We start from the raw sequence: 461,373 nt of genomic DNA on the forward strand, positions 1-461,373 counted from the left end.
AACGCTCTGCACGGGAGAGGCGGAAGTCTCATGCTGCGGCAAAAAATTAGCAGCCCAGACGTTGAAAAAAGCTGAAGAAGGCGAAAGGCTGACCGTACACCTGGTAGAAGATGACTGGTATATCACCAGTGAGCACCCAATGGATAAAGAGCATTACATTTCCTTTGTGGCTTTGGCTTCAGGCGACCGTCTCCGGATCATCAAGCAATATCCAGAATGGAATTTAAATGTTCGCATTTCCAAAAGAGAACATGGAATGCTGATATGGTACAGTACGGATTATGGATTACGGTACCAATTGTTAAAGTAAGTAGTCATAGCGGACAGCGGCAGCTCCGAAAGCGTGCCGTTTAAACCGTATATCGTTACCAGCAGATGCAAAAGAAAAGCACAGGGAGGCTCAATGCCCCCTGTGCTTTTCTTTGCGTTTTTCCTGCCGCAGTTCAAATTGGCGTTCTTTCTCAGCTTCCCGCTGTTCACGGGAATGGGATTTGCGTTCCAATTTTAACTGCTCCTGTTGAAGCTTCAACGCCTGCTGGGCCTTTGTTCCAACCCCGTTGTTTTGCAGATGCTTTTCAATGTCTCTCTGCATTCTCTTGGGATTGATATGCCGTACAGTCATTGGTGATGCTTCCAGAGATGGACTAAACCGCAGCCTGTTATAGTTTTTGAGTATGAAATCGTAGATTTCGTAGTCCTTTGGTTCTGCTCCAAAGGTGATTTTGCAAGCTTCATATCTGCCTTCAAATTCACGCTCACAGATGCCTACCCAAAAGGGCTCCTCAAAGAATACAGTCAGCCTGGAACCAGTCTTTCTCATAATTATATCCTCCTTTTAAATGCCTTACAAAGAACGGACAACCAAGGAGGCAGGTTACTGACAGCTTTCACTGCGTCCGGACTACCAACCGGAACTGTGTTTTTATCTTTGCATTGTATATTTTAACACTTATGGTTTTATGTTACATCATATTTTTGCATCTTTTTTATCAGCTTTACTGCTTCATACCAGAATACAGCAAATGCAGCTATACCAATAGCTGCGAAAAGCATGGCAGCAGACAGCGGGGCCAGCTTTAAAAACGTATTTAATGGAGAATACAAAATGATCCCCAGCATTGTAAATGTACCAAAGATCGCGGCCCACATCACCTTGTCTTTTGCAAGACGTTTTAAGGACTGCACTGCAAAATCGTGATCTGAGCTGTTTACCTGTACCAGGAACAGATTGGAGAGCATGATGATGGTAAGCCCCATGGCTCGGGCTGTGGGTGCGTTTGCTTCATTTCCGTCAAGTAAGGTATAATAGGTGCCGAATGAAACGGCAAATATAATCAGGCCCTGCAGGACGCTTTTAAAGAGAAGGGCCGGAGTGAGCATCTTTTCTTTCGGATCACGTGGTTTTCGGTTCATGATATCCATTTCGGCAGGCTGCCGTTCCAGTACAATGGAGCAGGTTGGGTCTATTAACAGTTCCATCAGCACAACATGCAGCGGCATCAGTAAAAGCGCAGTGGGCCCGATGCCAAGCATAGGGGCAAGGAGGGAAGCAAATGCTATCGGGATGTGGATGGTAAATACATAGCCTACCGCCTTGCGGATGTTATCATAAATCCGTCTGCCGTCCTTTACGGTCTCTACAATCGTGGTAAAGTTGTCATCCATCAGGATCAGGCCGGCGGCTTCCCGTGAGACTTCGCTGCCTCTCTTTCCCATAGCAATCCCAATATCGGCGTATTTCATTGCAGGAGCATCATTCACTCCATCACCTGTCATGGCTACGATCTCGCCGTTTTCCTTAAATGCCTTAACAATCCGCATTTTGTGTTCCGGTACAACACGGGAGAAGATCGAAACATCTTTTACCTTAACACGAAGTTCTTCATCACTCATTTCGTTAAGCATATCGCCTGTAATAATATGATCGCTGTCAGGCATATTGATTTTCTTGGCGATGGAAGAAGCGGTAATGCCATTGTCACCTGTAATCATCACTACACGAATACCGGCCTTGCTGCAGACCGCAATGTCTGCTTTCACACTTTCCCGGGGAGGATCGGCAAGCCCGATCAAGCCCCGAAGCGTCAAGGAGCAGCCGGTGATCTCGGCTGGTATATCTGCCTCACTTTGGAGTTTGGCAGCAGCGACTGCAATGACACGAAGACCTTCCGTGGACATTTCCCTGATTTTATTGTCAACGGTTTCTCTTTCTTCATCCCTGAGGCTACAAATGGTCAGAATCCGTTCAGGGGAACCTTTCGCTGCAATGACCAACTCACCGTTTCTGCACCAGATATGACCCATCATTTTCAGCTCATTGGTAAACGTGTACTCGCTGACCAGTTCTCCGTTAAAAAGATGTTCCCTGGTGATGCCAAGATTGCCGCAGTGGAATAGCATGGCTTTTTCCATGGGATCATAAACGTCTGTTTCACAGCCAAGTCCCATGGTTTCACATAATGCATAATCATTTCCATCCAGTGCCCACACATCCTGCACTGTCATTTGATTCATGGTAATGGTACCGGTTTTATCTACGCAAAGGACTGATACCGCACCCAAGGTTTCTACGGAAGGCAGCTTACGCACCAAAGACTGCTTTTTTGCAAGCCTCCATGCGCCCATAGAAAGAAAAACGGTAAGAATAACCGGAAATTCCTCTGGTATCATTGCCATGGCAAGGGTAATGCCGGATAGAATGCTTTGAATCAACCGGTCGTGAAACGTATGGTCCGGAATATTAAACCATGTAAATATCGTTACAAGGGCAAACAAGACTGCAGCGATTCCCGCGCATAGCTTAACAAGACTGCGGGTTTGCTTTTGCAAAGGAGTATCTTCATTAGGAGCAGCAGCCACATTTGCACCGATTTTACCGTATTCCGTAGCAGCACCGATTTTATCGACACAAACAGTAGCCGTGCCCTGGGTGACCAGGGTACCTGCATAACAATAGTCCCGGCGCCAGTAGTCATCAGCGGAATCAGCCTGATCTGCTGAAAACTTCCAAACACCCTCAGCTTCGCAGATAAAGGAAGATTCATCCGCACATAATTTCCAAACACCCTCAGCTTCCCCGGTGAGGGAGGATTCATCTACGCATAAGTCGTTGCACTTAACTATTATACCGTCTGCTGGGATTTTGACGCCCTCACAGATCATCATTAAGTCGCCGGGAACAAGATCAACACTGGCAATGATCTGTTCACTGCCATCGCGGATTACTGTCACATGAGGAGCTGATAAATCCTTCAGCGCATGAAGCGTTTTGTCTGTTTTCCATTCCTGTATAACATCAATGCTGATGACACCCACTACAAAAACAAGCATGATGGCACCGTCTCTGGGCTCACCCAGAATAAAATAGATGATTGCAGCAACAATCAGCAGCAAAAACATCGGCTCACAGATGATGTGAAAGACCTTCTTAAAAAAGTTCTCCATTTTCTGCGGTGTCAATTCGTTTTTGCCATATTGCTCCTGCAATCGCTTTGCTTCGGCAGATGTCAAACCTGCCATGTGACCTTTGTTGTTTGTCATAAAAGTTACCTCCGTTTTAGCCTTTCGGCGTTCGTTTGATAGCTCTATGGCACTCCATTTTCGGGGTCTCTGTTCCATTTTTGTGTAAAAAAATACACCTATGGAACATATTATGAAAACAAAAAGATGTTCTCATAACCGGATGGACGACGCAAAAGCTGCGTCTTTTTATAAGGAGTTAAAAAGAAACTTCTCATAAACCATACTACTGTCCCACAGATGTGCAATTATTGCAATCTGTTGCCACTTATTAAGGCGGCCCGGCCCCATGACCTTTGCAAAAAGGTTCATCGCCTGCTCAGTTTGTACCGTTGATCTCGCATCCACAATCGGATGTAATGCAGTGCAAAGAGATTACAGAACATTATATGCACGGGTCTTTGGTTTGTCAACCAAAAAGAGAATTTCTTTAAGAGTGCCTTAACTTGTATCAGTATTGCAAAAGACAATTAGCATGAAAAAAACTCTGAAAGGACAATTTTAATAGTTAAAATGATGGTGATATTTCGTAAAATGATAAAAAAGACTGATATAATGAACAAGAAAAATGTGAAAAAATGTTGACTTAAAAAATATGACATGTTAATATTTATTCAATAGTTAAGGGGTTGGAAACAGATAGAAAGTAAACCCATATCAAAAAGTGAATAGGTGAAAACCAGTTAATATCATATCAGGAAGCACAGTTGGATCGTGAATATGGCTTGAACATATACGAAACCTGCTTGGTTCCGGGGATTTTTATCCCTGGAATCAGGTGGGTTTTCTTTTTTGGGGGGATCAGGAAGATGAGGATTGTAAAATTTTTAAACAATAATGCCGCACTGGTCTTAGACGAGAAGGGGCGTGAACTGGTTGTTATGGGAAAGGGAATTGCTCATTTATCCCATAAAAATGAGGAGATATCACGTGAATTGATTGATAAAACATTCATTTTAGAGGATCGTTCACAGCTTGCTCAGTATACACAACTATTTTCGGAAATACCGGGGCCGATTTTTGAATTGGCCGGCCGTTTTGTTACGAAAGCCAAAGAGGACTTGAACCGTACGTTGCAGAATTCTCTTGTCATATCCCTGGCAGACCATTTAAACAGCATGGTAGCGCGTGGGAAGATGAGGGCTTATCTGGAAAACAGAATGCTTTGGGATATCAGGAAGATGTATCAGGATGAATTCCGGCTAAGCAGGGAGTTGGTGGCGGAATTTAATAAGCTTTATGATACCTTGTATGATGATCATGAAGCTGCTACCCTTGCCATGCATTTTGTCAATGCAGAATTGGAATCCGGCATGGAAAATGCTGGGAAGATAACAAAGCTCATTGGTGAGATTTTAAATATCGTGAAATATCATTTTTTAATTGATTATGACGAAGAAAGTTATGCCTATTACCGCTTTGTAACGCACTTGCGTGTTCTGGCCCAACGGATTTTCCAGGGGTCTCAATTAAATGATGCCGATATGAGTGAGATATTAAAAGACCACTTAAGCGAACGGTATGAAGATACTTTTCAGTGTGTAAAAAAAATCAGGGATTTTTTTTGGATCCATTATCAATATTGCTTTACAGAGCAGGAAGGGTTATACCTGGCGATCCATATCATTAAGATCCTTGATGACAATATAAAAATAGACTAGAAAGGGGAGATTTGCCATGGGAAAATATGAGGAACTGGCAAAGAAAATTGTCAAAGAAGTAGGAGGGAAAGATAATATTGCGTCTTTGACCCATTGTATTACCCGCCTTCGGTTTCGGTTAAAGGATGAGACCAAGGCCCAAGATGAAGTTTTAAAGAAAATGGATGGGGTCGTTACGGTAATGAAAAGCGGTGGACAATACCAGGTGGTTATCGGCAATCATGTGCCTTATGTGTACGAGGAGGTTTGTCAGGCGGCGGGAATCAGCAGCGAAGGAGAGGCAGCAGCGGATGCAGGTAATAAAAAGCTGTTTGATAAACTGATTGATACGATCAGCGGCTGTTTCCAGCCATTCTTAGGGATTCTTTCAGCAGGAGGTATCATAAAGGGTATATGCGCACTTTTGGTATTTCTCGGCGTTTTTACCACGACGTCAGGCACCTATGCGATGCTTAATGCCATTGGTGATTCCGTATTCCAGTTTATGCCCATCATTATTGGATTTACTGCAGCAGGAAAATTTAATGTTAACAGAATGACAGGCATGGCCCTTGGTGCGGCTCTGTGTTATCCGGGCATCCAGTTATCTGCCCTGTCGGGAGGAGACGTCCTTGGCGTGCTGTTTGAAGGAAGTGTTTTCCGCAGCGCTTATTACTTAAAGGCGTTTGGGGTGCCCTGGGTAGCGAATAACTATTTAAGCAGTGTAATACCGGTTATAATTGTGGTCTGGTTTGCAAGTTATGTGCAGAAGTTTGCAAAAAAAGTAATTCCGGAGATGCTCCAGAACTTTTTCGTTCCATTTGTTGTTATGCTTGTATCCATGGTTACTGGATTTTTGGTTATAGGGCCGGTAATATCTATCCTGACAAGTTTTTTAAACTCAGGATTTTCAGCCCTCTTTACAGCGTCTCCTATCCTGTTTGGTATTCTGACGGGATTTTTCTGGCAGGTATTGGTTATTTTTGGGCTTCATTGGGCTTTGATACCTTTGGCATTCATTCAGCTTGCTGAACTGGGATATATCAACGTATTAAGCGGAATGTATGGTGCAAGCTTTGCACAGACTGCCTGTGTGCTTGCCATGTACTTTAAGCTCAAGGATAAGAAAATAAAATCACTTTGTATTCCCGCCGTTGTTTCCGGTATCTGCGGTGTGACGGAGCCTGCGATTTATGGTATTACCCTTCCGAAAAAACTGCCCTTTATTTACTCCATGATCGGTGGTGCGGTAGGCGGAGCCATTATGACTACCATGAATGCAGCTTCATATACGATGGGCGGCCTTGGAATCTTTGGTGTGGTAAACTACATTAATACTGCAACAGGAGATGCCAGCGGAATGGTTACTTCCTTTATCTGTATCGCTGTTTCTTCCCTGGTTGGATTTTTACTTACTTTCTTCTTCTGGAGTGATAAGGAAACGCCGGAAGAGGATAATGGGGGATCTGACGCATCGGCAGGGACAAAAGAGAGTCCTGCAAAGCTTCTTCCCATAGAGGTTCTTTCTCCGGTAGAAGGTGATATTGTTCCACTGGAAAATCTGGAAGATGCTGCATTTTCCAGCGGTACCCTGGGAAAAGGGATTGCGGTAAAGCCATCAAAAGGTGTTGTTGTTTCTCCGGCTGACGGTGTGATCAGTGCCTTTTTCCATACAAAACATGCTTTAGGCATTAAGGCTGACAATGGTCTGGAGATTCTGATTCACGTTGGAATGGATACCACAAGATTAGAGGGTGAAGGTTTCATCGCTAAGGCAGAGCAGGGACAGAGAGTAAAAAAAGGCCAGGTCTTATTGGAGTTTGATATGAATTTTATAAATTCTAAAGGATATTCATTAGTTACACCGGTGTTGATTACAAATTTAAGGGAACAAGACGGTATGATCTTGTGGAAAGAAAAGAAGGTCACTACAGAGGATTGTCTGATTGGAATCGAGAGAGCAGCTGCCAATGGGGAGGATCTGACCTATTAAAACCGGTTGTAATGCTGCCATGCCCGTCAAGAGAAGGCGGGCCGGCAGCTATCCGAGGGAAATGGTCATGAGGAGTAAATAATAATGAGGATGAGGAAAAAAGAATGAAAAAATTTATCGGATATATGTCGGCATTTTTACTAGGAACCATGCTTTTAACAGGCTGCCAGACGGCATCTGTAAAACAGCTGGAGACGGCAGTAACAAAGGCTGAAGCAGAGAAAGCATCTGTAGAAGAGTCTGCGGCAGCGATTCAAGCAGTGACACTTTATATTACACGTCACGGTAAGACCATGTTAAATACTTCGGATCGTTCGCAGGGCTGGATTGATGCACCGCTTACACCCGCCGGTATTGAGGTGGCAAGCGCTTTGGGACGGGGGTTAAAATCAGAGGGAGTAGAATTTGATGCTGTTTATACAAGCGATAGCGGGCGAGCCATTGAAACGGCAGAAATTGTTCTGAACGAAAATGGCCAGAATCTTGAGATTCATAAAGACAAAAGGCTTAGGGAGTTTAACTTTGGTACTTATGAAGGTATGCCAAATGATGAAATGTGGGGAGCAATTGCAGCCGCACAGGGCATGACACTGGAGGATATGATGGCCTCCATGCAGACAGGAAGTTTCCTGGACACGGTTGCATCATTTGCAGATACGCTGGCACAGCTGGATAAGGAAAAGGCAGCGGAAGAGGAAGAGGGCAATTGGCCTGCGGAAGATATTGCCGCTATCCAAACCCGTTTACAGGAGGCATTTGGCGATATCGTAAAGGAATCCATGGACAAAGGCCATGCTGACGTTCTTGTGGTTTCTCACGGATTAAGCATCGGAACCTATCTTTCTACAATCGATGCAAATGCTAAAGTACCGGCAGCAGGGCTTAAAAATGCCAGTGTATCGAAAGTGGTTTTCAAAGATGGCATATATACAGTCGAAACGGTGAATGATATGTCTTATGCAGAAAAAGGAAAATGATCATAAAAGGAAAGTAGGGATGGAAATAACCCCAACTTGCTTTGTATCACGTTTTAGGCTATACTGGTGTTGTTTTATACTATATTAGGCAAAGGAAACGTGATTTACATGGACATAGAGATTAAGCATAAAACAGCAATTCCCCGCTATCAGCAAATTGCCGTTGAGGTGGCGGCCCGGATCGCCAATGGGGAATATGAGGTAGGTGAGAAGATTTACGCCCGTTCATCCCTGGCCAGCCAGTACAGCGTATCTCCAGAGACGGCACGGCGGGCGATCTGCATACTCAGTGATCTGGGGATCGTGACCTCGGAAAAGGGTAATGGGATCATCATTAAGTCCCAGAAAAAAGCAGCAGAGTACATCCAGCAAAACAGTAAGCGGCAGACCATCGATACAATCAAAGAGAATCTTTTAAAGAGTGTCAGCCGCCAAAAACAGGAAATGGAGAATTTAAATGACTGCCTGAAAGATCTGATTGAGGCTTCCGTCCATTTCCGGTCAATGAATCCGTTTATGCCGTTTGAGATACGGATCACCAGCAATTGTGTCCATTTAAATAAGACGGTAACGGAAATCCAATTTTGGCAGCGGACCGGGGCGACGGTGATCGCAGTCAGCAGGAATGACACTGTCATGAAATCGCCCGGACCATACGTTGCTCTTTCGGAAAATGATACCATATATTTCATAACACAGGATGACACCCCTGATCGTGTAAGAGAGTTTTTATATCCGTCCAAATAAGAGTTTCATCATAGCGCTTGAAGCCAATTCGCTTCAGGCGTTTTTTTTGAAATTTGACAAAGTGACAACTTTATAATATAATTAAGTTGTTACTTTGCTAAAAAGGAGGGAGATATATGATACAATTTGAACGTATTTCCAAGCGTTATAAGACAAAGCAGGTCCTGAATCAAATTACATTTACGATAAATAGCGGTAGTCTGGTTGCTATTATTGGTGAGAGTGGTTGCGGAAAGACCACGCTCTTAAAAATGATCAACCGGCTGATCAAGCCCACATCGGGTACGATCTCCATTGACGGAAAAAGTATCGGCAGCATGGATGAAGTAGCCCTGCGGCGGAAAATCGGATATGTGATCCAGCAGACGGGACTGTTTCCCCATATGACAGTTAAGGAAAATATTGAGCTGATACCAAAGCTTGAAAAGATACTGCCAAAGGATGTTGAAGACAATACAAAGAAGCTGATGCAGATGGTAGGACTTGACTGTGATGAGTTTTTGAATCGTTATCCGACAGAGCTTAGCGGTGGACAGCAGCAGCGTGTAGGCGTTGCCAGGGCCTTTGCCACGGATCCGGATATTATCCTGATGGATGAGCCTTTTTCGGCCCTGGATCCCATGACACGGTCAGATCTTCAGGATGAGCTGGTGCAGCTGCATGCAAAATTAAAGAAGACGATTGTTTTTGTAACCCATGACATGGATGAAGCCATTAAGATCGCGGATATGATCTGCATCATGAAGGATGGCGATATTCTGCAATATGACACGCCGGAGAATATCCTAAACAACCCTGTGGATGAGTTTGTTTCAAACTTCGTAGGAAAAAACAGGATCTGGTCTTCACCGGAATTCATCAAGGTATCTGACATTATGATCGAACAGCCGGTCACTGCCACCAAAGACTTATCTGTCTTAAAATGCATTGAAAAGATGCGCAGGAACAAGGTTGACAGCCTGCTTGTGGTGGATCGGGACAGCAAACGCCTGGTCGGGATTGTCAAGGCCAGCAAATTAAGAGGCATTGAGGACAGAACCCAGTTGGCAGAACAATTTATGTATGAGGACTTTCCAACACTTTTACCGGAACAATGCATACTGGATGCACTGAAAATAGTGACCGAAAACCAGGTGTCAACGGTTCCGGTGGTGGATGATCAAAGGCGTCTTAAGGGGCTCATTACACGGAGCAGTCTGGTGACGACCCTGAGTCAGCAATACTTTGACTATGAAGGAGGAGAGTCAGAATGAACTTTTGGAATTATATAATCAGTAATTATCCCCAGATTCTTTCATTATTGATCGAACATCTGAAGCTGACGGCCATATCAGTGGGTCTGGCTATCCTGATCGGGGTACCCCTTGGTATTTTTATATCCTTTGCTGCGAAAGCCAGTAAACCCATATTAGCGGTTGCAAATGTGATTCAGGCAATTCCCAGTATGGCTCTGCTTGGTTTTATGATCCCACTATTGGGAATCGGTGTCATTCCTGCAATTGTTGCAGTCGTTCTTTATTCTCTTCTTCCCATAATTAAGAATACCTATACTGGAATTGATAATATTAATCCCCAGACGCTGGAGGCGGCCAAAGGAATCGGTTTAACGCCCTTTCAGGTGCTGACAAAGGTGCAGATACCCCTCGCTCTTCCGGTTATTATGGCAGGAGTGCGGATCGCTTCTGTAACAGCAGTTGGGCTGATGACCATGGCTGCGTTTATTGGTGCAGGAGGCCTGGGATATCTGGTGTTTTCCGGCATACGGACGGTGAATAACAATCAAATCCTGGCGGGCGCCATTCCTGCCTGTTTATTGGCATTGATGGTAGACTTTCTGATTGGCCTTACGGAAAAGCTGGTAACACCGGTCAGTCTTCAGAAGGGAGATGCCTCAGTTAAGAAAAAAAGCAGGAATATCCAAAAGGCAATGCTGGGGACGGCTGCAATGCTGATTGCGGCTATATTTCTTTTCACATCTGTAGGCAGTGTATCAGGGGATGCCCGTACACTTTCCGTTGGCTCAAAGGATTTTACGGAGCAGGAGATTCTTGGGAATATGGTGGCAGAGTTAATAGAAGACAGAACTGATATCACAGTTAACAGAAAGCTGAGTCTGGGAGGGTCACAGGTGTGCTTTTCCGCAATGAAGACTGGAGATATTGATCTTTATATTGACTATAGCGGTACCTCATACAGTGATATCCTCAAGCATCCGCCGATCAGTGATATGGAGCAGGTGTATCAGACGGTAAAGGAAGAGTATAAGGAGCAGCTTAATCTGGAAGTGCTTAAGCAGATGAGCTTTAATAATACTTATACATTGGCTGTAACGAAAGAAATGGCTGAGAAATATCATTTGGATAAAATAAGTGATCTTGCCAAAATAAGCGATACCCTGACATCCGGTACTACGTTTGAATTCTCCAACCGGGAGGATGGATTGTCCGGACTCCAGAAAACATATGGTTTCCAAATAGGAAAACGCCTTACCTTAGATTCTGCTCCCCGTTATACAGCTTTGGGAAGCGGTGAGGTGGATGTCATTGATGCCTTCTCCACTGACGGATTATTAAAAAAATTCGACTTAAAAACGCTGGAAGATGATAAAAACTTTTTCCCGCCCTATTATGCCATTCCGGTTATTCGGGAGGAAGCACTGGAGAAATGTCCGGAAATTGCAGGAATCATGGAAGAATTAGCCCCATTTTTAACCAATGAGGTTATGATTGAACTGAACTACAAGGTGGATGAATTACAGCAGACACCTGCTGCAGTCGCCCAGGAATTTCTGAAAGAGAATGGATTGATATCATGATTTATGGGATTCTGCTTTTTGCTTTTCTATCCTTTATTTTCACTTCTCCCAAGTGTCGCTGGCTGATGAGCGCTGACCAGCCCCTGTCCCTAAGGGAAGAGAGAATCGGTTTCATGTTTGGACGGTATATGCGGGATGCGGCAGTTGTAATGCTGCTTTTATGGTTGCTTGGAACTTTGCGTATTCCCTGGGTATATGTGATTGCAGGGTGTGTGTTTATCCTGCGTACATTGAGTTTTCTCATTCATATGGCTCAGGTTTTCATAAATGAATAAATGCTGTCCGGAAAGAAAGTAGTTAAGATTACAGCGAACAAGAGCCGTTGCATCGGTAAGAAGATGCAGCGGCTCCTGTTCGTTTGTACCTTATACATTTCGATCCATTACGGCTAAGCTATACTGAATTAAAGGATCCTTGAACTGTTGGATGCTTTCAACCTATGTTTTAGCCTGTTACTCTGATAAGTATATGCAGTAGTCTAAAATAACATTTCCTTGTTCATCCATCTCGGAAAATCTCGGACAGTTATACCTTTCGAAAAAATAAATCCTTTTCTCATTATCATCCTTAAAATTTCCCATACCATGTTCCTGGAATTTAACAATACACTCATCGTGCATGCCATAGATGCTGCCGTCATCCTCTTTGCCTTTAATCCAGCATACACCGATGCTGCTCTCAGCCAAATCTATAAAATCGTAGCCATCGGGGACAGATGTATCTGATGGAAGGAACATGCCAATCCAGTATTCAAAAGTGTTTTCCAAATCGCTGCTGTTGCAGCGCATAAAACCCAGATAACTGTTTTCAATATTCGGGTCACCGCCAAGCTTTTCAAGCTCCCCAAACCAGCCGATTCGGAACCATTCCATCCATTTGTGACCAAATCCGCCAGATCTGTCAGCGTTGGTATAGCATTTCCCAATAAAACGCAATGAGGGTAAATGCTCTTTATAGACTTTAATAATCTCTGCCATTTTTAATCCCCCTATTTTACGACTTTTATAACCTTATTTTAACAGAAATCTGCCAGAATACAATATAACAGTATGGAAAAAAATGGAAAAAGATACTCTGATCAGACAGGAAGGCGAAACTACGGTATTTATTTGACATGAACTCAAATCATCAATATAATGAGAGCAAGAAAAAGGATGGTGATATTAAGTGCGAAGCTTTCTACTAAATACAAAGATGATTTCTCCGCCTCAGACAAGGAAAAGGTAGATGAAACAATGTTTGAGGCTTTCGTATATATCAGTTTCATCGACAACTGAAATGGAAGGCGTATAATGCATTATATTGTTTGCTTCATGAAAGAACAGGAGGTAATGAAATGTCAAATATTCATACTGTTATTAATAGGAATGATAATGAAATAAATGATTTGCTGAATATCTGGGAATCTGCTGTTGCAGCAACTCATTTGTTTTTATCAGAAGATGACATCCAGGCGATAAAACCAGATGTTATAGAGGGGTTAAAAGAAATAGAGCATTTGTATTGTTATTATGATGATAATGATACTGCTCATGGTTTCATAGGTGTGGCCAACAATAAAATTGAAATGCTGTTTATAAATGATAAAGCCAGAGGGAAAGGAATTGGAAAGAAGCTTATCCATTATGCTGTTGATCATTTAAATGCAAATTTTGTTGATGTAAATGAACAGAATGATCAGGGCATAGGATTTTATAAACACATGGGTTTTCATGTCATTAGCAGGTCAGAGCTTGATGAACAAGGCAGGCCATTTCCAATACTGCATCTCAAATTGAGTGACGGTTAAATAGTAACAGGTTGATTAGAAAAAGGCGAAGAACCATGCAGGGGATCGCCTTTTCGCCTAATATCTGCTTTATAATTCAACAGCATTATGTACCAAGTTTCCATAAAGATCTATTCTTTATCATTGCGAAGAAGTAAAAATGGTGATAATATATAGTTGATACACTCATATATTGACTGTGTCATATAAATAATGGAAAGGTAAAATTATGTCTGATAATTATATACGGGTATCAGGCGCAAGGGAGCGAAATCTAAAAAATATAGATGTCCTGATACCCAAAAAAGAAATTACGGTTTTTACCGGAGTATCCGGTTCTGGTAAATCATCACTCGTGTTTGATACAATAGCAGAAGAGTCGCAGAGGCAATTAAATGAAACCTATACCAGTTTTATTCGCCATCGTATGCCTCATTACGGAAAACCCGATGTGGACGCTATCGAAAATTTATCAGTAGCTTTTATAATCAACCAAAAACGGCTGGGCGGTAATGCACGGTCAACGGTGGGCACGGTTACAGATATTTATTCTTTATTACGTCTGTTGTTTTCGCGAATTGGAACCCCCTTTGCCGGCTATTCCGATGTTTTTTCATTCAATAATCCGGCTGGTATGTGCGGCAGCTGTCAGGGCTTAGGAAAGATGGAAGCGGTTGATATTGAACGGCTGTTAGATAAAAATAAATCCTTAAATGAGGGAGCAATCCGTTTTCCTACTTTTGAACCCGGCGGATGGCGGCTGACCCGTTATATTTATTCTGGCTTTTTTGATAATGATAAAAAAATTAAAGACTATTCCGCCGAAGAACTGGAGCTGCTTCTTTACGCTGACGGCATTAAGGTGAAAGATCCTCTTCCTGAATGGCCTAAAACTTCATTGTATGAGGGGGTGATTCCACGGATCGAGCGAAGCTTTCTCAAAAAAGAGGATGGGGAAAAAGTCAGATACAGCAAAGAAATTGAGGGCTTTGTCATGAAACAGGATTGTCCCCACTGCCATGGGACACGCTTGAATGACAGAGTATTATCCTGTAAAGTGAACGGTAAAAATATAGCGGAATGCGCAGATATGCAGATAAACGAACTGTTAGAATTTATCCAGTTCATCCATGCACCAGTGGCGGTAACAATCGTTTCAGAATTGGTGAATCGCCTTCAGCAAATGGTATCTATTGGATTAGATTATTTAAGTTTAAACAGACAAACATCCACTCTTTCGGGAGGGGAATCTCAAAGAATCAAAATGGTTTGCCAGCTGGGCAGCAGCCTGACAGACCTTACTTATATTTTTGACGAGCCCAGTATAGGGCTTCACCCTCACGATATAAGCAAAATCAATGACCTTATGAAACTTTTGCGTAACAAAGGTAATACCGTACTTATCGTGGAGCATGATCCTGATATCATAAAGATTGCAGACCAAGTGATTGACATGGGACCCGGCGCGGGAATTCATGGTGGCGAAATCGTATATCAAGGGAGCTTACAAGGGTTAAAAGCATCGGGTACATTGACAGGGAAGTATCTGTCTTATCAGCCAGAGTTAAAATCCAGCACACGTACCCCGAACGGCTGGCTTTCCATTCACAATGCAGCGCTGCACAATTTGAAGAACCTTTCAGTTGAAATACCCAAAGGAGTAATGACTGTTGTGACAGGGGTTGCCGGTTCAGGAAAAAGTACACTTATCAATCAGGTGCTGCCCCGGTTTTATCCTGATACTGTTTTTATCGACCAAAAGGGAATACAGGCATCAAAGCGTTCCAACATAGCAACCTTTACAGGTATCTTTGATATGATCAGAAAACTATTTGCAAAAAGCAATGGTGTCAGCGCCTCCCTGTTCAGTTTCAATTCCCAAGGAGCATGTCCTGTTTGTAAAGGCTTAGGTGTTACCTATACTGATTTAGCATTTATGGACACCATTGTCACAGTATGTGAAGAGTGTCACGGGAACCGTTATACCGACGAAGTGCTTGGGTATAAGTTAAGAGGTAAAAATATTGGTGAAATACTTAAGATGACCGTATCGGAGGCCTTGGAATTTTTTCAGGAAGAAGATATAAGAACAGTACTTAAAAGACTTTCAGATGTTGGAATTACCTATATTTCTTTGGGGCAGCCTTTGAACACACTTTCAGGAGGGGAATTGCAGCGGATCAAACTGGCTTCCGAGCTAGAAAACGGAGGGAAAGTTTATGTTCTGGACGAACCCTCAACAGGCTTGCATATGGCTGACATAAAACAGCTGATTGGTATAATGAGTCGCCTTGTAGAGCAAAATTCCACCCTTATTGTAATAGAGCATAATTTGGATATTATTTGCCAGGCAGACTGGATTATTGACTTAGGCCCATATGCCGGACAGCATGGCGGTAAAATCATGTTTACAGGGTTGCCGGAAGAATTAATGAATAGTAAAGATTCCCTGACAGGAAAATGCCTGAAAAAATATATGAATAAAATATAGGAGATCAGCTTTATGGCAGAAAAAGAATTAGAAGAAAGTTATGTCCCTTTTCAGTGTATGATTGTATCTGATTCAAACAAATTTAACGTTGAAGGCGTTTCAACAGCACAGTACTATATTCTTGATACGTTGAGTAATCAAGGCCCAAAGACAACAAAAGAGCTTGCCGAAATGAAAGGAATCTCGCAGTCCGGCATTTCAAAATTGACGAAACGGCTGTTGCAAAAAAAGTATATCGTACAGGAAAGGCAGCTTAATGACCGCCGTTCCTATAATATTATACTGACCAGTGAAGGAAAAGCCTTTTTAAACCGTGTCGATGATTTTGGAAATGAAATCATGAACTTAATTGAAGAAGCATTGACGGCAGAGGAAGTAAAGGCCTTTTCCATGATGTGCAAGAAAATCACCAGCTTGTACGCTGAAAAAACCTGATCGCTTATGAGGGAAGAGAAGGAGGGCTCTTATTTGAATTATATCTTTACTAACAGCATTAAAGAGGATGATGCATTACGGCACAGTTATAATAGTCTGGCTGAAAAAACTTTTGGATTGTCTTTTGAAGATTTTTATCAGAATGGATATTGGACAGATAAATATATTCCATATTCCTTGATCGATGATGGAAAGGTAATCGCTAATGCATCTGTGAATATTTTTAAATCCCGTTATAATGGGAAGGAAAAACGATGCATCCAGATCGGAACGGTTATGACGGACCTCGATTATAGAAATCAGGGGTTATCTAGATATTTAATTGAACGAATTTTAAGTGAATGGAAAGAAACATGCGATATCATGTATCTGTTTGCCAATGATCGTGTTCTTAATTTCTATCCTAAATTTGGTTTTGTAAAAGCCGTTGAATACCAATGCAGCCGTCCAATCACTCCAACAAAAGGACGCGTAAGGAAACTTGACATGAGCCATGCAGGTGATCGTGCTCTCTTGAAGCGGTATTACACGAAATCCAACCCATACTCCGCGCTTACTATGGAGGATAACTATGAATTGCTCATGTTTTATTGTACATCACCGATGAAAGACTGTGTGTATTTTCTGGAAGATTTTGATGCTGTAATAATTGCTTCAAATAAAAATGAGGTTTTAACCTGTTATGATATTTTTAGTAAAGGTGACTACTCTTTGACTGACATGGTATCCAGAGTGGCAGAGCCTCAAATTCACACTGTGGTTTTTGGCTTTACTCCTGCAGAACATGAAGCTTTTCATTCACAAATTCTTGAAGAAGAGGATACGACTCTTTTTATTCTTAAAGGAAAGGATCATTGGTTTGTGAATCATCAGGTGAGGTTTCCTGTTTTGTCACATGCATAATAAAATCAAGTCGGGAGCAGCCAAGGTTGAGCCGACACCTAGGAGGGCGAATGTTAGATTATAGGACTTTAAATAACACAGGTATAGAAATACTTCACGAAGCATTTCGGAATGCATTTTCTGATTATCAGGTTGAAATGAATTTATCCATTGAAACATTCAATCAAATGCTTCAAAGGAGAGGGTATGCTCCGGAGATATCCATAGGTGCGTTTAAAAATGATCGATTGGTTGGTTTCGTTCTAAATGGATTTAGAAATCTAAACGGAAAAACAACAGTGTATGATATTGGAACAGGCGTTATCATTGATTACAGAAGACAAGGTGTCACAAGTAATATGCTTTTGAATGTTAAAGAATTACTTAAACAAAAACAAATAGAACAGTATTTACTTGAGGTTATTCAGTCCAATACGTCTGCACTTCAACTGTACCAAAATGAGGGATTTAAGATTCAAAGGAATTTTTCCTGCTTTAAAATAGACAAAAAGAGTTATGTACCTCTGAATAACCATAAAGTTGAGCACACGGATCAGATGGCGTGGGAACAATTAAAAGAATTTTGGGATTTTGAACCTTCGTGGCAAAACTCAATTGATTCGGTTAATGCCGCATCAAAGGAATTTCTATATTCTGTTGTACGTTATGATAATACAATTGCTGGATATGGTATCATTAACAAAAAGACAGGAGATATCCCTCAAATTGCAGTAAACAAAGTTTATAGAGGGAAAGGAATTGGCAGAAGCATTGTTACTGATTTGATCGAAAATACGGAATCTCCCAAAATAAGTACCCTTAATGTAGATGACAAATCAAAATGTACGAAAGATTTTCTGATTGAATGTGGGTTTGAACCTATTGTGAGTCAGTATGAGATGCTTTTGATCATAGGATAAGAGTTGATGTGTCAAACGTGGAGGAGGCCATAAATGAGATATAAGCATATTGTTTTTGATATTGACGGAACATTGATAGACACTGAATATGCAGTTCTGCACTCTTTGCAAGACACCTTAATTACCGCAGCTGGAATTAACAAAGAAATCAACGAGCTGACATTTGCATTGGGTATTCCCGGAAAGAACGCATTGAAAATACTTAACATCCCAGAACGTTCATTTTCGCTCATTCTAGGAAATTGGGAAAAATGTATGTCCAATTATAGCAATACCATATGTGTTTTTCAGGGCATAAGTGAGTTACTGGACACCCTTGTACAATACGGCTATGAATTGGGAATTGTTACCTCAAAAACTAGAGAAGAATTTAAGCAGGATTTTGAACCATTTGATATTAGCAAATATTTCACAACGATTATTTGTGCTGATGATACGACGGAGCACAAGCCAGATCCAGACCCTCTTTTTAAATATATGGAAGTCTCAAATGCGAACAATAACGAATTGATTTATATTGGGGACAGTATATATGACTGGGAATGTGCCAAAAGTGCCAGGGTTGATTTTGCTTTGGCGGGCTGGGGCAGTCTTTCCAGAGAAATACAGGCAGATTATTACTTAGAAAAACCTGACGATCTTCTATCAATCATGAGGGATTAAATATATGACGTAACAGAAGCATTCCATTGTCTGCCGAAGCTCAAATAACTTCGAGTGAACTTGACAGATCCGGTATTTATAAGGTAAAATGAGAAAAGCAATATAAGGAGATAAACTACAATGCGGCAAGGTATTCTTAAATAACAATCAATTGAATGATGGTAGGTATGAATTATTTGGCCTTATTACAGTTGTAATGGGCTTGGCTTTTTGTACCTTAATTTAAGAATACTTTCATATTTTTTGATGCCGTTTTGCTGTAGAATCTTATTTCTTACAGTTTTTAATGTCGTGCTCATAATTGTTATGATAGCAGTCCCCTGTGATGAAAGTATTTCAATCACAGGGGACTTTTGTATAATAACGATTGTATGAGGTGTGACTTATGAAAATAATGAATATAGGCATTCTGGCTCACGTAGATGCAGGAAAAACAACATTAACAGAGAGCATGCTCTATACCAGCGGTACAATTGCTGAATCTGGGCGTGTTGATCGCGGTTCGACTATTACAGATTCTATGACACTTGAAAAACAGAGAGGAATTACGATACAAGCGTCTATAGCATCTTATCAATGGAATCATGTGAAAATCAATTTAATTGATACCCCGGGGCACATAGATTTTTATTCTGAAGTAGAGCGTTCCTTAAATATATTGGATGGTATCGTTTTACTAATCTCAGCGAAGGACGGTATTCAGGCACAAACACGTATTCTTTTTGATGCAATAAGAAAAAGGAAGCTTCCAGCTTTAATTTTTATTAATAAAATTGATCAGCCAGATATTGATCTTGATTTGATATATAAAGATATCAAAGAGAAATTAACTTCTCATATTCTTGTAATGCAGAGATTCACAAATGATAATACTCTTTTACCCATGGAAATTGATAAATTATCAGAAGAGTTTAGAGACACGATTATTGAGATGGATGATGCTTTACTGAAGAAATATATGATTAATCAGCCTATTACAACTGAGGAGCTGTTAAATAGCAGAAGAAAAAATATAAGCTGCGGAAATCTTTTACCTATTTATCATGGCAGTGCTCTGAAACATATCGGAACAAAAGAACTACTGGATGCTATTCTTATAGAATTCAATCCGCTTATATTACCGACAGACTCCAAGCTTGCCGCTTTGGTATATAAAATTGAAAGAGATGATAATCGGAATAAGCGCACCTTTATGCGAATTTTTGGAGGCTCCATTAAAACCCGTGATGTGCTGACCCTCGAAGGTCATTCTGACAGTATAAAAATTAAAAAGCTGGAAATCTCAAACAATGGAAAAATTGTAGAAGCCGAAAAAATTGAATGCGGTGATATTGCAATTTTCCCAAATGAAGCCCGGCTAAAAATCGGAGATACCATAGGAACAATACCACAAAACAATTTGGTCTTGCATGATGATAGCCTGATCATGCAGGCGAATATTTCCCCCATGGTTTCTTCCGATAGAGCAATTCTACTGGAAGCATTATCGGAATTGTCCGAAACAGATCCTCTTTTACAATATAAACTGGATTCCAGAAGCAGTGATATCACAATGGAGTTTCTTGGAAAGGTTCAGATGGAGATCATTGTTGCTCTATTGCAGAGCAGATACCATCTTCAGGCTAAAATAGAAAATGTAACGACTATTTATAAAGAACGTCCTTTGAAAAAAGCAACTTTTACCGCTCATATTGGAGTTTCACCGAATCCTTTTTGGGCTTCCATCGGCTTACTAATAGAGCCTCTTCCTATTGGAGCAGGAGTGCAATATGAAAGTAAAGTGTCGTATGGGTATTTAAATAAGTCATTCCAGAATGCCGTTGAAGAAGGCATTCGATCCGGCTGTGAGCAAGGGCTGTATGGATGGGAATTAACGGATCTTAAAATTTGTTTTGAATATGGTATATATTATAGCCCAGTTAGTACACCAGCTGATTTCCGGCATCTGGCTCCTATCGTGCTTGAACAAGCTTTGAAACAGTCAGGCACAGAATTATTGGAACCATGTTTGTCATTCGAACTTTATGTCCCCCAAGATTGCAATGCTCGTGTTTACAATGACTTAAAAAAATATCAAGCAATGATTGAGTCAATAAAAACACAGCATAATGAAATTATAGTGGCTGGAAAAATCCCGGCCCGCACATCACAAATTTACAAAGAGCAGCTTTCAGAGTTAACAAGGGGCTGTGGAGTTTTTTTAACAGAACCCGCAGGGTACCAGAAAAATACCGGAGAAATTTTTATTCAGGCAAGAAAGCCGGATGATCGGTTGGATAAAACCCGACACTTATTTGATAAGGCTAATGAAGAAGTACGAGGAGGTAGTGTTTGATTGAAGCGTTAAGTAAAACAGATCGTTAGCCAAGAGCCGGCCCCCTCTTCCTTTAAAAGATGGGACCGGCTTGCACCACTCTGTTCTGCCTGATGTTCTTATATTTCAGTATTTAGGCGGCATGGCCTACTAATTCTTCAGGAGAAGCTGCTGTATTGTGGCATACGATCTCTACCTGTTTTCCAATGCCGATGAGCATAACTCCCATCAGCGATTTTCCGTCAATGACCAGCTGGTTGTAAATGACATCAATATCAAAACTGCACCTTTCCGCTCTTACTACAAATGCAACCAGATCTTCCACCGTAGAAAATGTATGTTTCAGATTCCTCATCTCTGGCACCTCCTTTTCTTGATACTTTTTGTGTATCTTTTTAACAAAAGCAAATGGGTTTTTTGCAAAAAAAATATGCACTATTTCATATGTGTTCCTATTATTTCCATAGCACTGGTGATTATACGGGAAAAAATGAAAATTTTACTAAAAGTACTACCCAAAATCTTATTTCTCGTGTATAATTGTATCGTTCGTCTTTTTCATAAGGCAAATAATATTCGATGCGGACTATACGGACCTGATTTGAAATCGCATAATCTCCGCATAAAAACAACATATTTACTATATGGAAGCGTATCGAAGTGGTCATAACGAGCCGCACTCGAAATGCGGTTGTCCGCAAGGGCACGTGGGTTCGAATCCCACCGCTTCCGCTAATAAAAAACCAGCGTAAATTAAGGGTTTACGCTGGTTTTCTTAAGCTTTTTTCTTCCCTTGTTATACTGCGTGGTAACCGCTTTATGGTTGACCGAGATACCAAATGACAAACCGATACCCTTAAAGGTATGCCCCAATATCTCGCCTACTGTATAAAAGCAGCCTGTCAGTTGGTGCATTGGTTTCCCTGGTTATTGCTCTAACAGTGGTCTGCGGTCCGTCAGGCAAGAACCGGTTTGATAATATTTAATATAATTAGATATTAAATTTGCAGTTTTAGCCTGTTTCTGATTGACTTTATCCTAAGGAAAGACGTAAACTTAGTAAAAGGGAAAATCAGGAGTTTGAGATATGACGAATCAGACAAAAGAAAGCTATGACGAACTGGAACGCCGCCGCCATGCCAGAATAAGGCGGCAGAAGCAAAAGAAGCAGAAAAAAAGAAGGCGGATCATCTACATAGTGGTCAGAGTATTCATTCTGACCATAGCCCTGGCTGGGATCGCATGGGGGATCAGTCTGCTGTTTTTTCAAAATTATGTGGATCTAAAGAGGGTTACCATGCCTGACTGGGTGGAGGAGGACTATATTGAGCCAAATCCTTATTCAAGACCTGGGAGAGAAATGAAAAGAGCGGATGGAATTGTGGTTCATTATGTGGCCAATCCAGGTACTACGGCCAAACAGAACTTGAATTATTTTGACAGTCTGAAGAACCAGACAGGAGACAAGAAGATTTCGGCCAGCAGCCATTTTATGATAGGACTCGAAGGCGAAATACTTCAGGGAATTCCTATTTATGAAGTAGCTTATGCCACATCCAAGGAAAAAAATATGGATACGGTATCCATTGAATGCTGCCATCCTGATGAGACAGGGAAATTTAATGATGAAACCTATGATTCCCTGGTAAAACTAACGGCCTGGCTTTGCAGGAATCTGGGATTAACGGAAAAAGACGTGATAAGGCATTACGATGCCACAGGTAAAGACTGTCCAAGGTACTTTGTAGCTCATGAGGATGCGTGGAAGAAGTTCCTTTCAGATGTGAAAGCGGCCAGAAAGCTGCCGGATGAAGGAAAGAATCTCCAATAGGCCCTGCCAGGCTTATGGGAGATTCTCCCAATGTACGTTATTCTTCTCCAAATAATTCATGGTCTATGATTCTTACGGCATCTGCGATGCAGTCATTGCAGGAACGGAGGACCTTTCCGGTTTCCACACCTTTTAAATCCTTGCAGATCACGCTTTTGTTTTGTTCCTTAAATTCTGACAAGCATTTTTTTGACGCTTCGTGAGAAGTCCTCTTGGAATCCGGCCGGTCTAAGTGGGCGGAACTGTTCTTTAGTCCGGAAAGTACGGCAGCAGCGCTGATGGCTCCGCAGGTACCTTCCATACCGCCCATACCAAGGCCCATGCCTTCCGTAACGCGAAACATAGTTTCCTCGTCAATGCCTGTTTTATCACAGAAGGCACAGGAGACGGACTGTGCGCAATTATACCCCTTAGAATGCTTGTTCAAAGCTTCTTCCACTCTTTTTGATGTTGTGTCTGACATGTAATGTTTCCTCCTACGTTATGATATCCACTCTATTGCCCGGTTAAGCTTCGGTCTGGGCTGAAAACAAGTGAAATTTATAAAATATAACATGAAACAGAAAGCCGCCCAGGCAGGTGGCAAGCAGATAAACAGCATTCCCTATGGATATGCCGTATTTTAAAGCAATTTCATGAAAAACGATTTGAGCCGACGGGTAATAGGGAGAAATGTAGAACATATCTGCCTGACCCAAAGGTTTTGCCGTCCGATTGATAATAGAAGCTATGATGCAGCAGATAAAAAACAGAGGAAGCGTCCGCACGAATCCCAAAAGCGAAGTATCGGAAAGACGGGAAAATGCGATGACCAGCCCTATATAAATCAAAAGCAGGTGCCAGATCAAACCGTGAAGGGTTAAAAACCAGTAGGGATGAAAAAGTCCGGAAGGTTCTGCCAGTGCCATGATGCCTCCTAAAAGGTTGAAATCCTGCATAAAGGTGCATAGCACCCTTTGCACGTTTTTAAAAGGGACCAGCGGAAGAATGAGGCAGAGGTACATGGGAAGGCTGCAAAGCTGAAATGGAAAATACCACCAGTTGTAGGTCTGTTCATTTACCACATAATATAAAAAAAGCTGTTTCCAGCACTCGGTGGCAGCCAGAAGAAGGCCGCAGAAAAAAAGCAGCCGCGGAAGTCTGGAACTGTTTATTTTTCTGGTGGTGTAATAAGCCAGAAAAACTACAGAGGAAAGCCCTACGGCAATAAATATGATGTGGAACAGAGAATAAGGAGCTGGCGGATTCATAGGCCATGCTGTTTTTTCAAGGAGTTCCTTCATAGCAATTACCGACCTTCCTTTCTTACTACTGATTAAGCTGCATTATCGTATAAAGCATTTGCGATAATCGGATTTACGGGCTAAAAAGCAGCCCTTTCATGGAAGCTTGCTTTGCAAGTTCCGATAAACCATATTATATAGGATTGCCTTAAATCATGCAAGATAAATGGAAATTCTTCGGAAAAATAAGAATCTTCTTCTTATTAAGTACTTGATTAATTCCGAAAATGCTATATAATGTATAACTAGCACTTTATTTAATAATTATGCATATTTGTGTATATAAGAGGAGGAATCATTATGAAAAAGAATGTAATTGCTATGGTGGGTGTTGCATGTGTGGCAGCTTTATTAACTGCTTGTGCAGGTTCCGGAACTAAGACAGAGACAGAGACAACTGCTGCAGGGCAGAAAGAAGCTGCAGGAAAGCTGGTTATGGTAACCAATGCAGAATTTCCACCCTATGAATATTATGATAAAAATGAAATCGTTGGAATTGACGCAGACATTGCAAGGGCAATCGCTGATAAGCTGGGTATGGAGCTGGATATTCAGGATATGGCCTTTGATTCCCTGATTCCGGCTGTCCAGTCCGGAAAGGCAGACTTTACTGCTGCAGGTATGACCGTTAATGAAGACCGTAAGAAAAATGTTGATTTTACCGATACTTATGCAGAAGCAGCCCAGGTAATCATTGTTAAAGAAGGCAGCGAGATCAAAACACCGGATGATTTAACAGGTAAGAAGATTGGCGTACAGACCGGAACCACCGGTGATATTTATGCAGATGATATTGAGAATGCGGAAGTTAAGCGTTATAATAAGGGAATGGAAGCAGTTATGGCACTTACTCAGGACAAAATTGATGCTGTCATCATTGACCGTGAGCCTGCTAAGGTATTTGTAAAGGAAAATGCCGGACTGGTGATCCTTGACGAAGCATTTACCGAGGAAGAGTATGCAATCGCTGTTAAAAAAGACAACAAAGAACTGTTAGATAAGATAAACGGTGCCATTAAGGAATTAAAGGAATCCGGTGAATTAAAGAAGATCGTGGATAAATACATTACCGCGGAATAATAAAAAAGGAAGAGTGCTATGTGGGAAAAGCTAAGAGATGATTTTTATCAGAATTTTATCGTAGATGACCGTTGGAAATACATTACCGGCGGCCTGCAAAACACGTTAAAGATCACGTTTTTTGCAGTTTTAATCGGTATTGTGCTGGGATTTCTGGTTGCGATTATTCGTTCAACTTATGAAAATACCCATAAGCTGAAACTATTAAATGCAGTTTGCAGCGTTTATCTGACGGTGATCCGCGGGACGCCGGTGGTTGTACAGCTGATGATCATGTATTTTGTCATCTTTGCATCCAATGATCCGGGCCAGGTGCCAACAGCGATTCTGGCATTTGGAATCAACTCTGGCGCCTATGTGGCTGAAATCTTCCGGAGCGGTATCAGTTCCATTGAAAAAGGACAGTTTGAGGCCGGCCGAAGCCTGGGCTTTAATTACGCCCAGACCATGTGGTTCATCGTTATGCCCCAGGCCTTTAAAAATGTGGTTCCTACCCTTGCTAACGAATTTATCGTCCTTTTAAAGGAGACTTCTGTGGCAGGTTACATAGGGCTGCAGGATTTGACCAAGGGCGGCGATATCATCAAGAGCCGTACTTATTCTGCGTTTATGCCTCTGATTGCAGTGGCCATTATTTATCTGATTATGGTAATGGTATTTTCATATCTCGTAAAATTACTGGAGAGGAGGCTGCACAGAAGTGAGCATTAATAGAATGGAAAACCCCCTGATTCAGGTACAGAATCTGGGGAAAAAGTTTGGCGACGTAGAAGTGCTTAAGGATATTACCGTTGATATTTATAAAGGGGACGTAGTATGCGTGATCGGGCCTTCCGGTTCAGGAAAAAGCACATTTCTCCGCTGCTTAAACCGTCTGGAGGAACCCACCGGAGGACATATCCTGTTTGAAGGCGTGGACATTGTAGATAAGAAAACCGACATTGATAAGCACCGTCAGAAGATGGGAATGGTGTTCCAGCAGTTTAACCTGTTTCCTCATATGACGATTCTAAAGAATCTGACCATTGCGCCTATGAAGCTTCAGGGACGCAGTAAGAAGGAGGCAGAAGAGCAGGCCTTAGGACTTCTTCGTAAGGTGGGCCTTGCCGACAGGGCGGACTCTTATCCCAATCAGTTATCCGGCGGGCAGAAGCAGCGTATCGCCATTGTCCGTGCGCTGTGCATGAATCCGGATGTCATGCTGTTTGACGAACCAACCTCCGCTCTTGATCCCGAGATGGTAGGCGAGGTGTTAAATGTAATGCGGGAACTGGCTGACGAGAAGATGACCATGGTCGTGGTCACTCACGAAATGGGGTTTGCCAGAGAAGTGGCGACCCGGGTCATGTTCATGGACGGCGGCTATTTCCTGGAAGAAAATGAACCAAATGTGTTCTTTTCCAATCCTCAAAATGACAGATTGAAGCTGTTTTTGAGTAAGGTACTTTAAATAACAGAACGCCTTATCCCACAATTCTGATATAAGGTTTTTACGTTCTTTGATTTAAAGAAATAGACAAATGAGTGTCTGCCCCTGATTCTACCGGGTAGATGGATAGGAAATACTGGTTCGGTCTAAAACCGTCACGAAAGTGGCGGTTTTTTATTGTGCTTTTTCATTCGAAAATCCTATCATAAGCAATCAATTATTGGTATTTTTCAACAAAGGTTAAATATGTTAAAATAAAAACAAGAATGTTAAAAAAATAACTAGAAGGGAGTAACAAAGGATGGGTTCGTATGTTCATACATTGGTGGAGCGGTCCAGAAAGGCGCAGGAGATACTGGCTACCTATGACCAGGCTAAAACAGATGAGATTGTAAAGATGTTCGCAAAGGTGGTTTTCGACCATGCAGAGCCACTGGCAAAGCTGGCTGTGGAGGAAAGCCGCATGGGAGTTTATGAAGACAAGATTTTGAAAAACAAAGGGAAGTCCAGAATTATCTGGAATGCAATGAAAGGTCGGATATCGGTTGGAATCATCGGAAGGGATGAAGAGTCAGGAATTATAGAGGTGGCAAAGCCAATGGGCATCATTGCGGCAGCAACGCCCTGTACGAATCCGGTGGTCACGCCCATGTGCAATGCCATGTTCGCAGTCAAGTGCCAAAATACCATTATCATCGCTCCTCACCCCAGAGGCAGGAAATGCGCGGCTGCATTAGCAGATCTGTATGATAAGGAATTAGACCGGATGGGAGTGCCAAGGGATATCTTTCTTGTTATGGAGGAACCAAGCGTAGAACTGACCACAGAACTCATGGCAGCCTGTGATGCAGTGATTGCGACCGGCGGTATGGCAATGGTGAAGTCCGCATACTCCAGCGGAAAGCCCAGCTATGGTGTTGGCCCGGGTAATGTCCAGGGATTGATAGACGAAGGGATCAATTACAAAGAGGCGGCAGGCCGAATGATTGCCAGCCGTATTTTTGACAATGGCATCATTTGTTCCGGTACCCAGAGCATTATCGCCCCGGAGAAGGATTATGAAGAGATTATGAAGGAATTTGAGGGCCAGGGGGCATATGTGATTGACGATCCAAACGTAATGTCTAAGCTGGCGGAAGTGGTGTTCCCGGGTGGAACCATCAGTAAGCATGTGGTAGGCCAGCCCGTGCAGGCCATAGCAGGGATGGCAGGGATTTCTATTCCTGAGGACAGGAAGGTAATTGTTGTAAAACCAAAAAGGTATGGAGCAGGGATTGTATGGAGCAAGGAGAAAATGTGTCCCATAATGGCTGCTTACAGCTACAAAACCTGGGAGGAAGCCGTAGAGATTGCTTACCAGAACTTATTGGTGGAAGGGGAAGGCCATTCTGCAGATATTCAGTCGGACAATCGGGTGCACATCGAATATGCGGGAGTAAAGCTTCCCGTAAGCCGGGTAATGGTCAACCAGACCAGTTCCAGCATGGCAGGCGGGGCGTTTGCCAATTCCTTAAATCCCACAACGACTCTGGGCTGCGGAAGCTGGGGCAATAACGCCATCAGTGAAAATCTGTTTTATACCCATCTGATGAATAAGAGCAGGATCGTTCTGGTTAAAAAGAACTGGAAGCAGCCGTCGGATGAAGAGATATTTTCATAGGGAGAGCAGTCATGACAGAATTAATATTAAAAACGCAAATCTCTTACTACGATACCTGCGCCGAATTTGCAAAGGAATTTAAACTTGGAAGAGGCGATCTGGTATTGACCAATGAATACATATATAATCCTTGTTTTGGAAACCTGGGCCTGGAAGTGCAGACGATCTTCCAGGAAGAGTATGGAGGCGGGGAACCTACGGACGTTATGGTGGACCAGATCCTTGAGGCAGCGGAGAGAAGGGAGTGCCAAAGGATTATTGCTATAGGAGGCGGAACGGTGATCGATATAGCCAAAGTGCTGGCTGTTTCGTCAGGTAATTCCTTAGATTCCCTGTACGAGGACCCGGCTTCTGCGAAAAAGAGAAGGAAGCTGGTAATCCTTCCGACTACCTGCGGGACTGGCAGCGAGGTGACCAATATTTCCATTATCAACAGGACCAGGCTGGGAACGAAAATGGGCCTTGTATCCCCCGCTATGTATGCGGACGATGCGGTGCTGGTCCCTGAGCTTTTAAACGGACTTCCCTTTGGCGTATTTGCAGCCAGTTCCATTGACGCCCTGGTCCACGCCGTGGAATCCGGTTTATCTCCTAAGGCAACGCCATATACAAAGCTGTTCGGATACAAAGCCATTGAAATGATCATTAAGGGGTATCAGAAAATAGCGGATAACGGAAGAGAAGCATTGAAGCCTCTGATGAAAGATTTCCTGATCGCCAGCAATTATGCTGGAATTGCTTTTGGGACCGCTGGATGTGCAGCAGTTCATGCCACCAGCTACCCCCTGGGAGGCAGTTATCATGTGGCTCATGGGGAAAGCAATTATGCCATGTTTACCGGAGTGCTGAAAAACTATATGGAAATACGCAGAGACGGGGAAATCGCAGTCTTAAACCAGTGCCTTTCAGGACTTTTGGGCTGCGGGGAGGATGAGGTCTATGAAAAGCTGGATGAACTGCTGGGAACGGTCCTTCCTAAGAAGTCCCTGCATGAATACGGGGTAAAGCCGGAGGAGCTTCCGGTGTTTGCAAAGAGCGTTATGGAGCGTCAGGGGAGGCTTATGGCCAACAATTTTATACCCCTGGATGAAGCACGGGTTTTGAAAATTTACAGGGAACTATATTGAATTCGTATCAAAATGGAGGGAAAAAGCAATGGCATTGATGACAGGGGAAGAGTATGTGGAGAGCATGCGCAAAATGAAACTGAATGTTTATATGTTCGGAGAGAAAATTGACAACCCGGTTGACAACCCGGTTTTACGTCCATCTCTTAACTCGGTAAAAGCGACCTATGATTTGGCACAGATGCCGGAATATGAGGATCTGATGACCGTGACCTTGGAGGATGGCCGGAAGATCAACCGTTTTGCCAACATTCACAGGAATACGGATGATTTAATAAAAAAAGTAAAGATGCAAAGACTCTGCGGCCAGAAGACCGCATCCTGTTTCCAGCGGTGTGTGGGAATGGACGCATTTAATGCTGTATGGTCCACCACCTATGAGATTGATAAGAAGTACTCCACGAATTACCATGAGAATTTTAAAAGTTACCTCCGCATGGTCCAGGACCTTGATTTTACGGTGGATGGCGCAATGACTGACCCAAAGGGCGACAGAAGCCTGGCTCCTCACGCTCAGCCGGATTTAGATTTGTATCTTCGGGTAGTGGAGCAGCGTGAAGATGGGATCGTAGTCAGAGGGGCAAAGGCCCATCAGACGGGCATCATCAATTCCCAGGAGGTAATTGTCATGCCTACCGTAGCCATGGGGCCGGAAGATAAGGATTTTGCCGTATCGTTTGCCGTGCCCACGGATGCAGAAGGAATTACCATGATAATCGGCAGGCAGTCCTGCGATACCAGAAAGCTGGAAGGCTCTTCCATGGATGTTGGTAACAGTGAATTCGGAGGCGTGGAGGCCCTGGTTGTGTTTGACGATGTATTTGTGCCCAATGACAGGATTTTCTTAAATGGGGAACATGAGTTTGCAGGCATGCTGGTGGAACGATTTGCAGGCTACCACAGACAGTCCTATGGCGGATGCAAGGTGGGAGTGGGAGATGTTCTAATCGGTGCCGCCGCACTGGCTGCAGATTATAACGGAGTGCCGAAAGCTTCCCATATTAAGGATAAACTCATCGAAATGATCCATTTAAATGAAACTCTTTATTGCTGCGGAATAGCCTGTTCCGCGGAAGGAAAGCCAACGGAATCCGGAAATTATCTGATCGATCTTTTGCTTGCCAACGTCTGTAAGCAGAATGTTACCAGGTACCCTTATGAGATTGCACGGCTGGCGGAAGACATTGCTGGGGGCTTTATGGTGACAGCACCTTCTGAAAAGGATTTAAGAAGCCCGGTCGTCGGCCCAATGGTGGAGAAATACTTAAAAGGAACGGCTGGAGTTTCTACGGAAAACCGCCTTAAGATTCTGCGCCTGATCGAGAACCTGACCCTTGGAACCGCAGCAGTGGGTTACCGGACCGAATCCATGCATGGAGCCGGTTCTCCCCAGGCCCAGAGGATCATGATTTCCCGCCAGGGCAGCATTGGAAAGAAGAAAGAGCTTGCAAAAGAAATTGCAAAGATCCGGGATTAAGGAAGGCTAAAATAGATTTAAACAGGGAGGTTTGGGAGTGTGAACTGGAAAGAACTATATGCGTCAAAGCTTAAAACGATAGAAGAGGCAGTAAAAATCATCAAATCCGGCGACCGGGTGGTCATCAGCCATGCGGTGGGAGAACCGGTGAAACTGGTGGATGCCATGGTGGACTATGTTGTAAAAATGGATTTGAGAGACATCGAGATCAATCAGCAGATCGATATGGGGCACTCTCTTTATGCACGGCCGGGAATGGAAAAACATTTCAGGCAGAACAGTTTTTTTGTGGGGACCAATACCAGGGATTGTGTCAACAGCGGCCGGGGAGATTTTACCCCCTGTTTCTTCTACCAAATACCGGATTTGTTCCGTTCTTTCTTAAAGCCGGATGTGCTTTTGGCAACCTTTTCCCTTCCGGATGAGCATGGTTACTGCAGCTTTGGTGTGGCCTGTGATTATACCAAACCGGCTGCGGAGATCGAGGGAGTTAAGGTAATTGGGGTACTAAATCCCACCATGCCAAGGACTCATGGAGACTGCTTTATCCATATCAGGGACATAGATGCGATCGTGGAAGATAATACGCCGGTGACGGAGCTGTTAATACCTGAGAGCGGAGACGTGGAACTTGCCATTGGAGAGCATATTGCTTCTTTGATAAAGGATGGGGACTGCTTACAGCTTGGAATCGGGGGGATTCCTGATGCTGTTTTAAAATTCCTGGGAGGTAAGAAAAATCTGGGGATCCATTCAGAAATGCTGTCCGACGGCATCGTGGATTTATATGAGAAAGGCGTTGTTAATTGCAGTGCCAAGAATTTTAATCCGGATAAGATGGTGGTGTCTTTCCTTATGGGAACCAGGCGGTTGTACGATTTTGCAGATAACAATCCCTGTATTTACATGGCTCCGGTGGATTATGTCAATAACCCCGGGATCATTGGGCGCAATGATAACATGGTATCCATCAATTCATCTTTGCAGGTGAATTTAATGGGAGAGGCCTGTTCGGAGGCTATGGGCTTAAAGCAGTTTTCAGGAATCGGAGGGCAAGTGGACTTTATCCGGGGAGCCGCATTCTCAAAAGGCGGGCGTTCCATCCTTGCATTTTCCTCCACTGCCAAAAAAGGTACCATTTCCAGGATTGTCCCCTATTTGACCTATGGGGCGACTGTGACCACGTGCAGAAATGACGTGGACTATGTTGTGACGGAATATGGGATTGCCAGGATGAAGGGGCATACCTTAAGAGACAGGGCCCGTCAGTTGATCCGGATCGCTGCTCCTCAGTTCAGGGAGGAGCTTGCGGTGGAGTTTGAAAAACGTTTTGCTGAAAAATACCTGGAGGTGTAGGAATATGGACTGGAGAAAAATATATGCCTCAAAGTTAAAAACGCCGGAGGAGGCTGTGAAGGAGATCCATTCCGGAGATACAGTGCTGATCGCCCATGCGGCTTCAGAACCCGGAATTCTTGTGAATGCTATGGTGGATTATGCGGTTGGGCAGGACTTGAGGAACATACGCATTGTCCAGCAGCACGATCTAGGGCCCTGTAAGTATCTAGGGCCTGGAATGGAGCGGCACTTCAGCTTTAACAACCTATTTGTAGGCCCTGCCAGCAGAAACCACATTGCAGCGGGAAAAGGGGATTATACGCCCTGCTTCTTTTATCAGATTCCGGATTATGTGGTAAATGTGGAGCCTGCGGATGTATTTTTAGTCACCTTATCTCCGCCGGATGAGCATGGATTTTGCAGCTATGGCATTTCCTGTGATTTTGCAAAGGAGGCGGGACAAAACCCAAAGACCAGGGTGATTGGTTCTGTGAATCCTAATATGCCAAGGGTAATGGGGGATAATTTTATCCATGTCAGCAGACTGGCGGCCATAGTGGAAAGCAACGAGCCGGTCCTTGAACATGGAAATTCCGTGATAGGCGAAACAGAGTCTTCCATCGGAAAGCACATTGCTTCTCTTGTACGGGATGGAGACTGCCTCCAGCTTGGAATCGGCGCCATACCAGATGCGGTTTTAAGGTGTCTGGACGATAAAAAGGATCTGGGAATCCATTCCGAGATGGTATCTGACGGAGTGGTGGATTTGTATGAAAAAGGAGTCATTACAGGAAAAAGAAAGAACATTGACAAAGGGAAAATGGTCGTTACCTTTATGCTTGGCACAAGAAGGCTGTATGACTTTGTTAATGACAATCCGGCCGTGTCTTTAATGCCTGTGAGTTATGTAAACGATCCCTTTGTCATAAGCCAAAATGACAACGTGGTATCTATCAATTCTGCACTGCAGATCGACTTGATGGGGCAGGTATGTGCAGAGGCCATTGGATTAAAGCAATATTCCGCAGTGGGAGGACAGGTGGATTTTGTGAGAGGTGCAGCTGCGTCTAAGGGCGGACGTTCCATTATTGCATTCCCTTCTGTCACAAAGGGGGGAAGCGTATCGAAAATCGTTCCTTTCCTTTCGGAAGGAGCAGCCGTGACTACCAGCAGAAATGATGTGGATTATATTGTGACGGAACAGGGCATTGCACGAATGAAGGGAAAGACGTTAAGGGAACGGGCCAGAGCGCTGGTTAAGATTGCCCATCCAAACTTTCAGGAAGGGCTTAAAGAGGAATTTGAAAGACGTTTTTCGGAGCCGTACTAATGCGGAAAAGCCTTGTATTATCATGGGATATATGGTATGTAAGAAATACCGGGTCCTGCAGAGATGCCCGGTTCCCGGTCCGGATAGATATCATCCGGACCGGGAAGGTATCACTTGTCTTTAAGAAGATAGCCCCAGCAGTTTCCTTGCCTCATCCAGTAATTCCTGGCTGGTTTCCTCTACCAGGACAACATCTGCGACAGAAGGGATTGCGGCTTTGATTTCAGCCGCAATCAGTTCTTCGCTGGTGCGGCTGGCAGCGGGACATCCGGAACATTTGCCGGTTAACCGGACTTTCAAAATGTTATGTTCCAGGCTCAGTACCGTGACGTTGCCTTCGTGTTTGGCCAAAGCCGGGCGTACCTTCTTATTAAGGATCATTTCAATCTGCTCTCTTGTTCCTATCATGGCGAACCCTCCTTTTGAAACAGTGTAACAGCAGGAAGGAGCCTTTGTCAATCCGGATACCGATACGAATATCTGATGGATACAGATAGGAAAAAACAATAAAAGAAAAGAGGGAATCGGTATGTCGGCCAATTTTGAACATTACAAAGTTTTTTACTATGTTGCTAAGTATAAGAATTTCACAAGGGCTGCCAATGCTCTTTTAACTAGTCAGCCTTCTGTGACCTGCTATATACAGAACCTTGAAAACGTGCTGGGCTGTAAGTTGTTTATACGGTCGAAAAAGGGCGTTGTTTTGACCAGTGAAGGAGAACTGCTTTACAGCTATGTGGCGCCCGCCTGTATGCAGTTTATGCAGGGGGAGGACGCCTTAAAGGAGAGGCTGGGCAAACAGAGTGAGCAGATCAACGTGGGAGCCACCCAGATGGCTATGCATTCCTATCTGCTGACTGGGCTTCATCAGTTTAAAGAACAATTTCCCCAGGTCAGGTTAAACATCTTCACCTATAACACGCCCCAGACCTTAAGTGAGCTGAAGGCAGGAAAAATTGATTTGGGAATTATTACAACCCCGTTTTATTGTGATGAGAACATAAAGTCAGTCAAGGTAAAGACCTTCCGCAGCCTGCTGGCGGGTGGAAAGAAGTATGGGGAATACAGCGGAAAAACCAGTTACCTTTCGGAACTTTCTACACTTCCGCTGATAACCATGTCAAACGTCACAACGACCTTTGCCTTTTTCCAGGAATTTTACCATTCCTGCGGCCTGGTCATGCAGCCGGCCATTGAAGTGGCAGGAATTGACTTGATTCTCCCGGTAATCGTGCAGAACTTAGGCATTGGGTTTGTTCCCGAAGAGCTGGCCCGGCCGGCCCTTGAAAAGGAAGAGATCGTAGAAATAAAGCTGCATGAACAGATACCGGAACGAAGCATCTGCATTGTCAGCGACAGCCGCCGTCCCTTAAGCTCGGCTGCAAAGCAGCTTCAGCAGATGTTAGAAGGCGACTGCCCGTGAGCTTTCTAAAACGCAGGTCCTGTGAGCTGCACTGTTGACTTATGGTATAAAAAATGAAGGAGCACAAGCATGGATTTTAATTTATCGAATAAACACCTTCTCGCAAGAACCCTGTTCCGGCAGTTTGCCGAAAAAGAAGCAAAGCCCCTGGCGCAGGAGACTGACGAGACGGAAAAGTTTCCGAAATCAACCGTTGAACAGATGGCAAAATACGGATTCCTGGGAATACCGGTTCCCAGGGAATACGGCGGCCAGGGCTGTGATCCCCTTACATACGTTATGTGCGTGGAGGAACTTGCCAAGGTATGCGCGGCAACTGCCGTCATTGTATCCGCCCACACTTCTCTTTGCATTGATCCCATACTTACCTATGGGAGCGAAGTCCAGAAGCAAAAGTACATCCCTGACCTTGCATCTGGAAAGAAGCTTGGCGCCTTTGGACTGACGGAGGCCGGGGCTGGCACCGATGCCCAGGGACAGCAGACAAAGGCAGCACTGGATGGAGACCACTGGGTATTAAATGGTTCCAAGTGCTTTATCACCAATGGAAAAGAAGCTGATGTCTACGTCATTATCGCTGTGACCGGCACGGTGGAAAAGCGTGGGAAAAAGTTAAAGGAAATATCCGCCTTTTTAGTGGAAAAGGGGACTCCGGGCTTTTCCTTCGGTACAAAGGAGAAGAAAATGGGGATCAGAGGTTCTTCTACCTATGAATTGATTTTCACGGATTGCCGCATCCCTAAGGAAAACTTACTTGGAAGCCAGGGAAAGGGATTTCAGATTGCCATGCATACCTTAGACGGCGGAAGGATCGGAATTGCTGCCCAGGCCCTGGGCATTGCGGAAGGAGCATTTGATTCCACTGTTAAATACGTTAAGGAAAGAAAGCAGTTTGGCCGCAGCATCGGCCAGTTCCAGAATACCCAGTTTCAGTTAGCTGATATGGCAGCCAGGATCGAAGCAGCCAGACTGCTGGTATATAAGGCTGCTGTGGCAAAAGCCACGCAAAAGATCTACAGCGTGGAAGCGGCCATGGCAAAACTATATGCGGCGGAGGCAGCCATGGATGTGACCACAAAAGCGGTACAGCTCCATGGTGGTTACGGATATATCAGGGAATACGAGGTGGAACGCATGATGCGGGATGCCAAAATCACGGAGATATACGAGGGGACCTCGGAGGTGCAGCGCATGGTCATATCCGGGAATATTTTAAAATAAGGAGGGCTTGTTGTGAAAATAGTAGTCTGTATCAAACAGGTACCTGATACAAAAAACGGGGTAAAATTTAAGCCTGACGGCACTTTGGACCGGGGAGCTATGGCAAGTGTCATGAACCCGGACGACAAAGCCGGACTGGAAGCAGCCCTTCGCCTAAAGGACCGGCATGGCGGAGAAGTGACTGTTATCACCATGGGACTTCCAAAAGCGGAAGAGGTATTGAGGGAGGCCCTGGCCATGGGGGCGGATCAGGCAATCCTAATAACAGACCGGGTGTTGGGAGGAGCCGATACGTGGGCAACTTCCTCTACATTGGCCGGAGCAGTCAGAAAACTGGAATACGATCTGATTATTACAGGACGTCAGGCCATTGACGGGGATACCGCTCAGGTTGGGCCCCAGCTTTCCGAACATTTAGGCATTCCGGTGATTTCCTATGCCCAGAAGATCCGGGTAGAGGGAGACTGTGTGATTGCAGAGCGTCAGTTTGAGGACCGGTATCACGTTTTAAAGGCAAAGCTACCCTGCCTGATTACAGCACTTTCTGAGCTTAACGAGCCCCGTTACATGACACCGGGCGGTATCTTTGATGCGTATGAAGCGGATATTACGGTATGGGGAAGAGGGGATTTAAAAGACGTAGCGGATACGGACATTGGACTAAAAGGTTCTCCCACCCAGATCGCAAAGGCTTCCGACAAGGTGAAAAAGGGAACGGGAGAGATAATAAATGGAACCCCTGGGGAAACCGCAGCATTTATTGTGGAAAAGTTAAAGGAAAGACATGTTATTTAGCGGAAGAGAGGGGAGACAGGCAACATGAATTTGGAAGAAAACAAAGGGATCTGGGTTTTTGCACAGCAGACAGATCACCGGTTAAACAGCATTGCATTTGAATTGCTTGGAAAAGGAAAGGAGCTTGCGAAGGATTTAAATACAGATGTGACAGCAGTGCTCATTGGTTATGAAATTATGGGATTGGCGGACGAACTTGCCGCATATGGTGCCGACAGGGTGATCGCCGTGGACGGACCGGAGTTTAAGGAATACCGTGCAGAGCCCTATACCCATGCACTTGCTTCTGCAATCAGGAAATACAAGCCGGAAATCGTTCTCATAGGCGCAACTGCTGTGGGAAGAGAGTTAGGGCCAAAAGTGTCGGCCAGAATTGCAACAGGGCTTACTGCAGATTGTACAAAGCTGGAAATCGGTGATTTTCCGTTACATCAGGTTTCGGATAAGAAGCAGAAGCATAATCAGCTTCTGATGACCCGTCCAGCTTTCGGCGGCAATACCATAGCAACCATCGCCTGCCCCAATCATCGCCCCCAGATGGCCACAGTCCGTCCTGGAGTAATGCGTGCCGCCGGGAAGATTGAGGGCAGAAAGGCTGTGATTGAGGAATTCAATCCTGGCTATCATAGCGGGAAGGATACAGAGATCCTGGAGATTGTGAAAGCCGTAAATGAATCAGCAGACATTATGGACGCTAAAATACTGGTGTCAGGGGGACGTGGCATAGGCGGTCCGGAAAACTTCCACCTTCTGAAGGAGCTCGCAGATGCATTGGGCGGAGAGGTAAGCTGCTCAAGGGCCGTTGTGGACGCAGGCTGGAAGCCCAAGGACCTGCAGGTGGGCCAGACCGGAAAGACCGTTCGTCCGAGTGTGTACTTTGCTGTTGGAATTTCCGGGGCAATCCAGCATGTGGCAGGTATGGAGGAGTCTGATTTGATCATTGCAATCAATAAGGATGAAAGCGCCCCCATTTTTGAGGTCGCAGATTACGGGATCACCGGTGACTGGAAGAAAATCGTTCCGGAACTGACCAGGCAGCTTCAGGCAGTCAGGGACGGAATATAGGGATTTCAGCCGGATTCGTTATTGAAATTGAGATTATGGTATGTTATAATAATTTATATCGGTCCAGAGAGAAAGAGAGCGCAGCAGGACAACTGAAAGGTTGTCTTTTGTGTGCGCTTTTTTTGTTGGATGAAAAAAGGGATCTTATTTGAAGCCATTATTTACAGGAGGGGTTGAAAAATATGTATCAGACAATCATCATTGAAGATGACCCTATCGTTGCTTCTATTAACCGTCATTTTGTCGAATTAAATAAAGATATGGAAGTATGCGGTTGTTTTAACAATGGACAGGATGCTCTGAACTATCTGGAGGAGCATTCCGTAGATTTGGCCATCACGGAGCTGTATATGCCGAAAATGGATGGAATGGAGCTTCTGCGGGAGATCCGGAGACAGGAGAAGGATCTGGATGTCATAGTAGTAAGTTCCGCCAACGATGTAAAGCATGTTAAGAAGTTTCTTTCGCTTGGAATTATCGACTATCTGATAAAGCCATTTGAATATAACAGGTTTAACCATGCTTTGGAGAAGTTTACGAAAAGTCAGGAACTGCTGAAACCCCGTAATTTCTCCCAGTCCCAATTAGATAAGCTTTTTTACATTTCTTCTCTGCCCCAGGCAGAAGAAAACAGCAAGGGAATCCAGGAAGCTACCTTAAGCAGTATATTGGATTATATGAAAGTGCACCAGCTGGATCCAATGACAAGCGATATGATCGCCAAGGAGGTACGGTTGTCCAGTGTGACGGTCAGAAGGTACATGAATTATCTGTTGGAAAAACAGAGGGTTATCAGTGATATTGATTATAACACCGGAGGAAGGCCCAGTGTTGTTTACCGTTACATAATCGAAGAGGAGTGCCTGGCAGAGTAAGAAAAGTGCCGGAAACACCGGGCAGGTGTTCCGGCCTTTTTCTTTTCTTATTGGTCACATTAACAGGATATTAGAGGTATATTTATGCCCAGGGGATCGCGCTGTAGAGAAGTACTGCAGCTAAGGCACCGATCAGGGGCCCAAATAACACGATGGGAGCATATTTCCAATTGGAACTGCCTTTATCCTTAATGGGAAGAACGGCGTGAGCAAGCCGGGGGCCTAAATCCCTGGCAGGATTGATGGCGTATCCGGTTAAACCTCCAAGGGACATACCGATGGAAACGATGATTCCAAGCACAAAAAAGTTACCTAATCCCGGAACCGCTCCTGTCTGTCCGATGCCTTTAATGGCAAATACAAGAACGAATGTTCCGATAATTTCACTTAACAGGTTGCGGCCGGTGTTGGGAATCGCAGGTGAAGTACAGAAAACACCTCGTTTCGTGGCCTGGCTCTCCGTTGCGTCAAGCTGATCCTTAAACAATAAGTAAACCAGGACGGCACCGGTAAATGCTCCTGCAAATTGTGCGATCACATATCCCGGAACAAGATCCCATGGAAGACTTCCGTCTGCCGCCAGGGCAATGGTAAGAGCCGGATTAAAATGGGCTCCGGAAGCTGCGCCGAAGATGAAAGCAGGTATCATAACCGCTAACCCCCATGCAAAGGAGACCTGGATGGAACCTCCACCCTTCATACCGGACTTATCCAGGTTAACATTGGCGACCACGCCATCTCCAAGCAAAATCAAAATCATAGTTCCTAAAAATTCTGCTATATACATTAACATACGTTTCCTCCCTGAAACTTTTATTTAGTTTTCTAATCTTCTTTTGCCCAATCAAAGGAATATTTCACAGCTCTGTTCCATCCATTGATCCTCTTGGTTCTTTCTTCCCCGCTGATAACAGGTTCAAAGGTCCTGTCGATGGCCCAGTTCTTTATAACATCTTCCTTGTTTTCCCAATATCCCACTGCCAGGCCTGCCAGATAGGCGGCACCCATAGCAGTAGTTTCCACACATTGAGGGCGGTTTACGGGTGCGTTTATGATATCTGCCTGCGTCTGCATGAGGTAGTTGTTGGCACTGGCTCCTCCGTCAACCTTTAAGGAGGCCAGTTCGATTCCAGAATCCGATCTCATTGCCTGAAGCACGTCATTGACCTGATAGGCCAGGGAATCCAGGGTGGCGCGGATGATGTGGCACTTGTTCACGCCCCGTGTAATTCCTACCACAGTGCCTCTGGCGTACTGATCCCAGTGGGGAGCCCCCAGTCCTGTAAATGCAGGAACGACGTAGCAGCCATTGGTGTCTTTTACCTTGCGGGCCATATATTCAGAATCCTGAGCGGAATCGATGAATTTCAGTTCGTCCCGAAGCCACTGGACGGCGGCTCCTGCTACGAAGATGGAGCCCTCCAGGGCATAATTCACTTTTCCATCCAGTCCCCAGGCAATGGTAGTTACCAGGCCGTTGCTGGAGAACACAGGCTTTTCACCGGTGTTCATCAGTAAGAAGCACCCGGTTCCATATGTATTTTTAGCTTCACCGGCGGTAAAACAGGTCTGCCCGAAAAGTGCTGCCTGCTGATCCCCTGCAGCGCCGCTGACCGGAATAGGACCGCCAAAGAACTGAGAGTCCGATTCTCCGTATATGCAGCTTGAGGGCTTTGCCTGAGGAAGCAGGGACTTTGGAATGTTAAGTTCTGCAAGAATTTCATCGTCCCATTCTAAGGTATTGATATTAAACATCATGGTCCGGGAGGCGTTGGAGTAATCCGTTACGTGAACCCGTCCCTTTGTCAGTTTCCAAATCAGCCATGTTTCTACGGTTCCGAATAAAAGTTCTCCTCTTTCAGCCCTTTCTCTTGCGCCCTCTACGTTGTCTAAGATCCATTTTAATTTGGTTCCTGAAAAATAGGCGTCAATGACCAGTCCGGTTTTGGAGCGGAAGGTGTCGACCAGTCCTTTTTCCTTTAAGGAATCACAGTATTCAGAAGTTCTGCGGCATTGCCACACGATTGCGTGATAGACGGGATCGCCTGTTGCCTTATCCCATACGATAGTAGTTTCTCTCTGGTTGGTGATTCCGATTGCAGAAATGTCTTCTGCAGAAGCACCTATTTTGGACATAGCCTCCACTGCAACCCCCAATTGCGTGGACCAAATCTCATTTGCATCGTGCTCCACCCAGCCGGGTTTTGGAAAATACTGTGTAAATTCCTTTTGAGCAACGCTGCAGATTTCCCCTTTTTCATTGAATAGGATACACCGGTTACTTGTTGTGCCCGCATCCAATGCCATTACATACTTTGCCATAAAAATTCTCCTTTTCCTTTTGTTTTTAATCATTATAGGAAAACCCTGGCGAAAAAAGAAGAATAGGAAAGTAAAGAATGAATTATGTAAGTAAGAAACGCAAGTCCATTTATTTTACTTACAAAATGTATTCAATACTTTCCAATGATTCCGCTCACTTCTGATATATGATAAATTATTATCAATGTAAGAGGTTGGGAGGTTTTATACAATGGTTTACAGCTATTATCCGGGCTGCACATTGAAGGCAAAGGCGAAGAAGCTGGACCGCTATGCCAGGGATTGTGCCCAAATATTTGAGATTGAGCTGGAAGAGATAGAAGACTGGCAATGCTGCGGAGGCGTCTACCCTGGGATGGCAGACGAACTGGCTACACGCCTTTCTCCTGTGCGCGCATTAAGAGAGGCCGGGGATAAAAAGCAGGATCTTGTGACTGTATGCTCTGCATGCCACCATGTGATAAAAAGAGTCAATGAGGATGTAAAGACCTCTGGAGAAATCAGGAGGAAGATCAACGCTTATCTGGAACCTGAGAATGGTTATGAAGGTGAGACAAAGGTGATCCACTACTTGGAACTGCTTCGCGACCGGATAGGCTTTGACCGGATCAGGGAAAAAGTAAAACAACCTCTTAATGGAAAGAAGATAGCTCCTTATTATGGCTGCCTGCTTTTAAGGCCTTATGTAGTAATGAATTTTGACGATCCGGAAAACCCGTCGGTTATGGAAGATTTTCTCCTTGCAATCGGTGCCGAACCGGTCCACTACGCTTTAAAAAACGAATGCTGCGGTGGATATGTGACCATGGAAGATGAGGAATTTGCTTCTGAAAAAAGTTCCTCTATTATGGAAGCAGCTATGGACCAGGGAGCACAAGGCATGATTACGGCCTGTCCCCTATGTAAATACAATCTGGAAAACGGCGGTCTGAAAAATGGCATTCCGGTCTACTATTTTACGGAACTTTTTGCAGAGGCTCTGGGAGTGAAAGAACAGGAGGAAGGAACGTGAGGGAAGAAATTTTAAGAATCAGCGGTGTGAATCCCTTAAAATGTATGAAATGCGGAAAATGTACAGCTTCCTGCCCTGCATTTGAAAAGATGGAATATCACCCTCATCAATTTGTGGAAATGGTTCAAAACAATCATATCACCCCTCTTTTGGAATCGGAATCCCAGTATTACTGTATGTCCTGTCTGGTCTGTGAGGAGCGGTGCCCCAGAGGGGTAAAGCCCCAGAAACTCATAGAAGCCGTCCAGGTTTTAAAGTTAAGGGCTTCGGAGGGCAACCGGCTGAAACCACAGGATGTGGCAAACCGGCTGGATCCTTCGCTTCCTCAGCAGGCCCTTATGGCGGCTTTCAGAAAGTACAGCAGGTGACAAAAGAAAGGAAGGGATGAATTTGCAGAAAATAGGAGTTTTTGTCTGTTGGTGCGGAAGCAACATTGCGGCTACTGTGGATGTAAGTAAGGTTTCAGGAGCCGTTAAAGAAGAACCAGACGTTGTTTTTGGATCTGATTATTCCTACATGTGCTCGGAAGCCGGCCAGTTAATGATCCAAAACGTCATAAAGGAAAAAGGACTGACTGGAATTGTGGTGTGCTCCTGCTCCCCGCGCATGCATGAAGCCACGTTCCGCAAAGCTGCACAGGCTGCGGGTCTGAATCCTTACATGGTGGAAATCGCCAATATCAGGGAGCAATGCTCCTGGATCCATAAAGATAAAGAAGAAGGAACGAAAAAAGCAATTCTCTTAGCAAAGGCGGCAATTGCCAAGGTCCGGTTTAACGAACCGCTGACATCGGGAGAGACCCCGGTGACAAAGCGGGCTCTGGTGATCGGAGGAGGAATTGCAGGAATCCAGACGGCTCTTGATATTGCGGATGCAGGATTTGAAGTTGACATTGTAGAGAAATCACCGACCATAGGCGGAAAAATGGCTCAGCTTGATAAGACGTTTCCCACATTGGACTGTGCGGCCTGTATCCTCACGCCTAAGATGGTGGACGCAGCAGCTCACGAGAAGATCCGTTTGTTTACCTACAGTGAAGTGGAGAAAGTAAAAGGATTTGTGGGAAATTTCACCGTTGATATCCGAAAAAAAGCCAGAAGCATACTGGAAGAGAAATGCACGGGCTGCGGAGCGTGTACGGAAAAGTGCCCTTCCAGAAAAACAGGAAACGAATTTAATGAAAGGCTGGATAACCGGACTGCCATTTATATTCCTTTTGCCCAGGCAATCCCCAATATACCGTCCATTGACAGGGAAGCCTGCATTCATTTTAAAACCGGCAAATGCGGCATATGCCAAAAGACCTGTGGCGTGGGAGCCATTGACTTTGAGCAGCAGGATGAGGTGATCACCAGGAAGTACGGAGCCATTGTAGCTGCCACAGGGTTTCAGCCCATCTCCCTGGAACGGTTTGACGAATTCCAGTATTCCAAAAGTCCCGACGTCATCACTTCCTTAGAACTGGAACGGCTGATGAATGCCGCCGGCCCAACAAATGGAGAACTGGTAAAGCCATCCAACCGTAAACATCCAAGCGATATGGTATTTGTCCAGTGCGTCGGATCCCGGGGGGAATCCTGCAGGGAGAAGAGTTACTGCTCCAAGATCTGCTGCATGTATACGGCCAAACACGCCATGATGATCCGTGATAAATATCCGGATATCAATGTTCATGTATTTTACATTGACGTACGCACACCGGGAAAGAATTTTGACGAATTTTACCGTAGGGCAGTGGAAGATTACGGCGTTGATTACCGGAAGGGAATGGTGGGAAAGGTCATGGAGCAAAAGGACGGTAAGCTGTTAGTACAGGCATCCGACTTACTGACCGGAGAACAGCTTCTGTTACATACGGATATGGTGGTATTGGCAACGGCCATAGAGCCGGATAAATCAGCCAGGGCTCTGGCTACGATGCTCACAGCCAGCATGGACACCAATGACTTTTTTGCGGAGGCCCATCCAAAGCTGCGGCCCGTGGAAAGTCCCACTGCAGGAATATTCTTATCAGGAACCTGTCAGGGTCCCAAAGATATTCCGGAGACAGTGGCCCAGGCAGGAGCTGCCGCAGCTAAGGTCATCGGACTATTAAGCAAGAAGAAGCTCTTAAATAACCCTCAGGTAGCCAAGGCAGAGGAACGTTTGTGCAGCGGGTGTTCGGGCTGTTTAAAAGTCTGTCCTTACGGAGCGATTGACTACGAAGTGAGAGAAGTCTGGGATCATGGAGTTAAGCAAATGCGGAGGGTAGCTGTGGTAAACGAGGCGGTATGCCAAGGCTGCGGAGCATGTACGGTGACCTGCCCATCCGGAGCCATGGACTTAAAGGGATTTTCTGCAAAACAGATTATGGCGGAGGTAGATGCGATATGCAGATAGAAGATAACAGCAACAAGGAGTTCCGGCCTCTCATCCTGGCTTTTTGCTGCAACTGGTGCAGCTATGCAGGGGCCGATCTGGCGGGATCCAGCCGCTCTTCCTATCCGGCAGAAGTAAAGATTATCCGGGTTCCCTGTTCCTGCAGGGTAAATCCCTTATTCCTTTTAAGAGCCTTTGAAAAGGGGGCAGATGGTGTGATCTTAGCCGGCTGCCATCCAGGTGACTGCCATTATTCCACAGGCAATTACTATACCAGAAGAAGGATGGCCCTTTTGTTTGACATGTTGGACTACCTGGGTATCGAAAGGGAAAGAACCAGGGTGGAATGGATTTCCGCAGCAGAGGGTGCCAAGTTCTCTGCGACCATGAATGCCTTCACCCAGACGATAAAAGAACTGGGTCCAAACAGAAAGCTGAGGGATTTACGATGCATGCCATAGAAAAGACCATAAAAGAAACGTGTAAAAAGCTCTGGGATAATGGAGAGGTAAACCGGATTCTGGCATGGGAAAAAGGACTCTTTGACTATGACGCGGCTCCCGCCCTGTTCCGGAGCCGGGAACGTATTTCCCGTCTTGTTTACAATGAGCACTGCGGTGTAAATTTAAGCAAATTCCTGATAAAAGAAATGGAAAAGGAAGGAAAGGTACTGGTCCTTTTAAAGCCCTGCGATACCTATGGATTTAACCAGCTTTTATCGGAGAATCGCATAAACCGGGAAAAGGTTTACATTCTGGGCGTTCCCTGCGGAGGAATGAGGGATGAAAAGGGCCTTCTCTTTAAATGCCTTTCCTGTAAGGGCAATGATTTCAAAGCCTCCGACCAGATCATAGAATCGGATCTTTCCGTTCCGTCCCCGGTCCCTTCCGGGGAAGAAGAGAAATTAAACAAGATGACTGCAGAAGAACGTTTTGCTTTTTGGCGCGGACAGCTTTCCAAATGCATCCGCTGCAATGCCTGCCGCAACGTATGTCCTGCCTGCAGCTGTATCAAATGTGTGTTTGACAACCGGGATTCCGGGATAGAGACCAAGGCCAATTCTGATGCTTTTGAGGAAAATCTGTTTCATATCATAAGAGCCTTCCACGTGGCGGGAAGGTGCACGGACTGCGGGGAATGCAGCCGGGTCTGTCCCCAGAACATTCCTCTCTATTTGCTTAACCGGAAAATGATTGAGGAGATGAATGAACGGTACGGAACCTATCAGGCAGGAGAAAATCCCGAAGCTAAGTCTCCCTTAACGGAGTTTAAGGAGTCTGATCCGGAAGTTTCGGCCGAACACGGGAAAGGCGGTGTATCTTCATGTTAAAAATGCCATTAAAATGTCTTGATGCGCTTTTTTTGGAACTTTCAAAGGAGCACCAGGTTTATGCTCCCATGGAAAAGGCGGGGAGTGTCTCCTTCTATCCATGGAAAGAGGGAGATACCGTATGTTTTGATACTCTTTTAACAGATCATTCACCTAAATCCTTTTTCTTTCCACAGTCGGAAACGTTATACCGTGCCCGGAGAGAAGAGGGAAGTCTTTCCATTGTTCCCGAAGAGGCGGAGGAAATCAGCTCTGTTTATTTTGGTGTAAGAGCCTGCGACCGGAGAAGCTTTGAGATCCTGGACCGGGTATTTCTAAGCACGCCCTGTGATTCCTGCTATGAGTCCAAAAGAAGGAATGGATATGTGGTAACACTGGCCTGTGAGAATCCGGAAGATACCTGTTTTTGCCAAATCTTTGGCATCGATCCTGCCTGGCCGGGAGGAGATGTGTCCGTCTGGATCGCAGACGGAGACCTTTACTGGAAAAGCCTGACCGAAAAGGGAGAAGCATTAACGGAATTAGTCGAAGGGTTGTTTGAGGCGGGAGACCGCGAAAAGGCAGAGGAGGAGAAAGCAAAGATCCGAAAGAAGCTGGAAGCTCTGCCTCTTAAGGATTTAAGTCTTGGCCGGTTTGAACATCCGGATTCCGCTATGGATTTATTTGAGTCAGAACAATGGGAAACCTTATCCGACACCTGCCTCGGCTGCGGGATCTGCACGTTTCTATGCCCCACCTGCCAGTGCTATGATATATGCGACTATGACACAGGCCATGAAATCAGGAAGTTCCGCTGCTGGGATTCCTGCATGTATCCAGGTTTTACGGAGATGTCCCATGGGAATAACAGAAACAGCCAAATGCAGCGGTTCCGTCAGAGATTCATGCATAAGCTGGTATATTTTCCGGAAAACAACGGCGGAGTATATTCCTGTGTGGGTTGCGGAAGGTGTCTGCGCAAATGTCCGTCTTCCTTAAATATTGTCAGGGTGATAAAAGCGATAGGAGAGTCAGATGCCGAAGGAGGAAACGATGAGTAACAGAACCAATGTATTGATTCCGGGGATCGGCGTGATTACAGATGTAAGAAGGGATACACCGGACGTGAAAACCTTCCGTGTAAATGGGGTGGAGGGCAGAAAACCCTTTGAACATATGCCAGGTCAATGTGCCATGCTATCGATTCCTGGAGTTGGGGAAGCCATGTTTTCCATCACTTCTTCACCCACCAACCGGGATTACATGGAGTTTTCCATTAAAAAATGCGGCTGCCTCACCGACTGGCTTCACCAGATGGAAAAGGGTCAGGAAATAGCCTTGCGTGGACCTTATGGCAATTATTTTCCCGTTGATACGGAGTTAAAAGGTAAGAACCTGCTCTTTATCGCCGGAGGGATCGGAATCGCACCTTTGCGGTCTGTGATTCATTACGTCATTGATAACCGGGGGGATTACGGCCTGGTGGATATTGTTTATGGAGCCCGTTCGGCAGAGGACCTGGTGGATTTGGAAGAAATGAGGAAAGAATGGTCAAACGTGGAAGGCTTCTGTGTACATCTGACCATCGACCGGGCGGAGGAAGGCTGGGATGGGAATGTGGCCTTTGTGCCTGATTATGTCAGGGAACTGAAATTCTCAAATGACAGAACCGCTCTGGTCTGCGGCCCGCCTGTAATGATAAAATATGTGCTTCAGGCACTGGAAGAAATGGGATTTGCCGGTACAGAAATCTATACGACCATGGAACTTAAGATGAAATGCGGAGTGGGTAAATGCGGACGCTGCAACATAGGCTCTAAGTACGTCTGCAAGGATGGACCGGTGTTCCGTTATGATGAATTGGGCGTCCTGCCCTCTGAATATTAGGAGGTTGACCAATGAATGACATGATTACTGTTTATCTGTTCGGTAAAAAATACACAGTTCCGTCCAATTTAACCATAATGGGAGCAATGGAGTACGCAGGGTACCAGCTTGTGCGGGGCTGCGGCTGCAGATGCGGCTTCTGCGGAGCCTGTGCCACGATTTACCGAATCAAGGGAGACAGGGAATTAAAGACCTGTCTGGCCTGCCAGACCCAGGTCCGGGAAAATATGTATGTAGCCACTCTTCCCTTTTTTCCTCTGGTAAAAGAGGTTTATGACATAAATAAGGTTCCGGTCAATGAACAGGTCATGATGGAGCTGTATCCGGAAATCTACAAGTGCATCGGGTGTGCGGCCTGTACCAAGAGCTGCCCCCAGGGCCTGGACACCATGCAGTACATTGCATATGCGCAGAGAGGAGAATTAGAAAAATGTGCCGAGGAGTCCTTTGACTGTGTGATGTGCGGAATCTGTTCTTCCAGATGCCCGGCCGGGATTTCCCATCCCCAGGTAGGTCTTTTAGCCAGACGGATCACCGGAAAATATCTGGCTCCGGAAGCAAGGCACTTAACCAACCGGGTAAGAGAGGTAGAGGCCGGTGATTTTACGGAGCTGATTGAAGCGATCATGGCAAAACCCCTGGAAGAACTGAAGAACCTTTATAATACCAGGGAAATCGAAAAGTAGGAGGAATAGACATGTTTACAGCCAAGATGATGGATTCCGTAAAAAAGGTCGAGGCCACCAGAAAAGAGCGGATGGAGACAGAGCCCAGGAGAATGACGGCTGAGGAAAAGGAAAAGCTGTTAAAAGCCTATCATCCGGATTATAAAGAGGAAGAGTTTGTCATACTGAAGGCAGGCCCCAATAAGGGAGAAAAGGTGCCCAGGGAATTGGGAGTCCTTTTGCAGGCCAGGAGCCGGATCAAAGACACTGACGTGGATTTATCATCTCCGGATTTCGATACGGACGTTCTGATCATCGGAGGAGGGGGAGCAGGCTGTGCAGCTGCCATTGAGGCTTCCAAGGCAGGGGCAGAGGTATTGATCGTCACGAAGCTCCGTCTGGGGGATGCCAACACCATGATGGCGGAAGGCGGGATTCAGGCTGCAGACAAAGAGAATGATTCCCCCCAGATCCATTACTTAGACGCCTTGGGCGGGGGACATTTTGCCAACCGGCCCCAGCTTTTGAAAAAACTGGTTATGGAAGCTCCGGGGGCCCTTAAATGGTTAAATGATCTGGGGGTGATGTTTGACAAGGACAAAGACGGGAACATGATAACCACCCACGGCGGCGGCACTTCCAGAAAGCGGATGCACGCTGCGGCTGACTATACGGGTGCGGAAATCATGAGGGTGCTTCGGGATGAAGTGCTAAACCTCCCGATTTCCGTGACGGATTATACCTCCGCCATTGAACTCATTTTAGATGAGGAGGGAAAAGCGGCAGGAGCAGTCCTTATGAATATGGAAACTGGAGAGCTTCTGACAGCCTGGGCTAAAACTGTAATCCTGGCCACAGGGGGAGCCGGACGGCTACACTATCAGGGATTTCCTACCTCCAACCACTACGGAGCCACGGCTGACGGCCTGGTTTTGGCTTACCGGGCAGGGGCAAAGCTTCTCTATCAGGACACCCTTCAGTACCATCCTACGGGGGTTGCCTTTCCGGAACAGATTTATGGGGCTCTGGTCACGGAAAAGGTCCGTTCATTAGGCGCCATGCTGGTTAATGCCGGAGGAGAGGCTTTCATGCACCCATTGGAGACCAGAGATGTGTCCGCCGCCTCCATTATCAGAGAGTGTGCAAACGGGAAAGGGGTTGTCACTCCTCTTGGGAAGGGGATCTGGCTGGATACTCCCATGATCGACTTGATTCATGGGAAAGGAACCCTGGAAAAGCGTCTTCCCGGAATGCTGCGAATGTATTTAAAATACGAAATAGATATGAGAAAAACACCTATATTGATCTATCCTACCCTCCACTACCAAAACGGCGGAATCGAGATCGGAGCGGATTGCCAGAGCACCATAGAGAACTTATATGTGGCAGGAGAAGCGGTGGGAGGGATTCACGGCAGGAACCGTCTGATGGGGAATTCTCTTCTGGATATTATTGTTTTTGGCCGCAATGCCGGAATATCTGCGGCCAGTCGCGTGAAAGACGTACATACAGGGAAGCTGACTTTGTCACATATAAGAGAGATGGAAAAGGAGTGCCAAAGGGCCGGCATTGTTACGGATAAAATTTCCCCGCTGCTTTTGCCAAAGTATGCCAGAACAGCGGGGCAGCTATAAGGAGGAGGAAGCCCCCTGCGGGTATACCTGTATGCCCTCGGGATTCGCGCTTTAGAGGGGCGCTTACCCTGGGGCAGGCTCTGCCCGAAGAGCGTGGGCAAGAAGGAGGAAAATATGAGAGAAATATCAGTAAAGACATTGATCGACGTAGTAGAAAAGCTGTGCATTGATGCAAATCAGTACTTACCGGAAGACGTGAAGAAGGCGATCAAAACCTGCCGCGCCTGTGAGGACTGGGACATTGCCGCCGGGGTTCTTGATAATATTATCGAGAACTTTGAAATCGCAGAAAGGGAAGATGTTCCCATCTGTCAGGATACGGGCATGGCCTGCGTGTTTCTGGAGATCGGCCAGGATGTCCACTTTGTTGACGGGGACTTGAACGAAGCAATCAATGAAGGCGTGCGCAGAGGCTACGAAAAGGGATTTTTAAGAAAATCCGTCGTAAAAGACCCGGTAAGACGAGGAAATACGGGGGATAACACTCCGGCTTTAATCTATACGGAAATCGTTCCGGGAGACCAGGTGAAAATTACGGTAGGTCCCAAGGGCTTTGGAAGCGAGAACATGAGTGCACTCCGCATGTTCAAGCCTTCTGCAGGACTCCAGGGAATTAAGGATTTTATTCTGGAAACCGTATCCGCCGCAGGTCCCAATCCCTGTCCTCCCATCGTAGTGGGGGTAGGGATAGGAGGCAGCTTTGACAAGGCAGCTCTCTTGGCGAAAAAGGCTTTGATGAGAGATTTGGATTCCTCCCATCCGGATCCTTACTATGCAGATCTGGAAAAGGAGATGCTGGAAAAGATCAACCTTCTGGGAATCGGCCCTCAGGGCTTTGGCGGTAAGACCACTGCCATTGGGGTAAACATTGAAACCATGCCTACCCATATCGCGGGCATGCCCTGTGCCATCAATATCAACTGTCATGTGACACGCCATAAAACGGAAGTAGTCTGAATGTCTTAGAAAGACTCAAACGGTGAAAGACGCACGCCGCTTTTCCTTACTTTTTCGTGCCGCAGGCGTCAGCGGCGGATTGGAGATAAAAATGATAAAGCATATTACACTGCCTTTGACAAGAGAATTGTCTAAAACCCTTCACGCAGGAGATACGGTTTATCTGACCGGTGATATCTACACTTCCAGGGATGCTGGGCATAAGCGTATGTGTGAGACTCTGGCAAAAGGGGAAAAACTGCCCTTTGATCCCATGGATGCCACGATTTACTACGTAGGCCCCACGCCTGCAAAGCCGGGCCAGGTAATCGGGTCTGCAGGACCTACTACCAGCGGCCGTATGGACGCCTATGCTCCCACAATGATGTCTGTAGGAGCCAGGGGAATGATCGGAAAAGGAGCCAGGCAGCCGGATGTGGTGGAAGCCATAAAGAAGTATGACGGTGTTTACTTTGGCGCCATCGGGGGAGCAGGAGCACTGCTTGCCAAATGCATCAAAAAGCTGGAACCCATCGCTTATGAGGATTTGGGAGCAGAAGCTTTGTGCAGACTTTATGTAGAAGAAATGCCTTTGGTGGTCGTTATCGACTGTGAAGGAAATAATCTCTACGAAGAGGGGAAGAATGCTTATTTAAAGTCAAGAAAGTAATAGAAGTGACATGCAGCAACCGTAGATGAAAAAGCAGAGGTTTCCGTCATATTGAAACCAATGTTTTTAATAAATTTAAAAATTACAGGAGGTAATTATGGGAACCAAAACAAACATTGTGGATTGGAAGACAATTACGGATTTTGTAGTGGATGCATTTAAGGGGTATGGGATTCCGGAAGAAGATGCGAAAGTCTGTGCGGATGTATTGCTGGAGTCTGACAAGAGGGGAATTGAATCTCATGGGGTAAACCGCTTTAAACCCATTTATCTGGACCGTATCAAAGCAGGTATCCAGAACCCGGTGACAAATTTTGAGATAGTAAAGGAAACAAAAACCACGGCAGTAGTGGACGGCCATGACGGCATGGGCCAGGTAATCGGCGTAAAATCCATGAATATGGCCATCGAGAAAGCCAAAGAATATGGCATGGGCATGGTGGTTGCCCGCAATTCCACCCACTACGGCATTGCAGGCTATTATGCGACAATGGCTTCACAGGCAGGCTGTATCGGAATTACAGGAACCAACGCAAGGCCGTCCATTGCTCCTACCTTTGGCGTGGAAAATATGCTGGGAACGAATCCTCTTACCTTTGGTATGCCTACGGATGAGGAATTCCCCTTTGTGCTGGACTGTGCGACTTCCATTACCCAGAGAGGCAGGATCGAATACTATTCCCGCATCGGCAAGTCCACTCCTTCCGGTATGGTAATCGGACGGGACGGTCAGCCCCAGACGGATTCAGACCAGATTCTTTCTGACTTAAATACGGGAAAAGCGGCCCTTGCACCTTTAGGCGGAATCGGTGAAGAACTGGCAGGCTACAAGGGATATGGCTATGCCACTGTAGTTGAAATTCTTTCCGCAGCTTTGCAGCAGGGAAATTTCTTAAGAGCCTTAACCGGCATCGGGGAACAGGGAGAAAAGATTCCCTTCCACTTAGGCCACTTCTTCATTGCCATTGATACGGAAGCCTTTATGGGCCTGGATTCCTTTAAAAAGACATGCGGCGATATTCTACGGGATCTTAGAGGTTCTGTCAAAGCTCCTGGGGAAGACCACATTTATACGGCAGGTGAGAAGGAGTATCTGGTATGGCAGGAACGCAAAAACAGCGGTGTACCGATCAATGATGCAGTTCAGAAAGAGCTTATTAAGATCAGGGATGAATTGGGACTAAGCCAGTACCGGTTCCCATTTGAATAAAGTATTGCCATTAGATTATTTGTCCTCTTCCAGACAGACGAGTGTAATAATAACCCCGTTTGTCTGAAAGGGGGCATTTTTGCTTGGATCTATGGGCCCTTTTAATGTCTGGTTGCTCTTTTCTGTCTTCCTATGATAGAATAGGTAAGAGTTTTTATGAAATGATTTTAACAATAAGAAGGCTGGAAAAATGATGTATTGTATGAGTGTAAGCCATAAAAAGGCTTCTGTGAATATCCGGGAGCGGTTCGCCTTTCATGAAAATGAGAAGACGGAGTTTATAGAACGGCTTATGAAGAAGGAAGCGGTGACCGGTGTAGTTGTACTATGTACCTGTAACCGCAGTGAGATTTATGTTTCAGGAACAAAGCAGGCAATTGGGGAACTGCAGCGGGAGGCTGCTGATTTTAAAGGAATCCGTCTGGAAGAACTGCTGAAATATCTAAATATCTATAGCGGGGAAAGCGCCATCGGGCACCTGTTTAAGGTAGCCTGCGGATTTGATTCCATGGTTTTGGGAGAAGATGAAATTTTAGGTCAGGTAAAGAATGCCTATGAGATTTCCAGGGACCAGGGTGCGGTGGATTACGAAATGAATGTGCTGTTCCAGAGGGCGTTTGCCTGTGCCAAACGGATCAAGACGGATACCAATTTATCCAGAACGCCCCTCTCCGTTGCAACACTTGTGGCAAATGAGGTGTTCCGCTTTGAAAAAGAGGGCGGTGATAAGAATGTGATGGTGATCGGCATGACCGGTAAGATGGGGAATACTATAACAAAAAACATTTTAAGCAAGCCTGGAATCCATGTCACCGGCACGGTCAGAAGCCATAAATCCGATCTGTCTGTGGAGGTAAAGGGGGACAGGGTGAAGGTGGTGGATTACAGGGACCGCTATCAGTACATGGACGAGATGGACATTGTTATCAGTGCGACTTCGGGCCCTCATTACACCGTAACCTGTGAAGAACTGTCAGAGCAAGTGACACCGGGGAAAAAACGGCTGTTCATGGATGTGGCCGTTCCTGTGGACATGGACCCTGAGATTGAGGAAATGGTTGGGCTGACTCTTTATAACATCGACTATTTTGAAACACTTTCAAAAAACAACACAGAAATAAAATTAAAGGAATTGGACCGGGCAAACGTGATCATGGAAGAGGACTTAGATGGGGCCATCAAGGAGGTGGTATTCCATCCATACATACGGAGAATGGAAGAACTTAAGGAAGCATTTGCGGGAAAACGTCTGGATACCCTTCTCTTTGAGGTCAGGGACCATGTTTCCAGTGAAGAATTAAAGGTGGTACTTAAAACCCTGGATGGCCTGGAGCGCTGGATTAAGGAGGGATGACCGTGGCTTATTTCCCATTTTTTGTTGATATTGAGGGGAAAAGATGCCTGATCGCAGGCGGAGGAAGGGTTGCCTGCCGCAAGGCTCTGACACTCATGGATTACGGCCCGGATATAATCGTTGTGGCCCAGCAAGTAAATCCCGAGATGGAACGGCTGATAAAATTTTCCGGCTCTTATTAACGATGGAGAGATCACGGTGGGGATCTCCACAGGAGGAAGCTCTCCGGCCCTTGCCCGATATTTAAAAGAAACGCTTAAAGAAGCCATTCCTGGGGGGCTTGGCGGCCTGGCAAGGCAGCTTGGTTCATTAATCCGACAGGGAGATTACACCAGAGAACAGGCAGATGAACTGATAGAAAGGAAACTGGCGGAGCATGAAAAGTAATACCATTCGCATTGGAACAAGAAGAAGCGCTTTGGCCGTAGCCCAGGCAAATCTGGTAGCAGATGCTCTTAAAAAGGCAGGTAACGGCTTATCGGCAGAACTGGTGTTAAAGCAGACGGAAGGGGACCGGATTCTTGATAAACCGCTTTTGGAATTTGGAGGAAAGGGCGTATTTGTGACGGAATTTGAGCAGGCTCTTTTGCGGGGGGAGATTGATTTCGCAGTCCACAGCGCCAAGGATTTGCCCATGGAGCTGGAAGAAGGGCTGGGAATTGTGGCAGTTTTGGAGCGGGGAGATCCCAGGGATGTTCTGGTGACCCCTGCTTTAAGTGACCTTTCCGGAAAAAAGGAAATCATAATCGGAACCTCCAGCTTAAGAAGGAAGATCCAGATAGAGGAGATTGGAGCGGCCATATGGCCGGGGGCTTTGGTTCGCTGTGAGAATTTAAGGGGAAATGTACAGACCAGACTTTCAAAACTCATGGAAGGCTCTTATGATGGTATCCTATTGGCGGCTGCCGGATTAAAGCGGCTGGGACTTTGGGAAGACAGCCGGTATCATTACCATTGTTTTGATTGTGAGACCTTTATTCCGGCTGGAGGCCAGGGAATACTGGCGGTGGAAGGGCGGCTGGATTCCGGGCTTGAGGCGGTGGTTAAGTCTATTGAGGATGAAGAAGCCAGAATGTGCCTGTCCTTAGAACGGAAAATTTTAAGGCATTTAAATGCCGGCTGTCATGAACCCATAGGCGTGTATTCCAGACTGGGAGACGGGGATATGGAGGTTCTTGGAATCAGCAGAAGAGGGGAAGAAATCAAGCGGATCCATCTTTGGGGAGGAATCTGGGAGCTTGACAGGCTGGCGCAGCTGGCCGCTGATGGTCTTGCGTAATAAGGAGGATGCTATGAAGGAAACAGGAGTCGTCTATCTGGTAGGAGCCGGTCCAGGAGATCCGGGGCTTATTACGGAAAAAGGGTTGTCAAGGCTGCGGATATGTGACGCGGTGGTTTATGATTCCCTTCTTTCACCCCGCCTTCTTGAAGAGGTACCTGACCAAAGCCGGAAGATTTATGTAGGAAAGCGCGCCGGGCATCATTCCATGAAGCAGGAGGAAATTAATCAGCTTCTGGTAGAACTGGCAAGGGAAGGTCTTACAGTTGTAAGGCTAAAGGGCGGTGATCCCTTTGTATTTGGACGGGGTGGAGAAGAGATCATGGCTCTTTCTGAAGCAGGGATCCCTTATGAGGTGGTTTCGGGAGTTACCTCCGCGGTCGCCGCACTTGCAAGTGCCGGGATCCCGGTGACCCACCGGGCGCTCAGCAGAAGCTTTCATGTCATGACCGGGCACACACTCTCATCAGAAGGAACGCTTCCTCCTGATTTTGATGAATTTGCCAGACTTTCCGGCACATTGGTCTTTCTTATGGGACTTGGAAACTTATCCCTCATCGTAAAGGGCCTTTTAAACCATGGTAAACCAGGAAAGACACCTGCTGCAGTCATTCAAAACGGAACTCTTCCCGGAGAGAGAACCATCCGCGGAACCATAGAGAATATTGAGGAGAAGGTGCTGGCGGCTGGAATAGAAAGTCCTGCTATCATTGTGGTGGGAGAGGTGGCTTCCCTTGATTTTTCTTCTACGTTAAAACAGCCCCTTGAGGGGTGCCGGATTGGAGTAACAGGAACAGACTCTTTTACGGGAAGACTGAGAAAACAGCTGGAATCTCTTGGAGGAGCTTCGGAATGCATCCTGAGTCTTTTGGTAGAGTCCTGCCGAAAGGGAGCAGAAATGAAGAAAGCATATGAAAAGCTGCCGTCCTACACCTGGATCATATTTACCAGCGCCAATGGAGTAAGAGAATTTTTCCATGGACTTTTGGAATGGGGGTATGATTTCCGGTCGGTGGGTCATGTAAAATTTGCCGCTGTCGGAAGGGGGACGGCCGATGAACTGCTGCGGTACGGCTTTTTATCGGATTACATACCAGAGAAATATCAGGTACAGGATCTGGCGGCAGGCTTAAAGGGCTTGATTACCGGGGAGGACAGGCTTTTGATCCCCAGATCCTCAGGCGGTTCTAAGGAACTGAATGAGATTCTTGATGAAACCGGTGTCCCTTATGATGACATCGTGCTCTATGATGTGGCCCTGGCATGCCTGGAGACGGAAAAAAGAGCGGAAGCCTTAAAGAATTTGGACTATCTGACCTTTTCAAGTGCTTCCGGTGTAGAGGCTTTTTTCCGGGAGGCAGATAAGGAAATAAAGGAAGCCCTGGCAGGCCTTAAAGTGGTCAGCATAGGGGACATAACAGCAAAAGCCCTTATTGGGCATGGGAGAAAGGCAGATATCATTGCCGGGGTTTACAGCATCCAGGGGTTAACGGAAGCCATTTGCCGGGATTGGAAATAGGAATAGGAGATGATTCATTGGATCAATCAATAAAGAATGTGGAAATGAAGAATAGGGATCGTTTTTTAGGATTTGTGGATGTCTATGATCAGGCAAGGCCGGAAATGCCAGAATATCCGATCAGGATCATAACAAGATACTTAAATAAAAAAGCAGATCTGGTAGTTGACCTAGGCTGCGGTTCGGGCTTATAAGCCAAAGCGGACTCCAAAGCATCTTCAAACATAAACCAGATTTAATTAAGAGTGCTCTGGATGAATACATTGAGACGATACAGTGTTTATTCGCCGGTGAGACGATGGAAGCGGACTTCTGTTATCGTATGCGTCTGGGTATTAAATGATCAATTTAGCAATAAACGGAAGCTATCTTAGGATTGAAAAGGAGTCAGTTAGAATGAAAATAGAAGAATCAAAGACATTATTTGAAAAATCAAGGGAGTATTTTCCGGGTGGGGTCAACAGCCCCGTCCGTGCTTTTGGCTCCGTGGGAGGAGTACCGGTCTTTGTAACACATGCGTCAGGCTCTCATATTTACGATGAGGATGGAAATGAATACATTGATTACGTGAATTCATGGGGCCCATCCATTCTTGGGCATGCCTGCGGGCCAGTGGTGGAAGCGGTGAGAGAGGCATGTCTTGACGGCCTGTCATTTGGCGCGCCTACCAGAAAGGAACTGGTTCTGGGAACACTTATCAGGGAGTGTATGCCTTCCATGGAGATGATGCGTATGGTAAGCTCCGGAACAGAAGCGGTCATGAGTGCGATCCGCGCAGCGAGAGGCTATACAGGAAGGGATAAGATCGTTAAGTTTATTGGCTGCTATCATGGACATTCCGACGGACTTTTGGTTAAGGCTGGTTCCTGAGCTCTGACAGAATCTGCACCGGACAGTGCAGGTGTACCGGCCTCCTATACCCAGCACACGTTGTTAGCCAGATATAATGATGAGGATTCTGTCAAAAAGCTGTTTTCGGAATTTCCCGATGAGATCGGGGCACTAGTGGTGGAGCCAGTGGCAGCCAATATGGGGCTTGTTCCGCCAAAACCCGGTTTTCTGGAATTTTTAAGGGAAATCACGGCAAAGTATGGAGCGGTTCTCATCTTTGATGAGGTCATTACCGGATTCCGCATGGGAATTGGAGGTGCACAGGGCTATTACGGTGTTGTTCCTGATATGACAGCCCTTGGAAAGATCGCAGGCGGAGGTATGCCGATGGGAGTGTATGGGGGAAGAAAGGAGATCATGGAGGTGGTCTCTCCTTTGGGGAAGGTTTACCAGGCAGGAACCCTTTCCGGCAATCCCATTGCAACGACAGCTGGAATTGCGACCATCAGGACCCTGATGGAGCAGCCTGGAATTTATCCATCTATGGAAGAAAAGGCAGGAAAGCTTGTAAAAACTTTGAGGGAAACGCTTCCGGAAACCTGGGTAAATCAGGCAGGCTCTCTTTTTAGCGTATTTTTTACAAAAGATCAGGTAATGGATTTTGATACAGCTCTGGCTTCGGATACGGTCAAGTATGGAACCTATTTTCATTATCTTTTGGAGCATGGCATTTACACAGCTCCATCCCAGTTTGAAATTTTGTTTCTTTCTGCGGCACATACGGATGAGGATATTGAAAAAACCTGCAGCATCATAAAGGAAGCAGCAGGAATTATTTCTTAAGAACGGTAAATAAGCTTTGGAATCGCTGGGTAACAGCAGTTCCAAAGCTTTTTCAAATTTTTAGGGAATAACCGTGCATTTTGCCATATAGATTCTAAAAGTTACATAAATTGTATTAACATTTTCCGCAATCTCTTGATAAATAGCTTGATTTGGTATATTTTAATCTCATAGGAGGCTGAATGTATGGACTATTTAGTTGTATATACAAGTAATACTGGAAATACCCAGAAGGTAGCCATGAAAATTTTTAAAACCCTTCCTGGAAAATCCAAGGATATTGTCAGTCTGGAGGAACTTCATGGAGAAGAAGCGGATACGTATTTTGTAGGTTTCTGGAATAACCGGGGAACCTGTAAAACAGAAGTGCTTGACTTTCTTTCGGATCTCCATGGCAAACGGGTTGCCTTGTTTGGAACCTGCGGGCTTTCCGGTAATAAAGAATATTTTAAACAGGTAGAAAAGCAGGTGGCTGTATTCCTGCCTGATGATAATGAATATCTTGGCTGTTTTATGTGCGGAGGAAAGATGGCTCCCCAGATTTTAGAAAAATACAGGCAAATGCAGGCGATTCACGACACTCCTCAGATCAGGGCCATGATATCCGCATATGAGGATGGGATGCTGCATCCCAACGAACAGGATTTTAAGGATGCGGAAGAATTTGTAAAATCGCTCCTTAAGGAGTAACAAAAGAGAAGGAGGAGTATTATGGGTTTGAAAGATGATAATACACAAAAAAATCAGAAAAAACCGTTTATTTTTTATTATATCATTGTTTTATTAGTCATGATATTGTTTAATGCACTGACGGTTCCATGGATCCAGTCCAAATCCGTGACTGAGGTTCCATACAGCACCTTTCTGGAGATGGTGGACCAGGGGAAAGTCCAGGCAGTTGCAAAAACAGAAACAGAGATCCAGTTTAAATCCGATACCGGAAAGAAGGACTGGGAAGGCAAGCCGGTGTACGATGTATATAAGACCGGACTGTGGCCGGATGATACCCTTACCGAAAGGCTGTTAGCCCATGACGTTTCCTTTGAAAAGGCGATTGTAGAGCAGATGTCCCCCTTACTTTCCATTTTGCTCACCTGGATCATTCCCATTCTGATCTTTGTGTTCCTGGGGAATTTTTTATCCGGGCAGATACAAAAGAAGATGGGCGGCGGCAATGCCATGACCTTTGGAAAATCTAATCCGAAAATCTATGCGGAATCCGAGACCGGAAAGACCTTCCGGGATGTGGCGGGCCAGGAGGAGGCAAAGGAAGCTTTAAAGGAGATTGTGGATTTTCTTCATAATCCCCAGAAGTATGCGGATATCGGCGCCTCCCTTCCAAAAGGCGCCCTGTTAGTAGGCCCTCCCGGAACCGGTAAGACACTCCTCGCCAGGGCAGTAGCAGGTGAAGCACATGTACCGTTTTTCTCCATATCCGGTTCTGAATTCGTGGAAATGTTTGTAGGTATGGGTGCGGCAAAGGTCAGGGACTTATTTAAACAGGCCAATGAAAAAGCCCCCTGTATCGTATTCATCGATGAAATTGATACCATAGGCAAGAAACGTGACGGAGGCGGTTTTACAGGAAATGACGAACGGGAACAGACCTTAAACCAGCTCCTGGCTGAGATGGATGGATTTGACGGAAAAAAAGGTGTTGTCATATTGGCAGCCACCAACCGTCCGGATTCCCTTGATAAAGCCCTTTTAAGGCCGGGCCGGTTTGACCGCAGGATTCCTGTGGAGCTTCCTGATCTTAATGGCCGGGAGGCAATATTAAAGGTTCACGGCAAAAATGTCAAGCTTTCCGATGATGTGGATTTTCATGGAATAGCGCTTGCCACGGCCGGGTCCAGCGGTGCAGAGCTTGCCAATATTGTGAATGAGGCGGCGCTTAGGGCAGTCCGTTTGGGCAGAAAGACCGTAACTCAAAGAGACCTAGAGGAAAGCGTAGAGGTAGTGATCGCCGGATACCAGAAAAAGGACGCTTCTGTCAATTCCAGGGAAAGGAAAATCATTGCTTATCATGAAGTAGGGCATGCGCTGGTCGCTGCCTGCCAGAATCATTCGGCACCTGTTCATAAGATCACCATTATTCCAAGAACTTCCGGCGCACTCGGCTATACCATGCAGGTGGATGAAGAAGAACGCCACCTGCTGACAAAGGAGGCTGCCTTAAGCAAGATCGCCACCTTTACCGGAGGAAGGGCAGCAGAAGAGCTGATATTTGATACAGTCACCAGCGGTGCTTCCAATGATATCGAGCAGGCTACCAGAATTGCCAGGGCCATGGTGACCCGTTACGGCATGAGCGATGAGTTTGATATGGTTGCCCTTGAGACTGTGACCAACCAGTATCTGGGCGGAGACACCACTCTTGCCTGTTCCCCTGAAACTGCAAAGCAGATCGATGATACCGTAATCAGAATCGTAAAGGAACAGCATCAGAAGGCCTTTCATATTCTTAAGGAAAATGAGACAAAGCTGCATGAGATCGCAGAATATCTCCTGGAACGGGAAACCATAACAGGGGAAGAGTTTATGAGGATCGCAGGATTTGATACCGCCGGAACCCAGGAGAGCTAATCTTAAGTATGTGGCAGAGTGTCTGACATGACAGTCGGCTATGAATGAATTAATTGTAAAAATGTTACAAAAAAAATGAAAATACGTTTTACATTTTGGTAAAATATGGTATAATTCCCGTAAAGGTTGTAACTTACAGAGGGGGATTATGCAATGAAGGTACAGTTTTTGAGAAAATGGAAAAATCGTGATTTAAGTAGCAAAGGGTTGTCCTGGTTAAAGAAGAAAGGGGCAGGGAAATATCAGCTTTCAACCAGGATTGCACTCATCGCAGGATTTATGCTGGTGGTCGTTTTTACGGCTTTGATCGGAGTTACCTCAAGAATGACAAAAAATGCCATGAAACAGTCCGCTTTCAGGGAATTAAAGACCCTGGCATCTGAAAACGGAAAGGTGATCCAGCAGACGCTTGATGAGGCAAGGCAGGTATCAGACAATATTACGTATTATCTTGAGAATTCAGCGGCTAACCGAAAGGTTCTCCAGGGGCTGAGGATTAAGTCAGGCCCTTCGGCTGAACCGCTTTATAAGAGCCAGGTATTTGATAATATGACCCTGGACAGCTATGGTATGAGAATGGAGGATTATATGATGACGACCATCAAGTCCTCAGTTCTCTACTCCGAAGATATCGTAGGAGTCGGTATTCTGTTTGAGCAGTATGCCATGAGTTCTGCATCCAGAAGCTATGGCCTGTATGCCGGCAAGGATGGGACGGTTAAGGACTGCGGGCTGTACGAGGATTATTCAGCCGCGGATTATTTTGTAAAGGTGATGGAAGAAAAGGCTCAGGTCATTACACTTCCATATCAATCCAATGGAATGATGATCATCACCATGGCGGTGCCTGTAATCGTCAATGACAGAGTGCTGTGCGTGGTTTCCATCGATGTAGATCTGGACCGTTTCAGCCAGATGAAAACGGCAGGTTCCTCCTATCCAAGCATGCAAACCTTCATATTAAATGAAACAGGAACTATTATTTCAGAAAGTACAGGCAGCGGTCTCGTGGGAACCAGTGTTTCTGATTTCGTGAACAGCGGGACGTGCAGAGAGAAGATAAATACTGGAATTGCCTCTGGCTCCGACTTTTATACCGTAGATCCAGGAAAAAAAGGAGATACTTATTATTTCTTTGAACCAATCCAGTTAAATGGTTCCAGCTGGTATTCCGTCACAGCGGTGGAAGCGGGGGATATGAACCGGGAAGCAGACCGGATGTCTTCCATGATGATCATTATTTCCATAATGGCCATGATCGTTATTCTCTTTATCATTGCATTTATCATAAGAAGGCAGTTAAAACCGATCCATAAGATTGTCGCGGCTGCCGGGCAGATCGCGGAAGGGGATTTAAGCGTTATTATAGATGTGGATTCCAACGATGAGATCGGCCTTGTTGCAGCTTCCTTTGAACGAATGACCGTGAATTTAAAAGAGGTAATAGACCGCATCTCCTTTATGTTAAATGAAGTTGCGGATAATCATTTGGACTTAGACGTGGAACTGGGCCTTAAGGGGGACTTTTCCCAGCTTGAAAAAGCGGTAAAGCAGATCGTCTTGAATTTAAATTCGGTAATGAATGAAGTCAACCAGGCAGCTGCCCAGGTAGCAGTAAGCTCCGGACAGGTTGCAAGTGGTTCCCAGCTTTTAGCAAACGGTGCGGAGGAGCAGGAGAGAACCGTCGAAATGCTATCCGGTTCCATCAGCCAGGTTGCAGATAAAGTCAGACGTCTGGCAGAAAAAGCCGGAGATGTATCCTTACAGGTTCAGATGACCGGTACGGAGGTGGTAAACTGTGACATGTCCATGCAGAACCTTTCCAGTGCCATGAATGAGATTCATGTCTCCTCCGGTGAGATCGGAAAGATCATTAAGGTGATTGAAGATATTGCATTCCAGACCAATATCCTGGCATTAAATGCTGCAATAGAGGCTGCAAGGGCAGGAGAGTCCGGAAGAGGTTTCGCTGTGGTTGCCGGTGAGGTCCGGAATCTGGCTGCGAAGAGCTCTGAAGCAGCGAAGAATACCACTGCATTAATCAGGGATTCCATAAATGCTGTGGAAAAGGGCAACGAGATATTGGATGAAACGGTTCAGTCCATGATGAAAGTCCTGGAGGATTCCGCTATGGCAGTGGATTCCGTGGATACCATTTCAACCATAGCCTCCCAGGAAGCAAGGGCAGTAGAGGATGTGACCAAGGAGCTTGGAAGGATCTCTTCTGTAGTTCAGAACAATGCCGCGGCTGCGGAAGAAAGTGCGGCTTCCAGTGAGGAACTATCCCAGCAGGCGCAGCTTTTGCGTGAACTGGTAAAGAGCTTCCGCTTAAGAGAAGAATAAAAGATACATAATGAATTTCATAAAGGATCGTGGAAACAGAGTTAAATCGATAGATATTTAACTCTGTTTCTTTTTGTGCAGACATACAAAAATTATATAATATTCGAATTAAGGCAAAAAAATATTTTATGATAATATTATAAAAATGAATATAAATTCTAAATAATTATATACAATTTGAAAATTAACAATTAATATATAAAAATATGTTAAAAAGCATTGACAAAATAAGGCTTGTATATTATAATAAAGCCATAACAAAAAGAATTTAAATAAAGAAAGTCAAATCTAAAAGAAGGAGGTACAGTCCACCAGAAAGAGCAGACACGCTTCATTTATATAATATATGAGGCAAAAGAAAAACCAATCTGCCGATGTTAAAAGCCAATCTTTGAAGCAATGATTAATCATTCATAAAAAAGAGAGAATTCATGAGAAGGAAAGACTGTATTAGATTCAAATGGTCCAACTTAAGAAATTTTAGGACACATAAGGAGAGAAACAGTTAGTAAAAGAGTGAAGCCCATGAATCTGGTGTATAACAACGGGGAGCGGAAAAATTAACATAGATCATGCTGAAGATCGTGTACTATGTACAAAGAAACAGACATGAGAGAGAAACGAGGTATCAAGACCAATGGATTTAGTAATATAGAAACGGATATCGATGGTATGAAACTTAAATCGGTATCCGTTTCTATCTGTTTTTTATTAAGGCTATGTTTGAGAAACATGCTTCGCCTTTATTAATAGACCCCTTCCAAATCAAAAGGCGGCGTGTATTCTTCTTTAGCACTGCTTTTTTCCTGCATAAATCCCTGATCCAATCCAAGTCTGATAGCTTCATCAACCACTTTTCCATATTCATAAGAAGTAATTCTCCGGTTGATCTCCGGAAAACTTTCGCTCCGGTAGAATGGGGTATACTGGCTCAAAAGACTGATGTAATACATTCCTTCCGGAAGTTCATCCTTCATCCAGTGAAGCAGGCGGATGGAATCTTCCTTCGCGCCCGGAAGTACCATATGGCGTATGATGACCCCCTTTTTCATAAGGACCCCATCGGAATCAAACTGGGGAGCCCCGGTCTGGCGGATCATCTGTTTTATGGCCTTTGAGGCTGCATCAAAATAATCAGAAGCTTTGCTGTAGCGTGAGGAACGTTCAGAACTGAAATATTTTAAATCAGGAAGCCACACATCGATGTATGAAGCCAGCTCCTTTATGATATCTTCTGATTCATATCCACCGCAATTATAAACCACAGGAATTAAAAGCTTTGGTTTTATTAGATCCAGGGCCTTTAAAACAGAGGGGAGATACTGGGTGGCTGTGACCAGATTAATGTTGTGGGCGCCTTCCTCCTGAAGCCTTATGAAAATCCGGGCAAGCTCACTGCTTGTAATTTCCTTTCCGAAATTCTCCTGGCTGATGGTATAATTCTGACAAAAGCAGCAGCCCAGGGTACAGCCGGAAAAAAATACGGTACCGCTTCCCCGGCTTCCGCTGATGCAGGGCTCTTCCCAGTGGTGGAGTGCAGCCCGGGCTGCTTTTATGGTATCGCCGCAACCGCAAAACCCGGTACTCTCGTGGCGGTTTACCCCGCAGTTTCTGGGGCAGAGGCTGCAGGATTCATAGATATGGTCAAGGTTCATTTGAGAAACTCCTAATATTGACAAAGTCACTTTTGTGCATTAATATATTAAACAATATACGGAAAAATTGCAAGACAAAGATGAGATACAAAGGAACGGTGCCAATGAATAAAAAGAAAAAGCTTGCTGCTCTTTGCTATGCATTTCCCAGGACAATGCCGGTGATGGCCGGTTATCTGGTTTTAGGAGCAGCATATGGGATACTTATGAATGTCAATGGGTATGGGATCTGGTGGGCCTTGCTCATCAGTGTATTTGTCTATGCCGGAAGCCTGCAGTACCTTGGGATCACATTTTTTGTGGCGGCAGTGAATCCATGGTACGCCTTTTTTATGTCCTTAATGCTCAATGCCAGACATTTGTTTTACGGACTTTCCATGCTGGACAAATATAAGGATGCAGGAAGGCTAAAGCCCTATCTGATATTTTCACTGACAGATGAAACATTTTCCGTTCTGTGTAATGAGGAGCCGCCCGAAGGACTTCCAAAATACTGGGTGTATTTTTTTGTGTCCATCCTGGATCAGCTTTACTGGGTGACAGGAGCTGTGATCGGTGCATTAGCCGGAACCATGATAACCTTTAGCACGGCTGGAATGGACTTTGCACTGACAGCTCTCTTTGTGGTGATCTTTATCGACCAATGGAAATCAGGAAAAGGACACCAGGCCGCCTGTGTAGGCGTGTGTTCCTCTGCACTCTGCGTGGCGGCCTTTGGCCAGAGTGTTTTCATTGTTCCGGCCATGATCCTCATTCTTATCATTATTACAGCAGGTTATTTTATGGAAAAGAAAAAGGAGGAACAGTCTTGAACGAGAATATAGCAGTTTACAGCCTGATCGCAGGAGCCATGGTGCTTGCTACCGTGATCACCCGTTTTCTTCCCTTCCTTTTGTTTCCGGCAGGGAAAGAGACTCCCAAATACATTCTCTATCTTGGGCGGACTCTTCCATATGCCACCATTGGGCTTTTGGTGGTCTACTGTTTAAGAGGACTTCAATTCCTTTCTTATCCTCATGGACTTCCAGAGCTTATCTCCATTGGCGCCATTACAGGGCTTCATTTGTGGAAGGGAAATTCCCTGTTAAGCATTGGTGCAGGAACGATTCTATATATGGTACTCATTCAGGGTGTATTCCGCTAATGTAACATGAGGCGGTATCAATACCCTTTTGGCAGAACGGCCTGCTCCCGGAATTCTTTGGGGGAAAGGCCGAATTCTTTTTTAAAGGCCCTGTAAAAGCTGGTATAGTCCGAAAATCCGTACTGATGGTACAGCTCTCCAAATGGAATGCCGGAAAGGATACCGTTTTTACTGGCCTGCAGCCGTTTTTTCAGGATGTACTGGTGAAGGGAAATCCCCATGTTATCTTTAAATACATGGGAAATGTGATATTTGCTGGTATAAAAAAAGGATGCCAGATGGTCCAGGGACAGATTTTCTCCCAGATGGTTGTTAATATAATCACAAAGGTTTAGATAAAGCACGTTTTCATACGCAGCAGGTACCTGATGGAGCATATCATAAGTGATCCGGTTCAACAGGAGCATAAAGGAATGGATCTGCAGCTCTGAATTTAACTTATGGAATGCCTTATTTCCGTGGATTTCTTCCAAAAGGTCCAGGAGACGACCCTGAATATTCTGAAATGTGACAAAATCCCTGCGGAAATGGTAATGTTTGTTCTCTGATACATAACGAAAACTGTATGAAAAGTCTTCGGACCAGGAACACATAGTCTCATAATAGTTCCGGCTGATCCAGAGAACAATCCGCTGATAGGTATTTCCGGTGGAATGGAATATGGGGTGGTGCTTTACCTCGGGAGGAATGAGTAAGTAATCCCCGTACTGCAAAGAATACTGTTTCCCTTCCACATCATATGTCACATCTCCGTTCAGGAAAAAATACACTTCATAATAGGAATGGCTGTGGTCCACTACATGATTCAAGTCCAGATCTTTATAAAAAAATACTTCAAACTCCCCTGAATTCATATACTGCCGCTCATTAAAGCCGGTGGACAATTCTTTTCTCATTTGATAATCCTCTTTCCTGTCTTTCTCATGCCTTTATCATCGTATCGAAAGTAAAGAGCAATTTCGATAATCAGATGGACGGTTTCAATTGTATTATAGGCCATGACCGCAAGTTTTGCAATGTGAACGGCAAATAAATCCATGGTAATAATTCGGCATTTTGTTTATACTGAGTCCACAAGGTAGGAAAAGAAACTTATTATAGGATTGCTAAGGAGGTATTTTATGAAATTATCATTCAGATGGTACGGAGACGACGACAAAGTAACCTTACAGAACATCCGCCAGATTCCAGGCATGTATTCCATTGTAACGGCAGTTTATGATGTACCCGTTGGGGAAGTGTGGGGCAGAGAAAGCATTGCCCACTTAAAAGAGGAAACAGAAAAAGCAGGACTTGCCTTTGAAGTGATTGAGAGCATTCCGGTTCATGAGGATATTAAATTAGGAAAGCCAACCAGAGACAAGTATATTGCAAATTATTGCGAGAACATCAGGCGGGTAGCGGAAGCAGGGATCAAGTGCATCTGCTATAACTTCATGCCGGTGTTTGACTGGACCAGGACCCAGCTGGATCATGTGCTGGAGGATGGCTCTACCTCTCTGGTTTATTATCAGGATCAGGTGGACAAGGTAAATCCTCTGGAGAGCGAAAGCGACTTAACCCTTCCTGGATGGGATTCCAGCTACACAAGAGATGAGCTTAAGCAGATTGTAAGCGAGTACAATTCCATGTCAGAGGATGACCTTTGGGATAATTTAAAATATTTCTTAGAGGCGATCATTCCTGTTGCAGCGGAATGCGGCGTGAATATGGCGATCCATGAGGATGACCCATGCTGGAGCATCTTTGGACTTCCAAGAATCATTACCTGCGAGGAGAACTTAGACCGTTTCTTAAAGCTTGTGGATGATAAGCACAATGGCATCACCCTCTGTACCGGCTCCTTAGGCTGCTCCAATAAAAATGACGTAGTGAAGATGGCAGCCAAATATGCAGCTATGGGACGAATTCACTTTGTTCATGCAAGAAATGTGGCTATTCTGGAAGATAACCAGGGCTTTGAAGAGCGTGCTCATTTATCAACCTGCGGTTCCCTGGACATGTTTGCCATCTTAAAAGCTCTTCATGACAATGGTTTTGACGGCTATATGCGTCCGGACCACGGCCGTATGATCTGGGGTGAAACAGGCAGAGCCGGTTACGGACTTTATGACCGGGCACTTGGCGCAACCTATTTAAACGGTCTTTGGGAAGCGATTGAAAAAACGAGCAAATAGGAAAGAGGAAAATCATATGGCTTTAACATTTGGCACAGATTTAAGCGGTAAGGTAGCAGTTGTAACAGGAGCAGGCGGAGTATTATGCGGCATGTTCGCAAAGACACTTGCAGAAGCAGGCGCAAAGGTTGCGGTTCTGGATTTAAACGAAAGTGCTGCAGAAGGAATTGCAGCTTCTATTAATGAGGCAGGCTATAAGGCAAAGGCTTACAAAGCAAACGTTCTGGAACGGGCAAGCCTTGAGGAAGTTCATGCAAAGGTTTTAGCAGAGCTTGGTCCCTGCGACATCCTGATTAACGGCGCAGGCGGTAATAACGCAAGAGCCAATACGGATAAGGAATATTTTGAGATGGGAGACATTGAGGCGGATACAAAGACCTTCTTTGATTTAGACCAGTCAGGTGTTGAATTTGTTTTCAACTTAAACTTCCTTGGAACTCTGCTTCCATGCCAGATTTTTGCAAAGGATATGATTGGCAGGGAAGGCTGCAGCATTTTGAATATTTCCTCCATGAATGCCTTTACTCCGCTTACGAAGATTCCGGCATACAGCGGTGCAAAAGCTGCAATCAGCAACTTTACCCAGTGGCTTGCCGTTCATTTTTCAAAGGTGGGTGTCCGCGTGAATGCAATTGCGCCGGGCTTTTTCGTTACAGCACAGAATGAAAAACTACTGTTTAACGAAGATGGTACTCCCACACCGAGAACCAACAAGATTCTGTCTGCAACTCCCATGGGACGTTTTGGAGAAGCGGAGGAATTAAACGGAGCTCTGTTATTTCTTTTGAATCAAGCGGCAGCAGGTTTCATCACCGGCGTGGTTCTGCCTATTGACGGCGGATTCTCGGCTTATTCCGGCGTATAAAAATAATTAAATAATATCAGCCTCTTCCATGGGATTGCAGTGAGCAGCACTCAGGCCGGGAAGAGGCTGTTTTTTAATGAATTTTTCACAGAAGAAAATAGAAAATATACCTAGTTGTAATTTCTTTTTAGAGAAAATTCGACAAAATTCGTTTCCATTTTCTGGAAGCGTTGACAAATGGTTACAAAATATTGTATAATGGATAAAACCATGATTAAAGTGTTATGGTTTACAATTACCAAAGACGAGACGAGGAGCATAAGGCAATGAAGACATCGGGGGAAAAGAAACGAAACCTGAAAGCATTACTAGGGACGAAGAAAGTGAAGCCGGAAAAAAACGGAACTAAGAGTACATTCCTGAAATCATTGAAGATGAAGATGCTGGCATTCATTATCGCAATTATTCTGGGACTGGCTGTGACCAACATGGTGATCAGTATTACAGTCAGTTACAAAGGGATTACAGATGTTGTGAAAAATGATTTGGAATCAACAGGTAAACTTGTGAACAGTCTGGTAGTACAAAACTTAAATCAGATGAAATTAAGCATTGAGGCCAGTTCACAGGGTGGAAGCTTGAAATCCATAAATTCCAGGGTTGTGACAGAATACCTTTCCAACCAGTGCAAGCTTTACGGATACAAAGAACTTGAAGTAATCAGTATGGATGGTACCATTACCCGCAGTGCAAGCGGGCAGAATATCGGTGAGAAATACGAAGTCACAGGTTATCTGGAAAAAGCCTTAAATGGTGAGACCACCATCTCCACCACGGAATATGATAACAACAACGAACTTGTGATCCGCGTTGCGGCTCCTTATGAATATGGAGTTCTTTTGGGAACTTATAATGGCTCCGTTTTAAGTGATCTGATCAGTGACCTCCGGATTGGTGAGAGCGGCAATGCCTTTATTATCGACAATACAGGGACCATGATCGCCAATATATCACCAGATCTGGTTAATAACCGCCAGAACTTTATCGAGCTTTCAAAGTCCGATAAATCCTATGTATCTGTAGGCCGTATGTTCCAGACCATGCTGGGCGGAAAATCGGGAACTGGTAATTACGAATACAATGGAGACAACCGTTTTTGCTTTTACAGCCCGGTAACAGGCAGTGACGGCTGGGCTTTGGGTGTGGCAGCATCGGTTAAGGAAACCACAGTTTCCATCTATTTGGTAGTTTTTGCAATGAGCGTGTTTGCCATTGTATCAATCGTTATCGGCTGTTTCCTGGCATTCTGGTTTGCAGGATCCATTGCAGGTCCGGTATCAGCCATTGCAGCAAGAATGAAGCTCTTTACAGAAGGAGATTTATCCAGCGAAGTTCCGGTTGTAAAGCGCAAGGATGAGATCGGACAGCTTGCCGATGAAATCACCAGTTCCGTACATAGTGTTAAATCCTATATCACTGAAATCGCAGCTGTATTGGAAAATATCGCTTCCGGAGATTTCAGCCGGTCCGTTGGAATGGAATTCCAGGGAGATTTCAAGGTAATACAGCAATCCATTGACATTGCAGAAGACTTACTTTCAAAGACCATGGATACCATCAGTATTTCTGCAGATGAAGTAGCAAAGGGCAGTTCTCAGGTGTCTCAGGGAGCACAGAATTTAAGCCAGGGTGCTGTGGAACAGGCAGCTTCAGTAGAAGAGTTATCTTCCTCAGTAAATGAGATTTCAAACAGCCTTATGAGCACGGCTAAGGCAGTGGAAGATGTAAATAAGCAGGCAGGACGGGTAGGAGAAGCCATGGAAAGCGGCAATGCCCAGATGCATGAAATGATGCAGTCCATGGATCAGATCAATAAGAAATCCAAGGAAATTGAGAAGGTCAATAAGCTTATCGAAGACATTGCCTTCCAGACAAACATTCTTGCGCTTAATGCCGCTGTAGAGGCAGCCAGGGCAGGCGAAGCCGGAAAAGGCTTTGCAGTTGTTGCAGATGAGGTCCGCAATCTGGCAGGCAAGAGTGCCAACGCAGCAAAGGATACCTCCAGTCTGGTTGCTGATACCATTGCAGCCGTTAATACGGGAACAGGCATTGCAGCATCTACAGGAGAAACATTAAACGGTGTTCTTTCAGAAACCAAGAACATGGTTTCCGCCATTCGCAGATCCGCAGAGGAGCTGAAAGAGCAAAGTGAAAAGGTTACCCAGGTGACTTATGGAATTGAACAGATTTCTTCCGTCGTTCAGAATAACTCTGCGACTGCAGAGGAAAGTGCTGCGGCCAGTGAGGAACTTTCTGGCCAGGCGGAAGGCTTACGGGAATTGATGAGTAGATTTCGGCTTCGATAAAATTGCCGATGATATAAGAAAATAAAGAAGGCCTCTTAGGCAGATGGCGTAGCGTAAAAAGCTGCGCCATTTCTTTATGTATCGGGTTATTTAGTTCCGGCAGAATTTCCACCAAATCATAGCTGATCTGTTATGTGTGGAAGCAGCACAAGGGCAAAGAATTATTCCCTAAAACACTTTATCTGTTTCTGCTTTTTCAGGCTTTTATGAAGCACGAAAACAGACATGTCTTTACATTTGCGGATTAGTGCAGTCTACATACTTTTCATACATTATGGTGTCTGAAAGTGGTTTCCTATCTGCTGTATGGCGTTCAGGACTCAGAAATCCTTTTTCAGGATATCCCAAGATTAGTAATGCAGTGGGTACTATGTATTCAGGGATATTAAATTCCTTTCGGATTATATTCGGGTCAAACAAGCCAACCATGACACTTCCAATGTTTAACTCCCTGGCTGCCAACATCATGTGATCACAAATAATACCGATATCTAAATCTCCTGAACATTTCTGGTCAAATGGGCGTATCAATTCATTTCTTGTATCCCGGCATACAATTAGAACACAACGTGAGCCAAATGTTTTATATGCTTTCTGCACCTTACATAGATGATCTGGGGTTTGAACAACTATGATTCGTTGTGGCTGTTGATTGCAGGCAGTGGGCGCAACATGCCCAACAGACAGAATTCTCTCCAAATCATTTTTTAAAATACCTTGGTCGGTAAATCCGCGCGTGGTACAACGTGCTTTTGCTAATTCTAAAAAATCCATTATATTCCCTCCATATGAAACACGAATAAAAATTCGTGTTTTAATGATAGCACCAATATGGAGCTTCGTCAATAGAACACGAATAAAACTTCATATTCTATTGACCTTGTACCTGTGTGCATATATAATTAGTCCTGAGGTGAAGTGAATGAAGGAAATACGAAAGCCAATTCAAAAGCGATCAATTGAGAAAATGAACAAAATCTCGGAAGCTGGTTTTGAGCTATTTTGCGAAAAGGGTTATCATGGAACAAATACAATCGAAATCGCAAAACGTGCTAATGTCTCGACCGGTGCGCTATACAGCTATTTTAGGGATAAGCGAGACATATATATTGCGGCCTTTGAACAATATCTTAATTCTTTTTCAAATGCTTTATTTGAAAGATTAAAGGATATTCAAGCACCATTTAGTCTTTCGATTTTTATTGAGAGATGGATTTCAATATATATTGAAGTGTATGCTACGTCAAATCAGGCTTTAGCTCAATTGAGAATGGTAATGATAGAAGATGAAAAAATTAATCACCACTTTTGTGATTTTGAAAACAAGTATGTGTCTGGAATTGTTGAAATATTGAATAAAAACGATATTCTCTCTAATGACCTGCACGAAAAAGTTTATGCTGCTTGTATATTGGTGGACGCATTATGCCGGGAAAAATCCTCTTTTCCGCATGACAAGCTAAATTATACGGTTCTGGATACCCAAATAAAAAAGGCCATATTGCATATGCTCTCCTCATGAGTTTTCCTTATATACACTCATTTGCTGACTGTTTATCTAACCGCCATTAGGAAATAAAAACAAGCGTATCGTCTATTTTGAACGATACGCTTGTTTTTTAGCTCATTTCCTCATTCTTTATCTACATTTTTTGCGTGGGGCATGTAGGGATAAAGATCTTCATATGCTTCCAGTTCAGCTTCCGACTGCGGAGCCGCAGGAATAAGTCCCGTACAGTCCATGGTAGAACAAGTCTGAATATCGATATCATAATTATTCTTAGAGGTTGTCGATTCCGTCTTTCCTTTTTTTGTTTCTTTTTTTTCTGATTTCATATCATTTTCTCCTTCCGGCAGTCTGTTAGGTACCGTTTCTTTTAGTTTGAGGAAAAACAGCGTAATTATTCGTTGCCTGTGTGATCTCTTTTTTGCGTTATATATTTTATTTAAAATCGTTATATAAGATGCTGGACAGCATTGTCCGAGAGATATGATTGATTACAGGGGGGAACTGGAAATGAGGATTGCCATTTTTACAAATGAAGAACAGACGCCGGGATTAAAAAAGGCCTGTCCCTGCAGGCAGAACAACCGCTTACAGATTGATTATTTTTCCATAAAGGAAGGATACCTTTCCACGTTGGAACGTGCCTTGTATGATATGATCGTAATTAGTCCAAAAGGGAATATTACCTTATACCAGGCAAAATATTCTGTATTCTTTAACGGTCAGTACTGCGTTCTGGATATTACGGACATTCTTTATCTGGAATCTTATTACAGAAAAACCAGCGTGGTGGCAGGCAGCGGCAGGATGCGGATCCGGGCAAGGCTTGATGAAGAGGAAGAAAAGCTTCCGAAAGACTGGTTTGTCAGAATCAACAGACATAACATCATCAATATGCAATATATAAGGAGTGTAAAAGGAGAAGCAGTTGAGATGCTAAACGGAGAAATTCTGTATGTAAATGGCGGGAGAAGGAAGAAATTTGAAAAGAGTTACAGGGATTTTCTGAAGGATCATAGTATGATATTTTAGAGAAATTTAAAAAGCGCAATAATTAGGTTAAAAAGTGCAAACTGGCTTGCCTTGGATAAAAGACCATGGTATTGTATGTTACATTAATCGGCAGTTCACATCTAAACACATTTCTATCATCTGTAAATTCAGGGCAGGCAGCGAAAATCAGCCGATATTGCTGCCTGCCTTCATATGGTTAAAGAATCCCTATGGAAAGGCCATAGCTTTTTGTATTTCCGGGACTTAAGGTCTGCACATGGTTCTTATGGATGAATTCGTCATCTTCCGTTGCATAGATAGCAGAACCATTCCATGGCTCCACGCAGACGAAGGGCGCTTTCGTAAGATATGGCGTCCAGAAAGCTATGGTTTCAAAGCCTGGATAGGAAACTTCTACACCCCGGCCGGTATTTCTGTTTACAATTGAAACTTTTCTGGACTGTAAATCATCAAAATAGATGGCATCATCTTTAAATAATTCATGGGTTAAAGAAAGGGAACGGCTGTCATTCAGCTGAACGATCCTGTTTCCAGGATTAAATTCCAGATGTTCTGAATCATATACCATGCTGGATATGGTTTCCTCCTTTTCAAACACCAGATCATAATCTTCAAATACGGCGTTATCCTCCATAGGGCAGTTAAAGCCAGGATGAGCACCCAGACAGTAGTGTATAGTCCGGTCATCGGTGTTAGTCACCCGGTATTCCATAAATAAGGTACCGTCTGAGAGAGTATAAACAAGACTCAGACGGAAGGAATAGGGATAAATCTTCTTTGTTTCTTCTGTATCCCGGATCTCAAATATCACGGAAGTGCCTGTCTGTTCAGTGACGGAAAAGTCCATTTCCCGGCAGAAACCATGCTTTGGGATTTCCCATGTCTGGCCTTCCAGAATGGTCCGGTCGTTGCGGCAGTTTCCCACAATGGGAAAAAGAAGAGGAGAGCATTTACTCCAGAACTGGGGATCTCTCTGCCATATGTATTCTGTACCGGCAGAATCCTTGAATGAAATGAGCTGGGCACCGATAGAATCGATGATAGCTGTAGCTTTGGTATCGTGAAGTGTAACCAGCATTTTAATTTACCTCGTTTCTTTTTTCAGTTGTTTTTATCCCTTAAATAGCCAAGCTTGCTTTACGATAAGTATACTAAATAAAAAAGGAAACTTCCATGGGTTTGTGAAAAAAATATAAGAAAAAAGGAGGTTATTAACTGAAACGTTTAATATTTTCCTCTGTCCTATTGACAATTGCATAAAAATCTGAGTTAATTAAACCAAAAGGTTCTGGAGGCAGGCGATGGCAACCATAAAGGAATTAGCAAAATGCTGCGGAGTATCAGTGGCCACAGTTTCAAATATATTAAACAACAAACCTGGTGCAAGTGATAAAACCAGAAAACTGGTTTTAGAAATGGCTGATAAGCTGGAGTATACCCCTAACGTTGTTGCAAAGAACTTAAAGCTGCAAAAGACGAGAAGCATTGGGGTCATCGCGGAGGATATGACCATATTCAGCATCCCTGACGTCATAGACGGCATTACAGACTACTGCCAGGAGCTGGATTACCAGATACTTCTTACAAATCTAAGGCTGTTTAAAAAATACGATGATACTTATTATAACCGGGACGATTATTATGGACAGGTAGGGCTTGAGATAAAAAAGCTGATGGAAAAACAGGTGGAAGGGATTATATATGTGGCTGCCCATGAGCGGGTCATCCGTTGCATCCCTGATACGCTGCCGATCCCTGCCGTTATGGCTTACGGATATTCCAAAAGTATGAAGGTACCTTCTGTTGTGGTGGATGATGTCCATGGCGCTGCTGAAATCATGCAGTATCTGCTGAACCACGGCCATAAGAGAGTCGGGGTGATTACAGGAAAGCCAGACAGCCTACATGCACAAGCCAGGCTGGTGGGATATCAGCAAGCTCTTTTTCAAAACAGGATTTTATACGACCCAAGCCTTGTGATAGAAGGAGACTGGACTAGAGAATCCGGGTACCGGTGTGCCTGCCAGCTTCTTGAAAAGGGAGTGACTGCCATCTTCTGCATGAATGACTTAATGGCAGGAGGGGTGTATGACCGCCTGGAGGAGCTGGGCAGGAACGTGGGCTCTGACCTATCGGTGGCAGGATACGATGACCGGGAATTATCTGGATATTACCGGCCCCCACTTACCACCGTAAGGCTTCCTCTTCATGATATCGGTCACAAAGCCAGTGAACTGGTTATCGGCCTTATAAACGGGCAGGAGCTGGAAACTGATGCGGAAAACGTCTGCTCCGTTGGATGTAAGCTTCTGATCCGTAAATCGATAAAGAGTATTGAATAGAAGCAGTTCATAAATCAATTTACAAAAAGGAACATTATACAGGAAAAGCTTGTGTAAATGTTCCTTTTTTGTATAGAAACAATGGAGTATAAGCTGCCTGATACCGGCCGTATTCAGATGATTGTAGGGGAAAACCAGGTAATATGATATTGTTCTACATTTTACAACAAAAAAATAAGTAAAATTTACATAGTTAAACGATTTAAATATTTATAAAATTGTGCAAAAGTACTTTACAGAATAAAACCCATGTGCTAGTATGAAATTACATGAATTAATGGTGATTATGTACAGATAAATCACCTTTTATCTTATTTTTCAAATTAAACGTTTAATATAAAGTTTAGAAATTGAAGCAACCATGATGGATAAAAAAGTTAATGAGTATTCCGATGAAAATGGTTCCTGTCAATGATAAAACATGGAATAGGCAGATAATGCCTTTGAAGGAAGTGATGACAACATATCAATGGATAGATTAAACGATTTAACCACATCAAGCAGTGAAGCGGATTGCGAATGTCCAATGGAACAGCAGATGGAGATAGCAGTTCCATACAGTAAATGGGGGATCCGGAAAGCAGGAAAGATGACAGTATGGATAAAAAAGCTCATCCGGTGGGAGTCATACAGATGGTATCATCTGATTTGATAAAGCAGGATAATAAAAAGGAGGATTTATCATGAAAAAGCGGGTATTAGCCGGGCTGCTGTGTGTAGCGATGGCAGCATCCATGATCACTGGATGCAACAGTGCCAAGGGAGTTTCAGGGGAAACCACCAAAGGCGCATCTTCGGCAGGGAAAAAGGAGATGGAGGTAGGCGGTAATGATGTGACCACCCTGAATGTATGGACCTTTATTGAACTGCATCAGAACTTCTATGTATCTATGGCGGAGAAGTGGAACGAAGCCCATCCGGATAAAAGGGTAAAGCTGGTGCTGAGCAATATGCCCTATGATGACATGCATAATAAGCTGTCCCTCGCGCTGGAATCAGGGGAAGGGGCTCCGGATATTGTGGATATCGAGCTTGGCAAGTTCCCTGCATTTATGACAGGAAAGATCGGCCTCATGGAGCTTAATGATGCGATTGAACCTTACAGGAAGAATATCGTAAAATCTAGGCTGGATATTTATACAAAAGACGGAAAGGAGTACGGATTTCCGACCCACGTGGGGACAACGGTGGCATTTTACAATGAAAAGCTGTTAAGTGATGCAGGAATAAAATATGAAGATATTAAGACCTGGGATCAGTTTAAGGAAGCAGGTGTAAAGTACCATGACACTACCGGAAAATATTTTGCATGCGTGGAAACCTCTGCCCAGTGGATGGTCAATCTGATGCTGGCTCAGAAGGGCGGGGACTATATTGATGAAAACGGGAAACTCAATCTGGCAAGCAAGGAAATGGCGGAAGTGTTGGAATACATAAAGGGAATGCAGGGAACCGGAGCGTTTGCAACGATTCCAGGCGGACAGCCGGATAATGAAGAAGCGTACCCGTTCTACAATTCAGGAGATTATGCCGTGCAGATAATGCCGTTCTGGCAGACTTCCAGATACGTAAATTATATGAAGGATTTAAAGAAGCAGGTAGCCATTGCCACAGTACCGGTATGGAATGAAGGCGATAAAGAGGTAGCCACCATAGGCGGAGGGGGTACAGGTACTGCCATTGTAAAATCAGGGAAACATGCACAGCTTGCGGCGGAAGTGATGGCTTATATCAAGCTTTCTGAAGATGCCAACAAGGAAGTATGGAATGTGCTGGGCTTTGATCCGGTCAATACTGCGGTATGGTCTGATACCTCCCTGACACAGAACCCGGATAACCAGTTTGTCCAGTATTTTACCAATTACCCCTTTGATACCCTGCTTAAAACAAAGGACGGAATTGGATCCTTACGGGCTTATACGGATGAAAAATATCCCTCCATCAACAATGAATTCTGCAATGTGACTCTGAACAGTATCTTTGAAGATGGGGTGGATGTGACTGAGGCTCTTCAATCCTCCCAGGAAACCCTGAATAATGAATTTAAAGAATAGGAAATGCTGCGGGCTGCAGGAGGTTGTCATATCTCCTGCAGCCGGTGAATGAATTCCTATGAGAAAAGGGGTGTGCGAAATGAAGAAATTCTTTTACTCGAAAAAGATAGCTCCTTATGTATTCATCTGCCCGTTTGTGATCACGGTATTGTTGTTCTGGCTGGTGCCCATCTGCAATGGGGTGCTTTTAAGCTTTCAGGATGTATTAAAAGAGCAATGGGTTGGATTTGACAATTATTCACGGCTGCTGTCTGATAAAATATTTATGAAAGCTTTGTGGAACAGCTTTAAGTATATGGCGGGAACGCTGATCCTTCTGATTCCTTTTCCAATGATGTTTGCGACCCTGTTAAACAGCAGATTAATGAAAAAGGCAGACTTTTTTAAATCTGTTTATTTCATACCGGCGCTTACTTCTGTTGTGGTGGCAGGTACTATTTTCCGTCTTATGTTCGGGGAGTCCTCCACCTCACTTTTTAACCAGGTGCTGGGCTTTTTCGGAGCAGCCCCAATAAAATGGCTGAAGGGTGCAGGAACCAGCTATTTTGCCCTTCTTCTTTTAGCCTGCTGGAGATGGACCGGAGTCAATATCCTGTACTTTCTTTCAGGTCTTCAGAGCATTCCTTCTGACCTATATGAGGCGGCTGCCATTGACGGAGCCTCCAAATGGCAGCAATTTTCTAAAATATCCGTGCCGTTAGTCAAGCCTACTACGGTTTATGTCCTGACAATCAGTATCTATGCGGGCCTTTCCATGTTTCTTGAAAGCAATATGCTGTTTAAGGGGAATAACTCCCCCAATAACATCGGTCTTACCATCGTCGGGTACCTTTACAGGCAGGGAGTTGAAAAAAGAGCCCTGGGTTATGCATGTGCGGTAGGCCTTATTCTTTTGCTGGTTGTTATGCTGGTAAATATCATTCAGCTGAAGATCACAGGTACATTTGAAGAAGGGAGGGAATGATATGAAGGAAAGAAACACGGCTAACATGCAGGGCAGAAGAAAGGCGGCCACCGCCGCACTGATCCTTTTGTTTGCCATCCTTGCCGTATTGATCATTCTTCCCATCTGGGTGCTGTTTGTAGCCAGCTTTAAACCGGGCAGTGATCTGCTGCAATACGGCCTTAACCTGGATATCCGCTTTTCAAGAATGAGTTTGGATAACTATATCCTTTTGTTTGCAGGGCAGCATGAATACTGGAAATGGTTCTTTAACAGTATCTGCCTTACCGTTGTCACGGTGGTTAGCACGTTGCTTGTAAGCTCCTTTGTGGGATATGGATTTGCCGCTTATGAATTCAAAGGAAAGAAGGCTCTGTTCGTCATCGTTCTTCTGATCCTCTCCATTCCCTTGGAGGTTGTCATGCTTCCCCTGTATAAACAGATGTCCGGCTGGAAGATGATGGACAGCTATGCCGCCATCATTCTTCCCTTTGTTGCCCATGCCTCCACGATCTTTTTCTTCCGCCAGTATCTGATGAGTATTCCAGGGTCCCTTTTAGAGGCGGGAAGGATCGACGGCGCCACCGAGTACGGGATATTTTACAGACTGATTGTTCCTCTGATGAAGCCGGCATTTTCCGCCATGGCCATTCTCAATGGAATGAATGCATGGAACAATTACCTGTGGCCTCTTCTGGTGATCCGGTCTTCTGAAAAGTATCCCCTGACCCTGGGCCTGAACACGCTCATCAATCCTTATGGAGATAATTACAGCCTTTTGATCGTGGGTTCTGTTTTCTCGGTGGTACCCATATTCCTCCTGTTTGTGGCATTCCAGAAATACTTTATTGAAGGTATGATGGCAGGGGCTGTGAAAGGGTAGAGGTGGCAGGAGATGGACAGCTGTAATTTTAGTAAGACCCCTTATAATGAACCTTTCATTGCGCAGAGAGCAGATCCTTATATTTACCGTCATGGAGACGGAAGCTATTATTTTACCGCATCAGTGCCGGAATATGACCGGATCATCCTTCGCCGTTCGGATACGATCCTGGGATTAAGGGCTGAAAAGGAAGTGACTATCTGGGAAAAGCATGAGAAAGGGATCATGAGTGCCCATATCTGGGCCCCGGAGCTTCATTTTATAAATGGCAGGTGGTACGTTTATTTTGCAGCAGGGAGTTCGGAGGATGTTTGGGCGATCCGTCCTTATGTACTGGAATGCAGGGAACAAGACCCAATGACAGGGATCTGGAGAGAATTTGGCATGATGCAGCCCTTTGATGATTTTTCATTTCAGGATTTTTCCCTGGATATGACGGTTTTTAATCATAATGGGAACTGGTACTGCATCTGGGCGGAAAAGGTCAGCGTAGGAAAGAAGATTTCAAACCTGTACATAGCCAGAATGGAGACGCCGTGGAAGCTATCTTCGGAACAGGTGACTCTTTCCACTCCTGACTATGATTGGGAAAGGGTGGGGTTCTGGGTCAATGAAGGACCGGCGGTTATAAAGCATGGAGACAGGATCTATGTCACTTATTCCGCCAGTGCTACAGGGGCTTGCTACTGCATGGGGCTTTTAAGTATAGATGCAGGTGCAGATTTACTGGACCGGAATGCATGGAAAAAGGACCGGGAACCTGTGTTTAAGTCCGTGCGGGAAGCCGGAATTTTTGGCCCGGGACATAATTGTTTTGTAAAAGATGAAAACGGACTTCAGGATATCATGGTATATCATGCAAGGCAGTACGATGAAATCACCGGAGACCCCCTCTATGATCCCAATCGGCATACTTATATGATGAAGGTTGGCTGGGGAGTTCATGGTCCGGTATTTGACTGGAAGAATTATATGAGATAGTAAAAGGAAAAATCAGCATTTTACAGGCGTTTTGTCAGCCTGGGGAGTGCTGGTTTTTTCCATCCTTTCATTAATTTGTAAGAACTGGTAAGGGTTTTGTCAGAACTTGTCCGAAAGCTTTAGGGAAATATAAGGAATTATTCCTATTTTTAGTGGAACTCTATGATACAATTTAATCAGAATTATAACATATCATATAACGTAACCCCTTCGAGGTACGTATATGCCCAAAGAGCATGGGCGAAACAGAGGAAACACCCTGCGGGTATACCTGTATGCCCAAAGAGCATGGGCGAATCAGAGGAAACACCCTGCGGGTATACCTGTATGCCCAAAGAGCATGGGCGAAACAGAGGAAACACCCTGCGGGTATACCTGTATGCCCAAAGAGCATGGGCGAAACAGAGGAAAGGAGACAGTGAATCTATGAGAATTGGAACAATTATGAGAAGGATTTTGTTTTTGCTGATGACGGTATGCCTTTTAGCCGGATTCACTGTGGCATATAAAGGATATGAGATGTACCGGGAGGCTCTTTTGGAAACCGGGCTTCAGGAACGGGTGGAGGCGATTCGGGATAAGGAAGGGTATACGGAATACGAAAACCTGCCCCAGATTTATGTGAATGCGGTCATATCCGTTGAGGATCACCGTTTTTACCGCCATAACGGGATCGACTTTATTGCCATAGCCAGGGCTGCTGTAAACGATATCAGAGCCGGGCGGTTTGTGGAAGGCGGAAGCACCATAACCCAGCAGCTTGCTAAGAACCTATATTTTGACCAGGACAAAGAGATTGCCAGAAAGGCGGCTGAAGTGTTCATGGCCTATGATATTGAGAGAAATTATACCAAGGATGAAATTTTTGAATTGTATGTAAACTGCATTTATTTTGGAGACGGATATTACAGCGTGGGCGCTGCCAGCGAGGGCTACTTTAAAAAAGGGCCGGAGGAAATGACGGAGTATGAGAGTACTCTCTTAGCCGGTGTTCCCAATGCCCCTTCCAAATACGCTCCATCAAAAAATCCTGTTCTGGCGGAGAAAAGGCAGATGAAGGTACTTCAAAGAATGGAGAAGTGCGGATATTTTTCAGCGCAGGAGGCGGAGACCGTGGCGGAGCAGATGGTGGCCGTTCGATGATTTTTGCTTGATGAATAAAAGGGCAGAGAGTATAATGGAGGTGTTACATATACTTTTTATACTTACAAAAGAATGGAGGAATCTATGTCCATCAGACAGTTCACAGGCAGACGTTTAAACGAATATGCAGAGAATTACGTGGTATTTGATCTGGAAACAACAGGCATCAGTGCCGAAGAAGATTCTATTATAGAGATTTCCGCGATCAAGGTGAAGGGACATGAGCCTGTTGCCGAGTTTAGTACACTGGTTAATCCTGGGACCCATATTCCGGCCGGTGCTACCAATGTTAATGGAATTACAGATGATATGGTAAGAGAGGCGCCTGGACTAAAGGAGGTTCTGCCGGAATTTCTTTCCTTTATTGAAGGGGAAATTCTGGTAGGGCATAATATTCAGTCCTTTGACCTGCTTTTCCTGTATAGGGCTGCAGAGGAGCTTTTGGGAAGAGAGGTGGCAAATGATTATGTTGACACCCTTTTTATGGCAAAAGCCTGCTTGCCCCAGCTAAACCGCTACCGCCTGACGGATATTTCGGCGTATTTCCATATTGATACAGATGGAGCCCACCGGGCACTTAATGATTGTGTCATGAACCAGAGATGCTATGAGCATATGGGGAAACTGCATCATAAAGAAGAGGCTGAGATCTGCCCCCAATGCGGCGGAGTGCTTAAGCGCCGCAGCGGAAAATTCGGGGAATTTTATGGCTGTACAAATTTTCCGCAGTGCCGTTTTACAAGGAATGTTTAAACAGATGGTTACTATGGTTATTTCTGCAAACAATGAGCCGGGCGCAGGAATGCAGGCATCCGAAGGATGCATAGACTTATTACATAATGGAAGAAAGGGGAAACGGTATGGAAGATAAAAATCTATATAATAAGATCATGCTGATTGTACTTTGTCTGATCATGGTTTTGCTTTGTGCCGGTATGTACAGCTGGTTCCATGAAGGGAGTGCTGCACCGGAAATAGAAGTGCCACGGGAAAAGGTCCAGGTTCTTCAATTTGAATTCCGGGAGCAGGTAAGGCTTCCGGAGTCTGTCATTTTGGAGGAAGACGGAATATGCAGTTTATAATCGAAAGAGCGGTCCCTGCGGATTATCAGACCGTTGCTGACCTGATACAATCGGTGTGGCAGCAAATCCAGCAGAAGGACTGGTTTGTTGCCGATGATTCGGATTACACCTGCCATACACTTAAAGAAGGAAATGGAATCGGTTTTAAGGCTTATGAAACAGATTCCGGGGCCTTGGCAGGTGTTTTTCTTGCTGCTTTGCCGGGAAGTGGGGCAGAAAACCTTGGCCGGGACATCGGTCTTCCTGAAATGGAATTGGGAAAAGTCGCCCATATGGAGTCGATCGCTATTCTTCCGCAATACAGGGGGAACGGCCTTCAGTATTCCATGATGAAGACCGCAGAGGAGGAGCTTAGGAAACAGGGCTATCGGTATCTGATGTGTACGGTTCATCCGGAAAACAGATACAGCAAAAATAACATAATCAAACAGGGTTATGAGGTTGTCCTGACCAAAGAAAAGTATGGCGGATATGTAAGAGATATCTTATTAAAGAAGCTTTCCTTAAATGCCGGGGTTTTGCAAACGTTTGCTTAAAAAATCGTTGACGTTTGGGTGTATTTTACGTATACTTTTTCCTAAGGGCTGACAGAAGTCACCAACGGATAGAATAGTTAAAAGAAATAATATTAAAAACAGATACCAGGAAGGTATGGGTATTCCCAAGGAATACGTATGGCTGTTTCTGGTATCTGTTTTTTTGCAGAAATACCGGACATGATGAGAACATTTATGGAGGGGGAAAACGATGAGAAAGTATAAATGGGGGATCGCTGCGGCGTTGGTGCTGTCTGCCATAGTTATGAACGGCTGCGGAAAGGCCGGGGGGACACAGACACAGGCGGTTTCAGCCGATGCAGATAATAGCAGGAAAAATGACAGAGTCGTTGTGGTAATGGGCGTCAGTTCAGAGCCTGAATCAGGATTCGATCCGGCTTATGGCTGGGGAGCCGGGGAGCACGTCCATGAACCTTTGATACAAAGTACACTTACGGTCACGGATAAGGATTTAAACATTGGTTATGACCTGGCAACGGACTTAAAGGTCAGCAGCGACGGCATGACCTGGACCGTAAAGATCAGGGATGACGTGTTCTTTACGGATGGGAAAAAATTGACCGGGAAGGATGTGGCATTTACATATAATACTTTGAGAGATACCAGTTCTGTGAATGATTTCACAATGCTTGACCGGGCAGAGGCATTGGATGATGCGACCATAGAGTTCCATATGAAGCATCCCTATTCCATCTGGCCATACACCATGGCTGTGACAGGAATCGTGCCGGAACATGCCTACGGACCGGATTATGGGGAACATCCCATCGGATCCGGAAGGTACATATTAAAGCAATGGGACAGAGGGCAGCAGGTGATCCTGGAAGCCAATCCGGACTATTATGGAGAAGCACCAAAGATGAAACGGGTAACGGTACTCTTCATGGAAGAGGATGGGGCTTTGGCGGCGGTCCAGTCCGGTCAGGCAGATATTGCATATACGGCTGCCTCCTATTCGGACCTTACGGTACCCGGGTATGGCCTTTTAGACTGCAAAACCGTGGATAACCGTGGATTTAACCTTCCGGCCATTCCCTCCGGAAGCGTATCGGAAGAGGGAATTCCTCTGGGAAATGACTTTACCAGTGATGGTAAGGTCAGAAGAGCGATCAACATTGGAATCGACCGGGAAGAAATGATAAATAACGTGCTGAACGGATACGGCAGTCCCGCTTACAGCGTCTGTGATAAAATGCCATGGTATGAGCCTTCCGCAAAGACAGAATATGATCCAGAGGGGGCAATGGCGTTGCTTGATGAGGCAGGCTGGAATATGGGCAGTGACGGAATCAGAGTGAAGGACGGGAAACGGGCGGAACTCCAATTCCTTTATCCGGCAGGAGATTCTGTAAGGCAGGCCCTTGCGGCAGACACCATCAATCAGCTTAAAAAGCTGGGAATTGACGGACAGATGGAAGGTGCAAGCTGGGATACTGCCTATGACAGGGCTCAATCACAGCCTTTGATCTGGGGCTGGGGGGCTCATACTCCCATGGAGCTTTATAATATTTACCATACCATGGAGGAAACCGGGCTTGCAGCCTATTCCCCTTATGCCAATCCAAAGCTGGACCAGTACATGGATGAAGCTCTGGCAGAAAGTGATCTGGAAAAATCCTATGAGCTGTGGAAAAAAGCCCAGTGGGATGGAGAAACAGGCATTACCCAAAACGGAGATATTCCATGGATCTGGCTTGTAAATATTGATCATTTATATTGGGTAAGGGATGGATTAAAGGTTGCTGACCAGAAGCTTCACCCCCACGGCCACGGCTGGTCAATTGTAAATAATGTGGATCAGTGGAGCTGGGAACAATGAAAAGCGGCCGGCTGGGAAGGAATGTCTTTTGGTTTTTATTGAAACAGCTCACACGGATGGCTGTCCTCCTTTTTTTAGTAAGCGCAGCAGCCTTCTTTCTGGTATCGGTTTCCCCGATTGATCCGTTAAAGGTCAATATTGGCCAAGCAGCCCTTGGCTCTATGAGCCAGGAGCAGATCGCAAAGCTTTCGGAATACTGGGGAACCGGCTTACCGCCGGCAGAACGGTTCCTGTCCTGGGCCGGCGATTTTCTAAAGGGGGATATGGGAACTTCTCTTTTATACCGCCAGCCGGTTTCCCATGTGATAGGAATGAAGCTGTCAAATTCTCTGTGGCTGATGGCAGCTTCCTGGCTGGTTTCCGGAGGGGCTGGCTTTGCCCTGGGAACACTGGCTGGTGCTAACAGGGGAAAAGCGGTGGATAAGGTGATCTCCGCTTATGCTCTTATGACAGCAAGCACCCCGGCTTTCTGGCTGGCGCTGGTGCTTTTGATGGTGTTTGCTGTCTGGCTTAAGATGCTTCCTATTGGACTAAGCGTTCCCATAGGCATGGAAGCGGCAGAGGTCACTGTAAAGGACCGGGTAGTGCATGGGATCTTGCCCTGCCTGACTCTTTCCATTACCGGAATGTCCAATATCCTTCTCCATACAAGAGGGAAAATGATCCAGGTTATGGAAAGTGATTATGTTCTCTTTGCAAGAGCAAGGGGAGAGTCCAAAAGCCAGATTGTCTTTCGCCACGGAATCAGGAACATTCTCCTGCCTGCCCTGACCCTTCAGTTTGCTTCGGTCAGCGAAATCTTTGGAGGTTCGGTTTTGGTGGAACAGGTATTTTCCTATCCGGGACTGGGCCAGGCGGCTGTGACAGCCGGACTTGGCGGTGATATTCCTTTGCTTCTGGGGATCACGGTCATCAGTGCGGCTATTGTATTTACAGGAAACTTTATTGCAAACGTACTTTATGGCGTGGTGGACCCCAAAATGAGGAAAGGGAGGAAGGTCGCATGAAACAATGGAATGGCCGGAAGTCCATGGTATGCCTCCTGGTACTTTTCATCACCCTTTTGGCAGCTGTGACCATTGCCGGGCAGCTTTACAGGACAGAGGCCCTTGTCACTGATTTTTCCAGAAAAAATATGCCGCCCTGTTTTTCTCACCCCTTTGGAACGGACTGGATGGGCCGGGATATGTTTGCCAGGACCATGACCGGTCTTTCCATGAGCATCCGCATTGGCCTTCTCACGGCAGCGGTCAGCACAGTGATTGCATTTTTCCTGGGACTTTTTGCAGCGTCCATGGGAAAGGCGGCGGATGGGTTTGTGGTCGGACTCATTGATCTTGTCATGGGGATCCCTCATATCCTCCTGCTGGTTTTGATCTCCTTTGCCTTGGGGAAGGGTTTTAAGGGCGTTGTGGTGGGAATTTCATTGACCCACTGGACTTCCCTTGCCAGGCTGATCAGGGGAGAGGTTCTTCAGCTTAAGGAGAGCCAGTACATAAAAATCGCCCGTAAGCTTGGTCACGGCGGGTTTGAAACCGCCCTTAAGCATATGACGCCTCATTTGATTCCTCAGCTTCTTGTTGGGCTTGTGCTGTTATTTCCCCATGCCATCCTTCATGAGGCCAGCATCACGTTCCTGGGCTTCGGGCTTTCCTCAGAGCAGCCTGCCATCGGTGTGATCCTGTCAGAGAGTATGAAATATCTGTCAATGGGGAAATGGTGGCTGGCGCTGTTTCCAGGAATATTTCTGGTTGCTGTTGTTTTACTGTTTCATCTAACTGGAGAGATGGTGGGCAGGCTTATAGACCCCGGTGCCCTGCATCAGTAGGAGGGATTGGATTGGAAGAGAAGAAAACGGTTCTGTCGGTAAAAAGCCTGTCAGTATCATTTACCCAATATGAACAATGGATCAAAAGGACCACTCTTTTGGCTGTCAAGGACGTAAGCCTGACCGTGAGAGAAGGAGAACTGGTGGCTGTGGTGGGTTCCAGCGGTTCAGGAAAAAGCCTTCTGGCTCATGGTGTGCTGGGAATCCTGCCTTATAATGCGGCATGGTCCGGGGAGATCTCTTATTATGGGGAGCAGCTTACGGAAAACCGGATGGGACAGCTTCGGGGGAAGGAGATCGTTCTGGTTCCTCAGAGCGTGTCTTATCTGGATCCTCTGATGAAGGCGGGGCCTCAGATCAGGAAAGGGAAACGGGATCAGGGGAGCATGGGCGAAAGCCTTAAAACCCTTAAGCGGTATGGGCTTGATGAGACTGTGGAAAAGCTTTATCCCTTTGAACTGTCAGGGGGAATGACCAGAAGGATCTTAATTTCCACTGCTGTCATGGAAAACCCCAAGCTGGTGATAGCGGATGAGCCTACCCCGGGCCTGCATCTGGAGGCGGCAAAACGGGTGCTGTCCCATTTTCGGGAAATGGCCGATGAAGGGACCGGTGTACTTCTCATCACCCATGATCTGGAGCTGGCTCTGGAGGTCGCTGACCGGATTGTGGTATTCTATGCAGGTACCTGCGTTGAGGAAGCTTCTGCCGCTGATTTCAGAGACGAAGGACTCCTTCGCCATCCATATTCAAAGGCCCTTTACAGGGCTATGCCGGATCATGGTTTCCGGGCAGCACCGGGAGCCCAGCCCTATTTAAAGGACCGCCCCTCAGGCTGCCCCTATGCCCCCAGGTGCGAGTACCGGGAGGTAAGGTGTTTAAAGGAAGTGAATTATGTCGGCCTGGCTGGAGGTATGGTCCGGTGCGTAAAAGCAGAGGAGGGATAAGTTGAGACTGGAAGCGAAAAACATATCATTCCGGTATGATAATGGGAATAAACAGATATTAAATAATCTGACCATGTACCTGGACAGCGGCGAACGTCTGGGGCTGATTGCTCCCAGTGGTTTTGGGAAGACCACATGCTGTAAAATTCTTGCCGGATATGAAAAGCCGGATCAGGGAGAGGTTCTTTTAGACAGGAAGCCTCTTTCTTCCTGCAAGGGATATTGTCCGGTCCAGATGATCTGGCAGCATCCGGAAAACTCTGTGAACCCAAGGTTAAAGCTAAAGGAGGTTTTAAAGGAGGGGGATGGAGTGGAAGACCGGGTGATCGAAGGTCTTGGCATCGAACCGGCATGGTTAAACCGGTACCCGGCTGAGGTTTCGGGAGGCGAGCTTCAGCGTTTCTGCATTGCCCGGGCACTTGGCGGTGGAACCAGGTTTCTCCTTGCAGATGAGATCAGCACCATGCTGGATTTGATCACCCAGAGCCAGATCTGGAATTTCCTCATATCAGAAGTGGAGAGGCGTAACATCGGCCTTTTGGTAGTCAGTCATTCCCAGGGCCTTATAGAACACGTATGCACAAGAAAACTTGATTTGCGCGGGCAATGAGCTAAGAAAAAACGCACAGAGTGTGTTTTCCTTAGCATAAACGGAACATCGTAAGAGGAGGGAGTCGGGATCATGGATATTAGAGATATGCTTAACTTGGTAAAATCAGGAGAAATGGAAATTCAGGAGGCAGAACAGCTGTTAAAGGATCTTCCTTATGAAGACCTGGGTTATGCAAAGCTGGACCATCACAGGGCGCTTCGTTCCGGCTTTGGAGAGACGGTCTTTTGCCAGGGCAAGCCGGACCCATACCTGGTGGAGATTTATAGGAAATTCTATGAAAGAGACGGTGAGGTGCTGGGAACCAGGGCCTCAGAGGAGCAATTTGAACTGGTAAAATCCGTTGTGCCGGAGGTTCGGTATGATTCCATATCCAGGATCTTAAAGGTAGAGCAGCCGGAAAAAGAAAGGAAGGGTTGCGTAGCGGTCTGTACAGGCGGTACAGCTGACATCCCGGTGGCGGAGGAGGCGGCGCAGACAGCAGAATATTTCGGCTGCCACGTGGACCGGATATACGATGTGGGAGTAGCCGGAATCCACCGTCTTCTGTCCCAGAGGGATAGGATCCGGAATGCCAACTGCATTATTGCAGTGGCAGGAATGGAAGGGGCTTTGGGAACGGTGATCGCGGGGCTGGCGGACTGCCCGGTCATCGCGGTTCCCACCTCGGTAGGCTATGGAGCCAGCTTTCATGGGCTCTCAGCTCTTCTTACAATGCTTAATTCCTGTGCCAATGGAATTTCCGTTGTCAATATTGATAATGGATATGGGGCGGGGTATCTTGCGACACAAATCAATCGACTGGCGGTGAAATAAGATGGGAAAAATACTGTATTTGGAATGTAACTCAGGAATCAGTGGTGATATGACGGTAGGCGCTCTTTTAGACCTGGGAGCAGATAAGCAGGCTCTTACAAAGGCCCTGCAAAGCCTGGGAGTGGACGGTTATCATCTTCATTTTGGCAGGACCAGGAAATGCGGACTGGATGCTTATGATTTTGATGTTCATCTGGAAAATGAAGGGCATGACCATAAGTGGGATCACAACCATGATCATACTCATGACCAAGACCATGAGTATGACCATAACCACGACCATGACCATGACCACGACAATGACCACAGCCACAGCCAAGGCCACGACCATAGCCATAAACATGATCAGTCCCAAATTCACCGGAATCTTCAGGATATATACACAATCATTGACCGGCTGGATACCAATGGCAGGGTAAAGGCAATGGCAAAGCGGATGTTTGATATTGTAGCAGAGGCGGAGTCAAAGGCTCATGGGATCCCTATGGAAAAGGTCCATTTTCATGAGGTTGGAGCCATTGATTCCATTGTAGACATCATTGGTGTGGCGGTTTGTGTGGACAGCCTTGGTGTGGATGAGATCGTGGTATCTCCTTTGGCGGAAGGATATGGCAGCATCCGCTGCCAGCATGGCGTTATCCCGGTTCCTGTTCCGGCAACAGCTAACATTGTTTCGGCCCATGGTCTGAAGCTTCGTCTTACGGACAATGAAGGGGAGATGGTGACTCCTACCGGTGCTGCCATAGCTGCCGCCCTTGGGACAAGAAAGAATCTTCCTTCCTCCTTTCAGATTTTAAAGACAGGGCTTGGTGCAGGGAAAAAGGATTTTAAACAGGCAAACGTTCTGCGGGCCATGCTGCTTCTGGAAGAGGAAGAAGGGGCAGGAGAAAATATGTGGGTATTAGAGGCCAATATTGACGATTGCAGCGGGGAGTCCTTTGGCTTTGCCATGGAGTCCTTATTGGAAGCCGGAGCAGCTGATGTCTGGTATACGCCTGTATTCATGAAAAAGAACCGTCCAGCCTATATGCTTAGCCTGATCTGCCGGGAAGAGGAGATAAGCAGAATGGAAGACATTCTGTTCATTCAGACCACAACCATCGGAGTCAGAAGATACCCGGTAGCCAGAACCATTTTAGACCGGAAAAAAAAGAAGGTCATGACGGAATTCGGGGAGGCGGATGTAAAAATCTGCACCTACAAAGACAGGACATTCTGCTACCCGGAATTTGAAAGTGTAAGAAGTATTTGCAGACAAAATGGGCTGGATTATCAGACCGTATACAGCATCATACGCAGGGAGGCGGAGAAATAATGGAACAGAACATGTTGGAAATAAAAAAAAGACTGGAACAGATGATGGCAGAGTACGCCAAAGAGGATATCTGCCTGGCTTTTTCCGGAGGAGTGGATTCCAGTTTGTTGTTAAAAGTAGCAGCAGATGCCGCAGGAAAGACGGGAAAAACCGTTTATGCGGTGACTTTTGACAGCCGTCTTCACCCTTCCTGTGATCTGGAAATCGCAGCCAGGGTTGCAAAGGAACTGGGAGGAATCCATAAGGTGGTCTCCGTAAATGAGCTGGAACAGGAGGAGATACGTTTTAATCCTGTAAACCGATGCTATTTGTGTAAAAATAAGCTGTTCCAGTCTTTAAAGGATTATGCGGGTGAAATGAACATCCCTTATATCATGGATGGAACCAATGAAGATGACCTGCATGTTTACCGTCCGGGAATCAAAGCCTTAAGAGAACTGGGAATCATCAGCCCCCTGGCAGAGCTTCACATCACCAAGGCCCAGGTAAAAGAGCTGGCCTCATGGTATGGGATCTCTGTGGCATCCAGGCCTTCTGCCCCATGTATGGCGACCCGTCTTCCCTATGGTACGGAAATTGATTATGATATCCTGAATCTTATTGGAAAAGGAGAGGAATTTGTAAGTTCTCTAGTGAAAGGAAATGTGCGTCTGAGGCTTCATAAAGACATTGTCCGCATCGAGGTGGACAAGGAAGCGATGGGAAATCTGATGGAGAAGAGCAGAGAGATCATCACTTATTTAAAAGAATTGGGCTTTATCTATATCACCATGGATCTGGAAGGATTCCGGTCCGGAAGCATGGATGTGGGGATCAAACCTATCGAATAAAAGTTCATACTGATACGTAAAATGTGCGTTTTCCTGACAGAAAACGCACTTTTTCTGCATATTTCGATGTCCGTATTAACAAATCACCAATAGAGGTCGGACGGGATAACGGCAGTATCGTCAGGATTCGACAGCACGACAAATGTGGATTTATTAACAATAACCTAAAATGTGAATAATAACTTTTAAATAATATAATTATTGAATATAGATTTAACATTTATCACAGAAAACTTACGTTAAAATGTACAATAAATCCTATTGTATTTTGGATTTGTTTGTGCTAATATAAAAACACACATTTGGTTTTTTTGTCCGTAATCCAGAAATTAAACATGAAGGACAAATAATTTAGTAAAGGAGAAAATATACCGTGGGTAACAGTGCAATGGAAAACATGGAACCGGTGGAAGTGTTTCACTATTTTGAGGAAATTAACAGTATTCCGAGAGGTTCAGGAAATGAAAAAAGAATCAGCGATTATCTAGTTTCTTTTGCAAAGGAACACAATCTGGAGGTCATACAGGATAAAGCGCTGAATGTCATCATCAGGAAGCCTGGTACCAAAGGCTATGAAGATAGCCCAGGTGTCGTAATTCAGGGACATATGGATATGGTCTGTGAGAAAAGGCCTGATGTAATGCATGATTTCTTGACAGATCCCATCCAAATGAAAATCGTTGGAGATATGCTTTACGCAAACGGAACAACTCTAGGGGGAGACGACGGCATTGCGGTCGCCATGGGGTTAGCGGTTTTGGCATCGGATACATTGGAACACCCTCCTGTCGAATTGTTGGTTACCACCTCTGAAGAGACCGGAATGGATGGCGCCCATGCGCTGGATCCAAAAAACATATTAGGCAAAACCCTTATTAATATCGATTCAGAGGAAGAGGGAATCCTGACGGTAAGCTGTGCAGGCGGATGCTCCTCCAAGATCAATATTCCTATCACATGGGAAGATGCGGACAGCAGCAGGGCTGCTTATATCATTGATATTTCAGGCTTAAAGGGCGGCCACTCTGGAGTGGAAATACATACGGGCAGGGCAAATGCCAATAAATTAATGGCCCGGTTTTTGAAAAGTGTAAGCTTAGAGACAGATTTAAATTTATGTTCCATTAAAGGAGGTTCCAAGCACAACGCCATCGCCCGTGATGCACGAGCTGTTGTGTGTGTAAATTTAGAAGCTGTCCCAATGCTGAAAGAGAAGATCTCCAGTTTGGAACAAATATTCAGGGATGAATTCAAAGTTGCAGATCCGGATATAAAAGTCGAACTAAATCCTGTAGAAAATATGCCGAAGCGAATCATGTCGAAAGATACAAGGGATAACATCATTAATTTTATGTACCTGATTCCAAACGGAGTCCAGAGCGTTAGCATGGATATTGAGGGCCTTGTAGAGAGCTCCCTTAATCTGGGAGTAGTTGAGACCGGGGAAGAAAGCATTGAAATCATCAGTTCGATCAGAAGCTCTGTGGGAACGATAAAGGATAATATTTTCCATACCGTAGCTGCCATTGCCGAACTTACAAACGGAAAGGTGACTGCTGAATCGGATTACCCGGAATGGAAATATAATCCTGATTCAAAGGTTAGAGTGCTGTTTATAGAATTATACGAGAAATTATTTGGCGAAAAACCGCTGATAAGCGCAATTCATGCCGGATTAGAATGCGCAATTTTTGATAAAAAGTTTGAAGGAAAGATGGATATGATATCTGTTGGACCGACAATCGTTGGGGTACATACAGCAGAAGAGCATTTAAGCATCCCATCCACCCAGAGGACATGGAAATACTTGACAGAAGTGTTGAAAGCCCTCAAATAGCAGCAGGAATACCGCTGATAATTTATATTTTAATTTGTGTCAATGATTGATCAAACTATAATGAATATAAGGGAGTACTATGTATGAATCAGAAATTATCTAAAGGCGCATATGGCGGTATAGCCGGCAAAGACTACGTACCATATGTCCCTAAAAACTCCGGATCGGGTGGAAATGCTGCGGTATTAATCATTGGTATTGCTTTGTCTGCGTTGTTTGCGGCATCAACTGCTTACTCAGGCATGAAAGCAGGTCTTACAGTTGCAGCCGGTATACCGGGCTCCATTTTAGGTTCTGTATTTATTGCCATGTTTGCAAGGGAAAAAGGAATTCTTGGAAAGACACTCCTTCAGGGAATGGCCAGCGGCGGTGAATCCATTGCCAGCGGTATGATATTTGTTTTTCCGGCAATTCTTTTGATCGGTTCCCAGGTAACATTTCTGGAAGGCCTTGTGATCGGAGTCGGCGGTGCCTTGTTTGGTATCGGTGCAGCTTCTCTGGTCTACAATTATCTGATCGTGGAAGAACATGGAAAATTAATGTATCCTGAGTCAATGGCTATTTCGGAAACCTTAGTTGCTTCGGAAGGAGCCAAAGATTCTCTGAAGTTTATGGGAATCGGATTTGGAATAGGCGGTTTAATAACCACGGTAACAAGCTCATTCTTAAATATCACCAACAACGTGATCAGCTTCGTGAATGAACCCTTCTACAAATGGAAATTTCAGCTGGAAGTGAACCCCTTGCTGCTGGGAATTGGATTCATCGTGGGGATGGAAGTATCCTTGACCATGTTTGCCGGTTCTATATTATCTAACTTTGCGATTACGCCTCTCATTGGTTATTTTGCTTCTTTAGGCAGTGGCGGCCCGGCCGTATGGAATAATCCTGCTGTCAGCGTAAACGGTATGGGAGTCGGAGATATCGCAGGCAGCTACGTAAAATATATCGGTGCAGGCATGATGCTTTCCGGCGGTCTGATCGGCGCGATAAAACTGATCCCTACGGTTATCGCTTCCATAAAGGAAACCATGAATGCCAGAGGAAAAGGCTCCGGCGGCGCTGGATCTTCTGTTGAAACTGTTATATTACTCTCAGGCATCATCGTAGGCTTTATCGGCGGTTTCCTCATATCCGGCGGTAACATTGCCATGGCTGTACTGGGTGCTGTTTTATCCATGGTGCTGTCTTTGATGTTTGTTATTGTTTCCGGCCGTTTAACCGGCACCATCGGAACTTCAAACCTTCCTGTATCCGGTATGACAATTGCTTCCATCGTTATCGTCACATTACTGTTTGTGGGATTAGGCTGGAAGAGCGTAGATGATAACAAGGCTCTGCTGTTATTCGGTTCCTTTATTGTTACTGCAATCGCTGCAGCAGGCGGTTACTGCCAATCACAAAAAGTTTCTTTTATCATTGGCGGAAGCAAGAATGAAATGCAGAAATATTTTGCAATATCTTCGATTGTAGGTGTTGTGGTAGTTACCTGCGTCATATTATTGCTTTCCAGTCAGCTTTCAATGACTGGGGACAATGTTCCATTTGCATTGCCTCAGGCGAATTTAATGGCAACATTGACAGCTGGAATCATGTCGGGTCAGTTGCCCTGGGTTATGATCATCTGCGGCATTATGATGGGAATCGTTTTATTCTTGCTGGGACTCCCTGTAATGACAGTTGCAATCGGGTTTTATTTGCCGATATCCACTACCTCCATTATTTTAATAGGAGCCCTGGTTCGTTTCTTAGTTGAGAAATATTCCAAAAATGAAAGAGAAAAGGAAACGAAAGTTTCTAACGGTGTAAGCCTGTCGTCAGGACTTGTTGCCGGCGGATCAATCATTGGACTTATCGGAATCGTTTTACAGGTAACTGGCATCATCAGCGGTGCAGGCCCAAGCGGATTTGCAAATTCAAATGGAATGGCATTTATCTTATTGATCATTCTTGTAGTAGCGACCGCAATACCGCTTTTTAAGAGTGAAGTGAAGAATGCTAAATGACAAGGATGAGGTTTTAAATTTAATATTTAAGATTTCCGATAAACTGGAATACGAGGTTGATAAAAACGGCATTGTGACCATGCTTATGAAACAGGATCACAAGATTCAACGGGTTTTTAGAAAACTCGGTTTCAAAATTCCGGAATATAAAAGAATTACAATGGATGAGTATGGAAGCTGCGTCTTTCTTCAGATTGACGGCAGTAAGACCATTAGGGAAATTGGAAAAAGCCTTGAGGAAACGTATGGTGACAAGGTAGAGCCGCTGTATGAAAGACTGCTGTTATTCGTCAGTCACTTAGAACAGCAATTTCACTATATTGAAAATACCGGCAGGGTGAAAGAAAGAGTTTAAAAAGCAGACTGATCGGTGTCGGGAGTTAAGTCCTGGCACCGATCTTTTTTTGTGCAGCTCTTGACCGCTGCTGGCATGAACGATATAATTATCAATAAATTCTTTTACCGACCGGTCAGAAAGGACTTTGATGAAACCAAATAAATATATGTTTTTCTTTGTGCTCTTACTCCTGCCGCTTCTTTTATCAGGCTGCGGGAGACGTTACGCGGATGATAGCAGTCTATCCGGCAGTCTGAGCACTGAGGAATCAAACACGGCTGCAAACGGAACAGATGATCACACTTTAAATCCTACAGAATCCACAATCCATATCTCAACCACAGAGTCTTCGGCGATAGAAGATACGGCTGGACAGACAGATTCTTCCTCTGGCAGTGATCCCTATGAGGTAAGAGCAGGTGAGCTGCTCTTAAGCATGTCCCTTGAGGAAAAGGTGGGGCAGATGTTTTTTGTCCGCCTGCGCAAAGCCAGTGCCGTTCAGGATATTGAGAAGTATCATCTGGGCGGTTATATCCTGTTTGGAGACGATTTTAAGGATGAGACGCAAACCGGCATTCAGGATTTTATTAAGAACTGTCAGAATGCATCTTCCATCCCCTTGCTCATGGGAGTGGATGAGGAAGGAGGGACCGTGTGCCGTGTCAGCAAATACGCGGCATTCCGTTCGGAACCGTTTAAGTCTCCTCAGGATTTGTATAAACAGGGCGGGTTAGAAGCCATTCAGGCGGATACCAGGGAAAAGGCCGCCTTTCTTCTTGGACTTGGGATAAATGTTAATCTGGCTCCTGTCTGTGATGTTTCTGTAAATCCGGATGATTTTATTTACCGCAGGTCCTTTGGCCGGGAAGCCAGGGAGACGTCTGATTATGTCAGGACAGTTGTCCGGGAAATGGAAAAGGCGGGGATCGGAAGCACTCTGAAACATTTTCCCGGCTATGGAAACAATGCAGACACCCATACGGGATCCGCGGTAGATACCAGAGAGTATCAACAATTTGTCCAGAATGACTTCCTGCCATTTGAGGCCGGGATTAAAGCCGGGGCTGACAGTGTTCTGGTTTCCCATAATATCGTAACCTCCATGGATGAGAAACATCCTGCCTCCCTCTCCCGTACGGTTCATGATAAATTAAGGGAATCCTTAAACTTCAAGGGTGTGATTATGACGGATGACCTCAGTATGGATGCCATTAAGAACAGTACATCAGAGGCGGCTGTTCTGGCCATTGCTGCCGGGAATGATGTACTGGTTGCGACTGACTTTGACGTAGAGATTCCGGCCGTTTTAGATGCTATAAATAAGGGAACACTGAAAGAAGAACAGATTGACACTTCCGTAATCAGGGTACTGGTCTGGAAGCTTAAATTGGGCATATTGCAGTGATCCATTCTGCCATTATATTTTTACAGCTTAGCGAAACAAAAAAAGTACGGTTCCATGTCTGAACTGCCCACCGATTGTTAGATTTTGGGGTCTAACTTTTAGGGGGCATCTCAGTTCGGGAAACGCACTTTTTTTATAATCAAAATGTTAAGGTTACGCACCATTAACTACTTTTAAAAAATTATTGATTTCCACCTGGCCATAACCCCATATGTTATTCGGATATGTATAGGCGCTGTCACGGGTTGCATACAAAATCAGCTGCCGGTTAACAATACCGCCAGTCATCTGGATATAATTCTCTTTGACAATCCCCCATTCAAAAAGCATTGCCATGATTCCTGCCGTATGGGCCGCTGCGGCTCCCGTTCCTGTGGCAGAGCCGTATTTATCTCCCGGAACCGCACATGGGATAAGATAGCCCGGGGCTGCAATGTCAGGCTTAATCACTCCAATTCTTGTGTAGCCTCTGCTGGATTCTTCCAGGATACTGTTATCCAGCTGATTATAGGCAGTAACGGTCAGCGGGCTTGCTGCGTTTCCCGGAGAAGTAATAGTTATGTTTGGATCCGCGTTTATGAAGTATGTTTCGTCAGTTATCAGATTTCCTGATGGGAGCCATGCATGAAAGGAGAATGAATCAATATTATTATTTTCTAAATGAAATTGCCAGGTTCCAGGAAATGTGTTTGTGAAACGCAGCAGGATAAGCTGGTCCCCGGTATTCTGCTCGTAAATAATATTGTTTATCCAGACGTTTGTCAGGCTTATATTGAAATTATAATTGATGCAGCCATTGATTGATGGAGGAATTAATCTTGTAACCTCCCGGGTAGGGGAGGTTATGCTGATGGACAGCTGAGCGGGGGAAGTGCCCCAAATTTCTATGAAGAACATGCTGTCATCGTTTCCTGCATTTATACTAAAATCACTATAATAAACATCGGGTGAAGTGGCATAATAATAGTGTCTTTTTTTGTTACCTTCATTACCTGCAGAGATCGAAACCCCTATTCCAGGAAGCTGTGCCAGATAATCCAGATAGCTGCTTAAAGGGCCGTTTCCGTCATGTCCTCCCATACTTGTACCAAGGGCAATGCATATAACTATTGGCTTATTTAATTTTTGGGAGACAGTAACCAGGTAACGTGCGGCAAGCATAATATCGGATTCCTGAAAACACAGAAGTTCATCCGGTACAAAAAAGAGATCCTTTAAATTCTTTTTGGCATTTTTCAATTTTACGACTACCAGGTCAGCTTCCGGGGCAACTCCGCGGAAACTTTGGTCATTGATTGGGGTACCGGCCGCAATACTGGAAATTGCCGTACCATGGCCATTGGTATCAACCGAGGGAACAATCGATAAAGGATTATTCGACTGTAACGCTTCGTTTATCTGCTCTCTGCCGTATTCGGAACCAAATGTAAAGCTATCCGGCTGTTCGCCGGATTGGTCGGTCTGATCCCAGATTGACTGAATGCGGGTGGTTCCGTCAGTGTTTTTAAAAGCCTGATGCCGGTAGTCAATACCGGTATCTATAATTCCTATTAATACATCTTTTCCAAACAGACTTAAATCAGGATTGTTCTGAACCGCTGTAATCCCGGATATGTCTAAACTTACTAATGAATTTAGTGTGTAAAGTGACGGAAAACTGTTGTAAGAATACAGCCCTAAGTTACAGGGGTTCATAGATTCTGCCGGGACATGTTCCAAAGAAAGTCTTTCATTGAGGTAGGTAATACCACTGTCTTTTTGATGTAGTGGAATAAGGACGTTATTTACGAACAGATCGTAATAATTATTGTCAAGTATTCGTTCCAAAATCAAGCCCCCTCCCTATGCATTCTGGTGCTATATATATTTATGCAAAGAGAATCTGATTATGAACATTATTCATCATGAGGCAAGGAAGGATAAGCTGCTTCTATTCCTTTGATCTTATCGTAAAGCATATCATTGACCGGAACCGTTAATCCGTGTTTTGCCGCCAGACGGCGGACAACTCCGGAAAACATTTCCACCTCAGAATACCGGCGGGCTAATCCATCCTGGCGCATGGAGGGAACACTTTCCGGAGAAAGGGTTTTGATCAGATTTATGTAGAAATCCATATCTTTTTCCGATAAGTGAACCCCTTCTTTTATGGAAAGTTCAATTACTTCCTTCATGGCCCCGATCAGGGAGTCATGAGCTTCTCCAGGAGTCAGTACTCCGCCATAATTGGTTTCAAAGGCCATGCAGGTCTGGTTAATTCCCACATTCAGCATGAATTTTCCCCAAAGACGTTTTACAATGTCGGCTTCAACCGTATAGGATACGCCGGCCCTGTCAAAGTAACGGGTTAAGTCCATTAGCCTGGATTCCTGTCCTTTAGTCCTGGTTCCAAGGCAGAGCGTTCCCGGGCGGGTGTATGTAAGACTGGAACCAAATCTCATGGCATCCATTCCCTGTGCAATGCAATAAAGTACTTTTTCCCTGCCGAACCGTTTTGCAATGATCTCCTCGCTGTCGATTCCGTTCATAACCGACAGGATCGTGGTATCAGGACCAACGCTGGTCTCCATGGTATCCAGGGCAGAAGAAAGGGCGCCGTATTTGACTGCCACAATCATAAAATCCACGGGCCGGGCGTTTGTGCAGTCCTCGATCCGGAAGGAAAAGGGTTTGCCGTTTATGGTGAAGGGCATTTGCTGGTAACGCTCTATTCTTTCGCGGTCTCCAAGGAAAAATAGGTTATCCGGGCCAAGGGAGGCAGTAATCTGGCTGGCGTAAAGCATTCCCAAAGCGCCCAGCCCTACAATTGCAGTTGTTTTAGATTGATCGTTCATAAAATCTCCTTTCAACTAAGACTTGTCTACGGAATGAGGCACTGGTTCTTATCAAAGCCTCCTGCATTCATGCTTTCCTGATATATTTTTTCCAATTCTTCCAGATGAAAAACCCCTTCAGATACTTTATAAAATTTTTTCGTATCCGCCAGATAGAACATGCTGTTTTCGTCCACATTAATCGCTGCAGTCTGACCGTCGGTGTTAGAAAAATAAATCTGGTAGGTGGTGGCGCTGTCAAGAACTCCGTCAGGAACTTCTTCTAAAGAGAAGCCGTGAAAGAGATCAGCGGCCTTTTCTATGGTTTCCTTGCTCTCGTCAAAGAAGGAATAACAGATGGAACCATAGTAAATAGAAACGGATTCGGTTTTTTCTGTGTCAATAGGAATGCCGGTAAGGTTCTTTGCCTCTTTTTTCTGGTTTTGGCATGCGGTAAGAGATAATATAAGAATGATAAAAAGGAAAAAGATTCTTTGTATTTTACTAATCATAGGAAACCTCTTTTTTAATCTATATTACCATAAGTTCCTAAAAAAGCAAAGAATAGGAAGGGGTCCGGTAATTATGTTTGCTTTGTCTGGTAATAATCTGTCAGGATATCAAGATAAGCCTTTGCGTATTTCGGCAGGTAGCGGTTTTTCTGATAGGCAGCGATAAGGGTGTTTTCAATCTTTTCTTTTCCAATGGACAGGCAGACTGAAGATTTAGGTTCTCGGTCTTTTAGATAATGATAGTAGCTTTCTGGTGCAAAGGCGGCCCCCAGGCCTTCCATGGCAAGGCGGATGGACATTTCGCTGTTTCTGGTATGAAGGAGAATCTTTGGTTCCAGCCCGTAATCCTTAAAGAGCTTTAAAGCAAGGCCGCCTGTATTCTGGTCAGGATAGAGAAGAATAAAGGGCTCGTCTGCAAGGAGGCCAAGATCGATCCAGGGATATTGAAAGCCCTCTTTTTTTTCTGCCATTTTTACCAATGGATTTGATTCGGATAGGACGAGAACCATTTCTTCCTTTCCGATTACCTGATAATCCAGGCCGGTGGGAAATTCATGGACGTTGTAAATGGTCACGTCTACGGTATGGTCGGTTAAGGTATGTTCTGCTACAAAGTTGACTTCCTCCATCATGTTGACTGTGACATGAGGATATAGCTTGTGGAAGTTTGAAAGGGTGGGACCGATCAGGCTGTTTCCAAGCATGATGGGAATGGCAATATTTAAACGTCCGTGGTTTTGGTGCATAATATCATCAAATTCCATGTCCCATTCAATTCCGAATTCCACGATTCGTTCGGCATAGTGGATGTAACGTTCTCCGATATAGGTTGGAGAATAGCAGCTTCCGACACGGTCAAAAAGACGGGCCCCAAGCTGATGCTCCAAGTTTTTTAAATATTTGCTTAAGGATGGCTGGGAGATGAAAAGAGTTTCTGCAGCTTTGCTGATATTTTTCTGTCTGGCGATGGCCAGAATATATCTAGCTTCCTTTAATTCCATAAATATTCCCCCTTTGTGTAGGTGATGGCGTTATCTTATAGCTTTACTGCATAGAAAATATAGATTATATGTATTTGACGTACAGTATATCATAAATTATAATAAAAGTATAGATATAAATTAACAGAACTTATAAGTGATAATAAGTTCCTAATAATTGATGTAAATAGCATGGGGAGGTCCAGATGAAGAAAAGTAGTGCATTTATCATGGTGGTGCCAGGGCTTGTAATACTGGCAGTGTGTCTGTTTTTACCGCTTTTAAGGGTACTGATTCCGTCTTTTCATACCGGAGACTATCCGTTCAGCGCTTATGTGGAATTTTTCCAGGATGAGTATTATCTTAAGATTTTTATGAGGACAGTAAAGGTTGCGTTCATTACTACGGCTGTCTGTATGGCAGCAGGAGTTCCGACCGCATATTTTATCAGCCGGTGCCAGAAGAAGTGGAGAGGGATTTTACTGTCTGTTTCCATTTTTCCCCTGATGACCAATTCTGTAATAAGAAGCTTTGCCTGGATCAATATTTTAGGGAGCAATGGTATCATTAACCGGTTCCTCATGGCGGCCGGCCTTGTGGAAAAGCCTGCGAAGCTGTTGTACACGGATTTTGCCATTATTATTGGTTCCGTTTACTTATTTCTTCCCCTGATGATCGTTACAGTGGCCGGTGTCATGGAAAATATTGAGGATGACATGATGGAGGCAGCGCTCAGCCTGGGGGCAGACCGGTTCAAGGCTTTTATGAAGGTGATTTTTCCCATTAGTCTTCCCGGAATTATTGTTGGAGGCATTCTGGTGTTTACCGGAACCTTGACGGCCTATACAACGCCTCAGCTGCTTGGCGGTAACAAACATATGGTCCTTGCCACATTTATCTACCAGAGGGCCATGAGTGTGGGAGACTGGAACGGGGCCGCAGTCATTTCCCTGATCATGATCGCCACGACCCTGGCTGTGATTAAAGGTTTAAATGCCCTGTCTGCCAGACTGGACAGAAGAGGAGGAAATCATGCGTAAGAATAAAATGCTGACTGCTTTTGCTGTGGTGGTGTTCCTGTTTTTGGTTCTGCCGCTTGTCATCATCACTGTGACCGCCTTTGGGGAGGGCAGTGCTATCACCTTTCCCATTGACTCTTTCTCTTTTCGGTGGTTTGTTAATGTATTTGCATTAAAGTCCTTCCGGGTTTCCTTCTTAACCAGCCTGGAAATCGCCCTGCTTGCGACCGTAGCCGCCCTGATTGCAGGGATTCCGGCTGCCTATGCTCTGGCTAGGTCCGGCATAAAGGGGAAGGGAATTTTAAAATCCGTGTTCCTTTCTCCGACCATTGTGCCTGGAATCGTAATTGGCTTCGTACTCTATCAGTTTCTGGTTTTGACTTTAAGAGTTCCAGTGTTTGCCGGACTTTTGGCCGGGCACTTTATGGTGACTCTGCCCTATGTGATCCGGGTGGTCGGCTCCAGTCTGGACCAGTTTGATTTTTCGGTAGAAGAGGCGGCCTGGAGTCTGGGGTGCACAAAGACGGGGGCATTTTTCCGTGTGGTACTGCCTAATATCACATCGGGAATCTCCGCTGCCTTTATGCTGGCTTTTATAAACTCCTTTAATAACATTCCGGTTTCCATGTTTCTCTCTGGTCCCGGTGTGTCCACCTTCCCGGCGACTCTCATGGGTTACATCGAATATAATTATGATCCCACTGTATCGGCGGTATCCGTGCTTTTAATGGCCGTAACGGTCCTTATTATGGTAATTGTTGATAAGACACTGGGAATTGCAGCTTTGGCAAAATAGGAGGAGAAACCATGGCGTATATGACACTGCAGGATATTGATGTCTGTTATGATAAGAAGAAACAGATTTTAAAGGGATTGAATTTAGAAGTACAGGAAGGGGAGCTGGTTTCCCTTTTGGGGCCAAGCGGCTGTGGAAAAACCACGACCCTTCGTGTGGTAGCTGGGTTTATTGAGCCCCAGAATGGAGTTTTCGCTCTGGATGGTGCGGACCTTACCAAGGTTCCGGTCCACAAGAGGAATTTTGGAATCGTATTTCAAAGCTATGCCCTGTTTCCTCATTTAAGCGTATATGACAATGTGGCATTTGGGCTTAAGATGAGAAAGCTTGATAAGGCTGAAATTGATAAAAAGGTGGATCAGATCCTGGAGATCTGCGGTCTTACGGAATTACGCGGACGGTTTCCCCAGCAGATGTCCGGAGGGCAGAGGCAGAGAGTGGCCCTTGCCAGGGCGTTAGTAATTGAGCCGAAGCTTCTTCTCCTTGATGAGCCGTTAAGCAACTTAGATGCAAAGCTGCGCATCAATATGCGTATGGAGATTAAGAGGATTCAGAAAAAGCTTGGCATTACCACCCTGTTTGTCACCCATGACCAGGAGGAGTGCTTCTCCATCTCGGATAAGGTGGCAGTTATGAATCAGGGAGTGATCGAACAGTTTGACACGCCGGAAAATATTTATCAGAGGCCAAATACGGAATTTGTTGCAAGATTTATTGGTTTTGAGAACTTTCTTCCTTTAAAGAGACAGGGAGATGTATATAAAACGGAGACCGGCGCAGTATTTAACGTAGAAAACACACACAGGGAAGGCGCCTGTACCGGCACCATTCGTCCGGAGGATATCCGGGTTGCAGAAGAAGGGCAGGCGGGCAATATCCTGGAAGGTACGGTAGGTGTCCGGACATTTCTTGGAAAGGGCTATCAGTATGAGGTACTTACAGCTGCCGGAAAGTTCCTGGTAAACAGACCGGCAGAAGAAGCTTATGAAGAGGGCAGCCAGATACGTCTTTATCTGCCGGAATCAAAGTTAATTCTTGTAAATTAAAGGTAATTTGCCCGGAGGACAAGGGCAGTCATAAGGTAACTGCGGCTGATACAGCCGGTCAATTATAAAAAAGAGAGGATTATGATTATGAAGAAAGTATTGGCATTATCCCTGTGTGCAGCCATTGTACTGACGGGCTGCAGCGGTGCCGGAACTGCGGGAACGGCAGAAGAGAAAAAGAGCGGCACAGAAGAGAAGAAACTGGTGTTATCCACTTATGGCTTAAGCGAGGATATTTCTGAGGAAGAGGTGTACAAGCCCTTTGAAGACCAGTACAACTGCAAGATCGTTACAGAGACAGGAAGTACCAATGAGCGTTACACAAAGCTTTCTGCTGACTCACAGACCACCATTGACGTAATCGAGCTGTCCCAGGCCATGACGGCTAAGGGAATCGAAGAGGATTTATTTGAGCCTCTGGATTTAAGTAAGATCGAGAACAGCCAGTATCTGATCAAAGCGGCAAAGACCATGGCGGACGCCGGACAGGGAATTGCCTATACCATCAACAGCATCGGCATTATGTATGATCCGGAAGCAGTAGGCTTTGAGATTAAGAGCTTTGATGATTTATGGAAGGCAGAGCTTAAAGGAAGCGTTGCCATTCCGGATATCACGACTACCTTTGGTCCGGCCATGGTATATATGGCAAGCGATTACAAGGGCGTTGATGTGACCAGTGACAAAGGAGCAGCCGCTTTTGAGGCATTGGAGGAATTAAAGCCGAACCTTGTAAAGACCTATGCAAAGTCTTCGGATTTAATCAATATGTTTACTTCCGGAGAAATCAAGGCCGCCATTGTAGGCGACTTCGGTGTACCAACCATTCAAGAAGCAAACCCGGATCTGGTGTATGTGACTCCTGACGTGACTTATGCAAATTTCAATACCATCAGCATTACAAAGAACTGCAAGGACAAGGAACTGGCTTACGCATACATCAATTACCGTTTAAGCAAAGAGCTTCAGGACAAAACCACCAAGGCTTTAAACGAAGCACCTACCAACAGCCAGGTGGAGGTTTCCAAGGAAGATTCAGAAAATATGACTTATGGTCCTGCGGCAGAGAGCGCAAAGGTGTTAGACTATTCCTTTGTCAATCCGGTCTTAAGCGATTGGATTGATCAGTGGAACCGAACAATCAATAATTAAGGACAGAGGGAAAATGAAGGTTGACTTACTTGTTCAAAATGGATGGGTCTACCGGACATACAGGCAATGCTTTGAAAAAATGGACATTGCGGTTGTGGGGGAAAGGTTTTATGACATTTCCCCTTCCTCCTATTATGGGAACAAAATTCCTTATGAGGCTGAATGTGTGGTGGATGGTACAGGAAAATATTTTATACCGGGACTGATCGATATTCACATGCATATCGAAAGCTCCATGACATATCCGGGAGAGTTTTCCAGGGCGGTCCTGCCCTGGGGAGTCACCTGCGTGGTGGCTGACCCTCACGAGATCGCCAATGTGTTCGGGTTAGAAGGAATAAAAAGCTTTATGGAACAGGAAACGGAGCTGGATATTTACTACGGAATTCCATCAAGTGTTCCTTCCACCGGAAGCAGCTTTGAAACCTCAGGCGGACAAATCAGGGAAGAGGAGGTCCGGGAGCTACTAAAAGAGGATAAAGTCATCTGCCTTGGAGAGGTGATGAACGATTCGGAATTAGTCGCTGTGGAAGATACCCTGATCAAACGCATTATCAGGCTGTGTCAAAACGGGGACCGCAGGCTGAAGATCGAGGGGCATTGCCCTGCCCTGTCAGGAGATTCGCTGGCAGGCTTTATCCGGGGCGGCGTTGATGCGGACCATACCCAGCAGACCCCGGAGTCCGTTCTGGAAAAGACGGACATGGGCATGTTTCTGGAACTTCAGGCGAAATCCCTGACATCTGATGTGGTAGAAACGGTGGTATCCCATGGTCTTTATGAAAATGTGGCTCTTGTAACAGATGATACCATGCCGGATCATCTGGCAATAGGCCATCTAAACCAGATCCTTAAACTGGCTGTGGAGCAGGGAATGCCGCCGGAGAAGGCTATTTACTGTGCGACCCTTACACCTGCGCGGAGAATGGGTCTTGATGACAGGGGAATGATTGCGCCTGGAAAGCTGGCGGATTTTGTTGTATTTGATGATCTGGTAAGCTTTTGCCCTTCTGCGGTTTATAAAAGCGGAAAACAGCATATAAAAAGCCCGGATTCTCCAAATGCGGTTTTTCCGGACCATTTTTACCAGTCTGTAAAATGCCGCTTGGCTTTGGCTTCCGATTTTAAATTAAACCGGTGTGAGATAAAGAATGGAACAGCAACCGTAAATGTCATGGAGATTCAGGATTTTGGAACAAGGGTCAGGCATGTGAAAAGGGAAATTCCCGTCCGGAACCGCTGCATATGCTGGCAGGAGGCAGGACTTTCCCTGGCAGTAGTATTTGAGCGCTACGGAAAGACAGGAGATGTTGCCTATGGACTTGTGGAGCATGCCTTAAAGTCTCCCGGTGCAGTGGCAACCACCTGGAGCCATGACAGCCATAATCTGCTGGTGCTTGGAAATTCGGTGGAGGATATGGTGCTTGCACAGAACCGGGTGGTTCATATGCAGGGCGGTTATGTAACGGCCCGGGGAGGCAAAATCACAGCTTCTGCAGCCCTTCCCGTAGGCGGAATCCTCTCTGATGGAGGTATTCCAAAGCTTTCTAAAGAATTGGCTGAGGTGAGGGAAGAAATCGAGGCTATGGGGTATGTGAACAGCAATGTTATCATGTCCATTTCCACCCTGACCCTACTGGTTTCCCCGGAATTAAAGATAAGCGATAAGGGTCTGTTTGATGTAAAGACGAAGCAGAGGGTTCCTTTGGTGGAAAAATACGAGTCTTAAAAGGAAGTAATTATTAGACATCCTTCGGGTGTACCTTTATGTCCCCTCCAATATGGGCAGTAATAAGGAAAAGGTTGATAAATGTGAGAACGATAATCATAAATGTAACTGTGGTAACAATGAATAAACAGAGGGAAATTCACGATCCCGGTTTTGTGATGTTTGAAAATGATATCATCACAGCAGTGGGAGGTATGAACGATTTACCGGAAGAAGCCTGGCATTTGGATACGGTGAAAGTGGACGGAAAGAACGGCATCCTGATGCCGGGGATGGTGAATCTCCACACGCATATGGGGATGATCCCTTTCCGTGGACTTGGAGATGACTGCAAAGACCGGCTCCGTGTATTTTTGCTTCCAATGGAACAAAAGGCCATGGATGAGGAACTTGTATACCTGTCTTCCCGCTACGCGGCAGGGGAAATGCTCCTTGGCGGCGTGACCACAGCCCTAGATATGTATTACTTTGAGGAAGAAGCTGCAAAGGCAATGGATGAAATGGGAATGAGAGGGATTACAGGGCAGACAGTGATGGAAGAAGGAGCCTGCGATTTCAGTGACCCTTATCAGGCATTGGCTTATGGGGAAAAATTGATAAAAAAATATCAGTCCCATCCCAGAATATCAGCCTGTATTGCTCCTCATGGAACCAATACCTGCGGGAAAACGCTGCTTTCGGAAGCCTATCGTATGGACTCGTCCTTAAAGGTTCCGTTTACTTTACATACGGCGGAAATGGATTATGAAATGGATTATTTCCGGAAGGAATACGGCATGTCCCCGGTTCAGTATTTAGACAGCATCGGTGTATTGGGAAAGGAGACTCTGGCAGCCCACTGCATTCATATGGAGGAAGAGGATCTTATGCTTTTAAAGGAACGGGATGCAAGGGTGGCTCACTGCATCGGTTCCAATACAAAGGCAGCAAAGGGAGTGGCACCGGTAAGCGCCATGCTTCGGATGGGAATACCGGTAGGCCTTGGAACGGATGGCCCTGCCAGCGGAAATACTCTTGATATATTTACGCAAATGAAGCTTTGTGCCGATTTTCATAAAAATGAAACCAGAGACCGGAGCGCATTTCCGGCGGAAACCATCGTGTCAATGGCTACAGATCTGGGAACAAAGGCCCTTGGCCTTTATGATCTTACTGGGTCCCTGGAACCGGGAAAACAGGCGGATCTGGTTCTGGTTGAAACCCGCTCCGCCAACATGTTTCCGGTTTACAATCCCTATTCTGCCCTTGTATACAGCGCTAATCCTTCCAATGTTGAGGCTGTATACGTTGCAGGGGAATGTGTGGTAAAGGATAAAAAGCTTGTAAAGGCAGACATGGCAGAAATCAGGAAAATGCTCATAAATAAAATGAAAAAAACTGATTTTGGAATTTATATGGAAAAAATGGGAAATATTTATTAAAGAAAGGGTTTGCAGGGTGATTATAATAAATCCATCAGAGGTATATTATAAACAGAGGTTTTAATTATAAATTCGCTGGTTGTTATTTATTAGAAATAATTGACAACCATATTGCCCTGTGGTAAACTGTATCAGTACAAATACGCGCCGATACTTGGTATTTCGGATACTCCAACCAATACTTGGTATGAGGTGAGACTTTAAGACTAAAGGAGGAAATCAACATGATTTCAAAGGAAAAGAAAGCAGCTATCATCGCTGAGTTTGGCAGAAAAGCCGGCGACACAGGTTCACCAGAAGTACAGATCGCAATTCTGACAGAAAGAATCACAGAATTAACCGATCATCTTCAGAAGAACCCAAAAGATCATCATTCCAGAAGAGGACTTCTGATGATGGTTGGACAGAGAAGGGGTCTTCTTGATTACTTAAAGAAGACGGACCTGGAAGGCTATCGTTCATTGATCGAGAAGTTAGGAATCAGAAAATAATAAACCATTTAGGGTGGAGTACATCTCCACCCTATCTGTCTATTAGGAAAAGAATATTAAAAGTAGAAGCATTCCCCGAGACCGCTGATGTGCGCGTAATAAGCAGAGCAAAGAGGCGGGAAGGGGGCACGGATATGCATACATATCCGTGCCCCCTTCCAGTCTCTTGGCGAGCAGCCGCGAATGAGGGACTGAAAGTCCCGAATTTGCGGCTTCGGATTCTGCCCAAAGCAGAATCTGCTTATGCCCCCCCCAGCGGACTGCACAAGCAAACTCATTTTTTGCGCGCAGATCAGTAGTTTCGGCGTCTTCTACTGTTAATATAAATATTAATCCAGTAAAAGGAGATACCAGTATGTACAAGAGTTTTAGTATGGAACTGGCCGGCAGAACATTAACCGTTGATGTCGGCAGAGTAGCAAAGCAGGCAAGCGGCGCGGTACTTATGCACTATGGCGATACCGTAGTATTAGCTACCGCAACTGCGTCTGACAAACCAAGAGACGGAATCGATTTCTTCCCGCTGAGCGTAGAATACGAAGAAAAATTATACGCCGTAGGAAAGATCCCAGGCGGCTTCAACAAAAGAGAGGGAAAAGCGTCTGAGAATGCAATTTTGACCTCCCGTGTCATTGACCGTCCAATGAGACCTCTTTTTCCAAAAGATTACCGTAACGATGTGACTTTAGATAACATCGTTATGTCCGTAGACCAGGATTGCAGTCCGGAGCTGACAGCGATGTTAGGCTCAGCCATTTCAACCTGTATTTCCGATATTCCTTTTGACGGACCCTGTGCTTCCACCCAGGTGGGACTTGTAGACGGAGAACTCGTCATCAACCCGACCCAGTCTCAGAAGCAGGTTTCCGACATGGCGCTTACGGTTGCATCTACAAGAGAGAAAGTCATTATGATCGAGGCCGGAGCCAATGAGGTGCCGGAAGATAAGATGATCGAGGCAATTTTTAAGGCTCATGAAGTAAACCAGGAAATCATCAAATTCATTGACACCATCGTAGCAGAGTGCGGAAAGCCGAAGCACCAGTACACCAGCTGCGCAGTGCCGGAAGAGTTATTTGCTGCCATCAGGGAAATCGTTACCCCTGAGGAGATGGAAGTTGCTGTATTCACCGATGAAAAGCAGGTAAGAGAAGAAAACATCCGCAACATCACCGCAAAGCTGGAAGAAGCCTTTGCAGAAAAGGAAGAATGGCTGTCAGTGCTTGGAGAAGCCATTTACCAGTATCAGAAAAAGACTGTCCGCAAGATGATCTTAAAAGACCATAAGCGTCCTGATGGCCGTGCCATGGATCAGATCCGTCATCTGGCAGCAGAAATTGATATGCTTCCAAGAGTTCATGGCTCCGCCATGTTCACCCGCGGCCAGACTCAGATTTTAAATATTTGTACCTTGGCTCCATTATCAGAAAGCCAGAGATTAGACGGCATTGACGATATGGAAACCTCCAAGAGATATATGCACCATTACAATTTCCCATCCTTCTCCGTAGGAGAGACAAGGCCTTCCAGAGGACCGGGACGACGGGAGATCGGCCATGGTGCCCTGGCAGAGAGAGCATTGATTCCGGTTCTTCCGTCTGAGGAAGAATTCCCATATGCGATCCGTACCGTTTCCGAGACCATGGAATCCAATGGATCTACCTCCCAGGCAAGCATCTGTTCCTCCTCCATGTCCTTAATGGCTGCCGGTGTTCCCATTAAATCGGCGGTTGCAGGTATTTCCTGCGGACTTGTTACCGGAGATTCCGATGATGATTACATCGTCTTAACCGATATACAGGGTCTGGAAGATTTCTTCGGCGATATGGACTTTAAGGTAGGCGGCACCCACAAGGGTATCACTGCGATCCAGATGGATATTAAGATCCACGGCCTTACAAGACCGATCATTGAGGAAGCCATCCGCACCACCAGAGAGGCAAGGCTTTACATTCTTGATGAGGTTATGGCAAAAGCCATTGCAGAGCCACGTAAGGAAGTAGGCAAGTATGCTCCGAAGATCGACCAGATTTCCATTGATCCTCAGAAGATCGGCGATGTGGTAGGTAAGCAGGGGAAGGTGATCAATAAGATCATTGAAGAAACCGGCGTAAAGATTGATATTAACGATGATGGAAATGTATCCGTATGCGGAACCGATCAGGCCATGATCGACCGTGCGATCCAGATCATTAAGAGCATTGTTACAGAAATCCAGGCAGGACAGATTTTCACAGGCAAGGTTGTCAGAATCATGAACTTTGGTGCTTTCGTTGAACTGGCTCCCAACAAGGATGGTATGGTTCACATTTCCAAGCTGTCTGATAAGAGGGTGGCAAAGGTTGAAGATGTCGTCAACATCGGTGACGAAGTGACTGTAAAGGTAATGGAAGTCGACAAGATGGGCAGAATCAACTTAAGCATGAAGCCGGGAGATCTGGCTGCAAAGACAGAAGAGAAAAAAGATGAAAAAGAAACAGAATCAAAAGAAACAGTATAAAACAGCATAAAACAGCTATGCCCTGTGGCAGACAGCAGATAGGCCAATATCCGTCTGCTGTCTGTTTTATTATGTAAATGCAGTTTAGGAACGGGGAAGGAGTATATCATGGAAAAACAGACACTGGCAGAAATAGCCGCCCAAAAATTATTGCAGATCATACAGGAAGAAGGATACACTGCAGGAGACAAAATGCCTACCGAGGCAGAATTGTCTGAAGTTCTGGGGGTAGGGCGCAATACGGTCCGTGAGGCCTTAAGAATCCTGATGTCCCGGAATATTGTCACCATTCGCCAGGGATCGGGGACCTTTCTGTCGGATAAAAATGGTGTGGCCGATGATCCTCTGGGATTTACCATGATAGAAGACAGAAGAAAACTGACTGTAGATTTAATCCAGATCCGGGTTATGCTGGAGCCGCCGATTGCAGCCCTGGCAGCCCAGAACGCGGACCAGGAAGACATCCTTTGCCTGGAACAGATTCTTCTGGAATTGGAAAAGAAGATGGAGGACCGGGAGGATTATTCGGAAAAGGATTCCCAGTTCCATGCCCAGATTGCCAACTGCAGCCATAATCTGGTTATAGCAAACCTGGTACCTGTCATTACCGACGGGGTCCGGGTCTTTGCCGGTTCGGTCCGGGAGACCGAATATGCCCAGACGTTACTGTCTCATCGCAGGATTTATGAGGCGATCAGGGATAGGAAGCCTGTAGAGGCACAGCAGGCAATGTATTTCCACTTAATGTACAACGACAACCGCTATAAGGAAGAAGACCGGGAAGGAAACTGATTGAACCATGGTCTGAAAATCTGTATAAAGAGATAAGGCATATATTCATGGGATGAGTATATGCCTTATTTTTTACTTTTTCTTGACTTATACCAGCAAATGTGATAAAAATAGAATATATTTGTAGGATGAATATTCGCCCTATAGTGTTCATTTATTTCTGGAGGTCAAAAATATTGAAACAATTATATGATGTACTTATTATCGGAGGCGGGGTCATTGGAAGCGCAATTGCTAGAGAAATGTCCAGATATCGCTTAAAAATAGGCGTATTGGAAAAAAATCTGGATGTCTGCTGTGAGACCAGCGGACGAAATTCTGGGGTGGTTCACGGAGGTTTCGCGTATGACACCGGTTCTCTGAAAGCAAAACTGTGTGTAGAAGGCAACCAAATCATGGGACAACTTTCCGAAGAACTTGATTTTCCTTTTCAGCGCTGCGGAAAGGTTCTGGTAGGAAACACACCGGAGGATCAGGAAGCGCTGGAACGGACCATGGAGCAGGGCAGAGCCAATGGGGTAAACGGGATGGAGCTGATCGGTAAAGAACGGCTTCATGAACTGGTTCCTTCCGTCATAGGGGAATTTGCCATGTATTCTGCTGAAAGCGGAATCGTAGATCCCTTCGGATATACCATTGCCCTGGCTGAGAATGCCGCAGAAAATGGTGTGGATTATTTCTTTGACCGCGAGGTGACGGCCATTGAAAGAGATGCGGATTCCAATTATGTGATCACTACATCAAACGGAACCTTTTACAGCCGCTGGATAGTGAACAGCGCCGGCCTTGGCTGCGGGAAAATATCGGAGCTGCTTGGTATGGGCGGATATAAGATCATAGGTTCCAAGGGAGATTACATCATCCTGGATAAAAGGACCGGTCCTTTGCTTCCCATGCCGGTATACCCGGTTCCAAGCAATACCTATATGGGGATTCATGTGACGAATACGACAGACGGCAATGTGATCGTCGGGCCCAATGCGGATCGGACAGATAATTTTACATATTATGGCGTATCCCAGGAAAATATGGACTATTTAGCAAGGAGCGCCTCCGACTTATGGCCCTGTATCCATAAGAAGGATTATATCCGTAATTATTCCGGGATCCTTCCTAAATGGGTAGATGAGAATGGAGCTATACAGGACTTTAAAATCGAGGTGCAGGATTTGGCAGCGCCGCGGGCCATCAATCTGATAGGAATAGAATCTCCAGGACTGACTGCGGCTATTCCGATTGCCCGCTATGCGGTCGGGCTCATGGCAGAGAGGGAAACGCTTACCCTTAACTCATCCTTTAATCCTGTACGCAAAGGTGTGGTTCGTTTTGCGGAGCTTTCAAAAGAAGAGCAGAATCTTAAAATTGAGGAAAATCCTGAATACGGAGAGGTGATCTGCCGCTGTGAAAAAGTGACTAAGGCGGAGATCCTCCAGGCGATCCATAATCCTCTGGGAGTTGACACCTTAACTGGGATTAAGTATAGAACACGCTCGATGATGGGGCGCTGCCAGGGCGGTTACTGCCAGATGCGCATTGCACAGCTGCTGGAGCAGGAGCTGGGGAAAAAAGAAGATCAAGTCCAATATGCCAGAAAAGGTTCTAATATGTTTTTTGGCAAAGTACGGCAGGAGGTGGAGTCATGAATGCAGAACAAAAAGAGATCCAGATAGAACAGGTGGATGTTGTAATTGCAGGCGGAGGACCTGCCGGTCTTGCAGCAGCAGCCGAACTTTACCGACGTGGAATTCGCAACCTGCTGATCATAGAGCGGGAAAAGCAGCTGGGTGGCATCTTGCGTCAATGCATTCACGACGGATTCGGACTGACCCGCTTTCAGACTGCTTTAAGCGGTCCTGAATATGCACAGCGTTTCATTGATACAATAGAAGAACTGAATATTCCTTACATAACGGATGCAACGGTACTGGAGGTGACCCGTGAAAGACAGGTAACGGCAGTTTCCAGAGAAGGCATGAGAACATGGCAGGCAAAGGCGGTGATCCTGACTATGGGCTGCCGCGAGCGGACAAGGGGAGCCATTGGGATTCCGGGTGAGCGGCCTGCGGGCGTATTTACAGCAGGCGTTGCCCAGGCTTATATGAATCTGTTTAATACCATGCCGGCTAAGGAAGTGGTAATACTGGGCTCTGGTGATATCGGTATGATTATGGCCCGCCGGCTTACCCTGGAAGGGGCTCATGTAAAGGCTGTATTTGAAATTCAGCCTTATCCCAGCGGATTGCCCCGCAATATTGAACAGTGTCTTAATGATTATGACATACCATTGTATTTAAACCATGGAATAACCGCAATTCATGGAAATACCAGGCTTACCGGAGTCACTGTCTCTCAGGTGGATGAGAATTTTATGCCCATCCCTGGAACAGAAAAAGAGTACCAGTGTGATACGCTCATCCTTTCCGTAGGCCTGATTCCGGAGAATGAATTATCCCTGGACGCGGGAGTTATATTGGATGAACGGACCAGGGGAGCCCTTGTAGACGAATATTTTCAGACTGACGCAGAAGGGATCTTTGCAGCAGGAAACGTCCTTCATGTACATGACCTGGTTGATTTTGTTTCGATAGAGGCGGAGAGTCTGGCTGATTCAGTGGCGCAATACATAAAAGAGGGGAGTCTTAAACCGGCTGCCATTGCGATTAAACCGGATTGCAGCATCGGGTATACGGTACCTCAAAGAGTCAGCGGAACGAAAGAATTCACGTTGTCCTTAAGAGTAAAAAGACCGATGAAGGACTGCCGCATTGTTGTGCGCCAGGCCGGGAAGGAAGTGGCTGTTAAAAAGATGAAAAAAGCCATACCCGCAGAAATGATCCGCTTTGTCATTTCTCATGAAAAGCTGGTATCCGGTTCAGATTTGGAGGTGTGTATAGAATGATGAAGGAATTTACCTGTATTATCTGTCCGAACGGGTGCGAAATTAGCGCTGATATAGAAATAAAAGATGGCAGCGACAGCCTGATACGGTCCATAGATGGTGCCCTCTGCCCCAGAGGAGAGATTTATGTGAAGCAGGAACTGATTGATCCCCGTCGTAATATTGCTACTTCTGTTCTGGTAAAAGGAGGAATTCTGCCATTAGCCAGCGTACGTCTGACGAAACCGATCCCAAAAGCCAGAATCTTTGATGCAATGGAAGAGATAAAGAAGTGCAGTCTGACAGCACCTGTGAAAGCCGGAACGGTTATCGTGGAAAATATTCTTGGATATGATGCAGATGTGATTGTGACAAAATCTGTGCCGGCCGGCGAACTGAAATAATAAAGACCCGGCAATCTATAGCAGCCGTAAAACAGTCTTGTTTTACGGCTCCTTATCGTATCAAAATATGGTGCCAAACCATTAAATGAAATAATCGGGAAATTCTTTTTTAAGTATGGTCTGATCTGCCAATGCGGTGGATATGTGCCGGATCATGGCTTCAGAAGCCTTTTTCTTATCCTTTTCCATGATGGCTTTGCAGATGGCGGAGTGATCGCTGATGACACGGTCTGATACATTGATCTGATAACTCAGCTTTCGCTGTCTGTCAAAGTGAGGCATGATGGTCTGCATGGTGTCGTAGATAAAGGTCATTCCGCATATATCATAAAATTCTTTGTGGAAAGCAATATCCAGAGTCAGAAATTTCTCGAAGTTCTCCCTCGGTCCGTTGGATGCGTAATCTTTTTGGAGCGTTATATAGTCATATAAGTTATCCAGGTGCTCCTGGGTGATAAAATCACAGCTCATTTCTGCCAGCGGCCCCTCAATCATTTTCCTCATCGTACATACCTGTTCCACGATATTACTATCGATCAAAGAAATAAAAATCCCCTTTTGAGGATAGCTTTCGATCAAATGGCCATTGGTCAGAGAAAGAATGGCTTCCCTGACCGGAGTCCGGCTGATGTTTAATTCTTTTGAAATTTCTATATCAGAGATTTTTTGTCCCGGCGTGAATTCCAGGTTAATAATCTGGTCCAGAAGAAACCGAAGGGCATATTCACGTGCAGACTCTCCCGGGTTTTGGGTAAACTTTTTCGTCATTTCAGCGCTCCTTTGCGTTTTAGCTATGTCACGGAAAGATTCGGACATGGATATTTTAAATTGAAATCAATATATTACTTTTATGATAAATTAGCACAATAGATACAGTATACGGTACAAGTAATGTTTTTACCATGGATGAAAATAATAAATATAAATAAAAAATTATACTATTATCACATGAAAAATGATTATTATCGTTAAAATGCACAAAAAGCAGAGGTTTTAAATAGATAAAAGAAACAAAATCCTTGTTAAAAAATTATTTATTATTGCTTTTCAAACTCTGCTATAGTATACTAACGCCATGTAAATATATTACTGTTGAATTAATATATTTCTGATCAATTTAATTGAACTCATAATTCGTAAGAGGAGGATTACAACATGAGAAGGATGAAAAAAGTTTTATGCATGGCAATGGCGGTTGGTATGACTGTCTCAACCCTGGCTGGCTGCGGCAGCAGTACATCAGGTGCAGCGAAAGCACCGGCTTCAGGAGAAACACAGGCGGGAGCCCAGTCAACGGCTACCGGTGCTCCGATCAAGGTGGGAGTATCCAACATGGTAACTGGCCCTATGGCAGCCGGCGGGCTTCGTATGAAGCAGGCCGTAACCATGGCGTTTGAAGAAATCAATGCCAAAGGCGGAGTGCTGGGGGGAAGACCTTTGGAGATGGTTCTTGTTGATGATACAGGGACTCCCACAGGTGCGGTAAATGCAGTCAATAAGATCCTTGGTGAGAATGTTTCGGTAGCGATCGGACCCCATACTTCTCCCATGGCATCTGCAACTCAGGAGTTATATCGGAAGGCTGGAGTTCCTTTTATCAGCGCTGCTACCTCACCAAAGCTTTTAGAGGCACAGAATCCATACTTTTTCCGTATATCCGTTTCTGATGGAGCCGTAGGACCGGCTATGGTGGAGTTTGCCAAGGACCAGTTTGGTGCTGCAAAGGTTGGAGCACTCTATGATACAGACGATTACGGTGTAGCGGCTGACAATGCCACAAAACTGTATTGCGAAAAGAATGGGATTGAGTATTACTCAGAAGGCTTTACATCAGGCGATAAGGACTTAACATCACAGCTTTCCAAAATAAAAGGCTGGGGACCTGATGTTATCTTTGACTTTTCCCATGACGCAGAGGCGGCTTTGATTGTCCGCCAGTTGGACGAGCTTGGTATGGGAGAACTTCCTCATGTTGGACCTAATGCTCTGGCACAGTCCCAGACCTATGATTTATGCGATGCGAAACAGCTGGAAGGTACTTATGCATCTACAGATTTCTATGCTGACCAGACCAATGAGACCATGAAGAAATTTTTAGATGATTTTAAGGCACGCTGGGGGGCTGACGTGGAACGTTATGCAGCGATGTATTATACTGCTGCTTACTTAACAGCCGATGCCATTGAACGGGCCGGCTCTGATAAACCGGAAGATATTCGCAAAGCTCTTTCTGAAACAAAAGATTTTAATGCAGTATTTGGAAAGCTAAACTGCTCTGAGCAGGGAGAGATGAATACGAACCTTTATATTCTGGAGTTTAACGGAGAAAAGAATATGACTGTATCCAAACAGGTATCCTTAGACTGATTATAAAAGGGAATGAACAGCACCCGGCGGCTTAAAACAGCTGCCGGGTGCAAATAACGAGGAGGTACTACATATGCAGGTATTTGTACAGCTGCTCATTACCGGTATTGCCATGGGTTTTATCTATGCTTTGGTTGGTATTGAGTACACTCTTATCTGGAACGCAACAGGATTACTTAATTTCAGCCATGATAAGTTTATCTTATTTGGAGCTTATATGTTTGCCGGTACCTATGTGCTGGGTCTTGGGCTTCCGCCGATACTAGCAATTCTTTTCACGATTCTTACCATGTTTTTATTAGGGGTTGTCAGCGCGTTTGTAATTTTTAATCCGCTTAGCAAGCTTTCCACCAATTTATTCGCAGTAATTGGAACCGTTATCCTTGGCAGGATCATGATAGAGTCGGTTCGCCTGATCTGGGGACCTCTTCCCTTTACACTGGATAATTTCATGAGAGGATCCTTGCACTTCGGTTCTGTGGTAGTCTCAAAGTCTCATTTGGTGATTATTGTGGTATGTTCCCTGATTACCGCTGGCCTTCAGGTTTTCTTTAAAGCAACCAAGACCGGAAAAGCCATGCGTTGTGTATCAGAAAATAAAACGGCAGCCTCCTTAATGGGAATCAATGTTCCTATGAACATTGCTTTTACCATTGGTTTATCAGCAATTGTCTGTGCCACCATCGGAATCCTGGTAATTCCTATCTTCAATGTGGAACTTCAAATGTCGTCCATGATCGGTTTAAAAGGATTTGCCTCCGGTGTCATCGGCGGTTTTGGCTACCTTCCCGGAGCAATTGTAGGCGGTATCCTTCTGGGAGTAGTTGAAATTTTTGGAAGTATGCTGATTCCATCTGTTTATAAAGATTGTCTGTCATTTGTACTGTTAATCATTTTCTTGTTGGTTAGGCCGTCAGGAATTCTGGGAAATAAAAGATAAGCGAGGAGGAAAGCAATGAAAATTAACAAAACATCGGCATTAATTGCAGCAGCAGCCATTGCTCTTGCAGCGATCCTACCCATGTTTATTTCCAATAACTATCATCTGAATCTGATGATACAGGTGTTAATAAATATCATTATAGTCGTAGGGCTTAATTTCATAACCGGCCTTACCGGTCAGATGAATCTGGGAACTGCCGGTATATTCTCTATGGGAGCATATACGTCTTCCCTGCTGGCCACTAGACTTGGGATCAATCCATGGATTTGCTTGATCGCAGCCGTTGGCATGGGATTTTTAATAGGAATGGGACTTGGCTATCCTTCCTTAAGGGTATCCGGAGTATATCTGGCCCTTACTACCATTGGTTTTTCTGAAATCGTCCGTATTCTGATGACGAATTTGACAGGCCTGACGGGAGGAGCTTTGGGCGTGACGGGAATTCCCCCATTTTCTATCCTGGGCCATAAATTCCAGACGAATAAAGAGATTTACTATCTCTATCTGGTCATAGCGGTCATTCTTATCTTTAACGCATACCGGATTGTTAATTCCAAATGGGGACGGGCTTTCCTGGCAGTTAAGGATAATCCGGATGCTGTGGAAGCAGGAGGGATCAACATTGCGTCCATTAAGATTTTAGCGTTTACCCTTGCAGCCGTTTATGCAACAGTGGCAGGAAGCCTTTATGCCCATTACGTTGGTTTCATCAATCCAAGTGCATATAACCTGGAGTATTCCATAAACTACGTTGTCATGCTGGTTATTGGAGGAATCGGCTCTGTGCCAGGCAATGTGCTCGGGGCGATTCTGGTTACTTTAGTGCCGGAATTTTTAAGATTTATGGAAAATTACTACTGGCTGGTATTTTCAATCATCACTCTGCTGTTTGTTATCTTTATGCCAAATGGAATCGTTTCTCTATTTAAGGGAAAGAAGAGGGCAGCAAATGCAGGGAAAGGAGTGCAGGCAAATGGCAGATAACAGAGAAGGAAAGTCTATTTTAACCCTGGAACACGTAACAAAACGCTTTTCCGGGCTGGTTGCGGTAAATGATCTGTCTCTGGATATGAAGGAACGTACCATTCATGCTTTGATCGGACCAAACGGAGCAGGCAAGTCAACTGCTATCAATATGATCACTGGTCTTCTGCCATTAACAGAGGGTGAAATCTACCATGAGGATACGAAAATAAGCGGTATGAGCGCTCATCAGATCGCCCAAACCAGCTGCAGCCGGACTTTCCAGAATTTAAAGTTATACCGTTCCATGACAGTAAAGGAAAACTTAATGATGGGAAATATGTCAGACCGGAAGCAGGGCTTTGTGCCTTTTCTGTTTGATATTAAGAACGCATACAGGGAAGAGAAGCTGATGAATGAAAAGGCAGATCAGATTTTAGAGTTCATGGGATTAAAGGATCTGTCAGAAGAGTATCCGTCCAATATGCCTTACGGGAAACAGAAACTTACGGAGCTTGCCAGGTCTCTCATGTCAGATCCAAGACTTCTGTTCTTAGATGAACCTGCCGCAGGACTCAATCCCTCCGAGCGTGTGGAATTTGTAAATATCATGCTGAAGGTATTTGATTCCGGCATCGATATTTTCCTTATTGAGCACAATATGGATGTTATCATGAATATCAGCAATTATATTACCGTTATTAACTTCGGAGCGAAAATTGCCGAAGGCACACCGGAAGAAATACAGCAGGATCCGTTGGTAATTAAGGCGTATTTAGGCGACCGGTATAAACAGAATATGGCAAGGGGGGCTTCAAATGCTTAAGGTAAATGGCATTGACGTATATTATGGCAAGGTTCAGGCTCTGTTTGACGTATCCATTGAAGTGGGAGACCGGGAGATCGTATCCATCATCGGAGCCAACGGGGCAGGAAAGACTACCCTGATGAAATCCATCATGGGAATCAATAAACCGAAAAACGGCACGATCGAATACAACGGTCAGGTCATAAGCGGTCTCCCTCCCCATAAGGTGGTAAGTAAAAAGATTGTTTATATCCCTGAAGGCCGTGAAATTTTCCCCAATATGACGGTTCAGGAAAATCTGGAAATGGGTGCCTATTCTGTAAAGTTATCAAAGGCGGAAATGGAGCGTCATCTGGAAGAACAGTACGATATTTTTCCAAGGTTAAAGGAACGGGCAAAACAAAAAGCCGGTTCCATGTCAGGAGGCGAGCAGCAGATGTTAGCCATAGCAAGAGGGCTTATGTCAGATCCGGAACTTTTGATGCTTGATGAACCAAGCCTTGGTCTTGCACCGGTCATTGTTGATGACATGTTTGATGTAATTGTCCGCGTGAATAAGGTGAGAAATATACCGATTGCGATTGTGGAGCAGAATGCATTTATGGCCATGTCCATATCTGACAGGACCTATGTATTGGAAGTGGGCAATCTTGTTACCCATGGAGAAAGCAAAGCACTGATGGATTCTGATGAAATTAAAAAAGCTTATCTGGGAGGCTGACGGCCTCCCACTGTTTACATAATGAATGGAGGTAAAAGAAATTGCGCGCTATTTATTTAGAAGAACCGTGGAAGGTTGCATGTATTGACACTGAAAAACCAGAGCCAAAGGAAGGTCAGGCCCTTATCAAAGTGCGGGCAGCAGGTATCTGCGGAAGTGATATAGGTGCATACCGGGGAACCAATCCTCTGGTATCCTATCCAAGGATTATCGGCCATGAGGTAGTGGGAGAGGTAATATTCATTCCGGAGGACAACAGGAAAGGAATTAAGGCAGGAGACCATGTGATCGTAGATCCCTACCTCTTTTGCGGAGAGTGCTACCCCTGTTCCATTGGACGAACCAATTGCTGTACCGCTCTAAAGGTACTTGGGGTCCATGTGGAGGGAGGAATGTCCGACTATATGGTACATCCGGCAGATATGCTGTGGAAGCTTCCTGAAGATATGCCATGGGATATTGCACCGATGGCAGAGCCCCTTACCATTGCCTTGCATGGCATTCACAGAGGAGGTTTAAAGAAAGGGGAGCGTGTGGCAATCATAGGGGCAGGCCCCATCGGTCTTCTGGCAGCCATGTCAGCTCTGGCTTATGAGGCAGAGCCAATTGTCATTGACGTTGTTGCTGAGCGCCTTTCTTTTGCAAAAGAGCTGGGAGTAAAATATACCATTCATTCAGCAGAAGAAAACCTGGCTGAAAAGGTATTAGAATATACCAATGGCCGCTTGGCAGAGCTTGTTATGGAGTGCTCCGGTGCAAACCCGGCAGTCCGTTCTGCCCTGGACATTACAGCGAACGCAGGCCGGATCACGTTAACCGGCTGGCCGAAAAAAGAAACTCCGCTCCCTACCGATATGATCACCAGAAAGGAAATTGATATCCGCGGTGCCCGTACCAGTGCCAATGAATTTGAAGAAGCCATTGAGCTGATCCATTCAGGCAGGGTAGATGTGAGAAAAATACTGACCAAAACCGTCACGATGGAAGAAACCCCTGCAGTGATCGCTGATATTGAACAAAATTCCGGTAACTATATGAAAGTAAACGTAATTCTGTGACGGATGGCAGGAGAAAAGTCATACAGAGGAAAATGATGATTGACAAATAAAGAATTAGAACGTATAATTGTCTGGATCGAAGACATAAGTATCTGATTTACAATTAAATAGGCTTCATTAAGAGGGAGTAGTTTTAATGCATCGTCAACATCCTGACTGCCAAAGGGCAGCCTGGTGGTGCATGCCAGACAATGGTTACCAGACTTTTAATGTATTTATTCTGAACATTTCATATTTTTCAGAATAAGTGCATTAAAAGTCTTTTTCTTTTTCTTTTTGGGGCAATAATAAGTCAGAGAGATCAAACAGTACATGTTGATGTAAGCTGTCCGTATGGGCAGCAGAATGGAGGAAAGTTTGAAAGACTGGTATCAGAAAACAGAAGAAGAAGTTTTAGAAGCGCTTCATACGTCAAAGGAAGGCTTAAGTGCAACAGAAGCAGCCGGACTTCTTGCCAGCAAGGGAGAAAATATTCTGGAGGAGGGAAAGAAAAAAAGCACCCTTCAAGTATTTGCCGAGCAGTTCCGTGATCTGCTGGTGGTCATTCTGATTGCAGCGGCTGTCATTTCCATGCTTTCAGGAAATGCAGAAAGTACTATCGTTATCGTAGCGGTCATTGTGCTGAATGCGGTTCTTGGAACCGTGCAGCATGAAAAGGCCCAGAAGTCCCTGGCAAGCTTAAAATCCCTGTCGTCACCAACTGCCAAGGTGATCCGGGATGGACAAAAGGTTGAGATCGCTTCAAAAGGCGTGGTCCCCGGAGATATCCTGCTTCTGGAAGCCGGAGATATGGTAGTAGCTGATGGGCGGATCCTTAATAATTATTCCCTTCAGGTAAACGAAAGCTCCTTAACCGGCGAATCTACCAATGTGGATAAGGAAGAAGGGACTCTTGATACAGAAGCACCTCTGGCAGACCGGACCAATATGGTTTATTCCGGAAGCCTGGTTACTTACGGCAGAGCGGTTGTAGCTGTCACCGGAACCGGAATGGATACGGAGATCGGAAAGATCGCCAGCCTGATGAATGCGACTAAGGAGAAAAAAACACCTTTGCAGGTCAGTCTGGATCAGTTTTCCAGCCGTCTTGCCATGGTCATCATGGTAATTTGTGCCCTGGTGTTCCTGTTGAGCATTTATCGTAGAATGCCCCTTCTGGATTCCCTGATGTTTGCTGTGGCTCTTGCGGTTGCTGCTATTCCGGAGGCATTAAGCTCCATTGTAACCATTGTACAGGCAATGGGGACACAGCGGATGGCAAGGGAAAATGCCATTATAAAAGAATTAAAGGCGGTGGAAAGCCTTGGCTGCGTTTCCGTCATCTGTTCTGATAAGACCGGAACCCTGACTCAAAATAAGATGACTGTAAAGGATATTTATGTGGATGGAAAAGTCTGTCAGCCAGATGAGTTAGACCTTCGCAACCAGCTCCACCGGTATCTGCTTTACGATGCGCTGCTGACCAACGATTCCTCTATTGTAGAAGGAAAGGGGATCGGAGATCCTACGGAGTATGCCCTTCTTGAAATGGCAGGAAAAGTCAGCTTAAGCCATGATCTCATCAGGGAAATGATGCACCGTCTGGAAGAGATTCCATTTGATTCCGACCGGAAGCTGATGAGCACAAAATACCAGCTGCATGGAGTTCCTACCATACTGACAAAGGGTGCGGTGGATGTATTGCTGTACCGGACCACCCATATCCGTACTTCTGAAGGAGTCAGGGAACTGACAGAAAAAGACCGGGAGAATATCCTGGAACAGAATATGAAATTTTCAGAGAATGGACTTCGGGTGCTTGCTTTTGCCTATAAGGAAGTGGAGGAAGACCATGTGCTTTCCTTAAAATCAGAAAACGACTTTATCTTTATTGGGCTTATCTCCATGGTTGATCCGCCGAGAGAAGAGTCTAAGGATGCGGTAGCCGATGCCAAACGGGCAGGAATCCGGCCGGTAATGATCACCGGGGATCATAAGATCACGGCAACTGCCATAGCAAAGCAGATCGGTATTTTCGAAAAGGGTGATATGGCTGTTACCGGCGCAGAATTAGATGCTATGACCGATGAAGAGCTTGATTTGAATATTACTAAGACTTCCGTATATGCCAGAGTATCGCCGGAAAATAAGATCCGCATTGTGGATGCATGGCAGAGGCGGGGAAATGTTGTTTCAATGACAGGAGACGGAGTCAATGATGCGCCTGCCTTAAAGAAGGCCGACATTGGAGTGGCTATGGGAATCACCGGTACGGAGGTTTCCAAGGATGCTGCATCTATGATTCTGGCAGATGATAATTTCGCAACCATTATAAAGGCAGTTGCCAACGGCCGTAATGTTTACCGGAACATTAAAAACGCCATTCAGTTTTTGCTGTCCGGCAACATGGCTGGAATCCTTTCTGTCCTGTATACATCTATTATGGCACTTCCTGTCCCCTTTGCACCGGTTCATCTGCTTTTCATCAACCTGCTTACAGACTCTCTTCCGGCAATCGCTATTGGCATGGAGCCTGCGGAGCATGGCCTGCTTAACAGGAAGCCAAGAGATCCCAAAGAGGGAATCCTGTCCAAAGAATTTATGCTTAAGATCCTGGTACAGGGCGCGCTGATTGCCGCGTGTACCATGACGGCTTTCCATATCGGATTAAAGCAGGGCAGTGCAGCAACAGCCAGCACCATGGCCTTTTGTACCCTGACCCTTTCCCGGTTGTTCCACGGATTTAACTGCAGAAGCCGCCATTCTATTTTCCGGCTGGGTTTTGCAAGCAACTGGTACAGTCTTGGAGCATTCCTGGCAGGTGTTATCCTGTTAAGCCTTGTTATGTTTGTGCCTATCCTTGAAAAGCTGTTTTCAGTAGCTCCCCTTACAGCCAGCCAGATCGGCATCATATATGGCCTTGCAGTCATTCCTACGATTATCATACAGCTTGCAAAAATCATAAAGGAAAACAGGAAATAATTACTTCTAAAAAAAGAGGTTCAACCGTAAAAAAAGTGTTGAACCTCTTTTTCAAAAATGTTAAAATGTTTCCGTACATAAAAATTTAATATAGGAGAAAGGGACGACACATGACAGGACAACTTTCACTAAAAGTGAGAAATAGCGGACCGCTGTCCAGGCGGACGAAATTCCAAATTCTTGCCCTGGTGCCGATTTATTTTATTGTTGCAGGTCTCTTACTGCAGCCGTTTGATGAAATCTGGAGGGGTATCATTACAATTGTCAGAGAGCCAGATTTCCTGATAACGGATTATTTTGCTATTGGCGGCGTAGGAGCTGCTTTTGTTAATGCGGGTGTATTAACCTTATTAAGTATTGCAATTGTATATTTTCTTGGTATGGAGATGAGCGGCCATACTATAACCTCATGCTTTCTCATGTTTGGTTTTTCTTTGTTTGGGAAAAATATCATGAACATATGGGCTATCATGATGGGTATCTGCCTGTATTCTTATTATCACAAAACTTCCATTACACGTTATATTTATGTTGGCTTTTACGGGACCTCATTGTCCCCGATCATCACTCAGATCATGCAGATCGGCAATTTACATTTGGCGTCCAGGCTGATTTTGAGCATTATTGTCGGATTGGGAATTGGATTTGTACTTCCGCCCCTGTCCACTCATACGCACTACGCCCACAAGGGATATTCTCTCTATAATGTGGGATTTTCTGCCGGCATCATTGCCACGGTGATTGTATCACTGATGAAGTCCTTTGGAATCACCATAGAGACAAGACTGATCTGGTTTGAGGGAAACAACGAGCTGTTTGCAAGGTTGCTTCTGTTTTTATTTTTTGGTATGATAATATTTGCATTCCTGCTATCAGAGAATGTTGGAAAACGTTATCTGGAAATACTAAAAACCTATGGTCTCAGCGGAACCGATTATGTAAAGAGTGAGGGATTTGGGCCTACACTCCTTAATATGGGGATTAACGGAATTGTAGCAACATTGTTCCTTGTTATGTCAGGAGGAGCGTTAAACGGACCTACGATTGGAGGGATATTCACCATTGTAGGCTTCAGTGCAACAGGAAAGCACCTGCGAAACATTCTTCCTATCATGATGGGAGTGATACTTGGAGGAGCGGTCCAGAACTGGAGCATTACAGATCCCAACGCTCTTCTTGCCCTTTTATTGTCTACAACCCTTGCGCCGATTGCCGGTGAGTTCGGCATTTTAGCGGGTATTATAGCCGGATTTTTACACTCTGCCGCTGCCCTTAATGTAGGCATTGTTTACGGCGGAATGAACCTTTATAACAATGGCTTTGCTGGAGGTCTCATAGCCACCTTCCTGGTACCGGTGTACCAGTCTGTCCGGGACAGAAGCGCGCGGGCCAAGGTCCATGATTCCTTATAGCTTCTTGAGAAACGAAAGCCGGAAAAAAATTAATTCGAGAACAGGAAAATTTGAAAATGTTGTATCAGATAAAGGATGGGACAGTCATTGCCGGAGGCAGTCTGATCCTGTCGCATATTGACTTTGAAATACACGGCATGGAAAAAGTTGCGGTGGTAGGAAACAATGGAGCCGGAAAAACCACACTTTTAAAACTGATAGCCGGGGAATTGGATCTGGACCGGGATGATAAACGGGAAGGCCCTGGAATCACCAGTTCCAGAAAGCTGACGGTCGGATATTTAAAACAGCAGACATTTGATGATAAGGACAGGACAGTAGAGGAAGAACTGCTGTCCTCCTGTCCTATTGGGGATCCCTTTGCAAGGGAGCGGTTTGAATATGAGCGGGAATATGATACGCTGTTTACCGGGTTTGGGTTTACTATGGAAGATAAGAAAAAAAGAATCTCCCAGTTCTCCGGCGGAGAGCAGACGAAGATTGCCCTTATCCGTTACCTGCTGTTAAAACCAGATATCCTGCTTCTGGACGAACCTACCAATCATCTGGATATTCAGGCTACGGAATGGCTGGAGCAGTATATGAAGCAGTATGAAAAAGCAGTGGTGATGGTATCCCATGACCGCTTTTTTCTGGATCAGACGGTATCTGTGGTATATGAATTGTCGGGAAAGAGGCTTACCCGGTACCCTGGAAACTATACCCATTACCGGGAAGAAAAGAGGAAAGCGGTCAGGATTCAGACAAAGGCTTATGAACGGCAGCAGGAAGAGATCAAACGCTTAAATGATCTGGTGGAACGGTTTAAGAATAAGCCACGGAAAGCTTCATTTGCCAGGGCAAAAAGAAAGGCGATGGAACGGATGGGTCAGGCAGTGAAACCGGTGGAAGATGATATCCACATGTTCACAGGGCCTTTGGAACCTGCCTTTTTAGGAAGCAAATGGGTCTTGGAAGCGGAACACTTGAAAATCGGTTATGATCATCCTCTCATGGAACTGACCATGAGAATCCGAAGGGGCCAGAAGATAGGAATCCTGGGCCCAAACGGGGCCGGAAAAAGTACCTTTTTAAAAACAGTGGCAGGTCTTATTCCTCCGGTCACCGGGGAGTATTCCCTGGGAAATCAGATTACCATCGGCTATTTTGACCAGCATTCTTCAGAGATAGACTCTGATAAATCCGTTGCCCAGCATTTCCATGATTTGTTCCCTGCCCTGACAGAAAAAGAGGTCAGGAGCATTTTGGGGGCATATCTGTTTGGAGGAAAAGAGGCCGGAAAACGGGTGGGCCTCCTGTCGGGCGGAGAAAAGGCAAGGCTTGTCCTGGCAGAGCTTCTGCAGAGCAGGCCGAATTTTCTGATCCTGGATGAACCGACCAACCACATGGATATCAGGGCGAAGGAAACCCTGGAATCTGCATTGCGGGCTTATACGGGCACCATTTTGTTTGTATCCCATGACCGCTATTTTATAAGCCGGGTGGCAGAATCAGTTCTCATCTTTGAGAAACAGTCCGCCTTCTACTATCCCTTCGGTTATGAGCATTATCTGGAAGGCCGCAGAAGGGCAGAGAAGGGGGAAGGTCTTGCGGCACAGATCAGGGCGGAGGAGCAGGCTCTGATCGCCGGAATGCGTGCAGTCCCCAAGGCAGAAAAACACAGGTTAAGAGAGATACCGGTGGAAGAAGCCTACCTGGACTGGAAGCTTGGCCTGGTTTTGGAACGTCTTTTGCCCGCAGAAGACAGGGTGATGGTATTGACGGCTGCCATGGAGGAGATGAAAGAAAGATGGCTGGGATCGGAAGAATTCTGGAAGGAAGAAACGTGGGATGAGTCCGGTCGCTACGAGGAACTGAAGGAAGAGCAGCAAAAAGCATGGGAGAACTGGAATGAGCTGTGCCTGGAATGGTTTGATACAGCTTATGAAGAAGGCATGTAAACGTCTGTTTAAAAATAAATTGATAGAAAGTTAATAAAAAAATGAGCTTTGAAAGTGGCTGTCAGGCCGATCAAAGCTCATTTTTTAATACTATATTGTGATTAGGCTATGTTGAGGCAGCCCTATGGAACTGGAATTGTTTCCTTTATCAATACTTACCGGAATAATCATAGAGTGCTGAAGTGCCTGTATAAAATTCCGGTTCTGAGCGAAAGGAAGGAACGTATTCCTTATGAAAATCCGTTTGTTCTCCGTTTAATTTGAATTTCCCAACTTCCTGCTGCAGTGTCTCGGACTGTGCTGCCAGCTCCTCACTGGAAGCGGAGCTTTCTTCTGCGGTTGCTGCATTTGTCTGTATGACCGCAGATACCTGTGACAAGCCCTGATTGATCTGGTCGATTGCCACTACCTGTTGGGAAGAAGCAGATTCGATTTCCCGGATCGCCTGTTCCAAAAACCTTGATTTTTCTTCAACTTCCTGAAGGATTTTAGCAGCATCAACTGACATCTGTCTGCCTTCGGTAACTGCTTCGACAGAATGAACGATGAGGTTTGCCGTTTCCTTTGCCGCTTCCGCAGATTTGGTCGCAAGGTTCCGAACCTCATCCGCTACCACTGCAAACCCCTTTCCGGCGCTGCCTGCACGGGCGGCCTCAATAGCGGCATTTAATGCAAGAATGTTTGTCTGGAAGGCAATGTCCTCAATCACTTTCGTGATGCTGGAGATTTCTTCGGAAGTCGCGTTGATCTTATTCATAGATGCATTCAGGCTTTGCATGCGTATATTGCTTTCGTTGACTCCGGCTGCATTCTGTTCTACGTACTCGGAAGCCAAACGGACATTATCCGCATTCTGGCTGGCCTGTTTTGCTACTGTGGCAATGGCAGCGTTAAGCTCTTCCACGGTTGCGGCTTGTTCCGTAGAACCGGAAGCCAAGGCCTGTGCTGCGGAGGATACCTGTCCTGCGCCGGAGTTTACCTGATCGGCTGCTGTGTTTATAAGAAGCAGAGTCCGGTTGAGATCCTTCTCAATTTTTCGAAGGGCAAGTCCGAGCACGTCTTCCTCAGAACGAAGGGGAACTTCCTGTGTAAAATCTCCGTTGCTGATTTTTTCGGCAATGAGCACCTGATCCCGGATGCCAGCCAGCATAGTGGTAAAAGAGGCGGCAAGCTGACCGGTCTCATCTTTGGAGTTAACATCCTTTAAGTCAACTTCCACATGCCCTAGAGCGATTTTATCGGCAGCCTTTACAATCTGCCCGATCGGCAGGCTGATCATGCGGGAAATTCTTAAACCCAGGTATATGGCAATGGCTGTTCCTGCTAAAAGGATGGCGCAAAGGACAAACGTCAGGATGATTGCGGTAGAATCGTTGGTTTCACTGGTCTCTTTAGCCACCCTCATCCGGACATCCACCAGCTTGTCAAAATTATCAAACATCTTTTGGATGTTGTCTTTTTCATCATCGAAAGCGTGTAATGCTGTGTCCTTAGACCCCTGTTTGGCTACGTTTAAGCATTTTTGGATAGAGGGATCAAAGGAATCCGTAAATAATTGAGTGGCCTCGTCTATTAAAGCCAGAGCTTCTGAATTCTTGATACTTGTCCGGTACTCGGCGGAACTACTAAGAAAGTTGTTCTTTGCTTCCGTATAGCTTTTCTCCAGAGATTCCAGTTCCATGGTATTACCGGCATGGCTGGCCATTGCGTTGGCATCTGCACGAAGCTGATACAGATTTTTGGTGGCAATGATTAAGTCCTTCATGGGAACCGTCTGCTCTTTGTACAAAAAGGTGTCCAGCTTGTTGATTTGGGACATGCCCAAAACCCCTGTGATGCCGATCACAAGCATAATAAATGCCATGCTGAGAAAGGCTGTAAGTAATTTTCTGGTGATGCTGTAGTCTTTGAATTTCTTCATACTGATACCTCCTAGTTTTTCATCTGTTTTTCATCTGTTTTTTTATGTATAATCGTTTCCATTTGGTTTGTCATGTTCCTCAAAACACGAACTGATGTATACATACAACGTCTGAAGCCCCGTTTTCGGTATACAATATGAATCAATATTTTGCGAACATCTCCAGGCGGCAGTTTTACCAGAATTCTGCCATCCATTTTTAGACAAATATCGACAAGATTCATTATATAATACAAGATTATTGTTTGTCAATCTAAAGAAAAAGAGTGTTAATGATTGAATATAAAATTATTTTAATAAAAAATAAAAGGTATTTTACATGAATTTTTTGAACATTTCCTTCAAAAACTTCGACGAGGGACAAAAGTAATTGGAAACATGAATGTATTGTGCAATATACACATGACAAATGTCATATAACTAATTACATTAGTAATAAATGCATAAAAAATATTGACTTTTCCATTGGAGTTGTTATGATGATTACAGAGAAAGGGGGTAAAACATGAAATATCAGAAAGGGAATAAAAAGGTTATAGTGGCCGGACACATTTCCCTGGACATTACGCCGGTCTTTCATAACAGCGGTGATCAGAAGTTTTCTGCGCTTTTGCGTCCGGGAAAGCTTTTGCGTGTGGGTAAGGCACAGATATCCACAGGCGGGGCTGTTTCCAATACGGGTCTGGGCCTTCATGCCCTGGGAGCTGACGTTCTTTTGATGGCAAAGGTCGGTAATGATGACTTCGGCCTGATATTAAAGGAAAAGATCAGGCAAAGCGGATGTGAAAGCAGTATTCCGGCAGTGGAGGGGGAATCCACATCTTACACGGTGGTGATAGCTCCAAAGGGCTTTGACCGGTTTTTTATCCATGATCCCGGGTGCAATGATACGTTTTGCTGCAGGGACGTGGATTTTGGACAGGTGTCAGAGGCTTCCCATTTTCATTTTGGATATCCTACGCTGATGCGAAGATTTTATGAGAACAACGGGGAAGAGCTGGTCAGCCTTTTTCGGAAGATCAAAGAGCTTTCCCTTACCACATCCCTTGATTTAACGGCAGTTGATCCTGATTCTGAGGCGGCTGGCTGTAACTGGGAGGGGATCCTGGCATCTGTGCTTCCTTATGTGGATTTCTTTGTTCCAAGCATTGAAGAACTGGGATACATGCTTGACAAAAAGTTGTATGACAAATGGCAGGAAAGGGCAGGCGGAGAAGACGTCACATCCATACTTTCCTTAAGCGAGGATGTGGAGATTCTTGCGGACCGGGCGCTGAGTCTGGGAGCAAAAACCGTATTGTTAAAATGTGGGGCGGCCGGTATGTACTTAAAGACCGCACCGGAACATTTTTTGGAAGGCTGGGGCGCAATTGCCTGCTTCCAGAACAGCTTTGTCCCTGACCGGATCCTTTCAGCTACCGGGGCAGGGGATACGAGCATTGCTGCGTTTATAAAGGCTATGCTGGATGGATTAAGGCCTGAGGAATGTCTGGAGCTTGCGGCGGCAACAGGAGCTTCCTGCGTGACAGCTTATGATGCCATCAGCGGACTTCTGCCTTTTGAAGCTCTTAGGGAAAAGATTGAAAACGGGTGGGAACAACAGAACATCATACGCCCATAATAAAAATTATTAAATAGGAGGAAAAAGATATGCTGATCACAATGAAGGCAATTTTAGAGCTGGCGGAAGTAAAAAACATAGCAATAGGGGCATTTAACATTACTTCCCTGGAAGGGATCCAGGCGGTGCTCGAGGCCTCGGAAGAATTAAACCAGCCGGTAATCCTGCAATTTGCCCCGGTACATGAGGCAATCATCCCCATGAAGGTCATAGGTCCTATTATGCTCATGATGGCAGAAAGGGCTTCGGTACCGGTAGCTGTGCATCTGGATCATGGCGATGATTTAAGCATACTGAAGAAGGCCTTGGATATGGGATTTACTTCAGTCATGTATGACGGTTCTGCCCTGACCTTTGAGGAGAATGCAGCCAACACAAGGATCGCAGTTGAGATGGCAGGGACATACGCTGCATCTGTGGAAGCGGAAATCGGGGCCATGGGAAGACAGGAATTCTCCAGTATAGGAGAGGGAGAAGAGGGCGAAGCCATGGAAGGCTGCTATACGGACCCGGAGCAGGCGGAGAGATTTGTAAAAACCACGGGAATCGATGCCCTTGCATGCTCCTTTGGAACGGTTCACGGACTTTACATTACGGAACCAAAGCTGGATTTTGACCGGATCAGTCAGATAAAAAACAGGATCGGACTTCCCATAGTTATGCATGGAGGCTCTGGTGTCAGTGACCAGGACTTCCGTAAGTGCATCAATAATGGCGTCCGTAAGATCAATTATTATACATACTTAGCGAAGGCTGGCGGAATGCATGTAAAAGAAAAGGCCATGAAGTCGGAAGGATATGTATATTATCATGATGTGACCTTATGGGGGATCGAAGCCATGAAAAAGGATGTGCTTCATACCATAAGAGTATTTTCCAATCTGGAATAAGGAGGTTTCCGATGAAACGTTCAGAAATAAACAAGGCTTTAAGGGAAATGGAAGAGATGGCAAAGGCATGTGGCTTTGTCCTTCCTCCGTTTTGCCATTTTACGCCGGATGAGTGGAAGGAAACAGGCCATGATTATGATGAGATCCGTGACAACATGCTGGGCTGGGATATTACGGATTTTGGAATGGGCGACTTTGATAAGGTGGGATTTTCTCTGATCACACTGCGAAACGGAAATGTGAACATGGAGAAATATACAAAGCCATATGCGGAAAAGCTGCTTTATATTAAGGTAGGCCAATCCGCAGCCATGCATTTTCATTGGACGAAAATGGAGGACATTATCAACAGGGGCGGAGGAAATGTGCTCATCCGGGTCTATGAGTCCATGGCAGATGGGGAATTTGCGGATACGGATGTGACTGTTCACAGTGATGGTCGGGAATATAAGGTGGCTGCAGGGACCCAGGTAAAGCTGTGTCCGGGAGAAAGCATTACCATCTATCCGGGACTGTACCATGATTTTGAACTGGAGCCGGGAACCGGTCCTGTACTTTTGGGAGAAGTTTCCATGTGCAACGATGACAAAGGGGATAACCGGTTTTATCTTCCTGCCGGTCGTTTCCCTGAGATTGAAGAGGATGAGCCTCCCTACCGTCTTCTTTGCAACGAATATCCAGCGGCGGAATAAGGCGTTGCAAAACCTGGATCCTCAAGAGAGCAGCATAAAAATGTTACATTTGTCATATAAAACTCATTACATTGTGCACATGTTTTAAAAATAAACTCATGATATGATAAAAATGTAGCAAATATAACAATCATATTGTGTGTAAGGAGGAAGTAACATGAAAAAAAGCACAAAAAAATTAACTATAATGTTAATTTGTGCAGCTCTTGCAGGAATCTCTCTGGCAGGGTGCAGCAATGGGGAGCCAGAGACGAAAGCGCCTGAGACAACGGCAGCCGCCACTACGGCAGCAGAGACAAAAGCAGCCGCGGAGACAAAAGCAGCCGCAGAGACAAAGGCAGCGGTAAAATCCGAATCCGGTGTCAACATGGCTGATGCCAATGTGAAGAAAAAAGATCCAAGCAAACACTATAAATTCGGATATACCTGCATGGATGGTACAAACCCATTCTTCGTTACCATTGAGAAGACCATGCGGGAAATGGTTGAGGCCCAGGGCGATGAGCTTATTTCTGTGGATCCGGCCAATGATGTAACCCTTCAGATCACTCAGGTGGAAGATTTGATTTCCCAGAGTATTGATGCCATGTTCATGAACCCGGCGGAAGCGGAAGGCATTCTGCCGGCTCTGGATCAGCTAAAGGCGGCTAATGTTCCCATCGTAGGCTTTGATACGGAAGTGGCTGATTTGTCTTACCTGATTTCCTACACAGGATCCGATAACTATAATGCCGGTTTTGTATGCGGCGAGGACCTGGTTAAGAAGTGTCCGGAGGGCGGAGATATCATTGTACTTGATTCCCCTACCATGAATTCCGTAACCGACAGAACCAACGGCTTCCTGGATGCGATCAAAGGACATAACTTTAACATCGTAGCCCAGCAGGATGCAAAGGGCAACTTACAGGTTGCCATGGGCATTGCAGAAGACCTTCTCCAGGCACACGGCGATGTGGTTGCCATCTTCGGCGGCAACGATCCGACAGCACTTGGAGCCCTGGCAGCCGCCAATGCAGCAGGAATCAAGGACTGCAAGATCTACGGCGTAGACGGTTCTCCTGATATCAAGGCTGAGATGGCTTCCGGTGAGTCCCTTATTGAAGGAAGCGGCGCACAGTCACCGGTTAAGATCGCACAGTCTGCAGTCAATATTATGTACTCTTATTTAAATGGTGATAAAGTAGATGACCGTTATCCGGTAGAAACCTTCCTGATTACATCTGATAATGTAAAGGATTTCGGAACAGACGGCTGGCAGTAAAAGAAATTCAGAAAGTGCTGTGGGAGGGTGTCTCAAAACAGGAGAAACATTGGGTTTGGGACGCCCTCCAGGCGCTTTAAATCGGTAAATCCCAGAAGACAATGCAATCGTTAGAACAGGCAGGTGAGTTTATGAGCGAAAAGATTCTGCTTCAGATGAAAAATATCCATAAATCCTTCCCGGGAGTAAAGGCGCTTACAGGAGTGGATCTAGAACTCCGTACCGGTGAGGTCCATGCGCTTCTTGGGGAGAACGGAGCCGGAAAGTCAACGTTAATAAAGGTTTTAGGCGGCATTTATATAGCGGAAGAGGGAGAGATTTTCATTGATGGCCATAAGGTGATCATTGACGGGGTAAATACCTCCCATGCAAACGGTATCTCTATCATTCATCAGGAGCTGGTGCTGGTACCTCATATGACCGTAGCGGAAAATATCTTTCTGGGACGGGAGCCGGGAAAGGGCGGCTGGATCAATCATGAAGCAATGGAGAAGGAAGCCCAGAAATTACTTGATGATTATCATATGAACATTCATGCAGATACACTCGTTAAGAATTTGACGATCGCCCAGCAACAGATGGTGGAGATTGTAAAGGCAATTTCCTATCATTCAAAGATCCTTGTTATGGATGAGCCGACTTCTTCTATTTCAGATAAAGAAGTGGAATTCCTGTTTAAGACCATGCGGGTGCTGACAAAGAAAGGTGTAGGTATCATTTACATTTCCCACAAAATGGATGAACTGGAACAGATCTGTGACAGGGTGACCGTATTGCGGGATGGTGCCTTTGTAGGAACGGAAGTTGTAAAAGATACGACGAGAGATAAGCTGATCGCCATGATGGTCGGCCGGGAGCTGACCAAGTACTATACCCGGGATTATCTGGAACCAGGCGAAGTGGTATTAAAATGTGAAAATATAGCAGACGGAAACATGGTAAAGGGAGCCAGCTTTGAGCTGTGCAAAGGAGAAATCATAGGATTTGCAGGACTTGTGGGGGCAGGTCGCAGTGAAGCCATAAAATGCATCTTCGGCCTTACCCCGGGTTCTACCGGAAAGATTTTCGTGGAGGGCAGGGAAGTGAAGATCAAATCTCCCGTTGATGCCATGAAATACGGAATCGCTCTGGTCCCGGAGGACAGGAAGCAGGAGGGAATTTACAAGGTGCAGACCGTCCGCTTTAACTCTACCATTGAAGTGCTTAAATCCTTTATAAAAGGAATCTGGGTGGATTCGAAAAAAGAAGAAAGGATCACTCAGGAATATATTGATATGATGGATACCAGAACTCCATCTCAGGAGCAGTTGATAGGAAACTTGTCCGGCGGAAACCAACAGAAGGTCATGATCGGAAGATGGCTTGCCACTTCTCCTAAGATCCTGATTCTTGATGAGCCTACCAGAGGCGTGGACGTTGGCGCAAAATCAGAGATCTACGGGATTATGAATGAGCTGGTTAAAGACGGCATGTCGATCATCATGATTTCCTCCGAGCTGCCAGAGATCTTAAACATGAGCGACCGGGTTTATGTCATGTGCGACGGCAGGGTCACAGGCTGTTTCAGCCATGAGGAAAGCGTCACGCAGGAAGAGATCATGAAGCTGGCAGCAAAGTAGGAAAGAGGGGAAAATCAAATGGCAACAAGACTTCAAAAAAACATAAAACAATACTTAAAAGACAATATCGGTATTATCGGGGCATTGCTGATCCTGTGTATTTTCTTATCCGTTTTTCCAAAGACCAGCGGCGCCTTCCTGACACATAAGAACATGTTCAATGTGTTAAGGCAGATTTCATCAAACTTATTCCTGGCATGCGGCATGACTATGGTCATCATTTTGGGAGGCATCGACCTTTCCGTCGGTTCTATCATTGCCTTGTCCGGCTGTGTGGCCGCCGGTTGTGTGGCCCGCTATAACCTTCCCATATTTGCAGCTATCATCATTGGCATCCTCATTGGCATGGCAGTGGGCATGATGAATGGTGTGGTCATTTCCAAAACAACCATTCCACCGTTTATTGTGACCCTTGCTACCATGAATGTGGCGAAGGGTCTGGCATATGTCTATACCGGTGGTTCACCGGTGCGTGTGGTTACGAAGGCATGGCAGTTTCTCGGCGCCGGTTACATCGGTGGTGTTCCAACACCGGTCATACTTTTGGTATTTGTCCTCATGATAACTGCGGTTATTATGAATAAGACAAAGCTGGGGCGCCATATCTACGCAGTGGGCGGCAATGCCCAGGCGGCGAAATTTTCCGGCATCAGCACAGCCAGGGTAAAGCTTCTGGTTCATACATATTCCGGTATTATGGCCGGCCTTGCCGGCGTGGTATTGGCCTCCCGCATGTACTCCGGGCAGCCAACCGCAGGTGACGGGGCGGAAATGGATGCCATTGCAGCAGTAGTGGTAGGAGGTACTTCCATGGCAGGCGGTTCCGGAAAGATCGGCGGAACCATTATCGGCGGCCTTATTATCGGTGTGTTAAACAACGGGCTCAATCTGATGAATGTCAATTCCTTCTGGCAATATGTAGTAAAGGGCATCGTCATACTCCTGGCTGTATTCATCGACTATTTAAGAAATAAAAAGAAGGATTGAAATCACATCCTTACAAAAAGCGTTTCCTTAACGGAGAGACGCTTTTTGTGATATACTGTCCATGAAAGAAGCACTGCGGATTTATTGACAATAAATAAACAACCATGGAGACTGAAGCACATGAAGATGAGGACAGGACGATTTATTCTGATTTTAGCAATATTGGCTGTTTTGCCCGGATGCAGAAGAAATGAGAAAGGCCCCAGACAACACGAGGCCCTCCTTTTTGGGGCGACCTATATGACAAGGAACAACCCTTATTTTGACATTCTGAACCAGGGAATCGAAGAAGTGGTGGTAGCCAACGGGGATATTCTTCTCACCAGGGATCCCCTTCAGGACCAGGAGAAACAGAATGAGCAGATTTTGGAATTGATCCATGAGGGAATCTGCATGCTGTTTCTAAATCCTGTGGACTGGGAGGCTGTTACCCCTGCCCTTGACGCATGCAAAGAGGCAGGAGTTGCTGTCATCAATGTGGATACCGCGGTAAAGGACCGGGATTCTGTCATATCCATCATAGAAACGGACAATTATCAGGCAGGGCAGATTTGTGCCCTGGATATGATGAAGAGGAAGAAATCCGCCAATATTATAATTCTGGACAACCCCATACAAATGTCCATCACCTACCGTTCCCAGGGATTTACCGATGCAATTGCGGGCAATGACAATTACCGGGTGGTATACCGTCATGCAGCAGCCGGGGAAATTGAGGTGTCTTCCAAAGTGATGGAGGAAATTTTGCGTAAAAATATTGACTTTGATGTCATCCTGGGCGGCAACGATCCGACGGCGCTGGGAGCCCTTGCGGCTTTGCAGCAGGCCAGGAGGGAGGAAGGAATCCTGATCTACGGGATCGACGGTTCCCCTGATTTTAAATCGATCCTGGATATGGGCTATGTAACCGGAACCAGCGCCCAAAGCCCCAAGTCCATCGGCAGGGTGGCGGCGGAAACGGCTTACCGTTATCTGGCAGGAGAACCGGTGGATAAATACATAAGCCTGCCCAGTACATTGATTACAAAGGACAATCTTGAAAATTACGAAATTGACGGTTGGCAGTAGGTAAAAGAGATGGAAGCAGAAAAAATTAACAGCCGGATCGGCCTCCTTCAGGTGGGGATTCTGGCCTTAAACATGATCTCGGTCATGGGGATCAGCATATTTATTTACTGGACAATTGAAAAAATCCGCAGGGCGTATGCAGCAAGGGAGTTCTTAAACGGGATCCAGGCGGTCGTATGGTATCCTTATGCAAAAATCTGGCTCTGTGCCCTTCTTTTAGGAATGCTGACCTTAAGCATGGTAATTCGTGACCGTTTGTTTCCCAATAACAGCAAGGTCATCCTCACCAGCCTGGTTGCAGATTTTATCATTTGCTTTATGATCATTATTCTTTTAAATTTTAACTATAACGGAATCCTGCTTCTGGTGTTCTCCAATGTCATCATGTATGTGAAGAACGGGAAATCCAGATATATCCTGGCTGCCGTTGCCATCGGAAGCTTTATATTGGCTGACTATGAGCTATTGTCCATTTCTTACCGACTGTACTCCATCCAGGATTATATCTCTTATTACAGCGCATCGGTGCAGCAGTACCTTTTAAGTGCATACAACATTTTAATATCCTTAAATGTTATTGTGTTTGTTGTATACTGTGTTAACATCATCAACGAGCAGCAGGGTAATTTAGATGAGATTCACGGACTCAATGAAAAGCTTCAGGAGGTCAATGAGCAGCTTCAAAAGTATTCCCTCATGGCTGAAAAAATGGCTGAAACAAGGGAGAGGAACCGTCTGGCCAGGGAGATACATGACACCCTGGGCCATACCCTGACCGGGATTGCAGCAGGGATCGATGCCTGTCTTGCCATCATTGGTACTTCCCCGGAGCAAACCAAAAAGCAGCTGGAGCTAATCTCCAAGGTCACAAGAGATGGGATAAAGGACATCCGCCGTTCGGTAAGCGAATTAAGGCCGGATGCCTTGGAGCGTTTCAGCCTGGAATATGCGATTAACAAAATGGTCACGGATATTAATGCGGTTTCAGAAACCAGGATCTATTTTGATTGCAGGGTCCAGAACTTAAAGTTTGATGAAGATGAGGAGAATGCCATTTACCGTGTGGTTCAGGAAGGGATCACCAATGCCATGCGCCACGGACATGCAAAGGAGATCTGGATCACCATGAAAAGGGAAAATCAGGACATCCTGATTCAGATTAAGGACAATGGAATCGGGTGTAAGGAAATGAAAAACGGCTTCGGAACAAAGCACATGAAAGAGCGGATCAGGATGTTAAGCGGAGTTGTGACGTTTGACGGAAGCAATGGGTTCATCGTCAATGCAAGAATACCGATTCGGAGGGGGGAGACTTATGATTAAAGTATTGATTGCGGATGATCAGGAATTGATCCGTCAGAGCCTGCAAATCGTATTAAACAGCAGGCAGGACATGATGGTGACTGATGTGGCCTCAGACGGCCAGGAGGTGATCCGGTGCGTGAGGAAGAACGTGCCGGATGTGATTTTAATGGATGTGCGGATGCCAAAGATGGACGGAGTGCAGTGCACAAAGATCATTAAGGAAAGCTATCCCCAGATTAAGATCATTATACTGACCACCTTTGATGATGATGAATACGTTTATAATGCGTTGAAATACGGGGCAAGCGGGTACATGCTTAAAGGTGTTTCCATGGATGAGCTGGTAGGAGCCATTACAACGGTTTACAATGGCTGGGCAATGATCAATCCGGATATTGCAACAAAGGTTCTGCGTTTCTTTTCTCAGATGGCCCAGGCGGATGAAACCATTTCTGTCCGGGAGAAAAACATGGACGAACTGACCAGAACGGAATGGAAGATCATCGCCCAGGTGGAGAAGGGGGCCAGCAACAAGGAAATCGCAAAGGCCTTGAACCTTTCTGAGGGAACGGTCCGCAATTACTTGAGCACGATTTTAAACAAGCTGGATTTAAGGGACCGCACCCAGCTGGCGATCTGGGCTGTCCAGACCAATGTAAGAAAGCGGATAGATACTTAGTATGCAAATAGAAGAACAAAGGGGTAACAGGAATGGGGAAGTGGAGAAAGCGCCTTTGCATGAGTGTCTTCATAGGGGCACTGACTGCAGCAGCCTTGATTTACCGCGATCAGCATAAGGAAACAGTTCTGGAATTCGGCATGTTCACGGGGAGCAACTGGGATGTGGCCAGTGCCAACAGCTTTAAGATCATAGACAAAGCGGTGAAACGCTTTGAGGAATCTCACCCCAATGTGAAGATCCATTATTACAGCGGAATCGCAAAAGAAGATTATTCGGAATGGTGCGCCCGTAAGCTTTTGGAAGGGGAGATGCCGGATGTGTTCATGGTTCTGGATTCGGATTTTGACAAGTTCACTTCCCTGGGAGTCATGAAGGATTTAGATGAGCTGATGACAGGGGATGACACCTTTCATAGAGAGGATTTTTTTACCACGGCATTGAATACGGGGCGCCGAAATGGACGCCAGTATGCTCTTCCCTATGAAACAGTTCCCACTCTCATGTTTGTAAATAAATCTCTGCTGGCAAAAGAGATGATCCAGATGCCGAGGGAGGACTGGACTTGGGAGGATATGTACGAGATATGCAGGAAGGTGACAAAAGATACGGATAAGGACGGACTTTTGGATCAATTCGGTACTTATAATTACAGCTGGCGGGATGCATTTTACACCAGCGGAGGAAAACTGTATGACGAAAACCAGGAACAGATTGCCTTTACTGACAGCCGGGTTCTGGATGCAATCAAATATATCAAACGGCTGAATGACCTAAACCAGGGACAGAGTGTTACTCAGGAAGCTTTTAATGAGGGAAGGGTTGCATTCATGCCACTGACCTTTGCGGAATACCGTACCTATAAGACCTATCCTTACCGGATTAAAAAGTACACCAGGTTTCAGTGGGACTGCATCACCTTCCCGGCGGGAAGGGAAGGGGAAAACATATCAAAGGTAGATGCTTTATTGATGGGGATCAACAGCAAGACAAAGCATGAAAAATTGGCATGGGAATTTTTGAAACAGCTGACCTACAGTCAGGAAATGCAGATGGATGTATTTCTCTACTCCCAGGGCGTTCCTGCCTTAAAGAGCGTAGCTTCCTCTAAAGAAGGGGCAAATATCATACAGGAGGACATGGATGAGGGAGAGCAGGTAATCAGCAGCACCCTGCTGTATAATGTTATTGAGGATGGCATCATTGAGTCTAAGCTATTGCAATACCAGCAGATCATGAATCTGGCCGACGGGGAGGTATCAAAGATTCTGCAGGAAAATAAAAATGTTGACAGCAGCATGAAAATATTTCAGAGGACGGTCAGTAAATATTTGCAGCAGCAGAAATAAGTTGGCGTGATGCGCCCCAATTAAAATTAACATATCACATTCACTTACAAAACACAAATTCGGGCATGAAAAACCATGCTCAAGGCATTGATGCCCTATACATATTTTCCAAAATAAGAAAAGAAAGATAAAAGGTTACACTGAAATAGACAAAAGAGAAAAATCATGTTACAATCTTTCCAGAATATGGAATAGTGGGGGAGCAAGAGATGAAAACCGGTAAATTGCTGGAAGCGCTGATTGATATTGCACAGACGCCGAAAACAGACTTTGCAATCAGCATGAATATGACTCCTAGTGGTTTAAGTAAGATTCTAAAAGGAGGAAGGCTGCCTTTTTTAAAGGAAAAGAGAGCATTCAGCAGGCAGGCTGCTGCCTATTTTGCCGAGATTCTGTATGGCCATGGCTGTTATTTGAAATTTATTCATATTTTTCCGGTCATATATAATTTCAGTTCCAGGTACGAACTGGAAATATTTCTGGCCTATGCCATAGAATACGCTTTTGATAAAGACTTTGACGAGGAGAATAATGGGAATCTGGGCTATCCGGACAGGGAAGCCAGCTTTCTGGGGAAAAAGACCATTCTGAACATGTTTTGTGTGCTTGTTTCCGATCATGTCATGGATAATCATGATATTCCCCTTGAGTTTTACAGTACCCTTTCTTTTTTTGACCAGTCATATACCGATATTTTCCAAAGAATAAAAATATCAGGTTCCCAAAAGAGGGAAAGAGCTGTCTTTAACCACTATTTTGATATGTCCGTGATTGAGGCGTCAGCCATCGATAATAATACCGATATACTATCCGCTATAGTCGGAGCAGAGGAGTATGTAGATTTAAATTTATGGAAAATCACAAAGGAAATGAATTGCACCTTTTTACTTTTAAAGGGGCAATTTCTTTTGATCTTCAGTCTTCAGCTGGATGGGATGCCCCTTATGACCTTTGTCAGTCATAAAGGCTATTTAAACGTCTTCTATAATTCACTTGTAAAGAAGGAGGCTAAGAAAATAAGCTATAGCGGAAGGGAAGCAGTGACTGCTTTAGAGGCAGATTCCTCCATTCTAACCAGGCTTATGGACATGCATGTGGAAGCCGTATATAATTTTATATCCATTGGTTATTTAATCGGAGAAAAGGATTTGGATTCCGTAAACGGGAGGGCAGTCTCAAAAAGAGCTGTTCTGGAACTTTTTCGTAGAATACTGGATAAGGAAACTGCCTTTTTCGTGACTGTGGATGCGATGATAGGTTTTTGCTCTACGGGAAAAGCTATTGTACCTCTTTTGGGCGTCGTTGACTTTCCGCCCGAGGAGCGTATCCCATACCTGCAAAGGTTTAATACCTTTATTAATGATAAAAGTTCTGATAAAGTCAGGATCGTGAACAGTGAACAGCCGAAAGCGGCAGTATTCTGTTTACAGGGGCTAAATCTGATATATACGATTGACCATGATTATAAGACTGAAAAAATCCATTGCTTTGAAACGGAACTTTTTCAGTTGATTTTAAGCAGGGAAACATCGGAAACTACGATGAAATTACTGGATTTCAGCCCTGACTTATGGCTGGCGTATCTCGATGAGATGTCCAGAAACCTTGTCCGATCCGCTTTATAAAAATATTTTGGAGAAAAGGCTAAGGTATATGCCTGAAACTGCATTTTGGAGGCTGCTGAAAATATTAAAAACAGAATATAATTACCTAAGAAATAATGGAGTAAATAAAACCGGTGCCAGGATTTGAGTCCTGACAACGGTTTATTTATTTAAGAAATTAATATTCTGGCTTATCCTTGGTATTCTGGTATTTTTACCTAAAGTACGTGAACCCGAAATTGGATGAAGTATCTGGTGAATATGAAATTTAGTTCTGTATTCTTTAACTTTTTGCAAGAATAAGATAAGAATTTTATATCAGAAAGGGTTGGCGAATCCGACAAGCCAAAGACTACTTAACCAAAACGGGAACAGTGGTGTAGTTTGGAGCAAAAAGACTGTTGTTTATCCGCTAATCAATACAAATTGAGAAAAATGGGATAAAGTAATAAAGAACTAATCGGCCAAGACATGCCGCAGCAACGAATTACTCCAGTCTGTCTGGTAAACGGAGTTAATAATTATACGTGTAACGCGGCTGTCCGGTGTGGCTGTATATGCTTTATCCGGTTTCGATAAAAAAGTTTTTCAGTCACTGACTACGAACAAAAACAGAGAAAAAGTTTGTATACTGCATTCTGACTGACAGAAGAAAATCTGATAAACAAGATACGAAAGAGGAGAAGGATTGTATGGTAAAAATTGAAGAAATACAGGACATCTGCAGCGCTATGACTGTAACGGACCGCATCAGCACAATGCTGATTTGCTTTCATGGAAAAGAAGGGGAAGATTTTTATGGCGAAATCCTTAACTGTTACATAGAAAAGCCTGTCTGCTTTTTTGGTATCGGTGATCTGATTCTTAAATTAGATGAAATATGCAACTGGATCGGTACCCCCCAACCAACTACGGAGCCAAGGTTTCTTAATAAAAAAATGGCTAATCAGTATGAGCTCAGGACCAGAAGAAATAAAAGAATACCAGAAAAGGCCAGCATTCAGCTGCAGAACAGTATGGTTCTGTATTCACAGGCCAGCCGGGCGAAGAACACACTCTTAATCAAAATAGAGTTTCGTCAGAATGCCAGCATGCAGGGAAGAGTGATCGGAAAAATAACATCACAAAAGTATATATGCTTCCGAAGTGCTTTGGAACTGATGCGTATGATAAAAGAAATTGCCATGAAGGCAGAGCGTTCTTATCGATAAGGCAGTTGTAATTCAGTGCTTTTATGGCATGCTGCCTGTATTCTGAAATCCCCTGCATCTGCGGTTAATCCGGATGCAGGGGATTTTGTTTCACATCCCTACACTTTAACATGAAACATAATTCTTTCGCGGTCATCTGTTTTCTACCATAATCCGGGATTTTCCAGGACTTCTTTATCCGGCTTCACGGCCATCCTGTGGTGCGGCCTGTACCAAGGAATTGGCAAAAATACATATGGAAAATGATGCGAAATGTGTTACAATGGCAGAAGCGGAAAAAGGAAATCTACGCAGAGAACGTTTCACCATAGGAGAGGAAAACATGAAAGAAAAAAAGTCAGTGATTAATGTTATGATCGATGGGATTTCAGGAATATTCCTGCCTATTATCAATCTGTTAAGCGCAGCAGGAATATTAAAAGGCATATTGACCATTCTCACCGCATCTAATATTGTGTCAGGAACAAGTGAGACTTATCTGGTGTTAAATGCAATGGCAGACAGCCTGTTTTATTTTCTGCCTATGGTACTGGCATTTACCGCAGCAAAAAAATTTGGCTGCGACCCATTTACTGCAGTGGTCATCGGCGGTGTGCTTTTGTATCCTTCCTTAACTAAAGTATTTGAGGCTGGTACTAACATATTTTTTGCCGGAATTCCCATGAAGGCCGTTATATATCATTCCGGTGTAATCCCCATCATCCTGGCGGTGGGACTTCTAGTATATGTAGAACGGGTGGTGAATAAAATACTGCCGGATCTGATAAAAGGTTTTTTTGCTCCCTTGATCTGCATTGTGGTCGTTGGACTGGTCACATTGTCTGTATTTGGGCCGATCGGGAATGTAATAGGAGACGGTCTGGCTGCGGCTTATGAATTTGTATATCAGATCAGCCCAATGATTGCCGGTGCAATATTAGGAGCGGTGATCCAGCCGATGGTCATATTTGGTTTTCACTGGAGTTTTGTACTGGTTGCGATGAATAATATTTCTGTAAAAGGCTCTGATACCATACTGGCTTTGATCGGGCCGGCAGTATTTGCCCAGGCAGGTGCGGCACTTGCGGTGTGTTTGAGAAGTAAGGATAAAAAGTTCCGGTCCCTCTGTCTGTCCGCTGTAGTGTCCGCATGTTTCGGAGTTACAGAACCGGCCATGTTCGGCGTAAACCTGCCGTTAAAAAAGCCCATGATTGCAGTATGCATCGGCGGTGGGGTGGGAGGAGCCATTGCGGGATTTTCAGGAGCTCAGGCAATGACCTTTGCTTTTCCAAGTATGATTACATTACCTGTTTTTCTGGGAAGGGGATTTGGTCTGTTTGTTTTGAGCTGCTTTGCCGGGTTTTTAACGTCATTTTTGCTGACGCTATTTCAGCCGGGGACAGCTTATGACGGAATCGCTTCAGAAGCCACATGTTAAAGGGAAGTGCTCTTACTTTTTATATCTATATTTACATTTGAATTCATAAAAAAATCACAATTTATCTGATGAAATTTAAGGTGTGTTTCAGCTTTACATGGTAAAAAAGAAGAAGATAAAAAATATGATTAAACATAAAGTGAGGAGGAATTTATATGTATATGTTAAAAAGGTTTGCAGCATTTATCACAGCAGCAATTTTGTCTGTGATTCCAATTACGGCATTAGCGGCAACAGGAACCCAGATCAGCAGTGTTTCGCTTTACATATCATCGGAGATTGAGGCCGGAGAAAGCGGCAGTGATGTAACGGTCACATCCAGTTCCAGCAAATTCAGTATCGATGATGTTGAGGTTACTAATATACCGGATGAAGAATGGAAGGATGGAAATAAGCCTAAATTAAAGGTTACTTTAGAAGCAGAAGACGATTATTACTTTGCCTCTGGTTTTTCCAAAAGCAGTGTAAGCCTTAGCGGTTCTGACGGGACGGTCAGTTCAGTCAGCCGGAGCAGCAGTGAGTTGATTGTTTATATAACGCTGGATGCTTTGGACGATGATGAAAATGATCATGAGCTGGCAGTGAGTAACTTAGAGTGGGATGAAAGCAACGGCACAGGCTTCTGGGATGAAAGTGAGGATGCCAATAAATATGAGGTGCGCCTTTACAGGGGAAGCAATGCAGTAACTTCCGCGCTTACGACCACCTATACCAGCTATGACTTTTCAAGCTATATGACGAATAGCGGGACTTATTCCTTCAAAGTACGGGGAGTATACAACTCATCCAATAAAGGCAGTTGGGAAGAATCAGACAGCTGGTATGTTTCATCTGATGTGGCTGAGGAGATAAGATCTAAAAGCTCAAGCGGCGTTTCAGGCCCGGGAAGCGGCACAGGAGCCGGTGCATGGCTGAAGGACAGAACAGGCTGGTGGTATTGTAATGCGGACAAAAGCTATACCGTCAGCAACTGGCAGTATATTGATGATTGCTGGTATTATTTTAACGGGTCCGGGTATATGGTTACAGGCTGGGTCAATTGGAACTCCATATGGTATTATTGCGGAGAAAGCGGGGCTATGCTTATAAACACTACAACGCCGGACGGGTATGAGGTAGGAAGCGACGGGGCGTGGATTCAATCATAAAACAATAGAATTCCTATGGGAACGGTGGTTGTGACAAGCAGCTCCCGGGCACGGTTTAGACGGTACGTCCGTAAGTAATCTGCCGGCCCCATGCCTGCATACTTTTGAAAAACATAAAATAAACGGTTCTCATTGACTTCGTTTTGCCTGGCCAATGAATTTACGGATAAACCATCCATGTAGTGGGTATGGATGTACTCCGATACCGATTCGAAAAGTTCCTGTGCACCGTATCTTGTTTGGTTCCTGGCACACAAGAACGTCTCTTCCAGTACCCGGCGGAATAAGGTTTCCGTTTGAAAGACCGCAAGACCGCCGGGCCGTTTAGAAGTTGCGTACAAATGATGAAGCATATCGTACAGCTGGGGGCTTTGTCCAATGGTTAAGCTGAAATGGGTATTCCTCAGTTTCATGTGAGGTGATTCGTTGTAAGTTTCGTAAAGAACAGAAACGAATTCCCAGTCTTTGTTTCCAATGACACGCTTGCGCATGGCGGTGTTGGCCGAACCATGGATAACAACTCCTGGTTTGATAAAATATGGCGTATCGTTAAACTGGTATTCAGCGCAGCCGGAAAGCGGAAATATAAACCCCGGATAAGAAGCGGTTCTTTGTATACCCTTACTACCTGCTGGTATTTTATAACGGTATACCCCTTGTACTTGAAAAAGTGTGGGTGCAAAATGCTCCACAATTGTATTTAGTTCCATTGCCATGGCTCCACATCACATTCGTTAGATAATAAAAGTATTGATAGTAACACATAGAAAGGTTCTCAGTCAGATAACCTTACCGCATCATCATACCACAGGTCCGCTGCCATGAAAAAGGAATTCCGGCTGTTGAGAAAAAGACTCATTCATTCTCCCATATCACCATTGACATCTGATAACCTCCCCGATATACTGAGATGGCGGTGGTTAGTTTAGACTAACTAAAAACAGGAGGATGCAATGATTAAGAAAAAGTTGATTCGAAAAACAGTGGTACCAGTATTGACAGCCGCTTGTGTACTCTCCCAGTTCGGCATATCCTGGGCGGGCATAACAGGCAGTTCCCAGGCAAACAGAGATGGGGGCATATACACGCAAGGCGACTGGAAATATGAAAACAATGGCTGGAAACATTATGAGGTCTCAGGTACTTTAAGCGCCGGATGGATTAAAAAGTCGTCGGGCTGGTATTATCTAAACCCGGAAAACGGTGCCATGATGACAGGATGGGTTCAGGATGAAAAAGGAATTAGATACTATCTGAATACTTCCAAAGATGGTACAGAGGGTCAGATGTGTTCCGGCTGGTACCAGGATGAAGGCGGAACTTGGTTCTTTTTTAATACAGCCAATGATGGAACCCTTGGGGCCATGAAGACAGGGTGGCAGTGGATTGACGGTTATTGCTATTATTTTAATACTGCTGACGGAACAGACATGGGAAGGATGTATACAGGCCAGACAACCCCGGATGGATTTTTTGTGAATGCCGACGGCCGCTGGGCTGAATTTGACGGAACAGTTCATTACGAGGCCGGCAGAGGCTTGGCCTCAGCGCCTGCAGCAGAAAACACAAAGAAAACAGCATCTTCCGGGGGCGGAAGCAGTTCTTCTGGAAGAAGCGGTTCCTCAGGCGGAGGCAATTCCTCGGGTGGAGGTAATTCCTCAGGTAATGAAAATAACGGAGGCAGTGCCGGCGGGAATGAGGGCAACCCTGACGAAGAAAACAGCAGCCAGGAAGGTAAGGATGTTTTTGTTCATGCAGAAAAGACAAAGCTGGTAGACTTAGGCTGGATCCAGTATGCCGTTATTGCGTTCCAGGAAGGAAGTATAGACGATTATACCATTGATGTGGATGGGACAGATATTACGGATGTATGCACAAACGTAGATGATGACGGAACTGTGGTTAAGTGGCAGACGACCTTATGGAAGCCTAATACCATCACTGTTACCAGGACTTCTGACGGCAAAGAGCAGGGCGTAAAGGTTGGAAAGGGCTCTGCAGCAGAATTACCGGAGAGAGGCAGCCTTGATTCAGCCCCAAGTGCGATCCTGACCAACGGATCTATATCTGTCTTTGACTATTGGCTAGATAATTACGATAAAGACGGCAATGTACGTGTAAGACCTGAGAAGACTACCTTTCATATAAGCGGAAAGAGTCAGGAGACTTCTCCTGAGATACCTGCCGATTATTACCTGCCGGATACCATGATTGATAAAGACGGAAAGGGCAGGATCCAGCTTAAGCTGTCCTTAAAGACTCTGGCACAGGAAAATTGGTTTGACCAGCTGAAAACCATTAAGGTTCTGGATGCTGAAAACTCTATTTTAAACAAGAGCCTTGTTTTTACAACTGTTATCGAAACGGAATATGGAAAAACAGGAGTAATTACGGTCCAGCTGCCTCAGACCAACCTTTTTGCCCGGGGACGTTATCAGCTGAATCTGTCTTCCGGATACAGCAGGGCAACCATGATCGTGCCCCTTCATCTGGTGGATAACAGGCTTTTTGTGATGAACTTAAATACGTTAAACCCGAGTCCAAAGAAGGGAGAAGACTTTGCCTTTGATATTGTGGGTCCCGATGGAGAAAGCTTTGGAACAGAGATCCTGTCCCCGATTTACAGGGTGGATCTGACGAAGCCGTCAGGAAAAGTAAAGTCTCTTACAAATATAAATCAATGGTATGAGATTGGCCCTATGCTTCATATCTGCGGTACGGATACAGATGACAATGTGATTACCGATGAAAGCGGCATATATACGGTTACGGCATATGCTGATGGTTACCAGACAATGTCTAAGAAAGTGGAAGTGGGCAGCAATTCACAGAGCCGGGAAGATGACCTTAAAATCTTTGCAATAGCAGAACCTCACGGCATTGACGCCATGTCCAGCGCAACTGTTGCTATACCGGATGGCGGCAGTTCCGGCTCCGGTTCTTCCGGAGGTTCAAAAATGAACGGATTCCTGATCTTTGACCATGATCTGCTGGCGAACGCATTGATATTACATGAGATCAACGATGTAAATGAGGACAGCGAGGCAGTTGTGCAGTGGTGGTATGACCAGAAAGCACAAGCTGTTATGGATGAAAACGCTGAAGTTTTTTATGATTTTACCCATTATTTAAATGCAGTTAAAGACGGAAAGCTGGGGAATGGAGAATATCTTTCCTTTGAAAAATATAAGGAGATCCAGACCGGAGGAGAGACTGGAAACCGCCCATACCAGATCAAGCGGGTCTTGGAAGATGGAAAATTAGGAACCGTTGAAAGCCTTCTATCCGTAGTAGGAAAGACGGCGCCTGCCCTTAAGGGTGCAGAAGGAATGCTGGGCGAGGATCTGGTGCTGACCTCTGATAAGGATGAAGAATATATTTCAAAGATAACGGCACTTTATCTGGACAATTCTGCAATCGCTCTAAGAAGTGACGATTATATTACGGCTTATAGGATCAGCGAGGCAAAAGAAAACGTTACCCTTCTGGCAAAAACGGAAGGAACTGGAGGTGGTACGCTGCAGCTAACGGAAGGAGAGCACAAGCTGCGAATTGCGGCAGATGGGTACAAGGAGCAGACGGTTGTTTTACATGTGGTAAAAGAATTGGAAACGTTTAAACTATCTCTTGCTGAGAATTCAGACAAGACAGATGCTGAGGAAGCAGCTTACCACGTAGGACAGATGGTTTACATCAATGCGGCAGCCGATGAAGCCGATGAAAGCCAGAAGAAGCTTCGCGGTGACTTTATGAAAAATTTAACAGGGGTGACCCTGACCGACCCGGATGATAATACAAGGAAAGTGCTTTCCAAAGAACAGGGCGGAATATTCAGCCAGGATAATTATGAAAAAGGAGATTATTCTTTTACGCTGCAGAAAGATCTGTTTCAGAAGGCCGGGCGTTATACGGTTTTGGTGACTGCTGATGGATACACTGCCAAGACCTTGGCATTTGAAATTCTGGAAGCTGCGGAGCAACCGGTAGAGAATGAAAAATCAGCTCCTGGTGTGGAAACGACAAAATATGTGAAAGGAACAAACTGGGATCCGGCATATTATCGTGTAACTTTTGATACAACAGATGAGAAGGCAACAAAAGAGTATTTAAATGCAGATAAAACAGTTATTGTTAACGGAATTCCTTATAAAAAGGCCATATTGTTGTCTGCTTCCAGGCAAAATGAGTTTAAGGTATCTAAGGATGATTCCTATGGAGTTGTAAAATATCTTGACTTTACGGCAGATGGCTTTACAGAAGAAGAAAACGAAGTGGTTATTGAGGTGAATGGATATGAAACATTGACGTTCATGGTCGAGTTGTTTGATCCGGAAGAAGGTATAGAAGGAAAGAGTGCTTCTGCGCCCCTTAAGACAGAGGAAGAGGCTGCAGAAAACAAGGAAGAAAAGACAGAAAGTACTGAGGAAGTACCGGAATCCCCTGGGGCTGGCAAGGCTGAAGAAGCTAAGGAAGAGCCGGAAATTGCCGAGGAAGACAAAACAGAAGAGGCTAAGGAAGACCCGGAAGAGACCGAGGATGACAAAACAGAAGTAGTTAAGGAAGAACCAGGTAAAGCCGGGGAAGACAAAACAGAAGATACTAAGGAAGAACCGGTGGAAACAGCGGAGGGCGAGACAGAAGACACCAAGGAAGTAACGGTTGAAGAAAAGGAGGAAGACACAAAAAAAGCAGCAGACAGCAAGAAAGAAGAAATTCAGAACGATACTGCAGGAACCGATGGGATAACTTCCGGCAGCAAGGGAAAAGTGCCGGAGGAATAGGAGAAAATCGGAAAATCAACTTATGGGATTGTTGGAGAATAAAAATATGAATTGATAACCGTAAAAAGAGGGGTAAACTGTACCCCTCTTTTCTATAAATGAAAATGCATATTTCCGCTTTTCAATAAGTGATACTCTAAAATGAAATTTTTTAACAAGAGATAGCCAATATCGTAATGACGAAACAGTGGATGGCAGCCATACCGTGTATCAGAAACGAATTGACAGAAATCTGCAGTCAAGAGTATAATCGTTTTAATAACAAAAAATAAGTAATATGAATTGAAGGTAAGGAATATGGATTATATGAAAAGTAACAGCCAGCCGGTTTCCGCTGATTATGTTTTCCTTAATATCAGAAAACGTATTTTAAAGCTGGAATTAGAGCCTGGAACCAGGATCAGTGAAAATCAGATGGCGGAAGAGTATGGGGTGTCAAGAACCATCATCCGTAATGCCTTTGCAAGGCTGAATCAGCTTGGGCTTCTTACGGTGTACCCCCAGAGAGGTACTTATGTAAGCTTGATTGATCTGAAACTCATCGGAGACTTATTGATATTAAGGACTGCCGTGGAGAAGGAAGAGCTATATGAACTGTTGTCCCAGAGGGACGAAGAGAAGATTGGAAGACTGGTAAAAGAACTGGAGGATAATTTAGAAAAACAGGAGTCCTACCGGGATGTGGAGGGGTATGACCTGGAGTTTCAAAAGCTGGATTCTGCATTCCACCGGGCCATTGCGGAAAGTGTGGAACGGTATAATCTTATAAAATTGCTGGAGGATTTAATGCTCCACATTTCTAGATGGCGGAATTTCGATGTGGCGCTTGGCAAAAGAATGCCCTGTCTGATCGATGAACACCGGAGGATTGTCGACGAAATCAAAGGCGGCGATTTTGTCAAAGCCCAGCAGGCTATGGCAGATCACCTGGAAACCATATCCGAGATCAGAGCGAAAGCAAAGGAAAAGTATCCACAGTATTTCTTAAACATTTAATCCGGCTGGACAAGAAGAAATGGTCGGAAGTCCTCAGACATTTGGATTTCTAACCGTTTGCAGCAAAAACAGCCGATTATTTGTTTATTATAAAAAAGATTGTCACAAATTAGACGATTGTATAAGGAGAGGAGGAGACTACAGTTCCAATCAGGTTCCATATAATATCTAATGAAAATCCTGATTTTAAAAAAGTTATTGACAAATACGACAAATTTTGATAATCTATGCATGAAAAAGTGTATCTTATTACATTTTATTTTTAATATATAACTTGTATACAAGGATACACTTTTCCATAGAGTAACTTGTATACATGTATACATATATATTTTTTTCTTAATTATTGTTAAAAATTAAACAAAGAAAGGAAAAAGCCATGTTTACATTAGGAGTTGACATAGGCTCTACCACCTCCAAAGCGGTCATTTTGAAAGATGGACAGGAAATTCTGTCGACCTCTCTGATTGGGGCAGGGACAGGAACCAATGGTCCGGGACGGGCAATTGAGGCTGTACTTGCCGCAGGGAACTTAAAGCCGGAAGAGATAACTGCTGTTTATGCTACCGGTTATGGAAGGAAGCTGTTAAAAAATGCCGATGGAGAGATGAGTGAACTCAGCTGCCATGCAAGGGGTGTCCATCATCTTCTTCCGGAAGTGCGGACCATCATTGACATTGGCGGACAGGATGCAAAGGTACTTTCCCTGGGGGCCGACGGGCGAATGACAGAATTTTTGATGAATGACAAATGTGCGGCAGGAACCGGACGGTTTCTGGATGTCATGGCAGGAATCCTTCAGCTGAGGATTGAGGATCTGGAAAAGCAGGCTGCCTTATCAAAGCAGACCGTCAAAATATCCAGTACCTGTACGGTATTTGCTGAATCCGAAGTCATTTCCCAGCTGGCAAACGGGGTTGAGATCCCGGATCTGGTTGCCGGCATCTGCCAGTCTGTAGCCAGCCGGGTAGCGGCTTTGGCAAAACGGGTCGGTGTGAAAGAAACAGTGTGTATGAGCGGCGGCGTTGCAAAAAATGGCGGGGTACGCAAAGCCATGGAGCAGGAGCTGGGTCTTAAAATTACATATTCACCAATGGCTCAGCTCATGGGTGCTTTAGGAGCAGCGCTTTACGCTTATGATAAATCATAAAAGGAGGAATTTTTCATGGGTGAAGGAGAGACAAAACCAAAATTTACCATTGATCCCAATTCAGCCAAGTTTAAGCTGAACGAGATTGTGGCAAAGCACTACAAGGAGGTCCAGGAGGCAAAGGACAGGGGAGAAAAAATCGGCTGGTGCGCCAGCAATTTCCCTCAGGAAATTTTTCAGACATTAGGCATTAAAGTGTGCTATCCCGAGAATCAGGCAGCAGCGATTGCAGCAAGAGGAGCCGGGCAGCGGCTGTGTGAAATTTCAGAGGCGGAAGGTTATTCCAATGACATCTGCGCTTATGCAAGGATCAGTCTGGCACATATGATGGTGGGGGAAACTCCGGAGCAGAACATGCCTCTGCCGGACTTCGTACTTTGCTGCAATAACATCTGCAACTGCATGATCAAATGGTATGAGAACATTGCAAAAGAGCTTAATATTCCGCTGATTCTCATTGACATTCCATTTAATCCTGATTACGAGGTTTCAGATGCCCAGGTAGCATATGTAAAGAGCCAGTTCCTTGCGGCTATTGAACAGCTGGAGGAAATTACCGGTAAGAAATGGAGTGAAGAGAAATTCAAGGAGGTCATGGAGATCTCAAACAGGACTTCCAGAGCATGGCTGGAGGCTACAGCCTACACCAAATATACTCCTTCTCCTCTTAACGGCTTTGACCTGCTTAATCATATGGCGGTTGCCGTATGTGCTAGAGGGACCGTGGAAGCGGCCGAAGCTTTTGAAACCCTGTTAGAGGAATATAAAAAAGCAGTGGAAGAGGGAACCAGTACCTTCCGTGCAGAGGAAAAATACAGAATTATGTTTGAAGGGATCGCCTGCTGGCCACATTTAAGAACAACAGCCACCGGTCTTAAGTCCCGGGGAATCAACATGGTGGCAACCATTTATGCCGATGCTTTTGGATTCATTTACGATGACTTTGATGGCCTGATCCGTGCCTACTGCAACGTGCCCAATGCCATGAACTTAGAGCATGCAAGAGATAAGAGAGAGGCCATTGTAAAGAAGACCAATACAGAGGGGCTTCTGGTTCATACTAACCGTTCCTGCAAGCTTTGGAGCGGCTTCATGTATGAGATGAGCCGCCAGATCGGAGAGGACTGTCAGATACCAGTCACCTCATTTGACGGTGATCAGGCAGACCCGCGGAACTTCTCAGAGGCTCAGTATGAAACAAGGGTACAGGGGCTGACAGAAATCATGGAATCCAATAAAGGGGGGAAAGACTGATGGCAACATTGAGTGAATTATTAGAAAATTTTCATGAGATTGCATGTTCACCGAAAAACCAGCTGAATGCTTATCTGGAGCAGGGAAAAAAGGTTGTTGCTTGTGTTCCTGTCTATACTCCGGAAGAACTGATCCACTCCATGGGGCTTGTTCCTATGGGAGCATGGGGCGCGGATATTGAGTTAAAAGAGTCTAAAAGATATTTTCCTGCGTTTATCTGTTCCATTATGCAGAGCATTCTGGAGCTGGGAATCAGGGGAGAATACAAAGGTATTTCTGCCATCGTGATTCCTTCTCTCTGTGACTCTTTAAAGTGTTTGGGACAGAACTGGAAATATGCGGTGAAAGACATTCCATTTATTCCAATGACTTATCCACAGAATCGGAAACCGGAGTCAGGAAAAGAATTTACCAAAGCTTCCTACGAGCGTGTGATCAGAGACTTGGAGGCAGCAACCGGTGAAAAATTCAGTGAAGCTTCCCTGGCTAAGTCCAATGAGATCTACAATGAACATAATGCGTCAATGAGAGAGCTGGCAGAGATTTTAGAACAGCATCCATCCATCACAGCAGTCCAGAGAAGAGATATTTTTAAAAGTGCTCATTTCATGCGAAAGGAAGAACATACAGCGCTGGTAAGCCAGCTGATAGAGGCTTTGTCACAGGTAGAGGAGAAGGAAAGCAAAATAAAGGTGATCACCACCGGGATCCTGGCCGACAGCGACGGTCTGCTTAAGATCTTTGACGAACATGGACTGCAGATTGCTGCAGATGATGTTGCCCATGAATCCAGACAGTATCGTACAAATGTCAATCTGGAACTGGAACCTTTGGAAGGACTTGCAGATAAATTTTCCCGGATGGATCATTGTTCTGTCCTGTACGACCCGGAAAAGAAGAGAGCCGGTTATATCGTTGACCTGGCAAAGAAATACAAAGCAAAAGGTGTGGTCGTTCTTTTAACGAAATTCTGTGACCCCGAAGAATTTGATTATGTAATGGTGAAAAAAGCCTGTGCTGAGGCGGGGATTCCTATCATTCAGATAGAAGTAGACAGGCAGATGGTAAATTACGAGCAAGCAGGAACGATGATGGAAGCATTTATAGATATGCTTTAACAGGAGGAGAAGGATATGATCGATAAAAATAAAATGCCGGTAGCCGTGGGCGTTGCTTTCGTATGGTTTACAACACAGTTTGGCGGTGGGTTTGCATCTGGTGCCCAGCTGGTCCAGTATTTCGTAGCATTTGGTATTTGGGCGCTTATTACCCCGATTCTGGCTCAGGCGATCGGAGCGGTGTTCCAGTGGTATGGGCTCCGGTTTGCAAAGCTTCATGATGCTTATGATTACAGAACCTTTAACAATAAGTTTTACGGAAAATTCGCTCCAATTTTTTCCAACCTTTATGAGCTTGTATACATATTATTGCTGTGCCTGGCTCCCTCTGTTGCCTTTGCGACCGGAGGTTCCACCATGCAGTCCCTTACTGGAATCCCATATATGGCTTGTACCTTGATCATAGGTTTGTTTATCTTTTTTGTAACCATTTTCGGAACGGATTTTGTAAGAAAAGCGGCATCTACTTTGTCAGTCATTATCATAGCTGGTCTATTGATCGTTTACATACCGAACATTATTGTCAGCTGGGGTGATATCGTAAGAAACATCAAGACTTTAGGAGCTAATCCTGCACCTGCTGGTCCGGCCCTCTGGAGCTGCTTTATTTATGGTTCCTTCCAGCTGGCTTCCATCGGATTATTATACCAGCATGCGGAATCATTTAAGTCAGAAAAGGAAGCCGGAACCAGTATGATTTACGGATTTATCGTAAACTCCGGACTGATTATGCTTTCCACTTTAGGAATTATGGCAGTAGCGACTAATCCGGATTTATCCAAAGATCCTCTTCCGGTAATCACACTGATTAAAGGCGGAGTGGGAGCCGGCTTTATGAATCCTATGATTTCCATACTCATTATTTTAGGAGCGGTATCAACGGCGGTTAATATGATTGCCGGAGCAGTTCAGAGAGTTGTAGTTGCACTTGAAAAGTCGGAGGAAAGAAGAAATGACGGAAAGCCTTCAGCAAAAACCTTAATCTGCGCATTGTTATGTACCATTCTTGCATTTGCCATCGCCCAGTTTGGACTTCTTCCCCTGGTAAAAGTGGGATATGGATACCTGGGTTATGTAACCATTGTGGTGGTACTGGTTCCGTTCCTGATCCGAATGATCGGAGAAGCGATGGGAAAAGTCGAGAAATAATTACAGAAATATGAGGCAGAGGTTAGCAGGAGAATGAATATGACAGGCCTTTTATCAGAAACAATCGGAGAACTGCTTCATAAAAGAGCTGTTCTTACGCCGAATGGAGCAGGAATCTGCTACCAGGATCGATGCTTTTCCTGGAAAGAGGCGGATGAAATTTCGGATTTTTGGGCAGCTGACTTTATAAGAAGAGGAATTTCGCGCGGAAAACATGTCGCGTTGTGGGGGATTAACAGCCCGGAATGGATCATGGCGTATTTTGCTTTTATGAAGTCCGGGGCAATTGTGCTCCCGGTCAATACATGCTATAAGGAACAGGAATTGAACCGGGTATTAAAAGAAGGAAATGCAGACTATCTGTTCTATGGAAAGGGCTGCAACAATGCGGATTATAGACCGGTCATTTCAAAAGCAGGGCTGGATCGTCCGGACACCTTCTTAAAGGGGATTGTTTCCCTGGACCATCTGTCTTGCTGTGAAATGGGGGAAAACAGGGAGGAAGAGAAATGGCTTTTAAAAGAAATAGAACAGAACTTATCCTCAAAGGATACCGCTAATATACTTTTTACCTCTGGTACCTCCGGTGTTCCAAAAGGAGTGATGTTAAGCCACGAAAACATGGTCAACAATTCAGCCGAAATGGTGCGTTCCATGCATTGGAACGAAAGTGACCGCATGTGCTTATCCGTCCCCCTGTTTCACTGTTTTGGCATCACAGCGGGCATTTTGTCCGCTGTCCATGCCGGAGCGGCAATTTATATCAATCAGTATTATAAGTCCATTGGAGTAATGGAAAACATACAGAAAAATTCCTGCACCATTCTAAACGGTGTTCCCAGCATGTTCCTTGCTATGGTAAAGAACAGCAGGAGAAAAGAATACGATCTAAGTTCCCTAAGAAGCGGAATTATTGCGGGTTCCGCCATTCACCCGTCAGATTATCTCCATATCTGTGAAGAGCTGAAGATGGAGCATTTGCAGCCTTCCTATGGGCAGACCGAGTCTTCCCCTGCAATTACCATAACCGGATATTCGGATCCGATCTGCCAAAAGGCCCTTACGGCAGGAAAAAAGATTCCTAATACGGAATTAAGAATCTGGGATGAAGGGAAAAAGAGGGTTGCTAAGACAGGAAGTGTGGGAGAAATCCAGTCCCGGGGATATCACATCATGAAGGGCTATTACAACAAAACGAATGAAGCAGAGGTCGCGCTGGATGAGGAGGGCTGGCTTCATACCGGGGACTGCGGTTATCTGGATGAAAATGGCTATCTTTATATAACCGGACGAAAAAAAGAGATGATTATCCGGGGCGGTGAAAACATAGCGCCGGTGGAAATTGAAAACTGCATTCTGGAGCTTCCTGAAATCAAGGATGTGAAGGTGATAGGGATTGATGCCCAGGTTCTTCAAGAAGAAATCGCTGCCTGTATCATCATGGAGTCTGGGGCAGAGCTTTCAGAAGAAAGGGTTAAGAAACACGTCCGTGAGAACCTGGCGGATTATAAGGTTCCCAAATATGTTTATCGATTTGATTCATTTCCTTTTAACATCAGCGGAAAGGTTATGGTCCATGAGTTACGGCAGGAAGTCGAGAAACGGTTAGCGAAAAGAGGTTAAGGAGGAAACAACATGTATTTTACAAAACAGCATGAGCTTGTCCGGAAACTGGCAAGAGAGTTTGCGGAAAAAGAACTGACCAATGAGATCCTCGATGAGGTTGAGGAAAGCGGGACATTTCCGGAGGAAATCCTTTACAAAATGGGAAAGGCCGGATTTTTCGGCATTAAGACGCCAAAGGAATACGGAGGTTCAGGCGGTGATGCCCGCTGTTACGTGCTGGTGATGGAGGAAATGGCTAGAGTCAGCGGAGTTGCAAGCATTTATGTATCTTCTCCCAATTCTCTTTCCGGAGGTCCTCTGTTATTATCCGGCACAGAGGAGCAAAAACGGAAATACCTTCCCTCATTGATAAACGGCAGCAAAAAGCTTTGCTTTGCTCTGACTGAGCCTGGAGCAGGTTCCGATGCAGGCGGTATGCAGTCGACTGCGGTAAAGGATGGGGATTTCTACATATTGAATGGCAGAAAGACCTTTATCACCATGGCACCTCTGGCAGATTATGCGGTAGTCTACGCAAAGACGGATATGACAAAGGGGACAAAAGGAATCAGCGCATTTATCGTAGATATGAAAAACACTCCTGGAATATCCTGCGGAAAGCCGGAGCATAAAATGGGCGTTATCGGCTGTGCCACCAGCGATATCATTATGGACAATGCAAGAATTCCGGCAGAGAACCTTCTTGGTGAAGAGGGCATGGGATTTATAAATGCCATGAAGACTCTGGATACCGGCCGTATGGGAGTGGCTGCCCAGTCCATCGGAGTTGCTCAGGGAGCTTTGGACGAGGCCATTAAATATGCAAAGGAACGGAAACAGTTCGGAAGACGGATCGGAGATTTCCAGGCAATTGCATTTATGATCGCAGATATGGCGACTAAGCTGGAGGCGGCAAAGCAGCTGGTTTATAAAACTGCTTACTTAATGGATACCCATCAGCCTGCAACCTTGGAAGCTTCTATGGCAAAGTATTATGCTTCTGAAGTCTGTAATGAAATCGCTTCAAAATCCCTTCAGATCCATGGCGGTTACGGATTTATCAAAGATTATAAGATTGAGCGCATGTACAGGGATTGCCGTGTGTTCACCATTTACGAAGGTACTTCACAAATCCAGCAGCTGGTGATTTCCGGAAAACTGCTTAAGAAATAACGACTACACGGAAGGAGTAATGATACGATGAAAATTTTGGTTTGTGTAAAACAGGTGCCGGATACCAATGAAGTAAAGATCGATCCGGTAAAGGGTACATTGATCCGTGACGGAGTTCCCAGCATATTAAATCCTGATGATGCAAATGCCCTGGAAGAGGCATTGAAAATAAAAGATGAAAAGCCTGGAACAACGGTTTCCGTCATTACCATGGGGCCGCCTCAAGCTGATGATATGTTAAGAGAATGCCTGGCGATGGGAGCGGATGAGGCTTATCTGCTCAGCGACAGGGCCTTTGGCGGGGCCGATACCTGTGCTACCTCCACCACCATTGCTGCCGGCATTCAAAAAATCGGAGATTATGACATTATTTTTGCAGGACGCCAGGCCATTGACGGAGATACGGCCCAGGTAGGCCCCCAGGTAGCCTGGAGACTCGGCATACCGGTTGTGACTTACGTTCAGGATGTAAAGCTTTGCGAGGAAAAGGTAATCGTACAAAGGCAGATGGAAAATGGATATGAGATTCTGGAAGTTCAGATGCCCTGTCTGCTTACTGCGGTAAAGGAACTGAATGAGCCCCGTTACATGAGTATAGGCGGCATCATGGACGCATATGCAAAAAAAGTTACCGTATGGAATCATGAGGATGTGGTACTGGATCCCAAAGACTGTGGTTTAAATGCTTCCCCTACCCAGGTTTTCCGTTCCTTTACTCCCGCTCCTAAGGGAAAAGGGGAGATGCTTAACGGAACAGTGACCGAAATGACAGAACTGCTGACAGAGAAACTGAAAGAGAAGCATTATCTTTAAGACCCAGGAAAAGGAGGAAGGTTCATATGGCTGTAAATGTAATAAAAGAAAAATGCAGGGGCTGTACGATCTGCGTAAAGAATTGCCCATTTGAAGCAATTACAATGGAAAATAAAGTGGCCGTCATCGGTACTGCCTGTACCGGCTGTGGTGTTTGTGTTGAAAAGTGTCCGTTTGATGCAATAGAAAAGTCAGAAGAGCCAAAGGATACGGTTGATTTATCGGAATACCGGGATGTATGGGTATTTGCAGAACAAAGAGAAGGAGCACTTATGCCGGTCGTAAAAGAACTTCTGGGTGAAGGGCGGAAACTGGCGGATGAGATTGGATGCAGCCTTTGTTCTGTATTATGCGGTAACCATGTGGAAGGACTTGCGGAGGAACTGTTTGAATATGGAGCAGATAAAGTTTATCTTGCGGATCACAAAGAACTGGAATCCTACCGCACCGACGCTTATACGGCTGTGATTCACGACGCAATCAAATCTTATAAGCCTGAAATCGTCCTTTTGGGAGCTACCCATATCGGCCGTGACTTAGGCCCCTGTCTGGCCGTTCGCTGCAATACGGGACTGACTGCCGACTGCACCAAGTTGGAAATTGATGAGGAAGATAAAAAGATCAAGCAGACCCGCCCGGCCTTTGGCGGAAATTTAATGGCAACCATCGTTTGTCCGAACCACCGGCCTCAGATGTCCACAGTACGTCCGGGAGTTATGGAAAAAGCCGATAGGCAGGAGGGCCGTAAGGGCCAGGTCATTCCTCTTTCGGTAAGTTTTGAAAAAGACGATATAAGAACCCGCATCCTTGAAGTGGTAAAGCAGGCAGGAGAAGCGGTATCCTTAACTGATGCGGAAATCATTGTATCCGGCGGTATGGGTCTTGGCGGGGCCGAAGGCTTTGAACTGTTAAAGAAACTGGCGGATAAGCTGGGCGGTGTGGTTGCAGCGAGCCGTGCAGCCGTAGACGCAGGCTGGATCGACCATTCCTATCAGGTGGGACAGACCGGAACCACAGTACGTCCTAAACTGTATTTTGCCTGCGGCATTTCCGGGGCCATTCAGCATGTGGCAGGTATGCAGAACTCAGAGCAGATCATTGCGATCAATAAAAACCCGGCAGCTCCGATCTTTGAAGTGGCCGATTACGGCATCGTAGGGGATTATAATCAGGTGATCCCTGCGCTTATAGAAGCACTGGACAAATAAAGGAGGGAATTAATATGGGAAAGAAACTGTTAGAAGGAATCAAAGTAGTGGAACTGGCAACCTTTATTGCGGCTGCAGGTGCAGGACGTTTCCTTGCAGACTGCGGAGCAGATGTCATTAAAATCGAATCTGCCAAGGGTGATCCGTTAAGACATACGGCTCCATCAGAGGGAAGGCCTTTGGATATGTATGAAAATACGACCTGGGACTTAGAAAATGGAAACAAGCGCTGCATTTCTCTTAATATGAAGGCGCCTGAGGGCAAAGAGGCATTTTTTAAGCTTCTGGAGGATGCGGATGTGCTGATCACCAACTGGAGGGTCCAGGCTCTTGAACGGGCGGGGCTTGATTATGAAACATTAAAGGTGAAATATCCCAAGCTGGTTTATGCCATGGTAACCGGATATGGAGAATACGGCCCGGATAAAGACCTTCCGGGATTTGATTTCACGGCATTCTTTGCAAGGGGCGGTTATCTCCATTCCCTTCGTCAGAGAGGAACGGTTCCAATGAATGTGGTTCCAGGAGTTGGGGATCATAACGTGGCCATGAACCTTGCAGCAGGGATCCTTGCGGCATTATACCATGCAAAAGAGACCGGACAGGGCGAGAAAGTAGAGACCAGTCTGTTTGAGACGGCTGTCTATAACATGGGAATGATGATCCAGGCAGCCAATTATGACGGCCCGGCAAGGGAATACCCCATTAACATCAGGGAGAGTGCCAACCCCTTTAATGCGGCATGGAGAACTAAGGATGACAGATTCATTCAGACCTGTATGCCTGATTATAACACCTACTATAAGCAGTTCATGAAAGCTTTGGGAAGAGATGATTTAATGGAAAATGAGAATTACTTCCCAATCCAGAACCTTCAGGCCAAAGGCTTGGGCACGGAGGTCTATGATATCTGTATGGAAGCAATGGAAAAGAAAACAGCTAAGGAATGGGTACCTGTTTTAAAGGAACACGACATAGCATTCAGTGTTGCACAGTCCTGGGAAGAGATTCTGGAAGATGAGCAGGCATGGGCCAATGATTGCTTTTATAAAATGCAGTACGACAATGGAAATGTACGCACACTGGTAAGGCCGCCGGTCAAATTCCAGGAGATGGGTGTTCCAGAGTACAATGGCGGTCCTCTGATCGGAGAGCAGGGACCGGAGATTCTGGAGACTCTGGGGTACAGCAAAGAGGAGATCAAGGAGTTTCAGGAGAAAGGAATCCTTTATGTGTGGAAGGATGAAAGGAAAAACTAGAAAAACTAGATTTACCTTCAGAAATTCAATTGTTCTTTCCAGAGTATCAAAAAGGTGACATCAGGCATTTCTAAGTAAAACTATTTATAATGAAGAATGGCGTAGCGTAAAAAGCTACGCCATTCTTTATTTTATCGGTGTATCAGGTCCAGGCAGAAATCCAAACGAATCATAGCTGATGTATCTGTCTGCGTTTCCTTTCGGTCTTACAGTGATTCCACAAATCGGCACATACCCGCAATATACTTAACCGCATTCATAAAGCGGATTGGATTTGCTATCTGGGTCTTCCAATGTGTGTTGCTGGGAGATGTTTTATCAGTAGTTTATGTCGGAAACCCATTTAACCCTGAATATCAGGATGGTAGTAATAATGGCGGCCATGTAATTGGAAAACAGGTTGCCCCAGAATACGGAATAAAAGCTTAGAAATTGCTCCGTTGCCAATATAAATATGTACCGCAGGAGCCATACCCGCAGCAAACTGATAAAGAGAGTGATCCGGGTCTTTCCCAGTCCGATAAAAGCACCCTGCTGGACCATACAGATGCCGAATCCGATGACGGAATAGGTATAAATATGAAGCGCCTGGTTCGCCACGGCTAGAACAGAGGCGTACCTGGTAAATAACACCGTAAGTTTAGAAGATAGGGGAACGACCAGGGCGATCAAAAGGGCAGCAGTAATGGCACTTATGACACAGCCCGCCAAACAGGCTTTTTTTGCCTTTTCCGGCTGGTTTGCTCCCACGTTCATGCTGACCATGGTAGTGACGGCGGAACCGAAGGATGAAGGCAGTATGAAGCATATTGAGGTAATGTTATTGGCAATTCCCTGTCCGTTTAAAACAACGGCCCCGTATTTCTCCACTTCATTGTTGATGAGGAAAAATCCCAGGTTGAGCATCATGCTGGAAAGCATGGCAGGAAAGCCTATGCGCAAAAGGGTATTGATGATGTTCCAGTCAAACCGGAAGCCTTTCAGGATAAAGCGCTCTCCGGTTTTCTTTAAAAATAATTCATAGTACATCCATCCGGTAATTAAAAAGTTAGATGCCAGGGATGCCATGACGGAACCTACAAGACCCCAGTGGAAAACAACAATAAAGAGGGCACTGAAAATAATTTTTAAAATCAACATGATCACCATTCGGACAAAAGTATCTTCTGGTTTTCCGTTGGCATTCTTTATGGAATTATAAATAGATTCCATGAAGGAAAAAGGCGTCACACAGGCGCTTAATGCAAGATAGACAAAGACATCGTGGGAAATCTCTTCATTTACATGGGCGGATATGGGAAAGGCTAGGGCAATCAGCAGTGGTGCCAGGAGAAAACCCAGCAAAAAAGTAAAAACGATGATTTGAGTGGAGATCTTCCGGCTATGTTTAAAGTCGCCGTTTCCATTAGACTGCCCGATGATGGCCATTCCAGCCACACTCACTCCCTGAGCCAGGGCAGAAATCATATTAACAATTGGGGTGCAGTATGTAACAGCGCTTGCCGCCTGGGTTCCTACGAGATTGTTGAGAAACAGACCGTCGATGACCGGTATTGCGGATTGGATGAGACCCATCATGAGGGTGGGGACGGAAAGAAATAATATGGTCGCGGAAACGGAGCCGTTAAGAATTAAATCCCTTCGTTGCTCGTTGCTTTGTTTTAAAAATTTTGATTGCATGGTCGATTCACCTGATTAGTAGATTTGCGGTAGAGTTTTCGGTCAATACCGTACAATTTTTAAATATACACTTGGAGAAAAAGAAAGTCAAGAAAACTTTTGCTATGGTATTTATTTTGTTGTATTTAAGGAAGCAACAGTCCGCGGAGGTTTAAATCAGTGGCTCCTATGAAACAGTGAAATCAAATTAAATATCCAGGAGAATGAATAATGAATAAATTGTAGGGTCGATATCATAACAAACATATTGCTCTATGTGGAAATAGATTATTTGTTTCATAGAATGGTATGTCTTTTTTTTACAAAAGACGGAAAATAAGGTATAATATAGGGCAGATTAATCAGTCCGGTAAATTCAGCGCTGCTTTCATTATAATTGCCCGCTGTATTACGTATTTTGGAAGTAGGGTTTATTAGGAAAGGAAGAAAAAGAATGAAGATCCTTGTTTGCATCAAACAGGTACCTGACAGCAATAAAGTTGAGGTGGATCCTGTTACGGGCGTGTTAAAAAGAGACGGAGCGGCTTCTAAGATGAATCCTTATGACTTATATGCCATTGAAACTGCCCTTCGGATCAAAGAGAAAACGGGAGGCCTTGTTGACGTTATTTCCATGGGACCTCCGCAGGCCATGCAGGTCATTAAAGAAGCATTTTCCATGGGAGCAGACCATGGAACGCTTTTGTCAGACAAACGTTTCGGAGGGGCCGATGTCCTTGCGACCAGCTATACCCTGGCACAGGGAATTAAGGCAATGGGAGAGTATGACTTAATTCTTTGCGGCAAGCAGACTACAGACGGGGATACCGCGCAGGTAGGCCCGGAAATATCGGAATGGTTAAACCTTCCAAGCGTATCCAATGTCGTGAGAATCCGGAAGCTAGAAGAAGATGGAATTACAGTAGATATGGATCTTCCCGATGAGGTAGAGGTGGCCAAAGTAAAATTTCCATGCCTTTTAGCAGTGGATAAAGATATCTTTCAGCCAAGACTCCCGTCATATGTAAAAAAATTAAATACAAAGGATAGAAAGATTCAGGTACTTACCCTTGATGATATGAAGGATAAGGACGAAATGAATTACGGTCTTAACGGATCGCCCACTCAGGTACAGAAGATCTTCCCTCCGGCAACAAACGATAAAAAGGAAGTGTGGGATGAGTCAGGAGATGTGCTTGCGAAAAAGCTGTTTGACAAGATGGTAGAGCTGAAGTTTGTTTAGGAGGGGAAGAAATGGCAAGGTTAATCATACATCAGGAGAGAATTCCTGATCAACAGGAATTGATAAAAATCTGTCCCTTTGGAGCCCTGGAGGAGCAGGATGGAAAAGTTATCGTAAATGCTGCCTGCAAGATGTGCCGCCTTTGTATAAAAAAGGGTCCGGAGGGTGCTGTCGAGTATGTGGAGGACGTAAAAAAAACTGCGGTCAACAAAGACGAATGGAAGGGAATTGCTGTTTATGCAGACCATGTAGATGGCGCCGTTCATCCGGTCACCTATGAACTGATTGGAAAGGCAAAGGAGATGGCGGCAGTTACCGGGCAGGAGGTATATGTTCTGTTCATGGGAAAGGATATCCGTGAAAAAAGTGAAGAAATACTCCATTACGGAGCTGATAAAGTCTTCCTATATGATAAGGAGGAGCTGGCCCGTTTTAAAATTGAGCCCTATACAGCAGTCTTTGAAGATTTTATCAACAAAGTCAAGCCCTCTTCCATTCTGGTAGGAGCGACCACCGTAGGACGTCAGCTTGCTCCAAGAGTGGCTGCCAGAATGAAAACCGGTCTGACTGCAGACTGCACCATTCTTGAAATGAATGAAAATACGGATTTATCCCAGATCCGGCCAGCCTTTGGGGGCAACATTATGGCTCATATCAAGACCCCAAACCATCGTCCTCAGATCGCTACCGTTCGGTATAAAATCATGAATGCTCCTGCCCGCTCGGAAGTAAAATCGGGAGAAATCGTGATTTGTGATATCGATAGGGGAAAGCTTGTCTGTCATGTGGAGGTCATTGATATTCTGCCAAAGGAGAAGGAGACCTTCATTGAGAATTCTGAAATTCTGGTGGTTGCCGGAAGAGGAGTGAAAAAAGAAGAGGATTTAAGCATGCTCCGGGAGCTGGCAGATCTTATGGGAGGCCAGGTAGCATGCACCAGACCGATGGCAGAATCCGGCTGGCTGGATGCAAAATATCAGATTGGTTTAAGTGGCCGTACGGTCAGGCCGAAGTTAATCATTACCTGTGGAGTTTCCGGTGCCATTCAGTTTGTGGCCGGCATGAACCATTCAGATACCATATTTGCAATCAACAATGACCCAAAGGCGCCGATCTTCAAATCAGCTCATTATTGTCTGGTAGGCGATCTCTATGAACTTCTCCCGAAACTGATTGCAAGGATAAAAGAGAAGAAAGGAGTTTAATCATGGGATATAAAAAACTGGATAAAGATGATATTGTTTACATAAAAAGTATCATTCCGGATGAGGAGCGTATTCTGATCGGAGATTCTATTAATGAAGAGTACAGTCATGATGAATTAAGCGGTACCAGCAGCTATCCTGACATTGTAGTGAAAGCTAAATCAGCAGAAGAGATATCCGAAATTATAAAGTATGCCTATGAAAATGTCATCCCCGTGACTCCAAGAGGTGCCGGTACCGGCCTGGTGGGGTCATCCGTAGCCATGGAACATGGAATCATGATAGATACCACGCTGATGAATCATGTACTTGAACTTGATGAGGATAATCTGACAATTACGGTGGAGCCTGGTGTACTGTTGATGGAGCTTTCTGCTTATGTGGAAGATCACGATCTGTTTTACCCGCCTGATCCAGGCGAAAAATCAGCTACCATTGGAGGTAACATCAGCACCAATGCAGGAGGCATGCGCGCCGTGAAATATGGAGTGACACGTGACTATGTAAGAGGTCTGGAAGTTGTCCTTCCAAGTGGTGAGATTACGGAATTCGGAGGTAAAGTCGTAAAAAACAGCTCCGGTTATGCCCTTAAGGATTTAATGGTCGGATCTGAGGGAACTCTTGGCTTTATTACAAAGGCCACGTTAAAGCTGATTCCCCGCCCCAAGATGGTGATCAGCCTGCTGATTCCCTTCCCTACCCTGGATCATGCAATCAATACGGTTCCTTTAATTGTCAAATCAAAGACCATTCCCACAGCCATTGAATTCATGCAGCGGGAAGTTATTATTGATGCAGAGCAGTATTTAGGAAAGGCATTTCCGGATAAGCAGTCAGACGCTTATCTGCTCTTAAAATTTGACGGGAATTCGGCAGAAGAAATTGAACAGGCATATGACAGCGTTGCAAAGCTCTGCCTGGAACAGGGTGCCCTGGATGTTCTGATTTCTGATACGGAGGAGAGAGAAGAATCCATCTGGAAGGCCAGGGGAGCATTCCTGGAAGCCATCAAAGGTTCTACCACCTACATGGATGAGGTTGATATGGTTGTTCCAAGAAGCTCAGTCAATGAAATGGTCACCTATCTGCATGGCCTGCAAAAAGAGTGTGAGTTAAGGATTAAGAGTTTCGGACATGCAGGAGACGGGAACCTCCATGCCTATATGCTGAAAGATAATTTAAGCGACGAGGAATGGGAAAAGCGTATGAGCAAAGCTATGGAGAAGGTTTATGAAAAGGCCAGGAAGCTGGGAGGTCAGGTTTCCGGAGAACATGGCATTGGTTTTGCTAAGAAGCCTTACCTTAGGGAATCTCTCCCGGAGGTGAATCTAATTCTGATGAACGGAATAAAGAAGGTGTTTGACCCTAATAATATTTTAAATCCTCACAAGATTGCCCAAATGTAACGGATTGCAATAAAGGAACTTAAGCCTAATGGATAAATACAAATCCATAGGGCTTAAGACTCCTTTTTAAAATTAAAATTTAATCTTCTTCTCCAGCAAAGCAATCCCCTGATACAAAATTGCCGATACGATACACAGGATCACGATGCTCATCACCACCAGATCCATCTTAAACACCTGGCTTCCATAGATGATCAAATAACCTAGTCCTTTATTCGCCGCCAAAAATTCTCCAATGATAACACCAACCAGACAAAGCCCGATATTGACCTTTGTATTGCTGATGATAAGAGGCACAGAACCAGGAAGAAGTACCTTGAAAAGAACATCCTTTTTCTTACCGCCCAGAGAATAGATCAGCTTGATCATGTCAGGATCTACCTGGGAAAAACCGGTATGGAGCGTCATGATGCATCCAAAAACGGCCACAGAAATGGAAGCAACAATGATGGTCTTAATATTATTGCCCAGCCATACAATTAAGATGGGAGCAAGGGCGGATTTTGGAAGGCTGTTAAGCATGACAAGATAAGGCTCCAACACTTCCGATACACTGCGGCTGGACCATAAAAGAACAGCGATCAGCAGGCCTGAGATGGTGACCAGGGCAAAGCTTATGAGGGTTTCCATCACGGTTACCCCAATGTGCATAAAAATGCTTTTGTCCACTACCATATTAAGAAAGCAGATGGTCACACGGGAAGGTGAGCTGAATATGAAGTCATTGATCATGCCCAGTCTTGCACACAGCTCCCAAAGAGAAAGAAGCAGCACCAGCAGCATGGTTCGCCACACTCTGACATTGCGGCGGTGCAGCTTTTCCTTTTCAATAAACTCCTGTTGGGCTAAGGTGGGATGAGTCTCAATCATGATTTTGCAGCTCCTTCCATACCTGATTAAAGTAAACAGAAAATTCCGGCATGTTCCGCCGTGTCAAAGGCCGTATATCATCACCTCCGAAGGAAACCGGTACGATGGCTTTTATTTTGCCGGGCCTGCTTGTCAGTACGATGACTCTGTCGGCAACACTGATAGCTTCGGAAAGGTCATGTGTGATAAGAATCGCAGTTTTATGAGTGCTTTTTATAATGGAACTGATGTCATCACAGACGGAAAGCCTGGTTTGATAGTCCAATGCAGAAAATGGTTCGTCTAATAAAAGAAGGTCCGGTTCCAGGGCCAGGGTGCGGACCAGTGCGGCACGCTGCCGCATGCCTCCGGACAGTTCAGACGGCTTTGCCTGCTCAAAGCTTCCAAGGCCGTAAGTATGGAGCATCTGATGCAGCTTTTCTTTGGAGCTTTTATTTCGCTTTTTCTGAATTTCCAGCCCCAGTTCGGCATTTCCCATAATCGTACGCCATTCAAAAAGGTGATCCCGCTGCAGCATGTAACCGATATTGACGCCGGATTCTGCCTGGGAGACGCCGTCAATTAAGATTTCACCTTCGTCAGGTTCTAATAATCCGCTAAGAAGAGATAGAAGGGTTGATTTCCCGCAGCCGGATGGGCCGACGATTGCAAGAAATTCTCCGTTATCTGCAGTAAATGATATATTGGAAAGGGCCAGTGTCTCACCCTCAAGGGAATGATAGGAGTAACTGATCCCGCGAACTTCCAGTTTTGGCTTCATGGGTCCTCCTTATATGACAGATTTGATCTGATATAGTGTTATGATATGTACAAAAAAAAGGAGTGTGAAGGACCAGACCTTCTTCTCCTTGATATAAAATGCCGGATTGCTTTTTTTTTCCTTTTTTACAGCCTGATGCTTGGCCCAGCTACAGGAAAAGCCAATAAATGGGGAAATAGATGGCGGAAATGCTGGAAAAATAAGAAAAACCCCTTGCAATGGAGTATAAACGGTGTTATACTGTCTACGATAACATGACAGTTAGCGGATAAAGAGTGGGCGAAAGTCCACTCTTTCAATTTGTTTGGAAAGGTGGGAGAAAGATGGCGAAGAGAGAAGAGTACGAGGCAAAGACAGAAAGCTTTTTGCTGCCCCTTATGGAAGAAAATAATTTCGAACTGGTAGATGTAGAGTACGTAAAAGAAGCAGGAAACTGGTATCTGCGGGCTTATATAGATAAAGAAGGCGGGATTACGGTAGACGATTGCGAAACCATAAGCCGCAGGCTGGGAGACTGGCTGGATGAAAAGGATTTTATTGCGGACAGTTACATTTTAGAGGTCAGCTCTCCGGGGCTTGGAAGACCTCTAAAAAAAGATAAAGACTTTGATAGAAGTATCGGAAAAGATGTGGATATCAAGTTATATAAGCCTTTAAACAAACAGAAGGATTTTACAGGAACGCTTACATCCTATGACAGGGAAACAGTGACCATTACCCAGGAAGACGGAATAGAGCTTGTGTTGAACCGCCCGGAAATCGCTTTGATCCGGCTGGCATTTGATTTCTAAACAGTAAGAGATATTAGGAGGATAAAAAAATGAATAAGGAACTGTTAGAAGCACTGAATATTCTGGAGAAGGAGAATAATATCAGCAAGGATACCCTGTTAGAGGCAATCGAAAATTCTCTCCTTACGGCGTGCAAGAACCATTTCGGAAAAGCGGATAATATCAAGGTCAGCATCAATCGTGAAACCTGTGATTTCAATGTATTTGCAGAAAAAGAAGTGGTGGAAACAGTTGAAGATCCCCTGCTGCAGATCAGCCTGGCAGATGCAAAGATGGCAGATCCGAAGTATGATATCGGCGATGTGATCCATTGTCAGATTGACTCGAAAAAGTTTGGAAGAATCGCTACACAGAATGCAAAGAACGTGATCCTGCAGAAGATCCGGGAGGAAGGAAGAAAATCTCTCTTTAACGACTGGTACTGCCAGGAGAGGGAAGTTGTCACCGGAATTGTGCAGAGATATCTGGGCAGGAATGTAAGTATTAATCTGGGCAAAGTAGATGCCATTTTGAATGAAACAGAAATGGTAAAAGGAGAAGTATTTAAGGCCACAGAGAGAATCAAAGTGTTCGTTCTGGAAGTAAAGGATACTCCCAAAGGCCCAAGGATTTCCGTATCCAGAACTCATCCGGACCTTGTAAAACGCCTGTTTGAATCCGAGGTTGCTGAGGTGAAAGACGGAACCGTGGAAATCAAGGCTATTGCAAGGGAAGCAGGTTCCAGAACAAAAATTGCTGTTAAATCCAATGATGCCAATGTAGATCCGGTAGGTGCTTGCGTAGGTTTAAACGGTGCAAGGGTTAACTCCATAGTGAATGAGTTAAGAGGAGAGAAAATCGATATCATCAATTGGGATGAGAATCCGGCCTATTTGATCGAAAATGCATTAAGCCCGGCAAAGGTTATCTGTGTTGTTGCAGATGAGGAATCAAAGGAAGCTCAGGTTATTGTTCCGGATTATCAGTTATCACTGGCCATCGGCAAGGAAGGACAGAACGCAAGGCTTGCAGCGCGTCTTACCGGATATAAGATTGACATAAAGAGTGAGACACAGGCAAGAGAACTCGGTCTGTTTGAGGAGCTGGGGCTTGATTATCAGGAAGCTGGAGCCGGATTTGAAAGCTTTGGAAATGAAAACCATGACAGTGAAAACAGCGAAACGCAGTACTACCAGGAAGAGTATCAGGACGACTACCAGGAATAAGACCTGGCTGGTGATTACCAGTATAAATAACAGGAAGTGATGGAAACGTGAGTACAAAGAAATTACCGCTCAGACAGTGCATCGGCTGTGGTGAGATGAAAAATAAAAAAGAAATGATTCGTGTTCTGAAAACCTCAGAGGATGAGATTCTTCTTGATACAACCGGACGTAAAAACGGACGGGGAGCTTATCTCTGCCCTTCTATGGAATGTTTTAAGAAGGCAGTAAAAAGCAAGGGGCTTGAGCGTTCCTTCAAGATGGCGATTCCGAAAGAAGTCTACGAAGCATTGGAAAAGGAGATGGAACAGTTTGGATGACAGACAAAAGATCCTTAATCTGATTGGTCTGGCCACAAAAGCAGGAAAGACTGTAAGCGGAGAATTCATGACAGAAAAGACCGTAAAAACCGGGAAAGCATCATTAGTAATCATATCTGAGGAGGCCTCGGAGAATACTAAGAAAATGTTTACCAATATGTGTACTTACTATGAGGTTCCAATCTACTTTTTAGGGGGAAAAGATGAACTGGGCCACGCAATGGGGAAAGAGATGAGAGCATCCCTTGCTATCGTGGATCATGGGTTTGCAAAGGCAGTCGTGAAACTGATGAATACAAATGTCGGTAGTGAATGTGAAGAGGACCTTTCACATCTACCGGTATGTGCTGCAGAGCGCGCACAGAATGGAGGAAAGCATGAGAGTATATGATCTGGCAAAAGAACTGGGAAAAGACAGTAGTAAGGAGATACTGGATATCTTGGAAAAACATAATATAAATTTAAAGAGCTCTTCCAACGTTACGGATGAGCAGGCGGCAATCGTGAAAAAAGAAGTGGGTGGCCACAACCGGGGAACCGCACCGGTACAATCAAATTCATCGGATGGGGATGATTCCGATGCGCCTAAGAAAAAAATTGCGGCGGTATTCAGACCGCAGAATGCGCAGATGAAGCCTCAGGGACAGCATTCCCAGTCTCAGGGCGGAAGATCGTTTCAGTCTGACCGGCAGAACGGAGATTCAAGAAATCGTCAGGTTTCAGAGCAGTCTTTATCAGGAAGTGCTGAATTAACAAGAGAGCAGAATACAGAAAACCGGGAAGGCGGAAGACCTCAGGGAGGCTATCAGGGAAACCGCGATAACCGGGAAGGAAGACCTCAGGGAGGCTATCAGGGAAACCGTGACAACCGGGAAGGAAGACCCCAGGGAGGTTACCAGGGAAACCGTGACGGAAGACCCCAGGGCCAGGGAGGCTACCAGGGAAACCGTGACGGAAGACCCCAGGGCCAGGGAGGCTACCAGGGAAACCGCGACGGAAGACCACAAGGCGGAGGTTACCAGGGGAATCGTGACGGAAGACCCCAGGGCCAGGGAGGCTACCAGGGAAACCGTGACGGAAGACCCCAGGGCCAGGGAGGCTACCAGGGAAACCGTGACGGAAGACCACAGGGCCAGGGAGGCTACCAGGGCAACCGCGACGGAAGACCACAAGGCGGAGGTTACCAGGGAAACCGTGACGGAAGACCACAGGGCCAGGGAGGCTACCAGGGAAACCGTGACGGAAGACCGCAGGGCCAGGGAGGCTACCAGGGAAACCGTGACGGAAGACCGCAGGGCCAGGGAGGCTATCAGGGCAACCGTGATGGAAGACCTCAAGGCGGAGGTTACCAGGGCAACCGAGACGGAAGGCCACAGGGCCAGGGTGGTTATCAGGGAAACCGTGACGGAAGACCGCAGGGCCAGGGAGGCTACCAGGGCAACCGAGACGGAAGACCGCAGGGCCAGGGAGGCTACCAGGGAAACCGTGACGGAAGACCGCAGGGCCAGGGAGGCTATCAGGGCAACCGTGATGGAAGACCACAGGGACAACGTACAGGCAGAGATGCTGGTCCTAAGACAGGTTCCTTTGATACTCCAATCCAGGCAAAGCCTACCAGCAACAGGGCTGCAAAGAACTCTTATAAAAACGACAGATTTGATAAGAGAGACAAAGATGACGAGGCTAAGAAAAGAGCACAGGGCAAAGGCGGAAAGCCGTTAAAAGTTCCGGTTCAGCCTCCGGTGCATGTAGAGCCTAAGGTAGAAGAGATAAAGACCATAACTCTCCCAGATATCATGACGATTAAGGAACTGGCTGAGAAGATGAAGCTTCAGCCGTCTGCCATTGTAAAGAAGCTTTTCTTACAGGGTAAAATCGTTACACTTAATACGGAAATCGATTATGACCAGGCGGAAGAGATCGCTTTGGGATATGATGTTCTCTGCGAGAAAGAAATAAAAATAGATGTTATTGAAGAACTGCTGAAAGAGGCTGATGAAAATGAGGCAGATATGGTTTCCAGACCGCCGGTAGTCTGCGTCATGGGCCATGTTGACCATGGTAAAACATCACTTCTTGATGCGATCCGCCAAAGCCATGTAACCTCCAGAGAGGCAGGCGGAATCACGCAGCATATTGGTGCTTATACCGTTGAAGTAAACGGAGAAAAGATCACATTTTTGGATACTCCGGGACATGAAGCCTTTACCGCAATGCGTATGAGAGGTGCTCAGTCTACTGATATCGCAATTCTTGTAGTAGCAGCTGATGACGGTGTAATGCCTCAGACCGTGGAGGCAATCAACCATGCCAAGGCCGCTGAAGTGGAGATCATTGTCGCCATTAATAAGATTGATAAACCAAGTGCCAATATTGACAAGGTAAAGCAGGAATTATCTGAATATGAACTGATTCCTGAGGACTGGGGCGGAAGCACCATATTTGTTCCGGTTTCTGCCCATACAAAGGACGGCATCAAGGAACTTCTGGAAATGATCCTTCTAACTGCAGAAGTAAAGGAATTAAAAGCTAATCCGAACCGCCGTGCAAGAGGTCTTATTATTGAGGCTGAGCTTGATAAGGGCAAAGGACCGGTAGCTACTGTACTGGTACAGAAGGGAACCCTTCGGGTAGGTGACACGGTTACTGCTGGTTCCTGTTACGGAAAAGTCCGCGCCATGATGGATGACAAGGGCCGAAGAGTAAAAGAAGCAGGTCCATCCACTCCGGTTGAGATTTTAGGACTTAACGACGTTCCAAATGCAGGCGAAGTCCTGGTTGGAACCGAAAATGAAAAAGAAGCAAGAACCTTTGCAGAGACATTTATTTCCGAAGGTAAGAATAAATTACTGGAAGATACAAAGGCTAAGTTATCACTGGATGATTTATTCAGCCAGATCAAAGCCGGCAACATCAAGGAGCTTCCGATTATCGTGAAAGCAGATGTACAGGGTTCCGTGGAAGCGGTAAAGCAGAGCCTTGTGAAGCTGTCTAACGAAGAGGTTATGGTAAAGGTGATCCACGGAGGCGTAGGCGCAATTAATGAGTCTGACGTTTCCCTGGCTTCCGCATCCAATGCGATCATCATCGGCTTTAACGTAAGGCCTGATGTAACTGCAAAATCCATAGCAGACCGGGAAAAAGTGGATATGAGACTTTATAAGGTAATCTATCAGGCTATTGAGGATGTAGAGGCAGCGATGAAGGGCATGCTTGATCCGATATTTGAAGAGAAGATCATCGGCCATGCAATCGTGCGCCAGACCTTTAAGGCATCCGGCGTAGGTACCATTGCAGGCTCCTACGTAATGGATGGTAAGTTCCAGAGAGGCTGCAGCGTCCGCATCACACGTGCCGGAGAGCAGATCTACGATGGTCCTCTGGCTTCCTTAAAGAGATTTAAGGATGATGTGAAAGAAGTTGCAACCGGTTATGAGTGCGGCCTTGTATTTGAGAAATTTAATGATATTCAGGAAGACGATATGATTGAAGCATATGCCATGGTGGAGGTTCCCCGCTAGGAACCTGCATCTTGGAATTTTGAAAAGATGAGCCCGTAATGCGGGCTGGTCTTTTTGAAACTGCGGACAAAAAGCGAAAGGAATAACATGCGTAAAAACAGTATAAAGAATACTAGAATCAACATGGAGGTCCAGAGGGAGTTAAGTGAGATCATCCGTCTGGAAATCAAAGATCCAAGAATTCATCCCATGACTACCGTGGTTGACGTTTCAGTCACCCCGGATTTAAAATACTGTAAGGCATTCATCAGTATTTTGGGAGATGAGGAGGCCGGGAAGGCTACCATTGAAGGATTAAAAAGTGCAGAAGGTTACATCCGCCGGGAATTGGCAAGGAGAGTAAACCTTCGCAACACGCCGGAGATCAAGTTTATTTTGGACCAGTCCATTGAGTATGGGGTAAATATGTCCAAATTAATAGACGAGGTAACAAAAGATATCAGAGATTAGGGAGGTGCCCTTGTGAGTTTTTTTGACACAGTGCTTGAAGATGTGAAAACGGTAGCAATCATGGGTCATGTCCGTCCGGATGGGGACTGCGTTGGTTCCTGTCTGGCGGCTTACAACTATCTGGAACAGCATCATCCGGAAGTGGAGGCGGTGGTTTATCTTGAGACCCCTCCTTCCAAATTTGATTATCTCAGGAATTTTGACCGCATTGTCAGTGACTTTTCAGAGGATAAGGAATATGACCTCTGTGTTTGCCTTGACAGCAGTGATACGCTCCGGTTCGGAGAGGCAGCAAAGTTCTTAAATACCGCAAAAAAAAGTCTCTGTGTGGATCACCACGTTACCAATTTAAGATACGCAAAAGAGAATATTGTACAGGATGATGCCAGTTCGACCTGCGAGGTGCTTTACGGCCTCTTAGATGAAAATAAGATTACCAGGGAAATAGCAGAATGTATTTATACCGGAATTATCCATGATACCGGAGTGTTTAAATACGACTGCACTTCAAAAAGGACGATGGAGATTGCAGGGAAGCTGATGGAAAAGGGAATCGACTTTTCAAAGATCATCGATGACAGTTTTTACCGGAAGACCTATATCCAGAATCAGATTCTGGGAAGAGCCTTATTGGAGAGCATAACCTTTCATGACAACCGTTGCATTTTCAGTGCCATCAGCAAAAAGGAAATGGATTTCTACGGTGTTACCGGTGCTGATATGGATGGAGTCATTGATCAGCTTCGAATCACAGAGGGTGTGGAATGTGCCATATTCATGTATGAAGTCTCATGCAGGGAGTATAAGGTGAGTCTGCGCTCTACCACGGATCTTGATGTGAGCAAAATTGCCGTTTATTTCGGCGGCGGCGGTCATAAAAAAGCGGCCGGCTGTACCATGGCAGGAAGCGTTCATGATGTGATCAACAATCTGTCGAATCAGATTGCAAAACAGCTTAACTAGGAGACGGATCTATGGCAGACGGAATCATCAATGTATACAAGGAAAAAGGATTTACCTCTCATGACGTTGTAGCGAAAATGAGAGGTATTTTAAAGCAGAAAAAGATAGGACATACAGGAACCCTGGATCCTATGGCAGAGGGAGTATTACCTGTATGCCTGGGAAAGGCAACGAAGCTTTGCGATATGCTCACAGATAAGACCAAAACCTATGAGGCGGTCCTGCTTCTGGGCAGGGAAACTGATACCCAGGATACTACGGGAGAAATTCTGGCGGAATATCCGGTCAATATAGATGAGGCGCAGGTGAAGGAAGCTGTACTCAGCTTTCTGGGGCATTACGATCAGATACCTCCCATGTATTCTGCTCTAAAGGTAGACGGAAAAAAGCTTTATGAGCTGGCCAGAGCAGGAAAAGAAGTGGAGCGGAAAGCCAGGCCCGTAGAGATTTTGGAGATCACTGTAGACCGGATCCAGCTTCCACGGGTTACCATGACTGTTACCTGTTCCAAGGGAACCTATATCAGGACCCTTTGCTATGACATCGGGAGAAAGCTTGGCTGCGGAGGGTGCATGGAATCCCTTCTCCGCACTCAGGTTTCCGGGTTTTGCTTAAAGGACAGCCTGACCCTGGCACAGATCGAGGAACTTCGGGATGATGGAACCTTGGAGAACCATATCCTTGCTGTGGACAAGGTGTTTTCGGAATATCCGGAACTTAAGATGAAACAGGATTTTGATAAGCTGGTTCACAATGGGAACCCCTTTTACAGGAACCAGGCAGAGGGAGACTCCCGGCTGCCAGACGGGCCTGTAAGGGTATATGACAGCAGAAACCAGTTTATTGGAGTTTATGTACCTGACAGGGAGAAGAAGCTTCTTAAGCCTCAAAAGGTATTTCTGGGAGGAACGCCTTAAGGAATACCATTGTTGCCCGGGAAAGCAGGGCAGGAGAGAGGAAGGCCTTGGGAGGCATACCTTTATGCCCGGAAAGCAGGGCAAAAGAGAGGAAATGAATCATGGAATATATAACCGGAACCAGAGAATTTCAGATTGAAGAGCCTGCAATCGTAACCCTGGGAAAATTCGACGGACGCCACAGAGGCCACCAGAAGCTTTTAAAGCGGATGGGAGAGCTGAAGGTAGATAAAGGGTATAAAACGGCTGTCCTTACCTTTGACATGGCCCCCATTACCCTCATGACAGGAAGCCCCCAAAAGGCCATTACTACCAATCTGGAGAGAAAAAGTAATCTGGAAAAGATCGGTATCGATTATTTAGTGGAATATCCCTTTACAGAGGAAACCTCGCATATGGATCCGGAGGAATTCGTAAAGAGTGTTCTGGCAGGCCAGATGAATGCCAGGATCATCGTAGTTGGTACGGATTGTTCTTTTGGGTACCAGGGAGCGGGAAATGCGGACAGTCTTTACCAGTGGAAAGAACGGTATGGTTATGAACTGATCGTTATACCGAAAGAGCAGGATGACCACCGGGATATCAGCAGTACCTACATCAGAGAGCAGCTGGATGCCGGAAATATGGAAAAGGCCAACGAGCTTTTGGGAGAGCCTTATGCCATACATGGAACCGTGGTCCACGGCAACCATATTGGCGGAGCGGTTCTTGGATTTCCTACGGCCAATATCATGCCTTCGCCGGAGAAGCACCTTCCTTTATTCGGCGTGTATGTGTCCAAAGTGTATGTGGACGGTACTTATTATGGGGGCATTACGAATATCGGAAGAAAGCCCACGGTGGAGGGAAATTCACCTATTGGAGCAGAAACCTTTATTTATGGTATAAATGAGGATATATATGGAAAGACTATAGAAGTACAGCTTTTGCATTTTGTCCGTCCTGAACGGAAATTTGAAGGGCTGGAACAATTAAAAGCTCAGATCGGGAAGGATAGAGAATACGGGATGCGGTATTTAAAAGACCTTTCAGATCGGCAAATCACTCATTTGTAAAGGAAAGGCCATAACTTGCGAAGGAAAGTGCATATGACTGACAAAGCATGGAAGGTACTAGGCTTTGCTATAGCATGCGGCAGTGCCGTATGGATAGGAACAGCAGATGTACAGGCCGCAAAATCAGAACCTAACCTTAAGACCGGTTCGCCAGTAGCAGGCATTTCGGTCTACATGGATCAATATCAGGATTCCATGAAACAGGAAGGAGCGGAAACGCCGGCCGGTCTTACGCAGGAAAAAATGAGGTATGGAACCTTCAACTCTATCTTTCAGAATCTTGGGGTGAGTGTGGTGGAGGATTCCTTGAACATCAGAAAAGAACCAAAGAATGATGCGGAAATCGTGGGGAAATTGAGAAACCATGCCGGCAGCAGTGTGCTGTCAGAAGAAAATGGCTGGTATAAAATAAAGTCAGGGCAGGTTACCGGTTATGTATACGGAAAATATCTGACCACCGGACAGGATGCCAGAGCAATTGCCTACTATAACATGAAGCTGATGCTCCGGGTAGACACCGAAACCCTTCGGGTCCGCAGCAAACCGAATACGGATTCCGAAGTACTGGGCAAGATTCATGAGGGTGAAACATATCCTTTTATTTCCCATAACGGGGGATGGGCAAAATTCCAATATAATGGTCAGATAGCCTATGCCTATGTACCAGAAAATGCCACAATCGCATTTACCATACCTGAAGCGGAAAAATGCAGTGACCTTCGCAATCAGGTTGTAAACTATGCGGTCGGGTTTGTGGGAAACCCATACCGATGGGGCGGCACCAATCCTAATACAGGGGCGGACTGCTCCGGTTTTGTCCAGTATGTGATGGAGCATGCCGCAGGAGTTCATTTAGACCGTACCTCCAGGCAGCAGGCCGAAGAGGGAGAAGTCATACCAGCTTCCAGCATGGAGCCTGGCGACTTGCTGTTCTATGCAAGCGGAAGGCAGATTGACCACGTGGCCATGTATATTGGAAAGGGAAAAATCGTCCATGCGGCAAACCGCAGGAGCGGGATCAAAATCTCCACCTGGAATTACAGGAAGCCAGTCACCATACGGCGGGTGATTCCATGACAATGATATTAAAAAACAAAAATAAAGGTTGCAGATAGGCGCCCCATATGGAAGGGGCTTCCTGTCTGCAGCCTTTATTTTTAATTCTTCTTTTTTCCAAGATAAGCTGCTTTTACCGATTCGTCGGCCAACAGCTTTTTCCCGGACCCTGTCAAGGTGATCCGCCCGGTTTCCAGAACGTAGCCAATATCAGCCGTGTGAAGAGCCATATTGGCATTTTGTTCGATGAGAAGAACGGTTACACCTTTTTTGTTGATCTCCCGGATAATAGTGAAGATATCCTTAACAATCAGCGGAGCAAGACCCAGAGAAGGTTCATCCATCATGAGGATCTTTGGCTGGCTCATAAGAGCCCTGGCAACTGCCAGCATCTGCTGCTCGCCTCCTGAAAGAGTACCGGAAAGCTGCCAGCTCCTTTCTTTTAACCGGGGAAATAAATCATAAATCCAGTCGATATCCTCCTTAAGATCATCATTTCTTAAATAGGCTCCGATCTTGATATTTTCAATAACGGTCATATCCGGAAACACATGGCGCCCTTCCGGTACCAGGGCAATTCCTCTGGATATAATATCCGGAGTATCCTTGCCGATCAGTTCTTCCCCATCCAGGGTGATGCTGCTTCCGACTGATGGTTTTACCAGACCGACAATAGATTTTAAGGTCGTGCTTTTTCCGGCTCCATTGGCCCCGATCAGGGTCACAATGCTCTTATCCGGCACTTCAAAGGAAATTCCCTTAACGGCTTCAATTCCGCCGTAATTCACTCGCAAGTTATCAATCTTCAGCATCGTCGCTCACCCCCAGATATGCTTCAATTACCCGTTCATTGCTCTGGATATTCTCCGGCGTTCCCTGTGCGATCAGCTTACCGAAATCCAGAACATAGATGCGGTCGGAAATCTGCATGACAAGATCCATATGGTGCTCGATCATGAATACGGTAAGATGGTAAGAATCACGGATCTGTTTGATAAAATCCGTTAATTCCTGCGTTTCCTGGGGATTCATGCCTGCAGCCGGCTCGTCGAGCAGCAGAAGTTTTGGCTCCGTTGCAAGGGCTCTGGCGATTTCTAAGCGCCTCTGTAAGCCATAGGGAAGGGAGGTGGCAATTTCATCCTTTAAATGGAGCAGATTCTGTTCTTCCAGAAGGGCAGCGGTTTCCGCCCGCATCCGTTCCTCTTCCCTGTGGTTTAACCGAAGGGTTGCGGAAAATACATTCTGTTTTGCACGCATGTGCTTTGCAATGAGCACGTTGTCAAAAACGGTCAGCTGTCCGAAAAGGCGAATGTTCTGGAAGGTACGGGCAATGCCCCTTTTTGTGATCACATCCGGCGTACTGCTGATTACTGAGATTGGACCTGGCGTTACTTCTCCCAGATAGTTTTTTATCATTTTTCCCTTCGGGGTATTGGATAGAATGGTTTCCCCCATAAAGTCCACCTTCCCGTAGGTGGGCTCATAAATACCGGTAACACAGTTAAATGCGGTTGTTTTTCCTGCGCCATTGGGACCGATTAAGGCCACGATTTCTCCCTGTTTTACGTCAAGGGTCAGACCGTTTACGGCCACAACACCGCCGAACTGCATGGTAATATCCTGCATGTGGAGCACGTTAATTGGAGTTTTTGCCGTGTTTGACATTATGCGTTATCTCCCTTCTGTGCTTTGCTTTTTCTCTTCAGCCTGGTTGGAATACTTCGGATAAGCCGACCAAGCCCATCCCAGGAAAATTCGTTGCTGCCCATGATCCCGCGGCGGTAGAAGAGCACCACCATCATCAATAAAATAGAAAAGATGACCATACGGAAACCGGAACGGAACAGGGGTACTTCAAATCCTCCGATAACCAGCGGGTTATCAAAGAAACGAAGCCATTCCCTTCCTGCGGTGACCAGAAAGGCGCCGATGACGCTTCCCGTAATGCTTCCGATTCCTCCAAGGACTACGATTAAGAGGATATCGTAGGTTAAGTTGATGGAAAAGGTCTTCGAATCAATGGAGCGCATGAATATGGCCAGAAGTCCTCCGCCTACCCCTGTGAAAAAGGAAGAAATGACAAAGGCCAGTTCCTTATAACGGAATAAGTTAAGTCCCATGGCCTGAGCAGCCACTTCATCTTCACGGAGGGCCTTAAATGCGCGTCCGTAAGAGGAATTAATGAGAAGGATCATTAAAAGGATGCAAAGAGCCGGAAGCCCAAAGGCTGTAAAAAGGTTAGGAAACCCGGGAATACTTTTTAATCCGTAGGAACCGTTAGTGATCTTGTCTAACTGAGGAGCCGCAATGACAGCCCGGATGATCTCGGAAAAGCCCAGGGTTGCAATCGCCAGATAATCACTTTTTAACCGGAGAACAGGAATGCCGATAAGGGCGGCCATGGCTGCGGCGAGGAGCCCTGCGATAATTAAGGCCAGCCAGTAAGGGCAGTGTAAGTTTGCGATAGCAGGAGAGATGCCGCTAACATAGTAAACGCTCGCCCTGCTTTCAACCGGAATGGTAAGGATGGCTACGGTATAGGCTCCGATCGCCATAAAACCGGCCTGGCCTAAGGAGAATAATCCCGTAAAGCCGGTAAGCAGGTTCATGGAAACGGCAACCACTGCGTAGATGGCACTTCGCTCCAGGATGGAAATCTGATAGCTGTACTGGGCGCTGTTAGCCTGTAAAAAAGCCAGCAGGCCGATAATGACCAGAAGAGCGGCCAGAGTATAAAGTTTGTTTTTGGAAACTGCATTTTTCTTCATAGGGGGCACCTCACACTTTATCGGTCGTCTTCTCGCCGAATAGTCCCGTAGGCTTGATCAGGAGAATGATGATTAGCAGAACAAAGGTAAATGCGTCGCTGAAGGTGGAATATCCCATAGCTACCAGGGCGGTTTCGCCAAGGCCAAGGATAAAGCCTCCGATCACGGCGCCTGGAATGCTGCCGATACCGCCGAATACTGCTGCAACAAAGCATTTTAAGCCGGGCAGGGAGCCGGAGAACGGGAATACGGTCATTCGGTCCGTAAAATAAAGCACGGAGCCGACGGCGGCTAAAAGGGAGCCAATGGCAAAGGTAATGGTGATGATGCGGTTGATCTTGATTCCCATAAGGGCGGCAGTATCATAATCCTTTGCGACCGCGCGCATGGCCATGCCGATTTTTGTCTTATTGATCAGGGTGATAAGCCCATAAACAATGATAAGGGTCAGGACCGGCGTTAAGAATGTTACAAAGGATGCGGAAAGACCGCCGATCTGGTAGATCTTCTTTAGAAACGGAATCTCCGGATACCCCTTTGGCAGGGCTGTGAACAGATAGGTAGCCAGATTCTGCAAAAGGTAGGAGACACCGATAGCAGAAATCATGACGGACATTCTGGGTGCGGTACGTAAGGGGCGGTAAGCCACCCGTTCGATGGATACGCCTAATAATACGGTGACCAGTAAAACCACTGGAATGGAAATGTACCATGGAAAACTTGCCATGGCAAATATCATAAAATAACCGGCCATCATGAAGATATCGCCGTGGGCGAAGTTGATGAGCCGCAGGATACCGTAAACCAGGGTATAACCAATGGCAATCAGCGCATAGGCGCCGCCTAGGGAGATACCGGTCAGGCACTGCTGTAAAAAGGTTGTAAGACTCATGTGGCGAAATGCCTCCTATCTGTTGAGTATGTAATGAAATATGCACAAATGGAACGAGTGGGGAAGGAAATACGTCCCCACTCATCTGGTATTGACTGCATTGTCACGGTATCTCAGATATTATTTAACCGTAGTAGTCGTTAAGAATTTAAATTTGCCGTTTTCAATGGTTTTTATGAATGCCATGTCTTTCTTGGCATCTCCGTTTTCATCAAAGGATATGCTTCCGGTAACGCCGTCAATGGATACGCCCTTTAATGCATCACGGATAGCGGTACCGTCTGTGGAGCCGGCGGTTTCAATGGCCTTTAATGCGCAGAGGTAAGAATCATAGCCGAGTGCAGATACAGCAGGGATGATTTCGTCCTGCTTATTTTCCTTTAAGTAAGCCTTAAAGCCGGAGATAAAGGCAGCTGCTTCCTCGTTGGCCGGTTCTGCCTCGTCAAAGAAGGTAGAAAGGACAACGCCTTCTGCGGAATTACCTGCGTTTTCGATGATGGTGGAGTTCTCCCAGGTATCACCGGCAGCGATGGTAGCTGTAATTCCAAGTTCACGGGCCTGCTTGATGATAAGAGGAGCCGTAGTAATGGAAGATGGTGCAAAAATGATATCAGGATTCTGGGCTTTGATGTTTGTAAGGATTGCCTTAAAGTCAGTCTGGTTGGTCTGGAACTGTTCTTCGCTGACAATATTGCCGCCTAAGCCTGTGAATGCAGTTTTGAAGAAGGAACCAAGGCCGGAGGAATAATCATCTCCTAACTGGGTGATGACGGCAGCCGTCTTTGCCCCGTTGTCATTGGCATAATTGGCCATGACTGTACCCTGGAACGGATCCAGGAAACATACCCGGAAATAGAAATCATTTCCCTGGGTTACCTGAGGGTTGGTACAGGAGGCGCCTATGGCAGGAATTTTAGCATCTGCAAATATCTGTCCTGCTGCAATGGAAACACCGGAACCATAGCTTCCCAGCACAACGGAAACCTTTTCGCTTACAAGCTTCTGTGCAGCGTTGACTGCTTCCGTTTTATCGGATTTGTTATCCACTTCCACCAATTCCACCTTATACTCCTCTCCTCCGATTGTAACCGTTGGATGAGTCTGCCTTGCGTAGCGCATTCCCAGGACTTCCTGTAACCCGCCCCCTCCGTTTTCTCCGGTGGTAGGCTCGAACACGCCGATCTTAACGACCTTTTCGCCTCCGGAGGCAGAAGATGAGGAACCAGTGCTGCAGCCGGCGACCATGCTGGCGCTCATACATACTGCAAGAGTGATTGCAAATACTTTTTTCAATTTCATAAATGATATCCTCCTTTATGTGTATCTCATGCAAACACAACTGTCTCTCGTGCAGATACACGTTGCATTATATTATATACAGAAGATTGAAAAAGTGCAAGAAAAAAATGAAAGAAAATTATAATTTAAAGAAAAAAACTTTTTTTGCAATAAAACAAGGAGTCCGAACCCTTTTTTAAGAGTCCGAACTCCCTATTATATGTTATAATCTAATTGTTAACGGTTTTTAATGGACGCACCTATGAAATCCCGAAACAGCGGATGAGGTCTGTTAGGTCTTGATTTAAACTCCGGATGTGCCTGTGTGGCGATGAACCAGGGATGAGATGGAATTTCTACCATTTCCACAATCCGTCCATCCGGTGAGATACCGGAAAGCTTCATCCCAGCATTTACCAGATCATCACGGTAATCATTATTTACCTCATAGCGGTGTCTGTGACGCTCATGGATCAGTTCTTCCCCGTATACTTCAAAAGCCTTGGAAGATTTGTCCAGCACACAGGGATAGGAGCCAAGTCTCAGTGTGCCTCCGATGTCCTCGATGCCGTTCTGGTCCGGCATTAAGTGGATGACCGGATGAGTGGTTTCTTCATCAAGTTCTGAGGTATGTGCGTCACCAAAGCCTGCTACGTGGCGTGCAAACTCCACGATGGCCATCTGCATGCCGAGACAGAGGCCAAGGAATGGGATGTTGTTTTCCCGGGCATAACGGATGGATGAGATCTTTCCTTCAATGCCGCGGCTTCCAAAACCGCCGGGGACCAGAATTCCGTTCACATCACTGAAAAGGCTGGCTGCGTTTTCATCGGTAACAAGTTCTGAATCGATCCATTTAATATGAACCTTGGCCCGGTGGAAGACACCTCCGTGTTTTAATGCTTCCACTACGGAGATATAGGCATCGTGAAGCTGGATGTATTTTCCTACCAGGGCGACCGTGACTTCCTTCTCCGGATGCTTCCAGTTATCGATCATTAAGGTCCAGTCCGCTAAGTCTGGCTTGGGGCAGGGAAGGTTTAAGCTTTCACATGCTACTTCAGCTAAATGCTCTTCCTCCATGGAAAGAGGAAGCTCATACAATACTTCCACATCTAAGTTTTGAAGTACATGGGTTTTGGGAACGTTACAGAATTGTGCGATTTTGCTTCGGATTCCGTCATCAAGGGGCAGTTCGGAACGGCATACAATGATGTCGGGCTGGATACCCATTCCCTGTAAGTCTTTTACACTGGACTGGGTGGGTTTGGTCTTTAGTTCGCCGGAAACCTTTAGATATGGAACCAAGGTCACGTGGATGAGAATGACGTTCTCGTGGCCTGCTTCACGTTGGAATTGACGGATCGCTTCAAGGAATGGCTGGCTTTCGATGTCGCCTACCGTTCCGCCTACTTCTATAATGGCGATCTCTGTTTCAGAGGAGTTGCTGTTGCTGCAGTGAAAACGGCTTTTGATTTCGTCTGTAATGTGAGGGATAACCTGTACGGTGCCACCCCCGAAGTCCCCGCGCCGTTCACGGGTCAGTACGGTCCAATAGACCTTACCGGTAGTAACGTTGGAATTTTGAGTCAGATTTTCGTCGATAAATCGTTCGTAATGGCCAAGGTCGAGATCGGTTTCAGCACCGTCCTCTGTGACGAAAACCTCACCATGCTGCACTGGATTCATGGTACCCGGATCAATGTTGATGTACGGATCAAATTTCTGCATAGTGACCTTATAGCCTCTGGCCTTAAGCAGACGTCCAAGAGATGCTGCGGTAATACCTTTGCCAAGCCCGGATACAACTCCTCCGGTGACAAATACGTATTTCACTGACATAACAGTGTAACCTCCTTTTGTAATGGTATGGGAATATTTTTAAAAAAGAAATTATACAGCTATTCTTTGAAAAAATCCAGTGTTCTATGAAAAAACTAAGAATATAAAGTATAAAATATTGTCTGTAAGTTTTCTTATGGTAAAAATTCATGGCTGTTAAATAAAACCAGCCCAGGTGTTTATAAGGATTTAATAATTCTTTTCTTGATTTATGGGGAAACTGACACTATAATGATAGAGGTATAAAATGGGTAGAAACTATCCGGATTGGAGAATTCACACAGATGGATAACAAGAATCAAAATAATAATAATAAGATGCCGAAGAATACCCAGGCCATCGCCATATGGGTCATCGCGTTTCTTATTGCGGTAGCAGGGATTTCTTATCTGCACGGCGCGATTACGACGAGGACCAATAAAGAACTGAGCTACGATACCTTTATGAATATGGTAGATCAAAAGCAGGTTGAGTCGGTTAATGTAGAGGATACGAAGATTACCATAAACCCCAAGAAGACCTGGGAAGGATATAAACCTGGCGTTACCTATTATACAGTAAGGATGGACAACGATTTAAATCTGGCGGAGCGTCTTCGCACTGCCGGAGTGGAAACCCTTAGAACCCGCCGTGACGGCAACTTTTTCATTCAGACCATTGTCAGCTACCTGCTCTTGTTTGCAGCCATGGGATTTCTGTTGAACTTCATGATGCGAAGGGTCGGCGGAGGCGGACTCATGGGTGTCGGAAAGAGCAATGCCAAAGTTTATGTTCAGAAGGAAACAGGTATTACCTTTAAGGATGTGGCGGGGGAAGATGAGGCTAAGGAATCCTTAACTGAAATCGTGGATTTCCTCCATAACCCGGGAAAATATACAAAGATCGGTGCAAAGCTTCCAAAGGGAGCGCTTCTTGTAGGGCCTCCAGGAACGGGAAAGACCCTGCTTGCCAAGGCGGTTGCAGGAGAGGCTCATGTTCCATTTTATTCTCTGTCCGGTTCAGATTTTGTAGAGATGTTTGTAGGTGTGGGAGCTTCCCGTGTCAGGGATTTATTTAAGCAGGCCCAGGAATCTGCTCCCTGTATTATTTTTATTGACGAGGTAGATGCCATCGGTAAGAGCCGCGATTCCAGATTCGGCGGAGGAAACGATGAGAGGGAGCAGACCTTAAACCAGCTGCTTTCTGAAATGGATGGGTTTGATTCTTCCAAGGGACTTTTAGTGCTTGCAGCAACCAACCGGCCAGAAATCCTGGATCCTGCGCTTCTTCGCCCGGGTCGTTTTGACCGGCGGATCATTGTGGATAAACCGGATTTAAAAGGCCGTGTGGATATCTTAAAGGTTCATGCCCGTGATGTGCTTCTTGACGATACCGTTGATTTAGATGCCATTGCTCTGGCAACCTCAGGAGCCGTTGGTTCCGATCTTGCCAATATGATCAATGAATCCGCCATCCTTGCGGTGAAAAACGGCCGTCATGCGGTTGCTCAGAAGGACTTATTTGAGGCTGTGGAAGTGGTGCTGGTAGGAAAAGAGAAAAAGGACCGTGTCCTTAACAAAGAGGAGCGGCGCATTGTTTCATATCACGAAGTGGGACATGCCCTGGTCAGTGCCCTTCAAAAGGATTCGGAGCCTGTGCAGAAGATTACGATTGTTCCAAGAACCATGGGTGCTCTGGGATATGTAATGCATGTGCCGGAAGAAGAAAAATTTTTAAACTCCAGGAAAGAACTTCATGCCATGCTGGTAGGCTATCTGGCCGGCCGTGCGGCAGAGGAGATCGTCTTTGACACTGTTACCACCGGTGCAGCCAATGATATTGAACAGGCCACCAAGGTAGCGAGGGCCATGATCACCCAGTACGGTATGTCGGAGAAATTCGGCCTTATGGGCCTGGCATCAAGGGAAGACCAGTACTTAAGCGGACGTACCGTTATGAACTGTGCGGAAGCCACTGCTTCCCAGGTGGATGATGAAGTCATGAAAATGCTGAAAGAAGCATATGAAGAGGCCAAGAGCCTTCTCTCAGAAAACCGGGATGTGATGGATAAGATCGCAGAATTCCTGATCGAGAGAGAGACCATTACCGGTAAGGAATTCATGAAGATATTCCGGGAGGCAAAGGGAATTCCGGAGCCGAAGGAAGAGAATAAGGATTCTGAAAATGGGGAAGTGTCAAAGGAAGAGGAAGACGGCCTTTCCGATTGGACGGAAGAAAAGAAGGAAATGAAAGAATCCGTTATCGATGTTGGAAATGTTAAAGATTAATGTTTGAGAACCATCAGGCAGCTGATGCATGGACAGAGCCGTGCAGCAGCTGCCTTTTTTTGCCCTTTTTGTATTATACAATAAATGGTAATTTACTCAATTTAATATTATAATATATTCCAGGCTTATTATTTATTAATCCATGGGGCATTGCTTAAGGCAGAGAGGATAAAAAGCATTTAATGGAACAATCATTAGGTGTTTTTTTAGTTCACCTACCCAATGTCTATCCGAAAGTATACTGTTTAAATATGGCAGATGGATGAAGAAAGATAAAAAGATTGTGGAGCATGGGGGTTGAGAGTACCGTTTATATTGTTCGAATGTACAATTTTTATAGAACAACCAATAAAAATTAATGAGTTAAACACATAATAACGAAAGAAATGTAAGCGGAAAACAAAAGAAATGTAAATTTATTATATAAAATATATTGTTTTGTGCTTGATTATATAATAATTGCTTAAACCCATAAAAAATAGAACATTTAAAGTATTAAAATAATCTGCTAAGATAAGGGTGCTTACGAAGCAGTAACAAAAGGAGAACAGTGAATAGGAGAGCGAGCTTATGAAAGCAAAAAAGGTATTGGGTGTTTTATTGGTTACGGCAATGACGGGTGTTTCTCTATTAGGGTGCGGAAAAGGAGCTGATGGAGAAACAAGTGCAGCTGCAAGCAGTGTAAGCAGTGATGCGGACAGCACAAAAGGAGCAGATCAAGGGGAGAAGTCTAATCTTCTGTTATGGATGCCTCCATTTGGAACAGGAGATTCCCTGGATAAGGAATTCTGGACTAAGACATTGGAGCCGTGGGCGGAAGAGAACAATGTAAAGTTATCGATTGAAATTACTCCATGGGGTAATTATGAAGAAAAATATCTCACAGGCTTTTCCTCTGGCGAAGGCCCGGATGTAGGCTATATGTATCTGGAGATGTTCAATGATTTTATTGAGATGGGAACACTGGCAGATGTAGATAGTTATTTCACTCAGGAAGAGAAGGATAATTATCTCTACTTCGATCAGGGGAACATGAAGGGTGGACAGTATGCAATTCCATTTATTGTAGGGAATGCGAGAATTCCATATTTCAACATGGACATTTTGAAGGCAGCAGGAATAACAGAGCTGCCGGAGACATGGGATGAACTGACTCAGGTTCTGGTACAGGTGAAAGAAGCCAATCTGGGAAATGTAATACCTTTTGCACAGGAATGGGCGGATCCGGCAATTGGTGCGTTAAATAATATCTATTATCCATATTTATGGCAGGCTGGTGGGGATATCTATAATAAAGACGGCAGTAAGGTTGCACTGATGGATAATGGAGCAGCTGTGGAGGCGGCGCAGTTCCTTTATGATTTGAAATTCAAATATGGTGTGCTTACAGATGAAAGTCTGGCGTTGTCCGGGGATGATGTGAGAACCCAGTTCTGTGAAGACCGTATAGCAGTAGCTTCTATGGATGCTAAATCAGCAGGTGTATTAACTGATGCTGGCATTAACTGGTCATTTATCCCTAGTTTTGAAAAAGAGACAAAGGCTACATGGGTAGCATCTGATGCACTGATTGTAAGCAATGCATGTAAAAATAAAGAATTAGCAGTGAAACTTATTAAGTACATGACGTCTGCACCGGTGATGTCAAGCTTCCATAAAGAGATTGCAGGATTCCCTCCGATTACCAAGGATGAGGAATACAATGATAACCCAGTGTTTAAGGACATGTATGAGACTCAGAATGAATATTTACATACCCTGCCTGTTGCAAATGGTTCCTTTAAAGTCATGGATACTTTATACAAGAATTTACAGCTGATGATGCTGGGAGATTTAACGCCGGAAGAGGCGATTCAGAAAACAGTAGAATATTCAGAAAGTATTAATTAGCACCATGATCTGCCTGACAGAATCTGATTCGTCAGGCAGAACTTTATCCAGGCAAAAGGAAGGGATGTCTATGAAGAGTAAACAAAAAGAGGCTTTAACCGGTATCGCATATGTGCTGCCCAGCTTTATACTGATAATGGTCTTTTCTTTGGTCCCCATTATCATGAATGTTTATTTCAGCTTTACTAAATATAATGTTTTACAGCCGGCCCAGTTCGTTGGTCTTAAAAATTATGCCAGGATGCTTAAGGATTCTTATATCTGGGCGTCGCTTAAGAATACAGCCATATTTACGCTCATCACAGTACCTGTACAGACGATGCTTTCGTTGATATTTGCGGCAGTTATTGCAGAACGGTTCCAAACCAGATTTGGGAATTTTGTTAAAAGTTCGTTGTTTATTCCCGTTATCGCTTCCGCGATCCTGGTTGGTACTTTATGGACAATTCTGTTAAACCCCACAGGTGTTGTGAATCATGTGCTGGGATTTTTCGGTATAACGAATATCAACTGGCTGGGCGGAAAGTCTACTTCACTGATCAGCATCTGCATTACCAGCATCTGGAAGAATGTTGGATACTTTCTGGTAATTTATTATGCGGGAATCATGAACATTCCCCGGAGTTTGTATGAAGCGGCTGAGGTAGATGGTGCATCAACCGTACAGAACTTTATCTATATTACACTTCCCAGCCTGTCCAGCGTGACATTCCTGGTTGTGACCCTGGGTACGATCTGGTCATTTCAGGTGTTCGACCTTGTGTATACCATGACGGGCGGCGGTCCTGGTATGAGCACGGTTACATTGGTGCTGACAATATATAATACGGCATTTAAGGAATATAACATGGGATATGCAAGTGCCATCGCCCTGCTCATGTTTGTATTTGTACTGTTTATATCGTTTATGCAGAAGTTATTATTAAAGGACAGAGGGGAGGAGGCAGCATGAGGAAAGCGGACAAGAGAGGCTGGTTATTCAAAATCTCCATCGGGGCAGTTCTTTTATTTGCTGCGCTTCTGGCTATGGCTCCTTTTATCTATATGATGCTGGTATCAATGACACAGAAAACAGTGCTGGATTTAAACTTTGAAAATGCTGATTTCAGTTTTATTAACTATAACCGCGTATTCCGAAATTTCAATCTGGCTTCCAATCTGGCCAACAGTATCATCGTAACGGTTTCTGCCTGTGTGCTCAACTGCATCATCTCTTCTATGGCGGCTTATGCTTTTGCCAAGAAGAAGTTTCCGTTTCGCGACCAGTTGTTTAACATCTATCTTGCCACATTGATGATTCCAGGGCAGGTAACTTTGATTCCGGTATTTACCATCATGAAAAAACTGGGCCTCATGAATACTTACCCTGCGCTTTTTTTACCGATTATCAATGCTTTTGGAGTTTTTTTGATCAGGCAGTTTATGGTGACCATACCGGATGAGCTTCTGGAAGCAGCCAGTATTGATGGATGCGGTGAGAACCGGATATTTATTTCTATCGTGATACCGCTGATTAAGTCGGTTATGGTATCTTTGATGATTTTTACCTTCATCACCTGCTGGAATGATTTCCTCTGGCCGCTGGTAATTGTGACAAAACCGGAGAGACAGACGCTGACACTTGCAATTTCTGCGCTGAAGGGAAGCTATTCAACGAACTATGGCCTGGTGATGGCAGGCTCAACATTGACCTTTTTGCCACCATTTCTTCTGTATATCTTCCTTCAGAAACAGTTTGTGGAAGGAATTGCGATGAGTGGAATCAAAGGATAAGAAAAAAAGGAGGATTTTTATCGATGGTACGTTATGAGTTTTTTTTGACACACTCCCTGGAGAAGGTATTTCCGGATTGTATGCCGGAAACATGGAAGCCAGGCTGGAATCTGGAGGGATTCCGGAATGAAATAGTATCGTTTCAGCTGATCTACACTGCCCTGGATGGAGAGCGGGGGATGCCGCAGCAAAAATTTCACATCCAGGTAAACGGCGCAGAGGCGAGAATGAGAAAGGTGGGACTGGTGCCATCGGATTATCCCTGCTATGCAGAATATGATACGAATTATATTACTACCAAAGCGGGCATGTTTCCCGATGTGCTGTTACCTTTTGATGGCACGGTGATTCCTGTTCCGGGTCAGATGAGAAGCGTCTGGATTGATATTGATCTGCGCAACTTGGAAACGGGGAGCCATGAGATAACAATTAAAGCAGAAGCGGAAGAGGTTACGACCTGTGCAAACGGCGTGATGATCCATAATCCACACGCAGTGGAACAGAACTGGAAGCAGACTTTGCAGCTGCAGGTACTTCCGGCTGTCCTGCCGGAGCAGAGGCTTCTGCATACAGAGTGGTTTCATGCGGATTGTCTGGCGGACTATTACAATGTTGATGCTTTTAGTGAGGAGCACTGGCAAATTGTTGAGAACTATATCCGTTTTGCAGGAGAAGAGTGCGGGGTTAACCTGCTGCTAACGCCTGTTTTTACACAGCCGCTGGATACGGCAGTTGGAGGAGCTCGGACAACCGTCCAGCTGGTGGAGGTGATACGGAAAGAAGGGCAGTACCGATTTGGATTTGGTCAGCTGGAGCGGTGGTGTAAATTATGCAGAAAATATGGGATTCAGAATTTGGAAATCGCTCATTTCTTTACTCAGTGGGGAGCATATGCCACACCAAAGATCATTGCTGAAACAGAGAACGGTAAGGAGCAGATCTTTGGCTGGGAGGTGGAAGCTGTTTCCGCAGAGTACCGGTATTTTCTGGAAAGCTTTGTACCAGCGCTTCTTGGGAAGCTGGCAGATCTCGGATATGAGAAGAATCAGTTGTTTTTCCATATTTCGGATGAGCCTGGGGAAGAGCATCTGGAGAGTTACCTGGCTGCCAAAAAACAGGTTACTGATCTGCTAGAAGGTTATACCATTGTGGATGCGCTTAGCAGCTATGAATTTTACAAGCAGGGTATCGTAGAGCACCCCATTCCGGCTGATGACCATATCCAGCCATTTATTGATCATGGTGTGGAGGATCTGTGGGTGTATTATTGCTGCGTACAATGCGTGGATGTGCCAAACCGGTTCTATGCGATGCCAAGTGCGAGAAACCGGATTATGGGAGTGCTGATGTACTTATACCGCATCAGGGGATTCCTGCACTGGGGCTATAATTTTTATAATTCTGCTTTTTCCCTCCGGCATATCGATCCTTATTCGGAAACCCATGCGGGCTTTGCATTTCCTTCCGGAGATCCCTATCTGGTGTATCCGGGAGAGGGAGGCAGTGTAGTATCCTCTATCAGGAACCAGGTGCAGATGGAAGCTTTTTATGACCTGCGGGCCATGGATTTATTGGAAAGCTTGTCAGACCGGGAAACAGTGGAGTCTTTGATTCTGGAAGGTGAGAAGGAAAAAATGACATTTAAGTCATATCCCTTAAGCAGCAATTATCTGTTAGAGCTGCGCCGGAAGATTAACCGGGAAATCATGAAGAGGATATAGTTATCTCTGGTTCTTTCTCAGAGTATTCGGCGTCTGCAGCTCGTAACGTTTGAATACTCTGATGAAGGAAGCATCACTGGAAAATCCTACGGCTAATGCGATCTCACGGATACTTAAATCGGTTTCGCAGATTAATTTTTTGGCCTGTTCAATCCGAAGGGAATTGATATACTGTACCACACCGATGCCAAAGACGGTTTTGAAGGTAGTGGACAGATAAGAGTCACTGATATTCAGTTCCGCAGAAATCCGGTAAAGGCCCAGCATCGGATCAGAAAAATCCCTTAATATGATGGTTTTGGCGCGTTCAGCAATGCTGGACGTGCCATTTTTAGTTGCTTGTGAAGGGGTTGATAGTTCTTTCAAAATACACTGCGTATACTCGCGAAGCTGGGCCGGGGAAGTGCAGGACAGAATCTGAGCGGTATGAATGCTGCAGCCGGGAGTCTGAATCTCCTGTTTGACTTTCTGCTTGGCATTCAGTAAAAGATTCTGTATGGCCCTGAATTTTACTTTGGTGATTTCTGATGAATCCTCTTCCGAAAAATAATTGTCAAAAACAGCAGGTACCAGTACCAGTGCGGCGCTATAATCGTTCTGGATCATATTCTTTGAGAAATTTTCAAAAGTATCAATATAGGATAAACCTGGTGATGTAATATGTTCCATGTAGTTGTTATAACAGATGACAGAGGATTCCGGTTTAATTTGGTAATGCAGGGCCGTGACAGCCTGGGCATAGCTGTATTGTATATTGACAAGACCGTCATAGTCTAAACCAAGGGCCATGACCCATTTGTCTTCTCCGAACACCTCCGCCTTCATTTCTTTTATAAGCTTTGAAATCGTATTCTGTGAAATTGTTTCCTCAATATTAAAAAGAATCACAATATTTCCTTCATGGAAGGAGGATATCACGTCAAAATGATGTGTTTCCCAATATTTGTTGATTGTTAAAAGCAGGTCTTCATCCAGCTGAGGCTTTGCGGAAACGGGTTCGGCTATGGCGATTAGATAGCGTGGATTCTCAAATAAGATATTGCATCTTTTGGCAACACTAAAAATAGCATAGTCGCTATGCATGTCGCCGTAAAGTACTGTTTTCAAGAAGAAATTATTAATCAGGGACTGCTGTTCCTGTACTTTCTCGGAATTTGACCAGTAATCTTTGGTTAACTGGTCGAATCGTTTATGAATGGTTTCATATTCATCATTTTCTTTATCCGGGGTACCTCCGATTTTATCCAGCAGGTTGATGAGAGGCCTGAGATTCTTTCGGCTGATGAGTACAGAAGCGAGGATGCCTGTTATTCCGCAGACGATAATGCCCAAGATGCAGATTCCCAGAGTGATATAAACCGGCTGTAAGTTTTTCTTATGAAAATATACGTTTAAATAACACAGATTCTTCAAAGAGGAGGGTCTGGCATACAGCAGGGAAGCGGGTTCCTCCAGAACAACAGGAGCCTCCAGTGTGTCAGGCAGCAATGCGGCAAGCCGGGTCAGTTCCTCGCTGTTACCGGTGTAGGCAATCAGCTGGCCATCCAGCAGAATACCAAGAGATGAATGAGGATCCCCGGAATTTTCCGTCATGAGGGAAGAATTTAGCAGCTCATCTGTATTCAACTCAAAAACAAGATAACCTGCAAGCTCCTCTGAGTTTTTTATTTTCCGGATATAACAGAACTGGCTTCGGCTGTCTGACTGCAGGTAGGCAAAGTCGCTGTCTGATTCCATGGTGAGAGTGTCCAGCCATTGTTCATAACCATGTAACAGCAGGAGATTATCCAGGGCATAATAAGAGTCTGCATCATAGCAGCCCAAATTGCCCACAATTTTATGTAAGTTCGGGTAATAGATGAATATACTGTCAATTAATTTATTGGAATAATTATAGTTTAACATCTGATCACTGAACTGATAGACCTTCGGTGGGATGGTTTTCGGAGCTGTTTTTAATTTCTTAAGATAGATGTTGGCAGGATGGAGTTCGAGAGAGGAGGAGTATTTATACAGATCAAACAGGCGGGAATCTATATTGGTCTGAATATACTGGGTCAGATTGCTGCTCATCTGGAGGGTATTGTTCCGGAGCAGAACGAGCATGTAGCCGCACAGAATAGAACACAACAATAAAATCGCTGCCACAACCAGCAAGATAGATTTGAACCATTTAAAAAATGTTGGATTGTTAAATTTCATATTCGGGGACTCTCCTAACCAAATATCATTTGTTTTTTCTTTCCATGATACCATATGGAATGTGGGCGGGCAATGTAGTTTTTTGGTTCGTCCGGACTGTTTGGGCAGAAGAGTGAAAGGCCGGCCCCATAATTTTATTGTAAGAAACAGGGATTTTTGCTATAATATAAAGAAAGAGGCCTTGGGTTAAAAGAAAAACCCGTGAAAACGAAGATCAATCGGCTGTCAAAATGGTGATAGCCGTTTCTTTTTGTCTGCTTTTATAAGATAAGGCCTGTACTTCATGGTTTTAGTCAGAGAAAGCAGAAAAAACAGGAGATGAGGCAGAATCAAATGATATTAATGAATGAGATACCGGACCGGTTCTGGGGATTATTCCGTTCCATTAACCGGTCCACCTACATAGAAGCTTTGTTAAAAATCAATGAGGAATATGAATACAGCAACTACTTTTTAAGCCGGGAGGTGTGTATTCAGGTTCTGGAGGAATATTTTACGGCAAAACGGCTGGTCATCTGGCAGGATGAGCTGGAAGATGAGGCGGATGCCTTAGAGCCGACTGCGGTAAGGGTCTTAAACTGGCTGTTAAGGGCAGGCTGGCTTAGGAAAGTGGATGACTATGCCTCCATGACGGTCAATATCGTTATTCCTGATTATGCTGCTGTCATGATCGAAGCGTTTTTCAAGCTTGCAAGTGATGAAGAGGATGAGACCCAGATTTATATCCAGAACGTTTATGCAATCCTTTTCTCTTTGAAAAATGATCCCAGGGCCGGTGTAAGCCTTTTGAATACGGCTTACATTAATACAAAGAGGCTTAACAAGACTTTGCAGGACATGCTTCACAATATGGACAAATTCTTTGCAAGCCTTTTGGAAAAGAGAGCCTATGGGGAGCTGTTAAAGGAACATCTGGAAGGATATGTGGATGAAATTGTAAAAAAGAAGTACCATATGTTGAAAACTTCGGATAATTTCTATCTTTACAAAAATGACATCAAGCGGTGGATCGGCTCCATGCGGGAAGATACTGAATGGATCGAGCAGATGAGCCGCCGCAGCGGCCAGAAGGTAACGGCAGGGGATATAGTGGAAAAGCTGGATCAGATCGAACGGGGATTTGACGATATCGAGCACCGCATAGCCAATATGGACAAGGAACATTCCCGTTATATCCGCGCTACGGTTACAAGGCTTAACTATCTGTTAAATCAGGAGGACAGCATGAAGGGGCTTGTTATCAGGCTTCTAAATCATCTGTCTGAAACAGAGGACCCGGATGAGGCTATAAAGGAAGTGGGAGGCCTCATGAATTTATCACAGGTATCCATTCTCTCTGAAAAATCCCTCTATAAAAAGAGAAGGACCAGGACAGGCTTTAAGGAAAATTTAATGCCGGAGGAAGAGCCTGCAGAGCTTACTATGGAGGAGATCCTGAATTTAAACCGTTTAAAAAGCCGCTACAGCCGGAAGGAGATTGAACGCTATATCGAAGCCCATCTGGAAAATGGCCGTATGGAGGTAACGAAAGATACGGTGGGTTCTCCTGAGGAATTTGAAATGCTGATCCTGGCCTATGATTACTCAACCAGAAGGAAAAGCATGTATCAGGTGGAGGAGCAGGAGGCGGAGCTCATTGACAATGGCAGATACCGCTATCCAAAGCTGGTATTTGTAAGGAGGAAAGAATCATGACCTATGAAGAAAGTGCTGGCATCATCAGCCAGATTCCATATTTTGACGCTTTGGGACAGGGAGAAAAGGAAGAGGTAAGAGCAGGTTTAAGGCTTCTTCTGCAGCAGACCTTTGTTCTGGAGCATAAGTACGACAAGCGCACTAACCGGTTTGCCTATAATCCGGAATTTAAAATCTGCAACAAACATCTGGAATTTATCCGGGCCTATCTGGCAGTCAGCGGAGTATCTGTTCTGGAAAACAGCCAGCTGGGCATTATTTATATCCAGGGAGAGAACACGGTGGGAGACAAGCTTCCCAAACTGGCCACCCTTTATTTACTGATCTTAAAACTGATCTATGATGAGCAGATGGCGGCAGTTTCCACCAGTGTCAACATTTACACCACATTAAGCGAGATCCATGAAAAGCTGGGAAGTTACCGTTTGTTTAAGAAACAGCCTTCACCGACGGAAATCCGCAGGGCAATTACATTGTTAAAAAAGTATCAGATATTGGAGCCACTGGATATTTTGGAGGACCTAGATGGGGACAGCCGTATGATCATCTATCCCAGCATCAATGTGGTATTGTTTGGAGATGACGTGCGGGCCCTGTTAGAAGCACTTGGAGAAGGAGACGATGACGATGACGAATCAGAAATTTGAGGCTCTGTCCCGGATACTCCTTAATAACTGGCATTATATCAGCCGGAAAACCCTATCCTTTCACCAGGGGATCAACTTCTTTACCGGACATTCCGGCAGCGGAAAGTCTACGGTTATTGATGCCATGCAGATTCTTCTTTACGCCAATACTGACGGCCGGGGATTCTTTAATAAAGCAGCGGCCGATGATTCCGACCGCAGTCTTATTGAATATCTGCGCGGTATGGTGAATATCGGTGAGAATAATGAATTTGCCTATTTGCGGAACCAGAACTTTTCCACTACCATTGTGTTGGAACTGAAACGGTCGGATACGGGAGAATGCCAGTGCGTTGGGATTGTCTTTGATGTGGAGACGACCACCAATGAAATATCCAGAAAATTCTTCTGGCACAAAGGCCCTCTTTGGGAAAACGGCTACCGTACCGGATCCAGGACCATGACCATTCAGGAAGTGTCTGCTTATTTACAGACCATTTACCCCAAAGACGATTATTTTGCAACCTCCCATAACGAACGGTTCCGCAGGCAGTTGTATGATGTATACTTAGGCGGTCTTGATTCGGAAAAATTCCCCCTTTTATTCAAACGTGCCATTCCCTTCCGCATGAATATCAAGCTGGAGGATTTTGTAAAGGAATACATCTGCATGGAGCATGACATCCATATCGAGGACATGCAGGAAAGCGTCATGCAGTACGGTCGGATGCGAAAAAAGATCGAAGACACAGTGGTTGAGATCGGATATTTAAATGGGATGAGGGAAAAGTTCTCTGCAGTTCGTGAAAAAGAAGCGGAGATAAGCCAAAATACATATTTCTTCCGCAAGATGGAAATTCTGGATTATCAGGCAAGGATCCAGGCATTAACGGATAAGTCCAGGCTGGCCAGGGTGGATTTGGACCGTCAGGAAGGCCAGCGGGCAGCGTTGGAAGGGCAGATGGAAGATCTGACCAGACAGGGAAATGAGCTTCTAGGACGGATTTCTTCCACAGGCTATGAGGATCTAAAGAATCAGCTGGACTCTGCGAAGGAACTATCAAACCATTTAAATAAGAGCGTTACCAAATGGTCTCAGACAGGGGAGCGGCTAAAGGAATGGATCGACGAAGAAGCTACCTCCAATCAGACCATATGGGACATAGAAGAATTTGAAAAGAATACCATTGATGAGGAGAAGTTAATCCGCCTGAAAAAATCCATTTCCGAGATGAGAAAGGAAACGGAAGAAGCTCAAAAAGAGGCAGAAGTAATTCTTCGGGATATCCGGAAAAAAGAGCGCCAGACAAGTGAAGAACTGGCTCAGTTAAAGGCTGGAAATAAGGCATATCCAAAATATTTGGAACGTGCCCGGTCCATCATCCAGCAGCGGCTTTTGGAGGAAACCGGCAAGGCGGTGGAGGTCCATGTGCTTGCAGACCTTCTGGACATCAGGGATGAGACCTGGAGAAATGCGGTAGAAGGCTATCTGGGCAATAATAAGCTGTCCCTGGTAGTGGCTCCGGCTTATGCAGAAGCAGCCATGGCTGCTTACGGGGAACTGGACAGGGCAGAATATTTTAATGTGGCAGTTCTGGATACGGAAAAAGTAGGGCAGAATTCCTATGAAGTAGTGAAAGATGGTCTTGCCGAAGAGGTTACGGTAAGGGAGACTTATCTACAGCCGTACATTGACCTGCTTTTGGGCAGGGTCGTCAAGTGCAGGAACTTGGAAGAGCTGCGCCGCAGCCGCATTGGAGTGACCCCTGACTGCATGCTGTACCATACGTTCCGCCTGCAGCATATGAATCCCGATAATTATACCAAATTTGCATATATCGGAAAGGACAGCGTCAGGAGAAGGATCCGGCTGCTGGAAAAGAACCTGGTTTCCATGGAAGAGGAGAAAAAGCCTCAGGAACAGGTGTTAAAGGAATGCAAGCGTATCTTATCCATGGAGGGCTTAGGAGAGGATACGGGCGTTTACCTGGAATGGCAGCAGGATATGGAGGCCTTTAAGGATAAGGAAAAAGAGATCAGACGGCTGGAGCAGAAGTTTGAAAAGCTGAAGGCCCAGGATGTAGAAGAATGGGTGAAGGAAAGGGAAGCCATCTTACAGCTCTGCGATAGAAAGAGGGCGGAGCAGAGTGCAGTCGCAGAACTGATTTTTGGCATCAACAGTGAGATCGAACGGTTCCGCAGAGAATCCCTGCAGCTGCAGGAAGAACTGGTTTCAAAGGAACGGGAATTTGAAACCGTTGAGGAGCTGGAAGCTAAGGTGAAAGAAATTTTGGAAAGCAGAGAAAACTGCCGGTATGACCGCCTTAAGAATGAATTCTTCGGAGAATGCAGGAAGTCAGAAGAAGCCCGTGATCAGGCATTCCAGGCTCTTGTAGGCTCCAGAGGTGAGTACGCCAGAAAGTATCCCAATCGGAATTTCTCCCTGACAGCAAAGGATAATGGGGAATATGACCGCCTTCTCGAGACCATGGAGTGCGGAAATCTGGAAGAATATAAAAAGATGGCTGCCGAACAGGCAAAGTCTGCAGTTCTTCATTTTAAGGATGACTTTATGTTCAAGATCCGAAGCGCCATAAGGGATGCGCTTTTACGAAAAGATGAGCTGAACAAAATCATCAGCAGGCTGGATTTCGGTAAGGATAAATATCAGTTTGTCATTGGAAGAAATAAAGGGCCTGATGGGAGATATTATGACATGTTCATGGACAATTCCCTGGAGGTAAATCCCGCCTGTCTTACGGATTCCCTGGATAACCAGATGAACTTATTCACCATGGAGCACGAGAATCAGTACGGAGAAATCATCAATGACTTAATAAACATCTTCATCCCGCCGGAGAACGCTACACCGGAGGAGATGGAAGAGGCCAAGCGGAACATGGATAAGTATGCGGATTACCGGACGTATCTATCCTTTGATATGCAGCAGATCATCCAGAACGAGGATGAGGTTATTAAGATCCGTTTAAGCAAAATGATCAAAAAGAATTCCGGCGGAGAGGGGCAGAACCCTCTCTACGTAGCCCTATTGGCCAGCTTTGCCCAGGCTTACCGGATCAGCATGTCTCCAAAGATACAGAGAAATCCCACCCTCCGCCTGGTGGTACTTGATGAGGCGTTTTCCAAGATGGATGCGGAGAAGGTGGCAAGCTGCATTGAGCTGATCCGGGGACTGGGCTTCCAGGCCATTATCAGCGCAACCAACGATAAGATTCAGAATTATGTGGAGAATGTGGACAAGACCTTTGTATTCGCCAATCCAAATAAGAAGTCCATATCCATTCAGGAATTTGAGCGGGAAAGCTTTCCGGAACTGATGCGGGAGCTTGATGAAGGGGAGCTCGACGAGGAAGAACTTGATGAAAACCTTGAATTTCAGGAATTCTGAGAAATAGCAGGGCAGTGGCTCCGGTGATTTTAGAATAATTATTTTTTTATTTAAAAAGGAGGGTTCCTGAAAGTCATTCTACGACTTTTGGGATCCCTCTTTACCATTTCACCGATCATGGCAATCTAATGGCTTTCGTTCAGATAGTTATAGATGCTGTATCTGGATAGTCCCAAAAAGTCAGCCAGCTTTTCAGCCGCTTTTTTAATCAGGAAGAATCCCTTATCGTCCAAGGTGTGGACAACAGACACCTTTTCTTCTTTTGTCAAATTCCCCACGGATTTTCCGGTCATGTTTATGGCTTCTTTCATCATGATTTCAAGCAGTTCATCAACATTCCCCACAAACAGCTCCGGAGTCTGGGTAAGAGCCTGGGAGCTGGAACAGGTAAAGGTCCGTAAGGTATTTTCACATTTAATCATATCTGTAATATCTAAATTAATGCACAAGCTTCCGTTCACTTTTCCATATTCGTCACGGAAGTACTTGCTGGAAGAACGTAAGATCCGGCCGGTAGGTGTGGCGTTGACATAGCTGTACTGGTCATCCGGTGATGCGGATCCCTTTAAGATCTCTAATCCCGCATTGGTGCCGCCATCTCCGACTTTTCTTCCGGTCACATGCCCATTCCAGATGGCGACGATTGTCTGGTCATATGGCAGGGTAAGGTCATGCAAAACCACTTCACAGTTTTCTCCGAATTGCATCGCAATGCATTTAGCAATGTCAGACAACAGGTTCAGGTTATCAGAAACATATCCCATAGTATTATTTTATCCTTTCAACAAAATGTCTAAATAAATTATAAATGAAATGTGAGATAAAGTCCAGTAATAATCCAGTAATTGTTGAATAAAAAAAGTAATATTATAAAAAACAAACAAAAAAATGAAAAGAACTCCATGATTATTGTTGACAAAATACATGAAGTATAGTATATATTGATTATGAGTTAAACAAACTGTTGAAAGTCAATCAACAAAAAGTTCAAACTATATTTTTCAAGGAGGTATTTTATGAAAAGAGCAATTCGTATTATCATGGCTGCAGGTATGGCTGCATTGGCGGTCACAGGCTGCGGAAGCGGTTCCCAGACACAGACCACCACCGCACAGACGACTGCGGCAGGCGGGGAGACAACCAGCGGGGAAACATCTGCTCCGGCAGAAAACAAGGAAGCACAGGTGATCACTTTCTGGTACAACAACACAGGGGATGAAGCGGCTGTCTATGAAAAAGCCATCAGTGAGTACAACGCTTCCCAGAGCAACTATAAGGTGGAAGGATTAAGCGTTACGGATGCACAGAAAGTAATTGTTGCAATGAGCAGCAACGAATCTCCTGATGTCATCAAAATAAGCAACCAGACCGTGGTGCAGTATCAGAAGAATGGCTTGCTGGAAAACCTACAGCCATATGCAGACAAGGAATCCTTTGATTCCTCCATTTATTCAGAGCAGGCTATGAATGCAAATACCATTGACAGAAACATCTATGCCCTTCCCCTTGATGCATATACCATCCAGATGTATTACAACAAGGAACTGCTGAAGGAAGCCGGATATACCGAACCGCCAAAAACCATGGAAGAGATGTATGAGATGGCAGTAAAGGCTACGAAGGTAGATGGCAGCGGAAATATTGAGGTGCTTGGATATCCCCTATTCCCATATGCTTCTGCCAGACAGGAGCTGATCTATGGTTTTGGTGGAAGATGGTGGGATGAGGATTCTAATGTCACTCCTGATAACGCAGGCATTTTAGACAGTCTTAATATGAACGTAAAATACAGAAATCAGTTTGGCGGAAAAGCTCTTGATGGGTTTATCGGTACGGCAAATACAAACCGCTATACAGAACAGGATATGTTCTTCCAGGGCAAGCAGTTGTTCCGTCTTGACGGTTCCTGGCTGCCGACCATGATGAAAAATTTTAATTCCACCGTTGATTACGGCATTACCCTGATTCCTGGCACACAGGCAAATCCGGAGCTGAGAGGAATCAGCCGCTATGAGACTGACTCTGTAGCAGTACCGGCAATGGCTAAGAATAAAGATGGTGCCTGGGACTTTACAAAATGGCTCTGCAGTCAGGAAGGTGCCAAGATCATTGACCTTGGAACCGGTAATCTTCCGGCTGTAAAAGCATTATACGATGATGCTGATATCAAGGCGGTTCCTGGATTTACAGAATTTATTGACGCTCTGAAGCAGGAAAAGGGTATTCAGTACCCGGTAATGGCAGATTATGATGAATACATATCCATGATCAATGCAGCACTTGATACCGTATACTCAGGGTCAAAGACTCCTGAAGAGGCTCTGAAAGCTCTTGCAGGACAAAGCGCTAATTTAAAATAACAATTCACTTATTAAGGGCGCTGCAGGCAGAAATCTGCATAATGCAGTGCCCTGATCTTCATGTTTGAGAGGGGAAAAGGAATGAAGGGACGAAACGCGACACAGCGGGATTTTATAAATGGGCTGCTGTTTTCATCTCCGTGGATTCTGGGCTTTCTGGCTTTTAGTGTATATCCACTGATAAGCTCTCTGTATTACAGCCTTACAAAGTTTAATGCCGTAACAGCTCCGCAGTGGGTGGGACTTGATAATTTCAAAGACATCTTTAGTGATCCTCTTGTTTGGAAGAGCTTGGGAAATACCTTATTTATGGCCTTTGTATCTACGCCCATCAACCTGTTCGTAGCGCTGCTTCTGGCCAGCATCGTATGCGCCGATTTTAAGGGGCGGGGGTTTGTCAGGACAGCATTTTTCCTGCCTTCCGTAATCCCCATGGTTGCGGCGACTATGGTATGGATCTGGATGTTTGACCCTACCTACGGTTACATCAATAACGTATTGAGCTGGTTTGGAATCAGCGGACCGGCATGGCTTATGGATGCCCATTATACCAAGTGGGCGCTGGTTCTCATGGGAACGTGGAACACCGGTACCATGATGCTGGTCTGTATGTCAGCTTTGCAGTCCGTGCCTAAAAGTTACTATGAATCAGCCGAGATCGACGGAGCCGGAAAGGTTTCCAGGTTTTTCTATATCACAGTACCATGCATTGCTCATGTTCTTGTGTATCAGGCCATTCTAAGCACCATAAATGCATTCCAGTATTTCCAGCAGGTATATATCATTATTACTGCAAATGCCGGAGTAAAAGGCGGAAGTGCCGCAGGCGGCCCTGAGAATTCCATTCTCATGTATCCGCTGTATGTATTCCATAATGCATTTACCTATTTAAAGATGGGTAAGGCTTCGGCAATGGCGTGGCTGCTGTTTGTCGTTGTTGCGATTCTGACGGTAATTATGACAAAGGTAACAAGAAAAGCAACAGAAAATGCCGGAGGTGAATAAGGATGAAGAAATATATAAGCAAAGTTTTATTTTTTGCTATGGTTGCTGTACTGGCTTTGATTTTCATATCACCCTTTATGGTAATGTTGCTCACTTCGTTCAAAACCAACAACGATGCGTTCACCATTCCGGTAAGGCTGTTTCCCCGTGAATGGGTGAAGGAAAACTATCCGGCAGCCTTTGCAGCAATCCCATATTTTAAGTACATGGGAAATACAGTGTTTATCACGGCCATTTCACTCATAGGCCAGCTTCTGGTCACACCTATGGTTGCATATTCACTGGTGAAAATCAGATGGAAAGGTGCTGACATCATCTCAGGCCTGGTCATGGCGACGATGATGATACCCATAACAGTTACCATGGTGCCTTTGTATAAGATTTATTCGAAGCTGGGACTTACCAATACATACATTCCCCTGATCCTGCCTGCATTTTTTGGAAAGGCATATTATATTGTTATTGTCCGGCAGTTTTTTGCAGGCATTCCCAACAGCCTGATTGAGGCGGGGAAGATCGACGGTGCCACAGAATTCCAGCGTTATTATAAAATCGCACTTCCCCTTTGTAAACCGGTTTTGACTACTATTGGGATATATGCTTTTTTAGATGCGTGGAGTGATTATTTGTATCCTTTGATTTTTATAACAAAGCCACGTATGTATACCCTTTCTCTGGGGCTCCAGCAGTATATGAGTGAGTATTCCATAGACTGGTCGAGGCTGATGGCGGCGGCAGTTGTATTTGTTCTTCCGGTCATTGTATGCTTCGCGGTTTTCCAGAAAAACTTTGTGGAAGGAATTGCAACCAGTGGCTTAAAGGCGTAATAAGCAGGTGAAACTATGCGAAAAACACAATCATTAAATGGAATTTGGGAATGGCATTCCCAAGGAGCCTCCCACGATGCCGTATATACGGGTGAAGTGCCGGGAACGGTGATCAGCCATATGCTGGAACATAAGCTGATCGAGGATCCTTATTGGAGATGCAATGAATATGCTGTCCGGGAACTGATGGCAAATGAATATCTTTATAAGAGAAGCTTTACGGTGACAGAAGAGGATCTGGAATTTTCCCGCGCAGAACTAGTCTGCGACGGGCTTGATACCATTGCCACCATCTGCATCAACGGCTGTCTGGTTGCGGAGACCAGGGATATGCACAGAACCTACCGTTTCCCTGTAAGAGAGTACTTACAGAAAGGGAGAAACCGGATAGAGGTCTTATTTCACTCCCCGCTGGACTTTGTAAGAAAAGAGGATGAGGAAAATGATATCTTCTATGCCTCCACCGGATGCATTCACGGAAATGCGGCACTTCGCAAGGCTCATTATATGTTTGGATGGGACTGGGGTCCCCAGCTTCCGGATATGGGAATCTTCCGGGATATAGCCATCGAATATTTCAGCGAAGCAAAAATCCAGGATGTCCATATCCGGCAGGAGCATGAAGGCAGTGGCAGAGTAGGATTGAAATTTGAGATAAAAATCAGTCAACTATCCCATAATGAAGAGAGACTGGAGAACAGGCAAACATGGTTTACCGAGACTGAAATTACAGATCCGGAAGGCAGGCTTGTATCCAGGACAGTCCGTAACAGCGGAGAATGGCAGTATGAAGAGACCATTCCAGAGCCCCGGATATGGTGGCCCAACGGTTTGGGAGAGCATCCCTTATACAGGGTGAACATCCGCCTGCTGGATGAGGCGGGAACCTGCCATGATGCCTATGGGTGCCGGATCGGCCTTCGGACCGTGACCGTTAGTACGGATAAAAATAAAAACGGAAACGAATTTGCCATTACGGTAAACGGAATAAAAATATTTACCATGGGTGCGAATTATATCCCGGAAGATAATATTTTAACAAGGGTGTCAAAGGAAAGGACTGCACGGTTAATCAAAGACTGTGCTGCTGCAAACTTCAATTGTTTAAGAGTATGGGGCGGAGGTTATTACCCTGATAATTATTTTTATGATAAATGCGATGAAGAAGGAATATTAATCTGGCAGGACCTGATGTTTGGATGCAATGTCTATGCATTAAACGACACGTTTGAAGAGGACATTGTGGAAGAAACTAAGGACAATGTCCGCCGTTTAAGACACCATGCTTGTCTGGCCCTGTGGTGCGGAAATAATGAAATGGAATGGGGCTGGGCAGATGAGTGGGCAAGGCTGAAAGGCCATCACCCCAGATATAAAGCGGACTATACAAAAATCTTTGAATATATTCTTCCCAGGGCAATTAGAGCCTGTGATGACACTACCTTTTTCTGGCCATCGTCACCGTCTTCAGGAGGAGCCTTTGACAATCCCAATGCGACCAACCGGGGGGATCAGCATTACTGGGAGGTCTGGCATTCCGGAAAGCCATTTACGGAATATGGGGATTTCAGCTTTTGCTCAGAATACGGATTCCAATCCTTTCCACACAGCAAGACCATAGCCTCCTTCACCCTGCCAGAGGACCGGAATATTTTCAGCAGGGTCATGGAATCCCACCAGAAAAATCCGGCGGCTAATGGGAAGATTTTAAACTACATCGCAGATTACTTCCTTTATCCTAAGGATACGGATTCTCTCGCATATATCTCCCAGATCCTTCAGTTAAAGGCTATTGAGTATGGAGTGGAACACTGGAGAAGAAAACGGGGGCAATGCATGGGCTCTCTTTACTGGCAGCTTAATGACTGCTGGCCGGTGGCCTCCTGGGCGAGCATTGACTATTACGGACGCTGGAAAGCGCTCCACTACGGAGCACGCAGGTTTTATGCGCCTTTTACCATTTCCATCGGTGAGGAGAAGGAACTCTCTCCTCATGTTTCCTACTACGTTCATAATGATACCAGGGAGGAACAGCAGTGCAGAGCGGAAATCCTTCTTATGGACCGTGAGTTCAGGGTATTATGGGAAGAATCATGGGAAGGGGAGCTGCCGGCGTTGTCGGTATTACAGTGCATAGAAACGGATTTTTCCTCATGGACTGATGATGAGGCCCTTTGTTCTTCTGCTTTTTCCGTATTCCGGCTATACAGGGGAGTAGAACTGCTTGCGGAACGGACGGTGCTGTTTGTAAAACCAAAGCATTTTGAATATAATGCCCCGGCTTATGATGTTTTGGTTTCAGAGTCAGAGCATAGCTTTGATATTACGGTAAAGGCTTCCTGTTTCTGTCAGTATGTAGAGCTTTATTTTAAAGACTATGATGCTGTTTTCTCTGATAATTTTTTTGATATCACTTCGCCGGAAGGAGTTACGGTTCACGTAAGCAAAAAAGACTTTAAAGACCAGATGAGCCCAAGCCTGTTGAAAGAAAACCTGGTGGTGCGAAGTGTGGCTGACAGTTATGAAAGCTGAGAAGGGAGGACATGAAAATGGGACTTACGCAGGAGCAGATACAACAATTAGAGACACCCTGCCTGGTTATTGATGTAGATTTGGCGGAAAAAAATATAAGAAGGATGCAGGAAGCGGCGGATCAGGCCGGCTGCCGGCTGCGTCCACATATCAAGACCCACAAAATGCCCATATTTGCTGAAATGCAGATGAAGGCCGGTGCATGCGGGATCACCTGTGCGAAGGTAAGTGAAGCTGAGGTCATGGCTGACGGAGGCATGGGGGATATTTTCATTGCCTATCCTATGGTTGGAAATTTCCGTATCCAGAGGGCGATTGCGTTGGCAAAAAGGATCAAAAGGCTTATTTTGACCATTGACAGCCTGGAAGGTGCTAAGGCGCTGAATCAGGCAGCTTCTGACCAGGATATGATTCTGGAAGTGCGTATGGAGATCGATACGGGAGCCGGACGCACGGGAGTGCCCATGGACCGGGCGGTGGAGCTGGCCCTTGCCCTTAAGCAGATGAAGCATTTAAACCTCACAGGTATATTTACGTTTAAGAGCCTGGTCCTGTCCGGCAAGCCAACGGAAGACAATTTGCTGGCTGCCGAGGAAGAAGGAAACATGATGGCTGAGACTGCCAGGATGTTGAAAGACGCAGGAGTAGATATTCAGGACATCAGCGCTGGTTCTTCCCCAACCGGTGTTCAGGTAGCACAAACAGGAATGGTAAATGAGATCCGCCCTGGTACCTATATTTTTGATGATTTTATGCTGACCAAGGAAAAGGTAGCCCATATCAGTGAGATCGCTGTCCGGTTCTACGCGACGGTAGTCAGCTGCCAGCATTCGGAATATGCCGTGGTGGACGGAGGAACCAAGTGCTTTCCAACGGACGTAGTTCCGGGGCAGCCGCCGTTTTACTATCCCGGATATGCCGTGGTGGAAGGAGATGACAATCTCAGGCTATCACGGATGAATGAAGAGCATGGGATCATCACGGCCATTCATGGGGAGACCGGGCTGCATGTAGGGCAGGTTCTGTCCCTGATCCCTATCCATGTATGTACGGCTGTTAATATGCAGAATTCTGTTTACATTCTTGAAAATGGTTCTCTCAGAAAACAAAAAGTAGATGCAAGAGGGATGCTGATATGAGTTATATTCTGATCAAAAACGGATTGATTTATGACGGAAGCGGAGAACCGCCGTATCAGAGCGACATTCTCATAGAGGGAGAAAAAATTATTGATATCGCCCCGGATATTGAGCATGAAAACGCCCAGGTGATCGATGCTTCCGGCAAGGCGGTAACTCCCGGCTTTATTGACATACACCGTCATTGCGATATTGCGCCTTTTACCAACCCTCATTTTGGGGAAATAGAGCTGACCCAGGGAATAACAACTACCTTTGTGGGAAACTGCGGTCTTGCACCTGTGCCTTCTGTTCCCTCGTGGCGGAAGGAATTATATGATTACCTGGAGCCGGTGATCGGAAGACTTCCTGAGGATCTGGCCTTTGAAACCTATGAAGATTACACGAAAGCCCTGGAAGCAGCAGACCTTCCAGTCAATATGGGCTTCTTTGCGGCTTCGGACAGCATCAAGGTGGCTCTAAAAGGTTTTGGCAGCAAGGCATATACAGAAGAAGAGCTTGAAAAGGCTCAGGAGTATGTGAAAGATGCATTGGCCCAGGGAGCCTTTGGGATTACGCTGGGAATCATGTATCAGCCGGAATGCTATTCAAACAGGGAGGAGCTTACGGCGGTTGTACAGGCAGCTGCAGGAAACGGCGGCGTTCTCTGTACCCATATCCGGGGAGAGGGAGACAGCCTGGTGGAGTCGGTGGAAGAAGTGATCGATGTGGCGGCTAAGGCAGGGGTTCCCCTAAATATCAGCCATTTGAAATCAACTGGAATCAAGAACTGGAACAGCAAGATATTCGAGGCGATTCAGAGGATTGAACAGGCCAGGGAATCAGGTCAGGATATCACTGCAGATTTTTATCCCTATGACGGCGGTTCTACAACCCTCCAGTCCCTGCTTCCGCCAACCATTATGGAAGAGTCCTTTGAGGCTCTGGTAAAAGGCTTATCAGGCCCAGAGGGGAAGAAGAGGCTGCGCTCAGAGTTAAATAAGGTTCACCAGGGATGGGATAATATGTCGGAAAGCATTGGCTGGGACCGGATCATCATCAGCTCCGTCACCCTTGAGAAGAATGCATTTATGCAGGGACAGACAATCGGAGCACTGGCGGAAAAGCTGGGATATGAAGAGCCCTCCGATCTGGTGGCAGACTTACTTGTGGAGGAAAACGGGAAAGTGGGGATTATTGTGTTAAGCATGTCCCAGCAGGATGTGGATGCGGTGGCCCGTCTCCCATTTACCTTGTTAATTTCTGACTCCCTGTACGGCGGTGACGGAAAGAACGCCCATCCCCGCCTCCTTGGGACGACTGCCAGATTTTTAAATGATTTTGTTATAAAGCGAAAGGTGCTGTCCATGGAGCAGGCCATCAGTAAGATGACCTATCAGCCTGCAAAACGGATGGGCCTGGAGGACAGGGGGCTTTTAAGGTCCGGATACCTGGCAGATGTGCTGGTATTTCAGCCGGAGAGTTTCTTAGATCATGCGGATTACACCGGAAAGCATGACCCGTGTTCGGGCATGGACCTGGTGCTGATGGGAGGAAAACGGGTACTGTCAGACGGCAATCTCGTGGACCGCACCAGTGGGAAGCTGTTAAGAAAGGGCTTTAAATAAAAAAGGAACCCCCTTCCAGGCATTTTTATATGCCTTAAGAAGCCGGGCAGAATAAAGAAAGAAGGAAGCAGACATGAACATTTATGAAAAACTGAAGGAACTTAATTTGGAGATCCCGGCAGCTCCGCCTAAAGGAGGAGTATATGCCCCGTGCCAGGAATTTGGAAAAAATCTGGTATACATATCAGGCTGCGGGCCGGTGATCGGAGGAGAAGGGATTAGTGGAAAGCTTGGATATGAATTTACCACAGAAGAAGGAAAAGCCTTTTCCAGAGATGCCATGTTAAATGTTCTTGCAGTGTTACAGGATAAAATCGGGGATTTAAACCGGGTAAAACGTGCAATCAAAATTCTTACCTTTGTGGCAAGTGCAGATACCTTTTATGAGCAGCCGGCTGTGGCGAATGGAGGAAGTGAATTACTGTTACAGCTTTTAGGCCAGGAGAATGTACCGGCCCGTTCGGCCATAGGCGTCAACGTTTTGCCTGGAAATATTCCTGTTGAGACGGAAGCTATATTTGAAATTGAAGAATAATCTTTTGGATGAGGGATAAAAATGGATCGTCAATTTGAAAAAAATTTAATAGAGTCATTATACGTACATTACCCCTTAAAACCGGAGTACGACAAAAGCATGGAGACCTATAATCTGAAAAAGCCGGTTTTGTCTTCCGTGAGTTTATGGGATGGAACCAGCCTGGAGCCATGGAGCTTTGACGGTGAGGGAGAAGTACACGTAAAGGATGGAAACATATTGTGCCTGGAGACAAAGTCAAGGGCAGACCACTGGCCGGATAATGAAGTCAGGGCAAACGATGCGGCAGCAGGACTTTATGCCACCTTTGGAAGCTATATTGCAAAGCTGAATGTGAAGGGGCTGGAACTGGGAAGAGGAAACCGGATATGGTTCAAGATCCGTCCCATTTGCCCCGGCCTTCACAGCCCAATCGTGCGTGTCGGGTTTGTCAATAATGGGGTAACCAAGATACCGGATGTCTATTCAAGAGAAGGCTTTAATGCCATCAATCTGAAAAATAATGAATGGAATACCTGTACCTGGGAGATCGATTCCATTGCCCATGATGCAATCGAGGAAATTTCATTTAACATTCACCGCTATGGCAGGGAAGTGAGCACTGGCGATGACCTGAGATTTGAACTTTGCGATATCCGGCTTCAGGAGGTAAAACCAGGAGTCGTTCATGGATGGCAGTGTGAGGAAGAGGAAGTAGTATATTCTACAACCGGTTACTTTGCAGACGGGAGAAAAACAGCAATTGCCAATACCTCAGCCAGAGAGTTTGAAATCGTGAAAGAAGATGACGGCATAGAGGAAGGAGTGGCATACCGCGGGAAGATTGATAAGGTGGAAAACCACCTGGGAAGCTTTGGGGTATTGAATTTCTCGGACTTAAAAACCGAAGGTACATACAGGATCCGGTTTGGAAATACGGTAAGTGAGCGCTTTATCATTGGGAATGACGTTTTGGAAAGTACCTTGTGGAAGCTGACCAATTTCATGTACTGTGAGCGGTGCGGCTATCCGGTTCCTAATTGCCATGGAACCTGCCATCAGGATGTGATTGCAGAACACAACGGGGTGAAATTGGTGTATGCTGGTGGCTGGCACGACGCGGCAGACGTATCCCAGCAGACCATGCAGACGGCAGAGATCTTAGATGCCATGATCGCTTCCGCAGGGAAGGTGAAGGATTCTGATCCAATGCTGTTTGGCAGAATGATGGAAGAAGCTAACTGGGGACTGGATTTTGTGCTTCGTATGCGCTTTGGGGACGGCTACCGTGCATCCCATGCGGCCATACGCAGGTGGACCGACAATTTCATCGGAAATATGGACGATTGTGAAGCAGATGTTCACAACCGGTCCTTTGAAAACTTTGTTTTTGCTGCGGTAGAAGCCGGTGCCGGAGAAGCCTTTAAGGAACTGGACCGGGAGCTGGCATGGAAATGTGTAGATGCAGCGAAAGAAGATTTCCGTTTTGCCGATGAGCGGTTCCGGGAAGTTGGGGTGGAAGGACCTTATCATTTACTGGAACATACGGCAGGCTCCAGCCTTTCCCAATACTATGCGGTTGCTGCATGGGCAGCGGCCAGGATATACAAAATTACCGGAGACAGTTATTTTTATGATAAGGCTGCTGAGTATGCCGATAAGGTGATATCCTGCCAGGAAACCAGGAATGACCTGCCCATGAGGGGATTCTTCTGCAGGGATGAAAGCAAAACCCATATCGTCCATTTCTCTCATCAGGCGAGGGATCAGGTTTTTGCCATGGCTCTGGCAGAGGTATGTGGTGCACTTGCAGAGCATGAAAACAAGACCGTGTGGGAAGAAGGCTTAAAGCTCCATGGGGAGTATTTAGAAGGTCTTCAGAAATATACGGCTCCCTATGGCATGCTGCCGGCCGGAATCCATCACATCAGCGAGGCAGAGGACCAGGAAGCCTTCCATGTGGTGCACCCAAAGGTTGATTATGAAAGAGAACGGGTCAATTATGTGGAACAGCTGAAGCAGGGGATTGATCTGGGAGACGGATACTATATAAGAACCTTCCCGGTGTGGTTTTCTTACCGTGGAAACTCGGCGATCCAGCTGTCCATGGGAAAAGCGGCTTCCATCATAGGAACATATTTCGGCGATAGGGAGTTAATTGAAATTGCCAGAGAGCAGCTTTACTGGACCCTTGGAAAGAACCCCTTCGGCCAGTCTCTGATCTATGGGGAAGGAAATCATTACGGCCAGGAATATACGGCTCTGCTTGGAGAAACCGTTGGAGAAATGCCGGTAGGCGTACAGACCAGAGGAAATGAAGACCTTCCTTATTGGCCGCCTGCCAATATTGCAACCTACAGAGAAGTATGGACAACGCCGCCGGGACGTTTTATGTGGGTCGCAGCTGATTTGATTTAGGTGTAAGATGACTGCTTACGGCTAGTTATTCGATATGGAGATCAGAATCCCGGAAAAGCGGGTAATTGATGAAGCAGTTGATATGGCGGAAAGCTATATAAAAGAAGTGTAAACGGATAATCTTACAGAGGATGTCTCAAAAGTAATTTTAAAACGGATTACAATATTTACATTATCATTGTATGAAGTTGAAATTCGCTTTTGAGGCCTCCTTTTTCTTTGTACATGGACTTAGAATTAAGCCGGGCTCTCCCTTTCTCCCATCTTTGGTTGACGTATGATGAACGGAGAGGAATAGGGAACGGCAGCCGGAATTCCCTGTCTTACTTTCCCTATCTGTTTTTTCTCAGCATATTAACAAGGGAAAGGCTATAAAACACAACCGCAGTACCAAGTAAGATTACAACGCTGGCAGCCGGCGTCACCTCATACTCTCCAAAGCGGAAAGACACTCCCAGGTATTCCTTAAACTCCTCTAAATAGATGACAGGTATTCCGTCAAAGGAGTTCCGCATGGGCACCTCCATCAACACCTGGCGAAACAGCGATGCGCCATGAGAAACAGGGAAAGCTTTTATAATCGTTTGCACTGATGCAGGCAAAGTTCCTATGGGAAGATATATGCCGGTCAGGAACCCAATCAGAGTGCCCAGAATGGTACTTGCTGTACTGAATGCGCTATGGCTCTTGAAAAATGACACAACAAAGCAAACCAAAGAAGTATTGGTTAATGATGTAAGAAGTATTAACAAAAAGACCTTTATGAAGTCCATGGGAGTAAGCCATTCTCCGCCGCTGTTCACAATATAAATTTCCGCAACCACAGCCATAACAAGGGACATGATTACGCCAATTAAAAAAGAGCTTCCAATATAACCTCCAGTTATGCTGCTTCTTTTAATGGGGGAAGAATCAAAATCCTTATTGATCTTCAGGACTTTATCATCGATCATAATACCGAACGCGCCCATTGTGGTAGTCATGGAAGTCACTGTAAGAAGTCCTGACACAAGCCAGCTGTTCATCAAAGCCTGGGCATTCTTTAGTTCCTTCATGGAATCGTTCATCCATACATTTCCTAAAAACAATGCGTAAAGCCCGATTATAATGAAAACGGACATCAGAGAAAAAAACACTGCGAGTCTGTCACGAAAAAACAACTTCAAATTACGTTCTATAAAAACGTTCATTGCCTCAGCTCCTTTCCTGTAATGCCGATAAAGGCTTCATCCATGGTACCCTGCAGGACCTGAAAGCTGTTGATATAGCTTTGGCATTTTTCCACTATGGGAATAGCCGCCATAGTATCCGGCAGCTTTAGAACAAACTCGCCTGCCGAAACGGTGAAATCCAGCTTTAATTCCTCTAAGGCTTGCCGCAGGGCCGTTTCATCCAGGATGGACATTCTTAAGGTGTCGGCGGTATACCGCGTCTTTAATGCGGCAGGCGTACCCTTGGCTGCGATTTCCCCATGATCGATGACAATCACATAATCCGATTCAGCGGCTTCCTCCATGTAATGGGTCGTCAGAAAAACCGTCATACCTGTTTTTATTTGAAGCTGTCTGATTGTATTCCAAATGCTTTTCCGGGTTTGAGGATCAAGGCCGGTAGTAGGTTCGTCAAGAAACAGAATTTGAGGCGTATGGATCAGCGCGCGGGCAATATCTGCCCTGCGCCGCTGACCGCCTGAAAGTTTCCCGTAAGGCCGGTCCGCTAATTCGCTCAATTCTGTTGCCGCCACGGCTTCAGATACGGCATTTTTGATCCTGGCTTTATCCGAAGTGTATAAGCCTGCCCGGATGGTCAGATTTTCTTTTACAGTGAGTAACGTGTCCAGTACGTTGTCCTGAAATACTACGCCGATCATTTCCCGGATAGCCTGACGGTCGTGCCGAAGGTCAAACCCGTTAATCGTGATTTCCCCTTTATCAAAATCCAATAAGGTACATAAGATATCAATGGTAGTGGATTTTCCTGCACCATTAGGACCAAGAAAGGAAAACAGCTTGCCCTGCTCCACATAAAAACTGATATCCTTTACTGCATTTATTTTGCCGTAATTTTTTCTTAGGCTGGCTACCTCAATAATTTTGTTCATAGTTTGATCCCCCATAGGCAAAGCAAGTTGTAAAATGGACGGCAAGCTTTAATCAGCAAGCCGTCCAGGCATTATAATTATAATTTTAATTGATAATGTCGTTTCAGACTTTCATTTATCTGGCCTGCCAGTGATTTCCGGCACCCCCGATTTTCTTCAAAGAACAAAAATAACTTAAAATTAATTACTTATCATAAACCGTTGCTTTAATGCTAAAGGACATTGGGAACTTATCCGTATTATAATCATAATTGAAAAGTCCATCTCCTGTACTGCGCAAGCCCCCAGCATCAAAAAAGTTTTCCTTAAATTCATTGAAATGCTCGATATGCAGTCCCGCAGAAGCAAGGGAATTGATTAAATCTGAAACCGTATACATCCAAAAATATGCCTTAACACCATGCTTTGGCTCAGAGGCATATCCACCGATAGAATCATCAATGTCGGGATCTTTCCCAAAATAAGGATACTTTACTTCCATCACATTGTTGGCAAGCTTTTGTTCATCCATTGCCAGAAAGAACGGATGACTGTCAAAAACGTAGAAAAATCCATCATCCTTGAGTAAATGCCGTATGGTTTCACCCCATTTTTTAAGGTCAGGAAGCCAACCGACTGCCCCCTCGGATACGAATACGACATCATATTTTTCATTATGACAATCCATAAACTTCATGATGTCGGATTCTATAAAATCAATATTGGTAATATTCAGATCTTCTGACAGCTTTTTTGCATAGTGAATATTATCCGGCACCAGGTCAACGCCTGTTGCACTGGCTCCCATTCTGGCAAGCAATATCGTATCTGCGCCGGTATTACATTGTAAATGTATAATCTTTTTGCCGCTCAAATCTCCAAGTTCATTTTGAATATATTTATTGAATTTATGGCTGCCATCTATAAGCGATTTCTTAAATGCAAAATAGTGGTCTTGTGAAACCTGGCTCCATGCGTGTTTGTTAGAATCAATCTCGTTCATATTCCCGCCTCCCTAATCATAATTGTAAATTCATTCATGGATTTTCAAAGCTGTAAATAACCTGTTACCGGACTATTTAGCTAAAAGTCCATAATTCCATATTATACCATTCCTTGTATGACAGAACAAGCTTTGTATGATTATCTAGTATATAAATCATAGCAGGGACCGGTCGAAGAAAAAAAGGTGGAAATGCAGCAGCCATGGGGAGAGTTGGCAGTTAAACGAACAAGAATCAGTTATTAATGTCGATTGTTGTTTCATTCTATTTGGGAGGAAATCAGGAGTCGGACTGGTCACAATTCATGGATGAAAATAAGGAATCCTCGAACAAATGTTTGCAATAAGAAAAAAGGTATGATATAATAGAAAAAATCAGTTACTAAGTAATTCAGGTGCGGGCTAGATACAGTCCGCATTCTATTGTTCTCATATTCAGAATTATAGTTTATTACAGGAGTATATTATGGCAAAACAGTATATCAAGATAAGAGGTGCCAATGAGCACAACTTAAAGAACATTTCCGTGGATATTCCAAGAAATGAGCTGGTTGTCTTAACCGGTCTCAGCGGTTCGGGAAAGTCTTCCCTGGCTTTTGATACCATCTATGCCGAAGGGCAGAGACGATATATGGAGTCTCTTTCCTCCTATGCCCGGCAGTTCTTAGGGCAGATGGAAAAACCGGATGTGGAAAGCATCGAGGGACTTTCACCGGCCATTTCCATTGACCAGAAGTCTACCAACCGCAACCCCCGTTCCACGGTGGGCACAGTTACAGAGATTTATGATTATATGAGGCTTTTGTACGCCAGAATCGGCATTCCTCACTGTCCCAAGTGCGGGCGGGAGATCCGCAAGCAGACCATTGATCAGATGGTGGATCAGATCATGGAGCTGCCGGAGCGGACGAAGATCCAGCTTCTGGCCCCTGTTGTCCGTGGACGGAAGGGGGAGCATGCCAAGGTTTTGGAGCACTCCCGGAGAAGTGGATACGTAAGAGTTCGAATTGACGGAAGTCTATATGAGCTTTCCGAGGAAATCAAGCTGGATAAGAATATCAAACACACCATTGAAGTGGTAGTGGACCGTCTTGCGATTCGGGAAGGTATCGAAAAGCGTCTGACTGACTCCATAGAGACAGTTCTTGATCTGGCAGGCGGACTGATGACTGTGGATGTAGTGGATGGACAACCTATAAATTTCAGCCAGAGCTTTTCCTGTCCGGACTGCGGTATCAGCATTGATGAGGTGGAGCCAAGAAGCTTTTCCTTTAACAATCCTTTCGGTGCCTGCCCGGATTGTTTTGGACTTGGATATAAGATGGAATTTGACGAGGATCTGATGATTCCGGATAAGAGCCTAAGCATTGACCAGGGAGCCATTGTGGTGCTGGGCTGGCAGTCCTGCACGGATAAGGGAAGCTATACCCGGGCTGTTTTGGAGGCCCTTGCAAAAGAATATAAATTCCGGCTGGATACTCCTTTTGAGGATTATCCAAAGGAAATCCATGATGTTCTCATCAATGGAACCAATGGAAAGGAAGTTAAGGTTCATTATAAGGGACAGCGGGGAGAGGGCATTTATGACGTGGCATTTGAAGGCCTTGTACAAAATGTTGCCCGGAGATACCGGGAGACTTACTCCGAGTCTTCTAAGGCGGAGTATGAATCCTTTATGCGTATCACTCCATGTCCTTCCTGCGGCGGCATGAGACTTAAGAAGGAGTCCCTGGCTGTAACAGTAGGGGATAAGAATATTTATGAAGCTACCAATATGTCCATTGTTAAGTTCCGGAATTTTATGGATGAGATGGAGCTGACCCCTATGCAGCACGCCATTGGAGACCTGATTTTAAAGGAAATACGAGCCAGAATTTCGTTCCTCATTGATGTTGGACTTGACTATCTGACCCTGACCCGTGCTACCGGAACCTTATCCGGCGGTGAAGCTCAGAGAATCCGTCTGGCGACCCAGATCGGATCCGGGCTGGTAGGAGTTGCTTACATTCTGGACGAGCCAAGCATCGGACTTCATCAGCGGGATAATGATAAATTATTAAAGACCCTTCTGCACCTTCGGGATCTGGGAAACAGCGTGATCGTTGTGGAGCATGATGAGGATACCATGATGGCTGCAGATTACATTGTGGATATCGGCCCTGGAGCCGGAGAACACGGCGGAAATGTGGTGGCTACGGGGAATGCCAAGCAGATCATGAAGAATAAGGATTCTATTACAGGCGCGTACTTAAGCGGGCGGATTCAAATCCCGATACCCAGGGAGAGAAGACAGCCTACCGGTTATCTGACCGTGAAGGGAGCTGCGGAGAACAATTTAAAAAATATTGACGTGACATTCCCGCTGGGAGTCATGACCTGCGTGACCGGTGTATCCGGTTCCGGAAAGAGTTCTCTGGTCAACGAGATCCTTTATAAATCACTGGCGAAAAAATTAAACCGTGCCAGGATCATTCCGGGAAAACATAAGGCAATCGAGGGAACGGAGCAGCTGGATAAGATCATTGCTATCGACCAGTCCCCTATTGGACGGACGCCAAGGTCCAATCCGGCAACTTATACGGGTGTATTTGATTTGATCCGCGACTTATTTGCTTCCACCTCAGATGCAAAGGCAAAGGGATATTCCAAGGGACGTTTCAGCTTTAATGTAAAAGGCGGACGATGTGAAGCCTGCAGCGGCGATGGAATTATTAAAATCGAGATGCATTTCCTTCCGGATGTCTATGTTCCCTGCGAGGTCTGCAGCGGAAAGCGGTATAACCGAGAAACATTGGATGTAAAATACAAAGGAAAAAATATTTATGACGTCTTAAACATGACGGTAGAGGAAGCACTGAAATTTTTTGAAAATGTTCCTTCTATTGCAAGAAAGATCGCCACGCTTAATGATGTGGGACTTTCCTATATCAGGCTTGGGCAGCCGTCAACGGAGCTTTCCGGAGGTGAAGCCCAGAGAATCAAACTGGCTACAGAACTTAGCAAGCGAGGTACCGGAAAGACTATTTACATTCTGGACGAGCCTACGACCGGCCTTCATTTTGCGGATGTCCATAAGCTGATCGAGATTTTACGTAAGCTTTCGGAAGGCGGCAATACGGTGGTTGTTATTGAACACAATCTGGATGTAATCAAGACTGCGGATTACCTCATTGACATCGGACCGGAGGGCGGCGAAAAAGGCGGTACGATTATTGCCCAGGGTACGCCGGAAGAGGTTGCAGAATGTCCTTCCTCATACACAGGATATTATGTAAAAAGGTATTTGGAATAGGCTGCTGGCCGAATGAGATAAGTCTTATAAGCGCTTCTTTTAGCTTTAAGTTTGTGAATCAAGCAGATGTGCAGGCATGTCTGCTTGATTCATTCGTTTATAATAATGTTAAAAAGATGGAACAATAGAGCAGGGAAGATTTCAAGAAAATGCTTGTCAAGCAAGTGGAAGTAGAATATAATGTAACCCAAAGCTTTATTTGTTAAAGATGAAATTAGGAGGAATACCGTGGAGAGAGAAATGATTATCGTTCTGGATTTCGGTGGACAATACAACCAGTTGATTGCCAGAAGAGTCAGAGAATGCAATGTTTACTGTGAGGTTCATCCCTACACACTGTCACTGGTTAAGATTAAGGAAATGAATCCAAAAGGAATCATTTTTACAGGCGGTCCAAACAGCGTATATAAGGAGGATTCCCCACTCTGTTCAAAGGAAATCTTTGATATGGGAATACCGATCCTGGGAATCTGCTACGGCACCCAGGTTATGGCATATATGCTGGGCGGCGAAGTTGCCACAGCACCTGTCAGTGAATTCGGAAAGACAGAAGTCGACGTGGAGACTGACAGTAAAATTTTAGAAAATATAAGTTCTAAGACGGTCTGCTGGATGAGTCATACAGATTACGTAGAGAAAGCGCCGGAAGGGTTCCATGTTACAGCACATACACCGGTATGCCCGGTTGCTGGTATGGAATGCGAAGAACGCGGTCTTTATGCAGTACAGTTCCATCCTGAGGTGATGCATACCCAGGAAGGCACTAAGATGCTTTCCAATTTTATTTATAATGTCTGCAAGTGTTCCGGTGACTGGAAGATGGATTCTTTTGTGGAGGCTTCCATTGAGACCATCAGAGAAAAGGTTGGAGACGGCAAGGTACTTTGCGCCTTATCCGGCGGAGTAGACTCTTCCGTAGCTGCAGTTATGCTGGCCAAAGCTGTAGGAAAACAGCTTACCTGCGTATTTGTTGACCACGGTCTTCTTCGTAAGAACGAGGGTGATGAGGTTGAGGCCGTATTTGGACCTGATGGACCTTACGACTTGAATTTTATCCGAGTTAACGCACAGGAACGCTTCTATGGCAAGCTGGCAGGAGTGGAAGATCCTGAGACAAAGCGCAAGATCATTGGCGAGGAATTTATCCGCGTATTTGAAGAAGAAGCTAAGAAGATCGGAACAGTGGATTTCTTTGTGCAGGGAACCATTTATCCTGACGTGATCGAGTCCGGTCTTGGAAAGTCTGCTGTGATCAAATCCCATCACAATGTGGGAGGACTTCCTGAGCATGTGGATTTTAAAGAGATCATTGAACCTTTGAGACTTCTGTTTAAGGATGAAGTGAGAAGAGCAGGTCTGGAGCTTGGGATTCCGGAATACCTGGTTTACCGTCAGCCATTCCCAGGTCCAGGACTCGGTGTCCGTATCATTGGTGCAATTACTCCTGAGAAGGTAAGAATCGTACAGGAGGCTGATGCGATCTATAGAGAAGAGATTGCTAAGGCTGGTGTTGATAAGGGACTGGGACAGTACTTTGCAGCACTTACCAATATGCGTTCTGTTGGCTGCATGGGAGATGAAAGAACCTATGATTATGCCATTGCATTAAGAGCGGTGCTTACCTCTGACTTTATGACGGCTGAATCTGCGGAACTGCCTTGGGAGGTTTTGGGAACAGTGACCAGACGGATCGTGAATGAAGTGAAGGGCGTGAACCGGGTGCTTTATGATTGCACGGGGAAACCGCCGGCTACAATTGAGTTTGAATAATAAACAGTTTCGGGAACCCCTAGTGTTTATGCGGGTTCCCGGACTTTTTTTGTGGCAAGCGGTACCCAAATGGTACCCGAAATGCCAGATAGATGAATTTTTATAAGTATTGGATAGACATGCCGGAGTTATATAGAAATTTTACATCATGAAAGTGGTTCTAACCAGTAAAGATTGCTTCAACAGAAAACGCAGCAAAACAATGATTATGGGGATTTTGTTCGGGTTCTGCTGTCTGAACGCTTTTGAACCCCAAGTCCATTTTGAACTTAGCAAATTGATTGTAATAGTTTAATTAATAAAGCGGGCCCGGAATACCGAGGCCCGCTCTTATCATTAACATCTTTTTGTCTTTCCCCAGTTGTCCTTTAAGTCTTACCAGTAGGCTTCTTTTATTTCTTATATTCACCATTCACGTTCATGTTCGCATTCACATTCACGTTCATTTTCGTATTCATATTCATATTCACGTTCATGCTCACATTCACATTCATGTTCGCGTTCGCATTCACATTCACATTTTGGTTTGCATTCTTGTTTGCATTCGCATTCACATTTTGGCTTGCATTCCCATTTTACTTTGCATTCGCATTTTGATTCGCATTCGCATTTTGGTTTGCATTTACATTTATGCTCACATTCACGTTTTGGTTTGCATTCGCATTCACGTTTTGGTTTGCATTCGCATTCGCGTTTTGGTTTGCATTCGCATTCGCGCTCGCGCTCGCATTCACATTTTGGTTCACAATTCTTACAAATTATTCTACATTTCATAGCTTCGTTTTTCATATACTATGACTCCTTTCATGCTGTTACATTAATAGTATATGGGACAAGCAGGCAAGGTGTGAATTTTGAGAATGGCTTACTTTTATCTCCTGAAGGCAGTCAAATAATGATACGATACTATGAATCGGCGAACCAGTTACCGGTACCCCGCCCATTTATTATTTGCCATAAAGGTATTACCGCGTTTCCATCCAAAACGTCTATTAAAGCAGCACATAAATTGTGTATTGTCCACAGAAATTCGTACTATAATGTATGAACTAAATAGACAAAGTGTGTTAATAGCGGTTTGCCCATGATAATTCAACCAGCCCTGGATAATTTGAGCCCGGGGTGTAGAATTATCCTTAAAAGCCGAGGGGATAAGCCGTGAACCAGTTCGGCTTCAATTGTGTGTACCTTCCGGCGCAGTGTTACAAAATGAGAGCCTTTGTTTGGAGACTTATCCAGGAGCATCGATGATTTTGCGGGAGGGGGATGTGGTTCTTCATCATGAGGGACAGCGAATTAAGATTGGACCAGGATTTGGCCTGCATGCGTTTAAAGGACATTATAGTGGTGAGAAGGTGAATTCCCAGGGGTATACCATTTACTTGAATGAATATGTATCCTTTGTACGTAAGGTGAGGTTGGTGCTGCAGGGAGAATAAGGGGACATTATAGAGCGATTAATGAGTTGTAACGCTGCAGCCAGATTTTTATGCGTGCTGCAGCGCTTTTTGAATGGATGTGATTCCTGTGTTTCTTTATTCTGCTATGATTAAGCGATCTGTTTATTATTTGGGAGTTTAATTGTGAAAATAATATTGCAATGCTTTCATAATATAATCGGAAGCACCGGCTCCATATTTTTTATCAGTGATTTCTCTGACAGTATCATGGGAATAGCTTTCTATTACCATATCCCAGATGCCATCACCCATATCTATCCCTAAATTGTTTTCGCTGGAAAGTTCCACTATTTCGTGAACTGTATCCTGAATTTCTCTGGAAGCAGCATCTTTTGTTAAATCAGAAGTTAAATTCACGTATAAATCATTGCTTTTCTGCAAAATTTCATCTTTATTTTTGGCGAGTTCTTTTGATTGTTCCATTAAATCCGAAAAATGTTCCAGATTGTATTTCATGGCTTCTGTGTATTTTTCAATACTTCCAAATTGTTTAATGGCAAGTTTCGCTACGTTGGATTCATCATCTTTTATTTTTTGTATAAGCTGATCGAAGTTTTCAATGCTGCCCCAATGTTTTATAACATCGTCTGCTTTTTGATTTTTGAATTGCTCCAATGCCTCGATATATTCACTTAGGTCAAATTCTTTAAAGCTCATGCACGGTTCTCCTTTTTCTAATCGTTCCAGAAGCTCAATAAGTTTATTGATCCGATCACGTTTTAAACAAAGTAACTTCTTTTGTTTCCTAAATGCTTCAATTTTATCAAATTCTGGTTTTTGCAGTATTTCATTAATTTCTTTCAGTTTAAAATCCAGTTCTTTAAAAAATAATATTTGCTGAAGCTTTTGCAAGACTTCATCGCTGTACAGGCGATAACCGGATGGTGTTAATTCACTTGGTTTTAAAAGACCAATTTCATCATAGTATTGCAGCGTGCGTGTGCTGATACCTGTTAATTCAGCAACCTGGCTTATAGTTTTCATGTTTATCAGCCCCTTTATCTTGTATAATTGGAGAACAATACAGATATTTGCCGGCAAAAATTCTGTTTCGTTCCATGACTAGATGGTACACTATTACGTTACGTGGTAGTCAAGGCTTTTCTGTATATTTTATTGCATTATTATTTTCGGGATATAGTTTAACTTCATCAATAAAGATTCTTTTAGTAATTTCAGTTAAATCATCACATTTATATTGTAAAAACGGTCATTGGTATAGTAAAGTAGAATTTGCAACCGACAGTTGACAAATGATACAGCGCACTTGGTGGTTGTCAACCGCTAAAAACACTATAATGCAGACAGTCACATATCATCAGGTGAACGCAGATATTTATTACAGGACATTTGGAGATGGAATGACATAAATAAATTTTGAAAGGATGGTGCATTGTGATATTAGCAGAAAAAATTATTGCATTGCGTAAGAAGGCCGGATGGTCGCAGGAGGAGCTGGCTTACCAGATGGGCGTATCGAGGCAGTCAGTTTCTAAGTGGGAGTCCGGAACTTCGATTCCTGATTTAGAACGAATTTTAAAACTTAGTCAGGCATTTGATGTCAGTACGGATTATTTATTAAAGGAAGAGATGGAGGCAGATCCGGTATCTATTGCCATGGAAACTGATCGCGATGAGGTCCAGAAGACAGTTACCCTTGAAATAGCCAATCATTTTATGGATATCAAGATCCGCGGGGCGAAAAAGGCGGCCTTTAGTATTGCGGCTTATGTTCTGTCTCCGGTTATGCTGATTTTTCTGGGAGGATTATCAGAATTAAAAGATGCAAATATCAGTGAAAATATGGCAGGAGGATTGGGAGTGGCCATATTGCTGATGATTGTCGGAATTGTCACAGTATTTTTAGTAATGAATGGAATGAAAATGGAATCCTACCAATATTTGGAGAAAGAAATCTTTCGCCTGGAATATGGAGTAGAGGGGATCGTACGAAAAAGGATGGCAGAATATGAAGGAACCTATAGAATCTTTAATGTGGCAGGTATTTTTCTATGTATTATCTGCGCTTTGCCATTGATGACAGCGGTTGCGTTAAGCAGCTCTGACTTTGTCTATGTTATGTGCGTAGTCTTCCTGTTGATCATAGTAGCCTGTGCTGTATTTTTATTCGTAATAGCAGGAGAGAAAAAAGGCTGTTTCCAGATGCTGCTGCAAGAGGGGGATTATACAGTAGAGAAAAAACTGGAAAAGAAGCGGACAGAATACCTGCATGTGATCTATTGGAGTACCATTACCGCAGTATATCTCGGTATCAGCTTTTATACGGGAAATTGGAGCCGGACATGGATTATCTGGCCTTGCGCAGGAGTTATGTATGCGGCGGTGCAGGCGTCAGCTGCAGCACTGAAAGGTAAGAAAATGCCGCATTAAGCGAGTGATATTTGTTTTACGAAAATCAGCAGCCGACATCTTGCGTGTTAAATATCAAAAACAACAATTATAAACCCAGACCCTTCTTCTTCCAAAGATAGGGTCTGGGTTTTTATAATCATTATTATCGTGAGAAAAGCGTGATATAGTTACGCATTATGGCATACCGTCCTTCAGGGGTCAGTTTCACCAGGCCACCGGATAGCTGAACGCAGTCCTCCCGTTCCAGGGATTTAATGATTTTCGAAGTAAATTCTCCAGTCCAGTGTAAATGCGTCTTTATGGTATCAATACCTGCTTCCGCGTTTTCTTCCGTACTGTTTTCGTGATTGGAAAGGTGAAATAACAGCGTCGCTTTAGCAAATTCCAGTTTCTGATTCCTTCGCCTGAGAAGTGAACGGACCAGTCCCCTGTGAGGCGCAAAAACAAACACAAGGAAGAAGACTAAACCGGTAACCACAGCCATGGTTCCTGCTATGGACACATCCAGCATGGCCGCCGCCTGATACCCCAGGATTCCATTAACTGCTCCAATGATCCCGCTTAAAATCAGCATTCGTTTGAGATCGTCTGTCAGCAGATAAGCCGTCACCGGGGGGCCGATCATAAAGGCTACCACCAGCACAGATCCTACCGCCTGAAATGCTCCGACTGTGGTAAGAGATACCAGCGTCATCAGTCCATAATGCACCAGGGCAGGGGAAAAGCCAAGTACGGCGGCCAGCATAGGATCAAAGGTTGCTATCTTTAGTTCTTTGAAGAAAATGATAATTACAGCCAGATTGATCAGCAGCAGAATCCCTGTTGTGTAAATCGCCTTTGCACCCATATCCACGCCGCCTATGATCATGCGGTCAAAAGGAGCAAAAGCCAGCTCTCCCAATAGTACCGAATCAGTATCCAGGTGAACCGAGCCGGCATAACGGGTAATCAGGATAATGGCTATGGAAAAGAGCAAGGGAAACACCACGCCGATGGCAGCGTCTTCCGCCAGCAGCCGTGTCCGGCTTAGAAGCTCCGTGAGCCAAACGGTCACAACCCCCATCAGTGCGGCTCCCACAATCAGCAAAGGTGTAGAAAGATCGTGGGTGCTGAAAAAAGCGAGTACAATTCCTAATAGAATCGTATGGGTAATGGAATCCGACATCATTGACATTTTCCGAAGTACCAGAAACGTTCCGGGGAGAGCGCAGGCCACAGCAACAATAACGGCTATGATTTGAATTTCAAATTGTGGTGCCATCCGGCACACCTCCTTCCAGCTTATATAAAACCCTGTTTTTTCTGCGTTGATATACCCTGTGCAGAACACCGCGTCCCGGGGCAAACAAAACACTGATGATCACGATGGCACTAACAAAAACCACAATAGCCGGGCCAGTCGGCAGCTTTGGTACGAGAGAGCTTGCAGCCGTTCCTGCAATACCGGACGCCGCTCCGAAAAGCGCTGAAAGGGTTACCATGACCCACAGCTTATTGGTCCACTGGCGTGCGGCAACTGCAGGGGTAATCAGCATGGCGCTCATGAGAATAACACCCACCGTCTGCAAACCGATAATGATTGCCAGTACAATCATAAATGACAGCAGAAGATTCAGTTTCTTTGTGGAAAAGCCAAGGCTCTGGGCAAAGTCGCTGTCAAAAGTGAAAAGCTTAAATTCTTTCCAGAACAGCAGCACCAGTGTCAATAATATAAGGCCGCAAATTACCATCAGAATGATATCCCGCTGTAAAAGCGTGGACGCCTGGCCGAAGATAAATCGTTTCAGCCCGGCCTGATTGGAGTTTGGAATCTTCTGTACGTAAGTGAGCAGCACCAGGCCCAATCCAAAGAATACGGACATCACCAGAGCCAGCGCGCTGTCAAATTTTACGCGGGTATGCCTTACAATACTGACAATTAACAGTGTTGCCAGCAAACCGGAAAAAAGGGCACCCATCAGCAGAACCTCTGTATTTTTACTGCCAGAAAGAACAAAGGCCATCACCACACCGGGGAGGGCGGAATGAGATACCCCGTCACCCAGCAGGCTTTGCCTGCGAAGCACTGCAAAGCTGCCGAGTACCCCGCTGATCAGTCCTAAGAGGGCGGAACCCAGAGCCACAGTCTGGAATGTATAGTCGGAAAGTAACGAAATAATACTGCTTAACATCACATCACACCCCTTAGAAGCGTACCGGAGCTTTGGTAGGTCTTTTTTAAATTGTCTTCATGGAATACTTCCTCCACAGGTCCGCAGGCAACCACCCGCAAATTAATCAGGGTAACCCAGTCGAAGTAATCAGGTACCGTCTGCAGATCGTGATGGACGACCACCACGGTTTTATTCTGCTCCTTCAGTTCTTTTAACAGTGCTACGATCGCCCGTTCCGTCTGAGCGTCTACCCCCTTGAAGGGTTCATCCATAAAGTAGACCTCTGCTTCCTGTGCCAGGGCGCGGGCCAGGAAAACCCGCTGCTGCTGGCCGCCGGAGAGCTGACTGATCTGTCGGGAAGCATACTCCTGCATGCCTACCTTTGCCAGCATTTGTTTTGCCAGCTCCACATCCGGTTTACCGGGACGACGGATCCAGCCTAACTTGCCGTAACAGCCCATCAGCACTACATCCTGCACCGTGGCCGGGAAATCCCAGTCCACACTGCCGCTTTGAGGTACATAGCCGATGCGGTTCTTTAAGGTACGTATATCATCATTTCCGCCAAGAAACCGGACGGCTCCGGTGACTGGCTTTAAGAGTCCGAGCATAGCTTTGATTAAGGTCGTTTTACCGGCTCCGTTTGGACCGACCACCGCCATCAGTTTTCCCTTTGGGATTTTTAAGTCAATATCCCAAAGGACAGGTTTGGCGTCATAGGCTACGGTTAAATCCTCTACCTCCACTGCATAGTCTTGTTGTCTTTCCATATGATTCCCTCCTTTCACTTTAAGGCATCTACAATCGTGTTAATATTAGCTTTTACGGTCAGGATATAAGTGTTGGCTCCTGACTGGGCATCGCCCAGGGAGTCGGAATAAAGCTCCCCTCCGATGGAAACATCAAAGCCCTTCGCTTTTACCGCAGCCTGCAGCGCTTCAATAGTTTTCGGCGGCACGGAAGATTCTACAAAAATTGCCTTTATCTGCCGTTCCACAATGAAATTGGCCAGATCACTTACATCGGCGGTACCTGCTTCCGCATCGGTGCTGATGCCCTGCAGACCCCGCACCTCAAAGTCATAGGCTTTGCCAAAGTATTGAAACGCATCGTGAGCGGTCACCAGAACGCGCTGTTTTTCCGGCAGCTCATCAGCCCGGCCGCGAATGTACGTATCCGTCTCATCAAGCTCTTTTAAGTAAGCGTCCAGATTTGCATCATAGTCCGCCTTTCCAGTGGGATCGGCGTCTGTTAATCCTTTTGCAACGGTTTTAGCCGCATCCTTCCATAGGGAAACATCGAACCAGATATGAGGATCGTGGATGGAGTTGTCATCCTCCCATGCCAGAAGCCTGGATTCGTCTAAGCCCTTTTCAATACAGATGACTGCCGATCCCTGGTTTGACAGGCTTTCAAATATTTCCCCCATTTTTCCTTCTAGATGCAGGCCGTTATACACTACCACATCCGCTTTCTGCATCAGGGAGACATCTCCGGCACTGGCCTGATACAGATGCGGGTCAATTCCTGGCCCCATCAGACCGTTAACCGTAACCCGTTCTCCGCCGATGGATGAAACCAGATCAGCCAGCATGGTGGTGGTAGCAACTATATTTAATTTATCTTTTGATGAGTCTGCGTTTGCTGCCGGAGCAGAACAGCCCGTAAGCAATAAGGTGAAACTCAGGATCGTACTAAGAATGCCCTTCATTTTTTGATTCATGAGAAACCTCCTAAAAATATATTTGATGTTATACCCCCTATGTCTCGTCAACATAGATTTGACAGGCGGCCTTATAACTGATTTGGACACGTCTTCCTTCCAGGTCGAGGGTCAGCGGCCCTTCGTATGCAGCAGCTTCTATAATGCGGACAGAGCATCCAATGGTGATTCCGCTTTCCTGCAGATAGTCTAACAGTTCCTTTTCTTCCTTTACACGCCGGATATGGGAAGCCGCACCCATAGGAAGCAGGTTCAAGGTCAGCAGCGGAGCGTGATCGATTTGACCGTCAGGATGGGGAATTGCGCTGCCGTGGGGGCAATAGGCCGGGTAATTCAGAAATTTATCCAGACGGGCGGTCAGCCGTGACGGGGTGATATGCTCAAGCAGTTCCGCGTCTTCATGCGCCTCACTCCACGAGTAGCCAAGATGGCGCATCAGGAAGACCTCCCAGAGCCGGTGACCCCGCACCAGCGAAATTGCAACCTGAATTCCCTCAGGCGTCAGGCATGAACCTTTGTAAGGCTCATAATGGATTAACCCCTCCCGCTTCAGCTTACCAAGCATCTCCGTCACAGAAGCGGGGGCGATCTGCAAAGTTTCAGCAATCTGCTTATTGCTTACCAGCTCTTCCATACCGCCGAGCTTATAAATAGCTTTTAAATAATCTTCTTTGTTTGGTGTCATTTTATCTTCCTCCGTTTTAGATATATAAGCCCCGCCATCTGCGTGGGTAATGTAATTGTTTTAAGAGTAAAAGGTCTTTTATACCGCTAGTATTTTCACAATTCCCCCAATCAGCAGGATAAGGGCGGTTACTATTAAAGTAGGTATTTTGCTGCGGAAGAGCTGTTTAGTATAAGTATCCATAAATTTCCTCCTGTTGTGTTATCGTGTTTTTAATTTTAGGCACGCCTAAACTTTATTATATTATATGCCTAAACATCTGGAAATGCAAGTGGTTTACACATAAAATCAAGCATTTCATGATTCAGGTCTGTTAGGGGAGGGAAATAACGTTTCCCTTGGCTAATTTATGAGACCTAAGCAGAAAGTGTTACGAATACACTATATAAAGTTAAAAAAACAGAGGATGAATTAATGAGCCAACTTCCGCCTCAGGAGTTCCGTACCGTCCGGGGTTATGAACTGAAAAAACAAAACGAGAGCAGACTCACACCTGCTCTTGAGGATTATCTTGAAATGACGTACCGATTATGCATGGAAGAAAGCTGCACTCGCATTAACAGACTTTCTGGTCTGCTCCACGTCCGCCCATCGTCTGCGTCAAAGATGGTAGCCAAGCTTGTCCAGCTTGGTTATCTGAGATACGATAGCCTTGAAAATATCCTGCTGACTGATGAGGGAAAGTTAACCGGCAATTATCTGCTGGAACGTCATAATGTTTTGGAACGTTTTTTTACCATGCTTAAAAGTCCGCGCCCTTTGGAAGAAGCAGAATTGGTTGAACACATGCTGGGGGATTTGACTATATTGGAGATAAAGGTGCTGATGGAGTTTTTTATCCAAAACCCGGATATAGGAAAACAGTTTGAGAATTTTAGGAATATGGTTAACTGTACTAAAGAATAAATGTTCTGAAGGATTGCAGCAACGCTTGTTAGTTCCTATTATTGCCTATGGTAATCGGAATATCATAACGCTGTTCTTACATAAATTAAGCAGGCTTTCTGCCTGCCCGGAAGGCAGAAAAACCACATGCCCTTTCGAATTCCGGGCATGTGGTTGGGTTGTAAGGTACTCTGATTGACAAATAATGGAGACCACCTCATACAACCGGCACGTTTTCATTACCGTTTGCCGGCCGCATGGGCTTTCGTGTGGCTGTTACTCTTTGCGAGCAGCCTTTTATAAGTTGCATCCACGCCGATTGCCCCAACTGGAGCAGTGATCAAGATCGCTAAAACAGCAACCGTCAAAATCGTATTGCCGGCCGCTACACCTGCCGCCAAAGGAAGCCCCCCGATAGCGGCCTGTACAGTTGCTTTCGGTAAATAGGCAATGGCACAAAACAGGCGCTCTTTTGCACTTATTGGGGTTTTGGCAAGGCAGAAAAACACGCCGCATATTCGGATCAGCAGGGCAATAAAGATAAGGGCGACAGCCGCAAATCCGGCCGTTGCTGCATAGCTGATATCCACTGTTGCGCCAACCAATATAAACAGCATCAATTCCGCAGCCACCCAGATTTTTGAGAATTTGCCTGACAGGCGCTTGGCTAAAATATCATACTTTTTCAGGATGGTACCGCCTAAAGCCATGACAGCAAGCAAGCCCGACATGGGCACATACGCTTTAATGGCTGTTTCAAGAGAAACCAATAGGAACGCAGTGCTTAATATAATCAAAATCTTGACGGTATCCCGCATGTGGATGTTTTGAAACAGCTTCACCAAAACAAGACCCAGTAAAATACCGACCAGCAAGCCTGTCATAATGGAGACAGGTATTTTTATAAGGCTTATGGCATTAAAGCTGCTTCCCTCGTACATACCCATAAATGATGTAAAAAGGACTATGACATAAATGTCGTCAACAGATGCTCCGGCCATGATAAGCTGCGGAATGCTCTTTTCCCTGCCATAGCCATGTTCCATCAGCTTTAACATTTTAGGTACGATAACTGCCGGGGAGACCGCACCGAGCACCGTTCCCATAATAGCTGCTTCCAAATGAGAAATGGGGAAGAACATAGGTGCAAAAATAGTAGTGGCGGCTATTTCAAAACTTGCCGGAATGAAGCACATAAGGATTGCCGGACGGCCGACCTTCTTTAAATCCTTAATATCCAGCGCGAGCCCTGCCCTTGTAAGGATCACGATCAGGGCAATTTGTCTCAAATCTGCAGAAACATTCAACAGTTCCGGCGCGATTAAATTCAGCGCATACGGCCCCAAGACAATGCCGGTGAGAAGCATGCCTAAAAGGCCGGGGAGTTTTAGTTTCTGCATGGTTCCGCTTAATATCATGCCGCAAAGAACCATCATTGCAAGACTGAAAAGCATATATATCCTCCTTTGTGCAGAAATGCAAAAAAGCTGACACTTCTGCAATGAAATTATTGCAGAAGTCATCAGCTTAATAAGCGGTTCGGCTATAATCAGCACGGGGAGAACTTCATTCCCTTGAGCTATTATAACGGAAACGGGTGAAAATTTCAAGGTATAAATCATAATTCTTAAAATCCGTAAAATCCTCTTCCCCATATCTTATTAGAATACAAAGTATCGCATCAGATAATCTTATCAAGATCCAAATCACTAATCCCTGTTTAAAAACTGTTCATTATACATCTTCTGCGCATGATCCAATGCTACTTTTGGGGATTGAACATTGCTGTAAGCATTTTTCACCGCCATACCGATAATACTCAAAAAACGGCGCTCATCGAATGGAAAACCGGACAACTCAGGCACCCGCCGTCCTCTGGCCATTACAAAACAGTCCTTTGCAAAATTTAACCACGGATAAGAATTGACAATTTCATAATTTTCATAAGATTTCTTACAGGGAGATACGCTCCCCAGCAATGTTTCGGCGGAAGCGATTGTTTCACTGCATATCCAGCGGATAAAGGACAATGCCTCATTGGACCGGCGGCTGTATTTTGAAACGCCGAGAGTTCCGCCGCCAATGACTGGGTTGCCGCCAGGAACCAGAGCATAGCCGATGTTTCCCACAACCTTAGAAGTTGAACTGAGCAGATCAGAGGCATAGTTGCTGTACAGCAGGGTCATTGCAATGTTTCCGCCGGCAAAAGAGGTGGCGGTATTGGTCCACCAGGAATTATACTTTGGACTGGAATAATTGCGGATCTCCACAAGCTGTTCCAATGCCCGGACTGCAGCCGGGGAATTCAGGGCCACATTGTAGTGTTCGTCATACAGATTGTCCTGATAACTGAAAAAGCGGGCTAAAAATTCAGAGCCTGCAACTCCGGTGGAACCAAGGGTGAGAGTGGCCCCATAATCCACAGGGGATGCCGGGTTTAAGGATTTTGTAAAAAACGCGGCAATCCGGTTGAACTTATCAAAAGTGTCCGGCGGAAGCAGTTCTTCCCGGTATTTTTCAAAGTACGTGCGGCGGTAAATAGGGTCATTGAACAAATCTTTTCTGTAAAACAGAAGCTGCATACTTGGGGAGGTGGGCAATGCATAAACATGTCCGTTGATCATTGAAAACGGTTCAATGGTGCCGTCTATAAATTCATTGAGACATTGGGCGACCGAAGGATCAATTCCATCAAGTGGCTGTAAAATTTTTTCTGCAAACCAGGATAACCAGGTCACATCCAAACGCAGGATATCGAATACGGAGTCCTTTGACATGTTTGTAAAAGCTTCATAGATTTCATCGTAGGAATAAATGGTAATATTGACCGGTATCCCTGTTTTTTGTGTATATAGGCGGGAAAGGCTGCGAAGGGTGTAAGCGCTGGGGGTGTCAAGGGTCAGGATGTTTAAAGGCGATTTGTTATCGCTGTAGATGATGTTTGAAAACCAATCACGGAAACCTGAATTTTCAAGAATTCTTTTCTCCGGATATTTACCTGAAAGATCATTTTCAATAAGGGTTTCTGCAGCGATTTTTCCCAACTGGCGGTAATTCAGTTCGTATTTATCAAAGTCCTTTTCAGGTAAGGTAAATACAGGAGAAACGGTGTGTATATTTAAGCTGAGCTCCGGATAAAAGGTATTATGTATATCTTTTACAGATTCAGCAAAACCGTAATTGGATATAAAAATGGCCTGGGGCGTGGAATCGTGGAAGATCTGCATAACGTTCTGCAGTTTCCTGTATGAGTCCGTTTGTATGTGGGACACGGAACAGGAGGAGTTCTTCATCGTGTCCATAAAGCCGTCATAAAATGCGAGCTCATTGGACAGACGAAGACTGCCGGTCAAAATACAGATATTTGTATATATCTTTTCCAAAGCCTTCTTTGCTAATTCTTTTCCGGCCTGTCCATAATTGAATCCAATATATTTACAGGATATATCAGGATCCCGCTCAATGAAAATGATATTTTCCCGGATCTTTTTCTTTCCATCCAGGTAAGGAATATAGTCTGACTGGGAGGTAAAGGAAGTAAATGATGCAATTCCGGCAGGCATAAGGGAACGAATGTCCTGTAAGGCATTGATCTCAGCATCCGGCTGATCGTCATTGGTGAGATACTGGCATACGGAATAATTATGATTTTCGGCATACGCCTTAAAACTCATAAAAAAATCAAGGTATTGTTTGGAACGCAGGTTTGGGAGAATAACGGCCAATAAATCGGAGCGTCCCTTGCGCAGTAATTTGGCTCTTTCATTGGGGATATATCCAAGTGAGGCAGCGGCATCCATTACCTGTTTTATTTTCTCGCTGCTGACGTTGCCTTTTTCGTTTAGAACATTTGAAACAGTTCCCTGGGCAACACCGGCGGCCCTGGCAATATCTTTAATAGTAACCATAAAATACCTCCATAATTTACCAAAAACAAATGATTATCTATAGTATAACATATATAACATAAAATAAAACCTCTTTTTAAATGTGAAAAACAAACATTAAAACGTATTAATATTTGAAAATATTGTATGAAGTACATAAAAATAATATTGACACGTTTCAATCACTGTGATAAACTACCCATGTAAACATCAATTGTTGAATTTAAGGAGGGGTTGTTTTGAAAAAAATGAGACATTTATCTGCGATCACATTGGCAATGGTCATGGCTGCAGCAGGAGTATTAACTGGCTGCGGCGGCAATTCAACAGGTGCAACAAAGGCAGAGCAAACGGAAACAAAAGCCGAGTCAGCCTCGGCGGATACAGATTCTGCAAAGGCAGAGACTCAGGGAAATACGGGGGATGCATTGCGCCTGACTTTCTACTATCCGGTCAACGTAGGCGGATCAGCAGCACAGCTTATTGAGAAAATCTGCACGGATTTTAACCTGGAGAATCCAGATATTGTTGTTGAACCGGTTTATACAGGAAACTATGACGACACCGTTACAAAAATCCAGACGGCCGTACAGGGAGGAACTCCGCCGGATGTGTTTGTAAGCCTGGCGACCCAGAGATTTACCATGTCATCTACAGGTATGGCTATGCCGCTGGATGATTTTATTGCAGCTGACGGAGAAGAAGGAAAATCATTCATCGCAGACTTTCTTCCCGGATTTATGGAAGACTCCTATGTAGATGGAAAGATTTATTCCATTCCCTTCCAGAGAAGTACGGAGATCCTCTATTATAACAAAGACTTGTTTAAGGAAGCCGGACTTGATCCGGAGAAGCCGCCCAGAACCTGGGAGGAGCTGGCGGATTATGCGGTGAAGCTGACAAACGGCGACCATTATGGCGTTGGCATCGCTTTGAATTCCGGCTCTGCCCAGTGGACGTTTACAGGATTTGCATTACAGAACAGCAAAGACGGTAAAAACCTCATGAGTGAGGATGGAAAGACCGTTTACTTTAATACCCCTGAGAATGTAGAGGCCCTTCAGTTCTGGCTGGATCTCCAGAATAAATACAAATGCATGGCAGAAGGAATCGTACAATGGACCGACCTGCCCACACAGTTCCTGGCCGGAGAAGTGGCTATGATCTATCATACCACCGGAAATATGGCCAATATCAACAGCAACGCCAAGTTTGAGTTCGGTACGGCATTCCTGCCGGGACATGCACGGGATGCGGCGCCCACAGGCGGCGGAAACTTCTATATCTCAAACGGTATTGCAAAGGAGCGTGCGGATGCAGCTTGGAAATTCATTAAATTTGCTACTTCTACGGAAAGAGCTGCCCAGTGGAGCCTGGATACGGGTTATGTAGCAACCAGACAGTCTTGCTATGATACGGATCTGATGAAAGATTATTACGCAAAGGTTCCTCAGGCTTCCATCGCTTATGAGCAGCTTCCCTATGCAAAACCGGAGCTGACGACTTATAATGCGGCTGAAATATGGAGAATTTTAAACGATAACATCCAGGCGGCGGTAGTGGGAGATATGACATCACAGGAAGCTCTCGATCAGGCCCAGGAGGAAGCAGAGGAAGTTTTAGCAGATTTTCAATAGTATAGGAAACCGAAAGGGGATTGCAGCTTGCAAACCCCTTTCTTTAAAGAAGGGTGACGGATCGATGAATGGTGATTTAAAAAAGAGGAAAGAACGTAGGCATAATTTCACAGCGTGGATGCTTGTTGCCCCGGCACTGGCGTTCATGCTGGTTTTTACAGCGTACCCTGTATTAAAGAGCTTGTATTTAAGCGTCATGAAATACAAAATGGGAATGGGGGCGCCGGAGCTTATTGGGCTGGAAAACTATGCAAAGCTGTTTTCATCAAAGCTGTTTTGGAAGGTAATGGGAAATACAGTCTTTTTTGCGCTGATTACCGTACTGCCCAGCATGGCTGTGGGATTGGGCCTTGCCGTTCTGGTAAATAGAAGAAGCCGGACCATCGGTTTTGTAAGAACGGCTTTTTTCTATCCGGTTGTAATGCCAATGATAGCCATAGCCAGTGTCTGGATGTTCATCTATATGGCGAAAAACGGATTGTTTGACCAGATGCTCATAAGCATGGGCTTTCGTCCGTTGAACGTCCTGTCAAAGAAGAGTACGGTGCTGCCTGCCATGGCGTTCATGTACGTATGGAAGGAGGCAGGATATTTGATGGTATTTTTCCTGTCGGGGATCCAGAGCATATCAACAGAGGTCATGGAGGCTGCAAAGATCGACGGGGCCGGAAGCTTAAAAATCTTTAGAAAGATTACCCTGCCATTGCTGGCCCCAACATTCCTTTTTGTATCAACCATTGCCTTTACGAATAGTTTTAAGCTTGTGGATCACGTTGTGATCATGACAGAGGGGGCTCCTAACAATGCCAGCACCCTCCTTCTTTACTACATTTACCAGCAGGGCTTTACGAATTTTAATTATGGAATGTCTTCTGCACTGACCGTTATCATGCTTGTCTTGCTGTTAATTGTGTCACTGCCGAGATTTATAAGCCAGGACAAGAAGATCCATTATAATTAGAGGGGAGAAGGTTATGAAAAACATGAAAAAACTATTAATATCCATTTGTTCCGTACTGCTGGCAACCGCATGGCTGGCTCCCCTGTTTTGGCTTGTGTGCACCGCTTTAACGGAGCCAACGTTTAAGATGACGTTCTTTCCCAATTCCAGGTTTACTCTGGGCAATATCATGTATGTGTGGAATGCCATACCCTTTGGAAGATATTACTTAAATACCCTTTTCCTTGTTGCTGTAACATTTGGCATTCAGTTCGTTACATCTACCCTGGCTGGATATGCCCTTGGTGTTATGGAGTTTAAGGGACAGTATCTGGTGATGGCAGTTATATTTATGCAGATCATTATACCCAATGATGTACTTATAACGCCTAACTTTATGACCTTATCGGAGATGGGGCTAACAGATACAAAGCTGGGCATCATGCTGCCGTTTTATGGAAGCGCCCTGGCAATCTTCCTGTTAAGGCAGCACTTTAAGACCATACCAAGGGCCTTAGCGGAAGCGGCAAGAATTGACGGCGCAAATATATGGCAGACCATATGGCAGGTATATATGCCATGTGCAAAACCGGCATATATGTCATTTGCAGTCATTTCGGTCAGCTATCACTGGAATAATTATCTGTGGCCGTTAATAGTAACAAATTCCCCTGCAAACCGTACTCTGACGGTAGGCCTTGCAATTTTTGCTAAATCCAAGGAAGCTAATATGCAGTGGGCGAATGTCTGTGCTGCTACGTTAATTATCATACTGCCGTTATTAATAGCCTTTTTCATCCTGCAAAGACAGTTTATGAGCAGTTTCATCAGTGCAGGCATCAAGGAGTAGGGGGAGAGGACGATGGAATTACATTTTTTAGGCAGTGGATCAGCATTTTATCCTCTGTATAAAAACACCAGTGCATATTTTGAATTAAACAACGATCTCTATTTGATCGATTGCGGAGAAACTGTATTTGAAGCATTGCTCTCATTGGTTGAACTTGAACAATACAGGGAAATTTACGTTGTGATCACACATCTGCACGCGGATCATGTGGGGAGCCTGGCTTCTTTGATTTCTTATACTTATTGCATGTTGGATAAGAAGCAGGTTACCGTTATTCATCCCAAATCTGCGATTGTCCAGTTATTAAGCCTTATGGGAATCGGAAGGGAGTTTTACCGTTATATAGATGCTTATGACGGCAGCAATGTAGAATTTGAAGCGATCCAGGTTCAGCATGTGGATAATATGGAGTGTTTTGGCTATGTCATAAAAGTAAATGGAGAAACGATTTATTTCAGCGGAGATTCCTCTCATCTGCCTCAAAGAATACTGGAGGATTTTAAAAAGGGGGAAATCAAGACCATTTATCATGACACAAGCACCCATGATTCTGACTATGCAACCCACTGTTATTATGGTAAACTGGAGGCATGGATTCCCCATGAGATGAGAAAGAGGGTATTTTGTATGCATTTAGATTCTGATTGTAGAGAGTTGTTGGAAGGAAAAGGATTTTCCGTAGTAAACGTGGATGGTGATTCGTATGCTGAACCTAGGTGATTTTCAGGAACTGAACGAAATTACAATTACAGTACGTATATGCCTGGCTCTGATAATAGGCGGCATTCTGGGAATGGAGAGAGAAGTCAGGAAGCAGCCGGCCGGATTCCGGACGTATATGCTGGTATGTATGGGATCGGCAGCAGTGATGATGACCAACCAGTATATTTCGCAAACCTTTGGCGGCTCAGACCCCTCAAGGCTTGGTGCGCAGGTGGTCAGCGGGATCGGCTTTTTAGGGGCAGGTACCATCATAGTGACCAGAAATAATCAGGTAAGGGGTTTAACCACTGCCGCCGGATTGTGGGCGGCTGCCTGTGCAGGGCTGGCTGTTGGCATCGGGTTCTACAAGGGGGCAATACTTGTGGGATTGGCTATCAGTCTGATTATGACGGTTTTCCAAAAGGTTGACAGCCGGCTTATGGCAACTTCAAGAATCTTTAATTTGTATATGAACTTCAATGCTGCGGCAAATTTGAATCTGTTTCTGGAAAGCTGCAAAGAAAGGAATATACAAATTATTGATATCCAGGCATTTAAAGCTAAGGGTAAGGGAGAAGACGGTATCATTGTCATGATCACATTGAAAACTGCAAAAAGAGAGCCCCGGGGGAACGTATTGCAGTTTTTAGGTATGGCAGAGGGGCTTAAGTATATGGAGGAATTGTAGTTTTATGGACAAAGAATTACATATTGACAGGAAAGAAATCGAAGAGCTTGTATTTGATACCAGACGCTTTTTTAATGACCAGCGGCTGGCATCAGATGTCCGGTCCAAGGGTCCGGCGGATTACGTCACTCAGGTAGATATCCAGGTTCAAAAGTGGCTGAAAGAAAAACTGGAGGAAAAATATCCCCAGATCCAATTCATGGGAGAAGAGAAGGACAATTCGGACCTGGATTTTAACAGGCCGATGTGGATTGTGGATCCGGTGGATGGAACCACCAACTTACTTCATGATTACAAACAAAGTGCCGTAAGCATAGGCTTATGGGATGGAAAAAGAATAGGGTTAGGAGCTGTATACCTGCCATTCTTAAATGAATTTTTCTGGGCGGCAGAGGGAGAAGGAGCTTTTTTAAACGGCAGCAGAATCCGTGTCAGCAATAATAAAACCCTGGAAGAATCGTTGATCGCTATAGGCACAAGCCCTTATTATAAGGAAAATGCGGAAAGAATCTTTGATATGAGCAGAAGGATTTTTATGAAATGCCAGGATATCCGCCGAGGCGGTTCGGCAGCCATTGACATGGTGTATGTTGCCTGCGGCAGACTGGATGGATATTTTGAAATGAATTTGAATCCCTGGGATTATAGCGGAGCGTATCTGATTGTGAAAGAGGCTGGAGGGATGGTGGCTGAATTTGACGGTTCACCGGTGCAGTTTCGTAAAAAGAGCCATCTCATAGTCAGCAATGGGCATATATGGCATGAGATGCAAAAGGAAATAAATAAATAAAAATTCAAGTGTATAAGCCCCTTCCTGTGGGAGACAAACTGTTTTGCAGCAGGAAGGGGCTTAAGTTATAAAGGGTTAAATAAACAGAAAATACCGTGGCGTGCGGCTCTTGTACTGCAAATACTCATCCCCAAAGGCACGTGGCAAATATGTTTCTTCCTCTAAAATCTGTAAATGCAGCAGCAGGATGCCAATGACCGCAGCGACCAGAAGGATGACGTTTGGCAGTGCGAGTGCAGAACCAAGGTACAGCATGTCAAAGCCCACAAAGGCGGGATTTCTGCTGACTTTGTAAATTCCACTCGTGACAATGGCAGTCTTTTGGCTTTCGTCCACACCTGCCCTCCAGCTGTCACGCATGGAGGTGATAGCCAGGATAAAAAAAATGACTCCGCTTCCTGTAAGCGCGATACCAACCCACCGAATGCTTGCTGGGAATTTAAGAGTAAGTATGAACCGGGGAACAAAAACACTTGCATACTGAATGACTGCAATGCTGTAGGTAGCCGTTAACAGGGCTGTTTCAATCGCAGCCGTTTTAGGAGGTTTGCGGCCCTTTGCCAACCGGTTTGTATGAATGCCCTTTTTCCGGAGAAGTATCTGTTTCATAAAATATCCAATATAAAAACAGGTTATTAATCCAAATACACTGATCTGAAAGATCACTCTATCACCGCCTTAAACGTAGTACTTCAAAGTATACCATGGAACGGTTGAAATGAATATCATAATGTTTTAAGAATAAACAGTTATAGGGTATCAGAGCCCAGGAACAAGCTCTGATACCCTATTGATCTACAATTTTCTGTTAAAGCCCTGGCGCAGAATGTTTATGCCGGAATAAAATCCTATTATTACAAGAAAGATTTCAAGTCTTCCAAGTACCATGCCAAACATTTCGACAATCAGGGTACCGGCACCGGTTGATGGTCCGGTGAGACCAATTGACAGGCCCACAGTACCCAGCGCGGATGCGAACTCAAACATTCCTTCTGTCAGTCCGCAGCCTGCAGTAACCGTAGTAAGCAGTGATCCTGTTATGAATAATCCCATATAACAGACTGCAAATCCTGTTGTGTCTGCTGCAAGGGAGGAGTCAATAGGTGTTTTGCCCTGTGCTTTTCCATAAACGGGGGCTTCTACATTGCGGGTGGGAGAAAGCCTCTTGCGTATATCCAGGGCAGCCAGCCGCAGCATGATGTAAACCCGGGATAATTTTAATCCTCCTGCCGTGGAACCCATGCCGCCGCCGATGATCATCATCAGAATGAGTATGCCTATAGCTGCAGGCGGCCATGATGTGTAGCTCATGGTGGAATAACCGGTAGTGGAAAGGGCAGAAACGATATCAAATGACGACTTGCGCAAGCCCTGGGCAAAGCTGATGCCAAGACCATGTGAGAGGGATATCGCTGTAAGCGGCACAAATATGAGTAAAAGCAGGAACATAAACCGGACCTCGCTGACACCAATGAACTGCCGCCATTTCCGTTTTGCAAGCAGCAGCAACGCAGCAAAGTTGGTGGTTCCGGTCAGCATCAGGAAAATGGTAATGATCTCTATGGAAAAACTGTTATATTCTCCTATACTGTTGAGCCGTGTTGAAAAACCGCCGGTTGACAGTGCACACATGGTGTGCATGATGGCATCAAACAGTTCCATTCCGGCAATCCGGTATGCAGCCGTCCCTGCAATCAGGAGGCAGCTGTACATGGCAAATACCGTCTGCGCCGTTTTTTTAAGGTTTGGCATGAGCTTATCTGGGTGCCCCTCCGCGGTAAACAAATTCATCGACTGCTTCCCCGATACGAACATGACCATCATCATCACAAACCCTAGACCGCCGCAAAACTGCATGAAACTCCGGTGAAACAAAAATATTTTAGGTGTTACCGTAACGTCCATCACGGAAAGTCCTGTTGTCGTCCAGCCGCTTACAGACTCAAACAAAGCCTGTAAAATGGTTAACTGCCGACTGATGACAAATGGAACGGCACCTACAAAAATACCCCAAAACCATGCAAATAATACGGTAAGACTGCTGCGCTGTATGGAGGATCTCCATTCAAGTCCGCCGTCCCCATCCTGTTTTCCGAACAAACAGAGAATCGCCCCGAGTATCATTGACCCGGCTGCAGGAATAAGGAAAGACAGCATATAGATGATGTCACCGGGATAAAAGGGCAGAACGGTCAGGGGGGCGGCTACCAGCACGCCTACAAGCAGCATAAGTCTCCCGCAGCTTGAACAATCGGAAAATGTTCGATTCATAAGTATCACCTTCCGGTCAATCCTTTGACCGCAGCAATTTCCTGGCCGCTGCTGGATATTAACACCAGCACATCGCCGGCAAGTATCCTCGTATCGCCGCGGGGGATCATGGCCGTGTTGCTTCGCAGGATGCATCCAATGATTACTTCCTTTGGCAGATCGATTTCCCAGATTTTTTTGCCAACTACCGGAGCGCTGCCGGTAATAGGCACTTCTGCGATTTGGATCCGTCCTTCTCCAATGGGGACAATATTTGCCATTTCATCAACAAATGCCTGCTGTTCGATGATGCTTGTCACGGCAGAAATGGCGCATACCACACTGTCAATGCCCATTTTATAGAAGAAGTCAGTTTTCTTCGGATCGGACACCAATGCAACAGTTTTTTTTATGTGGAAACGTTTTTTGCACAGTTCACAAACCACAAGATTGTCTTCATCCTTTGATGTCAGTGCAATTGCAATGTCATAAGCAGCAGCATCTGCGTCTTCTAAAACAAATGGCTTAGTCCCATCGCCGTAGATGACGGATAGTTTTTTAATTTCTGCCAGCTTCAGGCAGTCATCATAGATATCATTAATAGCGGTCACCTGATACCCACGCTTAATCAGTGAAAGAGCGAGAGATTTTGATTTACTTCTGCCGCCCACAAGCAGGACCTTCTTTTTCATTTTGTTTCCTCCTTAAGCTCACAGGCTGTTTTATCCATTTTTTCCGTGCTGCCTGTTTTGAGAAGCATTTTATCTATCTCCTTTGCAGACAAAATGGCCGGACAGATGGTGTCAATGCCGAATTCGCGGTATACACATTCCCGCTCAGGATCATACAGCCGGGCAATAACACGGTTGACCTTAAATATTTCCCGGGCGATCTGGGCAATCATCACATTGACATTATCATTATTCGTGACGACCACAAGAACGTCTGCCTTATCGATCTGCGCTTCCTGCAGAACGTCAAAATCAGTACCGTCACCGGCAACGGACAGCCCCCCGAAAGACGGTGAGAGTTTGCGGAAGGCCTCCTTATTCTTGTCAATGATAAGAACGTTTCCACTCTCCTCTGACAGAGTATTTGCAAGGTTGGCACCTAACCTTCCACATCCAACGATTATGAAATACTCAGATAAATTCTTAGATGAAACCAGTTTCATATTCATTTCCTCCTGTCCACATATCCGATGCTCTGTGCATCGGATCCTTTTGTATAATCAACCTGATGTTCTTCCGGACAATCGCTTTCGTCATAAGCAGTCCGGCCCCTGGAAAAGAATGTTCCGTAGCTGTCCAGATTTTGCCGCGCCGGCAAGTAGGAGGGGGCCAATGCCCAGGCAGCGCGGAAGTGTTTCATGGCCGCTATATGATCCCCCTCTTTTTCAAGAATCACACCAAACAGATTATGCGGCTCTGCGGCATGAGGGTATTTTCCCATTGCGTCAGATATAAGACGCTCACATTCCCTGTATTCCCCTGTGAGTGCAAGCCTTCGGACAGAAGTACAAAGCGCGTTCAGCTCTTTTTTGTTTTCAGATATTTCCAGCTCTTTCATGATCAGGCCTCCTTTGATGCCTCTTTCCTCTTTGCATGATTATCATATCGTGGATCCCGTGACCGTGGTGTGAGAGGCTGGGGCGTCCTGTGAGAAAGCTGTGAGAAAAATTAATAATTACAAAATAAAAAGACCGTCTCGGAAACCGGGACGGTCTTTTTATTCTTTCTTATTCATCTACAAGCCGGTAGCCAACTCCTATCTCAGTAAGAATGTATCTTGGTTTCGCCGGAGTCGGTTCAATCTTTCGACGAAGTCCGGCCATGAGTGCCCGAAGCGCCTGAGTATCAGTTCCGTACCCCACGCCGTAGATTTCTTTTAAAATGTACTGGGTAGTCAGCACCTTGCCTGGATTCTTTAAAAAAAGTGTCAGTAAATGATATTCAAGAGGGGTGACATGGAGTTGGTCACCTTCCAGGGATACAATACGTTTTTCCAGGTCAATGGAAAGACCTCCCACGGATAGAATTGTCTGTGCCTTAGTGACACCGATTTTGTATAAATGGCGTAATGCAACCCGGATCCGGGCCATCAGCTCTGTCGCAGAAAATGGTTTTGTCAGATAATCGTCTGCGCCGCTGTCCAGAGCTGCCGCCTTTTCCTTATCCTGATCCCGGGCTGATACAACGATGATAGGCATTTCTGACCATTCCCGTACCTTTTTAATAACCTCCATGCCGTCAAAATCTGGCAGGCCAAGATCAAGGAGCATTAGGTCGATCTGGTGAGAGACAAGAATGGATAGGGCGTTTTGTGCCGTACTTGCCGTAGTATAGGGAAAGCCTTCCTGCTTTAGGGCATAGCAGATAAAATTTCGAATTTGGGTATCATCCTCAACAACCAGGATAGTTTCATTTTTACTAGTCATTACTCTCAGCCTCCAATGGCAGGGTAAAGGTAAACTCCGCACCGCCATTCTTTCTGTTTTTTGCAGATATAGTCCCGCCGTGAGCCTTAACTATGGATTCGCATATTGCAAGTCCTAGGCCTACGCCCCTCTGTGAATCCGCCTCTTTTCCATGAGTCGTATAAAACATTTGAAAAATATGGGACATATCCACTGAAGCGATTCCTGTGCCCCGGTCGGCGACAGTGAACACAGCTGCTCCTTCTTCTGCATTTTCTCTTACCGTTACAGCGATTTCCCCTGCCGGCGGTGTGTGCTTTATGGCGTTATCCAAAAGATTCACAAGAACCTGGTCTATCAGCTTTGCATCCATAGGAACCAGCATCACGGAATCTGGGATGTGCACCGTGATTTCCCGCTCTGGTGCCCGTTTTCCAATGGCCATCACCGCAACACCGATCACTTCCTCAACCGCTTCCATCTGCTTGTTCAGTACAAGTCTGCTATCCTGCAGACGGGTCAGGCCTAATATATTTTCCACAAGTGAGTGGAGCCAGTCGGCATCTTTGTAAATGCCTTCTGCTAACGCATAACGGCTATCCTCCGGGTCTGTCATACCCATAAGCATTTCACTTGTTCCCATAATACCGGAAAGAGGGGTGCGCAGGTCGTGGGAAATGGCGCGGAGCAGATTGCTGCGATAACGTTCCTGAGCGATTTCTTCCTTGGAATTGATCCGTTCCTGAGCGCTTCTGAAACTGTCCATAGCAAGCGCGGCGCTTTCCAACATGGAACGGAGTAGACGCAGCTGGGCATCGCTCATTTGTTCCGCTGCTTCATTGGGAATCCGTAATATGCCAAGTATCGCCTCCCGGCCGTAAATGGGCCAGTCATAAAATTCTGTTCCTACTTCATAAGCTGTCTTCAGGTTTTCCATGCGGCGGCGGAGGGCTTCCTTGTCATCCACGTTCCGGCGTAGCTGTTCATTTGTATTTTTCTGTTGGATAAAGCTCTGTTCCGGTTGGCCGTTTTCATCAAAACAAAGGCAGGCGGCATGGCAGTTCAAAATATCACTGATGGTTTTAACGGTGATCGCTGCAATGTCGGAAATATCTGCTGCATCGGATAAATGGCTCGTCAGCTGGTACAGGGCACTGGCTTCTGCCTCTTTTTCCCGCGCCTCCAATGCATTTTGCTTTACTTTTGTAGTCAAGGCACTTGTGATAATGGAAGTAACGGTCATGATTCCAAAGGTGATAAAATAGGTGGGGTCATTAACTGAAAGTGTAAAATACGGTTCGGTAAAAAAATAATTGAACATACAAGTCGCTATGACTGTGGCAGCAATGCCATAGGCATATCCTCTTGTAAACCGTGCCGTCAGCAAAACGGACAAAATATAAACAACAACAATATTTGTTTCAGGAAAGCGAAGAAAGCGGAACATCCAGCAGATACCCGTAGCCGCTGCTATAAAAAGAAAGATGGTAAGAACATAACTGCGATGCTCACCCCGATTATTTTCTGCCATTTTTACCGCCTCCTTGCGATGCATGCCTGTAACAGGCCTTTTATTTGCATATGTACCGCTGATCATGGTTTCCGGGCGTACATATGTTTCATCCTTCCCATAACTGATTCATATAATTATAATTGTCTGAATAAATAATTGCAACAGCAAAACCATTCATTGCTGATTCGTCAGGTTGGGAGTATAATGCATATATGAGAAAATCTGTTTTTTACATCACCGGCTGGCTGCAATAGAAGATAGGAACAGGAAAGGAAGTGTCATATGACAGAATATAAAGATAAACAGGAATTGATAGATGAAATCTCAAAACGGGCGGAGCTATTCATTGAAGAATTTTCCCACATCCGGGAAGCTGACAAGGATAAACCATTGGATGGTGTGGACAGGACGCCGGCGCAGATGGTGGCCTATCAATTAGGGTGGCTGAACCTCCTTCTTTTCTGGGAAGAGCTAGAGCAGCAGGGAAGTACAGTTATCACCCCTCATCCTGATTATAAATGGAATAACCTGGGTGGCTTGTATGAGAGCTTTTACAGGCAATACGAATCATGCAGTTTACAGGAATTATGTACCATGTTTAACGAAACGGTTCAAAAAGTTATGAATATGACAGAAAGTTACTCAGATGATGAGCTTTTTCAGCCCGGAGGCAGGAGGTGGGCTGCTTCTACTCCTTCCAATTGGCCGATCTGGAAATGGATCCACATCAATACGGTAGCTCCTTTTCAGTCATTTAGAAGTAAAATCAGAAAATGGAAGAAGCTGTCACCGGTCTCTCTGTATGGGCGGGCTGAGGAAAAACAGCACCAGTCCTAGCAGAATCGTAGCAATCCCCGCTCCCTGCTGAAAGGAGATTGCTTCATTTAAAATAAAATAAGCCAGAATACATGTACCAATGGTTTCGCCTAAAATGCTCATGGATATAACGGTTGCAGGAATCCACTTTAACAGCCAATTAAAAATAAACTGACCAAATACAGTTGATATAAGAGCTAATCCCCCAAAGGCCATCCAGGTGGCTGCAGGATAGCCGGAAAATGAGCTGCGCTCCATTATTGCACAGCATCCCAGGAAAACGGAACTGCTTAAATAACTTATGACGGAGTAAGGAACCGCGGATAATTCCTTTCTAATTGCCTGGCCGATAAAAAAGTAGATGCTGATAAATCCTGCCGCCAGGAATGCCAGCAGATCCCCAAACAGGGCCTGGGAGCTTATTTGAAAATCTCCCCATCCGATCAGAAAGCAGCCGGCAATGGCGATCAGGCAGCCTCCGATGGCCAACTTATGGAAACGCTCTTTTAGAAAAATAAATCCGATGGCAATAGAGAATAGGGGCTGCAGTGTTACAATTACGGTGGAGCTCGCCACTGACGTATGTCTTAATGATTCAAACCACAGCATATAATGGGCGGATAAAAGCAGTCCTGACAAAATCCCCAGTGTCCATTGCTTTTTCGAAAGGGACATCAGTTGACGCTTGTTTTCCTTGCTGGTCAGTAAAAATGGCAAAAGGAGCAAAGCGGCAAAAAATAACCGGAAAAATGCCGTTATGGCGGAGGGGGCATTTGCCAGGCGCACGAAAATAGCGGAAGTGGAAAGGGAAAAGACACCGAAAAGAAGAGCCAGGTACAGTCCAATATTCGTTTTCAAAGTTATTCTCCTATGTTGTAAGATAAAATTTAAATGGAATCAAATGCATTAGTTATTATAGTATGATCATTTGGGAAAAGCCAGCTTTATTTCACAATTCCGGAAGATAGATTAAATCCAAATATGGAGGGCTGCTGAATCGGCAACATTATGAAAGAATACCTGTGGAATATTTGAAGGTTAAATGGTATAATGGAAATAACAAATGATAAGGAGCAGAAACAAAGTTATATGGATAAATTTCAAGCATTAAAGCACTATTTCGGCTACGACAGTTTCCGGGAGGGGCAGGAAATTCTTATCGACAGTATTTTGTCCGGAAAAGACGCCCTGGGAATCATGCCCACCGGTTCCGGAAAATCCCTGTGCTTCCAAATTCCAGCTCTTATGATGGAAGGAATCACACTGGTTATTTCTCCCCTGATCTCCCTCATGAAGGACCAGGTAACAACACTCAATCAAGCAGGTATTCATGCCGCTTATCTTAACAGTTCTTTGACTGCAAGTCAGTATTATAAGGCCCTGGCCTATGCGCGGGAAGGGCGATACCCCATTATTTATGTAGCACCGGAACGTCTTGTGACGGATGAATTTCTGGATTTTGCATTAAGTACAAATATTTCTATGGTAGCGGTGGATGAAGCTCACTGTGTATCCCAGTGGGGACAGGATTTCAGACCCAGCTATTTAAAAATCGTGGATTTTATTGACAGGCTTCCAAAACGTCCGGTCATCAGCGCATTTACGGCCACTGCTACCGAAGAAGTCCGTGAAGATGTCATTGATATTCTCATGCTCAGAGAGCCTGCCGTGGTGTCTACGGGATATGACAGACCCAATCTTTATCTGGGAGTTCAGTCTCCTAAGGATAAGTATGCTACATTAAAGAACTATGTGGAATGCCACCCGGATCAATGCGGGATTATTTACTGTCTGACCAGAAAGCTGGTGGAAGAGGTATGTGACCGGCTGAATCAAGAGGGATTTTCGGCAACCAGGTACCACGCCGGGTTAAGCGATGAGGAGCGGAGGAAGAACCAGGAGGACTTTATCTTTGATAGAAGCCGGATCATGGTGGCAACCAATGCTTTTGGCATGGGAATCGATAAATCCAATGTACGGTTTGTTATCCATTACAACATGCCGAAGAACCTGGAGTCCTACTATCAGGAAGTGGGCCGGTGCTCCAGAGACGGAGAGCCGGGGGAATGCATTCTGTTATACAATGGTCAGGATGTCGTGACTAATCAGATATTTATTGACAATAACCAGGATAATCAGGAGCTGGATTCCCTTACCCGCCAGATGGTCATGGAGCGGGATCGTGAACGGCTTAAGAAGATGACCTTTTACTCCTTTACCAACGAATGCCTCAGGGACTACATCCTGCGGTACTTTGGGGAGTATGGGGAAAATTACTGCGGCAACTGTTCCAACTGCTTAAGCCAGTTTGAAACAGTGGATGTGACGGATATTACAAAAGAACTGGTGGGATGCGTAAAGGCAAGCAGGCAGAGGTATGGAACTGCGGTCATTATCGATACGGTACATGGAGCCAATACGGCAAAGATCAGAAACTACCGGATGAATGAGAATCCTCATTATGGAAATCTGGCAAAGGTTCCTGCCTATAAGCTTCGGCAGGTGATGAACCATTTATTTTTAAACGATTGGTTAGCCATAACCAATGATGAATACGCCATTGTTAAGCTGACAGAGAAATCAAAGGCGGTACTGGAAGATGGTGAATCCGTGATCATGAAGATGGCTAAGGAACAGGAACCTGTGGAGAAGGTTAAGAGCGGAAAGAAGATAAAGAAATCAAGTGCATCTGCACTGGAATTGACAGAAGGGGAGGCTGCTTTGTTTGAAACTCTAAGGGCGCTTCGGATGGTAATTGCCAAAGAGGAAAAAGTACCGCCCTATATTGTATTCTCCGATAAAACCCTGGTACATATGTCCGTGAAGAAACCGAAGACAAAGGAAGAGATGCTGTCAGTTTCCGGGGTAGGAGAATTTAAGTTCGAGAAATATGGTGAGAGGTTTTTAGCGGTTTTTTTGTAATGGCCCCAAGACCACGGGCAGGAAAGAGGAAATATGAAGATTTTTCATTTATCTGATTTGCATATCGGAAAACAGTTAAACGGCTACAGTTTAAAAGAAAACCAGGAAAAAGTCCTAAATCAGATTGTGGATTATGCAGCGGCCCAGCAACCGGATGCTGTACTGATCTGCGGCGATATTTATGATAAAACGGCTCCTTCCGGTGAGGCATATACCATGTTTGGCAATTTCCTGGAAGCCCTTTCCGGAATAAAGCCAGAGATCACGGTCCTGATCATTGCAGGAAACCATGATTCGCCGGAACGTCTGTCCTATGCCTCGGCCTTTCTGGAACGGCATCGCATTCATTTATCCGTGTTCCCGCCCAGGAGCCAGGAGGAGTACTTAAAAAAGGTGATATTACGGGATGAAAATGGTCCGGTGAATTTCTACCTCCTGCCCTTTTTAAAACCTGGGTATGTCAGGCAGCTTTTTCTTGACAATCAGCCGGAGGGATACGAAAGTGCCATAAGAGCTGTACTGGAGAGAGAAACCATCGATGCCGGAGAGCGAAACATCCTTTTATCCCATCAATTTTACGCAGCAGGCAATAAAGACCCGGAAACCTGTGAGTCAGAGCAGGCGGTCATCATGGCGGGCGGTTTGGACCGGGTAGATGCCTCTGTTCTTTCTGACTTTGATTACATAGCTCTGGGACATCTCCACGGTTCCCAAAAGGTGGGCAAGGCTTTTATTCGATACTGCGGGACTCCCTATAAATATTCCGTCAGCGAAGAAAACCATAAAAAATCAGTCACTGTGGTGAATATAGGTAAAAAAGGAGACGAACCGGAGCTTGAATTCCTTCCGCTCAATGGAATCCAGGATGTGAGGCGGGAAATAGGAACCTTGTCTGAAATTCTTAAAAGAGCCTCAGAAGAAAAACGCCATGATTATGTCAGCGTCACGCTCACCGATGAAGAGGAGCCTTACCGGGTCAGAGAACGCTTAGAAGAGGTGTTTGATCATTTACTGGAGCTTCGGGTGGATAATGAGCGCACCAGGCAAAAGCGTCTGGAAGAGGGAGAGACCGTACCGGTTCTTAAACCTTTGGAGGCATTTCGGCAGTTTTTCAAGGCGGTAAGAGGGGAAGAGATGACAATGGAGGAAGAACAGGCCATGGAGCGTATCGTACAGGAAGCAAAGGAGGAAGAGGGATTATGAAGCCATTGCAGTTGACCATGTCCGCTTTTGGTTCCTATGGAGGAAAGGAAACCGTGGATTTTGAAAAAATCGGTCACGGAATTTTCCTTATTACAGGAGATACGGGAGCAGGAAAGACCACCATTTTTGATGCCGTTTCATTTGCCCTGTTCGGGGAAACAAGCGGACAGAAGCGGGAGCCTTCCATGATGCGCAGCCAGTATGCGGCAGAAGACCAGGAAACTTATGTTTCCCTGAAATTCTCTGAAGGGGGTGAGAGGTATGAAATTACAAGAAGCCCCTCCTATACAAGGATCAGTAAAAGAAGAAATAAAAATGGAGAATATTCTGCAGTCCCTGTTCCGGCAAAGGCCTCCCTCCTCTTGCCCGATGGATCAGAGTACCCAGGCAGCCTTCGGGATATCAACCAGAAGATCCAGGAAATTGTAGGTGTGGACTTAAACCAGTTCTCGCAAATCGCCATGATTGCCCAGGGAGATTATTTAAGGCTTCTTCATGCATCTTCCAGAGAACGGAAAGAGATATTCTCCAGGATCTTTAACACCGGGATTTACAGCCGCATCCAGTTGAAATTAAAAGAGCAGAACAATTTTTTTTATGACAGTCTGGAGAACAACCGCAGGTTATGTTTTCATGAACTGGAAAATGTAGTACTTTTGGATGAAAGCACTTATCAGCAATCATGGCGGGAGCTTTTAGATTTTAAGGAGACAAGGACAGAGGAGATTAAGAATCTTTTAGGTTCCATTCTGGCAGAGATAAAGAAAAAAGAACAGGAGCTTTGTGAAGAACGGGACCATAGGGGAAAGCTTCTTTCAGAAGTGGAAGGGCAGTTAAGCCGGGCCCAGGAAGTGAACCGTCTCTTTGACGGCCTTATGCAGGCAAAGGCCAGGCTGGATATTCTGGAAGGCCAGAAGGAACAATGGCTGGAGATAGAAGAGCAATTAAAGGAAGCCATCCGGGCAGAAAAGGCAAAAGGCCCGGAGAACCAGTTCTTAGGTAAAAAAAGAGAATATGAGGCAGCCATAAAGAGGACCCAACAGCTTAAAAAGGAATTGGAGGAGATAACCCTTGCTCTTGCATCTGCAGAAAAGGTGGCTAAGGAAACCAGGGAGGCCTCCCAGGGAGAAGTTCCCAAGCTGTCAGTTTTCATCGAACGGTTAAATGAGTCCATGCCGCTCTATGGCCGCTGGAAAACCATGGAGAGATCTTCCCTTGATAAGAAAAGAGAGGAAGAGGAGGCCGGACAGTACTTCCATAGAATTGAGGCCGGACTGATCCGGTTAAAGGAGCGCCTGGCTGCAAACGAAACAAGGCAGGAAAAGCTGGAAAAAGGGGCAAGGAGTCTGCTGGAAATAAGACAGAGAAAAACTGTGCTCCTGGAGCGGCAGCAGGCCATGGAAAACCTTGAGAAAGCAGCTAAGGCAGGGGAGGCGGCAGATTTAAAACGAGAGGAATACCAGGAAGCGGTTATATGCGCCCAGAAAGATTACGAACAGGCGGAAGCGCACTATAATGACAGGTTTCGTGAGTTTCTGGCGTTGCAGGCTGGAATTATGGCTAAGGAGCTGGCAGATGGAGTCCCCTGTCCTGTCTGCGGTTCTGTCCATCATCCTCTGAAGGCAGAGCTGATAGAGGATGCTGTCACCCAGGAAGAGGTGGAGCAGGCAAAGAAGGCCAGAAATCAGGCAGAGGAACGGCGATCCCAGGCCGTTCAAGCTGCCGTCAGGGCCTTGGAGGTCTGCCGTCACTTAAAGGAGCTGCTGGAGGGAGAGGAAGAAAAATGGTTTGGGACTTCTTTCCCTCAGGATCAGCTTCGTGTCCGTCTGTATGACGAAAGAGAACGGGCCGGCATGCTTTTGCAGGAAGTGGAAAAGGAAGAACAGGAGGCATTGGAGTCTGACCGCCTTCTTAAGAAGCTTCTGGAAGAGAGGAAAGCGGACCGGGGGAAACTTGAGGAACTGGAACATAAAAAAGAAGAGACAATGAACAATTGGCAGCAGAAACAGCTGGACAGGGCAGCTGCTGTTGCAGAGGCGGTTCACATAAAGAAGCTTCTTCCGTACCCAGAGGAAGAGGAAGCCATGGGGAAGCTGGCTGGTTTCAAAAAAAGGAAAGAGGAGCTTTTAAGAGCAGAGGAGCAGGCGGATAAACGATTCCAGTATATCTTAGTGAAAGAAAAGGAAGGGAAAGGCCGCCTGGTTTCGGAAGAGGAAAACAAAGAGACGCGAAGGCTTGCACTTGAGCAGGCAGATGCCGCGTTCCAATCCGCCTTGGTGGAGCTGGGATTTATAAAAGAAGAGGATTACCATAAGGCAAAGCGGGCGCCGGAAATTGTAAGGCAGTGGGAGCAGGAAACAGGGAATTATGAAAAGGAACTGTTAAAGGCCCGCACCGTTTATGGCCAGTTTAAGGAGCAGACAAAGGGGCGCGAAAGGATAGAAACGGAGCAATGGAAAGGACAGGCGGAAGCTCTTAAGGACGAACAGAAACAGTTGCAGACCAGGGTGGCAAGGGTCACGGCCATTGGCAGCAGGGCTCTTCAGGCTGCCCAAAATCTGGAGCGGCTGTGGAAGGAGAGAGAGCAGCTGGAAGAGAAGTACCGTCTGTACCATACCCTGTTTCAGACAGCCAACGGGAAAATGGCAGGCTCCGTCAGCCTGGACTTTCAGACCTATGTCCAGAGGCAGTACTTTAACCAGATGATCCATGCGGCTAACAAACGGCTTGACGTTATGACAGACGGCCAGTTCCTGCTCCAGTGCAGGGATTTGGAAACACTTGGAAAGCAGGGGGAGGTAGGCCTGGATTTGGATGTGTACAGTATGGCAACGGATAAGGTACGTGATGTTAAAACACTTTCCGGCGGAGAATCCTTCATGGCAGCTCTTGCCATGGCTCTTGGTATGACGGATATCATCCAGCGCACGGCAGGGAATGTGAGTATGGATGCTCTTTTCATTGACGAAGGTTTTGGTTCTCTGGATGAGGAATCCAGGCTTAAGGCAGTCCGCATCCTTCAGGAGCTGGCCGGGGGGCACAGACTGATCGGGATTGTTTCCCATGTGACGGAATTAAAGGAACAGATCGGAAAGAAGCTTCTGGTGAAAAAAACAGAAAAAGGAAGCAGGATTTTGTGGGATTTAGATATCCTTCCTGATGGTTTATGACATGGTAATGGAAGCCTTGTTTGGTCTGGTATGTTCCCGGTTTGTTTACGGTCTGGTTTCCATGAAAAATAAGCTTGGGAGAACCTTTGGTGATCCGGTTAAAAAAACAACCATTGTAAGTATCTTTCTGGCAATATTGTTTATTCTATTGGGAATGGGAAGATAATCCGGTCTGGAACGAATTTGATTTCAGCCGGTTTCCATGCCTCTGTTTGCAATCGGTAAAAGCCTTGGCGCGACTGTTGCAGGAATTCTGGGATTACCCTTGACTTTGCTGCCGCAATGGGATATGCCGAGGTTTTGGCTATTCTTATCTGCCATATTTTTTGTGGTCTGCAGCATTGCATATCTATTTAATGGAGACAGATCCATATAGACGTCTTAAATGAAATTATTTAACTTAAGATTTTTTGAAAAATAAATCAATGGATGAATCGGGTATTTTGCTCTATAATAAATAGAGCCACGAAACAAGATTAACATACAGAAAGGAAGATACCATGTTAAACTGCGAAAGAACCAGTGTTATGAACATAGAAAATGCCATTCGGGGTGCAAGAAATCCCATGAATAGCTGGGACCGGATGGACAGCGGATATAATGAGAAGGGTGAATACATCCTTGGACCCAATGATCTCGGCCTTGCAAAGCGGCTGAGAAAAGCAGGAAGCGACCACCGCAAATACATCCGCCAGATCCTGGTATCTGTGGATATTACGGCGCCGATTTACTGGTGGAAAGAATACGATACCTACAAAGTGGCTACTGTGGCCAATTCCACCAGTACCATGCATAAGATTCACAGCAAGCCCTTTGAACTGGAGGATTTCAGCCATGACCATATGTCGGAAGGAACGTTGGTTTTTATGGAAACTGTGGTGTCTGAATTGGAAAAGATCCGTCTGCGCTACATAGAGAATAAAAAGAAAGAGGACTGGTATGATCTGATTCAGCTCCTTCCATCCAGCTATAACCAGATGAGGACATGCACCTTAAATTATGAAACCCTGATCAATATTTACTTTGCAAGGCGCAGCCACAAGCTGGAAGAATGGCATGACTTCTGCCGGTGGATCGAATCACTTCCTTATGCAAAAGAACTGATCATTGGAGAAGAATAAAGGAAAAGGAGGGGTTGACCTATGAATATCATTGTTGCAGTGGATAAAAACTGGTCCATCGGCAATCAGGGCCAGCTTCTTGTTTCCATCCCAGAGGATAAAAAGCTGTTCCGGGAGGAAACCATGGGGAAGGTGATCGTCATGGGACGAAAGACACTTGAGAGCCTTCCTGGAAAGCAGCCGCTCTATGGAAGAATCAACATCGTATTGACCAGGGATCCGGATTATAAAGTAAAGGGAGCAGTTGTCTGCCACAGCCTTCCAGAGGCCCTTAAAGAGCTTGGTAATTATCCGGAGGAGGATTGCTTTATCATAGGCGGGCAAAGTATTTACGAACAGTTTTTCCCATATTGTAAAACGGCCCATGTGACTTATATTGACTATATGTACAGTGCCGATACACATTTCACCAATCTGGACCAGGATCCGACATGGGAAATGGCGGCGGAAAGCGATGAACAGACTTATTTTGATTTATGCTATACGTTCCGCATGTATCAGAGGAAAGGTTAAATTCAGGAGCTTTTCAGCCTTTCGCCTGTGAATTAACTGGATATACAAGCATATCCAGTTGCTTCATCAGGATACAAAATCTGTAAGATTATAGGCAAAATACGACCGAATCTATAAATTTTTATTGATATTTTTTTAATAAATGTTGTCAGTGCCATATAAAAATGGTAATATGATACGAGTACTATTTCACCTGATCGTTGGGGAAGGCATCAGGAAAGGTGTACAGGTATATTCACGAAGACATTAGGAGGATGAAGATGTATAGGATTTTAAAAGCAGAGATGTTAGCTGACAAGATCTATCTGATGGATGTGGAAGCACCTCGGATTGCCAAAGCCTGCCAGCCTGGAGAATTTGTTATTGTCAAGATGGATGACAGAGGGGAGAGAATTCCCCTGACCATTTGTAATTATGATCGTGAGAAGGGAAGCATTACCATTGTATTCCAAACCGTTGGTGCAAGCACGGAAAAGATGGCTGTTTTAAAGGCAGGAGACAGCTTTGCAGATGTGGTGGGTCCTTTGGGCAATGCATCTGAATTCGTACACGAAGATATAGAAGAGCTGAAGAAAAAGAAATATTTATTTGTGGCCGGCGGTGTTGGAACTGCTCCTGTTTATCCCCAGGTAAAATGGATGAAAGAGCACGGCATTGACGTGGATGTCATCGTAGGGGCAAAGACTAAGGACTTATTGATTCTGGAAGATGCCATGAGAGAGCAGGCCGGAAATTTATATATAACCACAGATGACGGCTCTTATGAAAGAAAGGGCCTGGTAACTGAGGTAATCAAAGACCTGGTTCTGAACCAGGGTAAGAAATACGATGTGTGCGTAGCCATCGGACCGATGATCATGATGAAGTTCGCCTGCCTTATGACCAAGGAGCTTGGTATTCCTACGGTTGTAAGCTTAAACCCGGTCATGGTAGACGGAACCGGCATGTGCGGTGCCTGCCGTGTTACGGTCGGCGGTGAAGTGAAATTTGCCTGTGTAGACGGACCGGAGTTTGACGGCCATCTGGTTAATTTTGATGAGGCCATGAAGCGCCAGATGATGTATAAATCAGAAGAAGGGCGCGCGGTTTTAAAAGAGAGTGAGGGCGATACTCATCACGGCGGCTGCGGATTGTGTGGAGGTAACGAGTAATGGATGTATTAAAGAAAGTACCAGTAAGAGAACAAGACCCTAAGGTAAGAGCGACGAACTTTGAAGAGGTTTGTCTTGGATATAATGAGGAAGAAGCAAAAGAAGAAGCCAGCCGCTGCATTAACTGCAAAAACCCCAAATGTGTAGCAGGCTGCCCGGTATCCATTAATATTCCCGGTTTTATTAAAGAAGTGGAAAAAGGAAACCATGAAGAGGCTGCCAGGATTATTGCTGAGTCCTCTGCACTACCAGCTGTCTGTGGCCGGGTATGCCCCCAGGAGAGCCAGTGCGAAGGCCAGTGTATCCGAGGAATCAAGGGAGAACCCATTTCTATCGGAAAGCTGGAGCGTTTTGTGGCGGACTATTCCAGAGAGTACGGTTTCGTACCGGCTGCCCCGGAAAAGACCAATGGCAAGAAGGTAGCCGTCATCGGTTCCGGTCCTTCCGGTTTAACCTGTGCCGGTGACCTGGCTAAAATGGGCTATGAAGTTACTATTTTTGAAGCTCTTCATGAACCGGGCGGCGTATTGACCTATGGCATTCCGGAATTCCGTCTTCCAAAGGAAGGTGTGGTTCAGCCGGAGATTGACAACGTAAGAAAGCTTGGCGTTAAGATTGAAACAAATGTGATCATCGGCAAGTCCGTGACCATTGACGAGCTTTTGGATGAAGAAGGATTCCAGGCCATATTCATCGGTTCTGGAGCAGGTCTTCCTATGTTCATGGGAATTCCGGGAGAGAACGCAAACGGCGTATTCTCTGCCAACGAATATTTAACCAGAAGCAACCTGATGAAAGCGTTCCGCAGTGATTATGATACCCCTATCGTAGCAGGCAAGAGGGTTGCAGTGGTAGGCGGCGGAAACGTTGCCATGGATGCAGCCAGGACGGCCCTTCGTCTTGGCGCAGAGGTACACGTTGTATATAGAAGAAGTGAGGCGGAGCTTCCGGCAAGAGCGGAAGAAGTTCACCACGCAAAGGAAGAGGGAATCATTTTCAACCTTTTATCCAACCCGATAGAAATTCTCACCGATGATAAAGGCTGGGTAAATGGAATGAAATGCATTAAAATGGAGCTTGGAGAGCCGGATGCTTCCGGCAGAAGAAGACCTGTTGAGATAGAGGGATCTGAATTCGTCATTGATGTAGATACCGTTATCATGTCATTAGGAACTTCACCGAATCCGCTTATATCCAATACAACTAAAGGACTGGATATCAATAAGCGTAAATGTATCATTGCTGAGGAATCTACAGGAAAGACCAGCAAGGAAGGCGTTTACGCCGGAGGAGATGCGGTAACAGGAGCTGCAACCGTTATTCTGGCTATGGAGGCCGGACGGGCTGGAGCAAGAGGCATTGATGAATACCTTTCTTCTAAGGAATAATCCAGATAGTAAGAAATGAAAGGGCTGCCAGTTCACTGGCGGCCCTTTTGAAAGGTCGTTACATTATTTATGAATAAAAAAATTGATTTATTAAATGGACATATTTTTACATCATTGACCGGCCTGGCCCTTCCCATCATGGTCACGGCCCTGGTGCAGATGGCTTATAATCTGACGGATATGGCCTGGATCGGGTTCGTCGGTTCCCCGGCTGTCGCCGCGGTCGGCGCAGGGGGCATGTATGTCTGGCTCTCCCAGGGCGTTGTTGCTCTGGCAAAAATGGGCGGCCAGGTAAAGGTAGCTCATGCGCTTGGAAAGGGAGACAGGAAGGATGCGGCAGTCTATGCTTCCGGCTCGGTTCAGATGGGGCTTTTGTTTGCACTGCTGTATGGAGTGGTGACGTTTTTCGGGGCAAAGCCTTTGATCGCCTTTTTTGGGTTAAATAATGTTTTTGTTGCATATAATGCCCAGGTTTATTTAAGGATTACCTGTGGATTGATTGTATTTTCCTTTATGAATTCGATTATTACCGGGATCATGACAGCGATGGGCGACAGCAAAACACCGCTGCTTGCGAATTTTATCGGCCTGGTTTTGAATATGGTACTGGATCCTGTCCTGATTTTTGGGGTGGGTCCGATCAAGGGCTTAGGAGTAGCGGGGGCGGCTATTGCCACGGTCATGGCCCAGGCAGTGGTTACCGCAGTATTCCTCATTGCCATTCGAAAGGACCAGGTGCTGTTTGATAAGGTGAAGGTGTTTCATAAGGTCCCCTGGGATTATATGAAAGCCATGATCCGGATCGGTTTCCCTGCTTCCGTTCAGAACCTTATTTATACCAGCATTTCCATGATTCTGACCCGGTTTGTGACCGGATTTGGAGATATTGCTGTGGCGGTGCTGCGGGTGGGCGGACAGATCGAATCCATATCGTGGATGACGGCAGATGGATTTGCAGCCGCCATTAATTCCTTTGTGGGCCAAAATTATGGAGCAGGTCAGTATGGAAGAGTGAAAAAGGGCTATTTTACGGCAATCGGAGTCATGTTTGTCTGGGGATTGTTCTGCTCAGCTCTTCTGATCGGCCTTCCCGAGCATATATTCGGGTTATTCATCCATGAACCAGAAGTTATTCCAATGGGAGTACGCTATCTTGTGATCCTGGGCTTTTGCCAGATGTTCATGTGCATTGAACTGACAACAGTAGGGGCGCTCTCCGGTCTTGGCAGGACTCTTCTCTGCTCGGTCATCAGCGTTTTATTTACTTCCGCCAGGATACCTCTTGCCATGATTTTAAGCAGCACAGCCCTTGGGCTTGACGGAATCTGGTGGGCTTTTACCATTTCAAGTATCATCAAGGGGATTCTATTCTTCATATCCTTCCTTGTGGTGGCAGGAAAGCTGCCACAGGATAAACACCAGGCCCGGCTGGAAGCGGAACTTGAATAGCTAACCCGAAGTTCATTTGGCAGTATCTTACAATTATCAAAATTTTCCAAAAAAGACTTGAATTTCACCATGGTTATACGTTAACATATAAGGTAGAAAAAAGGGGAAAAGGAACTGACGATGAAACGAAAAATGCAGAATATGTATGAAAGAAACAGGAAAATGATTAAAAAGCTTCTCTGCGGCCTGTTGGTAAGTGCAATGGTCTGCGGCCAGACTGTTCCCGCCTGGGCCACGTCAAAAGCAGAAAAAGAAAAGCAGGAAGCGCAAAAGAAACTGGAAGAGGCAAATAAAAAAGCCCAGGAAGCGGAAGGCAAAAAGAGTGCTGCCCAGAATCAGGTATCGAAGCTGACTTCTGATCTGACTGCTCTTTTGGCAGATATCAAAGTTCTGGAAAGTGATATGGCCAGCAAGGAAGCAGAGATCAAGCAGGCAGAACTGGACTATGCAGCGGCTAAGAAAGAGGAAGAAAAGCAGTACTCTTCCATGAAGAAGCGAATCCAGTACATGTATGAGAAGGGGGATACAGAATATCTGGATATTTTCCTTCAGGTAAAGAACATGTCTGATCTTCTTAATAAGGCGGAATACGTAGAAGGAATTTATACATATGACCGGAACATGCTGATCACTTACCAGGAGACAAAGCAGAAGGTGGCCGATTATAAGTCTGACCTGGAAGAGGACAAGGCTGAGATGGAAGTCATGGAGCTGGAGTACAAGGAACAGCAATCTGCACTTGAGACACTGATCTCCACGAAGAAAAAAGAAGTTTCCAATTTCGACAGCCAGCTTGCACAAGCCAAGCAGGATGCGGCGGTTTATGCTCAGACGGTTGCAAAGAAGAATGAGGAGATCCGCAAGGCGAAAGAAGAGGAGGCCAGAAAGAAGGCAGCCGAAGAAGCCAGGAAAAAGGCGGAGGAAGATGCCAGAAAGAAAGCTGCGGCTAACACCAGCTCAAAACCCAAGTCATCCAATGCCAACAACAAGTACACCGGACCGTCTGCCTCCAAAAGTAGCGGGGGATCAGCGGAGGGGCGTGCGGTTGCGGATTACGGACTTCAGTTTGTGGGGAACCCCTATGTATTTGGAGGTACCAGCCTGACGAATGGTACGGACTGCTCCGGGTTTGTACTGTCTGTGTACAAGAAATTCGGCTACTCCCTGCCAAGAAGCTCTTCGGAGCAGCGCTCTGCAGGGCGTGAGGTATCCTATTCTGAAGCCCAGCCGGGAGACCTGATCTGCTATGCAGGCCATATAGGAATTTATATCGGCAATGGACAAATTGTACATGCCAGCTCCCCGTCGACCGGAATTAAGGTAGGAAATGCCACCTACCGGACGATTCTATCCGTCAGAAGAATTGTATAGGAATCTGTTTTGCAGGGAGGGATCCTCGGATCCCCCCCTGTTTCCTTAAAAAGAGCTTGCGGAAATCGACATTATATGAGAAAATGTAATCAAGTATGATGTGATATATTTAACAAAGTACTGTTCACAATTATTACTTATTCGAAAGGAGTTTTAACATGATTTATTCACAGGAAGTAGAAGAGATGTGCACAGTGGCACAGGGCGTTCATCACGGCGCTGCTCCAATCCCAGAAGAAGCAAAATGGGTAAAATCTAGAGAAGTTAAAGATATCTCCGGTCTGACACATGGCGTTGGCTGGTGTGCTCCTCAGCAGGGTGCATGCAAGCTGACTCTTAACGTTAAAGAGGGTATTATCCAGGAAGCATTAGTAGAGACTATCGGCTGCTCCGGTATGACACATTCCGCTGCTATGGCAGCAGAGATTCTGCCAGGACTGACCGTTTTAGAAGCATTAAATACAGACCTTGTTTGTGACGCAATCAACACCGCTATGAGAGAATTATTCTTACAGATCGCATACGGCAGAACACAGAGTGCATTTTCTGAGGATGGACTTCCGGTAGGTGCGGGACTGGAAGACTTAGGAAAGGGTCTCCGTTCACAGGTTGGTACCATGTACGGAACATTAAAGAAAGGTCCTCGTTACTTAGAGATGGCGGAAGGCTATGTAACCGGTATCGCTCTGGATGAAGAAGATCAGATCATTGGCTATCAGTTCGTAAGCCTTGGAAAGATGACTGACTTTATCAAGAAGGGTGATGACCCGACGACTGCTTGGGAAAAGGCAAAAGGACAGTATGGACGCGTTGCCGAAGCTGCTAAGATCATTGACCCAAGACATGAATAATCAGATTGGCAAAAGCCTGTCGGATAGCGGTTATCAAAGCGAAGATATTTGGCCAATAATAAGGAGGACAAGATAATGGCATTATTTGAATCATATGAGAGAAGAATTGACAAAATCAATTCTGTATTAAACAGCTATGGCATTGCTTCTATTGAAGAAGCTGAAAAGATTACAAAAGATGCAGGTCTGGATGTATACGAGCAGGTAAAGAAGATCCAGCCGATCTGTTTTGAGAATGCCTGTTGGGCTTACATCGTTGGCGCAGCAATTGCAATCAAGAAAGACTGTAAAAAAGCGGCAGACGCAGCAGCAGCTATTGGAGAAGGTCTTCAGGCTTTCTGTATTCCAGGTTCCGTTGCCGACCAGCGTAAAGTAGGTCTGGGACACGGTAACTTAGGAAAGATGCTTCTGGAAGAAGAGACCGAGTGCTTCTGCTTTTTGGCAGGTCATGAGTCCTTTGCAGCAGCTGAAGGCGCAATTGGTATTGCTGAGAAGGCAAACAAGGTTCGTCAGAAACCATTAAGAGTTATTTTAAATGGTTTAGGAAAGGATGCAGCACAGATCATTTCCAGAATCAATGGATTTACATATGTAGAAACAGAGATGGATTATTACTCAGGCGAAGTAAAAGAGCTTTGGAGAAAGTCTTACTCAGAAGGCTTAAGAGCAAAAGTTAACTGCTACGGCGCTAACGATGTAACAGAAGGTGTTGCAGTTATGTGGAAGGAAGGCGTTGACGTTTCTATCACAGGAAACTCTACCAACCCAACCAGATTCCAGCATCCGGTAGCAGGAACCTATAAGAAAGAATGTTCAGAGAAGGGCAAGAAGTACTTTTCCGTAGCATCCGGCGGCGGTACAGGACGTACCCTTCATCCGGATAACATGGCAGCAGGCCCAGCTTCCTACGGTATGACTGATACTATGGGACGTATGCACTCTGATGCTCAGTTCGCAGGTTCTTCTTCCGTTCCAGCTCATGTGGAAATGATGGGTCTGATCGGTATGGGAAATAACCCTATGGTCGGAGCTACCGTTGCTGTAGCTGTAGGAATTGAAGAGAGTGCAAAAGAAGGTAAATTCTAAGGATAAACCTTTATTTTAAAGGTAATATACCATTTGATAGTGAAAAGAGGAGTTCGCTTTGGCGGCTCCTCTTTTTGTATGTCTGGGTAATGGACACTACCGGCACTAAATAAAAGGTTGTAACAAGGGTTTTTAAATGTAATATCTAATATATTATGATTCAGCAGTACTGCAGAGTTTCATATCAGGAACTATGAGGATAAGAAGTAATAATTTGAAGGAGTTAAAAAGTATTATAAAAGCTTCCCTTATGTTTTGATAATCCATTCTGCAATATTAGTATATGTGTTTACATAAAAAGGTGTGAACAAGCTGTTATATTAGGATTGCCCAGAATACCGGGAGGAAGGAGAAGGCATGGGGGTTTGGTGGGAGCAGGTCTATGGGTAGGTATGAAAATTAAATAATTATTTCCGCTTTAATGGCAACATTATTAACGGTTTTAATAATATAATGGCTGGTTTACTTGAACAGGCTAAGATAATAATGATTGATAATAATATTATGCTTAATTGAGGGAGTGGCAAAGTTTGCAAGATGTTTTTATAGGTTAGATAGCGGATAATAAATCCGTGTAATAAAAATATTCCAATGGTATTTTGGCCTATACTCGTGATAATACCCATATTTTTGTTGGGTATAAACATACATAAAAATGTTATGAATATTACAGATATTATAAGAAAAAAAGCACGATTCCATATACTGTATTGTAATTCATGGTAAGGCAAAGAGTGATATGCCCAAGATGCTTGGATTTTGTGCTGAGCCAGATACAATATACAGCTTACTAAAACAACACAAAGCAAAGTGAGAAACTTGGGAAGTATATTAGTTTTCCTTTCACCAGGCTTAAAAATTTGGAAATTTCTTATCTTCAGATAGTACCCGCTTACAAAGAATGGGAACATTACTAATATTCTTGACAAGCTGAGATAATACGAAACTGTGTCAATATATCCCACTAACAAAGCGATTATGCATCCAATTATAAGTATACATTTTAATATTTTTTCTGTATCACTAAATATTGAAATTACTATATTCCATAAAAAAAGGGCTAATAAATACCAAAGAATCCAATATGGAGTGGTATATTGAAATTTTATAGTTTCGTGTAATATGTATTTTGCAAATGCAATATAACAGGTTTGAAAAACTATGTACGGATAGAAATATTTTGAGATTAATATTTCTTTAGTCGTTTTTTTACAACAATATCCTGAAATAAAAGCAAATGCGGGCATATGGAAAGAATAAATTAGTAAATACAGGAATCTGCTGCTTTTAAATGGCATCTGTTCACAAAGATGACCAAAAACAACTAAAAATATTAATATACACTTTATGTTATCAATCTGGAAGATTCTAGATTTTTTATCCATTTTTATCTCCTGTTTAGCTTTGTCTATGTATCTCGAATGATACCATAAAAAATGTAAAAAGTATATTGACGATTATTTTTATCAATCAGCTAGTCCCTTAAGGGACTAATTTTTTATTCATGGACAAAATCAAATAAAAAATGGAACTATAATTGAAATCGAGGAGAGTAGCAACGGAAGAAGCTTCCGGATGCATTTTGCGGATCCTCAGAAGTATCTCACAACGCTGGCAATGCTTACCCAGGACAATTTAAGTGCCTACCAGGTACAAACTAGTCAGGGCCTTGTATGTGCGAATCCGGTGAACAAGGTGTGCAGACGCAGGCGGTTGCTCCAATATGGGCCGATGATGGTATCCGAACCGTATACTTTCATAAATTTCTTTATTTATTATAAACAGGCACTTATCTATTCGGAACAAGCACTTATCTATTCGGATATATATATAAATATATTAGAAATATAAATAAAGGAATCATAAATATGCATTATGATTATCGATATGGCAATTTATATTCAAGAGGAAATATATATTCAGGCATGAACTGGATACCCACACAAGAAGAAAACGGAGCAAAATATAGGCTTTTTGAAAATCAAATTACAGGCCCGACAGGTCCTACAGGCCCGCCAGGTCCTACAGGCCCGACAGGTCCGACAGGTCCGATTGGTCCTACAGGCCCGACAGGTCCTATAGTCCCGCCAGGTCCGACAGGTCCTACAGGCCCGACAGGTCCTATAGTCCCGACAGGTCCGACTGGCCCGACAGCCCCGCCAGGTCCTACAGCACCAACAGGTCCGACAGGTCCTACAGCACCAACAGGCCCGACAGTACCTACAGGCCCCACAAGATTTCCAGGCTTTCCAGGGCTCAAAATACCAACAAGTCCGACAACTCCGACAGGCCCGACGAGACCTATGGGTCCCACTAGTCCAACAGGTCCAACAGGTCCTATGATTCCAACAGGTCCTACCGCTCCGATGGCTTCTTCAATTTCTACAGTGGCCAGACTGTGGGAGTTAGAAGATATTGAGTCACAAGAGTCGCTATCTTCGTTTCCAAGTACAATTGTTTCAATCATTGAAGATTGCATGGATAATATGATTTATGTCTGGATGAAAAATGGAGACAATTTTTGGCTGATTCCCAGAAGTAGTAATCAGAGCGTTGTTTCTGGTTACCGGTGGTATCAAAACTCAGACTGGTATATTGAGGAAATCAGCTACACCGATATTTATAGCGTTACTTGTGTTTCTTAAAATTCTGTATATTATGATCAGGATGGGGCGCTGCGGTGGCCGGGATTGGCAGGGTAAAGAAGTATATGTATGTCTACCATTTGTCTACCCTGTATAAGTTTTTAGGTTGACAAAGTAATGTTGACAAATGTAACCAGATGTATTACCATACAGTAAACTCCTATGTTTTCAAATGCCTGTAAGTGTATAGAAATGAAATCCTTAAAGCCAAGTTACCTTTGGGCAACAACCCTATGGTTGGAGCTACCGTTGCTGTGGCTGTTGGGATTGAAGAGAGTGCAAAAGAAGGTAAATTCTAAGGAAGACCTTGATCTTTAAGATATTTTACTTTTAGAAAAGGAAAGAGGAGTCGCTTTGCCGGTTCCTCTTTTTGATTATTTAATAGGGGGAAGCTGTATGACCTATGAAAGCTTTCCTGTTGGAAAAATGAAAACCTTCAAACAGACAATATAATGATCATCGGTTTGAAGGTTTGATTTTATAATCCGGAGTATTCATATTAAGATTTGGCACTGATGCATGCTTTGTAACGTTCGTCCGCAGCCTCCCAGCTTACCACATGGAACCAGTCTTCTATGTATGCGGCCCTGTCGTTAAACCGCTTCAAAAAATAAGCATGTTCCCAGCAGTCGATGCCTGCAATAACACAAAGGCCATCTGAGATAGGGGAATTCTGGTTTGGTGTTGTTACGAGTTTCAGTACGCCGTTAGAATCCACTACCAGCCAGGCATACCCGGATCCAAATATAGCCAGTGCATACCGTTTGAATTCATCAAAAAACTGTTCCACCGTCCCAAAGTATTGAACGATGGCGGGATACAATACTTCAGCCTGGGTCCGGGTCATGGAATTGGTCATCCCGAAGAAATAGATCGTGTGATTATATACTCCGCCCGCATTATTAATGATGCCCTGTCGGACTTCCGAAGGAAGGCTTTCCGTATCCGAAAGCAGTTCCTCCAAAGACTTGTTTTGCAGCTGCGGATAATTCGTCAGGATCGCGTTAAGATTCGCCACATATCGCTGCTGCAGCCTGTCATGGTGCAGGTACATGGTTTGCGTGTCTATGTAGGGTTCCAGCGCATCGTATGGATACGGCAGCGGCAGGTTTACAAAGGGGTAATGTTCATTCATAGGTTATTGTCCTTTTTATTATTTGTATATATATATTCAGTACTCAGGGATATATGATGGATAAGCAGGAGCTTGTAACAGAAATATATGCTGGCCCTGGCTATAGATTTTTCCTATAGCCAGATCATAAATATATCAATTAACACTTAGCCATGAAACCAGGTATAATACCAATTAAGAAGAAACGAAATAAATAATCAGTTTAACATTTGGGAGGAAATTCATATGGCTAAGAAGACAAGAGCTGAGAGAAATTTAAAATTTGAAACATTGCAATTACATGTTGGGCAGGAACAGGCGGATCCGGTTACCGATGCCAGAGCAGTACCCATTTACCAGACATCTTCCTATGTATTCCATAATAGCGATCATGCTGCGGCCAGATTCAGCCTGTCAGATGCAGGCAATATTTATGGGAGACTGACGAACCCAACCCAGGACGTTTTTGAGCGCAGAATTGCGGCCTTAGAAGGCGGAGTGGCTGCCCTGGCAGTGGCTTCCGGAGCTGCCGCAGTTACCTATTCCATTGAGAATATTGCAAAAAGCGGGGATCATATTGTAGCGGCAAAGAACATCTATGGCGGTACTTATAATCTGCTGGAGCATACCTTACCGGAATACGGAGTTGAAACGACCTTTGTGGATCCCTTTGATTACGAAGCCTTTGACAAGGCGATTCAGGAAAACACAAAGCTGGTATTCATTGAAACTCTGGGCAATCCCAATTCTGACGTAGTTGATATCGAAAAGCTGGCAGCAATTGCCCATGGACATAAAATTCCTCTGATTGTGGACAATACCTTTGCAACTCCTTATCTGGTGAGACCTATTGAATACGGAGCGGATATTGTGGTTCATTCCGCCACAAAATATATTGGGGGCCATGGTTCAGCCATTGGCGGTGTTATTATTGACGGCGGAACATTCGATTGGGAGGCTTCCGGAAAATTCTCTTCCCTTACAGAGCCGAACCCAAGCTATCATGGAATCAGCTTTACCAAGGCGGTAGGAGCGGCCGCATATGTAACAAAGATCCGCGCCATTTTACTCCGTGATACAGGAGCGGCCCTATCTCCCTTCCATGCGTTTTTATTCCTCCAGGGCTTAGAAACCTTATCCCTTCGTGTAGAACGCCATGTAGAAAATGCTCTGAAGGTGGCGCAGTATTTAAAGAACCATCCTCAGGTGGAGAAGGTTCACCATCCTTCCGTTTCAGAGGATCCGGAGCAGCAGGAATTATACGGCAAATATTTCCCAAATGGTGGAGGCTCTATATTTACCTTTGAAATCAAGGGTGATGACAGGAAGGCAAAAGACTTTATTGACCAGTTGGAATTATTCTCCCTGTTAGCCAATGTAGCAGACGTAAAATCTTTAGTCATTCATCCGGCTTCAACGACCCATTCCCAGATGTCGGTGGAGGAATTGGAAGGCTCAGGAATCAAACCGAACACCATCCGGTTATCCATAGGAACGGAACATGCAGCTGATATTATAGAAGATTTAGAGGAAGCATTTAAGGCGGTTCAATAACCGTCAGGATTTACAGGATTAAAAACAGGCTGCCATACTTCTATGGCAGCCCTTTGAGCCCTTCGGGTATACCTTTATGCCCAAAAAGCATGGGCAAGAATAAGGAAACACCCTTCGGGTATACCTTTATGCCCAAAAAGCATGGGCAAGAATAAGGAAACACCCTTCGGGTATACCTTTATGCCCAAAAAGCATGGGCAAGAATAAGGAAACACCCTTCGGGTATACCTTTATGCCCAAAAAGCATGGGCAAGAATAAGGAAAGGAGATACCATGACATTACAGCAGCTTCGTTATGCCATATGCATAGCAACTCAGAAATCCATGAACAAGGCGGCTGCCGAGTTGTTTATCACACAGCCCAGCCTATCAAGCACGATCCGGGATCTGGAAGAAGAGATCGGCCTTAAGCTGTTTCTGCGCTCAAACCGGGGAATTGTGATCACTCCGGAAGGAGAGGAGTTCCTTGGATATGCCAGACAGATGCTGGAGCAGTACCGCCAGATGGAAGAGCGGTTCGTAAAGAAGGAAAAATTTAAAAAGAAATTCAGCGTGTCCATGCAGCATTACACCTTTGCCGTTCAGGCTTTTATCCATATGGCAAAAGAATTCGGTATGGATGATTACGAATTTGCCGTCCATGAAACCAAAACCTATGAAGTCATTGAAAATGTGAGAAACCAGAAAAGCGAATTAGGGATCCTGTACTTAAATGATTTTAACCAGAAAGCCATTGAAAAAATCTTTAATGATAATGAACTGGAGTTTGTGGAATTATTTCAATGCGGAATCTACGTTTTTCTATGGAAGGGCAATCCTCTGGCAGAAAAAGAACTGATCGAATTTGAAGATTTAAAGAAATATCCCTGCCTGTCCTTTGAACAGGGAAATAATAATTCTTTTTATCTGGCGGAAGAAGTGTTCAGCACTTATGAATATAAGCAGATCATAAAGGCGGATGACAGGGCCACGCTCTTAAATCTCATGGTAGGATTAAACGGCTATACCCTGTGCTCCGGGATTATCTGTGAAGATTTAAATGGAGATGAATATAGGGCAATTCCTCTTAATACCGATGATAAGATGAGAATCGGATATATAAAAAAGAAAAAAATGCCTTTAAGTATCCTTGGCGAAAAATATATAGCGGAACTGATCAGATTGAAAGAAAAACATCTTCCTACCTAAGTTTAATAGCATTTTATTTTTTATTTTGCGTCACGGTGTACTGAAAACCCCTAAAAGTTAGACCTGAAATTCTTACTTTTGGGGGTCTGTACACTTGGCAGTAGAGAGGGTGGAATTTTATCTTCTTTGTTGGCCAACCCCTTGTATTGGGGCGGTAGTTCCTTTTATAATTCTAATATAGCATATCTGTTACTCCCCTAAATATAATATTCAGGAGACTCCTGATACCTGTCAAGAATGTCCTGCAGGGTAATTCCGTTTAAATAATTTGCAATAACTTCTGAAAGCCCCTGCCAGATGGGAAGAGTCAGACAGTCTGCCTGCCTGGAGCATATGTTTGGATCGTTGTCCATACAGCTGACAGGATTTAAGCTTCCTTCTGAGCTGAGCAGAATATCTCCGATGGTTATCTGGGAGGGATGTCTTGCCAGCTTATAACCGCCCATGTGACCACGGTAGGTTGTGAGCAGATTGCTGCGGTTTAAAAAAGGTACAATCTGTTCAAGATATTTTTTAGAAATGTTCTGCCTTTCGGAGATGTCCTTTAAGGCAATGAATTCCTCATTATAATGCTCCGCTAAATCAATCATCATGCGAAGGGAATAGCGGCCGCGAGTTGATATTTTCATAGTATACCACCTTACAAAACAATTTTGTGTATCAATACCTATTTTACCATGGGTTGAATAGGTATTCAACCCGTGAAATAAAATTCTTTCGCAATAGAAATTATCTATAGCAGGTGATTGTTTTTAAGTAATACCATTGACGGCCTTCCATTGGTATAATTAAGGAAAGAACAGATGCATGATCCAAATTGAGAAAGAGGGGTATGAATATGGAATACGGGATTTCTACAAAATGTTTATACGGCAATGGGGAAGGGGTTGCAACAGACAAGTCTGGAGCCATCAGCTTTCCTATTTACCAGACAGCGACCTTTGCTCATAGGGGAATCGGGGAAAGCACCGGTTATGATTACAGCCGCCTGCAAAATCCAACCAGAGAGCAGTTGGAAAAGGTGGTGGCTTCCCTTGAGCATGGAGTGGATGCTCTGGCATTTTCAAGTGGTATGGCAGCAATCACGGCTTTAATGGAACTGTTTCAGCCGGGAGACCATATAATAACCGATTGTGATTTATATGGCGGGAGCATCCGTTTGTTTGATAATATCAGCAAGAAGAACGGAATTTTGATTAGTTCCGTAGACTGTTCCCGCGGGGACATTGTAGAATTTGAAAACCTGATCGGTGAGAACACAAAAGCAATATACATAGAAACTCCGACAAACCCCATGATGAATGTCATAGACATTGGTAAGCTGGCAGAGATTGCAAAGAAGAACCATTTGCTTTTAATCGTGGACAATACGTTTTTGTCCCCCTACTTTCAAAATCCATTGAAGCTGGGGGCCGATATTGTTGTCCACAGCGGAACCAAATACCTTGGCGGCCATAATGATACCATCGCAGGCTTTCTAATCACCTCCTCGGCAGAGATTTCCGAAAGACTCAGATTTATTATAAAGACGGTAGGTTCCGGTCTGGCACCCTTTGACAGCTGGCTCATATTAAGAGGGATTAAAACCCTTGGAATCCGGATGGAGCGGGGGGAGGAGAACGCCAGAAAACTTGTGGAATGGCTGTGCCGGGAAAAGAAGGTCATTAAAGTGTATTATCCCGGAATCAAGTCTCACCCCGGTCACGAGGTCTGTAAAAAGCAGACAAGGGGATTTGGCTCCATGGTTACTTTTGAGGTGGAATCAACGGAGCTGGCTCATCAGATTTTAAAAGAGGTGAAACTGATCCGTTTTGCAGAAAGCTTAGGTGGCGTGGAAACGCTGATCACTTACCCGATTACCCAGACTCATGCCGATGTGCCTAAAGAGATTCTGGCCGCCAATGGCGTCACCGACAGGATCTTAAGATTATCAGTAGGGATCGAAGATTCAGAAGATTTGATAAGGGAATTGGAGAGAATATTTTATGAGTAAGGAAACGATTGATTTTGATGAAGTCATAAACCGAAAAAATACGAACAGCCTTAAGTACGATTTTGCAGTAAGAAGGGGAAAACCGGAAAATCTTTTACCCCTGTGGGTAGCGGATATGGATTTTAAAGTATCCTGGAAGATTTTGGAGGCCCTTCATGAGCGGGTCGACCATGGGATTTTCGGGTACAGCGAGGTCCAGGATGAATATTTTGAAGCCATCCGGGGCTGGTTGAAAAAAAAGCATCACTGGAATGTGGAAAGCAGATGGCTGATCAAAACACCTGGTGTTGTATTTGCCTTAGCCATGGCTGTCCAGGCTTTTACAGATCCGGGGGATGGGGTTATAATCCAGCAGCCGGTATATTATCCCTTCAGCGAAGTCATTGAAGATAATGACAGGGTGGTCGTGGATAATTCCCTGTATCTTGGAGAAGATGGCAAGTACCACATGGATTTAAAAGATTTTGAAAGAAAAGCAGAAGATTTCCATGTGAAATTATTCTTATTATGCAGTCCTCATAACCCGGTGGGAAGAGTTTGGAGCCGGGAGGAATTGGAAAAATTAAGTGAAATCTGTATTCGCAGGGATATCCTTGTAGTCAGCGATGAGATTCATCAGGATTTTGTATTTGAGGGAGAACACCTGGTATTTGCTAATCTTAGTGAAGAACTGAAAAACAGGACCATTACCTGTACCTCCCCAAGTAAGACATTTAATCTGGCAGGCTTACAGATTTCCAATATATTTATTGCAAATCAGAATCTGAGGCGGAGATTCCGCAGACAGGTGGCGGCAGCCGGGTACAGCCAGCTGAATACCCTGGGCTTAACTGCATGTGAAGCGGCATACCGCAATGGTGAAGAGTGGCATGATCAGCTCATGGAATATTTAAAGGCAAACGTTTCCTATGTACGTGATTTCTTAAAAGAAAAAATACCCAAGATCAAGCTTATAGAACCGGAAGGAACCTATCTTGTATGGCTGGATTTCCGGGAACTGGACCTTACAGAAGGTGAGAGAGAAGACCTCATCATAAAAAAGGCTGGACTCTGGCTGGACAGCGGAGCCATGTTCGGGCCGGTGGGAGAGGGATTTGAAAGAATTAATATCGCATGCCCCCGGTCTGTTCTGGAGCAGGCCTTGGGGAACTTAGAGCAGGCTATAAAAACGTTATAAAACTTTAAACGTTATGAAAATAATGGATTCTCTTTATCACCAGTCGTGATTTTGAACCAGTTACTGACATGAAAAACGCCGAAGTCTCGCATAAAAAGCATGTTTTTGCGAGGCTTCGGCGTTTATTCTATGCTTTTGTTTATGAAGGATGACAGGCAGTGATGCCCAACGTCAAATTCTTTATTTTCCGAATGGAGAGTCTTCCCTGCGTACAAAATACCCCTGGTTATGGCTGCAAACCGGACAGACCTGCGGCGCTTTGGTACCTTTATGAATATGACCGCAGTTTAAGCAGATATATTCCGTGGTCGTATCGTTTTCAAAGAGTTTATTGTCCTGCACCAGCTGCGCATACTGGGCAAAACGCTGGCTGTGTACTTTTTCAACCTCAGCGATCATATAAAAGGAATTTGCGATACTGGAAAATCCCTCTTCCTTAGCCTTGTCGCCGAAGGATTTATAAATAGTATCGTGCTCGGCAGCTTCATGCTGGGCGGAGAGCTGCAAAAGCTCTAGGATGTTATTGGAGTTGTCAATTGGATAGTTGGCGCTTATGGAGATTTCCTGCCCATGGAACTCCTTTAAGTGATTATAGAATACTTCAGCGTGTTCCTTCTCCTGATTTCCGGTATAATGGAAAAGCCAGTATAAAACGGCAAGGTTTTGATTTTTAGACTGGGACGCGGCAAATTCATAACGACGCCAAGCCTGACATTCTCCTGCAAAAGCTTTTAATAGGTTCTCTTTTGTAACGCTGTCTTTCAGTGCGACCATTTGTTGTTCCTCCTAATTTATTTACCTGTAGTGTTACCAGATTTCTCCTGATTTATAATAAAAAATGGAAGATATGGAAAAATATTTATTGTATCTCCGTTATCCACGACACCAAAAAGATGCAGAGCCGATCCTATGTTTCCTTAACGGGTGACAGGCTCTGTATCTTTGGAATAAATGATTTTTTTTACCCCTCTGTAATCCAAAAGTAGTAATAGAACAAGGAAAGCCGGCATTTGATAGAATACGAAGAAGAAGCCAGATATGTGGTAACCGGTATTAAGCAGATTCATGCCGGCATCCCCCAGCATCCGATGAAAAGTAAATCAGTGCAGGAGGACATGACCGGCAATGGGATCAATAAAATTATTGTAAAAAAGTATTGACACATTTCTCTTCCTGTATTAATATAATTATAACATATAAACCTATTAAACATATAGGTAATGAAAAGAGATGATCAATATGAAGGAATTCAATTTTAAGGAAGCAGGTAATCATGGATTTTATAATAATAGATGTTGTTGTCAGGCTGTATGTATGAATAGAGATATAGCTTTGTTGTAATGCTTGTTATGATGCCTGATATCCTGGAATATGAGAAATATCCATATTTTCAACGGAACAAAGGAGCAGGTGCCGTAATCGGCAGCCGCTCTATTTTCATTTAATGAATCAAACTATTAAATATCATATAAAACGGAGGTAAAGAATATGGGAACAATTAAAGAAAGCGCAGTGGAACTCATTGGAGGAACACCGATACTCAAATTAAACCGGTACAGTGCAAAGGAAGGAATCGAGGGTGTTACGCTTCTGGCAAAGCTGGAATACTTAAATCCTGCCGGTTCCGTAAAAGACAGGATCGCTCTTGCCATGATTGAAGATGCAGAGGAAAAAGGGATCTTAAAGCCTGGAGCAACCATCATTGAGCCGACATCAGGGAATACCGGAATCGGTTTAGCAGCCGTTGCGGCGGCCAAAGGCTACCGGACCATTCTGACGCTCCCGGATACCATGAGCGTGGAACGAAGAAATTTATTAAAGGCCTATGGTGCAGAGTTAGAATTAACCGAAGGCGCAAAGGGTATGAGAGGGGCTATTGAGAAAGCAGAGGAGCTGAAAGACAGCATACCTGGTTCTATTATCCTGGGACAGTTTGTAAATCAGGCTAACCCCAAAGTACACAAGGAAACCACCGGGCCGGAGATCTGGGAACAGACAGCTGGGGAAGTGGACATTTTTGTAGCTGGCGTAGGTACAGGCGGAACCATTACAGGTGTGGGACAATATTTAAAGGAAAAGAAACCGGATGTCAGAATTGTGGCGGTAGAACCGGCAAGCAGTCCGGTACTCTCCGGAGGCAAGCCAGGGCCTCACAAGATTCAGGGTATCGGCGCGGGATTTGTGCCTGAAGTCCTGGATACCGGAATTTACGATGAAATAATTACCGTTGAGAATGAGGATTCATTTAAGGAAGGTAAGGCATTTGCAGTATCAGAGGGAATTCTGGTGGGAATCTCTTCCGGGGCTGCACTAAAAGCCGCAAAGCTGCTGTCGGAAAGACCGGAGAACAAGGGAAAGACCATCGTTATCTTACTTCCTGATTCCGGTGACCGGTATTTGTCAACTCCTTTATTCGGCTAAATTGTTTCATGATTTAAGATGACTGGTGGTTTTGGAAACAGCTGGTTATAAGATTATCTTATTACCAGCTGTATTTTTTTTATATTATACAAATACCTATAGGAATGGTAAGATATGAATATAAGGAAACAGAAGTGATAGGAAAGGAGTTAAAGATGGTTCAGATGAATGAGAAAGTGTGTTGTTGCTGTAAATACGGAAAGAATGTTCATTTTGTTTGTGTCTTGAAACCTGAAACTCCTGTGCATGGCTTTTATGCATAGAAGGCAGGTGTCAGTGGGCATCTGCTTTTTTTGTACTCAAATTTAGGAAAGAAGGAATAAAAAATGGCAATAGAAGAGAGATTCGGAAAGGTAGCGACCACGGAAGATACCCACGAAGTATCTGAAACAGGCGCTTTTGTAAGGCAGGATAATTATTTTGTCACACCTTTTGGTGAAGGGGAGGGAGAGCTTCCTGTAGAGGCAGGGCGGTACCGGCTCATTTGGACGCCCCTCTGCCCATGGGCCACGAGACAGATCATTGCCCTAAAGCTTCTGGGGCTGGAAGATGTGATCAGCGTCGGTAAGGTAAGTCCCGTAAGGACGGAAAAAGGCTGGGAATTTTCCCTTGATGAGGGCGGCGTGGATCCGGTTCTTAATATCCGCTATCTTCCGGAAATCTATGCAGCCACGGATCCGGAATATGAAGGAAGGGCAACGGTTCCCACTGTGGTAGATTTAAAGACCAGAAAGGTAGTTAACAACGATTATCACCGTTTGACAAATTACTGGGAAACTGCATGGAAGTCATTTCATAAGCCGGGAGCACCGGATCTGTATCCTGAGGATTTGAGAAAGGAAATCGATGAGCTCAATGGGATATTATTCCATGAAGTGAACAACGGGGTATACAAAGCAGGTTTTGCCCAGTCCCAAAAAGAATATGAAACTGCGTATGATGTACTGTTTCAAAGGCTTGACTGGCTGGAAGAGCGGCTTTCAAAGGGGAGATATCTGTTTGGAGACCGGCTCACTGATTCTGATATCCGGTTATATGTAACTCTTGCCCGGTTTGATGTGGCTTACTATTTCAGTCATAAGACAAACAGGAACCGCATTGCCGATTTTGAGAATCTGTGGAACTACGCAAAGGACTTATATAGAATTCCGGCATTTAAAGAAGCCACGGATTTTGATTCCATAAAAAAGGGATATCTCCTGGGAAGCCATGGGCACAATCCATACAACATTCTTCCCCTGGGACCGGATGTTTCCATTTGGGATGAACCGAATAACAGGGATGAAAAATTCGGAAAGAGAAAATAGGAAAGGCAGGAGCGTTCATGTCTGATTTTACGTTTTATAGCCAGATTGCAGAAACCTTTCACTGGTTTCACCAAAATCCAGAACTATCCTTTGAAGAATACGAGACAACGGGCCGAATTCGTGAGTTTTTGGAGTATTACAATATCCGTATTCTGGATTTGGATTTAAAAACAGGATTGGCAGCAGAAATACAAGGTGTAAACGACGGTCCTGTGATCGCACTGCGCTGTGATATCGACGCACTGCCCGTGCAGGAAGAAACCGAATTACCCTATGCCTCTGCCGTAACTGGTAAAATGCATGCCTGCGGTCACGATTTTCATACCACAGTTATGCTGTATGTGGCAAAAGAATTACAGGAACTGCGGGAACATTTGCACGGAACGGTGAAAATCCTGTTCCAACCTGCAGAGGAATCCTCTGTCGGTGCCTTGGAAGTAATCAAAACAAAGGTTCTTGATGATGTTGACGGGATCTATGGCCTGCATACCGATATTACACTCCCGGTTGGAACCGTAGGAATTGTTTCTGGAAGTGTTACTGCCGCTGTTGACAGGTTTACCGTCAGGCTTACGGGAAAAGGCACTCATGCGGCTCATCCTCAGGATGGAGTCGATCCTGTACTTACCGCTTCACAGATTGTAACCCTTGCCCAAAGCATCGTCAGCCGTAATATTGATCCGTTCTCTCAGGGCTTGCTCAGCATAACCCGTGTTACGGCGGGAAACACATGGAATGTCATCCCGCAGACAGCAGAGCTTGAAGGAACGGTACGCACCATGGGCAGATACAATCGCCGGTTGATCGAAGAACGTTTCCGCACGCTGGTTCAGCATGTTGCATTGTCTCAAGGGGCAAAAGCAGAAATAGATTGGCTTGCAGGGCCTCCCGCCACAAATAATGCCCCGTGTTTTGAGCCTGTAGCTGCCGCCGTTGCAAAAGAACAGGGACTGAAGTTCAAGACTTCTTCCCCTTCTCTCGGCGGAGAAGACTTTGCCTTTTATCAGGAAAAGATTCCTGGTTTCTTCATTCGCATAGGAACTGGTGAGTCCTATCCCAACCACCACCCGAAATTTCAAGTTAACCCTAATGCATTAAAGCCGGCCATTGATTATTTTGCAGCTTTAGCACTAAAAACTCTTTTTGCCATAAAAAGCGGTGAATTGATCCCTTTGCAGGAGGAGGAATCTGATGATTGAAATTCAAAACGTAAGTAAACGGTTTGATTCTGTTTTTGGTGATGTTCATGCCTTGCGGCAGGTTAGCATTACAGTTGAAAAGGGCGATATTTTTGGAGTGATAGGCTTCAGCGGAGCAGGTAAATCAACCCTGGTACGTCTGGTTAACTTATTGGAACGTCCCTCTAAAGGGCGGGTGCTGGTTGATGGCACGGACATCACCTCTCTGTCAAAACCGGACTTACGAAAGCTGAGAAAGAATATCGGTATGATTTTCCAGCAATTTAATTTGCTCCAGTCCAAATCTGTTTTTCAGAACGTAGCGGCGCCGCTGGTATTGAACAAAGTGCCAAAAAAGGACATAGAAAAGCGGGTAAAAGAGCTCCTGCAGTTTGTAGAGCTTGAGGATAAAATCCACACCAATGTGTCAAAGCTTTCAGGCGGTCAAAAACAAAGGGTCGGCATAGCCCGCGCCCTTGCCACAAATCCAAGCATCTTACTCTGCGATGAGGCTACAAGTGCTTTGGATCCTAAGACCACGGATTCTATTCTGGAGCTATTGAAAAAAGTAAACAGGGAGCTGAATGTTACGATTCTCCTGATCACTCATGAAATGCACGTTATTTGTGATGTATGTAACAAAGTAGCGGTTATGGATAACGGCAGGGTGTTAGAGCAGGGAACTGTGCTTGAAGTATTCGGTAATCCACAGCATAAAATCACCAGGAGTTTTGTAAAGACCGTGATTGGCGACAGCATACCAGGGAGCCTTGCCCGGGAAATTCTTGAATATCAGGGAGAAAACCGGATTTTCCGACTGCGTTTTCAAGGAAATATTGCCGGAAAACCGCTGTTGTACCGCATAAGTGCGGAATACCACATGGAAAACAGCATTTTATTTGCCACTGTTTGTGAACTCCAGGGAGTTGTGTTCAGCGTTATGATTGTGCAGGTGTTTGGTCCCGTACAAAGGCTTGACGAGGTGCAGAAATTTATTGAAGATTCCGGAGTCTATGTGAAAGTCTTACATTTGACAGGGGAAGAGGAGGATCACAATGATTGAGCAATATTTAGGTATTACCAGCGAACAGATGGTAATTGCAGCCGGCCAGACTGTTTATATGCTGTTCTGGGGGCTGGTACTGGGATCACTTCTTGGGATTCCCCTCGGTATATTACTTACCATTACACGTAAGGGTGGTATCCTGCAAAACAAAGTCGTCTATACCCTGATTAATTACACAATTAACATCGTACGCTCCGTGCCTTATATTATTTTGCTGGTGGCAATTATGCCCTTAACAAAAATCATTGTGGGTACCCGGATCGGCACCCAGGCCGCTCTGGTTTCCCTGGTGTTTTATATAACGCCATTTCTTTCGCGCCTGGTAGAAAGCTCGCTGCTGGAGGTTGATAAGGGAATCATCGAAGCTGCGGAAGCGATGGGGGCAACTCCTGTGCAGGTCATTTGGCACTTTTTGCTGCCGGAAGCATTGGGCTCGCTGATCTTATCCCTGACCACAGGTACCATCGGTCTCCTTGGCGCAACCGCCATGGCGGGAGCCATAGGCGGAGGCGGTGTTGGTAACCTGGCATTGACCTATGGGTATCAGCAATTTAATACTCCCTTAATGGTCGCAACTGTAATCGTATTGATCGTGTTTGTACAGCTGATTCAAGGACTTGGAAATTATATATCAAAACGTGTCAGAGCACGTGAATAAAGGAGGAACCTGTTTATGAAAAAAATTGGATTGATTATCATCGCTGCCTTACTTGCCGTCACTGTTGCCGGCTGCTCAGCCAATAATGAAAGCAAGCTGGGACAGGATAAAAAAACATTGAAATACGGCAAGGCTGCAGGGCCCTATACGGTATTATTTGAAGATGCAGTAAAGCCCATCCTAGAGAAGCAGGGATATCAGCTGGAAGTGGTTGATTTTTCAGACCTTTTGCAGAATGATACCGCGTTGAATGAAGGAGAAATTGATTTCAACGTGGAACAGCATACTGCTTATGCCGAAAATTTCAACAATAAGCAAAATGGAAACCTTGTTCCCATCTCCCCCATACCCACCGTTCCCGCCGGACTGTTTTCTGCAAAGCATACCTCTTTGGACGCCATAGCGGATGGCTCGATTGTTGCAGTGCCAAATGACGCATCCAATACGGCACGTGCCTATGCACTTCTTCAAAAGGCTGGCTGGATTAAGCTCAACCCGGATGTTCCCCTTGAAGCGGTAAAGCAATCCGACATCATTGAAAACGCGTACAACATCAATTTTGTGGAAATGGATTCGTTAAATATCCCTCCTGCTCTGGATGATTTTGATTTTGCAGTGATCACAGGAAGCATTGTTTATAATGCAGGCATTGATCCATCTACCGCCATTTTACAAGAAGATATTTTGGATCATCTGATTTTACAGGTGGTTGTAAAAGAAGAGAACAAAGATACAAAATGGGCAAAAGACATTGCAGCTGCTTATCACTCAGACGAATTGAAAGAGTATTTGAAAAAGAACAACTCAGGCTTGTGGTTTGTTCCCCAGGAATTGCAATAGCATAGACTCCGTCCGGTAACAGGAAGGAGACAACTAAAAACAGGAAACCTATTTATAAAAGAGGAGAGAAAATTATGAAGAAAAATATTGCAGGAAAATCAATTCTAGGGGTGCTTACGGCAGTGGCCGTATTAGGAGCCCTGTCCGGATGCAAAAGCAGTACCAATACGGCGGCAACCAAAGCAGCTGAGGAAACAACAAAGACAGAAAGTTCATCAGAGCTGGTGACACAGGAGGAGGGCAGTGAGGCTGCCGGCACAGCAGAACCGGTTGTCATTCATGCGGCAACAGGCGGTTCTCCAAAGCCGTTTACCTTTGTGGACAGCAGCAACCAGCTCACAGGTCACAATATTGAACTGATCAAAGCCGTTTTTGACCGGCTTCCCCAATATAAGCTTGAAATCGAAGTGACAGATTTTACCTCCATTTTTGCAGGCCTGGATTCCGACCGGTACCAGATTGGTGTAAATAATTTCGCGAAGAATGAGAGCAGAAAAGAAAAGTATTTATTTACCGATCCGATCTTTGCCAATGAGTACGTTGCCATCTTTGCAAAGAACAATGAAAAGGCAGCAGGCATAGAGACATGGGATGACCTTGCAGGCTTAAAGACTATTTCATCGGCGGGAATCAATATCACCACAGCCCTGGAAAACTATAACGCCGCCCATACCGGGAATCCCATTATTATTGAATACAGTGATGAAGATCTTGTGCTGCAGATTCAGGATGTGGAAGCTGGGAAATACGATTTCGTGTTAATGGATAAACCAATGTTCGAGTATTATCAGAAAGAATTTAATTTTAATGTGGAAGGAGCTTCCATCAGCAACACCCTTTCAAAGGACTTAATGGCAGAACCTTTCAGCTATCTGATTGTCAGCAAGGGAAATGAGAAACTGGCAGAGGATATTGACAAGGCGTTAAAAGAAGTGATTGAGGATGGAACTTCTAAGGAAATTAACTTAAAATGGTTTGGATCCGATTACTCCCCATCTTATTAATAAAACCGGAGGAACAAGATGAGCAAAATATTTGACTGGCAGCTGGTGTTCACGGAAATTCCTGCATTGCTGAAATACTTGCCTGTAACACTGCAGCTGACTGGAGTTGCCCTGATAATTGGTTGGGTGATAGGGCTTTTGATTGCTGTGGTGAAAATCCACAATGTCCCGATCCTGCGGCAACTATGTACTTTATTTGTTTCGGTCGTACGGGGAACCCCGATTATCGTCCAGCTATATCTTACGTATTTTGGAATTCCTATCGCATTGAAATACTATAACTTTTACAATGGAACTTCATATAACGTAAATGGAATCCCGTCAATTATTTTTGCGATCGTGGCCCTGGGGCTTAATCAATCCGCTTTTGATTCAGAAACCATACGGGCAGCCATACAGTCCGTGGAAAAGGGGCAGGTTGAGGCAGCCAAGGCCCTTGGAATGAACGGGTTCCAGATATTTCGCAGGGTATTGTTTCCCCAGGCAGTGACAGTAGCCCTCCCCTCCCTGGGAAACTCCCTCATAAGCCTGGTAAAAGGGACCTCGCTTGCATTTACCTGCTCGGTCGTCGAGATAACGGCTCAGGGCAAGATTCTTGCTGGAAACAGCTACCGGTATTTTGAAGCATATTGTTCTCTGGCAATCATCTACTGGGTTATGACGATTTTTATTGAACGGCTGTTTGTATATTTAGAAAAAAAGATGAGCGTTCCGGAAACGGTTTCGGCAGAAGTGTCCTGCGGACATATCTTTACACCCGGTAAAACGGGGTGGGCCCTGTCCAAAAAGCATGGACAGGAACAGGGAAAGGAGGAATAAGTGTGAGCGTCATTGAAATTCGTGGATTAAGTAAAAAATTTGGCAAGAATGTGGTGCTGGATAACATTGATCTGGTTATTCACGAAGGTGATGTGGTCGCCATCATCGGACCATCGGGCACCGGTAAGTCCACTCTGCTTCGTTCCATCAATCTGCTTGAAAAACCGGAAAAGGGAACCATCAAGATAAACGATCAGGAAATCGATCTTACTACTAAATCAGCCAGGGAAAAACTGGAGCTGCGGAAGAATACGGAAATGGTATTCCAGCAGTTTAATCTTTTTAAGAACCGGACCGCCCTGGAGAATGTAATGGAAGGGCTGATGGTTGTAAAAAAGTTAAAGAAAAGCGAGGCCAGAAGCATTGCAGAAAAGCACTTGCAGAAGGTGGGGATGGGGGACCGTTTGTCCCATTATCCCAGGCATTTATCCGGAGGGCAGCAGCAAAGAGTGGCCATCGCAAGGGCGCTGGCCATGGACCCGAAACTGCTTCTCATGGATGAACCGACCTCGGCTCTGGACCCGGAGCTGGTGAGTGAAGTTCTGATTACCATAAAAAAGGCGGCCCAGGAGGGCAATACCATACTCCTTGTCACCCATGAGATGAATTTTGTAAAAAACGTGGCCAATCGGATCATTTTCCTGGAAAACGGAAAAATTGTAGCTGACGGAACACCGAAAGAGATCTTTGATAATCCGAAAAACCAGCGGTTAAAGGAGTTTTTAGTAAAGATTCACATGTTGGAAAGCGCTGATTATACGATCTAACCGAAGCAAGCAGCAAAGCGGATCGCAAATATCCGCTTGACAGGGGGAATGATATGGCAGAAGGAATCGAGGTATTTGAGAACACATTTCGTCATCAGATTCAGGCTGACGGAAAAATCAAGGTCCAGGATAATTTTTTCAAAAAGAAATTTGGAAGGGAAGAAGGGGAGTGGCCGGTGGAAGCCGGCCGGTACCGTCTGCTTTGGATGCCGGCCTGCTCTCATGTGCACGGCTGGGTATTTACAGAGGATCCGGATGAGAAGGATCCTGTTTTGGGAATCCACTATTTAAAAGAAATTTATGACAGGGATACTCCTGACGGGGATTACAAGGAGCGTCCCACCGTTCCCATTCTGGCAGATACAACCACAGGAAAAGGTGTGAATAATGACCACTTCTGGATCCCGGTCTATTTTGAAACTTTCTGGAAGCCATATCATAAGGAAGGTGCACCGGAGCTTTATCCGGCTGAACTCCGTAAGTTACAGGAGGACTCCCATGAATGACATTACGTACAAGATAACAACAGAAGGGATTCACTGGCAGGAGGTTGCCGATGTGCTGCGGCGTTCCGGACTGTCAGACCGGTCTGCCAAAGATCAGGAGACCATCTTTAAAAACAGCTATGCCGTGGTGTTTGTCTATGATGAAGAGAGGATCGTGGGTGTTGGAAGAGCCTTATCCGATGGCGTCTGCCAGGCAGCTATCTATAATATTGCTCTTGATGAGGAATATCAGGGATACGGAATCGGCAGAAAACTGATTGAATTGCTGCTTGATCAGGTAAAGGGCCAGAATGTCATCCTTTACACCCATCCCAGGACGGTCGCCTTATACGAAAAAATGGGATTTCGCAGGAATAAAACAGCCATGAGCATATTCCGGGGTTCAGAAGATTCCTTAAACTGGATGAAAAAGGAAGGATTCCTGCTTCCGGAAAAATACCGCTTTGTTGATGAATACGGCAGAGACGATATGAAACAATAGGCAGGTTTAAAAAAAGGATGAGATAATTACAATGTCAAAGAAATTTATAAAGGATGAAATTGAAAAAGACGGGAAATTCAAACGGCAGAAAAACCAGTTTACAACACCATTTGGAACAGAAAAAGGGCAGCTGCCTGTAGAAGCAGGCAGATACCGCCTGTTCTGGTCCCCTGCCTGTCCATGGGCTCACCGCTCCGTCATTGTAAGGAGCCTGCTTGGGCTTCAGGATGCAATCAGCCTGGGCACCCTGGATCCTGTCAGACCTGATGTAGGGCGGACCGATTGGGCATTTACACTGGATGAATATGAGGAAGATCCGGTATTAAAGATCCGTTATTTAAGTGAAGCCTATTTAAAAGCAGATCCCGGATTTAAGGGAAGGTTTACCGTGCCTGCAGTCGTGGATTTGAAAACAGGAAAAGTCGTAAATAACGATTACTTTAACCTGACCAGATACTGGGAGGTAGAGTGGAAGATATACCATAAGGCAGGAGCACCGGATTTATACCCGGTGGAATTAAGAGAAGAGATTGATATATTAAATAATATTCTTTTTCATGAAATTAACAACGGAGTCTACAAAGCAGGTTTTGCCAGAAGTCAGGAAGCTTATGACGAGGCATATCATCTTGTCTTCAACCGTCTTGACTGGCTGGAAGAACGCCTAGGTCACAGCCGTTACCTGTTTGGAGATAAGATTACGGAATCCGATATCCGATTGTATGTAACTCTGGCCCGCTTTGATGTGGCCTACTATAATGGCTTTTTATTAAACCGCAGCCTGATTTCTGATTATCCTAATCTATGGGGATATGCAAGGGATCTATATAAACAGCCGGGATTTGGTGATACGACGGATTTAGAGGCTATCAAAAAACACTATCATTTATGTGCTGTTTCCACGAACCCATATGGTATCGTTCCTAAGGGACCGGACCTTTCCATCTGGAAAACACCTCATGGCAGGGATAAAATCAATTTTGAACTCATCGGGCAAAAGGTACGCCCAAAGGAAATAGAGAAGGAAATTGATGAAAGAGGAGCATTTATCCGTCAGCCTAACCGTTTTACAACTCCCTTTGGAGATGGTGAAAAAGATTTGAAGGCAGAAAGCGGCCGGTACCGGCTGTTTTGGGCAAAAGGCTGCCATTGGTCCAACCGGGCTTCCATTGTACGGGAGCTATTAGGACTTCAGGAGGCAATCGGTATCAATTTGGTTGGCCACAGCAAAGAAAATCGTGCATATGGCTGGGAATTCGTGTATAATGAGGACAGAAAAGACCCGGTCCTCGGCGTTCAGTATTTAAGTGAGCTTTACTATAACGCGGATCCGGATTATGAAGGACGCTGTACCGTACCGGCCCTGGTTGATGTTACTACAGAAAAGGTAGTAAATAATGATTACCACAGGCTTACCAACTATTTCGAAACAGCGTTCCGACCATTTCAAAGCCCGGATGCACCGGATCTGTACCCGGAGGAACTGAGAAGAGAGATCGATGATTACAATGACTGGCTTTTCCCTAATGTAAATAACGGGACTTACCGGATGATGTTCGCGCAGTCCATCACCGCTTATGAAGAGGCATTTGAAGACTTTTATCATGCACTGGACCTTATCGAAGAGCGCCTTTCCAAAACCCGATTTATATTTGGAGATTATGTGACTGACAGCGATGTGCGGCTTTTTGTGACCCTGGCAAGGTTTGATAGCCATTATTACAAGAATTTGGGCCCCATTAAGCACAGAATCGTTGATTTCGAAAACATCTGGGGATATTGCAGGGATTTATATGAAATTCCTGCATTCAGGAACAATACGTATTTTAAGGATATTGCGGCGCCCCAGTCAGAAAACAAGTCATTTTTTCAGGATTTTAATTCCCGTTTTGTAAATCAGATTGATTACGAGGGTATCTGGTCTGCTCCTCATAACCGGAAGGAATTAAGCAAAACGCCGGAAGAAAAGTTTAAAAGATATGATAATTAAAATATGAATTTAAAGAAAAAGAGCAGGTGGCGATATGATTCAAAGAAGCAGGCTGGTCAGCCAATTTATAAAAATGGTGGAATTCGATTCCGAAACCTATCAGGAAAGGGAAATCGCGGACTATTTAACAGGCGAATTAAAACAGCTTGGATTTGAGGTGCGGGAAGATGATGCCGGTCACCGGTTGAAAGAGAAGCTGCCGGAATATGGAAGCGCCGCTCCCACTGGAAATCTTTACGGCTATTTAAAGGGTACCACAGGTTCTGCCCCCATTTTACTGTCGGCCCATATGGATACGGTAAAGCCTGGCAAGGGGAAACGCGCGGTCCAGGATGAAAAGGGGAAAATTACCTCAGAAGGGGATACGGTGCTTGGAGCTGACGACCTTTCCGGAATCGCCGCTATATTGGAGGCAGTCCGTGTGGTTAAGGAAAACAACCTCCCTCATGGAGATATTGAGGTCCTGTTCCCGGTAGCTGAAGAGAACTATGGAAAAGGAAGCCAGCTAATTGATTATTCCCAAATAAAGTCAAAACAGGCTTATGTATTTGATTTAAGCGGGGAGATCGGCCTGGCTGCAACCGCAGCACCCACCCTTCTTTCCTTTGCAATCATGGTGAAGGGCAAAAATGCCCATGCAGGCTTTTGCCCCCAGCTGGGGATCAACGCCATTGAAATCGCAGCCCATGCCATTTCCCAGTTAAAGCAGGGCTGGGTAGACGATGAAACAACCGTAAACATTGGGAAAATAAGCGGTGGAAAGCAGACCAACATTGTTTCCGATGAATGCATTGTATTAGGAGAGATCCGTAGCTTAAAGGATCATAAGGCTCTGGCTGAATGGAACAGGCTGAAGGAGATCTTTGAAGGCAATGCGGCTGGATATGGCGGAGGTCTGGAGATCTCTGTGGAAAAGCAGATTGAAGCCTATGAAATAAGTGACAGTGAAGAAGTGGTAGAACGGTTCAAGCGCGTCTGCCGGTCCCTTGGCTTAAAAGGCTCCACCCAGTATACTCTGGGCGGCAGTGACAATAACCATTTTGTTAAGGGCGGGATCCGGGGGATCGTGGTGGCCTGCGGAATGAATGAAGTCCATACGCCTAATGAATTTACAACGGAAGATGCGCTTGAAAAAAGTGCCCTCCTGGCCCTGGGATTGATTACGGAAGGCAATTGACGGGATTCCTGTTAGAACAGTTTTGACAAGTTTTTGTCAATGAGAAGTAATTCCGCTATTTTTAACTGGAAATCATCATCAATGTCAATAGAGTCAAAGGCGTTCATCAAATAGGGTAGGGTTTTGCCCTCATAAAAGCTTTTATGCTTCATAAAATAACTGGTCAGAGCCAGGTAAATAGCCCCGTTAATTCTGTATTCCGGCGGCATATCCTGTCTTCTGACCTGTTTTTTATCCGAAAATAAGGCTTTCACCCTTCCTTCCTCTGTAAGCTCAACGGTTAAATAGGAGTGGGATTCTGACTTGCAGATACTGACGACAGAATCGGCATCATTTTCTAACAGGATATCAGCGCTTTTCATCATGTGCATTTCGTTTCTAAGAGGAGAGGTGGGCTGTAAAAGCATGAAGCAATCAAACAATTTTCCAAGCTGCCGCAGCTCATTGATGACATGCAGTATGACGTCATTGGAGGAAGCCTGATCCGCAGCCAGCTCCTTTGGGCGCAGAAAGGGCACGCTGGCCCCGAACCGCTCTGCGATTTCCGCATAATTTACAGAGTCAGTAGAAACCACGATATCATCGAATATTCCGGAACGCTTACAGGCTTCCACCGTATAAGCCAAGAGGGGCTTGTGGTTGATTTCCCGGATGTTTTTATCGATGATCCCTTTTGAACCGCTCCGGGCAGGTATGATCGCCAAAAAAGTCTTATTTCTATACATTACAATCTCCATTCCACATCATAAAAATGCTTTTCCAGATGAATTCCCTTTTTAAATATCTGCTTAATGATCGAGACGATCTGTTTGCTGGTCTCTATGCCTTCGTAAGGGTTTGGAGCTCCTTCACTATACCGGTCATAGGTCAGGGCTTTCTGGACTGCAGCCACGATTTCGTTTACAGAAGAGCCGCAGCTTATGACAGAGGCAGGTGCGATCCTTCCATCCTGCCTGCTTCCGATATTCACGGAGGGAACCTTATAAAAAGGCGCTTCCAGGATTCCGCTGGAAGAATTTCCGATCACAGCCTGGCAGCAGTTCATCAGGCTTAAATAATTCTGGGTGCCAAGGGAAGGGAACACTGCCGATTTGTCAGGATTCCTGCTTACGTAAGCAGTGATCATTTCGTTGATCCGGTTCCCGCCGGTGTCGGAATTGCTTTTTGAAAAGACGACAAATAAGTCCGGGAAATACAAAAGCGCATCTGCCAAGGGTTTAAATTGAGCCGAAGGGCTCTCCTGATCCAAAGTGGCAGGATGAAATGTGACAAGAGCAATGGGAGGGGCCAGTGAGATCCTTAGCTTTTCCTCCAATTCCTGCCTGGTTAATAGCTTTATGGTTTTCATGTTCTCAATACCAAGAGCTCCGACCCAATAGACTCTGTCAGGAGCTTCCCCTAACTGAATGACCCTTTTCCGGTATTCCATTGTGCTGGTGAAATGAAGATAGCTCATCTTACTGATGGCATGCCTCATGGAGTCGTCGTATGCACCTCTTGTTATTTCCCCGCCGTGAATGTGGGCAATGGGGATGTTACAGATGACGGCTGCGCTTGCTGCAGCAAAGATTTCATACCGGTCTCCAAGAAGCAGAACCATATCCGGTTTTAACCGCTGGTAAGCTTCGGATAAGCTGATCATTTCCAGCCCCATGGATTTGCAAATTCCAAGGGAGGTGTCTGAAGCCAGGTTCATTTCTATTTTTTCGTCGATCATTATTCCATTATTTTCCATGTATTCGCAGCCATGCCCATATCTGGTATCCAGATGGCTTCCGGTGGCAATAATCTGCAGTTTAAAATCCGGATCCAGCCCGACACGGTCCAGCACTGGCTTTAATAAGCCGTATTCCGCACGGTTTCCGGTCACTACGCATAATTTGATCATTGGTCGATCCTTTCGTCTTTCAGATAATCTCTTTGAGCGGCAATTCCCAACAGGCTGGGTATCTTCATGGGAGATATCCCATATGCGCAGCGTTTTGCGCACAGGTTTTGAAGGGTAAAGGTTTCTCCCTTTTTAATTTCCCTGGAAGCCACCAGGTATTTTCTCACATAATCCCTGTTCTTTTGCTCCGCTTGCGTAGGCTTTTTGACCCCGTCACCCAGGGCGGCTTCAATATTTCTGATACTGCCCACCATTTGTTGGAATTCATCCGGCTCCAGGCTTGCCTTGTGATCCGGTCCGGGCATGGTTTTATCCAGGGTCATATGCTTTTCAATGACACAGGCGCCAAGGGCTGCAGCGGCAATGGCGACTTCGATTCCCGGCGTATGGTCGGAATACCCCACCCGCTTGTGGAACTTTAGCTTTAATGCATTCATGGCATTTAGATTCACATCCTCCATCAGAGTTGGATAGGAGCTGGAGCAGTGGAGCAGTGTGATTTCCTGTCCGCCTTCCTCTAGAATTTCCAGAGCTTCCCCTACCTCTTCCTCTGTGGACATTCCCGTGGATAGAATGACTGGCTTCTTTAACGAAGCTATTTTTTTCAGATAGCTATAATTTGTGATCTCTCCGGAAGGAATCTTTATGAGATCGACCCCAAGCCGGTCAAGAAATAGGAGGCTTTCTTCATCAAAAGGAGAAGACAGGAACCGAATGCGCCGGAAGGAACAGTACTGAAACAGCTCTTCAAATTCCTGCCAGGATAGTTCCAGGCTTTTTAACATTTCGTATTGTGACATGGTCTGACCGGTATTCTCAATCTGATAGTCCGCTTTCCTCGCATCCGGAACCGCAAGATGCTTTGCCCGAAAGGTCTGGAATTTGATGGCATCTGCTCCTATGACGCTTGCGGCATCCACCAGCTGTTTGGCAATGCTTAAGTCGCCGTTATGGTTTACCCCTGCTTCGGCGATGATCATAACGTTACTCATGGTAAGCTACCTCCTTTGCCGGACTTCCAAAAGCCAGCTTATTTGATGAAATATTTTTCAATACAAGACTCCCAGCGCCGATCACGGTGTCATTTCCAATGGTCACGCCTTGTATGATGGTGGAATGGGCTCCAATATGGGAATTGGCCCTGACCAGGACATTTCCGCATAAGACGCTTCCGGGTGCAATATGGACAAAGTCATCAATCCTGCAGCCATGTTCAACGATGGCCCCCGTATTAATAATCGTTCCATTTCCTATGGAAACATTGGAATTGATGAGAACTCCCTTTCCGATAAAGTTTCCTTCCCCGATTTTAAGAGTTTCTGAAAGGACGGAGCTTTTATCCAGGATATTGGGTAATTCATAGCCTATTTTCTTGCACCTCTCGTATAGCCTCCGCCTTGGTCCCGGATTTCCCATGCTTCCTACGGCGATTACCGCATTTCTGATCCCCCTGTTAAAACAGTCGGCTAAATCTTCATCATTACCTATGATCTTTATGCCAAGGACCTCTGTCCCCGCTTTTTTGCTGCAGTCCAGAATGCCGGTGATCCTATATTTTTCCAGTCCTCTGATGGTATCGATGATGCTTTCCGCATGACCGCCTCCGCCGATCAGAATCAGTTCCTCTTTCATAATTTCATTCTCTCGGCCATTTTTTTCATTTCGCTGAATTCCCCCATATCCAGCCAGGCGCTGTCCATGACCGGATAGGCACCTACCTGCTCCCCGTTTTTTAAACATCTGCGGATCAAGTCTGTCATATCAAAATACTGATTCTGAGGGATGTATTTTAAGATTTCCTCCTCTAATACATAAAGTCCGGTGCTCACTAACAGCTCATATCTGGGTTTTTCATTTAAGGCATCAACGGATCCGTTTTCTCCTAAGGTAATTACCCCATAGGGAATCTCATAGCTCTTCATGGCTGTGACAACCGTGATCTTGTTTTTATGGGTATTGTGATACAAAAGAAGCTTTGTATAATTGACATCTACTAAAATGTCGCAGTTGCTTACAAGAAAACTCCCCTTGATCTCCTTTTTAACCAGGTTTAAGGATCCGGCTGTTCCTAAGGGATCAGCCTCTTCAATCAGATGGAGATGATAATGATGGTCATCATTAAAATAAGCTTTTATAAGCTCTTTCTTATAGTTTATGGTAAGATAGAATTCATAAAACCCATACTCCATCATCTGATTCATAATCCGTTCTACAATGGGGGTGTCTCCGATTGGGATCAGAGGCTTTGGAATGATCTTTGTATAGGGATATAGCCGGGAACCTCTGCCTCCTGCCATGATGACTACCGGTGTCTGGGTTTTCTTCTGACGGCCCGGATTATGATCGTTCAGCTCATTCCAAAACAGGATATCGGTGACCTCATTGTTGTCATTTACCAGAGGCAGCCCTTCAATTTGTTTTTCTTTCATGATCTCCAGCGCCAGATGGCTTTTCTCTTTTTTTATAACAACAGGGGCAGTATTCATGATCAGGCGTACGGGCATGGAAATATCCTTATTCTTTAATATCCACCGCCTGATATCCCCGTCTGTGAGAACACCGGCCAGCTTATTATTTTCTTCAACAACAAGGATTTTTCTTGCTGTCTGGTCCAATTGTCTGATTGCCTCCCGAATAGAAACATCCGGTGCAATAATAAATTTACGAACTTCCATGCCTATCCCTCTTTCAGACTGCTAAATGCAGTTCAATGCTTGAATGATATGATCCATATCCTTTTTTAAAAGACTGGTACTGCAGGGAATATTGATGACCCGGTTCCAGTAAAAGGGAGCCTTTTCTATATAATACGCCTGACAGTTCTCATACATCTTCTGGGTATGGGCAAGCTGCCAGATAGGCCTTGTTTCAATATCCTTTTCCTTTAGCTGCTTTATGACTGCATTCCTGTCCAATCCATCGTTTTTAATGAACAGGGAATAGAACCACCGGTTGTTTCTCGCCTTCTGGTTAAACTTAAGCAGTTCAAAGTTTTCCGTTGATGTTATGGCATTGCCGTAGTACTCATAATTGATTTCCTTGATCCGGATAAAATCCTCCAGGCATTCCAGCTGGCCGACTCCAAGGGCGGCCTGTAAGTTGGTCATGCGGTAGTTATAGCCCACTTCATTGTGAGTATAATGGAAGGGATCGTCTTTTGCCTGGGCAGCAAGATACTTAGCTCTTTCTAAGTCCCTGCCATCCTTTGCGGTCAGCAGCCCCCCTCCTCCTGTGGTGATGATCTTATTGCCGTTAAAAGAATAGGCTCCGAAATCGCCTATGGTCCCTGCAAATTGTCCATGGTACGTTCCCTGATTGTAGCAGGTTCCTAATGCTTCTGCAGCATCTTCGATCAGTTTGAGTCCATATTGCCCAGTCAATGCTTTCAGCCGTTCCATATCCGCCATGTTTCCAAAGATATGGACGACAACAACTGCCGTGATGATCCGGTTTGTACTCTTATTAATCAGCCCGGAAGATGTCATGACGCATTCCTTTTTCAAAAAATCCTCAAGCTTGTCACAATCTATATTCAGAGAGTCATCACAATCCATAAAAACTGGAGCAGCACCTATGTATGCAGCTGGATTGACTGAGGCAATAAAGGTAAGGGTTGGGACGATCACTTCCTGTCCCGGTTTCACACCGGATAAGAGCATGGCTAAATGGATCGCGGCAGTTCCGCTTTGAACGGCCGCCGCGCCGGGGACATTTAAATAAGAAGCCATGTCCTGCTCAAATCTTGCCACATAGCAGCCTGCTGTCGATATCCAGCCGCTGTCAAGGGCATCTAAAATATATTTTTTTTCGTTCCCTGCTAGATTGGGAACCGATAAAGGTATCATATTCGTTCCTCCGCTCCTGGTCTGATTCTAAAGGTTATAGATGCCGGCCTTATATTTATCCTGATTTTTCTCCATCCAGTCAATGGTTTTCTTAAGACCAAGGGAAAGAGAGTATTCCTGGTTCCATTCTGTAAGTTCTTTTAACTTTTTATTTGATCCAAGAAGCCTGTTTACCTCGCTTTTTTGAGGACGCATACGTTCTGGCTCGCAGACGATCCTGGCCTGGGGATTGATCTGGCGGATCAGTTCTGCTGCAAGTTCGCCGATGGAGATTTCCGTTTGGCTTGCAATGTTGATTTCCTCGCCTAGGGTTTTTTCTGATTTTTCTATTTCAATAAAACCGTTTACGGTATCTTTTACATAATTAAAATCCCTGGTGGGAGTCAGACTGCCAAGGCGTATCTCTTTGGTCCCAGTCAGCAGCTGGCTGATAATGGATGGTATAACAGCTCTTGCAGACTGCCTGGGGCCATAGGTATTAAATGGCCTGACAATGGATACCGGAAGGGAAAAGCTTCTATAGAAGGCTTCTGCCAGCCGGTCGGCTCCGATCTTCGTAGCGGAATAGGGCGATTGTCCCTGAAAGGGATGGGATTCATCAATCGGAACGTATTTGGCGCTGCCATAAACCTCTGAAGTAGAGGTGATGAGTACCTTATCCGTACCAAGGCTTCTTGCGGCCTGGAGGACATTTAATGTTCCCTTTATATTGGTATCCACGTAGGAATCCGGAGAGTGATAGCTAAAGGGGATGGCAATTAAAGCGGCCAGATGAAAGACCGATTCGATCCCTGTCATGGCGTTCCTTACGCCGTTTGGATCCCGGATATCTCCGGGGTGTACCTCTATTTCCTTCTTTATTTCATCAGGAAGAGAATCCAGCCATCCCCAGGTATTGAAGGAATTATAAAAAGTAAACGCTCTAACATCGTATCCCCGTTCAACAAGTGTTTCCGTTAAATGACTGCCTATAAATCCATCTGCTCCAGTAACCAGAACCTTTTTCATGTTTCCTCCCTTACCTGTGATGGTTATCGAAAACCTTTATTTTATAACTGCTCATTCTATCTGAAATAGAAAAACAGAATTCTCCCTGATTGTTGGTCAGTCCATGTTCAAGATAGGTCCCTTCATATTCTTGTTCTTGTACTCCTTCGTTATATAGTGGTGCAAGCTTTTCTAAGATAACAATAGCACCTTTGACAGGACAGGAATCTTCATAACGGACCCTTCCTTTTATTAATATACCTTCCATATGATATTCATGATTAATCTGTTCCATAATGCAACCCCGCCTAAGTGGTTAAAAGTGGTTCGTAAATATCCAGCTGGTAACAAGCGAATTTGTCTTTTTCCACGGCTATGGCAAACTCTCCGGACTCATTGGTGATCACATAGCCTTTGCTCACCCTCTGGTTATCCCCGGTAATTTTGCTGACCCGGACAACAGCGCCCTCTAAGGCTTCACGGCGTGAATTATATATAGTGCCTGTTAATAAAACCTTATCTGACTTTTCAATGGTAATGGTTGTCTTTAAAATGTTGCGGTTCTTTAAATTCTTAGGTGACAAGATGATCTCTGTATAACCACTCAATGGGTTTCCTCCTTTCTGCATCAGAGAAGGGGAGCATAGACCGCTAATTCATACTTCATATAGGTCTTTGCTTTCATCGAGAATAAATAATACCCATTCTCGTCCGTCAAGGTATAACCCAGCAGGCTTCTGGTATTATCCCTGCAGTCGATCTGGGTGATCCGGACCGCAGCTCCTGCACAAGGCTTCTGGCTCTCGTTGTATACGGTTCCATTGATGATCTGGAATTTCTGTTTTTCTAAGTGGATGTCAAAATGATATTCCGGGTGGGATTGGAGTTTAGCTCCGTTTATTCTTAAAGAGGACTTTTTGAAACAGTTCATATAACTTGTTATGCCTCCCTCCGCTTTCCGGGGGTTCCGTAATGCTGCGGGTATATACGGTCACATTTAATTCCTGTCTATCCTTCGTATCCTCAGCATTAATAATGTTACCCGTCTGTTCCTTCCCATTGATGATCATTTTATTTACTTCCACCTCTTTGTATTTTATATCATTGATTTCTTTGTTCCTGCCTTCCGTTTCCATTGCCTTATCCCCTTTTTTTATTAAACTATATGCGGTTCATAGAATTCTGTTACCGTTTCCAAAATGGTTTCTTTTACTTCTTCAAGCATTACTTTCATTTTTTCAAAATATATCTTAAAAGCTCTTGCCTGATGCTGCAGATCAGAGGTTAGTTTTTCATAATCCGCAGCAGACATGTCAAACGTTCTTTCCTTCATTTCATAAACGAATTCGCTGAAATATCCTCCCAAATATCTGGTGTCAGCAGCATTTTCAAAATCATTTACAATCTTTAGAATATATAAGATACGCTGCAGGTCAATATCCGTTTCTTCCATATCGAGTAGAGATTTTGTCTGGTTTTCAGAGCATATGATTTCACATAACTCCAGACCCTGGCCTGCCATTATCCGGTATTCTTCAATGAAGCAAAGAAGTGTATCTATGGTCTTCCTGCTGTCTATCTGGATCTCCTGGTTTGGGATGCAATTCTTTTTTTTCCTTCCGGAAGTTTCTTCCTTAAATACTTCCGACAGCTCCTTATGGGGTGCGCCTTTTATATCCGCACCATAGGAACAATTAATAAAACGGATTCGTTTTTGGTCTTTATAAATAGTAATATAATGTTCCAGCCTTCGTCTGTAATGATCCAGGGTGATGGTCGTCCCGACCGGATTGCCGTACACATCCTTTACAATGGTTGTGGCCCCATAGGGAATACTCTTATCATAATCAAAGACTGCGCTGTCTGCATGATGTTTATTATAAGTATAAGCGAGATCCTGGCCCAATAATATGATGGGAGAGCAGCCCATCATGTTTGCAATATCAATACAGGCGTGGGCAACCGAACCTCCGCAGTAAACGCTCTGATAATGTTCAAAGCCCTTTACTGTTTGAGAGAGCAGGAGGGAAATAAAGATTTTATCTCCCTTATAATTTCCGACTAGATATCGGTTGCTGTATTCATAGAAAGCAAGGGGAACTTCTAAGTCCAGACAGTTCTTCATCATATCAAAGTTTGCATCAACCGGATCTACGGATACGATCATATCCGGAAGGATCCCATGTTTCGTTAATGCCTCTGCAGTCCTGCTTCCGGTAATAATAAAGTACTGGTCTAACTGATCCTTATGAACGAGCATATCCCTGATGTTTGAATCCAGGGAAGGACCTCCGGATACCACAAGTGCAGGAACATTGAGATTGGCAGACCGGTAGTGGTGAATGGGTGTGCTCTGATTTAAAACCTTCATATTTGCAGTCATATTCTGAATGAAAATTTTCTTGAAACGTTTTGCAAGCTCCACCTGGGAAGCCGCGTTGATGATGGTCCAATCCAGATGTTCAATCAATCGGTCGTATTGTTCCTTATAAACACTGGAATAGTTGCCGAATGCGTGAAAGTAAATATTATTGATATTTTTAAAATGAATGGTATTGTCAAAAATTTGTTTTACCTGATTTTCCTCAAACAGAACAAGGCTTATATTGTCTGCTAATTTGGAATCGAATTTTTTAAAAATCCCAGGGTTTGGTTCAAAAATGATCACTCTGTTTTTGGAACAAAGTAATTTTTTCAGATCTTCAAGGTATTCTCCCGTATCTATTCCGAATAAAAATATCAGGGAATCAAATTTCAAATCCTCTAAAGTATATAATAATTGATTGATTTCTTTTCTGTAATCCAGCTGGTCTGCCAGAAAAGAAAATTTCTTATTTTTCTTTATTCGATATACGTGATATCCATCCATTGTTTTATATTTTTTCATGATAATCTCCGTGTTGACTGGCTTTTTATTCCCGTTTAAACGGGCGAATAAGCAATTAATTTGTATTGCTTTTCCCCAATCCTGGGAAGTGATATTCCATAAGTACCATCTTGAAGTGTAAAGGTTACACCTAAGCTTTTTCCCTCAGAAGGGATATGGGAATCATCTACGAGAAGTATTTCAACCGCAGCGTTTGGCAGTGGCTTTCCTGTTGGACTGTATACGGTTCCCGTGATTAATATAAACGCGTTATTTGATAAGGTAATGTCTGCTGTCACGACTCCGGAACAAATGATCTGACAGCCTGTGAAAATTATTTTTTGCTGCATTCTCCCCCTCCTTTGTTTATCAATTGATGTTTCTTTAAAGAAAGGTGCCTCAAAGGTTCCTTTCCATCCCATACATGCCAGATATTCTAATATTAGCTTGAACTCGTTCGTATTTGGTGAGCGTGATGTTGGATTTTTAACCTTTGAAGCACCCTTTTAAATGTTAGTGAGCATAGAACTTAAATATCAGCTTTACCCCGGCTCTGCAGGTAATGCCATAGATGGCATTTGCATCGGTAAATGTTTCCCGGCTGGGAGCAGCAGTGGTAGGTTTTGTACTTTCCCATACCGCTACAGCACCGCTTCTTAGGATTGTATTACTGAATAATGCAGAACCTCTTACTAAAAGTAACCCCCAGCTTGTTGTAGAAAGATTAGCAGGAACCAGTACTCCTGAAATTGCAGAAGCAGCTGAGATTGTTTTTGCGATTGGTTTATAGTTGGCCATAAGGTTGCCCCCTTTTAACAAGTTGTAGAAATACGTATTTCTTATATATAGTATGTCCGTAGCAACAGAAAGTGACTGTCTGGGGGGAAGCAGGGGAAACGAGAGATCAGGACTTTAGAAAGCAAAAAAACAAGAGGGATACAATTTTCCATTATCACATCTAATTCAAGGACTTTTTATTACTAATGAGATAATTTTTCCCAATTATGGTTTTTATTTCTTCAAAACTATTGTCTTTTATTTAAAATCGGTTATATTACTTTATATGTTATCAATTAATTTTGTAACAATACAAAGGAGGATTTATGAATTTAAAAGGAATTCGGCGGAAGATCATCTTAAATACATTGATTGTTACCATAATTATTTCTGTGGTCACAACCATTGTATTATCCGTATCCGCCATGTCTTTGACCAATCTAACATTGAAGGAAACCCTTATGCCTTTTGCCAAAACTGCCTCAAAAAGCATTGAAAGCAGTCTGCATATCATGGCAGACCGTATATTTATGATTGGGGAAAATCATGAACTGACATCAGAGGAAGCGACTCTTGAGGAGAAGCACCAGGTTCTTGACAAGGCCACATCTGGTATAGAATTTGTATGGCTGGCCCTCTACACCCAGGATGGCAGACTGTATACGGGTAACGGAAACAGTCCTTCCGATATTTCTGGGGGTGATTTGTTCAAAAGGATGCAGGAAACCCAAAATCTTGTGATCGGGGATACCTCTGTCGGGGAAAATGGACTTGAAGTATATGTGGGTATGCCCATAGCCACAGAAAAGAATAACACTTATTATTTGGTAGGAAGTTATAAGTATGACATGCTTGATGATGTGATCAGCAGTATACATATTGGCTACAGCGGCCACGCTTTTGTTATGAACGAAAGCGGCCGGGTGGTCGCTTACCCTGATACAGATTTAATCAGGAGCGGAGAGAATGTATATTCTCTTTATAAGGATAATGGAAAGCTCCTGGAAGTATTTGACGCAATGAAATCAGGAAGGATCGGATCTGCTTCTGTGTCCTTAGATGGGAAGGATACTCTTGTGGTTTATGCTCCTGTACGAGGTGCTAACTGGTATTTGGCCATCATAACGCCAAAATCAGACTTTACGAATATCGTAAACACTGCCGTTATGATCAATATAGGCATTACCATAACCCTTACCCTGCTTGCAATCTTGTTTATCGCCCGGTTTGCAGGAAAAATCTCAAAGTCTTTGAGAAGTGTAACAGAGCGGATCCAGAAGCTGGCTCAGGGAGATTTGACAAGCCCTGTGGAAGTGATGATGACAAATGACGAGGCCCAGACTCTTTCCAATTCACTGAAAGAGACCATTGAACAGGTTAGCGGATACATTTCCCAGCTCCAAAATGCCCTGGAACGGCTTTCTGCCGGCAATTTAGACGTCAGCGTCAGCGATCAGTTTGCAGGAGATTTTGTGGTTATGAAAGATTCCATTCATAATATTACGGATTTCTTAAACCTGTTGATCAATGACCTTCAGCGGTCGGCGGAAACCCTGAACCATGCTGCCCAGGAGGTATCCCAAAGCGCCCGCCTTATGAATGAATCTTCCGGCCATCAGTCCATGTCCATTGACCGGCTCGTGGAGGAGACAGACTCCATCTCAAAAGACATTGTCATTGTGGATGAGCATGCAAGAACCGCCCGTGAACTTATGGAGCAGTCCATGGAAAAGCTGTCAATGGGCGATGAACATATGGAGAATACCCTTCAGGCCATGGAGAATATCAGCCATAATGCGGCCGAAATAACAAAAATCACAAAATTCCTGGAAGAAATAGCATTCCAGACAAACCTTCTTGCCCTGAATGCAAGCGTTGAAGCCGCCCATGCAGGCGAAGCAGGAAAAGGGTTTGCCGTAGTAGCAAATGAAATCCGTGATCTTGCTGAAAAAAGTGCGGAATCTTCAAAGCGTACAGCCGAGATGATTGTACATTCCCAACAGGCGATTGAAGAGGGATCCAGATATGCCGATCTTACCGCTCATTTTTTAAATGAGCTGACGGATATCTCCAAGCAGACTTTTGAGATAACAGAAGACCTGGCAAAACTTGTGGGAAATGAGAAGTTAAGTCTTGAGAATGCGTCTCTTGACATCTCCCAGATATCCCGGCACGCCCGCCAAAACCTTGAATCCAGCAGTGCTGTGGCTTCTTTAAGCGGTGATCTGGCACAACAGGCTCAAAGTCTTGAAGAAATGTCCGGACGCTTCCGTCTTCGTTCCGGTTCCGAAAGGAGGGATGGACAATGAATCAAAGAAAACGCTTTGTCATGATCTTCCTGGTCCTTATGACTATGTTTTCCGTAAGCGGCTGTAAAAAAGAGGAAAGCAGGCTGGAGGATGGCTTTTACTCGGTAGAAATGTCGGATTACATCAATGGCTGGAAGGAATTTGTCACTATCCGTGTCAGCGGCAGCAAAATCGTTACGGTTGAGTACAATGCTAAGAATTCAAGTGGATTCATAAAATCATGGGACATTCCCTATATGCGTAATATGCTCGATAAAAAAGGGACATATCCCAACCGCTATACACGCACATATGCAGCTAGTTTCCTGGCATCCCAAAGCGATAAGGGAATCGACGCTGTAAGCGGTGCCTCTGTTTCTGGAGGCAATTTTCAGAAAATGGCCTCTCTTTTGATGGAAAAGGCAAGAAAGGGAGACGACTCTCTCGGTATCGTAGAAATTGACCAATAGATCAACGGAGAAGCCGGTTTTATTTCCAAATAAAAAGGACTGCCGCCCCATCGATGGGTACTCATCGATGGGGCGGCAGTCCTTTTACTGTATGTGATATAAAAGCATCGGAAAAAGATGGCAGCAATTCCGGCTCTTATTATTAGGTTGAGCCGGCAAAGAGGCCTTTCAGAGCGACTCTGCCGACTTAGTAAAAACATATATGTAAGCGCTCTGACCGCTTTCTTTTGCTTTTATGTTTATAATATTATCATACAGGAAAATTGTGAAGTAAATTTGACCAGGTTCTAAAGAAAGTATGAAAGAAATGAAGAAATTCTGACAAAAATTGGAAATGTATCCAAGCCGATGCTGCTTATACTATTCATAACAGAGAAATCCCTGTTATGGGATGTTACGGAAAGCATGAAAACAGGCGGAGGTACGGATATGCTGCTGGAAAGGAATCTAATCGAATATTGTTCCCCCACACTGGCCTCCATTAAGACGGCAAACTTATTCAGCCATCCCTTTTCGTCGGAAGTGGACTTGGAAAGCCAGCTCTCTCACCTGAACGGCCAGCTGGGAGAGAAGGGAATATCCTTGCTTTTGTTATGCTGGCGAGGGAATAAGGCACTGATCTATGTCTACCGGAAAACCCATTTGCAGGCTGATTTAAACCAGCCGGAAGTGGGTAAGTTTCTGAAGGTCTACGGCTATGAGCATATGGAAGTGGATGCAGCTCTAAAAAAGCTGAAAGAGAGGATGAATCAGGAAGGAGAATTTCCTCATGAGATTGGAGTTTTTCTCGGCTATCCATTGGGAGATGTGGTGGGATTTATCCAAAACGGAGGAAAGAACTGCAAATGCACCGGATGCTGGAAAGTGTATTCCGATGAGTGTGAGGCAGTAAAACTATTTGCAAGATACAAAAAGTGCAGGATCATGTATGAGAATCTGTGGCAGAATGGAAGGACCATCTGGCAGCTCACAGTAGCGTCTACCGGAAAATAAAGAGAAAAGAAACAAAAAACCCTAGTTTTCCTTTTGGAAAAACCAGGGTTTTTGCTTTTTATGACCTATCCGAGAATCGAACTCGGGTTTCCGCCGTGAGAGGGCGGCGTCTTGACCGCTTGACCAATAGGCCGTTTTATGTATGTCATCTCTGACAACTTCATTATGATACCATAGGAATTTTAGTTTGTCTACTCTTTTTTTAATAAAATAAAAAAATTGTCAAAATCGGATTTAATATGCTATACTTTTCTAAACCCAGAGAAAGCAGGGAGGAAGAGATATGGGGCTTAAAAAGCGGGAAGTAAAATACGATTACTTAAGGACTCTTGCGGTCTTCGCCATCATTATGGTTCATGCGGTTCCTGCGGAGACGCTGAATTTCAAGCAGTGGCTGTTTTCGGCAGCTCTTTCGCCGGTGCTTTTGTCATTTGTAGGGATTTATTTTATGCTTAGCGGCCTTTTCCTTTTAAAGTCCGGAACAGAAGATATTCCGGGATTTTACTGGAGCCGGTTTCAGACAATTGTTCTTCCCTTTGTATATTACAGCGGGATTTATTACTGGTATTTTGCTATCTATCTGGGAGTGGAGCCCCTTCGCTGGCAGGAACATCTGACAGCTTTTGGAAAGGGGCTTTTTACAGGAACCATTCCCATGACGCCCCATCTGTGGTTTATGTATGTAATCATGGCGCTGTATCTTTGCGCGCCTTTTTTAGCCCGTATGATGAAAGCCATGAGCGACAGGGATCTTAAGCTTTTTCTGGTACTTATGGTAATTGTCCAGGGAATCAGCACCTACCTTCCGGCTTTGGGCCTGGATGTGGGAGAGGGCTTTCAATATATGATATTTAAAGGCTGGCTCATCTATTTTGTCCTGGGATATGCATTAAAGCGCCTGTACGGTGGCAGCAGCTGTCTTCCCTTTGCGGTACTGGGTATTGCCGGCTTTAGCATCACCATGGTTCAAAAGTGTGTTACGCCAACCTTTACACCGGGAATTCACGACTTAGCCCCCACGATGATTGCAATGGCTGCTGCTATATTTCTGCTTTTCGAACGTTTCGGGGATATCAAGTCACCTGTCCTTGCAAAAGCTGTGGGATGCATAAGCAGGTACAGCTATTCTATTTATTTAATTCATTATTTTGTCCTGGGACAGGCGGCCAGAGGGCTGGTGGAAAAGACGTTCCTAAGACATTATTACGTACCCAAAATCCTTTGTGAGACGATCCTTACGTTTCTGATCTCCCTGGCAGCCGCCTGGATCATTGACGGGACCATAGGAAGGCTGCTGAAGAAAGCAGTGGGTGCGGTTTTTGATAGTAGGAAAAAGGGTAAGAGGAGAGATTAAAATGGACCAGAAAACGGGTTGTGAATATTGTGTACATTATGATTATAATGAAGAATACGAATACTATGAGTGTGAGATCAATCTGGATGAGGATGAGATGATACGGTTCCTAAGCAATTCTTCTCAACGCTGTCCTCATTTTAAATTCGGGGATGAATATTCGGTAGTGAGGAAACAGATGTAAGGAAACCGGTGAAGGAGACATGTAAAAAGAAGCCTTAAAAAGGGAGGAGCCGGTATCCCATGGAGGAATACCGGCAATTATGAAAAAAATTTTTATCTCAAAGTATGTTGGCAACATCTTTTTCTGATGTTTTCAGTATATCGGTTAAATATGAAGAAAATTTGACCAGGCTGTAAAAAGATTATGGCCAGAATGTGAACAATGGACAGGCCGGATCAGATCAGTCCCTGAAATGATAGCTTTCTAACAGCTGATTCTTCATATGCCAAAGCTCATTGGACAAGTCTACATGAACCTCGTGAGGGTTTACCAGACGGCGGGATTCATCCCAAAGGGTATCCAGTTCCTTTTTGCAGTAGGCCTGGATGTCCATAACGGCAGGAGTATCATAAATGCATTTCCCGTCTTTAAATATCTGGACCAGAAGATTCCTGATTGTATAGCTGTTGGGAGCCAGGTGTGTTTTCTTCCATGTTTCAATGGGGTCAAAGAGGAGCAGGGAATGGTTTTCTTTAAAGATTTCCCCTTCCAGACAGATTAAGTCTGCAATGATCTTACCGGTCTCCCGGCTGTAAATACGCTTGATGGCCTTATTTCCGGGATTGGTGATCTTTTCCGCATTTTCGGAAAGCTTAATCTTGGGGATAAACTGGCCGGTCTTTTTATCCATAATCGCCGCCAGCTTGTACACGCCGCCAAAGGAAGGACTGTCCTTGGAGGTGATCAAATTGGTACCAACGCCCCAGGAATTTATGGTAGCTCCCTGGATCTTTAAGCTGTTGATCAGAGTCTCGTCAAGATCATTGGAGGCGGAGATTACTGCGTCTGTGAATCCGGCCTCATCAAGCATCTTCTTCGCCTTTTTGGAAAGATATGCCAGGTCTCCGCTGTCTAAACGGATTCCATAGGTGGTAAGAGGAATTCCGGCTTCCCGCATTTCCTTAAATACCTTGATGGCATTGGGAACACCGGATTTTAATGTATCATAGGTGTCCACCAGAAGGATACATGCAGTGGGGTAAAGCTTCGCATAGTTGCGGAATGCGGTCAGTTCATCGGGAAAGCTCATGATCCAGCTGTGGGCATGGGTCCCTCTTACCGGAACGTGAAACATTTTTCCTGCCAGTACATTAGAGGTACCGATGCAGCCTGCGATCATGGCAGCCCTGGCACCGTAAATTCCGGCATCAGGTCCCTGGGCGCGGCGCAGTCCGAATTCCATAACCCCGTCTCCGGCGGCAGCGAATACGACGCGGGCTGCTTTTGTGGCAATTAAGCTCTGGTGGTTAATGATGTTAAGCAAAGCGGTTTCAATCAGCTGGGCCTCCATAATGGGGGCAATGACTTTAACTAAGGGTTCACGAGGGAATATGACAGTGCCCTCTGGAATGGCGTAGATGTCGCCTGAAAATTTAAAATGATGGAGATATTCCAGAAAATCTTCTTCAAACAGTCCGGTAGATCTTAAATAATCCACATCCTCCTGGCCGAAATGAAGCTCATTTACGTATTCAATGACCTGTTCCAAGCCTGCGCAGATCGCGTACCCGTTGCCTCCTGGATTACTGCGGTAGAATACATCGAATATGACGGTCTCGTTGGCATCTTTCTCTTTAAAATATCCCTGCATCATGGTCAATTCATAAAGGTCTGTTAATAAAGTTAAATTGCGCTGGCTCATAGCTGTTCTCCTTTTTTTTCCTTTTACTAAACCTTTTCGCACATTATACCATAAGTTTACAAAAAAACAATGGAATTGACAAAAAATTAACAATGAAATTAATGCCACAAATATCACGCAAGTATTCGTAAATGATTAAATAATCTAAATAAAACAATACAATTTGAAAATTAATAAATAACTTATAAATTATTATAAAAAAGTCTTGCAAAATACAGAGAGATAGGATATAATAAAGCCATAAACAAAAGAAAATAATTTCAAATCCGACGTTCTAATTTATTTCGGAGAATGACAGAGAAAAGGAGGATGATTCCGCCGAAAACATAAGTAATGTCTGAATCAGCAAAATGGCTAGTTCGGGCAAAAGGCAAAACCGTTAAACCTTAGCAGAGAACCGTGGCTGAAGCCGGAATGAAAATCTACCAATCTCTTTATATGCCTATAGTTCGTTATAACTGCAGAGAAATATTCATCCGATGGGTAATTTTGATTCATCCCGATTGAATTTTTATTCGGTAGCTGGATAACAATATAGAAGAATGAGAATAGCAATGCCGAAAATTTAGATTGTAGATGGTTTTAAGCGAAAGGTACGGGAAAAAATTCATATAGAGCATCCAGAGAACGCAATGCAAAAAACAAAACGTGAGAGGTATTTAGGAACCAATGGATGAAAGCATGTAGAACGGGTATCGAATTTCATGAAAATGAGTCGGTACCCGTTCCCCTTTGTGCCTTCCGGCGCCGGATGAAAACAAAATAGCCTTGACATTTCTTTTCTTAATCCCTATAATTAGAAAATACAGTTATATTAGTATAACCACATCATAATAGGAAGAAAAACTTTGATGGAGACAGTAGGACCATGGGAAATCCAAAGAGAGCCGGGGAGGGTGGAAGCCTGGCGAAAGTAGCATGGGTTCGAATATCACTCCGGAGTTTCCGGCTGAATGCATTGGCGGTAGGTCAGGACGTATTTTCTGCGTTAAGGGAAAGCATATGCTGGTATGCGGTAATAGGTGGTACAACGGAGATATAGTGAGGCTTTCGTCCTGATTACGGGATGGGAGCTTTTTTTATATATGGAGAAATGGAGGTCGCAAAAGATGTACAAGAAAGTCCCTACAGACTTGAATTTTGTAGCGCGAGAAAAAGAGGTAGAAAAATTCTGGGAAGACCATGATATTTTCAGAAAAAGCATGGAAAACCGTAAAGGAGGGGAGACATATCCGTTCTACGACGGTCCCCCTACTGCCAATGGGAAACCCCACATCGGGCACGTGTTGACCAGAGTTATCAAGGATATGATTCCAAGATACCGGACCATGAAAGGATATGACGTTCCCCGTAAGGCCGGTTGGGATACCCACGGACTGCCGGTTGAGCTGGAAGTGGAAAAGATGCTTGGCCTTGACGGCAAGGAACAGATCGAGGAGTATGGCCTGGAGCCATTTATCAAGTATTGCAAGGAAAGCGTTTGGAAATACAAGGGCATGTGGGAGGATTTTTCAAAGACCGTAGGCTTCTGGGCCGATATGGATGACCCTTATGTAACGTATGAGAATAATTTTATTGAATCTGAGTGGTGGGCACTAAAACAGATATGGGAAAAAGGTCTTTTGTATAAAGGCTTTAAGATCGTTCCCTACTGCCCGCGGTGCGGAACTCCCTTATCCAGCCATGAGGTAGCTCAGGGTTATAAGGATGTAAAGGAACGCTCTGCCATCGTCCGGTTTAAGGTAAAGGGAGAAGAAGCCTATATTCTGGCATGGACCACAACTCCGTGGACCCTTCCTTCCAACGTAGGCTTATGTGTAAATCCAGAAGAGACCTATGTTAAGGTGCAGTCAGGAGACTATACCTATTATATGGCAGAGGCTCTGTGTGAAAAGGTTCTGGGAGAGGAATACACGGTTTTAGAGAAATACACCGGAAAGGACTTGGAATATAAAGAATACGAGCCTTTATTTGACTTCGTAACACCAAATAAAAAAGCATTTTTTGTAACCTGTGACACTTACGTTACCCTCACTGATGGTACCGGTGTCGTTCATATCGCTCCTGCCTTTGGTGAGGATGACTCCAAGGTGGGCAGAAAATATGACCTTCCTTTTGTACAGCTGGTCAATGCGGCAGGTGAGATGACAGAGGAAACCAAATGGGCAGGCACCTTCTGTAAGAAGGCGGATCCAATGATATTAAAGGACTTGGAAGAAAGAGGACTTTTATTCTCTGCGCCTGTATTCGAACACAGCTATCCTCACTGCTGGAGATGTGACACCCCGTTAATCTACTATGCAAGAGAATCCTGGTTCATTAAGATGACGGATGTAAAGGAAGACTTGATCCGCAATAACAATACGATCAACTGGATTCCGGAGAGCATCGGAAAAGGACGTTTCGGCGACTGGCTGGAAAATGTCCAGGACTGGGGAATCAGCAGAAACCGTTACTGGGGAACTCCTCTTAACGTTTGGGAATGTGAGTGCGGGCATCAGCATTCCATCGGAAGCATTGAAGAATTAAAATCCATGTCCCCAAATTGCCCGGAAGACATTGAGCTTCACCGTCCTTATATTGACGCAGTGACCATTACCTGTCCAACGTGCAAAAAGCAGATGAAGAGGGTGCCGGAAGTAATCGACTGCTGGTTTGACTCCGGTTCCATGCCCTTTGCACAGCATCATTATCCTTTTGAAAATCAAGATCTGTTTGAGAAACAGTTCCCGGCTGACTTTATTTCTGAGGCCGTGGATCAGACAAGAGGCTGGTTCTACTCCCTTCTTGCCATCTCCACTCTGATTTTCAACAAGGCGCCATATAAAAATGTAATCGTTTTGGGGCATGTCCAGGATGAGAACGGGCAGAAGATGAGCAAATCCAAGGGAAATGCGGTAGACCCATTTGATGCCCTTGATACCTACGGAGCAGACGCCATCCGCTGGTATTTCTATGTGAACAGCGCACCATGGCTTCCGAACCGTTTTCACGGAAAAGCGGTTATGGAAGGACAGCGCAAATTTATGGGTACCTTGTGGAATACCTATGCATTCTTTGTGCTTTATGCGAATATTGATGAATTTGACCCCACAAAATACAGTCTGGAATACGAAAAGCTTCCCGTTATGGATAAATGGCTTCTTTCCAAGCTGAACACGCTGGTGGGAGATGTGGATACATTCCTTACCGGCTATCAGATTCCGGAAGCAGCAAGAGCACTTCAGGATTTTGTTGACGATATGAGCAACTGGTATGTACGACGAAGCAGGGAGCGCTTCTGGGCCAAGGGAATGGAGCAGGATAAGATCAACGCTTATATGACTCTTTACACAGCCCTTGTCACCGTAAGTAAGGCGGCGGCTCCGCTCATCCCGTTCATGACCGAAGAGATCTATCAGAACATGGTTTGCAGCGTGGATAAGTCTGCACCGGAGAGTATCCATTTGTGCGATTATCCTGTGGCTAATAAAACCTATATCGATAAGCAGCTGGAAACTGACATGGATGAAGTATTAAAAATCGTAGTCATGGGCCGGGCTGCAAGAAATACTGCCAATTTAAAGAACCGTCAGCCGATTGGCCAGATGTTCGTAAAAGCACCTCATGCCCTTCCTGTATTCTATCAGGAGATCATTGAGGAAGAGCTGAACGTAAAAAAAGTGGCGTTTACTGATGATGTAAGGGATTTCACATCCTACAGCTTTAAACCACAATTAAAGACCGTTGGACCGAAATACGGCAAGCAGCTTGGAGCTATTAAAAAGGCTCTGGGAGAGGTCAATGGCAATGAGGCTATGGATACCCTGAATGAAACAGGCGCTCTCACCTTTACTTTTGACGGAACAGAAGTTGTGCTCACCAAGGAAGACCTTCTTATTGACACCGCTCAGACAGAAGGGTATGTATCCGAAGGTGATAACACCATCACCGTTGTACTGGATACCAATTTAACACCTGAGCTTTTGGCGGAAGGATTTGTGCGTGAGCTGATCAGCAAGATCCAGACCATGCGTAAGGAAGCCGGGTTTGAGGTGATGGATCACATTCTGGTATACAGCAAGGGCAATGAAAAAATTGCCGGTATATTAAAAGACCATGAGGAAGAAGTAAAGAGCGAAGTGCTTGCTAAAGACATCATCCTTGAAACGCCGGCCGGTTATGTGAAAGAATGGAACATTAACGGTGAAAATGTAACCCTGGGTGTAGAGAAGGTTCAGTAAGCGGTTAGGAGGCCTTGTAGAATGAGTATGGGATTTGATAAGGAGATCTTTAAGAAAAGTGTTCTGTTTAACATGAAGAATGTATTCCGCAAGACGGTTGATGAGGCCACTCCGGAGCAGATGTACCAGGCAGTTGCCTATGCAGTAAAAGATGTTATTATAGATGAATGGATCGCAACCCATAAGGCGTATGAAGATCAGGATGTTAAAACCCTGTATTACCTGTCAATGGAATTCCTTATGGGCCGCGCTCTGGGCAATAACATCATAAGCATTATGGCTCAGCCGGAAGTAAAGGAAGTTCTTGAAGAGCTGGGCTTTGATTTAAATACCATTGAGGATCAGGAGCCGGATCCGGCACTTGGAAACGGGGGGCTGGGCCGTCTTGCGGCCTGCTTCCTGGATTCCCTGGCAACTCTAGGGTATCCGGCTTATGGCTGCGGCATCCGATACCGGTACGGCATGTTCAAACAGAAGATAGAAGGCGGATTTCAGGTAGAGGTTCCTGACGACTGGCTGAAGAACGGTTATCCATTTGAGCTGCGCCGCGCCGAATATGCCACAGAGGTAAAGTTCGGAGGCTATGTCAATACCATAAGGGAAAACGGAAGGGAACGCTTTATCCAGGAGGGATATCAGTCTGTCCTGGCAGTTCCCTATGATATGCCTATCGTAGGATATGGAAACAATGTGGTGAACACCTTAAGGATCTGGGATGCCCAGGCCATCAATACCTTCAGCCTGGATTCCTTTGACAGGGGAGACTATCAGAAGGCAGTGGAACAGGAAAACCTGGCGAAAACCATTGTAGAGGTCCTTTATCCCAACGACAACCATTATGCAGGAAAAGAACTCCGTCTGAAACAGCAGTACTTCTTTATTTCCGCCAGTGTACAGAGAGCGGTTATGAAGTACATGGAAAAGCATGAAGACATACATAAGTTCTTCGAAAAGACGGTTTTCCAGCTGAATGATACCCATCCCACCGTGGCAGTACCGGAGCTTATGAGAATCCTTCTTGATGATTACAGCTTAAGCTGGGATGAAGCATGGGAGATCACGACAAAGACCTGTGCCTATACCAACCATACCATTATGTCAGAAGCTCTGGAAAAATGGCCCATTGAGCTGTTTTCCAGGCTGCTTCCAAGAATCTATCAGATCGTAGAAGAAATAAACCGGAGATTCCAGCAGAAAATCATGGAGATGTATCCGGGCAACCAGGAAAAGCTTCGGAAAATGTCCATCATTTATGACGGTCAGGTCCGCATGGCCAATCTGGCCATCGTAGGAGGCTTCTCGGTAAACGGTGTTGCCAGACTCCATACAGAAATTTTAAAGAACCAGGAGCTGAAAGACTTCTATCAGATGATGCCGGAGAAATTCAACAACAAAACAAACGGCATCACCCAGAGGCGTTTCCTTCTGCATGGAAATCCCCTTTTGGCCGAATGGGTAACGAGAAAGATCGGAAGCGACTGGATCACCAATCTGCCTCATATCCAACGTCTGGCAATCTATGCCGATGACCCCAGGTGCCGGCAGGAGTTTATGGACATCAAATACCAGAACAAGGTGTGCCTGGCAAAATATATTAAAAAGCATAACGGCATTGATGTGGATCCCAGATCCATGTTTGATGTGCAGGTTAAGCGTCTTCACGAATATAAACGGCAGCTTATGAACATCCTGCACGTAATGTATTTGTACAATCAGATAAAGGATAACCCAAATCTTGATATGGTTCCCAGGACCTTTTTGTTCGGTGCAAAGGCGGCGGCAGGCTATGAGCGTGCAAAGCTGACCATTAAACTGATCAACGCAGTGGCTGATGTTATTAATAACGACAGAAGCATCGGCGGTAAGATCAAGGTAGTTTTCATTGAAGATTATAAAGTATCCAATGCAGAAATCATCTTTGCCGCTGCAGATGTGAGCGAGCAGATATCCACGGCAAGCAAGGAGGCCTCCGGCACTGGTAATATGAAATTCATGTTAAACGGAGCCCTGACCCTTGGAACCATGGATGGAGCCAATGTAGAGATCGTAGAGGAAGTTGGAGCGGAGAACGCCTTTATCTTCGGTATGTCCTCTGACGAGGTGATCCGCTATGAGAATGAGGGCGGATATAATCCCATGGAGATTTTCAACAACAACTACGAGATCCGCAGAGTACTGATGCAGCTGATCAACGGCTATTATTCTCCCCAGAACCCGGAACTGTTCCGCGATATTTATAATTCCTTATTAAATACCCAGAGCAGTGACCGAGCGGACACGTACTTTATTTTAAAGGATTTGCCATCCTATGCAGAAGCCCAGCGCCGGATCGATCAGGCGTACCGGGACGAAGCGTGGTGGGCAAAGGCTGCCATATTAAATGTTGCAAGCAGCGGCAAGTTTACCTCAGACCGAACCATCGAAGAATATGTAAAGGATATCTGGCACTTAGAGAAGGTAAAGGTAGAGCTGGAAGAAGTATAAGATTGCAAAAACGTTCCGGAAGTGATTCCGGGGCGTTTTTTTGCATATATTGAACAAGGGGACAGGAAGAGGGAAAGGTTGGTGATTCGGAATGATAAAAAAAGCGGTTATGGCGTGTATCCTTGCGCTGTTGTTTCCATACATAATTACTATGGCCTGGACGGGAAAGATCGAGGAGAAGAAAGAATTTCCCGCCATCACCAGCGGTAAAAAGATCATTCTGGACCGGAAAAGCGGAGAAACCTATATGGATGTGGAAGAATATCTTCCAGGCGTGGTGGCAAAGCAGATGCCGGCTGATTATGGCAGGGAGGCATTAAGGGCCCAGACGATCATTGCCCGGACATACATCTATGGAAAAATGAAAGGGCAAAATGAAGTGAAGGAATCGGAGCTCCACATGGAATATCTGGAAGAACAACAGATGGAAAAGCTATGGGGAAGCGAATCCTTTGTCGCCAGCTATCAGGCAGTGGAAAACGCAGTCCGTTCTACCACGAAAATGGTCATGATGTATGACGGAAAGTTGATTGATCCTTTATTCCACCGGGCAAGTACCGGAAAGACCAGGGCAGGAGATGAAAACCATCCGTATTTACAGGAGGTTGCCTGTCCCAGGGATGTGGAAGCGGAAGGTTATCTCGCCATGACTGCATATAAGAAAGAAGATTTTGCGGAAAAAATCAATCAGATTTCCGGCGATGTCCCTGTGAAGGCAGATCAAATTCCGGGAAGCATTCAGATCGTTCTTCGAGATGAGGCGGGATATGTGGGGCAGATCCAAATTGGCACCAAGGTTTATACGGGAGAGGAAATTCAGCGGGTTCTGGGACTTCCATCCGCGGCCTATAGCTTTGAAGAATATGATGAGGGAATCCGGGTAGTTTGCCAGGGAATTGGGCATGGATACGGCATGAGCCAGTACGGAGCCAGGTGCAAAGCAGAGGAAGGCTGGACGGCTGAACAAATTCTCCCCTATTTTTATAAAAATATTGTTTTAATTTCTGAATAACTCTTTCACTCTTGGTAAGAATATTATCGAGGTGATAAACGTGAAGGAGAAAATAAGTCAATTGTTCAAGGATAAAGTATTCCTTGTCCTGTTGGTTCTAGGCCTGCTGACTATAGTAGCTGCAGCAGGAGTCATTACCATTCAAAGAGGAAATGGTGGAGGAGAAAGCCCTTATCTGCAAGTACCGGATCAGAGCAATATGATTGTTGAAGAATCAGTCCCCCAGGAAACACAAGTGGCAGTTGCAGGAGACTCCAATGCAACGGCGGAAGAAGAAATGCAGGTGGCTGATTCCAATAAAGCCTCTGCAGCTCAGGAAACACAGGCTCCGGCAGTAAAGGCCGGAACAGACAAAAGCGCGGCAACGTCTCTGGTACTTAATTTTAGTGATGCAACCAGAATGACCTGGCCAGTACGCGGAAATGTCATTTTAGACTACAGCATGGATACCACAATCTATTTTCCGACTCTGGACCAGTATAAATGCAATCCAGGGCTTGTGATTCAGGGAGATGTAAGTACTCCTGTTGTGGCTCCTGCCAATGCAAAAGTTGAAAAAGTAGGCTCCAATGAAGAAATCGGAAGCTACGTTGTCTTAAATATGGGCAACAATTATACAGCTATCTGCGGCCAGTTAAAAGAGCTGCAAGTTGTAGAAAATGAATATGTAAAAGAAGGGCAGGTCTTAGGCTATGTAGCCGAGCCTACCAAATATTATTCCGTGGAAGGCGCCAACGTATACTTTGAATTGACTCATAATGATAAGGCGATTGATCCCCTGGATCAAATGCAATAAGCCAAATAGAGGAAATCTCAGGAAAATGTTATAAAAAAATAATAAAATGTTCATACGTGATTAAGAGTCATCTGCTATACTATAACCGATCAGTCAAATACCCGCAGCAAACTGTGGAATATTTGACCCCGTGGGCAGCCGCCAAAGTCAGGTTCGCTTGACCTTGGCTTGTTGCCTGCACGAGAATCAACGGGGAGTGTGGCTATGAACATATTATTTTTTTTAACACCTAAGAATGAGGTGGCTTATATTTTTGAGGATGATTCTCTGCGCCAGGCGCTTGAGAAGATGGAGTATCACAAATACTCTGCAGTGCCCGTTATAAACAGACGGGGTAAATATGTAGGGACAATCACGGAAGGGGACATGCTTTGGGGAATCAAGAACAAATTCAATCTTAACTTAAAGGAAGCAGAGCAGGTAACGGTGGCTGCCCTTGACAGAAGGTCAGATAACCGTCCCGTATATGCGGATTCCAATATGGAAGATTTGATTGATAAAGCATTAAACCAAAATTTTGTGCCTGTTGTAGATGACCAAAAGAATTTTATCGGGATCATAACCCGCAAGGATGTCATTCGTTATTTTTACAACAAGTCCCTGGAGGTGCAGCAGCCGGTGACAAACTGTAAGACTGCAGCCATTCAATAAAAATAAAAAAGCATTTTCCGCCAAAGATCTGGCAGAAAGTGCTTTTTTTTATTTTAAATATAACTTACGAATTCTCGAATTTTGAAATCTATTGAAACTCAGCGCATTTCTTGCTATAAAAGAAAAGCGAAAAACAAGAAGATTAAGGACAAAATAAATATATAAAGTAATAAAAATAGAATTTAATAATTATAAATACACAAAAAAATACCATTGTTAAAAAAATAACTCCATAAACTAAAACAAGAATTTCATATCGAAAAGCAATTTCTGTACATCGAAAAGCAAGATTTGTAAGGCAAAAAGACATCTTGTATGATACACTGGGTTTACAAGTCAACACAGAAATTTTTTTGATGAATATGAAAAGGAGGAGGAATAAACATGAAAAAACGGTTTATTATGCTGGCAGGTGCATGTGTGCTGGCAGGAGTGTTATCGGGGTGCAGCAGTGGTGCTAAGAGTGGATCCGCAGAAACGGGGGCAAAGAACGAATCGACAGAAACAGCAGCAAAGAGCGAATCCACGGAAAAGGCAGAAACGTCGGAATCTGGAAAAAAGGTAATCAATGTCTGGGCATTTACGGATGAAGTGCCCAAAATGATTGAAAAATACAAAGAATTGCATCCGGATTTTGATTATGAAATCAATCCTACGATCATTGCCACAACGGATGGTGCTTATCAGCCGGCACTGGATCAGGCACTGGCGGCAGGCGGGACTGATGCACCGGATCTGTATTGTGCAGAAGCTGCATTTATACTGAAATACACGCAGGGAGATGCCAGCCAATATGCGGCTCCCTACGAGGACTTGGGGATTGACGTAGCCGCAAAAGTGAAGGAAGCGGACATCGCCAAGTATACCATGGACATAGGAACCAATCAGGATAACAAGCTGGTTGCTTTAGGATACCAGGCCACAGGCGGCGCATTTATCTATCGCCGATCCATTGCAAAGGATACTTGGGGAACTGATGATCCGAAGGAAGTCGGCGCTAAATTGGGAGCGGGAAGCAATAGCTGGGATTCATTTTTCAATGCTGCAAATGATTTGAAAGCCAAAGGCTACGGTATTATATCCGGTGATGGTGATCTGTGGCACGCAGTGGAAAACAGCTCTGATACAGGCTGGATCGTGGATGGAAAGCTGAATATAGACCCGAAGCGGGAAGAATTTTTGGATCTGTCTAAGAAGCTGATGGATGGAGGACTTCACAACGATACTAGAGACTGGCAGGATGCCTGGTTTGCGGACATGAAGGGCCAGGGCTCAAAACCGATTTTAGGCTTCTTTGGTCCGGCCTGGCTGATCAACTATGTTATGGCTCCTAACTCCGGCGGCGAGAAAATCGGAGAAGGAACCTTTGGTGACTGGGCAGTATGCGAATCTCCTATCGGCTTTTTCTGGGGCGGCACATGGGTAATGGCAAATAAAGACTCTGAGGTAAAAAAAGCGGTTGGTGATATCATCCAGTGGATCACCCTGGAAACTTCCGAAAACGGCTTACAGTACATGTGGGCAAACGGTACTATGAATGATGCGGGAACAAAGGACACCGTAGCTTCCGGTACAGTTATGTCTAAATCCGATGGCTCAATTAATTTCTTAAATGGACAGAACATGTTTGACGTATTTGTTCCGGCAAATAAGTTTGCAAAGGGTACGAATCTGACACAGTACGATGAAACCATAAACATGTATTGGAGAGATCAGGTACGGGAATACACCGCAGGAAACAAGAGCAGAGAACAGGCGATTAAGGATTTCAAACAGCAGGTAGCAGATAATCTGGATATCACCGTTGAATAAATAATTTTGAGCGGGCAGGAGGGGAGGATCTTTCTTCTTGTCCGCCCGATTGCGTTGAATGGAGGAACTTACATGAAACGAAAGCATTCTGGTTATGCGAAATGGGGATACATTTTCTGTCTGCCCTTTACCATTGCATTTTTGATTTTTACTTTATATCCGATTATTTTTACTACTGTCATTGGATTTACGGATTGTAAGGGATTGGGTACGGTAAAGTTTCATTTTCTGGCGGACGATCCATTTTTAAACTTTAAAAACATTTTGGCAAATCCCTCGTTCCAGAAGTCATTTCGGAACACTTTAGGCATGTGGATATGCAACTTTATCCCTCAGATAGGTCTGGCCCTGCTTTTAACGGCGTGGTTTACGGATAACCGGAATCACATCAAAGGAAAGGGACTGTTTAAGGTATTGTTTTATATGCCAAACATTATTACTGCAGCTACCGTCGCCATTCTGTTCAACGCCCTTATCGGCTATCCCATGGGACCGGTCAATGATATTTTGATGACTTTAGGGATTACGGACCAGCCAATTAATTTTCAGGTCAACAAAGCCGTTGCAAGGGGAAGCGTATCATTTATACAGTTCTGGACGTGGTATGGCTATACCATGATTATTTTGATATCCGGCGTACTGGGAATCAGTCCTGAAATCTTTGAATCCGCAGAGGTAGATGGGGCAAACCGGATTCAGACCTTTTTCTATATCACGATCCCTAACTTAAAGACCATTCTGCTGTTTACATTGGTAACCAGCCTGATTGGAGGCTTACAGATGTTCGATATTCCGAAGCTGTTTTTACTCGGCGGACCGGACAATGCCACCTTAACCACCAGCGTATTTATCTATAATCAGGCATTTAGCGGCAGTTACTTATACAATCGGGCTTCCGCCGCCAGTATGATCATGTTTGTTATTATTTGCGCTGCATCTGCAATTTTGTTTTTTGCAATGAGGGATAAGGACGAAGCAGAATTGGAGAAGCTGACCAAACAGCAGGAACGGGAATATAGGAAAATGCAGAAGGAACGGAGGAAATCACATGAATAAAAAGCGCTGCTCATTGATATTGAAAGTCATTATTTACGTGGTATGCGTCTTCCTTGCAATTTTAAGCATTGCCCCGTTCTATATTATGATGATCAATGCCACCCGTTCTACGGTACAGATACAGCAACATGCAATTTCGCTTCTGCCTTCTACTTATATGATGAAGAATATAGCTATTTTGTTGGGAAAAAGTTTTAATCCTGCCAATGGTTTTTTGAATTCCCTTATCATTTCCACAGGGGCAACTCTTTGTGCGGTGTATTTTTCCAACATGACCGCATATGGGCTGGTGGTGTACAATTGGAGATTCCGTAAACCATTTTTCAGCTTTATCATGGCGATTATGATGGTTCCGGCGCAGATAACGATGATCGGATTCTACCAGATGGTTTACCGGATTCATATGACGAACAATTTCCTAATGCTCATATTACCGGCCATTGCCTCGCCTTCTATGGTGTTCTTTATGAGGCAGTATATGCTTCCTTCCTTGTCACTGGAAATCATTCAGGCTGCCCGCATTGATGGGGCAGGGGAGTTCTTTATCTTTAACCGGATTGCTATGCCGATTATGAAACCGGCCATTGCAACACAGGCGATTTTCTGCTTTGTGTCCAGCTGGAACAACTTGTTTACCCCTCTGGTACTTTTGACGGATCAGAAGAAGTATACAATGCCCATTATGGTAAGCCTGCTTCGCGGGGATATTTATAAGACAGAATATGGCTCTGTTTATATGGGGCTGGCTTTGACAGTGCTGCCCTTGATTGTGGTTTATCTGCTTCTTTCCCGTTACATAATTTCCGGTGTTGCTTTGGGCGGTGTTAAGGGATAGGCGAAATGGAAAATTGGCTGCGAAACTCGGTGGGGTTGTATTTTGTATACTTCTTAAAGCACCGGCTAAAGGAGGCTGGATTGTTGAACCCGGTTTGGAAAGCGATTGAGGTGATCGATTCTCCGGCCAATAACATTTCCTGAGCTGCCTGAATGCGTTTGCGGCTTAAATAGTCATAAAAAGTAGAGTTGGTATGTTCTTTAAACAGGCGGGAAAAATGGTATTTGGAAAAGCCTATATGGGCGGCCATTTTTTCTAACGTTAAGTTCTCGCCGTAATGGGCGTCAATGTAGGACAAAAGGCCTGTGAACTTTTGGTAATACTCATAGTGTTTTTCTTGAGAGGTTTGTGAATTGGCGGAGAGGGCATGATAGTACTCTCCGCCAATTGTCGTTAAGATGTTGATCAGTATCGCATAAATAGAATATTCCCAAAAGATCCCGCTTGGAAAATAGATGTCGTTGATCTCCATAAAACCGGAATAGATCCGTTCATAAATCCGGCTATGGTTTTGCTTGTTCATAAGGCAAGGTTCTAACAGAACCACATCCAGAAAGGAGGAATCGTAAAAACTGGACAGTGGTTCCATATTGAACATGTAAATGAAGCGGGAACCGCTGGTAGCCTGAAGGATCTCATGGATGGAAAAGCGGGGGATAAAGAGAATGTCGCCCGGATGTAAAGTGAAGGACTTTTTGTTGATGATGACGGTATAGTCGCATTCCACGGGTATGAGAATTTCCAATGCACTGTGCTGGTGAGGCGCATAGCCTTCTGTTTGAATGTTATGCCAGATACGGATATTGGAATTAAGGGAATATTCAACGTTTTCTAACAGGCCCTCCACTTGTCTGCCCTGGAAGGAACGGTCCTCGGGCCGTTCATAGTATGCGGATTTTGCCATATGGGGTCCCCCTTTCTGCATGCTGCTGTTTATGTAATGATACTGAATTTTTCTCTGAGTTTCTACTGGAAGATCAGCTTAGTTTTCCCATTTTTTCCTTTTCCTCTGCCAGGAGCTGATGAGATTCTGATAAGGAAGTGCCGAGGATTTTTAACAGAGTATCTTTTTCCAAGGTAGGTGAATAGTAAAACCCCTGCTGGTAATTACAGCCGGCTTCCGTAAGTATTTGGTTCTGGTTTTCCGTTTCCACACCTTCGGCAATGATGGTCATATCAAGATCTCTTGCCATCCGGACCAGCCCTTCAATGACGGACCGGGACCTTGGGTTCGTCTCAAGCTGCCATACGAACAGGCGCTCAAGCTTTAAGGTATCCACTGGAAGCTCCAGGATAGAGGAGACGCCAGAGTGGCCGGAACCGAATTCATTGAGGATGATCTCCACGCCCATTTCCTGCAATTGCTGAAGGGTCACGTTTATGTTTAAATAAGCCATGATCAGGGCGCTTTCCTGGATCTCCAGGGCAAGCTTTCCCTTGGGTATGTGATAGATATCCATCATACGCTTCACTTCGTCAAGGAGATCTTCCTGTAAAAAAAGAACGGGAGAAATGGGAAGAGCAATGGATTCAAATTCACAGCCAGTTTCAAGCAGTCCGTGGATGCACTGGGCTGCTTTTTCCAGTGCATAGTATTCAATGGCCCGGATCTGCCCGGAATCCTCTGCAACAGGAAGAAATTCGCTGGCTCCGATCATCCCAAGGCCTTTAATAAAGATGCGCATATAAAGCTCTGCCCGGGTAAAGGTCCCCGTATCAATTTGAAGGGTAGGGCGGTAACGAACCTCTACTTCTTCTTTTTCCAGGGCTGTCTTTAGATAAAGAGCAATGGTCTGGCGCCGCTGCAGCTGTTTCTGCAAAACGCTGTCAAAGACGACCGCCTGATTGGGACCTCCGTCTTCCGCCTTTATAACGGCCAGATCCAGACACTTTAACATCTGGTCCGGAGAAGCGGCGTGTCCGGGATAGGAGCATATGCCCATCTGTGCGGAACATAAGCAGTCGGTCCCGCTGATCTTCCAGACATGATCAAACCTTCCGGCAATCGTCTCAGCAAGCTCATAAGCCTGTCCCTGGGTATATTGATCCAGTATGATGATATATTCCACGCCAATATAATGGTAGACGTTTTTTCCTGTCACTTCTTTTAAATATGTAAGGATCTGTTCCAGAAGGCTTTCACAGTATTCATATCCGAATACCTGGTTCAGCCGTTTAAAATTCTCTATGTGAAGCTTTAGCACAGCGCCCCGTTCCATAGAGCTCATTACCTGGCTTAGATGCTTTAAACAGGCTTCTCGTTCCGGTTTGCTCTCCAATAAAACATCTTCTGTTACCTGGATTTTGGTCTCTGTCTCTGCTTGCGGGGGCAGAGCTGTTTTTTTACTAAACCAATTCATATGGATTTCCTCCCTTTTATCGGCTGTTTGATTTTATTGTATTATAAAAGCATGGTGAAATCAAGAAATAATTGGAAGCGAGAAAACAGGCATTAAACTGGAAATAGAGAGAATAATAAGGATAAGAAAAACTTATTTTTAAAATGTTAGCTATAAAGGCAAGAGGTGGAAAGAATGAAATCAATCTGGACAGAATCAGCCAGAATTCCTGGCAGGAATCCATTGACAGGAAACAAACGGACAGAGGTGGTAGTAATAGGCGCAGGAATGGCAGGAATCCTTACTGCCTTTTATTTGCAAAGGCACGGGCTTCATGTGGTGGTGCTGGAGGCAGACCGCATAGGAAGCGGGCAGACGGGATTTACAACGGCGAAAATCACTTCCCAGCATAATTTAATTTACGAAAAGCTGGCAAGAACAACTGGGGAAGAAACGGCAAGGCTGTATGGAAAGGCAAATCAGCTGGCAGTGGAAGAGTACGGAAAACTCATTAGACGTTATTCCATACAGTGCCATTATGAACAAACGGATGCATATCTATATTCGGTTCAGGAGTCAGAGGTGCTATCAAGAGAAGCGGAATGGGCTGCCAGGCTTGGGCTTCCGGCTTCCTTTGTCAGGGAGACAGGACTTCCGTTTCCTGTGCACGGAGCGGTTCGTTTTACCGGACAGGCCCAGTTTCATCCTCTGGAATTTCTAAAAGATATATCTGCAGGGCTCACGATTTTTGAACGGACAAAGGTTCTGAAGGTCCAGGGGCATGAGGTCGTGACAGATAAAGGAGTGATAAAGGCAGAAAAAGTGGTATTTGCCTCTCATTATCCTTTTGTTAATATCCCTGGATTTTATTTTGCCAAAATGTACCAGGAAAAGAGCTACGTTCTGGAGCTTGAACCGGTTACATCTTTAAAAGGCATGTATATTGGAATTGACGAAAGGGCATATTCTTTTCGGAATGCCGGTGATAAGCTTTTATTAGGATACGGAAGTCACAGGACCGGAAAGGCGCCAAAGGAAAATCCATTTACCACGATGAAACGGGCAGGGGAACATCTGTTTCCGGAAGCAAAGGAAATCAGAAGATGGACGGCCCAGGATTGTATGACTTTAGACGGAATTCCCTATATTGGGCCGTTTTCTTCCCTAAGGCCGGATTGGTATGTTGCTACAGGCTTTGGAAAATGGGGCATGAGTTCCTCCATGGTGGCAGCAAAGATACTGAGCACCCAGATAACAGGAAGGAAAACACCTTATGATGAAGTATTTTCTCCCAGAAGGCATCATTTGAAGGCGGCTGCGGGTACACTGGTTTCCCACGGCATGCAGTCAGTGAAGGGGCTTTCAGCCGGAACCATGCCGGGAGCCGTAAACTGTCCCCACATGGGATGCCGTCTGGTATGGAACCGATATGACAAACGCTGGGAATGTCCATGCCATGGATCTTCTTTTGAAATTAATGGAAAAATTTCAGCAGGCCCTGCACAACAGGGTATTCCTTTCATAGATTGATATTAGAAACTTTCAATAACGAAAGGAGTCATACATCCTATGGATTTTTATACGAAGCAATGGTGTCCTGAATATATGACCGGCACCGGCTCGGCCGGCTGGGAATATGCCATGGGGCTTGACATGTCTGTAAGTCCTGGTACGGTGATTCGTCCTGACATGCCGCTTGGTTCGGGTCCGGCAAAGTCCGCAGAAAATGGGACTGATCCCATACTTATGAAACAACAGGATATGGCCTCAGGTTCCGGCCCTTGGATGCCGCCAAAAAGACCAAGATGTTCAGAAACAAGAGGTGAATCTGAGGCAGCACCTATGCCAATGAATTGTCAGCCAATGCTGTTATGCCCAATGCCGGAAAAAAGCAAGGAGATGCCAGCCAGTACGAAGCCGGAGAAATGCATGCCGGAAAAATGCAGAGTGATGCCAGCCTGCCCGATGCCGGAGAAATGCATGCCGGAAAAATGCAGAGTGATGCCAGCCTGCCCGATGCCAGAAAAATGTATGCCAGAAAAATGTATGCCGGAAAAATGCAGAGTGATGCCAGCTTGCCCAATGCCAGAGAAATGCATGCCGGAAAAATGCAGAGTGATGCCAGCTTGCCCAATGCCAGAGAAATGCATGCCAGAGAAATGCAGGGAGATGCCAGCCCGTGAGAAATGCATGCCAGAGAAATGCAGGGAGATGCCAGCCCGTGAGAAATGTATGCCAGAAAAATGCAGAGTGATGCCAGCCCGTGAGAAATGCATGCCAGAAAAATGCATGCCAGAGAAATGCAGGGAGATGCCAGCCCGTACAATGCCAGCCCGTACAATGCCAGAGAATTGTATACCAGTATGTGTTATGCCGATACAATGCCCAGAAAAAGAGAAGGAAGCTATGGCGCCTATGAAATGTCCGAATATGGCAACAAGTCCCGCATTTGTAAAGTGTCCTGAAAGGCCGACATACACTGCTCCGGCCATGCGACCCAGCATGCCCGCACCAGCTCCTTGTCCAGCCGAAAATATTGACCAGTTCCCGGTTGGAATGGCATATGTACCATGGCAGTGCTGGCAGGAATTGTATCCGTTAGATACTGCCATGAGCATGGGAACCATCTTCCCGGATCTGTTTAAACCATTTATTATGGGGGGGTGCCAGTGATGATAGGTCAAAATGTTGATTGCGATATGCTGTTAAAGCAGGTATATGAAGCCAGCTTTGCAATGGATGATGTGGTTTTGTATCTTGACACCCACCCAGATGATCAGGAAGCATTAAACTATTACTTTTATGTAGCTGATATGCGGCAGCAGGCAATGCAGGCTTATGAGGAGCAGTGCGGCCCTCTGATGGTTGATGGAGTCATGGATGAGAATTACTGGACCTGGATCAATGATCCATGGCCATGGGAAGGAGTGTGCGGCTAATGTGGAGGTATGAAAAGAGATTACAGTACCCGGTAAATATTACAACTCCCAATCCCAAGCTTGCTACCTTTATTATGAGCCAGTATGGTGGCCCAGATGGAGAAATGGCAGCTTCCATGCGCTATCTTTCCCAGCGTTATGCAATGCCTTATAAGGAATGTAAAGGACTTTTGACAGATATTGGAACAGAAGAATCGGTACTTGGTAGATATCGGTTAAAAGTCTCATAGATCCAGGTTGGGAAGTTTTAAATAAACATCCAGAGTAAATAGGTCATTTCCCTGGCCCAGGCGATTGCCCTTTTTAGTTTTCGTATAGTACACATGGTCTACCACCTGTTTGAGAAGAATGTTTTTCCTGAGAGGATCTTCTGTTTCCGTGTACGACCTTAATATTCCTTCAAAGTACGGGATAAACTCCTCCTTCTTTTCTAAACGGTTTCTGACCTCAATGATTTCACTCTGGATATTTTCTATTAGCCTATCATTTTCATCTATTTTCTTAGTAAGCTCTTTTGATCGCTTGCGGAATAAATCCAAGGAATAAACCTGTTGTTCAAAATAGTCATATACTGTCTCAAGCTGTTTATTGAGGATAGAAGCTTCATTCTGATACCCGGCTAATACTGCTATTTTCCTGTCTATTACTTCCGTCCAATCTCCGGAATCCTCATTCTGTACTTTTATTTTATAATCTTTTAAGTATCTTTCCAAGAACTGTAATAAGCGTTCTTCAACTAAATAATAAAAAGAGCCAACAGTAGGGCATTTATGAGTTTTACACAGAATGGTATCGGTAGGATTTTTGGAACCTGCTGGTCGGCGGTACATTGACATATTACATTCACTGCAATACAACAGGCCAGCCAAGGGGGATTTTATTGTAAGGAAAGCGGAGGGTCTAAAATTGGCTTCCAATCTTTTCTGGGCTGCGGAAAAAACACGATCATCTATGATTGGAGGATGAATGGCATCAAATATCTCACAATCTGTATTGATCGGCCGCGATCGCTTTACCGTACCGTTTTCTATAATTTTGATTTGCTTGCGCTTCCCGGTTTCCAGCTTCCCTATGTAGGCGTAGTTTCGCAGCATTCCTCTAATCACGCTGGTTTCCCAGTGATCTGATTTACGGGGAGGAATCTTCATATCATCAAGTAAATGGGCTATTTGTGTGGTGCCAAGTGGAAGATTATCAGATTCAGGAGTCCCGGATGTAAATAACTGAAAAACATATTGTACTATTTTGGATTCTTCCGGAAGCGGTTTTAAGGTGAATCCCTTCTCATGAGGGAGCTTCATTCTCTCGTACCCATAAGGAGCAACATTGCCGGTCCATTTCCCTTCTTTTACAGATGCACGGCGTCCATTTTGCAGACGGCGGTTGATTACCTTATATTCTCGCCGGCTCATAAAAAGGCCGAATTCAGCATATTCTTCGTCAAATTCATCATTCGGATCATAAGTCTTCATGGGGGTAATAATTTTCGTATTGCCGTATTTGAATGTTTCCATGATAAGCCCCTGATCTCTGGTATCCCCACGAGCCAGACGTTCAAGCTCTATGACAAGAACGCCGTCTGGCCGATTGTTTTCTATGTCAGAAATCAGCTGCATCATTTCTGGTCTGGCAGCAATGGTTTCGCCAGAAACGACTTCCCGGTAAACATGAGAAATGGTAATACCTAACTGCTCTGCAAGCTCGTTTAATCTGTTTTCATGCCGGGCAAGGGTTTCACCCTCCCCATGGGCTTCTGCATCCCGGTCTTCTCTTGATTTTCTTAAGTACATATAATAAGTTCCTGACAGATCTAACATTATATCATCTCCTTATACAGTTTATTGTATTTTGGGCACAAAAATACGCCCTAGTAAGGGTGTTTAGTTAAGCTGCCCGGTTTTGGCAGCATCGGGTAGTTATAGCCATGCAATGATTATGAGAGGAAGGAAAGAAGTAAGCAACAAGTACAACCAATACTGCATAGCTTTAAGCGAAGGGGAGGTGCTGTTTATGGTAATTTTTGAAATGAAAATAGGTAATACCATTGTCCGTGGCCATGATGACTGTGTTGTAAGAACAGCAGCTGAACGTCAGGAAATCCTGGATAACGTTGGTCGAATTGCTGCTGGTATTTATCATGATAAGGAAAAGAAACAAAAGGAAGGAACCGGCTGAGGCCGGAGCCATTGGACAAGCATTGCCGGAGAAGCAAGAGGGAGAAGAGAAAAAATCGGGGAGCGGAAAGAGGGCAGCTACTAGCATGTCAAGTAATGGATACAAAAGAAAGAATAGGGGTTTCCCCCTACTCTTATATAGTAAAAACTCTTTAACACAAGGTTCTTCTCAGAATTCGTTAGATTGGCCCTGTATTTTGCATCCAACATTTTCGATGCAAGATTTAATAGAAGTTTCGTCCGTTGATTCATTATAACCAACTTCAATGGAACCTCTTGTTGCATCAATATTGACCGTAGAGATTCCATCTACTTTATCTAGTGCGTTTTTAAGCTGAGTTTTTATCTCCGAATTCTGTATGCCTGATATGTCATAGTGTACTTTATTCATAAGATAACTCCTTTCTTTTACGGATTATTTCAATGATATTTGGAGTCTAAGATTCTTTATCTTTCGAATTATCTGCCTTTAATCCGAACACGGCTCGTGCGCTTTCGGCTTGTGGATTGTGGTTGATATGTTTTGAATGAAAAGTACCATCTTCTTTTTTATGATTCTTTGTACTTTTTTTTGAATGATCTTTGCTCATAGTTTACCTCCTGACTATTTTTAGTATACCATTCATTTAATAATATGATTCTATGATTGGCTTCCAATTAAAACCATAAAATTGAATGATATATGAGTAGTTCGTGAACAAAGATAAAATAATAAGTTATGTAATAAATTAATCATTTTTCATGAGATTTAGTATTTTGCGGATTATTGTATGTTATATGGATATAAATGATCTTTAAATAGCATATGTCAAAGAGGCATGCTAAAATTTAAAAAATTGTAACGAACTCGATTCTCCGTAGTCTTATATATGAAAGCGAGGTGAAAAAGTGACGGACTTCAATGAAATATATCATCTTTACTTTAAGGATGTTTATAAGTATGTTTTGTCAATAAGTAGGGATGAAATGATTGCGGAAGAAATAACACAAGAGACATTTTTTAAGGCTTTAAAAAATATCGATAAATTTGATGGGAAGTGCAAGATCTATGTGTGGTTATGTCAGATAGCAAAAAATACATTCTTCACTTACAGAAAGAAAGAAAAGTATCATGAGGACTTGACTGAGGCGGAAGATATTCATGTTGATTCAACGATTGAGCAGAGCCTTTTATCGAAAGAATCTGTATTTAACATTCACAAAGAACTTCATAGCCTAGGCGAACCCTATAAGGAAGTTTTTATGCTGCGAGTATTTGGAGATTTATCCTTTTCACAGATAGGCAGCTTATTTGAAAGAACAGAAAGCTGGGCTAGGGTCACTTACCATCGAGCTAAAATGAAATTAAAGGAGAAAATAGAATGCGAATAACCTGCGAAGTAATAAAGGACCTGCTCCCATTATATCACGATAATGTATGTAGTAAGGATAGCTGCAAATTAGTTGAAGAGCACTTATCAACCTGTGAAAAGTGCCGTGACGAATTGAAGAAGATCAACATAGAGATAAAAACGGTTAATAATATGGAGGATGTAAAAGTTATGAATAATATTGCAAAGAAATGGAAACAGGATAGATTTTCCTCCTTTATCGCTGGCATATTCCTTTTTTCTATTATTGCCAGTGTGGGGTGCGTGGTGGCATATAATTTAATCGGCTGTTATGTGACTGCAGAAGGATTTCTGGTAGAACCGTTTGCTTTGATTCCGCTATCCTACTTATTTGGACTGTCTGCATTGTCGTCAGGTGTTATTCTGGGGATTACGGCTATAAAAAGGCGCATGGTAAATGCTAAATAATTGATGTGAGATCATGCATATTACCGACAGAGCGGCAGTTAATCATAAATCCTAAGCATCTCACATAACTATATTATTTTTTGCATAAAATTTATAAATATCTTTTGTTATAAGGAAATTATTAATGTATGAAAAAAATTCTGGATGAAAATTATTACGACTTGATTGTTGAAAATACAATGAGTCCGATGAACAATGAAGATGTAACCCCATTGAATGAGACGCATCATATACTACATGTTAGTACATCTAAAATAAATATCTGTGGCCAAAACCAGATTCCTTATTATTATTTACCTGATCTATATACCCCGATATCGATAATTGACAGAAATAAAGTAAATAAAGAAAGCTTTCGGTTTAGTTCTGAACCTGCTTTGCATGGGAAAGATATTATTATTGGTGTTATAGGCACAGGGATTGATTATCAGCATCCAGCGTTTCTTAATAATAAGAAGAAGACACGTATCATTTCTATATGGGATCAGTCAGAACAAAGTGGCACGATTCCTGCGGGTTTTACATTTGGAAGTGAATATACTGGAGAAACGATTAATCAGGCATTGACATTAAATGATCCATTGTCCATAGTTCCCTCCACAGACACAAACGGGCATGGAACAGCGATTGCCAGCATTATCGCTGGCAGTCCCGATTCCAATCAGTCTTTTAGTGGTATTGTACCGGAATCTGAATTTTTGATTGTGAAGCTAAAGGAAGCAAAAGAAAATCTTAAACAGTTATTTTTGGTTCCAGATGATTCTTTGTGCTTTCAAGAGACAGATTTAATACTTGGAATAAGGTATTTAATTACTGTATCTCAGAACTTAAATCGTCCTTTAGTTATATGCATTGCATTAGGGAGTAATCAAGGCGGCCATGATGGAATTAGCCCTATCAGTACTTTTTTAAACGGCATTGCAAAATTGCCAAATATTGGAGTTGCTATAGCGACAGGAGATGAAGCAAACAAGGAAAGGCATTATTTTGGCTATGCTTTTTCTGAGCCTTATTATCATGATATTCAATTGAATGTAGGGAGCAGTGACAAATTATTTTCTATGGAAATTTGGCCATATGCGCCAAGCAGCTTATCTATTGAGATCATATCGCCTTTGGGGGAATCTACATCAACTATTTATCCTTCGTTTGCCTGTAATGAGTTTGCTTTTGAGCAAAGCCGGAGTATTCTTTTTGTAAACAATTTTGTTTTTCAGAGTGGCAGAAGAAATCCATTAATTTTAATACGTTTTAAAAATCCTTATCCAGGAACTTGGTATTTACGTATTTTAGGTGTAGAAACTACACCGTTTTCTTTTCATGCGTGGTTACCTTCTGGAACTTTGATATCTGACGGGACCTATTTCATGAATGCAGATCCGGATACTACGATAACTGCACCAGGAAATACGACGGATCCCTTAACCGTTGCAGCCTATAATCAAATCAATAATAGCATATTAACTGATTCAGGAAGAGGTTATACCAGGTTACGTGTCATTAAGCCCGATATAGCGGCTCCTGGTTACCAGATACCGTGTGCTGTTCCAGAGAATCAGTATGGAATGATCAGCGGAACCGGAGCAGCTGTTGGATATGCAGCGGGTGCCATTGCGGTAGCCTTGGAGTGGGCAAGTATAGAAATAAATTATATCAATTTAAATGGGAATCAAATTAGAGGGCTGTTAACGTTTAATGCTCTGCGTGATCCGGGAGTAACTTACCCAAATAATATATGGGGATATGGAAGATTAGATATTCAAAATTTATTAAATATGCTTTTAAGTACTTAATCATAATGGAAAGCATTTTCGAACCAAACTGGTAATATCATTAGCTTATCAAGATAGGGATACCGCAAACTAAATAATATTTGTCACTTTGCGAAAAAGAGGTAGGGTGTCTATTTCCCTACCTCCTATAATACTGTTCATACCATCTTGCTTTTCTTTTGTATTCTGATTTTTCTTCTTTTTTCTCACCTGATATCCTATAAAATCCACATGCTTTGTTATTTGCTGCACAAATTACCGTATCTGCATTGTAGTTGGGACATTTATTGATATCTGGCGCAAGTCCGCACATTCCTGCCATAATTACCATCACCTCCGTATATAAGTATAAGAACAAGTGTTCGATAAGTCAAAAGGAATAATCTGGAATAATTATATTACTGATATCTGTCAAGTACCAACGAGCTAGCTCACCTTGAGATTGTAGCAACCATTGTCCACCAGCTGACCAGAAACTTAACACCAGAGCAGGTGGTGGAATCAGGATTTGGTCCTTACTATATTGATCATACGACAGGCATTTGGCCACAGGCAGCAGGAGGAGTCCCGTTTAATGCCAACCAATTCCAGTCAAAGGGAGATCCGATCACTGATCTGGTGGAGGATATGGCGGCAGAGCAGAAGGCGAGGAGTACTTACGATAACATTCTCCGTGTAGTATCCGATCCTGAGATTTGTGATCCGATTCGTTTTTTAAGAGAACGTGAAGTTGTTCATTTCCAGAGGTTCGGAGAGGCCTTGAGGGTCGTCCAGGATAATCTGGACAGCAGGAATTTCTATGCATTCAATCCAAGCTTTGATATAAGAAATCAGTGCTGATAAAAACAGGCCGCAGCGTAAGTCCTTAAGCTGCGGTCTGTTTTATTGTACCAATTTACACGCTTTTACTCCAAAATTTTCCTTTATTCGATTGACGGAGGCTGTTTATACTAGTAGAATAAAAGACAAATATACAAGAGAATGGGGCATTATTTATGGATAACAGACATAGTATTTTGACAGACACACTTCCGGATCAGGCTGTTTTCGCTCTGGATATAGGAACCCGGAGCATCATCGGTATGGTGGGCATGCCTGACGGGGACAGAATTCATATCGTTGCCATAGAGAGAGCCGAGCACACAAAACGGGCGATGATTGACGGCCAGATCGAGGATATTGAACAAGTGGCAAAGATTGCAGGCCAGGTCAAGGACAGGCTGGAGAAAAAGCTTGGGTGCAGGCTTGATAAGGTCTCTGTAGCTGCCGCCGGAAGAGCGCTGAGGACTGAAAGCGTGACTTATGAGATGGAACTCTCCAGACCTCAGAAGATCGATATAGAATCCGTCAGCCGCCTGGAGGCAGGTGCAATCAGCGAAGCAGAAAAATTATTTATGAATAGAGAAGACAAGGATTCGGACCGGCAGTTTTACCTGGTTGGATATACGGTAAGCCGCTATTATCTGGATAACTACATGATATCCAATCTGATCGATCATCATGGACGGGTATTAAAAGCCGATATTATAGCAACCTTTCTTCCCACAGAGGTGGTGGAAAGCCTTTATGCGGCCATGAATAAAATTGGTCTGGAGGTAGCGAGCCTTACTTTGGAGCCCATTGCCGCCATCAATGCTGCAATCCCTCAGAATATCCGCCTTTTGAACCTGGCAATGGTGGATATAGGGGCAGGGACCTCAGATATTGCTGTCTGCAGGGACGGCTGCGTGACCGGCTATACCATGGCCATACTTGCAGGAGACGAGATTACCGAGACCATTATGAAGGAGTATCTGGTTGATTTTGATACTGCAGAAAAGATCAAGTCAGAGATCGACGAAGGCGCAGAGATTCATTTTACAGATATCCTGGGATTTGAACAAATTATCACGCGGGAATCCATCTTCGAGTGCATCAAAGAAGCGTCCTCCAGGCTTTGCGAGGAGATATCAGCAAAAATTCTGGAGGTAAACGGCGGGATGCCGTCGGCAGTATTTCTGGCAGGGGGAGGAAGCAGGCTCTCCGGTCTAAAAGAGGGGATTGTAGAGCATTTAAAGATTGACCCCAAACGGGTTGCCATTGCCGGCAACAATTTTAAAATCAATGCGTATTCGGATGAGTATGATCTTGAGAATCCTGAATTTGCAACTCCTCTCGGAATCGTTATATCCGCAGGCTTCAGCATTGTCAATGACAGCTTCCGCGTTATTTTAAATGACAGGCCGGCCAAGCTCTTTCGAAACGGCAGCTTTACTGTTATGGATGTGCTGATGATGAACGGCTACAATTATCAGGATATGATCGGGCGTTCCGGTCAGAATCTTGTGGTGAGCGTCAATGGAAAACGAACAGTCTTTTATGGAGAGAAAGCAGAGCCGTCTGTCTTAACGCTCAATGGAGAAAAGACCCAGCTTTCTGATCCCGTAAATACGGAGGACTGGATCGTATTCATCCCAGCCACCCGCGGAAAAAATGCTTCGGCAATGCTCTCTGATGTGGCGGAGCTTGGGAAAGGGAACAAAGTGCTGGTAAACGGTGAGGAGGCGAAGGGAGATGTGCCCTTGGAACCCGGTGACAGCATTGTAATAGAAACAACAGCGGCTGAAATAAAAGAAGAGCAGGAGGAAGCCGATTCCAGCGTTCATAAGTCAGCCACCGGCACAGATCCAGACCGTGAGGCAGATAACAAGCAGGGAGAAAAGAGCCGTGAGAGCAAAGGGAAAATCACGTTCTTTCTGAATAACAACCCTCTGACTCTTCCCTTAAAGCCAGACCATCGTCCTTATTATCTGATGGACATGCTGGAATATTCAGGACTGGATTTTAAAAACGTAACCGGACAGGTGATATTAGAAGTAAATGGGGAAAGCGGATATTTTCAGCAGGAATTACATAGCAGGGACAACATCATGATCTATCAGGTCAAATAGGATTTAAAGGAGAAGGACTAACATGTTAAAGGTTATGAAAAGGGATGGCGCGGAAGCGGACTTTGATTTATCAAAGGTCAAGGAAGCCATGAAAAAGGCATTTACTGCAACCGAAAAGTATTATACGGATAGCATTGTGGAATTGCTGGCTTTAAGGGTTTCCTCTGATTTTAAGGATAAGATGAAAGAAGGGCTGATTGCTGTAGAGGATATCCAGGACAGCGTGGAAAAGGTGCTGGAAGAGACTGGATATACGGATGTGGCTAAGGCCTATATCCTGTACCGGAAACAGAGAGAAAAGATCAGGAGCCTGGGAGCAACGACGCTTGATTATAAGGATGTGGTGGATAACTACGTAAAGGTAGAGGACTGGCATGTAAAGGAGAATTCTACGGTGACCTATTCCGTGGGAGGTCTGATCCTTAACAATTCCGGAGCGGTGACGGCAAATTACTGGCTTTCTGAAATTTACGATAAAGAGATCGCAGATGCTTATCACAGAGGCGATATCCATATCCATGACCTTTCCATGTTAACAGGATACAGCTGCGGCTGGTCTTTAAAAAAGCTTCTGCTGGACGGGCTTGGAGGGATAACCGGAAAGATTACGGCCTCTCCTGCAAAGCATCTGGCAACTCTTTGCAATCAGATGGTCAATTTTCTCGGAATCATGCAGAATGAATGGGCTGCTTCCCAGTCCTTCTCATCCTTTGATACATACCTTGCACCTTTTGTCAGGGCAGATGGACTTACCTATGACAAGGTTAAAAAATGCATGGAGGCTTTTGTGTTTGGTGTAAATACGCCAAGCCGCTGGGGAACCCAGGCACCGTTTTCCCATATTTCCCTGGATTTAACGGTTCCTGAGGATATGAGAGAGGAAAAGGCCATTGTCGGGGGGCGGCGAATGGACTATACCTACGGGGACTGCCAGACTGAGATGGATATGATAAACCGGGCGTTTTTAGAAACCATGCTGGCCGGAGATGCAGGCGGTATGGGATTTCAGTATCCGATACCGGTTTATGGGCTGTCTGAGGATTTTGACTGGTCGGACACAGAGAATAACCGCCTATTATTTACTCTGGCATCTCATTATGGAACACCTTACTTTTCCAACTATATCAGGGGCGGTCAGGTACCGGGGGATGTGAGAATCTCCTATCATGGCGTTACCCCGGATCTTACAAAGCTTCGCAATAAGTCAGGAGGATTTTTCGGATATGGAGAGAATACCGGGTCCATTGGTGTTGTCACCATAAATCTTTCACGGATCGGATTTTTATCCGCAGATGAATCAGACTTTTATAGACGTCTGGATCAGGTGGCGGATATAGCGGCCAGATCCTTAAAGATTAAACGGGATGTTATCGGCAGACTTTTAAAGAATGGGCTTTATCCTTACACGGCCTGTTATCTGGAAAACCTGGAAAACCACTTTTCTTCCATAGGCGTGATTGGAATGAATGAGGCAGGGCTTAACGCTTCCTGGCTAAAATCTGGAATGGAATCTCAAAGGACAAGAGATTTTGCAGCGGATGTGCTGATGCATTTAAAAAAGAAGCTGATCGGTTATCAATTGGAGTATGGAGATTTGTACTGCCTGGAAGCGACTCCGGCGGAATCGGCAGCCTACCGTCTGGCAATGATTGATAAGAAGGAATTTCCGGAGATTAAGACAGGCGGAATGGCAGGAGATGTCCCTTATTATACCAACAGCACCAAGCTCCCCTCTGATTTTGGAGGAACACTTAAAGAAGTTCTTGAAAACCAGAATACGGTCCAGCCTCTTTATACGGCCGGCAACGTATTTTCCGTCTATATGGAACAGGAAGCAGAAGACTGGAAAAGGATCCGGGACTCTTTGAGGAAGATGGCAGAGAATTACGATATTCCATATATGACCTTTACACCGGTATATTCCATCTGCCAGACCTGCGGGTATCTTTCCGGAAGAGAGGAGACCTGTCCGAAATGCGGGAAACAGACAGACGTATACAGCCGGATCGCCGGATATTACCGTCCCGTACATGACTGGAATGAAGGAAAACTCCAGGAATTTAAAAATCGGAAAATGATGATGTTGGAAGACTGAAATCAGAAGCCGAACCTACATATTGAACAGGATTTCATGATCAAAATCCCGGTTTTCTCTAGGAAAGCCGGGATTTTCTTCGTTGTCAGAAGGGGAAGACATGCTGGTGCCTGGACAGGAAAGCGGTGCTTGAAAAATTATAGATAATTAAAAGTGTCATTGTTTGTTAAATATGTATATTGAAAAAAGAGATGGGATATGCTAGCATATATACAAGGTGCTAGGTTTGTATACAAATTTTATAGTTTGGATACATTCCGAAACACAAATAAGATGAAATAACTGACCCCCAAAAAATAAGTAAAGGAGAGATTGAATCATGAATTTAGCAAACCAGTTTTCCCTTGATGGAAAAGTTGCATTAGTCACAGGCGCTTCCTATGGCATTGGATTTGCCATTGCAAAAGGTCTTGCAGCAGCAGGCGCAACCATTGTTTTTAATGATATCAAACAGGAATTAGTTGATAAGGGAATTGCAGCATATAAGGAAGAGGGAATTAAGGCTCATGGTTATGTATGTGACGTTACCGATGAAAATGGCGTAAATGCTATGGTAGCTCAGATCGAGAAGGAGGTCGGCGTGATCGACATCCTGGTAAACAATGCAGGTATAATCAAGCGTATCCCTATGTGCGATATGACCGCCGAACAGTTCAGACAGGTAATTGACGTTGATTTGAACGCTCCATTTATCGTTGCCAAGGCAGTTATTCCGTCTATGATTAAAAAAGGCCACGGAAAGATCATTAACATCTGCTCCATGATGTCCGAGCTTGGCCGTGAGACCGTATCCGCATATGCAGCTGCAAAGGGCGGACTTAAGATGCTGACTAAGAACATAGCATCTGAGTACGGTGAATTCAACATTCAGTGTAACGGCATTGGACCTGGTTACATCGCAACTCCTCAGACAGCACCGCTGCGCGAGACTCAGGCTGATGGTTCCAGACATCCATTTGACCAGTTCATTATTGCCAAGACTCCGGCAGGACGCTGGGGAGAAGCAGAGGATCTTTCAGGTCCAGCAGTATTCCTTTCCTCTGACGCTTCCAACTTTGTTAACGGACATATCCTGTACGTGGATGGCGGTATCTTAGCTTACATTGGCAAACAGCCACAGTAACAGTCAGATTTCAGTAATCAGGTCCGGCCCTTTTTTCCCGGCCGGCTCTGGTGTTAAAAATATGACCATGATGTCTGCTTTCAGGGCGGAGGTCATGGCATATTTTTTAACAGGCCTAATATAGAGGACGGAGAGGGTTCAATGGAAGGAAAGACCAAAACCTATAAAAACCGCGGTGAGTTGGTGTTTGAAACATTAAAGCAGGAGATTCTGGATCTGGAATTAAAGCCTGGACAGATCATCGGCGAAAATGAAATTTGTGAACGGTTTGGCGTATCCCGGACGCCTGTCAGGGAAGCAGTGAGAAGGCTTCAGGAACAGGGTTTTGTCAATTCGGTGCCATATTCCGGCACACAGGTAACGCTTTTGAATCTGGATACGATTAAGCAGATGATATACATGCGTGTTGCGGTGGAAACCATGGTCATGCGGGATTTTGTGAATATGGCGACGCCTCTCTGGATGGAAGAAGTCCGGTATCTGATCCGCAAGCAGCAGGCTCTGATTCAGGAAAAGGGATTTGAACCGGAGCAGTTTTACCGTATGGATGCACAGATGCATGCCATTTGGTATCAGGCTACCGGCAAACAAAAACTTTGGGATATGATACAGGCCCAACAGTTACATTACACAAGGTTCCGTATGCTCGATTTTGTAACTGAAACGGATTTTACCAGAATCATCAGGGAGCACACAGAGCTTTTTGAACTGCTGGAGAAAAAGGACATCAATGGCCTGGAGCGGTCCCTCAGAGAACATCTGTATTACAGTATGAAGAGAATGAAGTATCAGATAGAAGTAGAATATAAAGACTATTTTGAGCAGGAAGAGCAGGAGGACTGATCATGGCGAATGTATCAATAGCGATAAGAAACCAGGATGGTAAAGTAAAAGCATCCGTATTGGGAGAGGATCAGGCAATCCTCGTGTTTGAAGGAGAATACAAAGAAGGAGATGCCATCGTATTCACAACTGATAAAACAGGCACTCATTATGTGGTACGCATTGATGACTGCATGGATGAGTCCTTTGTTTATCTGACAAAGGAGGAAGTGGTTTATACCATACCCTTTGGTGAGAAAAAGATTTCCTATAACCCGGAAGCCTTTACTGGGGAGCGTCATTATCTGACCATTCGGGAAGCCTTTGACTATGAGGCAGACATTTACAGGAACCTGGCAAAGAATGTCATGGACCAGCACGGAGATACAGGCTGTTTCCCTCATGCCTTTGCCAATGTGGAAACCAGAGGAGAAGCGGTGTTTGCGGCGCGCAATGCCATTGACGGCGTTCTCGCCAACGAATCCCATGGTGCATGGCCATATGAATCCTGGGGAATCAATCGTCAGGATGATGCAGAAATGACCCTGGACTTTGGCCGGCCTGTAGATTTAGATAAGATTGCTTTGTATACACGCGCAGATTTCCCACATGATAACTGGTGGGTGAAAGCCAAGTTTACGTTTTCCGACGGAACGGAAGAGGTAGTGGAAATGGAAAAGAGCGTGAAACCTCATCTGTTTTCTTTGGAGAGAAAGAATATCACATGGCTGAAATTAAGCGACTTAATAAAAGCAGATGATCCTTCCCCATTTCCGGCCCTCACTCAGATTGAGGTATACGGAAAAGATTCTAAATAAGAATGTAAGAATGGAAAGAAAAGTGTCAGGATGAATCCGCATAACGGTCATTCCGGCACTTTTTTCATTAATCGAACATTCCTTATTGCTTTGTGGAACTTGTTACTGATTCTGGCATTTTTGAGAAAAAGTAGAAATACCTCTTTTCCTTTTATGTTTATTCAGGTAAAATATAGGCAGTGTTCATAAATCACTGCATAAGGAGGAAAACAGATGGAACTTTTGTTTCTGGAGCCTGTGTTTATAGAGGCAATCTGGGGAGGCACCAGACTTCGTGATGTATTTGGCTATGAGATACCAAGCGAAACAACCGGGGAATGCTGGGCGATCAGTGCTCATGAGAATGGGGAATGTAAAATTGCGGGAGGTATCTATGACGGCAGGCGGCTTAGCGACCTGTGGAAGGAGAAACCGGAGATATTCGGGAATTATCCCGGAGACAAGTTCCCCCTTTTGGTTAAGATTATTGATGCAAAAAAGGATTTGAGTATCCAGGTTCATCCCGATGATTTATATGCAAAAACCCATGAAAACGGCTCCCTTGGAAAAACAGAGTGCTGGTATATTCTGGACTGTGAGCCGGGAACTGAGATTGCGATCGGCCATCATGCCAGGGATCGGGAAGAGATGGAAACCATGATACGGGATCACCGGTGGAAGGAGTTTATCCGAACTGTTCCAATCAAAAAAGGAGACTTTTTCCAGATCGAGCCTGGCTGTCTGCATGCCATCAAGGGTGGGACCCTTGTATTTGAGACCCAGCAGAGCAGCGATATCACGTACCGTGTATATGACTATGACCGTTTATCCAATGGAAAACCAAGGCAGCTTCATGTGGAGCAGAGCATTGACAATATAAGGGCGCCTTTTAAGGAAGAACAGGCTGATCCGATAACAGAGAAAGTACCAGGCGCGGTGCACACTCATTTAGTGACCTGTAAGTTTTACTCCGTAGATAAATATGATATTGACGGTGTCTTTACAAAAGAATTCGGAAATTATTTTACCAATGTAAGTGTAATAAGCGGTAAAGGATCGGTAAACGGGATTCCTTTGGAGGCAGGACAGCATTTCATCGTACCGGCAAAAAGCGGAGAGTGCAGATTTGAGGGAAAGATGTCTATCATCTGTTCCAATCCAGAGTAAAGGGAGGCAAATGAATATGAGACTTGGAGCATTAGAGGCAGGCGGAACAAAGATGGTTTGTGCCATTGGTAATGAAAACGGTGACATTTTTGAACGTATTTCCATACCTACTGAGACACCGGAGATCACCATGCCGAAGCTTATCGAGTATTTTAAAGATAAAGAAATAGAAGCCCTGGGGATCGGCTGCTTCGGCCCTATTGACTTAAACAGGAATTCGGAGACCTATGGCTACATCACCACTACACCAAAGCTTGCCTGGGCTAACTATAACATTGTAGGAGTCTTAAAAAAAGCCCTTAAGGTCCCGGTCGGGTTTGACACAGATGTGAATGGATCTGCTTTGGGGGAAGCTACCTGGGGTATTACAAAGGGTCTGGAAAACAGTATGTATATCACCATTGGAACCGGTATCGGGGCTGGAATCATCACCAATGGAATACTGCTTCATGGCATGCTGCATCCGGAAGGAGGCCACTTGCTGCTGGCAAAGCATCCGGATGATGACTATGAGGGAAAATGTCCTTATCACAAGACATGTATGGAAGGCCTGGCCTCAGGACCTGCCATAGAAGCCCGGTGGGGGAAGAAAGGTGCAGAGCTGGCTGACCGGAAAGAAGTGTGGGAATTAGAAGCATATTACATCGCTCAGGCTCTGGTAGATTATATTATGATTCTTTCTCCTCAGCGCATTATTCTGGGCGGAGGAGTCATGCATCAGGAACATATAATGCCTTTGGTAAGAGAAGAAGTGAAGCGCCAGTTGGCCGGATATATCAAGACAAAGGAACTTGAAGACATTGAGCATTACATCGTTCTTCCCAGCTTAAATGATAACCAGGGAATCATGGGAGCATTGAAGCTGGCTATCAATGAATATGAGCTGGAAAATAGAGGGTAATTGCCAATTTTCTCCTAGTGAAATTCCATTTCCTGTATGTTAAGATACATTTTGTAACAGAAATGTAATAATTACGTAACAAATAAGGAGGATATTACCATGAGAAAATTACCAGTATTCGTTTTAGCAGCAGCAACCGCACTTACTGTAGCAGGTGTTCCTATGACCGCTCAGGCAGCAACCTGCTCAGTGTCAACAAGTAATTGCATTAACCTTTCAAACTGTTTTGGACAGTCTGGGGATCTTAACAGCATCTTAAGTAAGCTTGGCTGCAACAGCGGCAACGGTAATAGCTGCAGCAACGGTACGGACTGTACTACTGGTTCCAACTGCGCCAATGGATCCAACTGCTCCAACGGTTCCTCTTGCACAAAGGGAGCTACCTGCTCTGGCGGTAACTGTTCCAACAGCAAGAACAGCAGCTCTTGTTCTAAGACTAAGGGTGCAACCACAAACAATGGCCGTCAGTGCAAGTCATCTTACGGATATTGGAGATAATTATTTTTACGTTTTTTAATGGGTCGGATCCTATGTGTCCGGCCCCTTTTCTATTAGTAAAATCATTGGTTTTTGCATTAAAAAACAGCCATAAGGCCAATCCCGGCTTGTGACTGTTTTTCTTGGAAAATAATCAACTTCCTTCGTTTACAATCTCCTCCAAAACACGGATTAAATCGTAAATGGTGTTAATTTGTACGTTTCGCTCCAGGATTTCATTTTTTAAGTCGATGGAAAGAGACTCGAATTTGGCCTGGACTGCAGGAGCTATATATGACATGTTCATCACCTCATTTTTATGATGCACAGCAGTGGATTGTATTATGCGTGAGAACGCTGTTTTTACATAAATCTTATATCGTCAGACCATACTATTGCTGAGGTGATGGAAATGAAGAATAACCAGGAAAAGCTTTCCCAGAAAAATAAAAGTGAAATGAATCACGGTATGTCAGAAAAGGGCAAACCGGAAAATCAGAATCAGACACATAATTCCCGCCGGGAAGGCATGGGACCAAATACAAAAAGAAGGTCGGATTAATCTTTAAAGGGGCGGAAACCAGATGCCATGGTTTCCTCCCCTTTGAGGTTTCATATTTATGATCGGGCAGTTTTACAGGACCACCTATCAGAAGCATTAGAAAAGAAGACATAACCAAAATGAGTTATCTGTCATTGGTAGGGCGGCGGCTGAGAGTTGTTATTGCTTCTTTCTGCTGCTGCTTTGATAAGTCGTTCTGTAATATTAATATATGTACTTATACCAATTATGTGAACAAGCTGAAAGTACGCGTAAAAAGGGAAGGGCGGAAGCAGAGCAAAGGAGAACTTCCGCCCCATGATGTTACATATATACTAACGGAAACAAATTGGTTTTGTGACGCAAATTAAAGAACTTTTATAAATCACCTTTAAATAGTGAGCAGGCTGGAGCCGGATTTTGGAGCCGTACCACAGTACAAGCCATCAAACATTACAACGGAAAAAATCATTGAATTATGGTGTATGTAATTTAATGTCTTTGAAAATAGCCCTTGCTTAACAATAAGCTTAAAGATATTCCCATTATAAACCCTATTCCCAAATTGTTTATAACAGCCCCGAATATAAGACTCAGACTGAATCCCAGAGCCAGACAGTCTTGAAAGGAACTGCCCTTATTATTTGAATTTAACATTGAATGTACCTCTTTGGCATTTTTAAATATCTTACATCAGTAATGGGTTGAAGTACACTGGTATTTTCTGAGAATCTATTTCACCAAATCATTATATTCAGGGTGCTTTTCGAACCACTTAATGGCATAGGAGCATGTCAGTATGGCTTTTTTATTTTCAGAACGCAATTGTTTTGCTACAGCTTCCATAAGCTGTCCTGCCACACCCTGACCTCTAAGAGAATCATCTACATAGGTATGATCGATATTTACGGTATTCTGGTCAACTGCTGGAAAAGTAACCTCGGCGAGTAAATTGTTATCGGAATGGTAGAGAGCGATTTGATTTGAATCGTAAGTAAATTCCATATGCGTTACCTCCTGTTTTTGTGATAAAGCCATTATATCATTTACAATATGTGACATCAAGGATAACAAAGTGTCATGAAATTCGAATGCATAGGTGGGCTACGGATTTCCGGGCCCACCTTTTATACCTTACATTCTAAGGCTAGTTTGTCATCTCGTATACCTTTAAATACAGGCTGCCTAAAGCCTTCTTTTTCAGTAGGCATTGATTCCACGATACAAACCAGCTCCGGGGCCAGCCAAACACAATCCTCGTTTCCTGGCGGTACATAACCGAAAGGGGAGTAATCGATCACTTTATAATTATGCTCTTTTAATACTCTTAAGCTTACGCCGAGTGTGACATGCCCCTTATATACAAGTACATCATCATCGTATTGTCCAAGAACCAGGCTGGTCATATTATTTTCTTTCGGAATGTATCCACAGACCACACAATCGTCTGTGGACATTATTTTGCATTTTACCCAGTCTTTGGTACGTTTACCTGGCCAGTACAGACTGTCTTTTCTTTTTGCAACGGTTCCTTCCAGACCTTTTTCTTTAACAAGTTCAAATAATTTTGTTCCATCATTTTCTATAAATCTTGAAACGGAAATTAAATGATTCTCAATTACAACATCAGTTAGATATTTTTTTCTCTCGATTAAGGGGAGCATCGTAATATCCTTATCTTTATAGTATAAGATGTCATAAGCGATGACACTAGCCGGATATTTATCGGCGGATAATTTTATTTTAAATGCATTGCTCATCAACGCTCGTTTTTGCACTTCATAGAAATCAGGGATGCCATTTTTGAGTACAAGCAACTCGTGGTCAATGATACATTTCGTTTTAACCTGTTTATAAAGACTTTCCAACTCTGGAAATATTGGAATCATGAGCTTGTTTCTTTTGTTTCTCATATCTGTTTTTGAGTCCAAAAAAGACAGAGTCCTGATCCCGTCCCATTTTATCTCGTAGATAAAATTTGGAGAATCAAATGGTTCTACCATTTCCGAAATCAGCATCGGGCTTACATTCCTGCTTTCAAAAATATCCATTATGCTAACCCTTTGTTACCCTTTGTCATTTCAACGGTCTTCTTCATCGCTTCCATCAAGTCGATGATATTGTTTGGACTCTCTTTGTCAACATTTACTATCTCTTTTCCGGCAATTTTAGATTCAATTGCCTGCCGGAGTTTTTCCTGATATTCATCATGATATAAACCGGGGTCAAAAGTAGATGTCATAGAGTCAATCATTGTTTTTGCCATTTCTATTTCTGGATTACTGACCTCTACTTTGGCGGATGCTACGGGCACCGCTTGTATTTCTGCCTGATAAAAAAGAGTTTTTGCAATGATTCCTTCATTTGTTGGATATAATACGATAAGACTTTCTGTTGTACCAAGGACAGTTTTTGCAATTCCAACTTTTGCCTGGGCTAACATTGCCTGTCTTAATAGTTCGTATGCTTTTTCTGCTCCCGGTTCTGGGACAACATAATAATTTTTTTCATAAAAAATTTGATCTACATCAGACAACATTGCAAAATGTTCAATGTGTATTGTCTTATCTTTCTTTGTTTTTATTTTTTCCAATTCATCTTCCGTGAAAGTTACATACTTACCCTTTTCGTATTCATAACCCTTTATAATTTCATCGCTTGTTACCTCTTTATTGCATGAAGGACATATTTTCTTTTGCCTTACCCGTTCGTGGGTATCCTTACAGAGTTGATTGAAACTTACTGATATATCTTTTGTTGTTTTGTATAATCCCACCGGTATATAAAGTAAACCTACGCTTATTGCACTTTTATGAGCTATGGCCATGATATCGCCTCCTTTTTGCTATTGTTTGAAAAAACGAGGATATTATGCAATGGTTATTTAAAATTAACCATAGTGCTATTGATAGCATGGCGGCAGGTACCGTATCCTTGGGAGTAAGGTTGTTTTAATTTAATTCGCAATGCTTATTAAACTGTTAATATTTATCTCTTTATGGATAAGGAATATTAAAAGTACCGTTTAACCTTATTCATGTAGTTTATATACTCTGTCCCAAATTTATTGACGCACCATCTTTCTTCGGAAAGAATTATCCAGTGTGCAGCTAATTGAAAAACAAGCAGAGATATAAACAAAAAGATAGAACGTGTTAACAACACACAGCCTGAGAAATATATGAAATATCCTATATACATAGGGTTACGGGAGATCTTATATATTCCGTTAGTATTTATCCCGCTTTGTTCAGGTTTTGCAAAGTCAACAGTGGCAATTATCAGAACACTGATACCTAAGATGTAGATAAATAAAGCGATAAAAAACAATGGTGGTTTGGTCTGAATTTTCAAAAAAGGTGGATATAAGATAATCAAAGCGTTTGAAAGCTGGTAAAACAGGTAGGCAGCCTTTTCTCTGCCCTCTAATGGGGCAAAGAAAGCGGCACGGTTTAATGCATCTTTATTTATCATTTTTAACAAGCCAAAACGAATGAGAAAGATAGGTATTATTAATAGAAATGCATTCATTTTAAGCGCCTCCCTCTACCTGACACGGCCAGCCCGCAGCGCAATCAATTCCTTTACATCGCGCAATATGCTTTCGCTTGTTACGTTTATCGCCAATGATTTACCGCTTGTACCAGATTTAGTCTGTGTATATAAATCTTGTGTGTACTCATCGCAAAGGGGAATTAGCAGTTCAGCTTCCAGGGATTCTTTTGCTCCCACATTAACGAGGGCTATGAAATACCCTTGCTTTGGGTAAAGTGTACACAATGCTTTTCCGCTTTTTTTGTATTTTACATTCCAGCCTTTCCAAAAATCTTGATCCATGGAACAACGGCTATAAAACAAGTTCGATTTTGCATTGTATGTCTGCTGTAAATAATTAGTCAGATTATCCCATAAAGGAGTTTGGACAAATTCCCTTATTTCATTATCTAATGGTTCATGAACGCTATTGAACAATTCGCTCCACAACATATAATCACCTGCTTTCTTGATCTGTAACTGATACGGGTATCACCCATAATTCCATCTTGCACATTTTGGGGTTTATGCTTATATATTTTTCTGCTGAAAATGGTTGCGTTGATAAATTGTGTTTTGGAAGCCAGATGCTAAACAAATAATTCATGCATTTACCTAATGCCGAAGTTATCAATTCTTCAGAACTCTCTGCTTCAAAAGAACACACAATATATTCCGCGGCAGGAAGTTCCCAAGTCACTAAATCATGATATGCAGTTGTGCCAGAAATTGCAGAAGCACCCACAAAATAGGTAAAAGTACCATCTTCATTATCGCTGAATGAAGAAGCAGCAAACTCTATGCCGTTTGGCACAAGCCCCTTTATTTTCCCTTTTTGTCCATGAAATTTATCCCACAACAGGCCGGGCACATCAATGCCGGTTGTATCTCCGAGCGGGGTTTGTTGAGAGATCAAAACCTGAGCGGAAAAACCAATGTATCGTTCTGGAACATCTATTGTTCTGCGCGATATTTCCAAAACGATACTGTCAGTAATTAGCGGTACATTTTCGTCAATCATTGTATAGCCAAGCAATAAATCAGGCTTCATGATCTGATTCAACCGTACAGGATTATTGCGGTATCCCTCTGGAGTTATTCCAAATGCACTTTTGAATGTTTTTGTAAAATATTCATGGCTATGAAAGCCATATTCGAGGGCAATATCCAGTATGCGCCTGCCCTTATCATCGAGCATTTCGCATGCTCTTGCAAGCCTGCGCATTTTAACGTACTCATTTACAGGTCGCTTCACAAGGCGGGTAAACAAGCGTTGAAAATAAAACGGCGAAAGAGCGGCAACCTTTGAAAGTTCTTCAGGCGAACAGTTTTGTGCTAAATTGTCCTCAATGTAATCAAGTACCTTTTGGATTGATTCCCATGCGTGCATAATAAAACCTCCGTTATATATATTATTTACTATGCTTTAATTCTATATAATAAATTAATTGCCCGCTTGTCTGTCAATGCTCTTTTTTAATTCGATTCATGTTACAAAATCATAAATTACACCATCAATAATATCACATAGTTATAAGTCTAATCGTGACGTTAACCTTAGAATTTATATTTGGTAAAGGTATAGGGTAAAAACATGCGTTCAATAGATGGAAGAAGCTATCTTTTTTTACATGCTATTTACCTATTTAAACGTAAAATTGCGCATACCCTTTAATACTGCTTAATCATTCTAAGAAAGGCAAGTGAAAATTTGTATTATGAAACCATATGATGTATAATTACACGAAATAATTATTGTGTATTTAGTTAAGGGGGAAAATATATGTTTGAGTTCAAAGATTTTGATTATTTAACCGATGGAGAAATTGATTTAAAGATTGAAGAAAAAGTACCATCTAATGAGGAAAAGGGCTATGTACCTGCATATAGATACAAAATTACATCACATAAATCAGACGATGGCATAGGTGCTATTGACATTCGGATCGGCAACAATGAAAACTTGTACTACGGGGGGCATATTGGCTATATGATTAAAGAAAGTTACCGAGGAAATAGTTATGCTTCAAAAGCGTGTAAAATCATCAAAAATGTAGCGATTGCACATGGGATGAACAGACTTATTATAACATGCAATCCAGACAACCTGCCATCACGAAAAACTTGCGAAAAGGCAGGGCTCAAACTTAAAGAAATAGTCAATATACCACCATATAATGAGATGTACGAAAGCGGAGAGCGACAAAAGTGTATCTATGAATGGATTTTAGGATAGCTACTTTTTAAATTCATTGTATATTTTAAATTAAGGGAACTTTTTAATAAGTTCCCTTAAAAAAAATAAATTATCAGCACATGTAGAAAAGAATCTTTAAACTAGTCCCTTAAGGGGCATATTTTTATGCAAGAGAGGCTGGAAGGCGTCTTTATGAGCAGCATTGAAAAAATAAAACCCTAGTATTTACAATGAAATCTTGTATTTACCAGGGTATAAAATAATGGAGACAACAGGGCTCGAACCTGCGACCCTTTACACGTCAAGCAAATGCTCTCCCAGCTGAGCTATGTCTCCATAGGAGCATTGTAACTGAAAATCTGAAAAAAGGCAAGCGAAATTCTTTCATAAATTTGAAGATTTTACAGCAGCCAATCCAGATGATCACACCTGCTTTGAAGCTCCATAAAAAACTTTGATATATGGTATCCATCCATGAGGGCATGATTAGCCAGGATTGATACCGGTATCTTTAAATTTCCCTCTGACTTAAAATACTTCCCCCAGGTAATACGGGGATTGCTGTCTGCAGGAATCGGAACCGGTTGAATGATAGATGTATAGCTCACCCATGGAATGCTGGAAAAGTAAAAGAGCTGATCCTCGTCTTCCCCGTCTGAAAGAGACTGGGACTGTCTGGCCTTTTCCTGCCGCTGCTTCCCATCCTTTAGATAGGCGTCAAAGGGCAGCCGGTCGTCTGCGGTACAGTAACAATAGTTTTCACCTTCTAAGGCCAGAGTATAGGAAGGAATGCAATGATCATATTCGATTATTCCATCTCCATGAATGCGACGGCGGAATTCCGGGATAGCGTTGGCTGTCTGAGCGGACGCGTAAAGGAAAGTCAAATAAAAGGGCAGTTCCTTTTCTTTAATAGAGCCCATAAAATATGTAATGTCCAAATTTACGGTCATACCAACATATGGGTAAGCGAAATTGCGGAAAAGGTTAAATTGATCTTTTCGCAGATAATGTTCCATGTCAAGATATTGATAACTCATAAAACACACCTCCTGATTTTATAAACCAATTGCGGCATAGAGCCTTAGGGAAAGGCGCAGGTAATATGCGCAATCATATACAAAAAAATACCGGAAACCTTATGATAATAAGGAATACCGGCACTCTTAAGTATATTGTCAATCGGAGTAACAGGATTTGAACCTGCGACCTCTCGGCCCCCAGCCGAGCGCGCTACCAAGCTACGCCATACTCCGTTTTCTTGACACATATGGTATTATAGCAGAAAGTTTCCGATTGGTAAAGTATATTTCTTGAAAAATTTTCAAATTTAATATATTATGGTAAGGAGACGATTATTTAGGAAGAAAAACAGGTGAAGATAGATGAAGCCAATTGTAAGCTTTGATGTAGATATGACACTGCTGGACCATAAAGACTGGACAATTCCTGCCAGTGCTTTGGAAACCATAGAAAAATTGAGAGAGAACTATACCATCGTACTGGCAACAGGCAGAGATATGGATTCCGTTTTCAGCACCGCCATCCGGGATGAGGTAAAACCGGATGCGATCATCCATCTCAATGGGACGAAGGTAACTGTGGGAGATAAGGTCATTTATGAACATACTTTTGATAAGGTTCTGCTGAGAAATATTCTGGCCTATGCGGAGAAAACTCCTTACAGCGTTGGAACTACAGTTGGGGAATGGGATTATTATGTTAATCCCGAGGTGGTAAAAAGGCATGATGCAACACTTTGGGGAGAATGCGGAAGAAGATTTGAAGATCCAGGAAAGCTTGTGGAGCTTGAAGTGAGGACCATGGCCTATATTGGAGATGAGGCTGGAGCAAAAGCAATGGAGGAGGAATTTCCGGAAATCCATGTACATATGTTTGCTGATAAACGGGGAGCAGATGTGGTGGAACGGAAGGCTTCAAAAGCCATGGGCCTGATGAGGCTCTGCGAATATTATAAAATACCTCTTACAGATACAATAGCCTTTGGAGACAGCATGAATGACTATGATATCATTAAAATAGCAGGCAAGGGAATTGCCATGGGCAACGCCATGACTGAATTAAAGAAAGCAGCCGATTACGTCACGGATCCTATTGATCAAGAGGGAATTAAAAATGCCTGCCTCCATTTTGGAATGATCCGGCAGGAGGATTAAAAATGGCAGAACATTACGATATACTTGTGATTGGCGGCGGGCCAGGCGGATATACCGCTGCTTTAAAAGCCGCCGGTCTGGGACTTAAGACCGCCATTGTGGAGAAGGAAAGACTGGGGGGAACCTGTATTAACAAAGGCTGTATTCCTACAAAGGCCTTACTTCATGCCTCCAGTATTTTTGAAGCTCTTCAAAACAGCGATGAATTCGGGGTATCCACAGATTTTATTTCTTTTGATTTTAAAAAGATGCAGAATTACAAAAAACGTTCTGTTAAAGCGTACCGCAAGGAAGTGGAGGAGCTTGTGAAAGCAGCTGGAATAGCCATTATTTGCGGGACAGCAACCATACGCCGGGGACGGACTATAGAGGTGAACGGCCTGGAAGGCAAGGATTATTATGAGGCAGATCATATCATCATTGCCACCGGAGCAAAACCGGTGATGCTAAAGATTCCGGGAGCGGACCTTTCCGGGGTGTTGACCAGTGACCGCCTGTTAGCTTCTGACACTTGGAATTACGACCGCCTCACGATCATTGGAGGCGGGGTGATCGGAGTGGAATTTGCCACCATTTTCAGCGCCCTCTGTTCCCATGTGACTATATTGGAGAGCAAAGCCCATTTATTAGGGCCTATGGATTCTGAAGTCTCCCAGGCTCTGGAAGAGGAGCTTAAAAGAAAAGGAATCGCGATCCATTGCAGAGCTGATGTTAAGGAAATACGGGAGGAACCCAATCAGGGACTGACTTGTATCTTTGAAGTGAATGGAGAGGAACAAACCATCCGTTCCGGTCAGATCCTCATGGCAGCAGGACGGGCTCCTTATCTGGATGGACTGATGGGACCGGATGTGAAACTTGAAATGGAAAATGGTCATCTGAAAGTAGATTCAGAATTCAGAACCAGTGAGCCGGGGATTTATGCCATCGGCGATGTGGCGGCTGACATCAAGCTTGCCCATGTGGCGGCCGCACAGGGAACCTATGTAATAGAAAAGATTGCAGGAGTTGAGCATACCACCCGGCTTTCTGTGGTGCCTAACGGTATGTTTGTCAAGCTTCCTGTGGTACCTAGCTGCATTTACACGGAACCGGAAATCGCCTCCGTAGGGCTCACCAAGGAGGCGGCTATCGCCTGCAGCATGAAGGTAAAATGCGGACGCTACTCCATGAGCGGTAACGGAAAATCCATTATAGCCAGGGAGCAGAATGGGTTTATCCATCTGGTATTTGAAGAATATTCCGGTGCTCTCGTGGGAGCCCAGATCGTATGCCCCAGGGCAACCGATATGATCAGCGAGATGGCGACAGCTATTGCGAACGGCTTGACAGCTGAACAGCTTATGCTTGCCATGCGCGCCCATCCTACCTACAGCGAAGGAATTGGGGCAGCTATAGAAAATTATTATGAAACCAAAGGAGAGATAAAGCGATGATTCAGGAAAGACTGGAACAGTTAAGAAAACTGATGGCAGAGCACCATATGGATGCTTACATGATTCCAACCTCGGATTTTCATGAGTCCGAGTATGTGGGAGAATATTTTAAATGCAGAGAATTTATAACCGGATTCAGCGGATCAGCTGGTACGGCTGTAATTACGAAGGATGAAGCCGGTTTATGGACCGATGGCCGTTATTTTGTACAAGCAGGCAAGCAGCTTGAGGGAACCGGAATCACCCTGCAGAAAATGGGACAGCCTGGAGTTCCTGAGATTGGGGAATATCTGGATCAGGTACTTCCGGAAGGCGGCTGTCTGGGATTTGACGGACGGGTGGTAAACTGCCAACTGGGGCAGGACTTAGAAAAGCTTCTGGTGGAAAAACATGTGACACTGGCTTATCAGGAGGACCTGGTGGATGTTTTATGGAAAGAACGTCCGAAACAGTCTGCAGAACCGGTATGGATCCTTGAGGAAAAGTACAGCGGAAAATCTTCTGCACGGAAAATACAAGAATTAAGAAGCCAGATGAAGAAAGAAAAGGCAACCATCCATATCCTTACATCTCTGGATGACATTGCATGGCTTTTAAACATCCGCGGAAATGATGTAGAATGCAATCCGGTAGTTCTTTCCTATGCAATGATAACCCTGGACCGTTTCTATCTTTTCATCAATGAAAAGGTGTTAAAGGATGAAGTGAAAGCTTACTTTAAGGATCTTTCCGTAACAATATGCCCTTACAATGACATTTACACAGCAGTTTCACAGTTAAGAGATCAGAAGGTTCTTGTAGAAACGGGTAAGACTAATTATGCCATTGTTAAAAATCTTGACGGCTCCAACCGCATCATTGATAAAATGAACCCTACCGCCCTTTCAAAAGCCATGAAGAATCCGGTGGAAGTGGAAAATATGAGAAAAGCTCACATCAAGGATGGCGTAGCTATGGTAAAATTCATCTACTGGCTGAAGCAGAATGTGGGAAAAGAAATGATTACAGAGGTCAGCGCCCAGGAGCATCTGGATCATCTGCGTTCCGAACAGGAAGGGAATCTGGGGCTGAGCTTTGATACGATTTCCGCCTATGGTGCCAATGCGGCGATGTGCCATTATAAGGCCACAGCGGAAAGTGATGTGAAGATAGAGCCCAGAGGACTTTATCTGGTGGATTCAGGCGGACAGTATTATGAAGGAACGACTGATGTAACCAGAACCATAGCGGTAGGGCCGCTGACAGAGAAAGAGAGAGAGCATTTTACTCTTACTGTCATCAGTATGCTGCGCCTGGGAGCGGTAAAATTCCTTTACGGATGCCGGGGTCTGACCCTGGATTATGTTGCAAGAGAGCCATTCTGGAGCCGCGGCATTAATTTTGACCATGGGACCGGTCATGGAGTAGGATATCTGCTTAATGTTCATGAGCGCCCCAATGGAATCCGGTGGCGTATGGTACCGGAGCGACAGGATAACAGTGTTCTGGAGGAAGGAATGATTACTTCCGATGAGCCTGGAGTATATATTGAGGGAAGCCACGGCGTCCGTACAGAGAATCTGATAGTTAGTAAGAAAGCGGAAAAGAATGAGTATGGGCAATTTATGGAGTTTGAATTCCTGACCATGGTTCCCATTGATCTGGAAGCCATTGATCAAGGCATTATGACCGAACATGATGTGCAGCTGTTAAATGATTATCACAAAGCCGTTTACGAAGCCCTTTCCCCGTATGTTACAGGAGAGGAAGCATTGTGGCTGAAAGAGAATACAAGAACTATTTAGAATATATAGCTAGGCAGAACCGTAGATTACGGTTCTGCCTGTTTTTGATTGTCCGCGTTTGCTTTAAGCCGCAATAATATGGGAAAAACCGCTTCCAGATCTTCTTTGCTTAAGTTTCTCATCAACGCGGCGGCTTCCCTTAAAAGAGGCTGATCTTTTCTTTCCGTTTTAAAAAATTCTATGGGAGTAATTTCAAGATAATCGCAGATTTCAAAAAATTGTTTCATAGATGGCATGGAACGTCCTGAAGAAATTCCCTGGATATAGCTCTTATTTTTTCCCAAATCCAGGCTCATTTGATATTCTGAGATATTTTTTTTCAAGCGAAGCTCCGTGATTCGATTCCTGACAAACTGTTCATCCAACATTATCACCTCTAGGTTAATCATAAAGGATATTCTGTGCAGATGCTACGTATTATATGCGTAATAATGGCAGAAAAACAGGTTGCATATACGGATGAAAAGCGTTATCATATACCATATACGAATGGAAAAGAAGCGGGATAAAGGATTCCAGCAGGTACAGGGGGAAGGATCATGGCAGGTAATTCAGGTAGGCGGTTCGAAAGGTGGAATTCGGTGAACGAGCATGAGTTCTTCCGTTATGATGAGACGGAGCAATTGTACAGAAACATAAACTTATTTAAAGATACGGTTTTATTTGAGTATTCTTATGTAGATGAGAGACTATATCTGTCACCAAACGCAAAAGGACAGATAGATATGTTGAATTTTGAACGTATTCTTATTAAGCATAGAAGCAATGCCCCCCAAGTTGGTGAGATCCGCTCGTTTGAATTTTGTCTGGGAAAATCGGGGGAACCATATCACTGGTGCAGTTGCAAACTAACTGCTCAATGGGAGGATCAGACAGAAAGCCCGGTCAAGCTTATTGGAAAGCTTCAGGATATTACCGGATTGAAGGCGAGGGAAGAGCAGCTGTTGCTCCAGTCCTTAAAGGATGGACTCACCGGTTTATACAATAAAATGGCCTTTAAATACCGGGTAGAAGAAAAATTAAAGTCCGGCGGATCAGGCTGGCTCTGCATGATCGATATAGATAATTTCAAGGAAATCAATGACTGCTTCGGCCATCTGGCCGGCGACCGTATCTTGATGCAGGTAGGCGGAATGCTCTGTGATATTTATCCTGATCCGGATCTGGTGGGAAGGGCAGGCGGAGATGAGTTTGTAGTTTTCACAACAAAAGATAACGTCCAGGAAAGAGCGGACGATCTGTTGGACAGAGTAGAAAAGATCGTACCGGAGGAAAAGTGGTCCATTTCTGTCAGTATTGGAATTGCTCCCAGCACCGGAAAGCGCGGAGAGGATTATCAAAAGCTATTTTCCAAAGCAGACCAGGCCATGTATCAAGCAAAACAGGCTGGAAAAAACCGGATTGCTTTTTTTTATGATGGTTGATGATTGATGGTTCAGGGATTATGATGGTGGATTATATAGAATGGAACGGTAAAATGGGGCAGGAGATGTTTATCCTGTCCCATTTTATTTTTGATTTGTTATTCCTGCTCGGTGGGTAAATCTACCAGAGTGTATTCACATTGGATTGCTGGGAGAAACTTGTCCAGAAGATCCTCGGTTTTAAACTTTAGGCTGGAAGTATTGATGCAGGGATGGCAGCCAAAGAATTCTTGAGATAGCACTTCCTTGTCAATCAGCAGCCTGACACGGCGGTTTTTATCGTTCATAAGACCAAAGACTGAAACAGAACCGGGGGTTATGTCAAGGAATTCTTCCATGAATTCCGGTTCTGCAAAAGAGAGTCTGGCGGAACCTATTTGTTTAGAGAGGGCAGCCGTGCGGAATTTCTTTCCGCCGGGCAGCAGCAGGAGATAGAAATCAGTTTTCTGGGCATTGCGTAGAAATAAGTTTTTGCAGATTTCTATTTTTAACAGCGCATCAACCTCACGGCAGGCTTCTATGGTAGGAAGCGGGGAGTGATCCACCCGTTGATAGGATATATTCAATTTATCCAGTAGGTCATAGGTGCGGATTTCCTTGGGAAGACGCTCTGTTTGATTTTGGGGACGCCCGTTATAAAGGGTTTCATCCAGGTAAAAGGTATCGTTTGTATGAACCATGAGTTGCACTTCCTTTTGTCTTTTTATGATTTATTATATATGAGAGGGGAAATAATTCAAGTATTTCTTGAATGAATGGAAGTATTTAGTGGTTTTGGCGGTGGAGATGTATTATAATAGGTGTGAATAAAAATGGAAGTTTAAGGCCCGGCGGAAAGGTAGGATTGGAAATGTTTTTTGAGGAGGCCGGGATTTTATTGTGTAAAGGGATTAAAATAGAAATGGATTAAAGATATGAAAGAGTTTAATAATAGGAAGAGTTTAAAGAAAGGTTAATTTAAAAATAGGAAGGGTAGATTGCATAAATGATAGATAATAGGTTGAAGAAAGAGAAATTCAGAAGTGATAGAATGATTAAAGGCAGTGATAATAGGAAGTTAGAGGGGAAAAAGGGGAAGGAAGGCGGCTGGAACGGTAGTAAGAACGATAGTAAGAATGGCAGTAAGGGCGGTAGTAGTGTCGGTGGCAGGGGCGACAGTAAAAAAGATAGTAGGGGCGATAGTAGGTACGGTAGCAGGGGCGGTAGTAGCATCGGTGGCAGGAGCGACAGTAAAAACGATAGTAGGGCCGATAGTAGGAACGGTAGTAGTTATGGTAACAGCATCAGCAGCCGGAACGGTAGTAAGAACGATAGTAGGGATAGCGGTAGGAACAACAATAGCAATGACAGCAGGAACTACAGTAAGACCGATAGTAGGGCCGGTAGTAGGGGCGGTAACAGCATCGGCAGCAGAAGCGGCAGAAAGGCGGATAGTGGGGCCGGTGGTAGGAGCAACAACAGCATTGACAGTAAGGCCGATAGTAGGAACGGTGGTAGGGGTAGCAACAGCATTGACAGCAGAAGCGGCAGAAAGGCCGATAGTTGGAACGGCGGTAGGAACAGCAACAACTTCGACAACAGGAACGGCAACAACTTCGACAACAGGAACGGCAACAATGCGGGCGGCAGGAGTGGCAGTAAGACCGATAGCAGGAACAACGGTAGGAACGGCAATAGTTCCGGCAGCAGGAACAGCGATAGGAATGGCTATAGCACCGACAGCAGGAATAGCGGTAGGAATGATTATAGCGCTGACATCAGGAACAGAGGCAGGAATGGCTATGGCATTGTTGACAGCAGGGACAGTGGTAGGAATGGCTATAGCTCTGACAGCAGGAACAGCAGCAGGAACGGCAATAGTGCCGACAGTAGGAACAACAGCAGGAATGACAGTAGTTTTGGCAGTAAGAAAGGGCATAGTGGAGATATGCCTAATAGGACAAGCGGAAGAGAAAAAAAATCCTTATCCAAATGTCCGGTATCCCATAAATGCGGAGGTTGTCAACTTTTGGACATGCCTTATGAAAAACAATTGGAACAGAAACAGAAATATCTGGAAAAATTGCTGAAGCCATATTGCCATGTGGCACCGATTATTGGTATGGAGAATCCTTATCATTATCGCAATAAGGTTCATGCAGTATTTGACCATGACAAAAAAGGCAATCCGTTCTCTGGCGTATATGAGGCGAACTCACATAGAGTTGTTCCTGTAGAAAACTGTATGATCGAGGATCAGAAGGCGGATGAGATTATCGGGACTATTAGAGGTATGTTGAAATCCTTTAAAATACGTACCTATGATGAGGATACCGGGTATGGATTATTGCGCCACGTACTGATACGAAGGGGATTTACCACAGGAGAGGTCATGGTTGTTCTGGTAACTGCCTCACCGATTTTTCCTTCAAAGAATAATTTTGTGAAGGCGCTGAGGGAGAAGCATCCGGAGATCACTACAATAATTCAGAATGTTAATGGTAGGGAAACAAGCATGGTACTGGGAGATAAGGAACATGTGCTGTATGGGAAAGGATACATTGAGGACATTCTGTGTGGCTGCCGCTTCCATATTTCTTCTAAATCTTTTTATCAGGTAAATCCGGTGCAGACGGAGATTCTCTATAATAAGGCCATTGAGGCCGCAGGGCTTACTGGCAAGGAGCGGGTAGTTGATGCTTATTGCGGGATTGGTACCATAGGTATTGTTGCCAGCAAGTATGCAAAGGAAGTTATTGGGGTTGAGCTAAACCGGGATGCTGTTAGGGATGCAGTGGAAAATGCCAAGATCAACGGTATTAAGAATGTCAAGTTCTTCTGTAATGATGCGGGGAAATTTATGGTGAGTATGGCGGAAGATGGAGAGCATGTTGATGTAGTGTTTATGGATCCGCCTAGGAGTGGGAGCACGGAGGAATTTATTGATTCCATGGCGAAAATGAAACCGGAAAGGGTTGTTTATGTGTCTTGCGGGCCGGAGACGCTGGCAAGAGATTTGGAGTATTTTAGAAAGAAAGGGTATGAGGCGAAAATAGGATGGGGGGTGGATTTGTTTCCGGCGACGGAGCATTGTGAGATTTGTGTCGAGATTTGTCGCACAAAATAACAAACAATAATGTACGCTATAGCCTACTAAGGAATTGATATTACTTGAAAATAGTGGTTTGAATTTCTGCTTATGCCGAAAAAGATTTACGTCTTAAACAGATGTAATCAAAGCAAATGCATAGAATATATCGAAGAAGTATTGACTCCCAGAATTTTTACAGAATGTTCTGGGAGTCTGTTTTTTAAGTTTTCATTATTTTATGAAAATATGTGTATGACCTCTGCACACACATATTAACGTAACTGAGGAGTTTGGCAAGGATGATGGGAATATTTCTGTTGGAAAAATAGAGAAAAAAGCAGAAGTTGACGTACCCAATGCAGTAGAGGAATTAAAACAGCCGAGGAAATATCTAACAGCGGGGAACTTAAAGTAATCAAAGATGCTTTTATATTTGTACTGTGGAGAAAATTCGAAATAGCACATTCTCTTTTAATCTTGGCTCATTCTTATTTCTCAATGATTTTTGAGGTAACTGATTGCATCTACCAGGTGGTATGATTTTCTTATCTAAAATATGCGAAGAAAACCTGTGGTAAAATAGGTTACTTAAAAGGTTGGAATAGAAAATAAATTAATTAACATCAATTAGAGATAAAGTTGATCACATCGGCAATGTAGACCGTTATATGATATATCGCGAAAAGCCGGGGTAATCCGAGTCGCAGATTAAAATGGGAGGATAATATCATGGGATTAAAAGATATAAAACTTTGGAAAAAAAATGTTCCTGATGCAGACTTAATTTCTACTATTGGGGACTTGAATAACGAAGGATTACCTACCCTAACCCCTTATTTATTAAAAGGGGAGAAAACCCGCCCTGCAATTATTGTTTGCCCGGGCGGATCATTTCAAATTAGAGCGTCTAATGAAGGAAAACCAATTGCAAAATGGCTAAATCAAATAGGAATAAATGCTTTTGTTTTAAATTATCGGGTTGCTCCTTTTACTCCATTTACGTCAACCAAAGATGCAGTACGAGCGGTTAGGTATATTCGGTATCATGCTCTAGAATTTAATATTGATCCGGAACGGATCGGCATGATAGGATTTTCAGCTGGCGGTTATCTCACCGCTTTTGTAGGAACTCGTTTTGATAATGGAATTACAGAACCAGATAGCCGAAATGCGCAAATTATGTCGATGCTTTTGGGAGAACCAGATTTTAACGATCCGATTGATCAAACGAGTTCTAAACTTCATGCGATCATTTTATGTTATGCTGAGACATCCCCATTTTCTAAGGAAAAATTGCCGCCAGATTCTCTATTAACAAAAGATATTACAGTGGATGAATTTATAGACTTTACTTCAAATCATAAATATGTTACAGCGAAGACACCACCGACTTTTCTATGGATTACAGCGACCGATCACTGGAATTTTCAGCGCCAAAACTTACTTTTTGCTCGAGCGCTCAATGAGCTAAATCTACCATTTGATTTACATATATTCTCACAAGGTCCCCATGGTTTAGGATTAGGTGAGGATGAACCTACAGTAGCAATCTGGCCAAAACTTTGTGAAAATTGGCTTCAAGGATTATAGTATTCCGTTTATAAATTTTAAACTCGGAATGGTTAGTTCAAACAACAGAAATAGTATCACGGTGAGTCATTGGAGAATTAAGCGTGGGGGAATATGGAGTATCTTAATAGACTTTTGCTTTATATTTGTTTTATTAGTACCATATATTGCCCCCCATGTATAGAACAGAAAAAACCAGAAAAACACCTTGACGGGATATGTGTTTTCGCTTATTATAAAGGAAATATAGTATTTTTAAACTAGGAAAGGTAATAACAAATATGAACTCGATACTTAAATGGGTAAAATTGGAATCTATTATGATCGCAATATTTCAAGTTAAGGCTAGAAGTGCGTCCAAATTTAATAGATTCAATGTTAACCATATAAGGTTTTTGGAGTATTCTGATTAATATCATTTGATATTACGGTGATAATTAAAAATTAGCAACCCAAAGCTTATTGGCTTTGGGCTTTTTTTCGTTCATTTTTAAGTAAAGGGTAAAGTCAGAGTTTAATTATAAGAAAGGTCAGGTAGAGTCATGATAGAATTAAGTATTAATAATTTAACGAAATTTTATGGAGCAAACAAGATATTTGAAACGATATGCTTTGAGGTGAAAACTGGGGAGAGGATTGGGTTAATTGGTAAGAATGGGTGTGGGAAGACTACAATTATGAAGATTATTATGGGCAGGTTTAAGGAAAGTAACTTAAATTTACAAGGGTGGTTTGAGGATACCGGACAAGTGCAGGATGGGGAAGCTTCGTATGGGGAGGAGGTCTCAGAAGATTATCAGGCAGGAGAGGTAAATCTTCGTAAAGGGATTAAGGTAGGGTATTTAAATCAGATACCTGTTTACAGTGAGGATACCAAAGCGATTGATGTAATCCGCATGGCTTTTCAAAAAGTCTTTGATTTGAAGAGACGGTTATCAGAGCTTGAAGGGGTGTTTCAGACTTCTTCGGGTGAGAAGCTTGAAAAAGCACTGTTAAGTTACGGACGGCTCACGGAGGAGTATGAGATAGCCGGAGGATATGAGCTGGAAACGAAGATTAACAAGATTACAGAGGGACTTAAAATTAATGATATTTTAAAGCAACTTCCATTTCAAAGTTTAAGCGGCGGAGAAAAAACCAGAGTGATTTTGGCGAAGATACTTCTTGAGGAGCCAGATATTCTGCTTCTTGACGAACCTACCAACCATCTGGATTTAGAAACCACAGAATGGCTGGAGGGCTTTTTAAAGGATTATAAAGGTTCTGTTCTGATTATATCCCATGACAGATATTTTCTGGATAATGTTGCTATGAAAATCGTGGAGTTAGAGTTTAGCCGGGCTAATATTTACATGGGGAATTATAGTTATTATGTACTGGAAAAAGAGAGACGGTTCTTAATTGACTATAGGAATTATATCAACCAGCAGAAAAAGATCGAACAGATGGAAAAACAGATTGAGCGTTACCGTATCTGGGGAAATATGAGAGACAGTGAAACAATGTTTAAACGGGCAAAGGAATTGGAAAAGCGTCTGGAAAAGATTGAAGTATTGGATAAACCGGTCCTTGAAGGCAGGAAGGTTCGCCTTAATCAGGATAGCACAAACCGTTCCGGAAAAATGGTATTAGAAACCAAACACTTAAGTAAAAGTTTTGGTGATACGGTATTACTAAAAGACATTGATATGAAAGTTTATTATCAGGATAGTGCCTGCATTATCGGGAAAAACGGCTGCGGCAAATCTACCCTGCTTAAGCTGATATTAGGAGAATTAAAACCAGATTACGGTACGGTAAAAATTGGTGCTCAGGTTAAAATCGGTTATCTGCCTCAGCAGGTTGTTTTTGAAGATGAAAACCAGACCATACTTGAGTACTTTTCTGGTCTTCACAATATTACTTATGAAGCTGCCAGAAACCAGCTAGCAAGAGTATTATTCTTTAAAGACGATGTCCATAAGAAAATAAGATTCTTATCCGGTGGGGAGAAGAGCCGGTTAAGGTTATGTTCTTTAACCTTTGAAAAAGTGAATTTTATGATTCTGGATGAGCCTACCAATCACTTGGATATTGATTCCAGGGAAGTGCTGGAGGAAACTTTAACCGCATTTGAAGGAACCCTGTTATTTGTATCCCATGACCGGTATTTTATAAATAAAGTTGCAGGTAAAATCATGTCATTTGAAAATAACCATCTTATTACTTATCCGGGAGATTATACGTATTATCAGGAAGAATTGCAAAAGGCGGGAAAATTTGAGGACCAGTCAAACGAAAAGGCTAGGGGTCTAAGCAACCTGTTAAAGGTTTATGAAGATGATAAGCCTTATAATAAGGAACAGCCCCAAAAGCCATATGAAAAGAGGCCTTCCATTGGGGTAGAAGTGAATCAATACAGCAGAACGGATAACAAATCCAGGAAGTTGAATACGCAAAAGTCAGATATTCTTGTGAATGAGATTGAAGCCATAGAAGCTGCATTAAAAGCATTGGAACAGGAGATAAATAATAATAATTCCAATTTCGAATATTTACAGGAACTATTCTTAAAAAAAGAAACTATGGAAAAAGAACTGGATTTTGCTTATGATAAATGGGAGAACTGTCAGTAATACAGAATATTGCCAGGCGCAATCATTGCAGGTGTGTGATTGAAACAAAAACAGTTGCATCTTTGCAGGAGTCATTAAATTGGTTGGTAACCCATTGGAGCAATAAGTAAATGCAAATAGATAAGCTCAAGGCTCCAACGGGTCTCTCTTTTTATATAAGTATTATTCAATTTAATGTCTACGCCAAGGTCAAAATGCGTCTTTCAGGAATCAGCATTACTGCCTCAACACACGTTGAGACGATAATATTAATGAAAAATTGTGGTTCACATAAGAATTAAGGGAGACAACCACAAGATGTAGTGGATTTTGGTCGAAAAACGAGGAAAAATGAGCCTAAAAATGCCCGCTTTCACCGTTTTAAAAATCACGATTTGACAGACGGCATCAGCAATTTGGGGGAGAATGAGTAAAAAACACAGAGAGTATACGTTGCAGAAGCGTATATCCTCTTTTCCATATATCGGGCAGCAAATGACCGTACCTCCTATGCCTGCAAGGGATATGGTGTGCGTAAGGCATTCACCCTGATATGGGCATCACGCAGACTTGCCAATACAGTAATTGAAAGAAGTCAGGAAAACAATTATCAAGCAAGGTCAATATCATACAAGAATGATGTAAAGATATGTGATACATTAGATATCAAATCATTAGGAAGGAGGTAACCCCTTTACAAAAGAAATAAGAACAGTGAAATTTGATGTGGAACTTAAAATAGAAGCATATCATTTTCAAGGGATCATGCAAAAATTCCACAATCATTTTCATGAGTATTATGTAATAGGATTCATCGAAAACGGAAGTCGGTATTTATCGTGTAAGAACAAGGAGTATACCATAGAACAAGGAGATCTGTTACTGTTCAATCCCGGAGATAATCATACCAGCGAACTAATCGATGGCAAAACGCTGGATTATCGCTGTATCAATATTCAACCTGAAGTTATGAGTAAAGCTGTTTATGAAATAACAGGAAGGGACGATTTGCCTTATTTTACAACACCGGTAATTTTTCATAATGAATTGGTTTACTATTAAGAGAGCTGCATTTGGTGATCATACAGGATGAGGAGGATTTCAGAAAAGAAGAAATATTCTTTTTGCTCTTGGAGCAGTTAATTAAAGAATATACAGATGTGATACAATCACCAAAATCAGGACAAAGTTTGGAAACCAAGGCCATTTGTGAGTTTTTGGAGAAAAATTACGTGAAGAACATCACATTAAATGAATTAAGTAATCTAACCGGGTTAAGTAAATATTATTTGCTTCGCTATTTTACGAAACAAGTTCCTGTAATAACGGTTGCTACTTCTGTTATCATATTACGAGAAAAAATCACAGGTATTGCTGTATTTGGAATAGTTCTTACGTTAGCAGGGTTGTTTATATCCGAGAATAAGATTTTTTAAAAAGGAGAGCTTAAAATTGAATGATTACGATATGAAATGTGTAATGGTCATAGATTCAGAACTGCCAATCGGTGTAATAGCCAACACCTCAGCTATCTTAGGGGTGACATTGGGGAAGCAGATTCCAGAGCAAGTGGGAGCTGATGTTATCGATGCCACAGAGAAAACACATTTAGGAATTATAACAATGCCAATTGCAATGCTAAAAGGCAATAAGGACGTTTTAAAAGATTTGAGGAAACGGTTGTATACCCCGGAGTTTAGTGATTTAGTTGTTGTTGATTTTTCTGATGTAGCACAATGCTGTAATGTGTATAGTGAGTATATTACCAAAGCGGCGTGTGTACCAGAGAAAGATCACACATATTTGGGAGTAGCCATTTATGGAGAAAAGAAAAAAGTAAACAGGTTGATAGGTTTTATGCCTTTGCTACGATAATAAAGAAATAAAAGATAAATCCAATTTAGTGTGGTTATCATTCAGGATGTATATATAACCAGAAGTAAGGTGGGTGAAGAAGTTGAAAAAAACTGTTGGTAAATAGGTGCCGGCATAACCGGGACTTCGGTATTATTATTTGCTATTTCAATGATTGTACAATTGGTTATAAATGATATGGGTATATTTCTAAGCTGCCTGTCATCGCTTTTTATTGCGATCGGATTCGTCATATTTATTTGTTTGATTATTTGGAAGGCCGTGAGTTACCAGCTTTTTTTCTATATTGGGAGGGAGAAATACCTACCTGTTTCTGAAAAACTTTTGTAAAGTAGGTAAAATTAAGTCCGCTGCAATTTCATAAATGGGAGCATCAGAGTATTTTAGCATATTTTTTGACCGTTCTATTTTCAGCTTTATTATATATTTCGTAAAAGAAGTTCTCGTTTTTTGTTTAAAATATCTGCTAAAGTACTTCTCATTTAAATTATATTCAGAAGCCAGATCACTTAAATTCAAATCATCTAAAAAGTGGTATGGTATTATTTAAATCCTGTTTCCAATGGCACCAGAGGTGCGATGCAGACCGGCTGGCTGATAGATCCACTGGACGGCTACCGCTATTATCTCGATCCACAGACCGGGCAGATGGCAATGGGCTGGGTTAATGTTGATGGCATTTAGTATTATTTTACCGAGTCAGGAGGAGAATATTCCGGTTGGAAATGGGATGCGGTTGCCGGAGTATGGCAATATGAGTTTATCGGAAGACGTCCAACAGGGGCAATGGAACCGGATATGAAGCGAAATTAGTTATCTGATTGGTACAAGACACTTGTATCTCAAAAGATAGAAAAATTTAGTTCACTAAGAGAGCAAGGCAAAGATAATAATCGGAACCTTGCTTTCTTAGTGCGATTTTAATTTGGAAGATAAGAGATATCATTCCCTCACGAGTATTTTAAATTGTTAGGCATTATACTATTCTGATAGGCTGCCAAGCTATTATTTCGCTCATTATACCGGTTTATGAGAAAAGAAAGCCGAAGCAGGAAAAGCGTATTAATGTCTGTAAGATCAACCCGGCATATTTCAGTGATACGATTTAAACGGTAGACAAGGGAATTTCGGTGGATATATAGACTTTCTGAAGTTAATTTAATGTTACACCCCTTTTCTATGTAGACATATAAGGTCTTATACAGCTGCGATCCATTTTCATGGTCATACTGATTGAGTACTGCCAGAGCCGGATGACAGTACCACCCTAATTTATCCGGATTCTTTACTTCCGAAAACAAATCATAAATCTGATAATTTTGATAGAGGTAAACCAATTCTTCCGGGTTTAATTTATGGCCCAACTCTAATGCTGCAAGTGCTTGTTCATAGTGGCTTACAAAGTTATCAATGCAGGAAAAAGAGTTACTGATTCCCATTCGTATGTGTTCCTTTTTAGAAAAATATTTCAACATTTCCAGAAACTCTAAACCTATTTCAGTATCTTCTTTTAATGGAATGACCGCAACAATCCCGTTATTATGATAAGTAACATGGGTACCGGGGATCTGTATTTTCAGATTCTTGCATATAAGATTTTTTAAGTACGGTTGTCCAGGATATCTTGCAGGACGAATGAATAGAACCTGCATTTTGGCAGGAAATTGAAGTTCTGTCAGTCTTGGCATGATATCCTTTGATGGCGTTCCGATCAGCATATCATATAATACTTCATGATAAATGCTGTTTTTTTCAATTAAGTCCGATTTATAGTATGAAATGGTGTAGCTGATAACATGGCTTATTGTACTTAACATTTCAAAATGGGAAGGAAGAAAGCTGTTCTCTCCTTCAATCATCAATAAAAATCCAATCTGGGTTTGGTTATGAAAAACTTTACTGCTTAACTTACGGAAAGGGGATTTGTTGCAGGTGACTTCTATGGCGGCTGTAGTCTGGGAAGCGTTGCGTATGGATTTTAATTCTTTTACTTCATTGATAAATTCATAACAGCAGTATCCCTTCTTTGTATTTTCTATCCAAAGAGGATCGAGGACAGGGATAGATGCAGAAGTGGCAATGATTTTAAAGTTCATATCACAAAACAGCAAAGAATTTCCAAGCCTTACAGAGGCAGCATCAATAACGGCTTCAATGTTATGGGTTTTATCAGCGATAGCAGTAAGTTCCTCAAAAATTCCTTTATGAGTCGCTTCAATCAAAGTTTTTGCATCGTTGAATATGGTAAACAAAGAATCATCTTCTACCAAAGCGATATTACTTCCAACAGTGGGAAGGGGAGGCACTGCAGAATCCGTGCGTGCAATTATGCATTGACATGGAATAGATCCTGCATTTTCTAATTGTTTATCATAACCAAAGTAAAGAGTATTCCTAATCGTATTATCATGCTTGTTGTCAATCAAAGCAACATCCTGTATTTCTAAATCTTCTCCTTGTGATAGGATATCAATTGAATATTCTTCTGAGATTTTTTCTACAAACTTTGTAAATTTCATAGTTTCCCCCATTTTAGAAATGATCTGTTTAAATTATATTTTTACTATAGTGCACGATGAACAAATTGTCAAATTTTTATCATTCATGGTACACATTGTTAAATTGCTGATTTTAACGTATTCTTATGGCATTATGAAGGTTATCGTTTCACGCAGATAATCTTATATAGGTACATAGTAGGAGGGGAAAAATGTATAACAAATTATTTGAAGAGGGAAGAATTGGAAAGGTAACGATTAAGAATCGTTTGGTCATGTCTCCAATGGGATGCGGACTTGCCAATCTTGATGGATCGCCGTCTGAAGATATGATTGCTTTTTACGAAGCAAGAGCGGTTGGCGGTGCAGGAATCATCATACCAGAGATTACCCGTATCAATGATACGCATGGAGCAGGGCTTATGAGACAGCTGTCAGTCACAAAAGACAGGCATATCGGGCCACTGGCTGAACTTGCGGAAGCAGTACATAAGAATGGCAGCAAGATATTTATACAGCTGCATCATCCTGGACGTGAAACGGTGTCTGCACTTATTGGCGGACAGCCGGTAGTTGCACCGTCTCCGATTCCTTGTAAATTAGTAAAACAGGAGACACGTGCACTTACCATAGATGAAATAAAACAATTGATTTTGCAGTTTATCGAAGGTGCTGTCAGAGTTCAAAAAGCAGGTTGTGACGGAGTGGAATTACACGCAGCACATGGTTATCTGTTGCATCAGTTTTTGTCTCCTTATACAAATAAAAGAGAAGACGAATACGGCGGAAGTTTTGAAAATCGTCTAAGATTGATTATTGAAATTATCGATGGAATACGGAAAGAATGTGGTCCGGATTTCCCGATCGGTGTCCGGTTAAGTGTAGAAGAATTTCTGGAAAAGACAGGCGTAACAGAAGAGTATATCCATATTCAAGATGGTGTAAAAATTGCTATGGCGTTAGAGCAGGCAGGTATTGATTTTATTGATACCAGCTGTGGATTATATGAAACAGGCATGACCTGCATAGAACCTATTTCTTTCCCGCAGGGTTGGAGACATGACATGCTATTGGCAGTAAAAAGTCATGTGAAAATTCCTGTAATCGGTGTATCAGTATTTAGAGAACCTGCTGTAGCGGAAAAATTCCTGGAAGAAGGGGTAGTAGATTTTATTTCCATGGGACGTACCTGGAATGCCGATGAAGAGTGGGGGAAAAAAGTACAGGAAGGAAGAGAAAATGAGTTGCGCAAATGCATCTCCTGTCTGCGATGCTTTGAAAGTCTGAATGAATATAACGCTGCCGGTTTACCGCCGGAATGTGCACTAAACCCCAGATATGCAAGAGAGCGGAAATATGGGAATCTTGTTCACGATACCAAAGGACATACTGCAATTGTTGTTGGCGGCGGACCGGCTGGAATGTGTGCAGCACAAACCCTTGCCCTTCGTGGAGTCAAAGTGACTTTGCTTGACCGTCAGAGTGAACTTGGAGGAACCGTTAATCTGGCCAAGAAACCGCCGTTAAAGGATCGTATGCAGTGGATTGCCGATTATTATAACGGTGAATTGAAACGGCTTGGAGTAGAAGTTAAATTAAATACGGAAGCAACCGCAGATAGGATTATGGAATATAAGCCGGATGCAGTTATTCTTGCCACAGGCTCAGCATCCATTATTCCAGGAAAAATCCCGGGAATAATGGGTGACAATGTATTTACGGTGGAATCGGTGCTGTCAGGAAATTCAGCATTAAAAGGGAAAAAAGTAGCTGTGATCGGTGCAGGGCTTACAGGGCTTGAGACGGCAGAATATCTTTGTGAAGAGGGAAATCAGGTCACCATTATTGATATGCTTGATAAGCCTGCTCCAAATGCGAACCATACCAATGTAGCTGATGTCTGTGGACGGCTTGCCAAATCAGGTGCAGATTATTTGCTGGGACATTCCTTAAAAGAGATAAAATTAAACAGGATTGTACTGGAGAGATTGGAAGATCATGCAGAAGTAAATGTATCTGCCGACGCAGTCGTACTTTCTCTTGGATTCAGACCGGATCAATCTTTGGTTTCTGAATTAGAAGCAAAGGGTGCAGAGGTGAAGGTAATAGGAAGTGCCATAAAAGATGGAACTATTGCACCTGCAGTACGTACAGGTTATGAAGCAGGAAGTGAATTATTTAAGGAAAAGCAAAAAGTCCCAAGCTTTCGGGTTTCCAAAAATGAAATACCAAACTTCGGCAAGATATCTCTAATGGATAATCAGGAGGGACTCTACATCAGCTACCTTACTGACCCGGCAGCAATTGCGCGGATACTTCCGCCGCCATTGAAACCATTTTCTATGCCGGTAGTTACCTTATCCATCTGCCATGTGAATAATCCAACATTTGCAGATGATTATTATGAAGCTATTTTGGGGGTTTATGCAACCTACGGTAAGACACTTGGCTTATATACGATGGGTCTGGTACTTGGCGGATCAGGAGCTGAAATGGCAGTACAATGCGGCCGTGATAATGGAAGTATCCCAAAGAAACTGGGAGGAGAATTTGTCATTAGAAGAAATGGTGACACGGTAACAGCAGGAGTAACGAGAAGAGGAACACAGCTTGTAGAGGCAACCATGAAATTAGGTGAATATAATAATCCTCTGACCGCAGCCCTCTATCAATTCCCGGCAGCAGGTAAGCAGACATTTGGAGGCGGGTTCTATTTCCATTTTGACCGGCTGCCAGATGAAAACGGTGTTTCTCATTTCCTGAACGGAGCATTGCTTATGAATCAATGCGAATATAATTATCAATCATGGGAGCCGGGAATTGTTTCGCTCAATTTAAAATCAAGTATTGATGATCCATGGGCAGAACTTCCTGTTAACACCATAATAGGCGGTGCTTATTCAAAGAACAGTTTGTTAGTACATAAACTTAATTTAGTTGAAAAATTAGAAGCCAATGATGTAATTCCATATTTGTTAACCGGACGCTATGACCGTACGGCATTTATGGAAACGGGCCGTATTTAATTCGATTTTGGGGAATATTATTTGTGATCTCAATTGATAAAAGTGAAAGGATGTATATAAATATGGAAAATTTTTTTGACTTAACTGGAAAAGTAGCTGTAGTAACAGGAGCAAGCTCAGGACTTGGTGCAGATGCGGCACTAGCCTATGCAAAAGCAGGAGCAGACGTTGCATTACTGGCAAGACGTATTGAAAAGTTAAACGAAGTAAAAGCAGAAATTGAGAAAACAGGCAGAAAGGTAGTTGCTGTTGGGTGTGATGTTACAAATGAGGAAAGTGTAAAAACAGCAATGCAAACCGTGCTTGATACCTTCGGCCACATTGATATTTTGTTAAATAATGCAGGAGTTGCTGTTCGTGGCGGTGTAGACAGCATGTCCGTGGAAGATTGGGATAAATCCTTTGATACGAATGTGAAGGGAATCTTTTTAGCAAGCAAATATGTACTTCCACAGATGAAGGAAAGAGGCTATGGTAAAATTATTAATATAGCATCCGTAAATGCAGTTGTTGCAGATAAGTTTGATGTATTTATCAGACATTCCTATAATTCCTCCAAAGCTGCAGTGGTTGGCTTAACAAGAGGTATGGCAGCTTCTTATGCCAAATATGGTATCACTGTGAATGCCATTGGACCGGCTCTTTTTGAAAGTGAAATGACGAGTGAAACTTTATTTAAGTCAGAAAATTTTCTGAACCAATATAATACATTGAATCCGGCAGGACGTCCAGGAAGAAGAGGGGAATTAAATGGTACAGTTCTCTATCTTTCCAGCGATAGTTCCAGTTATGTTCAGGGCCAGTTCATAATCGTAGATGGCGGTGGAGCTCTTGTATAAGATTAAGTGTTTTAACTGGCAGTAGTACAAAATACGGCAATTTACTTTCCAACTGCCTCATCTTAAAAACACGTTCAAAGTTTTGAAAACAGACAAAACCGGACGTGTTTTTAATTTGGCATATTATATTGGAAAGCAATAATGCAATTCTGAAAAATAGTGTAAACCTCCAAACTGAGCAATTTTATTTTACATCAGTTTGAAGGTTCATATAAACTATGGGATGCTCTGTTTTAGCTGTTGAAATATCACTAAATCAAGTGATACACTTTGAGCAGTTTTTCAATATCTGTACCCGAAATCTTCTTCATAGCTTCATTGAATACACGATCAGATTATTGATTAGGACAATAATACGGATATTAAAGCGGCTCCCGTACTTTTTATATTAAAAGTTTAGGTGTCTATTGTTGATATAAAAATTTGTTGCGGTAAAGTAGAGTTTACAAAAGAGAACAGTCATGAGATTACTAGCTATAGCTTTGTGTTCCCTGAATATCCAGTTATTTCAGCATGTCTTGACGTTACATCAAAACGCCGATATAATAAGGTGATAAAAATGGCAATGCAACAGCTTAATAATCTTGTTTAATTAATAGTAGGCGGGGTAAAGTGGGATTTTGACACGAAATATAAAAGAACGGTTGCATCACATTGTGAAGTATATGTCAAACTATATCGGAAATAAATGCCATAGGAGGTAATCATGATTAAGGTTCAAAACTTGTCCTACTCATATCCGCAAAAGGATTTATATAAAAAAGTTTCATTTACAATAGAAGATAATGCACATTGTGCGTTGATTGGTACCAACGGTACAGGAAAAAGTACGTTACTCGATTTACTAATGCACTCCGAAGAGTATCTGTACGATGGTAAAATAGAAATTGACAATGCAAGCAGAATCGGATATGTCAGTCAATTTTCACAATTAGATCTAAAAGAAGATATGACCGTATTTCAGTATATAAGCGATGAATTTGTAAAGCATGAGCAGATAATATTTGACTTTTGTAAGGAGATGGAGACTGCTGTAGACCTGGAAAGTATCTTCGAGGAATATCAGAAAGAGTTAGATGAATGGAATGCGATTGATGGAGATTCTCACGAAATCAATATAAGGAAACAATTAAAACTAGCTAATCTGCAAAAGAAAGAAGAACAGAAAGTCAGTAGTCTGAGTGGCGGAGAATTTAAGCTGGTTCAGGTAATCAAAGAGATGATGCTGAGTCCAAGGTTTCTAATTATGGATGAACCGGATGTGTTTTTGGATTTTAATCATCTGAATGCATTAAGAAATCTGATCAATGCCCACAAAGGAACACTTCTTATTATTACACATAACAGGTATTTGTTAAACCATTGCTTTAACAAGATACTTCATATGGAAAATATGGATGTTCAGGAATTTAATGGAACCTATACAGAATATAATTATGAACTTCTTGCTACGAAGATTGATTTAGAAGAAGCAGCAGCTGCAGACCAAGCTGAGATTGACCGTCAAAGTAAAATCTTACAAAAATCCAGAGCGAGAGCGTCGGAAATGGACAACGCATCCCTTGGAAGAGCCGTACACGCAAGACAGACGTTGGTGGATCGGCTGAAAGCAAGAAAAACTAAGGCCCCTTTCGTGGACATCAAACAGCCGGAGATTTATTTTGATCTGGAAAATGAAGTGGCAGAAGAAAATATTCTGGAATTGACGGATTACAGTGTTGCATTTGATGAGCAGCTTTTAGAGCATGTGAATTTTGAAATGAAGCCTGCAGAGCATGTAGCAATCGTGGGGAGTAATGGAACAGGAAAAACAACAATGCTATGTGAAATCTTTGAAAATAAGAAAGACACGATCAGGATTAGTGAAGGTGCAAAGGTCGGCATGTTTTCCCAGGTTACTGGTTCATTATATGATGATACGAAAACGCTGCTTGAAATCTTCGAAGAAAAAGGCTTTGATAGAAAAAATGATATAGAGAACTATTTAAAAAAATATGGTTTTGAAGGAGAGACGCTTGGTCAGAAAGTGAGTGAATTATCTGGTGGAGAAAAAGATTTGTTTCAATTAGCGGTGCTCTCATTAGAAAAAGCCAACTTCCTGCTGTTAGATGAACCGACGGGGCATTTGGATGTTTATGCGCAGATTGCATTAGAACAAGCGGTTTCAGAGTACAAAGGTGCAATTCTTATGGTATCCCATGATTATTATACGGTGGCCAATTGTATGGACTATGTACTTTTGGCAGAAAACAACACTGTGCGCAGAATGAGCATCCGTAAATTCCGACAGATGATATATGCAAATCATTTTGACAAAGATTATCTCCTGCTGGAGCAAAAGAAAAAAGAGACAGAAACCAGAATTCAACAGCTGCTTCGAACGAACGAATTTGAAATGGCAAAGGTTCTGATGGAGTCATTAGAAGAAATTATTAAAAAAATGAAAATGTCAATGACATAATTTCAATAAGTTTCATTATGCAGTAAAGAACGGTTGTCCCAGCACATATGGAGAAGGTTGCTATTCTTTCCCATAAAAAACAATTTTTTATTTGGAGGTATTCGCGCAATGGCTGATGAACTGAAAATCAAAATGTACTCATTTACGATGGATTGCAAAGACCCTTATGAACTAGCGAAGTTTTATGCAGCGATGCTCAATTGGGAAATACCATTTTATGATGAAGATTGGGCATGTGTAGGCGCTCCGGGAACGGAGCAGGGGGTATATCCTGGTATAACGTTTCAACGGAATCCTGAGTATAAACCGCCTGTGTGGCCGGATGAGCCTGATGCGCAGCAGCAAATGGCGCATTTAGACTTTGCCGTTAATGATTTGGAGAAGGCAGTTGAATATGCCATTCATTGTGGAGCGGCTATCGCAGATGAGCAATTCTCCGATAATTGGAGGGTCATGCTCGACCCCGCCGGACACCCTTTTTGCTTATGCCAGATGAAATCAATTATTGAAAGTCCCCATTTTGCGTTGTTATAAAAAACATAGCTCAATAAAAACACCTGCACCCCTATTGGCATAAGTCGAAGGTGGAAAAGTGGGAGGGAGTGTCAAGGATAATACGAGCGGCTGCGCCGTCCTTAACACTCCCTCCCGTTTTTGCTTATGGATAACAAGGCAGGAGAGCCCTCGTGTGACTCCTGCTCCATTCCATTTTGGATAAGATATTATGTATTCCCCATAACAAAACAGCGGTATGCACTTTGTCAGGTGCATACCGCCTTTTGTTGTCAGCAGCCCGATTCACGGTATACGTATAATTCCTCGTAATCAACCTAAAAACAGTATAAATAAACAAAAATTTGTGAATATGAACAGTATGAATATGAAAATATATTTCGAATTATGGACAAGATAGTAATAAAGAACAAGATGCAAATATCTTTGAAGAATTATTTACAAAAATGCTTCGGAATCATACCTGAAAATATCGGTATCCTATGAATCCCGCAGAGAGGACTTTATATTACCTTGCCTGCTGGTCTCTTTCCGGGGATGAAAATTTTACACAAATTTTACCTATAATTAACATAGATAATGCTTTTATTATCATTAATTATTGTATAATTAATATTCGTTGTGAAGAGAAAGATAGAAATTTAAAATATTAAAAAGGATAAGATCTTCTTATTAAAGTTTTAATAAGGAGTAGATTAGCGAGGGTGACGAATGGATGATCAAATGTTAAAGTCTGGGCAAAAAGCCAAGATAAAAACAGATGCGGTAAACCTTTTTTATGGCAACTTCCAAGCGCTGAGGAATGTTACAATGGATATTAAGGAATGTGCTATCACAGCCATAATTGGTCCGTCGGGATGCGGTAAATCTTCCCTTCTGCGTCTTTTTAATCGTATGAATGACCCGATACCAGGAGTTAGGGTAGAGGGGAAAATTTTGCTTGATGGTGTTTCTATTTATGATAAAAGTATGGATGTCGTTGCACTGAAAAAAAGAGTTGGTATGGTTTTTCAAAAACCGAACCCCTTTCCCATGTCTGTGTATGATAATATGGCCTTTGGTCCAAGGCATCATGGAATAAAGCAAAGAGCTCGTCTTGATGAGATTGTGGAAAGGAACTTAAACCAGGTAGCTTTATGGGACGAAGTTAAGGACAAACTGAAAGAATCTGCTTTTGATCTTTCGCCGGGCCAGCAGCAGCGTCTGTGTATTGCCCGTGCATTGGCTGTGGAGCCTGAGGTTTTATTAATGGATGAATCCTGCAGTGCTCTTGATCCGGAATCTACAATGCAGGTTGAGGGGTTAATGGAGGAACTGGCTCAAAAATATACGATCATTATTGTAACTCATAGTATGGAACAAGCGGCAAGGGTGTCTCATATGACTGCGTTTATGATGATGGATCATGATAGAGCGGGGACATTGGTCGAATACGCTCCTACAGCTGAAATTTTTGCTAATCCTAAGGATAAACGCACCGAGGACTATATTACAGGTCGGTTCGGATAAAAAAATTTTAAAAAGTGAACTTGCAGTTCTTTAATATATTCTGAGAAATGGAGGAAATCGAACATTAGAGTTTTATCAAAGTAGATGATTTTGATGTTTGATTTTTGTGAGAGACATGAGGAAAAATATTGTAACATGCAAATTATTAAGACGAATAAAAGGTTCTGTCAGCATAGTGATAATGACCCTTTCTATGGGGGTGCTGACTGCATGCAGCCAAGCACCTGGCGCAGCCACGATTGTTGCAGGCTCAACTTCCGTACAACCCTATGCTGAGATTCTGGCAGAAGAGTATATGGCTTTAAATCCAGACGCTGTGATTGATATCCAGGGCGGAGGATCTTCGGCCGGTATTACGGCAACCAAGACACACAGTGCTGATATTGGAATGTCCTCCCGGGCATTGACCGATGAGGAGAAAAATCTGTGGAATGTAGAAATTGCTAAGGATGGATTGGTATTAATAGTGAACCCAAGGAATCCGATACAAGACCTTACTGCAGATCAGATTTGCGATATTTACGCAGCTACGATTACCGACTGGAGTCAATTGGGAGGTTCAAAGTCAAAGATCAATATCATAGCGCGAGAAGAAGGATCGGGTACAAGAAGTGCCTTTGCAGAGCTTGTGATGGGTGAAAAAGAGATTACCTCGAAAGCTATCGTCCAGGATTCCAATGGGGCGGTACGGCAATTGGTTGCGGATGACCCCAATGCCATAGGATTTATCTCTTTGGGATTGGTTACGGATGAAGTGAAAGCTTTACATTTAGATGGTATCGAAGCGACACGAGAAAATATAATGAATGGCAGCTATAGACTGTCCAGGCAGTTTTTATTTGTCACTGACGGGGAACCGACCGGGTTAAATAGAAAATTCATAGATTTTACCCTTTCTTCAGAAGGGCAAAAATTGCTAAGCAAAGAGGGGCTTATTCCATCAGCAGAGGGGGCAGGAAAATGAAGAATTTTAAAGAAAAATTATCTGAGCGTGTGTTTCTTCTAATTGCTCTTTCGACTTTATCGGTGCTGGCGTTAATCACTGTGTTTATATTTATAAAAGGTATACCTATTATTGCAAAGGTAGGTATAATAAACTTTGTTTTTGGTATGAAATGGGCTCCCAGCCAAGGCGCCTATGGCATTTTCCCGATGATAGTAGGATCTGTATCGGTCACATTAGGAGCAGCAATCCTGGGAGTTCCCATTGCTATTTGCTGCAGTATTTTTCTGGCTGAGTTTGCTCCTGCAAAACTTAGAAACTTATTCAGACCCGCCATCCAGTTGCTGGCTGCCATACCTTCCGTGGTATATGGGTTCTGGGGAGTATTGTTCGTTGTACCAATGATACGTAATTACCTGGGAGGGCCGGGCTTAAGCATATTGGCAGGTTCCATCATTTTGGGTATTATGATCCTGCCAACGATCATCAGCATCACCGAAGTATCCCTCCTTGCGCTGCCGCGCCATTATAAGGATGGGGCACTTGCATTAGGATTGACACAATGGCAAACGATACGTTCCTTGCTGTTACCTGCAGCCAAATCGGGAATTGTTGCCGCCGTGATATTAGGTTTAGGCAGGGCAATTGGTGAGACTATGGCGGTGATTATGGTTCTGGGTAATGCTGTCGCACTTCCTGAATCAGTTCTTGACCCTGTCAGGACACTGACCACGAATATCGGCATTGAGATGGGATATGCATCTGGCGAACACCAGCAGGCGCTTTTTGCCACAGGTATTGTATTGTTTGTCATTATCATGATTTTAAATGCTACTGCCCAATACATCACACGAAAGAGGTGAGGTCACTATGAGAATTAACGCGAAAACTTCCGAAAAAATAGCAAAAGTTTTGATTTGGACAGCTGCGCTTCTTGTTATTGCAATTCTTTTTTCTATAATTATCCATATACTAGTCAAGGGCATACCTATGCTCAGCTGGCAGTTTTTAACGGATATTCCGCGGGATATGGGCCGTTCTGGGGGTATTTCTTCTTCCATTGTCGGTACTCTGATTGTGACTGCTGTAGCCGTTATTGTCGCAACACCATTTGGAATTGGAACAGCTATATACCTTACGGAGTACACACGTGAGAGCAGAGTCACCCGCATTATCCGATTCAGTGCCGAGTCTCTGGCAGGGATCCCATCCATTGTTTATGGACTTTTTGGTTTTATCTTCTTTGTTATATACTTAAAAATGGGATGGTCAATTTTGTCCGGCGGATTAACCATGGCTATCATGATTCTGCCAACTATCATACGTACATCAGAAGAGGCGATTCGTACTGTGCCGCAGCTATACCGGGAGGTAGGCTTCTCTTTGGGACTCACAAAGTGGCAGGCAATAACCAGGACGGTACTCCCATCAGCACTCCCAGGTATAGTTAATGGAGTAATACTAAGCATAGGGAGATGTGTAGCTGAGACAGCTGCTGTTATTTTGACCGCAGGATCAGCATTGCGTATGCCAACATCAATCTTCTCCCCAACTCGAACGATGGCAGTACATTTTTATATACTGGCAAGGGAGGGAATATCCATGGATAACGCTTATGGAACAGCAGCGCTCCTGATTATTCTTATTCTTCTGCTTAATGTTGGTTTCAATATGCTGGTCAATAGATTCATAGCGAAAGGCCGTTAAGAGGTGAAAAATGACACAGAAATCAAAAATAGAGATAAAAGGATTAAACTTCTTTTATCAACAAAAGCAGGTTATTAAAGAACTGAACCTGGAGATACCTAAAAATCGGATTATGGCAGTTTTTGGTCCAGCCAACAGTGGTATAACAACACTGCTTCGCACTCTAAACCGTCTGAGTGACTTGACTGTGGGGGCCCGACAGGAGGGTGAGATACTTTTAGATGGGAAAAACATCTTTGACCCGGATGTTAATGTTACAGAACTGCGCCGCAGGGTAGGGATGGTCTTTGATGTACCAACACCTCTTCCTATGTCCATCTTTGACAATGTCGCATTGGGGCCCCGTATGGGCGGAATGAAAACCAAGGCGGATGTGGCAGAGGAAGTAGAAAAGGCTCTGCGTATGTCTGCCCTCTGGGATGATGTCAAAGACAGGCTGGATACTCCTGCAGCCAGGTTATCCGGTGGTCAGCAGCAGCGCTTGTGTATTGCCAGGGTTTTGGCTCTTGAGCCGGAGGTTATTTTGCTGGACAGACCCTGTTCAGCTCTTGACCCAATATCAACGGCCAAAATTGAGGAATCCTTAATACAGCTTAAGGAGCAATATACCATTATCATTGCACCGCATACCGTTCAGCAGGCTGGACGTATCGCTGACCGGGTTGCATTTATGTTAATGGGAGATTTAATAGAACAAGGTTATACCCAAGAGGTTTTTTCATTCCCCAAGGATAATCGAACGAACGATTACCTTACCGGAAGATTTGGCTAAGATTCCATTTATTCTATAAGCTTTTGTAAAAGGAGATGAGCATATTGGTTAGAGAACGTTTTACACAGAAGATACTTGAAGTTAAACAAAAGGTATTAAAAATGGGAACTCTGGTTGAGAATATTATTGACACGGCAGTGACTGCAATGAATACTCAAGATCTTGTACTTGCAAGGAATGTTTTGAAGAAAGATGACGAAATAGATCAGTTAGAACTTGAAATTGAAAAGGAATGTATGATGCTTCTTGCCCTTCAGCAGCCTCTCGCCAAGGATTTAAGGACAATAGCATCGGTTCTGAAAATCATAACAGATCTTGAGAGAATGGGTGATAATGCAGTGAACATTGCAGAGGTAATACTTGAGATTGGCGAAGAACCCATTTTAAATTCCCTAAAAGATATTCCAAGGATGGCAGATATTGCTCAGAAAATGTTAAAAATGAGCCTTGATGCCTTTGTAAATGAGGACATTGCCCTTGCAGAAAAGGCAGCTGAGAGGGATGAGGATGTTGACAGGCTCTATGAAACCGTTATAAATGATTTTCTCAACATCATCACAGAAAAAAGGGAACTTACAAAACAAGGTACGAAACTTCTGTTCTTAGGACGGTATCTTGAGAGAATCGCCGACCATTCTACCAATATATGTGAAAGAACGATATACATGATTACAGGTGAGTTAAAGGAGATAAATTAGAGGCATGCCTCTAATTTATTTCCTTTTTATAATATAAGAGTAGGGAGTAATATGATGTATGCACCTTACGGTATTTTGCAGAGCTAAAACAGAAGAGAAGGCAGTACAATTGGAGAGGAAACCGGGAGTGGCATTTATGCAAGACAAATAAGGTTATAGATGTTAATCGATGGGTGCGTATTAAACAGATATTATGTTATACTAAATTCAACAAGCAGGTGCAGGGCAATTACTACCTGATTTATCCCAAAAACAAAAAAAGGAGAAGAAACCATGATAATACCTTACCTTACCTTCTACGGTAACTGCAAAGACGCGCTGGATTTCTACCGCGCAGTCTTTCATTGCGACGAGCCAAAAGTCCTGCCTTACGGTGATTATATGCCGGAGGGATCAAAGACACCGCCGGAACTGCTGCGTACTTGGGTTATGCACGCCGAGATGGCAATTTGCGGCACGAACTTCTGGTTTGCTGATGAAGCAATGCCGCCCAGGAACGGCAGCAACATCAAATTAACCGCCACGGTACCCACAGGCGAGGAAGCGACGGCTATCTTTAATGCGCTTTGCGTAGGTGGCGAGGTGGTACTCCCACCGACTGAGACCTTCTACAGCATGTTCCACGCCGCAGTAACGGACAAGTTCGGCATGAACTGGAATGTCGTCGCTGAAGAAGCGCCGAAGAAACTGGAGGGGTGAAGATGAATAACGAACGTGTATACAAAATGAAATTTTCTGGGGTCTACCCTCTGTATATTCAAAAAGCTGAACGTAAAGGACGCACGAAGGCGGAAGTCGATACCGTCATCCAATGGCTGACAGGTTACGATGAACACAGATTACAGTCTCAAATCGAAAAAGATGTTGATTTTGAGACGTTCTTTGCCGAAGCCCCTCAAATTAATCCGAACGCTTCTGAAATCACCGGAGTAATCTGTGGGGTTCGCGTCGAGGAAATCGAAGATTCGCTTATGCAGAAGGTACGCTGGTTAGATAAGCTGGTGGACGAACTGGCAAAAGGTAAGCCGATGGAGAAGGTGTTGAGAGGCATGCAGTCGCTTTATAAAAGAACTAAAAAATAAGATAAAAATAGAGCTAGGGCTTATACCTTAGCTCCTTTGTATGTAGTCTGAAGCTAGTAAACAATGTTTTACTAGCTTTTTTGCCCCGTCCAGGCACTCATATGTTTCGTTGACAGATACTTGTGTGCTTTATTGCGTATTATTTTTGCAACAGACGCCATAGGGTTGTACGGCTGATACCCAAGCGTTTGGCTGCGGCGGTGTGGTTGCCCTCGGTTTCGCCTACCACCCGGATAGCGATGTCCTGGCTGATTTCTGAAAGCGTACGGTTTAAATCCAGAGGAGTAGCGGCATTTTCTTTTAAGGAGGAGAACGCGCCAACGTGCCGCTCCTTACGTAGTACCTGACGGACATTTTCGGCAGTAATGATTTGGCTGGTACCCGTTATTGCAAGTTCCCCAATTACACGGCGGAATTGGGTGTAATTATGGGGCCAGTTGTAACTTTGCAGAAGAGACAGCGCTTCTGGATCAGCACCTAAAATCTGCCGGGGCATGTGGACGTTCATGTGGCTCAGACATAGATTCATCAAAGTGGGAATCTGATGAGAGAGCTGACGCAACGGCGGAAGATATAAGGAAAGACAGGAAAGCTTTTCTCGAAAAAGAGCACCTACTTTAGATATATATTCGCCGCTTTGACAAACACAGGAAATCATTACCCTGTTTCGCTGGCACACATCCATCTCTTTTAGCACAGCGATTAGCTGGTACTGCCGTTCCAGAGATAATACATCCACATTCGCAAAGTATAGAGTGCTGCCCTCGTCTGCCAATGGGGAGTTGTGATGCTCCATAAGAAACGCCCAGCTGCGGTCGTTCAGCAGGCTGCAGTTGATGGACACCAGAGGGTTGTTGTGCAGCGGGCCTCTGATGTAAAACATGCTGACGATGGATTCCTTACCTGTGCCATCCTCACCTGTGAAGATGACAGGGGCAGTGCTTTGGCCTATCTGGTCAATTTCCTGCTGAAAACCTTGGAGGTTCCCTGCAAAGCTGAAAATGCTGTTGTAGTAAGCTGCCTCTGCCTCTGCTCGGCCGGAGAAACTGATCCCCATCTGGTTTGAGGATACCGGCAATTTTCTTTCATCGAAGAAAAAGGCGGTATATCGCAAAGAACCGCTGGCAATTTGCCGAACACGAATGGAGTAGCGCATGCCTTTCAGAGAACGGCTGATCCGCTGATCTCCTTCCTGTCCAGCCTGGGATAGTTCCTGACGCAGCAATTCCAATAATTCGGGCTTTAAATCTTCCAGCGTGGACAGAAACAGATTTCCCTGACTGTCAAAAACAATTGTATGCCCGATCTGCCCGCGAATAAGTTCTCGAAAAAACAAGTTTTCATCTCGCAGGTATTGTTGGCTTTCACACAGCAGAAATGCCTCGTTAAAGGCATTTCGGATACTGTCTATCCCGGAGGTGATAAGGAAAGAATTGATTCCAAGCCGCTGGGCTGCGGTGTTAACAATCACGTCGCAGAGGATTGTCTCGCATTGTTGATCCTGAAGACTGCGCAGTGTCGGCTCCACCGCCTCAATAGAATCTACGGTATGGATATCAATGTCGCATTCCAGCAATTCGCACAGAGGCAGCACATGGTTTCGAATATCGGCGAATGAAATCATGGTAGTCTTTTTTTTCAGCCCGCCCGCCAGTTTGATGGCACAGAGAATATCGTACATAGAAATTTCAATCTCGATAACCGGTATGGTTAACTGCTGCCGCAACATCTGTGCCGTAGCACCACGGGATATTACCACATCGTAATCCCCATGAAAGTTATTCCGGGCGATGATAAGACCCTGCTCCATATCACCCACATAGACTGTTAAATCAATCTGGGGATATTCTTTCGCCAGATTGAGCATCTGATTTTTCATTCCCTCATAGGGCGCAATGCCCAAAACACGAATATAATTCTTCATAGGCACCTCAATAATTCGTTTCATATATGAACATATTATACCAAATGCACAAAAATTAAGCAACAAATTTTTCGTATGTTTCAAATATAAACGATTATGAAGCGAAAATAACTTGACGAAAGCAGTTGGATTTATATAAAATGAATATAAATTTAATAAAAAAGGGATTAACAATTTCCGTAATGTACAAAATAAGGAATTAGCCCTTCTTAACTGTTTCAAAATGAAACAACAAGAGGTGAATGCATGGTAAAGCTTTTAATCATTGCTGATGACTTCACGGGAGCACTTGATACCGGCGTGCAGTTTGCAGCCAGGGGTGCGGCAACAATCGTGGTCACAGATTTATACTATGATTTCCGTTCAATTGAAAAAACAGTGGAAGTTTTAGTTATGGTTGCAGAAACCCGGCATGTGCAGCCGCAGGAGGCGTATGAGATTGTGTACCGCGCAGTGCATAGAGCATATCAAGCCGGAATTGCTTACATTTATAAAAAGACAGACTCCGCACTGCGGGGAAATATTGGCAGTGAATTGACGGCACTGATGGACGCAGCTGGTATCGACACCATACCATTTCTCCCTGCCTTTCCCAAACTGGGCAGAGTCACCCGGGAGGGAATTCACTATATTGACGGTGTACCTGTGGACCAGAGCGTATTTGGCCAGGATCCTTTTGAACCGATTTTGGACTCGGCGGTGGCGGATATCCTTGGACAGCAAACGAATGTGCCGGTGTTGATACACCCACGAAATGAAGAGCATAAAATTTCAAATCCCGGCATCCAGGTATTTGATGCTGAAACAGATGCAGATTTAAAACACATCGGCAGAGAACTGGGCCTGGATCGGCTGCGATTCTGTGCAGGATGTGCCGGGTTTGCGGCGGTGATGGCAGATTTGCTGAATTTGAAGGGACCTGCCCCGGAGATACCAAAGCTTGAAGATATCCTGTTTATAGCTTGTGGCAGTGTCAATCCAGTTACGATCAGCCAAATGAAGGCGGCACGGGAACAGGGCTTTCCACATGTAAATTTGACCCCTGTTCAAAAACTGGAAGGCCGCTGGGGGGATAGTGAGGCGGCGGTCGAATGTGTTCAACAATGGCTGGCACAGGCATCGGCAAAAAAACGGTTTATTCTTGATGTTAATGACCCGGAAGGGTGTGAGGATACCGATATCTACGCAAGGGAACACAACCTGACAACAGAACAGCTACGGGTGCTAATTTCAGACAATCTGGCAGCTTTGATTAAGCGAATGCTTGACGACGGTCTGAATGCTACTCTTTTGTGTACCGGCGGCGATACGCTGATGGCATTAATGAAAGCGGTAGGTGTTTCGGAGCTGACGCCAATTTGCGAAATGACAACCGGCGTTGTTTTAACAAAATTTACTTATAAAGAAAAAACATATCATATTATTTCAAAATCCGGTGGTTTTGGAGATCAGGATCTGCTTATAAAATTAGCAGAAAAGATTTCCTTAAAATAACAAAATAATAATGGAGGTATATATTATGAACTATCCTACTCTCGCCGGTTTGACTTTAGACGGCCGTATCTACCGCAACGAGGAAATGGGTACTGTGGAATCCATGGTACCTCCCGGCCCTTTCGCTACCTGTCATTCTCCAGCCATGCTGGAGCTGCCAAACGGTGACATGCTGTGTTGCTGGTTTGCGGGAACTTATGAAGGGGAAGCTGACGTACATATTGTATGTGCCCGTCTTCCAAAGGGGGCCGATCGATGGAGGTCGCCGGTCTCTGTTTCCGGCGACCCAAAGCGCAGCGAGCAGAATCCATCTTTGTTCTACGGCCCAGACGGCGCTGTTTGGTGTATGTACACCGCACAGCTGGACCGTATTGCGGGCAAAGACAACATGCAGTTCACCTCTCAGATCAGATGCCAAAAAAGCTTTGATGGCGGCCTGACCTGGGGCGGCTATGAAACCGTCTTCCAAAGAGAGGGCAGCTTCTGCCGCCAGCCGATTCAGATTCTGAAAAATGGCCGCTGGATTTTTGGCAACTGGCTGTGCACCGACTCTAAAGAAGGTCTTTCCGGTGACCCCAGCGTATTTCAGATTTCAGATGACCAGGGTAAATCCTGGCGTATGGTAGAGATGCCGAACAGCCGTGGCCGTGTTCATCCTACCATTGTTGAGATTGAAGACGGGCACCTTGCAGCTTTCATGCGCAGCCGTGAGGCAGACAATGTCTACCGCAGCGAATCTCTGGACTGGGGCGAAACCTGGTCAGAGCCGAAACCTACTCCTTTGCCAAACCATAACTCCTCTATAAGTGCTATCCGCACCAAAAGCGGCCGTGTTGCTGTGGCATATAATCCCACCGCCACTCCATCACCTGTTCCAGGCAAAGCTGCATGGCCGGGGCTTCGCTGCCCGGTTGCTGTGGCACTGTCCGAGGACGGCGGCCTTACTTTCCCGTTAATCCGCTTGATGGAACGCGGCGAGGGATACATCGGTGAGGAGAACAAAACAAACAACAAGCAGTACGAGTATCCTTACCTGATGCAGAGCACCGATGGCAGACTGCATCTAACATACGCAGCGTACACCCGTAAGTGCATTAAATACGTCAGCTTCACCGAAGAAGATGTTATCGGCGCAAAGCGTGAGTTCGTCGGCGTGTACAACCCTACCTCCGGCGAAGGTACAAAATAAGCAACAACCACAAGGAAGTCTTTTACTGAATGGATATCAAAAGGAGTGATGTCAGATGCAGACTGTATACAATGTAAAATTGCCCCATGCCGTTTACGGCGGTGAAAACTCAATAGACAATATTACCGCAATCCTAAAGAATCATCAGGTTAAACGTGTAGCCATGTTTACCGACAAGAGAATACATGCCTCCGGCCTGTTTGATTTGCCGGAAGCTGCAGTAAAGGCTGCGGGAGCAGATTACTATGTACTGGACGAGATTCCACCAGAGCCATCCTACACAGCGGTGCAGAATATTGTTGATCAATTCAAAGCAAGCGGTGCAGATATGATGATTGCCTGCGGCGGCGGCAGTGTTTTGGATGCTGCTAAGCTGGCCAGTGTACTAGTAACCGACGAATACGGTGTAAAGGAACTACTCGATGAGCCGGGGCGTGCAAAAAAGTGTGTACCAACAATTCTGATTCCCACCACTGCAGGCACCGGTGCGGAGGTAACTCCAAATGCAATTGTCGCAGTTCCGGAAAAGGAGCTGAAAATTGGTATAGTAAATGAAAATATGATTGCTGATTATGTGATTTTAGATGCCCGCATGATTAAAAATTTACCCAGACCGATAGCTGCCTCTACCGGCGTGGATGCCTTAGCTCACGCCATTGAGTGCTACACCAGCAAAAAGGCGAATCCATTCTCAGACACCTTTGCAATGGAAGCGCTTGATCTGATTTTGAACAATATTATCCCTGCCTGTGATGATCCCGAGGCGATGGAAGCGAAGAACAAGATGCAGATTGCTGCATTCTATGCCGGAATTGCCATCACAGCTTCCGGTACCACAGCGGTTCATGCCCTAAGCTATCCCTTGGGCGGCAGGTATCACATTGCTCACGGCGTTTCCAATGCTATCTTACTGGCACCGGTTATGCGTTTTAATGCACCTGTCTGTCAGGAACGTTTTGCTCAGGTCTATAATCGCTGCTGTCATGACACCGAAACGATCTGCCAGACAACGAATGAAAAGGCAGAATGGTTGATTGAACAGCTTGAGCGGATCGTACATCATTTAGAAATTCCAACCAGCTTAAAGGAATTCGGCGTTCCACTCGAGGATTTGGATGGCTTAGTTGAGGCTAGTATGCAAGTGCAGCGCTTGCTGGTAAATAATATGCGTCTCGTAACTGCAGAGGATGCAAGAAATCTGTACTTAAAAATCCTATAAATTATTATGCAAAAAAAGGAGAGCGTTATTATGAAGAATGTTGAATTAAAAGGCATTATCCCACCGATTTTAACTCCGATGAATTCTGATGAATCAATCAATCTTAAGGAGCTGGGTAACCAGATTGAACGCATGTTGGAGGGCGGCGTTCATGGCCTGTTCCCATTCGGAACCAACGGTGAAGGTTACATCCTAAGCGAAAATGAAAAAATCGAGGTTCTGGAAGCTACGATCGACCAAGTAAAACATCGTGTTCCGGTGTACGCAGGTACCGGCTGCATTTCCACGGCTGATACCATTCGTATTAGCAGGAAAGCGCAGGAGCTTGGTGCCGATGTGCTATCCATTATCACCCCCAGCTTTGCGCTTGCTTCACAAAAAGAGCTTTACGACCATTATGTAGAAGTTGCCAGGCATGTAGACATTCCGATTGTGCTGTACAACATTCCAGCACGAACAGGCAACAAATTGCTACCTGAAACCGTTGCAAAACTGGCTAAAGATGTAGACATCATCATGGGTGCCAAAGACTCCAGCGGAGACTGGGATAACTTACTTGCATACATCAACCTTACAAAGGATTTAGACAAAGACTTCCGTGTTTTGTCCGGAAACGATTCCCTGATTCTGCCTTGCTTAGAGGCGGGAGGTGCAGGCGGCATCGCAGGATGTGCCAATGTATATCCTCATGTTCTGGCATCTATTTATGAACTGTTCAAGGCTGGCAAGCTGGAAGAGGCTAAAGCAGCTCAAGACTCCATCGCCTCCTTCCGTGCCGTATTCAAATATGGCAATCCGAACACGGTAGTTAAAAAGGCTGTTTCTCTGCTTGGTTATCCTGTAGGAGACTGCCGCCGGCCATTCAACGATCTATGTGACGAAGGCGTCACCGCACTAAAACAAGTTTTGAAGGAAAACACCGACAAAGGAATGTGTTAATATGAGTATACAATTGAAACCTATGATTGGCATTTCTATGGGTGATCCCTTTGGAAATGGCCCGGAGATTACTGTTCGTGCACTGTCAGATGCAAAAATCTACAAGCGCTGTAGACCCTTAGTAGTTGGCGACGAGACCTCCATGCGTTACGCGCTGAAGGTGGCCGGGAAAGTTCACGGCATTCATCTAGAGCTGAATGTGGTATCCACACCTGCCGAAGGCAAGTACACCTATGGCACCATCGACCTAATGGATTTGAAGCTGATTCCTGCAGATAAAATTCCGGATTCCTCCAATCTGGATGTACCTGAGCCTTTTGGCGTGGGAGCCTGTGCCCTGGGCGGAGAGGCAGCTTTCCAGTATGTTGCAAAAGTTATTCAGCTGGCTATGGAGGGCCAGATCGATGCTACAGTTACCAATGCTCTGAGCAAGGAAGCCATAAACATGGCTGGCCACCACTACTCAGGCCATACCGAGATTTATGCAGATTACACCGATACACCTAAGTATACCATGATGCTGGCTCACGGCGATCTGCGGGTCGTCCATGTTTCCACTCATGTGTCATTACGTGAAGCTTGTGACCGTGTCAAGAAAGACCGTGTCCTGGATTGCATCCGCATTGCCAACGAAGGCTGCAAAGCACTGGGAATTAAAGAACCTAAAATTGGCGTTGCAGGGCTGAATCCCCACTGTGGTGAGAACGGCATGTTCGGCTGGGAGGAAGTGAAAGAAATCCAACCTGCCATCGAAGCTGCCATGGCTGAGGGCATCTTGATCCCTGAAAAAAAGCCTACCCCTCCCGATACAGTGTTCTCTAAGGCGCTGGGCGGCTGGTATGACATCGTTGTGGCCATGTACCACGATCAAGGTCATATCCCACTAAAGGTGAAGGGCTTTGTTTATAACCGTGAAGAAAAGCACTGGGAGGCCGTCGAAGGTGTGAACGTAACCCTGGGTCTGCCTATCATTCGTGCCAGCGTAGACCATGGCACCGGCATCGACCTTGCAGGCAGCGGCCGTTCCAGCGAACTGAGCCTGGTCAATGCCATAGATTATGCCATCCTTATGGTTAATGCCAGGAAAGAAGCCTGATATTGATATATACACTGAACACGCATTTCACCAAACAGAACGATTGAATTGATGTAATGTCCCAAATGCAAAAAAATAATCCTGTATAAAAGAGAGGAGTTCAATCAAATGACCATCCCAATGATTATTGCCATTGCTATCACTGCATTCATGATTATTTTAATCATGACAGAAAAACTTCCGTTCGGCGCACCTCCAATTCTCGCATGTCTGCTAATGGTTCTTTTTGGAATAACCGATATCAAGACTGCTTTCGGTGGTTTTTCTAACGCTACCATTATTATGCTTGCCTCGTTCATGGCAATCGTAGCCGCTCTTCAGAAAACCAGCCTTATTGGTACTTTCAGAAAAACAATTTTGAATATGGCTAACAAAGGTGGATTTAAGGCATATATACTGTTATTTATTATCGTTATGTTGGCTAGCAGTATATTTGGCACGGGCTCAACTGCATTCTATGTTCTTACATTAGGTATATTATCTACTATACAGTATACTGACAAGTTACCTCGTGGTAAAGTTATTGCTGCTGCTGGTTTCGCAGCTAACCATCCACTAATTCCTGTAAATGTTACATTACAATATGGTATTGTTATTGCTGTTTTAGGAGCTGCTGGTTCAGGTATTACCAGCGTTTCCTTAGCAAAATTCTCAATTGTAAACCTTATACTTTCATTAGCTTATGTAGTATGGGCTTTAATTGGTTATAAAGTTCTGCCTGACAAAAATGTTGAAGATAAAGAAATCGACGCTGATAAGTCTAAGGAAACAGTTTACGATTTACCAAAATGGAAAGAAAATACAACATATGCAGCCTTTATTGCAGCTGTTGTTGGTATGATTCTTCAAAGTAAAGTTGGCGATGCAGGATATATGATTCCAGGTTTATCTGCATGTCTGATTTTAGCTATCGGTGTTCTTAATTTCGATGAAATTCGTAACAACATCGGTGCTCCAATTATTCTGATGTCTGCTGGCGTCATCGGTGTTGCGGATGCTCTTGGCAGTACAGGCTTAACTGCTTTAGTTGGCGAAACTGTAGCTAATATGCTTGGCACTAATATCAATCCTTTCATCCTGATCTTTGTTTTCTGTATGTTAACAAGTGTACTTGCAACCCTTACAGGATCCACGATAGGTACTGTGTATGTATTTGCACCTATGGCTATTGCTACCTGCATGAGCTTGGGTCTAAATCCAACAGCAGCTGCTGCTGCAATTGTAGTTTCGGGCTGGAATGGCCATTTCTTACCAATTGACGGTATGCCGGCTATGGTAATGGGAATTGGTAAGTACAAGTTAATAGAGTTTTGGAAATACACAATTCCGATGTACTTTATCCGCCTGCTTGCTTTAACTGCCGGAGCTTTGCTATTGTTCCCAATGTAAGATTCTAAATTACTTAAATGAATGGTAATCTTAATCAAAAAATATCCAACTTTATATGAAACGGATCATCTTCCGACACTTTGAGAAAGAGGTATGATTATGAATAATAAATTTGAACTAGAGCATATCGGCATCAACACACCAAATGCTGAGGAGGCGGAAAGACTGGCTCAGCTTCTGAGCATGATGTTTAATCTGGAGCCCCGTCATGGACAAAAGTCCGAATTCGGCGGTCCTTACTTCGAGTGTATGAAGGCTCCATTCCTGGGGAAAAATGGCCATGTCGCTATGCGTACACCTGATTTGACCGCCGCCACAGAAGAGTTAAAAGAGAAAGGCTTCTCCTTTAACATGGATACCGCCGCATATTCCGAGGAAGGTAAACTGAAGAATGTCTATTTAGACGGTGAGTTTGGCGGCTTTGCCATCCATATTATGCAAAAGTAACGGCGAAACCAATTGAATCAATGCAACGAAATCAATCAACCTCAGTTTTAACTGCACCCCAAAAGCTAGGCATGTGATAACATGTTAGGCGAAAGGGGTGCAATTTTTTATAGAGGAAACAAACTTCTCATATAAAGTCATCAAAAAAGGGTATAGGGCGTTGCGTGATGAGAATGGTAGATATTCTGAATCTGAAGGACGATGTGATTATTTAAAAAGCTATCAACAGCTTATTTTTATTTTTGATAAGATATTTTTACTGTTTCACACATTTCCCGCAGGATTCTGTGGATTTTCCCCTGAGCAGATTCGTCGCACAGGATTACGATCTTGTCTCCGGCCGATAAAGTTGTATCACCCCGCGGAACAAACTCTGCTTCGCCCCTCATTAGCGATACCAGCAGACAGGTTTGGGGCCAGTTGATCTCAGAAACCTTCTGTCCATCTGCATCACTTCCGTAATATATCATCCCTTCTACCAGTACCTTTTCTCTGCTAAGAGAAGAATGAATTTCCGGTTTCATCTTTGCCAGTAACCGATGAAGAAGCTGGTCATAGACAGGAGCCGTATGAAGCATATCGGGGATGATATAGGCCACCAGGGCGACCATGGACAGTGTCAGCAAATGAGAGAAACTACCTGTCATCTCACTGATCAGTATTATTCCGGTGATGGGAGAGCGGACAATGGCAGAAAAACAACCTGCCATTCCTAAAATAATAAAATTGCCCAGAAGTCCGTTTAAGGAACCGGTTACCAATCCAGCCGCATGGTAATAAATACTTCCGCTCACTGCTCCGATTACCAGAAGAGGAAGAAAGATTCCACCCGGTGCACCGCAGCCAAAGCTTAACATGGAAAAACTGAATTTAGCGATCAGAAGTACGATCAATGCCCCAAGTACCATCTGGCTACTGGACAGTGTTTCCACAAGAGGATGACCTCCGCCTAATACATATAGGTAGGTAAAACCGAAAATTCCAGCCAGTAAAAATGGTATCAGAACCCGGACTGCCTGAAATGGTATTCTCATATATAAATCCTGAGTCATGGAAAGGCAGTTGTTATAGAAGACCCCCATGGCTCCCAGGATTACCCCGAAGAGAATTACGTGGCCATATGAAGATAAAGGCATCATGGTGCTGATCTGTAAATTGAAAGCGGGCTGAAGGCCAAACACATTTCTTGAAACGAAATCAGCCGTAATGGAGGAGGCCATGGTAGATAAAAGCAGTTCCGGTGAAAAATGCTTGTGAACCTCTTCCAAGGAGAATAGAACACCGGCAATGGGAGCATTAAATGCAGCAGAAAGTCCGGCGCTGGCCCCACATGTAATTAGAAGCTTCTCCTCTGTCCTTGCTCTTTTGGTCAGGCGCGACAAGCCTTTTGCGGCCATTGCCCCCAGCTGAATACTTGGCCCCTCTCTTCCCAGTGACAAACCGCACCCAATGGAAAGTAGACCTCCGCCCATCTTTGCAATCAGGACTTTCCACCAACAGGGGTCTAATTCTCCCATCATCTCACCTTCTACCTGGGGAATTCCACTTCCGGATATAAAGGATTCCCATTTCAACAGCATTGCAACAACAAAAGCTGCAGCTGTCAAAAAAACAAACCATACTGGTATAACCCATATGTGATCCTTTCCATAGTTTAAAACTGTAGTAAGCAATTTCTCCGCATAGGTCAGGAGATACCGGAAAAGCACAACAAAAGCGCCTGAAATTGTACCTACAGCAATTCCTTCCAATATTAAAGCATAGCGAAAACTTCGGTACCGATGAATGGTATTCTTTACCGTGTGACATTCAGTCTGCATAATCATCCCTCCTGTAGCTGTATTTTATTTCATCTGCAAACAATATAAAATTATAGTTCTTATAATTTCTGTTTGCAAGTCAAATACTGTATTTTTCTCTGTAACGGCAATCTCATGGAATATTTTATTAATACATCTATATTGATTGCAGTCTGGAGCTTTGTGTGCTCAGGTAATATAGTTGAGGCATGCATTTCATTAATTTGAGTAATATGATATAATTAGAGTGCAGGTAATAAACGAAGTTTATTGAGATACTGAAGGACATACCAATGGATGGAGTGACGGGCATGAACATGTGCGTACCAAGGATGTACATCATAACAATGATTATAATCACAAAGGTTGGTGAAAGCCGGCTGAGCTCAAGCATTCCCAGTCTGGCTGCGATCATACTTAGCACAGCAATCCGTATATTGACAGTAACAGAGCTGTGATGAGATATAAATTTAAGGTTTGATAAGGAGAATTGCTCGAAATGACACAGTTTACTGAGGAAGTCCTGGTAATAATTAAGGGAATACCATATGGGAGAGTTATGAGCTACGGTAGGGTTGCGAGACTTGCAGGAAATACCAGAGGTGCGAGGCAGGTGGTCAGGATACTTCATTCCATGTCTGAGAAATACAATCTCCCATGGCACCGGATCATTAACTCCAAAGGCAAAATATCAATCACGGATAAAAGATATGCAGCTTTTCAAAGAGAACTTCTTATATCAGAAGGAATAGAGGTATCCGAGGACGGATACATAGATATTTCTACCTATGGAATATGAGATCTATGCTGCTGCAGCTTTTAGCGGTACCTAATCTGATGCCACATTCAGTTCGTGGGAATAAGTCTACTAAGGCAGATTTAATAGTTAAGTGGTCAGATTGGAATTTTCAATTAGAGCGCAACTATATTCTTCAAATATCAATAGATGCATTTAAAATGAAAGGAAGTTGACAATATGTCTAAAATGCCGATGATGTTTATAGGTCATGGATCACCTATGAACGCAATAGAAGATAACCGCTATACGAAGAGCTGGATGGAAATGGCAAAGAAAATACCTAAGCCTGAGTCAATAGTATCAATTTCGGCTCATTGGTATACGAAAGGTACAAAGATTATGAATGAGGAAAATCCAAAGACTATTTATGATATGTACGGATTTCCTAAAGAGTTATATGAGATTTCATATAATGTTCCTGGTAATCCGAAACTTGCGGAGAATGTAGAAAGTTTAATCAGCAAACAAAGTGTATTTGATAATTCCTGGGGCATTGACCATGGTACCTGGTCTGTTCTGGTCCATATGTACCCCGAAAGGGATATCCCCGTTTTTCAAATCAGTATAGATGCCTCCGCGCAGCCGGAAGTTCATTATCAAATAGGCAGGGAGTTAAAATCCTTAAGGCATCAAGGCGTTCTTTTGTTTGGCACCGGAAATATCGTTCACAACCTGCGAATGATTGATTGGGAAATAAAAGACAAAGGCTTTGATTGGGCATATAAGTTTGATGATTATATGAAAGAAAATATTGAAAATAGAAATCATGAGAAAGTGATAAATTATCTGAGCTTGGGAGAAACAGCAAAATTAGCCGTACCTACGCCGGATCATTTTAATCCGATTTTATATATACTTGGCGCCTCCGATAAAGAAGATGAGATATCGACCTATAACAATGGCTGCATGATGGGTTCCTTGTCTATGACAAGCTATTTATTTACATAGATGGCAGCATTTATACCACATGGCAAAACTATTAATCTGAGAGAATATACCCTGCAACCAAGGGCAAACTGTGCCTATTAGAAATAATTAAGGCAGTATGGTATAGTTAGCTTATACTAACAGTAAATATAGTTTTTTGATAATAATACAAGAAAGGAACTTTTACATATATGGAAATGATGCGGTTCACAGAGTTAATACATGTGAAGGCACGGTCATATTTCCTCATAATATAGGTATCGGTGCGGCTAATAATAAAGAATTAACCTATCAGATGGGGATTGCAGTAGCGAATGAAGCAAAGATAACAGGCATGCTGTGGAGCTTTTCCCCTTGCTTATCTGTTGTTCCGGTGGGATATGGAATAAAGTATTAGCAGCTGCCGGACTATAAAACATGAAGATAAGAGAGAAGGGGGATTAACGCATTATGTCAAAAAAAGGCAGGGAATTTATGAGTATTGAATTTGGTATGCCCACTTTAATCGAACTGACAGACTTAGAGGAAAATGCTAAGCTTTGTAATAACCTTGGACTAAAATTTATTGAGCTTAACATGAATTTACCACAGTATCAGATAGAGAGCATGAAAAAAACAAAAATGTTTCAAGATATATCCAAGGAATACGGAGTCTATTACACAATCCATTTAGATGAAAACCTGAATATCAGCGATTTTAATCAAGCTGTGACCAAAGCTTATCTGGATACGGTTATACAAGCTTTGATGATTGCCAAAGAGCTGGAAATTCCCCTTTTAAATATGCACATGAATCGAGGGGTATATTTCACGCTTCCAGAGCAGAAAATATTTTTATTTGAAAAATTCCGGGATTCTTATTTAAGGAGCATTCAATATTTCAAAACTATATGTGAAAATCTAATTGGCGGAGACAACTTAATTATTACCATAGAAAACACAGAAGGCTATCCTGCACACCAGAGAGAAGCAATTGATATTCTGCTTGAAAGTCCTGTTTTCGCTCTGACATGGGATATTGGGCACTCTCATTCTGCCGATGATATTGATGAAAAATATATTATGCAAAATGAGTGTAAATTAAAACATTTTCATATACACGATGCCAACGGGAAAAAAAATCATCTGACTCTTGGCGAAGGAAATATTAATTTGCTTGAAAAGCTTAATATTGCCAATCAAAATCATTGCAGATGCGTGATTGAAACAAAAACTGTTGCATCATTGCATAAGTCATTAAATTGGTTGAATACCCATTGGGAGCAATAAGTGAACGTGAGTAGATGCTTTCAAGGTGCAGTAGAAGAGAATAATCTTTCAGCCAAGGAATACCAGAGGGTGACCTCCTTTTGATTACAAAGGCTCTTCTTACTTACAATTTAATATGATAAAAACAGAGGGATCGGATTTATAAAACTTGATTCTTCTGTTTTTATTTCAGTCAAAATAAGAAATGGGATATTCCTTAAAGTCTTAAATCCATTACCGGCCAGGAACCGGTTCTGTGATCACTATAAGTAAATGTAAAATTCTCTTGACATTTTTGTATATGAATAGTATTCTAAAAATGTAAAATACTTTTGACATTATGGAGGCTTTTATGAGAAAAATGGATGAGATGGAATTAAAGATAAACCAGAAAGGAATTAAATGGAGTTGGGCCTTTTTGGTTTTTTCTCTCGTTATATGGGGAGTATTTAACTATGCTAAAAGTCAACAGACATCACTTCCGTTTATCCTGTTCGGGCTACAGTTTCTGGTTTACTTTTTTGTAACGGGCATTGAAAAGATAAAAGTTGATGACAACAGTGGCAAAAAACAAATTCTAATTTCTTTAGGTGTAATACTTCTACTCATATTCTTTGGCGCAATCCTGTATTATACGATTGGTCGTTGAGAATTATGAAGAATAGCATACGAGAATTACGTAAAGATAAAAAATATAGACAAGAAGATTTGGCTATGGCATTAGGTGTTACACGACAAACGATAAATGCGATTGAAAATGACAAATATGACCCCACTCTGCTATTAGCCTTTAAGCTGGCAAACATACTGGGAACGACGGTTGACGAGCTTTTTGAACCTGACACAACCACACTTAAATGAAAACTGAACGGCAGCATAATATAGAAAGCATAGAAGTTATTGAGGGCATGAACTTCCAGAAGCTGTAGGCTGGGAATGTAGAGATGCAGACTATCCCTCTTTTTTTGAACATTGTTTGTTTTGGACAGGTTTACGGGATGGGGGAACTAGATACTTACGATCTCACTATTGTGACTTCAAGGCATTGTAAGGTTGTATGCTCGTCGCAACGTGTTGATTAGTAAATAGAATAGAAAACAGTAAAAGACGTGAGTGAAAGTGAACTCACGTCTGTCCTTATTTAGAAAAGAGATCATAATGAAAAAACCTAAACTAATAGAAGTCGGGTGCTGCCAAGGATTTATAAAATTCATTTTAGCCACTTGGTTTCCAGAAAGTTAACCAGCAATACAATCAGCCTCAGGCCTGTTTATGTTTTCTTGATTGATCTGTTCCTATTAAGCTTTTACAGCCCAACGTAATTTTGCGCATCGAGCGCGGCCATTGGAATTGCATTCGGCTGCTGATGGTCGAATTGCTTCAGGAGCAATTTCTCTATAGATCCCTTCACGATAGAAACGTTTAAAGGATTTTTTAACAAGGCGGTCTTCGCCAGAATGAAAGGTAAGGATCGCAACACGTCCGCCCTCCGCCATTGCAGCAGGAAGTTTTTCTAAAAATGTATATAACACTTCAAATTCATTATTGACATCAATTCGCAGCGCCTGAAAGCATCTTTGACAGGATTTTTTCACTTCATCGTTTCTATCCTTTTCCGGAATGAATTTCAATGCATCATTGATGATTTGCTGGAGCTGACTTGTTGTTGTAATGTCTTCTCCTTTTTTTATTGCGGAAATAATGGCACGAGAAATTTCTGCAGAATGTGGTTCATCCGCATTTTCTAACAACATGCCATGTAATTCGTCTTGTGAAATAGTTTTAAGACGATCCGCTGCAGAGATACCTTTCGATGGATTTAACCGAAGGTCTAGCGGTCCCTCTGTTTTAAAAGAAAATCCTCTTTCAGGATTATCTATTTGCATGGAAGAGACGCCTAAATCTGCCAATATAAAATCCAATGGTCCTGATTCGGAAGTAATTTGATCTATATTGGAGAAGTTTGTTTGCTTGACCGTTAAAATTTCCGGGCCATAGCCTAAGCGTTCCAAACGCTCCCTGGTTCTGGGTAATTCAATAGGATCTACATCAGTAGCATATAAGTGTCCCTTTGAATCTAAGCATTTAAGCATCTCTAAAGTATGACCGCCATAACCTAAAGTTGCATCTAATCCAGTTTGACCAGGGGCGATTTGTAAAATTTCTAATATTTCCTTTACACAAATGGAGCGATGCATACCAGCAGGAGTATTTCCTTTTTGAATGACCTTTGCCACAGCATCAGCGTATAACTCTGGTTGCAGTTCCTTATATTTATCTTTAAAAGCTCTGGGGTGAGTGCCTTTATATCTGGGGCGACGCTGATGTTTTTGTTCTTGATTATCCATTTTTGTTTCCGCCTTTTTAAATATCTATTTTTTATCTGTGATCCAAAGCGTCATGAAACTGACGGCTTTAAATATTCTTACTCATTACATGATATCAAATGCATGTCATAATAGCAAATGCATAATATAAGAATCTGTAGGATAAATCAAGTCTACCTCAAATGGAAATTAATTAAACAGTAGTGATTGCATTAAACGGTTTTCTCATGTAAAATGGGTTAGCACGTAACTCACCCCAAATTAAGGAATCTTTTTTATTATTATACAGATTTTGAATGGAAAGAAAGGCTGGATATGGATGTTAGTAAGTTTCATAATTATATAATCAGTGAGGATATTGTAAAGGCGCTTAATGGTCTGGAGTATGATATACCTACGGAGGTTCAGGCAAGAGTCATTCCGGCTGCTCTGAAAAAAAATAATCTTATCGTCAAAGCCCGGACGGGCAGCGGTAAGACTGCTGCATATGTAATTCCGATATGTGAATTTATTGAATGGCTGGAAAATAAACCACAAGCGCTTATTTTGACTCCAACAAGGGAGCTTGCTGTTCAAGTAAAAGAGGATTTTACTAATATAGGCAGATTTAAACGAATAAAAGCAGCAGCAATCTATGGAGGTCACCAATTTTCTATGGAGAAAGCAGAGTTGAAGCAAAAAACTCATGTAGTTGTTGGTACACCGGGGCGCGTCATGGATCACATAAGGAAAGGTACGTTACCTTTAAATAAGATTAACTGCTTCGTCATTGATGAAGCTGACCGAATGCTTGATATGGGATTTATTGAGCAGGTAAAAGAAATTATGAAAGAACTGCCCCTGGAACGGATGACAATGCTGTTTTCTGCTACGATGTCCGATGAAGTAAAAAGTTTATCAGAAAATTATATGAGTGATCCCATCAATATAGATGTCAGTGAGAACGGTATCGTGACGGCTGATATTAATCATGCTCTTTATATTACGGATGAAGAAGATAAATTTAACTTACTGACCGATGTTATGATTATTGAAAATCCGGATAGCTGTATCATCTTTTGTAGTATGAAAGACCAAGTGGATATGGTTAGTGAACGTCTGAATAAGTTAGGCTATCCCTGTAATAAAATGCATGGCGGCATGGAACAAGACGATCGATTATCTGCAATAAAGCGTTTTAAAAGGGGAGAGTACCGCTATTTAATAGCCACTGATGTAGCGGCAAGAGGGATAGATATAGAGAATATTTCTCTGGTTATTAACTATGACATCCCCTTGGATGAAGAGAACTATGTTCATCGCACAGGAAGAACAGGGCGTGCAGGGCGAAAAGGGAAGGCCATTTCCTTTGTTGTTCCGACTCAAACCAGATATCTGCATGACATCGAAGATCTGATCGGGTTTAAAATTCAGGAAAAAACGAAACCTTCCCAAGAGGAAGTAGCCAATCTGAAACCTTCCTTTGAAAAAAAATTGAATACGGCTCCTAAGATTAAAAAAATGAAAAGTGATCAATTGAATAAAGATATAATGAGATTACGTTTCAATGGTGGAAAGAAAAAGAAACTCAGAGCAACTAATTTTGTCGGGGTCATATCCAATCTTGATGGTATGAAGGCAGAAGACATCGGAATTATAACCATACAAGATACCCTTACTTATATAGAAATACTAAACGGGAAAGGCCCCTTGGTGCTGAAAGCAATGAAAAATACTATGATTTGCGGTAAACAATTGAAGGTAACGAAGGCAGTGGATAAAATTTAAAAGTGCTGCATTATGGAGAAAAAGAAGATGTATTATAAGGACTGTGGCAAACGATGAATTCTACTCAATGACATTTTAACTGGGCTTCAGGATTTAGAAGAAGAGCAAATTAGCAAAAGGCTGACTGTCCGATTTTACATCTATATGGAAATGTATTTGAGATTGACTAATTTTTGGTCAATCTCTTTTCTTTTTTAGGCTTAATCACAGGAAAAATGGTTTTATTATGTTATAATTTTCGTGACCGCACTTATATAAATTCCTATGAATTTCAGATAATTATCATAAAATTTCGTCCAATTGCATAGAAAACTGCACAGAACCAATTTCATTAGAATAAACTGAATTGAGAATGAAAATGCGTTGCAAATCGAGCAGTTTGCAGGAGTTTATATGGACAATATCAGTTATAGTGATGAAGCAATGACAAGTGCAGGATTACCTTATGATAATATAAACTGGTATAATATTGCGGGTCAGCCTTTTGGTACTGCCTCTAGATTTAATGTTATTATATTTAATGATGCCAATAACATTATAGATATTGAAGGACCTGTAGCAATAGGCGGAAGTTTTTACAGCCCAAGAGGTTTGAGTGTTGGCTTTGTCAGTAAAGGTAACAAAGCAGTCAATTACTCACCGGATTTAGTACGCTTTTTAGTTGGCGGTAATGTATCTATGACCGGGCCTTTGGTAGTTATCGGTCATGTGGTTGTGGGCGGAGGATTCCGTGCAGCCAAGGGAAGTACCTATTTAATCGGAAAAGATGGTATGAATGATGGAATACAAGAACTGAAATTTTTGTACCAAGCCAATGGAGGCAGCCAATATTGGACACCATCAGATAAAGGTGATCACTATGTGGTTCCAAGTTATGACGTACCAAGATATATACCTGCAAGCAGGATAGGTGCTGATTTACCTAGATTTTTTAGTGATGCCAGGGAAAGCATCGGTTTCTACAAAGACTGTATTGAATCTTTAACTCCCAATGGAAATGTAGTGGATAATAATTACGAGTGGATTTTAAGGGGCAATGATCCTGTACAGAATGTATTCCTTATCGATGTAAGGCCAAATGGTTTAATCAATAAAGGAATACGTGCAGAAGTTCCACAAGGAAGTAGAGTCGTTGTAAGGTTAAGAACAGGAGCAAATGCCCATTTGCAATACGGTGTTTATGGGGAAAGAAATAAGACTAATCAAACATTGTATGTGTTTGAGGATGCAACTAATATTTATATGGAAAAGTCTTCTGATATCTGGGGAAGTATATTAGCACCACAGGCTATGTTCCATGCTCATCCTACAGGCGGCCGTGTAAGCGGCAATGCTGCCTTAGGATCTTTTGCCGTAAATGCAGAGAGCGGCTTTGAATTTCATTATTTCCCATTTGTAGGAGGAGTGATATGTCCAGCTGCAGCACCAGCTCCGGAAGTACCTCAGGTATCACCAGGACAGGAAGAACAGGTATGCCCACCATGTCCGGCACCCCCACCATGCCCGGCACCCCCACCATGTCCGGCACCCCCACCATGTCCGACACCCCCACCATGCCCCACGCCGGAACCCTGCCCAGCATGTCCGGTACCCCCACCATGCCCTACCCCAGAACCCTGTCCAGCATGTCCGGTACCCCCACCATGCCCCACCCCAGAACCCTGTCCGGCGTGTCCGGTACCACCACCATGCCCGGTACCACCACCATGCCCGGTGCCACCACCATGCCCAGCGTGCCCGGTGCCAGAACCATGCCCAACGTGCCCGGTACCACCACCATGCCCAACGTGTCCGGTGCCAGAACCATGCCCAGCGTGTCCGATGCCAGAACCATGCCCAGCGTGCCCGGTACCACCACCATGCCCAGCATGTCCGGTGCCAGAACCATGTCCAGCGTGCCCGGTTTGTCCACCATGTCCCGTACCAGAACCATGCCCAGCCTGCCCGGAATGCCCGATACCGGAGCCATGCCCAGCTTGCCCGGAACCAGAAACGGTATTTATTCCCATTCCAATACCAGTTCCTACAGAGTGTCCGGAACCGGAACTCTGCCCTGTTTGTGAGGAATGCCTGATTAAACCCTGCATTATTGCGGGCTGTATCTGGGGCTGTTGCTGCAATAGTTTTCATGATTGGGATGTAAAGTTATACGAGAGATGCAAAGACATTGACACCTTACTGTGCTGTGTACAGATCAATGGTTGCGGCTGCTTTGAGTTTACAGTTCCCTATGAAGGTTTTTATATCTTAAAAGTAAGAATGACTGATAATTGTTGCAAGACATTCCGGTGTAAACCAATCATTACACTGAATAATGTTGGTGTAGCCTGTTTTATGATTGATTAATTTTTTACCAATTTGCTGTTTATTAAATTTTGTCAGAGCTGCTGCATGCAAGGGTATACCTTAATTGCAGCAGTTTTTTTATTAATTTCTCTTTAGATGTTTGCCATACCTTTACAAATGGAAATGCTGCCCGTTCTCTGGCAGAAAACGAAGGCAGAGAATAAATTTAAAAGTCAATGAATAAATAATATAATTATAACATTCATTGACTTTCCAGAACTCATATGTTATTTTTAGGTCAGATTTATACCATTCGATGGGATACAGCGATCCATTGTATTCATACGTGACACTTCGTGAAGAACTGGCCAAACAGCATTTCGAAGTTTCGGCAGATAACCGTGCAGGAAAATGCGATCCCCGCACCTGAGTAATATGGAGTATTTAAGGAGGAAGAGTGATGACGTATATATATTTGATGAGTAATGTAAAACCATTACATAAGGAACTCATAATGAGTCATGTGGATCACTTAAAAGAATTAAAGAATCAAGACAAGCTTGTATTTTGCGGGCCTTTTACAGATTACCCCGGAGGGATGGTCATTTTTTTAGCTGAAGACTTGGCGGAAGCAACGAAGATAGCAAAATCAGACCCTTTCATTGCTTCCGGCTGTAAATCTTTTGAAATCAGAACGCTGGAACCAGCCAATGAAGAAAACAATTACCTTTTGGGAGAATAAATAAACATTATTTTTGACGGATTAAGGTATGTGAAACCTTGGTATTGATTTCAAAAGTATGAAGCTCTGAACGTCTTAAAAAACATAAAAGTAAGTATTTCGTCTTGTATTTATCCCTCGATATGTGTTTATGAAAACATATCGAGGGATTTTACATATATTTGTTGACAAAATATAGAAATTGGAGTAATGTTTAAATATGTCTAAACGACATATATAAGATTTTATAAAGGAGAAATTACATGATAGAGTTAATTATTTTAGGATTTTTATCTTATAATGATCCTCTTACCTTATATGATATAAAAAAGGGAATGGAAAGAAGCACCGAATATTTTGCAAGTACAAGTCAAGGAGCAATACATCCGGCCTTAGTGAAACTTGAGAAGAATGGATATATAATTTCAAAAGAGGAAGTTAAAAATAACAGGACAAAAAAGTTATATAGAATTACGGATTCTGGAAGAGAGAGATTTAGCATCTTAATGAGACAGGATTTGGGTTCTGATAAGTATAAGTCCACACAATTGCTAAAGATGTTATTCTTTAACGAATTAACCAAAGAAGAACGGCTGGAATCGATTAACCTCCATATTAAGAATTTTAAAAATATGCAGCAAGACCTTGTAAATATTAGAGATGAAGGGAACCTGCGCCTTGAGGAAATGGGATTATCTCCAGATAATCATAGACCGGCAAAATATGAAAATGATGCTCTTGCATTTGGCCTTGCATATACCAGCTTTGTTATAAAGTGGTTTGAAGATTATTTCATAAGGATTGAGGAGGAGTTATGAAGATATCGATTTTTGATTTAGGGCAAAATAAAAGAAATGAATCTCTGGCTCAGGAAATAAAGGATTACTATGCAGAAACAAAAAAAGAAACTGAGGTAGTTATCTATCATCCTATGGATACTGAAATGAAGGATTGCATCGGTTGCTGGAGTTGCTGGTGGAAGACTCCTGGAAAATGTGCTTTGAATGATGATGCATTTAAATTGTATAAGGATTATATAAACAGTGATGAAGTGGTTATTTTGTTTCGTACAGCAAATGGCTTTATAGATAGCAAGGGAAAAACATTTCTGGACCGATTAATTCAACATTATTTACCCTACATTAAATTAAGAAATGGTGAATGTGGTCACCTGAAACGATATGATAAATATCCTGTTATGAACTTCTATTTTGAAAAGACTGGGTTAAGTACTGATGAAGTAAAAGTCATAAAGGACTATCTCACCCGGGTGGCATATCATTTCCAAAGCTCTTGTAATGAAATTTTGTATGAAAACGAAAGCATACAAACAGCTGAATTAGATAACACAAAGCCTCTGGCCGAGAGTTTATCAAAGGAAATTATTGAAAGAAAACCTAACGGTAAATGGGTGATTTATAATGGATCTCCAAGAGGGAATCATTCTAACAGTAAGCTGATCATTGAAAAGATAATAATGGGAATGAAAGTACAGGGAGTAGAAAATATTGAAGTCAGGAATTTGATTAATATAAAAGAACAGAAAAATTGGGCTGAAAATTTCAGTTCCGTTGAAAATAATTTATTTGTTTTTCCGCTTTATGTTCACGCTATGCCAGGATCGGTAATGAAATTTTTTGAACAACTAAGGCCGATGAACAATAAAGAGGTACATATGGCATTTTTAGTACAGTCCGGTTTTCCGGAAACCAGTCAGTCATACTATTTGAGACCTTATCTTGAACTAATTACAAAAAGGCTGGGGGTATCCTTTGATGGAATCATTATAAAAGGCGGTGTGGAAGGGATTCAAATGAAACCGGAAAAAGCCAACAAAAAGTTCTTTGATCAAATGGAGACAATAGGCAGAACGTATGCCGGCAAAGGAATTATGGATTTAAACTTGAAAAAAGAATATGAAAAATCGGAGTATCTATCAAAAGGGATTCAATTATTATTTTCTATATTCTCGTTAACCGGGTTAACGAACTACTATTGGGATTTCAACCTTAAGAAGAATGGTGCTTATGAAAAAAGATTTGCAAAACCATATAAGGAATGAACGCAAGTAGGGAGAGTTTTTTATAGTAAGGGAGGTATCAAACGATGCGAGAGTATTTTTTAAAAACAAACCGGATAGGTTTCTCGAAGTGGAGTGCATCCGATTTTGATTTGGCTGCCCAGCTATGGGGAGATAAAGAGGTCACACAGTTTATTTGTGCTTCCGGAACGTTTACACATCAGGAAATCATTGACCGCCTGAATACTGAAATTCATAATGATGAGGTGTTTCATATACAGTATTGGCCTATTTTTGAGCTTACTACAGGTGAACTGATTGGCTGTTGCGGTATCCGCCCCTTTCAAATGAATCCGCATTCTTATGAGCTTGGTTCTCATCTACGAAAAAAATTCTGGGGTATGGGGTATGCCTCCGAGGCAGCAAGGGCTGTCATAAATTACAGTTTTGATATTTTAAAAGCAGATAAATTGTATGCAGGACATCATCCGCAAAATAAGGCTTCAGAAAAGCTGCTCTTGAAACTGGGCTTTCAATATATTGGTTTAAATTTTTATGAACCGACGGGACTGTATCATCCGTCCTATGAAATCGGGGTGAAGGTTTAATGAATAACCGATTTTACAGGCTTAGGAAATCCCCTATATCATATTGGAATATTTGCCGTGAACATGCCGCATATAATATTAGGGAAATGTATGCACATGAATATCATAAAAAAGTATCACATGCCGTCCAAAAGGACAATTATGCGTTACGTATGTATCAAAAGGCAGGATTTAAAATTATTGATGAAACTATGGAGGGGTTCATAATGGAGTATCTTTTCTGAGATGAATTCCAATTGGAAGGGAGATATTTAAATGGAGTGTATAATACGGGAATGGCAGATAGAGGATTCCGAAAATTTAGCATTAGTAATAAATAACAAGAAAATCCAAGATAATCTAAGAGATGGGTTACCTTATCCCTATTCCGTAGAAGATGCGAAAGAATACATTACCTCTATGTTGTCGGCGGACAAGGATGAGACATATGCTTTTGCAATTACAGTAGATGATAAAGCGATTGGAAGCATTGGAGTGTTCCGTTGTAACAACATTCATTTCAGAAGTGCTGAAATGGGTTATTATATAGCAGAATCCTATTGGGGTAAAGGGATTGGTACAAGTGCAGTGAAGCAGACCTGCAGGTATATTTTTGAACATACGGATATTATCAGGATTTTTGCAGAACCCTTTGCTTATAATACAGCATCTTGTCATATTCTTGAAAAGGCAGGTTTCCAATGTGAAGGTATTTTAAGAAAGAATGCAATAAAAAATGGGGTTATTCTCGACATGAAAATGTATGCACTGATTAAAGAAGATTGATAAATCAGATATAACACGAACCATACTTTATATTAGGAAGGTGAATTCATGGGACATATTACAAGCAAAGATGCCTATAAGAATTTAGAAGAAAGAATCAATTGGTTCACACAAGGGGCTCCGCCAACGGAAAGCCTGTATAAAATTTTGCAAGTTCTATATACAGAAAAGGAAGCCAAATGGGTCGCATTATTGCCGGTTCGTCCATTTACAGCAAAAAAAGCAGCTAAAATCTGGAACACCAGTGAATGGAAAGCAGAAGCTTTTTTAGAGCATCTTTGTGAGAAAGCGTTACTTGTGGATTCATTTTATAATGGGGTACGTCAATTTGTAATGCCACCGCCAATGGCAGGGTTCATTGAATTTGCATTGATGCGCACAAGAGGCGATATTGATCAGAAATATTTAAGTGAATTGTATTATCAATACATGAATGTAGAGGAAGATTTTGTAAAGGATTTATTTTTCGCAACAGAGACGTATCTTGGACGAGTCTATGTTCAGGAGCCGGTCCTGGCAAGTGAAAACACAATTCATATTTTGGATTATGAAAGAGCCAGTCATATGATTGAAGATGCAGCTTATATAGGCCTTGGAACCTGTTATTGCAGGCACAAAATGCTGCATGCAGGCCATCCATGTGAAATTAATGCACCGTTGGATGTTTGCCTCACCCTTGGAAATGTGGCCCGTTCTCTTGCAGAAAATGGACAGCATGCAAGATTAATTGATAAGAAAGAAGCAATGGATGTATTAGAACGTTCTTATGCAGCAAATCTTGTACAAATTGGCGAAAATGTTCGTGAGGCTCCGGCTTTTATCTGTAATTGCTGCGGTTGCTGCTGCGAAGCTTTGCAGGCAGCAAGAAAATTCAGTCCAATGCAGCCTGTGGCTACTACAAATTTTATACCTAAGATTTCGGAACAATGTATAGGATGTGGTAAATGTGCAAAGGTATGTCCGGTATTGGCTATTTCCATGCAAAAATACAAAGAGGGGAAAGCAGCAGCACAGGTGGACGAGGAGGTATGTCTTGGCTGTGGTGTATGTGTGCGGAGCTGTCCTAAAAATGCCATTGAATTAATGCGAAGAAAGGTACAAGTCATTACACCGGTAAATAGTACTCATAGATTTGTGCTGCAAGCAATCGAAAAGGGAACCCTCCAAAATCTCATATTTGATAATCAGGCATTTGCCAATCATCGTGCGATGGCAGCAGTACTTGGTGTTATACTTAAATTACCCCCATTAAAGCAGATGATGGCTAGCAAACAGTTTAAATCCATATATTTGGATAAATTGCTGTCAAATAAGAACACTAAAAGGTCATAAAATGCATGCAGAAAAAAAGAGGAGTAATTTCAAGATATTGCTTACGAAAAATTAAAAGGCTAAGTTTTTAGGTCTGCTTTAGGGACCTTTAAACTTAGCCTCTTTTTACAAAGATGCAGAAAGGATATCTAAAGTTCATGAGCGAACATGTGCAATAAAAACATGTTGATTCCAGTAAACTTGATATATTGTTCAGGAAGGCTGTTAAAGGCAAGATTGACTGCATAATCACATAATCTAACAGTAGATTATCAAGTGATATACAATAAGTTTAAAGAATAAAAGAATTTTTAAGGAAAAAATGACACGAAGGAGTATATGGCGGATTTTTATTATCAAATGTACAGGCTTTATTAATATTCTTAAAAGACCAGTTTAATATATTTAACATTTTCATCAATTATTTCAATGATATTATTAATATTATTGATTTGAGTATTGACATATTTAATTTACGGTTGTATATTATAATCAAATACTACATCAGAAAGGTGAAAATATGAAATACAAAGCTCCGGGTAAATGTCCCGTATGTGGTGAGAAGCTTTCCATAACCAAGCTAAGCTGTCCTAGGTGTTCTACAGCCATTGAAGGCGATTTCCAGCCTTGTGAATTCTGTCGTCTTCCAGAAGAGGATCTCGAGTTTGTCAAGGTATTCATAAGATGCCGCGGTAATATCAAGGATGTTGAGAAAGAACTGGGCATCTCCTATCCCACGGTCCGGGGTAAACTGGATTCGGTCATAAGAGGCCTTGGGTATGAAGTATCATCAAAAGAATCAATGAAGGAGAATGAAGATAAAGCAACCGCCAGGAATGAAATTCTTGACCAATTATCAAAAGGTGAAATCTCCCCAAAGGAAGCAACGGAACGAATTAAAAATCTATAATTAATAGGAGGGTCAGTCCATGAGTGAACAACAAAAAATACTGGAAATGATAGAAAAAGGGCAGATTACCGCTGCAGAAGGCATGGAGCTTTTGGAAGCTCTGAATGTGACAAAGGGAACAGAAGCAATCCAAAGGGTTGAAGCTGTAACAGCTGCAAGACGAAACTATAAGTTCCTTAAAGTAAAAGTAACGTCGGATGACAATTCCGTTAATGTTAACGTAAATATACCGTTACGATTGCTGACTACGATCAGTGAAATCGCTGATAAGATGACTACTATGGTTCCTGCTGATGCCAGAAGAGAGATGGAAGCAAAGGGGATCAATATTTCCAGCATCGATTTTGCAAAGATAATCGAAGAAATCATAAACGGCACCTTGGATGATCCGAATATCGTTGATGTGGAAGCCTGGGATGAAAGCCATAAAGCAATGGTAAAGGTGAAAGTATATGTCGATTAAGGGCTGTCATTTTTTGCGGATCAAGCTCCAGATTGAGAACAGAAGGTTCATAAGAATTCCCTTTCCCATTCCCCTGTATAGCTTTCAGGAATTATTGGACTGTTTTCAGGATTTACTGACTGTTGCATGTTTCTTTGTACCGAAAGTGCCTGATCCCGGCTCATCCTCCTCAATCACCATCCATTCAGTGAAAGCGCTCAATATTGCAGCCATGAAGCTGCTGGATTCATTATCCGAGGATGAACCATATAATCTTGTCGATGTCACAACCGACAAAGTTAAAGTACTAATTAAAATCAGGTAAAGCATGTCTATTGGAGGTAAAAATGACGAAGCCGTTCATAAAATATATATCAATCGTATTAACCATATATCTGATGTCATATGTATCACACTCGGTTTATATTGGCAGCATCCCGGCACTTCTTATTATGGGCTTGGTACTGTTGGCAGTAAACTTTATATTAAAGCCGATTCTGCTGTTGTTTACACTGCCGGTTAACTTACTGACCTTAGGATTATTCAGTTTTATTGTGAATGCCTGGACGATTATGATTGCAGATCAATTTGTAGCAGACATAAGCATGGGCGGCTTTCTTAATTCACTTCTGGCTGCCTTTATCATTGCTATCTTTAATCATCTGCTCAGGGATATGAATAAGGGATAAATTGATAGGTTACAGGTGTAAGACGCATATGGTAATATTAAATCGAAGAAAAGAAGAGGATAGTCCGGAAATGATTTTGGAGTATCCTCTTCTTTATTACGTTCTGCAAATAAAGCCGGTGGGAGAAGACTGCAATAAACTTAAAAATTGTGATTTTTACACAAAATAATTCTGATAATTGTTATATAATTAACATTGAATAATAAAAAGAAAACCAATATAATAACAGAGTATCAATTGTTCTTTGAAAAAATCATATCTATATAGCTGTTTAAAACGTAGCTGGGAACACGCGGCATACTGCTGGTATCATATATACCGATTAGCGTATGAGGGTGTTTCGTGGCCACCCGAACCGCCGGCAGTACACCAGTCATATAGTCTATGAAACAAAGCTTGTTATGTATTTAATACCAGGAGGTAATGATGAAAGGAACCCTGCTTGTAAAGAATGTAAAACATCTTGTGACATGTGACGCTGATGACAGACTGCTGGAGGGAGTGAATGTGCTGATAAAGAACGGTGTAATAGCCGAAGTCGGCAGCAATGAACAAACAGCTGATGATGTGATCGACGCATCTAATATGGTGATGTATCCGGGACTTATTAATACTCACCATCATTTATATCAAACCTTCAGCCGTAATTTGCCTCAGGTTCAGAGGATGGAATTATTCCCGTGGTTAAAAACTTTATATGAAATCTGGAAGCACGTAGATGAGAACGTGGTTTATTACAGTTCCCTTACAGGACTTGGGGAGCTGTTAAAAACAGGGTGTACCACCTGTTTGGACCATCATTACGTGTTCCCAAAGCATGCCGGAACAGGGCTATTGGATGCCCAGTTTTCTGCAGCGGAGGCGCTTGGCATCCGTTTTCACGCCACAAGAGGCAGTATGGACTTGAGTGTGAAGGACGGAGGTTTGCCGCCGGATTCCGTTGTCCAGACAGTGGATGAGATTTTAAAGGATTCCGAAGCTGCTGTGAAAAAATTCCATGATGGCAGCCCATATTCCATGCGCCAGGTGGCATTGGCTCCCTGTTCTCCCTTCAGTGTGACCGGGGAACTTTTGAAGGAATCGGCAAAGCTGGCCAGAAAGCTGGGGGTAAGACTACACACTCATCTGGCAGAGACAAAGGATGAAGAACAATTTACCCTTTCTCACTTTGGTATGCGGCCTTTAGCATATATGGAAAGCCTTGGCTGGGTCGGCCCCGATGTATGGTATGCCCACGGGATTCATTTTAACGAGGATGAATTGGAGCTTTTGGCCAGAACTCAGACAGGTGTAGCTCATTGTCCCATCTCCAACATGAAGCTGTCTTCCGGCATCGCTTCCATCCCGGAAATGCTTAATCTGGATGTCCCTGTAGGCTTGGCTGTGGACGGATCAGCCAGCAACGACGGCTCCAATCTTCTGGAAGAAATGAGAGTGGGATACCTTCTCCACAGGCTAAATGACAGCCGGAAGGCACCTAGCGGATATGATATGCTGAAAATCGCAACTAAGGGAAGTGCAAGAGTGCTGGGCCGGGAAAATTTAGGAGAAATTTCTGCAGGCATGGCGGCGGATTTTTTCCTGGTCAATTTAAACCGTATTGATATGATAGGCGCTCAGTTTGATCCAATGTCGATTTTGAGCACGGTGGGGCTTAAGGGCAGTGTGGACTATACGGTTGTAAATGGCAATATTGTTGTGAAAGAAGGCCGGCTGGTGCGAATGGACGAAGAGAATTTGGTTCGGAAAGCAAATGAAGCCGTAGCTGACTATTTAAATAACTGAAACCTTTCCTGCATCACTGAACAGATTTGTTTGCCATGATTGCCAAGGAAGAACTGATTGTAGGGGCTGCCTATAGGTTGTTTTGTCAGCAGCCCTTACAATATGCAAAATATATGATCATCGAAGTCAACATTTATTCATTGGAAGTCAGTTTAAGAATAATCTGCTGATGCTGAGGATATCTTTCTATCAACTCACTTCTTTTGAATAGCTCAAAGTCTTTAAATTCAAATCCTGGCGATACCATACAGCCCACTAATGCATATCCTTTATTATTCATAGCGGAACCAAATATATAATCCTTTGGCACCAATACTTGAGGCTTTTCATTATTTTCAATATCAAGTCCAAGCTGTTCGGTGAAAAACTCTCCCTTTGGGCTGATCATATAAATCGTCAGGGGAGAACCCGAATGATAGTACCACATTTCATCTGATTTTAGTCTGTGAAAATTAGATACTTCTCCGTCCCTGAGTAAAAAATAGATACTTGTCCAAAGTATTCGTGAACCTTCAAAGTCAACCTTTAACTCTTTTGAAGTTATAGTTTCTTCCGACGCATAAATTTCTTTGTAAAACCCACCTTCCGGATGTGCTGTCATGTTCAAGTTTTTAATAAAATAATCTGCTGTATGCATAGTGATACTCCTTTCAATTTCTTCTTATTTTATTATATCTTATTATTTGGATATGTAAATTTAATTCTACAAATGATACATTTAAAATAAGATGTTGAAGAGATGAAAAAAACTCGTTATGGAAGAGCCTGTATTGCAGCAGTTAAAAATTGTAACGGATTCCTTATTAAATACAATGAAATAATATCTGTGCATTGATAAAAATAAGAATACCTCCTGACTGCAGATGGCAGTATAGGAGGTGTTTGTAACATTGACTTTCTTCATTTCTAAGGATAAAATTATTAAGGTAATAAACGCAAAGGACATAGAAAGGACAATTTATGCTATTTGACATTTTAAAATCCAGGAGAAGCATTAGAAAGTTTCAAAATAAGGAAGTTGAAAAAGAAAAAATTAATGTGATTCTTAAAAGTGCCCTGCTGTCTCCATCATCCCGGTCCATCAGACCCTGGCATTTTATCGCCGTCACCGATGCGGATCTGATCCGCCAGCTCTCTCTTTGCAGAGAACCTGGTTCTCAGTTTTTAGCAGGTGCTCCTTTGGCAATAGCAGTATTGGCGGATAAAGGTTCAAGTGACGTATGGATTGAGGATACGTCCATAGCGGCAGCGATTATTCAATTGACGGCACAGGATTTAGATCTTGGGTCGTGTTGGATTCAAGTAAGAGAAAGATTCCATACAGAACAGGAGACAGCAGAAGATTATATAAGAGAAGTGCTGGAAATACCTGAGCAATATAGTGTTGAATGTATGATTGCCATTGGCTATCCCGCAGAGGAGAAAAAGCCATATGAAGAACGTACGCTGCCATATCAAAAGCTTCATTACAACAAGTTTTAAATCTAATAAGATGGATATTGCCAAAAAAGACCTCTTGTCGTAGGAATAGAATACGACAGGAGGTTTTAGTTATGCCTGAAAGCTATATAATATTGGCCCCATACGCACAAAAACAGGCCTGATATTGATATTATTCGATAATATATGCACTTAGAATCTCTCCGTAATAAGCGGTATGAAAATCTTTGTTTGCGCCGTGGAATGAACTGTCTACATCCTGTGGGTAAAATGCGTTTCGGTATTCTTCGGTAATTTCGTGTTCATCTTGTTTTTGCTTATATACAACCCTGCACTCAAGCGTTAAAGGGAGCTCCTTAATAGCAGGAACAGAAATAGCATTGGGTGTTTCAAGTGACAGGTTAAGTTCTTTGATTTTATCAATGGAATGACCGGACTTTGTTCCGCATACCCCCAGGATCTTTTTGTCAAAATCGCCATATGGTATATTAATCGTGAATTCAGGATTTTTTTCCAGCTGAAGTTTTGTAAAGCGGTTCTCTCTAACAAAAACAGTAAAGATCGGTTTTGACCATTCAATTCCCAGGGTACCCCAGGAAATTGTCATGGAATTCACCTTGTCATCTGTCTGTGTGGTCAGCAAAACGCCTGTTTTTAGTGCTTTCATGATTTCATTGGTATAATCAAATACTTCAATCTCTTTTTTCATTGTATAATCCTCCTTGTCATTTTATATTTATTATATTATGATAGGATAATTATATTAGCAAGTATGCACTTTTAGGTTAGATACTATAAAAAAGGAGAGTTAGAATGGATGTTGTATTTCTTTATAAGTTGCATTTTTGCATACATCATAACTGCGCCATCGTTTGTCATCGGTAAATAAGCTTATAGCTACTATATCCAGCTTTCAGGAGCTGCAATACCAGTCTTGAACTTTTCTAAAAACAACCCCACATGATATCCGTCAGCCACAGCATGGTGAACGGTAATAGAAAGAGGCATAATTTTTTTTCCATCTCTATCAAAAAATTGCCCCGCCTGTATTACGGGAAAATAATTGTTGATATCGGCATAAGGTACTGGTGTATAACTTGTAAATTTAATCCATGGCAGCATACCTATCATAAAGCTATTCTGCGGTGGAGTATCAGGTTTTGCCAATATCCCATGGTTGTCTGCATATCGATCCTGATCCTCCATGTAATTATCATAGAAAATCTCGAAATTCGGGTCATACTCCGTCCACATATTTGACATCGTCTTGTCATCTTGATGGAAACATGCATAAGAGGGATGTAAAACCTCATAATAACCAAGTTGCTCGTTTAAATTGGAGATACGAAATTCCTGCTGTTCAGTGATTAGCTTTGAAGCCAGATATAAATAAGCAGGGAAAAACTTTTTGTTTTGCTTTTTTATCATATTATAGGTGTTGGTAATGTCTGCTTCCACACTAATGGAAAATCCGGTAGGTAACATTTTCGTGAAATAATAGAAATATTGTTTCCTATCCCAGTTATCAAAATCAATGAGATGAAAGGCAGTATTTAATCGTAATTCTTTATCTGTTCTATTCGGCAGATCGTTTTTTGGCTTCCAATATCGTGATCCGTCTGGCTCGCGACATAATAAACCATAATCAATAAGTTCCCGCCTGAGTATGAAATAATCTCCGAACGTATGCCAAGCTTCACAGATGGAGTTTACTTCTTTTTCTGTATAATTACGGTTTGATTCAAATTTTTCAGCCAGATAACAGAGCGTTGCAGCTCTGATGGATTGCTTTTGTGGTAATTGCGTAATTTTACCTTGATTATCAAGAAATTTATCTATTTTAATTTTATCCAAATTCATTTTCTCCTTTTCAATAAGTTTTCGTATCATCGAAAGCGAATGAAATTATCTCCCCACGAACTATTGTAACCCCTGAATTTTGGATTATCAATAAACGCTCCGTAGAGTTCTTCCATTATTGTAAAAGAAGTTGACAAGATAGTCTAATTAGACTAAGATAAAAATATATAGTCTAGTTAGATCACATTACTATAGTACGATATTGAAAAAGAGGTTAAAAAATGGTTAAATCATTTTTAATGTTAGGACAGTCTAATATGGCTGGTCGGGGATTTATTCACGAAGTATCCCCTATTTTTAATGAAAGGATACAGATGCTGCGCAATGGAAGATGGCAGATGATGACTGAACCCATCAACTATGACCGTCCCGTTTCGGGAATAAGCCTTGCAGCCTCCTTTGCAGACGCATGGTGCCAGATAAATGAGAAGGATACCATTGGATTGATTCCTTGTGCCGAGGGCGGAAGCACTCTTGATGAATGGGCGATCGATGGGGTACTTTTTAAACATGCAGTGAATGAAGCTAGATTTGCAGTCCAGAATAGTGAGCTGACAGGAATTTTATGGCATCAGGGTGAAAGTGATAGTACCAATGGAAATTACAAGGTTTATTATAATAAATTATTTTCAATCATTGAAACTCTTAGGAAAGAATTAAGTTCTCCGAATATTCCTCTGATAATTGGCGGGTTAGGAGATTTCTTGGGCAAAGAAGGGTTTGGAAAAAGCTGCACGGAATATAATTATATAAATCAAGAGCTGCAGAAGTTTGCCCTTGAACAAGACAATTGTTACTTCGTTACCGCTGCAGGTTTAACCTCTAATCCGGATGGGATCCATATTGATGCAGTTTCGCAAAGAAAATTTGGTCTAAGATATTTTGAAGCATTTGATAAAAGGCAGCATATAATGGAGCCATTAGTGAATGAAAACGAACTGATAAAATGTAATGACACCAGAACTCAAACAAAAGCGGAAAAGATCTATATCATAAGCAAGGATTTTGCATTAGGAAAAATGACATTTGAGGAATTCCAATCTCAAATCACACAAATCAGCAATGATTAACTTTTTTATAAAACGGATGTCAGTACGTTATAAGCAGAGGAGGTAACTTCTTGATACCGCTATTAATATTAGGTTTATTGAAGCAAAACCCAGGTTCTTATGGTTACGAATTATTAGCTCTAATGGAAGAAAATCATTACAAATATATAGTGAACTTTACGAGAGGATCCTTTTATTACAACCTTCAGCAATTAGAAGAAAAACAACTTATTAAAAAAGTTGATGTTGACAAGAGCGACCGCGCCAGAGAAACCCACAATTATGTTATTACTGAGCTGGGAAATAAAGAATTTGATAAATTAATGTATCAGTATGGTTCGAAAACAGAGTATGTAAATTTATCATTTTATACAACAATGTTGTTTGCCAATGAATATAATACAGAGGACTTTATACATTTATTAGAAATGCAAATGAAACAAACCAGAGAGAAGATTTCTCTATTGGAAAAATCCCTTGAACAAGATTTTAGGAACCCTGCCTATTTTAAACACATGTTGAATAATTCACTTGCTCACCATTTAGTAAATGTTGAATGGTTTGAAGGATTGTTGAATGAAATAAGAGCTAAAAATGTATAAATGCAAGGGCTTTTTTTAAAAAAATCAATTCTTATATGATGTTGAAACAGAAACATATATTCAGTATAATATTGTTAATACACCAATGGGTGGGAGGATAGGCCATGAAAAAAGAAGAGCAGGTCATAGCTGGTTTCTGGGACTTATTTAGCAAAAAGATCTGGCTAGATGGGTATAAGATGAAAGAAAGCCTTAAGGATTATAAGCCTTCTGAAATACATTGCATTGAATACATCGGAAAAAGTGAAGATTCCAACGTGACAAAGCTAGCAGAGACCTTTTATATGACTAGAAGCGGTATAAGTAAAATAACGAAAAAACTCATAGAAAAAGGCCTTATCGAAAGCTATCAGAGGCCTGATAACAAGAAAGAAATTTATTTTAAGCTTACGGAACGAGGGAAATCTATTTACAAAGTCCACGAGGAACTGCACAAAGAGTTCCAAAAGAGGGATAAGGCTGTATTTGAACATGTGTCTGAAAAACAATTAGACAGCATGATTGGTTTTGCAGAAAGATATAATAAGCATTTGGATGCAGAAATAAAAAAACTGGGTGTAGATATTAAGACGGAAAGCTATGATAAATTATAGTAATGCCAGGCCCTTATAAACGGGTTATAGAACCGGAAATAATCAGGTCCAAGTGTTTCGCAACCCCTGCAGAGACAAATTGAATAATGAAAGTGATACCACAGGCAGCCCGACTCTATAGAGAGCGGGCTGCCTTTTTATTGCTATATTTGTTGACAAGGACCCAAAAAAGTGGTAAAGTATGTTTCCGAGGACACAAAAAGTGCCGCGAAAGGAGAATAAATTATGCAAACGAAAGCGATATTATCAAAAGATTTTATACTTGTAGCAATCGGTCAGGTCATTTCCTTGTTTGGAAATCAGATATTAAGGTATGCCCTTCCTCTTTACCTGTTAAATCAAACGGGCTCGTCTGTTTTGTTTGGGACAATTCTTGCCTGCTCTTTTATTCCTATGCTATTCCTGTTCCCTATAGGAGGAATCATTGCTGACCGTGTGAATAAGAGAAACATCATGGTGATGTTTGATATTAACGCCAAAAGAATTAACCGGGAAAGTCATTTCTTGTGTTATGTGTATTTGTATGTGTACGAATCCTCTTGGACAGTTCCTCTATGGTATTGTGTTTGAAAAAATAGAAAGCAGTACTTACCTTCCTTTTTATATGGCTGCCCTGATCATGTTTGGGATCAGTGTCTTTACCCGCCGCATGTTCTATGGAATGGATCATCCTGTCCTTACCGGGCATCAATCTCACGGATGAGGTTGACCATTTCAATGGCTCCAACCGCACAGTCAAAGCCTTTGTTGCCGGCTTTGGTGCCTGCGCGCTCGATGGCCTGCTCTATGTTTTCTGTGGTCAGCACACCAAACATAACAGGAATATCACTGCTTAAGGATATACTGGCAATGCCTTTGGACACCTCACTGCACACATAATCGTAGTGAGATGTGCTGCCGCGAATGACTGCACCAAGGCAGATCACTGCATCATATTTCCCGCTTTTTGCCATTTTAGAGGCAATTAGCGGAATTTCAAAGGCTCCGGGAACCCATGCGATATCTATGCTGTCATCACTGACCTCATGGCGCTTTAATCCATCCAAAGCACCGCTTAGTAATTTTCCGGTTATAAATTCGTTGAAACGTGCGGCAACAATGCCTATTTTAATATCCTTTGATACGAGTTTTCCTTCAAATGTTTTCATTGTAAGCTCTCCTTTAAAAATATATTAATAATTTAAAATATGGCCCATTTTTTCCTGCTTGGTTTTTAGATAAAACAGATCATTTGCGTTAGCATCCATCTGGATGGGAATTCTCTCTGTTATCTCTATCCCAAAGCCAGAAAGCTGATAGACTTTGTCCGGGTTGTTCGTGAGCAGGCGCAATGTTCTGACTCCAAGGTCACGCAGAATCTGCGCACCGATAAAATACTCCCGCATATCCCCGTCAAAACCAAGGGCGAGATTCGCTTCCAGAGTATCCATACCCTTATCCTGAAGGGCATAGGCACGCAGTTTATTGATCAGTCCAATACCGCGGCCTTCCTGACGCATATAAAGCAGAATTCCGCGGCCTTCCTTCTCTATTTGTGTCATTGCTGCCGCAAACTGCTGGCCGCAATCACAGCGCTCAGAGCCGAACGCGTCGCCGGTAAGGCATTCGGAATGGACACGGCATAAAAGATTTTGGCCGTCACCGATCTCACCTTTTACTAATGCCACATGATGCTCCCCGTTTAGCTTATTGATGTACCCATAAACCTTGAAATCACCATATTTTGTCGGAAGATCGGCGCAGGTAGCCTGTTCAACAAGCTTATCTTTTCTTTTGCGGTACTCCTGTAAGGCTTTTATGGTAATTATTTTTAGTCCCCACTTTTCTGCCAGTGTTATTAATTCCGGTGTGCGCATCATGGTTCCGTCCTCCTGCATGATTTCGCAGCACAGACCGCATTCCTTTAATCCTGCCAGACGCATGAGATCCACCGTAGCTTCGGTATGCCCGTTTCGTTCCAGGACGCCATTTTTTCTTGCCAGAAGAGGGAACATATGACCGGGCCGCCGGAAATCTTCCGGTCTTGCGTTGTCCTCCACGCATTTCATGGCAGTAAGACTGCGTTCTGCTGCTGAAATTCCGGTGGTGGTATCGACATGATCAATGGATACAGTAAAGGCAGTTTCGTGGTTATCATTATTATCAGAGACCATCTGAGGGAGTTTCAGCTTTTTACATAACTCCGTGCTCATTGGCATACAAATGAGACCTTTGCCATGGATTGCCATAAAATTCACTTGTTCCGTGGTAGCAAACTCAGCGGCACAAATTAAATCTCCCTCGTTTTCCCGGTCTTCATCGTCTGTCACCAGAACAATTTTTCCTTGCCGCAGTTCATCCAGTGCTTCTTCTATGGTGTTAAATTGAACCATTTTAATTCCTCCTAAAATCCATATTTTGTTAGAAAGTCGGTGGTGATATTATGTTTGGATTGCTGAATGCCCGTCAAACGTTCCACATATTTACCGATACAGTCGTTCTCAAGATTGACCGTATCACCAACGCGTCTGTTTGACAACGTAGTTATTGATGCTGTATGGGGTATGATAGAAACGCGGAAGCAGTCCCTTCCTACGTTTGCTACGGTAAGGCTGATTCCATCGATCGCAACAGATCCCTTTTCAATGATGTACCGCAGAATGCCAGGGGGTGTTTTGATCGTATACCAAACAGCATTATCGTCTTTTTGAATGGCAGAAACTGTTCCGGTACCATCGATATGGCCTGAAACAATATGCCCCCCAAATCTTCCGTTTGCAGGCATTGCACGTTCCAGATTGACAAGGCTGCCTGTTGGCAGACTCCCAAGAGAGGAGCGGTTAAAGGTTTCGTGCATAACGTCGGCAGTAAATCCGCTCCGAGAAAATGCCGTAACCGTGAGACACACACCGTTCACAGCAATACTATCCCCAATGCGGACATCCTGCATGATTATCTTTGCCTGAACAGAGATAGAAGAGGACTCTGCGCCTTTGCGGACGGTCTGTATTCTGCCGATTTCTTCTATGATTCCTGTGAACACCTGATTACCTCGCTTTCCAATAAAATATCCTCCTCAAACCATGAGATGGCCGGCCTGCTTAAATGAAACGCCTGGTCCGGGCTGTCTATTCCAAGGCCCATTACCGGGGTTTTCCCGCTGCCGCCAAACAGCTTAGGGGCAATGTAGGTCTGTACTTTGTTGACGATTCCGCATTGCAGGGCAGACCAGTTTAAAGTACCGCCTCCTTCCAGTAATACACTGTCAATTTTTCTTTCACCCAGAGCTGTCATAAGGCAGTTTAGATCAATATGCCCTTCTTTTTTAGGAAGTACCAAAATGTTACAGCCTGCTTCCAGATACGGCCGATGCTTGTCAGGATCTGTATTTGCCGTAGCAAGGAGGGTGGCGGTTATGCCTGCTGTAGTAACAAGCTTTGCGCTTAAGGGCGTTTTTAGATGGGTGTCACAGATAATGCGGAGCGGGTTTCTGCTGTTTCCCAACCGGCAGGTCAACAGCGGATCATCTGCAAGGACGGTGCCAATTCCTGCCATAATAGCAGAATAACGGTGCCTGTCTTCATGAACACGATGCCGTGCTGCTTCACCGGTGATCCATTGGGATTTACCAGTGCGAGTCGCAATCTTCCCATCCAGTGTCATGGCGTACTTCATGACCACATAGGGTGTTTTGTTTTGGATGTAGTGAAAGAAGCTTTGGTTGAGAGCGTCACATTCGTCTTTTAAAATTCCTTTTAAGACTTCAATTCCACTGGAACGCAACAGCTCAATGCCTTTTCCCCCTACCAGCGGGTTCGGGTCACACGAGCCGATTACCACACGGCGGATACCACTTTCCAGGATCGCGTCGGTGCAGGGGGGTGTTTTTCCAGTATGGCAACAAGGCTCCAGAGTCACATACATGGTTGCCCCCGCCGGCGACGTTACGCAGCTGGCCAGGGCATTGCGTTCCGCATGGAGGCCCCCGTACTTCTTGTGATATCCCTGACCAATCATCTTACCGTCCTTCACAATCACCGCCCCTACCATGGGATTTGGATTTGTCCAACCACATCCTTTCTTTGCAAGCTGTAAAGCTAATCGCATGTATTCCGTATCAGTCATACAACACCTCCAAAAAATTAAATGCCTTGAACAAAGTCGTTCAAGGCATTTAAAAATCACGGGTACAGAAGGGTATATGCTGCAATAAAAAAACTCTGGAATAAATAAAAAAATTCCAGAGCAAATTTACATATACACAGAGATACTGTGACTTATCATCTTCTTTTATCCAGACTATACTGTCGGCTTCGGAATTACACCGAATCATGCCTTGCGGCTCGTGGGCTTTACCACCGGTAGGGAATCGAACCCTGCCCTGAAGAAATTATTCAATTAAAATTATTATACTATGTGTTTTTCATTTGTCAACAAGAATTATTCTGTTTTTGCACAATTCAAAAGGGAATAGTCACTCTCTAAGACGAAGTAGATACGTTTCTAAGCTGCTGGCAGCGTTAGAATGTTGACACCAACCAGTATGTCTGCTTTAATTGTATTGTGAACTGGCTATTATTCAAGTACGCACATAGATGTTCAATACTGGTTTAAGGTATAGTACCTATAAAAAGGAGATAGTGAATGAGTTTTTCGTGTATTTCAAAAGCTGAAGATTTGGAGAATACAGGATTTAGTTATACCTTATCTCTGATCAACGGAAAATATAAAATGGTAATATTATATTGTTTGAAGGAGTTTGAAGTAGTAAGATATAATGAAATGAGGAAGTATATCAAAACGATCTCATATAAAACTTTGAGTACAATGCTGAAAGAATTAGAAGCTGACGGGCTTGTCCATCGGGAGGAATATCCACAAATTCCGCCTAAGGTTGAATATAGCTTAACCGAACGGGGAAAATCCCTGATTCCAATTCTTGATATCATGTGTGAATGGGGCAATACCAACCGTACAACGCAACAAGGAACATTTGGTTGATTTCAATTAAGAACTTAAAATAGTTTCAATTTCTGGGGAGGGACGAGTGTGGACATACAATTTAGAAAAGGAACGGAAGAATATTTAGATAGTTGTATAAAAGCGATGGAACATTCATCAATTTGTACGGCTTATTTTCTGATAGGAAAGAAATTACTGGAGTTTATAGAAAATATACTTTTTAAAAGAAGAGATATATTCTTATTGGTTGGTGATTACAATCCAGATGCAAAGATTTTTTATGAGAAATTGGGATATAAGTACCTGGCAACAATTCCAAGCCTTTATCGTAGTGGAATGACGAATTTTTAATGATGAAGGTATATGAAGGGGGAGAGTAATTCAGGCACAATCTCATGACATGTGGAAGCTGTAACGCTCTGTATTTATAGATTATAATGGTAAAGGTTCAGTGGCTTTAGGTCCGGCTTGCTTAAGAAGGTTAATTGTTTATAATTTCAGCTTAGAACTTCAACATGAAGGTGGGGAGCAATAAAATGAGTTTAGACTTCAGCATCAGAACTCTTATATTTACAATTGTTTTAGGACATCTTTTTTCCGGAATATTAGGTATCGCCTACATGATTCAGCATAAAAAGGATTCTTCTTTGTATATCTTTTTATTTGCAAGACTGTTTGATACAATTGCATGGGTTCTTCTTGGGTTACGGGACGATATTAATTTATTTATTTCAATATCCCTTGGTAATTCCTTTTTAATTATTGCTCATACCACGCAGATTATTGCGTTCTTGATTATAAAGAAACGCTGTAACAAATTGGTAAAACGGGTATATGTTATTGCTTCCGCCATTGCTATTTTGGTGATCCATTTAGCCATATTGCTGCAATATGTGGAGGGTGTGCGGATCTCAATTATGTCCATCAGTATGATTATCCTTTGGTGCTATCCCATCTATGTATTTTTAATGGATAAAAATTCATCGGTTTTACAAAAGACAGTTGCCTTTATTTATTTAGCAGGATTTATTTTACTAATTCTAAGAGCTTATATGGGAATCAGTTTAAGTGAATCCGTTTCTTTGATGTCAAATAATATATACAATGTTTTGTTTTTCATTTGCTTATATCTGATTATGCTGATCGGGAATATTGGTTTTATCCTTATGGCAAAGGAAAAGTCGGATATGGAATTGACTAAGGTCGCTACATATGACGAACTGACGGATATATTCAACCGAAGAGCATTTTTACTGCGGGCAAAAGAGAACATCTCATTATTTTCAAGAAGAAATGAGCCTATTTCATTCTTTCTTATTGACCTGGATAATTTTAAAAAGATCAATGATGTTTATGGCCATTTTGCAGGAGATATGGTACTAAAAGATTTTGCAGTGAAAATAAAAAATCAATTAAGGGATTATGATCTGTTTGGCAGAATTGGCGGCGAAGAGTTTACAGTACTGCTTCCTGGAACGAATGAAAGGGAGGCTTTTGAGGTTGCGGAAAGATTGAGAAGGATTGCAGAGAAAGCTTCTGTCAACGTTGGCAGAGATCATATTATAAAATATACGATAAGTATAGGGATCGTCACCGTTATTCCAGATGAACACACATCTATAAACACACTGTATAAAATAAGTGATGATGCTTTGTATGCGGCAAAAAGGAATGGACGGAATCGGATTGAAGTAGTTAAATCAAGCCCATAGTCCTGTTGCAATGCCGGAGTACCTGATAGATAGAACTATATGCTAAAGGAGTAGAACGATTGAACAATTGGGCACATGCAGCAGCGCACGGCGCAGATGTAATGGATGAGTTGGTACAATGCCGTGAATGTAACGTGGATATAATTAAAGAAATTTTAAATGCCTTTAAGAAGATTTTGCATAATGGAAAATATATTTTTCATACAGAAGAAGACGAGCGTATCTGCCGTGTTGTTTTTAGAATCAAGACTATGCACTACGACAGTACATTGGGTCTTATAAATGTAATATTCAATGCAGAAGAAAAACTAAACCGCTTTCTTAAAACAGATAGGGAATTAGTAGAAAATCAACTTTAAAAGCTTCACTGACAGTAGTTGTCAGTGAAGTTGTTTTATTATAAAGATAATATCGTTTCTTCTCGCGGCTGATTATTCGATCCGCGTCTGGAAATTAAAAAATGGAGGATGTGTATATGAATAAAAACGTTGTATATCTTTATGTTTTTGACACAATGGCTGATTGGGAAATAGGTTATTTAACTGCGGAACTGAATTCCGGAAGATATTATAAGAAAGGCTCAGCCCCGTTAAAGGTTGTTACGGTCGGAATGAATAAGACTCCTGTTATCACAATGGGAGGCCTAAAAATAATACCGGATATTGAACTTGATGAGTGTACCATGGAAAATGCAGATGCCTTAATTTTACCTGGCGGAAACACATGGACAGAACGGGTTCACGATCCCATATTATCGATGGCAGAGCAGTTTTTAAAGGAAGGTATTATTGTGGCAGCTATTTGCGGTTCTACAATAGGACTTGCCCGGAAAGGATTGCTGGATCTAAATCTTCATACAAGCAATGACTTGGGATATCTTAAGATGATCTGCCCAGGATATGTCGGAGAACAGTACTATCAGCAGGAACCTGCCGTAACTGACGGGAACTTGATAACTGCTTCTGGAATAGCTCCCCTGGATTTTTCTTTCCATGTCCTGAAAGCTCTGGATGTATTTTCAGTAAAAACATTAGATCACTGGTATAATCTTTACAGGACACAGAAAGCGGAATATTTTTATGAGTTGATGAATTCAATCCAATCATGAGTTGGGCGTCCAGTGAGCCTGCTTGAAGTGGATGGAATTGCAGTCGTTGAGGATAATGACTAAAAAGGCGACAACACAGAGATTCAGAATACGAAAACCGGCAGGTTTTCCTGCCGGTATTTCTCATGTCTGTTAGACGGATTCAAACTCATTCGCCCCAATAGGTAAGTGCGATCCTCTGCCCCTGATCAATTTTTGCCCATTGTTCTTCTTCCGTCAGCTCGTTGCCGCCATCACAGGAAGCAAATCCGCACTGGTGAGAGAGGAGCAGACGGTCTTTTGGGATGATCTCAGATGCCTCGTTTAGAAACCGGATCACACGGGCTTCGTCATCCAGCGTATTGGTTTTTGATGACAATAAGCCCAGAACAATCTCTGTATCTGGCTTATCCTGAAAGACTTTTAGTGCCTCAAGGGATCCCGCACGGTCGTCATCCCATTCCAGAAAATAACGGTCATATTTTAACTGTTTTAAAAACAGGTTGGCAATCTTTTCGTAGGAGCCGCCGCCCATATTCCGTGAATCGTAGTTGCCGCGGCAGTTGTGGGTCCACATAGCAAGCCCCAGGCTGTGGCTGAAATCAATCACTGTATTATTGATTTCGATAAATTCAGCCGCAAGTGCCTTGACCTCCTCCTGGTTGATATGTTCGCCCGTATATGGGGAATTGGGATTATCGTCTGCAAAAAGCTCCCAAAGGCAGTCATCAAACTGCAGAATTTTTCCGCCGGCAGCAGCGTAATCCTCCACAAATTCTATGTACGCCTTGGTAAGCCCTGCTTTCAGCTCCTGCGGGTTATTGTAAATAGAGCCGTTTCCGCCGAGGTTATCTGACCATAACAGTTCTCCAAAAATATGGGAGGGGGAGGGGATACAAAGCTTTGTTTCCTTTTCCCCGGCGATGGACTTAAGCTGCTCAAAGACTTTGATGAAATGGTGATTCCTGCCGCTCAGCGGTTCCGTGATCTTAAGGCCGATGTCCCGGCGGGTTTCGTATTTCCGGGTATCATCTTTGTCACGGAAAAAGTAACCATGTTCCGCTATGTAACGACTGACGCCGTGAAAACCCCAGACAAAGTCCAGATGCCACATGGACTTGGAATACTCGCCATCGGTAATGACGGTTAATCCATGTTCGATTTGTTTTGCGACGACATCTTTCGTGGACTCTGCTTCACACTGCTCATAGCCTTCAAAATCTTTGTAGAACGGGTAGGTAACATCATCCCGTATCTCAATCTGGTTCTTATATTTCAGCAATGCTGCCGGACGCAGCAGACTGCCTACTGTCTGGAATTTTATGCTCATTGGGAAATCCTCCTTTATCTGGTATATCAATTTAGTAAGCTGATTGTACCATCCCAGGCGGACTTATTGGTAACATGAAAAAAATATGCCAAGTTATAGCATAAGGCTATAACTCATCTTTAATATCAATGCCATATTCGGCCACAACAGCTTTCAATTCCTCAAGGTACATTGCCGCCTGCCGTGACAACTGAATATCTTTGTGGGAAATCCAGCCAACCTCAATTGAATCGTTGACACAAAGAGGTACTGCCATGATATTATCCCCGTTTAAATCTGCGCTCACAATTCCTGTGGAAATTGTATAACCGTTAAGCCCGATCATAAGGTTAAAAATAGTAGCTCTGTCACCGACATGAATATCTTTTCTGGCGTATTCCGTGCTGAGTATTTCTTCTGAGAAATAAAAGGAGTTGTAATCCCCCTGCTCAAAGGACAACCGGGGGTAATCAGCCAGGTCTTCAAGGGTTACATAATTTTTCCTTGCAAGGGGATTGGAGGTGCTTATAAAAACATGAGGTACGGCGGTAAAAAGCGGATGAAAGGTCAGATTGTGTTCCCGAAGCAGCTTTTCTAACACCTGACGATTAAAATTGTTCATGTAGAGGATCCCCAGTTCGCTGCGCAGATTCTTCACATCCTCCACAATCTCAAAAGTCCTTGCTTCCCTCAGTGTGTACTCATATTCTTCTGCATCGGTTTTTTTCACCATATTAACAAATGCATTCACAGCAAAGGCATAGTGCTGGGTGGATATGGAGCACAGCCGCCGTGATGGTTTCTTATTCAGCCACCGTTGTTCCAAGAGACTCGCCTGCTCCACGACCTGCCGGGCGTAGCCCAGAAACTCCGCTCCGTCAGTGGTTAAAGATATGCCTCTCGGAGTCCGGGTGAGAAGTTCGTGTCCGATTTCTGTTTCTAATTCACGAAGAGCGTTTGAAAGGCTTGGCTGGGCAATATACAATCCTTCGGCGGCTTTGTTGATGGAACCGCAGTTTGCCACTTCAATAAAATATTTTAACTGTTGTAATGTCATCTTATTTTTCCTCCCTTATACAACCGGCTCTATTACTGCCCAAAAATATTCCGCGATTTCTTCCGGCAGCTGCTTCATATGATTTTTCAGCCACCACCGCACCAGATTAACAAAGCTCCCTGAAATATGATCGATGAGAAAGTCATCCGGTACAATGGTATTTTTACGGGTACTCCCACAAAATATGTGCAGCGTTACAAGCTCATGGAAGTATTGATGAAAGTAACGCTGGAACAGTTCCCCGTTTTCACAGGTCAAAAGGATAATCATCGTCCGCCCATGTTCTCTTAAGTGGTAGAGAATATGGGTCACAATCACCTTTGGATCGCCGGTCGCCATTGAAAAGTCATGAGTCGGTTCTGCCTCCGGCTTATGGGAGAAAACATGCTCAAACAGTTCCGCACACATCTCCCGCAAAAGATCGTCCTTTGTTGGAAAATGGGCATAAAAGGTGGTCCGGCCCACGTTGGCCTCATCAATGATTTCCTGCACGGTGATTTGCGAATAGCTGTTATGAATCAGCAGTTTGCTGAATGCATTAAAAATAGCTTCCCTGGTTTTTCTTTGTCGTCTGTCCATATACCTCTCCATTTTGAACAATTTCGCAGATTTGTTCGGTTTCGTACATTTTGAAAAAATCGTTTCTTGTATCGCTCAAATGCCATTGTTATACTATTTAAAGAACAATATGTTCTATTATGAACTTATTGTACTGGAAAATGAAGAAAGAATCAAGGAAGACTTTGTGCTCTATGACCGGAAGTTTACGTAAAAAGAAGACCATGTATTTGTATGGCTTACAATTAATCCACTGTTAAATGCCTTGTCAGGAATTGCACCTCCTTACTAACCATAGTCCTTAACTATGAAATAAATTCAAACGGCCTACGTACCCGCAGGAACACGGATTTCGTGTAAATTTTATAAATATGGCAGGAAATTAATAAAAAAACATAAAAAGTGCCACAATATAATACTGCGCTATTTTTTATAGAAAAACAGACAAACTATCTGTAAAAAGATATTGTTATGCCGGAAGGATTTCTTAAATAAGGAGGAGCTTCAATTGCAGAGCTTTTTTGAAAAAACTAATTTTTATATAAATTCACCGTTCCTGCTGAATATTCTATTGCTGCTGGCCGCGTCAATCTGCCTTGTACTATTCATATTGTATTACCGGCGTTATCATTTTAGCAAGAACGTTCATTTCCTGGACTGCTTCCAGGGTGAAGAAAATAAACTTGATCCAAGCGAGTGGGAAAAGCAGATGCTTGATCTGGCAGAAGGTCATGGCCAGGTCAGGCTGGTGGGACGCAGCTTTGTTCTTAATGATTATAATCAGGCCGCCTATAAAAAACTGAATAAAATAAGAGACAGTATCTCCGTCGTATCCACGGATATCATTTCCCTGATTCCTGCAGCACGCTGGCTCTTTGACAATTTCCAGATGCTGTACCGGGAAATCAAAAAGGTCCGTACATCAGGAACCAGCTATGCCGTATTGCCGGTTCTGGAGGGAAAGGAATACCGGAACTTTCCCCGTATTTATGTTGTGGCAAAAAAGATGGTGGCTCTTTCCGGCGGGCACTTAAGTGAAGAAAATATTTCTGTGATGCTGAAGGCTTATCAGCAGAAGATCCCCCTTACGGACAAGGAAATCTGGGTTTTGCCGGAAGTGCTGGGCTTTTGCATTCTGGAAGAAATCATTGTGATCGCGGAAGAAATTCTTCATATGATTGATGTGAAATCAAAGGCTGAAAAGTTTCTCCGTGATAAGCTGGCGGATAAGAAGGGTCCGGCCGATATATCAGCGCTGCTATGCAAAACTGAGGATAACTTAAGGCTGAACTACTCCTTTCATGCCCATGTAATACACCTGCTGAAAAACCTGTCTTTTGATGAGGCCTCCATTCAAAAATACCTGGAACATCACTTTTCTTCCCTGGAAAGGCAGGTGAAAACCTCCGGAGTATTCATGGAGGAAGGAAAAATTGAATCATTTCTTGAGACAAATATCCGGACCTTGATTGTAAGCCTCAGGGATATTAATGAAGTTGATGAAGAAAAGTTCTTTGAGGAATATTCTTATCTGGAGCAGATTTTATCACAGGATCCGGATGGGGTATATCCAAAGATGGATTTGGAATCCAGGGGCATGTACCGTGGGGTTATCGTTAAATTATCACACCGTTACCGGCTGCTGGAGGAAAAAATAGCCGGAGACTGTCTGGAGCTGGCGGTTCAGGGCAGAGAGGACCTGCATTGTTCCCATCATGTGGGTTCCTATCTTTTGGGTAAGGGGTATCCGATTCTGAAAGCAAAGGCGTTAGGAAAACCGATCCCTCAAAATATTAAGAAAAGGATGAACGTAAGCGGCTTCCTTTATTTCCTTACCATGTTCCTTATTATTCCTGCATTTTGCGCCTGTCTGCTCTATGCTTTTTGGAACCTTGGCGGACTTAGGAATATCAGCCGGCTAGTCATTATCTTTTTATCGGTAATGCCGCTGCTAATGGGTATTTCCATAGAGCTTACAAATTTTATTTTTACAAGAAGAATGAAAGTAAGAAAGATTCCTTCTCTGAACTATCTGGAGGAAATACCGGAGGAAGCAAAAACTTTTGTGGTTATGCCGGTTATTGTCTCCTCAAAGGAACAGGGCCTGGGGTACATGGAACGCCTTCAAAAGCATTATCTGGCAAACAGTCAATCCAACCTTTACTTTGCATTGCTGCTTGATTTTGCGGATTCCCAGGACGAGTTCATGGATAAGGACCAGGTGATTGAAAACGCCCTTGCTGCACGTATGAAGGAGCTGAATGAACTCTATCCTTCGGAACAGCAGCGCTTTTCCTTATTTTTCCGCTGCCGCAAATGGAATAAAGCAGAAAACTGTTATATGGGCTGGGAGCGTAAGAGAGGAAAGCTGGAAGAGTTTAATAACCTTTTAAATGGAGAAGAAAAGGAGAATACCACCTTTTCCTCTATTTACTGTGACGATAAGCTCCTTCCCACCTTCCGGTATGTAATCACACTGGATGCGGATACCAATCTGCTTCGTGACAATGCCGCAAAACTGGTAGGATTGATTGATCATCCTTTAAATAAGCCTGTCCTGGATCCGGCAGGCCAAAAGGTAGAAGAGGGCTATGTCATCATTCAGCCTTCGGTAAGAAACCATATTGTGGATAAAAACGGCAGCAGGTTTGCGAAAATCTTTGGAGGGGAATCGGGCCTTGCCCATTACGGAACCGTAATATCAGATATATACCAGGATATTTTTAATAAGGGAATCTATACCGGGAAGGGCATCTATGACAGGGAGGCCTTTCACAAGGTGCTTCAGAACAAGGTACCGGAAAACAGGATTCTAAGTCATGACCTTTTTGAGAGCTGCTATGCGAGGACAGCTTTTTCCAGTACGGTCAAGATTATGGACAATTTTCCAACCAGCGTTTTATCTTTCACCAAAAGGGAACATCGGTGGCTGCGCGGGGACTGGCAGCTGCTGCCCTGGCTGTTTTTAAGAAAGAACCAGGACGGTAAAAACTTATGTACGCTGTCAAAGTGGAAGATCTTTGACAATTTAAGAAGAAGCATGGTTCCTTTAAGTAAGACGTTATTTGTATTGTTCAATCTGGCTTGGATGCCAAAAGCATATTATCTTTGGTTACCCATTGTTTTCTTCAATGATATATTTACTCTGGTGATTCTGTTGCTTGCAGTGATTACCCAGAAGCTGATCCGGCCAAAGCTCGCTCTTGTTTATAAATGCTTTTTTAGGGAACTAGCTACAATGCTTTATCGGGCATTTCTGGAGTTTACAATCACTCCATACCGTGCCTATGTCGCAACGGATGCAATAATCAGAACCATGTACCGGATCTTTATCAGCAAAAAAAATCTGCTTCGCTGGAATACGGCGGAAGCAGTGGACGCCTCCATTGTCAATACCAGAAGAGGATATTTTATCACTATGTGGAGTTCTCTTCTTCCAGCGGCTGCCCTTGCGATAATTTTTTTTATGGGATATTTAAACCCGGCCGGAATGATTTTGACAGCAATCGTAATAGCCGACTGGTGCTTTGCCTCCCAGATCGCTTACGGGATCAGTCAGCCGGATAAGAAGCTTCAACTGAAAAATAAAGCACAGAACAATGAACTGCTTCTGGATACTGCACGCAGAACCTGGCAGTTTTTTAAGGAGCTTTCCACGAAGGAAAATAACTGGCTCTGTCCGGATAATTACCAGATTTCAATGGTTGAAAAAGTCAGCGATAAAACATCGCCGACCAATATGGGACTTCAGTTTCTGGCAATCCTGTCAGCAAGGGATCTGGGTTTTGAAACGTTAAGCGCAACGGTTGAAGTCGTGGAAAATCTGATGGAAACTGTTCAGAAAATGCCGAAATTCAATGGGCATCTCTATAACTGGTATCACATCGGGACCCTGGAGGTTTTAAATCCTGCCTATATATCAACTGTTGACAGCGGCAATTTCCTGGGTCATCTGGTCGCGCTGAAAAACGGACTTCTGGAACAGGTAGACAGGCCGGTCTATCCGGAGAATTTTCTGTCCGAACTCAGGATTGCGGTTGAAAACAGCAATGAAGAAATACGGATAAGAACAGGCAGTCCTGCCGGGAATGAACTTAAGCCCAGGTATCAAAGGATAGGGGAGCTGATCGATGATATTGCACAAATCCAGGAAGATTTAAAGGATAGGGAGCTTACACCACCAGAAGATTACCTCTGGAGCAGACAGTTAATGAATCTCATTGCCAGCACTGTAAAAGAAGCGGAAGCTTTAAAACTGAAGGAGAAGACCTATTTTTCTTATCCTTCCCTTCGCAGTATTACGTCAGAGGACAATAAGTTCGCAGATAGCATGATGGAACGGATCAGAGCGCTCAGCAATAAAATAGACTGCATTTTAACAAATGTAGATTTCCGTTTTTTATTTAACGAAAAGAGAATGCTGTTCCATATCGGATATCACGTGTCCTCCCATACGCTTGATGAGGGCTGCTATGACCTGATGGCGTCTGAATCGGCGCTTACAAGCCTTCTTGCCATAGCCATGGGAGAAGTGCCGCTAAAGCATTGGCATAAACTGGGAAGACCGCTGACCATTGTGGGAGGCATTCCCTGCTTTGTGTCCTGGAGCGGTACGATGTTTGAATATCTGATGCCAAATCTCGTGTTCAAAGAATATGAAGACTCGGTCTATGCCCAGACATCAAGGGCGGCGGTGCTCCAGCATATGAAGTATGCGAAGGAGGCGGAGATACCATGGGGGATATCTGAGTCCCAGTATTACCGGTTCGACTTAAACTCAAATTACCAGTATAAAGCCTTCGGTGTTCCGAAGATAAGGCTTCAGCCGGTCCGTAAAAATTCCATGGTTGTTGCTCCCTATGCGACGATGCTGGCACTGGATATCGCAGAAGAAGAGTGCATGGAAAATTTAAAACGTCTGAAGGAATTAGGCGCTTACGGCACTTATGGTTTCTATGAATCCGTGGATTTTAATGTGCCGAATTCTGTGGAACTGACCCCTTACTGCATTGTAAAATCCTATATGGCTCATCATCAGGGGATGAATCTGGCTGCAATTAATAATTATCTCAATGGGGGAATCCTCCGGGAGAGATTTCACGGGGAGATGATGATAAAAGCCACAGAAGTTCTGTTGGAAGAAAAACGTCAGTCCTATTTGATTTCCATTGCAAAGCAGGGATATACCATTAAGATAGGAAAACCTCTTTTTAAAGAAGACATTTACAGCAACCGGTATGTCAAGCGCACCGGCATGAATCCACCGGTTGTGAATTATTTGTCAAATGGTAATTATTCCCTGATGATAACCACCGATGGGGATGGCTTCAGTAAATATGAAGACCGTATGCTTTACCGTTTCCGGTCGGATATTTATGCGAATACAGGTAATTATATCTATATCAAAGACATGAAACAGGGGAAGGTCTGGAGTGCCGCTTATCATCCGACCAGAAAGACACCGGATGCTTACCAGGTAATTTTCAGCCCGCACCAGGCGGAATTTAAACGCAGGGATGGAGATATCTCATCACACATGATTGTCAGCTTAAATGCGGACCAAAACTATGAGATACGTAAGGTAATCTTTACCAATCACGGGAATGAGGAAAAGCACTTAGAGGTGACCAGCTATCTGGAGGTGGTCGATGATACCCATCTGGCAGAAATAAGCCATCCTGCATTCAATAAGCTATTTCTGGAGAGTGAGTATCTGGAAGAGCAGGACATCTTTCTTGCTAAAAGACGTCGGAAGGGTGAAGATGATAATCCTTATATGATGCACATGGTAAGAACCGGAACAAAGCTATGCAAAAAACTGGAATATGAAAATGACAGAAAACGCTTTATAGGAAGAAACAATACCCTGGAAAATCCGGATTCTGTGGTTAACAGCATTGCATTTTTAAATAATTCAGGCTTTTGCAATGACCCGATCATGAGCCTGCGGGCACAGATCTGCATAGGGGCAGGTGAAACCGCTTGCATCTCATTCATTACCGGAGTGTGTGGGAGTAAAGAGGAAGCAATAAAAATCGCGGGGGAATTAAATGTAAGCTACCGGATCGACGATATCCTGGAAAAATTCCGGCTACAAACGAACCTGGAGTTAAAGTATCTGGAAATTACCAGAGCCCAGTTAAACGCTTTTCAGGACTTAATCAGCCCTGTCTTCTATCCTTCGGGCATTTACCGGGGGCCGGCTGAAAATATAAGGCGGAACTTTATGAATCAAAGCTTCTTATGGAAATTCGGAGTATCCGGAGATAACCCCATTCTGCTTCTAATGGTCCGGTCAATGAAGCAGGAAAGAATCGTAAAGGATGCATTAAAGGCTTATGAATATTTAAGAATCAACCGAGTTATGGTGGATTTAGTTATCCTGATCGATTCCAAGCATGGGTATCATCAGGAGGTGGATGAATTAATCAACGATATGACAAGCTCTCTTCGAATCTATGATTCCAGAAGCGAGAAGCCAAGCTTCTTTACGCTGCATACGTATGAGATGAAACCGGCGGAGCTTGATTTGCTGTATACGGTAGCACGGGTCGTATTTTCAGAGAAGACAGGGATCTATTTTACCAATGGCCAAGAAAATCAGTATGAATTACTTGAAGAATATTAGGCTTTAAGGAGGAAGGGTTTTGGACACAGCATATGCACCTACGACACAGGAGAAAGAAACAGAAAATTATGAATTTTTTAACGGCTTCGGGGCATTTGCCTGTGAAGGCAGGGAATATGAAATTCTGCTGGAGGGTAATAACCGGCCGCCGGCACCATGGCTTAATGTTGTCTCAAATAAAAATTTTGGATTCCAGATATCGGAATCTGGCGCCGGCTTTACCTGGAGTATTAACAGCAGGGAGAATAAGCTGACTCCATGGTCCAATGACCCAGTCAGTGACAGGGCCTCTGAGGCGATCTACATTCTGGATGAAATATCCGGAGAGGTAATGACTCCCATGTCCTTAGGAAGATCTGACCGGGGCACTTACCGGGTGAGGCATGGTTTTGGATACAGCAGGTTCCTTCATGAGGAAGCGCTTATCAGTCAGGAGCTGACTGTTTTTACTCCTTTGGATGAGTCATTGAAGCTGTGGAGCCTTACGCTCACCAACCGTTCGGATAAAGTGAAATATTTAAGCCTGACCTATTATGTGGAATGGGTTTTGGGAACCCAGGGGGAGCAAACCAACCCCTATATTCTGACCTCCTATAACAATGAACATGAATGCTTATATTCAAAGAACATTTATACCATGAACTTTCAAAACACCTATTCCTACCTGTTTTCCAGTGAAACCATCATCGGTTATACCGGGGACAGGAAGGAGTTTCTGGGGCAAAAGGGCAGTGTCCGGGAGCCGCGGGGAGCGGAGGTCAAGTTATCCTGTAATACGGGGGTATGCTATGATCCCTGCGGAGCGATTCAGGTATCCGTTGCAATACAGCCGGAAGAGAGTAAGACGGTGTTGTTCGGGCTGGGTCAGAGCACCAGCCTTGAAGAGATATACAAAATCAGAAATAAATACAGGGAAACCGCCGCTTCTGAAAAGGAGCTTGAAAGGTTGAGAACCTATTGGGACGGTTTATTAGGGACGGTTAAAGTCAAAACAAAGGACAGGGCAGTGGATATCCTGGTAAACGGCTGGCTGCTTTATCAGACTGTGTCCTGTCGCATCCAGGCAAGAGCAGGCTTTTATCAGTGTGGAGGAGCTTATGGATACAGGGACCAGCTGCAGGATACCCTTTCCCTACTCTTTGCGGATTCCAGTATTTTGCGCAGGCAAATCCTTATTGCCTGCAGCAGGCAGTTTGAAGAGGGAGATGTCCAGCACTGGTGGCATCCGCCCATGGGAATCGGTGTGAGAACGAGAATCACCGATGATTTGCTGTGGCTTCCTTATTGCACCGCAGCTTATATCCGAAGTACCGGAGATACCACAATTTTAAAGGAGCAAGTCCCTTATATCAAGGGTCCGGTCCTAAAGGATGGGGAGCATGATATGATGTTTACCCCGGAAATATCCCAAAGCTTTGAAAGTGTTTATGAACATTGCAAAAAAGCCATCGAACGGACAAACTTCGGAGAACACGGACTTCCTCTCATGGGGGGCGGCGACTGGAATGACGGTATGAATGAGGTAGGAATAGAGGGGAAGGGAGAGAGTGTCTGGCTTGCATGGTTTTTCTATACGGTACTGGGTGACTTCATTCCTTTGTGCAATCAGGAGAATGATGAGGCTTACGGCCGGGAACTGGAGCAGAAACGGGAAGGCCTGCTTCAAAGCATCGAAGAACACACCTGGGATGGGGAGTGGTATCTTCGTGCCTTCTACGACGACGGCTCGAAACTGGGATCCAAGGAAAATGATGAGTGCCGGATCGATTCCATCAGTCAGTCCTGGAGTGTGATATCAAAGGGAGCAAAAGAGGAACGTGCAAAAACGGCAATGCAGTCGGCATGGCGTTATCTTCTAAGAGAGGAAGAGGCCATCTCCCTGCTTTTGACTCCTCCTTTTAATAAAACAAGCAAAAACCCAGGTTATATCAAAAATTATATCCCCGGTATGCGGGAAAACGGAGGCCAGTATACCCATGCGGCGGTTTGGCTGGCGATTGCTACGTCAATGCTCCGCGACTATCACATGGCACAAACTCTGTTCACCATACTTAATCCGATTCATGTGACGCAAACCAGGAAGGATGTGCTCAGGTATGAGAAGGAGCCTTATGTTATGACGGCGGATATCTCCTTAAGCCCGCCGTATACCGGAAGAGGCGGCTGGAGCTGGTATACCGGATCCGCAGGTTGGATGTACCAGGGATTATTATGCTGGTTTCTTGGCATTCGGAAAGAGGTGAATGAACTGATCATTGATCCGGCTACACCGGCAAGCTTCGGCGATTTTTCCATTGAGTATAAGTATGGAAGATCCATCTATGAAATCAGGGTCGAAAGCAGAAGCAAGGGAACGCTGACAACGGAAGCAGTTACAGTAGATGACAAGCTCATTCAGGGGAACAGGGTTACGCTGGTGGATGACGGAGAAAAGCATCTGGTTATCGTATAATACCTGGTCTTGCTGTTTCTGGGAAGCTGAGTCCTAAGCAACCAGGATGGGTAAATCGGAAAGGAGGTAACATGAAGACTGACAGACGATTGAATCATGCATATAAAAATGCGGAGGTTGTGTATTTTGATGATAATTCGAAATATATATTTTTTAGTGATATCCACAGAGGGGATGACAGCATCTCAGATGAATTCACCAGAAATCAGAATGTTTTTTTGCATGCATTAAATTACTATTATAAAGAAGGATATGAATATATAGAAGTTGGGGATGGAGATGAGCTTTGGGAATACAAGAATTTTAGTGTTATCCGTTTAGCCCACAGCGATGTTTTTACAGTTATCAAAAAGTTTTATGATGAAGGCCGCTTTATCATGTTATATGGGAACCATAATATTTATTTAAAGTCAAAGCTGTTTATCAGAGAAAATTATTATCAATATTATGATGAATACAACCAGATCCGAGTGGACCTATACAGGGGACTGAAGCCGAAGGAGGCCATCATTCTTAAACATAAGAAAACGAAACAGAAGATTTTTGTGCTTCATGGGCATCAGGGTGACATCATGAATGATCAGCTATGGCTTTTTTCCATGTTATTACTTCGGTATTTTTGGAGGTATCTGCATATTGTTGGATTCGGCAATCCAACCAGCCCGGCCCGTAATTTATTTAAAAGACATAAAGTAGAGAAGGTTTATGACAGATGGATAGAAAAAAATAAGATGATGCTGATCTGCGGACATACTCACAGACCAAAGTTCCCGAAAGCAGATGACCTCCCATACTTTAATACTGGCTGCTGCATACGTACCCGTGGGATTAATGGGATTGAAATTATTAATGGCATGATACAAATGGTTGATTGGAGAATTGCTGCCAATGAAAAAGGAGAATTGCGTGTTCACAGGACCGTAGTCAGAGGACCGGTACCACTTGAAAATTATGATTATAAAAACAATCCGTATTCGTCTCATTATAATAACTAAGATGGAGTAACCCCCTATCACTGGGGCCGGATGTTCTTGTTAACGTATTGCTTCGGGCTGGATCAATGGAACGGAGCAGCAGGAAAAGCATCGTTACAAACGGTTGCATCTATACCGAAATTTAATAAAAACCGCAATCCTTTTAAAAGGACTGCGGTTTTTATTTGCGGTTTAATATTTAGGTAATAAAACTGCGACGAAAGTTACTTCCAATCGGAAAGCCAGGACTTATCATTTGCAATAGCGGTAACAATTTCTTCTCCTGATTTAAAATTGTCAAAGGTTCCTCTGTTAATCTCGCTGATGGCTTTGCTTAACAGGTTTTCATAGTATGCTTCCGGTGTTATTTCAGTTGTGGTCTGGTGGAAATGCTGCTGGGACTCAGATGAGGCTATTCGTGCATATTCGTCTTTTACTTGGGATATGAGCTTATCACGGTTCATACAATTTACTCCTTTGCATAAAAAGTTAATTATTTATCGTTACCGGGTTTGTGACGGCTGCCGGACTGCTTCTTAGTATTTCGGCTTTCTCCATCTAATGCGCTCTCAGCCATAGTAGGGCCACCATTGGCTTTTTTCTTACGGATCGATTTTGGGTCAAGTTGTGAATCTTTTGCCATAATTATTCTCCTTAATATTAATAGAGTTATTATCTGCAGGTAAAAGGATATTATTCGCTTTCGGATAATTCCGATGGATATATAAATGGTTCTGGGCAACCACAATTTGCCTGACAGGATTATGTAAATGATATCAGGCAAATTGAGATTAAAATGATTAATAAGTGATTATTTAATATCTATTTGGCGAGCATAGGATTGCCAGACCTTGTGAACCTATAATCGGTAACTGTGTATCGCGGATAACCTCCGTCCGGATTAGTCTGCCATTCCGGTCAGTAAAGAAAACACTGATGGAGCCCTCATTTCCGTTGAGTACATACAAGTTATTAGAACAAATACCGCTGTCAATTGGTGAACCAGATCCATCATTCGTACTATAGATAATATTAGAAACGTCAAGACGTCCGTTACGTTCAACTTCATATGTCGTTATTGTGTGGCCGCCAGCATTGGAAGTATAGGCAAAATGTCCGTTTTCAGATAGGGAGACCCAACAGGTAGCTGATTGAAAATTCAATACAGATGGACTAATGACTGAAAGTGTTCCGTCATGATTAATTTTGTAGGAAGATAATGCATTTATTCCAACTTCCGTAACCAGCAAGATTTCATTTGTTAAGAAGACAGAGCCAAAAGGTCCGGGACCGCTGGAATTGCTGACAATAGGGCCATTGAGGGATCCATCCTGTTGAACGGTAAATACACTGATTAGGTTTGTGTTCTGCTCGGAAACAGCTATTTTTTTGCCATTATAATTGATGACAATGCAGGTTGGTTTGGCATTTACTGAACTTAATGGTTTAGCAGAGCCTATGATTTCGGTAAGCATGCCGTTTTTGTCTATATGAAAACCGGTAACATTGGATGCAATACTGCTTCCATTGCCTGCATTTGCCACATAGAGAAGATTGCGGTGAGTTGTCATGCTTATTGGAAGGAAACCGCCGGACGGACTCACATCTGCAAGAATCAAGGTTCCCGATTTGGTAATTTTAAAGCTGGAGATATTGTTGCTGCCAGCGTTCACGGCGAAAAGGAAATGTCCGTCATCAGATATTACAATTGATCCCTGTGAACTAAGAGGATCAACAATGGGATTTCCGGTGCCTTGACCGCCTGTCCTGTAAGCCTTTATAAATGTAAAATCATCGTTTGATTTCTGGCGTATCGCTATTATTTCATTTTCGTCAGCGTTATTTGTCATAGAGTAAACGGCATATCCATGCCGGCAGTTTGTCATATCATACATTTATATATCACTCCTTATATGAAATTTTATTAATAGGAATGTGCGTAATATGGTGTTTACGCTTATATTAATATATGCTATATTTATTTAAATGCGATTATAAACTGTCTTTAGAAAGTATTTTGCTATCAAACTTAGCATGTAATGAAATAGCATGCCGAATAATTGCTTTATATTGTTTATAAGATAATTTTTTATCATAATTAAAACAGCAAAGAGTACAACAAGAAAATTAACATATAACATGTTCTATATTGGTTCTCGTTGAATGCTCAATATTATCAGTGTAAGGAGGATAATTTATGATCTATCTAGATTATAATGCCACTACCCCTATCGACAAAAAGGTATATCATGCCATGCTTCCCTATCTGGAGTCAGAGTTTGGAAATCCATCCAACAGTTATGAATTGGGAAAGCTTGCAAAAGGTGCAGTTGAGAATGCCAGAAAACAGGTCTCAGAATTGCTAGGTGCCAAAAGCAGCGAGATTTTATTCACAAGCTGCGGCAGTGAATCCAATAATGCCGTAATCAAGGGAGTTGCCTACACTTATAGGAACAAGGGAAAGCATATTATTACTTCTTGTATCGAGCACCCTTCCATCATGGAACCACTCTCATTTTTAAAGAAAAATGGTTATAAAGTCACCTATCTTCCAGTAAACAGGCAAGGCGCTGTGAATCCTCAGGATTTAAGAAATGCCATCTGTGAGGAAACGATTTTGGTTAGTATTATGCATTCCAATAATGAGGTGGGTACTTTGCAGCCAATTAGAGAGTTGGGGGAAATTTGCAGGGAACGAGGCGTTTTGTTTCACACAGATGCATCTCAGTCCATTGGAAAAGTGGATATTAACGTTTCCCGGTTACCAGTGGATTTTCTGACTCTTGCCGGTCATAAGCTCTATGCTCCTAAAGGAATTGGTGCATTGTTTATTCGTGATGGAGTTGTAATGGAATCATTTCTGCATGGTGCAAGCCAGGAGGAGGGCAGGCGTGCCGGTACGGAAAATGTGCCTTATATTGTAGCTTTGGGAGAAGCAGCGGAACAGGCAGGAAACCATTTGGATCAAAATGATTTGATGCCAATAAGAGATTATTTTTATAGTAAACTAGTGGAGGAATTCGGTAGTAATATTCACTTAAATGGTGATGCAGTTCACCGTCTGCCCAATACTCTTAATATTAGTTTTGTAGGAAAAATTGGTGCTCATATATTGGCGGCGCTTCCTGAACTATGTGCTTCTACCGGTTCCGCCTGCCACTCTGGCTCGAAGACTATTTCCCCGGTTTTGGCGGCGATGGGTGTTGAAGAAGAAATTGCATTGGGGGCTGTACGTTTTAGTGTAGGCAGGTATACTACAAAGAAAGAGATCGATCATGCAATGAAATTGTTAAAAGGATACTTTCAGTACGTGTAAAAGAGAATCAGATGTATTTGAAATCAATCATTGCAGGGAAGGCCGGTTTGAGTGTGTCTTTGGTAATGGTGATTGCCAATATGTTGGAGCCGGCGACCTTTCGATCAAACGGCTCACCAATGAAACCACATCGACCACGTTCCCGTTATCCCATTATCATGGAACTGCTGCACCTAGTTTTGATGGGATCCACCATGGTTGTACTCATTATACTGCTTTGTATAATGGTTGATTTTATGAGATACCTTTTCAAGATGCTTGTTCATCTCCTGAATCTGAGCTTCCACGTTCTTCTTATGTTCGATCAATATATCGCACCGCTGTTTGAGTGTCTCTCTGCCTTCTGCACTTAATTCTACAAATTCCTTGATTTGTTTCAGGGACATGCCCGTGTTCTTGAGACAGCAGATCAGTCCCAGCCATTCTAAATCATCTTCGGTATAATTACGGATGCCGCTTTTGCTTCTGTTTATATTGAACAAAAGACCTTCTTTTTCATAGTAACGCAGTACGTGTGCGCTTAGGTTTGTACGTTCCGATACCTGTTTGATTGTATAACCCATATAGATAGCCCTTTCACTTTAATAATTTTGCAATTTGATATTGACTTAGAGTTAAGATTAAGGTTTATGATACCAATATACAATCAAAATAACAGTTTGTCAAATTGCAGATTGGGGGAAAATATAGTGAAAACATTAACAGATTGTTATGAACTTTCAGGCGGTGTAAAAATCCCATGTATTGGCTTCGGCACATGGCAGGCACAAAACGGAGATATGGCCATCACATCGGTGAAAGAAGCTTTAAAATGCGGTTATCGTCATATTGATACCGCAGCAGGTTATGGGAATGAGGAAAGCGTCGGCATAGCTGTAAAGGAAAGTGGTATTGCCCGCGAGGAAATTTTTATTACCAGCAAACTTCAAAATGATATGCATGGATATGAAAATACCATGGAAGCCTTTCAACAGACGATGAAAAATCTTGATATGGATTATCTGGATCTTTATCTGATACACTGGCCTAATCCAGTCAAGTACCGCGATCAGTGGCAGGAAGCCAATGCCGGCACTTGGAAAGCGTTCGAAGAGCTTCACAAAGCCGGAAGCATTCGCGGGATAGGAGTCAGCAATTTCCATCCGCATCATCTTGAGGCGCTTATGCAGACGGCAACGATCCAGCCAATGGTCAATCAGATCCGGCTTTGCCCCGGTGATACACAGGATAACGTGGTAGATTATTGCAGGAAGCATTCGATTCTTCTGGAGGCATATAGCCCCCTTGGCGTAGGTAGGATTTTTGAAGTTCCGCAGATGCAGTCACTGGCACAAAAGTATGGAAAGTCCATTGCCCAGATTTGCGTGCGTTGGAGCCTGGAACGCGGATATCTGCCTCTGCCAAAATCCATAACGCCCGAACGTATCCTGGAAAATGCTGATGTATTTGATTTCCAGCTTTCCCCTGAGGATGTGCAGATAATTGCCGACTTGAAAGGCTGCTGTGGATATTCTGCAGATCCTGATACAATCACATGGTAAAACATATAATAAACCAGATATAACCAAAAGAAAGGGTAAAAATAATGCTTAATTTTGATTTCTATTCACCGGCTCGTATACTATTTGGAAAAGATATGGAGAAACAGATTGGTGCTCTTTTAAAACCTCATGCAACCAAGGTTCTGCTGCATTACGGCGGAGGCAGCATAAAAAAGAGCGGATTATATGACACGGTGATCACTTCACTGAATGAGAGTGGGCTCTCATATGTGGAACTGGGGGGCGTTGTTCCAAATCCCCGTCTTTCCCTGGTACATGAAGGAATTGCCTTATGCAAAGAAGAAAAGGTGGATTTAATCTTAGCGGTTGGCGGCGGAAGCGCCATTGATTCTGCCAAGGCCATTGCAATGGGTGTATATTATGATGGTGATGTGTGGGAGATTTATGAACAAGGCAAAGCAATCCAAAAGGCGCTGCCTGTAGCCACAATTCTTACCATTCCTGCTGCAGGAAGCGAAGCAAGCGGCGACACAGTTATCACCAATGAGGAAAAGCAGCTAAAATACGGTTATGGCAGTCCCCACCTGCGTCCCTTGCTCAGCGTCATGAATCCGGAATTGTTCTACACCTTGCCAAAGAATCAGATCGCCAACGGTGTGGCTGACATGATGAGCCATGTCTTTGAACGTTACTTTACCAACACCACACATACCGATCTGACGGACGGTTTGTGCGAAACAGTCTTAAAGACCATCATAAAGAATGCTCCGCTTGTCCTTGAGAATCCAGGGAATTACGATGCCTGGTGCGAGGTGGGTTTTGGAGGTACAGTTGCCCATAACGGTTTAGTGGGTATGGGACGTGAACAGGACTGGGCCTGCCATGGCATGGAGCATGAACTCAGTGCCATCTACGATGTGGCGCACGGAGCAGGTCTGGCGGTACTGACTCCTGCATGGATGCAGTATGTATACAAGGATAATGTAAATATGTTCGTACAGTTTGCGGTTAATGTCATGGGTGTGAAGGGCAGCTATCGCGATCCGGACGCAATAATACAGGAAGCGATTTTACGTCTGCGTGAATTTTTTAACAAGATGGGACTTCCGGCTACTCTTGGAGAACTTGGCATAGACGCAAGCCAGCTTGAAATAATGGCTAAAAAAGCGACAGGTGCTGCATTTGGAAATGAGGGGCCAATTGGCGGCTTAAAGAAGCTGTACTGGCAGGATGTGCTTGAGATTTATAAGCTGGCTCAATAAAAAAAGTCTGAAATTAGAGAACAGTTTAATTTTGTTAAGGAGGTTTCATGTCATGAGAACAGTTAAGTTAGGGAATTTGCAGGTACCGGTGATTGCAGTCGGCTGCATGCGTATCAATAAACTGGATAAGTCCGAAGCAGAGCATTTCGTACAGGCAGCACTGGATTTAGGCACGAATTTTTTTGATCATGCGGATATCTATGGCGGCGGCGTGTGTGAGGAGATATTTGCAGAAGCGGCACATATGAACGCAACTGTGCGTGAAAAGATGTTCCTGCAGTCAAAATGCGGAATCCGTCCAGGTATTGCGTTCGATTTCTCAAAAAAACATATTTTAGAAGCAGTAGACGGCAGTTTAAAAAGGCTGAGAACGGATTATCTGGATGTATTGCTGCTCCATCGCCCGGATGCTCTGGTAGAGCCAGAGGAGGTAGCCGAGGCATTTGACATCCTGCAAAGTACTGGTAAGGTACGTAACTTTGGAGTTTCCAACCAAAACCCCATGCAGATCCAGCTGCTGAAGAAGTTTGTTAAACAGCCGATTATTGCAAACCAGCTGCAGTTAAGCATTACAAACGCAAATATGATCTCTCAGGGGATTCATGTCAATATGCTGGATGATCAGGCAGTGAACCGGGATGGCAGCGTAATAGATTTCTGCCGCTTAAATGACATCACCATTCAGCCATGGTCTCCCTTCCAGTACGGATTTTTTGAGGGTGTATTCCTTGGCAATGATAAGTTTCCAAAGCTCAATGCCAAGATTGATGAAATTTCTGCTAAATATGAGGTCAGCAACACGACCATCGCCATGGCATGGCTGCTGCGCCATCCGGCCAATATGCAGCCTGTGACCGGGACCATGAATGTGGAGCGTCTGAAGGATTGTACCAAGGCTGCCGATATTAAGCTGACCCGGGAGGAATGGTACGGGATTTACCTTAGCGCCGGGAATATTTTACCGTAAGCAAAAAGATGCATAGATATGGCGGTTGTCTTCAAACCGCCATTCATAAACCACCCTGCCGGATTACAGTTTTTAATTCGGCAGGGTGCAATGATGAGATACCGTTCCATTTATTTTTCCAGCAGTATAGAAATCGTTATGCTATCTGTACGATAAGTGCTGCCTGCAACATCTCCAAATACTTCGCATACCTTAAAACCCGCATCGGCTGCTTCTTTCATCAGCATTTCTTTGGTAAAACAGGTATTCCATAAATAGTAAGAGATAGCCCCTGTATCAAAAACAATAGAAGTTTGTTCTAATGTTGCATTCTCTGGATACCGATAGCATCCGTTAAATGCAATATAGTTCTCTTTGTGCCAAAACCCCCCATCCTGACAAATTTCCCATGTTTGTTTTTCTTCAAAATCCTTATACTTAGCCATTGAAAAAACATCCAATAAGAACCTTCCCCCAGGCTTTAGATGACGGTATACCGCAGTCATTACCATTTGCCTGTCTGCTGTTGAAAGCGCACCGTAGTCACAATAGATCATTGTTGAAAAATCATAATTACGATTCAAATCCATAGTTAAATAATTCTGATACAAGTATTGAATATCTAAATTTCTTTTTTTCGCAGACTCTATGGCATAGTTTATAGACCGTTTGGAAAAATCAATTCCCGTTACCTGATAGCCCATTTGTGCATATCTTTCCGCATATATTCCTGGCCCGCAGCCAATGTCAAGAAGTTGCCTGTACTTTGATGGTGGTGCAATCTCTTTTATCCAGGTGGCAGATTTATCTATAAACGCTAACTTTCTGCTTGCACCTTCAAAGCCAGGATCCAGATGGGCTTTGAGCATTTGCTTGGATATATGCTCATCATCCCAAAATGGAACTGTTGTTTTCGTGTACAGTGGCGGTCTTTCTAACAATGGTATTAAGCTTTTAAACATCATGTTTTCTCCTTTCAAAATGAACAAAAGAAAAAGCCGTAGATTTTACTCTACGACTAATCTTCCTAAGATAAAATAGAAGTTAAGAGTAAAATAAAATCAAACATCAGGCATAAAAACTAAACTGTGTTAACAGCTTGCTCTTAAACCTATTGAATTGATTTTATCTGCTCTTTTCCAGTGATATCCATGCCATCGTTTATGTGGCATCAGATATGCCGGACTTCCATCACCTTTTCTTTTAAATTTTATGTTTTTATTTTATAGTACTTAACTTACTTTGTCAACAATATCTGACAGATGTATGGGTTCCCCTTTGAGGGTATAATAAAAAGAGCCACCCCATGGGGCGCACTCTATCTATATGATAATCGATCATAAAGAAAAAGTCTATATCTTTATGAAATTTTATTATATAATTTTCACTGTCGCGACAAATATAACCGATTGATAGGAGAATAAAAATGACAAAGACAAAGATAGCAAATATCCCTTTTGGACCGTATGTTACTGTTTTAGCAGGGGCTTCTGTAAAGGGAAAGCCCAATTATGCCACCATTGGAGCGTATGGGGTTGTAAGTCAAAAGCCTGTACTTTATATTTCTCTGAAAAATACCCATTACACAACAGCCGGAGTTATAGAAAACGGATACTTCTCTGTAAACATTCCCTCTTCCGAGGATATAGAAAAAACGGATTATTGCGGGACTGCAACGGGAAATAAAACAGATAAATCAAACGTTTTTGAGTCATTTTACGATGATGCAGGTAATGCACCCATGATAGAAGAGTGCCCGGTTAATTATCTTTGCAAAGTAATTCAGACAATTCCAATTTTTGATTTTACAATGTTTCTTGGGGAAATTGTTGCGGCATATGCGAATGAGGAATGTCTGGAAAATGGTAAACCAAATGCTTTAAAGGTCAATCCTACCATCATGATGGATTCTGGGTATTTTGATATCAAGGACAGAGTAGGTTCCATATTTAGGATAAATCTTTCATAAAACGGTTGACATTAACGCTGCGTAATAGTTTATAGTGGTCTTTGCAAGGGGGTGAAAAGATGGAATACACCATCAACAAGCTGGCGAAATTGGCGGGGGTCAGTACAAGAACACTGAGGTACTACGATGAGTTGGGATTGCTTTCACCCGCCCGGGTCAGTTCCAATGGATACCGGGTTTACGGACAAAAGGAGATCGATCGGCTGCAGCAAATCCTTTTTTACCGTGAACTGGGCGTATCGCTGGAAGAAATCCGAAATATTCTTGCTTCAAATGACTTTGACGGACTATCGGCGTTGGAGAGCCATTTGACTGCCCTGCTTGCCAGGCGAGCACAATTGAATTTGCTGGTCGCCAATGTCGAAAAGACCATTAAGACCATGAAAGGAGAAATGATAATGAGTGACCAGGAGAAGTTTGAAGGCTTTCTTCAAAAGCTGGTGGACCAAAACGAGCGTCAATATGGAGAGGAAGTCCGGAAAAAATACGGGGATGAGCGCATAAACCGCTCTAACACCAAGGTTTTAAATATGAGCAAGGAACAATTCACTGAATTGGAAAGGCTGACGGAAGAGTTGAACGAAACATTAAAAGCGGCCTATGAGCAAGGAGACCCAGCCAGTGAACTGGCGCAAAAAGCCTGTGAGCTGCATAAAAAATGGCTCTGCTTTTATTGGAACGATTACAGCAAAGAAGCACATAAAGGCGTGACGCAGATGTATGTGGAAGATCCACGTTTTACTGCTTATTACGATAAAATAGCGCCCGGCTGTGCAGCGTTTCTGCGTGACGCGGTAGAGATATTCTGCAAATAATTTTATATCATGTCCGAAAGATGGAAAGCCTACCTGCTGGAAAGCAGGTGGGCTTTTTCGCTAAATATGCGGGGACGTCTTATAAGCTTAGCGTCACCTACTGCGGAAGACCTCCAATTTAACTTAAGGGCAATATCATACAAGCATTCCATTATCTCTTGTGGTACACTGGATATCAGATAATCGGGAAAGGGGGCTTGTAAATGAAACAAGAGATAAGAACTGTAAAATATGATACCGAATTAAACGTGGAAGCTTATCATTTTCAAGGGATCATGCAGAAATTTCCCAATCATTTCCATGAGTATTATGTGATTGGTTTTATTGAAAAAGGTCAGCGGCTTTTGTCCTGCAAAAACAAGGAATATACCATAGAACCGGGTGATTTATTACTGTTTAATCCACATGACAATCATGCTTGTGAACAAATTGATGGTAAAACACTGGATTATCGCTGTATCAATATCCAACCGGAAAATATGAGCAATGCTGTCTTAGAAATAACAGGAAATGAATATTTACCTTATTTTACACCTCAAGTTATTTTTCACAGTGAATTGGTTGCTGTACTCCGAGAGTTGCATCAAATGATTATAGAGGAAGATAGGGCTTTTAGAAAGGAGGAAATCTACTTCTTCCTTTTAGAGCAATTAATGGAAGAATATACAGAACAGCAGGTTCCGGCAGCCCGTGCAGAGCAAAGTATGGAAGTGAAAGCAATCTGTGAATTCTTAGAGGCACATTACATGGAGAACATTACACTGGCTGACCTCAGCAAGCTGACCGGGTTAAGTAAATATTATCTGCTTCGCTCTTTCACCAGGCAAAAAGGTATATCTCCTTACAGCTATCTGGAAACGATACGGATCAATAAAGCAAAGAAAATGCTGGAACAAGGTATACCTCCAATAGAAGCAGCATTGCAGACAGGGTTTGCCGACCAAAGTCATTTCTCCAACTTTTTTAAGAAGTTCATAGGACTGACACCAAAACAGTATATGAAGATTTTTATAAAGAAACAAAGCTGATTATTAATAACGAAAGGGTTTATATGGACAGAAAAAAGGATATACAAGGACATCTGTTTGCATTTGTGACAATATTTATTTGGGGTACGACTTTCATATCAACCAAAATACTTTTAAAAGCGATTTCTCCAATTGAAATACTGTTTATAAGATTTACGATAGGATTTATTGTGCTGCTTGTGTTTTGCCCTCATAGGCTCAAAGTCAAGGATAGAAAACAGGAGCTGTATTTTGCTGCGGCTGGCTTGTGTGGAGTCACACTATACTATTTATTTGAAAACATTGCTCTGACTTACACCTTTGCATCCAATGTTGGGGTCATTATTTCGATTGCACCATTTTTTACTGCCATTTTTGCACATCTGTTTTTAGATAGAGAAAAATTAAGACTGCAATTTTTCATAGGTTTTGCTGTTGCAGTTATGGGAATTTTTCTCTTAAGCTTTAACGGAAGCAATAATTTAAAATTGAATCCATTGGGAGATATATTAGCTGTACTGGCCGCTGTGGTATGGGCAGCCTATTCTGTCCTGACAAAGAGAATCAGCGGTTTTCATTACAACACGATCCAAGCGACACGCAGAATCTTTTTTTATGGGCTGGTGTTCATGGTACCTGCATTATTCATATTTGGGTTTGAGCCAAAGATCAATCAATTGATGCAGCCGGTTATTCTGTTTAACATTTTGTTCTTAGGATTGGGAGCATCTGCTCTTTGCTTTGTGACGTGGAATACTTCGGTTAAAATACTGGGCGCAATAAAAACCAGTGTTTATATTTACATGGTTCCAGTAATAACCGTTATTACCTCCGTGATTGTACTTCGTGAAACGATTACAGGTATTGCTGTATTCGGGATTGTACTTACATTATCGGGCTTAATTATTTCGGAGATGAAATCCCAAAAGCTGTGTTTTTCAAAAAGTTGAAAAGCATAGTTTTTTATTGCCATATAGAGCAGCAATATTCTCAGAATGACGGCCCGTAAAATAATTTGTAAGATTTGCAATCAGAAAGCTTGACAAGGCATATTATAATGATATATCATAATGATATATAGAGCGAACAAAAGGTGCATAGATGAAAGAAAATACAGGAAAATCGAAATATGTAATACTGGGAATGCTCGCCCGCATGCCGCAGACAGGTTATACCATAAAAAAATGGATAGAGAATGAATACAGCCATTTCTGGCAGGAAAGTTATGGTCAGATCTATCCGACTCTTAAGAAAATGGTGGCTGAGGGGCTTGCCGTCACCTCAAATAATAGGCAGTCTGGGAATGGGCGGGGACAGATCGTATACAATATCACTGACGCAGGCAGAAAAGAGCTCTCAGATTGGCTTAGAGAGGAGCCGGAAATCGAGAGAATCAGGTACGAACTATTGCTTAAAGTTTCCTTTGGCGAGAACACGGAGCCGGAGGTGCTGCTTGGTCATCTGGACAATTTTATCAGAAGGAATGATAAGCTGGTGAAAGAGATGAACGGCTATATCGAGCTTTGCGGGCAGTTTAAAGAGAAAGATATTGACTGCTCCTACAGTCAGCTGACCGCACTTTGCGGCGTTTATGTTTATTCTGCAATGAGGGATTGGGCTGTTGAGGCAAAGAAAATTATTATAGAGAAAGAAGATGATAATTAACTGAATAATTAATTTATGATGTAACCATTAATTGTATTGATGAGTTAAGAAGAGAGAGATCTCTCATAAAATATCATCGATACCACAAAAAGAATAAGCCTATAACCCATTTTTCCGGCTATAAACTTATTATATGAGGAGATTCGCTATGAGCACTCTGGTTGTATATTTTTCGTTTACTGGCAGTACGAAATTCATTGCAGAAAAGATTGCAGAAACGATAGACGCTGACATCACGGAGTTAAAAACAAGCAAGAACTATCCCACAGAAGGATTCCGGAAATACTTTTGGGGAGGAAAGAGTGTCATTTTTGGTGAGATGCCAAGGTTAACAAACGAACTCGTTGACTTAGATCAGTATGACACGATTATCATTGGAACACCCATTTGGGCCGGGTCATTTACACCGCCTATGAAAAGCTTTATCAGTCAATACAAGATCCAGGGCAAACGGATTGCGATGTTTGCCAGCCATGCAGGAGGCGGAGCCCAAAAGTGCTTTACAAAACTAAAGAAAGAGCTTTCTGGGAATGAATTCATCGGAGAAATAGATTATGTAGAACCAAAGAAAAGCTTAGAGGAAAATTTGCTGAAAGCTGTCAGTTGGGCCGAGGGCCTTGCTGTCTGATAAATAGCTCACGATTGTCCGCCATAAAGCTGCCGCAGTCAGTCATTAAAGATGGCTGGAGATAAGGCTGGCTCATATCAGATTATTAATAAGATGGTTAGGAGATGCAAGAATGGGGAATACGGATAAGTTTGAAATAATAGCTGATAGATACGACACTCCAGAAAGAATCCAGATTGCAAAGGTATCATCTGATGCCATTCGTGAATACGTGGTTGATGCGAAAAGTAAGAATGCCATTGATTTTGGGTGTGGAACCGGCCTAGTTGGAATGAATTTGCGAAACGATTTTAATTCTATGCTTTTTCTGGACACATCGCAAAACATGATTCATCAAATAGAGCAAAAAATTTCAAACTCTAATATTCAGAATGCAGCTACATTATGTTTTGACTTTGAAAAAGACAGCCTTTCAGATTTACATGCTGACTATATTTTTATGGTTCAGGTGTTACTCCATATCAAAGACTTTGAATTAGTTTTATCAAGATTATATGAGACTTTAGAAGAGAATGGGCATTTATTAATTGTAGACTTTGATAAAAATGAAAAAATTGCCTCAGATATGGTTCATAATGGTTTTGAGCAGGCAGAATTAACGGACGTCATGACAAAAATAGGGTACAAGGGTATTCAATCTAAAACAATATATTCAGGAAGTAAAATATTCATGGGGCAAGATGCATCCTTGTTTGTTCTTGATTCTCATAAATAGAGCCGGAAATATCAAATACTTTGGTTCAATGCATGCAAAAAATGATTAAAACAATAGAAAAACAGCTAAGCACAAAAAACATCTTGCAAAGTTTGGAAAAATTCGTTATGATAATTCTAATGATACAAAGGGAGGTGGCTTGATGTCGTCTATTCGCTAAGATAATGAACAATAAAATTTAGCTCTCATATCACGAGGGGTTTTTTGTTGTACTTATTTTGCGGATATATGAAGCTCAGGCTGCCTGTAATTTGATTGAAAAATTATAGGTTTTATTTGCGCAGGCAATGGATCGGGTGAACTTAAATGGAAGTTTGCCAGGAGACTGCCGCAATTCCGTGGGAACCAGTAAAGCGTGTTATTTACGCTAGTGTGGGATAAGTAAGCAGATGGCTCTAAGTGACAGAGTTATCTGTTTTTTTATTGTTCAGAATATCACATAATGGAAATAAATCATTTCGCTCAAAAGGAGAAAGTATATTTAATTATGATAAGAGAATTGAAAGAAACCGATATGGAACAAATTATGAAGATATGGCTTGATACGAATATCAAGGCGCATCATTTTATTGACAGCAGTTATTGGTTAAAACACTATGTAGCAGTGGAAAAAGTTCTGCCCCAGGCAACTGTGTATGTGTATGATTCCAATGATCGGATCCAAGGATTCCTTGGACTGAACGGGGATTACATTGAAGGGATTTTTGTTGATGCAGAATATCAATCCAAAGGAATTGGAAGAGAACTGCTTGGTTATGCCAAAGAGAGGCATAACAAACTTCTTTTAAATGTTTATAAACGAAATGAAAGGGCAGCAGCGTTCTATCTGAAAGAAGGCTTTGCGGTTTCGACGGAACAGATCGAGGAGGAAACAAAAGAACGCGAGCTCACGATGGTATGGAAGCCGCTTGAATCAGAAAATTGTACTGCTTATAAATAGCCTTTAAGAAGGGAGGAAGCATTTTATGATATTTAGCCCGGTTCGCTATGCATAGCAAGGGCTATTGCATGGCATCAGAAAGTTGATACTTGTATAGCCTTTGCCCATTCCTGAAAACACAGATTGGGAGGAGCATAATGAGCTATATCAAAGCAGCCGATGTGCTGCCAAAAGAAATCATAGACTTAATACAAGATTATATTGATGGTGAATATATTTACGTTCCAAGAAAAGAAATCAATCGCAAAGCATGGGGAGAGAATACCAGAAGCAAAGAGATGATTCATTTCAGAAACATGGAGATCTATGAAAAATATACAAAAGGAATACCAATAGACCATCTTTCGGAGACTTACTATCTATCGCCAAAAAGTATACAGAAAATAATTGCGAAATTAAAACTGAAGAATCATTAAACAAAGAAGCGCCATGAAACTGCATGGTGCTTCTTTGCTTCTGAAACGTGAAATCGGTTGCCGCTATATGGAAACAGAACCTATAATATTTAATGAAAAGAGCAAGCGCAGCCACAACGCTTGTTCCTGATCAGGAGGAAATATAGGTGAATAAGAAAAAAGGAATTAAAATCAAAAAAGATATAAATACGGAAGCTTTTCAGGCCACGGTTATAAATATCATGAATAAACAAGTGAAAGTATTATCAAAAGGTGAAGTCTATTCTTGCCTGCTTCCCGGTTCTTTGATCTCAAATAAGAATTCCCTGGTTGTTGGTGATGAGGTTGAAGCAGAAAATGCCGGAAACGGTCAATATAAACTAATTCATGTACTCCCAAGAAAAACTGCCTTATACCGGGGAAATCGCCGTTCTCCAGAGGAGAAGGTACTGGTAGCAGCGAATGTTCAGTGTCTATTGGCATTTGTGACTGCGGATTACCTGCTCCATCAGGCTGGGTACCTGGAATCGGCAATCATTGCTGCCAGACGCGCACAAATTCAAGTAGGCATATTTATCAGTAAATGGGATTTGATCGGGGAAAGCGCTCAGGCTCTGTTAGAAGCCAAACTGGAACTTTATAAAAACACTGCCGACTTTGTATTTGCAGGCTCCGCTCGTGAGCGGCAGGAAGAACTATTTAAAACAGTTGAGGGAAAGACTGTGGTTGTCGTTGGTGACAGATCCTGCGGAAAAACAACGCTCATACATGGGAGTGATTCCCGTTGTCCGATGACAAGCACTCATACCAGCGTATTGGAGGTTGGCCTTAAAGGAACCTTTTGGATTGATACACCGGGTTTCCGGGATTTTGCCCTGCAGCAAATCTCTGAAGAGGAGAGAAACGCGGTATTCCCTGAACTGGCACAATTAACAGGAGGCTGTTATTTCAGGAATTGCACCCATGTCCACGAAGATGGGTGCCAGGTTCTTGAGGCCCTTCGCTCAAAGAAACTAAAAAGAGAACGATATGATGCATATCAGAAGATGACTGATATCAAAGCCGCTTCAAGCTTCACCCCCAAAATTGATTACCGGCATTCTGCCTGCACTGAGAGCTTCACCTGCAAGGTATGCGGAACGCTTGTAGTGCCGGAAGGTGCCGGGAGCCGGCATCGAAACCATTGTCCGAAGTGTTTATCAAGTATTCATATAGACAATGATCCCGGTGACCGTGCTTCCTTATGCAAAGGAATTATGGAGCCAGTCAGTGTTTGGGTACGCAAGGGGGGCGAATGGGCGATTATTCACAGATGCCGAATGTGCGGCGCTTTGAGTTCCAATCGAATTGCAGCAGATGATAATCCAGCTATGCTCATGTCCATTGCAGTAAAGCCGTTGGCTATGACACCATTTCCACTGAATCATTTGGAGGAGCTGTTTGGTCAGTAAAAGAATCGTAATTAGGGCGGTGGATATATACGCCCTAATTTTTTTTACCACCGCAAGGAGCTGCCAGCTTCATAGCTCATAATATTGTAAATACTAGACTTGACAGTAAAATAAAGAAATGCTATATTTGTATGTACAAACAAAGGAGGGAATGTTTTGAATTGTAATTATGAATCAAACGATCAGGAGTGTATGCTAAATGGCTGCCTGTTTTTTACTTCTGCGAAACTGGCCAGGGAATTGGGAAAAATGGCAGATGAAGCCTTCCGCAAAACCGGGTTGTCACCCAGCCATGCTATGCTCCTGTATATTGTAAACCTCAAAGGTGGAATACCACAGAAAGAAATTGGCGAAATGCTGCATTTGACACCGTCAACCATAACTCGCCTGCTTGAGAGGCTTGAGCGGAAAGGACTGATTGTAAAACAAGCGGAAGGAAAGAATGTATATCTAAGTACAACACCAGAGGGTCTATCCTTGCAAAATGAAATTTTAACAGCATGGAATCAGCTTCAAGAGAAATACAAGGACGTTTTGACAGAAGAAGAAACCCTTAAATTTATAGAAATCAGCAACAAGCTTCTTGAAAGTCTGGACGATAAAAAATAAATAGAAATTCAAATTAAAGAGGTTATGTCTATGGAAGAAATTTATATCAGAAGAAGTATTCGTAAATTTAAAGAGCAGGAAGTGGAACCTGAAAAAATTGATAAGCTGCTGCGCGCAGCTATGCAGGCGCCATCGGCTGCCAATCAGCAGCCATGGGAATTCATTGTGGTAAAGGATAAGGAAAGACTGGCTCAAATTGCTCAAACGTCTCCTTATGCGAAACTGGCTGAGAATTCCGCGGCAACCTTTGTTTTACTGGCCAATGACAAAGAATTGAAAGTACCTGCCGGTTGGGAGCAGGATATGAGCGCTGCGGCACAAAACATGCTTCTGGAAGCAGTTCATCTTGGACTTGGGGGCGTATGGCTTGGCGTCGCTACATCCGATGTTGTTACGGAAAATGTGAGCCGTTTGTTCCATCTTCCGGATCATATCAGACCCTTTGCGCTGATTTCCATCGGATACCCTGATGGACAGCGTAATGAATTTGTTGACCGTTATAAAGCGGATCGGGTACATTACGAAATTTGGTGACAAAACGAAAAGGAGAGTTTATCAATCAATGATTAAAGTTGTTGCAGAAAATTTTATAAAATCAGAAAAGGTAGAAGAATTTATCGTATTAGCAAAGCAGCTTGTACAGGATACCAGGCAGAACGACGCTGGCTGTATCCGTTATGAGCTGCTGCAGGATATAAAAGACCAACAGCTTCTGACAATACTTGAGGAATGGGAAGATCAGGAAGCGCTGAACAAACATATGGCGCCAAAGCATTTTAAGGAAGCCATCGCATTGTTTGCGGATCTCGTGGAAAAACCAGGTAATATCAATCTTTATAAGACGTTAGTCTGAAAAAGGAGGAGCAGCAAACTATGAAAATGGATTTCCCTGTTGCTAAAACAGTCAATGCCCGCAGCAGTGTCAGGACTTATGAGAACCGTGATCTTTCAGCAAATGAAAAGGATCAAATCAACGCCTATATTAATAAATTATCCAATCCTTTTTCCGCAGATGTTACCTTTCGACTTCTGGAAAAGGCTTCATCATCCGATAGAGAGAAGCTGGGAACCTATGGTGTTATTAAAGGTGCAGGGAATTATATTGCTGCATCGGCAGCAGATAAAGAACTGGCTTTAGAAGCCCTTGGCTATTCTTTCGAAAAACTGGTTCTGTATGCCACATCCCTTGGACTTGGTACCTGCTGGCTTGGGGGAACCTTTAACCGCAGCGGTTTTGCTGCGGCCATGAATCTAAAAGAAGGAGATCTTTTTCCCTGCATTTCTCCCATCGGATATCCAGCAGGTAAAAAAAGAACTATGGAATCGCTGATGAGATGGGTGTCAAAGGCAGATCAGAGAAAAGAATGGAGCGAGCTATTTTTCAAACAGAACTTCTCACAACCTTTGACAAAAGATGATGCTGGGGAGTTTGCATTCCCGTTGGAAATGGTGCGTCTGGCTCCTTCTGCTGTTAATAAACAGCCATGGAGGATCGTGCAGGATAAAGACACGTATCATTTTTATCTGGCAAGATCTTTAAAAAGCGAAAACGATAAGGTTGACATTCAAAGAGTGGATATGGGTATAGCGACCTGCCATTTTCATATGGCTGCATTGGAAAGGGAATTGTCGGGGAAATTTCAAAAGCTTGCAAAACCCGAGATACCAACCCCGGAACAGGTGCAGTATATTATTTCCTGGCTTCCAGGTAAATAGCAAAAATCCGCTGATCCAATGTTACAGATCAGCGGATTTTATATTTAACAGCATATATATCTAAATTCTATACTAGTTATAGCTATCGCGCCGGCATAGTCATTAAAAGCTGGAATACGGGCAATACTAAGTAAGGCAAAATCTTCTGCATGAAAAAAATCATCTAAAAAAAATTCTATTACATAATGATTATACTGCTGGCTGCCAGGTGAAGTTTGAACAAGGATGTTCTCCCTGTTAACAGTACTTAAATTAGCTATATCGATTACATCGTTGGCTTTGGTAAATAATGATGAGAGTCTGATTGAGAATCGATCGCCCATTGGTATACTTGAATTATCACTTATTAAATGAACAAATACTCTCGATTTATGATTTCCTTTTCGAGCATCTTTTGGTACACTAAAAGTTAATGAATATTCATCGGTATCACCTTGAGGCATAAGCCATCCTAATATAAAAATACCGGATCCTCCCAGCTGTGCTGTGTCAGATCCAGTAGTGTTAGCATCATTCATATTTCCAGCGTTGAATATTAATGATTTGTATTTCAGTATTTTATGATCGCGATAAATACTATATAACATATTAATTTATCTCCTTTCATAATATAGTATATTTTGCATGTCCAAGTAATGTTACTAATTATAAGAACATCATTTACCGCGTTTAATTTAATATTACAAATTAAAAAGTAATCCTGTTATTGAACATAAAAGGCATTGAGAAGTACAAAAAAATAATAACATTTGATCGCATATTTCCCATAAATTGAATAACATTGACTAATTTCAAAAACGAGTTTATAATCAAGCTTAATCTGAGAAACATCATCTTATTAAAGATTTAAGTGATCTTGTGTTCCGTAATTTAACTGGTTTGTGACCGAGTGAGTGGAAATCTGATCATTGCGGGAGTTGGCATAGTTATATATCTGCAGGATTACCATTCAAGGAAGGGGAAAACACCAAATGTTTAGAGAAATGAGAAGAAACAAACAATTATTATCGGCGGAAGAGACAATCGCTGTAATGGAAAGATGCACCAATGGCATCTTGGCATGCTTCGGGGATGACGATTATCCTTACGCTGTTCCGCTGAGCTACGTATATTTCAATGGCAAGATTTATTTCCATTCAGCGAAAGCCGGTCATAAAGTTGATGCTATCACAAAATATCCTAAGGTATCTTTTTCGGTAATTGATGAAGATACGATTGTAAGTAAGGAATATACTTCTTACTTCCGCAGTGTTATCGCTTTTGGAAAAGCCAGAATTGCGGAAGGAGATGAACGATTAGAAGCATTTAAAGCCTTGGTGCAAAAATATTCAGGTGATCAGCCGGAAGATGCCAGGAACAAGGAAATAGCTGGCTGTACCCATGCTTACGTTATTGCTATTGATGTTGATCACATGACCGGCAAGGAAGCAATGGAGTATGTCAGAGCAAAGCATCAATGATTCTTAACACAAGTTCAGGCCCCTCCATTCATCAAGCTTTCGGATTATTCCGTTTGGCTTATGGATGATGAATGGAGAGCGGTGTGTTTCCATCAAAACAACTTTTTACCATCTGTAATATCTATACCAAATTCTTTAGCTACGCTGGTTTGCTTAAATGGATTTATCTTATCCACTACCCCATCATGCTTAAATAGTGAGCCTGTGTTTTTAAACCAGAATGTTACGTTTGCTTTTGCACATTGTTCACGGATATTAAGAACCCAATCATAATCACATTCACGAGCTTCCCGTCCTGTTTCACCACCAACTGTAACATGATCTACTCCATGAAGATAAGGGGTTAAATCTATCGCTTCTAAAAGTGGTGCACAGGCTATAAAGCGCCGTTTTATCGGATAGGATAAAAATAAAGGAAGTCTATAGTCTGCCAGTTCTTGATTTTCAACAGTGCATCCAATATTTACATTGTCATATCCTGCACCCCAATCCGATGGAAGTGAAACAAGAAAACGGTCAATTCGCTTTGTCAAAATCAAGAATTCTATATCTGTTCTTTTCCTGATCATAGCCCAAACTTCGTTACGCCATTCGTCTGCTTCAGGGAGAAAGAAATCAGTGGCAAAGCATGTTGCAAGAATTTTATCTCCTTTAATTCTGTATTCACCTTTTGCATTTGTCCGTATAGGCCAGTCGAATTTATCTGTTTTATGTATTGTGTTTTGACCATAGCGTTTCGCATAAGGTCCGTAAAAATAGCAATTTGTACAGCCATCACTTGCTTTGTAGCAACCTGTCCACGGCTCCCAGTTCATAGGCCTCCTCCTTAATTGGTTGGGTTTTGTTGGCACTCGTTGTTAACCAATTCTACCCCTGTTTTTGACATTAAAAACGCTTGATACAGTGAATTGAAAAGTTCAACATATTGAATTGCTAGCTGTTTTTGATAATCAAATCATTTCCCCTCATTTTTATAGTGAATATAGCGTAGTTAGTTCCTTTTTCTGTCTGTGCTTATATCGATTGTTTTTTATTTTTAATTCTACACTATTTATATTATATGTCCAGATGATAAAAACATCAAGAGCACTATTCAGGGGTTGCCACCTCAAACCCGGCTTTTGTTTCGTCATTTCGCTGTCGTTCATTTCCAGGACAAAACAAAAAACAAGCGTATCGCCCATTGAGAACGATACACTTGTTTTAGATATTTCACTTGGCAGTTGCCCATAATCATATAGTTTTCTTATCCTGTCATATGCTGGACGATTCTCAGCCATTGTTTTTTTATCTCTCTGTCTTTATAATATCCGACTTATTTGGTGTAATTATCAAAGTAGCCTTGAACTAATACGATAGGTGTACCTTTATCACCACTACCGGAAGTAAGGTCACAGAGGGAACCGATTAAGTCGGTTAACCGGCGAGGGGTAGTTCCCTGTGATACCATGCTACCAACTAAATTGCTGTCCTTGCTTTGAATATAATTTGAAATTGCAGCCTTTAATTCCGCTCCGCTTAAATCCGCAAAATCGTTATCCGCAAGATACTTTAATTTGACTTCATTGGGCTGTCCTTCCAGACCTTCTGTATATGCCGGAGAAACCACCGGATCTGCCAATTCCCAAATCTTACCCATAGGATCTTTGAAAGCACCGTCACCATAAATCATTACTTCAATATGCTTTCCAGTCTTTTCAAGGAGTCCGTCTTGAATCCTTTTAACAATGGGTTCGCAGTTGCGGGGGAATAATTTAACGGTGTCTTCAGTAGCTTTATTGCTGCCAAGCAGGCCATAATTTTCGTTATATCCGCTGCCATCAACCGGTGCGGTTAAGATATCATCAAGACCAAACACAGTCTCTGCATTGGCTGCTTTTAATAAGCGTTTCGTTCTAAAACGGGTATGAATATCGCAGTTAAGAACATGCTTTGTATAATTTAAGATAGTGCGGCAGTCATTTGCAAGAATAACTTCTACTTCACAGCCTTCATTTTGGATAAGTTCCTTGTAATATTCAATGTAATCAACTCCGGTAAACGTATGCTTACGATAACCAAAAAGTTCACGGTAATGTGCCTCGGTTAAAACATCAGTCCAGGGATTAATGCCCTTTTCATCCAAAGCATCAAGATCGATCAGGTGATTACCTACTTCATCCGAAGGATAGCTTAACATGATTACGATCTTTTTCGCGCCTCTTGCAATGCCCTTAAGACAAATGGAAAAACGGTTACGGCTTAAAATAGGAAATACTATACCGATGGTTTCATTACCGAATTTATTTTTAATATCAGCGGCGATTTGATCTACAGTAGCATAGTTTCCCTGAGCGCGGGCAACGATAGCCTCGGTAGCCGCGACAACATCACGGTCACGCAATTCAAAATCTTCACTTTTGGCTGCATCAAGTACACTAGTAATAACGATATCTGCTATATCGTCTCCCTGGCGGATAATTGGAGCACGTACACCCCTTGATACAGTACCTATTAATCTCTCCATATGATGATTCTCCTTTAAACCCATGACAAATGCTGATGGGATGTATTTAATTCACTTTATTATATCATGATTATTGATATTGGTAAACTTAATGCTTTTTATATATGAGATAAGTTGTACTTATATCAGAAGCGTTTATCGATTTAAGAGTACCTTATAAATAGATAAAAGAGTAATGAATTATTCATGTGACCCGCCATATAAAGAAGCATGATCCATGTACTTTTTTCCACATTATAATGGAAAAATACGAAATTGAATCATTAATTTTAAAATGCTATACTTTGGTTATCGATGAAAAGAACTGCAGTTACAAGTATGTTGATAATTTGGTTATGGAGGAGGATACAAGTGGATGGACGACTGTATACAATTTTGGCTAACCTTTCAGAGGATAATTTTATAACGGTTGGTGAACTTGCCTTAAGGCTTCAGCTGAGCCAGAGAACTGTCAGAGATCTGCTTAACCAATTGGAACAACAGCTGAACGAAAAGGGTGCCATAATAGAGAGACAGAGAAAGAAGGGGCTGTGGCTTCATATAACAGACAGGGAACGGTACCAGGAATTTTGTAAGAAAGAAATACCTTCCAGAATTCCGGATTCCGGGGAACAGAGAATGGAATATGTGCTGGCACTGCTTTTTCAAACTCCAGGCTACATAAAAATAGAGACTCTATGTGACCAGCTGTATGTGTCAAGAAAAACCATATCCGTAGACTTAAAAGGAGTGGAAAAATTCTTAAACCGTCATCATATATCATTAGAACGAAAGCCTTATTATGGGCTTAAAATGAAAGGAACAGAGTTTGCTTTCCGTTTAGCTCTAAGTGCTATATTTTATGAATTGAGTGATGTGTGGTTTCAGAAAATT

The 461,373-nt window shown here is 43.9% G+C and carries 420 protein-coding genes, 4 tRNA genes, 8 pseudogenes and 3 riboswitches (2 of these 435 cut by a window edge); of the genes and pseudogenes, 315 read left to right on the forward strand and 117 right to left on the reverse strand.

The genetic code is table 11. The annotated features are described in order from the left end of the window. Positions 1-310 carry the 3' portion of a helix-turn-helix domain-containing protein gene (locus H171_RS01465; RefSeq protein WP_100303556.1) on the forward strand. The gene continues 278 nt to the left of window position 1, outside the view, so the window shows 310 of its 588 coding nt (coding positions 279-588); its start codon lies off the left edge, out of view; its stop codon occupies positions 308-310. 90 nt (positions 311-400) lie between these two features. On the opposite strand, the gene H171_RS01470 is transcribed toward H171_RS01465, so the two are convergent. After that, the gene (locus H171_RS01470) at positions 401-820 is read right to left on the reverse strand and encodes a YjdF family protein (protein WP_100303557.1); all 420 of its coding nucleotides are present in this window, start codon (positions 818-820) and stop codon (positions 401-403) included. A gap of 137 nt (positions 821-957) precedes the next feature. Next, positions 958-3,540, reverse strand: coding sequence for a cation-translocating P-type ATPase (locus tag H171_RS01475; protein ID WP_100303558.1), 2,583 nt, complete (start codon positions 3,538-3,540; stop codon positions 958-960). Positions 3,541-3,746: 206 nt separating this feature from the next. Beyond that, positions 3,747-3,852, reverse strand: a riboswitch (NiCo riboswitch). A gap of 476 nt (positions 3,853-4,328) precedes the next feature. On the opposite strand from H171_RS01475, the gene H171_RS01480 reads away from it, so the two are divergent. The 7 genes from H171_RS01480 (at position 4,329) to H171_RS01510 (ending at position 11,966) form a co-directional block, all read left to right on the forward strand. After that, complete coding sequence (locus H171_RS01480; protein WP_157803090.1) at positions 4,329-5,180, forward strand: PRD domain-containing protein; 852 nt, start codon at positions 4,329-4,331, stop codon at positions 5,178-5,180. A 16-nt stretch (positions 5,181-5,196) separates the two neighbouring features. Further along, positions 5,197-7,152, forward strand: a complete 1,956-nt coding sequence (locus H171_RS01485) for a beta-glucoside-specific PTS transporter subunit IIABC (RefSeq protein ID WP_100303560.1) — start codon at positions 5,197-5,199, stop codon at positions 7,150-7,152. Positions 7,153-7,256: 104 nt separating this feature from the next. Continuing rightward, positions 7,257-8,129 (forward strand): histidine phosphatase family protein, encoded by an 873-nt coding sequence (locus tag H171_RS01490; protein ID WP_207655167.1) that lies wholly within the window; start codon positions 7,257-7,259, stop codon positions 8,127-8,129. A 108-nt stretch (positions 8,130-8,237) separates the two neighbouring features. Next, a complete protein-coding gene (locus H171_RS01495) occupies positions 8,238-8,876 on the forward strand; it encodes a GntR family transcriptional regulator (protein ID WP_100303561.1) in 639 nt (212 codons plus the stop codon). A gap of 116 nt (positions 8,877-8,992) precedes the next feature. Next, on the forward strand, positions 8,993-10,129 hold the full coding sequence (locus H171_RS01500; protein ID WP_100303562.1) for an ABC transporter ATP-binding protein: 1,137 nt from the start codon (positions 8,993-8,995) through the stop codon (positions 10,127-10,129). After that, a complete protein-coding gene (locus H171_RS01505; RefSeq protein ID WP_100303563.1) occupies positions 10,126-11,691 on the forward strand; it encodes an ABC transporter permease/substrate-binding protein in 1,566 nt (521 codons plus the stop codon). Before H171_RS01500 ends, H171_RS01505 begins: the two co-directional genes overlap by 4 nt. Further along, the gene (locus H171_RS01510) at positions 11,688-11,966 is read left to right on the forward strand and encodes a hypothetical protein (RefSeq protein WP_100303564.1); all 279 of its coding nucleotides are present in this window, start codon (positions 11,688-11,690) and stop codon (positions 11,964-11,966) included. The genes H171_RS01505 and H171_RS01510 overlap by 4 nt, the downstream gene beginning before the upstream one ends. Before the next feature lie 177 nt (positions 11,967-12,143). Here H171_RS01510 and H171_RS01515 read toward each other — a convergent pair whose 3' ends face one another. Beyond that, on the reverse strand, positions 12,144-12,668 hold the full coding sequence (locus H171_RS01515) for a hypothetical protein (RefSeq protein ID WP_100303565.1): 525 nt from the start codon (positions 12,666-12,668) through the stop codon (positions 12,144-12,146). A gap of 359 nt (positions 12,669-13,027) precedes the next feature. Between H171_RS01515 and H171_RS01520 the strand changes: the two genes are divergently transcribed. The 7 genes from H171_RS01520 (at position 13,028) to tet (ending at position 21,185) form a co-directional block, all read left to right on the forward strand. Further along, a complete protein-coding gene (locus H171_RS01520) occupies positions 13,028-13,480 on the forward strand; it encodes a GNAT family N-acetyltransferase (RefSeq protein WP_100303566.1) in 453 nt (150 codons plus the stop codon). A 208-nt stretch (positions 13,481-13,688) separates the two neighbouring features. After that, on the forward strand, positions 13,689-15,950 hold the full coding sequence (locus tag H171_RS01525; protein ID WP_100303567.1) for an ATP-binding cassette domain-containing protein: 2,262 nt from the start codon (positions 13,689-13,691) through the stop codon (positions 15,948-15,950). A 12-nt stretch (positions 15,951-15,962) separates the two neighbouring features. Then, positions 15,963-16,385 carry a MarR family winged helix-turn-helix transcriptional regulator gene (locus H171_RS01530; RefSeq protein WP_100303568.1) on the forward strand — a complete coding sequence of 141 codons (423 nt, stop codon included), beginning with the start codon at positions 15,963-15,965 and terminating at the stop codon, positions 16,383-16,385. A gap of 33 nt (positions 16,386-16,418) precedes the next feature. Next, positions 16,419-17,288, forward strand: coding sequence for a GNAT family N-acetyltransferase (locus H171_RS01535; RefSeq protein WP_207655168.1), 870 nt, complete (start codon positions 16,419-16,421; stop codon positions 17,286-17,288). Positions 17,289-17,338: 50 nt separating this feature from the next. Further along, positions 17,339-18,187: a GNAT family N-acetyltransferase gene (locus tag H171_RS01540; RefSeq protein WP_100303570.1), complete on the forward strand. Its 849-nt coding sequence runs from the start codon at positions 17,339-17,341 to the stop codon at positions 18,185-18,187. A 33-nt stretch (positions 18,188-18,220) separates the two neighbouring features. Further along, on the forward strand, positions 18,221-18,850 hold the full coding sequence (locus H171_RS01545) for an HAD family hydrolase (RefSeq protein WP_100303571.1): 630 nt from the start codon (positions 18,221-18,223) through the stop codon (positions 18,848-18,850). 385 nt (positions 18,851-19,235) lie between these two features. Beyond that, on the forward strand, positions 19,236-21,185 hold the full coding sequence (tet, locus tag H171_RS01550) for a tetracycline resistance ribosomal protection protein (RefSeq protein WP_100303572.1): 1,950 nt from the start codon (positions 19,236-19,238) through the stop codon (positions 21,183-21,185). 112 nt (positions 21,186-21,297) lie between these two features. Here the strand turns inward: tet and H171_RS01555 are convergent, their stop codons facing one another. Next, complete coding sequence (locus H171_RS01555) at positions 21,298-21,519, reverse strand: HPr family phosphocarrier protein (protein WP_100303573.1); 222 nt, start codon at positions 21,517-21,519, stop codon at positions 21,298-21,300. 291 nt (positions 21,520-21,810) lie between these two features. On the opposite strand from H171_RS01555, the gene H171_RS01560 reads away from it, so the two are divergent. Continuing rightward, positions 21,811-21,896, forward strand: a tRNA-Ser gene (locus tag H171_RS01560). Between the two features lie 21 nt (positions 21,897-21,917). On the opposite strand, the gene H171_RS24000 is transcribed toward H171_RS01560, so the two are convergent. Further along, a complete protein-coding gene (locus H171_RS24000; protein WP_157803091.1) occupies positions 21,918-22,079 on the reverse strand; it encodes a hypothetical protein in 162 nt (53 codons plus the stop codon). A gap of 172 nt (positions 22,080-22,251) precedes the next feature. Between H171_RS24000 and H171_RS01565 the strand changes: the two genes are divergently transcribed. Next, the gene (locus H171_RS01565; protein WP_100303574.1) at positions 22,252-22,995 is read left to right on the forward strand and encodes a peptidoglycan recognition protein family protein; all 744 of its coding nucleotides are present in this window, start codon (positions 22,252-22,254) and stop codon (positions 22,993-22,995) included. A gap of 37 nt (positions 22,996-23,032) precedes the next feature. Here the strand turns inward: H171_RS01565 and H171_RS01570 are convergent, their stop codons facing one another. Then, entirely contained in the window at positions 23,033-23,458 is a 426-nt protein-coding gene (locus H171_RS01570; protein ID WP_100303575.1) for a C-GCAxxG-C-C family protein, read from the reverse strand. A gap of 43 nt (positions 23,459-23,501) precedes the next feature. After that, on the reverse strand, positions 23,502-24,278 hold the full coding sequence (locus H171_RS01575; protein WP_100303576.1) for a TMEM164 family acyltransferase: 777 nt from the start codon (positions 24,276-24,278) through the stop codon (positions 23,502-23,504). A gap of 300 nt (positions 24,279-24,578) precedes the next feature. Here H171_RS01575 and H171_RS01580 point away from each other — a divergent pair, with 300 nt between their 5' ends. From H171_RS01580 to H171_RS01615, 8 genes are all read left to right on the forward strand, one after another. Then, complete coding sequence (locus tag H171_RS01580) at positions 24,579-25,358, forward strand: basic amino acid ABC transporter substrate-binding protein (protein WP_207655169.1); 780 nt, start codon at positions 24,579-24,581, stop codon at positions 25,356-25,358. Between the two features lie 18 nt (positions 25,359-25,376). Further along, positions 25,377-26,069: an amino acid ABC transporter permease gene (locus H171_RS01585; protein WP_100303577.1), complete on the forward strand. Its 693-nt coding sequence runs from the start codon at positions 25,377-25,379 to the stop codon at positions 26,067-26,069. A gap of 4 nt (positions 26,070-26,073) precedes the next feature. Next, positions 26,074-26,808: an amino acid ABC transporter ATP-binding protein gene (locus tag H171_RS01590; RefSeq protein ID WP_100307384.1), complete on the forward strand. Its 735-nt coding sequence runs from the start codon at positions 26,074-26,076 to the stop codon at positions 26,806-26,808. A 280-nt stretch (positions 26,809-27,088) separates the two neighbouring features. Beyond that, entirely contained in the window at positions 27,089-28,447 is a 1,359-nt protein-coding gene (locus tag H171_RS01595; RefSeq protein ID WP_100303578.1) for an aldehyde dehydrogenase family protein, read from the forward strand. An 11-nt stretch (positions 28,448-28,458) separates the two neighbouring features. Further along, positions 28,459-29,574, forward strand: coding sequence for a 4-hydroxybutyrate dehydrogenase (locus H171_RS01600; RefSeq protein ID WP_100303579.1), 1,116 nt, complete (start codon positions 28,459-28,461; stop codon positions 29,572-29,574). 28 nt (positions 29,575-29,602) lie between these two features. After that, positions 29,603-31,051, forward strand: a complete 1,449-nt coding sequence (locus H171_RS01605; protein ID WP_100303580.1) for a 4-hydroxyphenylacetate 3-hydroxylase family protein — start codon at positions 29,603-29,605, stop codon at positions 31,049-31,051. Positions 31,052-31,090: 39 nt separating this feature from the next. Continuing rightward, positions 31,091-32,407, forward strand: coding sequence for an acetyl-CoA hydrolase/transferase family protein (locus H171_RS01610; RefSeq protein WP_100303581.1), 1,317 nt, complete (start codon positions 31,091-31,093; stop codon positions 32,405-32,407). A gap of 4 nt (positions 32,408-32,411) precedes the next feature. Continuing rightward, positions 32,412-33,719: an acetyl-CoA hydrolase/transferase family protein gene (locus H171_RS01615; protein WP_100303582.1), complete on the forward strand. Its 1,308-nt coding sequence runs from the start codon at positions 32,412-32,414 to the stop codon at positions 33,717-33,719. 120 nt (positions 33,720-33,839) lie between these two features. On the opposite strand, the gene H171_RS01620 is transcribed toward H171_RS01615, so the two are convergent. Further along, the gene (locus H171_RS01620) at positions 33,840-34,127 is read right to left on the reverse strand and encodes a NifU family protein (protein ID WP_100303583.1); all 288 of its coding nucleotides are present in this window, start codon (positions 34,125-34,127) and stop codon (positions 33,840-33,842) included. 121 nt (positions 34,128-34,248) lie between these two features. On the opposite strand from H171_RS01620, the gene H171_RS01625 reads away from it, so the two are divergent. The 5 genes from H171_RS01625 to H171_RS01645 all read left to right on the forward strand — a co-directional run bounded on the left by H171_RS01625 (position 34,249) and on the right by H171_RS01645 (position 39,098). After that, the gene (locus H171_RS01625; protein WP_100303584.1) at positions 34,249-35,142 is read left to right on the forward strand and encodes a LysR family transcriptional regulator; all 894 of its coding nucleotides are present in this window, start codon (positions 34,249-34,251) and stop codon (positions 35,140-35,142) included. Positions 35,143-35,211: 69 nt separating this feature from the next. Beyond that, complete coding sequence (locus H171_RS01630; RefSeq protein ID WP_100303585.1) at positions 35,212-36,363, forward strand: acyl-CoA dehydrogenase; 1,152 nt, start codon at positions 35,212-35,214, stop codon at positions 36,361-36,363. Between the two features lie 12 nt (positions 36,364-36,375). After that, entirely contained in the window at positions 36,376-37,158 is a 783-nt protein-coding gene (locus H171_RS01635; protein WP_100303586.1) for an electron transfer flavoprotein subunit beta/FixA family protein, read from the forward strand. A gap of 24 nt (positions 37,159-37,182) precedes the next feature. Next, positions 37,183-38,223 (forward strand): electron transfer flavoprotein subunit alpha/FixB family protein, encoded by a 1,041-nt coding sequence (locus H171_RS01640; RefSeq protein ID WP_100303587.1) that lies wholly within the window; start codon positions 37,183-37,185, stop codon positions 38,221-38,223. A gap of 182 nt (positions 38,224-38,405) precedes the next feature. Continuing rightward, positions 38,406-39,098 (forward strand): response regulator, encoded by a 693-nt coding sequence (locus H171_RS01645; protein WP_100303588.1) that lies wholly within the window; start codon positions 38,406-38,408, stop codon positions 39,096-39,098. A gap of 82 nt (positions 39,099-39,180) precedes the next feature. Here H171_RS01645 and H171_RS01650 read toward each other — a convergent pair whose 3' ends face one another. Next, a complete protein-coding gene (locus H171_RS01650) occupies positions 39,181-39,891 on the reverse strand; it encodes an MIP/aquaporin family protein (RefSeq protein ID WP_100303589.1) in 711 nt (236 codons plus the stop codon). A 32-nt stretch (positions 39,892-39,923) separates the two neighbouring features. Next, the gene (gene glpK / locus H171_RS01655; protein ID WP_100303590.1) at positions 39,924-41,420 is read right to left on the reverse strand and encodes a glycerol kinase GlpK; all 1,497 of its coding nucleotides are present in this window, start codon (positions 41,418-41,420) and stop codon (positions 39,924-39,926) included. A 211-nt stretch (positions 41,421-41,631) separates the two neighbouring features. On the opposite strand from glpK, the gene H171_RS01660 reads away from it, so the two are divergent. The 22 genes and pseudogenes from H171_RS01660 (at position 41,632) to H171_RS01755 (ending at position 63,856) form a co-directional block, all read left to right on the forward strand. Then, positions 41,632-42,432, forward strand: a complete 801-nt coding sequence (locus H171_RS01660) for a CoB--CoM heterodisulfide reductase iron-sulfur subunit B family protein (RefSeq protein ID WP_100303591.1) — start codon at positions 41,632-41,634, stop codon at positions 42,430-42,432. Continuing rightward, complete coding sequence (locus tag H171_RS01665; protein WP_038277228.1) at positions 42,429-42,800, forward strand: 4Fe-4S dicluster domain-containing protein; 372 nt, start codon at positions 42,429-42,431, stop codon at positions 42,798-42,800. Before H171_RS01660 ends, H171_RS01665 begins: the two co-directional genes overlap by 4 nt. Positions 42,801-42,822: 22 nt before the next feature. Further along, positions 42,823-44,811 carry a CoB--CoM heterodisulfide reductase iron-sulfur subunit A family protein gene (locus tag H171_RS01670; protein ID WP_100303592.1) on the forward strand — a complete coding sequence of 663 codons (1,989 nt, stop codon included), beginning with the start codon at positions 42,823-42,825 and terminating at the stop codon, positions 44,809-44,811. Next, positions 44,802-45,251, forward strand: coding sequence for a hydrogenase iron-sulfur subunit (locus H171_RS01675; protein WP_025234494.1), 450 nt, complete (start codon positions 44,802-44,804; stop codon positions 45,249-45,251). Before H171_RS01670 ends, H171_RS01675 begins: the two co-directional genes overlap by 10 nt. Further along, the gene (locus H171_RS01680) at positions 45,239-46,120 is read left to right on the forward strand and encodes a 4Fe-4S dicluster domain-containing protein (protein WP_100303593.1); all 882 of its coding nucleotides are present in this window, start codon (positions 45,239-45,241) and stop codon (positions 46,118-46,120) included. The genes H171_RS01675 and H171_RS01680 overlap by 13 nt, the downstream gene beginning before the upstream one ends. Beyond that, on the forward strand, positions 46,114-47,160 hold the full coding sequence (locus H171_RS01685; RefSeq protein ID WP_100303594.1) for a 4Fe-4S dicluster domain-containing protein: 1,047 nt from the start codon (positions 46,114-46,116) through the stop codon (positions 47,158-47,160). Before H171_RS01680 ends, H171_RS01685 begins: the two co-directional genes overlap by 7 nt. Continuing rightward, entirely contained in the window at positions 47,153-47,986 is an 834-nt protein-coding gene (locus H171_RS01690) for an FAD/NAD(P)-binding protein (RefSeq protein ID WP_089994934.1), read from the forward strand. Before H171_RS01685 ends, H171_RS01690 begins: the two co-directional genes overlap by 8 nt. 11 nt (positions 47,987-47,997) lie before the next feature. Continuing rightward, positions 47,998-48,672: a 4Fe-4S dicluster domain-containing protein gene (locus tag H171_RS01695; protein WP_100303595.1), complete on the forward strand. Its 675-nt coding sequence runs from the start codon at positions 47,998-48,000 to the stop codon at positions 48,670-48,672. A gap of 71 nt (positions 48,673-48,743) precedes the next feature. Next, complete coding sequence (locus tag H171_RS01700; protein WP_408645655.1) at positions 48,744-50,285, forward strand: FAD-dependent oxidoreductase; 1,542 nt, start codon at positions 48,744-48,746, stop codon at positions 50,283-50,285. A gap of 114 nt (positions 50,286-50,399) precedes the next feature. Further along, positions 50,400-51,242, forward strand: coding sequence for a fumarate hydratase (locus H171_RS01705; RefSeq protein WP_100303597.1), 843 nt, complete (start codon positions 50,400-50,402; stop codon positions 51,240-51,242). 91 nt (positions 51,243-51,333) lie between these two features. Continuing rightward, positions 51,334-51,891: a Fe-S-containing hydro-lyase gene (locus tag H171_RS01710; RefSeq protein ID WP_054790403.1), complete on the forward strand. Its 558-nt coding sequence runs from the start codon at positions 51,334-51,336 to the stop codon at positions 51,889-51,891. 97 nt (positions 51,892-51,988) lie between these two features. Then, positions 51,989-53,101 (forward strand): Ldh family oxidoreductase, encoded by a 1,113-nt coding sequence (locus H171_RS01715; protein ID WP_100303598.1) that lies wholly within the window; start codon positions 51,989-51,991, stop codon positions 53,099-53,101. A 190-nt stretch (positions 53,102-53,291) separates the two neighbouring features. Next, positions 53,292-54,455, forward strand: a complete 1,164-nt coding sequence (gene hemA / locus H171_RS01720; protein WP_242976831.1) for a glutamyl-tRNA reductase — start codon at positions 53,292-53,294, stop codon at positions 54,453-54,455. A 2-nt stretch (positions 54,456-54,457) separates the two neighbouring features. Continuing rightward, complete coding sequence (locus H171_RS24485) at positions 54,458-54,637, forward strand: precorrin-2 dehydrogenase/sirohydrochlorin ferrochelatase family protein (RefSeq protein WP_242976833.1); 180 nt, start codon at positions 54,458-54,460, stop codon at positions 54,635-54,637. 16 nt (positions 54,638-54,653) lie between these two features. Beyond that, a complete protein-coding gene (locus H171_RS24490; RefSeq protein ID WP_242976834.1) occupies positions 54,654-54,842 on the forward strand; it encodes a hypothetical protein in 189 nt (62 codons plus the stop codon). Further along, positions 54,832-55,734, forward strand: coding sequence for a hydroxymethylbilane synthase (gene hemC, locus H171_RS01730; RefSeq protein WP_100303599.1), 903 nt, complete (start codon positions 54,832-54,834; stop codon positions 55,732-55,734). Before H171_RS24490 ends, hemC begins: the two co-directional genes overlap by 11 nt. 13 nt (positions 55,735-55,747) lie before the next feature. Then, positions 55,748-57,253, forward strand: a complete 1,506-nt coding sequence (gene cobA / locus H171_RS01735; RefSeq protein WP_100303600.1) for a uroporphyrinogen-III C-methyltransferase — start codon at positions 55,748-55,750, stop codon at positions 57,251-57,253. A gap of 17 nt (positions 57,254-57,270) precedes the next feature. Further along, on the forward strand, positions 57,271-57,447 hold the full coding sequence (locus tag H171_RS24005) for a class I SAM-dependent methyltransferase (RefSeq protein ID WP_157803092.1): 177 nt from the start codon (positions 57,271-57,273) through the stop codon (positions 57,445-57,447). 202 nt (positions 57,448-57,649) lie between these two features. After that, positions 57,650-58,927 (forward strand): annotated as a pseudogene (hemL, locus tag H171_RS01740) (glutamate-1-semialdehyde 2,1-aminomutase). A 186-nt stretch (positions 58,928-59,113) separates the two neighbouring features. Continuing rightward, complete coding sequence (gene bilS / locus H171_RS01745; protein WP_100303601.1) at positions 59,114-59,617, forward strand: flavodoxin family protein BilS; 504 nt, start codon at positions 59,114-59,116, stop codon at positions 59,615-59,617. A 21-nt stretch (positions 59,618-59,638) separates the two neighbouring features. Next, positions 59,639-61,513 carry an ATP-dependent zinc metalloprotease FtsH gene (gene ftsH, locus H171_RS01750; protein WP_100303602.1) on the forward strand — a complete coding sequence of 625 codons (1,875 nt, stop codon included), beginning with the start codon at positions 59,639-59,641 and terminating at the stop codon, positions 61,511-61,513. 153 nt (positions 61,514-61,666) lie between these two features. Then, on the forward strand, positions 61,667-63,856 hold the full coding sequence (locus H171_RS01755) for a methyl-accepting chemotaxis protein (RefSeq protein ID WP_100303603.1): 2,190 nt from the start codon (positions 61,667-61,669) through the stop codon (positions 63,854-63,856). A 746-nt stretch (positions 63,857-64,602) separates the two neighbouring features. On the opposite strand, the gene H171_RS01760 is transcribed toward H171_RS01755, so the two are convergent. Then, positions 64,603-65,511, reverse strand: coding sequence for a radical SAM protein (locus tag H171_RS01760; protein ID WP_100303604.1), 909 nt, complete (start codon positions 65,509-65,511; stop codon positions 64,603-64,605). 104 nt (positions 65,512-65,615) lie between these two features. On the opposite strand from H171_RS01760, the gene H171_RS01765 reads away from it, so the two are divergent. Together H171_RS01765 and H171_RS01770 are read left to right on the forward strand one after the other, a co-directional pair. After that, complete coding sequence (locus tag H171_RS01765; RefSeq protein WP_100303605.1) at positions 65,616-66,323, forward strand: AzlC family ABC transporter permease; 708 nt, start codon at positions 65,616-65,618, stop codon at positions 66,321-66,323. Between the two features lie 38 nt (positions 66,324-66,361). Beyond that, positions 66,362-66,655 (forward strand): branched-chain amino acid transporter permease, encoded by a 294-nt coding sequence (locus H171_RS01770; RefSeq protein ID WP_100307386.1) that lies wholly within the window; start codon positions 66,362-66,364, stop codon positions 66,653-66,655. Positions 66,656-66,672: 17 nt separating this feature from the next. Here the strand turns inward: H171_RS01770 and H171_RS01775 are convergent, their stop codons facing one another. Then, positions 66,673-67,551: an AraC family transcriptional regulator gene (locus tag H171_RS01775; protein ID WP_100303606.1), complete on the reverse strand. Its 879-nt coding sequence runs from the start codon at positions 67,549-67,551 to the stop codon at positions 66,673-66,675. 225 nt (positions 67,552-67,776) lie between these two features. Between H171_RS01775 and uxuA the strand changes: the two genes are divergently transcribed. The 3 genes from uxuA (at position 67,777) to H171_RS01790 (ending at position 72,003) form a co-directional block, all read left to right on the forward strand. Continuing rightward, positions 67,777-68,832, forward strand: a complete 1,056-nt coding sequence (gene uxuA / locus H171_RS01780) for a mannonate dehydratase (RefSeq protein WP_100303607.1) — start codon at positions 67,777-67,779, stop codon at positions 68,830-68,832. Positions 68,833-68,848: 16 nt separating this feature from the next. After that, complete coding sequence (locus H171_RS01785; RefSeq protein WP_100303608.1) at positions 68,849-69,697, forward strand: SDR family oxidoreductase; 849 nt, start codon at positions 68,849-68,851, stop codon at positions 69,695-69,697. Positions 69,698-69,963: 266 nt separating this feature from the next. Then, positions 69,964-72,003 (forward strand): methyl-accepting chemotaxis protein, encoded by a 2,040-nt coding sequence (locus H171_RS01790; protein ID WP_166433582.1) that lies wholly within the window; start codon positions 69,964-69,966, stop codon positions 72,001-72,003. Between the two features lie 231 nt (positions 72,004-72,234). Here H171_RS01790 and H171_RS01795 read toward each other — a convergent pair whose 3' ends face one another. Next, positions 72,235-72,777 (reverse strand): nitroreductase family protein, encoded by a 543-nt coding sequence (locus H171_RS01795; RefSeq protein WP_100303610.1) that lies wholly within the window; start codon positions 72,775-72,777, stop codon positions 72,235-72,237. 148 nt (positions 72,778-72,925) lie between these two features. Here H171_RS01795 and H171_RS01800 point away from each other — a divergent pair, with 148 nt between their 5' ends. Further along, positions 72,926-73,525 (forward strand): TetR/AcrR family transcriptional regulator, encoded by a 600-nt coding sequence (locus H171_RS01800; protein ID WP_100303611.1) that lies wholly within the window; start codon positions 72,926-72,928, stop codon positions 73,523-73,525. 110 nt (positions 73,526-73,635) lie between these two features. Here the strand turns inward: H171_RS01800 and H171_RS01805 are convergent, their stop codons facing one another. Further along, positions 73,636-73,839 carry a hypothetical protein gene (locus H171_RS01805; RefSeq protein WP_100303612.1) on the reverse strand — a complete coding sequence of 68 codons (204 nt, stop codon included), beginning with the start codon at positions 73,837-73,839 and terminating at the stop codon, positions 73,636-73,638. A gap of 181 nt (positions 73,840-74,020) precedes the next feature. Between H171_RS01805 and H171_RS01810 the strand changes: the two genes are divergently transcribed. Further along, positions 74,021-74,542 (forward strand): LytR/AlgR family response regulator transcription factor, encoded by a 522-nt coding sequence (locus H171_RS01810; protein WP_157803093.1) that lies wholly within the window; start codon positions 74,021-74,023, stop codon positions 74,540-74,542. A gap of 178 nt (positions 74,543-74,720) precedes the next feature. On the opposite strand, the gene H171_RS01815 is transcribed toward H171_RS01810, so the two are convergent. Next, the gene (locus tag H171_RS01815) at positions 74,721-75,602 is read right to left on the reverse strand and encodes an aldose 1-epimerase family protein (protein ID WP_100303614.1); all 882 of its coding nucleotides are present in this window, start codon (positions 75,600-75,602) and stop codon (positions 74,721-74,723) included. A 223-nt stretch (positions 75,603-75,825) separates the two neighbouring features. Here H171_RS01815 and H171_RS01820 point away from each other — a divergent pair, with 223 nt between their 5' ends. The 22 genes from H171_RS01820 to H171_RS01920 all read left to right on the forward strand — a co-directional run bounded on the left by H171_RS01820 (position 75,826) and on the right by H171_RS01920 (position 98,259). Beyond that, a complete protein-coding gene (locus tag H171_RS01820; RefSeq protein ID WP_100303615.1) occupies positions 75,826-76,866 on the forward strand; it encodes a LacI family DNA-binding transcriptional regulator in 1,041 nt (346 codons plus the stop codon). A gap of 469 nt (positions 76,867-77,335) precedes the next feature. Continuing rightward, entirely contained in the window at positions 77,336-77,518 is a 183-nt protein-coding gene (locus tag H171_RS24010; RefSeq protein ID WP_157803094.1) for a hypothetical protein, read from the forward strand. Between the two features lie 31 nt (positions 77,519-77,549). Then, positions 77,550-78,920, forward strand: a complete 1,371-nt coding sequence (locus H171_RS01825; protein WP_100303616.1) for an ABC transporter substrate-binding protein — start codon at positions 77,550-77,552, stop codon at positions 78,918-78,920. A gap of 79 nt (positions 78,921-78,999) precedes the next feature. Beyond that, positions 79,000-79,884: a carbohydrate ABC transporter permease gene (locus tag H171_RS01830; protein WP_100303617.1), complete on the forward strand. Its 885-nt coding sequence runs from the start codon at positions 79,000-79,002 to the stop codon at positions 79,882-79,884. A 1-nt stretch (position 79,885) separates the two neighbouring features. Next, positions 79,886-80,746, forward strand: a complete 861-nt coding sequence (locus tag H171_RS01835; RefSeq protein WP_100303618.1) for a carbohydrate ABC transporter permease — start codon at positions 79,886-79,888, stop codon at positions 80,744-80,746. A gap of 12 nt (positions 80,747-80,758) precedes the next feature. After that, complete coding sequence (locus H171_RS01840; protein ID WP_100303619.1) at positions 80,759-81,727, forward strand: glycoside hydrolase family 43 protein; 969 nt, start codon at positions 80,759-80,761, stop codon at positions 81,725-81,727. Positions 81,728-82,153: 426 nt separating this feature from the next. Then, positions 82,154-82,870 carry a transglycosylase domain-containing protein gene (locus tag H171_RS01845; RefSeq protein ID WP_100307387.1) on the forward strand — a complete coding sequence of 239 codons (717 nt, stop codon included), beginning with the start codon at positions 82,154-82,156 and terminating at the stop codon, positions 82,868-82,870. Positions 82,871-82,954: 84 nt separating this feature from the next. Next, positions 82,955-83,623 (forward strand): exonuclease domain-containing protein, encoded by a 669-nt coding sequence (locus tag H171_RS01850; protein ID WP_100303620.1) that lies wholly within the window; start codon positions 82,955-82,957, stop codon positions 83,621-83,623. 107 nt (positions 83,624-83,730) lie between these two features. Then, positions 83,731-83,952, forward strand: coding sequence for a hypothetical protein (locus H171_RS01855; RefSeq protein WP_100303621.1), 222 nt, complete (start codon positions 83,731-83,733; stop codon positions 83,950-83,952). After that, complete coding sequence (locus H171_RS01860; protein WP_100303622.1) at positions 83,940-84,488, forward strand: GNAT family N-acetyltransferase; 549 nt, start codon at positions 83,940-83,942, stop codon at positions 84,486-84,488. The genes H171_RS01855 and H171_RS01860 overlap by 13 nt, the downstream gene beginning before the upstream one ends. Before the next feature lie 211 nt (positions 84,489-84,699). Continuing rightward, positions 84,700-86,328, forward strand: coding sequence for an ABC transporter substrate-binding protein (locus H171_RS01865; RefSeq protein ID WP_100303623.1), 1,629 nt, complete (start codon positions 84,700-84,702; stop codon positions 86,326-86,328). After that, positions 86,325-87,335, forward strand: a complete 1,011-nt coding sequence (locus H171_RS01870; protein WP_100303624.1) for an ABC transporter permease — start codon at positions 86,325-86,327, stop codon at positions 87,333-87,335. Before H171_RS01865 ends, H171_RS01870 begins: the two co-directional genes overlap by 4 nt. After that, complete coding sequence (locus H171_RS01875) at positions 87,332-88,156, forward strand: ABC transporter permease (protein WP_100303625.1); 825 nt, start codon at positions 87,332-87,334, stop codon at positions 88,154-88,156. Before H171_RS01870 ends, H171_RS01875 begins: the two co-directional genes overlap by 4 nt. Before the next feature lie 11 nt (positions 88,157-88,167). Then, positions 88,168-89,103, forward strand: a complete 936-nt coding sequence (locus tag H171_RS01880; RefSeq protein ID WP_100303626.1) for an ABC transporter ATP-binding protein — start codon at positions 88,168-88,170, stop codon at positions 89,101-89,103. A 1-nt stretch (position 89,104) separates the two neighbouring features. Next, positions 89,105-89,713 carry an ABC transporter ATP-binding protein gene (locus H171_RS01885; protein ID WP_100303627.1) on the forward strand — a complete coding sequence of 203 codons (609 nt, stop codon included), beginning with the start codon at positions 89,105-89,107 and terminating at the stop codon, positions 89,711-89,713. Between the two features lie 72 nt (positions 89,714-89,785). Continuing rightward, complete coding sequence (gene larB / locus H171_RS01890; RefSeq protein ID WP_100303628.1) at positions 89,786-90,529, forward strand: nickel pincer cofactor biosynthesis protein LarB; 744 nt, start codon at positions 89,786-89,788, stop codon at positions 90,527-90,529. A gap of 1 nt (position 90,530) precedes the next feature. Beyond that, positions 90,531-91,844, forward strand: a complete 1,314-nt coding sequence (gene larC / locus H171_RS01895) for a nickel pincer cofactor biosynthesis protein LarC (protein WP_100303629.1) — start codon at positions 90,531-90,533, stop codon at positions 91,842-91,844. Then, the gene (gene larE, locus H171_RS01900; protein ID WP_100303630.1) at positions 91,844-92,674 is read left to right on the forward strand and encodes an ATP-dependent sacrificial sulfur transferase LarE; all 831 of its coding nucleotides are present in this window, start codon (positions 91,844-91,846) and stop codon (positions 92,672-92,674) included. The genes larC and larE overlap by 1 nt, the downstream gene beginning before the upstream one ends. A gap of 373 nt (positions 92,675-93,047) precedes the next feature. Beyond that, complete coding sequence (locus tag H171_RS01905; protein ID WP_242976835.1) at positions 93,048-94,511, forward strand: aminoacyl-histidine dipeptidase; 1,464 nt, start codon at positions 93,048-93,050, stop codon at positions 94,509-94,511. Between the two features lie 83 nt (positions 94,512-94,594). After that, complete coding sequence (locus tag H171_RS01910) at positions 94,595-96,517, forward strand: OPT family oligopeptide transporter (RefSeq protein WP_100303631.1); 1,923 nt, start codon at positions 94,595-94,597, stop codon at positions 96,515-96,517. Further along, positions 96,507-96,872: a PqqD family protein gene (locus H171_RS01915; RefSeq protein ID WP_100303632.1), complete on the forward strand. Its 366-nt coding sequence runs from the start codon at positions 96,507-96,509 to the stop codon at positions 96,870-96,872. The genes H171_RS01910 and H171_RS01915 overlap by 11 nt, the downstream gene beginning before the upstream one ends. 130 nt (positions 96,873-97,002) lie before the next feature. Beyond that, on the forward strand, positions 97,003-98,259 hold the full coding sequence (locus H171_RS01920; protein ID WP_242976836.1) for a glycoside hydrolase family 3 protein: 1,257 nt from the start codon (positions 97,003-97,005) through the stop codon (positions 98,257-98,259). A 153-nt stretch (positions 98,260-98,412) separates the two neighbouring features. Here the strand turns inward: H171_RS01920 and H171_RS01925 are convergent, their stop codons facing one another. The 4 genes from H171_RS01925 to H171_RS01940 form a co-directional block, all read right to left on the reverse strand. Further along, a complete protein-coding gene (locus tag H171_RS01925; protein ID WP_100303633.1) occupies positions 98,413-100,086 on the reverse strand; it encodes a S8 family peptidase in 1,674 nt (557 codons plus the stop codon). 68 nt (positions 100,087-100,154) lie between these two features. Then, positions 100,155-101,093, reverse strand: coding sequence for a ketopantoate reductase family protein (locus H171_RS01930; protein ID WP_100303634.1), 939 nt, complete (start codon positions 101,091-101,093; stop codon positions 100,155-100,157). Between the two features lie 26 nt (positions 101,094-101,119). After that, positions 101,120-101,584 carry a hypothetical protein gene (locus H171_RS01935; RefSeq protein ID WP_100303635.1) on the reverse strand — a complete coding sequence of 155 codons (465 nt, stop codon included), beginning with the start codon at positions 101,582-101,584 and terminating at the stop codon, positions 101,120-101,122. 71 nt (positions 101,585-101,655) lie between these two features. After that, a complete protein-coding gene (locus H171_RS01940; RefSeq protein WP_100303636.1) occupies positions 101,656-102,585 on the reverse strand; it encodes a LysR family transcriptional regulator in 930 nt (309 codons plus the stop codon). 185 nt (positions 102,586-102,770) lie between these two features. Between H171_RS01940 and H171_RS01945 the strand changes: the two genes are divergently transcribed. From H171_RS01945 to H171_RS02000, 12 genes are all read left to right on the forward strand, one after another. Next, positions 102,771-103,604, forward strand: coding sequence for an ABC transporter permease (locus H171_RS01945; RefSeq protein ID WP_100303637.1), 834 nt, complete (start codon positions 102,771-102,773; stop codon positions 103,602-103,604). Next, positions 103,597-104,379, forward strand: a complete 783-nt coding sequence (locus H171_RS01950; protein ID WP_100303638.1) for an ABC transporter permease — start codon at positions 103,597-103,599, stop codon at positions 104,377-104,379. The genes H171_RS01945 and H171_RS01950 overlap by 8 nt, the downstream gene beginning before the upstream one ends. A gap of 11 nt (positions 104,380-104,390) precedes the next feature. Then, positions 104,391-105,425: an ABC transporter ATP-binding protein gene (locus H171_RS01955; RefSeq protein WP_100303639.1), complete on the forward strand. Its 1,035-nt coding sequence runs from the start codon at positions 104,391-104,393 to the stop codon at positions 105,423-105,425. An 87-nt stretch (positions 105,426-105,512) separates the two neighbouring features. Beyond that, a complete protein-coding gene (locus tag H171_RS01960; RefSeq protein ID WP_100307390.1) occupies positions 105,513-106,577 on the forward strand; it encodes an ABC transporter substrate-binding protein in 1,065 nt (354 codons plus the stop codon). Positions 106,578-106,590: 13 nt separating this feature from the next. Continuing rightward, entirely contained in the window at positions 106,591-108,306 is a 1,716-nt protein-coding gene (locus H171_RS01965) for an adenine deaminase C-terminal domain-containing protein (protein WP_100303640.1), read from the forward strand. A gap of 83 nt (positions 108,307-108,389) precedes the next feature. Beyond that, positions 108,390-109,727 carry an amidohydrolase gene (locus tag H171_RS01970; protein WP_100307391.1) on the forward strand — a complete coding sequence of 446 codons (1,338 nt, stop codon included), beginning with the start codon at positions 108,390-108,392 and terminating at the stop codon, positions 109,725-109,727. A 224-nt stretch (positions 109,728-109,951) separates the two neighbouring features. Continuing rightward, complete coding sequence (gene rpsO / locus H171_RS01975; protein ID WP_024294143.1) at positions 109,952-110,218, forward strand: 30S ribosomal protein S15; 267 nt, start codon at positions 109,952-109,954, stop codon at positions 110,216-110,218. A gap of 355 nt (positions 110,219-110,573) precedes the next feature. After that, positions 110,574-112,718 carry a polyribonucleotide nucleotidyltransferase gene (locus tag H171_RS01980; protein WP_100303641.1) on the forward strand — a complete coding sequence of 715 codons (2,145 nt, stop codon included), beginning with the start codon at positions 110,574-110,576 and terminating at the stop codon, positions 112,716-112,718. Positions 112,719-112,826: 108 nt separating this feature from the next. Beyond that, a complete protein-coding gene (locus H171_RS01985) occupies positions 112,827-113,510 on the forward strand; it encodes a FadR/GntR family transcriptional regulator (RefSeq protein ID WP_100303642.1) in 684 nt (227 codons plus the stop codon). Between the two features lie 176 nt (positions 113,511-113,686). Beyond that, positions 113,687-115,153 carry an NAD(P)/FAD-dependent oxidoreductase gene (locus tag H171_RS01990; RefSeq protein WP_100303643.1) on the forward strand — a complete coding sequence of 489 codons (1,467 nt, stop codon included), beginning with the start codon at positions 113,687-113,689 and terminating at the stop codon, positions 115,151-115,153. Then, the gene (locus H171_RS01995) at positions 115,150-116,409 is read left to right on the forward strand and encodes an NAD(P)/FAD-dependent oxidoreductase (protein WP_100303644.1); all 1,260 of its coding nucleotides are present in this window, start codon (positions 115,150-115,152) and stop codon (positions 116,407-116,409) included. The genes H171_RS01990 and H171_RS01995 overlap by 4 nt, the downstream gene beginning before the upstream one ends. Continuing rightward, complete coding sequence (locus H171_RS02000) at positions 116,406-116,792, forward strand: DUF1667 domain-containing protein (protein ID WP_100303645.1); 387 nt, start codon at positions 116,406-116,408, stop codon at positions 116,790-116,792. Before H171_RS01995 ends, H171_RS02000 begins: the two co-directional genes overlap by 4 nt. Positions 116,793-116,873: 81 nt before the next feature. Here the strand turns inward: H171_RS02000 and H171_RS02005 are convergent, their stop codons facing one another. Next, positions 116,874-117,560: a GntR family transcriptional regulator gene (locus tag H171_RS02005; protein ID WP_100303646.1), complete on the reverse strand. Its 687-nt coding sequence runs from the start codon at positions 117,558-117,560 to the stop codon at positions 116,874-116,876. Positions 117,561-117,947: 387 nt separating this feature from the next. Here H171_RS02005 and H171_RS02010 point away from each other — a divergent pair, with 387 nt between their 5' ends. From H171_RS02010 to H171_RS02050, 9 genes are all read left to right on the forward strand, one after another. After that, on the forward strand, positions 117,948-119,159 hold the full coding sequence (locus H171_RS02010; RefSeq protein ID WP_242976837.1) for an ABC transporter substrate-binding protein: 1,212 nt from the start codon (positions 117,948-117,950) through the stop codon (positions 119,157-119,159). A gap of 73 nt (positions 119,160-119,232) precedes the next feature. Beyond that, complete coding sequence (locus H171_RS02015) at positions 119,233-120,099, forward strand: branched-chain amino acid ABC transporter permease (RefSeq protein WP_100303647.1); 867 nt, start codon at positions 119,233-119,235, stop codon at positions 120,097-120,099. A gap of 15 nt (positions 120,100-120,114) precedes the next feature. Beyond that, positions 120,115-121,086, forward strand: a complete 972-nt coding sequence (locus H171_RS02020) for a branched-chain amino acid ABC transporter permease (RefSeq protein ID WP_100303648.1) — start codon at positions 120,115-120,117, stop codon at positions 121,084-121,086. Further along, positions 121,076-121,891 carry an ABC transporter ATP-binding protein gene (locus H171_RS02025; protein WP_100303649.1) on the forward strand — a complete coding sequence of 272 codons (816 nt, stop codon included), beginning with the start codon at positions 121,076-121,078 and terminating at the stop codon, positions 121,889-121,891. Before H171_RS02020 ends, H171_RS02025 begins: the two co-directional genes overlap by 11 nt. Then, entirely contained in the window at positions 121,884-122,594 is a 711-nt protein-coding gene (locus H171_RS02030; protein WP_025234424.1) for an ABC transporter ATP-binding protein, read from the forward strand. Before H171_RS02025 ends, H171_RS02030 begins: the two co-directional genes overlap by 8 nt. A gap of 41 nt (positions 122,595-122,635) precedes the next feature. Further along, the gene (locus H171_RS02035) at positions 122,636-123,652 is read left to right on the forward strand and encodes a zinc-dependent alcohol dehydrogenase (RefSeq protein ID WP_100303650.1); all 1,017 of its coding nucleotides are present in this window, start codon (positions 122,636-122,638) and stop codon (positions 123,650-123,652) included. Positions 123,653-124,009: 357 nt separating this feature from the next. After that, a complete protein-coding gene (locus tag H171_RS02040) occupies positions 124,010-126,613 on the forward strand; it encodes a cation-translocating P-type ATPase (protein ID WP_100303651.1) in 2,604 nt (867 codons plus the stop codon). Between the two features lie 110 nt (positions 126,614-126,723). Further along, complete coding sequence (locus tag H171_RS02045) at positions 126,724-128,025, forward strand: DUF1576 domain-containing protein (protein WP_100303652.1); 1,302 nt, start codon at positions 126,724-126,726, stop codon at positions 128,023-128,025. Positions 128,026-128,081: 56 nt separating this feature from the next. Next, positions 128,082-129,965 carry an ABC-F family ATP-binding cassette domain-containing protein gene (locus H171_RS02050; RefSeq protein ID WP_100303653.1) on the forward strand — a complete coding sequence of 628 codons (1,884 nt, stop codon included), beginning with the start codon at positions 128,082-128,084 and terminating at the stop codon, positions 129,963-129,965. A 148-nt stretch (positions 129,966-130,113) separates the two neighbouring features. Here H171_RS02050 and H171_RS02055 read toward each other — a convergent pair whose 3' ends face one another. Further along, on the reverse strand, positions 130,114-131,886 hold the full coding sequence (locus H171_RS02055; protein ID WP_100303654.1) for a methyl-accepting chemotaxis protein: 1,773 nt from the start codon (positions 131,884-131,886) through the stop codon (positions 130,114-130,116). Between the two features lie 505 nt (positions 131,887-132,391). Here H171_RS02055 and H171_RS02060 point away from each other — a divergent pair. The 14 genes from H171_RS02060 (at position 132,392) to H171_RS02125 (ending at position 148,737) form a co-directional block, all read left to right on the forward strand. Next, positions 132,392-133,507: a carbohydrate kinase family protein gene (locus H171_RS02060; RefSeq protein ID WP_100303655.1), complete on the forward strand. Its 1,116-nt coding sequence runs from the start codon at positions 132,392-132,394 to the stop codon at positions 133,505-133,507. 29 nt (positions 133,508-133,536) lie between these two features. Beyond that, on the forward strand, positions 133,537-134,397 hold the full coding sequence (locus H171_RS02065) for a class II fructose-bisphosphate aldolase (RefSeq protein WP_100303656.1): 861 nt from the start codon (positions 133,537-133,539) through the stop codon (positions 134,395-134,397). A gap of 11 nt (positions 134,398-134,408) precedes the next feature. After that, positions 134,409-135,089, forward strand: a complete 681-nt coding sequence (locus H171_RS02070) for a D-lyxose/D-mannose family sugar isomerase (RefSeq protein WP_100303657.1) — start codon at positions 134,409-134,411, stop codon at positions 135,087-135,089. 157 nt (positions 135,090-135,246) lie between these two features. Continuing rightward, positions 135,247-136,350: a sugar ABC transporter substrate-binding protein gene (locus H171_RS02075; protein WP_100303658.1), complete on the forward strand. Its 1,104-nt coding sequence runs from the start codon at positions 135,247-135,249 to the stop codon at positions 136,348-136,350. 131 nt (positions 136,351-136,481) lie between these two features. After that, positions 136,482-137,969, forward strand: a complete 1,488-nt coding sequence (locus H171_RS02080) for a sugar ABC transporter ATP-binding protein (RefSeq protein ID WP_100303659.1) — start codon at positions 136,482-136,484, stop codon at positions 137,967-137,969. Positions 137,970-137,987: 18 nt separating this feature from the next. After that, the gene (locus tag H171_RS02085; protein ID WP_100303660.1) at positions 137,988-138,956 is read left to right on the forward strand and encodes an ABC transporter permease; all 969 of its coding nucleotides are present in this window, start codon (positions 137,988-137,990) and stop codon (positions 138,954-138,956) included. Positions 138,957-139,076: 120 nt separating this feature from the next. Further along, a complete protein-coding gene (locus tag H171_RS02090; RefSeq protein WP_100303661.1) occupies positions 139,077-140,024 on the forward strand; it encodes a sugar ABC transporter substrate-binding protein in 948 nt (315 codons plus the stop codon). Positions 140,025-140,033: 9 nt separating this feature from the next. After that, positions 140,034-141,347: a sensor histidine kinase gene (locus H171_RS02095; protein ID WP_100303662.1), complete on the forward strand. Its 1,314-nt coding sequence runs from the start codon at positions 140,034-140,036 to the stop codon at positions 141,345-141,347. Further along, the gene (locus tag H171_RS02100) at positions 141,340-142,008 is read left to right on the forward strand and encodes a response regulator transcription factor (RefSeq protein WP_100303663.1); all 669 of its coding nucleotides are present in this window, start codon (positions 141,340-141,342) and stop codon (positions 142,006-142,008) included. The genes H171_RS02095 and H171_RS02100 overlap by 8 nt, the downstream gene beginning before the upstream one ends. A 32-nt stretch (positions 142,009-142,040) precedes the next feature. After that, the gene (locus tag H171_RS02105; protein WP_100303664.1) at positions 142,041-143,357 is read left to right on the forward strand and encodes an ABC transporter substrate-binding protein; all 1,317 of its coding nucleotides are present in this window, start codon (positions 142,041-142,043) and stop codon (positions 143,355-143,357) included. Positions 143,358-143,566: 209 nt separating this feature from the next. After that, on the forward strand, positions 143,567-144,982 hold the full coding sequence (locus H171_RS02110) for a hypothetical protein (protein ID WP_100303665.1): 1,416 nt from the start codon (positions 143,567-143,569) through the stop codon (positions 144,980-144,982). Positions 144,983-145,653: 671 nt separating this feature from the next. After that, on the forward strand, positions 145,654-146,172 hold the full coding sequence (locus H171_RS02115) for a hypothetical protein (RefSeq protein WP_100303666.1): 519 nt from the start codon (positions 145,654-145,656) through the stop codon (positions 146,170-146,172). A 322-nt stretch (positions 146,173-146,494) separates the two neighbouring features. Next, on the forward strand, positions 146,495-147,589 hold the full coding sequence (locus H171_RS02120; RefSeq protein WP_100307393.1) for a PTS transporter subunit EIIC: 1,095 nt from the start codon (positions 146,495-146,497) through the stop codon (positions 147,587-147,589). Between the two features lie 155 nt (positions 147,590-147,744). After that, a complete protein-coding gene (locus H171_RS02125; RefSeq protein ID WP_100303667.1) occupies positions 147,745-148,737 on the forward strand; it encodes a hypothetical protein in 993 nt (330 codons plus the stop codon). Here the strand turns inward: H171_RS02125 and H171_RS02130 are convergent. Further along, entirely contained in the window at positions 148,728-149,447 is a 720-nt protein-coding gene (locus tag H171_RS02130; protein ID WP_100303668.1) for an AraC family transcriptional regulator, read from the reverse strand. The genes H171_RS02125 and H171_RS02130 overlap by 10 nt on opposite strands. Before the next feature lie 243 nt (positions 149,448-149,690). Here H171_RS02130 and H171_RS02135 point away from each other — a divergent pair, with 243 nt between their 5' ends. The 11 genes from H171_RS02135 to H171_RS02185 all read left to right on the forward strand — a co-directional run bounded on the left by H171_RS02135 (position 149,691) and on the right by H171_RS02185 (position 165,243). Next, positions 149,691-153,518, forward strand: a complete 3,828-nt coding sequence (locus H171_RS02135) for a hemoblobin-interacting domain-containing protein (protein ID WP_100303669.1) — start codon at positions 149,691-149,693, stop codon at positions 153,516-153,518. 297 nt (positions 153,519-153,815) lie between these two features. Beyond that, positions 153,816-154,514: a GntR family transcriptional regulator gene (locus H171_RS02140; RefSeq protein ID WP_100303670.1), complete on the forward strand. Its 699-nt coding sequence runs from the start codon at positions 153,816-153,818 to the stop codon at positions 154,512-154,514. 379 nt (positions 154,515-154,893) lie between these two features. After that, the gene (locus tag H171_RS02145) at positions 154,894-155,664 is read left to right on the forward strand and encodes an acyl-CoA dehydratase activase (protein ID WP_100303671.1); all 771 of its coding nucleotides are present in this window, start codon (positions 154,894-154,896) and stop codon (positions 155,662-155,664) included. Positions 155,665-155,679: 15 nt separating this feature from the next. Then, positions 155,680-156,918 carry a 2-hydroxyacyl-CoA dehydratase subunit D gene (locus tag H171_RS02150; protein WP_100303672.1) on the forward strand — a complete coding sequence of 413 codons (1,239 nt, stop codon included), beginning with the start codon at positions 155,680-155,682 and terminating at the stop codon, positions 156,916-156,918. Next, positions 156,918-158,036 carry a 2-hydroxyacyl-CoA dehydratase subunit D gene (locus tag H171_RS02155; protein WP_100303673.1) on the forward strand — a complete coding sequence of 373 codons (1,119 nt, stop codon included), beginning with the start codon at positions 156,918-156,920 and terminating at the stop codon, positions 158,034-158,036. Before H171_RS02150 ends, H171_RS02155 begins: the two co-directional genes overlap by 1 nt. 15 nt (positions 158,037-158,051) lie before the next feature. Continuing rightward, positions 158,052-159,185, forward strand: a complete 1,134-nt coding sequence (locus H171_RS02160) for a YkvI family membrane protein (RefSeq protein WP_100303674.1) — start codon at positions 158,052-158,054, stop codon at positions 159,183-159,185. Positions 159,186-159,224: 39 nt separating this feature from the next. Then, complete coding sequence (locus H171_RS02165; RefSeq protein WP_166433583.1) at positions 159,225-160,808, forward strand: AMP-binding protein; 1,584 nt, start codon at positions 159,225-159,227, stop codon at positions 160,806-160,808. 12 nt (positions 160,809-160,820) lie between these two features. Then, a complete protein-coding gene (locus tag H171_RS02170; RefSeq protein ID WP_100303676.1) occupies positions 160,821-161,963 on the forward strand; it encodes an acyl-CoA dehydrogenase family protein in 1,143 nt (380 codons plus the stop codon). A 27-nt stretch (positions 161,964-161,990) separates the two neighbouring features. Further along, complete coding sequence (gene etfB / locus H171_RS02175; RefSeq protein ID WP_100303677.1) at positions 161,991-162,776, forward strand: electron transfer flavoprotein subunit beta; 786 nt, start codon at positions 161,991-161,993, stop codon at positions 162,774-162,776. 26 nt (positions 162,777-162,802) lie between these two features. Further along, positions 162,803-163,984, forward strand: a complete 1,182-nt coding sequence (locus H171_RS02180) for an electron transfer flavoprotein subunit alpha (RefSeq protein WP_100303678.1) — start codon at positions 162,803-162,805, stop codon at positions 163,982-163,984. Between the two features lie 14 nt (positions 163,985-163,998). Continuing rightward, the gene (locus tag H171_RS02185; RefSeq protein ID WP_100303679.1) at positions 163,999-165,243 is read left to right on the forward strand and encodes a CaiB/BaiF CoA transferase family protein; all 1,245 of its coding nucleotides are present in this window, start codon (positions 163,999-164,001) and stop codon (positions 165,241-165,243) included. A 318-nt stretch (positions 165,244-165,561) separates the two neighbouring features. Here the strand turns inward: H171_RS02185 and H171_RS02190 are convergent, their stop codons facing one another. Next, entirely contained in the window at positions 165,562-166,923 is a 1,362-nt protein-coding gene (locus tag H171_RS02190; RefSeq protein WP_100303680.1) for an MATE family efflux transporter, read from the reverse strand. A gap of 433 nt (positions 166,924-167,356) precedes the next feature. On the opposite strand from H171_RS02190, the gene H171_RS02195 reads away from it, so the two are divergent. Genes H171_RS02195 through H171_RS02205 form a run of 3 tightly spaced genes read left to right on the forward strand, consistent with a single transcriptional unit; the run spans position 167,357 to position 170,756 of the window. Continuing rightward, positions 167,357-168,145, forward strand: a complete 789-nt coding sequence (locus H171_RS02195) for an electron transfer flavoprotein subunit beta/FixA family protein (protein WP_100303681.1) — start codon at positions 167,357-167,359, stop codon at positions 168,143-168,145. 11 nt (positions 168,146-168,156) lie between these two features. After that, entirely contained in the window at positions 168,157-169,350 is a 1,194-nt protein-coding gene (locus tag H171_RS02200) for an electron transfer flavoprotein subunit alpha (RefSeq protein WP_100303682.1), read from the forward strand. Positions 169,351-169,352: 2 nt separating this feature from the next. After that, positions 169,353-170,756, forward strand: a complete 1,404-nt coding sequence (locus tag H171_RS02205; RefSeq protein ID WP_100303683.1) for an FAD-binding oxidoreductase — start codon at positions 169,353-169,355, stop codon at positions 170,754-170,756. A 72-nt stretch (positions 170,757-170,828) separates the two neighbouring features. Here H171_RS02205 and H171_RS02210 read toward each other — a convergent pair whose 3' ends face one another. Continuing rightward, positions 170,829-171,626: an ABC transporter permease gene (locus tag H171_RS02210; RefSeq protein ID WP_100303684.1), complete on the reverse strand. Its 798-nt coding sequence runs from the start codon at positions 171,624-171,626 to the stop codon at positions 170,829-170,831. Continuing rightward, entirely contained in the window at positions 171,619-172,386 is a 768-nt protein-coding gene (locus H171_RS02215; RefSeq protein WP_100303685.1) for an ABC transporter ATP-binding protein, read from the reverse strand. The genes H171_RS02210 and H171_RS02215 overlap by 8 nt, the downstream gene beginning before the upstream one ends. Positions 172,387-172,709: 323 nt before the next feature. Between H171_RS02215 and H171_RS02220 the strand changes: the two genes are divergently transcribed. The 10 genes and pseudogenes from H171_RS02220 (at position 172,710) to H171_RS02265 (ending at position 182,682) form a co-directional block, all read left to right on the forward strand. After that, positions 172,710-173,177, forward strand: coding sequence for a ribosome maturation factor RimP (locus H171_RS02220; protein WP_054790292.1), 468 nt, complete (start codon positions 172,710-172,712; stop codon positions 173,175-173,177). Positions 173,178-173,206: 29 nt separating this feature from the next. Next, on the forward strand, positions 173,207-174,382 hold the full coding sequence (nusA, locus tag H171_RS02225) for a transcription termination factor NusA (protein WP_100303686.1): 1,176 nt from the start codon (positions 173,207-173,209) through the stop codon (positions 174,380-174,382). Positions 174,383-174,429: 47 nt separating this feature from the next. Continuing rightward, positions 174,430-174,699, forward strand: coding sequence for an RNase P modulator RnpM (gene rnpM, locus H171_RS02230; protein ID WP_054790290.1), 270 nt, complete (start codon positions 174,430-174,432; stop codon positions 174,697-174,699). Further along, positions 174,692-175,009, forward strand: a pseudogene (locus H171_RS02235) (L7Ae/L30e/S12e/Gadd45 family ribosomal protein); the annotation flags it as partial. The gene rnpM and the pseudogene H171_RS02235, both read left to right, overlap by 8 nt. 67 nt (positions 175,010-175,076) lie before the next feature. Beyond that, positions 175,077-178,220 carry a translation initiation factor IF-2 gene (infB, locus tag H171_RS02240; protein WP_100303688.1) on the forward strand — a complete coding sequence of 1,048 codons (3,144 nt, stop codon included), beginning with the start codon at positions 175,077-175,079 and terminating at the stop codon, positions 178,218-178,220. An 87-nt stretch (positions 178,221-178,307) separates the two neighbouring features. Continuing rightward, positions 178,308-178,670 (forward strand): 30S ribosome-binding factor RbfA, encoded by a 363-nt coding sequence (gene rbfA / locus H171_RS02245; RefSeq protein ID WP_025234370.1) that lies wholly within the window; start codon positions 178,308-178,310, stop codon positions 178,668-178,670. Positions 178,671-178,682: 12 nt separating this feature from the next. Continuing rightward, positions 178,683-179,633: a DHH family phosphoesterase gene (locus H171_RS02250; protein ID WP_100303689.1), complete on the forward strand. Its 951-nt coding sequence runs from the start codon at positions 178,683-178,685 to the stop codon at positions 179,631-179,633. Positions 179,634-179,644: 11 nt separating this feature from the next. Further along, positions 179,645-180,550 (forward strand): tRNA pseudouridine(55) synthase TruB, encoded by a 906-nt coding sequence (truB, locus tag H171_RS02255; RefSeq protein WP_100303690.1) that lies wholly within the window; start codon positions 179,645-179,647, stop codon positions 180,548-180,550. 101 nt (positions 180,551-180,651) lie between these two features. Then, on the forward strand, positions 180,652-181,605 hold the full coding sequence (locus tag H171_RS02260) for a bifunctional riboflavin kinase/FAD synthetase (RefSeq protein WP_166433584.1): 954 nt from the start codon (positions 180,652-180,654) through the stop codon (positions 181,603-181,605). Positions 181,606-181,638: 33 nt separating this feature from the next. Further along, positions 181,639-182,682, forward strand: coding sequence for a C40 family peptidase (locus tag H171_RS02265; RefSeq protein WP_100303692.1), 1,044 nt, complete (start codon positions 181,639-181,641; stop codon positions 182,680-182,682). A gap of 80 nt (positions 182,683-182,762) precedes the next feature. On the opposite strand, the gene H171_RS02270 is transcribed toward H171_RS02265, so the two are convergent. The 6 genes from H171_RS02270 to H171_RS02295 form a co-directional block, all read right to left on the reverse strand. Continuing rightward, positions 182,763-183,473 carry an ABC transporter ATP-binding protein gene (locus H171_RS02270; RefSeq protein WP_100303693.1) on the reverse strand — a complete coding sequence of 237 codons (711 nt, stop codon included), beginning with the start codon at positions 183,471-183,473 and terminating at the stop codon, positions 182,763-182,765. Further along, positions 183,460-184,326, reverse strand: coding sequence for an ABC transporter ATP-binding protein (locus H171_RS02275; RefSeq protein ID WP_100303694.1), 867 nt, complete (start codon positions 184,324-184,326; stop codon positions 183,460-183,462). Before H171_RS02275 ends, H171_RS02270 begins: the two co-directional genes overlap by 14 nt. Further along, entirely contained in the window at positions 184,326-185,429 is a 1,104-nt protein-coding gene (locus H171_RS02280; protein ID WP_100303695.1) for a branched-chain amino acid ABC transporter permease, read from the reverse strand. The genes H171_RS02275 and H171_RS02280 overlap by 1 nt, the downstream gene beginning before the upstream one ends. Positions 185,430-185,439: 10 nt before the next feature. Then, positions 185,440-186,321, reverse strand: coding sequence for a branched-chain amino acid ABC transporter permease (locus H171_RS02285; RefSeq protein WP_100303696.1), 882 nt, complete (start codon positions 186,319-186,321; stop codon positions 185,440-185,442). 120 nt (positions 186,322-186,441) lie between these two features. After that, a complete protein-coding gene (locus H171_RS02290; RefSeq protein ID WP_100303697.1) occupies positions 186,442-187,620 on the reverse strand; it encodes an ABC transporter substrate-binding protein in 1,179 nt (392 codons plus the stop codon). Positions 187,621-187,836: 216 nt separating this feature from the next. Further along, positions 187,837-189,441 (reverse strand): CTP synthase, encoded by a 1,605-nt coding sequence (locus H171_RS02295; RefSeq protein ID WP_100303698.1) that lies wholly within the window; start codon positions 189,439-189,441, stop codon positions 187,837-187,839. 284 nt (positions 189,442-189,725) lie between these two features. Between H171_RS02295 and ftsH (H171_RS02300) the strand changes: the two genes are divergently transcribed. The 5 genes from ftsH (H171_RS02300) to H171_RS02320 all read left to right on the forward strand — a co-directional run bounded on the left by ftsH (H171_RS02300) (position 189,726) and on the right by H171_RS02320 (position 197,092). Further along, on the forward strand, positions 189,726-191,708 hold the full coding sequence (gene ftsH / locus H171_RS02300; RefSeq protein ID WP_100303699.1) for an ATP-dependent zinc metalloprotease FtsH: 1,983 nt from the start codon (positions 189,726-189,728) through the stop codon (positions 191,706-191,708). Positions 191,709-192,278: 570 nt separating this feature from the next. After that, positions 192,279-193,598: an ABC transporter substrate-binding protein gene (locus tag H171_RS02305; RefSeq protein WP_242976838.1), complete on the forward strand. Its 1,320-nt coding sequence runs from the start codon at positions 192,279-192,281 to the stop codon at positions 193,596-193,598. Positions 193,599-193,668: 70 nt separating this feature from the next. Next, positions 193,669-194,550, forward strand: a complete 882-nt coding sequence (locus tag H171_RS02310) for a carbohydrate ABC transporter permease (protein WP_100303700.1) — start codon at positions 193,669-193,671, stop codon at positions 194,548-194,550. After that, the gene (locus H171_RS02315) at positions 194,547-195,371 is read left to right on the forward strand and encodes a carbohydrate ABC transporter permease (protein WP_100303701.1); all 825 of its coding nucleotides are present in this window, start codon (positions 194,547-194,549) and stop codon (positions 195,369-195,371) included. Before H171_RS02310 ends, H171_RS02315 begins: the two co-directional genes overlap by 4 nt. Positions 195,372-195,394: 23 nt before the next feature. Continuing rightward, positions 195,395-197,092 (forward strand): DUF4091 domain-containing protein, encoded by a 1,698-nt coding sequence (locus tag H171_RS02320; RefSeq protein WP_100303702.1) that lies wholly within the window; start codon positions 195,395-195,397, stop codon positions 197,090-197,092. Here H171_RS02320 and H171_RS02325 read toward each other — a convergent pair whose 3' ends face one another. Next, on the reverse strand, positions 197,093-199,294 hold the full coding sequence (locus tag H171_RS02325) for a helix-turn-helix domain-containing protein (RefSeq protein WP_157803095.1): 2,202 nt from the start codon (positions 199,292-199,294) through the stop codon (positions 197,093-197,095). Positions 199,295-199,627: 333 nt separating this feature from the next. Here H171_RS02325 and H171_RS02330 point away from each other — a divergent pair, with 333 nt between their 5' ends. The 3 genes from H171_RS02330 to H171_RS02340 are packed head-to-tail and all read left to right on the forward strand — an operon-like array spanning position 199,628 to position 205,024. After that, positions 199,628-200,989, forward strand: a complete 1,362-nt coding sequence (locus tag H171_RS02330) for a Wadjet anti-phage system protein JetA family protein (RefSeq protein WP_100303704.1) — start codon at positions 199,628-199,630, stop codon at positions 200,987-200,989. Continuing rightward, on the forward strand, positions 200,986-201,636 hold the full coding sequence (locus H171_RS02335; protein ID WP_100303705.1) for a DUF4194 domain-containing protein: 651 nt from the start codon (positions 200,986-200,988) through the stop codon (positions 201,634-201,636). Before H171_RS02330 ends, H171_RS02335 begins: the two co-directional genes overlap by 4 nt. Beyond that, a complete protein-coding gene (locus tag H171_RS02340; protein ID WP_100303706.1) occupies positions 201,617-205,024 on the forward strand; it encodes an ATP-binding protein in 3,408 nt (1,135 codons plus the stop codon). Before H171_RS02335 ends, H171_RS02340 begins: the two co-directional genes overlap by 20 nt. A gap of 125 nt (positions 205,025-205,149) precedes the next feature. On the opposite strand, the gene H171_RS02345 is transcribed toward H171_RS02340, so the two are convergent. Further along, positions 205,150-205,788 (reverse strand): helix-turn-helix transcriptional regulator, encoded by a 639-nt coding sequence (locus H171_RS02345; RefSeq protein WP_100303707.1) that lies wholly within the window; start codon positions 205,786-205,788, stop codon positions 205,150-205,152. Between the two features lie 252 nt (positions 205,789-206,040). Between H171_RS02345 and H171_RS02350 the strand changes: the two genes are divergently transcribed. From H171_RS02350 to H171_RS02385, 8 genes are all read left to right on the forward strand, one after another. Further along, positions 206,041-207,384, forward strand: a complete 1,344-nt coding sequence (locus tag H171_RS02350; protein WP_100303708.1) for an ABC transporter substrate-binding protein — start codon at positions 206,041-206,043, stop codon at positions 207,382-207,384. Between the two features lie 81 nt (positions 207,385-207,465). Further along, on the forward strand, positions 207,466-208,389 hold the full coding sequence (locus H171_RS02355; RefSeq protein WP_100303709.1) for a carbohydrate ABC transporter permease: 924 nt from the start codon (positions 207,466-207,468) through the stop codon (positions 208,387-208,389). A gap of 2 nt (positions 208,390-208,391) precedes the next feature. Continuing rightward, complete coding sequence (locus H171_RS02360) at positions 208,392-209,216, forward strand: carbohydrate ABC transporter permease (protein ID WP_100303710.1); 825 nt, start codon at positions 208,392-208,394, stop codon at positions 209,214-209,216. A gap of 15 nt (positions 209,217-209,231) precedes the next feature. Further along, complete coding sequence (locus H171_RS02365) at positions 209,232-211,748, forward strand: beta-mannosidase (protein WP_100303711.1); 2,517 nt, start codon at positions 209,232-209,234, stop codon at positions 211,746-211,748. Between the two features lie 17 nt (positions 211,749-211,765). Then, a complete protein-coding gene (locus tag H171_RS02370; protein WP_100303712.1) occupies positions 211,766-212,887 on the forward strand; it encodes an alanine racemase in 1,122 nt (373 codons plus the stop codon). Then, the gene (locus tag H171_RS02375) at positions 212,884-214,494 is read left to right on the forward strand and encodes an N-acyl-D-amino-acid deacylase family protein (RefSeq protein WP_100303713.1); all 1,611 of its coding nucleotides are present in this window, start codon (positions 212,884-212,886) and stop codon (positions 214,492-214,494) included. The genes H171_RS02370 and H171_RS02375 overlap by 4 nt, the downstream gene beginning before the upstream one ends. 73 nt (positions 214,495-214,567) lie before the next feature. Continuing rightward, positions 214,568-215,029 carry a RidA family protein gene (locus H171_RS02380; RefSeq protein ID WP_100303714.1) on the forward strand — a complete coding sequence of 154 codons (462 nt, stop codon included), beginning with the start codon at positions 214,568-214,570 and terminating at the stop codon, positions 215,027-215,029. A gap of 21 nt (positions 215,030-215,050) precedes the next feature. Further along, entirely contained in the window at positions 215,051-217,426 is a 2,376-nt protein-coding gene (locus tag H171_RS02385; protein WP_100303715.1) for a glycoside hydrolase family 9 protein, read from the forward strand. 332 nt (positions 217,427-217,758) lie between these two features. Here the strand turns inward: H171_RS02385 and H171_RS02390 are convergent, their stop codons facing one another. The 3 genes from H171_RS02390 to H171_RS02400 form a co-directional block, all read right to left on the reverse strand. Further along, positions 217,759-218,616, reverse strand: coding sequence for an ABC transporter permease (locus H171_RS02390; RefSeq protein ID WP_100303716.1), 858 nt, complete (start codon positions 218,614-218,616; stop codon positions 217,759-217,761). Next, a complete protein-coding gene (locus tag H171_RS02395; RefSeq protein WP_100303717.1) occupies positions 218,613-219,527 on the reverse strand; it encodes an ABC transporter ATP-binding protein in 915 nt (304 codons plus the stop codon). The genes H171_RS02390 and H171_RS02395 overlap by 4 nt, the downstream gene beginning before the upstream one ends. A 184-nt stretch (positions 219,528-219,711) precedes the next feature. Further along, on the reverse strand, positions 219,712-220,509 hold the full coding sequence (locus H171_RS02400; protein ID WP_100303718.1) for a class I SAM-dependent methyltransferase: 798 nt from the start codon (positions 220,507-220,509) through the stop codon (positions 219,712-219,714). 466 nt (positions 220,510-220,975) lie between these two features. Between H171_RS02400 and uvrA the strand changes: the two genes are divergently transcribed. The 3 genes from uvrA to H171_RS02415 all read left to right on the forward strand — a co-directional run bounded on the left by uvrA (position 220,976) and on the right by H171_RS02415 (position 227,010). Continuing rightward, on the forward strand, positions 220,976-223,801 hold the full coding sequence (uvrA, locus tag H171_RS02405) for an excinuclease ABC subunit UvrA (RefSeq protein WP_100303719.1): 2,826 nt from the start codon (positions 220,976-220,978) through the stop codon (positions 223,799-223,801). A 228-nt stretch (positions 223,802-224,029) separates the two neighbouring features. Further along, a complete protein-coding gene (gene guaA, locus H171_RS02410; RefSeq protein ID WP_100303720.1) occupies positions 224,030-225,571 on the forward strand; it encodes a glutamine-hydrolyzing GMP synthase in 1,542 nt (513 codons plus the stop codon). A gap of 1,247 nt (positions 225,572-226,818) precedes the next feature. Next, a complete protein-coding gene (locus H171_RS02415) occupies positions 226,819-227,010 on the forward strand; it encodes a hypothetical protein (RefSeq protein ID WP_100303721.1) in 192 nt (63 codons plus the stop codon). Positions 227,011-227,148: 138 nt separating this feature from the next. Here H171_RS02415 and H171_RS02420 read toward each other — a convergent pair whose 3' ends face one another. Further along, positions 227,149-228,015, reverse strand: a complete 867-nt coding sequence (locus H171_RS02420; protein ID WP_100303722.1) for a MerR family transcriptional regulator — start codon at positions 228,013-228,015, stop codon at positions 227,149-227,151. A gap of 411 nt (positions 228,016-228,426) precedes the next feature. Between H171_RS02420 and H171_RS02425 the strand changes: the two genes are divergently transcribed. Continuing rightward, complete coding sequence (locus H171_RS02425) at positions 228,427-229,422, forward strand: helix-turn-helix domain-containing protein (protein WP_157803096.1); 996 nt, start codon at positions 228,427-228,429, stop codon at positions 229,420-229,422. A 124-nt stretch (positions 229,423-229,546) separates the two neighbouring features. Here H171_RS02425 and H171_RS02430 read toward each other — a convergent pair whose 3' ends face one another. Genes H171_RS02430 through H171_RS02450 form a run of 5 tightly spaced genes read right to left on the reverse strand, consistent with a single transcriptional unit; the run spans position 229,547 to position 233,965 of the window. Beyond that, the gene (locus H171_RS02430) at positions 229,547-230,665 is read right to left on the reverse strand and encodes a metal ABC transporter permease (protein ID WP_100303724.1); all 1,119 of its coding nucleotides are present in this window, start codon (positions 230,663-230,665) and stop codon (positions 229,547-229,549) included. Further along, a complete protein-coding gene (locus H171_RS02435) occupies positions 230,649-231,575 on the reverse strand; it encodes a metal ABC transporter permease (RefSeq protein ID WP_100303725.1) in 927 nt (308 codons plus the stop codon). The genes H171_RS02430 and H171_RS02435 overlap by 17 nt, the downstream gene beginning before the upstream one ends. After that, positions 231,575-232,327: a metal ABC transporter ATP-binding protein gene (locus H171_RS02440; RefSeq protein WP_100303726.1), complete on the reverse strand. Its 753-nt coding sequence runs from the start codon at positions 232,325-232,327 to the stop codon at positions 231,575-231,577. Before H171_RS02440 ends, H171_RS02435 begins: the two co-directional genes overlap by 1 nt. Positions 232,328-232,341: 14 nt before the next feature. Next, positions 232,342-233,280 carry a metal ABC transporter solute-binding protein, Zn/Mn family gene (locus tag H171_RS02445; protein WP_100303727.1) on the reverse strand — a complete coding sequence of 313 codons (939 nt, stop codon included), beginning with the start codon at positions 233,278-233,280 and terminating at the stop codon, positions 232,342-232,344. Between the two features lie 37 nt (positions 233,281-233,317). Next, positions 233,318-233,965, reverse strand: a complete 648-nt coding sequence (locus H171_RS02450; protein ID WP_038280061.1) for a metal-dependent transcriptional regulator — start codon at positions 233,963-233,965, stop codon at positions 233,318-233,320. Between the two features lie 414 nt (positions 233,966-234,379). Between H171_RS02450 and H171_RS02455 the strand changes: the two genes are divergently transcribed. Continuing rightward, entirely contained in the window at positions 234,380-234,871 is a 492-nt protein-coding gene (locus H171_RS02455; protein ID WP_100303728.1) for a metal-dependent transcriptional regulator, read from the forward strand. 218 nt (positions 234,872-235,089) lie between these two features. Here the strand turns inward: H171_RS02455 and H171_RS02460 are convergent, their stop codons facing one another. Together H171_RS02460 and H171_RS02465 are read right to left on the reverse strand one after the other, a co-directional pair. Continuing rightward, on the reverse strand, positions 235,090-236,304 hold the full coding sequence (locus H171_RS02460) for a cation:proton antiporter (RefSeq protein WP_100303729.1): 1,215 nt from the start codon (positions 236,302-236,304) through the stop codon (positions 235,090-235,092). Positions 236,305-236,356: 52 nt separating this feature from the next. Continuing rightward, a riboswitch (Fluoride riboswitch) is annotated at positions 236,357-236,433 on the reverse strand. Between the two features lie 126 nt (positions 236,434-236,559). Further along, positions 236,560-238,758, reverse strand: coding sequence for an extracellular solute-binding protein (locus tag H171_RS02465; protein WP_100303730.1), 2,199 nt, complete (start codon positions 238,756-238,758; stop codon positions 236,560-236,562). A gap of 227 nt (positions 238,759-238,985) precedes the next feature. Here H171_RS02465 and H171_RS02470 point away from each other — a divergent pair, with 227 nt between their 5' ends. The 6 genes from H171_RS02470 (at position 238,986) to H171_RS02495 (ending at position 244,344) form a co-directional block, all read left to right on the forward strand. Then, positions 238,986-240,374, forward strand: coding sequence for an ABC transporter substrate-binding protein (locus H171_RS02470; protein WP_166433661.1), 1,389 nt, complete (start codon positions 238,986-238,988; stop codon positions 240,372-240,374). Positions 240,375-240,438: 64 nt separating this feature from the next. Continuing rightward, a complete protein-coding gene (locus H171_RS02475; RefSeq protein WP_100303732.1) occupies positions 240,439-241,335 on the forward strand; it encodes a carbohydrate ABC transporter permease in 897 nt (298 codons plus the stop codon). A 13-nt stretch (positions 241,336-241,348) separates the two neighbouring features. Beyond that, positions 241,349-242,164: a carbohydrate ABC transporter permease gene (locus H171_RS02480; RefSeq protein ID WP_100303733.1), complete on the forward strand. Its 816-nt coding sequence runs from the start codon at positions 241,349-241,351 to the stop codon at positions 242,162-242,164. A gap of 12 nt (positions 242,165-242,176) precedes the next feature. After that, entirely contained in the window at positions 242,177-242,884 is a 708-nt protein-coding gene (locus H171_RS02485) for an MBL fold metallo-hydrolase (RefSeq protein ID WP_100303734.1), read from the forward strand. Continuing rightward, positions 242,868-243,554: an MgtC/SapB family protein gene (locus H171_RS02490; RefSeq protein WP_092244766.1), complete on the forward strand. Its 687-nt coding sequence runs from the start codon at positions 242,868-242,870 to the stop codon at positions 243,552-243,554. Before H171_RS02485 ends, H171_RS02490 begins: the two co-directional genes overlap by 17 nt. Before the next feature lie 4 nt (positions 243,555-243,558). Beyond that, positions 243,559-244,344 (forward strand): inositol monophosphatase family protein, encoded by a 786-nt coding sequence (locus tag H171_RS02495; RefSeq protein WP_100303735.1) that lies wholly within the window; start codon positions 243,559-243,561, stop codon positions 244,342-244,344. A gap of 75 nt (positions 244,345-244,419) precedes the next feature. On the opposite strand, the gene H171_RS02500 is transcribed toward H171_RS02495, so the two are convergent. From H171_RS02500 to H171_RS02530, 7 genes are all read right to left on the reverse strand, one after another. Further along, positions 244,420-244,953 (reverse strand): methyltransferase family protein, encoded by a 534-nt coding sequence (locus H171_RS02500; protein ID WP_157803097.1) that lies wholly within the window; start codon positions 244,951-244,953, stop codon positions 244,420-244,422. A 186-nt stretch (positions 244,954-245,139) separates the two neighbouring features. Continuing rightward, a complete protein-coding gene (locus tag H171_RS02505; RefSeq protein ID WP_100303737.1) occupies positions 245,140-246,615 on the reverse strand; it encodes a TrkH family potassium uptake protein in 1,476 nt (491 codons plus the stop codon). 5 nt (positions 246,616-246,620) lie between these two features. Beyond that, a complete protein-coding gene (locus H171_RS02510; RefSeq protein WP_100303738.1) occupies positions 246,621-247,286 on the reverse strand; it encodes a potassium channel family protein in 666 nt (221 codons plus the stop codon). Continuing rightward, positions 247,283-247,768 carry a potassium channel family protein gene (locus H171_RS02515; protein WP_100303739.1) on the reverse strand — a complete coding sequence of 162 codons (486 nt, stop codon included), beginning with the start codon at positions 247,766-247,768 and terminating at the stop codon, positions 247,283-247,285. Before H171_RS02515 ends, H171_RS02510 begins: the two co-directional genes overlap by 4 nt. 2 nt (positions 247,769-247,770) lie before the next feature. After that, entirely contained in the window at positions 247,771-248,163 is a 393-nt protein-coding gene (locus H171_RS02520; RefSeq protein ID WP_100303740.1) for a hypothetical protein, read from the reverse strand. Between the two features lie 169 nt (positions 248,164-248,332). Next, positions 248,333-249,031, reverse strand: coding sequence for a response regulator (locus H171_RS02525; protein ID WP_100303741.1), 699 nt, complete (start codon positions 249,029-249,031; stop codon positions 248,333-248,335). Further along, a complete protein-coding gene (locus H171_RS02530; RefSeq protein ID WP_100303742.1) occupies positions 249,024-250,541 on the reverse strand; it encodes a DUF4118 domain-containing protein in 1,518 nt (505 codons plus the stop codon). The genes H171_RS02525 and H171_RS02530 overlap by 8 nt, the downstream gene beginning before the upstream one ends. Positions 250,542-250,805: 264 nt before the next feature. Here H171_RS02530 and H171_RS02535 point away from each other — a divergent pair, with 264 nt between their 5' ends. After that, complete coding sequence (locus H171_RS02535; RefSeq protein WP_100303743.1) at positions 250,806-251,360, forward strand: ClbS/DfsB family four-helix bundle protein; 555 nt, start codon at positions 250,806-250,808, stop codon at positions 251,358-251,360. On the opposite strand, the gene H171_RS02540 is transcribed toward H171_RS02535, so the two are convergent. Further along, positions 251,310-252,197 (reverse strand): DMT family transporter, encoded by an 888-nt coding sequence (locus tag H171_RS02540; RefSeq protein WP_100303744.1) that lies wholly within the window; start codon positions 252,195-252,197, stop codon positions 251,310-251,312. The two genes, H171_RS02535 and H171_RS02540, sit on opposite strands and share 51 nt — an antisense overlap. Before the next feature lie 231 nt (positions 252,198-252,428). Between H171_RS02540 and recQ the strand changes: the two genes are divergently transcribed. The 12 genes from recQ to H171_RS02600 all read left to right on the forward strand — a co-directional run bounded on the left by recQ (position 252,429) and on the right by H171_RS02600 (position 267,564). Next, entirely contained in the window at positions 252,429-254,261 is a 1,833-nt protein-coding gene (gene recQ / locus H171_RS02545; protein WP_100307395.1) for a DNA helicase RecQ, read from the forward strand. 33 nt (positions 254,262-254,294) lie between these two features. After that, on the forward strand, positions 254,295-255,464 hold the full coding sequence (locus H171_RS02550; RefSeq protein ID WP_100303745.1) for an exonuclease SbcCD subunit D: 1,170 nt from the start codon (positions 254,295-254,297) through the stop codon (positions 255,462-255,464). Then, a complete protein-coding gene (locus H171_RS02555; protein WP_100303746.1) occupies positions 255,461-258,634 on the forward strand; it encodes an SbcC/MukB-like Walker B domain-containing protein in 3,174 nt (1,057 codons plus the stop codon). Before H171_RS02550 ends, H171_RS02555 begins: the two co-directional genes overlap by 4 nt. After that, entirely contained in the window at positions 258,624-258,800 is a 177-nt protein-coding gene (locus H171_RS24015) for a hypothetical protein (protein WP_157803098.1), read from the forward strand. Before H171_RS02555 ends, H171_RS24015 begins: the two co-directional genes overlap by 11 nt. 334 nt (positions 258,801-259,134) lie before the next feature. Next, complete coding sequence (locus H171_RS02565) at positions 259,135-259,755, forward strand: hypothetical protein (protein ID WP_100303748.1); 621 nt, start codon at positions 259,135-259,137, stop codon at positions 259,753-259,755. A 21-nt stretch (positions 259,756-259,776) separates the two neighbouring features. Continuing rightward, positions 259,777-260,268 carry a dihydrofolate reductase gene (locus H171_RS02570; RefSeq protein ID WP_100303749.1) on the forward strand — a complete coding sequence of 164 codons (492 nt, stop codon included), beginning with the start codon at positions 259,777-259,779 and terminating at the stop codon, positions 260,266-260,268. Between the two features lie 260 nt (positions 260,269-260,528). Then, the gene (locus H171_RS02575; RefSeq protein WP_100303750.1) at positions 260,529-261,419 is read left to right on the forward strand and encodes a sulfide/dihydroorotate dehydrogenase-like FAD/NAD-binding protein; all 891 of its coding nucleotides are present in this window, start codon (positions 260,529-260,531) and stop codon (positions 261,417-261,419) included. Then, positions 261,419-262,807 carry an NADPH-dependent glutamate synthase gene (gene gltA / locus H171_RS02580; protein ID WP_100303751.1) on the forward strand — a complete coding sequence of 463 codons (1,389 nt, stop codon included), beginning with the start codon at positions 261,419-261,421 and terminating at the stop codon, positions 262,805-262,807. The genes H171_RS02575 and gltA overlap by 1 nt, the downstream gene beginning before the upstream one ends. A gap of 69 nt (positions 262,808-262,876) precedes the next feature. Beyond that, the gene (locus H171_RS02585) at positions 262,877-264,256 is read left to right on the forward strand and encodes an MATE family efflux transporter (RefSeq protein ID WP_100303752.1); all 1,380 of its coding nucleotides are present in this window, start codon (positions 262,877-262,879) and stop codon (positions 264,254-264,256) included. A gap of 120 nt (positions 264,257-264,376) precedes the next feature. Further along, on the forward strand, positions 264,377-265,627 hold the full coding sequence (locus H171_RS02590) for a C40 family peptidase (RefSeq protein WP_100303753.1): 1,251 nt from the start codon (positions 264,377-264,379) through the stop codon (positions 265,625-265,627). Between the two features lie 158 nt (positions 265,628-265,785). Further along, the gene (locus tag H171_RS02595) at positions 265,786-266,478 is read left to right on the forward strand and encodes an iron-sulfur cluster assembly scaffold protein (protein ID WP_025234293.1); all 693 of its coding nucleotides are present in this window, start codon (positions 265,786-265,788) and stop codon (positions 266,476-266,478) included. Between the two features lie 75 nt (positions 266,479-266,553). After that, entirely contained in the window at positions 266,554-267,564 is a 1,011-nt protein-coding gene (locus H171_RS02600; protein ID WP_100303754.1) for a GGGtGRT protein, read from the forward strand. Positions 267,565-267,971: 407 nt separating this feature from the next. Here the strand turns inward: H171_RS02600 and H171_RS02605 are convergent, their stop codons facing one another. The 3 genes from H171_RS02605 to H171_RS02620 form a co-directional block, all read right to left on the reverse strand. Next, the gene (locus tag H171_RS02605) at positions 267,972-268,949 is read right to left on the reverse strand and encodes an acyltransferase family protein (protein WP_100303755.1); all 978 of its coding nucleotides are present in this window, start codon (positions 268,947-268,949) and stop codon (positions 267,972-267,974) included. 596 nt (positions 268,950-269,545) lie between these two features. Then, positions 269,546-270,031: a hypothetical protein gene (locus H171_RS24715; RefSeq protein ID WP_278281680.1), complete on the reverse strand. Its 486-nt coding sequence runs from the start codon at positions 270,029-270,031 to the stop codon at positions 269,546-269,548. Positions 270,032-270,708: 677 nt separating this feature from the next. Next, entirely contained in the window at positions 270,709-271,344 is a 636-nt protein-coding gene (locus tag H171_RS02620; RefSeq protein WP_100303757.1) for a superoxide dismutase, read from the reverse strand. Positions 271,345-271,569: 225 nt separating this feature from the next. On the opposite strand from H171_RS02620, the gene H171_RS02625 reads away from it, so the two are divergent. Then, a complete protein-coding gene (locus tag H171_RS02625) occupies positions 271,570-272,877 on the forward strand; it encodes an O-acetylhomoserine aminocarboxypropyltransferase/cysteine synthase family protein (protein WP_100303758.1) in 1,308 nt (435 codons plus the stop codon). Positions 272,878-273,150: 273 nt separating this feature from the next. Next, on the forward strand, positions 273,151-274,065 hold the full coding sequence (locus H171_RS02630) for a LysR family transcriptional regulator (RefSeq protein ID WP_100303759.1): 915 nt from the start codon (positions 273,151-273,153) through the stop codon (positions 274,063-274,065). A gap of 197 nt (positions 274,066-274,262) precedes the next feature. Here H171_RS02630 and H171_RS02635 read toward each other — a convergent pair whose 3' ends face one another. After that, positions 274,263-274,694, reverse strand: coding sequence for an RrF2 family transcriptional regulator (locus tag H171_RS02635; protein WP_100303760.1), 432 nt, complete (start codon positions 274,692-274,694; stop codon positions 274,263-274,265). Positions 274,695-274,903: 209 nt separating this feature from the next. Between H171_RS02635 and H171_RS02640 the strand changes: the two genes are divergently transcribed. Further along, positions 274,904-276,058 (forward strand): trans-sulfuration enzyme family protein, encoded by a 1,155-nt coding sequence (locus H171_RS02640; RefSeq protein ID WP_100303761.1) that lies wholly within the window; start codon positions 274,904-274,906, stop codon positions 276,056-276,058. Beyond that, complete coding sequence (locus tag H171_RS02645; protein ID WP_100303762.1) at positions 276,051-277,235, forward strand: MalY/PatB family protein; 1,185 nt, start codon at positions 276,051-276,053, stop codon at positions 277,233-277,235. Before H171_RS02640 ends, H171_RS02645 begins: the two co-directional genes overlap by 8 nt. A gap of 180 nt (positions 277,236-277,415) precedes the next feature. Here H171_RS02645 and rbr read toward each other — a convergent pair whose 3' ends face one another. Further along, the gene (rbr, locus tag H171_RS02650) at positions 277,416-278,009 is read right to left on the reverse strand and encodes a rubrerythrin (RefSeq protein ID WP_100303763.1); all 594 of its coding nucleotides are present in this window, start codon (positions 278,007-278,009) and stop codon (positions 277,416-277,418) included. 236 nt (positions 278,010-278,245) lie between these two features. Between rbr and H171_RS24020 the strand changes: the two genes are divergently transcribed. The 14 genes from H171_RS24020 to H171_RS02720 all read left to right on the forward strand — a co-directional run bounded on the left by H171_RS24020 (position 278,246) and on the right by H171_RS02720 (position 291,449). Continuing rightward, positions 278,246-278,395, forward strand: a complete 150-nt coding sequence (locus tag H171_RS24020; protein WP_157803099.1) for a hypothetical protein — start codon at positions 278,246-278,248, stop codon at positions 278,393-278,395. Between the two features lie 328 nt (positions 278,396-278,723). Then, entirely contained in the window at positions 278,724-279,656 is a 933-nt protein-coding gene (gene cysK, locus H171_RS02655) for a cysteine synthase A (RefSeq protein ID WP_100303764.1), read from the forward strand. Positions 279,657-279,982: 326 nt separating this feature from the next. Further along, a complete protein-coding gene (locus H171_RS02660) occupies positions 279,983-280,963 on the forward strand; it encodes a glutathione S-transferase family protein (RefSeq protein ID WP_100303765.1) in 981 nt (326 codons plus the stop codon). Between the two features lie 17 nt (positions 280,964-280,980). Beyond that, positions 280,981-282,162, forward strand: a complete 1,182-nt coding sequence (locus tag H171_RS02665) for an amidohydrolase (protein WP_100303766.1) — start codon at positions 280,981-280,983, stop codon at positions 282,160-282,162. After that, positions 282,155-283,204 (forward strand): methionine ABC transporter ATP-binding protein, encoded by a 1,050-nt coding sequence (locus tag H171_RS02670; protein WP_100303767.1) that lies wholly within the window; start codon positions 282,155-282,157, stop codon positions 283,202-283,204. Before H171_RS02665 ends, H171_RS02670 begins: the two co-directional genes overlap by 8 nt. Next, on the forward strand, positions 283,197-283,865 hold the full coding sequence (locus H171_RS02675) for a methionine ABC transporter permease (protein WP_100303768.1): 669 nt from the start codon (positions 283,197-283,199) through the stop codon (positions 283,863-283,865). Before H171_RS02670 ends, H171_RS02675 begins: the two co-directional genes overlap by 8 nt. 15 nt (positions 283,866-283,880) lie before the next feature. Further along, a complete protein-coding gene (locus H171_RS02680) occupies positions 283,881-284,705 on the forward strand; it encodes a MetQ/NlpA family ABC transporter substrate-binding protein (RefSeq protein ID WP_100303769.1) in 825 nt (274 codons plus the stop codon). A 74-nt stretch (positions 284,706-284,779) separates the two neighbouring features. Further along, positions 284,780-285,709: a transporter substrate-binding domain-containing protein gene (locus H171_RS02685; protein ID WP_100303770.1), complete on the forward strand. Its 930-nt coding sequence runs from the start codon at positions 284,780-284,782 to the stop codon at positions 285,707-285,709. 18 nt (positions 285,710-285,727) lie between these two features. Further along, complete coding sequence (locus H171_RS02690; protein WP_100303771.1) at positions 285,728-286,528, forward strand: amino acid ABC transporter permease; 801 nt, start codon at positions 285,728-285,730, stop codon at positions 286,526-286,528. A 2-nt stretch (positions 286,529-286,530) separates the two neighbouring features. Continuing rightward, on the forward strand, positions 286,531-287,295 hold the full coding sequence (locus H171_RS02695) for an amino acid ABC transporter ATP-binding protein (protein WP_100303772.1): 765 nt from the start codon (positions 286,531-286,533) through the stop codon (positions 287,293-287,295). A 53-nt stretch (positions 287,296-287,348) separates the two neighbouring features. Beyond that, a complete protein-coding gene (locus H171_RS02700) occupies positions 287,349-287,801 on the forward strand; it encodes a glutathione S-transferase family protein (protein WP_100303773.1) in 453 nt (150 codons plus the stop codon). Beyond that, positions 287,794-288,282: a GNAT family N-acetyltransferase gene (locus tag H171_RS02705; protein WP_166433585.1), complete on the forward strand. Its 489-nt coding sequence runs from the start codon at positions 287,794-287,796 to the stop codon at positions 288,280-288,282. The genes H171_RS02700 and H171_RS02705 overlap by 8 nt, the downstream gene beginning before the upstream one ends. A gap of 31 nt (positions 288,283-288,313) precedes the next feature. Further along, a complete protein-coding gene (locus tag H171_RS24400; RefSeq protein ID WP_207655170.1) occupies positions 288,314-290,272 on the forward strand; it encodes a glutathione S-transferase C-terminal domain-containing protein in 1,959 nt (652 codons plus the stop codon). A gap of 34 nt (positions 290,273-290,306) precedes the next feature. Continuing rightward, complete coding sequence (locus H171_RS02720; RefSeq protein ID WP_242976840.1) at positions 290,307-291,449, forward strand: M20/M25/M40 family metallo-hydrolase; 1,143 nt, start codon at positions 290,307-290,309, stop codon at positions 291,447-291,449. An 11-nt stretch (positions 291,450-291,460) separates the two neighbouring features. Here H171_RS02720 and H171_RS02725 read toward each other — a convergent pair whose 3' ends face one another. The 14 genes from H171_RS02725 to H171_RS02790 all read right to left on the reverse strand — a co-directional run bounded on the left by H171_RS02725 (position 291,461) and on the right by H171_RS02790 (position 301,833). Beyond that, the gene (locus tag H171_RS02725; protein WP_100303774.1) at positions 291,461-292,174 is read right to left on the reverse strand and encodes an acylneuraminate cytidylyltransferase family protein; all 714 of its coding nucleotides are present in this window, start codon (positions 292,172-292,174) and stop codon (positions 291,461-291,463) included. Further along, positions 292,174-293,337, reverse strand: coding sequence for a UDP-N-acetylglucosamine 2-epimerase (gene neuC / locus H171_RS02730; protein WP_100303775.1), 1,164 nt, complete (start codon positions 293,335-293,337; stop codon positions 292,174-292,176). The genes H171_RS02725 and neuC overlap by 1 nt, the downstream gene beginning before the upstream one ends. Next, positions 293,334-294,329: an N-acetylneuraminate synthase gene (gene neuB / locus H171_RS02735; protein WP_100303776.1), complete on the reverse strand. Its 996-nt coding sequence runs from the start codon at positions 294,327-294,329 to the stop codon at positions 293,334-293,336. Before neuB ends, neuC begins: the two co-directional genes overlap by 4 nt. Further along, positions 294,322-294,969, reverse strand: a complete 648-nt coding sequence (locus tag H171_RS02740) for an acetyltransferase (RefSeq protein ID WP_100303777.1) — start codon at positions 294,967-294,969, stop codon at positions 294,322-294,324. Before H171_RS02740 ends, neuB begins: the two co-directional genes overlap by 8 nt. Further along, a complete protein-coding gene (locus H171_RS02745; RefSeq protein ID WP_100303778.1) occupies positions 294,966-296,012 on the reverse strand; it encodes a nucleotidyltransferase family protein in 1,047 nt (348 codons plus the stop codon). The genes H171_RS02740 and H171_RS02745 overlap by 4 nt, the downstream gene beginning before the upstream one ends. A gap of 21 nt (positions 296,013-296,033) precedes the next feature. Continuing rightward, the gene (locus tag H171_RS02750; protein WP_100303779.1) at positions 296,034-297,182 is read right to left on the reverse strand and encodes a LegC family aminotransferase; all 1,149 of its coding nucleotides are present in this window, start codon (positions 297,180-297,182) and stop codon (positions 296,034-296,036) included. A 27-nt stretch (positions 297,183-297,209) separates the two neighbouring features. Beyond that, positions 297,210-298,190, reverse strand: coding sequence for an NAD-dependent 4,6-dehydratase LegB (locus tag H171_RS02755; RefSeq protein ID WP_100303780.1), 981 nt, complete (start codon positions 298,188-298,190; stop codon positions 297,210-297,212). 10 nt (positions 298,191-298,200) lie between these two features. Further along, the gene (locus tag H171_RS02760; RefSeq protein ID WP_100303781.1) at positions 298,201-298,464 is read right to left on the reverse strand and encodes a hypothetical protein; all 264 of its coding nucleotides are present in this window, start codon (positions 298,462-298,464) and stop codon (positions 298,201-298,203) included. A 13-nt stretch (positions 298,465-298,477) separates the two neighbouring features. Next, entirely contained in the window at positions 298,478-298,777 is a 300-nt protein-coding gene (locus tag H171_RS02765) for a hypothetical protein (RefSeq protein WP_100303782.1), read from the reverse strand. A gap of 20 nt (positions 298,778-298,797) precedes the next feature. Continuing rightward, positions 298,798-299,100, reverse strand: a complete 303-nt coding sequence (locus H171_RS02770) for a carboxypeptidase-like regulatory domain-containing protein (RefSeq protein WP_100303783.1) — start codon at positions 299,098-299,100, stop codon at positions 298,798-298,800. Continuing rightward, a complete protein-coding gene (locus H171_RS02775; RefSeq protein WP_100303784.1) occupies positions 299,057-299,305 on the reverse strand; it encodes a hypothetical protein in 249 nt (82 codons plus the stop codon). The genes H171_RS02770 and H171_RS02775 overlap by 44 nt, the downstream gene beginning before the upstream one ends. 20 nt (positions 299,306-299,325) lie before the next feature. Continuing rightward, on the reverse strand, positions 299,326-301,056 hold the full coding sequence (locus H171_RS02780; protein WP_100303785.1) for a motility associated factor glycosyltransferase family protein: 1,731 nt from the start codon (positions 301,054-301,056) through the stop codon (positions 299,326-299,328). A 35-nt stretch (positions 301,057-301,091) separates the two neighbouring features. Further along, positions 301,092-301,385: a carboxypeptidase-like regulatory domain-containing protein gene (locus H171_RS02785; RefSeq protein ID WP_100303786.1), complete on the reverse strand. Its 294-nt coding sequence runs from the start codon at positions 301,383-301,385 to the stop codon at positions 301,092-301,094. Positions 301,386-301,548: 163 nt separating this feature from the next. Further along, complete coding sequence (locus H171_RS02790) at positions 301,549-301,833, reverse strand: hypothetical protein (protein ID WP_038279977.1); 285 nt, start codon at positions 301,831-301,833, stop codon at positions 301,549-301,551. 305 nt (positions 301,834-302,138) lie between these two features. On the opposite strand from H171_RS02790, the gene H171_RS02795 reads away from it, so the two are divergent. From H171_RS02795 to H171_RS02805, 3 genes are all read left to right on the forward strand, one after another. Further along, positions 302,139-304,121 (forward strand): methyl-accepting chemotaxis protein, encoded by a 1,983-nt coding sequence (locus H171_RS02795; protein ID WP_100303787.1) that lies wholly within the window; start codon positions 302,139-302,141, stop codon positions 304,119-304,121. Beyond that, positions 304,118-304,570, forward strand: coding sequence for an FMN-binding protein (locus tag H171_RS02800; protein ID WP_100303788.1), 453 nt, complete (start codon positions 304,118-304,120; stop codon positions 304,568-304,570). The genes H171_RS02795 and H171_RS02800 overlap by 4 nt, the downstream gene beginning before the upstream one ends. A 405-nt stretch (positions 304,571-304,975) precedes the next feature. Next, positions 304,976-305,563: a DUF3793 family protein gene (locus tag H171_RS02805; protein ID WP_242976841.1), complete on the forward strand. Its 588-nt coding sequence runs from the start codon at positions 304,976-304,978 to the stop codon at positions 305,561-305,563. A gap of 61 nt (positions 305,564-305,624) precedes the next feature. Here H171_RS02805 and H171_RS02810 read toward each other — a convergent pair. After that, positions 305,625-305,696: transfer RNA gene (locus H171_RS02810), tRNA-Glu, on the reverse strand. A 150-nt stretch (positions 305,697-305,846) separates the two neighbouring features. Here H171_RS02810 and H171_RS02815 point away from each other — a divergent pair. Then, positions 305,847-306,917, forward strand: coding sequence for an acyltransferase (locus H171_RS02815; RefSeq protein ID WP_100303789.1), 1,071 nt, complete (start codon positions 305,847-305,849; stop codon positions 306,915-306,917). A gap of 1 nt (position 306,918) precedes the next feature. Further along, positions 306,919-307,101 carry a DUF6472 family protein gene (locus tag H171_RS02820; protein WP_100303790.1) on the forward strand — a complete coding sequence of 61 codons (183 nt, stop codon included), beginning with the start codon at positions 306,919-306,921 and terminating at the stop codon, positions 307,099-307,101. Between the two features lie 220 nt (positions 307,102-307,321). Here H171_RS02820 and H171_RS02825 read toward each other — a convergent pair whose 3' ends face one another. Beyond that, positions 307,322-308,782 (reverse strand): nicotinate phosphoribosyltransferase, encoded by a 1,461-nt coding sequence (locus H171_RS02825; RefSeq protein WP_100303791.1) that lies wholly within the window; start codon positions 308,780-308,782, stop codon positions 307,322-307,324. Positions 308,783-309,650: 868 nt separating this feature from the next. Between H171_RS02825 and H171_RS24025 the strand changes: the two genes are divergently transcribed. The 9 genes from H171_RS24025 to H171_RS02865 all read left to right on the forward strand — a co-directional run bounded on the left by H171_RS24025 (position 309,651) and on the right by H171_RS02865 (position 321,651). Then, positions 309,651-309,824: a hypothetical protein gene (locus tag H171_RS24025; RefSeq protein ID WP_157803100.1), complete on the forward strand. Its 174-nt coding sequence runs from the start codon at positions 309,651-309,653 to the stop codon at positions 309,822-309,824. Between the two features lie 67 nt (positions 309,825-309,891). Then, a complete protein-coding gene (gene ileS / locus H171_RS02830; RefSeq protein WP_100303792.1) occupies positions 309,892-313,005 on the forward strand; it encodes an isoleucine--tRNA ligase in 3,114 nt (1,037 codons plus the stop codon). 21 nt (positions 313,006-313,026) lie between these two features. Continuing rightward, the gene (locus H171_RS02835; protein WP_100303793.1) at positions 313,027-315,489 is read left to right on the forward strand and encodes a glycogen/starch/alpha-glucan phosphorylase; all 2,463 of its coding nucleotides are present in this window, start codon (positions 313,027-313,029) and stop codon (positions 315,487-315,489) included. Positions 315,490-315,580: 91 nt separating this feature from the next. Beyond that, positions 315,581-316,501: a SpoIID/LytB domain-containing protein gene (locus H171_RS02840; protein WP_100303794.1), complete on the forward strand. Its 921-nt coding sequence runs from the start codon at positions 315,581-315,583 to the stop codon at positions 316,499-316,501. Positions 316,502-316,541: 40 nt separating this feature from the next. After that, a complete protein-coding gene (locus H171_RS02845; protein ID WP_100303795.1) occupies positions 316,542-317,297 on the forward strand; it encodes a M23 family metallopeptidase in 756 nt (251 codons plus the stop codon). Between the two features lie 204 nt (positions 317,298-317,501). Continuing rightward, positions 317,502-317,948 carry a CBS domain-containing protein gene (locus H171_RS02850; RefSeq protein WP_100303796.1) on the forward strand — a complete coding sequence of 149 codons (447 nt, stop codon included), beginning with the start codon at positions 317,502-317,504 and terminating at the stop codon, positions 317,946-317,948. 384 nt (positions 317,949-318,332) lie between these two features. Then, positions 318,333-319,760 (forward strand): ABC transporter substrate-binding protein, encoded by a 1,428-nt coding sequence (locus tag H171_RS02855; protein ID WP_100303797.1) that lies wholly within the window; start codon positions 318,333-318,335, stop codon positions 319,758-319,760. A 72-nt stretch (positions 319,761-319,832) separates the two neighbouring features. Further along, positions 319,833-320,816 carry a carbohydrate ABC transporter permease gene (locus H171_RS02860; RefSeq protein ID WP_092244927.1) on the forward strand — a complete coding sequence of 328 codons (984 nt, stop codon included), beginning with the start codon at positions 319,833-319,835 and terminating at the stop codon, positions 320,814-320,816. Then, positions 320,809-321,651 (forward strand): carbohydrate ABC transporter permease, encoded by an 843-nt coding sequence (locus tag H171_RS02865; protein WP_100303798.1) that lies wholly within the window; start codon positions 320,809-320,811, stop codon positions 321,649-321,651. The genes H171_RS02860 and H171_RS02865 overlap by 8 nt, the downstream gene beginning before the upstream one ends. Here the strand turns inward: H171_RS02865 and H171_RS02870 are convergent. After that, positions 321,641-322,555 carry an AraC family transcriptional regulator gene (locus H171_RS02870; RefSeq protein ID WP_100303799.1) on the reverse strand — a complete coding sequence of 305 codons (915 nt, stop codon included), beginning with the start codon at positions 322,553-322,555 and terminating at the stop codon, positions 321,641-321,643. The genes H171_RS02865 and H171_RS02870 overlap by 11 nt on opposite strands. 73 nt (positions 322,556-322,628) lie before the next feature. Beyond that, the gene (locus H171_RS02875) at positions 322,629-324,011 is read right to left on the reverse strand and encodes a GGDEF domain-containing phosphodiesterase (RefSeq protein WP_100303800.1); all 1,383 of its coding nucleotides are present in this window, start codon (positions 324,009-324,011) and stop codon (positions 322,629-322,631) included. Positions 324,012-324,185: 174 nt separating this feature from the next. Between H171_RS02875 and H171_RS02880 the strand changes: the two genes are divergently transcribed. Further along, positions 324,186-325,520: an FAD-dependent oxidoreductase gene (locus tag H171_RS02880; RefSeq protein WP_100303801.1), complete on the forward strand. Its 1,335-nt coding sequence runs from the start codon at positions 324,186-324,188 to the stop codon at positions 325,518-325,520. Positions 325,521-325,846: 326 nt separating this feature from the next. Here H171_RS02880 and H171_RS24495 read toward each other — a convergent pair whose 3' ends face one another. Further along, positions 325,847-326,494: a hypothetical protein gene (locus H171_RS24495; RefSeq protein WP_242976843.1), complete on the reverse strand. Its 648-nt coding sequence runs from the start codon at positions 326,492-326,494 to the stop codon at positions 325,847-325,849. A gap of 52 nt (positions 326,495-326,546) precedes the next feature. On the opposite strand from H171_RS24495, the gene H171_RS24500 reads away from it, so the two are divergent. The 3 genes and pseudogenes from H171_RS24500 to H171_RS02900 form a co-directional block, all read left to right on the forward strand. Next, complete coding sequence (locus H171_RS24500; RefSeq protein WP_242977069.1) at positions 326,547-326,663, forward strand: spore coat associated protein CotJA; 117 nt, start codon at positions 326,547-326,549, stop codon at positions 326,661-326,663. Continuing rightward, positions 326,663-326,929: a spore coat protein CotJB gene (locus H171_RS02895; protein WP_100303803.1), complete on the forward strand. Its 267-nt coding sequence runs from the start codon at positions 326,663-326,665 to the stop codon at positions 326,927-326,929. The genes H171_RS24500 and H171_RS02895 overlap by 1 nt, the downstream gene beginning before the upstream one ends. Further along, positions 326,929-327,123 (forward strand): annotated as a pseudogene (locus tag H171_RS02900) (manganese catalase family protein); the annotation flags it as partial. The gene H171_RS02895 and the pseudogene H171_RS02900, both read left to right, overlap by 1 nt. 30 nt (positions 327,124-327,153) lie before the next feature. On the opposite strand, the gene H171_RS02905 reads toward H171_RS02900, so the two are convergent. Continuing rightward, positions 327,154-328,746: a recombinase family protein gene (locus tag H171_RS02905; RefSeq protein WP_100303804.1), complete on the reverse strand. Its 1,593-nt coding sequence runs from the start codon at positions 328,744-328,746 to the stop codon at positions 327,154-327,156. Between the two features lie 193 nt (positions 328,747-328,939). On the opposite strand from H171_RS02905, the gene H171_RS24030 reads away from it, so the two are divergent. Beyond that, a complete protein-coding gene (locus H171_RS24030; protein ID WP_157803102.1) occupies positions 328,940-329,104 on the forward strand; it encodes a hypothetical protein in 165 nt (54 codons plus the stop codon). A gap of 168 nt (positions 329,105-329,272) precedes the next feature. On the opposite strand, the gene H171_RS02910 is transcribed toward H171_RS24030, so the two are convergent. Both H171_RS02910 and H171_RS24265 read right to left on the reverse strand, forming a co-directional pair. After that, the gene (locus tag H171_RS02910; RefSeq protein WP_100303805.1) at positions 329,273-329,494 is read right to left on the reverse strand and encodes a heavy metal transporter; all 222 of its coding nucleotides are present in this window, start codon (positions 329,492-329,494) and stop codon (positions 329,273-329,275) included. Between the two features lie 46 nt (positions 329,495-329,540). After that, positions 329,541-329,693, reverse strand: a complete 153-nt coding sequence (locus H171_RS24265) for a CPC_1213 family protein (protein ID WP_166433586.1) — start codon at positions 329,691-329,693, stop codon at positions 329,541-329,543. Between the two features lie 298 nt (positions 329,694-329,991). On the opposite strand from H171_RS24265, the gene H171_RS02915 reads away from it, so the two are divergent. The 3 genes from H171_RS02915 to H171_RS02925 all read left to right on the forward strand — a co-directional run bounded on the left by H171_RS02915 (position 329,992) and on the right by H171_RS02925 (position 332,695). After that, complete coding sequence (locus H171_RS02915) at positions 329,992-330,474, forward strand: RNA polymerase sigma factor (protein ID WP_100303806.1); 483 nt, start codon at positions 329,992-329,994, stop codon at positions 330,472-330,474. Continuing rightward, complete coding sequence (locus H171_RS02920) at positions 330,465-330,902, forward strand: DUF3955 domain-containing protein (protein WP_100303807.1); 438 nt, start codon at positions 330,465-330,467, stop codon at positions 330,900-330,902. Before H171_RS02915 ends, H171_RS02920 begins: the two co-directional genes overlap by 10 nt. Before the next feature lie 128 nt (positions 330,903-331,030). Then, positions 331,031-332,695 carry a S8 family peptidase gene (locus tag H171_RS02925; protein WP_100303808.1) on the forward strand — a complete coding sequence of 555 codons (1,665 nt, stop codon included), beginning with the start codon at positions 331,031-331,033 and terminating at the stop codon, positions 332,693-332,695. 118 nt (positions 332,696-332,813) lie between these two features. On the opposite strand, the gene H171_RS02930 is transcribed toward H171_RS02925, so the two are convergent. Next, positions 332,814-332,996 carry a hypothetical protein gene (locus H171_RS02930; protein ID WP_100303809.1) on the reverse strand — a complete coding sequence of 61 codons (183 nt, stop codon included), beginning with the start codon at positions 332,994-332,996 and terminating at the stop codon, positions 332,814-332,816. A 95-nt stretch (positions 332,997-333,091) separates the two neighbouring features. On the opposite strand from H171_RS02930, the pseudogene H171_RS02935 reads away from it, so the two are divergent. The 9 genes and pseudogenes from H171_RS02935 to H171_RS02975 all read left to right on the forward strand — a co-directional run. After that, a pseudogene (locus H171_RS02935) lies at positions 333,092-333,514 on the forward strand (manganese catalase family protein); the annotation flags it as partial. A 155-nt stretch (positions 333,515-333,669) separates the two neighbouring features. Beyond that, positions 333,670-335,604 (forward strand): cell division protein FtsA, encoded by a 1,935-nt coding sequence (locus H171_RS02940; protein ID WP_100303811.1) that lies wholly within the window; start codon positions 333,670-333,672, stop codon positions 335,602-335,604. Positions 335,605-335,626: 22 nt separating this feature from the next. After that, a complete protein-coding gene (locus H171_RS02945) occupies positions 335,627-337,699 on the forward strand; it encodes a ribonucleoside triphosphate reductase (RefSeq protein ID WP_100303812.1) in 2,073 nt (690 codons plus the stop codon). 319 nt (positions 337,700-338,018) lie between these two features. Further along, entirely contained in the window at positions 338,019-338,822 is an 804-nt protein-coding gene (locus H171_RS02950; RefSeq protein ID WP_100303813.1) for a gluconate 5-dehydrogenase, read from the forward strand. A gap of 141 nt (positions 338,823-338,963) precedes the next feature. Continuing rightward, positions 338,964-339,665 (forward strand): GntR family transcriptional regulator, encoded by a 702-nt coding sequence (locus H171_RS02955; protein ID WP_100303814.1) that lies wholly within the window; start codon positions 338,964-338,966, stop codon positions 339,663-339,665. 2 nt (positions 339,666-339,667) lie between these two features. Beyond that, a complete protein-coding gene (locus tag H171_RS02960; protein WP_100303815.1) occupies positions 339,668-340,462 on the forward strand; it encodes a carbohydrate-binding protein in 795 nt (264 codons plus the stop codon). A 213-nt stretch (positions 340,463-340,675) separates the two neighbouring features. Further along, positions 340,676-341,608, forward strand: a complete 933-nt coding sequence (locus H171_RS02965; RefSeq protein WP_100303816.1) for a type I phosphomannose isomerase catalytic subunit — start codon at positions 340,676-340,678, stop codon at positions 341,606-341,608. A 16-nt stretch (positions 341,609-341,624) separates the two neighbouring features. Then, positions 341,625-342,509 (forward strand): ROK family protein, encoded by an 885-nt coding sequence (locus H171_RS02970; RefSeq protein WP_100303817.1) that lies wholly within the window; start codon positions 341,625-341,627, stop codon positions 342,507-342,509. 99 nt (positions 342,510-342,608) lie between these two features. Further along, on the forward strand, positions 342,609-343,007 hold the full coding sequence (locus tag H171_RS02975) for a surface protein (RefSeq protein ID WP_100303818.1): 399 nt from the start codon (positions 342,609-342,611) through the stop codon (positions 343,005-343,007). A gap of 133 nt (positions 343,008-343,140) precedes the next feature. Here H171_RS02975 and H171_RS24270 read toward each other — a convergent pair whose 3' ends face one another. Further along, positions 343,141-343,287 carry a hypothetical protein gene (locus H171_RS24270; protein ID WP_166433587.1) on the reverse strand — a complete coding sequence of 49 codons (147 nt, stop codon included), beginning with the start codon at positions 343,285-343,287 and terminating at the stop codon, positions 343,141-343,143. A gap of 111 nt (positions 343,288-343,398) precedes the next feature. Here H171_RS24270 and H171_RS24275 point away from each other — a divergent pair, with 111 nt between their 5' ends. Beyond that, complete coding sequence (locus H171_RS24275) at positions 343,399-343,548, forward strand: hypothetical protein (RefSeq protein WP_166433577.1); 150 nt, start codon at positions 343,399-343,401, stop codon at positions 343,546-343,548. A gap of 711 nt (positions 343,549-344,259) precedes the next feature. Here the strand turns inward: H171_RS24275 and H171_RS02980 are convergent. The 6 genes from H171_RS02980 to H171_RS03005 form a co-directional block, all read right to left on the reverse strand. Next, positions 344,260-344,532 carry a GNAT family N-acetyltransferase gene (locus H171_RS02980; protein ID WP_100303819.1) on the reverse strand — a complete coding sequence of 91 codons (273 nt, stop codon included), beginning with the start codon at positions 344,530-344,532 and terminating at the stop codon, positions 344,260-344,262. Between the two features lie 122 nt (positions 344,533-344,654). Next, positions 344,655-345,578: an ATP-dependent DNA ligase gene (locus tag H171_RS02985; protein WP_100303820.1), complete on the reverse strand. Its 924-nt coding sequence runs from the start codon at positions 345,576-345,578 to the stop codon at positions 344,655-344,657. Further along, positions 345,578-346,354 (reverse strand): non-homologous end joining protein Ku, encoded by a 777-nt coding sequence (gene ku, locus H171_RS02990; protein WP_100303821.1) that lies wholly within the window; start codon positions 346,352-346,354, stop codon positions 345,578-345,580. Before ku ends, H171_RS02985 begins: the two co-directional genes overlap by 1 nt. A gap of 185 nt (positions 346,355-346,539) precedes the next feature. Beyond that, positions 346,540-347,058, reverse strand: coding sequence for a methyltransferase family protein (locus H171_RS02995; RefSeq protein WP_100303822.1), 519 nt, complete (start codon positions 347,056-347,058; stop codon positions 346,540-346,542). 15 nt (positions 347,059-347,073) lie between these two features. Next, a complete protein-coding gene (locus H171_RS03000; protein ID WP_100303823.1) occupies positions 347,074-347,514 on the reverse strand; it encodes a DUF3788 domain-containing protein in 441 nt (146 codons plus the stop codon). Positions 347,515-347,518: 4 nt separating this feature from the next. Next, positions 347,519-348,451: an AraC family transcriptional regulator gene (locus H171_RS03005; protein WP_100303824.1), complete on the reverse strand. Its 933-nt coding sequence runs from the start codon at positions 348,449-348,451 to the stop codon at positions 347,519-347,521. A 393-nt stretch (positions 348,452-348,844) separates the two neighbouring features. On the opposite strand from H171_RS03005, the gene H171_RS03010 reads away from it, so the two are divergent. After that, positions 348,845-349,297: a GNAT family N-acetyltransferase gene (locus H171_RS03010; protein ID WP_100303825.1), complete on the forward strand. Its 453-nt coding sequence runs from the start codon at positions 348,845-348,847 to the stop codon at positions 349,295-349,297. A gap of 224 nt (positions 349,298-349,521) precedes the next feature. Here H171_RS03010 and H171_RS03015 read toward each other — a convergent pair. The 3 genes from H171_RS03015 to H171_RS03025 all read right to left on the reverse strand — a co-directional run bounded on the left by H171_RS03015 (position 349,522) and on the right by H171_RS03025 (position 350,514). Continuing rightward, a tRNA-Val gene (locus tag H171_RS03015) sits at positions 349,522-349,594 on the reverse strand. A gap of 65 nt (positions 349,595-349,659) precedes the next feature. After that, positions 349,660-350,298: a CatA-like O-acetyltransferase gene (locus H171_RS03020; RefSeq protein WP_100303826.1), complete on the reverse strand. Its 639-nt coding sequence runs from the start codon at positions 350,296-350,298 to the stop codon at positions 349,660-349,662. Positions 350,299-350,440: 142 nt separating this feature from the next. Then, a tRNA-Pro gene (locus H171_RS03025) sits at positions 350,441-350,514 on the reverse strand. 129 nt (positions 350,515-350,643) lie between these two features. On the opposite strand from H171_RS03025, the gene H171_RS03030 reads away from it, so the two are divergent. Genes H171_RS03030 through H171_RS03040 form a run of 3 tightly spaced genes read left to right on the forward strand, consistent with a single transcriptional unit; the run spans position 350,644 to position 354,655 of the window. After that, positions 350,644-351,435, forward strand: a complete 792-nt coding sequence (locus H171_RS03030) for a Cof-type HAD-IIB family hydrolase (RefSeq protein ID WP_186802598.1) — start codon at positions 350,644-350,646, stop codon at positions 351,433-351,435. A 2-nt stretch (positions 351,436-351,437) separates the two neighbouring features. Then, positions 351,438-352,871, forward strand: coding sequence for a dihydrolipoyl dehydrogenase (lpdA, locus tag H171_RS03035; protein WP_100303827.1), 1,434 nt, complete (start codon positions 351,438-351,440; stop codon positions 352,869-352,871). Further along, the gene (locus H171_RS03040) at positions 352,868-354,655 is read left to right on the forward strand and encodes an aminopeptidase P family protein (protein ID WP_100303828.1); all 1,788 of its coding nucleotides are present in this window, start codon (positions 352,868-352,870) and stop codon (positions 354,653-354,655) included. The genes lpdA and H171_RS03040 overlap by 4 nt, the downstream gene beginning before the upstream one ends. 26 nt (positions 354,656-354,681) lie before the next feature. Here the strand turns inward: H171_RS03040 and H171_RS03045 are convergent, their stop codons facing one another. Continuing rightward, positions 354,682-355,020: a helix-turn-helix transcriptional regulator gene (locus tag H171_RS03045; RefSeq protein WP_100307402.1), complete on the reverse strand. Its 339-nt coding sequence runs from the start codon at positions 355,018-355,020 to the stop codon at positions 354,682-354,684. Positions 355,021-355,194: 174 nt separating this feature from the next. Between H171_RS03045 and H171_RS03050 the strand changes: the two genes are divergently transcribed. Continuing rightward, on the forward strand, positions 355,195-356,079 hold the full coding sequence (locus H171_RS03050; RefSeq protein WP_100303829.1) for a GGDEF domain-containing protein: 885 nt from the start codon (positions 355,195-355,197) through the stop codon (positions 356,077-356,079). 98 nt (positions 356,080-356,177) lie between these two features. On the opposite strand, the gene H171_RS03055 is transcribed toward H171_RS03050, so the two are convergent. Continuing rightward, the gene (locus tag H171_RS03055) at positions 356,178-356,759 is read right to left on the reverse strand and encodes a prolyl-tRNA synthetase associated domain-containing protein (RefSeq protein WP_100303830.1); all 582 of its coding nucleotides are present in this window, start codon (positions 356,757-356,759) and stop codon (positions 356,178-356,180) included. A gap of 722 nt (positions 356,760-357,481) precedes the next feature. On the opposite strand from H171_RS03055, the gene rlmD reads away from it, so the two are divergent. The 6 genes from rlmD to H171_RS03090 all read left to right on the forward strand — a co-directional run bounded on the left by rlmD (position 357,482) and on the right by H171_RS03090 (position 365,187). Beyond that, positions 357,482-359,185, forward strand: a complete 1,704-nt coding sequence (gene rlmD / locus H171_RS24850) for a 23S rRNA (uracil(1939)-C(5))-methyltransferase RlmD (protein WP_408645656.1) — start codon at positions 357,482-357,484, stop codon at positions 359,183-359,185. A gap of 693 nt (positions 359,186-359,878) precedes the next feature. Further along, positions 359,879-360,739 (forward strand): alpha/beta hydrolase, encoded by an 861-nt coding sequence (locus tag H171_RS03070; protein WP_100303831.1) that lies wholly within the window; start codon positions 359,879-359,881, stop codon positions 360,737-360,739. 521 nt (positions 360,740-361,260) lie between these two features. Beyond that, the gene (gene abc-f, locus H171_RS03075; RefSeq protein ID WP_100303832.1) at positions 361,261-363,333 is read left to right on the forward strand and encodes a ribosomal protection-like ABC-F family protein; all 2,073 of its coding nucleotides are present in this window, start codon (positions 361,261-361,263) and stop codon (positions 363,331-363,333) included. Between the two features lie 693 nt (positions 363,334-364,026). Beyond that, positions 364,027-364,374 (forward strand): AraC family ligand binding domain-containing protein, encoded by a 348-nt coding sequence (locus H171_RS24775; RefSeq protein WP_330404145.1) that lies wholly within the window; start codon positions 364,027-364,029, stop codon positions 364,372-364,374. 11 nt (positions 364,375-364,385) lie between these two features. Then, a complete protein-coding gene (locus tag H171_RS24780; protein ID WP_330404146.1) occupies positions 364,386-364,748 on the forward strand; it encodes a hypothetical protein in 363 nt (120 codons plus the stop codon). 31 nt (positions 364,749-364,779) lie between these two features. Then, positions 364,780-365,187: a DUF2000 domain-containing protein gene (locus H171_RS03090; protein WP_408645658.1), complete on the forward strand. Its 408-nt coding sequence runs from the start codon at positions 364,780-364,782 to the stop codon at positions 365,185-365,187. Between the two features lie 247 nt (positions 365,188-365,434). On the opposite strand, the pseudogene H171_RS24950 reads toward H171_RS03090, so the two are convergent. Further along, positions 365,435-365,527 (reverse strand): annotated as a pseudogene (locus H171_RS24950) (AraC family transcriptional regulator); the annotation flags it as partial. Further along, positions 365,491-365,706, reverse strand: a complete 216-nt coding sequence (locus tag H171_RS24955; RefSeq protein ID WP_157803103.1) for a helix-turn-helix domain-containing protein — start codon at positions 365,704-365,706, stop codon at positions 365,491-365,493. The gene H171_RS24955 and the pseudogene H171_RS24950, both read right to left, overlap by 37 nt. Positions 365,707-365,718: 12 nt before the next feature. On the opposite strand from H171_RS24955, the gene H171_RS24035 reads away from it, so the two are divergent. Further along, positions 365,719-365,871: a hypothetical protein gene (locus H171_RS24035; protein WP_157803104.1), complete on the forward strand. Its 153-nt coding sequence runs from the start codon at positions 365,719-365,721 to the stop codon at positions 365,869-365,871. Positions 365,872-366,137: 266 nt separating this feature from the next. On the opposite strand, the gene H171_RS03105 is transcribed toward H171_RS24035, so the two are convergent. Next, positions 366,138-367,706, reverse strand: a complete 1,569-nt coding sequence (locus H171_RS03105) for a PucR family transcriptional regulator (RefSeq protein ID WP_100303835.1) — start codon at positions 367,704-367,706, stop codon at positions 366,138-366,140. Between the two features lie 191 nt (positions 367,707-367,897). Here H171_RS03105 and H171_RS03110 point away from each other — a divergent pair, with 191 nt between their 5' ends. From H171_RS03110 to H171_RS03165, 12 genes are all read left to right on the forward strand, one after another. Beyond that, the gene (locus H171_RS03110; protein ID WP_100303836.1) at positions 367,898-370,711 is read left to right on the forward strand and encodes an oxidoreductase; all 2,814 of its coding nucleotides are present in this window, start codon (positions 367,898-367,900) and stop codon (positions 370,709-370,711) included. Positions 370,712-370,773: 62 nt separating this feature from the next. Further along, positions 370,774-371,550 (forward strand): SDR family NAD(P)-dependent oxidoreductase, encoded by a 777-nt coding sequence (locus H171_RS03115; protein WP_100303837.1) that lies wholly within the window; start codon positions 370,774-370,776, stop codon positions 371,548-371,550. Positions 371,551-372,256: 706 nt separating this feature from the next. Next, positions 372,257-374,011, forward strand: coding sequence for an ATP-binding cassette domain-containing protein (locus H171_RS03120; RefSeq protein ID WP_100303838.1), 1,755 nt, complete (start codon positions 372,257-372,259; stop codon positions 374,009-374,011). A gap of 108 nt (positions 374,012-374,119) precedes the next feature. Further along, positions 374,120-374,545 (forward strand): VOC family protein, encoded by a 426-nt coding sequence (locus H171_RS03125; protein ID WP_100303839.1) that lies wholly within the window; start codon positions 374,120-374,122, stop codon positions 374,543-374,545. A 690-nt stretch (positions 374,546-375,235) separates the two neighbouring features. Beyond that, positions 375,236-376,033, forward strand: a complete 798-nt coding sequence (pstB, locus tag H171_RS03130) for a phosphate ABC transporter ATP-binding protein PstB (protein WP_100303840.1) — start codon at positions 375,236-375,238, stop codon at positions 376,031-376,033. A 115-nt stretch (positions 376,034-376,148) separates the two neighbouring features. Then, positions 376,149-376,997, forward strand: coding sequence for a phosphate ABC transporter substrate-binding protein (locus H171_RS03135; protein WP_100303841.1), 849 nt, complete (start codon positions 376,149-376,151; stop codon positions 376,995-376,997). After that, complete coding sequence (gene pstC / locus H171_RS03140) at positions 376,994-377,839, forward strand: phosphate ABC transporter permease subunit PstC (RefSeq protein ID WP_100303842.1); 846 nt, start codon at positions 376,994-376,996, stop codon at positions 377,837-377,839. Before H171_RS03135 ends, pstC begins: the two co-directional genes overlap by 4 nt. Positions 377,840-377,846: 7 nt before the next feature. Then, complete coding sequence (pstA, locus tag H171_RS03145) at positions 377,847-378,683, forward strand: phosphate ABC transporter permease PstA (RefSeq protein WP_100303843.1); 837 nt, start codon at positions 377,847-377,849, stop codon at positions 378,681-378,683. A gap of 10 nt (positions 378,684-378,693) precedes the next feature. Beyond that, entirely contained in the window at positions 378,694-379,455 is a 762-nt protein-coding gene (locus H171_RS03150; protein ID WP_100303844.1) for a phosphate ABC transporter ATP-binding protein, read from the forward strand. Positions 379,456-379,490: 35 nt separating this feature from the next. Then, positions 379,491-380,153, forward strand: a complete 663-nt coding sequence (phoU, locus tag H171_RS03155; RefSeq protein ID WP_242976845.1) for a phosphate signaling complex protein PhoU — start codon at positions 379,491-379,493, stop codon at positions 380,151-380,153. A 273-nt stretch (positions 380,154-380,426) separates the two neighbouring features. Continuing rightward, positions 380,427-380,852, forward strand: a complete 426-nt coding sequence (locus H171_RS03160; protein ID WP_100303846.1) for a VOC family protein — start codon at positions 380,427-380,429, stop codon at positions 380,850-380,852. A 2-nt stretch (positions 380,853-380,854) separates the two neighbouring features. Then, a complete protein-coding gene (locus H171_RS03165) occupies positions 380,855-381,235 on the forward strand; it encodes a DUF2200 domain-containing protein (protein WP_100303847.1) in 381 nt (126 codons plus the stop codon). 139 nt (positions 381,236-381,374) lie between these two features. Here the strand turns inward: H171_RS03165 and H171_RS03170 are convergent, their stop codons facing one another. After that, positions 381,375-383,159 carry a PrpR N-terminal domain-containing protein gene (locus tag H171_RS03170; RefSeq protein ID WP_100303848.1) on the reverse strand — a complete coding sequence of 595 codons (1,785 nt, stop codon included), beginning with the start codon at positions 383,157-383,159 and terminating at the stop codon, positions 381,375-381,377. Positions 383,160-383,405: 246 nt separating this feature from the next. On the opposite strand from H171_RS03170, the gene H171_RS03175 reads away from it, so the two are divergent. The 7 genes from H171_RS03175 to H171_RS03205 all read left to right on the forward strand — a co-directional run bounded on the left by H171_RS03175 (position 383,406) and on the right by H171_RS03205 (position 390,932). After that, positions 383,406-384,653 (forward strand): four-carbon acid sugar kinase family protein, encoded by a 1,248-nt coding sequence (locus H171_RS03175; RefSeq protein WP_100303849.1) that lies wholly within the window; start codon positions 383,406-383,408, stop codon positions 384,651-384,653. 25 nt (positions 384,654-384,678) lie between these two features. Further along, positions 384,679-385,842, forward strand: coding sequence for a sialidase family protein (locus H171_RS03180; protein ID WP_100303850.1), 1,164 nt, complete (start codon positions 384,679-384,681; stop codon positions 385,840-385,842). A gap of 55 nt (positions 385,843-385,897) precedes the next feature. Further along, positions 385,898-387,061, forward strand: coding sequence for an iron-containing alcohol dehydrogenase (locus tag H171_RS03185; protein ID WP_100303851.1), 1,164 nt, complete (start codon positions 385,898-385,900; stop codon positions 387,059-387,061). Positions 387,062-387,091: 30 nt separating this feature from the next. After that, the gene (gene dapA, locus H171_RS03190) at positions 387,092-388,000 is read left to right on the forward strand and encodes a 4-hydroxy-tetrahydrodipicolinate synthase (protein ID WP_100303852.1); all 909 of its coding nucleotides are present in this window, start codon (positions 387,092-387,094) and stop codon (positions 387,998-388,000) included. Position 388,001: 1 nt separating this feature from the next. Beyond that, positions 388,002-389,096: a 4-hydroxythreonine-4-phosphate dehydrogenase PdxA gene (gene pdxA, locus H171_RS03195; protein ID WP_100303853.1), complete on the forward strand. Its 1,095-nt coding sequence runs from the start codon at positions 388,002-388,004 to the stop codon at positions 389,094-389,096. Positions 389,097-389,204: 108 nt separating this feature from the next. Beyond that, a complete protein-coding gene (locus H171_RS03200; protein WP_100303854.1) occupies positions 389,205-390,485 on the forward strand; it encodes an SLC13 family permease in 1,281 nt (426 codons plus the stop codon). A 99-nt stretch (positions 390,486-390,584) separates the two neighbouring features. Then, positions 390,585-390,932 (forward strand): VOC family protein, encoded by a 348-nt coding sequence (locus H171_RS03205; RefSeq protein WP_100303855.1) that lies wholly within the window; start codon positions 390,585-390,587, stop codon positions 390,930-390,932. Between the two features lie 236 nt (positions 390,933-391,168). Here the strand turns inward: H171_RS03205 and H171_RS03210 are convergent, their stop codons facing one another. After that, positions 391,169-392,752: a ClC family H(+)/Cl(-) exchange transporter gene (locus H171_RS03210; protein ID WP_100303856.1), complete on the reverse strand. Its 1,584-nt coding sequence runs from the start codon at positions 392,750-392,752 to the stop codon at positions 391,169-391,171. Positions 392,753-393,024: 272 nt separating this feature from the next. On the opposite strand from H171_RS03210, the gene H171_RS24040 reads away from it, so the two are divergent. The 7 genes from H171_RS24040 (at position 393,025) to H171_RS03245 (ending at position 396,566) form a co-directional block, all read left to right on the forward strand. Further along, on the forward strand, positions 393,025-393,189 hold the full coding sequence (locus H171_RS24040; RefSeq protein ID WP_157803105.1) for a hypothetical protein: 165 nt from the start codon (positions 393,025-393,027) through the stop codon (positions 393,187-393,189). 41 nt (positions 393,190-393,230) lie between these two features. Beyond that, positions 393,231-393,530, forward strand: coding sequence for an MGMT family protein (locus tag H171_RS03220; protein WP_100303857.1), 300 nt, complete (start codon positions 393,231-393,233; stop codon positions 393,528-393,530). Positions 393,531-393,707: 177 nt separating this feature from the next. Beyond that, on the forward strand, positions 393,708-394,478 hold the full coding sequence (ygiD, locus tag H171_RS03225; RefSeq protein ID WP_100303858.1) for a 4,5-DOPA-extradiol-dioxygenase: 771 nt from the start codon (positions 393,708-393,710) through the stop codon (positions 394,476-394,478). Between the two features lie 136 nt (positions 394,479-394,614). Next, a complete protein-coding gene (locus H171_RS24960) occupies positions 394,615-394,854 on the forward strand; it encodes a glycoside hydrolase family 3 N-terminal domain-containing protein (RefSeq protein ID WP_100303859.1) in 240 nt (79 codons plus the stop codon). 53 nt (positions 394,855-394,907) lie between these two features. Next, positions 394,908-395,726, forward strand: coding sequence for a TIM barrel protein (locus tag H171_RS03235; RefSeq protein ID WP_242976846.1), 819 nt, complete (start codon positions 394,908-394,910; stop codon positions 395,724-395,726). A gap of 331 nt (positions 395,727-396,057) precedes the next feature. Beyond that, a complete protein-coding gene (locus tag H171_RS03240; RefSeq protein ID WP_100303860.1) occupies positions 396,058-396,354 on the forward strand; it encodes a hypothetical protein in 297 nt (98 codons plus the stop codon). 5 nt (positions 396,355-396,359) lie between these two features. Further along, on the forward strand, positions 396,360-396,566 hold the full coding sequence (locus H171_RS03245) for a helix-turn-helix transcriptional regulator (protein ID WP_100303861.1): 207 nt from the start codon (positions 396,360-396,362) through the stop codon (positions 396,564-396,566). 437 nt (positions 396,567-397,003) lie between these two features. On the opposite strand, the gene rsmH is transcribed toward H171_RS03245, so the two are convergent. Next, on the reverse strand, positions 397,004-398,053 hold the full coding sequence (gene rsmH / locus H171_RS03255) for a 16S rRNA (cytosine(1402)-N(4))-methyltransferase RsmH (protein WP_100303862.1): 1,050 nt from the start codon (positions 398,051-398,053) through the stop codon (positions 397,004-397,006). A 294-nt stretch (positions 398,054-398,347) separates the two neighbouring features. Here rsmH and H171_RS03260 point away from each other — a divergent pair, with 294 nt between their 5' ends. The 13 genes and pseudogenes from H171_RS03260 (at position 398,348) to H171_RS03325 (ending at position 411,336) form a co-directional block, all read left to right on the forward strand. Next, complete coding sequence (locus tag H171_RS03260; RefSeq protein WP_100303863.1) at positions 398,348-399,799, forward strand: DEAD/DEAH box helicase; 1,452 nt, start codon at positions 398,348-398,350, stop codon at positions 399,797-399,799. 423 nt (positions 399,800-400,222) lie between these two features. Further along, positions 400,223-401,188 (forward strand): annotated as a pseudogene (locus tag H171_RS24965) (collagen-binding domain-containing protein); the annotation flags it as partial. 20 nt (positions 401,189-401,208) lie between these two features. After that, entirely contained in the window at positions 401,209-401,862 is a 654-nt protein-coding gene (locus H171_RS24505; RefSeq protein ID WP_242976848.1) for a hypothetical protein, read from the forward strand. A 683-nt stretch (positions 401,863-402,545) separates the two neighbouring features. Next, on the forward strand, positions 402,546-402,827 hold the full coding sequence (locus H171_RS03270; protein ID WP_100303865.1) for a YciI family protein: 282 nt from the start codon (positions 402,546-402,548) through the stop codon (positions 402,825-402,827). A gap of 242 nt (positions 402,828-403,069) precedes the next feature. Continuing rightward, on the forward strand, positions 403,070-403,624 hold the full coding sequence (locus H171_RS03275) for a PadR family transcriptional regulator (RefSeq protein WP_100303866.1): 555 nt from the start codon (positions 403,070-403,072) through the stop codon (positions 403,622-403,624). Continuing rightward, positions 403,621-404,868: a flavodoxin family protein gene (locus H171_RS03280; protein WP_100303867.1), complete on the forward strand. Its 1,248-nt coding sequence runs from the start codon at positions 403,621-403,623 to the stop codon at positions 404,866-404,868. Before H171_RS03275 ends, H171_RS03280 begins: the two co-directional genes overlap by 4 nt. Before the next feature lie 44 nt (positions 404,869-404,912). Further along, positions 404,913-405,434: a GNAT family N-acetyltransferase gene (locus H171_RS03285; RefSeq protein ID WP_100303868.1), complete on the forward strand. Its 522-nt coding sequence runs from the start codon at positions 404,913-404,915 to the stop codon at positions 405,432-405,434. A 255-nt stretch (positions 405,435-405,689) separates the two neighbouring features. Further along, the gene (locus H171_RS03295; RefSeq protein WP_100303869.1) at positions 405,690-406,199 is read left to right on the forward strand and encodes a GNAT family N-acetyltransferase; all 510 of its coding nucleotides are present in this window, start codon (positions 405,690-405,692) and stop codon (positions 406,197-406,199) included. 48 nt (positions 406,200-406,247) lie between these two features. Further along, complete coding sequence (locus tag H171_RS03300) at positions 406,248-407,531, forward strand: 4Fe-4S dicluster domain-containing protein (RefSeq protein WP_100303870.1); 1,284 nt, start codon at positions 406,248-406,250, stop codon at positions 407,529-407,531. Between the two features lie 499 nt (positions 407,532-408,030). Further along, positions 408,031-408,420: a DUF2089 domain-containing protein gene (locus H171_RS03305; RefSeq protein WP_025233947.1), complete on the forward strand. Its 390-nt coding sequence runs from the start codon at positions 408,031-408,033 to the stop codon at positions 408,418-408,420. 19 nt (positions 408,421-408,439) lie between these two features. Then, positions 408,440-408,883: an SHOCT-like domain-containing protein gene (locus tag H171_RS03310; RefSeq protein ID WP_100303871.1), complete on the forward strand. Its 444-nt coding sequence runs from the start codon at positions 408,440-408,442 to the stop codon at positions 408,881-408,883. Positions 408,884-409,209: 326 nt separating this feature from the next. Then, complete coding sequence (locus H171_RS03320) at positions 409,210-409,551, forward strand: phage holin family protein (protein ID WP_025233944.1); 342 nt, start codon at positions 409,210-409,212, stop codon at positions 409,549-409,551. A 426-nt stretch (positions 409,552-409,977) separates the two neighbouring features. Next, a complete protein-coding gene (locus H171_RS03325) occupies positions 409,978-411,336 on the forward strand; it encodes an 8-oxoguanine deaminase (RefSeq protein ID WP_100303873.1) in 1,359 nt (452 codons plus the stop codon). A 133-nt stretch (positions 411,337-411,469) separates the two neighbouring features. Here H171_RS03325 and H171_RS03330 read toward each other — a convergent pair whose 3' ends face one another. Continuing rightward, on the reverse strand, positions 411,470-411,973 hold the full coding sequence (locus H171_RS03330; RefSeq protein ID WP_100303874.1) for a cupin domain-containing protein: 504 nt from the start codon (positions 411,971-411,973) through the stop codon (positions 411,470-411,472). Positions 411,974-412,296: 323 nt separating this feature from the next. On the opposite strand from H171_RS03330, the gene H171_RS03335 reads away from it, so the two are divergent. Next, entirely contained in the window at positions 412,297-412,818 is a 522-nt protein-coding gene (locus H171_RS03335) for a nitroreductase family protein (RefSeq protein ID WP_100303875.1), read from the forward strand. 130 nt (positions 412,819-412,948) lie between these two features. Here the strand turns inward: H171_RS03335 and H171_RS03340 are convergent, their stop codons facing one another. Beyond that, positions 412,949-413,485, reverse strand: coding sequence for a flavin reductase family protein (locus H171_RS03340; RefSeq protein ID WP_100303876.1), 537 nt, complete (start codon positions 413,483-413,485; stop codon positions 412,949-412,951). A gap of 191 nt (positions 413,486-413,676) precedes the next feature. After that, positions 413,677-414,630, reverse strand: a complete 954-nt coding sequence (locus tag H171_RS03345) for a CatA-like O-acetyltransferase (protein ID WP_166433588.1) — start codon at positions 414,628-414,630, stop codon at positions 413,677-413,679. Positions 414,631-414,857: 227 nt separating this feature from the next. On the opposite strand from H171_RS03345, the gene H171_RS03350 reads away from it, so the two are divergent. From H171_RS03350 to H171_RS24510, 4 genes and pseudogenes are all read left to right on the forward strand, one after another. Then, positions 414,858-415,706, forward strand: a complete 849-nt coding sequence (locus H171_RS03350) for a sialate O-acetylesterase (RefSeq protein WP_100303878.1) — start codon at positions 414,858-414,860, stop codon at positions 415,704-415,706. Positions 415,707-415,756: 50 nt separating this feature from the next. After that, positions 415,757-416,287: a PadR family transcriptional regulator gene (locus H171_RS03355; protein ID WP_100303879.1), complete on the forward strand. Its 531-nt coding sequence runs from the start codon at positions 415,757-415,759 to the stop codon at positions 416,285-416,287. Positions 416,288-416,391: 104 nt separating this feature from the next. Beyond that, the gene (locus H171_RS03360; RefSeq protein WP_100303880.1) at positions 416,392-416,880 is read left to right on the forward strand and encodes a MarR family winged helix-turn-helix transcriptional regulator; all 489 of its coding nucleotides are present in this window, start codon (positions 416,392-416,394) and stop codon (positions 416,878-416,880) included. Positions 416,881-417,105: 225 nt separating this feature from the next. Continuing rightward, a pseudogene (locus tag H171_RS24510) lies at positions 417,106-417,348 on the forward strand (MFS transporter); the annotation flags it as partial. A gap of 209 nt (positions 417,349-417,557) precedes the next feature. Here the strand turns inward: H171_RS24510 and ribH are convergent. The 4 genes from ribH to ribD are packed head-to-tail and all read right to left on the reverse strand — an operon-like array spanning position 417,558 to position 420,984. Further along, positions 417,558-418,028: a 6,7-dimethyl-8-ribityllumazine synthase gene (gene ribH, locus H171_RS03370; protein ID WP_100303881.1), complete on the reverse strand. Its 471-nt coding sequence runs from the start codon at positions 418,026-418,028 to the stop codon at positions 417,558-417,560. Positions 418,029-418,052: 24 nt separating this feature from the next. Then, positions 418,053-419,252 (reverse strand): bifunctional 3,4-dihydroxy-2-butanone-4-phosphate synthase/GTP cyclohydrolase II, encoded by a 1,200-nt coding sequence (locus H171_RS03375; protein WP_100303882.1) that lies wholly within the window; start codon positions 419,250-419,252, stop codon positions 418,053-418,055. An 11-nt stretch (positions 419,253-419,263) separates the two neighbouring features. Next, positions 419,264-419,902, reverse strand: a complete 639-nt coding sequence (locus H171_RS03380; protein ID WP_100303883.1) for a riboflavin synthase — start codon at positions 419,900-419,902, stop codon at positions 419,264-419,266. Beyond that, positions 419,884-420,984, reverse strand: a complete 1,101-nt coding sequence (gene ribD / locus H171_RS03385; protein WP_100303884.1) for a bifunctional diaminohydroxyphosphoribosylaminopyrimidine deaminase/5-amino-6-(5-phosphoribosylamino)uracil reductase RibD — start codon at positions 420,982-420,984, stop codon at positions 419,884-419,886. The genes H171_RS03380 and ribD overlap by 19 nt, the downstream gene beginning before the upstream one ends. Positions 420,985-421,137: 153 nt before the next feature. Beyond that, positions 421,138-421,252: riboswitch (FMN riboswitch) on the reverse strand. A 251-nt stretch (positions 421,253-421,503) separates the two neighbouring features. Between ribD and H171_RS03390 the strand changes: the two genes are divergently transcribed. The 5 genes from H171_RS03390 (at position 421,504) to H171_RS03410 (ending at position 424,641) form a co-directional block, all read left to right on the forward strand. Further along, positions 421,504-421,860, forward strand: a complete 357-nt coding sequence (locus H171_RS03390; RefSeq protein WP_100303885.1) for a winged helix-turn-helix transcriptional regulator — start codon at positions 421,504-421,506, stop codon at positions 421,858-421,860. A gap of 48 nt (positions 421,861-421,908) precedes the next feature. Further along, positions 421,909-422,172, forward strand: a complete 264-nt coding sequence (locus H171_RS03395; protein WP_100303886.1) for a GNAT family N-acetyltransferase — start codon at positions 421,909-421,911, stop codon at positions 422,170-422,172. 185 nt (positions 422,173-422,357) lie between these two features. Beyond that, complete coding sequence (locus H171_RS03400; RefSeq protein ID WP_157803107.1) at positions 422,358-423,533, forward strand: GGDEF domain-containing protein; 1,176 nt, start codon at positions 422,358-422,360, stop codon at positions 423,531-423,533. 59 nt (positions 423,534-423,592) lie between these two features. Then, the gene (locus H171_RS03405) at positions 423,593-423,892 is read left to right on the forward strand and encodes a DUF2785 domain-containing protein (protein ID WP_100303888.1); all 300 of its coding nucleotides are present in this window, start codon (positions 423,593-423,595) and stop codon (positions 423,890-423,892) included. Positions 423,893-424,008: 116 nt separating this feature from the next. Then, on the forward strand, positions 424,009-424,641 hold the full coding sequence (locus tag H171_RS03410) for a type 1 glutamine amidotransferase family protein (protein WP_100303889.1): 633 nt from the start codon (positions 424,009-424,011) through the stop codon (positions 424,639-424,641). A 148-nt stretch (positions 424,642-424,789) separates the two neighbouring features. Here the strand turns inward: H171_RS03410 and H171_RS03415 are convergent, their stop codons facing one another. The 3 genes from H171_RS03415 to H171_RS03425 form a co-directional block, all read right to left on the reverse strand. Then, positions 424,790-425,950 carry a cobalamin-independent methionine synthase II family protein gene (locus tag H171_RS03415; protein ID WP_100303890.1) on the reverse strand — a complete coding sequence of 387 codons (1,161 nt, stop codon included), beginning with the start codon at positions 425,948-425,950 and terminating at the stop codon, positions 424,790-424,792. Positions 425,951-426,056: 106 nt separating this feature from the next. Then, positions 426,057-426,986 (reverse strand): LysR family transcriptional regulator, encoded by a 930-nt coding sequence (locus H171_RS03420; RefSeq protein WP_100303891.1) that lies wholly within the window; start codon positions 426,984-426,986, stop codon positions 426,057-426,059. A 15-nt stretch (positions 426,987-427,001) separates the two neighbouring features. Then, positions 427,002-427,565, reverse strand: coding sequence for a TetR/AcrR family transcriptional regulator (locus H171_RS03425; RefSeq protein WP_100303892.1), 564 nt, complete (start codon positions 427,563-427,565; stop codon positions 427,002-427,004). A gap of 487 nt (positions 427,566-428,052) precedes the next feature. Between H171_RS03425 and H171_RS03430 the strand changes: the two genes are divergently transcribed. The 3 genes from H171_RS03430 (at position 428,053) to H171_RS03440 (ending at position 437,619) form a co-directional block, all read left to right on the forward strand. Then, positions 428,053-434,172 (forward strand): glucoamylase family protein, encoded by a 6,120-nt coding sequence (locus tag H171_RS03430; protein ID WP_100303893.1) that lies wholly within the window; start codon positions 428,053-428,055, stop codon positions 434,170-434,172. A 19-nt stretch (positions 434,173-434,191) separates the two neighbouring features. Beyond that, positions 434,192-436,624 (forward strand): GH36-type glycosyl hydrolase domain-containing protein, encoded by a 2,433-nt coding sequence (locus tag H171_RS03435; RefSeq protein WP_100303894.1) that lies wholly within the window; start codon positions 434,192-434,194, stop codon positions 436,622-436,624. 71 nt (positions 436,625-436,695) lie between these two features. Beyond that, positions 436,696-437,619, forward strand: a complete 924-nt coding sequence (locus tag H171_RS03440; protein WP_100303895.1) for a metallophosphoesterase — start codon at positions 436,696-436,698, stop codon at positions 437,617-437,619. A 203-nt stretch (positions 437,620-437,822) separates the two neighbouring features. Here H171_RS03440 and H171_RS03445 read toward each other — a convergent pair whose 3' ends face one another. The 3 genes from H171_RS03445 to H171_RS03450 form a co-directional block, all read right to left on the reverse strand. Beyond that, positions 437,823-438,062 carry a hypothetical protein gene (locus H171_RS03445; RefSeq protein ID WP_100303896.1) on the reverse strand — a complete coding sequence of 80 codons (240 nt, stop codon included), beginning with the start codon at positions 438,060-438,062 and terminating at the stop codon, positions 437,823-437,825. Positions 438,063-438,091: 29 nt separating this feature from the next. After that, complete coding sequence (locus H171_RS24280) at positions 438,092-438,241, reverse strand: hypothetical protein (RefSeq protein WP_166429703.1); 150 nt, start codon at positions 438,239-438,241, stop codon at positions 438,092-438,094. A gap of 172 nt (positions 438,242-438,413) precedes the next feature. Then, positions 438,414-439,493 carry a lactonase family protein gene (locus H171_RS03450; RefSeq protein WP_100303897.1) on the reverse strand — a complete coding sequence of 360 codons (1,080 nt, stop codon included), beginning with the start codon at positions 439,491-439,493 and terminating at the stop codon, positions 438,414-438,416. Positions 439,494-439,795: 302 nt separating this feature from the next. On the opposite strand from H171_RS03450, the gene H171_RS03455 reads away from it, so the two are divergent. After that, positions 439,796-440,914, forward strand: a complete 1,119-nt coding sequence (locus H171_RS03455; protein ID WP_100303898.1) for a cysteine desulfurase family protein — start codon at positions 439,796-439,798, stop codon at positions 440,912-440,914. A gap of 173 nt (positions 440,915-441,087) precedes the next feature. Here the strand turns inward: H171_RS03455 and H171_RS03465 are convergent, their stop codons facing one another. Continuing rightward, the gene (locus tag H171_RS03465; protein WP_100303899.1) at positions 441,088-441,477 is read right to left on the reverse strand and encodes a MerR family transcriptional regulator; all 390 of its coding nucleotides are present in this window, start codon (positions 441,475-441,477) and stop codon (positions 441,088-441,090) included. A gap of 126 nt (positions 441,478-441,603) precedes the next feature. Between H171_RS03465 and H171_RS03470 the strand changes: the two genes are divergently transcribed. The 3 genes from H171_RS03470 to H171_RS03480 are packed head-to-tail and all read left to right on the forward strand — an operon-like array spanning position 441,604 to position 444,645. After that, positions 441,604-442,455 (forward strand): aldo/keto reductase, encoded by an 852-nt coding sequence (locus H171_RS03470; protein WP_100303900.1) that lies wholly within the window; start codon positions 441,604-441,606, stop codon positions 442,453-442,455. A 44-nt stretch (positions 442,456-442,499) separates the two neighbouring features. Next, positions 442,500-443,678: an iron-containing alcohol dehydrogenase gene (locus tag H171_RS03475; RefSeq protein WP_100303901.1), complete on the forward strand. Its 1,179-nt coding sequence runs from the start codon at positions 442,500-442,502 to the stop codon at positions 443,676-443,678. 52 nt (positions 443,679-443,730) lie between these two features. Further along, positions 443,731-444,645, forward strand: a complete 915-nt coding sequence (locus tag H171_RS03480) for an aldo/keto reductase (protein ID WP_100303902.1) — start codon at positions 443,731-443,733, stop codon at positions 444,643-444,645. Between the two features lie 110 nt (positions 444,646-444,755). Here H171_RS03480 and H171_RS03485 read toward each other — a convergent pair whose 3' ends face one another. Beyond that, a complete protein-coding gene (locus H171_RS03485) occupies positions 444,756-445,589 on the reverse strand; it encodes a class I SAM-dependent methyltransferase (RefSeq protein ID WP_330404153.1) in 834 nt (277 codons plus the stop codon). A 461-nt stretch (positions 445,590-446,050) separates the two neighbouring features. Between H171_RS03485 and H171_RS03490 the strand changes: the two genes are divergently transcribed. The 15 genes and pseudogenes from H171_RS03490 to H171_RS03555 all read left to right on the forward strand — a co-directional run bounded on the left by H171_RS03490 (position 446,051) and on the right by H171_RS03555 (position 456,534). Further along, the gene (locus H171_RS03490) at positions 446,051-446,593 is read left to right on the forward strand and encodes a flavin reductase family protein (RefSeq protein ID WP_100303904.1); all 543 of its coding nucleotides are present in this window, start codon (positions 446,051-446,053) and stop codon (positions 446,591-446,593) included. Between the two features lie 59 nt (positions 446,594-446,652). After that, on the forward strand, positions 446,653-447,408 hold the full coding sequence (locus H171_RS03495; protein ID WP_100303905.1) for a MerR family transcriptional regulator: 756 nt from the start codon (positions 446,653-446,655) through the stop codon (positions 447,406-447,408). A gap of 203 nt (positions 447,409-447,611) precedes the next feature. Continuing rightward, complete coding sequence (locus tag H171_RS03500) at positions 447,612-448,436, forward strand: AraC family transcriptional regulator (protein ID WP_100303906.1); 825 nt, start codon at positions 447,612-447,614, stop codon at positions 448,434-448,436. A gap of 23 nt (positions 448,437-448,459) precedes the next feature. After that, on the forward strand, positions 448,460-449,365 hold the full coding sequence (locus H171_RS03505; RefSeq protein ID WP_100303907.1) for a DMT family transporter: 906 nt from the start codon (positions 448,460-448,462) through the stop codon (positions 449,363-449,365). Between the two features lie 151 nt (positions 449,366-449,516). Then, complete coding sequence (locus tag H171_RS03510; protein ID WP_100303908.1) at positions 449,517-450,080, forward strand: PadR family transcriptional regulator; 564 nt, start codon at positions 449,517-449,519, stop codon at positions 450,078-450,080. Positions 450,081-450,228: 148 nt separating this feature from the next. Then, entirely contained in the window at positions 450,229-450,708 is a 480-nt protein-coding gene (locus H171_RS03515; protein WP_100303909.1) for a flavodoxin family protein, read from the forward strand. A gap of 112 nt (positions 450,709-450,820) precedes the next feature. After that, a complete protein-coding gene (locus H171_RS03520; protein WP_100303910.1) occupies positions 450,821-451,423 on the forward strand; it encodes a class I SAM-dependent methyltransferase in 603 nt (200 codons plus the stop codon). A 487-nt stretch (positions 451,424-451,910) separates the two neighbouring features. Next, positions 451,911-452,363, forward strand: a complete 453-nt coding sequence (locus H171_RS03525; protein ID WP_100303911.1) for a GNAT family N-acetyltransferase — start codon at positions 451,911-451,913, stop codon at positions 452,361-452,363. Between the two features lie 137 nt (positions 452,364-452,500). Further along, positions 452,501-452,779 (forward strand): CD3324 family protein, encoded by a 279-nt coding sequence (locus H171_RS03530; RefSeq protein WP_100303912.1) that lies wholly within the window; start codon positions 452,501-452,503, stop codon positions 452,777-452,779. 221 nt (positions 452,780-453,000) lie between these two features. Next, positions 453,001-453,624, forward strand: a pseudogene (rsgA, locus tag H171_RS24855) (GTPase RsgA); the annotation flags it as partial. Positions 453,625-453,804: 180 nt separating this feature from the next. Then, on the forward strand, positions 453,805-454,209 hold the full coding sequence (locus tag H171_RS24860; protein ID WP_334293236.1) for an RNHCP domain-containing protein: 405 nt from the start codon (positions 453,805-453,807) through the stop codon (positions 454,207-454,209). Between the two features lie 156 nt (positions 454,210-454,365). After that, a complete protein-coding gene (locus tag H171_RS03540) occupies positions 454,366-454,818 on the forward strand; it encodes a MarR family winged helix-turn-helix transcriptional regulator (RefSeq protein WP_100303913.1) in 453 nt (150 codons plus the stop codon). A 30-nt stretch (positions 454,819-454,848) separates the two neighbouring features. After that, positions 454,849-455,352, forward strand: coding sequence for a nitroreductase family protein (locus H171_RS03545; RefSeq protein WP_100303914.1), 504 nt, complete (start codon positions 454,849-454,851; stop codon positions 455,350-455,352). Positions 455,353-455,380: 28 nt separating this feature from the next. Then, on the forward strand, positions 455,381-455,671 hold the full coding sequence (locus tag H171_RS03550) for a putative quinol monooxygenase (protein WP_100303915.1): 291 nt from the start codon (positions 455,381-455,383) through the stop codon (positions 455,669-455,671). Between the two features lie 20 nt (positions 455,672-455,691). Then, positions 455,692-456,534 (forward strand): nitroreductase family protein, encoded by an 843-nt coding sequence (locus tag H171_RS03555; protein ID WP_100303916.1) that lies wholly within the window; start codon positions 455,692-455,694, stop codon positions 456,532-456,534. A 44-nt stretch (positions 456,535-456,578) separates the two neighbouring features. Here the strand turns inward: H171_RS03555 and H171_RS03560 are convergent, their stop codons facing one another. After that, positions 456,579-457,121, reverse strand: coding sequence for a hypothetical protein (locus tag H171_RS03560; RefSeq protein WP_100303917.1), 543 nt, complete (start codon positions 457,119-457,121; stop codon positions 456,579-456,581). Between the two features lie 384 nt (positions 457,122-457,505). Between H171_RS03560 and H171_RS03565 the strand changes: the two genes are divergently transcribed. Beyond that, positions 457,506-457,994, forward strand: coding sequence for a pyridoxamine 5'-phosphate oxidase family protein (locus H171_RS03565; protein ID WP_100303918.1), 489 nt, complete (start codon positions 457,506-457,508; stop codon positions 457,992-457,994). A gap of 92 nt (positions 457,995-458,086) precedes the next feature. Here H171_RS03565 and H171_RS03570 read toward each other — a convergent pair whose 3' ends face one another. The 3 genes from H171_RS03570 to H171_RS03580 all read right to left on the reverse strand — a co-directional run bounded on the left by H171_RS03570 (position 458,087) and on the right by H171_RS03580 (position 460,500). Then, a complete protein-coding gene (locus H171_RS03570; protein WP_100303919.1) occupies positions 458,087-458,809 on the reverse strand; it encodes a DUF5131 family protein in 723 nt (240 codons plus the stop codon). A 156-nt stretch (positions 458,810-458,965) separates the two neighbouring features. After that, positions 458,966-459,274, reverse strand: coding sequence for a hypothetical protein (locus H171_RS03575; RefSeq protein ID WP_100303920.1), 309 nt, complete (start codon positions 459,272-459,274; stop codon positions 458,966-458,968). 35 nt (positions 459,275-459,309) lie between these two features. After that, positions 459,310-460,500: a coenzyme F420-0:L-glutamate ligase gene (locus H171_RS03580; RefSeq protein WP_100303921.1), complete on the reverse strand. Its 1,191-nt coding sequence runs from the start codon at positions 460,498-460,500 to the stop codon at positions 459,310-459,312. Between the two features lie 351 nt (positions 460,501-460,851). On the opposite strand from H171_RS03580, the gene H171_RS03585 reads away from it, so the two are divergent. Beyond that, positions 460,852-461,373: the start of a BglG family transcription antiterminator gene (locus H171_RS03585; RefSeq protein WP_166433589.1), read on the forward strand. The gene runs 1,368 nt beyond the window's last position; only the first 522 of its 1,890 coding nucleotides appear in the window; its start codon is at positions 460,852-460,854; the stop codon falls past the right edge of the window.

It is taken from the genome of [Clostridium] celerecrescens 18A (assembly GCF_002797975.1).
GTDB lineage: Bacteria > Bacillota > Clostridia > Lachnospirales > Lachnospiraceae > Lacrimispora > Lacrimispora celerecrescens.

Coding starts and splice junctions, on each gene's coding strand:
- H171_RS01470 (WP_100303557.1), bottom strand. CDS start 820: ATGAGAAAGACTGGTTCCAGGCTGACTGTATTCTTTGAGGAGCCCTTT.
- H171_RS01475 (WP_100303558.1), bottom strand. CDS start 3,540: ATGACAAACAACAAAGGTCACATGGCAGGTTTGACATCTGCCGAAGCA.
- H171_RS01480 (WP_157803090.1), top strand. CDS start 4,329: ATGAGGATTGTAAAATTTTTAAACAATAATGCCGCACTGGTCTTAGAC.
- H171_RS01485 (WP_100303560.1), top strand. CDS start 5,197: ATGGGAAAATATGAGGAACTGGCAAAGAAAATTGTCAAAGAAGTAGGA.
- H171_RS01490 (WP_207655167.1), top strand. CDS start 7,257: ATGAAAAAATTTATCGGATATATGTCGGCATTTTTACTAGGAACCATG.
- H171_RS01495 (WP_100303561.1), top strand. CDS start 8,238: ATGGACATAGAGATTAAGCATAAAACAGCAATTCCCCGCTATCAGCAA.
- H171_RS01500 (WP_100303562.1), top strand. CDS start 8,993: ATGATACAATTTGAACGTATTTCCAAGCGTTATAAGACAAAGCAGGTC.
- H171_RS01505 (WP_100303563.1), top strand. CDS start 10,126: ATGAACTTTTGGAATTATATAATCAGTAATTATCCCCAGATTCTTTCA.
- H171_RS01510 (WP_100303564.1), top strand. CDS start 11,688: ATGATTTATGGGATTCTGCTTTTTGCTTTTCTATCCTTTATTTTCACT.
- H171_RS01515 (WP_100303565.1), bottom strand. CDS start 12,668: ATGGCAGAGATTATTAAAGTCTATAAAGAGCATTTACCCTCATTGCGT.
- H171_RS01520 (WP_100303566.1), top strand. CDS start 13,028: ATGTCAAATATTCATACTGTTATTAATAGGAATGATAATGAAATAAAT.
- H171_RS01525 (WP_100303567.1), top strand. CDS start 13,689: ATGTCTGATAATTATATACGGGTATCAGGCGCAAGGGAGCGAAATCTA.
- H171_RS01530 (WP_100303568.1), top strand. CDS start 15,963: ATGGCAGAAAAAGAATTAGAAGAAAGTTATGTCCCTTTTCAGTGTATG.
- H171_RS01540 (WP_100303570.1), top strand. CDS start 17,339: ATGTTAGATTATAGGACTTTAAATAACACAGGTATAGAAATACTTCAC.
- H171_RS01545 (WP_100303571.1), top strand. CDS start 18,221: ATGAGATATAAGCATATTGTTTTTGATATTGACGGAACATTGATAGAC.
- tet (WP_100303572.1), top strand. CDS start 19,236: ATGAAAATAATGAATATAGGCATTCTGGCTCACGTAGATGCAGGAAAA.
- H171_RS01555 (WP_100303573.1), bottom strand. CDS start 21,519: ATGAGGAATCTGAAACATACATTTTCTACGGTGGAAGATCTGGTTGCA.
- H171_RS24000 (WP_157803091.1), bottom strand. CDS start 22,079: ATGCACCAACTGACAGGCTGCTTTTATACAGTAGGCGAGATATTGGGG.
- H171_RS01565 (WP_100303574.1), top strand. CDS start 22,252: ATGACGAATCAGACAAAAGAAAGCTATGACGAACTGGAACGCCGCCGC.
- H171_RS01570 (WP_100303575.1), bottom strand. CDS start 23,458: ATGTCAGACACAACATCAAAAAGAGTGGAAGAAGCTTTGAACAAGCAT.
- H171_RS01575 (WP_100303576.1), bottom strand. CDS start 24,278: ATGAAGGAACTCCTTGAAAAAACAGCATGGCCTATGAATCCGCCAGCT.
- H171_RS01580 (WP_207655169.1), top strand. CDS start 24,579: ATGAAAAAGAATGTAATTGCTATGGTGGGTGTTGCATGTGTGGCAGCT.
- H171_RS01585 (WP_100303577.1), top strand. CDS start 25,377: ATGTGGGAAAAGCTAAGAGATGATTTTTATCAGAATTTTATCGTAGAT.
- H171_RS01590 (WP_100307384.1), top strand. CDS start 26,074: ATGGAAAACCCCCTGATTCAGGTACAGAATCTGGGGAAAAAGTTTGGC.
- H171_RS01595 (WP_100303578.1), top strand. CDS start 27,089: ATGGGTTCGTATGTTCATACATTGGTGGAGCGGTCCAGAAAGGCGCAG.
- H171_RS01600 (WP_100303579.1), top strand. CDS start 28,459: ATGACAGAATTAATATTAAAAACGCAAATCTCTTACTACGATACCTGC.
- H171_RS01605 (WP_100303580.1), top strand. CDS start 29,603: ATGGCATTGATGACAGGGGAAGAGTATGTGGAGAGCATGCGCAAAATG.
- H171_RS01615 (WP_100303582.1), top strand. CDS start 32,412: ATGGACTGGAGAAAAATATATGCCTCAAAGTTAAAAACGCCGGAGGAG.
- H171_RS01620 (WP_100303583.1), bottom strand. CDS start 34,127: ATGATAGGAACAAGAGAGCAGATTGAAATGATCCTTAATAAGAAGGTA.
- H171_RS01625 (WP_100303584.1), top strand. CDS start 34,249: ATGTCGGCCAATTTTGAACATTACAAAGTTTTTTACTATGTTGCTAAG.
- H171_RS01630 (WP_100303585.1), top strand. CDS start 35,212: ATGGATTTTAATTTATCGAATAAACACCTTCTCGCAAGAACCCTGTTC.
- H171_RS01640 (WP_100303587.1), top strand. CDS start 37,183: ATGAATTTGGAAGAAAACAAAGGGATCTGGGTTTTTGCACAGCAGACA.
- H171_RS01645 (WP_100303588.1), top strand. CDS start 38,406: ATGTATCAGACAATCATCATTGAAGATGACCCTATCGTTGCTTCTATT.
- H171_RS01650 (WP_100303589.1), bottom strand. CDS start 39,891: ATGTTAATGTATATAGCAGAATTTTTAGGAACTATGATTTTGATTTTG.
- glpK (WP_100303590.1), bottom strand. CDS start 41,420: ATGGCAAAGTATGTAATGGCATTGGATGCGGGCACAACAAGTAACCGG.
- H171_RS01660 (WP_100303591.1), top strand. CDS start 41,632: ATGGTTTACAGCTATTATCCGGGCTGCACATTGAAGGCAAAGGCGAAG.
- H171_RS01675 (WP_025234494.1), top strand. CDS start 44,802: ATGCAGATAGAAGATAACAGCAACAAGGAGTTCCGGCCTCTCATCCTG.
- H171_RS01680 (WP_100303593.1), top strand. CDS start 45,239: ATGCATGCCATAGAAAAGACCATAAAAGAAACGTGTAAAAAGCTCTGG.
- H171_RS01685 (WP_100303594.1), top strand. CDS start 46,114: ATGTTAAAAATGCCATTAAAATGTCTTGATGCGCTTTTTTTGGAACTT.
- H171_RS01690 (WP_089994934.1), top strand. CDS start 47,153: ATGAGTAACAGAACCAATGTATTGATTCCGGGGATCGGCGTGATTACA.
- H171_RS01695 (WP_100303595.1), top strand. CDS start 47,998: ATGAATGACATGATTACTGTTTATCTGTTCGGTAAAAAATACACAGTT.
- H171_RS01700 (WP_408645655.1), top strand. CDS start 48,744: ATGGAGACAGAGCCCAGGAGAATGACGGCTGAGGAAAAGGAAAAGCTG.
- H171_RS01705 (WP_100303597.1), top strand. CDS start 50,400: ATGAGAGAAATATCAGTAAAGACATTGATCGACGTAGTAGAAAAGCTG.
- H171_RS01710 (WP_054790403.1), top strand. CDS start 51,334: ATGATAAAGCATATTACACTGCCTTTGACAAGAGAATTGTCTAAAACC.
- H171_RS01715 (WP_100303598.1), top strand. CDS start 51,989: ATGGGAACCAAAACAAACATTGTGGATTGGAAGACAATTACGGATTTT.
- hemA (WP_242976831.1), top strand. CDS start 53,292: ATGATGTATTGTATGAGTGTAAGCCATAAAAAGGCTTCTGTGAATATC.
- hemC (WP_100303599.1), top strand. CDS start 54,832: ATGAAAAGTAATACCATTCGCATTGGAACAAGAAGAAGCGCTTTGGCC.
- cobA (WP_100303600.1), top strand. CDS start 55,748: ATGAAGGAAACAGGAGTCGTCTATCTGGTAGGAGCCGGTCCAGGAGAT.
- bilS (WP_100303601.1), top strand. CDS start 59,114: ATGGACTATTTAGTTGTATATACAAGTAATACTGGAAATACCCAGAAG.
- ftsH (WP_100303602.1), top strand. CDS start 59,639: ATGGGTTTGAAAGATGATAATACACAAAAAAATCAGAAAAAACCGTTT.
- H171_RS01755 (WP_100303603.1), top strand. CDS start 61,667: ATGAAGGTACAGTTTTTGAGAAAATGGAAAAATCGTGATTTAAGTAGC.
- H171_RS01760 (WP_100303604.1), bottom strand. CDS start 65,511: ATGAACCTTGACCATATCTATGAATCCTGCAGCCTCTGCCCCAGAAAC.
- H171_RS01765 (WP_100303605.1), top strand. CDS start 65,616: ATGAATAAAAAGAAAAAGCTTGCTGCTCTTTGCTATGCATTTCCCAGG.
- H171_RS01770 (WP_100307386.1), top strand. CDS start 66,362: ATGGTGCTTGCTACCGTGATCACCCGTTTTCTTCCCTTCCTTTTGTTT.
- H171_RS01775 (WP_100303606.1), bottom strand. CDS start 67,551: ATGAGAAAAGAATTGTCCACCGGCTTTAATGAGCGGCAGTATATGAAT.
- uxuA (WP_100303607.1), top strand. CDS start 67,777: ATGAAATTATCATTCAGATGGTACGGAGACGACGACAAAGTAACCTTA.
- H171_RS01785 (WP_100303608.1), top strand. CDS start 68,849: ATGGCTTTAACATTTGGCACAGATTTAAGCGGTAAGGTAGCAGTTGTA.
- H171_RS01790 (WP_166433582.1), top strand. CDS start 69,964: ATGAAGACATCGGGGGAAAAGAAACGAAACCTGAAAGCATTACTAGGG.
- H171_RS01795 (WP_100303610.1), bottom strand. CDS start 72,777: ATGGATTTTTTAGAATTAGCAAAAGCACGTTGTACCACGCGCGGATTT.
- H171_RS01800 (WP_100303611.1), top strand. CDS start 72,926: ATGAAGGAAATACGAAAGCCAATTCAAAAGCGATCAATTGAGAAAATG.
- H171_RS01805 (WP_100303612.1), bottom strand. CDS start 73,839: ATGAAATCAGAAAAAAAAGAAACAAAAAAAGGAAAGACGGAATCGACA.
- H171_RS01810 (WP_157803093.1), top strand. CDS start 74,021: ATGAGGATTGCCATTTTTACAAATGAAGAACAGACGCCGGGATTAAAA.
- H171_RS01815 (WP_100303614.1), bottom strand. CDS start 75,602: ATGCTGGTTACACTTCACGATACCAAAGCTACAGCTATCATCGATTCT.
- H171_RS01820 (WP_100303615.1), top strand. CDS start 75,826: ATGGCAACCATAAAGGAATTAGCAAAATGCTGCGGAGTATCAGTGGCC.
- H171_RS24010 (WP_157803094.1), top strand. CDS start 77,336: ATGGATAGATTAAACGATTTAACCACATCAAGCAGTGAAGCGGATTGC.
- H171_RS01825 (WP_100303616.1), top strand. CDS start 77,550: ATGAAAAAGCGGGTATTAGCCGGGCTGCTGTGTGTAGCGATGGCAGCA.
- H171_RS01830 (WP_100303617.1), top strand. CDS start 79,000: ATGAAGAAATTCTTTTACTCGAAAAAGATAGCTCCTTATGTATTCATC.
- H171_RS01835 (WP_100303618.1), top strand. CDS start 79,886: ATGAAGGAAAGAAACACGGCTAACATGCAGGGCAGAAGAAAGGCGGCC.
- H171_RS01840 (WP_100303619.1), top strand. CDS start 80,759: ATGGACAGCTGTAATTTTAGTAAGACCCCTTATAATGAACCTTTCATT.
- H171_RS01845 (WP_100307387.1), top strand. CDS start 82,154: ATGAGAATTGGAACAATTATGAGAAGGATTTTGTTTTTGCTGATGACG.
- H171_RS01850 (WP_100303620.1), top strand. CDS start 82,955: ATGTCCATCAGACAGTTCACAGGCAGACGTTTAAACGAATATGCAGAG.
- H171_RS01855 (WP_100303621.1), top strand. CDS start 83,731: ATGGAAGATAAAAATCTATATAATAAGATCATGCTGATTGTACTTTGT.
- H171_RS01860 (WP_100303622.1), top strand. CDS start 83,940: ATGCAGTTTATAATCGAAAGAGCGGTCCCTGCGGATTATCAGACCGTT.
- H171_RS01865 (WP_100303623.1), top strand. CDS start 84,700: ATGAGAAAGTATAAATGGGGGATCGCTGCGGCGTTGGTGCTGTCTGCC.
- H171_RS01870 (WP_100303624.1), top strand. CDS start 86,325: ATGAAAAGCGGCCGGCTGGGAAGGAATGTCTTTTGGTTTTTATTGAAA.
- H171_RS01875 (WP_100303625.1), top strand. CDS start 87,332: ATGAAACAATGGAATGGCCGGAAGTCCATGGTATGCCTCCTGGTACTT.
- larB (WP_100303628.1), top strand. CDS start 89,786: ATGGATATTAGAGATATGCTTAACTTGGTAAAATCAGGAGAAATGGAA.
- larC (WP_100303629.1), top strand. CDS start 90,531: ATGGGAAAAATACTGTATTTGGAATGTAACTCAGGAATCAGTGGTGAT.
- larE (WP_100303630.1), top strand. CDS start 91,844: ATGGAACAGAACATGTTGGAAATAAAAAAAAGACTGGAACAGATGATG.
- H171_RS01910 (WP_100303631.1), top strand. CDS start 94,595: ATGAATCAGAAATTATCTAAAGGCGCATATGGCGGTATAGCCGGCAAA.
- H171_RS01915 (WP_100303632.1), top strand. CDS start 96,507: ATGCTAAATGACAAGGATGAGGTTTTAAATTTAATATTTAAGATTTCC.
- H171_RS01920 (WP_242976836.1), top strand. CDS start 97,003: ATGAAACCAAATAAATATATGTTTTTCTTTGTGCTCTTACTCCTGCCG.
- H171_RS01930 (WP_100303634.1), bottom strand. CDS start 101,093: ATGAACGATCAATCTAAAACAACTGCAATTGTAGGGCTGGGCGCTTTG.
- H171_RS01935 (WP_100303635.1), bottom strand. CDS start 101,584: ATGATTAGTAAAATACAAAGAATCTTTTTCCTTTTTATCATTCTTATA.
- H171_RS01940 (WP_100303636.1), bottom strand. CDS start 102,585: ATGGAATTAAAGGAAGCTAGATATATTCTGGCCATCGCCAGACAGAAA.
- H171_RS01945 (WP_100303637.1), top strand. CDS start 102,771: ATGAAGAAAAGTAGTGCATTTATCATGGTGGTGCCAGGGCTTGTAATA.
- H171_RS01950 (WP_100303638.1), top strand. CDS start 103,597: ATGCGTAAGAATAAAATGCTGACTGCTTTTGCTGTGGTGGTGTTCCTG.
- H171_RS01955 (WP_100303639.1), top strand. CDS start 104,391: ATGGCGTATATGACACTGCAGGATATTGATGTCTGTTATGATAAGAAG.
- H171_RS01960 (WP_100307390.1), top strand. CDS start 105,513: ATGAAGAAAGTATTGGCATTATCCCTGTGTGCAGCCATTGTACTGACG.
- H171_RS01965 (WP_100303640.1), top strand. CDS start 106,591: ATGAAGGTTGACTTACTTGTTCAAAATGGATGGGTCTACCGGACATAC.
- rpsO (WP_024294143.1), top strand. CDS start 109,952: ATGATTTCAAAGGAAAAGAAAGCAGCTATCATCGCTGAGTTTGGCAGA.
- H171_RS01980 (WP_100303641.1), top strand. CDS start 110,574: ATGTACAAGAGTTTTAGTATGGAACTGGCCGGCAGAACATTAACCGTT.
- H171_RS01985 (WP_100303642.1), top strand. CDS start 112,827: ATGGAAAAACAGACACTGGCAGAAATAGCCGCCCAAAAATTATTGCAG.
- H171_RS01995 (WP_100303644.1), top strand. CDS start 115,150: ATGAATGCAGAACAAAAAGAGATCCAGATAGAACAGGTGGATGTTGTA.
- H171_RS02000 (WP_100303645.1), top strand. CDS start 116,406: ATGATGAAGGAATTTACCTGTATTATCTGTCCGAACGGGTGCGAAATT.
- H171_RS02005 (WP_100303646.1), bottom strand. CDS start 117,560: ATGACGAAAAAGTTTACCCAAAACCCGGGAGAGTCTGCACGTGAATAT.
- H171_RS02010 (WP_242976837.1), top strand. CDS start 117,948: ATGAGAAGGATGAAAAAAGTTTTATGCATGGCAATGGCGGTTGGTATG.
- H171_RS02015 (WP_100303647.1), top strand. CDS start 119,233: ATGCAGGTATTTGTACAGCTGCTCATTACCGGTATTGCCATGGGTTTT.
- H171_RS02020 (WP_100303648.1), top strand. CDS start 120,115: ATGAAAATTAACAAAACATCGGCATTAATTGCAGCAGCAGCCATTGCT.
- H171_RS02025 (WP_100303649.1), top strand. CDS start 121,076: ATGGCAGATAACAGAGAAGGAAAGTCTATTTTAACCCTGGAACACGTA.
- H171_RS02030 (WP_025234424.1), top strand. CDS start 121,884: ATGCTTAAGGTAAATGGCATTGACGTATATTATGGCAAGGTTCAGGCT.
- H171_RS02045 (WP_100303652.1), top strand. CDS start 126,724: ATGACAGGACAACTTTCACTAAAAGTGAGAAATAGCGGACCGCTGTCC.
- H171_RS02050 (WP_100303653.1), top strand. CDS start 128,082: ATGTTGTATCAGATAAAGGATGGGACAGTCATTGCCGGAGGCAGTCTG.
- H171_RS02055 (WP_100303654.1), bottom strand. CDS start 131,886: ATGAAGAAATTCAAAGACTACAGCATCACCAGAAAATTACTTACAGCC.
- H171_RS02060 (WP_100303655.1), top strand. CDS start 132,392: ATGAAATATCAGAAAGGGAATAAAAAGGTTATAGTGGCCGGACACATT.
- H171_RS02065 (WP_100303656.1), top strand. CDS start 133,537: ATGCTGATCACAATGAAGGCAATTTTAGAGCTGGCGGAAGTAAAAAAC.
- H171_RS02070 (WP_100303657.1), top strand. CDS start 134,409: ATGAAACGTTCAGAAATAAACAAGGCTTTAAGGGAAATGGAAGAGATG.
- H171_RS02075 (WP_100303658.1), top strand. CDS start 135,247: ATGAAAAAAAGCACAAAAAAATTAACTATAATGTTAATTTGTGCAGCT.
- H171_RS02080 (WP_100303659.1), top strand. CDS start 136,482: ATGAGCGAAAAGATTCTGCTTCAGATGAAAAATATCCATAAATCCTTC.
- H171_RS02085 (WP_100303660.1), top strand. CDS start 137,988: ATGGCAACAAGACTTCAAAAAAACATAAAACAATACTTAAAAGACAAT.
- H171_RS02090 (WP_100303661.1), top strand. CDS start 139,077: ATGAAGATGAGGACAGGACGATTTATTCTGATTTTAGCAATATTGGCT.
- H171_RS02095 (WP_100303662.1), top strand. CDS start 140,034: ATGGAAGCAGAAAAAATTAACAGCCGGATCGGCCTCCTTCAGGTGGGG.
- H171_RS02100 (WP_100303663.1), top strand. CDS start 141,340: ATGATTAAAGTATTGATTGCGGATGATCAGGAATTGATCCGTCAGAGC.
- H171_RS02105 (WP_100303664.1), top strand. CDS start 142,041: ATGGGGAAGTGGAGAAAGCGCCTTTGCATGAGTGTCTTCATAGGGGCA.
- H171_RS02110 (WP_100303665.1), top strand. CDS start 143,567: ATGAAAACCGGTAAATTGCTGGAAGCGCTGATTGATATTGCACAGACG.
- H171_RS02115 (WP_100303666.1), top strand. CDS start 145,654: ATGGTAAAAATTGAAGAAATACAGGACATCTGCAGCGCTATGACTGTA.
- H171_RS02120 (WP_100307393.1), top strand. CDS start 146,495: ATGAAAGAAAAAAAGTCAGTGATTAATGTTATGATCGATGGGATTTCA.
- H171_RS02125 (WP_100303667.1), top strand. CDS start 147,745: ATGTATATGTTAAAAAGGTTTGCAGCATTTATCACAGCAGCAATTTTG.
- H171_RS02130 (WP_100303668.1), bottom strand. CDS start 149,447: ATGGAACTAAATACAATTGTGGAGCATTTTGCACCCACACTTTTTCAA.
- H171_RS02135 (WP_100303669.1), top strand. CDS start 149,691: ATGATTAAGAAAAAGTTGATTCGAAAAACAGTGGTACCAGTATTGACA.
- H171_RS02140 (WP_100303670.1), top strand. CDS start 153,816: ATGGATTATATGAAAAGTAACAGCCAGCCGGTTTCCGCTGATTATGTT.
- H171_RS02145 (WP_100303671.1), top strand. CDS start 154,894: ATGTTTACATTAGGAGTTGACATAGGCTCTACCACCTCCAAAGCGGTC.
- H171_RS02150 (WP_100303672.1), top strand. CDS start 155,680: ATGGGTGAAGGAGAGACAAAACCAAAATTTACCATTGATCCCAATTCA.
- H171_RS02155 (WP_100303673.1), top strand. CDS start 156,918: ATGGCAACATTGAGTGAATTATTAGAAAATTTTCATGAGATTGCATGT.
- H171_RS02160 (WP_100303674.1), top strand. CDS start 158,052: ATGATCGATAAAAATAAAATGCCGGTAGCCGTGGGCGTTGCTTTCGTA.
- H171_RS02165 (WP_166433583.1), top strand. CDS start 159,225: ATGACAGGCCTTTTATCAGAAACAATCGGAGAACTGCTTCATAAAAGA.
- H171_RS02170 (WP_100303676.1), top strand. CDS start 160,821: ATGTATTTTACAAAACAGCATGAGCTTGTCCGGAAACTGGCAAGAGAG.
- etfB (WP_100303677.1), top strand. CDS start 161,991: ATGAAAATTTTGGTTTGTGTAAAACAGGTGCCGGATACCAATGAAGTA.
- H171_RS02180 (WP_100303678.1), top strand. CDS start 162,803: ATGGCTGTAAATGTAATAAAAGAAAAATGCAGGGGCTGTACGATCTGC.
- H171_RS02185 (WP_100303679.1), top strand. CDS start 163,999: ATGGGAAAGAAACTGTTAGAAGGAATCAAAGTAGTGGAACTGGCAACC.
- H171_RS02190 (WP_100303680.1), bottom strand. CDS start 166,923: ATGCAATCAAAATTTTTAAAACAAAGCAACGAGCAACGAAGGGATTTA.
- H171_RS02195 (WP_100303681.1), top strand. CDS start 167,357: ATGAAGATCCTTGTTTGCATCAAACAGGTACCTGACAGCAATAAAGTT.
- H171_RS02200 (WP_100303682.1), top strand. CDS start 168,157: ATGGCAAGGTTAATCATACATCAGGAGAGAATTCCTGATCAACAGGAA.
- H171_RS02205 (WP_100303683.1), top strand. CDS start 169,353: ATGGGATATAAAAAACTGGATAAAGATGATATTGTTTACATAAAAAGT.
- H171_RS02210 (WP_100303684.1), bottom strand. CDS start 171,626: ATGATTGAGACTCATCCCACCTTAGCCCAACAGGAGTTTATTGAAAAG.
- H171_RS02215 (WP_100303685.1), bottom strand. CDS start 172,386: ATGAAGCCAAAACTGGAAGTTCGCGGGATCAGTTACTCCTATCATTCC.
- H171_RS02220 (WP_054790292.1), top strand. CDS start 172,710: ATGGCGAAGAGAGAAGAGTACGAGGCAAAGACAGAAAGCTTTTTGCTG.
- nusA (WP_100303686.1), top strand. CDS start 173,207: ATGAATAAGGAACTGTTAGAAGCACTGAATATTCTGGAGAAGGAGAAT.
- infB (WP_100303688.1), top strand. CDS start 175,077: ATGAGAGTATATGATCTGGCAAAAGAACTGGGAAAAGACAGTAGTAAG.
- rbfA (WP_025234370.1), top strand. CDS start 178,308: ATGCGTAAAAACAGTATAAAGAATACTAGAATCAACATGGAGGTCCAG.
- truB (WP_100303690.1), top strand. CDS start 179,645: ATGGCAGACGGAATCATCAATGTATACAAGGAAAAAGGATTTACCTCT.
- H171_RS02260 (WP_166433584.1), top strand. CDS start 180,652: ATGGAATATATAACCGGAACCAGAGAATTTCAGATTGAAGAGCCTGCA.
- H171_RS02265 (WP_100303692.1), top strand. CDS start 181,639: ATGACTGACAAAGCATGGAAGGTACTAGGCTTTGCTATAGCATGCGGC.
- H171_RS02270 (WP_100303693.1), bottom strand. CDS start 183,473: ATGCTGAAGATTGATAACTTGCGAGTGAATTACGGCGGAATTGAAGCC.
- H171_RS02275 (WP_100303694.1), bottom strand. CDS start 184,326: ATGTCAAACACGGCAAAAACTCCAATTAACGTGCTCCACATGCAGGAT.
- H171_RS02280 (WP_100303695.1), bottom strand. CDS start 185,429: ATGAAGAAAAATGCAGTTTCCAAAAACAAACTTTATACTCTGGCCGCT.
- H171_RS02285 (WP_100303696.1), bottom strand. CDS start 186,321: ATGAGTCTTACAACCTTTTTACAGCAGTGCCTGACCGGTATCTCCCTA.
- H171_RS02290 (WP_100303697.1), bottom strand. CDS start 187,620: ATGAAATTGAAAAAAGTATTTGCAATCACTCTTGCAGTATGTATGAGC.
- H171_RS02295 (WP_100303698.1), bottom strand. CDS start 189,441: ATGTCAGTGAAATACGTATTTGTCACCGGAGGAGTTGTATCCGGGCTT.
- ftsH (WP_100303699.1), top strand. CDS start 189,726: ATGGATAACAAGAATCAAAATAATAATAATAAGATGCCGAAGAATACC.
- H171_RS02305 (WP_242976838.1), top strand. CDS start 192,279: ATGAAAGCAAAAAAGGTATTGGGTGTTTTATTGGTTACGGCAATGACG.
- H171_RS02310 (WP_100303700.1), top strand. CDS start 193,669: ATGAAGAGTAAACAAAAAGAGGCTTTAACCGGTATCGCATATGTGCTG.
- H171_RS02315 (WP_100303701.1), top strand. CDS start 194,547: ATGAGGAAAGCGGACAAGAGAGGCTGGTTATTCAAAATCTCCATCGGG.
- H171_RS02320 (WP_100303702.1), top strand. CDS start 195,395: ATGGTACGTTATGAGTTTTTTTTGACACACTCCCTGGAGAAGGTATTT.
- H171_RS02325 (WP_157803095.1), bottom strand. CDS start 199,294: ATGAAATTTAACAATCCAACATTTTTTAAATGGTTCAAATCTATCTTG.
- H171_RS02330 (WP_100303704.1), top strand. CDS start 199,628: ATGATATTAATGAATGAGATACCGGACCGGTTCTGGGGATTATTCCGT.
- H171_RS02335 (WP_100303705.1), top strand. CDS start 200,986: ATGACCTATGAAGAAAGTGCTGGCATCATCAGCCAGATTCCATATTTT.
- H171_RS02340 (WP_100303706.1), top strand. CDS start 201,617: ATGACGAATCAGAAATTTGAGGCTCTGTCCCGGATACTCCTTAATAAC.
- H171_RS02345 (WP_100303707.1), bottom strand. CDS start 205,788: ATGGGATATGTTTCTGATAACCTGAACCTGTTGTCTGACATTGCTAAA.
- H171_RS02350 (WP_100303708.1), top strand. CDS start 206,041: ATGAAAAGAGCAATTCGTATTATCATGGCTGCAGGTATGGCTGCATTG.
- H171_RS02355 (WP_100303709.1), top strand. CDS start 207,466: ATGAAGGGACGAAACGCGACACAGCGGGATTTTATAAATGGGCTGCTG.
- H171_RS02360 (WP_100303710.1), top strand. CDS start 208,392: ATGAAGAAATATATAAGCAAAGTTTTATTTTTTGCTATGGTTGCTGTA.
- H171_RS02365 (WP_100303711.1), top strand. CDS start 209,232: ATGCGAAAAACACAATCATTAAATGGAATTTGGGAATGGCATTCCCAA.
- H171_RS02370 (WP_100303712.1), top strand. CDS start 211,766: ATGGGACTTACGCAGGAGCAGATACAACAATTAGAGACACCCTGCCTG.
- H171_RS02375 (WP_100303713.1), top strand. CDS start 212,884: ATGAGTTATATTCTGATCAAAAACGGATTGATTTATGACGGAAGCGGA.
- H171_RS02380 (WP_100303714.1), top strand. CDS start 214,568: ATGAACATTTATGAAAAACTGAAGGAACTTAATTTGGAGATCCCGGCA.
- H171_RS02385 (WP_100303715.1), top strand. CDS start 215,051: ATGGATCGTCAATTTGAAAAAAATTTAATAGAGTCATTATACGTACAT.
- H171_RS02390 (WP_100303716.1), bottom strand. CDS start 218,616: ATGAACGTTTTTATAGAACGTAATTTGAAGTTGTTTTTTCGTGACAGA.
- H171_RS02395 (WP_100303717.1), bottom strand. CDS start 219,527: ATGAACAAAATTATTGAGGTAGCCAGCCTAAGAAAAAATTACGGCAAA.
- H171_RS02400 (WP_100303718.1), bottom strand. CDS start 220,509: ATGAACGAGATTGATTCTAACAAACACGCATGGAGCCAGGTTTCACAA.
- uvrA (WP_100303719.1), top strand. CDS start 220,976: ATGGCAAAACAGTATATCAAGATAAGAGGTGCCAATGAGCACAACTTA.
- H171_RS02415 (WP_100303721.1), top strand. CDS start 226,819: ATGATTTTGCGGGAGGGGGATGTGGTTCTTCATCATGAGGGACAGCGA.
- H171_RS02420 (WP_100303722.1), bottom strand. CDS start 228,015: ATGAAAACTATAAGCCAGGTTGCTGAATTAACAGGTATCAGCACACGC.
- H171_RS02430 (WP_100303724.1), bottom strand. CDS start 230,665: ATGGCACCACAATTTGAAATTCAAATCATAGCCGTTATTGTTGCTGTG.
- H171_RS02435 (WP_100303725.1), bottom strand. CDS start 231,575: ATGTTAAGCAGTATTATTTCGTTACTTTCCGACTATACATTCCAGACT.
- H171_RS02440 (WP_100303726.1), bottom strand. CDS start 232,327: ATGGAAAGACAACAAGACTATGCAGTGGAGGTAGAGGATTTAACCGTA.
- H171_RS02445 (WP_100303727.1), bottom strand. CDS start 233,280: ATGAATCAAAAAATGAAGGGCATTCTTAGTACGATCCTGAGTTTCACC.
- H171_RS02450 (WP_038280061.1), bottom strand. CDS start 233,965: ATGACACCAAACAAAGAAGATTATTTAAAAGCTATTTATAAGCTCGGC.
- H171_RS02455 (WP_100303728.1), top strand. CDS start 234,380: ATGAGCCAACTTCCGCCTCAGGAGTTCCGTACCGTCCGGGGTTATGAA.
- H171_RS02460 (WP_100303729.1), bottom strand. CDS start 236,304: ATGCTTTTCAGTCTTGCAATGATGGTTCTTTGCGGCATGATATTAAGC.
- H171_RS02465 (WP_100303730.1), bottom strand. CDS start 238,758: ATGGTTACTATTAAAGATATTGCCAGGGCCGCCGGTGTTGCCCAGGGA.
- H171_RS02470 (WP_166433661.1), top strand. CDS start 238,986: ATGAGACATTTATCTGCGATCACATTGGCAATGGTCATGGCTGCAGCA.
- H171_RS02475 (WP_100303732.1), top strand. CDS start 240,439: ATGAATGGTGATTTAAAAAAGAGGAAAGAACGTAGGCATAATTTCACA.
- H171_RS02480 (WP_100303733.1), top strand. CDS start 241,349: ATGAAAAACATGAAAAAACTATTAATATCCATTTGTTCCGTACTGCTG.
- H171_RS02485 (WP_100303734.1), top strand. CDS start 242,177: ATGGAATTACATTTTTTAGGCAGTGGATCAGCATTTTATCCTCTGTAT.
- H171_RS02490 (WP_092244766.1), top strand. CDS start 242,868: ATGCTGAACCTAGGTGATTTTCAGGAACTGAACGAAATTACAATTACA.
- H171_RS02495 (WP_100303735.1), top strand. CDS start 243,559: ATGGACAAAGAATTACATATTGACAGGAAAGAAATCGAAGAGCTTGTA.
- H171_RS02500 (WP_157803097.1), bottom strand. CDS start 244,953: ATGAAACAGATACTTCTCCGGAAAAAGGGCATTCATACAAACCGGTTG.
- H171_RS02505 (WP_100303737.1), bottom strand. CDS start 246,615: ATGAATCGAACATTTTCCGATTGTTCAAGCTGCGGGAGACTTATGCTG.
- H171_RS02510 (WP_100303738.1), bottom strand. CDS start 247,286: ATGAAAAAGAAGGTCCTGCTTGTGGGCGGCAGAAGTAAATCAAAATCT.
- H171_RS02515 (WP_100303739.1), bottom strand. CDS start 247,768: ATGAAACTGGTTTCATCTAAGAATTTATCTGAGTATTTCATAATCGTT.
- H171_RS02520 (WP_100303740.1), bottom strand. CDS start 248,163: ATGAAAGAGCTGGAAATATCTGAAAACAAAAAAGAGCTGAACGCGCTT.
- H171_RS02525 (WP_100303741.1), bottom strand. CDS start 249,031: ATGACTAGTAAAAATGAAACTATCCTGGTTGTTGAGGATGATACCCAA.
- H171_RS02530 (WP_100303742.1), bottom strand. CDS start 250,541: ATGGCAGAAAATAATCGGGGTGAGCATCGCAGTTATGTTCTTACCATC.
- H171_RS02535 (WP_100303743.1), top strand. CDS start 250,806: ATGACAGAATATAAAGATAAACAGGAATTGATAGATGAAATCTCAAAA.
- recQ (WP_100307395.1), top strand. CDS start 252,429: ATGGATAAATTTCAAGCATTAAAGCACTATTTCGGCTACGACAGTTTC.
- H171_RS02550 (WP_100303745.1), top strand. CDS start 254,295: ATGAAGATTTTTCATTTATCTGATTTGCATATCGGAAAACAGTTAAAC.
- H171_RS02555 (WP_100303746.1), top strand. CDS start 255,461: ATGAAGCCATTGCAGTTGACCATGTCCGCTTTTGGTTCCTATGGAGGA.
- H171_RS24015 (WP_157803098.1), top strand. CDS start 258,624: ATGGTTTATGACATGGTAATGGAAGCCTTGTTTGGTCTGGTATGTTCC.
- H171_RS02565 (WP_100303748.1), top strand. CDS start 259,135: ATGTTAAACTGCGAAAGAACCAGTGTTATGAACATAGAAAATGCCATT.
- H171_RS02570 (WP_100303749.1), top strand. CDS start 259,777: ATGAATATCATTGTTGCAGTGGATAAAAACTGGTCCATCGGCAATCAG.
- H171_RS02575 (WP_100303750.1), top strand. CDS start 260,529: ATGTATAGGATTTTAAAAGCAGAGATGTTAGCTGACAAGATCTATCTG.
- gltA (WP_100303751.1), top strand. CDS start 261,419: ATGGATGTATTAAAGAAAGTACCAGTAAGAGAACAAGACCCTAAGGTA.
- H171_RS02585 (WP_100303752.1), top strand. CDS start 262,877: ATGAATAAAAAAATTGATTTATTAAATGGACATATTTTTACATCATTG.
- H171_RS02590 (WP_100303753.1), top strand. CDS start 264,377: ATGAAACGAAAAATGCAGAATATGTATGAAAGAAACAGGAAAATGATT.
- H171_RS02595 (WP_025234293.1), top strand. CDS start 265,786: ATGATTTATTCACAGGAAGTAGAAGAGATGTGCACAGTGGCACAGGGC.
- H171_RS02600 (WP_100303754.1), top strand. CDS start 266,554: ATGGCATTATTTGAATCATATGAGAGAAGAATTGACAAAATCAATTCT.
- H171_RS02605 (WP_100303755.1), bottom strand. CDS start 268,949: ATGGATAAAAAATCTAGAATCTTCCAGATTGATAACATAAAGTGTATA.
- H171_RS24715 (WP_278281680.1), bottom strand. CDS start 270,031: ATGATTGAAACAATTGTACTTGGAAACGAAGATAGCGACTCTTGTGAC.
- H171_RS02620 (WP_100303757.1), bottom strand. CDS start 271,344: ATGAATGAACATTACCCCTTTGTAAACCTGCCGCTGCCGTATCCATAC.
- H171_RS02625 (WP_100303758.1), top strand. CDS start 271,570: ATGGCTAAGAAGACAAGAGCTGAGAGAAATTTAAAATTTGAAACATTG.
- H171_RS02630 (WP_100303759.1), top strand. CDS start 273,151: ATGACATTACAGCAGCTTCGTTATGCCATATGCATAGCAACTCAGAAA.
- H171_RS02635 (WP_100303760.1), bottom strand. CDS start 274,694: ATGAAAATATCAACTCGCGGCCGCTATTCCCTTCGCATGATGATTGAT.
- H171_RS02640 (WP_100303761.1), top strand. CDS start 274,904: ATGGAATACGGGATTTCTACAAAATGTTTATACGGCAATGGGGAAGGG.
- H171_RS02645 (WP_100303762.1), top strand. CDS start 276,051: ATGAGTAAGGAAACGATTGATTTTGATGAAGTCATAAACCGAAAAAAT.
- rbr (WP_100303763.1), bottom strand. CDS start 278,009: ATGGTCGCACTGAAAGACAGCGTTACAAAAGAGAACCTATTAAAAGCT.
- cysK (WP_100303764.1), top strand. CDS start 278,724: ATGGGAACAATTAAAGAAAGCGCAGTGGAACTCATTGGAGGAACACCG.
- H171_RS02660 (WP_100303765.1), top strand. CDS start 279,983: ATGGCAATAGAAGAGAGATTCGGAAAGGTAGCGACCACGGAAGATACC.
- H171_RS02665 (WP_100303766.1), top strand. CDS start 280,981: ATGTCTGATTTTACGTTTTATAGCCAGATTGCAGAAACCTTTCACTGG.
- H171_RS02670 (WP_100303767.1), top strand. CDS start 282,155: ATGATTGAAATTCAAAACGTAAGTAAACGGTTTGATTCTGTTTTTGGT.
- H171_RS02675 (WP_100303768.1), top strand. CDS start 283,197: ATGATTGAGCAATATTTAGGTATTACCAGCGAACAGATGGTAATTGCA.
- H171_RS02680 (WP_100303769.1), top strand. CDS start 283,881: ATGAAAAAAATTGGATTGATTATCATCGCTGCCTTACTTGCCGTCACT.
- H171_RS02685 (WP_100303770.1), top strand. CDS start 284,780: ATGAAGAAAAATATTGCAGGAAAATCAATTCTAGGGGTGCTTACGGCA.
- H171_RS02690 (WP_100303771.1), top strand. CDS start 285,728: ATGAGCAAAATATTTGACTGGCAGCTGGTGTTCACGGAAATTCCTGCA.
- H171_RS02700 (WP_100303773.1), top strand. CDS start 287,349: ATGGCAGAAGGAATCGAGGTATTTGAGAACACATTTCGTCATCAGATT.
- H171_RS02705 (WP_166433585.1), top strand. CDS start 287,794: ATGAATGACATTACGTACAAGATAACAACAGAAGGGATTCACTGGCAG.
- H171_RS24400 (WP_207655170.1), top strand. CDS start 288,314: ATGTCAAAGAAATTTATAAAGGATGAAATTGAAAAAGACGGGAAATTC.
- H171_RS02720 (WP_242976840.1), top strand. CDS start 290,307: ATGATTCAAAGAAGCAGGCTGGTCAGCCAATTTATAAAAATGGTGGAA.
- H171_RS02725 (WP_100303774.1), bottom strand. CDS start 292,174: ATGTATAGAAATAAGACTTTTTTGGCGATCATACCTGCCCGGAGCGGT.
- neuC (WP_100303775.1), bottom strand. CDS start 293,337: ATGATCAAATTATGCGTAGTGACCGGAAACCGTGCGGAATACGGCTTA.
- neuB (WP_100303776.1), bottom strand. CDS start 294,329: ATGAGTAACGTTATGATCATCGCCGAAGCAGGGGTAAACCATAACGGC.
- H171_RS02740 (WP_100303777.1), bottom strand. CDS start 294,969: ATGAAAGAGGAACTGATTCTGATCGGCGGAGGCGGTCATGCGGAAAGC.
- H171_RS02745 (WP_100303778.1), bottom strand. CDS start 296,012: ATGGAAGTTCGTAAATTTATTATTGCACCGGATGTTTCTATTCGGGAG.
- H171_RS02750 (WP_100303779.1), bottom strand. CDS start 297,182: ATGATACCTTTATCGGTTCCCAATCTAGCAGGGAACGAAAAAAAATAT.
- H171_RS02755 (WP_100303780.1), bottom strand. CDS start 298,190: ATGAAAAAGGTTCTGGTTACTGGAGCAGATGGATTTATAGGCAGTCAT.
- H171_RS02760 (WP_100303781.1), bottom strand. CDS start 298,464: ATGGAACAGATTAATCATGAATATCATATGGAAGGTATATTAATAAAA.
- H171_RS02770 (WP_100303783.1), bottom strand. CDS start 299,100: ATGAACTGTTTCAAAAAGTCCTCTTTAAGAATAAACGGAGCTAAACTC.
- H171_RS02775 (WP_100303784.1), bottom strand. CDS start 299,305: ATGGAAACGGAAGGCAGGAACAAAGAAATCAATGATATAAAATACAAA.
- H171_RS02780 (WP_100303785.1), bottom strand. CDS start 301,056: ATGAAAAAATATAAAACAATGGATGGATATCACGTATATCGAATAAAG.
- H171_RS02785 (WP_100303786.1), bottom strand. CDS start 301,385: ATGCAGCAAAAAATAATTTTCACAGGCTGTCAGATCATTTGTTCCGGA.
- H171_RS02790 (WP_038279977.1), bottom strand. CDS start 301,833: ATGGCCAACTATAAACCAATCGCAAAAACAATCTCAGCTGCTTCTGCA.
- H171_RS02795 (WP_100303787.1), top strand. CDS start 302,139: ATGAATTTAAAAGGAATTCGGCGGAAGATCATCTTAAATACATTGATT.
- H171_RS02800 (WP_100303788.1), top strand. CDS start 304,118: ATGAATCAAAGAAAACGCTTTGTCATGATCTTCCTGGTCCTTATGACT.
- H171_RS02805 (WP_242976841.1), top strand. CDS start 304,976: ATGAAAACAGGCGGAGGTACGGATATGCTGCTGGAAAGGAATCTAATC.
- H171_RS02815 (WP_100303789.1), top strand. CDS start 305,847: ATGGGGCTTAAAAAGCGGGAAGTAAAATACGATTACTTAAGGACTCTT.
- H171_RS02820 (WP_100303790.1), top strand. CDS start 306,919: ATGGACCAGAAAACGGGTTGTGAATATTGTGTACATTATGATTATAAT.
- H171_RS02825 (WP_100303791.1), bottom strand. CDS start 308,782: ATGAGCCAGCGCAATTTAACTTTATTAACAGACCTTTATGAATTGACC.
- H171_RS24025 (WP_157803100.1), top strand. CDS start 309,651: ATGGGAAATCCAAAGAGAGCCGGGGAGGGTGGAAGCCTGGCGAAAGTA.
- ileS (WP_100303792.1), top strand. CDS start 309,892: ATGTACAAGAAAGTCCCTACAGACTTGAATTTTGTAGCGCGAGAAAAA.
- H171_RS02835 (WP_100303793.1), top strand. CDS start 313,027: ATGAGTATGGGATTTGATAAGGAGATCTTTAAGAAAAGTGTTCTGTTT.
- H171_RS02840 (WP_100303794.1), top strand. CDS start 315,581: ATGATAAAAAAAGCGGTTATGGCGTGTATCCTTGCGCTGTTGTTTCCA.
- H171_RS02850 (WP_100303796.1), top strand. CDS start 317,502: ATGAACATATTATTTTTTTTAACACCTAAGAATGAGGTGGCTTATATT.
- H171_RS02855 (WP_100303797.1), top strand. CDS start 318,333: ATGAAAAAACGGTTTATTATGCTGGCAGGTGCATGTGTGCTGGCAGGA.
- H171_RS02860 (WP_092244927.1), top strand. CDS start 319,833: ATGAAACGAAAGCATTCTGGTTATGCGAAATGGGGATACATTTTCTGT.
- H171_RS02865 (WP_100303798.1), top strand. CDS start 320,809: ATGAATAAAAAGCGCTGCTCATTGATATTGAAAGTCATTATTTACGTG.
- H171_RS02870 (WP_100303799.1), bottom strand. CDS start 322,555: ATGGCAAAATCCGCATACTATGAACGGCCCGAGGACCGTTCCTTCCAG.
- H171_RS02875 (WP_100303800.1), bottom strand. CDS start 324,011: ATGAATTGGTTTAGTAAAAAAACAGCTCTGCCCCCGCAAGCAGAGACA.
- H171_RS02880 (WP_100303801.1), top strand. CDS start 324,186: ATGAAATCAATCTGGACAGAATCAGCCAGAATTCCTGGCAGGAATCCA.
- H171_RS24495 (WP_242976843.1), bottom strand. CDS start 326,494: ATGCTGGGTCGCATGGCCGGAGCAGTGTATGTCGGCCTTTCAGGACAC.
- H171_RS24500 (WP_242977069.1), top strand. CDS start 326,547: ATGGCATATGTACCATGGCAGTGCTGGCAGGAATTGTATCCGTTAGAT.
- H171_RS02895 (WP_100303803.1), top strand. CDS start 326,663: ATGATAGGTCAAAATGTTGATTGCGATATGCTGTTAAAGCAGGTATAT.
- H171_RS02905 (WP_100303804.1), bottom strand. CDS start 328,746: ATGTTAGATCTGTCAGGAACTTATTATATGTACTTAAGAAAATCAAGA.
- H171_RS24030 (WP_157803102.1), top strand. CDS start 328,940: ATGGTAATTTTTGAAATGAAAATAGGTAATACCATTGTCCGTGGCCAT.
- H171_RS02910 (WP_100303805.1), bottom strand. CDS start 329,494: ATGAATAAAGTACACTATGACATATCAGGCATACAGAATTCGGAGATA.
- H171_RS24265 (WP_166433586.1), bottom strand. CDS start 329,693: ATGAGCAAAGATCATTCAAAAAAAAGTACAAAGAATCATAAAAAAGAA.
- H171_RS02920 (WP_100303807.1), top strand. CDS start 330,465: ATGCGAATAACCTGCGAAGTAATAAAGGACCTGCTCCCATTATATCAC.
- H171_RS02925 (WP_100303808.1), top strand. CDS start 331,031: ATGAAAAAAATTCTGGATGAAAATTATTACGACTTGATTGTTGAAAAT.
- H171_RS02930 (WP_100303809.1), bottom strand. CDS start 332,996: ATGGCAGGAATGTGCGGACTTGCGCCAGATATCAATAAATGTCCCAAC.
- H171_RS02940 (WP_100303811.1), top strand. CDS start 333,670: ATGGATAACAGACATAGTATTTTGACAGACACACTTCCGGATCAGGCT.
- H171_RS02945 (WP_100303812.1), top strand. CDS start 335,627: ATGTTAAAGGTTATGAAAAGGGATGGCGCGGAAGCGGACTTTGATTTA.
- H171_RS02950 (WP_100303813.1), top strand. CDS start 338,019: ATGAATTTAGCAAACCAGTTTTCCCTTGATGGAAAAGTTGCATTAGTC.
- H171_RS02955 (WP_100303814.1), top strand. CDS start 338,964: ATGGAAGGAAAGACCAAAACCTATAAAAACCGCGGTGAGTTGGTGTTT.
- H171_RS02960 (WP_100303815.1), top strand. CDS start 339,668: ATGGCGAATGTATCAATAGCGATAAGAAACCAGGATGGTAAAGTAAAA.
- H171_RS02965 (WP_100303816.1), top strand. CDS start 340,676: ATGGAACTTTTGTTTCTGGAGCCTGTGTTTATAGAGGCAATCTGGGGA.
- H171_RS02970 (WP_100303817.1), top strand. CDS start 341,625: ATGAGACTTGGAGCATTAGAGGCAGGCGGAACAAAGATGGTTTGTGCC.
- H171_RS02975 (WP_100303818.1), top strand. CDS start 342,609: ATGAGAAAATTACCAGTATTCGTTTTAGCAGCAGCAACCGCACTTACT.
- H171_RS24270 (WP_166433587.1), bottom strand. CDS start 343,287: ATGTCATATATAGCTCCTGCAGTCCAGGCCAAATTCGAGTCTCTTTCC.
- H171_RS24275 (WP_166433577.1), top strand. CDS start 343,399: ATGAAGAATAACCAGGAAAAGCTTTCCCAGAAAAATAAAAGTGAAATG.
- H171_RS02980 (WP_100303819.1), bottom strand. CDS start 344,532: ATGGAATTTACTTACGATTCAAATCAAATCGCTCTCTACCATTCCGAT.
- H171_RS02985 (WP_100303820.1), bottom strand. CDS start 345,578: ATGGATATTTTTGAAAGCAGGAATGTAAGCCCGATGCTGATTTCGGAA.
- ku (WP_100303821.1), bottom strand. CDS start 346,354: ATGGCCATAGCTCATAAAAGTGCAATAAGCGTAGGTTTACTTTATATA.
- H171_RS02995 (WP_100303822.1), bottom strand. CDS start 347,058: ATGAATGCATTTCTATTAATAATACCTATCTTTCTCATTCGTTTTGGC.
- H171_RS03000 (WP_100303823.1), bottom strand. CDS start 347,514: ATGTTGTGGAGCGAATTGTTCAATAGCGTTCATGAACCATTAGATAAT.
- H171_RS03005 (WP_100303824.1), bottom strand. CDS start 348,451: ATGCACGCATGGGAATCAATCCAAAAGGTACTTGATTACATTGAGGAC.
- H171_RS03010 (WP_100303825.1), top strand. CDS start 348,845: ATGTTTGAGTTCAAAGATTTTGATTATTTAACCGATGGAGAAATTGAT.
- H171_RS03020 (WP_100303826.1), bottom strand. CDS start 350,298: ATGAGTTATCAATATCTTGACATGGAACATTATCTGCGAAAAGATCAA.
- H171_RS03030 (WP_186802598.1), top strand. CDS start 350,644: ATGAAGCCAATTGTAAGCTTTGATGTAGATATGACACTGCTGGACCAT.
- lpdA (WP_100303827.1), top strand. CDS start 351,438: ATGGCAGAACATTACGATATACTTGTGATTGGCGGCGGGCCAGGCGGA.
- H171_RS03040 (WP_100303828.1), top strand. CDS start 352,868: ATGATTCAGGAAAGACTGGAACAGTTAAGAAAACTGATGGCAGAGCAC.
- H171_RS03050 (WP_100303829.1), top strand. CDS start 355,195: ATGGCAGGTAATTCAGGTAGGCGGTTCGAAAGGTGGAATTCGGTGAAC.
- H171_RS03055 (WP_100303830.1), bottom strand. CDS start 356,759: ATGGTTCATACAAACGATACCTTTTACCTGGATGAAACCCTTTATAAC.
- H171_RS03070 (WP_100303831.1), top strand. CDS start 359,879: ATGGGATTAAAAGATATAAAACTTTGGAAAAAAAATGTTCCTGATGCA.
- abc-f (WP_100303832.1), top strand. CDS start 361,261: ATGATAGAATTAAGTATTAATAATTTAACGAAATTTTATGGAGCAAAC.
- H171_RS03090 (WP_408645658.1), top strand. CDS start 364,780: ATGAAATGTGTAATGGTCATAGATTCAGAACTGCCAATCGGTGTAATA.
- H171_RS03105 (WP_100303835.1), bottom strand. CDS start 367,706: ATGAAATTTACAAAGTTTGTAGAAAAAATCTCAGAAGAATATTCAATT.
- H171_RS03110 (WP_100303836.1), top strand. CDS start 367,898: ATGTATAACAAATTATTTGAAGAGGGAAGAATTGGAAAGGTAACGATT.
- H171_RS03115 (WP_100303837.1), top strand. CDS start 370,774: ATGGAAAATTTTTTTGACTTAACTGGAAAAGTAGCTGTAGTAACAGGA.
- H171_RS03120 (WP_100303838.1), top strand. CDS start 372,257: ATGATTAAGGTTCAAAACTTGTCCTACTCATATCCGCAAAAGGATTTA.
- H171_RS03125 (WP_100303839.1), top strand. CDS start 374,120: ATGGCTGATGAACTGAAAATCAAAATGTACTCATTTACGATGGATTGC.
- pstB (WP_100303840.1), top strand. CDS start 375,236: ATGGATGATCAAATGTTAAAGTCTGGGCAAAAAGCCAAGATAAAAACA.
- H171_RS03135 (WP_100303841.1), top strand. CDS start 376,149: ATGAGGAAAAATATTGTAACATGCAAATTATTAAGACGAATAAAAGGT.
- pstC (WP_100303842.1), top strand. CDS start 376,994: ATGAAGAATTTTAAAGAAAAATTATCTGAGCGTGTGTTTCTTCTAATT.
- pstA (WP_100303843.1), top strand. CDS start 377,847: ATGAGAATTAACGCGAAAACTTCCGAAAAAATAGCAAAAGTTTTGATT.
- H171_RS03150 (WP_100303844.1), top strand. CDS start 378,694: ATGACACAGAAATCAAAAATAGAGATAAAAGGATTAAACTTCTTTTAT.
- phoU (WP_242976845.1), top strand. CDS start 379,491: ATGAGCATATTGGTTAGAGAACGTTTTACACAGAAGATACTTGAAGTT.
- H171_RS03160 (WP_100303846.1), top strand. CDS start 380,427: ATGATAATACCTTACCTTACCTTCTACGGTAACTGCAAAGACGCGCTG.
- H171_RS03165 (WP_100303847.1), top strand. CDS start 380,855: ATGAATAACGAACGTGTATACAAAATGAAATTTTCTGGGGTCTACCCT.
- H171_RS03170 (WP_100303848.1), bottom strand. CDS start 383,159: ATGAAGAATTATATTCGTGTTTTGGGCATTGCGCCCTATGAGGGAATG.
- H171_RS03175 (WP_100303849.1), top strand. CDS start 383,406: ATGGTAAAGCTTTTAATCATTGCTGATGACTTCACGGGAGCACTTGAT.
- H171_RS03180 (WP_100303850.1), top strand. CDS start 384,679: ATGAACTATCCTACTCTCGCCGGTTTGACTTTAGACGGCCGTATCTAC.
- H171_RS03185 (WP_100303851.1), top strand. CDS start 385,898: ATGCAGACTGTATACAATGTAAAATTGCCCCATGCCGTTTACGGCGGT.
- dapA (WP_100303852.1), top strand. CDS start 387,092: ATGAAGAATGTTGAATTAAAAGGCATTATCCCACCGATTTTAACTCCG.
- pdxA (WP_100303853.1), top strand. CDS start 388,002: ATGAGTATACAATTGAAACCTATGATTGGCATTTCTATGGGTGATCCC.
- H171_RS03200 (WP_100303854.1), top strand. CDS start 389,205: ATGACCATCCCAATGATTATTGCCATTGCTATCACTGCATTCATGATT.
- H171_RS03205 (WP_100303855.1), top strand. CDS start 390,585: ATGAATAATAAATTTGAACTAGAGCATATCGGCATCAACACACCAAAT.
- H171_RS03210 (WP_100303856.1), bottom strand. CDS start 392,752: ATGCAGACTGAATGTCACACGGTAAAGAATACCATTCATCGGTACCGA.
- H171_RS24040 (WP_157803105.1), top strand. CDS start 393,025: ATGGATGGAGTGACGGGCATGAACATGTGCGTACCAAGGATGTACATC.
- H171_RS03220 (WP_100303857.1), top strand. CDS start 393,231: ATGACACAGTTTACTGAGGAAGTCCTGGTAATAATTAAGGGAATACCA.
- ygiD (WP_100303858.1), top strand. CDS start 393,708: ATGTCTAAAATGCCGATGATGTTTATAGGTCATGGATCACCTATGAAC.
- H171_RS03235 (WP_242976846.1), top strand. CDS start 394,908: ATGTCAAAAAAAGGCAGGGAATTTATGAGTATTGAATTTGGTATGCCC.
- H171_RS03240 (WP_100303860.1), top strand. CDS start 396,058: ATGAGAAAAATGGATGAGATGGAATTAAAGATAAACCAGAAAGGAATT.
- H171_RS03245 (WP_100303861.1), top strand. CDS start 396,360: ATGAAGAATAGCATACGAGAATTACGTAAAGATAAAAAATATAGACAA.
- rsmH (WP_100303862.1), bottom strand. CDS start 398,053: ATGGATAATCAAGAACAAAAACATCAGCGTCGCCCCAGATATAAAGGC.
- H171_RS03260 (WP_100303863.1), top strand. CDS start 398,348: ATGGATGTTAGTAAGTTTCATAATTATATAATCAGTGAGGATATTGTA.
- H171_RS24505 (WP_242976848.1), top strand. CDS start 401,209: ATGTCCAGCTGCAGCACCAGCTCCGGAAGTACCTCAGGTATCACCAGG.
- H171_RS03270 (WP_100303865.1), top strand. CDS start 402,546: ATGACGTATATATATTTGATGAGTAATGTAAAACCATTACATAAGGAA.
- H171_RS03275 (WP_100303866.1), top strand. CDS start 403,070: ATGATAGAGTTAATTATTTTAGGATTTTTATCTTATAATGATCCTCTT.
- H171_RS03280 (WP_100303867.1), top strand. CDS start 403,621: ATGAAGATATCGATTTTTGATTTAGGGCAAAATAAAAGAAATGAATCT.
- H171_RS03285 (WP_100303868.1), top strand. CDS start 404,913: ATGCGAGAGTATTTTTTAAAAACAAACCGGATAGGTTTCTCGAAGTGG.
- H171_RS03295 (WP_100303869.1), top strand. CDS start 405,690: ATGGAGTGTATAATACGGGAATGGCAGATAGAGGATTCCGAAAATTTA.
- H171_RS03300 (WP_100303870.1), top strand. CDS start 406,248: ATGGGACATATTACAAGCAAAGATGCCTATAAGAATTTAGAAGAAAGA.
- H171_RS03305 (WP_025233947.1), top strand. CDS start 408,031: ATGAAATACAAAGCTCCGGGTAAATGTCCCGTATGTGGTGAGAAGCTT.
- H171_RS03310 (WP_100303871.1), top strand. CDS start 408,440: ATGAGTGAACAACAAAAAATACTGGAAATGATAGAAAAAGGGCAGATT.
- H171_RS03320 (WP_025233944.1), top strand. CDS start 409,210: ATGACGAAGCCGTTCATAAAATATATATCAATCGTATTAACCATATAT.
- H171_RS03325 (WP_100303873.1), top strand. CDS start 409,978: ATGAAAGGAACCCTGCTTGTAAAGAATGTAAAACATCTTGTGACATGT.
- H171_RS03330 (WP_100303874.1), bottom strand. CDS start 411,973: ATGCATACAGCAGATTATTTTATTAAAAACTTGAACATGACAGCACAT.
- H171_RS03335 (WP_100303875.1), top strand. CDS start 412,297: ATGCTATTTGACATTTTAAAATCCAGGAGAAGCATTAGAAAGTTTCAA.
- H171_RS03340 (WP_100303876.1), bottom strand. CDS start 413,485: ATGAAAAAAGAGATTGAAGTATTTGATTATACCAATGAAATCATGAAA.
- H171_RS03350 (WP_100303878.1), top strand. CDS start 414,858: ATGGTTAAATCATTTTTAATGTTAGGACAGTCTAATATGGCTGGTCGG.
- H171_RS03360 (WP_100303880.1), top strand. CDS start 416,392: ATGAAAAAAGAAGAGCAGGTCATAGCTGGTTTCTGGGACTTATTTAGC.
- ribH (WP_100303881.1), bottom strand. CDS start 418,028: ATGAAAACATTTGAAGGAAAACTCGTATCAAAGGATATTAAAATAGGC.
- H171_RS03375 (WP_100303882.1), bottom strand. CDS start 419,252: ATGGTTCAATTTAACACCATAGAAGAAGCACTGGATGAACTGCGGCAA.
- ribD (WP_100303884.1), bottom strand. CDS start 420,984: ATGACTGATACGGAATACATGCGATTAGCTTTACAGCTTGCAAAGAAA.
- H171_RS03390 (WP_100303885.1), top strand. CDS start 421,504: ATGAGTTTTTCGTGTATTTCAAAAGCTGAAGATTTGGAGAATACAGGA.
- H171_RS03400 (WP_157803107.1), top strand. CDS start 422,358: ATGAGTTTAGACTTCAGCATCAGAACTCTTATATTTACAATTGTTTTA.
- H171_RS03410 (WP_100303889.1), top strand. CDS start 424,009: ATGAATAAAAACGTTGTATATCTTTATGTTTTTGACACAATGGCTGAT.
- H171_RS03415 (WP_100303890.1), bottom strand. CDS start 425,950: ATGAGCATAAAATTCCAGACAGTAGGCAGTCTGCTGCGTCCGGCAGCA.
- H171_RS03420 (WP_100303891.1), bottom strand. CDS start 426,986: ATGACATTACAACAGTTAAAATATTTTATTGAAGTGGCAAACTGCGGT.
- H171_RS03425 (WP_100303892.1), bottom strand. CDS start 427,565: ATGGACAGACGACAAAGAAAAACCAGGGAAGCTATTTTTAATGCATTC.
- H171_RS03440 (WP_100303895.1), top strand. CDS start 436,696: ATGAAGACTGACAGACGATTGAATCATGCATATAAAAATGCGGAGGTT.
- H171_RS03445 (WP_100303896.1), bottom strand. CDS start 438,062: ATGAACCGTGATAAGCTCATATCCCAAGTAAAAGACGAATATGCACGA.
- H171_RS24280 (WP_166429703.1), bottom strand. CDS start 438,241: ATGGCAAAAGATTCACAACTTGACCCAAAATCGATCCGTAAGAAAAAA.
- H171_RS03450 (WP_100303897.1), bottom strand. CDS start 439,493: ATGTATGATATGACAAACTGCCGGCATGGATATGCCGTTTACTCTATG.
- H171_RS03455 (WP_100303898.1), top strand. CDS start 439,796: ATGATCTATCTAGATTATAATGCCACTACCCCTATCGACAAAAAGGTA.
- H171_RS03465 (WP_100303899.1), bottom strand. CDS start 441,477: ATGGGTTATACAATCAAACAGGTATCGGAACGTACAAACCTAAGCGCA.
- H171_RS03475 (WP_100303901.1), top strand. CDS start 442,500: ATGCTTAATTTTGATTTCTATTCACCGGCTCGTATACTATTTGGAAAA.
- H171_RS03480 (WP_100303902.1), top strand. CDS start 443,731: ATGAGAACAGTTAAGTTAGGGAATTTGCAGGTACCGGTGATTGCAGTC.
- H171_RS03485 (WP_330404153.1), bottom strand. CDS start 445,589: ATGATGTTTAAAAGCTTAATACCATTGTTAGAAAGACCGCCACTGTAC.
- H171_RS03490 (WP_100303904.1), top strand. CDS start 446,051: ATGACAAAGACAAAGATAGCAAATATCCCTTTTGGACCGTATGTTACT.
- H171_RS03495 (WP_100303905.1), top strand. CDS start 446,653: ATGGAATACACCATCAACAAGCTGGCGAAATTGGCGGGGGTCAGTACA.
- H171_RS03500 (WP_100303906.1), top strand. CDS start 447,612: ATGAAACAAGAGATAAGAACTGTAAAATATGATACCGAATTAAACGTG.
- H171_RS03505 (WP_100303907.1), top strand. CDS start 448,460: ATGGACAGAAAAAAGGATATACAAGGACATCTGTTTGCATTTGTGACA.
- H171_RS03510 (WP_100303908.1), top strand. CDS start 449,517: ATGAAAGAAAATACAGGAAAATCGAAATATGTAATACTGGGAATGCTC.
- H171_RS03515 (WP_100303909.1), top strand. CDS start 450,229: ATGAGCACTCTGGTTGTATATTTTTCGTTTACTGGCAGTACGAAATTC.
- H171_RS03520 (WP_100303910.1), top strand. CDS start 450,821: ATGGGGAATACGGATAAGTTTGAAATAATAGCTGATAGATACGACACT.
- H171_RS03525 (WP_100303911.1), top strand. CDS start 451,911: ATGATAAGAGAATTGAAAGAAACCGATATGGAACAAATTATGAAGATA.
- H171_RS03530 (WP_100303912.1), top strand. CDS start 452,501: ATGAGCTATATCAAAGCAGCCGATGTGCTGCCAAAAGAAATCATAGAC.
- H171_RS24860 (WP_334293236.1), top strand. CDS start 453,805: ATGACTGATATCAAAGCCGCTTCAAGCTTCACCCCCAAAATTGATTAC.
- H171_RS03545 (WP_100303914.1), top strand. CDS start 454,849: ATGGAAGAAATTTATATCAGAAGAAGTATTCGTAAATTTAAAGAGCAG.
- H171_RS03550 (WP_100303915.1), top strand. CDS start 455,381: ATGATTAAAGTTGTTGCAGAAAATTTTATAAAATCAGAAAAGGTAGAA.
- H171_RS03555 (WP_100303916.1), top strand. CDS start 455,692: ATGAAAATGGATTTCCCTGTTGCTAAAACAGTCAATGCCCGCAGCAGT.
- H171_RS03560 (WP_100303917.1), bottom strand. CDS start 457,121: ATGTTATATAGTATTTATCGCGATCATAAAATACTGAAATACAAATCA.
- H171_RS03565 (WP_100303918.1), top strand. CDS start 457,506: ATGTTTAGAGAAATGAGAAGAAACAAACAATTATTATCGGCGGAAGAG.
- H171_RS03570 (WP_100303919.1), bottom strand. CDS start 458,809: ATGAACTGGGAGCCGTGGACAGGTTGCTACAAAGCAAGTGATGGCTGT.
- H171_RS03575 (WP_100303920.1), bottom strand. CDS start 459,274: ATGGCTGAGAATCGTCCAGCATATGACAGGATAAGAAAACTATATGAT.
- H171_RS03580 (WP_100303921.1), bottom strand. CDS start 460,500: ATGGAGAGATTAATAGGTACTGTATCAAGGGGTGTACGTGCTCCAATT.